Genomic DNA, 461,373 nt, shown 5'->3' on the forward strand with positions numbered 1-461,373 from the left:
AATGACGTCATTTATTGAAGTACAAAGTGTTTTGGGATAATCGTTATATCCAACATTTGCAGGAATGCATTTTAATTCTTCTGTTATATATTTATATGCAACATTATCTATTTCTTCAGTACTAATACCTACTTGCACAAAATCTTCTAAATACTCCAAAACTTTTGCGGCATAATTGCCAGCAATTTTCATTTTTTCAATGTCATTTTTACTTTTTAGAGAAATAGACATACCTGATATTCTAATTGAACTATAAATTATCTAATAACTTTTCTATAGTATCTGATAGCAAGATGAACTTTCCAGCTAAACTCCTTCTAGAAGATGAAACAATTTTCGAAGGAGAAGGCTTTGGATGCGAAACATTAGGTGTTGGAGAAGTAGTATTCAATACCGCAATGACAGGTTACCAAGAAATAATTACCGACCCATCTTACGATGGTCAAATGATCACTTTCACTTACCCTCACATAGGTAATACGGGAATTAACTCTGTAGATTACGAGTCTAAAAAGATTTTTGCTCGTGGATTAATTGTCAGAGACTTTTGCACCTTCCCAAGCAATTGGCGATCTGAACAAAGTTTAGATGATTACCTTAAATTAAATAAAACTATATGTATCTCAAATATTGATACTAGGTTTTTAACAAAAAAAATTAGAGATGAGGGTTGTAAGGTAGGTGTAATATACCCATCAGAAAAAATAACTGATAAAGAAGCTATGATACAAATCAAAGACTTCGGCTCAATTTCTGATAAGAATCTTATAAAAAATGTAGCGACGAATTCAAAATTTATTATTGGGGAGAAAAAAAATAAGTCGCAGAAGAGAATTGCTGCAGTAGATTTTGGAGTAAAAGAAAATATTCTTAGAATTTTTAAAGATATGGGAGCAGTAATAGAAGTTTTTCCTCCTGACTGCACTGCTGAAGAGGTTTTAAATTCAAAACCTGATGGAATATTCTTTTCTAATGGGCCAGGAGATCCAGAGGTTTTATCTCATGCTGTATCTCAAATAAAGCTTTTAATGGAAAAAAATATTCCAATGTTTGGAATATGTCTTGGACATCAATTAATGTCCCTTGCGTATGGCTTAAAAATTATGAAAATGCCATTCGGACATCACGGTGCTAATCATCCGGTACATGACTTAGAGACTAACGAGGTCTTTATCACATCCCAAAACCATAATTTTGCTGTAAAGGAGCCAATTAATAATGACAGTATCAAAATCACACATAAGTCACTATTTGATAATACTATTCAAGGATTAGCTCACAAAGAAAAACCATTTTATTCAATTCAATGTCATCCTGAAGCAAGTCCTGGACCAAAAGAATTTGAAGTGCTATTTAAAAAATTTTTTAAGGAAATGAATGCCTAAAAGAGATGATATTAAGACAATATTGATCGTAGGCTCGGGCCCAATAATAATTGGTCAGGCTTGTGAGTTCGATTATTCAGGAACTCAAGCGTGTAAGGCACTTCGTGAACATGGTTATAGGGTTGTTTTGGTTAATTCTAATCCTGCAACAATTATGACTGATCCTGAGATTGCTGATGCAACGTATATAGAGCCTGTTAACTGGAAAACTTTAGAAAAAATAATTGCCAAAGAAAAGCCTGATGCAATATTGCCTACCATGGGAGGACAAACAGGATTAAATGTTTCTTTAGATCTTGCTACCAAAGGAATATTAAAAAAATATTCAGTTGAAATGATAGGGGCTAATCAAGATGCTATTGATAACGCTGAGGATAGAGAAAAATTTGATACTTGCATGAAAGAACTTGGGTTGGAAACACCAAAATCAGGATTTGCACATTCTATGGAAGATGCATGGAAAATACAAAAAGAGATTGGATTGCCATGTGTTATTAGGCCTTCTTTTACTCTTGGTGGAACAGGAGGAGGAATAGCATATAACTTTAAGGAATTTGAAGAAATTTGTTTGAATGGTTTAAAGCTTTCTCCAACCAATGAACTTTTAATAGACGAATCTCTAGTCGGTTGGAAAGAATTTGAGATGGAAGTTGTAAGGGATAAAAATGATAACTGCATAATCGTTTGCTCTATAGAAAATATTGACCCAATGGGAGTACATACTGGAGATTCAATTACAGTTGCGCCCGCTCAAACTCTTACAGATAAAGAGTACCAAAAAATGAGAGATGCATCGTTTAAGATTTTAAGAAAAATAGGAGTTGAAACTGGTGGTTCAAATGTTCAATTCGCGATAAATCCAGAAGATGGTCGAATGGTTGTTATTGAAATGAACCCAAGGGTTAGTCGTTCATCAGCATTGGCCTCAAAAGCTACAGGTTTTCCTATTGCAAAAATAGCAGCTCTTTTAGCTGTTGGTTACACCTTGGATGAACTAAAAAATGATATTACAAATGGTAAAACCCCAGCATCATTTGAACCCTCAATTGACTACGTTGTAACAAAAATACCAAGATTTAATTTTGAAAAATTTCCAGAAACAGACCCTAGACTTACAACGCAGATGAAGTCCGTTGGAGAGGTAATGGCAATTGGTAGAAATTTCCAAGAGTCATTTCAAAAAGCTATAAGGTCTATGGAAAACGGTCTTATGGGTTTAGAAACTGTTCTTAAGGATACAGAGGGAAATGGATCCTTAAAGCTAGAGTTAACAACACCTGGGGAGAGAAGGCTGTGGTACATTGCTGATGCTTTCAGAAGAGGCTGGAAAATGGAAGAAATATTTGAATCATGTGGTGTTGACCCATGGTTTTTATATCAGATAAAAGATTTAGTTCTTGATGAAGCAAAATTAAAAGCAAGCAAAATTGAAGAACTGAATAAAAAAGAGTTATTGAGACTCAAAAGAAAAGGTTTTTCTGATAAAAGAATAGCGGATTTATTAAATGTTGATGAGGTAGAAATAAGAGACTTAAGGACAGCTCATAAAGTTCATCCGACTTTTAAAAGAGTTGATTCATGTGCTGCAGAATTTGAAAGCTCAACAAACTATCTATATTCAACTTATGATTTCGAGAATGAATCTATTGAATCAAAAAATAAGAAAATAATAGTTTTAGGAAGCGGCCCTAATCGTATTGGACAAGGCATTGAATTTGATTATTGCTGTGTACAAGCTGCGTTAGCTTTCAGAGAAGAGGGTATAGAAACAATAATGATTAATTCAAATCCTGAGACTGTGTCAACAGATTTTGATGTATCAGATAAATTGTACTTCGAACCTATAGTAAGTGAGGACGTTCTAGAAATTATTAGACATGAAAAACCTGAGGGAGTTGTGGTTCAATTTGGGGGCCAAACACCTCTTAAACTCACAGATGAGTTGCAAAAAAATGGTATAAAGATTTTAGGCACTCCTCCAGAATCAATAGATATTGCTGAGAATAGAGAAAAATTTAAAGCTTTTTTGTCAGACTTTAATTTTTTACAACCTGAAAATGCTGCTGCTAAAAATGAATCTGAGGTTTTCAAATCAGTAGAAAATCTTGGCTATCCAGTCATAGTGAGGCCTTCCTATGTTTTAGGGGGAAGAGCAATGGAACTTATAGCTACAGAAAATGATTTGAGAAATTACCTTAAAACCATGGTTGAAATTTCTTCTGAAAATCCTTTGCTAATTGAAAAGTTTCTAGATGATGCTCTTGAATTAGATATCGATGTTGTATGCGATGGTGAAAAGGTTTTAGTTGGTGGAATACTGCAACATATCGAAGAGGCTGGTATTCACTCTGGGGATTCAGCTTGTTCTTTCCCTCCTTATAGTGTGGGTGATGACCAATTACAGATTTTAAAAAAAGAAATTAAAGCTATTGCAAGAAAGTTAAATGTTGTGGGCCTCATGAACGCTCAGGTCGCAATTAAGAATAATAACCTTTACATGATTGAGGTGAATCCAAGAGCTTCAAGAACAATTCCATTTTTATCAAAGTGTATAGGTATTTCTCTAGCAAAAATTGCTTCAAAGGTTATAGCTGGTAAGTCATTAAAAGACCTAGGTATTACTGCTGAAATTCTACCAACAAGTTATGCAGTAAAGGCACCAGTCTTTCCATTTAATAAATTTAGAAAAGTTGATCCTATTCTTGGGCCTGAAATGAAATCAACTGGAGAAGTAATGGGAAGAGGTAAAACTTTTGGAGAAGCATTTGGAAAATCAATGATGGGAGCTGGACAGTTAATTCCCTCCGAGGGTAATGTTTTTATAAGTGTAAAAGACGAAGATAAATCACAACTAAAAACACTTTGTACAAAACTAAAAGGTCTAGGTTTCAAATTTATTGCAACAAAAGGAACAGGATCGAAAATGAAAGAAGATGGTTTTGAAGTTAAAATAATAAATAAGGTTATGGAAGGAAGGCCGCACATTGTCGATGCAATTTTAAATAATGAAGTGTCTATGGTTATTAATACAACTGAGGGTCGACAATCTATAAAAGATTCCTACTCGATACGAAGATCTGCTTTAGAACATAGTGTTTTTCTCACAACAACAATTTCAGGAGGTTTTGCAATAGTTGAGTCGCTAGAACAAGGGGAGAAAGTTTGGTCATATGATGCTCTTCAAAATTCATAGCTATGGATAAGAAACCTATTACTCCCGAGGGTCATAAAAGGCTTAAGGATGAGCTTGATTACATTAAGAATATTAAACGTCAAGACATCATAGACGCAATTTCAGAAGCAAGAGCTCATGGAGATTTAAAAGAAAATGCTGAGTATCATGCTGCTAGGGAGGAACAAGGTTTGAATGAGGCAAGAATTAGAGAAATTGAAGAGGCTTTATCTCTATCAACAGTAATTGAGTACAAAGATTTAGGGAATGAAAACATAGTAAAGTTTGGCAGTCTGGTAACAATACTTGATCTAGATTCATCCGAGAAAAAAACATATCAAATTGTAGGTGAGTTTGAAGCTGATATTGATAACAATACTATTTCAATTACAACACCAATTGGCAAAGCTCTGCTTAAGAAAGAGGCTGGAGATGTAGTCGAAGTTGATACACCTAGTGGATTAAAAGAATTTGAAATACTTGAAATCAAAGTAAGTTGAAAGATTTTTCAGATAATTGGGCAGAAAAAGCCAAAAAACTTGGCTATAGATCAAGAGCAAGCTTCAAGCTTGACCAAATTGAAAACAAGTACAAAATTATTTCCAGATCAGATTTAATTTTTGAACTTGGCTCAGCGCCAGGAGGATGGTCGCAAATAATATCTAAGCATATGAAAAAGGAATCAAAATGTTTTTCTTTTGACCTTCTTTCAATGAGTGAGGTAAAAAATATTTCCTTTTTTCAAAAAGATATAACTTCGAGTGAATTTAACTCACTGGCTAAAAATTATTTTAACGAAGTTGATTTAGTTCTGAGTGATATGTCTGTAAATTTATCTGGAATTAGTATAAAAGATGAAGAAGAGAATAAAGAATTGAACTATTCCACCATTAATCTATCAAAAAAGTTACTAAAAAAACGAGGAAATTTATTAATTAAGACTTTTAATAATAGGAATCTTCCTGAAATAAAAAGTCTTTTTAAGGGTCTATTTAATAAAGTTATAGCAGAAAAACCACCTGCTTCAAAAACTTCTTCGAAAGAGGTTTATTTGTTAGGATTAGACCTTAAATAAATAATTATGAAAAATTTGGGGAAAAACATCTTTTTTTGGCTGATAGTTGGAAGCTTGGCTTTCATGCTATTAGAAAACTATCAAATGGGAGCTTCGAAAGAAGAGCTTTCATTTACTGAATTCAAAAACGAAGTTAAAGCAAAAAAAGTTAAATCAATTGTTTATAAGAAAGACAGAGAGACAATTGAAGGTGAGAGACTAAATGGAACAAAATTCACTACTAATGCTCCAGTTTACTTAATTGATGATGATCTTCGATTAAGTATTAAAGAGGCAGATGTTGCAGAGACTGTTGAAAAAGTAGAACAGCCAAAGTGGTGGACACAGTTACTTGTAGGAGCTTTTCCTTTGCTTCTATTATTGGGCATTTTCTTTTTATTCATGAGACAGATGCAGGGAGGTGTTGGAGGTAAAGGTGGCCCAATGACTTTTGGTAGAAGCAAAGCAAAACTACTGGATGGCGGACATGTAAAAACAAATTTCTCAGATGTTGCAGGATGCGAAGAAGCAAAAGACGATGTAAAAGAGCTTGTAGATTTCCTCAAAGATCCAGCTAAGTTTATAAAAGTCGGAGGCAAAATACCTAGAGGTATTCTTATGGTAGGGCCTCCTGGAACAGGTAAAACTCTTTTGGCTAGAGCAGTTGCTGGTGAAGCAAAAGTTCCATTTTTCACTATCTCAGGTTCTGATTTTGTTGAAATGTTTGTCGGAGTTGGAGCTTCAAGAGTGAGAGATATGTTTGAGCAAGCAAAAAAACATTCTCCATGCATAGTCTTTATTGACGAAATAGATGCAGTAGGAAGGCATAGAGGCGCAGGACTTGGAGGTGGTCACGATGAAAGAGAGCAAACCTTAAATCAACTTTTAGTCGAAATGGATGGGTTTGAAGAAAACCTTGGTGTAATAGTAATTGCAGCCACCAATAGACCAGATGTATTAGATCCAGCACTTTTGAGACCAGGTAGGTTCGATCGTCAGGTTATGGTTGGTTTGCCAGATATTAAAGGAAGAGAGCAAATCTTAAATGTACATCTTAAAAAAGTCCCAATAGATAAAACTGTAAATTCTGAAGTGATTGCTAGAGGCACCCCAGGTTTCTCTGGAGCGGATTTAGCCAATTTAGTAAATGAGGCTGCATTACTGGCTGCAAGGAATAATGTAAAAAAAGTTAGCCAATCTGAACTTGATTATGCTAAGGACAAAATAATGATGGGAGCTGAAAGAAAATCAATGATTCTTAATGACGAAACTAAAAGAATTACAGCATATCATGAGGCTGGACATGCAATAGTAGGTCTCAATTTGCCAGATCATGATCCGGTTTATAAAGTAACTATCATTCCAAGAGGGGGAGCCCTTGGTGTAACGATGTTTCTTCCAGAAGAAGATATTTACATGAAATCTAAGAAAGCAATTCTAAGTCAAATCACCACACTTTTTGGAGGCAGGGTTGCGGAAGAGATAATTAACGGCAAAGAGGCAATTACAACCGGAGCGTCAAATGATATTGAGAGAGCCAGCGAGTTGGCAAGAAACATGGTAACTAAATGGGGATTCTCTGAAGAGCTTGGTACTCTTAAATATGACGATGAGGACGAGAGCCCTTTTTTAGGAAGAACAGCAGCATCTAAAAAAAGAACATTTTCAGACGAGACAGCACAAAAAATAGACTTTGAAGTTAGATCAATTATTCAAACATGCTATGAAAAAGCTGGAACTATCCTTTCAAAAAATCTTGATAAACTTCATAATATGGCGGATGCACTCTTGAAATATGAAACTATAGATCAAGAGCAGATCTCAGATATAATGGCTGGAGCATTTCCGAGGGAGAAAAATGATGACAATCAAAAGGGAAAGGAAAATAATAAAGTTAAAACATCTTCAAGCTCTAAACCTGTCCAAGATTCTTAAGACATGAAATATGGTACTGACGGGTTCAGAGGCCCAGTTGATACACATGTAACTTCTGAGTTTTGTCTAAAACTTGGCTTTCACACTGGCTGTTTGTTAAAAGATAAAGGATATGAATCAGTAATTATTGGAAAAGATACAAGAGTTTCAGGTTATATGCTTGAGTCAGCTTTACAAGCAGGTTTTATTTCGGCGGGCATTGATGTAAAACTTGCTGGACCTATTCCTACTCCAGCAGTATCTTTTTTAACATCAACTTATTCAGGACAATTCGGAGTTGTAATAAGCGCAAGTCACAATCCTTTCCAAGATAATGGAATTAAGTTTTTTAACCGGCATGGAAGAAAAATTTCTGAGGAATTTGAAAACTTAATTACAGAAAAAGTTAATTTACCTATTAAGCCTGTACCTGTATCAAAGTTAGGAAAAGCCTTCAGGATTGATAGTGCAACGGGCAGATACATTGAATATTGTAAAAGTACATTAAGAGGAGCTTCGAATTTAAGAGGTTCAACTATACTTGTTGATGCTGCCCATGGTGCGAATTATAAAATTACACCTATGTTATTAGAAGAGTTAGGTGCAAAAGTTATAAGAATAAATTGTGAGCCTGACGGATTTAATATAAACAAGGCAAGTGCAGTCTTGGAGCAGGATAAATTTAAAAAATATGCAAAGGAATATGAATTTGATTTCTGTGCAGCTGTTGACGGTGATGGAGACAGATTAGTTTTATCAGATGGCTCCGGAAATGTTTTCAATGGTGATGATGTTATTTACACAATAGCAAAAAGAAATAAGTCACAAGCTAAAGATAAATCAGATGCTGTTGTTGGCACTGATATGACAAATGAGGGTGTAGTTGAAGCTTTAGGTAAAATAGGCATTAATTTTTTTAGAACTAAAGTTGGAGATAAGTACATTTCCCGTGAATTAGTAAGCAGAGATTTAAATCTTGGAGGAGAGACTTCAGGACATATAATTCAAAGAGAGTTCTCGGAGAGTGGTGATGCAAATATTGCTTTAATTCAGTCTCTAGCAGCTTTAAAAGAACTTGAAACAACACTTAAAGACATTCAAAGCAAAATAGATTACAAACCAAATATTTTAGAGACTATTAAGGTTGATGATCAAAATATCGTTGAAAATGAAGCATTTAAAGATTCTGTTAGCTCAATAGAGAAAAAATTTCCAAGTTCAAGAATTTCTGTTAGGAAATCAGGAACAGAAATTTCAAAAATAAGGGTTATGGTGGAATCAAATTCTGATGACGAGGTAAAAACTGTTCTTGAAGAAATTAAAAGTTTAGTTGTGTAATGTCAAAAATTATAATTGCTAATTTCAAAGCGAACGGTTGCAAAGAATTTTTTAATAACTGGTTTTCAGATTTTAAAAACGACTCTCAAAACCAAATATTATTAGCCCCTCCATCAGTATATTTAGATTTTTTTTCCACAAAAAAACTTAACTTTGAGTTGTGTTCTCAAAATGTTTGTGAATTTGAAGAAGGTCCGTTCACATCTCAACATACTGCTTCTATGCTTTTGGATTTAGGTGTAAAAAGTTGCATTATAGGCCATTCAGAATCTAGAAAGCTGCTAAAGGAGGAAGATCATCAAATATTCGAAAAATTTCAAAAATTAAATAGTAAAAAAATAAGACCTATTGTTTGTATCGGAGAGCCATTGGAAATTAGAGAAAATAATAAAGTTAAAGACTACATTAGACAGCAAACAGAAAAATTTCATGATTTTGAAGAGGAGATAATTTTTGGTTACGAGCCATTATGGGCTATAGGAACAGGCAAAGTACCAAAATTAGATGAAATTGAAGAAGCAGCAAAAACTATAAAAGAATTTTGCGGAGAAAATAAGACAATTCTTTATGGTGGAAGCATAAATAGCAGTAATTGTAAGGATATCTTGAAACTTAAAGAAATTGATGGTGCTTTGGTGGGAGGAGCTTCACTTAATCCTAAAGAATTTGCTATGATAGCGCAGTCATGCTGATAAAAGTTATTTTAGTTATTCTAGGAGTGCTTATTGTTGCATCTGTTTTAATGCAACAAGGCAAAGGTTCTGATTTAGGTTCTGCCTTTGGTGGCGGTAGTTCAGATTCTTTATTTGGCCCTTTAGGACCATCTAATTTTTTATCTCAACTAACTTGGGGCTTAACTGCTGTATTCTTTATTCTTTGTCTCACTTTGGCTTACCTTTCAAAAGAAGACCTTTCTCTCAACATTCAAGAAGAACAAATTGAGGAGGTTCAAGAAGAACCACCAGTTGAGTAAATTTGGTGCCGAAGGAGGGACTTGAACCCTCACAAGCAAAGCTCACTACCCCCTCAAGATAGCGCGTCTACCAATTCCGCCACTTCGGCTTTACTAAATTATATTCCATAAGTATTGACGATTTTAAGTCTTTTCACTATCCTTTAACGTCACTGCGGGGTAGAGCAGTCTGGTAGCTCGTCGGGCTCATAACCCGGAGGTCGATGGTTCAAATCCATCCCCCGCTACCATTAAAGATGATCAAAGAAGATATCAAGCAGCTTTTAGTACCACTGATAGAAAAATCTGGTTGTGAGCTTTGGGGTCTTGAAATTTCAACACAACAAGGGAGAGGAAAAGTTCTTAGGATTTATATAGACGCTATTCAGGGTGTAAATTTAGATGATTGTGAAAAGGTAAGTAAGGAGATTGATTATTTTTTTCAATTTGAAGATGTTTTTTCTGACTTTGGAAGTTTTGAAGTGTCTTCACCAGGTCTAGACAGAAGGTTATTTAATTTACAACAATGTAAAAATTTTGTCGGAGATGTTGTATCATTAACACTCTTTTCTAAGGTGAATGGCCAGAGAAAGATAAAAGGCGCCCTTCAAGAAGTTTTGGATTCAGAGATTTCTGTCAAAACAGAAAAGGGCGAATTATTGCTTGATTTTAGCAATATTGAAAAATGTAAGTTGGATTTAGATTTCCAACTAGGAAAGAAAAAATGAATAAACAAATTTTAGAAGTTGTATCTGCAGTCTCAATTGAGAAAGATGTGGATAAGGAAATTATATTTGAAGCTTTGGAAGAGGCTATTTCAAGTGCAACTAAAAAACTAATTGGTGAAATGTCTTTAGTTAATGTAAAAATTAATAGAGATACTGGAGATTATGAGACGTTTAGAGAATGGGATATCGTTGATGAAGACGAGCTTGAAGATGAAAGTTTTCAGATTTTAAAAGCAAATGCGAAAGACAAAGATGACAACGGAAAAGTCTCTAAAAAAATTGATAATATTGATTTTGGCAGAATTTCAGCCCAAGCAGCAAAACAGGTAATAATTCAAAAAGTTCGAGAAGCAGAAAGAACAAAAATCACATCTAAGTATGAAAACCTTATTGGACAAGTTGTCTTAGGGCAAATCAAAAGGATTAATAAAGATTTTTTACTTGTGGAAATAGAAGAAGATCTTAATGCTCAAATACCAAGAGATCAGATTATTCCAGGAGAGATTTTTAAATTGAATGACAGAGTGCGAGCTGTAATCAAAGAAATTATTTCATCACCAAGAGGACCTCAGATAGTACTAAGCAGAACTGATGATAGATTAGTAAAAGAGCTTTTCACACAGGAAGTTCCAGAAATTTCTGAGGGCACTATTGAAATTAAATCAATCGCCCGTGATCCAGGGTACAGATCAAAGATTGCTGTGAAAACATATGATGGAAGAATTGATCCTGTTGGCGCCTGTGTTGGGATGAGAGGATCGAGAGTTCAAGCAGTATCTAACGAAATTGGAAACGAAAGAATAGATATATTTATTCATAGTGATAATCCAGCAGAATTTGTGGTCAACTGCTTGTCACCTGTAAAAATATTTTCAATTTTAGTTGATGAGAGGACCTCCACATTAATTTTAGAGGTTGAAGAAGAAAATCAAGCTCAAATTATTGGAAAAAATGGGCAAAATTTAAGACTTATGACACAAATGATAGGATGGTCCTTCCAAGTCTTAAATAAAGAGCAGTTTAAAGAGTATCAAGAATTAAATCTTGCTGAAAAATATAATGAATTAGGAAAAAGGCTTGATTTATCTGAATTTGAAATAGAGGGTTTAAAAAATGCCGAATTTGAAACTCTTGAGAAGATTGTGGATGCAGACGAAGAATTTTTATCAACAATTTTTAAAACAAAATCAAAGATAAGTAATATTAAAGATAAGGCGAATGAGCTACTTCTTCAAGATGCATTCAGCGATGATTTTAATGATCCAACAATGGAGAAAAGTCTTGTTGAATTGTCAGCGATGTCTAATTCAACACTTAGAGCCCTCAGTGAGAATAATGTAAAAAAACTTGAGGAATTAGCAGAAATGTCTGTTGGTGAGCTAATGGATATTGCTTCAAAAATAAGCGAATCTGATGCTTCAGCTCTAATAATGGAGGCTCGAAAGCCATGGTTTGAGTAGAGAGGAATTTGATGGACGTATCAGTAAAAAAACTATCAGAAATTTTAAAGATTGATCCAGAAATTCTTCTTGAAAAAATGATTAGTGCTGGACTAAAACAAAAAAGTATTGATGATCTCGTTTCGAATGAAGATAAACAAAAGTTACTCTCATTTATAAGAAATTCAAAAGACTCTAATTCCACTTTAAAGATTGAGAGCCCCTCACAACCAGTTGCACCAAAAAAAGTCCAAAATAAAACTAGCCAAACTTCAAAACAAAAAACTCCAGTTAAAGAGGGACACAAAAAAGATGAAGCTGTAGTTGATGCAAAGAAATCGGTAAATATCAATGGGTCCATAAAGGTAAATGACTTATCTAGAAAATTAAATAAAAGAGGGAATGAGGTTGTTAAGAAACTCATGGAGCTTGGGGAGATGGCTAGTCTAAATGATGAGATAGATCAGGAAACTGCAGTATTAGTCTCAGAAGAATTTGGATTTCAAGTAAATTATCAGGCAGAGCAAAGTTTGAAGCAGGAAGAAATTGAATATCCAAAACCTAATTTAAATTTTTCAGATGATGATAAACCAACAAAAAGGCATCCTGTTGTTACAGTTATGGGACATGTTGATCATGGGAAAACCTCACTTCTTGATTCAATTAAATCAACAAATGTTGTAGATGGAGAGTCAGGAGGAATTACTCAACATATCGCTGCATATGAAGTAAAAACAAAATCAGGAAAGATAACTTTTATTGATACTCCAGGCCATGAGGCATTTACTTCCATGAGGGCCCGAGGTGCAAATACAACAGATATTGTGATTTTAGTTGTTGCTGCAAATGATAGTGTTATGCCACAAACCGAAGAGGCAATAAATCACGCCAAAGCTGCAGAGGTTCCAATTATTGTTGCGATTAATAAAGTTGATTTAGATGGTGCAGACATTGAGAAAGTAAAAGGTGATCTTGCCAAACATGAATTAGTCTCTGAAGAATGGGGTGGAAAAAATCAAATGTTGCCTGTATCTGCATTAAAATCTCAAGGAATAGATAAGCTGCTCGAAGCAATCGAGCTTGAGGCAGATGTTTTAGAGCTTAAAGCACCTAATAAAGGCAACGCAACCGGAACAATACTAGAGTCAGAAGTAGATAAGTTTAAAGGGCCATTAGGTACTTTTTTAGTTCAAAAAGGAACATTGAAAGTAGGAGATATTATTGTTGCAGGAGAGGTAAAAGGAAAAATTAAATCTCTTGTAGATAGTAATGGAAATAGTATTAAAGAAGCTGGACCCTCAACACCTGTTGAAGTTCTAGGTATGGAAGATTGTGTTTCAGCTGGTGAAATTTTCTATGTAATGAGTTCTGAAAAAGATGCAAAGTCATTATTGAGCGAACGAGAAGATTTTTTAAGAGAGAAAAAAGATAAAAAAGTTATGACTTCTGAATCTGCATTTCAAATGCTGGACCAAGAAAAAATTAACAAAATGCGAATTATTATAAAATCAGATGTTGCTGGAACGTCTGAAGCCATTGTTCATTCTTTAACTAAATTAGGAAATGATGAAGTTGAGGTAGATGTTGTCTTTAGTGGTGTGGGTGGCATTACTGAATCCGACGTAAATTTAGCAGCAACAACAAATTCTAAAGTTGTTGGTTTTAATGTCAGATCAGATAACAATGCAAAAAAAGTTTCTGAAGATCTAGGAATAGAGATTAGTTATTACAGTGTTATTTACGACCTTATAGAAGATGTAAAAAGATTATTATCAGGATTATTGGAACCAATTTTTTCAGAGAAAATATTAGGCTTAGCTCAAGTCAAAGAAGTTTTTAAATCATCAGAATTTGGAATGGTTGCTGGTTGCATAGTTACTGAGGGTTCAGTAAAAAGAGAAAAACACGTAAGAGTTTTAAGAGACAATGTAGTTATACATGAAGGTGAGCTCGATTCTCTCAGAAGAGTAAAAGATGATGTAAAAGAAGTTCAAAATGGTACAGAATGTGGAATTGGCATAAAGAATTATACCGATATCAAACCTGGAGATATTATCGAAAATTTTGAACAGAAAGAAGAAAAAAGAAGTCTTTAATCATGGAGAAAGATAGAATTATTAGGGTTAGCGATAATCTAAAAAAAGAAATTGCTTTTGAAATCCAGAACTCCGACTTAAAAGAAACTTGTGGGTTCTTTAGTATAAATCATGTTGAAACTGCTAGAGATTTATCTAGTGCAAAAGTTTTTTTTTCAACTATTAATTCACCAATGAAAAAAAGTGAATTAGTCCATTACCTTAACGAAAACGCATGGAAGCTTAGAAAATCACTTGCACAAAAACTTCATTTAAAGAAAATGCCTTCGCTTAGGTTTTTTTATGATGAGCATTCAGAAAAAGTAAGAAATATTGACTCCTTGATAGATAATCTAGATTAGTGAGTGTTTTAATTTTAAATAAACCCAAAGGCCTAACCTCTTTTCAGGCTGTACTTCAAGTTAAAAAGTTGCTTAACTTAAAAAAAGCAGGACACTCTGGCACATTAGATCCCTTGGCAACAGGGCTGCTACCTATTTTTTTTGATGAATCAACTTCTTTTATAAAATTTCTCTCGAATGAAAATAAAGAATATATTGCTTCCTTTGTTTTCGATATTAGCTCTAATACAGAAGATATAACTGGTTCAATTCAGTACCACAATAATTCGAAAGAAATTGATAAAAATACATTTGTTAAGACTCTTGAATTATTTAAAGGAAAAAGCACACAAACTCCTCCCAAGTTTTCTGCAAAAAAAGTTAATGGTGTTCCAATGTATAAGCTTGCAAGAGCTGGAAAAGAATTTGAAGTAAAACCTCAAAATATAGAAATATTTAATTTAGAACTCATAGATTACAACTATCCAAAATTTACTTTTAAAACACTTGTAAGCAAAGGAACTTATATAAGAACTTTGGGAGTGGATATAGCAAAGAAATTAGGCAAATTTTGTTGTTTAACTGATTTACAAAGAACTAGAATAGGGGCAATAAAACTTAAAGAATCTATCGACATAAACACTCTCAAAAGTTTGGACAATGTATCTAAAATGAAGTATGTTAAGCGGATTGAAGAAATATTAAGGAAATTCCCTAAGGTAAGTTTAAGTTCTTCTGAGGTAAAAAAATTTCAAAATGGTTCTTTTGTAAGGGTTGAAAACCAAAAAATGCATAATGAATGTTTTGTTTTTTTTAAAGATGAACTCATGGGATACGGACTTATAGATGAAAATAAAAATTTGCATCCAAAAAGGGTAATAAATAGGAGAAATTAATGAGCTTAGCTAAAGACGAAAAAGCAAAGATAGTTAAGAAATTTGGAAAGAGTGCTAAAGATACTGGTTCAACTGCAACGCAAGTAGCTTTGTTAACAAAAAGAATTGAAGAGCTTCAAAGTCATTTCAAAAAACATAACAAAGACAATCATTCAAAGACAGGTTTATTAAGAATCGTAAGCGATAGAAAAAAGTTACTCACTTACTTAAAGAGAAAAGATTTAAGTACCTATGAGAAATTAGTTAAAGATCTCAAAATAAGAAATTAATTATGAATAAATATGTAAAAAAAGAGATCCAATTTGGATCAAAAACTCTCGTTATAGAAACCGGGAAGATTGCTAGACAAGCTACTTCAGTAGTAGCTACCATGGGTGGAACTGTAGTTCTATGTTCAATAGTTACAAAAAAAGCAGCTGAAAAAAGGGATTTTTTTCCTCTGAGTGTTCATTATCTTGAAAAGACTTATGCTGCAGGAAAAATACCTGGAGGCTATTTCAAAAGAGAAGCTAGACCAACTGAATATGAAACTCTAACTTCTAGATTGATTGATAGACCTTTAAGACCTTTATTTCCAGATTTTTATAGTGATGAAGTGCAAGTCAATTGTTTACTTCTGTCATTAGATAAGTCGAATCCTTCCGATATAGTAGCAATGCTTGCAGCTTCTGCGGCAATGTCTATTGCTGATGTTCCATTCAATGGGCCAATTGGTGGAGCAAGAGTTGGGTTAATTAATGATGAATATGTTCTAAACCCTGCAATAGATGAGATGGTTGATTCAGATCTCGATATGGTTGTAGCAGGCTCTGAAAAAGCAGTATTAATGGTTGAATCAGATGCAAATGAGTTATCTGAGGACTTAATGATAGGAGGTATACTTTTTGCTCATCAAGAAATGCAAAGCGTCATTAAAGGAATTAAAGATTTTTCCAATGAAGTACTTCCTGAAAGAACTAAATATGAGAATGAAAATCTTGAGTCAGAAAAAAAAGTTTTCGATGAAATTAAAAATAAATTTGGAGATGATATTAAAGATGCATTTAGCACAACAGACAAAAAAGCTAGAGGTGAGAAAATATCTACAGTCAGAGAGAAATTACTAGATGGTGTTGATGAGGAAAATAGCGCAGAGCACTTAAAACAATTTAAAGAAGTAGAAAAAGATATAGTGAGAAATAATGTCCTTCTAGATAAAGCAAGAATCGATGGAAGGGCTATGAATGAAGTTAGAGATATCAATATTGAATTAAATTTTTTACCTTCTGTGCATGGTTCAGCTTTATTTACAAGGGGTGAAACACAAGCCATAGTTACAACTACTTTAGGAGCTACTAAAGAAGTACAAATAGTGGATGCACTAGTTGGGGAATATAAGGATAATTTTATGCTTCACTATAATTTTCCTTCTTATAGCGTTGGTGAAGTTGGGATGCCAATGGGTCCGAAAAGAAGAGAAATCGGACATGGCGCGTTAGCTAAAAGATCCCTTAAACCTTTTGTGCCAACCCTTAATGAATTTCCATATTCAATTAGAGTGGTAAGTGATATTACAGAATCAAATGGATCGAGTTCAATGGCTTCAGTTTGTGGTGGTAGTTTATCAATGATGGCAGCTGGAGTGCCTATTAAAGAAAATATTGCTGGAGTGGCAATGGGATTAATTAAAGATAATGAAAAATTTGAAATTTTAACTGACATTTTAGGAGACGAGGATCACCTTGGCGATATGGATTTCAAAGTGGCTGGTTCTAAATCGGGAGTTACAGGTTTACAAATGGATATAAAGATCGAGGGCATAAATGAAGAGATTCTTGAAAAAGCTTTATCTCAAGCAAAAGAAGCAAGATTGCATATCTTAAAGATAATGGATGAAGCAATTTCAAAACCAAATGATTTATCTAGTTTAGCGCCATGTTTTGAAAAGTTAGTAATAGATAAAGAAAAAGTTAAGGTCGTAATTGGAAAAGGTGGTTCAACAATCAAAGGATTGCAAGAAGAGTTCGGCACAACAATTGAATTGCAAGATGACGGAAATGTAAGCATTTTTGGTGATTCAAAAGATAAAGTAAATCAGACTAAAGCCAAAATAGAGCTTATATGTGCTGAGCCTGAAGAAGGAAAGGAGTATGATGGAGTAGTTGCAAAAGTTGTAGAATTTGGAGCCTTTGTAACGTTTTTGCCTGGCAAGGATGGCCTCTTACATATTTCACAAATAAAGCAAGACTTCGAACATTTAACTGACGTTATTAACGAGGGTGACAAGATCAGAGTTAAGATAACCGAAGTTGGAAGGCAAGGCAGAATAAAGCTTGAGCTTGTAGATTAAAATAATTCGGAAAGCATGCATCGTGCAGAACCTCCGCCATACTTTTCTATTGTTGCTAAATCAGAGTGAATAATTTTTTTGTAGTGTTTTAAAAGTATATCTTTTTGTTCAGCATCCAATGCAAAATAAGCTCTAGATGACATTGCAAGCATTAAGTTTCCATTTTCCCCTTCAACCTCTAATGAATTACCACAAAAATCAAGAATTTGGTCTGCAGTAATTTCTAAAACTTTATGATTTAAAGAAACTTTTTTCTTTACTCTATCTCTATCCTTTTCATCAATAACATCAAAACTAATTCCTATTATTTCTGTACCTACATACATAAGAACATCTGTATGATAAATATCAGAACCAGTATGACTTACTGTTTTAAATGAACATAAATCATATTTATTTTTTTCGCACCATTCATTTAGAAATTTTTCATTGGTCCTTGGAGAAGGTGTTGCATAGACAATTCTATTTACTCTATCAAAAACCATGCTGCTGGTTGATTCTAAAAAAATATCTTCAAGTTCAAGGTAACCATAATCATTCTGAATTTTGTAAATTTCACATAACTCATTAATCATTTCTGGTGTTTTTTCTTTTCTTCTATTTTCAGCATTCATTGGAAATATTTGCATAGTTTTATCTTCAAAAGTAGTAAACCAATTCGGAAAAATGTGATCCGGACAACCCTCTATCCCTTTAAGGCAAAGAATCTCAACTCCATTTTTTTCAAGATTATTTTTAAAGTTATGAAATTCTATTAAAGCCTTATCAAGAATTAGTTGTTTTTCATCATTCGCACTTTTCATTTGATAGTGATTCGAGCCCTCAGTTTGTGGGTTTGAATAAAATTCTCTTGGCTCAACCATGAAGATTTTATTTGAAGATTGTTTAGCTGACATTTTTACTTTAAGTGTTCAATATTCTTTATTAGAATATGCTCAGTGCTTGATAATATTCAAAAAAGTTACATAAAGAAAGAGTCTATTTACGGCCCTGATAACTATAAACCTCTTCCGGTTGTTCTTTCAAAAGCTAAAGGCGTTTGGGTCTGGGACGTGAACGATGAAAAGTACATAGATATGATGTCAGGTTACTCGGCTGTAAGTCATGGACATGCACACCCTGAGCTATTGCGTGTTTTTCATGAGCAGTCTAGTCGGCTTTCATTAACTTCAAGAGCTTTTTATACAGATACTCTAGGCCCTTACCTTGAAACTATAACTAAAATGACAGGATTTGAAATGTGTTTGCCAATGAATTCTGGAGCAGAAGCCGTTGAAACAGCTATTAAGGCTTCAAGAAGATGGGCTTATCGAACTAAAAAAGTTAAGCCTGGTAAAGCCGAGATAATTGTTGCCGACGGAAATTTTCACGGCAGAACAACGACTATAATAAGTTTTTCTAGTGATGAAAATTCTAAAGATGATTTTGGCCCTCACACACCTGGTTTTGTCAGTGTTAAATATGGCTGCTCTAAATCTTTGGAAGCTGCAATTAATGAAAATACTGCTGCAGTTTTAATTGAACCTATACAGGGTGAGGGTGGAATTATTGTTCCTCCTGAAAACTATTTAAAAGAGGTTCGTGATATTTGCACTAAAAAAAATGTACTAATGCTGTTAGATGAAATTCAATCTGGTTTGGGCAGAACGGGAAAACTTTTTGCTTACCAACACTCTTGTGGAAATTGTTCTTGTGATGTTGGATGCAAACCTAACCAACCTCAAGAGTCAAAACCTGATGGTTTAATACTAGGTAAGGCATTAGGAGGTGGTTTTATGCCTGTATCCTGCTTCCTTTCTTCGAAAGAAGTGATGCAGTGGATGAATCCTGGTTCTCATGGCTCTACGTTCGGAGGAAATCCGTTAGCTGCGGCTATTGCAAAAAGATCAATTGAATTACTAGATGAAGATAAACTAATAGAGAACAGCAAGGTCATGGGAGAGTATTTTAAAAAATCACTAATTGATATGAATTCAAAGATTATCAAAGAAGTAAGAGGAAAGGGGCTTTGGCTTGGAGTTGAAATAGATCCGAAATATATTTCTGGAAAAGATTTATCAAAATTATGTTTAGAAAATGGAATATTGTGTAAAGAAACACATGAAACTACCATCAGATATGCACCCCCTTTAACTATTTCAAAAAAAGAACTTGATTGGGCTATTAAAAAAATAAAATCTGTATTTGAGGAAGTTGAAAAAAAGCTGCCTAAGACAAAATGAAATTATTTAAGCACTTAAAACTTATTTTTTCATTAATTCTTCTCGTTGCATGCGGCGGTGGAGGCGGCGGCGGAGGCGGCGGAAATTCTGGTGGCGGTAGTGAGCCTACTCCAGGACCGACTCCTGCACCTACCCCAGCTCCAGCACCTGAACGTTACAGTATTAGTGGAACAGTCTCTCTCGCTGCAGATGTCATAATTGATTCTGATGTTCCGAATAAAGCCTTTTCTTATCTCTCAAATAATTCTATCGCTGAAGCCCAACCAGCCTTTGATCCAGTTTCAGTTCTTGGTTATGCAGGACGTTTTACAGATAGTGAAGGAGACATTACAGATGACTCAATGGATGTATTTGTTCTTAATATTGAAAATAAACAAATTAATGTAACTCTCAGACAAGTAAATTCTGATTCTGATTTAGATCTATATGCATACTCCTCTGATGATCTTAGTAATCCACTTGTTTTTAGCACGGGATCAGGAAGTACAGAACAAGTCTCAATAAATGGGAATGGTGTTTTTTATATTTCTATTACCGCTGATTTAAATCTAAACGGCAGTAAATACGCATTAATTGTAGAGGAGCAGGCTAGCACTTCAAGTTTTACCACTTCATCAGCAAGACAATCAAATAAAAATATGTCAGGTAAAAAATTTGATACTGGGGAATTCATAATTATGAAAAAAGATAAATCTATTGAACCCTCTGCTGATGAGAAGGAATTATTAAAACAAGTTTTTGGAGTTGACTATAAATTTAATAGAGCAAGGCTAGTAATACCAAGTTATGAAAATATTAAAAGATATAAACCTTTAAAAACAATAGAAGACTCAACTAGAGAGTTTGGTATTAGTCAAGGAGATATGCTAGAGGTACAAAAAATCAAAGCTATCGAATATCTAAGAGAGCAACTACCAAATTACTTTATTGAATTTAATCACATTTATTATCCTGATGCTGATCCAATTCCATTTTCACCAGATCCTTTTTATAACGATTATCAGTGGAATTTGCGACAAATTAAAACAAAAGAAGCTTTAGATTTAATTGGCCAAGACACTAAAGATGTTATTGTGGCTGTTTTAGACTCTGGAGCTCCTAGTAAAGATTCTCTTGCATGGATAAATTCAAGCTTTGTCGAAGACGGTTATGATTTTGTTAGAAGTACTGACTCATCATTTGATGGAGATGGTATTGATAATGACCCAACTGATCCTGATTTTTTGCCTGTAAATAGTAGTGGAAATGTTGAATATGGAAGTCATGGCTCTCATGTAGCAACAACAATTTCTGCTAAGAACGATGGCAATGAAATAAATGGACTTGCAGCTAAAACTTTACCTTTAAGGGTATGTGGCTCAGATCAAAGTGAAAATGGTGGTGGGTGTTCTGGTTATGACCAGCTTCAAGCATTTTATTATGTCCAGGGAAAAGAAAATGATTCAGGTGAAATATATGATGCTTCACAATATGGGGCTGTCTCTGTAATCAATATGAGCCTTGGAGGTGGTGGTAGCAATGAGGTCATTTGTGAAGAAATTAAAAATCTCAAAGATAACGGTATTTATGTAGTAGCTTCTGCGGGAAATGAGGGAAATTCTGCAATAAGGTTCCCTGCCTCTTGTGAATTTGCCTTTTCTGTAGCCTCTACTAAAGCAGACCAAAGAAAGTCTTCTTTTTCCTCATATAACGATTTTGTAGATATAGCAGCGCCTGGTGGCCAAACTTCAGAAGATTATGATGGAAACGATATTGGAGATGGAGTTATGGCATACAGCTTTAAAAATTCATCTCATAACGGCACTGACTATAAAGGACTTCAACTATATCAGGGTACCTCTATGGCAGCCCCTCATGTGTCAGGTTACTTTGCTCTTCTAAGATTTCTGGATTCAGATTTAACATATGAAGAAATAAATCTTTTACTGAAATCTGAAAAATTGACTAATGATGTTGGTCCAGCTGGAAAAGACGAGTACTTTGGCTATGGTCTTATGGATTTAAATAAGGGGATATCCTTCTTAAGAGAGGGCGTTAACTATGACTTGCTAAGTTATGCTGAATTCTCACCAGCAAGAGTAAATTTAGGCTACTCACTTAATGAAAGAATTTTTGAAATTAAAAAAAATGGCAATGGAAGTCTAAGTGTTTCTGATTTTTACATTGTCAGCTCAGGCGTGCCTGCAGAGCAAAAACTTTCAGTAGAGTCAGTCAGTGTGGATGAAAATGGATTTGGCCAATACAAAGCAACAATTGACAGAAATGGACTCTCTAATGGCAATACTATTTTAAGAATAGAATTTTTGTTTGATGATGGAAGAAAAGCTGAAATTCCTGTACTGATGCAAAATGGTGATCAAAAAATCAAGGCAACTGTTGATCAGTTATGGATATGTGCGGTAAATGACCAAAATCAAATCCAACCTTGTGATGTGATGCAAATGACTAACGGAACTGCTAATTATAGAGTCAGAGAATTGCCAAATGATACCTATACTGAAATTTTTGCCTGCACAACTCTTGAAGATAGATTATCTTTTAACGATCAAGGCATATGTGGATTAGCTGAACTTGAAGGCCAATATTTAAACAACATTGTCATTAATGGCTCAAATGTTAATGACATTAATTTTAATATAAATCCTAACCTCTCTTTTTAATGTTCCTAAAAATATTTAAGTATGGGGGTACAAATGGTGTTGCCTTCATAGCAGATACAGCACTTCTTTTAACACTTGACTATTTATTAAATGTTAGACGTGAATATATCGCTTTTGTGTGTTACCTATGTGGTTCATTGGTAAGTTATGTTTTGGCAAAAAGATTCGTATTTGAAAGTGGTTGGCTCAAAGAAAAACCAAGATTTGAATTCGTCGCTTATCTCTTTGGCGGCTTAATCGGAGCAATTATTACCGCATTTATATTTGCCCTTATGGCTTCGTTAGGATTTAATAACATTCTTTTTCAAAAAGTTGTATCAGGAGTAATAAGCTTCTTTACAGTTTTTGTATATAGAAACTATATAGTTTTCAGAAAAAAATGAACAAACAACAACTACTACTTCAAGAACGCTTTAGTGAAAAAATTAAGTTTTCCGAAGAATATTTAAATAAATATGGAAGGGACTGGTATCAGGGATTGACACCATCGCCTATAGCAATTTTTTTCCCAGAAAATGAAGAGGATGTAACAGACATTATTGATTTCGCCTCCAAAAATAAATTAAAAATCGTTATTTCAGGAGGGAGAACAGGTTTAAATGGTGGGGCTACAGCAACTGATGGTGAAATAGTATTAAGTACTGAAAAACTTAACAAAATCCAATGGAATGAAGAAAATAATGAAATTATTTGCGAGCCAGGAGTAATAACAGATAATGCAAAAAAATTTGTAGAAGAAAAAGGTAGATTTCTACCAATCGAATTTTCTTCAACTTCATCTAGCTCGATTGGAGGGAATGTTGCTACAAATGCTGCAGGTGCAAAATTTATAAAATATGGTTCAACCAAAGATCATGTAACAGGTATTAATGTAATTCTGCCTTCAGGTAAAAAAATACAACTTTCAAAAAGATCTCTTAAAGATGCAACAGGGCCAAATTTAATGGAGATATTTTACGGCTCTGAGGGAGTATTAGGTTTAATAACCTTAATTACCCTTAAAACTTATCCAATAATGGAATTTAAAGAAACAGTTTTAATAAAAGCAAATAACCTCAACACTGTGCAATCAAAATTAATTAATGAGAAGAATGAGTTAATTTCCTCTTTAGAATTTTGGGATAAGAATTGCCATGCGTTAACGAAGGAGGAGATTGACTCAGATTATGTAATTTTGTTGGAACTCGTTTCTCAAGAAAAAAAAGAAATTGAAAACTTTTTAGAAAATATTTCTGAAAAATTTGGAGATTCGGTAAGTCTTCTTAACTCTAAACAAGCGTCAAAGATGTGGAGTGCAAGAGAAAATATACCTGTTCTATTATCAGACATGAATGCTTATAAGTTAGATATCTGTGTTCCCATTAAATCACTTCAGAAGTATTTAGAAGATATAAATGCTTTAAATCTAGGAGTGAAAATCTTTGCTTTTGGTCATTTAGGTGATGGCAATGTCCATCTAAATTTAGTTGGCGATAAAAAAATTAATGAGAGTAAAAATAAGATTTATGAGGTTACAAAGATACACTCTGGATCTCCCAGCGCAGAACATGGTATTGGTCAGAGAAAAAAATACATTTGGACAACTTTTTCTGATTATTCTGACAAACATGAATTGCTTAAAACCCTTAAAAAATCAATAGATCCAGAGAATATAATGGGGCCTAAAGTTTTTTTTGATTAATAGAATTCGTACAAACCAACTATAAATAAGGGTTTTAAGACTTTTCTTACTTCATAATAGTTATTTATATCTCTCCATACCCCTATTAATTGAAATAGTTCATCAATTTAAATTAATTTGTCAAAAGTGCCGTATTTTGTACCATATCCTTGAACTATTTCATGGGGGAATTATGGATAGTGTTATGAAAACAGTAAGAGACTTTATTACAGGTCTCACTGGTGTTTTAGCAAGTGTAATCGGTCTTGGGATCGTTGCAGCAATCGTCTTTGGTGGCGAAGTTTATTTCTTCGGAAATGTAATTGATACCATTATGGGTTACGTCGTTATGTTAGGTGATAATGGATTAGCTGGTCTAATCGTATTACTTATCGTAATGGGTGTGCTAAACATTAAATAACGATAGTTTGCATGGGGGGTAACCCCCATGCTCTTTAAGGTATGAAATTTTTCGATTTCAATTTCAAAAAAATAAAAGATTTTCTAAACTCTTTAACTGAAGTTTTGCTGGTTCTGGTTTCAGCTTCTTTATTGTTAGGCATTATTTTTGGTCCGGAAACTGCATTTGTTGGTCAGGTTTACACAAATTTTGTTGCAATTTTAGATATGATTGGACAGCAAGGATTGATAGCTTTAGTTTCTCTAATAATAATCTTTAGTATTCTTAAAAAATAGCCTATAGATTGGTGGCTATGCTTGGACTTGAACCAAGGACCTCAGCATTATGAATGCTGCGCTCTAACCAGCTGAGCTACATAGCCAAGATTCTGATAATAATAAGTTTTTATTTAGAGTCAATCCTTTCCCGAAGATTTAAAGAATTCAAAGAGAATGCATAAATTGCAGGCACTAAAATAGCTAAATAGACTCTTGAATCAACCTTTGGAAAAATAATAAATTTTATAATAATTGCTACTGACAGGCTTAAGGCAATGAGATTAATCCATTGAGATTTTTTTTCTAATACAAAATAAGCACTCATGAAAATAATTATAAAAGTAAGCGAGAACCAAACTATATAATTAATGTCATTAAGAACCCACAAAGTATTTCCGATTAAAATTTCAAAATACTTATTTAAATCAAACGATGGATCAAAAAGATTTAAATTGCTTTGTGTGCTGACAAGACTTGTATAAAAATGACTCCACCAACCATTGTGAGAAATGCTTGCTGAAATCAAAAAGTATATTGATAAAAAAATAATAGAGTTAAATATTGGCATTCGAAAATCTTTATTTATTAGTGGTAATAATCCTGCAAGGCCAGCTGCAACAATCATGTCAGGTCTAAATGAAAGTGTTAATGCCATCAAAAGATAAGAGGTATAAAGTTTATTCTTCACTAAAAACATAACTGAAATTAAAAACAGTAATGCAGTGATTGCATCAGGAGTCATAAGTTTTGCGAGAAATAAAAATTGAGAAAAGAAAACCAATGGAATCCATATGAATTGCAGGAAGTTTTTTTGAAAAAAGAAAGTTATAAAAAATAATAACGTCATAATTAATGTAGAAAAAATAGAAATATATTTCATGGATTGATATTCATTCAATCCAGTAAATAACTTCACTACTTTAATTAGAGCAATATAGCCCGGCTTTAGTGCATACATTGGCATCATAGACTTAAGATTTCCTGGGCTATCAAACTGATCTTGTCTATATTTTCCAGTACAACAAAGTGTTTGAAAAAGACCAGGATCAACTTCGTTTTTTAAGGTTTTATATGTGTATTCGTGAGCTTCATCAGTAGATTTGCCTTCATCAAGCTGAACTGCCATGGTGTAGGCTATTGCATCCCAATTATAAAAGTTTCCTGTATTAGCTTTTTGATAAAAAAAACTCAAAATTATAAGTAAGAATGTAATATTTAGAGCTCTTAATATCATTTTTTAAAGACCAAATTTACACTAAGAAAGTAATTCAATATTAATCCTGCCAATATTCCAAATAAAGCAGATGCAATTACAGAAAATTCACTCAGATAAAATTGCGACGCAACACCAATATTTGCAAGTATAGAAAAGGAATTAGCAAAACAATATTTAATCAATCCCTTCATTCGTTCTTTGAATAATCTATGAATATTATGGAAGGTTAGGTAGTTATTGAGGAAGTAGTTAGAGCACATGGCGAGTAATGTGCTTAATGTATTTGCTACGATAAAACCTATACTTTGTGTCAAAAGAATTTTGAGCATTATTAAATGGACTAATACTCCCAAAGTGCCTACAAAAGCAAATACTACAAAGTTTGCTGGAATAAGCCCTCTAGATATATTCTCAAATATCTGTCCAACTAAATTAAATACTGTTGAAATATTAAGCTTGCTTTCACCAGCTATTCTACTTCTAAAATCTATTCCAACTTCTTTCACCCTCAATTGTTTATTTAGCATCAGAAGATCAAACAGAATTTTAAAACCATCTTTATATAGTTTCTCTTGCAGTTCGCCAAACTTTTGATTCGTTATTATAAAAAAACCAGATAGAGGGTCCGTAACTTTTTTACTTAAAAAGAAATTTGTAATTTTTATCCCTAGATTACTTAATGTATTTCTGGCAGTTGATAATCCATGTGTTTCACTTTTATTCAAGAATCTTGAACCAATTACAATATCTACTTCATTATTCTCAAAGGCTTTAACGAAAAGCTCCAAATTTTTAGGGTCGTGCTGTCCATCACCATCAATCACACAAATATGTTTTTTTGTAGATAATGCGTAACCCTCTACAACTGCTGAAGAAAGCCCTTTTTTCCAAGTTCTTTTGATACAGGAAACTCTGCTATTGGATGTTGTATATTTTTTTACTGTATCAGCAGTTCCATCTGGGCTATTATCATCAACAACAATAATCTCATAATCACAATTTTTCAGATTATTTTCTATTTCATTGATGACCCTAAGAATATTTTGCGATTCATTGAAAGTCGGGATTATTACACTAACTTCAAACATTAAATTTAAACTCGATTACATCTCCATCTTGAACGAGATATTCTTTTCCTTCAATCTTTAGTTTTCCTTTATCTCTTGCTGTTTGTTGACCACCACATTCAATATAGTCAGAGAATCCTATTACCTCTGCTTTAATAAATCCTTTTTCAAAATCACTATGAATTTTACCTGCTGCATGGGGTGCTTTTGAACCTCTTTTAATTGACCAGGCCCTCACTTCTTTTGGTCCTGCTGTGAAATAAGAAAAAAGATTTAATAGCTCAAAACCTTTTTTTATTATTACATCGAGTGTTGGCTCTTTTAAGCCAAGCATATCAAGATATTCAAGCCTTTCTTTTCCATCGAGATCTATTAATTCTGCCTCAGCCTTTGCATACACTTTTATAAGCTCTTTATTAGTTTTTTTAGCATGTTCTTCGAGTTCAGAAATATAGAGATTTTTTTCATCATCCTCATGCAGGTTTGCAATATAAAAAAAAGATTTTGACACAATGAGTTGCAAGTTTTTTAAAAAGTCCTCATCACTGTTAGAGCTTAAATCAGCATTAAAACCTTTATCAGATAATTCTTTTTTAATTTTTTCCAAATATTCATATTCATCTTCGAGAGCCTTATCTCCATTTCTTAATTGTTTTCCCACTTTTTCAATTCTTTTTTCAACTATTTCAAGATCACTGAGAACTAACTCAGTCTCGATAGTTTCTAAATCGTCAATAGGAGAAATTTTACCCTCTACATGAATAACATTGGTATCTTCAAAACAACGCACTACATGTGCAAAACATTGTGTTTCTCGAACATGGGATAGAAATTTATTTCCAAGCCCCTCCCCAGAGTGTGCACCTTTTACGAGACCAGCAATATCTACAAATTCCATGTAAGACGGAACTACTTTTTCAGGATTATTAATTTCAGCAAGCCTATCTAGTCTTGAGTCAGGTATATTTACCCTTGCAATATTTGGTTCAATAGTACAAAAAGGGAAATTTTCCGCTTGAATTTTTTGGGACGTTAAGGCGTTAAAAAGAGTAGATTTACCAACATTAGGCAAACCCACAATTCCACATTTAATGCTCATTAGAGTGAAGGTCGTTCATTATAATCATCCAGTCTTTGAGTAAGATTTTGTCGATATTGTTTATAGCCCTCTCAAATGCATTTGCCATTTCCCTTTTTTCTTGCGGGTTTGGTTTCTTTATGACCCAAGAATCTGTCTGTTCTTTATTTGGTGGATGTCCTATACCAAATCTTAATCTGACAAATTCGTTTCCTATTACTTTTAAAATGTCTCTTAGACCATTGTGTCCAGCATGACCTCCAGATAGCTTTAACTTCACATCACCTGGCTCAAGGTCCATATCATCATGGACTACTAATATATCTTTAGTGTCTTTAACCTTATATTTCCTGACAAGTTGGAGTGTTTTGCCGCTTCTGTTAATAAATTCTCTTGGTTTTATCAAAGCAATCTTATGATCTTCAAAATCAATTTCAACATAATCTGCATCAATTTTTTTTAAGTATTTAAAATCTGTATTGAATTCTTTGGCAATTAAATCAAGGAAGTCATAACCTGCATTATGTCTAGTTTTTGAGTATTTATCGCCTGGGTTGCCTAAACCAACGATACAAAGATGAAGCAATTTATTCTGATTTCTCCTCAGAATTATCTGGCTTATTTTCTTCAGGAGCTTTTTCATTATCACCTTCCTGTGTTGTTGCCTCTTCACCTTCAACAGCATCAGCATCTTCCTCAACTTCATCTTCAAGAAGCATTGCTCCACCTCTTGCAGTTAATACTGAAACAATTACAGGATCTTGATTTTTCAAAGATTTTGGAAAACTATAAGAGGAATTTTTTTCTAGTGCACTTAGCCTTACCTTTTCTTTAGATTTTATTTCTTCCATATCTACTTCGATAAATTCTGGAATATTATCTGGATCAGCTATTACTGAAAGTTCTTTTAATACATGATTTATCACTCCACCCTCGATTTTTACTCCAAAGCATTTATCTTGATTCGTTAAAATAACCGGAACAGTAACATTGATTTTTGTACCTTTTGAAACTTTTTGTAAATCGAAATGGATAAAAATATTCTTTGATGGATGTTTTTGTACATCTTTAAAAACAACATTATGTTTTTTGTCCGCAAGTTCTAATTCAACTAGAGAGTTAAAAACTGATTCATTATTAATGATTTTAAGAAGTTCGTTGTTTTTGACTTGTATTGCAACTGGTGCATCTTTTCCTCCATAAACAACTCCAGGTACTAATTTATTTTCATAAATAGCCTTCTTTGATGAGAGGCCACCTGTTTTTTCTCTTATTTCAGCTTTTAATTTTAAAGTTTCCATTATTTAAAAAGTTCGCTTATTGAGTCGCCTGTTGTAATCCTTTTAATTGATTCAGCAATTATTGGCGATATATCAAAGACGTCTATTTTAGGACATTTTTTTGATTTGTCACCAATATCAATAGAGTTTGACACCACAAGTCTATCAATAGCTGATTTATTCAAATTTTCGATAGCATTCCCTGAGAGTACAGGATGAGTAATATATGCTATTACTTCTCTTGCACCTTCTGCTTTCAATGCATGGCTTGCATTACTTAGAGTACCTGCTGTATCAATTAAGTCATCTGGAACTATACAAACTTTATCTTTTACATCACCAATTAGATTAATAACTTCTGACTCATTAGCTTTTTCTCTTCTCTTATCAATAATAGCTAAATCTTTTACACCAAGCGTTTTTGCAACTGATCTTGCCCTTATAACACCACCAGTATCTGGTGAAACTACTTGTAAATCTTCAACTTTATATTTACCAATAATTTCTTTGCACATAATATTTGATGTATAAATATTATCTACTGGAAAAGAAAAGAAACCTTGAATTTGTTCAGAGTGAATATCAAGAGTAATAACTCTGGAAATGCCAACACTGGTTAAGACTTCAGCAATAACACGAGCACTTATCGGAACTCTTGCTGACCTTACTCGTCTGTCTTGTCTGGCATAACCAAAATAAGGAACGACGGCTGTAATTGAGTTTGCTGAAGCTCTTTTTAAAGCATCTGCAATCAGAACTAACTCCATTAAATTCTTTTCAGCAGGCGAGTCTGTAGATTGAATTATAAATGTATCTGAGCCTCTAACATTGATATCGATTTCAACGTTCACTTCGCCATCACTAAAAGTACTCACTTTGATTGGAGCTAGTTTTTTTCCGAGGTTTTTCGCAACTGACTTTGCTAGTTGTTTATTTGAGTTTCCGCTAAATAGTAATTGTTTTTCCATCATCTGTTGGCTGGGGTGGTAGGATTCGAACCTACGAATGGCGCCACCAAAAGGCGCTGCCTTACCACTTGGCCACACCCCATTGTCATTAAAATCAATTGTATTCTAAACTTTTAGCAACAAAAATTCTAAACTTCTTTTTAGTATTTCTTTTCAATAACTCAATATCATCTTTCAAGGGATTTTCTAAAAAAACACTTGAGCCGGTACCAGTAAGTTTTAATTTATCTCTAAATCTTTCGCTACCAATATCGATTAAATAGTCATAAAAAGCTTTAAATTCATTTGATTCACTTTTAAGAGGTTCAAAAAATGAATTAGTTTTTTTATCGGGATGGCGATTTGTTTGAAGAAATTTTGAATTGTAGAGATCTTTTGTTGAAATGTTGAAATTTGGCGAAATTATTAAATATTCACTTTTAAAAGAGTGTTCTTTTTCAAATACCTCACCAACTCCACTAGCAAAACCACTTTTTTGTTCTAAGAAAATAGGAATATCAGCACCAAGTTTTTTTGAAATTTCAGTTTTATCTAAATTTTTAATTTTTTCTCCATGAAACATACAAAGAAATATTAGGGTTGAAGCTGAATTTGAACTTCCAGAACCAAGTCCAGAGCCATAAGGAATATTTTTTTTAAGGTTTATATTGAAAACTTGTTTTTTATTAAATACTTCATTAAACCAACTACAGGTTTTTTCAATAATATTATTCTTAATAAGATTAGGGTCATCACAAAAAAATGAGTTTTTCACGGATGGAACAAAATTTATCTCATCAAAAATATCAATTAATTCGAAATGTGTATAAATATTATGATAGCCATCATTTCTCTTAGATAGCACATTTAAAAAAGTATTGATCTTTGCTGGTGATTTATGTGTGAATGAGTCCATAGAATGCTAATTTTATTATTTTTACAGCGAGAATTCAGTTACTACATTGAACAACTCAATTCAAACAGATAAACTTGCACATCCGTTTATAATTTATATATAAAAATAAGGTCTAATTATGGAATTACATTGTTGGGGCATAAGTCATAAATCTACTTCTTTAGAAGTAAGGGAAAAGTTCGCCTTTAATAAAAAGGAAATAGATGAAGTTCTCACAAACCTAAAGATTACAAATACATTTGATAATGGGATTTTGCTCTCAACTTGCAATAGAACTGAATTTTACTCAGTCTGCTCAAGGTCTGATATAAAAAATTTTGAAAAGGTTGTTTCTAAAATTTTAAATAAATTTGAAAATCTCAGAAAAAATGACCAATATCTGTACGCTGGTACTGAAGCATTTAAACACTCATTAAAAGTGATGACAGGTATAGATTCAATGATAATTGGTGAGCCAGATATATTCGGCCAAGTAAAAAAATCGCTAAATAATTCACGTTCAATGGGATTTTTAAATACTGAATTGGAAAATACTTTTAATAATGCGATAAGATTTTCAAAACTCATAAGAACTGAAACTGATTTATCAAAGAACCCACTTTCTATATCAACTATAGTAGAAGGATTTATATCAAACGAAGATGAAATAAACTCTGTTCTCGTTATTGGTGGTGGTGATGTTTCTCGAAAGTTAGTGCCAAAACTTAATAAAAAAGGGAAAGAAGTCTTTTTAGTGAACAGATCTGATGTTGAAATAAGTGGAATAAAAAGCGACTCACTTTCGAAAATTAATACCTATCTTAAAAAATCTGATGCAGTCGTCATAGTTGCATCATCTAACAAAAATTTTATTGAAGAAGATTTTTTATCAAAAATTCAAAAAAATATTTTAGTTTTTGATTTAGCAATTCCAAGAAATATATCTTTTAAGATTCCAAAAAATAAAAATGTGACTGTCATTACTCTCGATGAGTTGGGAGAGATGTTGAAAAAAAATGAGGATACTAGAAAAGAGGAAGTTAATGCTGCTAAAGAAATTATTAAGTTAAATGCTGATAAAGAATTTAGAAAGCTTAGAAATAAGCAAATGATGGGGAGAAACCAAAAGGAAGCTAGAGAGAAAATTTTCAATGCAAAAACGGAAGCGCTTAAAAAAGCTAAAAGTAGTTTAAAAAAGGGCATTGATGTAGAAGAAGTTTTAGAAGATCTTGCTAATGAAATTGCGTCAAAGAATGCCCATGAATTATCAAAAATAATTGATGACCCTTCAATTATAAGCTTTATTAAAAAGTCCAAATGAGAGATTCAATAAGAGATACTTTAGAAAACTTAAAGAAAAAAGAAAAAGATCTAAATGCATCTCTTTCAACACCAGAAATTACAAGCAATATACAAAAACTTACATCGTTAAATAAAGAATTATCTGAAATTTCAAACATTGTCGAAGATTATGAAAAGTATTTGATGCTCGAAAAGAACTTAGAAGAAATAAATGAATTGCTTCTTGATAAAGATATGAAGGATCTAGCTCAAGAAGAAAAATCATCAACAGAAAGCCAACTTACTGAACTAGAGACTGAGATAATGTTTAAATTGTTGCCAAAAGATGAGGATGATGCAAAAGATATTTATCTTGAAATAAGAGCTGGTGCTGGTGGTGATGAAGCAGCAATTTTTGTTGGTGATCTCTATCGAATGTATTCAAGATTTTCAGAAAGGAATAACTGGAAAGTTGAAAAAGTAAAAGAGGTTATATCTGGCCCCGGAGGATTTAAAGAAATTATTGCAATGATTTCTGGAGAAAAAGTTTATGAGAGGATGAAATTTGAATCAGGTGTCCATAGGGTACAAAGAGTTCCTGAAACAGAATCACAAGGTAGAATTCATACTTCAACTTCTACAGTAGCAATTTTGCCAAAAGTTGATGACATAAAAGAAAGTGAAATTAATCAAAGCGAAATTAGGATTGATACTTTCAGAGCATCTGGCCCTGGTGGTCAGTCAGTAAACACTACTGATAGTGCGGTGAGAATTACTCATATTCCTACTGGAATAGTTGTTTCTCAACAGGATGAAAAATCACAACATAAAAATAAAGCAAAAGCCCTAAGTATCCTTTCCTCAAAAATTCATGACTTTGAGAAACAAAAATTAGAAAGTGAAAGAGCTTCCAAAAGGAAAAATATGGTGGGAACTGGAGATAGAAGTGAAAAAATTAGGACCTATAATTATCCTCAAGGGAGGGTAACTGAACATCGAATAAAATTGACAGTACACAACTTAGAATCCGTGATAGATGGACAATTGAATGAAATTGTTGATTCATTAATCACTCAAAGTAATGCTGAAAAACTTTTAGAAATTGAAGAACAATCACAATAAATTAACAACTATTTCCGATGCTTGGCGTAATGCTTATGGTAAGGACTACGAAGAGGGCCTTCATTTTTTATTAAAAACCAATGATCTTTTAGAAAGAGATGTAGAAAGAATATGCTTTGAAATTTCTGAAAAAAGGCCTATTCAGTACATTATTGGAAATTGGGATTTTTATAACGGCAATTATGAGGTCAATTCAGATGTCTTAATTCCAAGACCTGAAACAGAGACTTTAATTGAGCACATAGAAAATTCTAAATTACAGCCAAAAAGCATTCTTGATTTAGGCACTGGAACAGGATGTATTGCTATTGAACTATCTAAAATATTTCCAAAAGCCACCGTTGATGCAGTTGATGTGAGTATAAAGGCAATATCTATTGCAAAGACAAATGCTAAAAAAAATAATGCAAACGTTAGATTTTTAAATTCAAACTGGTATCAGAAAGTGTCGTTGAAGTACGATTTAATTGTAAGCAACCCACCATACGTAGATAGGAGCACCAACACAAATGAGAGTTTAAAATTTGAACCAGAAGAGGCTATTTTTTCAGATGAAAATGGTTTGAAAGATCTTAGAATAATAATTTCTCAATCAAAAGATTATTTAAATTACGGAGGAATTATTTTTTTGGAGCATTCTCCTGAACAAAAAAAGATAATAAAAAATCTATTGAAGAAAAATGGCTTTAGAGACGTCAGTTCGATTAAAGACCTTAAAAGGACGGAGAGGTTTACTTTTGGCAAACTTGAATAGAATTCCCCAAAGGTATTACTCACAGCTAGTCTTAGATGATTTTTCTTATGTAGATCAAAAGATACTTTGTGAAAGTGAAGTCACAATTATCGGTTGTGGCGGTTTGGGTTCACCATTAGCAGTCTATCTTGTAGCTGCAGGGGTTGGAAAGATTAACCTTATTGATTTTGATGCGGTCGAAGAGAGGAATCTTCATCGTCAGGTTTTTTATAAAGAATCAGATATTGGTAGAAAAAAAGTTGAAGCCCTTAAAGATTATTTAATTAATTTAGATAAAGAGGTTGAAGTAAACATCTATCCTGTAAAGTCATCAGAAATTAACTTTAAGAGAATTAATTCTAATTTATTCTTTGATTGTACAGATAATCTAAAAGCTTCATTTGAACTGAATGAAGAAATGGTGAATTTAAATAAACCAATCTGCTTTGCTTCAGCTTCTGAGTTTAATGGTCAAATTATAATTTTTAAAAATTCAAAAAAAGAACATTGTTGCTACTCTTGTTTATTCAAAGAGTCAGGTGATTTAGAGACTAACCATTGTGTAAGTCTTGGTGTTTTGGGTCCTGCTGTAGCAGTTATAGCCTCAATGCAGTCACTAATTGGAATGAGGTTTATTTGTGGAAAATTTGAAGAAACTGAAACTCTAATTAGAGTTGATACTTCAAAATTTGAAATCAAGAAAAACAGAGTTTTTCCTGATAAATCTTGTAGACTAAATCGGCTATGAAAAAATTAGGTGTTGTTGAGGGTTTTTATGGAAGCTTAATGAGCTTTTCACAGAGAAATTCTATTGTTGAGTCACTGAGCAATAATAATCTTAACTTTTATTTGTATGCTCCCAAAGAGGATCCCTTTATTAGAAAGCATATTGATTTAGATCATTCAAAAGAGTGGGAAGAGCAATTTCAAAATTTTTGTCACAACGCAAATGAAAAGCATATTCAAATCAGTGCTGGTTTGTGTCCAAAAACAAATGATTATGGTTCACTTGCAAATAAGATAAATAAATTTAAATCTCTTGGCTGCAATCATTTCGCTATACTCTTTGATGATACTGAAGATTATGATTTAAAAAGCCAACTTGATATTTTTAATAGAGTAGAAAGTGAATTTCAGGATAGTGAAATTATTTTTTGTCCAAGCATATATACATCTGAACTTATAGATCAAAACCAAAATACTAAAGAGTATTTTGCTAGCTTTAAGAATAATTTCCCTAAAGATAAAACATTTATTTGGACTGGCCCTAAGGTTATTTCTGAAGAGTTAAATGATGAAGTAGATAACGATCTTGAGGATATGGACAACAGCAATATTGCAGTTTGGGATAACTATTTTACAGTCGACTCATGTCCTGAACTATTGAATTACAGTTATTTTGATCATTTAGACATTCAATATCTCAAGAAAAAAGAAATGTATTTTATTAATTTAACAGGAATGCTGTATACAGATAGTTTAATAATTAACACTTTTGGACATTTCATAAACGGCAAAACAATTTCTTTTGAAGAGCTACTTAAAGAAAATAAGCTTGATAAAAATCTTATTGAACTCATCCATTTGTTTAATCCAAAAAATAAATTAAAAATAACTGATTCAGAAAATATGAAAATCAAAAAAATTCTTCAAGAATGGTTTTCTCCACTGAAAAATGAATGGTATCCTTATCTACACTACTTAAAAAAAAGGGGCGAAAAATGAGTAATATGCAGAACTGGAATCAAAATGTAGCAAGCATTATTGATTACGCACAAAGAAATTTTCCTGAAGTTGAGATTGTCTCAAGAACACTTGATGGAAAAATTCATAAATCGAATTATGGTGAAGTTGCCAAACGATCTAAAAAAGTTGGTGATTCACTAGAAAAATATGGAATTAAGAAAGGTCAAAATGTTGGCTCTTTAGCACTTAATACTTACAGAAATATGGAGCTTTACTACGGCATTTCAGGTATGGGAGCTGTAATGCATACTATTAACTTTAGGCTCCATCCAGAGCAAGTGGTCTACATAATAAATCATGCTGAAAATAGAATAATTTTTACTGAAACAGTTTTTGCACCATTACTTGAAGCTGTACAGGATAAGTGTCCAACAGTAGAGCAATATGTTCTTCTTTGTTCAAAAGAGGAAATGCCTGAATCAAATCTTAAAAATGCGGTTTCCTATGAGGAATTTATTGAAAAGGGTGATGAGAATTATGAGTGGCCACTCTTGGATGAGGATGCACCGTGTGGTTTATGTTATACATCAGGCACAACCGGTAATCCAAAAGGAGTTCTTTATTCTCACAAATCAACTTTATTGCATGCTTGGGCTGGATCCTCTGCGAATGGATTAGGTTTTACAAGAAGCGACTCTATTTTAATGGTAGTGCCAATGTTTCATGTTATGGGCTGGGGACTTCCATATATTGGCGCTATGAATGGTATTAAGCTCGTTCTACCAGGTATGGGTATGGATGGAGCTGCATTGGTTGAATTAATCCAAAAAGAGCAAGTAACTTTAGCCTTCGGAGTGCCAACAATTTGGTTGGGATTGTTAAATTATTGTACTGAGCAAAAAATCACTCTGGATAGCGTAAAACAAACTGTAATTGGAGGCTCTGCGGTGCCATATTCAATGATTAAACAATTTGACGAAGAGCACGACGTAAATGTAGTCCAAGGTTGGGGCATGACTGAAACAAGTCCACTTGCCACAGCCAATCTTAGAACCAAAGAAATGGAAGCAATGCCAAAAGAAGAAATGTACAAACTTCAAACAAAGCAAGGTAAACCAGTTTATGGAGTAGAGCTAAAAATTGTTGATGATGACGGCAAAAGATTGCCAGAAGACGGTGAAGCATTTGGTAGACTTCTGATCAGGGGACCATGGGTAAATAAAAGATATTATAAATTTGAAGAAGATGCTGTTGATGCAGACGGATGGTTTGATACTGGAGATATTTCAAGTATAGATCCTGCCGGATATATGACTATCGTTGATAGAGCAAAAGATGTCATTAAATCAGGAGGAGAGTGGATAAGTTCTGTTGATTTAGAAAATGTTGCTCAAGGACATCCTGATGTTATGCAAGCCTGTGTAATTGGAGTAGCTCATCCAAAGTGGGATGAGAGGCCTCTTTTATTAATTGTTGCTGCAGGAGATAAAAAGGATAAAGAATCTATATACAGCTTTTTAGAAGATAAAATTGCTAAATGGTGGAAGCCAGATGATATAGTATTTGTTGACGAATTACCTTTAGGAGCAACTGGTAAAGTTCTAAAGGTTAATCTTAGAGATCAATTTAAAGATCATCTAATGAAATAGGAGAAAAAAATGGAAGCAATAAAACCCGAAGATTTACATAAAGAAATCGGAAAAGTGCAAAGCACATCTTGGTTTAAAGTTGACCAAGGCATGATAAATACATTTGCAGATGTAACAGATGATCCACAATTCATTCATGTGGATCCTGAGAGAGCTAAACCAATATTTGGAAGCACAATAGCACATGGAGCTCTTATGCTTTCACTATCTGTGGGAAAAGGTTATGAAACAGCCATTCCTATTGAAGGCACTAAAATGGCTATGAACTATGGATACGACAAAATTAGATTTGTAAGTCCAGTTCCGGTTGACTCAAACTGCAGATATAACAGTGAACTAATTGAAGTAACTGAAAAAGAAGGTGGTCGTTGGCTGCTTAAATTTAAAATTGAGCTTGAGGTTGAAGGTGCAGATAAACCTGGTTTTGTTGCCGAAAATCTCGCAATGATATTTGTATAAACACCTAGCAAAGTTAGTTCTTATAATTTTTGTAATCACTGGATGCTCCAGTGATTACGAGAATATCAATGATTGTAAAAGTCTAGGCACTCTAGAATTAATATGTAATCTACAAAACCCTGAAGATTTTGCCAAAATTCCTGAAGAGGATTCTATTGTAGTATCCCAATTTGCCGGCCTACCTGAATTGAATGAAGGAAGGGTTTTAATTGGCAAACTTTCGAAGCTTGATCTAAAAACTAATGAGATAGAAGATTTTGATATAGAGTTTTTAGAGAAAAATAGTTTAGGCATCGGAGATGAAAATTGCGAACCATATAAAGATTTTTACCCACATGGCATAGATATTTATGAGGGTATAAAACTTACTGGTGAGAACTTAAGTCCTTTTTTAGAGGAAGCTTCATTACTTGCTGTAGTAAATCATCAAAAAGTAAGCAGTATAGAATTTTTTCTAATTTTTCCTGATTATGTAACCTTCTCAGACAAAACAAACCCAACATTAATTTGGGTTGGATGTACAAAAGCACCAAAAGAAAATACCTATTTCAATGATGTTGTTGTTTACGATAACGAAGGCTCATTTTTTGCCACTCACCAGTATGATAAAGACCTGGGTTTTTACTACCTCTTCTTTCTAAATATTTTTAGATTTGATACTGGTCATGTGTATGAATGGAATTCAAAAGTTGGTTATTCTATTGTACCGAAATCAGCTGGCACTTGGCCAAATGGCATTGAAATGATTAATGATAATTTATACGTCAATTACAGAATGAATGGCATGATCTCAAAATTTAGCAATGACAGTCGAAATGACTTAGTTTTACGAACATTCTTAAATGGTGGCCCAGATAATGTCATCGCTGTAGGTGATGAACTTTGGATTGGCGGACAAAATACCGATCTTGGCGGACTGGCATGTATTGAAGAAACAGTTTTACAATGTCCAACACCTTTTTTTGTCATTCATGCTGATAAAGATTTGAACATTATAGAAGAATACAATTTTGCCGATGTTGCTTTTGGTGGAGCCTCAGTTGCATATCCATTTGAGGATAAAGTTTTTGTTGGTGCTTACAAATCTGATCGAATAGCTATTTTTGAGAAATGAAATTTTTATTTGCACTCTTTCTAAGTATAAATTTACATGCTTCAACACATTTTTTTGTTCTAGGTTCTGGCACACCGAATCCTAACCCAGAGAGAATGGGATCAGCATATCTAGTTCTAGTTGATGACACGCCATATTTATTTGACTTTGGTCCAGGCGTAGTGCGAAGAGTGGCTGCACTAACAACTAACTGGGGCGGGAGTTTTTCAAACTTTGATGTAACAAAGCTTGAGTACGCTTTTCTAAGCCATATTCACTCTGATCACACTTTAGGTTTAGCGGATTTGATAATTACACCCTGGATAATGGGGCGGGATAAGCCACTAAAGATTTTTGGTCCTGAAGCAGCAAAAGATATGGCAGAACATATTATCAAGGCTTATCAACCTGATATTGATTACAGAATTTATGGTACTCAACCACAAAATGATAAAGGTTATAAAACAATTTTTACGAGCATTGCAGAGGGGGCTATTTATGAGGATGATAATATTTCAGTAACTGCATTTCTTAACGATCATGGTGATCTTTCTGACTCCTATGGTTTCTTAGTAAAAACAAAAGATAAAACAATTTTAATTTCAGGAGATACTGGCCCCTCTAAAAATTTAATGAAATACGGCAAAGATATTGATATTTTAGTGCATGAGGTTTACTCACAAGCAGGATTTGAAAAGAAAGAGCCAGATTGGAAAATTTATCATAAAGCCCATCACACCAGTCCAAGCGAATTAGCAAAAATTGCTAATCAGCTAAAGCCAAAAACATTAGTTTTATCTCACATACTTTTTTGGGGCTCAACAGAAGAAGAGATTCTTGCTGAAATATCACAACATTATGCTGGAGAGGTTGTGTTAGCTAATGATCTCGCTGAAATCAATTAATATTTTTATATTTTTCAATAAAATCATGTTTCATCATAAATTGTTAAAATGAAAAAATGTTTAAATCTGAATTGATATGTTTTAAAAAAACAGAATTCATGGAATCTTTTTCAAAGCAAAGACTTCACATAGTTTATGATGAAATATTCAATAGAACTCACATCTATAACCAATCCAACAAATCCTCTGTTGTTGAAATGCTTAGCCTCTCTGAAATCTCTAAGGAGAATCTAGGGAAATATAAGAGAAATTTTTCAAAAGAAGCATGGAATAGTAAGTTTGAAGATGAGGAACACTTGCCAACAATAGGCGAACAACTTGAAAATAATATTGAAGGAGAAAATCTTTTTATTTTTACAGCAAATTTTGGAATTAATTTTTACTGGACAAGTGATTCAAGGAAAGGAGAGATGGGGAAAGATGAAAGGGATTATTGGAGCAGTGAGATTTTTAAAGATTTCTTCCATTTACCAGATGAAAGTGTGATTAATGATGTCCTTTTTAATGAGGATATGCGCATTAGGCGACCTATAGATAAAAGTTTAGATGAAAGTATTTTAAAAACTTGGGATTAAATTCAACCTAGTATTTTATTTTTAAGTAGTTTGTTCACAAGGCCTGGATTTGCCTTCCCCTCTGTGGCTTTCATAACTTGACCAACAAAGAAACCAAATAGTTTGTCTTTGCCAGATTTATAAGCTTCTACCTGGCTTGTATTTTCTGCAAGAATTTTATCAATGATTTTCTCTAACTCGCCTTCGTCTGAGATTTGTTGCATGCCTTGGCCTTCTATAATTTTGGCTACATCTTCGCCTGATTGCCAAACTTCATCTAAAACATCTTTCGCAATTTTTCCTGAGATAGTGTTATTAGAGATGTTTTGAATAAGTTTAGAGAAATTTACCGCATTAACTTTACTCTCTTTAAGACTGATATCATTTTTATTCAACAACGCATTGAGATCGCCTATTATCCACTTAGCTGCAAGCTCAACATCGGCCTCTTTTGCAACTTCTTCAAAGAAATCAGCAGTTGATTTATCAGCACATAATACGCCAGCATCATATTCATTAAGGTTGTAGGTTTCCATGAGTCTTTTTTGCTTCTCCTCTGGCAGTTCACTTAAATTATCTTTAATTTCTTTCACTAATTCTTCTGATATTTCATGAGGTACTAAGTCTGGACAAGGAAAGTAGCGATAGTCATTAGCAAATTCTTTTGTTCTCATCGATCTTGTTTCGTCTTTTATAGAATCATAAAGTCTTGTTTCTTGCTCAACCTTTTCCCCTGATTCCAAAACTTTGATTTGCCTTTTAATTTCAAAGTTTATGGCTTTCTCCACAAATCTGAATGAATTGATATTTTTTATTTCTGCCCTAATGCCAAACTCTTTATCATCAGGTCGCATGATAGAAACATTAGCATCACAACGCATTGAGCCCTGTGACATATCTCCATCAGAAATATCTAAATAAGTGATAATTTGATGAATTTTCTTTAAGTACTTTACAGCCTCTTCTGCTGAGCGAATATCAGGCTCAGATACAATCTCAAGGAGTGGTACTCCTGATCTATTTAAATCCACAACTGACTCACTATCATACACATCATGCATTGATTTCCCTGCATCTTCTTCTAGATGTGCTTGATGAATCCTAACTTGTTTGCCTTCAACATCAACAACACCATTTTTTACAATTGGATAATGTAGTTGTGTTATTTGATAGCCTTTTGGTAAATCTGGATAGAAATAATTTTTTCTATCAAAGACCATTGTTTTAGCAATTTCTGCATTTGTCGCTAGACCAAAAGCTATTCCCTGTTTCACAGCACCGTCATTAAGCACAGGTAAAACACCAGGCAGACCCATATCAATAAGGTCTACAAGAGTATTTGCCTCTTCACCAAATTGATTTTTAGCGGGAGAAAAAAGCTTTGTATTGGTTTGTAACTGGACATGAATTTCAAGACCAATTACAGGTTGCCAACCATTAACTAGGGTGTCATTTTGTGCCAATCTGTCACCTCCTGCATTTTATGTGCGGTATTTAGTAATAATTCCTCTGAGAAATAATTTCCAACAAATTGTGCGCCTATCGGAAGGTTCTTTGAAAAACCATTAGGTAAGGACATAGCTGGTAGCCCTGCGAGATTTGCTGGAATGGTTAATAAATCTTCTTTATACATTCTGTTTGGATCTGTACTTTCTCTATTCATTTCAAATGCTTGATCTAGAGTTGTAGGTAAAAAAACTAAATCAACATCCTTAAAAAATTCATCAAATTTGGATTTAATCATTCTTCTTACTTTTTGTGCTTTTCTATAATACGCATCATAAAAACCTGCAGATAGAACATAAGACCCAATTAAAATTCTCTTTTGCACTTCATCTCCAAAGCCCTCAGCTCTAGTTTTTAGATACAGTTCGCTTATATTTTTTGCCTCTGACCTATGGCCATATTTAACACCATCAAATCTTGATAAATTTGAAGAGCATTCAGCTGGAGCAATAACATAATATGAGCAAATACCACTTGATAGTTCTGTAAAGTCTAATTCAACAAAACTATGCCCTAATTGTTCAAGTATTTTTTTAGAACTTTCATAAGCATTTAATACTTCTTCTGATATTCCAAGATTTTCAATACCCTTTAAGATGCCAATCTTTAATTTACCAAAATCTTTATTTAATCCTTTTTCATAATCAATAGATTCTCTTTTTGAACAGGTAGAGTCTTTCTCATCATAAGACGCCATGGCATTGAGTAATGCTGAACAGGCAAAAGCATCTCTAGCTAGAGGGCCAGCTTGATCCATGCTAGAGCAAAAAGCAATCATTCCCCATCTAGAAACAAGGCCGTAAGTAGGTTTAAGTCCAGTAATTCCACAAAGAGCAGCAGGTTGTCTTATCGAGCCTCCAGTATCTGTACCAGTAGAAATTGTTGTAATATCAGCAGCGACACAGGCAGCAGAGCCACCTGAACTCCCTCCAGGAACTAATGATTGACCCCAAGGATTCTTAACAGGACCAAAGAAGCTAGTTTCATTCGATGAGCCCATAGCAAATTCATCCATATTTGTCTTGCCAATCATAATGGAACCAGCATCATTACAATTTTTTGTCACAGTGGACTCATATGGCGGGATAAAATTTTCTAACATTTTGGATGCACATGTAGTTTTTTTTCCGTCAGTACAAAAAATATCTTTATGGGCAATAGGAATTCCACCGAGAGGTTTGTCTTTAAACTCATCAAAATTCGCGTCAATATTTGATGCTCGCTCCAATGCATATTCTTCAAAGTGACTTATAAATGCATTGAGTTCACTCTTTTCTTTTGCTTTTTTTAGACTTTCTTCAGTTAGTTCTTTAGCAGAGACTTGTTTTTTTCGAAAGTTATTTCTTGTTTCTTGGAAATTCATTCAACTATTTTTGGTACAACGAAGTAATCTTCGTCAGATTTAGGCGACTTTTTTAAAAACTCTTTCTTTTTATTTCTGTTTTTTTCTTCATCTGAGCGGCTTACATTAGTAAGCTCAAGCGGATTATTCAGTGGCTCAAACTTATCGAGGTCCAGATCATTCATTTGATCGATCATTTCGAAAGTGTTTTGCAATTTTTCTATTGTTTTATCTTGATCTTCCTCTTTTACTTGGAGACGCGCCAAAAATAATAGATTTTTTAACTCGATTTTATTCATTAAAAGCCTTATTCTATAAAGTTCTCAATATTATAGAGATATATTTGAAATGTTAAAATTTTTAAAAGGTTTATTTTCTAATGATATATCAATTGATTTAGGAACCGCTAACACATTAATTTACACAAAAGAAAATGGAATCGTCTTGGACGAACCTTCTGTAGTGGCAATTAAGGAAACTAATGGACAGAAGTCTGTTATTGCCGTAGGACATGATGCAAAAAAAATGCTTGGAAGAACTCCGGGTCAAATGGATGCTATCAGACCATTAAGAGATGGAGTCATAGCGGACTTTAATGTGACAGAAAAAATGCTCCAGCACTTTATCAAAAAAGTTTCAAATAATAGCATCTTGTCTCCAAGTCCACGGGTTCTAGTTTGCGTTCCATCAAAGGCAACTCAAGTTGAGAAAAGAGCTATCAGAGAATCAGCATTATCTGCTGGCGCGAGCGTTGTTAAGTTGATTGAGGAACCTATTGCAGCGGCATTGGGCGCAGGAGTAGACATTGATAAACCTAGAGGCAGTATGGTTATTGATATTGGTGGTGGAACTTCTGAAGTTGCTATCCTGTCTTTGAATGGAATTGTTTATTCAGAGTCTCTAAAAGTTGGTGGCGATAAATTTGACGAGGCAATACAGGCTTATGTTAGAAGAAAATTTGGAGTAGTAATTGGAGAAACAACAGCCGAATTAATCAAATTACAAGTCGGTTGCGCAACATTAAGTTGTAAAAAAGAATTCGAAGCTTATGAGTTCAGAGGAAGAAATTTAGCTGAAGGTATACCTGAATTAGTCATCTTCGAAAAAGAAGATGGCTTTAGAGCGCTCGAAAATCAAACATCAGCAATAGTAAGATCTGTCAGAACTGCACTTGAATTAGCTCCTCCAGAGCTTGCAGCAGATATATCACAAGATGGAATTGTATTAACTGGAGGTGGAGCACTATTGCATTGTTTAGACACCCTGATAGAACAAAGTACAGGAATACCTACAACAGTTGCTGAAGATCCTTTAACCTGTGTTGCTAGAGGTGGCGGAATTGCCCTAGGTTTGATGGATAAAGATTTCGATCTTTTTGCTGATGAGTAATGCCAAGAGAAATATTTACATTTAGAAAAAAAATAATTCTCACCTTTTCTTACATTCTTTTAATAGTCGCCCTAGTTTTAAGTTCGAACTACTTTAATTTAAACGAAACTTCACAAAGGTATTTAGTGAAGGCATTAAAGATACCTGAAAACTTTATCGAAAACATTTCACAGGAATTTAAAGAATACGAAAGTTTAAAAATTGTTGATCTCGAAAATGAGATCATAAAATTAAAAAATGATATTTATGAATCAGAACTAAAGGTTAGATCTTTAGAAAATTCAAAATCCTATAATACAAATATAACTACATCTAAAAGCACAAAAAAATCTTACGTCTCAGCTTTTGATCAGGTTAATTATAGCTGTTGTAAAAAACATGTAATTTACCTTCAAGCTGAAAATACTTCAGGTAATCAGGTTTTTTCTGTATCTCAAGGAGATTTTATTATCGGCAAAACAAACGGATTAGTAGCTAATGAATTTAAAGTAAGACTATTGAGCGATCCTGAAGAATTTATTTCTTTAAAGAATTCAAAAAATTTCTACTGTATAGCCCAAGGAAATGGACTACCACAAGAAACAGTTTGTTTTAATGAATCAAAAGCATCAACTTATGAAATAGGAGATACATTTTTTTCAACAGGGTTCGATGGAATTTACCCAAAAAACTTAATCGCTGGAAAGCTGACTAAAATTGAAATAGTAGAAGGAAATATGTTCAAAGAGAAGTTAACAATTGAGCTTTTCTTTGATCCTTATCAATCCATAGACAAAGGAGTCACTCTATATGACTGATATCTTTAGAATTTTTCGGCTTTTGCTAGTCATAGTTGTAAATTATTTATTGCTTAGCTTTAATTTATGGAAATGGGCACCAGACCTTTTTTTAATTCAATCATTATTGGCAATTGTAATTCTCAAAGAGCCCCCTGGAATTTATTATTTTGTTTTTAAGGGTTTTTTAATTGATCTTTTCTTTAGTGAACTTTCAATTCCGTATACTTTAACTTTTTTTATTATTGGACTGTTTTTAAAATTCTCAAAGATAAATTGGATTCAGAAGTCTTTAGTTGAGCAAGTAACGCTAATTTTATTGGTAAGTTATTTTCTAAACTTACTATTAAGTACAGTAAATACTTATTCAACTGAAAATGAGCTGAGATTTTTGGTGAATCCATTTATTAATGCGTTTGTTTGGATACTAATTTTCCTCAATCAAAGAAAAAAATGGTTAAAAAACATTTAATTGGAATTTTAAGGATTTTCCTTTATTTGCTTGCAGTATTTCTGCTAAGCTTCCATCTTTTTGGCATTTCATTAAATTTTTCAAATATAAACTCATTTTTTATAAATAAAATTTTTGCAGGTAAGCTTTCCTATGAAGGTATTTCTTTTAGACAAAGTTTAAAAGGCATTGATATAAATCTCGAAAATTTTAATTATGATGGAGATATAAAAGTAGAGGGGCAAAATCTATTTTTAAAACTTAACCTTCTAAATTCTTTTCTATCTAAAGAAGTTTACATTGATTTTCTATTTATTGATGAAGCTTCAATCAGAGTTAACCCCTCAAATGAGAGAAGAAATATCATTAATTTTTTTGTAAAAGAGGGAAGTATAAAAAGAGCATTGTTGGGAAAAGCAAATATTGAAAGTCTTAATATTGCTAATTTTAGAACAGAGGGTAGAAGGTTTGGTTTTACATTTAAAGAGTCGAGTATTTCTCTTGATAATGCACTTAAAAATATCTCTGGCTTTAGTGGAATTGCTTCTTATGAAAATCAAAAGTTAAAACTTTTAATTGATTCCAATATAGCACTGTTTAACTTAGATATATATGAAGAAGAGAGGGTTCTTAGTGATTTAAGAGGACTACTTTCACTTGATTTTAATGATAAATTTAAAATACTTCCCTCCTTCCTGAATGCTGAAACTGCAAATTCTCAGCAATTTTTTAATATAAATTTTGATAAAGCATTAAAATTAAAAGTACTTACCCTTGGAGACAGTAGAGACATATATTATTGGGCTCCGTCTAATCTAGCTGCAAATGATTTTTTTAGACAAAGCAACATATTTTCTGAAGATGTAAAATCTATTTTTTCGTTAACTTTATTGAATGACAATAGATCTTTAAGTGGAAAAATTTTGCTTTCAAATCCAAAAATTCAATTTCTTCCAAGAAATTTTGATATTAATTATGTAGAAATGAATGTAGATAATTTTAAAGTTGATGCTGTTGCTAATGGCACTCTTCCTTTTACTGACAGCGAAAATGTTTATATAGACTACTCATTTGCAGAAGAAGTTTTTAAAGCAAGTTTTTTAGATGATTTTAAAGATCCTTTTTCAATATCTTTTGACAATAAAGGCTCAGTAAGAGCAATCAATGGTTCTTTAAAGCCAAATGTAGGTGCAAGTTATCATATTAATTTTTTTGATAATCAGATTTTTGTTAATTCTGATCTTCTGCAACTAAAGTTTTTATTTTCTAAGAGCTTAAATATCTTTGCTGATAATTATCTATTTGAAATAAGTAAAATTGATTCAAATTTATTTGCATTTGAACAGGAATATCCGTCAAGTTTTAATTTCGATTTATCAAATCTATCTGTTAAGAACCTTAATACCAAGTTTTATGTTAACTATTCGAACTATATTAAGGAAAATTTTCCAAATCTAACTTTTGAAAAATTTTCTATTGAAACCAAAAACATCTCCGCAAACATTTCTTCAAACAGCCTTGAATTTTTTGGCAATTTTTTGGTTGATGGAGAAGATATTAAATACTCTGATACTTCTTTTGATTTTGATGCTTTGAGGGTGCTTTCATTGATTGATTTGAGAACAAGCTTTTCAAGTTTTTTAAACCTAAATTTTGATAAATATGAAAGAGATTCATTTTATGTTGATCGGCTAGATGGAGAAATGTTGATTCAGGGAAATAATCTTATAAATATTAGTAATTTAGAGTTAGATTTTGGTCCAGCAAAGGCAGATATTAATGGGACAATAGCAACTAATTCTCTTTTGTATGATACATATGATTTAAATTTAGATTTCACTACTAAAATTTCTCAGGCTCTTCCGTGGTATGTTGCAATATTTGGAGGTATACCTGCTGCTGCAGGAGCAGCACTAGTTACTGGAATTTTAGACGATAACATCAATGAAATAACAAAAACAAGTTACAAAATCAAAGGGAATAACAATAATTTGGAAGTTTTAAACAACTAGAAAACTTACTATTCCGAGAAAAGTAACAAACCCAATTAAATCTGTGATTGTAGTGATAATTACACCTCCAGAAATCGCGGGGTCATATCCAATTTTTCTAAGGATGTAGGGCAAAAGAAAACCACCTACAGCAGCCATAATTAAATTTAAAATCATTGCAATGGATATAGCTATTGCAAGATTGTAATCAGAGAACCAAAAGAAAGTAATTCCAAAAATGAAAATTGAAAAAAAGATTCCATTCACTATTGAAACGATAAATTCTCTTCTGAATAAATACCTAAAATTTTTCCTGTTTAATTTTCTCATTGCTTCTGCTCTTATATATATGCCTAGTGTTTGTGTTGCTGCTATTCCCCCCATACTTGCCACAATTGGCATGAGTACAGCAGCATATACAACTTTCTCGAAAACATCTGCAAATAGACTAATTGAAGCTGCAGCTATAATTGCAGTTAAAAGATTGATAGAAAGCCAAAAAATTCTATTTTTTATTGATTTTTTGGGAGATGAAAAAACATCTTCTTCGATTTGTGCAAGTGCTCTAAAATCTTCTTGAACCTCATCTGCACCAATTTCGATAATATCATCTACGGTAATTCGACCAAGAAGCTGATTTTTATCATTAACTACTGGTGCTGAAAATAAATCCTTTGCCTTAAATAAATCATAAACATCTACTTCATTTAGCTCAGAACTTATTGGTTCAAATTCTGTATCCATTACCTCTCTTACAGTCATATTTTGATCAGATGTTAAGATTTTTGTTATAGGCAGAATACCCAAATATTCATCGTTTTTTGTTACAACATAAATATCATCAGTATTTTGGGGCAAATTTTTTAAAAATCTTAGATACCTAGAGACAAGTTCAATGGTGTTTTCAGCCCTTACTGTAATAACATCGGTATTCATTAATCCCCCTGCTGATTCCTCTGGGAAATCAATAACATTTTCAATTCTTCCTCTATCTCTAGAATTCATTAATGCAAGAACATCATTAGTGATTTTTTCTGGAAGTGCTTGCAAAATATCTACTAAATCATCAACTTCTAGATCACTAATTGCTAATGAAATTTCTTCAGGCTCCATTTCTTTTAGCAATTCGTCTCTAAGCTGTTCATCTAGCTCTCCAAGAACTTCACCTTCATATTCAAGCTCAATTGAATCCCATATTATTTTTCTTTCTTGAGGAGGCGAGTTCTGAATTAAAGATGCAAGATCATTCGCTGACATTTCTTTCAAAATATTACTAAGTTTTGATTTAAATTCAGGGTTTGCTATCGTTTCTTGAATTAATTCATATTTTGAAGACGAAATTTTTTCTGCCATCAAATTATTTTACTTTATAAATTTTTAATTTATTTCGCCAAAATAAAGTTTTTGGGCAAGTCGGTCATTTTGAACTGTCTCTGGAGGCCCATTAAGCAAGATTTCCCCTTGATTCATAAGAATTATCTCATCACAAACTTTCATAACATCACGAAAATTATGATCACTAATAAAAATTGTAAGGTTTTCTTTTAAATCCTTTAATATTTTTATTATTTCTTCAACTGAAATTGGATCTACACCTGCAAAAGGCTCATCAAGAAGAATACATTTAGCATCTAAAAGAATAGCTCTGAGAATTTCTGTTTTTCTCTTCTCTCCTCCCGATAGAAATTTAGCTTTAATATTAGCTTTATTTTGTAACTTCATCTTTTCAAGATAAAAATCAATTTTTTCTGTGTGTTTATTCTGTATTTTTTTAAATTGCAGCTCGATTGCAGCAGTTAAATTTTCTAAGAGACTCAACTCTTCAAATAAAGAATCCTCTTGTGGTACATATTTAAGACCTTGTAAAGCTCGCTTTTCAATGTCATACCTAGATACCTCTTTTTTACCAAGAAAAATTTCCCCTGTGTCAATGGAAGAAAGTCCAGCAACTGATCTGAATAATGTAGTTTTGCCAGCTCCATTTGCTCCAAGCAGGCCCGTAATCTTATTGGGTTTTAACTCAAAGCTTATAAATTTTAAAAGCATTTTCGAGGAAATTTTCTTTGTAATATTTTTTACTTTAATCATTTTCTTTAAGAATAATTTTCACCTCTTGTGTTTTAATTTCATTGCCTTGCCTAAAGATAATTACATTATCTCTCAGGAATAAAGTGTTTTGAATTATTTGTAACTTATTGGCTTGACCATTTATTTTTTCACCATTTTCTCTAAAACTTAGCTCTATTGGAGATCCTGAGGCATCAATTTGCTCATTGTTTTGATTAACAATTAATTCATTTGCTTTGAATGAGATTTCATTCGAATTAAAAGTCACTTTTTCTAAATACTTGATAAAGTTTTTTTCTGTATCAATTTCAACCATCTCAGCTTGAATTTCATATTCAGTTGAAGAAGCTTTTGAAGACAAAAAAATTAAAAGGAATAAAAGAAAACTTCTATAAAACATTTGCTTCTAAGATTTCATGCATGGTTATGAATCCTTGAATCTTATTTTTCTGATTTACAGCTAAATAATAGACCTTATTTTTCTTCATGAATTTCGCTGCATCAACTACTAACTTTTCTGATTCAATGGATTTAAATTTTTTAGTCATTACTTTGGCAACTTGGACATTATTGATATCGATATTTTTTTGTAGTTGCCTTCTTAAATCTCCATCTGAGAATATGCCAACTATTTTCTTTTTAGTATTTTTTATTAAAGCAAAACCCTGTTTTTTTTCAGATATTCTTACAATCACATCTTTTATAAGAGCTTTATCACTTACAACTGCTGCACTCTTAATTGGAATCATTAAATCAGTAACTTTAAGAGTAAGTTTCTTACCAAGTTTGCCTCCAGGATGCGATCTAGCAAAATCTTTTGATGAAAAGCCCTTTGCTTTGAGCAATGAAACTGCAATTGAATCTCCTAGAGCAAGCATTACTGTAGTGCTTGCCGTTGGGGCTAGATCATTGGGGCAAGCTTCTTTTGAAACTTTTACCTTAACATGTACTTTAGATTCTTTTGCTATTGAAGAATTTTCATTTTCTGTAATTGAGAAAAGTGGTATTTTTTTTGCTTTAATTGCGGGTATAAGGTCGATTATTTCTTTACTTTCACCTGATTTTGATAAAACAATTATGCAATCATTTTTTTCTATCATTCCCATATCGCCATGCAAAGCTTCTGCTGGATGTATAAAAAAAGATGAAGTTCCAGTACTTGAGAAAGTTGCTGAAATTTTATTTGCAATATGTCCAGATTTCCCTACTCCAGTTAGAAAAACTTTGCCTTTACAATTTAAAATTTCTTGGCATAAATCACCCACATTGAAATCTTTTGATGCATAAAAGGCTTTAAGTTCCTTTAATTCTATTAAAAAAGCCTTTTTTGCCTCTTTTTGGAAAATATTTTTTTTCATTTCAATTTATAATCTACACATGATACGACTTTTTTTAACAAAAATATTTATCATTTTTTCTATATCTTCACCTATAGCATCAGACGATAACGAAAATGCATTTAATTTTATTAATGAGAATGCAGTTTATTTTTTGACAATTATTAAGACTGAAGGTTCAAAATATGATGAAAAACCTGATGAATTTAAAGAAAAATTAAAAAATATATGGGAGCCTATGGTTGACGTTAGTCTTGTATCAAGGCTTATTTTAAGTAAAGCGTATAGGACTGCAACTGAAGAACAAATTTTACTTTTTCAAACTAGAACAAAAAAACTCTTACTTGATACCTATATTACAGCACTTCTAGAGTTTGAAGATTATGAGTTAGAGACAAGTAGAAAAATAAAAGAAAATAAAAATAAAACGCTTGAAGTAGAAATAAACTTTTTTTCTGCATCCGATTCTTTTAAAGCAAAATTTACTCTTTATAAAAATAAACAAGGTGAGTTGAAAATCATAAATATAATTATTGATGGAATAAATCTTGGACTTACTTTTAGAAATCAATTTCAAGATAATTTAAAAAATGAAAACTACGATTTAGACAAAGCTATTGAAACTTGGAAGCCTCTTTACATTGATTAAATATGGAAAGATTAATAATTAAAGGAGGAAATCAGCTTCATGGAGATGTTTATTGTTCAGGAGCTAAAAATGCAGGTCTGCCCATAATTGCCGCCACAATTCTACTTGAAAAAACAATTGAAATTGAAAATCTACCACATCTTAAAGATATCTCTACCATGCTCGAATTGCTTAACTCCATGGGATCTGAAATTAATTTTCTTGAGAGTGGAGGTATAGAGATTAATTCTTCAAATATTAACTTACCGGAGGCTCGGTATGAGCTTGTTAAAACTATGAGAGCTTCGGTGCTTGTGATGGGACCTCTTTTGGCGAAGTATGGAAAAGCGAAAATTTCTCAGCCAGGAGGATGTAACATTGGAACAAGGCCAATCGATTTCCATTTAAAAGGGCTTGAAATGATGGGGGCTAAAATCGAGTCTGATAAAAAATTTATATATCTTAAAGCTCAAAAACTTAATCCAATTGACTTCACATTTCCAAAAGTTTCTGTAACAGGTACTGAAAATTTAATGATGGCAGCATCATTAACACTAGGTAAAACAGTATTGAGAAATTGTGCTAAAGAGCCTGAGGTTGCTGAATTAGCAAATTTTTTGAATTCTTGTGGAGCGAGAATCTCTGGTGCAGGAGGATCTATAATTGAAATAGAGGGAACTGAACTTCTTAATGGTCAAAAATGGAAAATTCTTTCAGATAGAATCGAGGCAGGAACTTATTTAATTGCAGCCGCGATGACTAATGGACATGTCAAAGTTAATAATATATCTCCTTCAACTATAAAAATTATCTACCAAAAACTTTCTGATACTGGAGTAAAGATTAAATTAGAAAAAAATGCAGTTGAGGCTGATGCAACAACAACTGACCTACAAGCAACAGATATTTGTACAAAACCTTTTCCAGGGTTTCCTACTGATATGCAAGCTCAATTCATGGCATTGAATTCAATATCACATGGCAGTTCAATTATTGAAGAAACAGTTTTTGAAAATAGATTTCAGCATGTAATCGAATTAAGGAAAATGGGAGCAAATATTAGCCTAGAAAACAATCAAGCAAAAATAATTGGAGTGCCGAACCTTGTAGGGTCAGTTGTAAAGGCATCAGATCTAAGAGCATCTGCTAGTTTAGTTTTAGCAGGATTAGTAGGCAAAAATCGCACTCAAATCGATGATATATTCCATATAGATAGGGGTTATGAATGCATTGAAGAAAAATTAAATAAATTAGGAGCTGAAATTATTAGGGAACCAGTAATCTAGCAGGTATTTCAGTTGTTTTAATTAAAACTCTTTGCTTTTTTCCATCTCTTATTATTTCGAGCTCAAGAGAATCACCAGGAGTAATGCTATTTATTGATGCTTTAAGCGTTGACCAAATAGCCTCAGAGTCTTTAATTGAAATAATAATATCTCCATTAATGAGACCATTATCATCATTCTTTTGTTCGTTTGAAATAACAAGTAAGGCTCTCTGTGAGATATTATCTTTATCAGTATAAATGAAAGGTCTAAAAGAGAGACTCCCAATCCATGCTCTTTTTACCTTACCATATTTAATTATTTCCTCAGAAATGCTCAAAATTTTATCAGATGGAATTGCAAAACCTACACCATCTGAACCACCAGATAGTGTTGCAATCGAAGTATTAATTCCTACTAATCTTCCCTTTGAATTTACCAGGGCACCCCCAGAATTTCCTTTATTTATCGAAGCATCTGTTTGAAGAATATCAAGATAAGGATTACCAAAATTTCTACCTGTTGCACTTAAGATACCTGATGATACTGATATTCCTACATTGAATGGGTTACCAATTGCGTATACTCGATCGCCAATTTTCAAGTCTAGTTTAGTTTCAATTTGCATTGGTTTTAATCCAGTTGCATTAACCTTTATAACAGCTATATCAGAGTATTCGTCGAACCCTACGATATTTGCATTGTATTTATCACCTAATATGTTTGCTGATATATCATATGCACCTCTCAATAAGTGATAAGCAGTAACTATATACCCATCTTGTGAAATGATTATTCCAGAACCAAAATTTTTTGAAGATCTTGTCGTGGTTGTTTCTAACTTCACAATTGAACTAGATATATTATTAAAATCAATTTCAGACTTATTAGAATCATAGTTTTGATAAAGTACAATCTGAACACCTACAAAAAGGCCCAGAAATAAAATAGTCAAAAAAAAGTATCTCATGTTTAAAATCGAAAACCTTTATATTAATATATACCGAATCAAATTTTAGTGTTTTATGAAAACTTCTTCTTTAACTACAAAAGATATCGTACAAAAATGGTATCTAATTGACTGCTCAGGTAAAAAACTGGGACGTTTGTCTGTGCAAATTGCAAATATATTGAGAGGAAAAAATAAGCCTGAATATACACCTAACTCTGATGTTGGTGATTTCGTTGTTTTAATAAATGCTGAAAGGGTTGAAATAAGTGGAAATAAATCAAAAGACAAAATTTATTTTAAGCATACTGGTTATCCTGGCAATCTAAAGGAAATTAACTTTCAAGATTTGTTGAATAAAGATCCTGAAAAAGTTTTGAGAAATGCTGTTAAGGGAATGTTGCCTAAAAATAGATTAAATAGAAAAATTATAAACAAACTCAAAGTCTATAGTGGAGAAAATCATCCTCATGAGGCTCAAAATCCAGAGGTAATTAATTAAATGAGCATTTTTATTGGTAGAAGAAAAGAAGCAACAGCAGTTGTAAGGTTAAAAAAAGGAAAGGGAGTTATTACCGTTAATAAAAAATCAATAGATGAATATTTCGGTAGAGATGTTGCAAAAATGATAGTAAAACAACCCTTAGCTCTTGCAGAAGTTGAAAAAAACTTTGATATCGATGTAAAAGTGAATGGAGGTGGTTCTTTCGGGCAGGCGGGAGCAATTAGGCTAGCCATTTCAAAAGCTTTAATAGAGGATAATGCTGAGTTAAGAGGGCCTATGAAGAAAGCAGGTTACCTTACTCGAGATTCAAGAGTAAAGGAAAGGAAGAAAGTAGGCCTCAAAAAAGCAAGAAAAAGTCCACAATTTTCTAAAAGATAATTTTTTGAACACAAAAAACACCGTTTTTTTTGTGTTCAAAATTGTTAATTGATAATTTCCATAATATAATGCTCCTGAATCTTCGTTGAATCGTTGATTAATTAGGGTTTAAAAGAATTTAAAAAAATTTTTTGAACACTAATTTGATGTTCAAAATGCAAGGAAAAAAAGCAAAACATATTCATATTTCAGAGGGAATGTCTCTTTATACAAGAGATAGATCCCCTTTTTACTGGGGATATATAAACATTGACGGGGAAGTTTTCAAAAAAAGTCTTAAAACTGATGATAAAGATGAAGCTATAAAACTCTTAACCCTTTGGAAAGACGAAATTTTAGAGGGAGGAAAAAAATTACTAGCACAAAAAATTAGCATACCGGCAAAAAAAACTTTGATTTCGAACACAAAACCTATTCCAAAAGAAAAGGTAAATAACACGAGGAGAAAAGCATTGCAGATAACTTCTTCAGTAGTTGGGGCAGTAACGGTGGCTGGGTTTGCAGTTCCTTTCCTCAGCGCATGGCAACCGAGCGAAAGAGCAAAAGCACTTGGAGCAAGTGTGAAATATGACTTATCAAAATTAGAACCTGGTGCAATGGCGGTTGTAGAATGGCGAAGAACTCCAATTTTTATCGTACACCAGACTACTGAAGCTATTAAAAATTTACCGTCTCTGAATCAAAAAGTTGCAAATCCTGCATTAGAGGAAGGAGTTTCAAGAACAACAAACGAGAAGTTCTCTGTTGTTAAAGGAGTTTGCACCCATTTGTCCTGTGCACCTAAATATCATCCAGAGATAGAGCCAAAAGCATGGGATGAAGATTGGAAAGGAGGTTTCTTTTGCCCTTGTCACGGTTCAAAATTTGATCTTGCTGGAAGGGTTTATAAAAATGTTCCTGCCCCTACAAACTTAGAAGTGCCCCCTCATTCTTTTCAGGGCGATACATTAATAATAGGAGAAGCATAATGGCGAGTAAAAATTCTTTAATGTCTTGGATAGATAGAAGACTTCCAGTTACAGAAAACCTTGAAAGACATCTAACTAAACATCCAGTTCCGAGTAAGGTGAATTTCTTTTATCTCTTCGGAGCATTGTTAATGGTTGTTTTTATGATTCAAGTAATAACAGGCATTTGGTTGATGATGTTTTATACCAATACAGAAGAAGGTGCATTTGCAAGTGTTGAGTACATCATGAGAGATGTGGAATATGGATGGCTTATGAGGTACATGCATAGCACTGGGGCTAGTGCATTTTTCTTTTTAATGTATTTCCATATGTTTAGAGGTCTACTTTATGGCTCATACCAAAAACCAAAAGAATTAGTATGGTTGTTTGGTTGCTTTTTGTTATTTTTACTAATGGCTGAAGGTTTCTTGGGATATGTTCTTCCATGGGGTCAAATGTCTTACTGGGCAGCAAATGTAATTCTTTCCCTTTTTGGTGCTATTCCCTTTATAGGTGAATCTTTACAAGTTTGGATTCAGGGTGATTATGTTTTATCTGGAGCAACATTGTCTAGGTTTTTTGCATTGCATGTAGTTGTAGTTCCACTACTAATGATAGCGTTAGTTGTTTTCCATATCTTTGCATTGCATGAAGTAGGCGCAGGAAATCCTGAGGGTGTTGATATAGAGAAATACAGAGACAAAACTGGAATGCCTTTGGATGGAAAACCATTCCATCCATATAAAACATTTGGAGCGCTTCCAGCAATTGGTATCTTTTTTATTGTGTTTTTTGCAATAGTTTATTACGCACCTACAGGTGGCGGATATTTCATAGAAAAACCAAACTTTGAAGAGGCTAATTTCCTTAAAACTCCTGAGCATATTGCACCTGTCTGGTACTATGCCCCTTTTTATTCGATTCTTAGAGCTGTAACATTTGGTATTCCCTTTTTAGGTATTACTAGTAAGTTTTTAGGATTTATAATTTTTGCTGCAAGCATTGCAATTTTATTCATTGTTCCTTGGTTAGATCGATCTAAAGTTCAAAGCATCAGATACAAAGGTATCTTTAGCAAAATTGCGATGATTATGTTTGCAACTTCTTTCATTACCTTGGGATATCTTGGGACAAAACCAGTTAATGAGATTAGAACTTTAATCGCGCAAATTTGTACTATTTTTTATTTCTTGCCATTTTTGCTAATGCCAATTTATACCAAGTATGAAAAAACTCTTGAGGTTCCAGATAGACTGTGAAAAAGTTAATTTTTCTAGCTTTTTTTATTTCACTTTTTAGCTATTCAGCTGGAGAAAATAAATGTGGTGAACTTGAAAAGTGCTTTTCTTTCAATTCATCTGTTCATGACAGGGACTCCCTTCAAAGAGGGTTGGGCATATATAAAAACTATTGTTCAAGCTGCCATACTCTCAGATATTTAAGATGGAACAGGCTTCAAAGAGATTTAGATATACCTGAAACAGTATTAATTGATGATTTGATTTCAAATGAAAACGTCAAGACTTCAGATTTTGTTACCTTTGGACTTCCTGAGATTTCTCCAATTGGAGCTCCTGACTTGACTCTTCGAACAAGAGTTCGTGGAGATGATTGGATTTATACTTATTTACAAACATTTTATCAAGACACATCCCAAGCAACAGGTTCAAATAACTTAGTTTATCCAGGAACAGCAATGGCACATGTTCTAATTGGGCTACAAGGGACACAAGAGCTTGACAGCAATGGTAAACTTAAACAGTTAAGTAAAGGAGCACTAGAACCAGAAGAGTTTGATTCTGCAATGGAAGATCTTGTTAATTTCTTAGCTTATGCTTCAGAACCAGCAAGGATTGAAAGAGAGAGAAACGGAATATATGTAATTTTGTTTTTTGTTGTTTTCACTGCGGTAATGTGGCTCTTATACAGAGAATATAAATGATTTTTTATTCAGAAGAGAAAGGACATTTTAGTCATATGGTAAGGATAGTCCTTGCAGAAAAAGATATTTCTTGCGAGATAAAAGAGTTTGATCCTGATGCAAAATTACCTGAAGAATTAGCTACATTATCTCCATATAATAAATTGCCAGTAATTGTTGATAGAGAAGTAACAATTTATGAACCAAGAATTATTTTAGAATATCTCGATGAAAGGTTTCCTCATCCACCATTACTACCAATCTATCCTAACGAAAAAGCTGAATGTAAGCTTTTGATACAAAGAATCGAAAACGATTGGCTGCCCATAATTGATAAAATGATGGCACCAAATGTTTCACAAAAAGAATTCGATGCAAACAAAAAACAACTTGCTACACTCTTATCTGGCATTGTGCTTATATTGAAAGAGAAACCATACTTTATGAGCGATGAATTTACACTTGTTGATTGTTATATGTCTGCAATTTTATATCGACTACCATATTTAGGTGTGACTGTTCCAAAGAGTAAAAATTTTGAAAGTATTAAAAAATATCAGGATAAGCTTTTTTCACGCCCAAGCTTCGATCTTTCTTTAACAGATACAGAAAGAGACTTAAAATACTCCTTTAGTTAAGTTCACTCAACTATTTTGATTCGTTGTACACGCATTTCATAGGGATCAAATTCTTGTGAATAATAATCTCTAAAAGTTGTTATTTCATAATTTAAACCAAAATTAAAACGTACATATGCAGCTATTTGATAAAGCTCATATTCATCACTAGAAATAATGTGGATATAATCGAAATCTTCTCTAGCTCTATGGACTAATATTATTTCTTCTATTCCTGAATTTAATAGTTCTTCGTATTTCCTATTTCCAATAGAAATGTTTAAAAATTCACTAATTATTGAGTCTAATTGATTTTCAACAATAAGAATTTCAGAACTTATTTCATTATCGTTTAGTTTTGTTTTCAATTCGTTGAGTTGAATGGACATGTTTTTGTTAGCAATAATTGCTATTTTGGATTTATTTAATTGTTTGATATGTTTTGCCATTTTTTCATATTTTCTGCTAATTTCTGAATTATTAAATTGGTTATTTTTTATTGACTCAGCCATTGTATAGGTCGAAAAAATTAGAACTGATATAAAATAGATTTTTTGCATATGAACTTTTACATTATACCCACTCCAATTGGCAACCTTAATGATTTAACTGTTAGAGCAAAAAAAACTATTAAAAATTTAGATATTTTAATAGTTGAGAGTAAACAAAAATCAAGAATACTTCTGGAAAAAATCAATGTAAAAGATAAGAAAATCTTAATATATAACGATAGTTCAGACGCAAATAATAGAAAAGGAATTTTAGATATTCTAAAAGCAGGAAAGGTTTGTGGATTAATTTCTGATGCAGGAACTCCATTACTTTCTGATCCTGGCTATAAGTTAATAAAGTATTTAATTAATAATCATGTCAATGTAGTACCTCTCCCTGGAGCTACCTCTATAACAACTGGGTTAATAGCTAGCGGACTTCCTACAGATAAATTTCAATTTTTAGGGTTTTTCCCTAAAACAAAAAAAGATAAGGGAAATTTTTATAGTGAACTAAACAGAAAAAATATAACTTCAATCTTTTTTGAATCCTCACATAGAATTCTGCAAACACTTGAGGATATTTTTTTAATTTATCCAACCTCTGAATTAGTAGTTGCAAAAGAATTAACAAAAATACATGAAAAATTTCTTAGAGGTGCTCCAGAAAAAATACTTAATGAATTTAAATTAGATAAAAATCTGAGTTCAGGTGAATTTGTGATCTTATTTTATAAGGAAAATATTTCTGAAGATTTTTCAAAAGCAGATTTGTTGTTCAGTTTGCTAAAAAATAAACTGCCCTTAAAAGAAATTGCTAAATTATCTGAAAAGTTATTTAAAAATAATAAAAATAAAACCTATAAAAGATATTTGTCTTTTTCTAAAAAGAGTTGATATTATATTGTGCTGAGTTGGTCGGATGATCGCTAGCTGGTGTTTTGCCGTAAGAGCTTACCTCTTAAGAAGGATGCAACAGTTAGAGGAAAGTCCGGACTTCATAGAGCAGAGTGCCAGCTAACTGCTGGAGAGTGTGAGCTCATGGAAAGTACAACAGAAAATATACCGCCGCAAGGTAAGGGTGAAAAGGTAAGGTAAGAGCTTACCGCTTAAGATTAAAGTCTTAAGGCATTGGAAACCCCACTCGAAGCAATGCCAAATAGAGGTCATATCATGTTGCTCGCATGTGATCTGGGTAGGCAGCGAGAGCACTTTGGTGACAGAGTGCCAAGATAGATGATCATCTTGAACAGAATCCGGCTTATAGACCAACTCAAATCTCTCGATTAAAATTTCACTATGTCTACTTGGAAGATTCTAGATGAAGATTTTGATAAAGCTAAGATAATGGCTTTAGGTGTTGGAGGATGTGGAGGAAATATTATTAGCAATATAGCTGATTCAGGCGTTAATGGAATTGAACTCGTATCGTTAAACACTGATAGCCAAGAACAAAACATTATTCATAAATCTAAAAAAATAAAGATTGGCGAAGGTCATGGGGCTGGGAATAACCCTGATACTGCAAATAAAATTGCCCAAGATTCAGAAGATATAATAAGAAAAATATTTGATGAAAAGCCTGAAGTATTGTTCCTCACAGCTGGAATGGGAGGAGGAACAGGTACAGGCGCAACACCAGTAGTTGCAAGAATAGCTAAAGAATTAGAAATTCTGACTATTGCACTGGTTACTACACCCTTTGAAAGTGAGGGAGGGAGAAAAACAGATCAAGCCCTACAAGGCATTGATACATTAATCAATTATGTTGATTGTTTAATTGAAATTCCAAATCAAAAAATTTATGAGATAAGTAAAGAGAAAATAGGGAATACATCGGCAGCATACAAATTACTAAATGATGAAATTAAAAAGATTATTAAAGAAATTAGCAGCATGCTTCTTCAGCCAAATAAAAAAAATATAGATTTCTCTGATCTTAAGTCTGTAATTAAAGGTAATGGTTATGCCATAGTTGGTCTTGGAGAATCTTCTGGACAAAACAGAACAAAAAACGCAATCGATAAAGCATTAACAAACCCTTTTTTTAATCAAAGAGATATTCGTAATGCAAAAGGGGTAATATTTTTTATGAAAGGAAGTAATGATTTTTCCTTCAGTGAATTTGAGGAAGGAAGGAATGCTGCAAAAAATCTTTCTGAAGAAAATGCCCAATTTATCAATGGATTTTCAACAGATGAAATGATGGGAGAAAATGTTTCAGTTATGTTTATTGCAACAGGACTACGAAGAAGAAGAGGAAGTTACATAGATCAAAAAGTTCATATAGCAATTGATAACATTGGAAAGCTTGAAGAGGATGCTGGCGAATTTGTAAATATTGATGGCATGTCAAAAATTGATATTAAAAAATTTTTGAGAGGAGCCAAAGATTAAACATTTTCCTGTACTTCTTAATGAATCAATTAAGGCGTTATCAGTAAAAAAGTCAGGAAATTATGTTGACTGTACATTTGGAAGAGGTGGTCATTCCAAAAAGATTCTTTCATTGCTATCGACTGGAAAACTTACATCTTTTGATTTAGATCACGAATCAGAAAAATCAGCTGCTGAAATTAAAAATTCTAACTTCAATTTTTTCAGAGCGAATTTTTCTGAGGTTTCCAGTTTCTTTCAAAACTCATCTTTAGATGGTGCAATTATTGATTGCGGTGTTTCATCACCTCAAATTGATCAACCTGAAAGAGGTTTTAGCTTTCAAAAAGATGGACCACTAGATATGAGGTTTGGTGATTCAACCTCTAAAACATGTTATGACATTATTAACTTTTATTCAGAAAAAAACTTAGCAAAAATATTTAAACAATTTGGGGAGGAAAAGCAATCAAAAAAAATTGCAAAAGCAATATGCGTACAACGAGAGAAAAAGAAATTTGAGACAACAATGCAACTTGCAATTTTTATTAAGGAGATAAAAACAATAAAAGAAAAGAAAAATCCGGCTACAAAAGTTTTTCAGGCTTTAAGAATGGAGGTTAATTCTGAAATTGATAATCTTCACAAGTGTCTTATTTCACTAAAAAAACTTATGAAAAAAGGTGGAAAGATTATAGTTATTTCATTTCATTCTATTGAGGATAGGTTGGTCAAGAATTTATTTAAACACAAAGAAAAAATTCATGAAAAAAGTATCCCCATAAAAAATGACTCTTTACCTGAATTCAAAGTCAGTAAACTGATAGTTCCCTCAGATCAAGAAGTAGAAATGAATGTAAGGTCAAGAAGTGCTAGGATGAGGATAATTACAAAGCTATGAGTAAAAAAACAAGCATTTTTATTTTTCTATTATTCCTTTTTTCAGCACTAGCATTTTATAAAGTAAAGCTTGTTTATGACTACAAAAAAGACTTTGAACAACTATCAAAAATTGAAAGAAAAATATCGATACTTAAAGACCAAAATGCCAAACTTAAACTTGAAATATCTCTGATTGATTCCTCTCCATATATATATGAAAAGGCATTGAAAATGGGAATGATAGAACCACAAAAAATTAATAAGCTATGATTAAAATAAGATTAATTTTTGTTTTAATTTTTATTTTATTTATTTTGCCTTTTGTAAAATATTTCCAACTCAAAGGTCAAGAGGAAAGAATTCTTAAAGAGGGCATTTCAAGAGTTTATACTGAAAAAGAGTTTACTACCCCAAGAAGGAAAATACTTGACCGAAATTCAATTGAACTAGCCACCGATATTAGAAGAGATACATTTATTTTTTCATCTAATGCAGAAAAAGAAAAAATTATAGAATTCTCAAATAAGAATTCAATTGAAATTTTTTTAAATGCAAATAAAAGGATTTGGTTTCAAAATCCAATAAACAGTAGTTTCTATAATGATTCAAAAGAATATTGTGATTGTAAAATAATTAGAGAAGAGAAATATCGAAGATATTATCCATTTGGAAGTGTCACAAGCACTCTTATAGGCTTTGCTGGAACTGAAGGCGGTCTTGAAGGTATTGAGAGAATATTTAATAGCAGACTTCTAACAAAATCAGAAAAACGAAAACTTATTAAAGATGCAAGACAAAGAATTGTGATGGGCGATATAAATGATTTTATTGATAATGAAGAAAATTCGCTCACTTTAACTCTTGATATAAATCTGCAATACAAATTACAGGAAGAACTTGAGAAAGCAGTGGCTATGTCGGAATCTAATGCTGGAGCTGCAATTTTACTTGATTCCAGTAATGGAGATATTTTAGCTGTTGCTAATTTCCCTACCTATAATCCGAATGATCCTGAAAGAGAAATTGCAAAAAACATTGCTTTTAACCAATTCTATGAACCTGGTTCTTTAATGAAGCCAGTTACAATTGCCGGAGCAATCAAGTATGGGCATGTAAATTTTCAAACTTTAATTGATACTAATCCTGGAAGATTAGTTATACCTGGAAAAGTAATTACGGAGGCAGGGGGTAAGAATCACGGTGAAATTTCTTTAACAGAGGTAATTACTCTATCTTCACAAGTTGGAACAACGAAGGTTGGTCTACAATTTGACGATAGTCAAATTCTTGAAAATCTAGAGAACTTTGGTTTTGGAAAAAACTTTAACAACAATTTTACAGAGGGTTCAGGAAAAATTCTAATAAGAGAAAAATATAAACCAACTGAAAAGGCTGCAATTAGTTATGGTTATAGTGTTGAGGTGAATACACTTCAGCTAGCAAGAGCATATACTGTTTTTGCAAATGGAGGAGAAATGGTTGAGCCAAAAATACTTTTAGAGAAATCAGTTGCTAAGAAGCAAGTAATAACTCCAGAGAATGCAAAATTTATATTAGATGCGCTACGGACAGTTGTTACTCAAGGCACTGCACGAAGAATGAAAAATATTGATGTGGAAATTGTAGGTAAAACTGGTACAACAGAAAAATATATTCCTGGAGAGGGAAAGGGTTATACAGATGGTAAGTATGTATCAAGCTTTGCTGCAATTTTTCCTTATGAAAATCCAAAATATGTATTAGCTATCACATTTGATGAGCCAGATCCTAACAATTATTACGGTGGAACAATTTCAGCCCCACTTGTAAAGTCTTTTGTTAGTTATTTAAAAAGAACTAACTATTTATGAATCCTCTTAAAAATCTTCTCTTAAAAAACAAATCTTTTATTTCAAATACTTCTCAACTTGAAGATGGTGACACTTTTATATCTATTAATTCTGGCCACAAATTCCTAAGTAAAAATGATGAGAAAAAAGTTAAATACATTTTGTGTGACACAAGTGAAGCTGATAGTGAATGCTTTATTAAAATTCCGAGATTAAATGAAAATTTTATTAAGTGGGTAGATGAAATTTACAATATAAAACACAAAAAGTTTGAAAATTTTTTTGTTACTGGAACAAATGGCAAAACAAGCGCAGTTCATTTTTTGAGTGAAATTTTTAAAAAAAATGATGTTGCTTATGCTTCAATGGGTACTTTAGGTTCGTTTTTGGAGGAAAATGAAATCGAAGGCCAAAAATTGACAACTGAAAATCCACTATTCATTAGAAAATTTCTTAAAAAAGTTCAAAATCATACTAAGCATGTTTTTTTTGAAGCTTCTTCAATAGGCATTAATCAGAAAAGACTAGCTGGACTTGAAATCAAGCATGTTGGTTTCACAAGTTTTGCGGAGGATCATCTTGACTATCATAAAACCACTTATAATTATTTAAGTTCCAAACTTGAACTTTTGTCAAATAGAAGTCTAGAAACTTTGGCTTTCAATCTAGACATGAACATCTCAAAAGAAATTAAACAAAATGCAAATGCTAGAAGTATTTTTTCAATATCCTCATCAAATAAAAAAGCAGAAATTTATTACGAAATTTTAGATATCGATGAAAATGGTTGGATCAGATTTGATACTTTTACTCCATGGGGTCAATTCTCTTCCAATGTAAGATTATGGGTTGATTATAATGTTTTAAATTTGCTTATATCTCTACCTTACTATTACTACTGCTTCGGTGAGATAAAGTCTTTTTTTAGTAAAATCGAAAATATCCTCCTTCCTAATGGAAGGTTTGAAGTTTTGAATTTTAAAACAAAACACAAAAAAGTGATTATTGATTTTGCTCATACTCCTGAAGCAATGGAAAAACTTTTATCTCAACTATCAAAAAATTATAAAGAAAAAATTTATTTAGTTTTTGGATGTGGAGGCGATAGGGATAAAGGTAAAAGAACAATAATGGGGGCTATAGCAGAGAAATATGCAACAAAAATATTTTTAACTTCTGATAATTCTAGAAGTGAATCTCCAGATGAAATAATTGATATGATTGCAGCAGGCATTAAAGATAAATTAAAAATACAAGTTAATATAGATCGAGAAAAGGCTATTCAACTAGCTATAAATTCTATGAGTCAAGATAATGTTCTTGTTGTTGCGGGGAGAGGGCATGAAAATTTTCAAATTGAGCAAGGTAATAGGTTAAAATTTTCTGATCGTGAGATTGTAAAGAAATGTTTAGCGTAAAAGGTTTAAATTCACTCAAAGACGTTTCAAAGTTTTTAGATGGACAAATGTTTGTAGGTGATCATGAGATCAATGGAATAAGTTTTGATTCCAGACATATTAAAAAAAATGAATTATTCATTCCATTAAAGGGCGATAATTTTGATGGCAACAACTATATAGATGAAGTTGTAAGTAAAGGTGGTTTTGCTCTGTCTGACAGGAAGGAAAAGAAATGTTCAATCTTAGTTGAGAATGTATATGAGTCTCTCCTAAAGCTTGCTCAAAAAAATCTTGAAGAAATTCGACCAAAAATAGTATTTATAACTGGAAGTCACGGGAAAACTACCATTAAAGATATGCTTAAATTTTCATTAGGAGAAAAATGCCATGCGAGTAAAGAAAATCAAAATAACCAATTTGGCATACCATTTACAATCTTACAAATGCCTCACACTTCAGAGATAATTATCGTTGAATGTGGTGCAAGAAAAGAGGGCGATTTTGATGAAATCGCAAAATACCTTTTTTGTGATGTATTCGTTTTAACAGATATTACTCACAATCATATAGAAACTTTTAAATCTATTGAAAATATTGAATCAACAAAATTGAAATTACTTAAAACATTAGTAAAAAAAGAAAATTTTATCGATGGAAGAGAAATTGAACAACAAAACTATTTACAAAAGAATCTGCTAATAAGTAAAAAAGTTTTAGAAATACTCGAATTAAAAGAATCAGGTGAGCTATATGAATTTATTCCCTCAAAAGGTAGAGGGAACAGAGAGAAATTTAAAAATGCGGAGATAATTGATCACTCCTATAATGCTAATCCAAAAGCTATAATTGAAACTGCAAAATTAGAAAACCCAAATAAAACAGTTTTGATTCTTGGTGATATGGCAGAACTTGGCAAAGATGAATTAAAAATTCATTGTGATCTTTTAAATAAACTTGAGGGTTATGAGATATTTGTTACTGGAAAAATTTTTTATGAATGTTTTAAAACTCAAAAAAGAGATAAGTTATATTTCTTTGAAAATGAAAATGATTTCCCAAGAAAAATTCTCTCTACTAAGCTTGATGAGGGAATAAATCTCTATTTTAAAGGTTCTAGGTCAAGCAAAATGGAAAGATATATTGATATAATAAAAAATGCTTGATTTCTTTATAAGTTATTTGCCTGAGAAGTCCTCTTTTTTAAATCTTTTTTCTTATCTTTCTACAAGAACAATTCTATCTACTTTATCAGCCCTCATGATAGTTCTTTTTTTTGGAGATAAATTTATAGAATTCATAAGGTCTATTCAATTTAAGCAAAAAATTGATGACAGAGGGCCCAAAAGTCATAAAGTTAAAGATGGAACTCCTACGATGGGTGGGCTGCTAATAATTGGTAGTGTTCTTTTGTCAGGGCTTTTATGGGGAGATTTACAAAATAAATATCTTCTAATCTCACTCTTTACAATATTCTCTTTTGGATTGATTGGTTTTTTCGATGATTACAGAAAAGTCAAAAGCTTGGACTCAAAAGGTCTTTCTATGGTGACGAAAATCTTCTTTCAAGTAGTTTTTGCTTTCATTGCATCATCTTTACTTTACTACAGTGCAAATAGCACCGCAGAAACGAACTATATTGTTCCATTCTTTAAGACTGTCTCCCTTGATTTAGGCATTTTTTTTATTTTTATTTCGGTTTTTATACTAGTTGGAAGCTCAAATGCAGTAAACCTTACCGATGGATTAGATGGACTTGCAATTTTACCTGTAATAATAGTTACTGCTGCTTTGGGTTTTATAGCATGGTCTGCAGGAAATTTAATAGCTTCTGAATATTTATACATACCATATATAGAGGGAACAGGAGAGCTACTGGTTCTTTGTGGGGCCATGATTGGAGCGGGAATTGGTTTTTTGTGGTTCAACACATATCCAGCCCAAATTTTTATGGGCGATATAGGTTCACTCTCTATGGGCTCGTTTATCGCTTTAATAGCAATTATCGTTAGGCATGAAATAGTATTTGCAGTAATGGCAATGATTTTCATTATTGAAGCAATGAGCGTCATTCTACAGGTAGCATCATTTCGCTTAAGGAGAAAAAGAATTTTTAAAATGGCTCCATTACATCATCATTTTGAATTAATAGGATGGAAAGAACCAAAAATTATCGTACGTTTCTGGATAATAACTTTTATTTTTGTCTTGATAGGACTATCTCTTTTAAAGATTAGATGAAAAAATCATTGATTCTAGGTTATGGCATCACCGGAAAATCTTTTGCAAATTATCTATCTAAAAAAAAATTAAATTTTGAAATTTATGATAAAAACCTTGAAGGAAAAAACTTCATAGCATTTCCAGAATATAAATATTTAAAAAAATATGAAAATATTTATATATCTCCTGGCTTCAAATTAAAAGAATATCTTTCAGAGACAGAGATAAGCAGTTTAAAGTTTCAAACTGATTTAGATATATTTTTTAAGCATAATAATTCATATAAGATTGGTGTTACGGGAACAAACGGTAAAAGTTCATTTGCTTATTATTTAGAGCAAATTTTAAATCAAGTCTCTAGTGGAATCATTGTTGGAAATTTTGGGAATCCTGTCTTAGACTTCCTTCATCATAAAAAAAAATACTCAATAATTGAGCTTTCAAGCTTCCAGCTCGAAAAACTGAATAAATCATTGCTAGACTTGTCAGTAGTTACAAATATTTCTCCAGATCATCTTGATTTTCACGGTAATTTCGAAAATTACAAAAAAGCAAAGCTTAAAATTTGTAACAACAGAGCAAAAACTTTTTTTGCAAATACTAATATGAGCCTTAAAGATTTTGCCTTTGAAATCGCATCAAGTTTAGAAAAAATAGATTCTGATACTTCCAGACCTCTAAATGATCTTCCACACAGACTTGAAGAGGTTATTCCAGGAATAATTAATGATTCAAAATCAACTAATTCAGCTTCTCTGCTATATGCAATAAAGAAATTAAATTTTGATGGGAATTTAATAATTTGTGGTGATCCTAGAAAAGAGCCAAAATCCTATGAAGTTTATGGACCTCAGCAAGTCTATATTTTTGGTATGCATAGAAATGAGCTCATGGAAAAAGTTAAAAGCAGAAGAAGTAATATCAAAACTTTTTCAAATTTAGATTTAGTTTTACAAGATATAAAGAAAGCAGATTCAAAGCCAAACATTCTTTTTTCACCTGGCAACTCAAGTGGTAAGGATTTCAAAAATTTTGAAGATAGAGGTAATTTCTTCAAAGATAAAGTATTAGAATATTTTAGTGATTGAAAAGCACACTTTTTTTGATAAGTATTTAATTGTTCCAATTATTATTCTTACACTGATAAGTCTTGTCTTCATTTTTTCATCCTCGGCTCCTTATGCAGGCGAAAAATATCTTGATCCATATTATTTCTTTGAGAGACAAATAATCGCTTTATCAATAGGAATTTTGATAAGCTCTTTTGTTCTCTTTATTCCAATATCCTTTTATAGAGAAAATGGTGCTATTTTTATTCTTCTATCATTACTTCTGCTTGTTTTAGTATTAATTCCCTCAGTGGGTACAGAAGTAAATGGAAGTAGAAGATGGTTGAGAATTGTTTCGTTTAATCTGCAACCCTCAGAGGTTGCAAAAGTTCTTGTGCCCTTATATTTATGCGGATATTCCCTCCGAAGAAAAAGGCAACTCGAGACATCCTGGTGGGGATTTTCCAAACCTCTAGTTCTAATTTTGATTTTTTGTATTCTTTTATTTCTTGAACCTGACTACGGAGCAACAATAGTTTTATTTTCTGTAGGGATGGTTGTTTTATTTTGCGGTGGAGCAAAAATTTCACAGCTTGGAATATTATTAGTTTCATTCTTTGTCTTGATGTCAATTTTAATTTATTTCAATGAAGAGAGATTTAGCAGATTGATAAGTTTCACAGATCCTTTTGATGATATTGAGAGAACTGACTATCAGCTGCTAATGGCATTGATTGCAATTATAAACGGAAATTGGTTTGGCTTGGGTATCGGTGAAAGTACTCAAAAGTACTTTTTTTTACCTGAAGCACATACTGATTTTATTTTTTCAATATATGTCGAGGAAACAGGATTTGCTGGAATATTAATATTATTTACCTGTTATTTAACTATGCTTTACAGAATATATAGGCTTGCGTATATCTCATACAAAAAAAATTATACCTTTAACAGTTTCATAATAATTTCATTTGGGTTTTTATTTTTTGTGCAAACACTTGCAAATATATTTGTTAATGTAGGATTAATTCCTACTAAAGGATTACCCCTTCCTTTTATAAGCTACGGAGGATCAAGTATCATTATGAACTTTATATTTCTTTCTATCGCAATGAGAGCGAGCTGGGAATTTAGGAATGGTATAAAATGAAAATTGCAATCTTTGCTGCTGGAACAGGCGGTCATATTTACCCAGCATTAACAATTGCAAAAGAATTTAATAAAAAAGATATTATTTTTTTCGCATCATCCAGAAAACTTGAAAAAAAAATATTTAGAGATTCAAAATTTAAGACTATTCACCTAAAAATCGATGGTTTTAGGGGTAAAAATTTATTCAAAAAATTGTTGTGGCCTTTTAGTTTTTTTTTAAATTTATTCGATTTCCTTAAAAACTTCATTGAATTTAAGCCTGATAAAATTCTTGTTATGGGTGGATACATATCAATTTTTGGTGTTCTTGCCGCTCTGATATTTAGAAAAAAAATATATATACATGAACAAAATTCAGTAATCGGCACATTAAATAAATTTGCTAAAAATTTTAGTCACAAATTCTTTTCCAGTTTTCAGAATATTACGAGTAATGAAATTTACACTGGCAATCCAATTAGAAATAAAATTACAACTAAAGGTTATGAATTAAATAAAGAAAAGAAATCTATCCTTGTGCTTGGTGGCAGTCAAGGCGCAAATTTTTTTAATGAAAAATTAATGAAGGTTTTGGAGAAGGCTAATTTTTCAGAAGAAATTATTATCCAAACAGGTAGAAAAAAAGCTATTAATTCTTTAAGCAATATTAAGCAGGTTGAATATATTGATGAAATAGAAGATGTCTTTGCACAAACAAAATTTGTTATTTGTAGAAGTGGCGCATCTACTGTTGCTGAACTTCAAACATATGCTATGCCAGCTATTTTTATACCTATTCCTAATTCAATTGATGATCATCAGACAGTTAATGCAAAAAATGCATGTAAAAATGGTGGCGGAATATATCTAAGCGAAAAAAGTTTTTCTGAAGATTTATTTCTTAAAGAAATAACTTCCTTTTATAATTCTGACCTGAATAAAAGAAGTAAAAATATGTTCAATGATATACATAAAGATGCAGCTTCAAGGATAGCAAATGAAATTAAGCAAAATTAAATATATTCATTTGATTGGAATTGGAGGAGTAGGCATGGTAGGAATTGCAGAACTTCTTCTGAATCAAGGGTATAAAATTTCTGGAAGTGACCTGTCAGAGAGTAAAAATACTCTTAGGTTAAAAAAATTAGGAGCTACTGTAAAAATTGGTCATACCAAAGATAATATTAAAAAAGCTGATGTAGTAGTGTTTTCTTCGGCAGTTAATAAAACAAACCCTGAAATAATGGAAGCCAAAAAACAAGGCATTACTTTAATACCAAGAGCTGAGATGTTAGCTAGCATTATGCGTGGTTTTCAAAGTATTGCCGTTGCAGGATCTCATGGAAAAACAACAACAACCAGTTTAATTGCTCATATTTTTACCGAGGCTGAACTTGATCCGACATATATTATTGGGGGCAGAATTTTAGGAATGGAAGATAAAAGTATTTTGGGTTCTAGTGACTATATTGTCGTCGAAGCAGATGAAAGTGACGCATCATTTTTACATCTAAATCCAGAGATATCAGTGTTAACAAATATTGATAATGATCATCTAGATTTTTATGAAAATAATCCAAAGAAAATAAGTGATACCTTTTTAAAGTTTCTCGAAAAACTACCATTTTTTGGTGTGGGGATTATTTGCACTGATGATCCAAAGTCAAAAAAACTTTATCAAAAACTTTCTAGAAGAAAAATATCATTTGGATTTGAACGAACTTCAGATTTTTCTATAAAAAATTATAAACAAACTAAATCTCATCAAGAATTTATATTGAAAGATAACATTAAGAAGTTTGAGTTTGATATAAAACTTAAAATTCCTGGTAAACATAATGCTCTAAATGCTACTGCTGCTTTTATTGTCGCTCAACAAGCAGGAATACAAACCAGTGTCATTAAGAATTCTTTAAAAAATTTTTCTGGTGTTTCTAGAAGATTTGAAGAAAAAGGTACTGTACAAATAAATGGGAAAGAGGTGTTAGTAGTTGATGATTATGGACATCATCCCACAGAAATAAAATCTACAATTCAAGCAGCCAAGTCAAAATATAAAGGCAAGCCAATAAATATGATTTTCCAACCTCATCGCTATTCTCGGTCATCAATATTGTTCAAGGAATTTATATCAGTACTTTCAGATACTGATTCTGTACAGTTAATGGATATTTACTCTGCAGGAGAAGCAAATACGTCGGGCATTTCTAGTTACGACTTTGTAGACTCTTTATTAAGAAAGAATATTGATGCTAAATATGCAAAAAATCTAAATCAAATAAGAAAGAACTTAAATGAAAGTATTAAAAAAGACAGTATTCTCATTATTCAGGGAGCTGGTAATGTTTCAGATATAACAGCATCTCTCATGGCTATTGAAAAAAAATGAAAAGAGTTGAAATTATTTATGGCGGAGCATCTAATGAAAAAGAAATTTCGTATCTTACAGCTAAATCAATTTATGAGCACATTGATACCGATTTATATAATCCAGGATTAACTGATTTATCTAAATTTGATCCAGATAATTTTGATAATGAAACTATTTTTTTTATAGCTGTGCATGGAGAAGGTGGTGAAGATGGAAAAATTCAGACACTACTAGAAAATAAAAAAAGAAAATTTACAGGATCTAGTTCAGAATCATGTATTTTAACCTGGGATAAAGTTGCAACAAAAAGAGCACTAATAGCAAATGACATCCTTACTCCTCAATTTAAATCTATAAAAAATAATGAACATTTTGATTTCAATGACAGCTTTTTTGCAGAGAATGAACACTATTTTGTAAAGCCAAATTTTAACGGTTCTAGCTACGGCATTTCAAAAGTTTCAGATAAAAAATTCAATGAGGCTTTAAAGGAAGCCAAAAATTACTCTACTGAAGTGATTATTGAAAAGAGTTTTAATGGACCTGAATACACAGTTGCTTTGTTGAAAGGGAAGCCTTTGACGCCATTGCAAATATTACATGACCCAATTAGAGGATTCTATGATTACGAGGCAAAATATAATTCACAAAATACTCTTAAAATAAAAATCGAAGACAAAAGTATCGTAAAACGATTGAAAGAAATTTCTGAAAAAGTTTTTGACTGTTTAAATTGCAAAACATGGGCAAGAGTAGATTTTGTTTCTGAAGGAGAAAAATTAGCTGTAATAGAAATTAACTCCGTACCAGGATTTACGGCTAAAAGTCTTTTTCCTTTGGCGGCAAAATATTCAGGTATAGAATATAAAGAACTTATAAGCTTGATCATTGAAGATTGTTAAATATTTAATTTTTTACCTACTTTTAATTTTGCTAATTTATTCTGTAAATTTGGCACTTCAAATAAATCAAACAAAGTTCAAAGTACATTTTTTATCACCTTATAACTGTACTTCTTGTGAAAAAGTTCTAAAAAATGCATTTTTCCAAAGTAGTGAATTTGAAATATTTTTAAAAAATATTTCTTGGATTAAAAAAGCTGAAAAAACATACACTTTTACAGGACAAGAATTTTTTGTTGAAGCAAAAAAGCCACTTTTTAAAATCTCCTCACACATTTATTACGATGAAAATTTCGAACCTTTTTTTTCTTTGCATGAACATAATAAGATTATTCTCAACATTCAAAACAAAGATTTACCATTAAGGGCAAAACAACAGGCAATTTTAATTTCAAACTCAGAATTAAAGGACAAAATTAAGAGTGTAATTTTTCACCAAACTGAAGGCTGGATATTAGATTTTAATGATTACAAAGTATTATTAGGGAAAAAAGAACTCCAAGCTAGATTAAAAAAAATAACTAAACTAACAAATAAATTAAATAAAAAAGATTTGAAGAATAAGTTTCTAGATTTAAGATACCCAAAGGGTTTTGTTATTAAAAATTTATGATTTCAATTCTTGATTTAGGTACATCAAAAATAAGTGCAGCTTTAGCATCTAATGAAAATAATAAATTAAAGGTTTTAGAATTTTGCACAGTCAAATCAGAGGGTTTTCAAAGCGGAACTATTGTAGATCTCAATCTTGCATCAAAATCTATTGGAAACTGTATTTCAGAGCTTGAATCAAAGTCTCAACAAAAAATTAAGAATCTTTATGTCTCATTTTCCGATGAAAAGATTATAGGTAACGAAACAACTGGACATTCAACTGGAAATGAACGTGAAATTGTTATCAAGGATATGAAACAAGCTATGAAATCCTCTACAGAATATTTAGTGCCAGAAAATATTGACCTTTTGTATCCTGTTTTTAAAGATTTTGTAATTGATGGTAAAGATGGAATTGCAGATCCCAGAGGAATGAGGGGTGTTAGATTGCAGGCAAAAACACATTTAATTTATTGCTCAAAGAATATGAAAAACAACATAAAACAATGTGTTGAGGAAAGAAATAATTTGAAAATTCAAAAATATTTCTTTAGTCAACTTGGCGCTGCTGATTGCACTTTATCAAATGATCAAAAAAATTTAGGAGTATGTTTAATTGATATTGGTGCGGGAACAACGGATATTTCTGTGTATAAATCTGGGAAGATAATATTTTCAAAAGTTTTTGATAGAGGTGGGGAATATTTAACAGATAGAATAGCCTTTCATCTTGAGATACCTACACATAAAGCAGAAGAGATGAAGCTCAAACATGGTACAGCGTTAGAAAATCAAGCTAATAATGAAATTCTTAAAGTTGGAAATCTTAATGATGGCATCCAAAAAGAAATCTCTCGAAGAGATCTTGCAAAGGTAATTGAGACACACCTATCACTTTTATTTCGTGAATGTTTAAGAATTGTGCAAGATGGTGGATTCGATGAAAAGATTCCTGCAGGCTTTGTTTTTACAGGGGGTACTTCAAACCTTGAAGGAATACAGGATTTAGGTAGAGAAATAATGCAAAAAAATGTAAAAATTGGCATACCTGAATACAATATTCCTGAAATATCTGAAAGTTTGCTTAAACCACAATATTCTTCTTTTGTGGGGATGTTAAATTTTTGTGTAAAAGAAGAGAACAAACACTTTAAATTTAATAGTAGCGAGGGTATGATAGACCAAATTCGTGGCTGGTTAGGTCTAGAAATGTGATGCAAAATTACGAGTTAATGTTACTTCTCAATCCCAATGCAGTGGATGAAGTAGATATTTTTTTAGCATCACTTGAAAAGCTCATTAAAGAAAACAAAGGAAGTCTTGTAAATACTAAGCTTTTAGGGAAAAGACAGTTGGCCTATCCAATAAATAATATGAATTATGCGAATTACGTGCATTTAGATGTTGAATTAAATACCGATACACTTCAACTTCTTGAAGAGAAATTTAAATTCGATCAAAACGTCTTTAGGCATTTAACAGTAAAGGTTGAACAATAGTGAGTGAAGAAAAGAAAAAAGTTATTGATTACAAAGATCCCGATACTTTAAAAACATTTATTTCTGAGAACGGCAAAATAATGTCTTCCAGATATACAAGACTTACAGCAAAAGAACAAAGAAAACTCAATAAAGCAATAAAAAGAGCCAGATTGCTTGGATTATTGCCATTTACAGACAAGCATAAGATTGAGGAAAAGAAATGAAAGTTGTCTTAGTTGCTAAGATTAAAAATCTTGGAGAGATTGGCGATGTTGTAGATGTTAAATCTGGCTTTGCAAGAAATTTTTTACTCCCTTATCATAAAGCTCTTCCTGCTACAGATGAATACATAGAGCAATTTGAAAAAGATAAAGAAAAATATCTTAAACAAGCCAATGATGAATATTCATTAGCAGAAGCAAATGCTTTAAAGTTAGAAAAAGTAAAACTTGAAATTACTGCCAATGCACAAGAAAGTGGTGCTCTTTTTGGCTCCGTGGGTGTATCGGAGATTTTAAGCGCACTACATGAAAAAGGTTTAGATTTTTTGAACAAATCAAATATCATTTTATCCACAGGACCAATAAAAGAAGTCGGTGAATTTGAAGTAAACGTTGAACTTCATCCAGAAATAGTTAAATCTATATCTATTGAAGTAAAATCAACGTAATGCCAAGTAATAATATTGAAATTGAACAAGCAGTATTAGGCTCTTTATTGCTGAATGTAAACGCTTATCCTGAAGTTGACGCAAAATTAACTGCTGAAGACTTTGTCTCAGAGGTTCACTCAGATATTTATAAATGTATAAAACACCTCGCAGAAAGCGGTAAAGGAACAGATTACATAAGTGTTTCAAGAGAATTGGATAGAAATAATTTATTAGAAAGGATTGGTGGAGTAGATTATTTAAAAGAGCTGCAAGACACACCTGTTACTGCAAGAAATGCAGAAAGTTATGCAGAATCTGTAAAGTCACAATCTCTTGATAGGAAATTTAAAATAGTTCTCCAGCAGTTGCTCAAAATTTCTGAAAATCCAGAAGGTAAATCAAGTAATGAAATTTTGGAGGAGGCTGAGACAAAAATTTTTGATTTGGCACAGAACAGGATAAATAACGAAACCATGAGACCAATTGATGAGTTGGTTGGCGTTTCAATGGACAAAATAGAAGACTTAATGTCAAAAGATGGAGATTTGGTAGGTCATTCGTATGGGTACAAAGATATTGATGCACTTACTCTGGGATTGAAGGAGGAAGAATTAATTATTATCGCAGGAAGACCAAGCATGGGGAAAACTTCACTTGGAATGAATATAGCTGAACATGTTGCTATGAATGAAGAGGGGTACGTATTGGTTTTTAGTTTGGAAATGTCAGCAGAATCTCTTACTGCAAGAATGTTGGGTTCTAGAGCTGGAGTTTCAATGAAAAATGTATATTCAGGAACAATATCTGATCAGCAACTTGAAAAGCTCACTAGAATGGGAGATGAACTTTCAAAAAGTAATTTACTTATAGATGATGCAGGAAATATTACCCCTCCAGAAATTAGGGCAAAATGCAGAAAAGTTGCTAGAGCTGCTCGAGAAAAAGGCGGAGTAAAGCTTGTCTTAATAGATTATATACAATTGATGCAAATGCCAGGTCGTAATGATAATAGGGTTAACGAGTTATCAGATATCTCCAGATCTCTAAAACATTTGGCGAAAGAATTAAAGTGCCCAGTTATTGTTCTTTCACAGTTAAACAGAAATGTTGATGCCAGAGAAAACAAACGTCCAAGAATGTCTGACTTGAGAGATTCAGGAGCAATTGAGCAAGATGCAGATTTAATTTACATGTTGTACAGGCAGTGGGTTTATCAGAAAGAAGAAGAATATAAAAATGTTGCAGAAATAAATTTAGTCAAACATAGAAACGGACCCATTGAGAATGTTCTTTTATCTTTTGAGGAAAGCAATACTAGATTTGCAGAACTTCACCCATCGGCAAAAAAAGATTACAGAGACTGGTTAAAAGCTGAATCTGATTAAAATCTAAAATGCGTGATACAGAACTGCAAATTAATTTGAGTAATCTCAGTCATAATTTAAATATTCTTAAGGAAAATACGACTTCTGAAATACAGGGAGTTTTGAAAGCTTTTTCTTATGGTCTAGAAATTAACGAGGTGGTAGAGGTAATCGACGAACATGTTTCTTGCTACTCCGTAATGTCTATAGATGAAGCAATTTTAGTAAGAAATAAAAGCTCCAAGCCAATTCTTTTGCTGCAGGGTATTTACGACTTAGATGAATATAAAGAGGTTTTAAAATATGATTTAGATTTTGTAATTCACTCAGATTGGCAGCTAAAAAATCTTGAAGAAGGACTTAAAAATAACAGACTTTGGCTAAAGCTTAATACTGGTTTAAATAGATTAGGTTTTGATGCAGAAAAATTTGAGAGCACAATAAAAGTTCTAGAGGAAAAAGGTTTTAGGAACCTTGTATTAATGTCACATTTTGCATGTGCTGATGAAAAAGGACACCCACTAAATGACAAACAACTTCAGCTCTTTGAAAAGGTAACAAAAAAATTCAGTTACAAAAAAAGTCTTGCAAATTCTGGTGCTGTCTTTAATTATCCAGAATCTCATTATGATATTGTGAGACCAGGTATTTCAGTTTATGGTGGTGGTTTTTATGAACATGGAATAAAACCTGTTACAAATTTCAGATCAAAGATAATTTCAATTAGAAATGTAAAAAAAGGAGACTCTGTTGGGTATGAGGCAAGTTGGACAGCAGATAAAGACTCGTTAGTGGCAGTTATATCACTTGGGTACGCTGATGGATACCCATTGATCTATAAAGATGTCCCAGTTTTTGTGAATGATAAACAGTTCCATACAATCGGGAGAACAAGCATGGATATGGTTTGTGTTAATTTAGGGGATGATTCTTCAATAAAAGTTGGTGATTGGGTAGAAATGTGGAACTTCAAAACCCCCCTGAACACGCTAGCTAAGAGCATAAATACAATTTCATACCAATTATTAACAAATATCTCAAGAAGAGTTCCAAAAAATTATTTAGAATAGTCTCTTAATTTATTAAATTATTTTGCTTAAAGATACGCGATTTATTTTTGTTACTGGTGGAGTTGTTTCTTCTCTAGGGAAAGGAATCGCTTCAGCATCTATAGGTTCATTGCTCGAATCAAAAGGATATACAGTAACTGTTATAAAGCTTGACCCTTATTTTAATGTTGATCCTGGAACTATGAGCCCCTTTCAGCATGGCGAAGTGTTTGTAACTGAAGATGGGACAGAAACTGATCTTGATCTTGGACATTATGAAAGATTCATCAATCATAAATGTACAAAAGAAAATAATTTTACTGCGGGAAAAATTTACTATTCTGTTTTAAGAAAAGAAAGAAAAGGTGAATATTTAGGTAAAACTGTTCAAGTCATACCACACATCACCGATGAAATAAAAAGAAAAATTATCAAGGGTTCTAAAGGATATGATATTGCTATTGTTGAAATAGGAGGGACAGTTGGCGACATAGAGAGTCAGCCATTTATTGAAGCTATCAGACAGCTTGGTCTTGAATTAAAAAATTATCAGACATCATTTATACACTTAACTCTTGTTCCATTTTTAAAAAATGCTGGAGAATTAAAAACTAAACCTACACAACATTCGGTTAAAGAATATAGATCGCTTGGCGTTCAGCCTGATATTCTTGTTTGTAGATCAGACATAAAATTACCGCAAGAAAGTAAAGAAAAAATAGCTTTATTTTGCTCAATGCCATCAAATGCTGTTATATCTTTACCTGATTTAGAGACAATTTACGAAGTGCCATTAGCTCTTGATGAGGAAGGGATAGATAAAATTATTACTGATAAACTGCAGCTTGAGAAAAATAAACCAAATTTGTCAGCATGGAAAAAAGTAGTTAAAAGAAAAATCAAACCCTCTAAATCGGTTAATGTTTCATTTGTTGGGAAGTATGTAGATCTTAAAGATGCTTATTTTTCTTTAACTGAAGCTCTTGATCATGCTGGAATTAATAATGATACAAAGGTAAATATTAATTTTGTCAATTCTGATGAGCTTAATAATAAAAATTACTCCTCCAAATTAAAAAAATCAGATGCCATTTTGGTACCTGGTGGATTTGGGGGAAGAGGAATCGAGGGAATGATTCTTGCAGCAAAATATGCAAGAGAAAAAAAAGTTCCATACTTTGGAATATGCCTTGGGCTTCAAATAGCAATCATTGAAATTGCCAGAAATCTCTGCAGATTGAAAGATGCAAATAGTACTGAGTTTAAACCTAGGACAAAGCATAAAGTTATTTCATTAATAACTGAGTGGAAAAATGAAGATGGCTCAATTGAAAAAAGAGATAAAAACTCTGATAAAGGAGGCACTATGCGTTTGGGAGCTCAAAAGGCAAAATTGAAAAAAAATTCACTTGCTCATAAGCTTTATAAGAAAACAAATATATTTGAAAGACATCGTCACAGATATGAGGTAAACCCTGAATATGTTTCTGAACTTGAGAAAAAAGGTTTACTTATATCTGCAAGATCAGAAATTCACAACTTAGTTGAAATTATTGGTATCAAAAATCACCCTTGGTATCTTGGTTGTCAATTCCATCCAGAATTTACTTCAAAACCTAAAACAGGACATCCATTATTTAATGATTTCATTAAAACAGCGGTAAAATTGAAGAGATGATTAAACTAAATAACTTTAAAATTGGAAATTCTGAGAGACTAACTATTTTTGGAGGCGTAAATGTAATTGAATCAAAAGAACTAATTTTTGAAGTTGCGGAAGCATTCATAAAAAATTCTTCAAAATTAAAGTTTAATTTTGTGTTCAAAGCCTCTTTTGATAAAGCTAACAGATCTTCACTAGATTCCTATAGAGGTCCTGGTTTAGAAGATGGATTAAAAATCCTCTCTGAACTAAAGCAAAAATATAATCTGCCAATTTTGACTGATATTCATGAACCGCATCAAGCAAAACCTGTTTCTGAAGTGTGTGACATTATTCAGATTCCTGCTTTTTTATGCAGACAAACTGATTTGGTAGTTGAAGCAGCTAAAACTGGAAAAATTATAAATTTAAAAAAACCACAGTTTATGTCAGCAAAAGAAATTTTTCATGTTGTAAAAAAATGTGAATCAGTGGGTAATAAAAATATTATTTTATGTGAAAGAGGAAATATTTTTGGATATAACAATCTAGTAGTAGATATTTTAAATTTTCAAATTATGAAAGAATCAACCAAACCTGTTTTTTTTGATGTTACTCATTCTTTGCAGCAGCCTGGAACACTTGAAAAAAGTACAGGGGGAAGGGGAGAATATGTGTTAGAACTTGCAAAAGCTGGCATCTCTCAAGGAATCGCAGGCTTATTTCTAGAAACACATCCAGATCCTTCTAAAGCATTATGTGATGGTCCATGTGCGCTTAAACTTTCAGAGTTAGAGAGTTTTTTAATGGAAATTTTCGAGCTAGATTCTCTGATTAAAAGAAATAGATAATGCATATCAAATCAATTGACGCAATTGAAATACTTGACTCTAGAGGCGTCCCTTCAATTCATACATCTGTCGTTTTAAATTCAGGACATAAAGGAGAAGCCATGGTTCCTAGTGGGGCTTCAACAGGAAAAAAGGAGGCGTTTGAACTTAGAGATAATGATGAGAGATTTGATGGAAAGGGTACTAAAAAAGCGATCGAAAATATAAAGAGCTTAATACAGCCTGCTTTATTAGGTAAGCCAATTGAGGAACAAAAAGAATTGGACCAAATAATGATTAATCTTGATGGCACAAGACAAAAGAAAAAAATAGGTGCAAACTCGATACTTTCAGTCTCTCTCGCCTGCACAAGGGCCGCTGCAAATGCAATGAACCTCCCTCTTTATGACTATATACGTATTCTTTTTAATTCTAAATCAGGTAAAGGATCAACCCTTTCAATGCCCAAGCCAATGTTAAATATTTTTAATGGCGGAGCCCATTCTAATAATAGGATAGATATACAAGAATTTATGATTATGCCTTCTGATAATGTTAGTTTTTCTGAGGGTTTAAAAAACTGTGTTCAAGTTTATACGTCATTAAAAAGACTTCTTTCATCAAAAGGTTGGAGCACAAATATTGGAGATGAGGGTGGATTTGCTCCTAATCTTGACTCAAATGAAGAAGTTATAGAGTACTTAATAAAAGCAATTCAAAGTGCAAATTTTTCATATGGCAAAGATATTTTTATTTCTTTAGATTGTGCTGCTTCAGAATTTTTTGATGGAAAAAATTATATTTTAAATGCTACAGATGAAACTTTTTCATCGGATGGTTTGGTAGATTACTATGTCAAACTTATCAAAAAATTTGATATTAAATCTATCGAAGATCCTTTGCATGAGGATGATTGGGATGGATGGATAAAATTAACAAGGGAATTAAATGGAGTACAAATAGTCGGAGACGATATATTTGTAACTCAGAGAGAGCTATTAAAAAAGGGAATAGACTCACATGCCGGGAATGCAATCCTTATAAAGCCCAATCAAGTAGGAACACTGACTGAAAGTTTGGAAAGTATTCAGCTTGCAAAAGAAAACAAATTCAACACTATCATTTCACATAGGTCTGGAGAAACAGAAGATCCTTTTATAGCTGACCTAGCTGTTGGGGTGGACGCAAAGCAAATAAAGACGGGTGCACCATCAAGATCAGATAGAAACTCAAAATACAATAGACTACTAATTATTGAAAATGAGCTCTACCCAAAAAAATAAAATTAATAGCCTTATAACAGTCATTGGAATAATTTTTTTATCAATTGTTATTGCTTTAATTACATACGACATATTATTCGGAACTTACAGTATTAATTCAAACAAAAAAATTTCTAATGTTGTTGTTTCAAAAGAAAAGGAGCTAACTAAAATTAATATTGAAAATACTGAACTTATAGAAAAAATTGACTCAATCAAAAATGATGATAGTTATGTGGAAAATATGGCTCGTGAAGAATTTGGATTAATTAAAGAGGGTGAGGAGTATTTTGAAATCGAACCAGAATAATAAAAAAATTTCATTGATCCTTGCAGCTGCTGGTCTAGGAACAAGATTTAGTTCTGAAATTCCAAAACAATACTTCAAGATTGATAATCAAACTATTCTTGAAAAGACACTTAATATTTTTACAAATATTTCTGCAATTAAAAAAATTGTTATTCCACTACATCAAAATGACAAGGAATTTAAAAAATTAGATTTACCAGATGGTCTTAATATAGTTACTGTCACAGGTGGTGAAACAAGAGCAGAATCTGTTTTACAAGCTCTTAAATTAGTCGATAAAGAAGATTATGTAATAGTGCATGATGCTGTTAGGCCTTTTATAGATCAAAAAGATATACACCTTTTAATAGATGAATTTGAAAATCAAAATGAGGATTGTTTAGTTTATGGATTGCCTGTATATGAATCTTTAAAAAATATAAATCGAGAAACTTTATTTGTTGAGAAAAGTGTAGATAGGAATGATTTTTACCTTGCCCAAACTCCACAAATTACAAAAGCAAAATCTTTAGAATCATCACTTGAGATTTGTCTAAAAGAAAATTACATTCCAAGTGACGAATCAGAAGCTATTGAACATTCAGGAGGAACTGTAAGATTTATTCCAGGAAAGCGTAAAAATATAAAGGTTACAGTTTCTGAAGATGTAATGAACTTTTATAAGCCAGAGGAAAAAGTTGGTTTGGGTTTTGATAGCCATAGGTTTAAAGAGGGCGAGTATTTAATTCTGGGTGGAGTAAAAGTTCCTTTCAACAAAAGCTTTGATGCTCACTCTGATGGAGATATCATTTTTCATTCAATAGTTGATGCCATGCTTGGCTCAGTTGGTGACGGAGATATTGGAGAACATTTTCCAAATACTCCAGAATGGAAAGATGCAGAAGGCAGTAAGCTTTTTGAAATAACAAATAATTTACTTACAAAAAAAGGTTTTAAACTAATTCAAGTTGATATAGTTGTGATACTTGAGGAGCCAAAACTCAGTCAATATAAGGCTAAAATTATTAAAAATTTAAGTCAAATTCTTAAACTCAATGAAGAAAATATTGGTTTAAAAGCAAAAACTTCAGAAAAAATGGGTTTTATAGGTAATAATGATGGTGCAGCAGCACAAACAATTATAAAAATTTCAAGGTGAATATTCTTTTAACAAACGATGACGGAGTCGATTCAAAAATTACATTAAGTTTATTGAAGGCTCTTGAGGAAGATGGTCATAATGTAACATTAATTGCACCGTCAAAAGATAAGAGCGGCCAGGGCGCTGCTATAACACTTAGGTCGGATGTAAAAATTGAAAAACTCTCCAACAATATATACTCCGTAGATGGAACGCCAGCCGATTGCGTCTTCATGGGTTTAATGGCTATTTTAGAGCAAATTCCAGATATTGTGATTTCCGGCATTAACAGAGGAGCAAATATGGGAGATGATGTTATTCATTCAGGTACACTTGGCGCAGCTTTCACAGCAAGAAAATTACATTTCCCACCTTTAGCTATTTCTATAGCAGGAAAATCCTTTGAGGAATTTGAATCAGCAATACTTGCTACAAAAATGATGCTTGATCAAATAATTGAGAATTACAAAGATAAAACAAATGATGGCGTCGTTATTAATATGAATGTCCCAAATTTAAAATTTAATCAAATCAAAGGCTTTAAGCTCACTAAACTCGGAAATAGAGGGGTGCCTCTTGCACCTGAATTTAAAGGGGATGAAAATTCAATAAGTTATAAAATTGGAAAATCAGGACCTCCTTCTGGAAATCTTGAAGGCACAGATTTCGAAGCAATTAAAACGAACTTCATTTCAGTAACTCCTTTATTTTGGGATATGACCAGCCTTTCAAAATTTAGAGGAAAACTTCCAGGTGTATAAATTTTTTTACAGATTTGTATCCGGTTTCTTTATGGGGTTAGCCGAAATCACTCCCGGCATTTCTGGGGCAACTGTAGCTGGTTTGTTCAATGTTTATAATGAATTTGTAAGAATAATATCTTTTTTTAGCCCTTCACAATTCGAATTTTCTTTTAAAAAGATAAAAGAAAATATCAATCTAGGATTTTCAGCTCCACTTCTTTTGGGCATGATTATGGCAATTTTTTTAGCTGTAAATTTAATAAATTATTTAATAACAAATTTTTTGTTCGAATTTAAAATCTTTCTTTCTCTAGTAATGGTTTTAGCTGTATTAAAAAACTGCTTATTAGATCAAAGATTCACAATTTCAGCAAAATTCCCATTACATTTTTTCTCTGGAATTTTTATTGCAGCTTGTATTAGCCTAACTTTAATAGAGTTTTCTTATTCAGATTTTGCTCCTCCATTAAAGGTTTTATTTTTAGTTTTTGCCGGATTTTTAAGTTTTACCGCATTTATTTTGCCAGGAATTTCTGGTTCATTAGTTTTAGTCCTTTTAGGTGTTTATCAAGAAGTAATAATTTCATTAAAAAATTTTGATTTTTTACTTCTTTCTCCACTAATACTTGGATTATCAATATCATTTTTTATTGTCCCAAATGAAATAATCAAAAGTTTTAAAAAAAATGAGAATTCAGTAAAGGTGTTTTTTTCTGGTTTAATCTTTGGCTCAATTCCATCTGTGTGGCTGCATTTAAATTAATCTTTTTTTAAGAGATCCATTTTATTTTTTACAGAACTGAATTTGGCAGCCTCGGGCAAAGCCTCCTTTTTTTGCGTTATATTTGGCCAAACAGCAGACAAATCATCATTTATTTCAACAAAATGAATTTGATCTGGTGGTAGTTCATCCTCTGCATAAATAGCTTTTTCAGGACATTCTGGTTCACAAAGACCACAATCTATGCATTCATTTGGATTAATTACTAAGAAATTAGGACCTTCATAAAAACAGTCTACAGGACAAACTTCAACGCAATCAGTGTGTTTACACTGTATACATGATTCAGTAACTATAAATGCCATTTGAGTATTTTACTTGATATATACTCTTTTAAAAAAATAAAGAAAAAAATGTTTTTTTTCTTGATTATTTAAAAAAAAGTAAGTACTGTATATATATACACTACTAAGGGAAAAATATGGCAGATAATAAAAAAACATCGTTAGAAACAGCACTTAAGCAAATCGAAAAAGATTTTGGTGAAGGAACTATCATGAAGCTCGGAACAAGGGATACTGTCGAGGTCCCTTCCATTTCTACAGGTTCTTTTGGTTTAGACAAAGCATTAGGAATTGATGGTTTGCCTAAAGGTAGAGTAGTTGAAATATACGGTCCAGAATCCTCTGGAAAGACAACTCTTACACTTCAGATAATAGCAGAATGCCAAAAAGCCGGTGGAACTGCAGCATTTATTGATGCGGAGCATGCGTTAGATCCAGAATATGCCAAAGCCCTAGGTGTTGATATTGACGAACTACTTATTTCTCAACCTGATACAGGTGAACAAGCCTTGGAAGTTACCGATAAGTTAGTTGAAAGTGGAGGGCTTGATGTAATAGTAGTTGATAGTGTTGCAGCATTAGTACCTAGAGCTGAATTAGAGGGAAATATGGGTGATTCACACGTTGGGCTTCAAGCAAGATTGATGTCACAAGCACTAAGAAAGATTACTGGTAGCATCCAGAGAAAAAATACACTCGTTATATTTATCAATCAAATAAGGATGAAAATCGGAGTAATGTTTGGTAGTCCAGAAACAACTACTGGGGGAAATGCATTGAAATTCTACTCCAGTGTGAGGTTAGATATTAGAAGAATCGGTGCAATAAAAGATGGAGATGAAGTTATCGGAAATGAAACGCGAGTAAAAGTCGTTAAAAATAAAATGGCACCTCCATTTAAAGTAGCAGAATTTCAAATTCTTTATGGGAAGGGCATAAATAGAAAAGCTGAAATTATTGAGTATGCAGTTCAAAAAGGAATAGTTGAAAAGGCTGGATCATGGTACAGCTATAAAGGCGATAAGATTGGTCAGGGAATGTCAAAAGTAACAGAATTTCTTGATGAAAATCCTAATATCCTCACTGATATAGAAAAAGTAATATCTGAATAGACATTAGATTTTACTATCTGCTATGTAATCTTCTATCACTGACTCAAGAACAGTTAGTGGTAGGGATCCATTCATAAGAACTGCTGAGTGAAAGTCCTTAATATCAAAGTCATCTCCTAGCTCTTTTCTTGCTTTATCCCTTAGTTCCATGATTTTAATTCGACCAATCATATAGGCGCAGGCTTGTCCTGGCCAAACTATATACCTTTCAACCTCTGAGATTGCTTCACTCTCTTCAGATCCTACATTTTTAATCATGTAATCAATTGCTTTTTCTCTTGTCCATTTTTTGCTGTGCATTCCTGTATCAATAACTAATCGTACAGCTCTAAATAGTTCAGATTGTAATGATCCAATTAAATCATATGGATCTTCAACTAATCCAATTTCTATAGCTAATCTCTCGGCATATAGGGCCCATCCCTCACCATAAGCTGATGTTCCATATCCAAATTTTTTCCACAAAGTTTGAGTACTGTTTTCTATATTTAAGGCATTTTGAAAATGATGTCCTGGTACAGCTTCATGAAATGATAGTGCTGGCATTCCAAACTTTTTTGTTGCCTTAATATCATATAGATTTGCATAAAATACCCCAGGCCTAGAACCATCCAAAGCAGGACTTTGATAATAGCCACCAGCAGCACTTTGTTCAGAGTAAATTGGAACTCTTTTTACAATTACTTCAGATTTAGGTAATTCATTAAAATAATCAGGCATTTTTTTCATAGCTTCATTTTGAATTTTTGTATAGTCAGCGAGTATTTGCTCTCTCCCTTCATCTGAGTCTTCATAGTAAAATCTCTCTTCACTATTTAATACTTCATATAGCTCTGGGAGAGGTCTAGAAATATCGTAACCCTCAGATTCAAGAATGCTTCTAATTTCATTTTGAATTTCACTTACCATCTTAAGGCCTATGTTGTGTATTTCATCTGCAGAGTAATCAGTAGTTGTATAGATTCTTAGCCTGTGTTTGTAATAATCATTACCATTAGGCAAGCTCCAAACACCTACCATTTCTCTTGCATTTTTGCTTTGGCTTTCTAGTGTGTTGAAAAGTCTTCTATAAGCAGGTACGAAAACTTCTTTAATTAAATTTTTAGCGTCATCAAGATAATTTTCTTTCTTATTTTTTGATAAATTTATTTCATCGATTTTTTTTTCGAGTGTCTTATACAAGGGGTGATCCTCAATTCTTCCAGTAGAAAGAGTATCAATTTGACCCATAGCTTTTTTGTAGACAAATTCTGGAGAAAATATCCCATTCTCTGCTCTTTTATCCAAAAAACCTATAATCTCACCAATAACTCTTGGAACTTCATTTAAGCGATCAAAATAAAATTTAATATCTCTTTCATTATTCACCTTATGTTGATCTGTCAGAAACTCTACTAGACTTAAATGTGCTCCAAAAAATTGAGTTACAGGGCTAGAATGAAATCTGAAAGACTCAAAACCTCTAATATCATTATCAAGACTAAATCTTTTTATTTGTAAATTGTAATTACCATCAGGCATATCATTTTGATTGAATCTGTTTAGATAATTCAATTGTTTTAAACTCTCTTCATAGTCACTCTCGGACTTTTCTAAACTGTAGTCGCCCAGTTTTGATTTGTGTCCTGTTAAGAAATTTAAAGAATCAAGCCCTAAGTATGTTAATGCAAGAGGAGAATCAATAGCTCCATCGATAATAGTTTGATCAAGAAACTTATCAACCTTATTTGTTGATGGAACGCCAAAACTTTTAGCGCCATAGCTTAAAACTTGCTTTGCTAAAAAAGATGGATTTAAAGCAAAAATAAGTAAAAGCGTAATAAGCAGTGAACCTAATAGAAACCCGCCTATGGTAGTAAAAAATCTAATCATATTTTTCTCCTAAATATTTTTTAATGTCGTCTAATTTCATATCTATTTTTTCATTTTGTGCTCTGATACCAAACTCTAGTTTTGTATTTTTAAAGTTATTAGGACCAATAATAATTGAATAAGGTATACCTAAAAGTTCATGTTCCTTAAACTTTATTCCAGCCCTTATATCTCTATCATCCAATAATGGATCAAAGCCAGATTTTTGTAAGATACTATAAATTTCAGAACAAACTTTCATGATTTCATCACTTTCGGGATCTAAACAAATAATATTTACTCCAAAAGGAGTAATCTTATCTGGCCATTGAATTCCTCTATCATCATGATTTTGTTCTATTGCGGCAGCAACAATTCTTGAAACACCGATTCCATAACAGCCCATAAAAGGATGTATAGAGTTTCCATTCATATCTTTAACCCCAACATTCATTGCTTGACTGTATTTTTGACCTAATTGAAAGATATGACCAACTTCAATTCCCCTCTTAATTTTAAGTTTACCTTTGCCATCAGGAGATTTTTTTCCCTCAAGATCACTGGGATCTTTATCGTAATTTAAAACCTCTACATTTGCCGCAAAATCACTACTATCGCTTACAGCAATCAAATCTTCACCTGAATCAGCAAGAATATGAAATTCTTCACTTACATCTCCACCGATATTTCCAGAATCTGCCTTAACAATTCTATAATCTAAGCCAATTTCATCAAATATACTTATGTAAGCATCCTTCATTTTCCCATAACTTTTAACTAGACCTTTCTCATCAATATCGAAGCTATATGCATCTTTCATTAAAAATTCTCTTGATCTCATGACACCAAATCTTGGCCTAATTTCATCTCTAAACTTAGTTTGTATTTGATAAAGGTTTACAGGCAAATCCTTATAACTCTTTGGATGAGATCTAAAAATTTCACATATTATTTCTTCATGAGTTGGGCCCAATACAAATCCTCTATTTGACCTATCGTCAAATTTAAGAAGTTCTTTGCCGTACTCACCATATCTTCCTGATTCTTTCCATAATTCTGCAGGTTGTACCATAGGCATTAGAATTTCCTCAGCATCGAAGTTATTTAAATTCTTTCTGACTATTTCCTCTACTTTTTTAAGAACTTTAAGACCTATGGGTAGCCAGCTATAAATTCCAGCTGCAGTTTTTTTAATCATTCCAGAACGCACCATCAACTTATGACTAATAAGCTCTGCATCTGAGGGGTCTTCCTTTACTGTTGGGACGAATAATTTTGAGAAATACACTATAATCTCCAATGTTAATTATATTGTAATTTCTTTTTTATTATGCCGATTTATGACTATTACTGTGATGTATGTAATTCAAATTTTGAAGCACTTCAGAAAATAAACGAAAAACCACTAAAAAGTTGTTTAAAATGTAAGAAATCTGGAGGGGTTGTAAAGTTAATATCTGCTCCAGGTTTTAGATTAAAGGGTGATGGGTGGTATGAAACTGATTTTAAAAAAAATAATAAAAAAAATATCCACTCACCAGAAATAGAAAAGAAAAAAATAAAGCAAAAAAAAGATGAGAAGTAATTATTGCGGAGAGCTCTCTAAAAAGCACATTAATAAAATTGTTACCGTTTGTGGCTGGGTCCATAGGAGAAGAGACCATGGAGGCGTTATTTTTTTAGATGTCAGAGACAAGACTGGAATAGTACAGGTCGTTGTAAATCCGGAGAATAAAAAACCTTTTTCACTTGCAGAGAAAATTAGAAGTGAATTTGTTTTAAAAATTTCTGGAAAAGTAAATGAGCGTCCCGAAGACGCTGAAAATGAAGATCTTACAACAGGAGTCATTGAAATTATCGCCGATGAAATTATTGTTTTAAATGAAGCAGAGACACCAGCATTTCCGTTAGATCAGTCTGCTGAAGTTAGTGAAGAGGTGCGTTTAAAAAATAGAACTCTTGACCTAAGAAGACCAGAAATGCAAAAAAATCTTGAGACAAAATCTAAAATTTCTCAAATTGTCCGAAAAGAACTTGAAAAAAAAGACTTCATTGATATTGAAACACCAATTCTTACAAAAGCTACCCCTGAAGGAGCAAGAGATTATTTAGTGCCTAGCAGAACAAATAGAGGCAGTTTTTTTGCACTTCCGCAATCTCCACAGCTATTCAAGCAAATGTTAATGATTTCAGGTTTTGAAAAGTACTATCAAATTGCCAGATGCTTTAGAGATGAGGACTTACGAGCAGACAGACAACCAGAATTTTCTCAGCTTGATATCGAGTCGTCATTTGTGGAGGAAAAAGACATTATGAATCTTACAAATGACTTAATGAGAAAAGTTTTCAAAGAAATTGCTAAAGAAGATCTGAAGAATATTGAAGTTATTACATGGGAAAAGTCTATGGAAGAATTTGGCAGTGACAAGCCAGATTTAAGAAATCCTTTGAGACTGATAGAGGTAAAGAAGCTTTTTGAAAAAGAAGAATTTAAAGTCTTCTCAGAACCTGCAAACGATAATGAATCAAGAATTGCAGCATTAGTTATAAATGATGGAGATAAAATCGGAAGAGGACAAATTGACAGATATACAGATTTTGTTAAAGAATTTGGAGCTAGAGGATTAGCTTACATAAGAGTTGAGAATGTGAGCTATGAAGGAGTTAGCTCACCAATACTCAAATATTTATCTGAAGAATGTATAGAAAATTTGATAAAAGAATTAAATCTTAATAAGAATGACCTTGTTTTTTTTGGAGCTGGTAAAGCCAAGATTGTAAACGATTACATGAGTAGACTAATAAATAAAATTGGAAAAGATTTGAATTTATTAAAAGATGGCTATGAGGCATGTTGGGTTACTGAATTTCCAATGTTTGAAAAAGATAATGATGGTAAAGTATCTGCATTGCATCATCCTTTTACTAGTCCTGCTCAGTCTGATTTAGAGGAACTACAAAAAATTGATATAAATTCTATTAAATCAAGAGCATATGACTTTGTTGTAAATGGAATAGAATTAGGGGGAGGTTCAATAAGGATTCATAACAAAGAAATTCAAGAGCAAATATTTAAACTTCTCAACTTAAGTCAAAAAGAAGCTAATGAAAAATTTGGATTTTTTTTAAAAGTACTTGGCACAGGCTGTCCTCCTCATGGAGGTATTGCATTTGGTTTAGATAGAATTGCCATGATTCTTACAGGCGCAGAGACTATAAGAGATGTTATTGCGTTTCCTAAAACTCAATCTGCAATGTGCTTACTTACAGAAGCACCAGGAGAGGTTCCTGATGAAAGTCTAGAAGAGTTGAACATAAAGAAAATTGAAGAATAATGGCAGGACATTCTAAGTGGGCAAATATCAAACACAGAAAGGCAAGACAGGATGCCAAAAGAGGAGCTGTTTTTACAAAAGTAATTAGAGAGTTAACTGTTGCAGCAAAGGAGGGTGGTGGAGTTGTAGAAGACAACCCAAGACTAAGACTAGCTTATGAAAAAGCTTTATCAGCAAACATGGGCAAAGATACAATTAATAGAGCAATTCAAAGAGGCGCAGGAGGACAAGAAGGACAAAATTTAGAAGAGGTTATATATGAGGGATACGGACCAGAGGGAATTGCTGTATTTATCAAAACTTTAACTGATAACAAAAATAGAACTGTTTCTGAAATTAGACATGCTTTCACAAAATCTGGTGGAAATTTGGGCACATCTGGAAGTGTAGCCTACATGTTTAAATCTATGGGTAAAATTTTTGTTAATCACAGTTCAGCAGATGAAAAATTTTATGAACTAGCAATTGAGAGCGGCGCTGAAGATATTTTAGATTTAGGTGATGAAAAAACAGAACTTCACTGTGATCCGAAAAATTTGTCAGAATTAAAAGGTGCCATTGAAAATAAATCATTTGATATTGAATCTACAGAAATTTTGATGGAGTCTGAAAATCAAATTAAGCTAGACTTAGAAAATTCTGAAAAGATTTTAAAACTTACTGACTCCTTAGAGGACCTTGATGATGTTCAGGAAGTTTTCACAAACGCTGAATTGGATAGCGAGGTATTTGAAAAATGACCATAAACCAAAGAAAAAAAGGTCATGATTTTGAAAGGAAAATTTCAAAAAAACTGCAGGAGGATCTTGGTTTAAAAAGGCCTGTGAGAAGAATTCTTACTCAATACCAAGAAAAAAATCATCCAGATTTAAAACTCGGTAGATGGAATATTGAATGTAAAGCTTACAAGAAAGGATTTGAACCTCCTTTCGCATGGTGGAAGCAAGTGCTAGGAGTTACACCTAGAGATGAATTTCCGGTTTTAGTGTATAAGTTTGACAACAAACCAATTAGAGTAAGGCTTCAGACTTGTTTGCTTAATAAAAAGCTTAGCAATTCAAAAATGCTCATTGATTTGAATTGGGAAAGCTTTATATATCTTCTAGAAACAATGTATAGAGAAGATTACGAACCATATTTGTAATTTAATTTATATAAAATAAATTTGGACTTTAAGACATTGTTGTACTGGTATAAAATACCACTCTTCTGGGTCGTTAGCTCAGCTGGTAGAGCACCGGGCTTTTAACCCGTTGGTCATAGGTTCGAATCCTATACGACCCACCAGCTTTTAAAAAATAAACAAAATTATATTAGGATATATTCTAAGTAATTTACTTCTTTAATTTATGAAAATAAGCTTTTGGCAAAGAATTCTCCTTGGTTTTGGAGGAGGAATTAATGCGATAAAGACCGATTTTTTTTCATTTTTTCTTGGCTTTTTTTATTTAACATTTTTAGGTCTAAATCCACTTTTAACCGGTTCAGCAGTACTATTAGCTCTTTTATTTGATGCCTTTTCAGATCCAGCTATTGGAACCTTTTCTGATAGAACAAAAACTAATTTGGGAAGGAGATACCCTTATATGTTTTTATCGCTTCTTCCAATTTGCATTTGTTATATAATGCTTTTTATTCCAGATCCCTCTTGGAGTGAAAATCAGTACTTTCTATTTTTTTGGCTGCTTTTTTTTCTAATTCTAACAAGGTTTTTTGTAAGCATATTTGATGTTCCTCATAGAGCTTTATTTTCTGAATTAGGAGGCAATTATGTGAATAATTCAAGAGTCATGTCAATGCGAGAAGGTTACCAGTGGATAATAGGTGCCGGACACTCTCTTGTGGTTTATAGCTTCTTAGGTTACTTCATAAGTGACCCATATAAATGGCTTTATATAGGTATTTTTGGTAGTTCATCTATGTTAATTTTTGGTGTAATTTCTCTTCTTGGGTCAAAAAAAGTAATTCCAGAATTATATGAGTGGAAACCTAAACAAAGAAAAGCTGACTTTAAAATTTTAAAAAAAGAACTCTCATTTGTGTTGAAAAGCAAAACATTATTACTTTTTATTTTTGGCTCTCTTTTAATTCAAGGAACTTGGGGATTGGCAAACAGTTTAAGTTTTTTAACTTACACAAAATTTTGGCAATTTGACCCATTAGATTTACGTGTGCTTATATATTTTTATATTCTTGCTGCAATTGTGAGTTGGGTTGTAACCCCCATTATTACAAGATATTTAGATAAAGAAAAAATTGTAATAGCTAGTTTGATTTTTTTATCTTTAACACATTCACTACCTTTCATTACGCATTACTTAGGTTTATTTGACGGAATGGAACAAAGTAAAATTCTTAACTTTATGTCAGTTATGATCCTCTTTTCTTCAATATTCTCACTTATTTCGCTTATGACAAGAGAATCGATGGTCCCAGATATTATTGATGAAATTGAATTCCAATCAGAAAAAAGACAAGAAGGTGCCGTTTCCTCTTTAACATCATTCTGTTCAAAATGTATGTCTGGTTTAGGTCAGTTTATATCAATGTTCTTTTTGTGGATCATTAATTACCCTCCAGGTGGAAGTGAACCCTCTGCTGAACAGCTTGTCTCTTTATTTACATTACATGGTCCAGTAGTGTCATTGCTATTTCTATTTCCAATGTTAATTTTTTTAAATTATAAATTGAGCAGAAAAAAACATAATAAAATTAAAAATAATCTAGAACTAACAAATAGATAGTTATAAATTTAAATAGTATCAGTTTATAATTTCACTCCTATGGATATATTAGAAGCAATTAAAAAAAGACATTCAGTTAGAGGCTATTTAAGCAAAGACGTCTCTGAAGACGTTGTAAAAGACATCCTAGAAACTTCAAAATTTTCACCATCCGGAGTCAACTCCCAACCATGGAAAGTTTATGTAGTAATGGGCGAGGCTAGAAATAAATTAGTTAAAGAAGCATGTGAAAAATTTGACAAAGGCGAGATAGAAACCGAGGAATACCAAGTGTATCCTTCCAAAGAAAGCATGCCTGATTGGTACAAAGCAAGGCAAAGAGCATGTGGTTTTGGATTATATGGAGCGTTAGGTATAGAGCGAGATCAAATGGATAAACGAATGGCCTGGGCAAAGAAAAATTATGAATTTTTTGATGCACCAGTTGGTATTTTTGTTACAGTTCACAAATCTGTTGGCCCAAATGGCTGGGGTCATGTTGGGCACTTCATTCAAAGTATATGTCTTGCAGCTGTTGGCAAGGGACTTGGCACTTGTTTGCAAGAGGCATGGGCAGGATTTCCAAAATTATTAAAAAAACATCTTGAATATGGAGATGATGAAATTTTATGGTGTGGAATTTCTCTAGGCTACGAGGATCAAGAGCATCCAGCCAATTCTTTTAGAACAGAAAGAGAGCAATTTGATAGCTTTGCTAAATTATTAAAGTAGTTTCATATGAAAGAGTTTTCCATAAAGGGCGAGCATGGAAATCTAAGAGGAGCTAAATGGTTGCAAGCAACTAATCCCCATTCAACGGTTCAAATTATTCATGGACTCGCGGAGCATCATAAAAGATATGATCTTACTGCTAAAGCGCTAAATGATGAGGGCTTCCAAGTTTATTGCAATGATCATCTTGGACATGGATTACATGTAAAAGATGGCAAATTAAGGGGATATTTAGATAAATCTGATGGCTTTGAAAAAGTTGTTGATCAAATAATTGAATTAAATTCTTATATTAGAAAAGAACATCCTGCCAAAAAACATTTCCTATTAGCCCATAGCCTGGGTACAGTGATATGTTTGTCAGTACTAAGAAAAAATATTCATTTTGATGGAATAATTTTAAGTGCAGCTTTTAGCAGGAATAATATTGAGATGTTTTTAAATAATTTAGTTTTATGGCCTGAATATAAACTTTCAGATCCTAAAAAAATCAATAGTACTATGGAGGAGTTTACAACTAAAAAACACAATTCCTTTTTTAAACCAAACAGGACTACGCACGACTATATTTCAAGTGACAATGAGAATGTTGATGAATATATTGAAGACGTTCTTTGTGGTTTTCCGATGACTAACCAATTTTGGATGGACTTAAAAAATGGTTGCACCAATTTATGGAAAAAAGATACATATAAAAAATTCAACAAAAAAATACCCTTTTTCTTTATTACAGGATCATTTGATACTGTAAATAACATGGGTAAACAAGCATTTGATATGCATCAAAAATTTCTTGAATTGGGTTTTAGTACAAAGTTTAAAGCCTATGAGAAGTCTAGGCATGAGCCACTATCTGATGTTGAAAAAGAGACAGTTTGGAAGGATGTCTCCGATTTTTTTAAAGCTAACCTCTAGGAATTTTTCCTAAATATTTTTGCAAAAAAACTATTCTTTCTGTGATAATTTCTTTAATTTTAAAGTTGTTGACAGCCAATCTTCTTGCTTGATAAAGATCTGCAAGAGCCTCCTCATATCTGCCAGAGTAGAAAAGATATTCACTATTTGTTAAGTGGAAACTGAGCATATTATTACTTTTTTGTTGAACTTCCCCTAGAAGTTTTAAGAGGTTTATATCGACAGGTCTATAAAATTTTATATCTTCTAATATTTGCTCAGCTGCAATGTAATCTCCTTCCAGAATATAAGTTTTGGCAAGATTAAAGCTAATTGGGTAATTTCCTAAAGAAATATCTAATAATTCTTCAGTATAACTTTTGCTTCTATTTATATTTCCGGATTCTGTTAGGGTTTCTGCAATTGTTGTTTTGATGATTAAATTATCAGGATATTTTTTTGAGAGTTCATCAAGGATTGAAATTGATTTGGTAAAGTTTAATTTCTTTTTTTCAATTAATGCAGTGAAGTATTTGCCTTCATCATTATCTTCAATATCCTTTTCAAATGCCTTAATGGATAAGTTATCCATCATAAGAAATTTCACTCTTGCTTTGACTAAGCGGTAATTAAAACTATTAACAGTTCCATCTCCATCTGAATTTCTTGCTCTTTCTCTAGAGTCTGTAATTCTACGAGTAGTTATTGGATGTGTTAATAAAAACTCAGGTATGTTATCTCCAGAAAGCCGTCTAATTTCTTGCATATTTTTAAACATCTCTGACATTTCTGAAGTTTTATATCCTGATTTTTCTAAAGTAATAAAACCTTCTCTGTCTGCTTCAGATTCATAAAGTCTTGAAAACCTTAACCTTTGATTAACAAGTAAGCCTTGACCGCCGATAAGTGCTGCTGGATTCCTTGAAGCTACAGCAACAACAATAGAAGCAAGTATTGTTGCCATGTTTGCATTACTTCTATCACTGTTTTCTAAAATTTGTCTAGCAAAATGTCTCTGACTAAGGTGAGCTAATTCGTGCGCGACAACAGAGGCAAATTGTGCTTCATTATCAGCATGTTTAAATAAACCTGCATTAATGCCAATTACCCCTCCGGGAGCTGCGAATGCATTTAGCCTATTATCCTCAATAACTAATATCTCAAACGTCTTTTTATTAACCTTGCTTGACTCACCAATTTTGTAAACAAATAATTCTGTCCATTCTTGAATTATTGGATCATAGAGTATGTCTGTCTCTCTTTTTAAGTCTCTTAAAAATTGTCGCCCTAGGATTTCCTCTTCAGTTTCCGATACGGCCCCACTAAGTCTATCTCCTATAAGTGGAAGCTCTATACTGTTTTCTTGAGTAACAATGTTAGAGGACAAAAATAAATAAAATAAATAAAATATTTTTTTCATCGGATACTTAACTATAATTATTTGATAGGATTTTTAAATAAAGATTCAATAGAAAATGCGATTAAATACATTATTTAAAAGCCAGCAGCTTATTTTTTTGGTAGCTTCATTATTTTTTGGCTTGCTTACTCTTTGGATTTTTGGAGATTTGGCATCTCCAATACTCATAAGTATTGTTCTGGCAGTTCTGTTTAGGCCTGTAAATACTTACTTCACAAAAATTGGTATTCCAAGAAAAATAAGTGTGTTTATAACTTTTTTAATAGTTATGTTGCTTGCATCGGCTTTTTTACTTCTTTTTGTGCCGCTTTTTATAAATGAAACAGAAGCATTCATAGAAGATATTCCAAGCTTATTATTTATCTTGGAGCCGGTAACTCAAGCATTGGGAAGTTTAAACGCGCCTATTGAATCGATAGAAAGTGCACAATCTCTTCTTTCTGATTTAAGCGGTTTTTTAACTGGCGCTATATCATTTGGAATATCAAGAGCTCAAGAAACAGCAAATCTTTTCTTAGGACTGATTTTAGTTCCAATTTTTTTATTTTTTTGGCTTTGGGATACAGAAACGTTATCAAACGGCTTTTCAAGGTTTGTGCCGAAAAAAAGAAAGTTTCTTTCAAAGGTTTGGAATGAGGCAAATGTAAATTTTCAAAACTATTTTAAAGGTAAATTTATTGAAGTTTTTATAGTTGCAATATTTGGTAGTTTGTTATTCTACTTCTTGGGTTTAAATAGCCCAATTCTTTTAGGCACAACACTTGGCTTAAGTCAGTTAATTCCTTTTTTTGGCCCTGTTTTTATGACAATACCTATTCTAATAATTTCACTTGCTCAGTTTGGTTTAGATCCATATGTAATCGTAATTCTTATAGCATTTGGAATTCTTCAATTTATTGATGGCAATATTTTTCTACCATTTCTTATGTCTGGGGTTGTAAAGTTGCCAGCTGTAGTAGTGCTTTTATCAGTCTTCTTTTTTGGTGCAATTTTTGGAATTTGGGGGGTATTTTTCTCTGTTCCTCTAGCAAGTTTTGTAAAATCTATTTTAGATAATTGGAAATATATTGATTCTTAATTGGCTTCTTTTAATTCAGAAAGGACCTCTTCAACGTGACCTGGAACCTTCACTTTTCTCCATTCTTTTATAATTTCACCATTTGGATTAATAAGAAACGTGCTTCTTTCAATACCCATAAATTTCTTTCCATACATACTTTTCTCTTTCATCACGTCGTATGCTTTGCATAATTTTTCATCTGGATCTGAAATTAACTTAAATGGAAGTGATTCTTTTTCGCAAAATTTATCATGCGATTTAATTGAATCTCTTGAAACACCAAGTATTTCACAGTTGTGTTTTTGAAAACTTTTGTAGTGATCTCTAAAATCTTGGCTTTCTAGTGTACATCCAGAAGTCATATCTCTAGGATAAAAATACAAAACTAAATATTTTCCTGAAAAGTCCTTTAAACTTAAAGATTCACTTTCTGTGATCAGTCCTAAAAAACTTGGAGCTTTTGTTTTATCATTCACAAGTAGGATTATAAGAATAAAAAAAAATGAAAGGAAGTATAGTTGCAATAGTTACACCCATGAAATCAGATTATTCGGTTGATTTCCATTCTTTAAAAAAGCTTTTCCTCTTTCATGAAGAGGCTAAAACTGACGGTATTGTTTTAATAGGAACAACAGGTGAAGCTGGAACTTTATCCATATCAGAGAGAGAAGATATTTATAAATTCGCTTGTGATAACACTGCAATTCCATTAATGGCTGGAGTAGGAAGTTCGTCTACTTCGGATTCATTAAAGTTTATAGATTTGGCTCTTAACTGCGGAATAGAAAAATGTTTAGCTGTTACCCCATACTACAATAAGCCCTCACAGGAAGGTTTGATAGCACATTTTAAAAAGCTCGCAAGTTCTGATGCCTTGATATATTTATACAATGTTCCGGGCAGGACGGGAGTTGATCTGCAACCTGAATCTGTTGATGAATTATTAGGTGAAAATAATATCGTAGGTATTAAGGAGGCTATAAACACACACGATAGAATGGAAAAGCTTTCAAAGCTTCTAGAAAAAAGAAAAGATTTTTATTTGTTATCTGGAGATGACCCAAGTTTTGTTGAGTTTGGAAAATACGGTGCAGTAGGCATAATTTCTGTTGCAGCTAATATAGTTCCAGAAGTAATAAAGCAAATTTCTGATTTAATTCAAGAGAAAAATTTCGAAGAGGCCGCTTTGATAAGTAAAAAATATGAAAAGTTATTCAATATTTTGCTTGAGAATAGTCCAGGACCCTCTAAATATCTACTTGCAAAAATAAAAATGCTAGAGAATAATCTTAGATTACCACTTGTGAAAATATCGGAAAAACTGGGAAAAGAAATTGATGAAATTTACTCAAATACTTAATATTTTTTTAATAATCTTTTTTATTAATGGATGTAGCTTCCTTAGTTCTTTTGCAAGGGAAAATCCAAATGAAAGATATAAGGAGGAGGGAGAAGATTTAGTCACAAATTCTGAAACAGAGAATTTGGAAATTTCAAATGATTACCCCTATCCATCAATTCAGAATAATCCCTTATCTCAAAGTGAACTTCCAAGACCTAAAAAGATATTTTCATCTGGAAATTCAGAAAAGGTTGAAATTAGAAGACTTGGAGAAATTTATTGGATTTATATCGAAGCACTTCCATCAAAAATGTGGGCACTAACCAAAGATCTTCTTGCTGCTCAATATGATATTGAAAATGAAGACCCTACAAGTGGCAAGATTAAAGCAAAGAGTAAAGCAAATGGTGAGGATATAAATATTATTCTTGAACATGGAATTAGAAATAATAGTTCTGAGATTTATCTTGAAGATGATAGTGGTGCAGCTATAGATGTTGGTTTTTACAATTCTTTCTCTAACTATTTTGTAGAAAATCTTCCAGGATACCAAGGAAACTCATTAGCCGCTCAATCTTTGAATCTCAATAAAAAAACTAGAATTGTATATGTTCAAAAGGAGATAGGTATCGAATTTAAGCTTACCTTCGAAAGAACATGGTCAGCAATCTCAAGAGCATTAGAACGTTCAAGTTTAGAAATTAAGGACAGAAATAGAGAATTGAAGTACTTTCAAGTCAGTGTGGATGAGGACGACAACAGTTTCTTTGGTTTTTTTTCCAGATCAAATAATGCCGCAGATGTAGATTATGAACTCACCTTCACTCAAAGTGGTGAAAATACTATCTTAGAGTTTAAAAAACTTTCTAATACAAGTATCAGTGTTAATGATTTAGTTGACCAAATTAACGAGAACCTATCATGACGGAAAAGCAAAATTTAATTTCTGAGGGTAAAGCAAAATCACTTTTTGAGACTTCAAATGCCAATGAATTATTAATGGTTTACAGAGATGATACTTCTGCATTTGATGGTAAGAAAAAAGAGGCTCTAAGTGGCAAGGGCGCAATTAATAATAAGTTTAATGCATTCATAATGTCCTACCTTCAGGAAAATGGTGTTGAAACACATTTTTTAAAACAAACCAGTGACAATGAAAGTCTTGTAAAGAGATTAGATATGTTGCCTGTCGAATGTGTGGTAAGAAATATTGCAACTGGCTCATTGTGTAGAAGGCTTGGAGTAAAAGAGGGAATAAAGTTTGAAGAGCAGCCTCTTTTTGAATTTTTTCTTAAGGATGATGATCTCGGTGATCCCCTAATAAATGATAATCATATTATCGCTTTTAAATGGGGCACAGCAGATGAAATAGAACAGATGAAAAAAATTACATTCGATATAAATAAATACCTTTGTAAGATTTTTGATGATGTTGGCTTAATTCTTGTTGATTATAAGGTTGAATATGGCAGGTATGATGGAAAACTTATACTGGGAGATGAATTTACTCCTGACGGCTGCAGAATTTGGGATAAAGAGACAGGTGAAAGTCTGGATAAAGACAGATTCAGAAAAGATTTAGGCGATGTTGTCGAATCTTATCAAATTGTTGCCCATAAATTGGGTGTCAAGGTTTAAAAATTCCCTTAAAAACACATATTAGATATAATTACAAATGCAAGTTATGAAAGAATCTATATATTTTGATTATGCTTCAACAACTCCTGTAGACCCTCGAGTTGCAAAGAAGATGTTTGAATACATGTCAAAAGACGGTCATTTTGGAAATCCAGCATCTCGTTCGCATGCTTACGGTTGGAAAGCTGATGAGGCAGTTGAAAAGGCAAGAACTCAGGTAGCAAACCTAGTAAATGCTGATCCAAGAGAAATCGTTTGGACTTCGGGTGCAACTGAGTCTGATAACTTAGCTTTGAAAGGCGCAGCAATGTTCTATAAAACAAAAGGGAAACATATAATCACTTCTAAGATTGAACATAAAGCAGTACTAGATCCTTGCAGACAACTTGAGCGTGAGGGATTTGAAGTTACATATCTTGACCCAGATCTTAATGGAGAAATCACTCTCGAAAATATCAGAAAACATGTAAGAAAAGACACAATTTTAATTTCTATAATGCACATTAATAACGAACTTGGAGCGGTTAACGATATTAAAAAAATTGGTGATTTCACAAGAAAAGAAGGAATAATTTTTCATGTTGATGCGGCACAAAGCACTGGAAAGTTAAAGATTGATTTGAATAAATTGAATGTTGATTTGATGTCTTTTTCTGCACATAAGACCTATGGCCCTAAAGGTGTAGGAGCTTTATATGTAAGAAGAAAGCCTAGAATAAGGCTTGAGGCACTAATACATGGAGGAGGTCATGAAAGAGGTTTTAGAGCTGGTACTCTAGCCACTCATCAGGTTGTGGGTATGGGCGAAGCTTTTGCATTAGCTCAAAAGGAGATGGATAAAGATAACAAAAAAATTAAGGATTTATCAGATAAATTCTGGAAAGAAATATCATCTATTGAAGAAATCTTTTTGAATGGTTGTCATAAGAATAAGGTACCAAACATCACTAACGTAAGCTTTGCTTACATTGAGGGAGAGTCACTAATTATGGCATTAAAAGATGTTGCAGTATCGTCTGGTTCAGCATGTACATCTGCAAGTCTTGAGCCCTCATATGTTCTTAGAGCCTTAGGAAGAGCTGACGAGCTTGCTCATAGTTCAATAAGATTTTCATTTGGTAGATTCACTACTGAGAAAGAAGTAATGGAAGTTGCAAAAACAACAAAAACTGTTGTTGAGCAGTTAAGAGCATTATCACCTTTGTGGGACATGTATCTTGACGGAGTTGATCTTGAAAAGGTGGAGTGGGTACCCCATTAATAGTTATGGCTTATTCAAAAAAAGTAATAGAAAAATTTGAAAATACTCTCAAAAACCCTTCTGCTTTTAATGTTGGCAGGCTAGATCCTAAAAAGAAAAACGTTGGAACTGGCATGGTGGGAGCTCCTGCATGCGGCGATGTAATGAGACTTCAAATTGAAGTCAATGAAAAAAATGTAATAACAGATTGTAAATTTAAAACCTATGGCTGTGGTTCAGCAATTGCTTCAAGCCAGCAAATGATAGAAATGATGAAAGGAAAAACTATTGAAGAGGCAAAAAAAATTAAAGACAAAGATATTGCGAAGATACTTGAACTGCCTCCAATAAAAATTCATTGTAGCGTATTGGCAGAGGACAGCATTAAGCAAGCAATAGCTGATTATGAATCCAAAAAAGCATAAACCAAAAATTTTAAATTTCACTTCAAAAGCCTTAGCTCATTTCAAGCATATGGTCTCAAAACAAGGCAAAGAAAATAAAATCAGACTAGGTGTTAAAAAAATGGGATGTAATGGTTTTTCTTATTTTTTTGAGTTCGTAAATCGTCCAAATAAGTCTGATCAGAAGCTTTTCATAGAAAATTTAGAGTTTTTAATTCCAACAGATTCCGTTGAGATTATCAAAGGTAGCCAAGTCGACTTTGCAATAGAAGGCCTAAATCAAGGAGTTAGATTTATGAACCCTAACGCAAATGCAGTATGCGGATGTGGTGAAAGTTTTACTGTAATGGGCGAAGATGAATCTACAGATACAGTAGTAAAAAAAAAATAAAAATTTTGCCGCATGAAACTATCTGTCCAGATGGTTTGACTTTCGAAGCTCTAGAAAACGAAACAATTCTTGATGCATGTTTAAGAAATGGAGTACATATCGAACATGTATGCGAAAAATCCTGTGCGTGCACAACTTGTCATGTAATTATTGAAGAGGGTTTTGAAAATCTAGATGAAGCCTCCGATGAAGAGGAAGATCTTCTGGATAAAGCTTGGGGACTTGAAGCAAATTCAAGATTAAGTTGTCAAGTTAGGCCTAAATCAGAACTTACTGTCATCAAAATTCCAAAATATACAATAAATCAGGTTTCTGAGGTACCATAAAGTGCTTAAATGGGTTGATACTCTGGATATTGCAATAGAACTTGCTGAAAAATATCCTGAAAAAGATGCTCAGTGGATTAATTTCGTAGAGTTGAGAAAACTAGTGTTATCTTTAAAAAACTTCGAAGATGATCCTGAAAGATGTAATGAAAAAATACTTGAATCTATCCAGCAAAATTGGATTGATGAAATGGAGTAAGTGCATGGAAAAAACATTATCGATTATTAAACCAGATGCGATATCCAAAAATGTTATTGGAAAAATAGTGCAAAGATTTGAGGATGCAGATCTTAAAGTAGTGGCAATGAAGATGATTCATCTATCTGATGAAGATGCGAAAGGATTTTACAAAGAGCATGAAGGAAAACCATTTTTTAATCCTTTGGTAGAATTCATGACATCAGGACCGGTAGTAGTTCAAGTGCTGAGAGGAGAAAATGCAATTTTAAAAAACCGTGAACTTATGGGCAATACCAATCCCCAAGAAGCCGAACCTGGTACGATTCGATCAGATTTTGCACAATCAATAGATGCAAATGCAGTGCACGGCTCTGATTCAGTGGAGAGCGCTAAGAGAGAAATAGCATATTTCTTTAATGATTCTGAAATTTTCTAGAGTTTTGCTTTGATCGAATCAGTAATTAAAAGAAAAAAAACAAGAAAAATTTGGGTTGGCGATGTTCCAGTTGGTGGAAATTCACCAATATCTGTTCAATCAATGACAAATACTGATACTGATGATGTTGTATCAACTGTAAAGCAAATTCATCAGTTGCAGGATGCTGGAGCTGATATTGTAAGGGTTTCGGTGCCAACTCTTGAAGCAGCTGAATCTTTCAAAAAAATAAGGACACAAGTAAATATTCCACTAGTTTCTGATATTCATTTTGATTACAAAATTGCACTTGCTGTACTAAATAATGGTGTTGACTGCTTAAGAATAAATCCAGGTAATATTGGTAATGAAAAGAAAATAAAAGAGGTCATAGCTTCAGCAAAAGATAAAAATATACCTATTAGAGTAGGTGTAAATGCAGGTTCCCTAGAAAAAGATTTACAAATGAAATATGGAGAGCCTAATGCTGATGCTCTAGTAGAATCTGGAATGAGACATGTTGAAATACTTAAAAAAAATAACTATGAAAATTTTAAACTTAGCATTAAGTCTTCAGATATTTTTATGGCTGTGGAAAGTTACGAGAAGATTTCCAATTTAATTGATCAGCCTTTACACCTTGGGATTACAGAATCTGGTTCACTTAAAACTGGAACAGTAAAATCATCAATAGGACTCGGATCACTCTTAATGAAGGGGATTGGAGATACTATAAGAGTTTCGTTAGCTTCAGACCCTATAGATGAGGTCAAAGTAGGTTGGGAAATGCTAAAGTCCTTGAAAATCAGATCAAGAGGTGTAAAAATTGTCGCCTGCCCAAGCTGTTCAAGACAGAACTTTCAGGTGATTAGCACAGTAAATAAACTTGAAACAGAACTATCTGAGCTTAAGGAAGAAGTAACATTGGCTGTAATAGGGTGCTATGTCAATGGCCCTGGAGAGTCAAAGATTGCGGATGTTGGTGTCACTGGAGCAGATCCAAAGCACTTAATTTATCTTGGAGGAAAGCCAGCATATAAAGTTGAAACTAAAGACTTAGAAAAGGCTTTAGTAAAAGAAGTGATGAAAATTGCTGAAAATAAAAGAAATACAATTTTAAAACAATGAGTGATTTAAAAACTATTAGAGGAATGCCAGATCTATATGGTAAGGATATAGAGGCTATTTCTGTGATAGAAAAAACTTGTAAAGAAGTATTTCTAGCCTTTAATTATTCCGAAATTAGAACACCTTTAATTGAATATAAATCTTTATTTGAAAGATCAGTTGGAGAATCGTCTGAAATAATTCAACAAAAAGAGGTATTTGAACTAGATGATAGAAAAGGTGAAATGCTTTGCTTAAGACCAGAAGGAACAGCTGGTCTTGTTAGATCGTTAATTACAAATGGTCTTGATGATGAGGAAATCAAAAAATTTTTCTACATTGGTCCAATGTTCAGATATGAAAGGCCTCAAAAAGGTAGAAAAAGACAGTTTTTTCAAGCAGGAGTGGAGCTAATTGGCAACGCAATTTATGGAGATTTAGAAGTCATCCAACTAGCTAATATGATTTTAGATAAATTAGGCATTGAGTCGAATTTAGAAATAAATTTTTTGGGCGATAACGAGAGTCTAAAAGCATATAACAAATACTTAGATGATTATTTATCAAGATCAAATGAAGTGCCAGAATATGTCAAGAAAAATCCTATAAGGGCTTTGGACTCAAAAGATGAAAAAGTAAAAATACTTATGTCAGAGGCCAAAAGCATTGAAAGCTTTCTAAATGAGAAACAAAAAAATAAATTCTCAGACATTAAAAATAAGTTAAATGAGCTAAATATTAATTTTGGGGAAAACAAAAATCTTGTTCGTGGACTTGATTATTATAATGGTCTAGTTTTTGAATTTACCTCTTCTGAACTTGGGGCACAAAACGCAATTATTGGAGGAGGGAGATATGATGGATTAATAGAAAGTTTAGGAGGAAGAAATTTACCAGCAACAGGCTTTGCATTAGGAATTGACAGGTTAAGTGAGATTATAAAATCACCTCTTTTAAGGAAAGATATTTTTATAGGATATGTTGATGAGAGTTCTATTCCATTTGCACAAAAAATTGGATCACAATTAAGAGGCATCAACTCTGAGCTAGTAATTGAAAATTATCTTGGCAGCGCTAATGTTTCAAAGCAACTAAAAAAAGCTAATTCTCAGGGATTTAAATTTGCTATTATAGTCGGCCAAGAGGAGATAAAAGCTGAAAAAGTAAAACTTAAATATCTAAAAGATGATAAGGAAGATGTTGAGTGCACAATAGATGAGTTAGTGGAGTTTTTGAATGATTGACCAAATCTTGAACTTTTTAAAAAATAAATATTTTTTAATAGCTTTAGCTTTATTAGTGGTATTTATTGCCATCTACCAATTTTTAGATTATCAAAATAAATTAAAAAATGATGATGAGTTTAAAAAGCTTATTAGTTTCAATGAAAAAGTAATTATTGAAGAAATAGATTTCAATGAACTTATGGAGGAGTCAGATAAATTCACAATTTTTGGTTACAAGCTCATTGTTAAGTCACTTTTAGCGCAAAAGGCAATCGAAAATGAAAACCTAATTAGTGCAAGAAATATTTACAATCAATTATATGTAGATGGTATGAACTCAAATTTAGGAAGAGAAAGCAGGTCCATCATTAATTCTGAGATAATTGAAAATATAATTAGAATTAATATTCAATTAGATGATTTTGAAGAGGGTAAAAAGTTCATTAATTCATTAGAACAAAATCAAAGAAACTATGAATTGGAGGGAGATTTCTATAAATATTTCAAAAAATTTGACGAAGCAAACAACTCATATGATAAAGCTCTTAAAGAGGAGACTGATGAGGGAAAGGTTAATTTTATTAGATTAAAAAAGGTTTACAGCAATGACTAATTTCCTTAAGTATATTTTAATTGTTTTTTTAATTACTGGTTGCCAATCATTAAATAATATAGGCAACAATATTGGTAGCACTATTGGTTTTATAGAAGAAGATCCTTTTGCACCAACTAAGATCCAAACTGATTACGAAAATTTTCTCAAGAGTAATTGGATAAAAAGAAATACAAACTCCTTTAAATTTTCTGAATTAGGGAAAAAACGCCCAGCAAAAAATCTTTTTTTTGCATCATCAGGCGATAGGCTTTTTAGTATATTTGATAATTTAGAAGTTATTGATATCACTACTGGAGAAACATTAAAGGAAGTTTCAATTAATGAATCTGTGATGTCAGGTGTTGCAGCCGGTTATGGTGTTTTTGTATATGTAGGGGAAAATGGAGAAATTTTCGTAAACAATATTGAGAGTGGAGAAAACAGATGGAGTGCAAAATTAAATGATCAAGTTTTATCTCCTGCACTTATTACTTCAAGATATATTCTTGTACAAACATCGTCAGATGTTTTGTATGTTTTTAATTTAAGTGATGGAGAAACTGTTTGGTCAAAAAAAGCGCAACCATCGCTTTTATCTATAAGAGGCACATCTTCGCCAATGCTTTATGAGGGCTTAGTTTTTACAAGCTTTTCAAATGGTAGACTCTCAGCTAACAGAATCACAGATGGTATTCAGTTATGGGAAAGGCCAATTTCAGTAATCAAAGGTTCAACAGAGTTAGAAAAGCTTAAAGATTCTGATAGTCAAGCAATTGCTTTCGAAGAGAGTGTTTATGCCGCTAATTTTAATGGTTCTCTCACACGGTTTAATATTCGAGATGGAGAGAAGATATTTTCTGTTGATTTATCAACCTCTAAACCGTTATTAATGTGGAGAGATACACTGCTTTCAAGCAATACAGATGATGAGATAATTCAATTTGATGCCATTAATGGTAATGAAAAATGGCGTAATTCTAGCTTTAAATATAGAAAAATATCAAACCTTGTTATTCATGATGGAAATTTACTTTTCGGAGATTACGAAGGCTATATTCATAAATTGAATCTTCAAAATGGAGAAATTTTAGGAATTTCAAAATCTAAATTAAATTCAATAAAAAATATTGCTGTAATTTCAAACGATTTAATTATCCAGGATGATTTGGGATCAATTGAGGTTCTAAGCATCTTTTGAGCTATGAAGACTTTAGCATTAGTTGGAAGAACTAATGTCGGTAAATCTACTATCTTCAATAGATTTGCTGGCTTCAAATCAGCAATAGTTTCAAACCAAGAGGCTCTTACTAGAGATAAAAAAGCTGTTGTAATAAAAAAAGGAAACAAAGCTTTCAATTTAATAGATACTGGAGGGTTTTTTCCATCGGAGAAAGGTAATTTTGATGAGTTGGTTTTTTTTAAAACCCAAGAGGCCATACAAAATGCAGATCTAATTTTATTTGTGGTAGATAAAAAATTTGGCTTATCACCTTTTGATAGTGAGATCTCAAAAGTCTTAAGGAAATCAGAAAAAAAGGTATTTCTTCTTATAAATAAAATTGATTTTAAAGAGGGCAGTGTTGAGGATTTCAAAAAGCTTGGTTTTGAAGATGCTTTTGAGATTAGTGCTGAACATAACTTAGGCTTTGAAAAGCTTATAAAACAAATCTTGAAACATTTACCTGAAAGTGAAACTCAAGAGGATATTAATCACCCAAAAATAACAATAATTGGGAAGCCAAATGTTGGAAAATCTTCACTCTTAAATGCTATATCAAAACAAGACTTAATGATCACCTCGCCTGTTTCTGGTACAACCATTGATGCAGTAGAATTTGAGATAAATTACAAGGGAAAGAAGTATAGATTTGTTGATACTGCAGGCGTTAAGAAAAAATCGAAAACGATACTTAAAGAAGAGAAGTTATCAACAAGTAAAAGTTTTAGCGCAATCGAATATGCTGATCTTTGTTTAATGGTTCTTGACGGGTCCGATCAATTCAACGAGCAAGATTTGAAATTAATAAGCAAGATTAACGATGTGGGAAGGTCAATGATAATAGTGATTAATAAATTAGATTTATTCAAAGGAGAGGAGAAAAAAGTACTTGAAAGATTGGCATTAATGGCACCCTATCTTGATTCATACCCTAAAGTTTTTCTCTCAGCTTTGCAGGCCGAAGGATTAAAAAATTTATTTAATCAAATCTATAGGGTTCAAGAAAATTCCGACAAAGACATTAAAACTAATAAGTTAAATGATTTATTACATGAAGCCTTAGAAAAACAACCGCTACCATATAAATCAAGTTTTAAGCCAAAAATTAGATTTGTACATCAAGGTGGTAAAAATCCACATATCATAACGATGCACGGCAATTCATTGAATAAAATTGATGGCAGCTACAAAAGATACCTCATAAAGTTTTTTTCAAAAAAATTAAATCTTCTGGGTGTGAATGTAAAATTGAAATTTTTAAATACTAAAAATCCTTTCAATACGAAAAAATAAAGCAATTTATATTTAACTTTTCTATAATATTCACAAAGAATGGCAAGGCGTCCCACATTTATAAATCTTTTGATAATTAAGCTTCCGCTTACTGCTATGTCTTCAATAAGTCATAGGTTGTCTGGAATTATAAATTTTTTTATTTTACTTCCCGTTTTCACTTTTATCTTCCTCACAGATTATCTCTCAAAAGGGAGTGGTTCCTGGGATATCGACAAATTTAATTTTGAAATAAAAATTTTAATTTCGTTAGCATTACTATCTGTTACATACCATATATTCTCTGGTATTAGACATATGATTGCTGATTTTACAAGTTATGGTCATGAACTCGATTCAGCACGATTAACTGCAATAATTTCTTTTTTACTCACATTTATCTTTTTTGTTTTAATTCTTTTTGAGGTTTGGTGAGATGGGTACTTTTTTATGGTATTTTCAAAGGGTAAGTGCTTTGATAGTTCTTTCATACGTGCTTACAATATTTTTTTCTTACATTTTTTTCGATTTTAGTTCATATGAGCTTTGGAGAAATTTCATAACTACTCCAGAAATTAAGCTATATACGACGATCTTTTTATTGATATCTTTTTCACATGGTGTTCAGGGTCTAAAGGCAGTTGAGGATGATTACTTATCTGAGAGAACCTTAGGTTTTTTATCTGCAAATATTGCAAAGTATTCTTCTCTAGCAAGATTGTTATATAGATTTGTAATTTTGTTGGTAATTTTTGTAACAAGTTACGTTTTTGTAATTTATTATTTGGTCGATTTATAGATAAATAGTGTTTATAATTTGATATAATTGAAACTGATAAATGAGTAAAATACCTTTTTCTGAAAAAACTTACGATGTAGTTATCATAGGCGGTGGGGGCTCAGGCCTCAGAGCCTCTCTTGAAATAGCAAAATCTGGTTTAGATGTTGCTGTAATCTCAAAGGTTTTTCCTACAAGATCGCATACGGTTGCTGCACAAGGAGGGATAACATGTGCTATAGCAAGCGCAGATCCCAATGACGATTGGAGATGGCATATGTTTGATACTGTTAAAGGTTCAGACTATATAGGCGATCAAGATGCCATTGAATATATGTGTTCAGAGGGCCCAGAGACTGTATTTGAATTAGAGCATATGGGACTTCCTTTCTCAAGATTTGAAAACGGCAGAATATATCAAAGACCTTTTGGTGGTCAATCAAAAGAATTTGGAGAAGGAGGTCAAGCAGCTAGAACATGTGCAGCTGCAGACAGAACAGGCCATGCTTTATTGCATACTCTTTATCAGGCTAATTTAAAGGCAGGAACGAACTTTTTAAATGAATGGTTTGCAGTTGATCTCATTGAAGGAAAGAGTGGTTGTATTGCAGGTGTAAGTTGTTTTGATATGGAAACTGGAGAAGTTTCAATAATTAAAACTCAAGCAGTTGTTCTTGCAACAGGTGGTGCTGGGCAAGTATATGAGCAAAATACAACTTCTTTGATTTGTACTGGAGATGGTTTAGGAATGGTGCTTAGGAAGAACTTTGCATTACAAGATATGGAGATGTGGCAATTTCATCCTACAGGCCTTTATGGTAATGGTTCTCTAATGACAGAAGGATGCAGGGGTGAGGGAGGTTATCTTATCAACTCAGAGGGAGAGCGTTTCATGCCAACTTATGCACCTAAGGCTAAAGATCTAGCTTCGAGAGACGTAGTATCGAGATGCATTGTTCAAGAGATAATGGCAGGACGTGGCTGCGGTGATAAAAAAGATCATGTCCTTCTAAAAATTGATCACCTTGGAGCTGAAGCAATTATGAAAAAGCTTCCTGAAATAAGAGAAATTTCAATGACATTTGCAAATGTAGATCCGATAAATGAACCAATTCCTGTAGTTCCTACATGTCATTACATGATGGGCGGCATTCCAACAAACATCAATGGACAAGTAATTACTCAAGAGAACGGAAATGACAGAGTTGTTGATGGTCTTTACTCAATAGGTGAGGCTGCTAATGTTTCTGTACACGGAGCGAATAGACTTGGTGGAAACTCACTTCTTGATTTAGTAGTTTTTGGAAGATCTGCAGGCAAACACATAAATAAACAATTCAAAAAAGGGGAAGTGTCAGATATTTCAAATGCAGAAATTGAAAAATCATTATCAATATTACAAACACTTGAAGATACAAAGAAAGGTGAGACTGTTTATGCTCTTAGGTCAGAAATGCAAAGCATAATGCAAAACTATTTTGGTGTTTATAGAAATGAAAAACTCATTAAAGAGGGAATTAAAAAGCTTGAGGATGTAAACGTTAGAACAAAGAATCTCCATATGAATGACAAGTCAAAACAGTTTAACTCAGAGAAAGTTGAAATCTTGGAATATCTAAATTTAATAGAAATTGCAAATGCCACAGCTTATTCTGCACTCGAAAGAAAGGAAAGCAGAGGAGCTCATGCAAGAGAAGACTATCCTGAAAGGGATGATACAAATTGGCTATGTCATTCTTTATTTTTTAAAGATGGCAACAAAGTTTCAAAAAGAGACGTAAACTTAAACCCTAAAGAAGTTGAGGCATTTAAACCAAAGGCCAGAGTTTATTAATGGAAAAGCTTAACCTGAGCATTTATAGGTATGATCCAAGCAAGGATCAACGACCTTATATGGCAGACTATAATATTGAATCTGAATCTGTTGGAAATATGATGGTTATAGATGCTATTAGAAAAGCTCAAGAATTAGATTCAACACTTACATTCAGAAGATCATGTGGGCAAGGAGTATGTGGTTCAGATGGGGTAAACATGAATGGACAAAACGGATTGGCTTGTATAACGTCAGTATCTTCCGTATCAGTAATGAATAAACTTGAAATAAGACCATTACCGGGGTTGCCGGTTATCAAGGACCTTATCGTAGACATGAAACCTTTCTATGATCAGTATGAAAAAATCAAACCATTTTTATCAAATGACGAAGAGATTGATACAGGCCATGAGAGATTACAAAGCCCTGAGGAGAGAGAAAAATTAGATGGTTTATATGAATGCATATTGTGTGCATGTTGTTCAACTAGTTGTCCTTCATTTTGGTGGAACCCAGAGAAGTTTGTAGGGCCAGCTGCATTACTTCAAGCTTACAGGTTCATAGCTGATACAAGAGACAAGCAAAAAAAATCAAGACTAAAAAAATTAAATGATGCATTTAGTGTTTACAGATGTCATGGAATAATGAACTGTACTTCAGTGTGCCCCAAAGGCTTAAACCCTTCAAAGGCAATAAATGAAATCAAAAAGGAGTTAAGAAAAATAGGATAGTGTCAAAGTCAATAGAGGAGAGGCTTAGAGAGAGTTTTAAATATGGGGGAAATTCAGAATTTCTGGAGACCCTTTACGAAGAATATCTAACAGATCCAGACAATATTAAACCTGAGTGGAAGAATTATTTTGATTCAATTCAGAATGGAAAAAATGATGTAAGCCACAAATCAATCACAAAACAGTTCAGGAATTATAAAGTTTCGAAGATTCCACAAGTAAATTCCAAGAGCTCTAAATCTTCAGATGTTCAAAATCTAATCAATGCTTATAGAAGGCGAGGTCATGAAGTAGCAAAAATAGACCCATTGAATCTTAGGAAGGCTAAAGAAGTGCCTGACTTAAATTTAAATTTCCATGATCTTAATGAAGCCGATCTAGAGGAAAGTTTTTCAATTTCAAACTTTCTTGGTTCAAAAACCATGAAACTTTCAGAAATAATTAGTTCGATATCTAAAAGCTATACTTCTTCGTTGGGGTATGAATTTATGCATATTATGAGCAGCAAAACAAGAGCTTGGTTTATAGATAAAATTGAAGGAAAAGATACACCTTATGATTTTTCTAACCCAGAAAAAGAACATATCCTCAAGAGAGTTGTAGACTCAGAAAGCTTGGAAAAATTTTTAGCAGCAAAATATCCAGGGGCAAAAAGATTTGGTCTTGAGGGGGGTGAATCACTAGTTCCTCTTTTAGATACAGTTATTGAGGAGCTTGGCTCTAAAGGTGCTAAAGAACTTGTTATGGGAATGTCTCATAGAGGCAGATTAAATGTATTAATCAATGTAATGGGTAAGAAGCCAAGTGAATTATTCACTGAGTTTGATGAAGATTTTGAACAAGATGATGCACACACAGGCGATGTTAAATATCATTTAGGATATTCCTCAAATATTTTGACGAGTGGAGGACAGGTGCATGTTGCTCTCGGCTCTAATCCTTCTCATTTGGAAGTAGTGAATTCTGTTGTTCTAGGCTCAGTCAGAGCAAGACAAGACAGAAGACAAGATAGTTCTATGACAAAAGTTGTTCCAATTCTTATGCATGGAGATGCATCGTTTTCAGCACAGGGTATTGTCATGGAAATATTGCAGCTTTCACAAACTAGAGCATTTGGAGTTGGCGGCACTATTCACGTTGTAATAAATAATCAAATTGGCTTTACAACAAGTGTAAAAGAGGATGCACGATCAACAGACTACTGCACAGACGTTGCAAAAATGATTGATGCTCCAATAATCCATGTTAATGGTGACGATCCAGAAGCATGCGTAATGGCTGCAAAGCTAGCTGTTGAATACAGACATGAATTTAAAAAAGATATTATTTTAGATTTTGTTTGCTATAGACGCAGAGGTCATAATGAAACTGATGAGCCATTTGCTACTCAGCCTTTAATGTATAAGGAAATTACCTCCAAAGATTCTGTTACAGATTTATATTTCAAAAAATTATTAAGCAAAGGAATAGTTGAAGAAGATAAATATAAAGAATTCAAGAAAAATTACAGATCACATATGGAAAAAGGTGAAACTGTAGCAGAATCACTTGCTACAGATCCTGATGAATCAATCCATTTTGATTGGACTCCATATCTTGAACCAGACATGACCAAATCTTACCCAACTGCAGTTTCTAATGAATCTTTAAAAGAAACAATGAAAACCGTTCTTGCATTTGATAAAGATTTTTTAATGCAGAAACAAGTTGGAAAGCTGTATGAGGAAAGAAATCACATGCTTTCTGGAGACCTTCCCTTAAATTGGGGATTTGCTGAAATGGCTGCATACGCAACGTTATTAAAAGATGGTTTCCCTGTGAGAGTTACTGGTCAAGATAGCAGAAGAGGGACCTTTTCCCATAGACATTTAGTAGTTAAAGATCAGAATACTGGAGAGGGTTTTGTGCCATTGTCAAAACTAAATAAAGGAAATAAGAAATTCGAAATTTTTGACTCATTATTGTCTGAGGAAGCTGTTTTGGGTTTTGAATATGGTTATGCATCTACTTGGCCTGAGGGATTAGTTATTTGGGAAGCACAATTTGGAGATTTTGTTAATGTTGCTCAAGTAATAATAGATCAATTTATTGTTAGTGCAGAGACTAAGTGGAATAGGCTGTCTGGCTTAACATTATTTCTACCTCATGGATATGAAGGCCAAGGCCCAGAGCATAGCAGTTGTAGGCTTGAAAGATTTTTACAACTTTGCGCACATGATAATATTCAAATATGTATTCCAACTTTACCTGCACAAATTTTTCATTTACTTAGAAAACAGGCAATTAATCCATCCAGAAAGCCCTTGGTAGTTTTAACTCCTAAAAGCCTATTAAGAAATCCTCAAGCAACTTCAAAGATCGAGGATTTAAGCAACGGTACGTTTAGAAATATAATCATTAACAAGAGTAAGAATTTACCAAAGAGAGTAGTTTTTTGCTCTGGTAAAGTTTTCTTTGATTTACAAGATGAAATCAATAAATTGAAGGTCAAAAATGTTGAGCTGGTTAGGTTGGAGCAGTTATATCCATTTCCAGAAAGCGAACTTAAAAGTTATACAAGAGATTTAAAATGTAAAGATTTCCTCTGGGTTCAAGAGGAGCCAAAAAATATGGGGGCTTGGTTTATGATAAGACACAGACTTGAGGAAATCCTAAATGAAACAAAAAAAGGATTTAAACTCAATGTTGTAGCAAGAAATTCATCAGCAGCCCCAGCAGGAGGATATCAAAAATATCACTTTAAACGTCAAAAAGAGATAGTTACTAAAGCTTTAGAGTTATAGAATATTCAAAATGGCTGAAGACATAAAATCACCACAATTTCCAGAATCAATTTTTGAAGGAACTCTATCTACTTGGCTTAAAAAAGAGGGCGATACATTTGAGCAAGATGATGTTTTGGCAGAAATTGAAACAGATAAAGTTGTAATAGAAGTAACTGCTCAAAGTGATGGACAGCTAGAGAAAATTATTATTCCCGAGGGTTCAGTTATTAAAAGTCAGGAAACAATCGGAAATTATTCTAAAAAAATCACTAAAAAAGATAACAAAAACAAAACGAAACCAAAAGTTGAAGAAGAAAAAACAGTACAACCTGAAAAGAAAGAGGAAGTAATGGAATCTCCAAAGATTACTTCAAAACAAGAAGTTAAAGGAAAAATAGGACCAGCAGCAAAAAAATTACTACAAGAAAAAAATTTAACAACTGAAAATATTACCCCAACAAGAAAGAAAGGAATCATAACTAAAGAAGATATCCTTAAAGCTGCTGAAAATAATCAGTCTGTTGAGCCTGAAAAAGCCACAGAAAAAATGGAAATTAAGGGCGATTCAAAAAGAGTGCCAATGTCACGACTTAGAAGTGTTGTAGCTAAGAGACTCTTGGAGTCACAAGCTCAAACAGCATCATTGACAACTTTTAATGAGGTGGATTTATTTGAAATAAAGAAACTTAGAGAAAAATATAGGGAAAGTTTTGAGAGTAAGTATGGCGTAAAGCTTGGGTTCATGGGTATGTTTATTAAAGCATCAAGCATTGCATTGCAGGATATGCCTATTGTAAACGCGTCTATTGATGGCGAAGATGTTGTATATCATGGATTTCAAGATATAGGTGTTGCAGTCTCGTCTGAAAGGGGATTGGTTGTGCCTGTAATAAAAAATGTTCAAGAATTGTCAATTGCCGAAATAGAAAAGGAAGTAAGAGATTATTCAATAAAAGCAAGAGAAGGAAAACTAGAAATGGATGATATTACAGGAGGCACGTTCACAATCTCAAATGGTGGTGTGTTTGGCTCTCTTCTTTCAACACCAATATTAAATCCACCTCAGTCTGCAATTTTAGGGATGCATAAAATTCAAGATAGACCAATGGTTATAGAAGGAAAAGTTGAAATTAGGCCTATGATGTATCTTGCTTTAACATATGACCACAGACTATTAGATGGTAAGGATGCAGTATCATTCTTAGTAAAAATAAAAGAGTTATTAGAGTCACCAGAATCAATGATATTAGGAGTATAAATGGATTACGATGTAGTTGTAATAGGAGGCGGCCCTGGTGGTTACGTCGCTGCAATAAAATCAGCTCAGCTAGGAATGAAAGTTGCTTGCGTAGAGTATGACGAAGATTCAAATGGTAAACAAAAAATGGGCGGGACCTGCCTGAATGTAGGTTGTATTCCATCAAAATCATTGCTAGATTCCTCTTATAAATTTAAACAAATTTATGCAAGCTTACCTGAGCACGGCATCAACGTATCAAAAGCAAATTATGATCTATCAAAAATGATGGATAGAAAGAACGATATAGTAAAAAAATTAACCTCAGGCGTATCACAACTTTTAAAACATAATAAAGTTGAGAGTATCTTTGGGAAGGGGAAATTAATTAGTAAAAATGAGATAGAGATATCTGATTCAAAAGGAAAGAAAAAAACACTTAAAGCAAAATATATTGTTTTAGCTACAGGATCTAGACCAATTTATCTAGATTCAGTGCCTTGGAATGGAACAAATATTGTTGGAAGTGCTGGAGCTCTTGAGTTTAGCAAAACTCCGAAAAAACTGGCAATCATAGGGGCTGGAGTAATTGGTTTAGAACTAGGTAGTGTTTGGTCAAGACTTGGCTCAGAAGTCGAAATTTTCGAAGCAGAAAAAACCTTTTTACCAATGCTAGATGATGATATATCAAGACTTATTGAACGAGAATTTAAAAACCAGAACATAAATATCAATCTTGGTGCTATGGTTAAATCATCAAAAAACAACAGAAGTAGTGTCACTTTGGAGATTGATTTTGCTGGCCAGGTTGAAAAACGAAAGTTCGATAAAGTTATAGTTGCTGTTGGAAGAAAACCTTTTTCAGAGAATTTATTAGCGAAAGGATGTGGGCTTGATGTCGATGAGAAAGGCTTTATTGAGGTAAACAATTTTTGCCAAACCAAGCTTGAGAATATTTATGCAATTGGAGATTTAGTGAGAGGACCAATGTTGGCTCATAAGGCAATGGAAGAGGGTGTAATGGCAGCCGAACGAATAGCAGGTAAAAAAATGGAAGTTAACTATGATCTAGTTCCAAGTGTAATATACACACACCCTGAAATTGCGTGGGTTGGAAAAACAGAAAAACAACTTAAGCAAGAGAATATAGAATTTAAAAAGGGTAGCTTTCCTTTTGCTGCAAGTGGAAGAGCACTAGCGGCTGGAGACTCAGTTGGTGCAGTAAAAATTCTTGCAGATAAAGAAAGCGATCAAGTTTTAGGAGTTCAAATATTTGGAAATTCCGCGTCAGAAATATTGCAACAAGGACTCATAGGGATGGAATTTTCAGCAAGTTCAGAAGATTTTGGGTTAACAATGTTCAGCCATCCTACTGTTTCTGAAGCATTGCACGAAGCTGCACTTGCAGTTAATAAGCAAGCAATTCACATAGGAAATTAATGAATTTGCATGAATTTCAAGCGAAAGAGTTTTTCGAACTATACGATTTACCTGTCTCAAAAAGATCAATCATAACCAAAAAAGAGGATATTAAATCAGCATTTTCAGCTATTGATTCTTCTAAAGGCTGTGTAGCAAAGGTACAAGCACATACAGGTGGTCGTGGAAAAGTTGGTGGGGTAAAAGTTTGCAAAACAATTCATGAAGTTGAACTGTTTGTAGAAAAGTGGCTAGGGAAAAATATCATAACGATTCAGACTGGAGATTTAGGCTTGCCAGTTAATATTTTATCTCTGGAAGAATTAACAGATATTTCAAGAGAAATTTATTTTAGCTTAGTAGTAGATAGAGGAGAAAAAGCTATTTCCTTGATTGTTTCAGAGGCTGGCGGCATGAATATAGAGGAAGTTGCTGAAGAAACTCCTGAAAAAATTTTAAAAGCTAAGTTAGATGAAAATTTTGAGCTAGAAAATACAGAAATAATGAAAATATCTGATCTTCTTAACTTTAACGAGAAACAAAAAGATCAATTTAAAACAATAGTTGACGGGTCAGCTAAATTATTTAAAGAAAAAGACTTGAGTCTTTTAGAGATTAACCCTTTAGTAGTAAAGGCCAATGGTGATCTTCTTTGCCTGGATGCAAAAATCAATGTAGATGAAAATGCTCTTTTTCGCCAAGAGGAAATTGAATTAAAAAGAGACTCAACTCAAGAAGATTCAAGAGAATATGAGGCGAAAGTAAATGATTTGAGTTATGTATCCCTGGAGGGAAATATTGGTTGTATGGTAAATGGAGCTGGTTTAGCTATGGGAACGATGGATACTATTAAGCTTTATAACGGTGAGCCTGCAAATTTTTTGGATGTGGGCGGAACGGCAACGAAAGAGAGAGTATCAAAAGCACTTGAGCTTATTCTTTCAGATAAAAAAGTAAAAGGAATATTAGTCAATATTTTTGGTGGAATAGTAAGGTGTGATTTGATAGCACAAGGAATAATTGATGCCGTGGAGGAAATAAAAGTATCCATTCCGATGGTCATAAGGCTTCAAGGAAATAAAGCAGATGAGGGCAAGAGGCTTCTTAATGAATCGGGTTTAAATATTATTGGAGAGGACTCTTTACAAGAAGCTTCAAAAAAAATCGTGAACTTAGTCAAATGAGTGTACTTATTGATAATAATACTAAGGCAATCTTTCAGGGCTTTACTGGCTCACAGGCAACTATGCATGCAGAACAATGTGTAGATTACGGAACAAATATAATTGGTGGTGTAACTCCTGGAAAAGGTGGTCAAAAACATCTAAACAAACCAGTTTTTGATTCGGTAAAAGATGCATGTGCTTTTGACGAAATTGATACCTCAGTAATTTTTGTTCCAGCAAAGTTTACAAAATCTGCAATACTTGAAGCAGCTGAAAATGGTATAAATTTAATAATTTGTATCACTGAAGGAGTCCCAGTCTTAGACATGATAGAAGTTACAAATATTTTAAAAAGTTTTCCAGGAACAAGACTTGTTGGACCAAATTGTCCAGGAGTTATTTCTCCAGGAAAGTCAAAACTTGGAATAATGCCTGCTTCCATTCATAAAGAAGGCAGTGTTGGAATAGTTTCAAGATCTGGAACACTTACTTATGAAGCTGTAAAACAAACTTCAGATGTTGGTTTAGGGCAAAGTACATGCATTGGAATTGGTGGAGATCCGGTTAATGGCACTTCATTTATAGACTGTCTAAAAATGTTTGAGAATGATAATCAGACTGAATCCATAGTCATGGTTGGTGAAATCGGCGGCACAGCAGAAGAGGAAGCAGCTGAGTACATAAAATCAAATATTTCAAAACCAGTTATCTCTTACATTGCTGGAGTAACTGCTCCAAAAGGAAAAAGAATGGGCCATGCAGGAGCAATTATTTCTGGTGGAAAAGGAACTGCACAAGATAAATTTAAAGCATTAGAAAGTGCAGGAGTAAGAGTAGTTACAGACTTAAACCTCATTGGATCTAAGCTTAAAGAGCTGCTTTAATCTATTCTTTTTATATCTAAGTCGCATTGAATTTAATACAGCACTTACAATAATTCCAAAAATCATACCAATCCAAATTCCTTGCGCACCATCAGGAAATAAACCATTTGAATTGAAAGCTAAAAACATTCCTAATGGCAGTGCCACAAGCCAATATGAAATAATCATAATAACCATTGTTGCAAAAGTATCTTTGTGGCCTCTCAATGAACCTATCGCACTAAAACCTATAGCATCAGGAATCTGAAATATTGCAGCTAACATTAATAAAGTTACAGCAATTTCAGCAACATCTATGTCTCTTGTATACAAACCTACTAAAAAACTATGAAAAAATATAATTACGAGAAAGTTGATTAAAGCAAGAAAAAAGGAAATTCGCATAGAAAAATTTGCTGCATAATTTGCCTGAAGAAGTTTCTTTTCCCCAATTAAATTACCAACTCTGACAGCAGAACAAAGTCCAAGTGATAAAGGTATCATAAATAACAATCCAACGAGGTTAATTGCAACTGTATGAGCAGCAAGAGTGTTTGCACCAAAGAATGATATTATTAAAGCCGCACCGCTAAACATGCTTAATTCAACAAAGATTCCAAAGCTTATTGGAATTCCAAGTTTTAATACTGATAAAAGACCATTTTGGTTAAAGAGTTTTTTTAACTCTTTGAGCTCATTTTATATTCACTATTTTCTTAAACCAAAATTTAAAAAATTTGGAAAAGGTGTAATGATTTTAAAGCCACAATATTTAAAAACTTTTGGAAAAAACATCACAATTGGTAATTTTGCAACATTGATATGTTCCTCTGATAAAAATATAGACTTAGCGACTTGGCAAACAGATAAACTAAATGGTGAACTTCAAATAGGAAAATATGTTCTTATCTCACCAGGAACTAGTATTAGGGTAGCCAAAAAGGTCATCATTGACGATAGTGTTATGATTGCGTCGGATGTAACTATAACCGACTCTGACTGGCACGGTATTTATGATAGAACTGATTATGTTGCTACCCCGAAACCAGTAATTATCAATAAAAATGCTTGGATTGGAGAGAGATCACTAATACTCAAAGGTAGTGAAATCGGAGAAAACAGTATTATTGGCGCTGGATCTGTAGTTTCTGGTGTTGTTCCGCCTAATGTCGTGTATGCCGGAAATCCAGCTAAGAAAGTGAAAGAACTTGATAAATCAGATTTTAAATCAAGGGAACAGTTATTTTCTGAATCCTCAAGCTATCTCTCGGACATGATCAAAATTGATAAAAAAACTCTTGAGGGCAACACTTTTTTTAAGTGGCTTTTTTCAATCATATGGCCGAGAAAATGAAATTATTTGTTGATGAAAACATCGCCTACGCTAAGTTCTTCTTTGAAGATGTGCTTTTAAATCAATTTCCAAATTTTTTTGAACTAACCTTTTATAAGGATGATGAATTTGATTTAGAGAAAATAAGTGAAGATGCAGCTGTGATTATTAGATCAACTTATAAAACACATAACTTAAACGTGCCAGCATCAGTAAAATTATTAAGCTCGGTTTCTACTGGGGAGGATCATGTCGATAAGAATCATCTTGAAAAAAAGAATATTCCATACCATTTTGCAACTGGAGCAAATGCCAAAGCTGTAAGAGAATATTTTTATTCTTGTTTATCAATTCTATTAAAGGAGAAAAAATTCGATAAATCTGAAGATAAGATTTTGGTTATAGGTCTGGGAAACATTGGACATGGTATAGCTAAAACTCTAAAAAACTTTAATTTTAGTTTCGAAACATATGACCCATTTAAAGCCTCAACAATTGAGAGTCTTTCTAATCTGGAAGAGTTTAAAATCATTACTTTGCATGTACCTCTAACAAAAAATCCACCACATGAAACATACAATTTTGTTGATAAAAATTTTTTAAATGAACTCAAAAATGAATCTATCATAATTAACACTTCAAGAGGTGGAGTGCTCTCGGAATCAGACTTTTTAAAATTTGATAATTTGACAGTAATATCGGATGTGTTTTTAAACGAACCAAGTATTGATAAGAATTTTCATCAAAAAAATTTTATCTCAACACCACATATTGCTGGGCACACAAAATCTTCCAGGTTTGATATGACAAAAATGTCTTTAGAAAAGCTTATAAACTTTTTTTTCAATAAAAAGTTGAATGATTCATTAGTAAAAAAACCATACAAAAAAAAGAGCATTCATTTCTCCTTATCAGAAGTAGAGAATGATTTAAATAGATATGGGTTTCCAGTATCACTTCTTTTACAAATTTATGATCCTAGAAATGATAAGTTTGATTTAATTGATTTTGCTGATGTAAGAAATGCATATCATCACAGGTTAGGCTATGAAGATATTACTTCAAACAATGATTTAAATGTTTCAGAGTATCTTTTTGAATTAGGTATCGAGTAGTTGTTAGTAAATTAATAAAAGATTCTCCATTTAATTCAGGTAAAAATAGTACAATTAGGTAATTAAGAACAATGAAAAAAGTTAATAAAAATCTAACACCTGAAGAAATTTTTATTCTTCGTGACAAAGGAACAGAGAGACCATTCTCTGGAAAATTTGACGCTTTTTTTGAGGAAGGCGTCTACAAATGCAAAAACTGTAATGCAGAACTGTTTAAATCGGATAGTAAATATGATGCTGGTTGTGGTTGGCCAAGTTTTTTTGAGGCAATTGACGAAAAATCAATATTATATAAAGAGGATAATTCTATTTTTGGAAGGCCACGCACAGAGATTCTTTGTGCTAAGTGCGAGGGGCATTTAGGGCACGTATTTGAGGATGGTCCTGTTGAAAAAACTGGTCTAAGGTATTGTGTGAATTCAATTTCTTTAGACTTCGAATCGAAGAAAAATAATTGAAAATATCAAATTTTTGGAAATCGTCAGCTAGTTTCTCACTATTAACACTTGTTTCACGTGTATTTGGATATGTAAGAGACTTAATTTTTACAAACTATTTAGGAGCAGGCAGTATTCATGATATTTTTGTAGTAATTTTCAAAATTCCAAATGTTTTTCGAAGTTTTTTTGGTGAAGGGGCTCTTTCTCAATCACTTACGCCAAGCATAATTGAAGCTAGAGCAAAAACAAATAAATTCCTTAATCAAGTATTTACCATCTTATTTATTTCTCTTGTTTTATTTGTATTTGTTGTTGAAATTTTTCCTCAATTTTTTGTTAATATTTTTGCTCCCGGATTCTCCGCTAATGATCAGAAGTTTGATGAGGCTGTTGGGTTTCTTAGGTTAGTTTTTCCATATATCTTATTAATTTCTATAGTCGCTTTTTTTGGTGCAATACAAAATTCAAAAAAACACTTTAATGTTGTTGCTGCAACTCCAATTCTTTTTAATTTATCTTTGATAGTATTTGCTGTTTTGAATAATCAATTAACTTTGCAGGTAATAGGGATATCAATTTTGTGTGCAGGGATAATCCAATTAATGTTAAATGCATTCGTCACAATGAGATTGAGCTATTTTCCTAAATTTGATTTTAATTTTGATAAAAAATTATTGAGCTCTTTTTTTTCTAGGTTATTGCCAGCTGTATTTGCTGCAGGTATTTATCAATTAAATGTTTTAGTTGATACGATTTTTGCATCTTTTCTTTCAACCGGAAGTCCAACGTGGCTTTATCTTTCAGATAGATTAATTCAGTTTCCAATGGGTTTATTTGGAGTAGCAATTGCATTAGTAGCGTTGCCTGATATGACTGAACTATATATCAAAAAAGATAGTAAGAATTTTAATAAAACTTTTTTGAGAGGTTCGCTATCAACGCTATTACTTGGTTTAGCAACAATGATTTTTTACTTATTTTTTTCAGCAGAAATAATTAGTCTTTTATTCAAAAGAGGAGAGTTTCAGGAATTTGATGTAGCTATGACCTCAGCAAGTTTAGTTGCATATGCTTACGCTCTTCCATTTTTATTAAATTCTAAATTTTTTAACAGCATTTTTTTCGCGACATCAAAAACTAAATTTGTCTTATTGTTGGGGATAGTCTCACTATTTATAAATTTACTTTTAAACTACTTATTTATATTTATATTTGGAATGGGGCATGTAGGCCTAGCTTTAGCAACTACTTGCGCAGCTTTAATAGTGTGGTTGCTTTCAATTATATTTTTAATATATTTAAGGAAATCTTTAGCATGAATGTGAGTTTTAGCGCAGCAATAGGAAATTTTGATGGAGTCCATAAAGGACACAAAAAATTATTAGAAAAGGTAAAAAATGATGCTGATAAAAGTGGCTTGAATACCAAAGTTTTAACCTTCAATCCTTATCCATTTGAGTTTTTTAAATGGCACAAAAAAAGAATTATCAATGAATTTGATAAAAAAGAAATTTTAAAAGAAATAGGCATTGACGAAATTGTATCCATTGAATTTGATGAAAAATTTAGAAACCTTAAAGCAGAGGAGTTTTTCGAACTCTACATAAAGAAAGGAAAAATAAAGTCATTAACTGTTGGTAATGATTTTAAATTTGGTAAAGACAGGTCTGGTGATGCAGATTTATTAAGAAATCTATGTAAGAAAAATGATATTACCTTCTCTTTATTTGAAGATTTTAAAGTAGATGATGTGAGGGTAAGTAGTTCGATAATTAGGAAGTACTTAGAAAAAGGAAATTTTGCTTATGTAGAGAAGTGCTTAGGAAGAAAACTAAAATTCACTGGTGATGTTATTCACGGAAAGAAATTTGGTACGAGAATATCAACACCTACAGCAAATATAGATCTTCAGAATAAAGAGTATTGCTTTAATGGTGTTTTTTTATGTTCTGTAATGGTTAATGATAAAAAGTTTTTTGGGATTGCAAATTTTGGAACAAAGCCTACTTTTGATGATTTTAGACAATCACTAGAAGTCCATATTTTTGATTTTGGAGAAAATATTTACTATCAGTCATTAACTATAGAATTTTTATGTAAAATTAGAGACCAAATAAAATTTGAATCAACAGATGATTTAAAAAATCAAATTCACAAGGATATAGATAAAGCAAAATCTCTAATTAAAGACTATGAGTAACGAAAAAGATCAGAAATTAAATCTGCCTAAAACATCAATTCCTATGAAGGCTAATCTCAATCAACGAGAGCCTGAATTTTTAAAAGAATGGGATAAGCGGAATGTATATAAAAAAATCAGAAAAAATAAAAAAGGAAAAAAAGCTTTTCACCTTCATGATGGCCCACCATATGCAAATGGAGAAATTCATCTTGGACATGCTGTCAATAAGGTTTTAAAAGATATTATTATTCGTTCAAAATCTTTAGAGGGTTTTGATTCCCCCTATATTCCAGGTTGGGATTGTCATGGACTTCCTATTGAGCATCAGGTTGAAAAAAAATTAGGAAAAAAAAGAAAGGAAATAAGTAAGTCTGAATTTAGAGACTTATGTAGGGAATACGCAAAAACACAGATTAAACTTCAAGAGAAAGATTTTGTCAGATTAGGTGTATTTGGAGATTGGAAGAATAGATATGCTTCGCTGGATCAATCCTTTGAAGGAGAGGCTATCAATGCTTTCTCAAGAATCTTTCATAATGGCCATGTTGAAAAGGGTTTCAAACCTGTCCATTGGTGTCTAGATTGCGGATCCTCCTTGGCTGAAGCGGAGGTTGATTACTTAGATAAAACATCAAGAGCTATTGATGTTAAATTTCGCATTGATAAGACTTTAGAGGAAAAATTCATAAAACAGAATAAATTGCCAGAACATAGTAAAGTTTTTGCAGTAATTTGGACAACTACACCATGGACTATTCCAGGCAATCAAGCAGTATGCCTTAATAAAGATATTGAATATTCTTTGGTAGAAGTTGCTAAAAATGAGATTTATATAATTGCATCTGAACTTGTTAAAACTTGTTTTGATAGATGGAGTTCGGAAGATTTTAAAATAATCAAAAAAATGAAAGGTAATGATTTAGACGGACTGCATTTCATTCATCCTCTCTATAATAGAACATCACCATTATTATTCAGCGAACACGTTACAACTGATACTGGAACTGGATGTGTTCACTCTGCTCCTGCACATGGCCCTGAAGATTTTGAGACGTGCTCTGAGAATGGAATTGAATTAAAAAATCCAATCTCATCAAATGGTTGTTTTAAAGATGATGTTAAACATTTTGGTGGACTGCATGTAAGAAAATCAGAAGAGGAAATTATCAAAAAGTTGAAAGAAACCGATTCCCTATTATGTAATGAAGATTTTCAGCATAGCTATCCGCATTGCTGGAGACATAAAACACCATTAATTTTTATGGCAACACCTCAATGGTTTATTTCAATGACTAAATCAGGACTATTGGAGGGGGCTGAACATGGGATTGATAATGTTGAATTTACTCCTGCTTGGGGGAAAGAAAGAATGCAAATAATGCTTAAAGATAGACCAGACTGGTGTATTTCAAGACAGAGAGATTGGGGAATACCAATACCATTAATTTTTGATAAAGAAACAGGAGAACCAACAAATGATATTGAAAAAGTCTTTAACAAAGCATCTGAACAAATTAAAGAAAAAGGAATCGACGCATGGAAAGAATTTGACTTTGGAGAAGACAAAGAAAAGTACGAGAAGTCTAATGATATTTTTGATGTCTGGTTTGATTCCGGAATAACCCATCATTGTGTAATGAATGAGCTTTATGGTAATGATGTAAAGGCTGATTTATATCTTGAGGGGAGCGATCAACATCGTGGGTGGTTTCAGTCATCCTTGCTTACATCTGTAGCTATGAATGGAACTCCACCATACAAAGGCGTATTAACTCATGGATTTGTAGTAGATGAAGATGGTAGAAAGATGTCAAAATCAATTGGAAATGTTGTTGGGCCCCAGGAAATAATAAATAATTCTGGCGCAGATACATTACGCTTCTGGATAGCTGCTACAGACTTTAGAGGTGAAATGGCTTTTTCAAAAGATATCTTTAATAGATCAGTAGATGGGTTCAGGAGAATAAGAAATACAATGCGTTTTATGATATCGAATCTCTATGATTATGATCAAAATGATCAAGTAACAAAAGTATTATTTCTTGATAAAGCGATAATTTCAAAAACAGCAAAATTACAAAACGAAATAAGAGAATTATATAAAGAATTTAATTTCCATCAGGTCGTATCAAAAATTGTAAATTTTTGTGTGAATGATTTAGGTTCCTTATATCTAGATGTTATTAAAGATAGGCTGTATACAATGCAGCCTGAATCGGAAGGAAGAAGATCTGCTCAATATGCGCTTGCAATAGTTTTAGATTTTCTGAATAAAGCTATTAGTCCAATACTTCCCTTCACAGCATATGAATTTTCTGAGAATTTATCTAATGGAAATGGAGATAAAATCTTTTACTCAGAATGGGAAGAGTATGAAAATAGACTTAATAAAGTGGAAGAGGAGGAATTTGAGCTTCTGGTACAGCTTAGGCAAAGAGCATATCAGGAAATTGAAGAGGAAAGGAAAAAGAAAGATATAAAAAATGCATTAGATTGTGATTTAGAAATTACACTGGAAAAGGAATTATTCGACAAAATATCAAAATATTCTGATGAGATGAATAAAATTCTAATATGCTCAAGTTGCTCAATTTTTCTTGGCAAATCAGAGCAAATTTTGGTAAAAAAATCTGTCAATGAAAAATGTACTCGTTGTTGGCATAAAGTAGAAGAATTAGAAAATGGAATCTGTAAGAGATGTATTAATAATATGTCAGGAGAGGGAGAGGTAAGGAGATTTTTCTAATTGAAAGATTTTTCTCTTATTGCAATACTTACTTCAATAGATATTTACCTTAAATACTTCTTTTCAACATTTACATTGAAACCTTACTCTTTTCTTCCTTTCCTTGATCTTTATATAACTGAAAATAGAGGTATTGCCCTGAGCATGCTTGATGATTTAAATGATGAGATGCAATTTGTTTTAACTTTGACAATTTTTTTTGTACTAGTTTTTTTAATTTCACAATACTTCAGAAGTGAAGGCAGATTCCAAAAATTTGCAATCATTATTATATTTGCAGGAGGTTTAGGTAATTTTCTAGAAAGAATATATCACGGATATGTTACTGATTATCTACATTTACATATCAATAATTATTCATTATTCGTTTTTAATTTTGCTGATGCCCTTATAACATTAGGAGCTATAATCATTGTTTTTACTATAGTCAACAATAATGAAAAAAGAACTACATAAAGAGATTGTCTTAGCAAATCCAAGAGGTTTTTGTGCAGGCGTTGATAGGGCAATTGATATTGTAGAAAAATCCTTGGACAAATTTAAAGAGCCAGTATACGTAAGACATCAAGTTGTACATAACAAAAAGGTAGTTGAAGACTTAGAGAAAAAGGGTGTTAAATTTGTAAAAGAAGTTTCAGAAATTCCTGACAATGCAGTTGCAATATTTAGTGCACATGGAGTAAGTCAAAAAGTTGAGGATGAAGCCAAAAATAGAAATTTCATGTATTTTGATGCCACTTGTCCTCTAGTGACTAAAGTTCATTTAGAAGTACAAAAACATGCTCAAAAGGGTAGAGATATCATTTTAATTGGACATAAAGGACACCCTGAAGTAATAGGTACATTAGGCAGACATCCATCTAATTCAAATACAAAAATTTATCTTGTAGAAAATAATAATGATATTAAAAAATTAGAGATAAGTTCTCCTGAAGTTGCTTATGTAACACAAACAACACTTTCTGTAGATGAGACAAGGGAATTAATTAATTCTTTGAAAGAAAAATTTCCAGGCATTATTGGTCCGAGTGCTGATGATATTTGTTACGCAACACAAAATCGACAAGATGCAGTGAAACAATTGTCGCTTGAATGTCAGATTGTGCTTGTTATAGGATCTCAGACAAGTTCTAATTCGAATAGATTAAAAGAGTTGGCTGAAAAATGTGGTACTAAATCATTTCTAATTGACGATAAAACAGATATAGATTTAAATTCTTTAAAAGAAGCTACCTCTGTTGGAATTACTGCTGGAGCCTCAGCGCCAGAGGAAATTGTTCAAGAAGTAATTTCATTTCTTGTTCCCTTAGGATTTAAAACAGTAAGAAATTTGTCAGAAAATAACGAAAATATGACCTTTAAATTGCCAAAGGAATTAACATCATGAAAAAAAATGTTGCAGTTATAGGCGCAGGAGTTTTAGGAGTGAATACTGCCTATTTTTTGGCAAAGAAAAATCAAAATGTAACTGTTTTTGATACACATAAATATGCTGGAATGGAAACAAGTTACTCTAATGGCGCACAAATAAGTGTTTGCAATTCAGAAACATGGACTCAGTGGGATAATGTAAAAAAAGGCATACAGTGGATTTTCAAGGATGATGCACCGTTATTATTTAATCCAATGCCTAACCTGTTTAGACCTTATGACACATATTCAAAATATATGTGGATGATTAATTTCTTCATTACTACAGCACTAGGAAAATACAAAAAAAATTCTGAGAACGCATTTGCAATATCCTTAAAATCTAGAGACCTTTATTTCAAAATTGCCGATGAAGAGGGAATTGAATTTGATCTGATGAAAAAGGGAATTATTCATTTTTATAACTCAAAAAGAGAGTTCGAAATCGCTGCTTCAAAAAAAGACTGGATTGAAGCAATGGGCTGTGAATGGGAAATAGTTGATCGTGACCAAATCTTTGAAATTGAGCCAGCTTTAAAAAACAACCACAAAATAATTGGTGGTGTTTACACAAAATCAGATGCTACTGGAGACATTCATAAATATTGCTTTGAATTGGCCAAAGTATTAGAGAAAAAATATGGAGTAGATTTTAAATTTTCTGAAACCATTAAAGATATTAAAAAATCAAATAAGCCCATATTGCAAACAAATAAGAGCGAATATGAGTTTGATGACATAATTTTATGTACAGGGGTTGAAACTGAGAGATTTAGAAGAAAATTTGGTGATTCTTTTAGAATTTATCCTGTAAAGGGCTACTCAGTTACCGTAGATTTAGAAGATGACAAATCTAGAGAATCTGCACCATTTGTTTCACTTTTAGATGACCCAAGCAAGCTTGTAGCTTCAAGACTTGGTAATAGACTAAGAGTTGCAGGCACCGCAGAGCTTGCAGGCTATAACAAAGATATTAGAAGTAATCGAATTAAACCTCTATTAAATTGGATCAATGAGCTTTTTCCAGAGGTTAATACAAAAAATTATCTTCCGTGGACTGGATTAAGGCCAATGTCTTCTGATATGGTACCGATTATTAGAGAATCTAAGAGAAAAAATGTTTTTTATAATTCTGGTCATGGTCATTTAGGTTGGACTATGGGAACGTACTCCGGAAAACTTGCGGCAGATCTTGTCGATCAGTAATTCGTATCTTTAGTTATATCTGTTTAAAATAAATTCTTTATGAGAATAAGTGATTCTTTTTTTGTTGATGCAAAGAAAATTCTTTCACCAAACTTTTCTGAGCGTGAGAAGAATATTGATTTAATAGTTCTGCACTCAATCAGCCTTCCAGAGGGTGAATATGATAACGACAATGTGGAGGACCTTTTTATGAATAAATTGAATTTTGACTTACATAGCTCTTTCCAAGATTTAAGAAATGTAAAAGTCTCTGCTCATTTATACATAAAAAGAGATGGCACAATAATACAATTTGTTCCCTTTAATAAGTGTGCTTGGCACGCAGGTGAATCGATATTTAAAGGACGAAAAAATTGCAATGAGTTTTCTATAGGAATAGAAATTCAAGGTAAAGTTGACGAAGAATATACTAGAGAGCAATACGAAAACCTTAAAAAAATAGTAGATGCTCTGAAAAAATTTTTTCAACTTGATGATGTTGTAGCACACTCAGAAATTTCGCCTGAAAGAAAAAAAGATCCGGGGCCATTATTCGACTGGAGTAAATTAGATGAAAACTAATTTATCACAGTTCAATTTTATCTTTCTAGGTATATCTGCAGCAATTCCTACCTTTGCTCTTGGAATACCATTTGGTCTATGGCTGCTTTCAGCTGGGGTAAGTAAAGAAACGTTTGGTTTAATTACAGTCTCATCCTTAATTGTTGCATTAAATTTTTTGTGGTCTCCATTCATAAACAATATAAAGATTCCTGTACTTCATAAATTGCTTGGTTTGAGAAGATCTTGGCTTTTACTTTCACAGGTTTCTCTATCAATATTGCTATTTACTCTGTCTATTCTTGACCCTTTGCAAAACATTACCTTAATAGTTTTTATTGCATGCTTGATTTACTTCTTCTCATCAGTTCAAGATATTGCTCTTGATGCTTATAGGGTTGAATATGACAAGTTCTCTAGCCCTGAAAATCTCTCAACAATCTATCAATTGGGCTACAAAATTGGAGCTTTCTTAGTTGGCGCACAAGTATATTCGCTAATTGGTGAAGATAATTGGAGTTTTGTATATTTTTACTTAGCATTTTTAATGTTAATTCTGCCCTTTTTTACCTTGATATCAAAAAAAGTAGATGAATTAAATTTAAATCAATCGACATTAACAGCATTCAAGGAAGCTTTTAAAAATTTATTCCAGAAAAATAATGTTGTGGTTCTATTAATTTTGATAGGAGTTTATAAAATTTCCGACATAGTTCTAGGTCCGATGGCTGCTGCACTTTACAAAGAAACTGCACTGGATGATCCCAGCTTTCTCGAGATGAAGAGTTATTTTAATTTCATTGCCACATTTGTTGGTGCGGGTATAGCATTGTTGAGTATTAAATACCTCAAAATTAATATCTCAATGCTTTTAGGAGCAATATTGGTTTTATCTACAAACATACTTTTTTCTTATTTATATCTAAATCCGAGTTACTTGAATTTTATTTCAATTAATTTTTTAGATACTATCGCTCAATCATTTACAGCAGTTTGTTTTATAACATTTCTTGTTGATCTGATTGATCGTAAATTCACTGCTATACAATATGCATTCTTGGCTTCTCTTGTAATTGTTCCTGGAACAATTATTAAAGGTTCCTCAGGCTTCATTCTTGAGGGTTTTGGTTATTATAATTTTTTCATATTGATGGGTGTTTTAGCGATTCCATCTGTTTGTCTTTGTTATTTGCTCCCTAGAAATTTAGAGCTAAATTTTGAAAATATTATGAAAATTATTTCAATAGCCTTAGCACTCTCTATATTTTTAATTTCTATTTATAATTTTGACCAAAATTTCTCTAACCTTGATGATAAGCTTTTGCATGTATTGATGTATGTACTTTTAGCTGCAATAACTTTTACAGCAAGTAAAAAAACAAATTTATACATTTTATTTGCCGTTCTAATACTCATTGGAGTTGCCACAGAAGCTACACAAATGATTTTCGGTTTGAGGAATTTCGAGTATATGGATATAATAGCCAACTCTTTAGGTGTTTTAATAGGATTTGTTTTTTATTATATTTCTAAGAAGTACTTGAAAAAAACTCAATAAAACCCTAAATATTTGCAAGTTATTGGAGGATAACAATATATGAAAATAAGACCATTACAAGACAGAGTTGTAGTCAAAAGACAAGATGAAGAAACAACTTCAGCAGGAGGTATAGTGCTTCCTGGTTCTGCTACTGAGAAGCCTCAACAAGGTGAGGTAGTGGCCGTTGGTCCTGGAAAGAAATCTGAGGATGGAAAAGTGAGCCCAGTCGATTTAAAAGTTGGCGACCACGTTGTTTTTGGACAGTATGGTGGAAATACTGTGAAAATTGATGGGGAAGAATACCTAATAATGAATGAAAGTGAAATTTATGGAGTTGTTGAGTAGGAGGAGTTATGGCAGCAAAAGACGTAAAATTTAGTGAAAACGCAAGAGTCAAGCTTTTAGCAGGAGTTAATATTCTTGCTGATGCAGTTAAGGTAACACTTGGACCAAAGGGTCGAAATGTAATCTTAGATAAATCATTCGGAGCACCAACAGTTACAAAAGATGGTGTGTCTGTAGCGAAAGAAATAGAACTTGAAGATAAATTTGAAAATATGGGAGCACAAATGGTTAAAGAAGTTGCATCTCAAACAAGTGATCAGGCTGGTGACGGCACTACGACTGCAACTGTTTTAGCTCAAGCAATTGTAAATGAAGGCTTGAAATCTGTTGCCGCAGGAATGAACCCAATGGATTTGAAAAGAGGTATAGATAAAGCAATACATGCTGCGGTTGAAGAAGTAAAAAAATTATCATCACCCTGCAAAGATAGTTCTGCTATAGCGCAGGTGGGTTCAATCTCTGCAAATGGAGATTCTGATGTTGGAGATATAATCGCCGAAGCTATGGATAAAGTTGGAAAAGAGGGTGTAATCACAGTTGAAGAGGGCTCAGGTATAGAAAATGAGCTCGATGTAGTAGAAGGAATGCAGTTTGATAGAGGTTATTTGTCACCGTATTTCATCAATAATCAAGATAAGATGAATGTTGTGTTGGAAGATCCCTTCATTTTATTATTCGATAAGAAAATCTCTAACATAAAAGATTTAATACCATTACTAGAGTCTGTTGCTAAAGCTGGAAAGGCTCTTCTTATTATTGCTGAAGATGTTGAAGGCGAAGCTTTAGCTACACTTGTAGTAAATAATATGAGAGGTATTGTAAAAGTAGCGGCTTGTAAAGCTCCTGGTTTTGGGGATAGAAGAAAAGCTATGTTAGAAGATATTGCAATTTTAACTGGTGGTAAAGTAATTTCAGAAGAAGTTGGTTTATCTTTAGAGACAACTACAGTTGAGGATCTTGGGTCAGCTAAGAAAGTTGTACTTGATAAAGAAAATACAACTATAGTTGATGGAGCAAGTTCACAAGAAATGATTTCTGGAAGAGTTCAACAGATAAGAACTCAAATTGAAGAAACAACCTCTGATTACGATCGTGAAAAACTTCAAGAGAGAGTTGCAAAACTTGCTGGAGGAGTAGCGGTGATAAAAGTAGGAGCAGGATCTGAAGTAGAGATGAAAGAGAAGAAAGCTAGAGTTGAAGATGCTTTACATTCAACAAGAGCTGCTGTTGAAGAGGGAGTAGTTCCAGGCGGTGGTGTGGCATTGGTTAGATCACTACAAAAGATTGGGAATCTGAAGGGCGAGAATGAAGATCAGCAAGCTGGAATTAATATTGCATTAAGAGCATTTGAATATCCTCTCAAAACAATAGCAAGTAATGCTGGAGAAGAATCTTCAGTGGTTGCAGAAAATGTTAAAAATTCGAAAGGTAATAGTGGTTTCAATGCAGCTACAGGTGAATATGGTGATATGCTAAAGATGGGAATTATTGATCCTGCTAAAGTCACAAGAACAGCACTACAAGCTGCTGGCTCTGTAGGCGGAATGATGATTACTACAGAATGTATGGTGTCAGAATTACCAGCTAAAGAAACTCCACCTGCTGGCGGTATGCCTCCTGGAGGAATGCCAGATATGGGTGGAATGATGTAATTTGGATAAATTACAAAAAAAGGGGGCTTTAGGCTCCCTTTTTTTTTGTTGTTAATTTAGAATAAATGTAGGAGTTGTTATGGGAGAATACATTGCATATTACGAATACTGGTCACAAGTAAGTAGATTTTTACATGTTTTATTTGGCATTGCCTGGATAGGTTTGCTTTATTATTTCAATTTTATTGGAGGTGGATATTTAAAACAGGCATCTCCTGAAGCAAAGAAAGATATGCTTCAACTTCATCAGCCAAATGCATTATGGTATTTTAGGTGGGCTGCAATGTTCACATTCATAACTGGGCTGTACCTTTTATATTATGTTTCAGAAATTCCAGGTGCTTATAATGTCGGCATTTCTTTAGGTGCAACAATGGCAACAATAATGTTCTTAAATGTTTGGTTAATCATTTGGCCAAATCAGAAGAAAGTAATTGCAGGAACTGAGGATGCAGCTGATGCAGGTGCAAAGGCATTATTAGCCTCAAGAACTAATACTTTGTTCTCCTTTCCAATGCTTTATTTTATGATTTATTCTGCCCACATCAATAATGGTAACGATCCACTTCTTTTAGGTGATAGTTATGGCCCTGGATGGGGAACTTTATCACTTTGGCTTGGAGCAGCAATAATTTTGGCAATAGAGTTAAATGCTGTATTTGGCAAATTATGGAGATGGCTAGAATCTGTAAAGGCAGTAATACACTCAGGTCTCTTGCTTACAGTATTTTTTGCTTGGCTAGTTTGGTATAACTAATTTAAGTAATTTTAGAGATTTTAATTTCTTTAATAAGATTTCCATCAATCTTTGAGGTTTCTATATTATAAGATTCAAGATTTATGCAAACATTTCCAGTTGGAATGGTATCAATTTGATCAATCACCAAACCACTTATTGTTTTTGCTGGTTCTTCGGGTAAGCTCCAGTCCATTTTTTTGTTCAGCTCTCTTATTGTCACTGAGCCATCTACAGTTACACTGTTGTCCTCATTTATATTTATTCCAATTTCATCCTCATCAGGATCAAATCGCCCAAGAACTTGCTCAATCAAATCTTCTAAGGTAACTAAACCAGTAATATCTCCATATTCATCTACAACTAATGCAACTTCTTTCCCATTCTTTTGAAAGTTTTTTAGTTGAGAAAAAAGATGTGTTTTTTCAGGCACGTAATAGGGTTCTATTAAAAAATCAATATTATCACCTGAAAAATCATTAAATTGCTCTATCTCTTTAGAGTGAATGAAACCAAGTATTTCATCAGAATTCCTCTTAACAACAGGCAAAAATATGTCCTTATCATTCGGAACATCATGAGATTTATTACCAATTTCTATCTTCAGTACTTCATTTATTGGTATAAGAATATCTTCAACGGTAAGCTCTTTGAGTTCTAAAATAGATTTTAATGCGTCCATTTCCTCTTTATCTACTTCTTTGGTTTCTTTCTCAAGAACAGATTTGAGCTCATCTCGATTTAAATTTTCAGAAAAGTAATTTTCATTATTTTTAATCCCTGTAAGAGAATTACTAATGCTTGTTAGCATCTCGGAAAAAGATCCAAGATATTTTGTCAAAACTTTTAGGATTCTACCTGCTGGGTAGGCAATTGATTCAGGTCTTTTAGCTGCAAAACTTTTCGGAGCTATTTCTGCAAAAATAATAATAAAGATTGTTAGTAATAAAGTTCCAATCCAGACATATTCGTCACCAAATTTTTTTATTACAAAGAAAGTTAGTAAGGCAGAAGCAGAAATATTTACAAGATTATTACCTATAAGAATTACACCTAAAACTCTATTAATTTCTTTTCTTAAGCTATTTATTATTTTGGCTGATTTATTACCCTGTTTTTCTGCATTATCGAGTTTTATTTGATTAAGAGCCATTATGGAAGTCTCTGAACCAGAGAAAAAGGCAGACAATATAACAAGAATTAGTAAAACAACTACTAAAATTATAGAAAAACTATCCATTTTGTTTATTTTTAAAATTAATCAAGAAAATCAAAGATTATTTGTGAATCTTTTATAGAAAAGGTGTAAAATTCCATTTTCAAATATTATACAGAAAAAAATGGTTGTTATAAGACTTTCAAGAACAGGGGCAAAAAAAAGGCCTTTCTATCATATTTGTGTAACTGACAGAAGAAAAAAAAGAGATGGTAATCACATTGAGAAGTTAGGTTTCTTTAATCCAATAGCCAAAAAAGGAGAAGAAAAAATAAAACTCGATGTAGAGAGGTTCGACTATTGGACGTCTGTAGGAGCAATACCAAGCGATACAGTAATGACACTTTACAAAAGATCAAAGTTGAGTGAAGAGGATGTTGAAAAAATTGAAGAAAAAAAATTAGCACAGAAACAAAGAAGAAAAGAACGAGATGTTCTGAAAAAACAAGAAGAGGCCGAAAAGGCAGCAGCTGAGGCACCAGCAGAAGAGGCAGCACCAGCAGAGGATGCTCCGGCAGAAGAGAATCCCTCAGAAAAGAAGGGTTAGTAGTCTGAACCTTCTAGTAATAGGAAAATTTGGTAAGACCCATGGCGTTACTGGACAGATCAAGGTCCATTCATTTACTGAGCAAGAAAAAGATATCTTAAATTATTCCCATTTTTTTTATAAAGATGGTAATGAAATGAATTTAAAAATATTTACTGATGGGTCTGGAAAAATTTTTGGTCAGATTTCAGGAATTGACTCCATTGAAGCTGCTAGAGAATTTACAAATAAAGAAATTTTTATTCATAAGGACATGCTTCCAGAATTAGGTGAAAAAGAGTATTACTGGGATGATTTAATAGGAGCAACTGTAAATAATTTAGAAGGGCAAAAGTTAGGTATAGTCAAAAAAATAGAAAATCACGGCGCTTCAGATTTAATTTTTATAGATAATAAAAAAGGTCAAGAAATTATAGTTCCTGTTGAAAACGAATTTTTTCAAAAGTTTGAAAAGGATAATAATCTAATTATTGTTGATTGGGATATAGATGAAAATTAATATTCTTGCTGTTTTTCCTCAAATATTAGACTCCCTTAATTATGGCGTTACTGGGACAGCAATTGAAAAAAATATTTTAGAAATTCATAAGATTGATTTAAAAGATTATCCTTTGAATTCTTATGGATCTATTGATGATAAACCTTTCTCAGGTTCAGAAGGTATGATTATTTCACCTATTCCAATTTCAAAAGCTATGAACTTAGTTAAAAACAAAGGAAAAGTAATTTATCTTTCTCCTCAAGGTGAAACACTAAATCAAAAAAAGGTCAAAGAGCTAGCAATTTTAAATGATTTAACAATAATTTGTGGTAGATATGAGGGGATAGATCAGAGAATTGTTGATGAATATGTCGATGAAGAAATTTCAATAGGAGATTATGTTTTAAGTGGTGGTGAAATTGCAGCTACCGTACTTATTGACTCAATTGTTAGAAATTTACCTGGCGCTCTTGGAAATGAAAAATCACTAACCAATGACAGTTTTTCTGATGGTAGACTAAAAGGTCATTCATACACAAGGCCAAGAGATTTTGAGGGAAGAAAAGTTCCAGATGAATTAGTTTCTGGAAATCATGAATTAGTGAAAGAATGGAAAATAGCAAATAGTTTATGGGTTACGAAGCAAAAACGACCAGATTTATTTTCTAATCTGCAACTTTCTGAAAAAGAAATGATATTATTACAAAAGTACGAGTTAGCACAAAAAAATCTAAGGAAGGGAGATGGCTGAAAATATTCTTGATAAGTTTGAAAAAGAGCAATTAAAAGAACACCCAGAATTCAGAACTGGTGATACTATAGTGGTCCAAGTAAAAGTGACTGAAGGAAAAAGGACAAGACTGCAAGCTTTCGAGGGTTTAGTAATAAGTAAGAAAAATAGAGGTTTAAATTCTTCCTTTATAGTGAGAAAGATTTCAAGTGGCGTAGGTGTTGAAAGAACATTTCAGACTCATAGCCCGTTGATAGATTCGATTAAAGTAAAAAGAAAGGGTCTTGTGCGACAATCTAAAATTTACTACATAAGAGAAAGATCTGGCAAATCTGCAAGGATCAAAGAAAAAATTAATTAGTGCCTTCTGATTCAAAACTTCTTATTGAAAGCTTCTTAGATTCAATTTGGCTCGAAAAAAACGTATCACAGAACACTCTTCACTCTTACAGAAATGACTTAATTAAATTTGAATCCTTTTTATCAAAAGGAGGCAAAACTGTTTTAAATGCTGATCACCTTACAATTCTTTCTTATTTAAGTAATCTCTTGGATAATGGATTTTCCTCAAAGACAATATCAAGGAATATTTCCTCAATGAAATCATTTTTTAAATATTTAATAAGCTCAAAACATATTGATGTAAATCCAACAGCCAATATTGATTCTCCTAAATCAGGCCTTTTTTTGCCAACAACTCTCGATGTTGACGAAGTCGATAAAATTTTAAATTCGCCAAAAGAAACTCATTACATTGAGTTAAGAGATAAGGCTATTTTATATATGCTTTATGCTACAGGTATGAGAATTAGTGAATTAGTAAATCTTGCTAAACATAATCTTGACTTAAATAGAGGATCAGTAAAAGTTTTTGGTAAAGGTGGAAAAGAGAGATTAATTCCCTTATCAGAAAAATCAGTGGAAATGTTAAATAAATACTTATCTTCATCTAGGGATGTCCTTTGTAAGGATAGAGATCACATGAATATATTTCTCTCAACTCATGGACGACAGATTACAAGACAAAGCATTTGGCACAGAATTAAGGTCTATATAAAGAGAGAGGGAATCAAGAAAGAGGTTTACCCACATACTCTAAGACATGCTTTTGCAACTCATATGCTTAATAATGGTGCAGATCTTAGGTCTGTGCAGCTTCTTCTAGGCCATGCTGATTTATCTACCACTCAAATTTATACGCATGTTGCTCAATCTGAAATAAAAAATTTACATAAAAAGCATCACCCAAGGGGATAATGAGGCGCTACATTTTTATATTTACATCACTTTTTTTCTTAAATATTTTTTCTGATGAAGAAGTAGAGAAAAAGATAAAAGCGTTACTTCCAAATGATTTGACGATTAATTTTATAGATCAAGCAGAGCTAGATGGTTTTTTTGTTGTGAATGTAGACAATAATCAAATTCTATTTATTTCAAAAGATTTTGAATATTTTTTTGTTGGAGATCTACTAAAGAAAAGATTAGATCAGGGTTACGACTCCTTAAATATAAAGTACCGCTCATTATTTGCTCAAAACCTTATAAAGAAGATAAATAAAAAAGAATTTATACAATTTAAATCTCCGAAGGAGATTACTGAAATTACAGTTTTTACCGACGTTTCTTGTGCCTATTGCAGATTAATGCATAGCCAAATAGATAATTATCTTGACTTGGGAATTACTGTAAATTATCTTGCATTTCCTCAAGATGGTCTTGTGGGAAAAGTATTTGAGGATATGCAGAAACTTTGGTGCAGTGATAACAGGAATGTAGCTATTACTGAATTAAAGAAAGGAAATGATATTGAAGCAAACGCATGCACTAACCCTGTCGAAGACCATTTTAAAACTGGAAGATTGATTGGAGCTACAGGTACTCCTACAATAGTATTAAGCGATGGAAGAATAGTGCCTGGTTATATACCAGCAGAAGAATTGATAGAAATTATAATAAATGGATAAATCTGAGATTTTATTAGACTTAAATAAAATAGCTAAGAGAATTGGCGAACTCAGGGGGTTCCTTTGACCCTGATTCTCTTGTAGGGCAACTACAAATTCTTAATCAAAAGTTAGAAGATCCTGAGATTTGGAAAGATCACATAAAAATAAGCAAGCTAAATAAAGAAAAAACCGAGAAAGAAACTAAACTTAGTGAATTTAAAGGGATTGAAGAAAAATTTAATGATATAGAAGAGACGCTAAAAATATCATTTGAAATTAACGAAGAAGGTGAAATTCCAAAGCAGTTAAAAGCTCTAACTTTACTTGAATCTCAAATTGATGATCTTGAAACAAAAAGATACTTTTCTAAAAAAAATGATCTAGCAAATGCTTTTGTAGATATTCAATCTGGATCTGGCGGAACTGAGGCACAAGATTGGGCAGAAATGTTATATAGAATGTATACACGTTGGGCAGAGGATATGAATTTTGAAATAAAGGTCGAAGAATTTTCACCTGGAGAAGTTGCTGGCATCAAAAGCGCAAGTATTAATATTTCTGGAAACTATGCCTACGGCTGGATGAGAACTGAGACCGGGATACATCGTTTAGTTAGAAAATCACCTTTTGATTCAGGAAGTAGGCGCCATACATCTTTTGCTGCTGTTTTTGTATCTCCAGAAATTGATGATGAAATAGATATTGAGCTTGATATGTCAAAGGTCCGAATTGATACATACAGAGCATCTGGTGCTGGAGGCCAGCATGTCAATAAAACAGATTCTGCAGTGCGATTAACGCATGAACCAACTGGGCTAGTAGTTCAATGCCAATCACAAAGATCACAGCATCAAAATAAAGACAGGGCTATCAAGCAGCTAAAATCAAAGCTATATGAATTAGAAATTCAAAAAAAAGAACAGGAAATTCAAAAACTAGAGGATTCAAAGACAGACATAGGATGGGGGAATCAGATTAGGTCTTATGTTCTTGATCAGTCAAGAATTAAAGATATAAGAACAAAGCATGAAGAAACAAATACCCAAGCAGTTTTAGATGGTAAAATTAATAACTTCATAAAGGCAAGTTTAAAAAATGGATTCTAAAGATTTAACAAAGGTGCAAAAAGACAGAGAGGAAAAACTTAAAATTCTTAGAGAAAAAGGTTTTAATTATCCAAATAAATTTGAAAAGAAAGATTATCTAGGCGAGATTTCATCAAAATTTAGCAAAAGTTCAAAAAGCTCACTTGAGGATAAAAAAGTTTCCATATGCACAGCAGGCAGAATAGTTTTGAAACGTGTTATGGGTAACGCAGCTTTTATGACGCTAGAGGATAGTTCTGGAAGGTTACAGATTTTTTTATCTAGAAATAAACTAAATGAAAAATTAGATGAAGCCAAAGACTTAGATTTAGGCGATATCATTGGAGTTAAAGGTATTTTGTTTAGAACAAATACTGATGAACTTACAGTAGATCTTGATTCTTTCGAGCTGTTAACAAAATCACTTAAACCAATGCCAGAAAAACATAAAGGATTAACAGATATAGAAACTATTTATCGTAAACGCTATTTGGACTTAATGAGCAATCCTGAATCAAGAGAAGTGTTTATAAAAAGAAATAAAATTATTAAGTCTCTTCGAACAAACCTTGAGTCTAACGGATTTTTAGAAGTTGAAACTCCAATGATGCATCCAATACCAGGAGGAGCAAATGCAAGACCTTTTGAAACTCATCATAATGCATTAGATAAAAAACTTTACCTTAGAGTAGCCCCAGAGCTATATTTAAAACGACTTCTTGTTGGAGGATATGAAAAGGTTTTTGAAATCAATAGAAATTTCAGAAATGAAGGTATTTCGACAATTCATAACCCTGAATTTACTATGCTCGAATTCTATGAAGCATATGGAGATTTACAAACAACTGCAAAATTTATCCAGAAATTGATTCAAGATAGCATCCTTGCCGTCAATGATTCATTGAAAATTACCTATGATCAAAAAAATATTAATTTTGAAAAAGACTTTGAAATAAGGTCACTCAAAGAGTTAGTTAAGGAAGAGCTAAATGTTGAATCTTTAGAGAATGAAGAGGATATATTTGATCTTGCAAAAAAGAAAAAAATAAAAATAGAAAAAAACTGGGGTTGGGGTAAAGTGCTTCTTGAGCTATTTGAAAAGTTTGTTGAGAAAAAATTATGGCAACCAACTTTTGTTAAAGATTATCCTTTTGAGGTGTCTCCTTTATCTAGAAGAAAAGATGAAGAGAAAGAATTTACTGATAGAGTTGAGCTATTTATTGCAGGTAAAGAATTTGCAAACTTTTTTAATGAGTTGAATGATCCTCATGATCAAGAACAGAGATTCTTAGATCAAGTTAAACAAAAAGACTCAGGAGATGACGAGGCAATGTTCTTTGATGATGACTATCTTGATGCTCTACACCATGGAATGCCTCCAGCAGTAGGTGTAGGTATCGGTATAGATAGATTGATTATGCTTGCAACTGATAAGACATCAATTAGGGATGTAGTTTTTTTTCCTACTTTAAAGTAAATCTTTAACAAGCTCTCTTTCTTCAACTAATTCATTTGAAGTCAAGGCTATTCTTGATTTGGCAAATTCACTTAAAGAGAAATCTCTTACAATATTAATATTTCCCATACCATCTGATGTAAGAGGGAATCCAGAAAAAACTCCTTCAGCCACTCCATATGAACCATCACTAAGTATTGCAGCATTAAAAACATCACCAGATCTGGTTGGGTTCTCTACTGAAGAAACTGTTTCACATGCAGCTCGTGCAGCGGATGAGGCAGATGAGGCTCCTCGGGATTTTATAATTTCTGCACCCCTTTGCTGAATTTTTGGAAGGAACTTATGTTCAACCCAATCATGATCATTTATTTTTTTATAAATAATTTCTCCATCTAGCAAAGCATTCTCTAAATCTGGAAACATAGTAGGGCTATGATTACCAAAAATGGCAAGCCTATATATATCATCCACATGCACTTGAAGTTTCAAAGCAACTTGAGCTTTTGCTCTTAATGCATCGAGCATAGTCATTGCCATCCATTTTTGTGATGGATTATTTGCATTAGTGCAGCCGATAAGAGCATTTGTATTTGCTGGATTGCCAACAACAAGAATTTTACATGAATCTTTTGCTTTTGAACCTATAGCTTTTCCTTGTTCCGTAAAAATCCCTCCATTTATTTTTAGAAGATCTGCCCTTTCTTTTATCTCCTTACCATTTAGGACTATCCCTCTCGGAATTGAGCCAACAAGTAAACACCAATCAGCATCTTCAACTGCAGAGTTGATGTTGTCATGCACTGAAATGGAACTAATATTTGAATAAGCGGAGTCTTCAAGCTCTTTAACAAAACCTGATAGTTTCTCCATTGCTGAGGGAATTTCTACAAGTGAGAAGTCAATTTTCTCATTACTCTTAAAAATTCCATTTTCACAAAGAAACGGAATAAGTGAATAAGATATTTGTCCAGCAGCTCCTGTTACAACAACTTTCATAGATTAAAAATTATCTCTATTCTATGTTTACTTGTATCTTAATTCCATTAGAATTTACATTCTGAAGATAATTTTTTAAGGAGACAACTCATGTCATTAGATTTCGAAGGTAAGGTAGCAATAGTAACAGGTTCCGGTGGCGGTATAGGAAAAGGATATGCACTAGAATTAGGAAAAAGAGGTGCAAAAGTAGTCGTTAACGATTTAGGAGGGGCTGTAGACGGTTCAGGGGGCTCTCTTACAGCTGCAGAAACTGTTGTAAAAGAAATTCAAGATAACGGTGGAGATGCAATGGCAAATGGGGCTAATGTCTGCAATCAAGATGAAGTAAAGAATATGGTCGAACAAGCAATGGAAAAATGGGGCAGAGTGGATGTTCTTGTGAATAATGCTGGAATTTTAAGAGATAAATCATTTGCAAAAATGCCTTGGGAAGATTTCGTAACAGTAGTGAACGTTCATTTACTTGGCTCAGCATTGTGCGCACATACAGTTTTTCCAATAATGAAAGAACAAGAGTATGGAAGAATAATCATGACTTCATCGTCTTCAGGATTATTCGGAAACTTTGGACAAACAAATTATGGTGCAGCAAAGATGGGTGTTGTTGGTTTAATGAATACATTAAAACTTGAGGGTGCAAAATATAATATACATACAAATGCTATAGCCCCTACAGCTACAACAAGAATGACAGAAAGCCTTTTCCCTGATGATTTTAAAGATAAGCTTGATCCAAAATACATTATTCCTGCAGTTATTTTTCTCGCAAGTGAAAAAGCTCCTAATGGTGAAATTTTGCAAGCAGGAGCAGGTGTAATTGCTAATACATATATCATGGAAACTATGGGCAAGTATTTCGGTACTGATGAAAGTTTTAATGCTGAGTCAGTTGCAGAGCATTGGCCAGAAGTTTGCGATAATAAAGATGCAAGACGTCCACTTCAAGGAGGGGATGTAGCAATTAAGCATTTTGAAACAATTGGGAAAGCTGAACAAAATAAATAGTTTCCCAGAAAGCACCGCCATAGTTGCAGACCTACAGCAGTGCAAGCTTAGGACTTAATCAAAATTAAGAGCACCACCGACCTGGTAATCGATTACTCTTGTTTCAAAGAAATTCTTTTCCTTTTTAAGGTCCATAATCTCAGACATCCACGGAAACGGATTTTCAACCCCTGCATACTCTTCAGTAAGACCTATTTGTTGCAACCTACGGTTACAAATAAATTTTAGATACTCTTCCATAACTTTTGCATTCATTCCAAGAACACCCCTTGGCATAGTATCTCTAGCATATTCAATCTCGAGATTCGTACCTTCGACAATCATATCTTTTGCACGTTTTTTCATATCATCATCCCATAAGTGTGGATTCTCGTTGATTATGGTATTTATCACATCAATTCCGAAGTTTACGTGCATAGACTCATCTCGCATAATGTATTGAAATTGTTCACTCACTCCTGTCATCTTATTCCTTCTTCCCATTGATAATATTTGTGAAAAGCCACAATAAAAAAACATTCCCTCGAGAACACAGTAATATGCAACCAAATTACTTAAGAACTCTTTATCTTTTTCAGGGGTTCCAGTTTCAAAAGAAGGATCTTCAAGTTGTTTTGTATATTTCAAACCCCAAGATGCTTTCTTTTCTACACATGGAACTTCTCTATACATATTAAAAATTTCTCCTTCATCCATTCCTAAAGACTCAACACAGTATTGATATGCATGTGTATGTATGGCCTCTTCAAAGGCTTGTCTGAGAAGATACTGCCTGCACTCTGGATTTGTGATTAGTCTGTAAACTGCTAAGACAATATTGTTTGCAACTAAGGAATCAGCAGTTGAAAAGAATCCTAAGCTTCTTTTTACAATCATTCTTTCATCATCTGTTAAGCCATCAGGATCCTTCCAAAGTGCAATATCGGCATTCATATTTACTTCTTGCGGCATCCAGTGATTGGCACTTCCATCCAAATACTTTTGCCAAGCCCACTTATATTTAAAGGGAACAAGTTGGTTGAGATCTGCCCTTGAATTAATCATGGCTTTTTGCCCAACTTGCACCCTGCCTTCTAGTACGTCTTGCATTTTTTGTTTTGCAATTTCTAAATCTTCTTCCGTTGGTTCTTTTTTGGTAATGTAATTTTCAAGATCCATCAGATCATTTGTAACTTCCGGTTTAGAGTTTATTTCTACTTTTGGTGCTGGTTCTACATTCTGAACTGCACTTTGAACTTGAACCTCATTATTCTGAGTTTCTGATACTTGAGGTTCAGTTTTTTTCTCCTGACTCTCAAGATTTTCGGTTTTTTCCGTGCTATCCCAATCTAACATAATATTCTCCTTAAAATTTTACTGACATGCCTCACAATCTGGATCCAGAATGCTACAAGCCTTTGGGGCTTGACTCGCTGCCATATTCTCCTCTCTGTTCGTTTCTACTGCATTTAAACTTCCTTTATCGACAGTAGCCTTTTCTGTCGAAGTAGCTCCTATTGCTCTCAAGTAATATGTTGTTTTTAGTCCTTTGTACCATGCCATTTTGTAGGTGTTATCTAGTTTTTTCCCATCTACATTACTAATATATAGATTCAAAGACTGCGCTTGGTCGATCCACTTTTGTCGACGACTTGCTGATTCAACTATAAATTTTGGTTCAACCTCGAAAGCAGTTTGAAACATATTTTTTATATTTTTAGGAACCCTATTAATGCTTGCTAATGATCCCTCTGAGTACTTTAAATCTGCTATCATCACGTCATCCCAAAGCTGTTCTTTTTTCAGCTCTTCAACAAGGTATGGATTAATAACAGTAAATTCTCCAGATAAATTGGATTTAACATATAAGTTTTGGTATGTAGGCTCAATACACGGCGATACTCCAGTAATATTGGCTATTGTCGCAGTTGGAGCTATAGCCATTACATTTGAGTTTCTCATGCCATGTTTTTTTACCTGATCCCTAACTTTCTTCCAATCAAGCTTGGCATCAGTATTTTGGTCAATAAAATCCGCACCTCTCTCTTCAGCAAGAATTTTTATCGAGTCTAATGGGAAAATTCCTTGATCCCACAAAGACCCTGCATAACTTTCATATGTTCCTCTCTCTTCAGCTAGCTCGGCTGACGCCTGAATAGCAAAATAGCTTATAAGTTCCATAGACTCATCAGCGAAATTAACAGCTTCTTCTGAATTGTATGGGATGTTTAGTTTGTACAGTGCATCTTGAAAGCCCATCATTCCCAACCCAATAGGACGATGTTTTTTATTTGAGTTTTCTGCTTGCGGTACTGGATAGTAATTAATATCTATCACGTTATCTAACATTCTTATTGCTGTTTTAACTGACGATTTCAATTGCTCGACGTTAATTTTCCCATCTTGTATGTGTTGGGGTAAGTTAATGCTGCCTAAGTTGCAAACTGCAATTTCATCTTTATTTGTGTTCAGTGTTATTTCTGTACAAAGATTTGAGGAGTGTACTGTGCCAACATGCCCTTGTGGTGATCTTATATTGCATGGGTCTTTGAATGTAATCCATGGATGTCCAGTCTCAAAAAGCATTGTTAAGATTTTTCTCCATAAATCTTCTGCTTTGATTTTTTTGAAAAGCTTAATCTCACCTGAAGCGGCAAGTTTTTCATACTCTTCATATTTCTTCTCAAACTCTTTACCATACAAATCATGTAGTTCAGGTGCATCAGAAGGTGAAAATAGTGTCCATTCCTCATTTTTCATCAGCCTCTTCATGAATAAATCAGGAATCCAGTTTGCTGTATTCATATCATGAGTTCTTCTTCTGTCGTCTCCAGTATTTTTCCTTAATTCAAGAAACTCCTCTACATCTAGGTGCCAACATTCCAAATAAGCACAAAAGGCGCCCTTTCTTTTACCACCTTGATTAACAGCAACAGCTGTATCATTTGATACCTTTAAGAAAGGAACAATGCCTTGGCTTTTCCCGTTAGTACCTTTGATTCTTGAACCGAGTGCTCTTACATTTGTCCAATCATTCCCTAAACCACCTGCCCATTTTGATAACATTGCGTTGTCGTGTATCGCACCATAAATCCCACTTAAATCATCAGGAACAGTTGTTAGATAACATGAAGATAATTGTGGCCTTCTTGTACCGGAGTTAAACAATGTAGGAGTAGAACTCATGTAATCAAAACTTGAGAGTAATTTATAAAATTCCTCAGCTTTGTCGTTCTTATCTTTTTCATCTACAGAAAGACCCATAGCCACTCTCATCAAGAAAACCTGAGGCATTTCATATCTTGTATCCTCGTGGGTAATAAAATATCTATCGTAGAGAGTTTGTAGGCCTAAAAATGTAAAGTTAAGATCATTTTCTGCTTTTATACTTTTCCCCAGCCTGTCTAAATCAAAGTCTTTTAACCTTTCGTCTAGGAACTCAAGCTCAATACCTTTTTCTATCGAGCCCACTAAGGCTTTTTGATACATTTTTGATCTGTCCTTTTTTATTGATGTGTCAATATCTAGAAAACGTAATACCTCATTTTCAATGTCATCTAATAGCAGTCTAGCTGTTACGAAAGAGTAGTTTGGTTCTTTTTCTACAAAGGTTCTAGCTGCAATTAAGATGCAGTTTGAAAGATCTTCTTCTGATATTCCTTCGTATGCTGTAGCTCTAATAGCTTCAATTAGCTCTTCTGGATTTACATCAACCAGCCCTTCGCAAGCTTTATGCACTTTGCTTTCGAACCCTTCGCTTACTTCATTATTTGAGCTTTCTTCAGATTTTTGTGATGTAGTCTCACGTTTTAGCTGTTCCTCGTTTCTTTGATTTTTTCTTTCCTCTCTGTAAAGAACGTATGACCGTGCAACTTGTTGATGCTCATTTCTCATTAACTGCAACTCGACCTGATCTTGAATATCCTCTATATGAAGTGATCCCCCAGAGGGCATTCTTCTTTCAAAAACAGAAACAACATCATCAGTAAGTTGTTCTACTTGGTCATGTATTCTTGTTGAAGCAGCGGCAGAACTTCCTTCAACAGCGAGAAAAGCTTTCATAATTGCAACTTTGATTTTTTCTCTATCAAAGGCAACAACTTTGCCGTTTCTTTTCATTACTCGCATCTTTCCAGGCTTGAGTGCGAAGTTAGGAGAAAGCTCTTCTTTTGTTCCTGTTTCTGTTATCTGTTGTTCCATACCAATATGTATTCTTCTATAGATATGATTCACATTCAAGTATTTCAACACAATATGTTGTGTTATTTTTACATTCGTACACAATATGATGTGGTTTTTCTGTTGATAACTTATGGATAAAATTTTAAACTTTAGCTGGGATGCCTTTGAAATAGTGACTTTAATGTGTATTCTTTAGTTTACAAAATTTCATGAAAATACAAGTTTTAAATAATATTTCGAAAGCTGGATTAGATATTCTTGAAGAAAATAAATTTGTTATTTGTGGGGAGAATGAAGAAGACTTTTCAGGAATTGTTTTAAGAAGTAAAAATATCTTTGAAGCCAAATATGAAAGAAGTTTATTTGCAATTTCAAGAGCTGGAGCCGGAACAAATAATATAAATGTTCAAAACTGTTCAGAAAAAGGAATAGTTGTTTTTAATACTCCTGGAGCAAACGCAAATGCGGTTAAAGAAATGGTTATATGTGCCCTAATACTCGGAAAAAGAGATTTAGTAACGGGCAATAAAACTCTCGACTCTATTGATATTGATGACTTGAATGATGATGAAGTTGCTGTGGAAATAGAGAGTATGAAAAAACAATTTGTTGGGCAAGAGGTAAAAGAGAAAAAATTATGTGTTTTGGGTTTGGGTGCAATTGGTTCTCTTGTTGCAAGTCAGGCAATGAGTCTAGGGATGCAAGTTCAGGGATATGATCCAGGGCTAACAGTCGATGTTGCTTTAGGCTTGCCTTCAACTTTAATTAGATGTAACTCAATAGAAGAGGCTTTGAAAGATGCAGATTACGTATCCTTACATATTCCACTAAATGGTGAAACGAAGGGAATAATAAATAAAAAAATCTTCAATTCTTTTAAAAAAGATTGTGTGCTTGTTAATTTTTCAAGGGGAGGCATAGTACTTGAGGAAGATCTGATTGATGCTCTCGATAAAGAGCAAATTTATAAATACATAACAGATTTTCCTACTAAAAAACTTTTGCAAAGGCTTAAAAGCAAAAAAGATATTATTATTTTTCCTCATCTTGGAGCAAGTACAAAAGAAAGTGAAGAGAATTGTGCCAGAATGGCATGTGTGCAAATATCTAATTTTTTAAAATTTGGGAAAATAGAAAATAGTGTTAACTTTCCAAACATTAATTCTGATACTGTCGCGAAGCATAGAATTTTCATAACTAATAAAAATCATCCAGGCATTATTAGTCAAGTTGCTGAAACTCTAGCAAATGAAAAGATTAATATTTTAGAATTTGTGAATAAAAGTAGAGGAGAATTTGCTTGTAATATTATCGACTCTGATGAAAAGTTCGGCGATCAAACAATTTCTAAACTTCTTAACATAAACGGCGTTACAAATGCCAGAGTATGTTATTAAAAAAACAGGGTTTTTTTTGTTACAAAGTGTTGATTTTCTCACAAGACTATAAACTACCCTATTTTACAAAGGAAAATTGATGCTTCAGTATAATTTTTTAATAAGAAATCTCTGAAAAGCCCATTATTACTGGTTTTTTTTATATTGATTAAAAATTATACAAATTCATCAAAGTCTTTACTTCACGAAGGGTTTATGAAATTTTAAGTTACTTTTCCCCAAAGTTATCCACAGTTTTTGTGGATAAAAAAATGTGTTATTTTTAAGTAAATGAGTGAAATTTTTTCTTGGCAAAATTTTATAAATCAAGAGACTAAAAAACCGTATTTCAAGGAAATTAAAACCTCTTTAATTAAATCAAACAGGGATGGCCATAATATATTTCCGCCACCAAAAGATTTTTTCAAAGCTTTTGAAAAGTGTGATTATGAGAAAACTAAAATTGTAATTATTGGGCAAGATCCATACCCAACATTTGGTGTAGCTAATGGCTTAGCATTTTCTGTAAATAAAAATATAAAAATACCTGCATCACTAAAAAATATATTTAAAGAAATTGAAGATGATTTGAAAATTGTAAATAAGCATGGAGATTTAACCTCATGGGCAGAGCAGGGAGTTCTTCTTCTTAATGTAAATTTGTCAGTAGTGGAGGGAAAGCCTGGCTCTCATTCAAAAATTGGATGGGAAAAATTCACCGATTTGGTAATTTCAAAAATACAAAAGAAAGGCTCAATTATTTTTTTACTTTGGGGAAATTATGCAAAGACAAAAAAAAGTCTTATTGGCAAAAACAATTATATTCTCGAAGCAGCACATCCTTCTCCATTGTCTGCACATAATGGCTTTTTTGGATGTAGGCACTTTTCAAAAGCAAATAAAATTTTATTGAATGAAGGAATTAAACCCATTGACTGGCAACTGGGAGAATAATTTTATCATTATGGTAAAAATTTAAATCTTCAACAAAAAATTGTACAAATTCCTCTTTTCCAAGTGTTTTTGTAAATATTTTTTCTCCGATTTTTCTTCCATTTGAATCATTTAAAATCTCCAATCCCTTTTGCTTAAAAACAACACACTTCCTTTTATTTTTTGCAAGATAATTAAGTCTCGATATTACTTCTTGACCTCTGTAGCATCCTTTTTCAAATGAGACAAAATCTTTGAAGGCGTATCCAAACTGGGTTGATCTATGCTTGCAACTAAGTTGGCCATCAATATCAATACAAAAGTTTAAGATTTGCTCTCTATCCCACTCTTGTTGTGATAACAAATCTTCTTTTTTACCTAAACATTTTTCAAAAACTTTGTTTGAAATTCTCCCAAAAGCATCGGCTTTATTAGTTTTAATTAAACATTTATAAAATTTGCTATATTTCGATAGTTCATTCTCCAAAATTTTGGCTACATCATCTTTAATTAAAATTTTTATATCTTCCTCTAAAAAAAGTGTTGCATTTGTTATCACATAACCTTTCTCATCACAAAACAGGCCGTTAATTTTTTCTTGTTCCAGGTTTATATCACACGAAACTTGGCCCTGAATAAACTCATAAGACCTTTCTCCTTTTACAGTCATAAGGCTATAATCTCTGAGTTGATAGTACTTTTCAGTTATGGAAGACATGTTGTTCAAAAAACTAAATTTTAAATCAAGAAGAGGCATGAAGGAAACTACTGAAATTATAAAGAAGTTTCTCTCGTCATATGAACATTTAAATATTGAACAAAAAAATGAACTCAGTGAATTAATAGAATTAGATGATCAAAAAATTTTTGACCTCTTTTTTGTAAAAAAAAATGAGTTTGAACTAAAATATCCAAATCTTAAAAAAATGATCAATGATTGAACTTTTTAGGTAAATTACAATCAAAGTTTTATATGAAAAAAAATAATGTTGATAATTTAGTCCAGCTTTCTAGAGAAGGGGATTCTGCCGCTTTTGAAATCCTGTTTTCAACTTTTAAAAGTAGGCTACATAATTCTCTTTTTAAAATTCTTAGAAACTTTCATGAAACCGAGGACATTGTTCAGCAGTCTTTTATTCGTGCATGGGAAAAGATCGAGACATTTAAAGGAAATTCAAATTTTTACACTTGGCTCTATAGAATAGGGTTTAATCTTGCTATTACGAAAATTAATTCCTCGAAAGAAGTTCAAATTGATGAGGGTTTTGAAAGTACACTAAATTCTAACGAGAATATAATCAAAGACTTTGAAACAAAAGAGTTATCTCAACAAGTTCAACAGCTTTTAAAGCAAATTCCAGAAGAGCAGAGGACTGCCTATGTCTTATGTGAAATTGATGATAAAAATTATGATGAAATAGCATTAATTACAAATGTTCCAGTAGGGACAGTTAGGTCAAGAATCTTCAGGGCAAGAAAGTTTTTAATGGAGAACATAAAAATATGAGTCAAGTAATAAATGATTACCAATTAATGAAAATTTCCTCATTTATTGATGGTGAGCTTGAAATTAATGAAATTAAGGATCTTCTTCGTGAGATGGATAAAAATCCAAATTTGAAAGATGCTTATTTTAAGTTGTTTGATTTAAGCTTGGCTTCAAAAGAACTTACAAATACCAGTATTAAAAAAAACATCAAAAATTTATCTATTTCATCAATTATTTCTTACCTGAATCAAAGAATTGTTCTGCCCTTGTCTGTTTTTTTCCTAGGTGTATTTTTAAGTTACACAGTTGTTGACAGAGCTATAAATCATGAGGGGTATGATGAAGCATCAGCACTCATTGTCAAAGCAACAAAATCCATAGAAGCAAAACGTACTTTGGAAAATTTGCAGAACAATGAAATTTTGAGGTTTGCATCAAGACACTACAGCCCTACACAGGGAGGTGCTGCAGAAATTACGATGCCTGTAAGCTATTCTCCAAATTGGGTGCCCAGTGGGTTTAAAAGTGATCCTTCATCAAAAAATAGATTCATCAACTCAGCAAAAAGAAAAGAATTTTCAATTTTTATAAACCTCCCTAGAAATTCATCTTTGCCAGACGGTGAATACAAAAGAGAAAACTTTGTTCTATTGAAGAAAACTTACATACACAACAATAGAGCTCATAGCATTGCAGTTTTTGGTGACATAGATATTGATTCTGGAAAGAAAATCCTTAACTCTATTCAGATAAATTAAAATGAAAAAGATATTTTTGCTTCTTGCATCACTTCTATCGATATGTGTTTTTTCAGATCGTCTTGATTTTTCTGAACTTGTTAAAAAACAATCAAACTCAGTAGTGAATATTCAAGCAAGTAGAAAAGTTTACTCAAACCGAAGCTCAATGGGCTCATTTCCTAACGATATTTTTAGAGAGTTTGGGTTCCCGCTTCCTGAATTTGAAGAACCCAGGAGGCAACCTAGAGAAGCTACTAGTTCGGGATCAGGGTTTCTAATAGACAATGATGGGTTTTTAATAACAAATTTTCATGTTGTTCAAGATGCAGATGAGGTTATTGTTAGATTTCTTGATAGAAGGGAATTTACAGCAGAGATTATTGGAACCGATGAATTAAGTGATATAGCACTATTAAAAATATCGATAAATAATAGTTCTCCAGTTTTAATTGGTAATTCGGATAATGTTGAGCAGGGAGATGGTGTAATTGCTATTGGCTCCCCTTATAACTACGATTTTTCAGCTACATTTGGAATAATTAGTTCTACTAATAGAGGCATCTCTTCAAGAGCAGGAATTGGAGACTATGTTCCTTATTTCCAAACTGATGCTGCTGTCAACAGAGGAAATTCAGGAGGCCCGTTATTCAATCTTGATGGCGAAGTAATAGGTATTAATTCGCAAATATATTCAAGGTCTGGAGGCAATGAAGGCCTTGCTTTTGCCATACCAATTAATGTTGCTTTAGAGGTTGTGGAACAACTTAAAGCAAAGGGAAAGGTTTCGAGAGGATATTTAGGGGTGCAAGGACAAGAGGTTTCAAGTGATCTTGCTGAAGCATTAGGAATGGATAAACCAATTGGCGCTCTTGTAAGTTTTGTTTTAGAGGGTGAAGCTGCTGAAAAGGCAGGAATAAGGCCTGGAGATGTAATTGTAGAAATAGATAGAAAAGAAATAGTCTATTTCAAAGATTTACAGCACACAATTGGAAGAACTCAACCAGGATCCTCAGTAAGAGCAAAAATTTTTAGAGATGGAAAGTATAGGAACATCAATGTAAGAGTTGGCGAGCTGCCAGTTGATGAAGTTGAGCAGATTGAAGAAGAATCACCTCAAAAACCTACATATCCACTTGGGATTCGTCTTGGAGAGTTAGATAAAGATCAAGCAGACATTGAAACGCCAGAAAATGGTGTCAGAGTCTTGCAAGTCTATTTTAATTCTCCTGCATATGGACAATTATTTAGGGGAGATGTAATTACTCAAATTAAATATAAAGGTAAAACTTTTAAAATATCAAAAATAAGCGATTTTAGTGCTGCACTTGAATCATTTTCTAAAGGTGACAAAATAGCGGTGTTTGGAGTAAGAAATAGCTCAAACATTATTGTTTCCTTGACAGTTGAGTAATATAAGAAATTTTTCAATCATCGCCCATATTGATCATGGGAAATCTACTCTTTCAGACAGAATAATTGAACTTTGTGGCGGCCTTTCAAAAAGAGAGATGAAATCACAAGTGTTGGATACGCTAGAACTTGAAAGAGAAAGAGGTATTACAATTAAGGCACAATCAGTTTCTTTGAAATATGAGTTTAGAGGTCAGATTTATGAACTAAATCTTATTGATACACCGGGACATGTTGATTTTTCATATGAAGTTTCTAGATCGCTTGCAGCATGCGAAGGAGCACTGCTTGTCGTTGACGGGTCGCAGGGGGTTGAGGCGCAAACTTTATCAACTTGTTATAAAGCAATCGATTTAGGTTTGAAGGTAATACCAGTAATAAATAAAATTGATTTGCCTCAATCTGATCCAGAACAGGTAAAAAAAGAAATTGAAGAGATAATAGGAATTGATGCATCTGAAGCATTATCTGTAAGTGCGAAAGATGGAACTGGTCTTGAAGAATTACTGCAACAGATAGTTGAAGAAATTCCTGAGCCAAATGTTTTAAATGAGGAAAATTTACAGGCCTTGATTATTGACTCATGGTATGACAACTACTTAGGTGTTGTATCTTTAATCCGTATATTTAGTGGAAAGGTAAATAAAGGAGACAAATTTATTGTTAAATCTACCGGGCAAACCTTTACTGCTGAAAGTCTTGGTAAATTTACACCAAAAGAGGAAGCAACCAATTATTTGTCAGAGGGAGAGGTTGGTTTTTTAATAGCAAATGTAAAAGATCTTAAATCAGTACCAGTAGGAGATACGTTAGTACTATCCAAATTTCCAGAGACTCATGCACTAGACGGTTTTGAAGAAGCTAAACCACAAGTATACGCTTCATTTTACCCAGTTGATTCAAATGAATATCAGTCCTTTAGAGAAGCTCTTCAAAAACTGAATCTTAATGACGCAGCTTTGACATTTGAGCCAGAAAGTTCAGATGTTCTAGGAAGTGGCTTTCGATGTGGTTTTCTAGGAAGTCTTCACATGGAAGTAATTAAGGAGCGATTAGAAAGAGAATACTTTTTAGAGCTTATAACAACAGCACCAAGTGTGTCGTATGAAATTCTAAAAACAAATGGTGAAGAAATAGAAGTTAATTCACCTTCTGAACTTCCAACTCCTAATGAAATTTCTGAAATTAGGGAGCCAATAATTAAAACAACAATCTTATGTCCTGATAAATATGTTGGCGATATCATAGAGCTAGCAATTTCTAAAAGAGGAGTTCAAAAAAATTTACAATATTTAGGTGGGCAGGTTTCAATAATTTTTGATCTTCCCTTGTCTGAAATAGTTATGGATTTTTTTGATTTGCTTAAATCCAAAAGCCAAGGTTATGCATCTGTAGATTTTTCATTTGATAGATATGAAAAATCAGAGCTAGTAAAAATTGATGTTGCTGTAAATGGTGTAAAGGTTGATTCTCTTTCTTCAATTCTTCATAAAAATGATTCGCAAAGAAAAGGCAGAGATATAGCGAAAAGATTAAGAGAAGTTATTCCAAGACAAATGTTTGAAATTCCAATACAGATAATGCAAGGTAGTAAGATTATAGCCAGAGAAAGTGTAAAAGCATTTAGAAAAAATGTAACTGCTAAGCTTTATGGTGGTGATGTCACCAGAAAAAAGAAATTGTTGGAAAAACAAAAAGCAGGAAAGAAAAAAATGAAGCATATTGGTAAAGTTGCACTTCCACAAGAAGCATTTCTAAGCTTTCTTTCATCAGACAAAAAATAAAAATGGGCAGTATTTTTAGTATATTTGAACCAATATCCAACATATTCTTTTTTATATTATTTAATGGAGTTGTATGCGGGATTTCAATTCATTGGGTTGTTTCAAAGCTCAATGGCACATTCAGCAAAAATCTTAATCGGATTTTTCAAAATTTAGCGCTAGTAGCATCTATTTTTGTAATTGCAATAATTTTCATAAAGCAATGGAATATTGGAGACTTATTGGCATTTTATGCGTTATTTTCAGCAGTATTATTTTCAGTATCTATTTATTTCGGCAATAAAGAAGTAATTAAAGAAACAAGAGGTTGGTTTATCAATATCTTTCTCATTTTTTTCATAAGGGGATATTTCTATGAGCCTTATCAAATTCCAAGTCAGTCAATGCGTCCCAATCTTAATGTTGGAGATTTTGTTCTTGTAAACCGTTTTGCTTATGGTTACGAAGTTCCCTTTACAAAAAGATCTAAGGTATTTCATAAAGATCCTGAAATAGGAGAAATTGTTGTTTTTTTTCCACCACATAAACCTAATACACCCTTTGTAAAAAGAGTAATAGCAAAAGGGGGCGATACTGTAAAATATGTAAATAAAAAAATTTATATCAACGGTCTTCTGTATCAACAAGAAAATATTTCAAAGGACTTTGATGGCGCAAACATTATTAATGAAAGTAACGGCTCTACCAATTACCTTATAAGAAAGTCAAATTCAAATTTTTCAAGAAACTCTGAATGGGTTGTTCCCGAAGGAAGTTTTTTTGTTGTTGGAGATAATCGAGATAATTCAAGTGACAGCAGAGCATGGGGATTTGTTTCTGGAAAAAGTATTTGGGGCAGAGCAGATTATATCTGGTTAACTTGGGAAAGTTGGTCAGACATACCTAAATTAAAGTTTGAAGAGTTAAATTAATTTTTGATATAAATTTTTTTTGGGTATTATTTCCAAATGAAAAGAAGTGGTTACATAGCTATTATTGGCAAAACTAACGTTGGGAAATCAACGATACTCAACTCATTATCAGGAAAAAAAGTAACGATCACTTCAAAAAAACCACAAACTACCAGGTCAAATATTTTTTCTATGATCACGATAAATGACACTCAAATGGTTTTTATTGATACTCCAGGCTTACATAAACAAAATAAAAAAAGATTGAATAAAGAATTAAGTAAAAGACCAAAGGAAGCCGTAGAAAATATAGATTTGGTGATTGCTGTTGTTGCAGGAACAAAATTTGATAAAACAGATAAAAAAGCTTTTGAAATAATAGAAAACGTAAATTCAAAAAAGATATTAGTAATTAACAAGATAGATTTGGTGAAGAATAAAAAAGATTTATTTCCTTTTACGGAAAAATTGAACGAAGAAATGCAATTTGACGCAATAGTCCCTGTTTCAGCAACAAAAAATAATGGAGTAGAAATTCTTCTTAAAGAAATAAAGAATTATTTACCTGAGGGAGATTTTTTGTTTCCAGATGAGGGTTTTAATTTTCAATCAAAAGCATTTGAAATTTCAGAAATAATTAGAGAAAAGGTTATTAGACTTCTTGGTGATGAGCTTCCCTACGAGTCAGCTGTAATAGTTGATGAGATAGATGATCAAAAAGATTTGGTGAAACTAATTGGTTCAATAATTGTGGCTAAGAATTCTCAAAAAACAATTGTCATTGGAAAAAAAGGTGAAAAAATTAAAAGTATCAGCACTGCTGCAAGAAAAGAACTAGAGAATTATTTCGGGAAGAAAGTCTATCTAGAACTTTGGTGCAAAGTCCAAAAAAATTGGACAGATAATTCAAAAATTTTGGATGGTTTAGGAATTAAAAATAGGATATGAGGTTTGAAACTGATGCATTTATTATTCATACACGTCCGTATAAAGAGACTAGTCTGATAGTTTCTTTTTTTACAAAAGAATATGGAAATGTCTCGGCAATAGCTAAAGGAGCAAAAGGAAAAAAATCAAAATTTTCTGGAAACCTTGAGCCATTTCGTTTGATGAATATTGGTTTTGGAGGAAAAAGTAATTTAAAGAGTTTATTCTTTTCCGATTCTCTTGAAACGTATGATGACTTTAAAGTAAAGAAAAATTTGTACTCTGCATTTTACATCAATGAATTAATTTATAGCCTTTTACCTCCAAATGAGAGGGAGTTAATAATATTTAATCAATATCACAGCTCTATTAAAAAACTTAAAAAAAATGATAATACAGAAGAAATTTTACGAGAGTTCGAATATTTATTTTTAAAAGAAATCGGATATCAAATTGATTTTGAAAATGAATATAGTTCTGGAGATGCAATAGAATCAAATTCTTTCTACGAATTTGCACCTCAGAGCGGTTTTAAACGTGCTGAAAAAGGTTTTTTAGGCAAAGATTTACAAGAAATAGCCAGAAAAGAATATAATCCTATTAATCTCAAAACATTCAAAGCAATAAACAGAAAGTCGTTTGAGTATTATTTTGAGGAACTTAATATTAAAAGCAGAGGTTTTTTTAAATGATTTTAGGTGTCGGTACTGATTTTATCGAAAAAAAAAGGGTAGAAAAGATCCTTAAAAAATATGGGGATAGATTTATTAATAAGATTCTTTCAGACAGCGAGAAAAAAAATTTCTCTTCCATTGATAAAACTAAAAAAGTTAATTTTTTAACTTCAGCATTTTCATCTAAAGAATCTTTTGTAAAAGCTTTGGGAACTGGATTTAGAGAAATTTATCCAAGGGATATTTCAATTATAAAAAACAAATCAGGAAAACCATCAATCCAGTGCGATTTAATTCGTGACTATAAAGCTCATCTTTCAGTTACAAATGATGAGAAATATACACTTTCTATGGTAGTTATAGAAAAATGAAGATTATCCTTTTGGGAATGCCGGGAGCAGGCAAGGGAACACAAGCTGAACTTATTAAAGTTAATTACAGCATTCCTAGCATATCTACAGGAGCAATTTTAAGAGACATAAGCAATACTAATTCAGATCTAGGAGCAAAAGTACAAAACTACTTACAGTCTGGAAGGCTAGTTCCAGATGAAATCATAATTGAAATATTGGTCAATAGAATTAGTGAAGACGATTGTTCCAATGGATTCCTTTTAGATGGATTCCCAAGAAATATTGACCAAGCCAAAGCTCTTGAAAAAGCCAATATTGATATTGATTTTGTGGTTTTCTTAAATATTGAAGAGCAAGAAATAATTAAACGCATGTCTGGTAGAAGAATGCACTTAAAATCCGGCAGGTCTTATCACATAGACTTTAATCCACCAAAAAATTTTAATAAAGATGACCTCACAGGAGAGGATTTAATTCAAAGAGAAGATGATAAGCCAGAAGTCATAAAAAAAAGGTTAGAAGTTTACTATAAGGAAACATTTCCACTGTTAGATTTTTATAGAAAAGAATCAAACAATTTTTTTGAAATAGATGGCTCGCTTCCGGTAGAGGAGGTTGCAAAAGCTATAGATCATATATTTTCCTCGTGAACATTCTTTCAGTAGATTTAACTAAAAATGAACACTTTATTGCATTAAATTATGAAAATAATGAGTATTGCTTTGAATTTCAAACAAACGATTGGTCAGAAAAAATTGATACTCTTCATAAAATAGAAAATTTTGATTTTAAAAAATTAGACTGCTCTGCTTATGCTGCTGGCCCTGGTTCATTCACTGGAGCGAGATTGGCATTTACTTTTCTCAACACACTAAAGTTTGTTTACGATGTAGAAATGTTTGCATTTTCAAATTTGGCGGCTATGAATTGGTTAAACGACGACAAAATCCCTTTAATCATCGGCAATAATAATGATTTTTACTACAGAGAAAACAAAACAGATTTTTATACTCAAGATTTAAAAAAAGTAGAATCTATTAAAAATAAATTAGTAATGATAGAGGGATCTAATGCTAATATTTCCCCAAAACATTTAATTCAAAGGAATCAAGTTGCAATAAATATCATAAACATGATCGCCAGTAAGTCTAATTCCAACTTGGATAGTAATGAACCAAATTATGTAAAGAGTCTAACTTACAGAAAAATAAATGAGTGAATTAAATTTCTTGCAAGCCATTATATTGTCTGTTATTCAAGCCATCACAGAATTTATTCCTGTTTCAAGTTCAGCACATTTATTGCTACCAAGTAAATTATTAGGCTGGCCAGATCAAGGTCAATTTTTTGATATAAGTGTTCATTTTGGGAGTCTAGTAGCAGTAATTTTACACTTCAGAGACTCATTACTCTCAAGAAACTTCTATACTTCGAATTTTTTTTTATTACTGATTGTAGCAACCATACCAATTATCGCATTAACTCTAATTTTCAAAGGAATTACAGACCTAAGGTGGTCTCTTACAAGCATTGCAATATCAAATATTTTGTTTGCATTTCTGTTATTAATTAGCACAAAAATAAATGTTAAAAATACCAACAAAAAAGATATCAACCAATTAACTATAAACGGAGCTTTAACAATTGGTCTCTGGCAAACTCTTAGTATAATTTCAGGCGCTTCTAGGTCTGGAACAGTTATTACTGGATCATTATTTTTAGGCTATAGGCCTGAAGATGCGGCAAAATTTTCTATTTATTTATCTATTCCAACACTTCTTGGAGCAATGTTTTTTGGAATTATTAAAAATGATATTTTAAAAGAAGATGTTGACATTTTAATGACATTTAGCAGCATTTTAATATCATTTATAGTATCTTTCTTTACAATAAAATGGTTTTTATCGTTTGTAAAAAAAGTAGGATTTCTTCCATTTATCATTTACAGGCTATTTTTGGGAGTTTCGATTCTGTGGTTGATATAAAGGAGATTGTTTGTAGAGAAAAATCTTTTATTAGCGAAGCAGAATACTATTCAAATAAGTATCAAATTCCTGTTAATTCGATTTCATCGGAAAATTGCTATATTGACTTAAGTTTAGAAAATTTTTTAGTTTTTAAGCAAAAGAGAATTTCAAACCTATTTCATAAAGATCCTTTTCTCAGAAGGGTTAAGAATTATCAAAGGGAAAATATGCTCAAAAAAGCGATTTCTTATCAGGCTGGCAAACCAAAAAGTATTCTAGATGCTACAGCAGGTCTTGGGCGAGATGGTTTTATTTGTGCTTTACTTGGCCAAGAAGTCACTATGGTTGAGGAAAATAAAGGAATGTGTATTCTCATTGAAAGTGCTTTGAAAAGATTGCCTAATAGATCATATTTTAATGATGCGAAAAATAGGATAAATGTCATTAATGCTGATTCATCAAAGATAAAACTGAACACTGAAGATTATGACACTATTTACTTAGACCCTATGTTTTCAACTCATAGCAAAAGCATGAGCAATAAGGAATTAACTTTTTTGAAAACATATATTGATCAAGAGCAAGATTTGGTGAATGCCTTTTTAAAAAAAAGATATAAAAGACTAGTCGTAAAAAGAGAAAAGAGCTTTAAATCTGAATCAACTAAAAAAGAAAATATAATTTATAAGGGGAAAAGTATAAATTTTCATGTATTTATTTAATGCAGGGTAGTAATGATGTTCTTTCATATGTATGCTTAAAATATGAATTTCGGTGAAGCATTAGATTCAAGTTTGGTTAAAAAGTACAAAACTTTTGGTGGAAGAGCATGTAGGGCAGAGTGGTACTATTTTCAAATATTTTCCATGCTTCTTGCTGTTATCGTAGCCTCTGTTACTGGAATTATCGCTGGAACAAGTATTGATCCTAATGCTATACGTGATCTTTCACAGGAAGAACTGACAGATTATCTAGTGGATTCAGGATCTTTTAATGTAGTTATATACAGTACAGTAGCAATTTCAGCACTACTTTTTTTACCCTCAATTTCAGTAACTGTTAGACGTCTACAAGATTTAAACATTACTTATTTTTGGGCACTGCCTTATTTCATAACTTACATACTGGGTTTTTATGTAATTCTCAATCAAGGTGAAGAGAATGCTGAAAGGTTAAACTCAATTTCCTCATTGGTATTCATAGTTTATTTATTAGTTTTTGCAAAAAAAGGTGATTACAAAAAGAATAGATTCGGTGAGAATCCGCTTGAAAAAGAATCTTAATAATCTTTATTTTCGCGATTAAAACCTTTAAAATTTCCAATTCATGGCAGTACAAAAAAGTAAAAAAACACGCAGTAGAATTGGAATGAGGCGGTCACATGATTCTCTCAAAGAAACATCTTTATCAACAGATCCTGTGTCTGGTGAAAGACACATAAGACATAACTTAAGTGCAGATGGCTTTTATAAAGGAAGATTGGTAAAAGATCTTAAAAAGAAAGTTAAAGAAACAGAAGAAGAAACTTCACAATAAAATCATGAGCTTTTCATTAATGTTCCCTGGTCAGGGTTCTCAATATAATGGGATGTTTAAAGAGCATTTTTCTGAATTTATTGAATTTAAAGAAGCTATAGATATTGGAGAAAATTTTTATAAAGAAAACCTTTCGGAAATAATTTTTAATAATGATGAGAGAATATCTGATACCTTTTATACCCAACCTATATTGCTAATAACGAGCTATGCTTGTTTTAAAGTGTGGAAAAATAAAGGCTGCCCTGATCCCAAAGTTGCACTAGGACATAGTTTAGGAGAAGTTTCAGCATATCTATGTTCTGGAGTTTTAAGTTTTGACGATGCACTAAAATTAATTCGATATAGAGCATCATTCATGATTGAGAGTAAAGGCAATACAAAGACTAAAATGTCTGCTGTTTTAGGTTTAGTTCCAGATGAAATTGATAAAATTTTGTTAGATAAGAAAAAACATTTCTTAGAGGCAGTAAATTTTAATTCGCCTTCACAAACTGTAATCGTGGGAAATGCTGATGAAATCGAATCCATTAAAGCTGCATTAATTGAAAATGGAGCAAAAAAAATTATAGATCTTTCAGTTTCTGTGCCATCACACTCATCTATGATGAATATGGCAAGCACAAAATTAAAATTAGCAATGGATGATATTAATTTTAAGAGTCAAAATTTTTCTGTAATAAATAATTTTGATGCAAAAGTATCTCTCACTGAGAGTGAAGTAAAAGATAAACTTGCAAAACAGATATCTAATCCGGTTCAATGGGTAGACTCTATGAAAAGATTGAAAAAATATAGCATCAAAACACATATTGAATTTGGACCAGGAAAAGTATTGTCAAGCTTAGCAAAACAGAACAGAGTTGAAGGAGAATTTAATTCTGTAGATAATCTAGAAGTGTTTTTGAAATTATTAGAAGAGTATGGAAGTTAAGAAAGTTTTAGTCTCTGGAGGAACAAAAGGAATAGGAGGAGCAATAGTCACCAAATTGCTTGATGAAGGATACTCTGTTATTGCTACGACAAGAGATAAAACAAAAGCAAATATTCTTGAACATAAAAACTTAACAGTAGAAAACTTAGACTTATCATCTAAAGACTCTGTTTCAGAATTCCAAGAAAAGGTAGAAAGTTTCAAACCCTCTATCCTTATAAATAATGCGGGAGTTACTAAGGATAATTTATTTCTTCGAATGTCAGAAAATGATTGGACTGAAGTTATAGAAACAAATTTAAATGGTACTTACAGGCTGACGAAAATATTTCTCAAAGACATGATTAAAAATAAATGGGGAAGAATAATAAATATTGGTTCTGTTTCAGGTTTAATGGGAAATCCAGGTCAAACAAATTACGCATCTTCAAAAGCGGCACTTGAGGGCTTTACTAGATCTCTTGCGAAAGAAATTGGATCTAGGAATATTACTGTTAACTTAGTTTCTCCAGGATTTATAAATACTGATATGACAAGCGGTTTAACTATCGAAAAGCTTGAAAGCCAAATTCCTTTAGGAAGAATGGGGAATCCTTCAGATGTTGCATCACTAGTGGCTTTTCTCGCGAGTGAGGGTGCGGGTTATATTACTGGACAAACATTAGTAGTTGATGGTGGTTTATTTATGCAGTAATGTATGCATTACTTGAATTGTTAAGGAGTATATATGAGTGATGTTCTTAATAAAGTTGTCGACATTGTTTGTGAACAACTAGGTGCAGATAAGGGTGATGTAAAATCTGATTCATCTTTTGTTGAAGATCTAGGTGCTGATTCTTTAGATACTGTTGAATTAGTAATGGCATTTGAAGAGGAGTTTGGCCTTGATATTCCTGATGAAGAAGCAGAAAAAATTACCACAATCCAGAGTGCAGTCGATTGGATCGAAAGTAATAGTTAGAAGACTTCTTTTTTTCCTAACGCTTAGTGCAGTCGATTGGATCGAAAGTAATAGTTAGAAGACTTCTTTTTTTCCTAACGCTTATTTTTCTTTTGGGGTTACCAGCCTCAATCAGACTTATAGAAATACAAAAAATACCAACTGGTGATAATTTAATTGTTGAAAAAGGGCAAGGAATTAATTCGATCATTGATAGTCTAAAAAATCAAAATAACAACAACTTTTTAACAATCTTAAAATTAAAATATTTATTTGAGTCTACAAATATTATTCCAGGTAGGTACGAAATTAAGCCAAGCATGACTTATGTTGAGTTAATGGAAGATATTTTTGAAGGTAATTTGCAGCAATTTAGGTTTACTATCATTGAAGGAACAGTTGCTAAAGATGCTTTAAGAAAACTTAGACAAATAATTAAAAACAACAATTTAAATTTTCAAATCTCGTCAAAAACTTTAGAAATCTTTTCAAAAGAATCCTTGATCTTGCCAGATACATATTTTTTTACTGATCGACAGCAACTTGAGAGGCTGATGATAAATCAAAAAATAAGATTAGATAATATTCTTACAAGGTTATGGGAAAATAAACCTAAAGACAATCCATTGAAGAGTATAAATGAAGCCTTAGTTCTTGCTTCAATAGTCGAGAGAGAGGCTGCTGTTGAATGGGAGAGAGCACAAATATCATCTGTTTTTTTATCAAGGATCAGAGATGGATGGAGACTAGATGCTGACCCAACGTTAATTTATGGTTATTACGGTGATTTTTCAAAAAAAATTACAAAGGAAAATCTTAAGGCTGTCAAAGGGGATAATAACCCTTTCAACACATATAAAATTAAAGGATTACCTCCCAGACCTATTTGTTACCCCTCATTGAGCTCAATAGAGTCTGTGATAATGTCATCCCCGGGTGAATATTTTTTCTTTGTCGCAAAGGGCGATGGAACTCATATATTCTCAAAAACTTTGGATGAGCATAATAAAGCTGTAAATAACAGGTAATTCGGTAAATAATATAAAAGATGTTTATTACATTTGAAGGTATAGAGGGCTCTGGAAAATCTACCCAAATAAAAATGCTAAAAGATGCTCTTCTTGTTGAGGGTCATGAAGTAATTGTTTTAAGAGAGCCTGGAGGAACAATTCTTGGTGAAAAGGTACGTGAAGCTTTCTTAGAAAAGACAATTGAAAAAATTTCTGTTGAAACTGAAACCTTCCTTCTTTATGCCTCAAGAAAACATTTAGATCAAAATCTTCTTAAACCTAGCCTAGCAGCAAAAAAGTTCGTCATTTGTGATAGATATTATGATGCAACTGAGGCTTATCAATGTTATGGAAAAGGCCTCCCCCATGATTTTTTTAAATCACTCAATAAAGTTTGTAATTTATCAATACCTGAAATTACCTTCTATATTGATATTACGTCTGAAATCTCGAAGGAGAGAATATCAAATAGAGAGAGGGATAGAATGGAAGCAGAAGAGATAGATTTTTTTAATAAAGTAAGGGAAGGGTATCTTAAAATCGCTGAAGAAAATAGAGAAAGAATATATAAGATTAATGGAATAGATACTATCGAAAATATTCACAAAAGAATACTAGAACATGTGGGAGAAAAAATTGGTTCTTCCTTGGGATAAAGATTTTTTGTCTTCGAAAACAGAATTAAGTTCAAAAACAATTCTTTATGCATCTGAGGGACAAAATGTAAATAATGTGTCTCGTTCTATTGTAAAAAAAATTCTTGGTAATATTGATTCAAAAGACTATTTGAACTTGCCTCTTGAGGAGATAGCATCACAAAATTTTATTTTTTTATATCCTAAAGATAAGTCTGTAATTGATATAGATCAGATTAGAGATTCTTTTAAATACCTTTTTTTGAAATCTAATTCGAAAAGGCTTCTGTACTTAGAAAATATAGAAAGAATTGAAACTAGAACTTTCAATACTTTACTTAAATTTTCAGAAGAGGCTGACAAAAATATGATGATTTGTATGTCTACGAATAACATCAATATAGTTCCAAAAACAATTCTAAGTAGGTTTCAAAAATTAAAAATACCAAAACCAAGCAATGAAATTGTTAAACAGCATTTAATTAATCTTGGCTTAAATTTTGATGAGCAGAAAAATGATTTTGTACTACAAAATCTTACCCTTCTTACTGAAGATGAGGATAAAAATATCAATGAATTATTTTTAAAATTTGATGAATATGAGGCAAAAAAGGAAATCACCACTAAAGATAAAGAAGAAATAAGATTATTTTTAGACTATCAAATACATAAAATTAAATTCAATATGCTAAAACTTAAGTCAAATAACAAACGAAAGCTTGATGAATTAAGGGATTTAAGGAAGCAAATCTTAATGCCACATAACCTTAGTTTAGATATTTTAAAGTCAAAACTTTGTCTTTACATTTAGAAGGGGAGAGAAAACTAAAAACAAAGGGCTAGTTTTGTCTTTAGTTTTCTCAAAAAATTCTAGAATTCTGGGTATGCTTCGATACCAATCTCTTCGGCATCCAAACCTTTCTTCTGAATTTCATCTGAAGCTCGAACTGGTGCAACCATATTAAGTAAGAATAAGAATGCATAAGTCAGAACGAAACCCCATAACATTATTGCTAAAACGCCAACTGCCTGTCCGCCAAAAGTAGCATCAGAGTTGGTAAATGGAACAACCATAACACCAAATATTCCTGCAGTTCCGTGTGCTGAGATTGCACCAACAGGGTCATCAATCTTCAAGAATTGCTCTATGAAGACAAGTGATCCGTAGCAAAGTAAACCTCCTATAGCACCAATTAAGACAGCTTCATAACCAGAAGGTGTATGGGGTGATGCTGTAATAGCAACTAAGCCAGAAATAGCTCCATTCAGAGCATATATGATATTAGTTTTACCAAAGAATATTCTGGCTACTAGTAAACATGCGACTACACCTCCACAAGCTGCCAAGTTAGTATTCATAAAAACATGGGCAACGGCATTAGCATTTTCTGCAGTATCTATAGCTAATTGAGATCCGCCGTTGAACCCAAACCATCCAAGCCAAAGGATAAAAGTACCTAATGCTGCAATGGGGATATTTGCACCATATAGCTTATTTGTTTTACCATCGCTTGAATATTTACCTACCCTTGGTCCAATAAATATAGCTGCTGCTAGAGCACAGGCTGCACCCAATAGGTGAACCGTACCTGAACCAGCATAATCTGAGTATCCATATCCATCATCAGCAGTAAGAAATCCTCCACCCCAATTCCAGAAGCCTTGTACTGGGTAAATGAAAAACGCGATTACTGCTGCTAATCCAAAGAATGGCCATTGGTTCATTCTTTCTGCGACAGCACCAGAAACTATTGAAACAGCTGTTGCTACAAAAACGACTTGAAAGAAGAAGTCTGCAGCTGACGCGTAATATGGTGTGCCATCGTCCTCTAGGTTTTGAACTGAAGCATCACCTCCAAATTCACTAAAACCAAAACTAAAATCAAAATCAGGTATGATGCCTCTCCAGCTGTCACCGGCATACATTGCGTTATAACCTGCTAGCAAAAACATACAACATGCTATTGAGTACAGTCCAATATTTTTAGTTACAATTTCAGCTGTATTTCTTCTACGAACAAAACCAGCCTCGAGCATTGTAAATCCTGCTGCCATCCACATGACTAAAGCTCCAGCCATAAGTGTGTAAAACGTATTAAAAGCGTAACTTATTTCAAATAATTGATCTTCCATAATCTAGCCTCTTAATTAAAAAGATGCTCCGACTGTAAAGAACAGTCCATCTTCATCCTCTAATCCTGATGCAGCCTCTGCACTAAAAGAACTATAGCCTACTGAGGCATCATAATCGCCAAGTGAGAAACCATAACCTAGTAAGAAATTACTTCCAGTATCCTCATAGTCACCAAAAGAAACTGAAAAATCACCAAATCCATAAGATACGTCATAGTAATCTCCAAATTCATCTCCGATGTAATAAGAAAAGCCTAAATTTCCATACGAAAAGGCTAAATAAACTTCTGAAAAGTCAGCATCATCTACCTCCGGATAGCCATAATTTATATAGCCGATATCGTAACCAAAGCCACCTTCAATCTCGCCAGAATAGCCAAAGTATGTATCGAGCTCTAAACCTGCTCCACCGAACGAAACATTTGATCCCCAAGTGCCAGCATAAAAGCCGCTCTCGGAGCTATAATCAAAACCACCACTGTAGCCGGGAGAATCCATTGTTTGTGTCATCCCTCGCCAGATGTAGTTTGATGAAAGAGTAAAGTTTGAAGATATATCTCCAAACACATACGTAGTCAGAAATAAGACTAAAGTCATCATTCCTTTTTTCATAAACATCTCCTTACAAAAAATATAAGTGTGTTAAGAATCTAAAGGGTCAAACCTTCATAGTGTATTGGTGCGCGTTCCTTCAGCTTTCGCTTACTTCCGTCCCCTAGGGGATGAACGATTAAGACGCTGCTCCTTTATTACCATGGAGTATGGTTTAACTTTTAACCCATGTTATATGGGCTCCTTTTAACCCATGGAGTATGGGGATGTAAACATCTTCTTTATAAACACAATTTATAAATTAACATTATCAAATTTAATATCTTATAAAATATTTGTCAATGCAAAATAATGAAATATCTAGTAATATTAATGTAAAGGAATGTTTTCAGAAGATTCACATAAAGATAGTTGTGGAACAGGTATATTATTCAGTAAAAATAATACTTCCAGCCATTCTATATTAAAAAGATCTATATCCTCGCTTCAATGCATGAGACATAGAGGTGCATTGAGTTATGACGGAAAAACCCCTGATGGCGTGGGCATAATGATCGATTTAGACCATAATTTTTTTCAAAAAAAATTACTTGATGAACAAAACTTAATACTTCCATCCAGGTTTGGTTTAGGGATGTTTTTTGTTAATAAAAAATTTCCATTTTTAGAATATTTAAAAGTTATTCTTGATGAGCACGAACTAAATCTTATAGCTTTAAGAGAATTAAAATTTGATGAAAGCATTTTAGGTGAGATGGCCAAAAAGTCATGTCCACAGATACTTCAAATCTTTGTAGAAAATAAAAAAAGAACTGACTCTAGTGATCAATTAGATGTAAATCTTTATAAAGCAAAAAAACTTTTTGACAAAAAATTTGATTTTGAACGCGAATTATATTGCTGCTCTTTCTCTGCTGATACTGTTGTCTATAAGGGCCTTGTAATGCCTTCAGAGTTTGACAGTTTTTATACTGATCTATCTGATACTTCACATCGAACAGCAAGTGTTATGTTCCATATAAGATTTTCTACAAACACGTCTCCAAAATGGCATTTAGCGCAACCATACAGAGTTATTGCGCACAACGGTGAAATAAACACCATTTCAGGAAATAGAAACTGGTCGCTAGCAAGAATGAATAATTTATCCTCAAAAAGATTTGGCAACATGAGGAAATATCAACCATTAGTTAACCAATCTGGCTCAGATTCCTCAAGCCTAGATAATATGATAGAAGTTCTAAAAGAGGGTGGAGTAAATATTGGAAGAGCTGCAAGAATGCTAATACCACCATCTTGGCAGAATACGGACTTAATGGACTCAGACGAAAAGGCTTTTCATGAGTATAACTCTATGCACATGGAAGCATGGGATGGACCTGCCTTAATATGCTTTCAAGATAAAAACTTTTTATCTTGCTTCCTCGATAGAAATGGATTGAGACCAGCAAAAATTGAATTTTTTAATGATGAGACTGTTTGTATCTCTTCTGAATTTGGATCAAATAACGACAATTTGAAAACAATAAAAACTGACAGATTGGGACCAGGTGGTCTTTTTGTATATGACAGGAATTCTCAAAAAATTTTAAAAGACAGAGATGTTGATGAAGTTTTGGCAAAAACAAATCCGTACAGGGAATGGTTGAAAAAAAATTCAAAACACTTAGAAGCTAATTTACATGAATATGCTGGACCTCAAATGCGTGAAATATCTGAAAAATACTTTAATGACTCAGCAAGAACATTCTGCCTTTCCAAGGAGGAGATTAATCTACTAGAAAAATATTCTGTGGAAGGAGGAGAGCCTACAGGTTCAATGGGAGATGACACTCCTCTTGCGCCAATTAGTGAATTTGTAAGATCCCCTTACGATCATTGCAGGCAAAAATTTGCTCAAGTCACAAATCCACCAATCGATTCTCTCAGAGAAAAGTATGTAATGTCTCTTGAAACTTGTATTGGTCCAGAACTAGATATTTTTGAAGAGACCTCTGAACATGCCAATAGGATTGTTGTGAACTCTCCTATTCTTTCACACAAAAAATTTAACCTACTTATAAAAAATAAAAAGTTCAAAGTGAAACGGTTCTTAATAGAGTACGAGAGAGAAGATTCTCTTGAAGAAAGTTTAATTAAATTATGTGAAGATGTGTTGGCATCGGTAAAGGAAAGTTACTCAATTATAGTACTTGATGAGAAGCAAACCTCATTCAATAAGCCTGTTATTCCAGCTCTTTTAGCAACATCAGCAATTCATAATTATTTGATCAAAAATAATCAGCGAGTTTCCTGCAATATTATTGTAAATACTGCCTCTGCAAGAGACACTCACCAAATAGCATGTTTAATAGGTTTTGGAGCAACATGTGTCCACCCTTGGCTTGGTCTTCAAACAGTTTTAAAAATTGGAAAACAAAGAGAATTAGATTCCCCAGGCAATGAACTTTGCGCATCTTATAGAAAGTCATTAAATAATGGTTTATTGAAAATAATGTCAAAGATGGGAATATCCAATATTTCCAGTTACAGAGGAGCAGGACTTTTTGAAGTTGTTGGATTTTCCGAAAAGATTAATAAAGTTTGCTTTCCCAAAAATGAAACACTTATTTTTGGCGATTGCTTTAAAGACATAGAAAGGAAATCTCTTGAAGTCATAGATAGTGATAAAGATAGTAAAATTTTGCCAAAAGGTCTTCATAAATTTGTTCATGGAGGAGAGGAGCATGCTTATCAGCCTGGTGTGGTAATTGAGTTACAGAACTCCCTCAAAGAAGGATCTTATGAAAAATTTAAGAATTTCTCAGAAATTATTAATGAAAGAAAGCCACTGGCTGTAAGAGATTTTTTTGAATTAAAGAAAAACGAAAAAACTATTGATCTTGAAGAAGTAGAACCAGTAGAAAGTATTTTAAAACGTTTCGATTCTGCAGGAATGAGTCTAGGTTCACTATCTCCTTTAGCCCATGAAACCCTTGCTGCTGCAATGAATGGTTTGGGCTGTCGTTCTAATTCAGGAGAAGGAGGTGAGGACAGGAAAAGGTTTGGAACTAATTTAATGTCGAAGATTAAACAAGTTGCCTCGGGAAGGTTTGGAGTAACTCCACATTATTTAGTTAACGCTGAGGTGTTACAAATAAAGATCGCCCAGGGAGCAAAACCTGGAGAAGGAGGCCAGCTACCTGGAGCTAAAGTGGATTCGTACATCGCTAAACTCAGGCATTCGAAACCAGGGATAACCTTGATTTCCCCTCCACCTCATCATGATATTTACTCAATTGAAGACCTTGCTCAACTTATTTATGATCTTAAACAAGTAAATCACAAAGCACTTGTTTCAGTTAAGCTTGTTTCAGAGCCAGGTGTTGGAATTGTCGCTGCAGGAGTAGTAAAAGCAAATGCCGATTTTATTACTATTTCGGGACATGATGGTGGTACTGGTGCAAGTCCAATATCATCAATAAGATATGCAGGCTCTCCATGGGAGACTGGATTATTTGAAACACAAAATATCCTACTTCAAAGCAACCTTAGGTCTAGAGTTAAACTTCAAACAGATGGTGGACTAAAGACTGGATTAGATGTAATAAAAGCTGCAATTTTTGGTGCAGATTCCTTCGGCTTTGGTACGGCGCCAATGATTGCAATGGGGTGCAAGTATTTGAGAATTTGTCATCTGAATAATTGTGCTACTGGTGTTGCTACTCAACAATTGAGAATTATCAATGATCATTTTCTTGGTGAGGTGGAAAAAGTTCAAAATTATTTTATTTTTGTCGCAAAAGAAATAAGAGAGATTCTTGCTGCACTGGGTTATAAGTCGATTGAAGAAATTATTGGCAAATCTGATTTGCTTGAATTAAAAAAAGAGTACTACGAAAGATCGACAAAAATGGGTCTAGATAAACTTTTATTTAGATTTAGACCTAATAAATCTCAACTGAATACTAAGGCTCAAAACAATATAAATAAATCCTTGAATGATGAATCTTTATCAAATCTTATCTCAGAGAAAATATCCAAAAATATAGAGAAAGGCAAAGGAGGTGCATTTAGTTTTAAGATCTCTAATACCCATAGATCAATAGGTGCTGAAGTATCTGGAATGATATCAAGGACTCATAGTGAAAAGGGTATGCCAGAGAGGCTTATTTTGAACTTCAAAGGAACTGCAGGACAAAGCTTTGGTTGCTGGAATGCCAAAGGGCTTGAATTGAATTTAAAAGGTCTAGCAAATGATTATGTAGGGAAAGGAATGAATGGAGGAAAAATTGTAATTACAAAAGAAAAACATCTAAAAGACGACAGATCAGTTTTACTTGGAAATACTTGTCTTTTTGGAGCTACAGGAGGAGAGTTTTACGCAAATGGTGTAGCAGGGGAAAGATTTGCAGTTAGGAATTCTGGTGCTAAGGCAATTATTGAAGGCGCAGGAGACCATTGTTGTGAGTACATGACTGGTGGTGAAGTAATTGTGCTAGGTTCAGTTGGGAATAATTTTGGTGCAGGAATGACAGGAGGCTTTGCATATGTATTTGATGAAGATAGAAGCTTTGTTGATCGATGCAATAAGGATCTTATTTCTTTTAATAGAATTACTAGCCAAGAAATGGAGGCTCATAGAAGCTATCTAAAAGACAGAATTTTCCAATTTATAAAAGAAACTGACAGCAATGTTGGAAAAACAATTCTTGAAGACTTCGATAGATATAAAAGTCTATTTTGGATTATTACACCTTACGCAGAAAATCTCGAAAAGATAATAAAGAACACAAGAGAGGAAGCTGCATAATGTCTGAAAAAAACTATGAATTTATTGAAATTAAGAGGATAGAGCCAGAAACAAAAAGTTTGAATGTAAGAAAAGTAGATTTTTCCGAAATTTATGAGCAAACAAATATAAAAAAAGTTTCAGAACAGGCAAGCAGGTGTCTTGGATGTGGCAATCCATATTGTGAGTGGAAATGTCCTTTACATAATTACATTCCTGACTGGCTTAAACTTATAGAGGAAAATAGATTAGAAGAAGCAGCTGATTTATGTCATGAAACAAACGCTTTTCCAGAAATATGTGGAAGGATTTGTCCCCAAGAAAAACTTTGTGAGGGAGCTTGTACCTTAAACACTGGATATGAGGCTGTTACTATTGGCCAAGTTGAAAAATATATTTCTGATACAGCTTTGGAACAGGGATGGAAGCCGAAAAAATATTCAGAAAAACAAACCAAATTTCACGTATCAATAATTGGTGCTGGGCCAGCTGGATTAGCATGCGCTGAAACATTAATAAGAAGAGGAATAAACTGCACTGTTTATGATAAGTATTCTGAAATTGGCGGATTACTTACATACGGAATTCCAGAATTTAAGCTTGAAAAAAAAGTTGTTCTAAAAAGGAGAGAAATCTTAGAAGAGCTTGGAGTAAAGTTTGTTCTAAATTGTTGGGTAGATGATAAGAAAATAAAAGAAATTGAAACAGCAAGTGATGCTATTTTTTTAGGGCTGGGAACTTACGAATCTATTAAGGGAAAATATAAAGGGTTTGATAAGGATGGAGTAACTGAGGCTCTGCCATACCTCATTAAAAATACTGATTATTTAATGACTGATAGTGATTTTGAGGAATTAAATTTCAAAGGACAGAAAGTTGTTGTTTTAGGAGGCGGTGATACAGCAATGGATTGTGTAAGAACAGCGATAAGACAAGGAGCAAAAAGTGTAAAGTGTATTTATAGAAGAAGTAAAGAACATATGCCAGGATCTTCTAAAGAAGTTAAACATGCTGAAGAGGAGGGCGTTGAGTTTATTTTTAATACACAACCAGTTGAAGTAGAGGGAAATGGTTCGGTCAAAAAATTGAAAATCGTAACGACAAAATACGACGAAAATAAAAAATCGTTAGTTGAACAAAGCGGCTCAGAAAAGTTGCTTGATGTTGATCGTCTAATCGTAGCATTTGGATATAGCGCATCACCACAAGATTTTTTTATAAATAAAGGAGTGGAAATTGATAAAGATGGACTAGTAAAATTAGATAGAAATGAGTACAAGTATCAGACTTCTAATGAAAAATTTTTCGCTGGTGGAGATATGATTATGGGTTCTAGTTTAGCAGTTTATGCAATAGCACATGGAAGAGATGCGGCAAAAGAGATAATTAACTACTTAAAAAGCAATTAGAGCGAGTAACAGCCTTTTTAAGGCATAAATTTTAAAATCTAAGCCAACTCTTTAGAAAAAAACAAAAAAAGGGCTCAGAAGAGCCCTTTTTAGATAAATAAAAAATTATTTATGCTTTCTTTGGCCCCCAAACTAAACCTAACTGGAAAAGAACAATGACGGCACTTAAAGCCATTGCTACAGGACCACCTAAAGCAAGTGGTGAAGCAAGACTTGCTTCTAATCTTCCGCATGAAGCGCCTTCAATAGCGCATATTGACGCAGTATATGACTCAAATACATAACCAGCAATAAGTCCAGAGTTTGTGAAACTCGCTGCAACCAATACACAGTAAGCAGTTGTAAAGATCTTTCCAACCACATTATCACCGGCATCCCCTTGATAAATTGCATTTGCAAACCTAAACCCTAACCAAGTAAAGATTGCAAAACCTACAAAATACATTGCGTTACTAATAAGAAAAATATAAAACAAATTTAAATATTCATATTCACTCATAATAATTATCCTCCTAATACAAGATTAGAGCATTCAAAGACAGTTTTGTGTGACAATTTGATGAACTTAGGACCAGAAAAAAGGCTGAAAAAGGGTAGGTTAGCTTTATTTTGGGGGCGGAAACCAGATCATTGCCATTTGGAACAAAATTATAAATATATGAAAAATATAGGCAAAGGCTGGAGAAATAATCGGATTGACTAAATGAATAGTTAAAAACATCACTGCGACAAAAATACAAAAAAGTGAGCAAAAGATCTTTGCAACATTTCTAACAATATCTCCACGATTAATTGCTGCTCTTAAAGAATTTGCAAGATTAAATGAAATATAAGTTAAAACACTGAGACTTAAAAAATATATTCCTGGTTCCATATTAATATTTTACCTTTTTTTTAAAAATTTTCGAATTGAAGAAGAGGGTAAATAATTTTTTTTCATTTCCTAAATATTATTTTAACTATATATATAACTTCGCATAATATATATTATGTTAAATTAATAGTATAAATAAAAGTAGTCACTATATTAGCTCTACATGTGTATAAATGCGCCTAATAGCAGAATATAACTTATCGGTATTTTTGTGAAAAAGAATTATTTAACATAATCCAAGTAGTGAACTAAGAGAACCAAGAATGTTTACCAAACTGATTGGGTTCTACCCGTTTTTTATTATCTAAGTAGTACTTGAATCCCATCATTACACTTTCAATGTATGATTGAAGCTTATGTTTAACATATAAATTCCAGGCTAACCACTTTATTAGAGGATTTTTATAAGGTAAAGAGGGATTTACTCTTACCTTTAATGTAGAAATACTTCCTTTTTCTGAAACAATCCAATTTACAACTGTATCTCTTCTTTTCGCTCCTATTCTTAGATCGTAGCCATTCTCATGCCAATTAAATATTTCTCTGGTGTACTCTAATCCGCTAAAATAAAGCACTTTATCCATAGAATTGCTGCCTGGCCATGTAATAACTTCATTTTTCTTACAGAAAGGATGATATAGCTCCAATGCACCGGGTTTTCTTATAAGATCTAGTAATTCTTTTTTGGGAAGCTTAAATGAAGCCTCAGATTGTACATACATGTTAAATACCTTAAAAATTCTTTTCTAAATATGCAACTCCATATTTATTACTAAAAAAATGATCTTCAACTCTTCTAAACCCCATTTTTTCATGAAATTTTAAAGATTGTTTATTTATTGGTTCAATATTTGCCTCAGCACAAATAGTAAGCTGCTCATTAATATAATTTTTAAAAATATTTCCATACATAAATGAACCAAAACCCCTATTTTCAAAGCCTTTTTTGACTCCTACGCGGTCAATATATAGAAATTTTTTGTATTTTTTTTGAAAATATTGATAGTTTAGCGATTCATATGGAAGATCCTCTCTCATGCAAACTATAAATGCGCATATTTCTCTCTGAAATACCAAAAAACTTCCAAACGTAGATAATGCAATTAAATCCTCTAATTTGCTTAAATCCCCTAGGGAGCTAAGCATAGGCTTATGACTCTCATTTATCTCTAAAACTTCGCTTAAAGACGCCTTTTTAGCCTCTTTAAGATTAAATTGCTCTAAATTATTCATTTTTACAAAATTATTATTACAAAAAAGTGACATTTTTACTTTACTGATTACAATAATCTTTCATGGCAGGCAAAGATACTATTGAAATGCAAGGAAAGGTAATAGAGGTATTACCTAATACTGTTTTCAGAGTTCAGCTTGAGAATGATCATGTCATTACAGCACACATCTCTGGGAAAATGAGAAAAAACTATATCAGAATAATGAATGGTGATAATGTAACTGTAGAGCTCTCCCCTTATGATCTCAGCAAAGGAAGAATTACCTTTAGAACTAAGTAATTTTTTCTTTTTTCTTTACTTTAAAGTTTAATTGTTTCGCCTTAATTCCAACTAAGATTGTGTCACCTTTTTTTGCCTTATCATCTATGAGCATTGCGGAGACAGGTTTTTTAATATGCTTATCAACTGATCTTGACAAGGGTCTAGCACCAAGTTTCGCATCAAATCCTTCATCAAGTATCTTTTGCACCACAGCATCAGTCCACTCCAAATCAATTCCTTTAAGATTTAGCTTTGCCTGAACCTCAACAAGCAACTTTTCTACAACCGAATTTAAATTATTATTATCGAGCTTATTGAAGTTGATTATTCCATCAAGCCTATTTCTAAATTCAGGTGTAAAAGCTTTTGAAACAGCTTTTTCAAACTTATCTACCGATTCCTGTTCTATGAAGCCGACTGCCTCGTTATCTGCCTCAACTGCTCCAGTATTTGAAGTCATAACGATTATGGTATTTTTAAAATTAATATTTCTTCCATTGCTGTCTGTTAGAGTTCCATAATCAAGAACTTGTAGAAGAATATTAAAAATATCAGGATGTGCTTTTTCAATTTCATCTAAAAGAAGTACAGAGTGTGGCTTTTTATTAATCTCCTCAGTCAAATATCCGCCTTGATCGTAACCAACATATCCAGGAGGAGATCCTATTAGTTTTGAGATGCTGTGTTTCTCCATAAATTCTGACATATCTATTCTGACAAAATCTATACCAAGGAATTGTGCTAACTGTTTAGTGAGCTCAGTTTTTCCTACTCCTGTTGGGCCGGTGAATAGAAAAGATGATATTGGTTTTTCATCGTTACCAATACCTGCCTTAGCCGTTTTAATTGCTGCAACTACTGCCTCAACAGCATGATTTTGGCCAAAGATTACAGACTTAAGGTTCCCCTCAAGACTATTCAGGTTTTCCTTATTACTTGCGCTTAATTGCATTGCTGGAATTTTTGTAATTTTTGAAATTAAATTTTCAATATCTGATTTTCTTATTGTTTTACCCATATTTTTTGCAAGTTTCTTTTCTGAACCAGCTTCATCAATTAGGTCTATAGCTTTATCTGGAAGTTTAGAATCCTGTAAATATTTGTTGGACAACTCAACGGCAGACTTTAAGGCTTCTTTGGAATATGAAATACCATGAAATTCTTCAAATTTTCTTTTTAAACCATCAAGAATAGCTATAGTTTCATCTATTGACGGTTCATCAATTGGTATTTGTTGGAATCTTCTAGATAGCGAACTATTTTTTTCAAATACCTGCCTATACTCTTTATAAGTTGTTGCACCAACACACCTTACATCTCCTCTTGCTAATGCTGGTTTAAGTAGATTTGAAGCATCTAAAGCACCCCCTGATGCTGAGCCTGCTCCAATAATAGTATGAATTTCATCTACAAATAAAATTACATTTTCTTTTTTTTCTAAAAAGGAGGTTAGAGTCTTCATTTTTTTCTCAAAATCTCCTCTGTATTTTGTTCCTGCAACAAGACTACCTACGTCTAATGACATAACCTGATAATCTTTAAAAATTTTTGGCGCCCTACCCTCTGCAATAGCTTTTGCTAGTCCCTCAGCTATGGCGGTTTTACCAACACCAGACTCGCCAACAAGTACAGGGTTATTCTTTCTTCTTCTACCAAGTATTTGAAATAATCTCTCCAAGGTATCATCTCTACCAATCAAAGGATCAATATTGCCCTTTTCTGCCTCTTTATTTAAGTTTGTTAAAAAGTCTGGCAAAGTTTCAGGTTGCGATGTTGTCTTTTCTGCAGGGTCAGCTGTTTCAACAGATGTATTTTTTCCATGTGAAATATATTCAACGATATCTAATCTTGAAATATTTCTTCTGCTAAGCATGTACACTGCATAACTTTCTTTTTCAGAAAACAAGGCTGCTAAAAGATTTTCACCGTGAACTTCAGTTTTACCACTTGATTGAACGTGAAAAATAGCTCTTTGAAGAACTCTTTGAAATGCGAGTGTTGGCTGAATCTCTTTCTTCTCTTTAGTTTTCGGCACATTTTTTTTGATGTAATCCTTTACCTCTTTTTCTAAACTATTCACATCAACTGAAAGGTGTTCGAAAATTTTTCTAGAAGATTCCTCTTTGGTTAAAACCAAAAGTAGATGTTCAATTGTTACAAATTCTTCTGAATTTTCAGAGCATTCTTTGAAAAGTTCATTGAGTGCATTTTCTAAATCTTTTGAAAGCATATATCTAATATATCTAATCTTTTGCCAATTCTTCAATATCTGTTTTCAAAGGATGTTCATTTTCTTTTGAAAATCGATTTATCTGTTGTGATTTTGTTTCAGCAATTTCTTGTGAAAATGCGCCACAATAGCCTTTCCCGTCATTATGTATTTGAAGCATTATTTCAGTTGATTTTGCATGATCAAAACCAAAAAATTTCTGAATTACATACACAACAAACTCCATTGGAGTATAGTCATCATTAAAAAAAACTACGGCAAATAACGGCGGATGACCAACTTGTGTCTCCTCTTCCTCTAACTGGACATTTCCAGTAGTAAATGTTTCTTCAGGCATTTTAGAATTTTTTGATTAGATGTTCGCCAAAATCTGAACAACTTACTTCAATCGGATCATCAATCAATCTAGCAAAATCATAAGTTACTGTTTTTTTCTTGATGGTTTTTTCCATTGCAACCAAAATCATATCAGCTGCTTCGGTCCATCCTAAATGCCTTAACATCATTTCAGCAGATAAAATTAACGAACCAGGATTTACTCTATCTTGTCCAGCGTATTTTGGCGCAGTTCCATGCGTCGCTTCAAAAATTGCTATTTCATCCCCTAAGTTTGCTCCGGGTGCTATTCCAATGCCTCCAACTTGTGCAGCCAAAGCATCAGATATATAGTCACCATTTAAATTTGGTGAAGCTAGCACATCATACTCTGCAGGTCGGTGAAGAATTTGTTGCAAGAATGCATCACAGATTACATCTTTAATAATAATTTCATTTCCGTTGTTTGGATTTATCATTGAATGCCATGGACCACCATCAATTGGCTTTGCGTCAAACTCTTCTTCTGCAAGTTCGTAACCCCAATCTCTAAACGCCCCCTCGGTAAATTTTTGAATATTCCCTTTATGAATTAGGGAAACCGACTTCCTATCATTTTTTATTGCATATTCAAATGATTTCCTTATGAGTCTTTTGCTGCCCTCTTCTGAAACAGGTTTAATTCCTATTCCGCAATTTTCAGGAAATCGTATTTTTTGCACATCAAATTGCTCTTTTAGAACTTTAATAAGTTTTTTTGCTCCGTCAGTATTAGATTCAAATTCAACACCAGCGTAAATATCTTCAGAGTTTTCTCTAAAAATTACCATATCCACAAGCTCAGGATGTTTCACGGGGCTTGGAGTTCCTTTAAAATACTTAACTGGTCTTAAGCAAACATATAGATCTAGTTCTTGTCTCAAAGCTACATTTAATGATCTTATACCCCCTCCAACTGGTGTTGTAAGTGGTCCTTTTATAGAAACGATGTATTCTTTACACAACTCTAAAGTTTCTTTTGGAAGCCATTCGTCAGCACCGTAAACTTTTACTGATTTTTCACCACAAAAAACTTCCATCCAGCTGATTTTTCTTTTACTTCCATAAGCAGCCTCTACAGATGCATCAACTACCTTCTTCATTACTGGGGTAATATCAATTCCAATACCATCGCCCTCTATAAATGGAATAATAGGATTATCTGGAACAACAAGTTTGCCTTGTTTTAGAGTAATTTTTTCGCCTTTGGCTGGTACTTTTACTTTTGATGAGTTCATGTTGATTAAATCGTGCTTGATTATACTTACATTTGCATTAAATATTAAGACTTAATTTAAATTGATATGAATAAAAGTAAGAAAGTAATAGTAGGAATATCAGGAGGCGTTGATTCCTCCGTTGCAGCATTATTATTAAAATCATCGGGTTTTAATGTTCAAGGGCTGTTCATGCAAAATTGGACCAATGAAACTCCAAATATTAAGTGCACATCTGAGGAAGATTACAAAGATGCTGAAAAAGTTTGTGATCAAATTGGCATACCCTTAATGAAAGCAAACTTTTCATCTCAGTATTGGGAGAAAGTTTTTGAAAATTTCCTAGATGATCATCACCGAGGATTAACGCCTAATCCAGATATTCTTTGCAATAAAGAAATAAAATTCAGAGCATTTCTTGATTATTGTCTTGATATTGGAGCTGATTATATTGCAACTGGACATTATGTCAGGACAAAAGTTTCTGGGAGCAACTCAAAATTACTAAGAGGGTTTGATGAAAAAAAAGATCAGTCATATTTTTTGCATCAAGTAAAAGGGAAAGATTTAAATAGAGCAATATTTCCACTTGGAGAACTAAAGAAAACTGAAGTAAGAAAGATAGCTTCAGACAACAAACTATTGACTATGAATAAGAAAGACTCTGTAGGAATCTGTTTCATTGGTAAAAATAATTACAATGTTTTTATTTCTAATTTTTTAGGAAAAAAACCCGGCTCGATTTTAGATGAGCATGGAGAAAAATTGGGCAATCATCAAGGGCTTATGTACTTTACTCTTGGCCAAAGACAAGGAATTGGTATTGGAGGAGTAAAAGGTAAATTGCAAGACTCTTGGTATGTTGCTCATAAAAATATTGAAAATAATGAGCTGACTGTTGTTCAGGGTGGTTCACATCCACTGTTATATAGTGATGGTTGTTTTGTAGAAAAGTTGCACTGGATTGACGATCAAATTTTTGATGAAAAAAATCTTAAAGTTCAGATTAGATACCAATCAAAAGCAGTTAGTTGCAAGCTTAAAAAAGTTAAAGGGTGCTATAAAATTATTTTTGACAAGCCTGAGTTGGCAGTTACTCCTGGACAGTCAGCTGTATTGTATTCAGGAGAGGAATGTTTAGGCGGTGGAATTATAAAGGAAAGAATTTCAAAAGATTTTTACAACTGGGCAGAAAATCGAGGTTATAATTACCAAGTCTATGGATGAGACAAATCTGAGGAACCTCTCTCCTCTTGATGGAAGATACCGCGATAAAACAAAAGAAAGTCGTGAGATATTCTCTGAAGAATCTTTGATTAATAAAAGATTAACTGTTGAGTTAAAGTGGCTCAAATTTTTTATAAAAAACTTCAGAAAAGATCTTATTAAAAAATCAGACTTTAAAAAGCTCGATTCACTTCTAAAAAAATTACCAAAAAATTTACCCTTGAAAGTAAAAGAGATAGAGAAAACTACAAATCATGATGTTAAAGCAGTTGAACTTGCTTTAGGCGAAAAATTTAAACAAAAAGAATTTAAGAATTTAATTCATATTTTTCTGACTTCAGAAGATGTAAATAGTTTTAGCTATGCAATTATGATGAAGGAGATTCAGAATGCATCACAAAACTGGGTTCAAGAAGTGATTTCAATATTAAACAAAATGAGATCGAAATATGCAGATTTGGCAATGCTTTCTAAAACTCATGGACAGCCTGCAAGCCCTACTACTTTAGGTAAAGAGATCAATGTTTTTAAAACTAGGCTTGAAAGAGAAATTAAGACTATGAAGCAACTTCAAGCAAGAGCAAAATGGGGAGGAGCTACAGGAAATTACAATGTGCATCAGCTAGTTTTCAAGAAAAATTGGGTAACAATATCAAGAAAATTTTTGAAAGAGTCAGAAGTTGAACTGTGTGAAGTAAGCACTCAAATTGAACCACACGATTTTATGGCAGAGCAATTCAATTCTATGCAAAGAATTTCAAATATTTTACTGGACCTTTCCAGAGATATTTGGACATACATATCAATGGATTATTTCAAATTGAAAGTTCTTAAAAGTGAAGTTGGCTCGTCAACAATGCCACATAAAGTTAATCCTATAGATTTTGAAAATGCAGAAGGAAATCTAGGTTTATCAAACGCTTTATTTTCTCATCTCTCAGAAAAATTACCTATTTCCCGACTTCAAAGAGATCTGTCTGATTCAACAGTGCTTAGGAGCATTGGTTCTGCTTATGGATATTTCGAGCTTTCTGTAAATTCTCTACTCAAAGGCCTTAATAAACTCGAGGCAAATAGAGCTATTATTGGTAAAGAATTAGATGGAAAATACGAAATTTTAACTGAAGCAATTCAAACCTTTCTAAGGCTTGAGGGTGTTGTTGAGCCTTACGAAAAGGTGAAGAAAATATCACGTGGAAATGCGATGGATAAAGAGACTTATTTAAAAATCATAGATGAATTAGTAGTTGATAAAAGTCATAAAAAAACTCTAAAAAATTTAACTCCTCAAACATACGTGGGAATTGCTGAAGAGTTAGCTAAATTATAAGGAAAAATATGAAATTTAATTTTGATATACCCGAAGAATCTCAGGAAATTTTTTCTGAGGATGCCAATTATTTTGTTGAAAATTTACATAAGAAATTTGATACAAAAATTAATACTTTGTTAGAAGAAAGAAAAAAAAGACAGAAGTCTTTCGATGAGGGAAGTCTGCCAGATTTTCTAGACGATACTAAAGAAATAAGAGAATCAGAATGGCAAGTGAGGCCAATACCAAAGGATCTTCTTGACAGGAGAGTAGAGATTACAGGCCCAGTAGATCGAAAGATGATTATCAACGCTTTAAATTCAGATGTGAAAGTATTTATGGCAGATTTTGAAGACTCACTAAGTCCCACATGGGAAAACGTAGCTAATGGACAAAAAAATCTCTTCGATGCTGTAAGACGAACAATTTCTTTTGAAAATCCTGAGAATGGAAAAAAATATAAATTGAATGATGAGATTGCAACATTAATGTGTAGGGTCAGAGGCATTCATTTAAAAGAGAAAGGTTTGACAATCGATGGCTCTCAGCCATATGGGTGCTTGGTCGATTTTGGATATTATCTTTTTCATAATGCTAAAGAATTGATGAATAAAAATACTGGACCTTACTTTTATATCCCAAAACTTCAATCGCATTTAGAAGCTAGACTTTGGAACGATATCATTTCTTTTGCTGAGGAAAATCTAAATATTCCAAAAGGAACTGTGAGAGTGACATGTCTCATTGAAACGCTTCCAGCAGTTTTTGAAATGGAAGAAATTTTGTATGAACTAAAAGATCACATTGTTGGACTTAACTGTGGTAGATGGGATTATATTTTTAGTTACATTAAAACCTTTCAAAAGCATTCGGATAAATTATTACCAGACAGATATCAGGTAGGAATGAATCAACCTTTTTTAAACGCGTACTCTAGATTGCTTATCAAAACCTGCCATAAAAGAGGTGCCTTTGCTATGGGGGGGATGGCAGCCTTCATACCATCAAAAGATCCTGACGAAAACAAAATTGTTACCGAAAAAGTAATGGGAGATAAGCTTCTTGAAACGTCTAATGGACATGACGGAACTTGGATTGCCCACCCTGGTTTATCTGATATTGCAAATAATGTTTTCTCAAATGCATTCGAACCAGGAAGAACAAATCAGATGCATATTCTTAGAGAGGACGATCATATTAACGCTAAAGATCTTATTACTCCTTGTGAAGGAAATTTTACGGAAGAGTGCTTCCGTTCAAATATTAGAGTCTGTTTGAGATATATTGAAGCCTGGCTTAGAGGTATTGGGTGTGTACCAATTTATGGACTTATGGAAGACGCAGCAACAGCTGAAATATCAAGAAGTTCTCTATGGCAATGGGTTAAGCATTCAGTAGAACTAGATACAGGTTTAGTATGTTCGGAGCAAACATTTGAAAAAATTTTAGATGAAGAATACAATGTCGTTCAAGAAGAGATTGGGCAAGACTCTTTGGCTTCAGGTAAGTTTTCCGAGGCTAAATCACTTTTAAAAGATTTAGTTCAAAGCGGAGAATTAACTGATTTTCTTACATTGCCAGCATATAGGAGTATTTAAATGAAGTTAGCTGAACAAGTAGCTTCTCTCGAGAAGGATTGGGCTGAAAACCCAAGATGGAAACACGTAAAAAGACCTTATTCTGCAGAAGAAGTTGTCAAACTAAGAGGCTCTCTGCAACCTGAAAGCACACTTGCAAGGAAAGGTGCTGAAAAGCTTTGGAAATATTTAGAGACTGAAGAATACATTAATTGCTTGGGTGCACTAACTGGCGGACAAGCTGTCCAACAAGTTAAAGCCGGTGTAAAGGCAATATATCTTTCAGGATGGCAGGTTGCTGCGGACAATAATTCTGCTGAAACAATGTATCCAGATCAATCACTTTATCCTGTCGATTCAGTGCCAAATGTAATTACTAGAATTAATAATGCTTTTAGACGTGCTGATCAAATTGAATGGATGAATACAAATGGTGAACCAAAGTTTGATTTTTTTGCACCTATTATTGCTGACGCAGAGGCAGGTTTTGGAGGCGTATTAAATGCCTTTGAATTAATGAAGCGAATGATTCGTGCCGGAGCTGCAGGAGTTCATTTTGAAGATCAGCTTGCCAGTGTAAAGAAATGTGGTCATTTGGGAGGGAAAGTTTTAGTGCCAACAAAAGATGCTGTAGAAAAGCTTATAGCTGCGAGGTTAGCAGCAGATGTATCTAATACCCCAACAATATTAGTTGCAAGAACTGATGCTGACGCAGCAGACCTTGTGACATCAGACGTTGACGAAACAGACAGACCATTTTTAACTGGAGAGCGAACTTCGGAAGGTTTTTATAGGTCTAAAGCTGGTCTAGATCAGGCAATAGCAAGAGGTTTGGCTTATGCGCCCTACTCTGATTTAGTTTGGTGCGAAACATCAAAACCGGATTTAGAGCAAGCAAAGGTTTTTGCTGAAGCAATTAAAAAAGATCACCCTGAAATTTTACTGGCATACAATTGCTCACCTTCATTTAATTGGAAAAAGAATCTTGATGAACAAACTATAGCTAAGTTTCAAAAAGAACTAGGAGCTATGGGCTACAAATTTCAATTTATCACGCTGGCTGGAATACATTCTATGTGGCATAGCATGTTCAAACTTTCAAAAGAATATGTTAATGATGGAATGTCAGCTTATGTACGATTACAGGAAGAAGAGTTCGAAGATGCTAATAAGGGCTATACTTTTGTATCTCATCAACAGGAAGTTGGAACTGGATATTTCGATGCAGTAAATGAATGTATTCAGGGTGGTGAAAGCTCTACTTCAGCTCTTAAAGGTTCAACTGAAGAAGAACAGTTTAAATAAAACTTGATTTTCAAGCCTGCATCGAGCAGGCTTTTTTAATGCTTAATTTCTTTCTTAAAAAATCTTTTTTATTGCTATTTTCAATAATATTTATCTTCTCTTGCAGTAGTGAAAAAAGTTCTCAAAACTTAATTAACGAACAACAAACATTTGTTTTTTCTGTAAGTAATTTTAAAGAGAGTGTAAAAAGTTATGAGCAGCTCAATATTTCAATAAGTGCGAACTATGAGTGCAATTTTAATATCACTGGCACAGATATCCATTGGGTTACATCCTCTGATAAAAAAAATTTTTCTTACAGAGCTCCTATAACAGTGCTAGATGAAGAGGAATTTTTTATTGATATCAGTACAGTTGAAACTATAGATTGCCCTAATAGAACACAAAGAAAAATCCATAAAGTTTCTCGAGATGTAAATGCTCTCCAATTTCTTCCATCTCCTACTCCATTTAATTACAGGGAGTTAAAAAGTGATTTCTTCGCATCACATAATATAGGTTTTGGAGGTATTGAAATAACTGATAGGTTTACAAGCGTAATTTGTTACCCAACTCCAGCAGACTGCACTTCATATGAAAATGAACTTTTTGGCCAAGATGCACACAATATGGCAACTGGGGATTTTAATAATGATGGTTTTGAGGACATTGTTGTAGCATGGGCGATATTTCCACATACATTGGAATCAGAGCAAAAAATCAATGCTCCTATCAATATTTATCTAAATGATGGCACAGGCAATCTGTATCATGACCCAAATATATATGTTTCAGGGGAAGCACCAAAACACCCTTTTGCTTATCGACTTGCTGTAGCAGATTTCAATAATGATGGAAAAGATGATATTTTTGCTGGTTCAATGGGTCTTCAGTATAGAAATGAGGATTATTCAAAAAACTATATCTCACCTTACCCAGACTTGCTCTTATTAAGTAATAGCTCAGGTAAATTCGAAGAGTCTAGTAGAAACATCAATGATCAAAATAATGGAAATGGAAAGCAATGTAATTTTAGCCATGATGCCAGTATCGGAGATTTTGATAATGATAATGATATTGATATCTTTGCATGCAATATTTTATTGGTGAACGACGGCACTGGAAACTTCTCATTTGAGGAATATTTAGGCACATCTCTTCAAATAAACTATGGAAATCCAATGAGTAGCCTTTTAGTAGATTTGAATAATGATTCCTATGATGATTTAGTTTTCTGGAACTTTGATAACAGACCTGAAAATTTCATAGAAGAAGGTTTTGCATACCTTAGTAATGGAACTTCAGATATTAGCAATTGGATTCAAGTTGAGCTGCCCGTTGGTCCTTTTGGGAGAAATCATAATAAATATAATCATGCAGCTTATGGAGATTTAAATAATGATGGCAATAAAGATATTGTCGTATCTGTTACCAGGGACAACCCATATTATGAGGGTGCATATATTCAGGTTCTGTTAGGAGATGGACATGGAAATTTAACAGATGTTACATCCACCAACTTTGTGGAACAACCTCGAGATAAGAATCATCACGGCGAAGGAAATATCTATCTAAGAGATTTTGAAGGAGATGGTGATCTAGACATCTTTCATTCGACGAGAGATTTTTCATCAAATCTTCATGGAGCACATATTGCGCTAAATGACGGCAGTGCATTTTTCGTCTCTGTGCCTGAAAATATTTTTCCTCAAAAACCTAAAGCAAATATGTACGACAATAATGATTACCTATTCAAGGGTATGCCTATTAATCTTGATAATTCTGGGTGTTTAGACCTTATTTCTACTTCTGATAGCTGGATGGATGAAACAGCTACCAAAAATTATCTGTATAGCTTAGTAAATATAAAATGTGATTAATCCTTCACTTTGCCACAAACTTCGCATTTATCTCCTTTTGATAGATAAACACCGCCACAGCTTGGCTGTAAAGGCTTTTTCTTTAGTATTAGGCCTATAGACATACCAAGAATAGCTAAAGAGGCTACAATCAGCCCTAGAATTACGTTAATCATGGATATATTCTACTCCATTGTGAAGAATTTAGAGTTTCTCCATCTTTTTTAATAAAAAAAACAGCTATTTGCTCGTTTTCAGCAATTTTTAAACCTTCTTTGGTGCCTAAAACATACATTGTAGTAGCCCAAGCATCTGCGTATGCAGCACTTTCATGTAATACTGTAACGTTAGCTACATCTCTAGGTCCTCCCCCCCAAATATGCCCTGGATTTTTATATTCTCCAGAAGTAGCAATAGAAAGTCCCTTAAAGGGCATAGAAAACGATTTAAATATTTTTTGGTTCATACTGAAGGGGTCTTCTATTGCCCACTTCCAATTACCTCGGTGAGGGGCTAATCCCTTTGCTTTAATTTCACCACCTATCTCAATAAAGTAATCACTAATTCCGTTTTCCTGCATAATTTCTGCTACTTTATCAACTGCGTAACCTTTGGCTACAGCTGAGAAATCTAGAATCCCACCTTGAAGAGGGTCGAAAGAATTTTTACTTATTTCACTTAAATTTAAAGAAAGATCATACAGATATTTCAAATCCTTTGACCAAGAGTTCATTTCTTCAATGGAAGTATTTAATACCTCAGAATTCTCTTTATAAGTAGAAAATATTAAATCGATACGATTAAGTTCTTTTTCAATCTTTTCTGGAATTAAAGGATCTAGCTCCTGTGTTTCTGGATGAACATAGCGATATTTATAACTCGTACCATATATCTCACCGTTTGAAGTTGTATAGGTAAATTGTTGGCATCCAACAAGTAATAAAATTAAGAGTAGATGTCTAACCACCAAAGTCATCCAGCATGATATTCTCTTCTTCAACACCTAAGTCAGAGAGCATCTTAATGCAAGAAGAGTTCATGATTGGTGGACCACATAGATAGTATTCACAATCCTCTGGAGCAGGATGTTTGGCAAGATACTCGTCTTGAGTAACTTGATGTATGAAGCCTGTAAGGCCTTTCCAATTGTCCTCTGGAAGCGCATCTGATAGGGCTATATGAAATGAAAAGTTTTCATGTTCTTTTGCAAGTTTTTCAAATTCATCTTGATAGAAAATTTCTTTCATACTTCTTGCTCCATACCAGTAGCTGATTTTTCTATTTGAATTAAGTCTTAGTAACTGATCAAAAATATGAGATCTTAAAGGAGCCATGCCAGCCCCTCCCCCAATAAAGACCATTTCATTTTCAGTTTCTTTTGCAAAGAACTCTCCAAATGGACCAAAAACTTTTACCTTGTCTCCTGGTTTTAAGCTAAAAACGTAAGAGGACATCACTCCAGGTGGGAAGTCTGACCCAGGAGGTGGAGATGCTACCCTAATATTAAATTTTAAAACACCCTCTTCAAGAGGATAATTCGCCATTGAATAAGCTCGTATTATTGGTTCTGGGTTTGAGGCTACATTATCCCAAACTTTAAATCTGTCCCAGTCAGAATGGTATTCTTTCTCAATTTCAAAATCTTTATATTTTATTGCTTCATATGCTGGAGCTTCTAGTTGAACATAACCACCAGCTTTAAATCTTACGTTTTCTCCCTCTGGCAACTTTAGAACCAGTTCTTTAATGAATGTGGCTACATTTTCATTTGAAATTACTTCACACTCCCACTCCTTTACTCCAAAAACCTCATCGGGTATCTGAATTTTCATATCTCTCTTTACTGGAACTTGGCAAGACAGACGCCAATTGTCATTCTGTTGTTTGTAGTTAAAGTGAGACTGTTCAGTAGAGAGTATGTCTCCACCACCATCTATAACTTGGCATTTACATTCCGCACAGGTACCACCACCTCCACATGCAGATGCGAGGTAAATATTTTTTGCAGCTAGTGTGCTAAGTAACTTTCCACCCGCAGGCACCGTGATACTTTTTTCTGGATCGTCGTTAATCTCAATTGTTACATCACCAGTTGAAACTAGCTGGGAACGAGCCAACATTACAAATGCAACTAAAACTGATACAACAAGGGTGAAAGCTAAAATCCCAAGATATAAATCCATTAAAGTATTATTCCTCCAAATGACATAAATCCAAAACTCATTAAACCAACAATAATATAAGTAATACCCAGTCCTCTGAGACCTTCAGGAATATCGCTATACTTAAGCTTTTCCCTAATACCAGCAAGCAATACTATTGCTAACGCCCAGCCAAATCCTGCGCCGAAGCCATAGGTAACACTCTCAATTAAGTTATAGTTCTTTTCTACCATAATTAAAGAGGCTCCAAGAATTGCGCAATTAACAGTTATAAGTGGTAGAAAGATTCCAAGCTGGTTATAAAGAGCTGGCACATATTTATCAAGAAACATTTCTAAAATTTGTACTGCAGCTGCGATCACTCCGATGTAAGTAATAAGTTCAACAAATTCTAAATTTGTATTTTCTAAACCAGCCCATGATAAAGCACCTTCCTTGAGCACATAAGTGTAAATAATATTATTCAGGGGAACAGTTAATGTTAAAACAACTATAACAGCTAACCCTAAACCAAAGGCTGCTTTTACTTGCTTTGAAATTGCAAAAAAAGTACACATCCCTAAAAATAGTGACAACGCTATATTCTCTATAAATACTGTTCTTACAAATAAACTTGTTAGCTCAGCCATTAGACGCCTCCTTTTTTGCTACAAGTGGTTTGAAGGTATGGGCCTTGAGTGGATTTTCATCTTCTTCAACTTGACTCGTACTGATAGATCTTATGACCCAAATCATCAACCCAATAATGATAAATGAACTTGGTGGTAATAAGAGGAAGTTATTTGTCGGGTACGAATCAGGCATTACCTGTAAACCTAGAAATGTACCACTTCCAAAAATCTCTCTTATTGTTGCTACTACTATTAATATAAAACTATAGCCCAATCCATTTCCCAATCCATCAAGAAAGCTTCTTATTGGTGGATTTTTCATTGCATAGGCTTCCGCTCTACCCATCACAATACAGTTAGTGATAATTAAACCTACAAAAACAGAGAGCTGTTTACTTGCTTCGTAAGCATAGGCTTTAAGAATCTCGTCAACAATTATCACTAAAGAAGCAATCACAGTCATTTGAACAATGATTCTTATGTTTTCTGGAATGTAAAATCTTAAGAGTGATATGAAGAAATTAGATAATGCCACTACCGAAGTTAAAGCTGCACACATCACTAGGGTTACATCCATTTTTACTGTTACTGCGAGAGCAGAACATATTCCCAATATCTGTAAAGCAATAGGATTATTTTCAATAATTGGAGCAAATAGTAGTTGTTTTGACTCTTTAAAAGTTAATGGTTTCATTAGCTGTTAAATGTCTCCTTTACTATTTTTAAGGCGGGCCCGTAGGCTTCTGGTCCAAGCCAATATTCAATCATATTTGAAACGCCATTACTTGTCAGAGTTGCTCCAGAGAGACCGTCTACCTCATATTTATTCGAAGAGGCTCCTTTCACAACCTTTAATTCAACTCCCCCATCTTTGTTATATAAAATTTTGCCTTTCCAAATATTTTTCCATTCCTCATTCTCAACTTCCGCACCTAGTCCTGGAGTTTCTTTATGTTCATAAAATTCAATTCCGTTTATTGTATTTAAATCGGATGCAAGAGATATGTATCCATAAAGCGTTCCCCATAAACCATAACCTCTTATAGGCAAAACAACCTTTTCGATATTATCTTCTTTATCAAACCACAAATACATTGGTCCTACATTTTCCATTCTTTTCAAAATGGCAATATCCTTTTCTTTTGGAACTGCTGTTGATAAGTCAGATTTCAAAGTCGCTTTTAAATGATCATATTTCTCATCCATCTCAACAAGCTCATTTGATTTGAAATTTACATAAATTATTTCTATTTTTTCAAATTCTTCATTGATGTTTTCTGAATTTATTCCAGCAGCTAAAAGAATTTTACTTTTTTTATCATTCTCTAAATTTAATTCTTGTGTTGATCTTACAGAAACAGCTGTAAAGGAAACTACAACAGCGCATGCTATACAAGCTAATAAAGGAATAAATAAATTTTTCATGAATTATATCTCTCCATCCTTCGAGAAGTATTTAACGATGTAATAGTGAAATCTATAGCCGGAGCTAAGAGATTCGCAAAAAGAATTGCAAGCATCATTCCCTCAGGAAATGCAGGGTTTATAACCCTTATCAATACAACGATAACTCCTATCGAAATTCCATAAATCCATCTACCCATATTTGTATTTGCGGCACTTACTGGCTCTGTTGCCATATACACCAATCCAAAAGCAAAGCTACCAATTGTTAAATGCCAATACCAGGGAATTGCAAACATAGGGTTAGTGTCTGAACCAATTAAGTTAAGAGCACTACTCATAACAATCATTCCTGCTAAAGTTCCAAAAATAATTCTCCAAGATGCGATTTTGGTGTAAACCATATATGCCCCAGCAAGAAGAATTAAAAATGTTGACGTTTCACCTATCGATCCAGGTATTTGTCCAAAAAACGTTTGCCCCCATGAAAAATTACTGTTAATTCCGTTCATTCCTTCTAACGCAGCTATGCCAAGAGCTGTTGCTCCAGAATAGCCATCAATTGAACCATTATCAGCAAGACCTGCAACCCAAACCATATCTCCAGAGAGTTCAGTTGGATATGCGAAATAGATAAACGCTCTACCAGTTAGCGCCGGATTTAAAAAGTTTTTTCCTGTGCCACCAAAAAGTTCTTTTCCTACTACTATTCCAAAAGCAATTCCACTTGCTGCTTGCCACAAGGGAATGTCTGGAGGGCAACTAAGTGAAAATAGAACAGTTGATACAAATGCACCTTCATTAATTTCATGTCTTCTTATTGTGGAAAAAATTGCTTCACATGCTATACCAGTAATAAATACGGTAAGGTAAATTGGAACAAAATAAACCATACCAAACCAAAACCTATGCAGATGGTTTGAAGGGTCTGTGCCAACAAGTTGAATAAGGCTGTTATGCCAATCACCTGTTGTTGAAAAACCACCCTTATCTAAATAGTCTAGACCAAAATAGCCCATGTTATACATTCCCCAGAACATTGCTGGGAATGTTGCAAGCCACACAACAACCATGACCCTTTGAACATCAACTCTATCTCTAATGTGAGTTTTTCCAGTTGTTGCAACTTTAGATGAAAAAAAGAAGTTTTGAACTACCTCATAAAGATAGAAAAAAGTATTACTTTTCTGCGGTCTATTTTTGTCAAAAAAGTTCTCTAAAAATTTCAAGAATTTTCCTCCTTCCAAATATCATCTATACAATCTTTAAATAGTGCCACATAGTCATATTTACTAGGGCAAACATATGAAAAAACACTCATATCTTCAGGAATCAAATCAAAAATACCTAATTCTCGCAGTGCTACAAGATCTCCAATTGCTAAAGATTTCAAAAACAATGTTGGGTCAATATCAAAAATGTTAACCTCATCAAAGACACCTATAGGCACAATAGCTCTGTAACCTCCATTTACATTTGTATCAAAATCAAACTTTTCAGGCTTTGTAATGCTTGAGAGAAATACATTTGTGGCACTATGATCTTTTTCGCCCAATTTCAGCCAATTGAAAAGGTTCGCCCTCCTTTCATCCGAAATTATAGTTACTTGATCAGAGTATCTTGTAAGATAACTGGTATAGCTGTCACCAGATGTACCATATAATGCACTCCCAGAAATAAGTCTGCTTTCTTTGTTTGTATTACCGGCTGTTAATTCGGTTAAGCTTGCTCCAGAGACAGTTTTGAGTAGTTTTGGTTCAACACAGGCAGAACCTGTAACACTTACATATTTGTCAAAACAATAACTTTTGGTGGAAATATATTTTCCAATTCTTATTACATCCTGCCAACTAATAGTCCAAGTTTTTTTACTTTTTCTTATTGGACAAATTTTATAGATGTGAGCAGAACTGTTACCACTTGGGTACTTACCACTTATCAAAAATTTTTCTACATTTTCATTAGCAGTTTCTATTTCCTCATTACCACATAAAAATACAGCATCCTCTGCAAGTTCTTCCAGTGCATCAAGTCCCAAATCAAAAAAATTATTTTCCTTTGAAATTATGAGATTGGGGTTTAATTCAAGTGGGTCTTTTCTACAACAATTTACAAAAATATAGTTTGGCTTTGAATTAATATTTGGCACCCTATCAAAAGGCCTTTCCCTAAAGCTATCCCAAAGTCCAGCACTATTTAAATCCTCACCTATATCACCACTTATATTTAATTCAAAAAGAGTATTTTTTTTGTCATTTTCTATCTCAACTGATATTAAAGCTCTTTTTTCCCCTCTATTCACTGAGCTTATTACCCCACTCACCGGAGAGACAATTTTAAAGCCATGATTGGTCTTATCTTCAATAATTGGTTGACCAACTCTTACTTGATCACCTTCAGACAGTAGAAATTTAGGCTTAAGACCAAAATAATCTTCACTTAAAATTCCTATAAATTTTGACTCTAGATCTTCAACTATGAATTTTTCTACAGAGCCAAAAAGAGGTACATTCAATCCCCCTTTTAACTTTATTTCTTTCATTTATTGCTTTGGATATCTTACTAGGTTGACATCTAATACTTTTTTCAAAAGCCTTACAACCTGTCTGCTGTAACCATACTCATTATCGTACCAACAGTAAATAGTCACATTGTTAAAATTACTAATTGTTGCTTGAGAGTCATAAACTAAAGCAAATTCATTGCTGTAATAATCCGATGACACAGCATCAATAGAGTTTGAGTAGTCAATGGTTTCTCTTAAATTTGAACTAAATGCTGCTTTTCTAAAACATTCATTCACTTCATCTACACCAACACCTCTTTTAACTGTCAGGCTTATTATCGCAAGACTAACATTAGGAGTTGGAACTCTTATGGCATTTGCTGTAATTTTTCCTTTTAATTCAGGGAGAATTTTAGCTACAGCTTTAGCAGCACCTGTATCCGTAATTACAAGATTTAAGGCAGCACTTCTGCCTCTTCGGTCAGATGGGTGGAAATTATCAATTAAATTTTGATCATTTGTAAATGAGTGAACTGTTTCAATGTGACCGTTTACAATCTTAAAATTATCATCGATAAGTTTTAGAGCGGGGACTATTGCATTAGTAGTACATGATGCTGCTGCAAGCATTTTATCCTCAGAAGATGCTTTATCATCATTAACTCCAAAAACAATATTTTTAATTTTTCCTTTCCCAGGAGCAGTTAATAAAACTCTTTCAACACTTGGGTTTTTTACGTGTTGTGAGAGCCCCTCTTCATCCCTCCATACTCCAGTGCTATCTATTACAGTCGCTCTCTTAATATCAAAGTCTTTATATTTAACCTTCTTTGGATTGTCTGAGTATATAAATGAAACTTCATTTCCATTTATTATCAATGAATTATTTTGTTTGTTTACTCTTATAGTCCCGGGAAACGCTCCATGAACGCTGTCATTTCTCAATAAACCTGCCCTTTTTATTAGATCATCATCATGTCCAGAATCTCTTAAAATAATCGCTCTAAGCCTCCATTTTGCTCCTGCACCAGTATCGCTTATAAGTATTCTTGTTAAGATTCTTCCAATTCTTCCAAAACCATAAATAACAATATCTTTTGGCCTAAGAGGATAAGATCTTTTTGTTCTTTTTTGTTCCGCTAAACATTTGTCAACATACTTTTCCGAATCTAGTTGTTTATTCTCTAAAAGATGTACAACCATCTCGCCAATATCTATTTCGCATGGCATTAATTTCATCTTCGAAATTTGCTCTAGGACTGGATAGGTTTCAATCTCACTAAGCTCATTTCCTTCAACTTCCCTAACGAATCTATGTAATTTCATTATTTCTAAAGCAGAGCAATTCAGCAGGGGACGTCCATACATTAAAATACGTATACCGCTTCGATAGAGTTTACCGACTATAGGAACCATTGATTCTGCAAGTGCTTCTCTCCACTTCCAGTCACCAAAGTAATCATCTACCTTTGGCCTTCTTCGTTTATCTGGATTAAATCTTTTGACCAAAACTAGCTATTTATATACTTCTGTAGATAAAAGTCAGCGCTACCGAAAATATTTGCTATGACCATTAATCTCTTAAGGTAATGACCAACAGACATTTCTTCAGTAACACCCATACCACCATGAAGTTGAACGGCCTCCTCTCCAACAAGTTTACCTGATTTTGAAATTTGATTTTTCAACCCATAGATAAGCTTAGTTTTTTCATCTTTATCCTCTGTTGCGAGAACCTTCAGAAGGAAGGATTTTGTATATTCAGTTTCCATAAACATATCAACCATTCGGTGTTGTAAGGCCTGAAATTTAGAGAGTGGTGAACCAAATTGTTCTCTTTGTTGTGTGTATTCAATTGTAAGCCTATAACATTTCTCCATCGCACCAACAGCTTCAGCTGAAATACATACAATTGCATCTTTCATTACCTCTTCTAGGTTATTTAGTGCGTCTTTTTCTTGGATTATTGCTTCTGGCTTGCAATTTTCAAAAGTTAGTTCACCAGACACAAATCCATCATAAGTTTTATAACTCTTAAGATTTAAACCTTCAGCATCTTTTGAAACTAGTGAGAAACAAAAGTCATCACCCTTTTTTGAAAAAACTATAAAGTAATCTGCATTTGGAGCATTTAGAACAGTTGATTTGGAGCCACTGAGTAGACCTTTATCATCTAAAACTGTTTCAATGTTTTCTAAGTTATATCCTTTTTCTGGTTCGTAATTTGCTAAGGAAAATTGCTTTTCCCCACTTACGATAGAGGACAGATATTCATCTTTCTTATCAAAACCAGATCTTTTCAAGACTCCACCCGCTAAGACTACATTAGCCAAATATGGTTCAACTACTATTGATTTGCCAAACTCTTCAAACAGGATACTTAAATCTAAGACATCCCCACCAAGACCTCCAAGCTCCTCGTCAAAAGGAACAGCAAGCCAACCTAAATCTGCAAATAATTTCCAGTGTTCCTTGCTAAAACCACTGTCAGAATTTACAGACTTCATTCTTGTTTCAAAGTCATAATCTGAAGTACAAAACCTTGATACACTGTCACGAAGTAGGTTTTGTTCGTCAGAGAAATTGAGATTCATAATTTACAAGCCCAATACAGCCTTAGCTATAATATTTTTTTGAATCTCATTTGTTCCACCGTAAATGGTGACTTTTCTAAAGTTTAAATATTTTGCAGCCGTAAGTTGAGCTGCTTTAGAAGATGATACTTCCTGATCCTTAAAGCCATATGGACCTCCGAAAGGAATAGCCTCATGACCTGCAGCTTCAAGAGCAAGAGATGTTAGTCTTTGTTGAAGTTCAGTTCCCTTAATTTTTAGGAGAGAAGATTCTGCACCAGGACCTTTACCCTCTCTTTCTGCTGCTAGACCTCTAAGTTCTGTCATTTCCAAAGCACTAAGATCTAATTCTATTTGTGCAACTTTCGATTTAAAGAATGGATCTTCGGATAAAGGACTATCATTGTGAAAGATTTTTTCCGCTCTTTTTACCAGACCATTGAGACCTCTTCTTAATTGGGGTGCTCCAGCAATTGATGTTCTTTCATGAAAAAGTAAGAATTTTGCATAAGTCCATCCCTGACCAGGTTCTCCAACAACATTTTCAGCTGGCACTCTAACATTATCAAACCAAACTTCATTAACTTCGTGATCTCCATCTATAGTGATTATTGGTTTTACGCTAACCCCAGGAGTTTTCATATCAACAAGTATGAATGTGATACCCTCTTGTTTTTTACCTGAGTCATCTGTTCGAACAAGAACAAAAATCCAGTCAGCATGTTGTCCTAATGTTGTCCAAGTTTTTTGTCCATTAATTACGTATTCTTCACCATCTTTTTCTGCCTTACACTTTAAAGAAGCTAAATCCGAGCCCGAACCTGGCTCTGAGTATCCCTGACACCACCAATCATCAAAATTTAATATTCTTGGTAAAAAATAATCCTTTTGTTTTTGAGAACCAAATGTCCAAATCACAGGAGCAACCATTTGAAGACCAAATGGTATAAACATTGGACAGCCTTCCATCGCTAACTCTCTGAGGTAGATGTATTTTTTTGTAGCATCCCAGCCAGTACCACCGTGCTCTACAGGCCATGAATGCCCCATCCATCCTTTTTTAGCAACAACTTTGTGCCACTCTACTATCTCATCCCTTGTTAAATCGTCCCCATTATCCATCTTTTCTTTGATGTGTTTTGGGTACTCTTTATCGAGGAATTCTCTGACTTCACTCTGGAAGTCTAGGTCTTCTTTAGAAAAATTTAGATCCATATTTCACCCTACTTCTTTTACGTCTAATTATATAATATATAGCTAACTTTATTTATTGGGATTTTTGAGAAAAATCCTATTGGTATTAAAAACTTTATGGCCCTTTTTTTCAAGTTAATAGCTATTTTTTTGTTGTTATCTTTACATACCAACGCAGAGGATAATAAGCAGAAAATACTAGTTGAAGTAAATTTTTTTAACTGGAAAAACTCAAATTCTACTGAAACTTTTGAAAATTTAGAGGAATTGAAAGTTTTCGATCCTTTTATTGATTTGAGAAAAGTTGAAATTAAAAATTTTCAAAGCTCCTTAAAAGAAAATATAGATAAAATTGAAAATGCATCATTCCTACATTCATTAGCCTGGAAGCAACAAATTGAAGAACTTGAAACATCAAAGTTTGTCAAAATAACACCATTTTTTGAGAACTGTTTTATAAAGGCCTACAAATCTAGATTTTTAAGATTGGTCGTAAAATGTGCTTCTAGAGATGGCTTTATAATCAATAGTTCTTCAAAAGCAGAACTGGGAAGAACATATTATTTTGATCATCCAATGTTTGGTATATTAGTCTCTTTAAAACAGCAATAGGATTATTTGTAGTAGGCGTTTTCATTTTTGGAGTGATCGGTAATATCCCTTACTCCCTTTAGCTCAGGAACTTTTTCAGTAAGAGTTTTTTCTATACCTTCTTTTAGTGTTACATCTACCATTCCACATCCCTGACAACCACCACCAAATTGAAGAATTGCATACTTGTCGTCTGTAATTTCTTGAAGGTGTACATTTCCTCCATGTGAGGCTAGTTGAGGATTTATTTCGTCATATAGAATGAAATTCACTTTATCCTCTAAACTGGCATCTTCACCAATTTTAGGAACTCTTGAACTTGGAGCCTTTATTGTAAGTTGGCCACCGAAGTTATCTTTATCGTAGTTAACTTCCGCATCATCAAGGTAAGGTAAGCTTTTTTCCTCAATAAAAAGAATAAATTTTTTAAATTTAATTTTTGCATCGGTGGGCTCGGACTCATCTTTTTTACAAAAAGCTAAACATGTTTCAGCTCTAGGTGTTCCAGGCTCAGATACAAATATTCTTATATCACAATCAAAGTCTTTCTTTTCAATTAGCTCAGATAAGTACTCTTCCGCATTTTGCGTTACATTGATCATATATTTAATATAGTTCTTAAATGGGAATAATAAACGATTTTCTATCTATTTTATCAGGAGTTGGTAAAAGAGACTCTTTAGAGCAATTTATTAAGAAAGGTTTTCTTAGAGCTTTAGCTATCGGAGCAATAATACTATTTTCATTTGTCAGTATTATTTTGCTGATAGTATATTTAATTAATCGGCGCTTCCTCATCTTTGTTTATAGCAACGATAGTTTTTGAGTCTTTCATACCAGCAAGATGTTGAATTGCACCCGATATTCCGACAGCTACGTATAAATTTGGAGCTACCGATTTACCTGTTTGCCCAACTTGGTAATCATTTGGTGCAAAACCTGAATCAACTGCTGCCCTTGAAGCTCCAATTGCAGCATTAAGTTTTGTTGCTATTCCTTCCAGAAGTTTAAAGTTATCTGAATTCTGCATACCTCTTCCTCCAGACACAACAATATCTGCAGATGTTAATTCTGGTCGATCAGATACAGTAAGTTCGTTTTTAACAAACGTAGGTTTATTAGTATTATTTGCTGGCAAGTCATGTTTAACAAACTCAGCACTTCCTCCATCTGTAGAAGTCTTATCAAAGGAGGTTGTTCTAATTGTAAGAACATTTCTGCTTTGTTCTGTTTTTACAGTTGCTATGCATGCTCCTGCATAGATTGGTTTTTTAAAAGTGCTACCATCAACAACTTCTATTACTTCTGATATTTGCTGTATATCCATAAGGCCTGCAAATCTTGGCATTATATTTTTTCCTGATGTGCTTGAGCTAGCGAGGAAGTAATCATAATCATCGCTAACAGCAATTAAACAATCTACAGTATTTTCTGCAATTTCATTTTCAAATATTTTATCTTCAAAGACATGAACCTTTTTAACAGAGCTTAGAGCTGATATCTCAGTTTCCAGATTGCTAATATTTGAAGTTATACAAATTAAATCTATTTCATCTCCAAGCATTTCAGCAGCCTTTACCACTGAAAGCGTTGCTCCAGATAAGGAATTATTATCATGTTCTGCAAGTACTAATATTTTTGTCATATTACCTTCGCCTCATTTTTTAATTTTTCGACAAGATCATCAACGTTTTCAACTTTAACGCCCTCCTCTCTTTCTGGTGGAGATTCAACTTTTAATGTTGTAACTGTGGGCTTAACTTCAACACCTAATTCTTCGACTGTTAATTCCTCAAGAGGCTTTCTTTTAGCTTTCATAATATTTGGCAAAGAAGCATATCTTGGTTCATTAAGCCTTAAATCTGTAGTAATAACAGCTGGTAAGCTTGAACTTAGTGTTTCAAGACCTCCATCAATTTCCCTTGTTACCTCTACACCATTACCGTTTAATTCAACTTTTGAAGCAAATGTTATTTGAGGTAAATTTGTAAGAGCTGAAAACATTTGTCCTGTTTGATTGTGGTCTCCGTCGATACCGACTTTGCCCATAATTACTAAATTTGGTGATTCTTTTTCATAAACCTTTACAAGAATCTTTGAAACATCAAGAGGTTGAAGAGTCTTATCAGTTTTCACAAGTATGGCTCTGTCAGCTCCTAGGGCAAGTGCTGTTCTGAGTTGCTCTTGGTTTTTTTCGTCTCCAACACTTACTGCAATAATCTCAGTTGCATTTCCACCCTCTTTTAATCTTATTGCTTCTTCAAGAGCAATTTCACAAAAAGGATTTACAGCCATTTTGACATTTGACAAATCAACATCGGTATTTGCTTGATTTGGTCGGACCTTGACGTTGTAATCGTTTACCCGTTTAATTGGAATGAGTATTTTCATTGTTTTTTTGAATCAAATAACAATATATAGGATAAAGTTAAATTTTAAACAGTAAAGCATAATTTATGGCAAGGGAATCAATGGATTATGATGTGGTTATCGTAGGCGGTGGCCCATCAGGACTATCTGCTGCAATAAAGCTAGCACAGCTATTCAAAGAAAAAAAACAAGAAAAAAGCATTTGTGTGCTGGAAAAAAGTGCAGAAATTGGAGGCCACATACTTTCTGGGAATGTCTTTGAAACAACAGCACTTGATGAGCTCATACCTGACTGGAAAGAAAAAAATGCCCCATTAAACGTCCCTGTTAAAAAGGATGTAATTAAGTTTCTTCTCAATGATAAATTAAGCATTCCTGTTCCATCATTTCTTATGCCAACAATGAAGAATCATGGCAATTACATTATCAGTCTTGCAAATCTTTGTAGATGGCTAGCTGAACAAGCTGAATCTTTAGGAGTAGATATTTTCCCTGGATTTCCTGCTGCAGAAATCATTTACAAAGAGGGAAAAGTTGCAGGAGTTATTACTGGCGATATGGGGAAAGATTCAAAAGGAAATGAAAAAGATTCTTTTCAACCTGGTATAGAAATTTTTGCAAATGAGTCTACTGTTTTTGCAGAGGGATGTAGAGGAAATCTTGGAAAACAATTGATTAAAAAGTTCGAGCTAGATAAGGGAAAAGATCCACAACATTACGGGATAGGTTTTAAGGAGATATGGGAAGTTGATAATGAACATCATTCAGAAGGTTTAGTGATGCACACAAATGGATGGCCATTACCGGACGATACACCTGGAGGTTCATACATGTATCACGCAGAAAATAAGCAAGTATTATTAGGTTTAGTTGTTCCTTTAGATTATAAAAATCCACATTTAAGTCCTTATGATGAATTTCAAAGATGGAAAACACACCCCAGTATCAAGAAATATCTTAAAAAAGGAAAAAGACTTTCATATGGAGCAAGAGCATTGATAAAAGGTGGACTGCAAAGTCTTCCAAGTATGGACTTCCCAGGAGGACATTTAATTGGTTGTAATGCTGGGACTCTTAACTTTTCAAAGATAAAAGGATCACACACAGCTATGAAATCTGGTATTGAAGCTGCAAAAGTTATTTCTGAAAAGATTGATGGCAAAGATGCGACTCTTGATAAACAGCTCAAAGAGACATGGCTCTACAAAGAGCTGTATAAATCAAGAAACTTTAATCCCTTCTTTCATAAATTTGGTGGCTTAATTGGAGCAGCTATGAACGTTTTAGATCAGTTAATATTTAGGGGGAAGCTTCCATTTACATTAAATCATCCTGTTCCAGATCATGATTGCCTTAAAGAAGCTAAAGACTGTAAGAAAATTAAATATCCTAAATATGATAACGAAATAACATTCGATAAATTAAGTTCAGTTTATTTATCGAATACATATCATGAAGAGGATCAGCCTTGTCACCTAGTTCTAAAAGATCCTGATTTACCAATTATGCATAATCTTGAGAAATATGATGAGCCTGCACAAAGATATTGTCCTGCAGGAGTTTATGAAGTTGTTGAGGAGAATGGAGAAAAAAGATTTCAAATTAATTCTCAAAACTGTATACACTGTAAAACTTGTGACATAAAAGAACCTTCACAAAACATAAATTGGATTACACCTGAAGGAGGTGGAGGTCCAAACTACCCAAATATGTAATAAAATAGTTGAATGAAATTCTGGCAACTCATTCTAGTTCTGCTTATATCATTTATAGTTGGCTTCTCAACAAACGTCTTTTACGAAAATTTTAAACAAAAAGGACCTAACGAGGATCAGGCAAAATTTACTGCGTTTCTAGATGAATATTGGGAATATGTTATCGATCAAAATCCAACATTTGCTTCACTGTTGGGCTATGAGGGCTATGATGATAAGGTTTCCAGTAATTCAATTTCTGAATTTTACAAGAATAGAGACTTTGAAAAATACGTTATAGATGTTTTAGAAAAAATTAATCCTGAGAGCCTAACAGAAGATGATCAACTTAATTACCGATTACTTCTTCTATCGAATGAAACTGATCTTGAGTCTCGTAGTTTCCCTGGTTTTTACATGCGTCTTAATCAAAGAGGCGGCGTTCAAGATTATTATGATTTAGCTAGCAGACTTAAGCTTGAAAGTATCCAAGACCATAGAAATTGGTTTGAAAGAGTAAAGTCTTATTCACAGAACGTAAAAAACTCGCTAGATATAAATAGAGAGGGACTTGAAAAAGGATACACTCAACCGAAACATATCGTTCGAAAAGTTGCAGAACAGATCGATTCAATGACTTCAAAAAAAACTGAAGAAAACCCTTATTTCAAATCTTTTTCAAAATTAGAGGCGATGAATAGTGATGAGGCAAAGGAATTGTTGGCTGAAGTTAAGGAATTTATAGAAGATGAGCTAATGCCATCATATAAAGAATTATCAACATTCTTAAAAAATGAGTACATTCCCAATTCACGTGACTCAATAGGGTTAAGTGGAGTGCCTGACGGAAAGGCTTGGTATGAATTTAAAGCGCGATCTTTTACTACTACAAACTTAACACCTGATGAGATTCATGAACTTGGATTGAAAGAAATTAACAGAATAAGAAAAGAAATGGAAGATGTCATAAAAGAAGTCGAGTGGGATGGAGATTTTAGATCTTTTTTAGATTTTTTAAGAACAGATCCACAATTTTACTACGAAACTGGTGAAGAGCTTTTAGCTGCTTATAGGGCAATGGCTAAAAAGATAGATGCATACATGCCAACTCTTTTTAATAAATTTCCAAGAGCGCCATATGGAGTAATTGAGATTCCAATGGAAACAGCTCCCTACACTACAACTGCATATTACAATAGTCCCTCCGCAGGTAGACCAGGTTATTTTTATGCAAATTTATATAAACCAGAAACTAGACCTAAATATGAAATTCCAGTTTTAACTGTTCATGAAGCAGTGCCAGGACATCATCACCAGCTTTCTCTTACTCAGGAACTTGAGAATGTTCCTAATTTCAGAAAGTATTCAGGATTTACAGCTTTCATTGAGGGTTGGGGGCTTTACAGTGAGCAATTAGGCGAGAGTATGGGAATTTATGATGATCCCTATGATAAGTTTGGACAACTTACCTATGATATGTGGAGAGCAATTAGGCTTGTTGTAGATACTGGCATGCATTACAAAGATTGGTCTAGGGATGACGCCATAAATTTATTTTTAGAAAATACTGCTAAAACGCAGTTAGATATTGAAAATGAAGTTGATAGATATATTGCATGGCCTGGCCAAGCTCTTGCATATAAAATTGGTCAACTCAAAATCATGGAACTAAGAGACAAAGCTAAAGAAAGTTTAGGAGAAGATTTTGATATTAAAACTTTTCATGATCATATTTTAAGTTTTGGCTCTATTCCTTTAAATGTACTTGAAGAAAAGGTAGATGAGTTTATTGTCGAGAATACAAAATGAAGTTTCTCAATTTTAAAAAAATAGTTCTTACTTTAATAATTTTTACATCATTTTCAGCACATGCTTATTGGGATAAAGGACATTCAGCAATATGCCAACTTGCTATTGATAATTTAAGTGAAGAAAGTAAAAAAGAGGTAAATAAAATTATTGGCAATGATAAAAAATGGTGTGTGTGGGCCGACACAATTAAAAGAGATAGACCTCAAACACGATCCTGGCATTACGTAAATCTACCGGAGGGTGTTTCTGAGTATTCACATGATCACTGTCCAGCAAAGGGGTGTATAGTCAGCGCATTACTTCAACAAATAGAAATTTTTAAAAATAAAGACGCTTCAAAAAGAAAACGTAAGGAAGCATTAAAATTTATAGGCCACTTTATTGGCGACGTACATAATCCCCTTCATATTGGATATTTGAGTGATCTTGGTGGGAACAGGCTTGAAGTAGAGATATGGAATGGTGATAAAACGAATATGCACCGACTTTGGGATGGTTTGATTCCAAACTATGCTTTAACAAAACCATTAATGTTTTTAGATGTTGAAAAAGCATCCCCAATTGAAATTGGAATGTCGCACGAGGAAAGAGTTATATATTGGATAAATGAAAATAGAGAAATTTTATTGTCTGATGCAGTTGGTTATGTGGCTAGGCAGTCATTTTTAGATCAGGCTTATTTTGAGAAGAATGTGCCAATTGCTTACTATAGAATGTCTTTTGCAGGATCTAGGCTTGCCCATCTCATTGAAGAGCTTTTAGGAAATTAATTTAAGTAAAAATAATTATTGTCAGACTCTAAATAAAGTCTATTTCCATCCTGATTCGCATCTGATATTAGCTTATAGAAAACATTTCGGCTAAGCAGCCCCCATACATTATCTTTCAGTTTAATTTTAGGATAAGGCTGATTATCAATCATAGGAACAGATAAAGGATTATTTTTTGTTAACTTAATCCATTCATCTGTATTGGTTTTAAACATAATAAAATTTTCTTCAAACTTATAATCAGTAATAAGAAAAATCTCTTTTTTTACTTTAACTAAAATTTTTTCTGAGGGCGTTACTACAAAATATTCGCCCTTTTCATATTTGATCAGTTTTGAAAACAATTGAACCATCTTAATTCTTTCAATTTTTGAGCCGTTATAAAACCACTCAGCATCTGAATTAATTTCAAACTCAACACCTTCACAAAGTTTGGGATTCCATTTTTCAACTGGATAGTCCTCTAGCGAGAGAATATTTTCTTCTAATTTACTTAAGTCCATACATATATAATTAGTCCAATTCCAACAAATATAAGTCCAATTGAAGAAATTATTACAATCTTTTTTTGAACACTTTTTGTAAGTATGCTTCTACTTCCGAGATTGAGAAAATAGCTCAAAAACATAAACCAAAGGGATGTAGCAATAAAAAAATATAAAGAAATAAAAATTTGAAATTCTAGAGAAGTTTTTTCAGCAATGCCACCAAATAGTGATATAAAAAAAATAAAGGCTTTTACATTTAGAGCGTTAACTAAAAGGCCCTCTCTAAATCCTTTAAATAAATTCTCTTCTTCTTTTCTTTGAGTAGAATTTGCCAACTCTTCGATTTCGTTATTTCTTAATCCTGAAATTCCTAAATAAAGCAAATACATTCCTCCTAGACTTCCAACAAATACGTAAAGATTAGGGATAATTTGATAAAGAATTCTAAAAGCGTAAACACTAAACATTGAATGAAGAAATACTCCAAAACCAATAGCAAAAGAGGCTATAAGTGCATATGACAATCTTTTTTGTAAAGAGGTTTTAACAACATAAAAAAAGTCAGGCCCAGGAGATATAACTGCAAGAAAATGAGCAAAAGCTAATGAAAAAAATATAGAAGCACTCATAGGTATATTGGCTCTCTTTCAAGTTTAATACCATAAGTCGCCATAATGACATCAATAACCCTACTCTCAAGTTCTTTTACCTCTCTTGAGGTTGTAATTCCAAAATTTACAAACACCAATGAGTGTTTTGATGAAATTCCTAAATTATTTAGCCTCATACCTTTTAGATCTGACTTATCAATCATTTCAGCAGCGGAGAGTTTTATTTGATCTCCCTCTCTTTTGAATGTCTTCAATTTCTCTAATTTCTTATTATTTTGAAAAAATTTTTCTGACACTAATGGATTTTTAAAAAAACTTCCAACATTTGGGTAATCTGAAGTATTAGGAATTTTAGATTCTCTTAACTCAACAATTTTATTAGCCCAATTCATTGCATATTTAATATCATTAGAATCTTCTTTAACAGAAAATATTCCTGGAGAGAAGTAACTAGAATTTGGAGAAAATTTCCGATTAAGAATCAGAGTAACTTCATTTATGATTAGATCTTTATTTAATTGAAATACGCTTTTTCTATAACCAAATTTACAATCTTTATTTAGAAAATTTACAACTTTATTTTTTTTAATATCAAAACACTCTAATTTTTTTACAAATTCTGAAATTTCTGAACCGTATGCACCAATATTTTGAATGGGTGCAGCACCAACTGATCCGGGAATGCCCGCAAGATTTTCTAGACCAAAACATCCATTTTTAATTGTTTTAAAAACTGCCTCGTTCCAATTAACGCCTGCTCCAATTTTTACAGTATTTTTATCTACTTTAAATTTTTTATTTTTCGATTTTGCAACAACATCCTTGAAGTTTCTTGGAAAAATTGTGTTGGTCCCCTCTCCTAAAGCACATATTCTTAAGTTGTTTTTTTTGCAATAACTATTTAATTTTTTTAATTCATCTAGATTTTCATATTCAAAAAAAAGTTCTGCCTCTGAACTTAATCTAAGTGAATTTTGATGTTTGAGATTTTTTTTAATTAGATTCAATTTCAGTGATATGGTTTCTAAATTTTTCTAGATCCTCAGGTGTATCTATTCCCCAAGCTTCAAAAGTCTTTACTTCAAGAACATGGATATCGTACCCATTTTCTAATGCTCTTAATTGTTCTAGTTTTTCTATCTTTTCAAGTTTTGAATTAGGCAATGAAGAAAATTTTTTTAAAAATGATACTTTATAGCCATACACTCCAATGTGATGAAACATTTCAGCCCCCTCCTCTGCTGAAAAAGGAATTTTTGCCCTAGAGAAATATAATGCTTTTCCATTATTATCAAAAACTACTTTTACTCTATTTTCATCGTCAATGTTATCGTCTTGGTTAAATTTTTTACAAATAGTTGCGTAGGGGTGAAGATTTACTGACATAAATTCTGCTAGATTATTTACTGCATCAACATCGATCAAAGGCTCATCTGCTTGAAGATTGATAACTAGTTCATCGTCACCCATAGATGCACTTTCCACATACTCACAAATTCGATCTGTACCAGAAGAATGATCTTTATCAGAAAGAAATGGCACACCACCAATTTCTTTAATATGCTCGTATATTTCTTTTGAATCTGTAGCAACCACTACAGAGTTAGCTTTGGTACTTTTGCTTCTCTCCCATGTTCTCTGAATAATTGTTTTTCCATTAATTTCTTTCAGTAGTTTTCTCTCCAACCTGGTTGAAGCAAGCCTTGCAGGAATTACTATATTAAAGTTTACGCTCATTCAGTTTATCAGTAATTAATTTTGTGATGTTAACATTTAGTTTTACTTTCATTTTTAAAAACCACATATTTTTTTGTATAAGTTTCTTATCCATTCTTACTGCATCTTTTTCAGTCATTAGAATAGCTCTTTTGAAATCAAATTTAATGTCATTTTCAGAGAAATAATGATGATCAGGGAAAAATTTATGTTCACAAGCAATACCTAGATTTGAAACACTATTTAAAAATCTTTCAGGTTTTGCAATTCCTGATATTAAATTTGCACTTGTCCCAAATGGATAATCTTCTATTTCAAATTCATCTCCTGTCTTGATGTTTACCCAACTTGCAGGCTCTAATTCAAAAAAATCAACATTATCCTTATTTCTTCCGCTGTATAAAAACAAATCAGTCTTGTTAATTCTCTCTTTTTTATCCCTTAAAGGGCCAGCAGGAATGAATAAGCCATTTCCAAAATCCCTTTTTGAGTCTTCAACAATTATTTCAAAGTCCCTTCTTAAGCCATGATGTTGAAGGCCATCATCAGAGATAACTATGTCTGTATTTATATTTCTTTGAGCATATGAGACAGCTCTTGCTCTATCTCTGTCCACTACTACAGGAAAGCCCCTGTTATAGTGAAATATAGCTTCGTCCCCTACATGTTTTGCATCCGAATCATCATTCAGCTCAACTGTTCCATTAAAGTTTCCTTTATAGCCCCTTAGAACAATAGTGGGCCTATATCCAACTGTTCTTAAGTCTTTAGCAATTTGACTAACTAAAGGTGTTTTTCCATTTCCTCCTGCAGATACATTTCCCACAACAATAACAGGAACCTCATCTACCGAAGAAATTTGTCTTCGATTAAATAAGTCTTTTATAGATATTGAAAGCCAATATAAGAGGCTAATTGGCATTAACAATATGTTTAATATGCCGACCCTATCCCAAAATCCTAATTTTTCAACATAGATTTCTGGTAACACTTTTTCTATTTTAGGAGTTTCTTTTTCTATTTTTTCTTGCCCCTTCCCTTGAAGCTTGTTGTAAAGCCCTTGTTGTTCCATGAGATCATCATGTTTGCCCATTTGAGTTATTCTTCCATCTTCAATTACACATATCTTGTCAGCTTTCTCAACGCTGCTAAGCCGATGCGCAATAATGAAAGTGGTTTTATCTTTAGATGCCTTTTCAATAGCCGTCTGAATAGCCTTTTCAGATTCATTATCTAGTGCAGAAGTTGCTTCATCAAAAATTAAAATAGAAGATTTTTTAAGAAGTGCTCTAGCAATTGCAACCCTTTGTTTTTCTCCACCAGAAAGTAAAACACCATCATCGCCAATAATTGTGTCAAAACCATCTGGAAGATTTGTTATAAATTCATAAGCGTTAGCATCCTTCGCAGCTTCATAAATTGCCTTTTCTGTCACTTCCTTTAAACCATAGGTGATGTTATTTCTTATGGTGTCATTAAAAAGAACAGGATCCTGAGAAACATACGAAATTGCTTCTCTTAAGTCTTTAAGATTAATCTTCCTTATGTCATAACCATCAATCGTAATTTTTCCTTCAAAGGAGTCATAAAATCTATTTAGAAGATTCACGATAGTAGATTTTCCACTTCCAGATCTCCCTACAAGAGCAATTGTTTCACCTTTTTTTGCAGATATCGATATCTCTTTTAGAACTGGATCAGAGTGCTCGAGATAAGAAAATGAAACGTTTTCAATTTCTACATTTCCTTCAAGTGTTTGTTGAAGCTTGATGCCAGACTCATGATCCTCTGGATAGCTATCAATAGTATTGAAAATATCTTCTGCAGCAGCTAGCCCTCTCTGTATTACAGCGTTTAAATTCGACAATTGCCTTATAGGCCTAGCCATTAAACCTGCTGCAGTAAAAAAAGCTACAAATGATTCAGATGGTAAATTTAATTCATCTAAGTTTGATAAAGCAAGATAACTCATAAGAGCTAATGAGAATGCAACGAAAACTTGAATAAGCGGGGTAGATAAATTCAATGTACTCTCCATCTTCAGGTTTTGTTTTAAATTCTCATCGTTTGCCCTTTTAAATCTTTCTTTTTCACCATCTTCATTATTGAATGATTTAATTTCCCTTGCGCCTGTTGCAATTTCATTACTTACTTGAGTTACTAAGCCCATAATTTCTTGAATTTTTCTAGCTACTCTTCTCATTCTTTTTCCTGCAAAACTTACAACAACTGCTATTAAGGGTGTTATTACAAGCACAACAACTGTAAGTTTCCAGCTTAAATATAAAAGATAAACAAATAGTCCAATAAGCAATAATCCCTCTTTAGCTAAAATTTTTAGGGCATTTGTTGCTGCCCCAGTAATTTGGTTTGTTGTAAATATGATTCTGTTTACAATCTCACCTTTGGAGGCCAGATCAAAAAAACTCATAGGCTGATAAATTAGAGAGCTGATCAATTCTTCTCTCAGATTATGAACTACTTTTAAACCAACATTAGCCATGAAGAAATTACCCATATAAAAACCTATTCCTCTAAGTACAGAAACCACTAAAAGAAATAGTGCTAACGAGATTGGACTAAGAAGTTCTGATTGATTTGAATTATTTATGTAGCTTATAACTCTTTTAAGCCATTCAACAGCTGATATATCTGCTGCTGCAAATATAAAAAAACCAATAATACTTAGTGAAAATAAACCTTTGTATCTAAAGGTGTACTTAAGTAGTCTTGAGTAAATATTTTTATCCAACTCACTCTCCTAAATGGAAATTAATAATCTTTAAGATTGTATCAGCACGCTCTGCAAATGAAATATCATGAGTAGCATACAATACAAGACAGTCATTATTTTTTGCATACTCAAGTATAAAATCTTGAACATTTTTACTATTTTCCCTGTCTAAATTTCCTGTTGGCTCATCTAATAAAAGTATTTTTGGACTAGATGATATAGCTCTTGCTACAGCAGCTCTTTGTTGCTCGCCTCCTGATATTTCAGAAGGATATTTATGCTTAAGATTCAATATGTTTAAACTTTCTAAACTTTTGCTTATTTCTGGTGAATCCTCTCCAAAATTGGCTGCCAAACAGTTTTCATAAATAGTTAAATTTTCTAAAAGGTAATGAAATTGATATACAAATCCAAAATTATCTCTCCTAATCTTGCTTTTATAATTTTGATTTTGATCATGAAGTTCACGATCCAGTACTTTTATGGAGCCACTATTAAAATCATCGAGACCAGAAATAATATTTAAAAAAGTTGTTTTACCAGATCCAGAAGGACCAACGAGGCTGTATGACTTATTTGATTCAAACGTGAAATTCATTTCTTCAAAAACCTTATGGATTAGCTTACCTTCCCCATAATTCTTTGAAACATTCTCTAATTTAATCATTTTATAATTGAAACAGGATTTGTATTTGCAGCTTTATTTGCAGGAATAATTCCAAAAGAAATTATTAAAAAAATAGCAACAAGGTTAATTATTACAACATCTTCAAAGTGAACTATTGAAGGGAAGTATTCTAAATAATAGACATCTAAGACTGTGATGCCAAAAATTTGCGATAAAAAATTAAAAAATTCAGTAATGTTTAAAGATAAAAAAATGCCCATTAGATTTCCTAAAAAAATGCCAATAGCTCCTATGATGCCAATTAGTTGAATGAAGATGAGCTGTATTTCTGTTTTGGAATATCCAAAAGTTCTTAATATTGCAATCTCCTTTTCATTTGCTCTTATAAGATTGTTAATTGATATTAAGAGGCTGAAGATTGCAACGAGCAATATTAATGAAATGAGCAGTGAGATCATCACCCTTTCTAATTGAACAGCTCTGAAAAGGCCTCCATACGAACTATTCCAGCTTATAGCCGAAATTTGATCAGATTTAAGCTTCATCAAAATATCCCTTCTAGTTTGACTCGCTTGCAAGACGTCATTAAGTTTGATTTCAATTTTTTCACCATTTTTTGGATTGAATATCGATTTAAATGATGTCTTGCTAATAAGTGCATATTTTTGATCTATCTCAGAGCCAACTGAAAAAATTCCAACAATTTTAAATGGAATAATTTTTGGCATTTCTTCCAATGGATTTTCTTCATCTATTACAACAATGTTTACAAATTCATTTGGAAATTTTCCTAATTCAAGAGCTAGTCCCTCTCCCAAAATAATATTATTCCCATTCTCTAGGTTCAAAAGACTGCCAATACTCAAGAAATCTGGAATTATAGAAAGCTCTGATATTACATCAGTGCCTTTGATTAGTGCTCCTGTAGTGATATTTTCAGAATTTAATATCGTCTCTTTTGAAAAAAATGTTGATGTTGAGCTAATGCGAGAGTCAGATGCAATTTTTTCAATTGTATCTTTTGAGCTTATGAAGCCCCCCTTCTTTTCCAGAACTATATGGGGAATTACGCCAAGAATTCTTTTCCTTAGTTCATTCTCAAAACCATTCATAACTGAAACAACTGTTATTAACACAGCTATTCCGATGCTTACACCAAGTGTTGTAAGTATTGAAAGAGAGGATAATTTATTTGACCCCTTTTTTAGAAGATACCTAAATGAAATTTTATTGAGGAATGTGATCAAGAAATTCTTTTCATTAAATCTAAGAAAGCTTTGAAAGATTTTCCTCTGGGAGGCCGCATTGCTTCGAAGATTTTATCAAATTTACTTTGGTAATACACAGCGCGAAGATTACTAAAATTCAAGAATCCTTCATAACCATGATAATGTCCATATCCTGAAGGTCCAACACCTCCAAATGGTAAATGTGATTGTGCAAGATGAAACATTACATCATTAATAGTTACCCCACCTGATTTTGTGTTATTAATTACAAAATCTTGCTCAGTTTTTTTATTTCCAAAAAAATAGAGACCTAATGGATGATCATGCGAATTTATATAATTTGTTACTTCATCCAATTTTTCAAAAGTCATCAATGGAAGAAGTGGACCAAAGACCTCATTCTTCATTACTTCCATGTCATCGTTTACATTCAGAATGACTTTAGTGCCCATTAAGTTAATCTCTTGATTATCGAAATTCCCCAATTCAATTACTGATGCACCTTTTGCTTGAGCATCATTTAAATAAAGTTCCATTCTTTCAAAATGATCTTTATTAACCATTGAGGTGTATGTGTCTTCTCCATCAGCAGTTGGAAAGAATTCTGCAAAAACACTTTTCAAAGCATCAACAAAATCATCTTCTAACCCTTTTTTAATGAAAATATAATCAGGCGATAAACAGATTTGTCCATTATTCAAGGTTTTAACGAATAATATTCTTTTTGCAGCAAGTTTTAAGTCTGCATCATCAGAAATTATTGTTGGACTTTTTCCACCTAGCTCCATGGTAGTAGGGACTATATTTTCCGCAGTTTGACTAAGCACCTTCTTGGCAATTCTCCCACTGCCGGTATACAGAAGATGATCGAAGGGAAGTTTTGAAAACTCCTCACCCACTTCAGGACCACCAAGAAAAATCGCAAATTCTGATTTATCAAAATATTTTTCAACTGCTTCTTTTATTAGCTGCGAAGTATTTGGAGTAAATTCTGATGGTTTTGCCATTACTGTATTACCTGCTGCAAAAATGGATGCTGTGGGATAAAACACCATTCCAACAGGAAAATTCCAAGGTGCAATAACTCCTACACTTCCTAGCGGAGAAGGAATCATATATGACTTTGCTCCAAGAAATCCAGCTCCGTATTCCGATGGCCTTTTTATCGACTTCATCCATTTTTTTGTATTCTTAATAGAAAAATTTAGCGTTCTAAGCGTTTGAGATATTTCTGATGTAATTATTTCGTACTTTGATCTCATCTTATAATCAGCATTTAAGCTTTCAATTATTTGATCATCATGTGTTTCTATAAGAGCAACGCATCTTTTTAATCTATCTAATCTTTGTTCTAGAGATGGATGTCCATTCTCAATAAAGTTTCTTTTTTGTAAATCTAAAATATCTTTCATAGCTTTATTTAACTAAGTCAATTATACACTCTACCCAGCTGTCATTGGAGTTTAATGAAGGTACATAATCAAGTTTTTGACCACCATGTTCCTCAAAAAGTTCCTTATATTCACTACCAATTTCAACAACTGTTTCAAGACAATCTATGGTAAATGATGGCGATACAACTAATAGACTTTTTGCTCCAGACTCTGCTAGATCTTTTATTACTTTATCTGAAAAAGGCTTTACCCATCCAGAATCAAGTCTAGATTGAAAAGAAGTAACAATCTTTTTATTTGGAAGTTTGAGTTTTTTGTTTATTAACTTTGTGGTTTCAAAACAGGTGGCTTTATAACAATAGTGGTTATCACCATGAACTCCTTTCTCACAATCTCTATCCGAGCACAACCCCTCTTCATATACATCATTTAGTTGACTCACAGGCAAGCCGTGATAGCTAAAGATTACTTTGTCATACTTTTTTAAATCAAATTTTTTAATATTTTCGACAAATGCATTGATAAATTTTGGATTATCATAAAATTGGTCGATGGTTGTGATCTTTGGAATGACAGTCCATGAAGAAATCTCTTTAAATGTTTTTTCTAAAAATGAACCAGTTGTTGCAGATGAGTACTGAGGAAATATTGGAAAAAGAATAATTTCATTAAATCCTTTTTTTTCGATTTTCTTTAAAACTGAATTTATTGAGGGATTTTTGTAACGCATGGCGTAAAAAACTGCATGCGATTTATTTAATTTTTTTGAGACTTTTTTGACTAAGTCCTCCATATGGAATTTTAATGGAGAGCCCCTTTTAGTCCATAACTCCTTATATCCCTTTGAGGATGAAAATGATCTTGTGGGTACAATTATCAAATTGACTAAAAGGTATCTAAGCAAGGACGGAATATTTATCATCCTTGAATCAGTTAAAAATTCGCTCAAGTATTTACCAACATCGATTACTCCTGGGCTATCTGGAGTGCCAAGATTAAGCATTAAAAGCGCTTTTTTACTTGTATTCATTAGTTTTAAGTATATACGGATGGAACATTGTAAATGCAACTGTTATAACGCAAACAATTGCTGATAAAGAATATAGATAAAAATAACCATAGACATAAAGAGAAACAAATAATGGTGCAATCATGTGTCCTATAGGGTATGTGCTACCCAGAAGGCCTGCTGCCGAGCTTTGAAAAGACTCATCATGGCTCTGAGATAAAGCTGAAGCATAACTTGGCCTAACTATTGCAAAACCTATACCATTTAAAATTAAGGCACCTATAAGAGAAAAAATATCATTTACATATATCAAAGCTATGAATGACAAAAATGCCAAGACAGGGCCTAACAACATCATTGTTTTTAACGACTTAAATAATGGAGTTATAAATGTTTGTGTTATCACTATAGATGTTGAATATATGCCAAAGGAAATGCTTACATAAACAGCTGCATCTTGTGCAGAATAGCCTAATTTATCAAATATATAGAACCCTAAGGTTTGAAATATAATAGCCTGTGTAATGCTCATAAACGATGAAAGAACAACAAACGGCCATACTTTTTGGTCGCCAATTTTTAGCCTTTTTGGTTTGCTTAAAACTGCTTTTGTAGATTCAAGATTTCGAAGCCTAATATTCAGCTGTAATGCTGCTAATAATCCTAACATTGAAAATAGTATGAATGGAATCTCATTATTAGCGAATCTGAAGAAGAATGCTCCAACGATCGGTCCCAATATAGTTCCTAAGACAAAGCCAGATTCAAGGTTTGCAAAAATTGTTGTTCTGTTTTTGCTAGAAGAGATTCTTCCTGCATATCCGAATAAAGCAGGTCTTGTTGCTGAACCAAATATGCCATAAACCATTCTGCAAGCTATTAGAGAAGGCAGAAGTGCAGCTGATGTAATGAATCCACGATCAAATAGAAAAATCGGAAGTATTATCAAAAACATATTAGCTGAATAACCAAGAGAACCAATTAACGCTACAGTTCTTGTTCCAAATTTATCGCTATACCTTCCCCACAAGGGAGACATAAAAAACCACGCAAAAGCTGAAACTCCAAAGACAAGAGAAACTTCTACTTCATTCAATCCCTGTTCTCTTGCGAAAATTGGTATTGAAGTAAAAACCAATGACTGGCCAAGACCAATAGTAAACATTGTAAAAAAAATCCATAGATAATTTTTTTCACTACGTGTTTTATACATTCAATTTAGAATTTAGAAATACCAATTGAACTTTTAACTTCTTCTAATAATGGCTTTGTAAATGCCCTTACTTTTTTTGCATTAGATTGAAGAATTTCCTCAAGATAATTTTCTTTAGATTTTAGTTCAGCATGTTTTTCACGTATAGGAGTTAAAAGCTTGTTTAATTCTTCGAAAACAATTTTTTTTGCATCTCCCCACCCTATTCCATCGCTAAATTTGTTTTGCAGTTCTTTTATGGAGTTTTCGTCTGCAAATGAGGAGTATATCGAAGATAAAATATTATCCTCCCATTCTTTTTTCTCTCCTGGTTCTTGGGAGTTTGTTATTATCTTCATAACTGATTTTTTTAATTCATCTTCGCCTGAAAGTAATGGAATTATGTTGTTGTAGCTTTTGGACATTTTTCTTCCATCAGTACCTAAAACTGTTTTCTCTTCATTTATTACAGCTTCAGGAATGTTAAAGGTATTTCCAAATTTTTTATTAAACTTTTCTGCAATGTCTCTTGTTATTTCTAAGTGCTGCTGCTGATCTTTTCCAACTGGAACATGAGTAGCATTTGGACATAAAATATCACTAGCCATTAGTATTGGATAAGAAAATAGTCCAGCTGATATTCCCTCTTCAACATCTTTTTTACCATTTTCTTTATTTAAATCAGTTGCCGCTTTGTAGGCATGAGATCTGTTTAAAAGACCTTTTTCAGCGATACAAGATAATATCCATGCGAGTTCACTCACTTCAGGAATATCAGATTGTCTGTAAAAATAAGTTTTTTCTGGATCTAATCCTGAAGCTAACCATGCTAATGCAATTCCTTTGGTAAGCTCTTTAAGTTGTTTAGCATCACTAATTTTTATAATGGCATGCAAATCTGCGATGAATAAAAATGACTCATTATCTTTTTTTGCTAAGTCTAAAGAGGGCTTAATTGCACCAACATAATTTCCTAAATGAGGATAGCCACTTGGTGTAATACCTGTTAAAATGCGTTTCATATTTGTATTGAGGATTATAAATAATAATAAACTAGATTTGTGGGAGAGAGAGCAATAAATTTAAATCAACAGCTTAATTATATTGAGCAACTTTTTTCTTCAGGCCAAATAAAAAAGGCACAAAAAGACCTAAGAAAGCTAAATACGCAATTTGGCAGAGATAAACCAATTCCCTCAAAATTTAAGCACAGATTTCAAAGATTAAATTTTACTGCAAAAGAATTTGATGATTGGGCAGAATTTGCAACATCAGATAAGCGAACTGAATTAATTAGCAAGGTAAATTCACTTACAAATCAAAAACTTGAACCACGCAAATTAGCAAACCAAATAAATTCTCTTCAAAAGCAATGGCAAAACCTTGATCAGCATGGGAAGACTGCGAGTAAGGAAAAATGGGCATCATTTAAAACTGCCTGTGAAGAGGCTTGGGCACCTTGTAAAGATTATTTTCAAGAACTTGAAGGTAAAAAGGAAGAGAATAGAGATAAAAAACTTTCACTAATAGAACAGGTAATTTCCTTTCCCTCTGGCAAGACTGAAGAAACGATTACTGTAAAAGAAATTGTTAGTTTCCTTAAAACTCTCCATGAGAAGTGGAAATCTTTTTCGCCAGTTCCAGACGCTGATTTTCAAGATTTAAATAAAAAATTTAAAGAGTCTAAAAAAGGAATAAATAAACTTCTATCTGATGTAGAAAATTTCAATAAAGTTAAAAAAGAAGAGGTAATTAATTTAGTTAAAGAACTAGATAAAGAAAATATTGATGAATCAATAGCAAAAATTCACGAATACAAGGAACAATGGAGAAGGCTCGGTCCATGTGGAAGAAAGTTAGATCCAGAAGTGAATAAACAATTTGAAGATCATTGCAACGAATTTTTGCTAATTAAAGATAAAGAGTTAGATGAGTCAAGAGGAATTTTTGAAGCAATCCTGAAAGATTTAAGAGACAAAAACATTACTCCTGGTGAAGCAGAGCAGAAATTTACAGAGTTAGAGAATTTACAGGATCAGCCTGAGGCTAAGAAATTTAAAAAAGCAATTAAAGATTACGCTGAAAAGCAGAAAAATGAAAAAGTTCAAGAGAAACTTAAAATTTATCAAACCTTTATTGAGAGCTTAGTAGATAAAGGTGCCGAAAAGATTTCAAAAGAACTTGTACCATCATTTGTTAACGGTAAGCCAAAAAATGAAATGGATCTAAATGAGGCATCAATTCGTTTTCAAATGTTTGCCGGACTTGATCCCATTGGCCCAAAAGAGATAGTCTCCAAAATTAAATTCGAAGAATTAAAAAACAGATTTGCTGAGAAAGATATAAACCAAGAGGAAAAGGTTGTTGAGCATTTCACAAATCTTACTTATTCAAAGAATTTAATTGATAAAGAAAACCTTTCTGATGTTAAAAAAGCAATGTTAAAAGCCTTAAAGAAAGTTGAGACATTGCTTCCGTAATTAAAAAAATTTTGAAATTTATTTTATTTTTGCTATTTTTTTACTTTAATTTAATCTTACATTAATAACTATGCATACTTCTGACTTAATAGCATACGCAGCACCAATCTTCACATTTATGATATTTTGTGAATTTGTGTATGGGTATTTTAAAAACCGAAATAATTACAGATTAAATGACACATTTACAAGCATATCTCTTGGGATGATGAGTAGATTTCCTGTTTATTTGCAATTAGGAGTTCAGGGTATAGTTTATGCATTCATATGGAATCAATTTAATCTTGGGTTATTAAATTCTTATACACCTCTTACTTGGATTTTAGCCTTCGTTTTATATGATTTAAGTTATTATTGGCTTCACAGATGCCATCACGAGATTAAATTCTTATGGGCATCACATGTGGTTCATCATCATGGGGAAGAATTTAATCTTTCAACAGCCTTAAGACAAACTGGTACTGATTTTATTTTTAAATGGGTTTTTTACACTCCTATGCTGTTCCTTGGGGTGCCTCCAGAAATTTTTGTTACTGTTGCAGCATTAAACCTTATTTATCAATTCTGGGTACATACAGAACATATTGATAGATTAGGATTCCTAGATTATATTTTTGTCACTCCATCAAATCACAGAATTCATCATGCTCAAAACAAGGAGTATATAGATGCCAATTATGGTGGAGTCTTTATTATCTGGGACATAATATTCGGTACGTTTAAAGATGAGAGAAAAGAACTGAAGCCTATTTATGGGACTTCTAAACCTCTAAAATCGTGGAACCCATTTTGGGCAAATTTTGAAGTTTGGACAGAAATTTTCAAGGATACTTGGAGAACGAAAAGTTGGAAAGATAAGTTTAAAGTTTGGATTTCTAGACCAAAATGGAGGCCTAAAGATGTTTCTGAGAAATTTCCTATTCAAAAAAATGATCTAAGAGAGTTTAAAAAATATGATCCTAAAGTTACACTATTTGCGAAAATCTTTGGTTTTGGCCAATTAGTCTTTGGTAGCTTTTATTCGCAGTCATTCTTTTTCAACGTAAGCTCAATGGGAACAACAGAAATATTTTTAATTGGAGTTAACATTACCATGATTTTGGTTTTTGCATCACTGTTATTCGAGGGCAAGGGCTTTGGGTATCATTTGGAATTTGCTCGAGCAATTTTGGTACTTCTAGCCATCTACTTTGGACAATTTGAATTTATGCAACTGACAGTATTAATTCATGCAATTATTTGCGCTCTTCTAGCGGGATATATGGCAGTTAGTAATAAGACTGTAGAATTTAACGAAGCTCGCTCGGAATCTTAAATTCAGTCAACGTACCTGAATCTTCACATACATTTGCCCATTTACCGTCAAATTCAAAACTCGCTAATCCACATGTTGAAAATTTTTCAATAAATTTACCTGAAAAACTTTCACTAAATTCGTGCATCGAGGGATTGTGTCCAACAATCATTAGAGACTTTATATCTTCCTCAATGTGTTTTAAAACTGAATATATATTTTGTTCAGATGAATGATATATAGTTTCATCAAAAATAATATTTTGAGTAGTTTTATTAAAGAAATGATCAAGAGTTTCTTTAGTTCTTTTTGATGGGCTGGAAACCACTAGATCCAGTCCCTTTCTTTTTGATTTAAAAAAATTCCCCATTAGATCAGCATCTTGTATTCCTCTAGTAGATAATGGCCTATCAAAGTCTTTAAGAGCAAAATCATCCCAACTTGATTTGGCATGTCTTAATAGATATAAATTTTTCATGTTTTTAAGTAGCCTTTGATAACTCTTTTTTCAATCTTCCTCTAAAAGAAAAATCATCGACAGTAATTGTATGTCTAGGCGATTGAATTTGTTCAACATCTGGTTCATTTATTTCTTTATCTATTAGTTTTTTAATTTCTCCATTAGGTGTCCATTTTCCTGCTAGATGTTTTGCAGCTAATTTTGATTGAAGTTCAGCACCAGGCCAAATACATCCTAATGGCTGAAAAAGCCCTATGAAGTATAAATTTTTAATATCTCCTGGGATCATTTTGTGAAGGAGTTTGACAGGGCCATTTTCAAAATTAATTAAGTCTTTTTTAAAAAATTTATGTTTTATTTTGAAGCCTGTACAAGCAATAATTACGTCATACTTATCATGAGTGCCATCTTTAAAATAAACAGTTTTTCCATCCATTTTTTCTATATCTGGTTTGGGGATCACCTTGCCATGCCGAACAGAATTATAAAGATCGGAGTTTACTGTGGGATGTGTTGCAAGGACATGATTTTCAACTTTAGGTAAACCAATATCCTCATTTTTACCCTGAAGCAACTCAAGCATAAATTTCATAAATGGCAATCTTACAAATTTAGGTAGAAGTCTGGAACGCAATGCAAAAATATCCGTAGTCAAACCAAACATAAATTTTGGAATTAAAAAGTATCCCCTCCTCCAGCTTATAGTTGTTTTTTTTGAAACTCTCGACGTTTCAACAGCAACGTCACAAGCAGAATTCCCACCGCCGATTACTAACACTCTTTTATCTTTAAAAGGTGCAGCCCTTTTATATTCGTGAGAGTGTAAAAAGTCGCCCGTGAATTTTCCTGGGTATTTTGGAAATCTTGGTTCATGATGATGACCATTACAAACAACAAGAGCGTCAAAAATAAGGCTTGTTTGTTTTTGAGTTTCTAAATCTTTGTAAGTAATTTCCCATTTATTATTTTTTAAATTCTCACAATTCATAACTTCAGTATTAAATTTAATTTTTTCATTTAATTTAAAATTTTTTGCGTAATTAGAAAAATACTGAAGTAATTCTTGATGAGAGGGATAATCTGAAGCAGTTTTAGGTAAAGGGAAATCTTCATAGAAGGATGTATATTTTGAACTTATTATGTGAGTTGTCTCAAAAACACTTGAATGACCGGAGGGATCATCAAACCGCCAATTACCACCTACACCTGAACATCGCTCAAAACCTGTTACATCGAAGCCTTGGTCTTTAAAATTTTTTAGGGCAGCTATTCCTGACGGACCAGCCCCTATAATTGCTACTTTTTTCATATTTTGTTTTGAATTATTTATGCTTAAATTTATATTATACAAATTAGTTTATGTCTCAAGTAATTGAAGCCAATTGCCCTATATTGTCCAACCCACCATGGAAAGGTGGCAAAGCAAAATATCGTCTTGGGCTTAAACCGATAAATTTAGATGAATGGTTTGATGCAAAAATAAGCTCTGAAGTATACAAACATAAAAAATCTTTAATTGATTTTAAATATGATGAAGTCATTGCTACCACAACTGATTCCAGTGAATCTCAAATTTATTTGAGTGAAAAAATAACTGGAAATAACGAAAATTATCCAGATCTGATAGCAAATATATCTCTTCGAGTACCAGATGATTTGTGCATTATTCAGTCAACTGGTAAACAAAAACTTTTAGCTGCATCAGTGTGTTCGCCTAGCTATTGGAATTTAAAGGAAAAGATAGGCAAATCCTTGAGAGAAGTTCATAAACCTGTAAAGTCGCTTAATGAAAAAATTGGCAATCCAATTGAGAAATTCATTGCGAATGCTCCAATTAATAAGCCTTTTAAGAGAGAAAATTGGTTTATTCATGGCGATAGCAATAGATACCACACAAAAGCCGAGGGAATCCCTAAAACACCTATTGAACATTGGGTAATAAGGTCTGAAAGAGAGACCTTATGCAGGTATCATGAAAAATATACTTTATTTGCGATAAATGTTCGATTTTCTAAATTTTTGAACCTACTTGACTACCCTGAAGCCGCTAATGAAATGTTACGTTCATTGAGCACTTTCGATGATGAAGAAATAAAATATTTTGGCGGCGAAAATAAAATTTCTAAAATTAAATCCTTTTTGCAGTCTCACTTAAGGAATTAAAATACTCTTTAGCAGAACTCATTACTTTTGGCGCTAACCATAGTGTTGAAACTAAAGTTGGAATTGCCATCATAGCGAAAGCACCATCAATGATATTTAAGGCGGTATCAAGTGATATAACCGCAAATATTACTATCATAAGAATAAAAATATAGGTATATATTTGGCTGCCTTTTTCACCAAATAGAAATTTTGCACATGATGAGCCGTAATATGAATAAGTAAAAATAGTACTTATTCCGAAACAAAGAACGCACAAAAATACAACAAATGAACCTACTGGACCTAAGATATTGTTAAAAGCCTCTGCTGTTAATGTAACACCTTGAGCATCAGAATTCTGCCATACACCTGAAATAAGGATGAGCACAGCAGTAGCTGTACACATTATCAAGGTATCAAATATTGGGCCAGTCATTGCTACAAGACCCTGTTTAACAGGATGCGATGCTTTTGCTGATCCATGCACTAATGACTCAGTACCAATACCAGCTTCATTAGAAAATGCTCCTCTTCTTACACCAACAATAATTACTCCCATGATGCTACCACTCGCTACTGCTGATCCGGTAAAGGCATCAGAAATTATTAAAGATAATGATGGTAAAAAGTCTTCAATATTTAAAGCTATACAAATTAACACTGCTCCAAAGTAAATACAGCCCATAAAAGGCACTAAATATGACGCTACATTTGCAATTCTTTTTAATCCTCCTACAACAACAATTGCAGTAATAATTGCTAGAAATATCCCCGCGATAAGTTCAAAATTTTCTACACCTGGGAAATAAAGATCTTTTGATATTTGAACAAGCTGATTACTCTGAAATCCTGGGAGACATCCAATTATTCCAAAAATAGCAAAGAAATATGCAAGAGGAAGCATATAGTTAGGCAAAGCATTTTTAATTACGTACATCGGTCCAGCATTTGTCGTTCCATCAGGATTAACATCTCGATACATAACTGATAACGTACAAGTAAAAAATTTAGTAGCTATACCTACAATAGCTGTAAGCCACATCCAAAATATAGCTCCAGGGCCACCAAGTTGAATAGCTACTGCAACTCCAGCAATATTCCCAAGTCCTATTGTTCCCGAGAGTGCAGCAGTTAAAGCTTTAAAATGGCTAACATCTCCAACATCACTCGCCTTTGAGTATTTTCCTGTTAGAAGTGCAAATGCATGTGGAAGATATCTAAAAGGCCGTAAACCTGAAAAAATTAAAAAGAAAATGCCTGAACCTACAAGAAATATCACCAACCATGGTCCCCAGGCCAATGTAGCAAATTGTTCAGCTAGGTAATCAAAGGACATTGTTATTCAGTTATTAGCTCAATATCCTTAAGAAATAAGTCAACTTTAAAATCTCGACCATATCCAGCAAAAGCAATCTCTCTGAAATTTTGCGGTTTAAATGATTTTAAAGAATATCCATATTTTTCGAAGTCATTGAATTCTATAAAGAACTCCTGCCACTCTTCATTGACCTTAAATTCTTTTCTGAAAAAAGACCATGGAGGCAATTTCATTCCACTTAAAGTGATATGAATTTCATAAGCTTCATTATTTCCTTTTGCCATAAACTTCAGTCCTTTAGCAGATTTTGAAAGTTCCTTTTGTGATTGGCATCCCATTCTTACAAAACCACCATTATTCTCAGTTGTTACTTCTCCAATTAAGTGGATGTATTCATCAGAAGATGGAGTTGAATTTTCTTCAAGAGTTGATTTTCCTCCCATTACATCATCTGTGTAAATTTTGAGAGTCGATTTACCTCCCATAACATTATCTGTATATAAATTACATTGAGCAGAATTTTCTTCGTCTGAATTAATAAACATTGATAATAAAAAGACTATATATATTTTTTTCATTGGTATAGTTTATTTTATTTGCAGACATAAAGGTTAAATAAAAATACAATATATTTCTATGAAAAATGTTCTTACTCTCTTAATTTTATTATCGTTCATTACAACAACTGCAGAAGTAAAAAACCAGTTTGCAACACTACCTGATATTTACTCCGTTAAAATTTCACCAGATGGAAAAAGTGTAGGCATATTAAGAAAAATTGATGGTGAGAGAATGCTCAGCATTCTAGATTTAGATACTAAAGAAGTAATTTATAACCATGAGTTTGTTAGAGGAGACCAAATCAATACCTTTTACTGGGCCAGCAAAGATCGGCTGGTTTTTGAGCTATTGAGATCAGGGAGAGATAGCACTAGGTATTTTGCTACAGGACAAGTTTATTCAACAAATATTGATGGCACTAAGCAAATAATGCTTGCTGGTTATAACGCAAAACGCGAAGCCATTAGAACTGGACAAGGAAGTGCAAAAAGACCTGCCCAAGTGGCAAATATGATGCCCGATGATAAAGAGCACATAATTGTTCAGTTTTATGACAGCTCTGAGTTTTTTGAGCTTTGGAAAATGAATATATATAACGGCAGAATGTCAAAAATAACAACTGCACCTGTAAAACAAGCAGATTTTACCTTCAACAGTCAAGGTGATGTAACGGGTGCACTGGGTGTAAATTTACAATTCGAAGTTGTCTATTATATCTATAAAGAAAATTTACCTGTTGAGTATGATCCGCTTGATTGCAGAGAGGCAAATGATGACGAGACTTGTGTAAAAGTAAGAACTGGGAGACCAAAAGTATCAGATTGGCAATTTCTAACTAAAGTTGATCCTTTTAAACAAATACAGCCAATTTCATCATTTGGAAGAAAAATATATATGCTAGGTTATGGTGAAGGTAATAAATCAGACAGGAGAGGACTTTACACTTACGACATAATTACAAAAAAATACAATGAAATTTTTACTCACCCAAGAGTAGATATAGAAGTTGGAGCGATAGCTGTAGATGATGCAAACAAAGTTATTGGAGTAAGAACCGATGATGCATATCCATCATTTGTTGTTCTCAAAAGCGTAAAAAGTGATTATAAAGATGCACTAATTGAAATTCAAAAAGCTTATCCTTATGAAAGTTTTAGTGTGACCTCATCGTCATCCGATAATAAGAGATTAATTGTCTATATGTCTTCAGATATAAATCCTGGAACATTTTTTCTTTATGATAGGGATAAAAGTGAATTTACTCCATTAGCTCGTCAGTGGTCTAAAGTAAATTATCAAGACCTTAACCAAATGATTGCTTATGATTTTAATAATCGAGATGGAGTTCCAATTCAGGCTTTTTTTACTCAAGCAAAAAATAAATCTAACAAAAAAACAATTATTTACCCTCATGGAGGGCCTTGGGCAAGGGATTATTGGGGCTATGATCCAACAGTACAGTTTTTAGCAGAAAATGATTTTAACGTTATTCAGATGAATATCAGAGGCTCAACAGGTTATGGATATAAATTTGTATCTGAGGTTTTTGGAAACTTTGAAGAGGTATTAGAGGATATTTATGATGGAATAGAATTCTTTCATTCAGAGGGTTTAATAGATAAGGAAAATTTATGTATATATGGAGGCAGTTATGGAGGCTATGCTGCTACAATGGCTCCTATAAATCGCCCTGATTTATTCAAATGTGCAGCAAGTGATGCTGGTCTATATGACATAGAGGCCCAATATATACGAGGAGATATTCGAAGATCTAGAGGAGGAAAAGTATTTTTAGATAGAGCCTTTAAAGGAGATAAAAATGAAATTGATGCATCCCAATCACCAATTAATAGGGTCTCAGAAATGAAGGTGCCCTTCTTTCTTTTACATGGCAAGCAAGACATAAGAACACCCTTCAAAGATGCCGAGCTATTCATGGAAGAGATGGATAGAAATAATATTTCATATGAAAAGATGGTCATCACAAAAGAAGAGCATGGTTTTTCCAATGAAGAAAATAGAGAAGCATCTATGGAAAGACTGCTGAAATTTTTCAATAAATATCTTTAGAGGTAAATGAATAATCCTGAGTTCAATACAGAATTAAAAGAATGGATAGAAGCCCTTGAAAATACAATTCTTTCTGATGGGAAAGAATATTCAAAAGAACTTCTAAAAGCCCTTTTTACAGAAGCATCCCTCAAAGGAATTGTTCTTGATGAGCTCAATGATCCATCTTTTAAAAATACTGTTCAAAGCGATGAGGAGTTACCTTATCCGGGAAACTGGGATTTTGAAGAAAAAATTAGACATTTCATTCGATGGAACAGTCTCTTAATGGTACTTAAAGCTAACAAAGATGATGATTTAGGAGGTCATATATCTACCTACTCCTCAGCTGCAACACTTTATGAAGTTGGCTTTAATCACTTTTTTCGAGGATCAGATAAAAAGCTAGGCGATCTTATATATTTTCAAGGCCATAGTTCTCCAGGAATCTATGCTAGGTCTTTTTTAGAGGGAAGACTTAGAAAGGGTCAAATAGAAAATTTTAGAAAAGAAATTAAGGGAATGGGTCTTTCTTCCTATCCTCATCCTTGGCTAATGCCAGATTATTGGCAATTTCCAACTGTTTCTATGGGGCTTGGACCTATCTTTGGTATCTATCAAGCACATATCATGAGATATCTTGAAAAGAGAGGACTCATTGAAGAAATTGAAGATAGAAAAGTTTGGGTTTATTGCGGAGATGGAGAAATGGATGAACCCGAATCAATGGGGGCTATTAGCCTAGCTGGAAGAGAAAATCTTAACAATTTAGTTTTTGTAATTAATTGCAATTTGCAAAGATTAGACGGCCCTGTAAGAGGAAATTCAAAAATTGTTACTGAGCTAGCAAAACAGTTTAAAGGCGCTGGATGGAATGTAGTAAATTTGATTTGGGGAAGGCATTGGGATGATCTAATTAACAATGATCAAAACGGTTTGTTACAAAAAATTATGGATGAGACTGTTGATGGGGAATATCAGAATTTTAAAGCTAAAGGTGGTAAATATACCAGAGAAAATTTTTTCGGGAAAAATCCTGAAGTTCTGAAAATGATTGAAAAATTCTCTGATGATGAAGTTGAGAATTTAAATCGTGGAGGACATGATCCAATTAAGGTTTATAACGCTTATAGACTCGCATATGAAAATAAAACTAAACCGACTGTTATTTTGGCATTTACTATTAAAGGTTATGGAATTGGGTCAAGGCAGGCGGACAACACAACTCATCAAGTTAAGAAATTAACAAAAGAAAATTTAGAAAACTTTATTGATAAATTTAATCTCCCCGTCAAAAAAAATAACTTAGAGAATCCTGATTTTTTAGACCTTTCGAAGCATAAAGAATTAAATAATTACTTACACGAAAGAAGAAAAGCATTAGGTGGATTTATTCCGCAAAGAAAAGTTTCAAAGGAAAAATTGAAAGCTAATAAAGATACATTCGTCTCCTTTGATGATGCTGTAGAGAGGGAGCAATCAACAACAATGATTTTTGTGAGATTACTAACAAAGCTACTTAGAGATAAGTCTATAGGTGAAAGAGTTGTACCTATAGTGCCAGATGAAGCACGTACTTTTGGAATGGATGCCCTTTTTAGACAATTTGGTATTTATTCTTCAGAGGGACAGAAATATGAACCCGAAGATGCAGATAAAGTAATGTTTTATCGAGAGAGCGAATCAGGAATTATGCTTGAGGAGGGAATAAACGAAGCAGGTGCATTTTCTGCATGGTTGGCATTAGCAACTTCTTATTCAAATAACCAACTTCCAATGATTCCTTTTTATATTTTTTATTCAATGTTTGGATTTCAAAGAATACATGATTTGGCTTGGGCAGCAGGTGACTCAAGAGCTAAGGGATTTCTTTTAGGAGCAACATCTGGGAGAACAACTCTAAATGGCGAGGGACTTCAGCATCAAGATGGCCATAGCCACATCTTAGCCTCAACAATACCAAATTGTAGATCTTATGATCCCTGCTTTTCATATGAGGTTTCAAGTATTATTGATGAGGGAATAGATGATATGTATGTAAAAGGCAATGACCGTTTTTATTATCTAACCTTAATGAATGAAAATTATTCACACCCAAAAAGACCAAAAAGTGCAACAACTGAAAATATTATTAAAGGGGCTTATAAGTATCTCGAAAATAAAGATCCATCCCTCAGAATTTTGGCATCTGGAGTTACATTGAACTTTGCTATAGATGCAGAAAAAGAACTCAAAAAATTAGGCATTTCTACAGAAATATGGTCAATAACAAGTTTTAATGAATTGTATAAAGATGGAATTGAAGTTGAAAGATTAAATAGGTACGAAAATAAAAAAAGTGTCTCACATGTAGAGTCATGCTTTTCAGAATGTTTGCCAACAGTAGCTGTATCAGAATACGTGAGAGCATATACAAATCAAATTCGACAATGGGTAAATGGTGACTATGTTACTTTAGGGACTGATGGTTTTGGAAGAAGTGACACAAGAGAAGAGCTAAGAAATTATTTTGAGATTAGCAAAGACCACATAGTTATTAATGCTTTAATTGTCTCTGGCAATAAGGATAAAGCTGAAAAATATATTAAAGAAAAAAAAATAGACTTAAACACAAAGGCGCCATGGCTAAGATAAATACAATTGCATTAAAAATTCCAAATTTAGGTGAAGCAGAATCAACAGAAATAATAGAGGTAAATATTAAAGTTGGTGACAAAGTAAACGTGAATGACCCCTTAATTGTACTTGAGTCAGAGAAGGCAGCTATGGAAGTCCCATCAGACTTTCAAGGAGAAATTAGCGAAATACTTATTAAAGAGGGCGATAGTGTTCACGAGGGGATGGAATTTGCAAAGATTAAAGCAGAAACGGAAGTAAAAGAAACTAAAGTTAAAGAGGAAAAAGAAAAAGAGATAGTTAAAGAAGAAAAGATCATTAATAGACCTGCAATAGATTTTACAGGCATTAATGCAGGCCCAGCTGTAAGAAAATATGCACGTGAATTAGAAATAGATCTCAGCATTATCGAGGGTACAGGCAAAAACAAAAGAATTACAAAAGAAGACCTTAAAACTCATATTCACTCGAATAAATCTGGTTTAAGTTTTAAAACCTATAAAGAAAATGATTTTGTTAATGAAGGTTCCTTTAAAATTCAAAAACTTTCTAAAATTCAATCTCTAGGAGCAAAAAATTTACATGAATCATGGGTAACAATCCCACATGTAACACACTTTGAAGAAGCAGATCTAGCTGCAATAAATAAATTGAGAGAGAATAAGAAGTCGTCAGTTTTAGCATATTTTGTTCATGCTTTATGCCAAATTTTAAAAGAGTTTCCTTCATTCAACTCTTCTTTAATCGATGGAGACAACCTTTTATTGAAAGAATATATAAATATTGGCATCGCGGTGGATACTGAAATGGGTTTAGTAGTTCCTGTTATAAAAGATGCTGATAAATTATCTGTAGAGAATATTTCAAAAAAAATTGAAGAGCTGGCAGGAAAAGCTCGTGACAGGAAGTTATTTGAAAAAGATTTAACTGGTGCTACATTTACCGTTTCCAGTCTTGGAAAAATTGGAGGCATAGGATTTACACCAATAATAAACCCTCCTGAGGTTGGAATTATCTCAATTTCTAGATCGCGAAATGATGTTGAATTACAAAATGGAGAGATAAAGGAAAAAGTTATTCTTCCTTTTGGATTATCTTATGACCATAGGGTTATAAATGGTGCTGATGCAGGTAGATTTTCTTTGGCACTTAAGGAAAAGTTAGAATCATTATCTTAATTATTTCCACTTAATATTACATCCCATTGAGGGATGTTGAGCTTGATTTACCTCTTCGCCATTAAGTAAATTTTCTATGGCTTCTCTAACATCAATACCAGAGGGTTCAATGCCATTTCCTGGACTAGAATCATCTAATCTACCTCTATATTCAAGCGTTTTTTCATTATTGAACAAATAAAACTCAGGCGTACATGCTGCTTTAAAACTTTTTGCAACTTCTTGAGTCTCATCGTAAAGGTAAGGAAAGAAGAAACCTAATTCTATGGCTAATTCTTTCATTTTCTCAGGCGAGTCCTCTGGATAGTTCACTATGTCGTTTGAGCTAATTGCAACAAAATCAAGATGATCTTTGTAATCATGTGATAGCTTAACTAATTCTTTGTGATAATGAATTACGTAAGGACAATGATTGCATATAAACATTACCAACTTCGGACAAGCACTATTGAAATATAAGGAAGAAAAAATTTCATTATTAACTGTATTTTCAAGTTCAAAATTAGGCATTTGTGTCCCTAACTCCAACATGGAAGAATAAGTAAGTGCCATTTAGATTTTTTTTCCTGCAAGCTTAAACCAAGTATCAATTACTGTATCAGGGTTTAAAGACATCGATTCAATATTTTTCTTAAGTAGCCAGTCTGCTAAATCTGAATGATCTGAAGGACCTTGTCCACAAATTCCAATATATTTTCCTTTCTTTAAACACGCATCAATTGAAAGTGAAAGCATCATTTTTACAGCATCATCTCTTTCATCAAAAACATCTGCAACTAGAGACGAATCTCTATCTAAGCCTAATGTAAGTTGTGTCATATCGTTTGAACCTATAGACATTCCATCAAAATATTTTAAAAATGAATCCGCTAAAAGGGCATTTGATGGAAGTTCAGACATCATAATTATTTTTAATCCGTCTTTGCCTCTTTTTAAACCATTTACCTCAAGCAAATTAATAACATCTTTAGCCTCTTTTAAAGTTCTTATAAATGGAATCATAAGCTGAATATTTTTTAAACCCATCTCATTTCTGACTTTTTTAAATGCCTCACATTCCAACTGAAAACAGTCTTTAAAGGCTTCAGATACATATCTGCCTGCACCACGAAATCCAAGCATTGGATTTTCTTCTTTAGGTTCAAACTGTTTCCCCCCTATTAAATTTGCATATTCATTAGATTTAAAATCAGACATTCTCACAATAACAGGTTTGTTATTAAAGGCTGCTCCAATTGTGGCAATCCCCTCAGATAGTTTTGATATAAAAAAATTTATAGGATCTTTATATCCATACATTTTTTTATCAATCAATCTTTTTGTTGACTTATCAATCTTAGAGTATTGAATTAATGCTTTAGGATGGATACCAATCATTTTATTAATGATAAATTCAAGCCTAGCCAATCCTACTCCTTCATTTGGAATTCTTGAGAAACTAAAAGCTTTATCAGGATTTCCAACATTCATCATAATTTTGACGGGAATTTTTGGAAGCTTAGATATTTCATACTCTTCTGTTTCATAATTTAATTTTCCTTTATAAACCTTTCCCACCTCTCCTTCAGCACAAGAAACAGTAACAGGGACTCCTGAATTTATTGTATTTGTAGCAGTATTCGTACCAACTATCGCCGGAATGCCAAGCTCACGAGCAATTATGGCCGCATGACAGGTTCTCCCTCCTCTATTGGTTATAATGCCTGATGCTCTTTTCATAACGGGCTCCCAATCTGGATCGGTCATATCTGCTACTAAAACATCGCCCTCCTTTACTTTATCCATATTCTTCGGACTATCGATTATTCTTGCGATACCTACTCCAATTTTTTGTCCTATGCTTCTTCCTGTAATTAATATTTCAGAATTTTCTTTTAACGAAAATTTTGTGATTTTATTTCCAGAATTACTGTGAACTGTTTCTGGTCGTGCTTGAAGGATATATATTTTATTATCATCTCCATCTTTCCCCCATTCTATGTCCATGCACTTACCGTAGTGCTTTTCAATAATGGATCCATATTTTGCAAGTTGAATAACATCTTTATCTGAAATACAAAACTGATTTGAAAGATGTTTTGCTACTTTTACAGTTTTTACAGATTTTCCAGCTTCGCTTTTATTTGTAAAAAGCATTTTTTCAGATTTCTCACCTAGATTTTTTCTAATTATTGGAAAATGATTGTTTTTAAGACCATCTTTAAATACATAAAATTCATCAGGATTTACTGAACCCTGTACAATGGTTTCACCTAAACCATAGGAAGCATTTATAAAAATAATATCCTCGCTTCCAGATTCAGTATCCAAAGTAAACATCACACCAGATGTTGATTTATCACTTCTGACCATTCGCTGAAATCCTACTGAGATAGACACATCAGAATGATCAAATTTTTGATGTACTCTATAAGCAATTGCTCTATCCGTATAAAGAGATGCGTATACCTTTTGCATTGCATCAACTAGAGCTTTGAGGCCGACAATATTTAAATAGGTTTCTTGTTGACCAGCGAAAGAGGCATTAGGTAGATCTTCAGCAGTTGCGGACGATCGAACTGCAAATGAGTAATTTTTATTTTTACAAATATTAGTCCATGCTTCTTCAATACTTTTAAGCAGTTCAGAAGGAATTTTTGCTTTTAAAATTAAGTTCCTAATTTTAGAACCAGTTTTCTTCAGTTCTTTAATGGAATTCACATCCAATTTTTTGAGTAATTCAGGAATTTTTTTATCAAGTCTGTTTGCTTTAAGAAATTCTTGAAATGCATATGAAGTTGTTGCAAAGCCATCTGGAACATTAACCCCCAGAGATGAAAGGTTATTTATCATCTCACCTAGAGAAGCATTTTTTCCACCAACACATTCAATATCATTAATGGATATATCGGAAAACTTTTTAATGAACTTATTCATTTATAAATGTAAGTATTTCTATTTCAAAATTGAATATATCTCTTCAATAAGTTTATTTGCTGTTCTGTAGAGCATTGAATAATCTTGCTGTCTATTTCCAACAAATGCAAATCCAATTTTTTTCTCTTTATCTCCAAAAGCTACAGCTCCACCTGCACCTGCATGCCCAAACGCTGTCTTTTTAAAAGTTGGAACAAAATCACCTAAAAAATTGCTTTTTTGTTCCAACATAAAACAATATCCGAATTTTAAATTGCTTCCGAAAAGTACTGTATCAGGACCTCTGGAATGGACTTCAATAGCTTTATTTAGAATGCTCTCATCAAAAAGACGCACACCATCCCTTTCACAACCTGTACTCATAATTCCAAATAATTTTGCTAAACTTGCTGCTGTTCCGTGACCATTTGCAGATGGCACTTCTCCTTTACGCCAATCATCTTTGTTAGGATAATTATCATCATCACTTCGTCCTGTATCGAAAGCGATAGCATAATCTCTGCTTTTTATAGCATCTTTAAAATTTTTCATATTTTGATTCAGAATTGCATCTGGTACATTTGCTAGTGAGTTAATAAATGGGTTCTCTTCTGTCCAATTTTTAAAAGTGATTTCTGCACATCTAGCAATATCTTGATCCTTAACTCCAATGTGAAAGTCAAGCTTTAGAGGTTCTGCAAATTCCTCTCTAAAATAGTTTCCAACCGTTCTTCCATCTACTCTTCTAAAGAGTTCGCCAATTAACCACCCAAAGGTTAAGGCATGATAGCTTTGAGAGCTACCAGGCTTCCTAAATGGACTTTGTGCCTCTAGTTCCTTGGTATACGCTGACCAATTAGTCCAAGGTTCTTTTGGATAACCATTTTGAAAACCATACATACCAGCTCTGTGGCATAAGAAATCTAAAACTGTTGTCTCTTGTTTTCCATTGCACCCATACTCAGGCCAATATGTTTGTACTTTTTCATTTACATCTAATTTTCCTTCGTCTATTAATTTTATGACACAAGCTCCAACAACACCTTTTGTCACTGACCATACATTAGTAATGGTATCTTGTTCCCAACTGCTAGATTTGTCAGGTTTCGAGTAACCTCCATAAAGATTTACAACCTCTTTTCCCTCAAGCTCTAAAGCAACTGATGCTCCAATTTCAAAGCCATTTTCTATTTGTTTCTCAAGGATTTGATGAATTTTTTGGAATCTTTCGTCACAATGACCTTCAATCATTTATTAAGTACCCCGTTATGATAAATATATTTTCTGTTCCTATTTTATGGTATTTTTAAATTACAAACTAATGGAGAAATTGGTTTAATGAAATTAATCAAATTGCTTTTTATTTTTCTACCTACCTACGCTTTTGCTGATATGGATAAGGTTTGTACTATTGATATACAACAAACTGCTGCTACAAAAAAAGACTGGCAGGAAGTCTATAAGAATGACTGCTTCAGAAATAATATCTTATTGATAAAAGGAGTTCCTCATGATGAGCAAAGTCTATTTATTGCAAGGTTATGTAGATTTGATAGAAATGTAGAAAGGAGCAAGAATTCATTTACTTGCGTAGTTTACGGAAAAATAAGAGATCTATAATCTTTTTTGTAAGTATTGCTTACTAATTTTACATTTACCAAAAGTAGCTTTCCTTGGCCCTAATTCACGTTTGAAAGCATTCTCTTCTTTGTTGTGAATTATTTGTTGCTTTCTTTGTTTTAAAGAATTTTCATCTCGAAAAGAGATTTCATACACATCTTCATTGGCTGATGTATTGAGCATTCTAAATTTTTTATTTTTATCATTTGTTATATGTATTAGATACTGCTCTTTGGTATTTATATAAAAAAAATTTTTTTCAGAAATTCTCTCGCATTCGTAGTAATGATGACTTCTAAAATATCCCATTGCCTCGCCATAAATATAAGTAGCAATAGCAATAATAATTAAAAATATATAAAAGACTCTTAGTGGATCCATTATTTTTTAAAATTGGCGGAGAGACAGGGATTCGAACCCTGGAGACGCTATTAACGTCTGCTGGTTTTCAAGACCAGTGCATTCAACCGCTCTGCCATCTCTCCTGAATTTTGTAATTGTATATCATTTACACTTATTTTATAGAATGTAAAATTCACTATATGAAAAAAGTATTTATTTCAGGAATATCTGGCTATATTGCAATGCATTGTGCTCAACAGCTGCTTGAAAAAGGATATTCAATAAATGCTACTGTTAGAGATACAAAAAAAATAGATCCCATTAAAAAAGCACTTAAAGATCTTTCTTTAGATGTTAGTAAAATAGATTTTTTTGAAGCTGATTTACTTTCAGATAAGAACTGGGAAGATGCAATGACTGGGTGTGAGGATGTATTGCACGTTGCATCACCCTATCCATTAGCTCAACCAAAAGATGAAAATGATTTAATCAAGCCTGCAGTTGAAGGTACTGAAAGGGTTGTTTCGTTAGCTCTTAAACAAAACGTAAGAAAAATAGTGCTGACATCGTCAGTTGCAGCAATATCATCAGGACACACAAAAAAACAATTTAGCGAAGAAGATTGGAGTAAAGTTGATGAGCCTATTCCTGCTTATCCAAAAAGTAAGGCTCTTGCAGAAAAAAAGGCTTGGGACCTAATTAATAAATCGAATAAAAAAACAAAACTTACTGTCATTAATCCTGCGGGAGTAATTGGCCCTTCTCTTACTTCTGAGGTAAGTTCTACTCAATTAATCATTTCAGGTTTAGTGAATGGAAAAATTCCAATAAACCTCCCCATTCACATAGGATACGTCGATGTTAGGGATGTTGCTCTAGCACATGTTAAAGCACTTGAAAGCACTAAGTCTGATGGAGAGAGGATTATTCTTTCAAACACTGAATTATGGACAAAAGACGTATCCAAGATACTTCGAGAGAATGGTTACAATGCTCCAAGATTTTCAGCTTCTGTTGCAGTGGCAAAATTTTTATCAAACTTTATCCCAATATTGAAACCGTCTAGGAGATTTTTTGGTAAAGCAATGACAAAGAACAGCACTAAGGCTGAAGATATTCTTGGCATTAAATACATAGATATTTCAAAGTCTATTATTGATGAAGTAGAGAGTTTAAAGAGATTTGGTAAGTTTTCAGGTTAGTATCTAAAGTGCTTTATTTTTTCGCCGCTCTTCTCAATTTCAGTCATAGATTTTATTCCAATTTCTAAATGTTTTTTTGACCAATCGGAGGTTACCTTTTTATCTGACTCCTCAGTTTTTACTCCTTCAGGGGTAGTAGGAACGTCTGATACAAGCAATAATGCACCTCTAGCAATTTCATTGTAATGTCCTGTAACAAATATAGTTGCCACTTCCATATCTATACCTATAGCAGTACTTTTCTTTAGCTTTTTAAGAAATACTTTGTCATGTTCCCAAAGCCTTCTATTTGTTGTGTAAATTACTCCTGTTCGATAATCGCAATTTGCTTCAACAATTTTTTCAGAGACAAATTTATGTAATTTAAAAGAAGGCAGAGCAGGCACATCTGGAGGAAAGTAATCATTACTTGTGCCCTCACCTCTTATAGCTGCAATTGGAAGAATAAAGTTACCAATTTCAGATGTGTCTTTTAATCCCCCACATTTCCCCAGAAATAATACTCCTTTAGGATTCCTTGCAGTTAATAAATCCATAATAAGCGCTGCATTGGGTGAACCTATGCCAAAATTTATTATGCTAAGCCCATCTTTATTTGTAGCACTTTGCATTGGTTTATCTTGACCCTTGATTTCAACATCAAATGTTTCTGAGAAAGAATCAATATAATTTGTGAAATTTGTTAATAGAATGTAATCACCAAAATCATCTGGCTGCATTCCTGTATATCTTGGAAGCCAATTTTTTGCTATTTCGTACTTATGAACCATAAATTGGGATGGAATAATATCAGAATTTTAGAGAAAGTAAAATTTACTTAAAATCTTTTATGCTTGGGCAAGAACAAACTAAATTTCTATCCCCATAGACATTATCAACCCTTCCTACCGGTGGCCAGTATTTTTGGAGTTTAGTTTGATTATTTGGATAATAAGCTTCTTTTTTAGTGTAAGAATAATTCCAATCTTCTATTGCGTCATCTATACAGTGAGGAGCATTCTTTAATAGATTGTCTTCTTTATCTGAAATTCCATCTTCAATAGCTTTAATTTCGTTTCTTATTCCGATCATTGCATCACAAAATCTATTTAATTCATCGAGAGATTCACTTTCTGTAGGCTCAATCATTAAAGTTCCTGCTACAGGCCATGACATAGTAGGAGCATGAAATCCATAATCAATTAATCTTTTTGCAATATCTTCAGCTTCAATGCCACATGATTCTTTAAATGGCCTTACATCTAAAATACATTCATGGGCTACTAAACCCTCATTACCTGTGTATAAGATCTTATAATGATCTTTAAGTCTTTTAGCTAAATAATTGGTATTTAATATCGCAACTTGTGTTGCCTTTCTAAGATGATCTTCACCCATCATAGCAATGTACATCCAGCTAATGGGTAAAATGCTTGCGCTGCCATAATGTGTTCCAGAAATTGAGTATTCGGAGTCAACAAAATTTAGTGGATCTTTCGGTAAATATGGCTTTAGTTTTTCAACAACTCCAATCGGACCAACACCAGGGCCACCTCCCCCATGAGGGATACAGAATGTTTTATGGAGGTTTAAATGCGATACATCTCCACCAAACTCACCTGGATAACATGTTCCTACCATGGCATTAAAATTTGCTCCATCTATGTAAATAAAACCACCAAAATTATGAATTAAATCACAAACATCTTTTACTCTCTCCTCAAAAACACCATGAGTTGATGGGTACGTAATCATCATTGCTGCTATTTTATTTTTGTGTGTATTAACCTTATTTTTAAGATCATTGAAATCAATATCTCCATTCTCGTCACAATCAATTACCACAACCTCATATCCCACCATTTGAGCTGAAGCTGGATTGGTGCCATGTGCTGATTCTGGAATTAAACATATATTTCTATCATGGTCGTTATTAGCCTTATGAAAGCTGTCTATAGCAAGCAGTCCAGCATATTCACCTTGAGATCCTGCATTAGGTTGTAAAGAGATTGCTTTATAACCTGTAATTTGGGATAGCCAATCCTCTAAATCGCAAATTATTTTTTGATAACCCTCAGTTTGATCAGTTGGCGCATGTGGATGAACATTTGCAAATCCATTCCAGCCAACTGGAATCATTTCAGAAGTAGCGTTTAATTTCATCGTACAAGAGCCTAATGGAATCATACATCTATCCAGCGCTATGTCTTTGTCAGATAGACTTCTGATATACCTGAGGATCTGTGTTTCTGAGTGATGGCTGTTAAATACTTCATGATTTAAATATTCTGTTTTTCTATCGAAAGATTTATCCCAATTTATTTCATATTTTTTCAATGGCTTTTTTAGATCCTCAAAAAGTTCAGATATGTTATTAATATCCTGATCTGTTGTCATTTCATCAAAACTCAGGCCTAATTCTTTTTCAGAGATAACTCTTAGATTAATTTTTTTATCCTTTGCCCTTAGATGAACTTGTTCTGGATTTTCAAGTTCCACAACTAGTGTGTCGAAAAAATTGTTATTTTTAATAACATATCCTTTTCTTGATAACTCATTAGCAATTTTTAGTGTTTTTTCTTTAACATCGCTCGCAATAGATTTTAGACCATTTGGACCGTGGTAAATTGCATAAAAGCTGGACATTATTGCTAATAATGCTTGAGCTGTACATATATTACTTGTCGCCTTCTCCCTTCTAATATGTTGTTCTCTAGTTTGTAGTGCAAGTCTGTAGCAAGCACGTCCTTTACTATCTTGAGTTAATCCGATTAATCTGCCAGGTAGAGATCTTTTATAGACATCTTTTACTGCCATAAAACCTGCATGTGGACCCCCAAATCCCATTGGCACACCAAATCTTTGTGCTGAGCCCACCGCTATGTCTGCACCAAAATCCCCTGGAGTTTTTAAAAGTGTTAAAGCAAGTAAATCAGTTCCAATAATCATGAGACCACCTTTTGCTTGAATATCTTTAGTAACACTTTCTAAATCTTCAATTGAGCCCTCTGCATTTGGATATTGAAAATACGCAGCAAAATATTCCTTCCCCTTATCAGGACGATCACCAATTTCAATTTCAACACCAAGTGGTTTTGCTCTAGATTTAATAATTGCGATTGTTTGTTTAAATGTTTTGCTGTTTACAAAAAAAGTATTGGATTTACTCTTAGCTACTCTTTTGGCTAACATCATCGCCTCAGCAGCTGAAGTTGGCTCATCAAGCAATGATGCATTAGAAATATCCATTCCAGTTAAATCAGAAACCATAGTTTGATAATTCATCAATGCTTCTAGCCTTCCTTGAGCTATCTCTGGTTGATATGGTGTGTAAGATGTGTACCAACCAGGATTTTCAAAAACATTTCTTTTAATCACTGCTGGAACGTTGCAATTATAGAAACCCTGACCAATGAAAGTTTTAAAAACCTTATTTTTTTTCGATATTTCTTTTAATGCTCTTAAAGCGCTTGGTTCATCTAGTGGTTCTGGCAGATTTAACTTTTTCTTACTATAAATTGAATTTGGAATAAGTTTTTCTAAAAAATCTTCCATATTTTCATAACCAAGATCATGAAGAATATGATTGATTTCACTATCTTTAAGACCAATATGTCTCTGAGAAAATTCTTTAGAGTTTTGACTCATTTTTAAGTTTGCTTTTTATTCTTCGCTTAATTTTTTATAAGCATCTGAATCCAACATTTCATCTAGTTCATTTATATTCTGTGGCTTAACTTTGAAAAACCAACCATCCTCATATGGAGATGAATTTATTATTTCTGGGTTATCAGACAATTTTTCATTAATTTCTACGATTTCACCTGTTAGGGGTGAGTAAACGTCAGATGCAGCTTTAACTGATTCAACTATTGCAACACCATCTTTTTGAGACACACTAGATCCAATTTGAGGCAACTCGACGTAAACAATATCACCTAATAATTCTTGAGCGTGATTAGAAATGCCCACAGTAACGACTCCATCGTCATCTCTGGCCCACTCATGTGAGTCAAGAAATTTTAGATTTTTTTCATTATCAGACATCTTTTTTTAGCGACTCTAAAAAGTTCGTATTAGAAAATTTTAAAGTAATTTTCTTATCTCTCAATACAGCGCTACCAATTTCACCACAATTTTTATCAACTCTACAAAATCCTATGTTTTTTTTGAATGTTGGACTCCATGTTCCGCTTGTTACAACTCCAGAGCCACCTTCAAATATTACCTCTGCACCGCCTCTTAAAACCCCTCTTTCTTCTGTGTAAAAACCTTTAAGAATTTTTTTTGAGTCTTTTTTTTCTTCAAGAGCGTTTTTTCCAATGAAGTCTCTATCTTTATGATTAAAATCTATTGTCCATCCAATATTTGAATCGTAGGGTGTATTAGTCTCATCCATGTCTGTTCCGTAGAGATTTAGACCTGCTTCAAGGCGTAAAGTATCCCTTGCTGCCAATCCGATTGGTTGAACATCATTTGAAATAAACTCATTCCAAAACTTAATACCTTTTTCTTGGTCACAAATAATTTCATAACCTAATTCTCCTGTATAGCCGGTTGAGGCAATCATCACATCATCTGTATTGTGAACAGAAAATTTTGATATATCTTTTTCAATATGACTTTTTATGAATTTATAAGAATTAGGACCCTGAAGAGCTAAAATTGAATAATCAGACTTAAAGTCAACTCCTACGTCGAAAGGTTCTGCAATCTTACTTAACCAACTAAGGTTCTTCTCTCTTGTAGCGCAATTTGAAACAATCCTAAAACTTTCATTTCCTAGATAATAAACTATCAGATCATCAAGAATCCCACCTTCATGATTAAGCATTGGAGAATACATTGCCTTGTTCTGACCGTTAATCTTTTTTATGTCATTTGGAAGAAGAAATCTTAAAAAATCTTCTTGTTTTTTACCATCTAAATCAAAAACAGCCATATGGGAAACATCAAAAATACCTACATTTGTTCTGACCTCATTATGTTCGTTAAGTTGAGAACCGTAATGTAAAGGCATTTCCCAGCCAGAGAAATCAACCATAAAACCACCTAAATCTTTATGTTTGCTATTTAGGTAGGTAGCCTTCATTTTTTAGCGAGAAATTCTATTTCAATACATGCACCAAAAGCTAAATCAGCAACTCCAAATGCACTTCTTACTGGATAAGGTTTATCAAAATTCTTTAGATAGGTTTTATTAAATTCAGGAAAGTCATCCATATTTTTAACCATGACAAGGCTTTTCACTATATTTGAAAAGTCTAGATTATAGTAATCGAGGTTTGCTTTTAGATTTTTAAAAATTTGCTCTGTTTCAGGCACTATTCCACCCTCAACTAAACCATTTTCGTCAAGCCCTAACATTCCAGAGAATTGAATAAATTCGTTTAATTCAACTGCATCTGAGTAAGGAGTATTATTTTTTTCGGAATTCTCAGTTTTAAATTTCATCTAACTAATCTATATTTATTGCACTCAAATATCTAGTCATTAAATAGCCTTGTGTATTTATAAAAGTAATGTAAAATTTCCAATTTATGGCAGCTAACAAACAGCAAAAAGTATACTTAATACCTGAGGGTGAAACTAGAGATAGTCATACCTATCACTACACTGTAGTTAAAACAAAAAAATTTATTCAAGAAAACGAGAAGCTCAAGATCAAAAAATTTAATCCTGTTAAAAGAAAACATGAGTGGTTTGTTGAGGCAAAGCTTCCACCACATAGTAAAAACTAGAAACTTCTTTCTATGACCTTATATAAAACCAATGAACAAATTATTTGAATATTTAGAAGACGTTATACTTGCTTCCATTGCAATTATGACACTTGGTGCCGTAGGTTTTGAATTGGCTGCAATTTATGAACGTGGCGTCATTGAGTTAGCTGATTTACTTCTAATGTTCATTTATGCTGAGGTGTTTGGCATGGTTGCAATTTATTTTAGAAGCCACGTCTTACCAGTTATTTATCCATTATTCATCGGCATAACTGCTCTTGCTCGATTAATCGTTCTCCAAGGTAAAGAATCAGAGCCTGAGCAATTAATCTTTGAAGCTGGTGCGATTCTGCTTTTAAGTGTTGCAGCACTAATGCTAAGAAACGTAAAAGTAAGTCTCTCAAACGGAAAAAAATAACTTAAAATATCCATAGGGAGTTTTCTTTATGTTGCGTATTCTAGTTTTATTTTTATCTTTAAACCTTCTATCAGATGTAAACAAATTTATTGATGCATCAAGTAAAAAATATGACCAGTTAGCATTAGACCTTTGGGATTATGCAGAAATGGGCTACCAAGAGGTGAAAAGCTCAAATGCACTTAAAAAAGTTTTAAAAGAGGAAGGATTTTCAATAAGGTCAAATATCGCTGGAATTCCAACTGCATTCATAGCTGAGTACAATAACGGTGGCCCGGTAATAGCAATTCTTGCAGAATATGATGCGTTGCCCGGACTTTCTCAGAATAATGTTCCTTATCGTGAATCAGTTGGAGGAGCAGCTGGACATGCATGTGGTCATAATCTATTTGGTGCTGGTTCAGTTCATGCAGCTGTCGCAGTAAAAAGATGGCTGAGAGATACAAATACTCTAGGCACAATAAGATTATATGGCACACCAGCTGAGGAAGGTGGAAGTGGAAAAGTCTATATTGCCAGAGAAGGAGAATTTAAAGACGTAGATACTGTTTTGCATTGGCATCCTGATACTCAAAATAGAGCCCATTTTAGTGCTAGCAATGGAAATAAATCAGCAAAATTTAAGTTTAAAGGTATTTCATCACATGCAGCTGGAGCGCCACAAAATGGAAGATCAGCGTTAGATGGGGTTGAAGCGATGAATATGATGGTGAATATGCTTAGAGAACATATGGATGAGGAAGCAAGGATTCATTATGTAATCACTAAAGGGGGCTTAGCACCAAATGTAGTGCCTGAAGAAGCAGAAGTCTATTATTATGTGCGACATCCAAATGTTGATGGAGTACGAGATCTTTTCAATAGAGTTGTAAAAGCTGCTGAAGGAGCCTCACAAGGTACTGAAACACAAATGACTTTCGAGGTAATGCATGGAAATTATCCTTTAATGCCAAACAGAACACTTTCTGAAGTAGTAAATAATGAAATGCTTAAGCTGGGAGGCATTTCATATACAAAAGAGGAAGAAGAATTTGCTAAGAAAATCTACAAAACCTTAATTAATCCACGAGCAAAAATTGGTGATCAAGAAGAAATTAAACCTCTTGTTTTTCAACAGAGCAAGGGTTCAACAGATGTAGGTGATATATCGTGGTTAGTGCCTACTTCAGGAGCAAGAGTAGCCACATGGGTGCCTGGAACATCAGCTCACTCTTGGCAAGCAGTTTCTGCGGGAGGCATGTCCATTGGCACTAAAGGTACTAATTTAGCCGCAAAGGTTTTAGGGAATACCGCAGTAGCGCTGTTTAAGAATCCTAAAATTATAGATGAGGCCAAAAAAGAATTAATGATGAAAGTCGGAGACCATCAATATCAAGCTTTATTGGGAGATCGCAGCCCTCCATTAGATTATAGAAATTGATTCAAAAAGGCCATTGCTCTTGTAAGCAAATAAACTACAGTTTCGATAATAAAAAGATAATTAATTCATTTCATTGTCATTGTGAAGATTGCCAAAGGTCTACAGGTGCAGGAAAAGCATCAATTCTAGTTATTAAAAAAAGTAATTTTAATTTAAATGGTGAACCAAAATTTTATGGCACAAAAGGTTCGATGGGCTCAACAGTTAATAGAGGTTTTTGTTCAAATTGTGGTTCAGGGATATTTAGCTATTTGAAAGAGCTGCCTAACTTTCTTTTCTTAAAAGTTGGATCACTTGAAGACTCTAGTTGGGTTAAAATCGAATCCAACTATTTCACAAAGTCCTGCAATGAATGGAATATGCCAGATGAGCAGCTTAAGAGTTTCAAAGGAAATCCAAATTTATTAGAAAATATTAAAACTTTAATTAAATCTTTAAACTAATTTAAAAAAACAATATTTGCATTTAAGTAAGACGCAAAACTAATCCAAAGAACATAAGGAAGGTATAAGAAAAAGCTTACATATGAATTATTTGTCCATAACTTATGCAGAATAATTACATTCAAAATTATCAAAATAATAATATCGAAAAGAGCAAGAGTTAAGGCTTGGTGTGCAAAGAAAATCCAGCTCCATGCACCATTTAAAATCAGTTGAACAACGTAAACCTTATAGATTAATTTAGCTTGAAGAAAGCTCACTACAGCCATAAGAGTGTATAGAATTGGCCAAACAATACCAAAAATATAATTTGGAGGTCTTAAACTTGATTGCTCTAAACTTTCGTACCATGACCAATCAGTAAAGCTATTTGATAAACCACCAAGAAACGCTATTAAAAAAGTTAAAATGGGAAGTGATATTTTAAGAGCCATATTTTAATAATATAATTTATTTTAAGTATAGGAGGAAACATGGCTACATATATAGTTCTTGCAAGTGCTCTTGCGGTAATTCAATTTTGGGTGATCCCCTTTTTAATAAATGTAAAAAATCTCAACTGGCAAATGTCTAACAGAGATGAAAGTTTAGATGATTCAGTTTTATTAAAAAGAGCAAGAAGAGCAGGTGCAAATATTTTGGAAACATTACCTATCTATTTAGTATTCTGTTTATTATCAATTATTGAGGCTAAAGATATTTCAGAGCCAGCTTTTTATTGGCTAATTCTAAGAGTCATACACGGTCTGTGCTATTTGTTAGGTATTGCTTATGTGAGAACACTTGCTTGGCTTGGTTCATTAGTGTGCCTCATTGTAATGGGCCTCTCATTGATTTGATATCAGGATCCTGCTGGGGGTACAAAAAAAAAGAGCCAGTAAACTGGCTCTTTAAAAAATGTATTTTTTTAGTTAGGGCTTCTTAGAACAGGTCCAACATAAATTGATCCATTTCCACAATCAGCCATTCCAACTAAGGCTCTTCTTTCGTCTGTGTCACGTAATTCAGATCTCCAAAACTCGATGCCCTCACCTCTTTCAGAAACTGCAGAAGTATAAACAAGTCTTATAAAATCTGCATCACCATCATAGCCAGGACCAGGAATGATAAGTTTTCTTCCTTGAACATCACCATTTTCTTGTGCCATTTTTGCAAAGTCTACATACGCATCATAGTAAGTTCTTAGACTTGTTCCTTCATTCAGTTTGCAAGAATTATACTGTGCAAGAATGAAATTACCTGCATCAGTTGAACGTGGTTGCGATATTGCCCACTGAACAGTTGAAACAACTTGAGAATTTTTTGCAGGTAGTTTTGCAAATAAGGCGTTTGCTTTGGGATCTTTTGTCCAAACTTCAAGACCTTTAAATTGAGCAGCACTGTCTGGCCAATTATTTACCCACATAAAGTCGTGACTAGCTAGATCTCTATGGAAGTAAGGTTGCAAAAGTGCAACAGTCATAGAGTCATATACACCACCTTGGGTTTCTGCCCATTTAGCAAATTCGCCATACCATTTTGCTACATCCGAAATGTCCTTTCCTTTATTAAAAGAACCAAAATAATACTCTGCTGTATTTCTTTCAGGAACATATTTATATTCAGATTCCTGAGAAAAAACGTGAGCTGAGTAAATAAAACAAAGTGTTAAAAATAATCTAATCATTATTCCTCCTCAAAATCACTTCTTACTGTTTGGTGAACGCCACCAAAACTTGCTGAAGAGTAATGTTGTGTTCTCATTACCCATTTTCCATTTTCTTTAATCCAAGTAGTAGTTACTCTTGTTCTGTATGGCTGGTCGTCCTCGCCAACAACACCTTCGTAATAAAATCTTACAACATAGGCATCTTTGGTAAGTTTTATTGCTTCTGGATAAAAAATGCTATTAAATCCTACAGCATAATTCTTTTCATAATCAGCTGCACTTGATTTCAAGCATGCTTTATGAAAACTACCATCTGAATTAGTACTACATACGCCCATTTTGCTCTCGTGGGCAACCATGGTTTTAAAATCTCTTACCTCTCTTGCTTCATAATACTTTTCAACCGCAGCCAATACATCATCATGATCGTCTGCAAAAATATTAAAACTAAACAAAGTTAAAATAAAAAATATAATTTTCATCATTTCTCCTAATCAACAAAGACTGTATGATCCTTGCCCTCTTCAACCACTCTTATTACAAGTAAGTCAGTACACTGATTTCCAAGATTAGGTGTGTCATCATCACCACCGTGAACCCAATCAGACGGCTCAAACCAATATTCACCCTTTGAATATTCTTTCCATTTTCCTGATGATTTAGATTGTGATAAACCATCAAGCACATACACTAAAGTTCCAGCAGCAGGATGAAAATGTTTAGGTGTATTACCAGCATCACAAGTAGAACGCTTTTCAACAACTAATTCCATGCCACCATCGATTTTAAATTTCTCAGACGAAACTAAGCCTGAAAAAGAAGGCTCATCATGATCATCTGCAGAAATGAAAAAACTCATTAAAGATATTAATAAAAGTCTCATTTTATCTCCTTGATATTTTTGGATGAGAATTACTCTCATTTATTAATTTAACCTAAGAATTGTGACAATTGGAAGAAATATAAGAAATTAAATAAAAAAAGGGCACCGAAGTGCCCTTTTAACTTTCATGGAGTTATTAAAAGTTATATCTGTATCTAAGATATACAAATTGTCCAGAAATACCCATCGGAGCAAGTTCACTATAAACTTGTCCTAGAATACCACCATATATATCATCAGTTAGGCCGAATACGTTTGCACATGAACCTCCTGATGGACACGCATTTACTTTGGTAACACTGTCACCAACGTTATCGAATACATTGTTTATACCCATCATTACAGAGCTGTTACCCATGTCATAGGCAACTTCCATGTCAAAAACCCAAGTTGCACCAAATTGACCTGGTGAACCTAAGTAAGCATTTTGCCATGTATCAAACCACTCACCCCAATAACTTGCTCTACCAAGAACTCTCCAGTTACCGTTGAAGTGATTTGCTGTGAAGTTACCTCTATCATCAGGGGTAACTCCTTTAAATGACTGTTCAGCTAAAGCATCAATATTTGCTCCAGCATCAGTAATTTCTACTTTATTTTGGCTCCAACTTGCATTCCAATAAGTTGTTCCTCCATAGTTTTCAGTTTCAAATGAAGCATTTAAATCAAAACCATTGGTTTTAGTATCAAAGTCATTTGTGAAATATCTAAATGTAGGAAAATCCCCTGCTCCAGGAACACCTTGAGCAATAAGATCTGCAATGTCTGCATCAGATAATGCAAAGTTTGCAGAAACAACTAATCTATCCTCTACAACAATTCTGAAAAAGTCTGCTGTAAAATCAACTTCTCCCCAACTTCCAAAGAAGCCAAGTGATATGTTTTCTGCCTCTTCTGGTTGAAGCACTTTTCCTCCATACAGAACTGCAAGTGGAAGTGTTGAAGGAATCACACCCTCGTTAACTAAGTCTCCTGAAGAATCAAAGACTGTAGATACTTTTCTCGCATTAGCCTGACCAGGGGTTGGCGCTTTAAATCCTGTGCTGAATGTACCTCTTGCACCTAGCCCATCTGAAAATTTGTAATTGAATCCAAACTTATAATTGCTTGTATTTCCAAAAGTATCATAATCCTCAAATCTTAAAGCTGCTCCTAATCTTAAATTATCTGAAAAGTCATTTTCATAATCCAAATAGACAGCATCATTTTCTCTTTGCCATGAACCTGCTGCAGCTGCTGGGAATCCAGGGTAACCATTTGAAGATAAGCTAAACCCTTGTGTTGCAAGCCCACCGTCTAAATATGATTCAGGCTGCCCTGCTACAAGTGAATATTCCTCTGTTCGGTGCTCGTAACCAAAAGCTACGAAAATTGTATCTGAGTATTGGTAAGTAAAGTCAGCATTTAAATTATTTTCTTCTTGCTGTTCAGCACCAACATCAAAATCTCTTGGAGTATTTGGACCATAACTAGCATTAACTGAATTGTTTAAAAACTCATCTGCCTCGTTATATCCATAGTAATAACTGAAGTCAAAAGTCATACCATTCTCAAATTCTCCATCAAAACCTAGAAGAACCGATCTATCTTCTACGTCTGCACCAAATCTTGGAGTAAATCCTCCAGGAATTAGTTCTTGGAAGTTAAAACAATTAGGATCTGCCTGGACTGCTGCCCATGCTACTGGATCTGGTGTTGAGCCTGTGAAAGTAACAGTTGGACAAGTTTGTCCATCATTTGGAGTTAGATCTCCAATAAGCATAGTTGCCCCACCATCGTTACTGTAAACAGCACCTCTATTAGTTGGGTTTCTGTAGTAAAAAGTTCCATCTACATGTTTACTGTTGTAGTTTCCGTGACCATAAAATTCACCACCACCCATAGGTGCTCTAAAGTTAAAGAATGCTTTTAAATCATCGTCAACAATTGGTCGTCCCCATGGCATTGCTGGATCTGGAACACCTTGGTAACCATCAGCAATTAATCCTGCAGCATCGTCCCTTTGCACTGCCCTTACTGTTGCATCTTGGCTTCCATATTCAAAACTTGTATTAAAGAATCCACCATCACCCATAGGTAATCCGTAATTACCCATAAGATAACTTTGTTCTCCATCACCCTCTCCGTATTGACCGTAACGATATTCGAGGAATCCACCTTCAGAGTTATCATTTAAGTTAAAGTTTATAACTCCAGCAATAGCGTCTGATCCATATTGAGCAGATGCCCCATCTCTTAGAACCTCTACAGATTTAATTGCAGAAGCTGGTATTGCTGATACATCAGGTCCTTGTGCACCATCTGAAATGTATGCTCCTAACCATGTTAAAACACTCCCTCTGTGTCTTCTTTTTCCATTAACTAGCAGCAATGTATGATCTGGAGACATGCCTCTTAAGTTAGCTGGTCTCATAATGCTTGCCGCATCACTTATTGGTTGATCATTCACGCTAAATGATGGAACAAGATTTCTCATTAAATTAGCAAAATCTGTATCACCATTATTTTGGAATTCACTACCAGAAATAACGTCTACAGGTGAGAAGGTATCTTGAGGTGATCTAGCCTCACTTCTACTTCCAACAACTGTAACTTCTTCAACATTCTGTGCATCTGCTGAATCTTGTGCTTCAACAAATACAGAAGAAAGTATAAAAGTTGATAAAATCAAAAATTTTTTCACTTCGCCCTCCATGCTTTTTGACCCCTAATACTCAATAGTGCAAAGGAAATAAAGCAAATGCAAGAAAATAAGGAAAAGATTGTGACAAATTAGCGAACAAACTAACAATATCCGTTATATATTCGATATATTGCAATTTTTATCACTAAATTAATGTAATCTTAATGTCATGAACAAATTAAACTACTTTTTATCTTTTCTTGTACTTTCGTTAAATCTTTTTTCAGATCCACTTACCAAGCCTACAAGTTTCTCTAAAGATCTTTATAAAGATCAAATACTTGAAGGAAATTATTCAGAACGAATTCAACATCCAGATGATTTCTTAGGTTTTGGGTTAGGAGAAAGAGTTGCAAACCCTCTTCAAATTTCTCAAGCAGTTAGGGCTTACCAAAAACAAAGTGATCGTATTAAAGTTATTGAATATGGACGAACTCATGAGGACAGACCTCTCTTTGCTGTTTTCATCTCATCTCCATCTAATATAGATAGATTATCTGAAATTGAGCAGGATATATCCAAGTTAGCTGATGCTAGAAATACAACGGATTCAGAAGCTAAGGAATTAATAGCTTCTTTACCTGCAATAGCATGGATGGCTTATTCAATTCATGGTAATGAAACATCAGGAGCAGATGCCGCTCTTGGAATAATTTATCACTTAATTGCTAGCGAAGATGCTGAGGTAGTTGATTTGCTTGAAAATATGATAGTTATAGTTGATCCAATGATGAATCCTGATGGCCGAGATAGATTTGCTAAATCATTGGAGCTATATCGTGGAACAGCGCCAAATTATGATGATCAGTCATTACTTCATACTGGAGATTGGCCTTACTCAAGAACAAATCATTATTTCTTCGATTTAAATCGTGACTGGTTTTATTTAACACAACCTGAGACTCAAGGACGAGTTCCTTTGATTAATAAGTGGCGACCACAAATTTTAGTTGATGGCCATGAAATGGGTGCACAAGATACTTTCATGACAGGCCCACCAAGAGAACCTATTAATTCAAATATTGATAGAGATCTAATTAAGTGGGGAAATGTTTTTGCACAGGATCAAGCGGAAGCTTTCGATGAAAGAAATTGGAGATTTTACACTGGGGAATGGCATGAGGATCTATATCCTGGATATTCTTTTTACGTGCAATTCAGAGGCAGCTTGGGAATTTTATATGAGCAATCAAGAATGGCAGAGGATGGAGTTCGTAGACCTGAAGGCACTATTCAATCATATAAAGAATCCGTTCATCATCAATATGTAAGCACATTAGCAAATCTAGAAACCCTAGCAAAATATACTAAAGCTATGTACGAAGATTTTTGGGATGGCAGAAAATATAATATTTCAGAAGACAGCGAATATGCCAATCAGAGTTTTGTAATTTTACCAACAAAAAATCATAGCAGACTAAAAACTCTAGCAGAGAAACTTAAAGCTCAAGATATTGAAATATATACAAATGAAAGAGCAATAAGAGCAAGAAATGTTCTACAACAAACTGGAGATGTTGAAGCAAATTACGTAATACCTGCAGGTAGTATGATAATTCCAAATTTACAACCTGAAGCACCGTTAATTGCAGCTATCTTAGAGTTTGATGCTGACATTATAGAATCAGTCTTAGCTGAAGAGAGACTTAGAAGTCTTAAAGATGGATCATCTATAATGTATGACACTACTGCATTCAACTTAACAATGATGTACGGGCTTGAAGCTGTCACAGTTCCATCTAATCTTGAAGTTGGTTTAAAAGAATGGAGCCCACAAAATGTTTCTATTAAAACAAATCCAGAAGCTATTATTTGGGCTGTTGACGGAGTTGACGATAATTCAGTAGCTTTTGCCGCAAGATTAATGGAAAAAGGTGTAGAAGTCAGGATTATTGATAAAGAAGCACTACTTTCAAAACAATTTTTATCAAGAGGGAGTATCGCTGTTCTTGCTATGGATAATCCAGAATATCAGGATTTATCTGAAACAGTAAACAGTATTGCCACAGAACTCGATATTTCTGTATTATCGATTGAATCTGGTTTTGGTGCAGAAGAGTTACCGGATTGGGGCGGAAGACATTTTCGTTTACTTGAAAGACCACAAATTGCAATTCTTAGTCAATCAGGTTTTAGTTCTTATGATGTCGGTGTTAGTTGGTGGTCACTAGATCATCATCTTGGTATTAGACATAGTCAAATAGATGCTTCACTTGTTAACTACGCAGACTTGAGAAGATATAACACTATTATCTTGCCTAGCGGTTACAGAGATATGGGTGAGTATGAGAAAAAGGTTTTAAGCGATTGGATGGAGCAAGGAGGAACCTTAATTGCTCATGCAGCTAGTTCTTATGCTCTAGCTTCTGAACAGGGTATTGGCTCAGTAAAACTTCTTCAAAATACATTTGAAGAGAGTGAAAAATATAATATTTCGTTGCAAAGAGAATTGAGTGCACTTTATGAAGAATTAGATATAGAAAGCGTAAATAGTAATAAAGTTGACTTAGACACAGCTTATCCTTGGGAGCAAAGTGAAGGTAAATATCCTCCATCCCAACTTGCATATAGAGATAACTGGCAATCAATCTTTATGCCATCAGGTGCCTTTGTGTCAGGAAGAACAGATCAAGAACACTGGCTTACATTTGGAACAAATAGCACACTACCACTCCTCTACGGGAGCAATCCTGTTTTAATGTCAGATGATAGCTCTGAGGCGCCTATACGAGTTGGTGTTTTTTCAGACTCTGCAAAAGCAAATACCTATTCAACTATTAACTGGTCTGATATTCCGCCTGGTAAAGAGTTAAATGTGAGAATGAGTGGATTATTATGGCCTGAGGCAGCACAAAGAATCGCAAACTCAGCTTACCTAACAAGAGAGAGAATTGGTAAGGGTCAATTGATTTTATTTTCAGGGCAGCCAAACTTTAGGGGCGCAACTTTAGGTACAAATCGTGTATGGCTTAATGCTGTTGTCTATGGCGCAGGCCTTGGAACCGAACCAAGAATTAACCCTTAATAAATAATGGCGGAGAGACAGGGATTCGAACCCTGGAGACGCTTTCACGCCAACTGATTTTCGAGACCAGCGCTTTAAACCACTCAGCCATCTCTCCAGATTAGTTATAGTATTTAAAGTTTTGTTCTAGTAGAAGAAATAATTAAATATTAGAATAGCAAACTATGGATGCAATCTATGTCTTGGTTGGGAGTTTAGTTTTTTTTGCTCTTTATATTTTTCTTGAAGCAAGGCCAAAAGGATTTAGTTTAAAAAACCTTTTTAAACGCGACGAAGAGTAAATTTTGGCTAAGGTTCATTACTTCTACTCCACTATGAATGCGGGTAAGTCCACTTCCCTACTTCAGTCTAGCCATAACTATGAAGAGAGAGATCTTAATGTTTTGCTATTTACACCTGAAGTTGATGCAAAAATACATGATTCATTCATTCACTCTAGGATAGGTCTAAAAAAACCTGCTTATGTATTTAGTGAGAAATTTGATTTTATAGACTATGTTTATAAAGAAAATAAAAAGCGAGTGTCCTGCATTTTAGTTGATGAAGCACAGTTCTTAACATCTGAACAAGTTAAACAGCTTTGCAGAATATGTGATGAAAAAAATATTCCTATTATGTGTTACGGAATTAGAACAGACTTTAGAGGAGAGCTTTTTCCTGGAAGTTTGGCTCTACTTTCACTGGCTGATAACATTATCGAACTTAAGACAATATGCGAGTACCCCTCTTGTTCCAGAAAAGCCACAATGATTGCAAGATATGACAAGGATGGAGAAATTGTCTTGGAAGGTAATCAAATTGATATAGGTGCTGATAAATATAAGGTTTACTGCCGTAAACATTACAGAGAATTAACTAAGATTATCTAAACAAAAATTCCTGCAACTAGCCCACTCATACACGAAGCAAGAGTTGCACCAATTAATGCTTTACCTGAAACTTTTATAAGGTCAATTCTTCTTTCTGGTGCCATTGCTCCGATACCAGAGATTAAAATACCTACACTTGAGAAATTAGCAAAACCACAAAGAGCATATAAAAGAATAACCTTTGTTCGCTCAGTGAAATATTCAGGGTCAAGACTGCCAAATTGTATGTAGGCTACAAATTCATTAGTAGCTAATTTAATTCCAAGCAGTTCTGCTGCATTTGCAGATTCATTCCATGGCACTCCCATAAGCCAACATATTGGTGCAAAAATATAGCCAAGGATCTTTTGTAGAGATATATCTCCGAAAATTGACAAGAATCCATCAACGATAGAAACAAGAGCTAGAACCGCAAGGACTATAGCTGCAACATTTACTGCAATACCTAGCCCATCTCTAGTACCTCGAGTAATAGCATCCATAGAGCCTTGATAGATATTTTTTTCTTCTGAGCTTTTCAAATTATGAGTTACATCAGTTGAAGGACTCATGATTTCTGCATACATTATTGCAGCAGGCACAGATAGAATTGATGCTGTGAGGAAATGTTGAACTACATTTAAACCCTCAAATTGATTTTCCAATTGACCTGCTAAAGCAATCATTACTGAACCAGAAACGGTTGCCATGCCTGCAGTCATGAGTATGAGCAGTTCTTTATTACTCATAGTTTTAAGGTAAGGCCTGACAAAAAGTGGGGCTTCAACTTGGCCAACAAATACATTTGCTGCTGCACCAAAAGAAACTGGCCCACCTAAATTGAATAATCTTTCACAAACATAAGACAACCCTTTAATAATTAAGGGTAAAACTCTCCAGTGCCATAAAAGAGCACTTATACATGACATCACAATAATCAACGGCAGAACATTCAGCGCAAATATATATGGATGTGCTTCAAATAATGAACCAAAAAGAAAACTCGTACCCTCTGCAGTTGCTGAAGATAATTTTGCTACCCCATTGCTTAAGGCTTCAAAAAAATTATTTACAAAGTCATTTAATAAAATGAAAGCAAAAACAAACATCATTAAGATAGCAAAAAAGATATTTTTTACTTTAATTTGTTTGTAATTATCTGAGAGAGGAACAGTTACAGCAATTAGTACTAAACCTCCAATTAAAACCTGTAAATAATATTCCATGTCTACCCTAGTTTAATATCACTTAACCTTTTATTTAAGAAATCATTAGCTGTTAAATTAGTTTCTGGATCAAGAATTACTTCAGGTCGGGGATGGAGAAAAAAAGGAATGCTATATCTTGATTTATCTTCATTATTCTTCGTTTTAACACGGTGAGCTGTGCTTCTAAGTTTTTTATTTGAAATTATCTCCAGCATATCTCCAACATTACATATAATTTCATTTTTCTCACAATTACATTCAACCCAATTTCCTTTTTTATCAAGTGCCTCAAGCCCTCCTTCATTACCTCCAACAAGCAATGTAATTAAATTTACATCATTATGCGCATGTGCTCTATCATCATTTTTCTGTGCATCAACAGGTGGATAATGAAGTAACCTAAGAACAGAATTTCCGTCAACTGCAATTTCTTTTAAATCAGCATTAAAATCAATATTGAAGTTTGAAATAGATTCAAGAATTTTTATTCCAAGTTTTTCAAATTCCTTATACAGAGAATTTATATCATCGAAATTTTCAAGTTCATTGATGGTCAAATTACTTGCCAAATCTGGGTTAGAGCATGAACCTTGATGCCAAAATTCTTTTTGATCTGGTACGTTTTTATTTAAGGCTGTTTCAATTCCGTAAGGGGTATAGCCTCTGGCTCCATTTGTTCCTTTTAAATGATATTTCATTTTCACATCTAGAGGTAAATCAAATAATTCCTGCGTAAAATTGAATAATTTATCGATAGATTCTGAACTGATTGGATGATCTTTTATAACAAAAAAACCCACATCGTTAAGTGAATCTTCCAAGAATTTAGAGAGCTCTTCATTATTAGATTTTAAGTCGTGGTAATTGATGGTTGGAATTTGTTCCATGCCAAATTATACATTTTAATTTACACAAAAAAAAAGGGTGGCCTAAGCCACCCTTCAATTTTAGCAATTAATTAAAAACGGTATGAGAAACCGATTTTAACTAAGTAACTAGAACCTCTTCCTGATCTACCTTTATCTCTTAAACCTCTAAAGTTTCTATAGATATAGTATTGATCAACTCCATCATTTAGAGCTTGACCATCAACAATGTCATGGTCAGATTGGAAATTATAAATTCCCCACTCATCATTTAAGAAGTTACCAAGGTTTCTAATTGTAAAGAACACAGATGATTGGTCGTTAGTTCTTAGACCTGGGAGCATTTGCTCAAATTTAAAGTTGAGCCTTGCATACCAAGGTGAGTAATGTTGACCTCTATCAACAAATGCACCTCTTTCAAAACCATAAGAATCCATTGTTGCAAAGAAAGCATCTGTATCGAAGCCATCAGCAAAAACCACGTTTGGATCATTAGGTCCTGTAGGGACATATAGAAGCATATTATCACCATCACCGTCTAACGCATCACCTCTCATATCTGGATAACCATTAAAGACAAAACTATATGGTCTACCTTTGTTATGACTCCAAGTTAAACTAAACCTTGATTCAAGATCAGCAAAAAGAGTTGGAGACCATCTCATATAAGCAGACATTCTTTCAGGTATTTCAAATTGTGAAACACCCAATGAAGGATTATCTCTGTCTACATCATTAAAGTATGTCCAGCTACTGTATCCCACTGAAGAATTCATTGGGTTACCCACTAGTGCCTCAACTTCTGCATATCCAACGCTTAGGAAGAGATCTTGCTCTGCCCACTCTTTTGAAAATCCAACAGCCAAAGATGTGTATTCACCCTCTGTAGATTGGTTACTATACTCAAGGTTGTTATAACCAGCACCAGGTTTTTTGTCATAAATAGGTACTCCTGCAAAGTCGCTACCAAGATTTATTAATTCACCAGTATGCACATAAGGAGCATTTACACTTCTTCCAGAAATATAATCTACATAAAATCCAATATCATCTATGAGCAATCCATCTGCAAGATCAAGATCGAATGAACCTCTTAAGCCAAATGATGTTTTAATATTCTTTGGAATTTTAAAGTTTGGATCTAGGTAGTCACTGTAAAAACCAACACCACCACTTGTAACTCTATCAAGCAGAGCACATGGAATACCGTATCCTGGTCCAGTTTTACCTGTTACAGGGTTAGTACAAAGCGCATCAGTTAGAAGGTTTGTGTTTCTAGCATTAAACTGTAATCCTTTAACACCGTCATTACTTACTGTGTTAGATAACCACACATTTGGATATCCACCTGTAAACACCCCGTGACCAACATAGGCAGAAACTCTATCTGTTAAATCAAAATTAACTGAGAGTCTTGGCATAGTTAGTTCTAGACCGTCGATAGTATTACAGTTTCCATATCCATATGCAGCAATAAAGTATGCAGCATTTTCACAGTTTGAAGTTTGTTGGTATGACTCATGTCTTACACCGATAGATGCTGACACTCTGTCATTAATTTCTACATCATCTTGTAAAAATAATGTTGTAATACCATAGCCCCAAACAGCGGCTGAATCTTTTGGATCTAAACTCTGTGAGTTACCGTAATAAGCTCTAACATCACCTGCTTCAAAAGCATCAATACCACCGTAAACTCTGTATTCACCACCTCTTGAATGTGGAACAAATATATTAAATATATCTTGATCTTCTTGCTCCATTCCAAATTTGAATAAATGATTGTTTACTAAGTATTCTCCTTTGAACGATAAGGTTGTATTTTCCCATGACATTTGGTTTGCTTGTCTTGAGTCGTCAGTACCACTCAGATAAACACTTCCAACACCACCAACATTGTAGATTCTAAATTCTCCAAAATCAGGGTCTTCACTTACAGCTAGCTGTCTATTTGCTAAGTCTCTATACCCTATTCTTATTTCGGTGCTGAAGTCATCAGTCCATTGTGAGAAAACTTTGGTTTGAAAATTTTGTAATTCGTGACCTCTTTCATAGAAATGTGACTCAAATACTGGAGTCCATGAATCAGCTGGAGTAATTTCAAATCCATCGTTGTAATTTAAAACAACTTCAGCTCTGTGTTGATCACTAATGAAATAGTCAAATTTAGCAAGTAGCTTTACATCTTCACTTGGAGATCCTTTTGAAAGACCACCAGGATCAAATCCATAAACATCCTTTGCAATTTGTCTAATTCTATTAAAGTCAGCCTCTGACAGCCAAGAAGACTCATTTGCTTGTCCAGAGCCTACGTAACCTCTTTCATATGGATCAAAGTCATCGTACTGTTCGAAAGCAACAAAGTAATAAAGATTTTCAACTTCCGGAACTTTACCACCAAGAGTGAAACCATATTTAGTTTCTTCGTATGGGTTAATAGTTAAGGAATCTCCTTCAAGTGAATCAGCTTGCAGACTATCATCAACAAACTCATAGAAGAATTTACCACTAGTTGTATCAGAACCAGACCTTGTTACAGCATTAACAACACAAGCTGCAAAACCACCATACATAACATCATATGGCGCGAACTCAACAGAAACTTGCTCAATTGCATCATATGAGAATGGCATTCTAGAAGTTGGATAACCATTACTGTTCAATCCAAATCCGTCGTTTAATCCAATCCCATCAACTGAGAGAGCGTTGTATCTAGGGTTTGATCCATTACAGTTAAAACCTCTGTATGACTGACTTTCGTCTACAAAAATACGTGGGTCTTGGGTAATAACATCTTTAATATCTCTATCCCAAGCTGGAGCTGCTTCAATATCAGCTAGATTAAAAACCGTACTTGGTCCAGGAGCTACATTTCGAGTAATCAAACTTGCAGTTGCCACTACCTCATCTGTTGCTTCTAGAACAACATTAAGACTTAGAGCTGCACCAACACTTAAAAAGACATCGTTATATCTTTTAGTACCTTGCGCAGAAGCAACCACAATACTATATGGTCCTCCAGACTTTAAGTTTGATACTACAAAGTATCCATCACTGTTTGAGGAAGCTTTTGCTTCTGCATTCGTAGGTACATATACCACTGATACAGACGCCCCCCCTACAGAGTTTCCACTTGAATCAGAAACAAATCCTTTAACATCAGATGTAGTTTCTTGAGAATACACAGAAAGCGATATGAATATCGCCATAAACGATAAGAGTATTTTTTTCATTTAGAATCCTCGCATAAAAGCGTTTATATAAACCTTATCTTATTACATAAATGTGACAATTTACAAAGAAAATTGAAAACGTTTTACTTAAGTGGAATAAATTCGAAATTTACGTATTTTTTTAGAGCTTCTGGAACTATTAAACCCTTATTATCATCAAAATAATTTTCCATAATAGCCACTAAACATCTGCCTACAGCTAAACCAGAGCCATTAATTGTGTGAGCTAAAATTTTTTCTTTTTCGTCTTTAATCTTTATATTCATTCTTCTAGCTTGAAAGTCTGTAAAATTAGAACAAGAGGATATCTCCCTAAATGTTTCTTGGCTAGGCAGCCAAACCTCAATGTCGATGGTTTTAGAAGCTGAAAAACCTAAATCACCTGTACACAATTCAACATGCCTATATGAAATTTCAAGCATATCGAGAATAGAGGATGCATGAGAGATTAAACTATTTAATGCGTTGTTAGATTTACTTGGATGAACAATTTGAACTAATTCAACTTTTTCAAATTGATGTTGTCTGATCATGCCTCTAGTATCCTTTCCATAACTTCCTGCTTCTGATCTGTAGCATGGAGTGTGTGCAGTAACCATTACCGGCAATTCATCTACTGCTAATTGTTTATCTCTAAAAAGATTTGTTAAAGGTACTTCTGCAGTGGGGATCAAATATTTTTCTTCATTTTCTACTTTAAAAGAATCATCCGCAAACTTAGGCAGTTGACCAGTTCCAAATAAAGAATTCGAATTTACAATATGAGGAACATAACATTCTTGATAATTATTTTTCATAGCTTCATCTAACATTAATTGAATTAATGCTCTATGCATTTGCGCCAGCTTGTCCTTGAGAACTACAAATCTTGGCCCTGCGACTTTTGTTGCATCATCAAAATTTATACAATCAATTTTTTCACCTATTTCAACGTGATCTAAATTAGTTTTTGGGTTCTTGAACTCTTTTCTATGGACTTCAACATTATCTTCTTCACTACTTCCATTCGGACATTTCTCGTGGGGTATATTTGGGATCAATGAAAGATTTTTATTTACTTTTTCATCTATTTCTTCAAATGATTTTTCTAATTTAGTTAGATTAGTAGATAATTCATCTGACCTTTTTTCTTGTTCTGATGAATTAGATTTATTTTTTTTTAACTCACCAATTTCTTTTGAAACTTGTTTCTTTTGATTTCTAAGTTCTTCAATCTCAATTTGTAATGAATTCTTTTTTTCATAATCTAAAACAATAGTGCTTAGATCGAAGTTCTCACCTCTAGAGTTAATTTTCTTTTCAATATCTTTAAGATTGTTTTTAAGTAGCTTTAAATCAATCATAAAACTTCCCTGGAGCCGTTTGAATTCATTGGAGATACGATTCCATTTTCTTCCATAGTTTCTATCAGACGAGCAGCTCTATTGTAGCCAATTCTAAATTTTCTTTGAACTGATGATATTGATGCTCTTCTTGTTTCAACAACAAATTCAACAGCCTGATTGTAAAGTTCATCATCTCCATCAGAATCCTCAAGGTTCTCTATTAATTCAGGTGATTTTATAACCTCCTCAATATAGGTTGGCTGTCCAAGTTCTCTCATTTTTTTTGCAACTCTTTGCACTTCTCCATCGGAAACAAATGCTCCATGGATTCTCTTTGGAATTGAAGTGCCTGGTTCGATGAAAAGCATATCTCCTTTTCCTAGTAATTGTTCTGCTCCACCTTGATCCAGAATAGTTCTGGAATCAACTTTTGAAGAAACTAGAAATGACATTCTAGATGGAATATTTGCTTTGATTAATCCTGTAATTACATCCACTGAGGGTCTTTGGGTAGCTATAGCCAAGTGAATGCCTGATGCTCTTGCTTTCTGTGCAAGCCTTGCAATTAATTGTTCAACTTTCTTACCTGTTACCATCATCAAATCAGCGAGCTCATCTATGACTACCACTATGTATGGAAGTTCTTTAATTTCAGCTTGATTTTCTTCTTCAAGTTGTTGTCTTACATCATCTGAAATAGAGCTAAGGTTAGAAACTTTTTCATTGTATCCCTCTAAACTTCTGACACCTAAAATAGACATAAGTTTATATCTCTTATCCATTTCTTTAACACACCAATTTAATCCGTTAGAAGCTTTCTGCATGTCAGTTATAACCGGAGTTATTAAATGCGGAATATCGTCATAAACTGATAGCTCTAACATCTTTGGATCAATTAATAAAAGTTTCAATTTTTCTGGATCATTGTTTCTTAATAAATTTAACAAGATTGTATTTACTCCAACTGATTTTCCGGAGCCTGTTGTTCCAGCAATAAGCAAATGAGGAAGTTGCTGTAAATTAATTTTTGATGCTTGCCCAGAAATATCTCTACCAACACAAAATTCTAGAGAAGTTAGTTCATTCTGTTTGAACTCTTTCATAATTGAATATAAGGATACAATCTGTCTTTTTGGATTTGGTATCTCAATTCCGATAGTAGATTTGCCTTCTATAACCTCTACAACTCTTACACTTTTGACTGCAAGAGATCTTGCTAGATCATTTGCAATATTTGAAACTTGGCTAGCTTTCGTTCCTGGTGCAAGACTAATTTCAAATCTAGTAATTACTGGCCCAGGCAAATTATTTTCAACATTACCCTCTATTCCAAACTCTCGCAGTTTGATTGTAAGATTTTCTGATAAATCATTTAGATATTCCTCAGTAACTTCTGTCGACATATCTTCTTTTTGATCAAGCAAATCGATAAAATCTTCTCTTTGAACAGGTTTTTCAACAACTTTTTTCTTTACTTCTTTAGGCTTAGCACTAATTGATTTTGATGGTGTTGGTTCAGGAGAGGTTTCAATAGGCTCTTCTCTAACCTCTGGAACTGCAGTCTCTTCTTTATCTTTACTGCTAGGCGATAAAAATGATCTAAGCGCATTAACAATATCTGAGAAAACAAAATATTGAACTAATAAAAAGAATATAAATGAAATTGTGCCTAGCCACATTTTTGGAAGAAAAAGTGACATAGATTCAATAAGATTTAAACCAGCTCTCCCTCCATTGTTTATATCTAAATAATTAAAGTTGTAATAATCAGCAGTAATAAAAGCAGACGCCGAAATACATGCAAGTAGAACTGAAAATAAACCTAAAAGAAATTTATTTATATTGTCTAAAACATGCAAATACGCATCCTTTTCAGAATAATTAAAGAAAAAAAGCAAACCAAAATAAAATAAAATAAACACTAAATAAAATGAAACTAAACCAAAATTGAAAAATAAATTCGTAGAAAATAGTGCACCAAGAAAACCAAAGTTATTTTTAAATTCTTTATCTACAATCAATAAGTCTTCAGTTGTATCAAGGTAAGAAAAGGTTATTAGACTACCAAAAAGAAATAAAGAGAAAATGATTAAAGAAAATCCAAAAAACTCCCTATAAATTCTATCTATTGACATGCTAAGATATTGTAACTAAAAAAACCTAATGTACTCTTTTTTTAAACAAAAATGGCAGAACAATTAATAATTCTCGGTTCAGGACCTGCTGGTTACACTGCTTCTGTATATGCTGCAAGGGCTAATCTAAATCCTGTTTTAATTACTGGCTTAGAGGTTGGTGGACAGCTTACCACTACTACGGAAGTGGAAAATTGGCCAGGTGATCACAACAATCTTCAAGGGCCAGAGCTAATGGATAGAATGAAAGAGCATGCAGAAAAATATAATGTAAGAATAATCAATGATTACATTAAAGCAGTAGATTTCAAAAAAAATCCTTTGTCTCTTACTGGGGAAAAAGAGGAATATGTTTCTGATTCATTAATTATTGCAACAGGAGCTTCGGCAAAATATCTAGGATTAGCATCAGAGAAAGCTTTTTTAGGAAGAGGTGTCAGTGCTTGTGCAACATGCGATGGTTTTTTCTATAAAGACCAAGAGGTTGCTGTTATAGGTGGAGGTAATACAGCTGTTGAAGAGGCTCTTTATTTATCTAATATTTGTTCAAAAGTTAATGTTATTCACCGTAGAGATGAGTTTAGAGCTGAAAAAATCCTACAAGATCGCCTTTTTAAAAAGGTTGAGGAAGGCAAAATAGAACTGGTACTAAACTCAAATCTTGATGAAGTTATTGGAGATGAAGTAGTCAATGCCATTAAAGTTAAAGACAACAATGGAAATTTAAACGAACTAAACGTTCAGGGTGTATTTGTTGCAATTGGTCATAAACCAAACACAGATATATTCGAAGGCCATTTAGATATGGAAGGTGGTTATATCAAAACAAATACTGGATTTAATATTGGATCAACATCAACTTCAGTTCCAGGAGTATTTGCAGCTGGTGATGTTGCAGATTATACCTATAGACAAGCGATAACTAGTGCTGGATTCGGTTGTATGGCGGCTCTTGATGCAGAAAATTATCTTTCAAGTAGTTAAGTAGTATTAACCATGCCACCATCACAAGTAATGGTTTCACCTACTGTGTAAGCTCCCGCTCTTGAACAAAGATAAATGCATAATCCAGCAATATCTTCAGGCGAACCAATTCTTTTGCGGGGATTCATATCCGCAATAAATGAGTAATCGAAATTTACTGCTTTCCCCAACATATGACTATCAAATGGACCTGGAGCAATAGCATTAACAACAATATTTCTTTCCACAAGAATTTTAGCCAGATGCTTCGTTAGATGAATAATTCCGGATTTTGCTGCTGAGTAAGCATAAGTTTCACCTATATTTCCTACTCTTATTCCATCTATTGAGGCAATGTTAACAATTCTTGTAGGATCCTCTCTAGAGGCTTTCTTTTCTAAATTTTTAACTAATTTTTGGGTTAGAAAAAAAGGAGTTTTTACGTTGATGTTATTTACCTTATCCCAGCCATCTTCAGGATATTCTTCCAGCTTTGCTCCCCATGCTGCACCAGCATTATTTATAAGAAAATTTATTCCATCGGGTTCTTTTTCAGTAATGAAGTTAGCAAATTCATTAACACCATCAACTGTCGAAAGATCAACACAGTAGGGAATACAATCAATATTGTATTTTTTAGTTAATTCTTTAGCCTTATCTTCAAGAGCCTCTTTTTTTCTTGCTGTTATGTAAACCTTGCAACCATTTGCAAGAAAACCCTCAGTAATCATGGCTCCTATTCCTCTTGAGCCACCCGTTACTACAGCGGTTTTATTTTTAACATTAAATAAGGTTTCAAGATTTAAATTCATAATGAACTTACATAAATTGTAGCAGCTGCGACACCCACTAAAATAATAATTAATGCAACAACAGAGTCTGTCGAAGAGTTTTCTTTCTCTTCATCGTTATCGTAAAACTGATCATCACTCATAGATTTAATCCTTCTTTTGCTAAAACTGGATTAGCGTACTGAGTCATTATATCGTTAAGTTCATCTTTAGTCACAGTAGCTAAAAGTTCATCATAATAGTTTTTTGCTCTTTTGAGGCTACTATCATGCGTATTGTCTTTAAGGAATCTAAATGCATACTCATTTGTTTCCCAAAGCTTATAGTTCTTAATTATTTCAGAATCAATTTTTTTAGTAAGCTCTTCAACATTAAACCTACCTTTAATTTGCTCACCAATCGAAAGATGCACTTGTCCCTTGTTATTCATAATTCCCTTAAAGATATGACTTACATCTTCACCATATTTTTTCTCTTCTTCAGAATGGGAGGTTATTTTTTCTTTAGCTAATGGATCGATTTCATATGAAATTGAACACGTAACTATATTGTATTTATCTGTAATTTCTTCAAATGAAATTTCTTTGCGCAATGACATATGTAACATTTTTAGGACTGCAGAATCGGTAAAATCTTTTCCATCTTTACTGCGACCTTGTTTTTGCGCAATCCAAACATGGTTGCCACTTTCTAAGGTCTCCTTTATAAAGGATGAAGACCTCATTAAATTTGAATATATTTCTTTTTTCGATTCACCACTTCTTGGAATGATGAAACATTTATTTAATCTCAATAGATCGCCCATCCAACTAACATCAGCTAGATTATCTCCTATTGCATTAAAAGTAGTCTCATGACCGTTTTCAGTTATTGCGTTGTTACATAAAGCAGAGTCAAGGGTAATATCTCTGTGGTTTCCAATAAATAGATATGGTTTTGTTTTATCAAGCCTCTCAACACCACTGTAAGTGAATTTTTCGATTGTTTTATCTATTACAGAGGATAGAACTTTTTTCATTTGATTTTGAAAATCATCAACCGTATGTATGTTTTTTATTTTGCCCTTGAAAAGTTGCATTGCTAAAAATTTTGAACCAGGAAGAGATAGAAATTTAGACTCTTTATTATTCAAATTTTTTTCAACGAAGGATAAAAATTCTGTATTAGCTAGAAGTTTTTTTAAAATATCGTTAACTTCTTCGTCTTTGTAAGGTTCGATTCTAATCATAATGAATTTATAATTTACCCATGGATGATAAAACTGTATTAAGAAATATTGTAATTTTTTTTGGAATAATTGGGATTGTGATAATCATTCTGATGATTGGTGCCTATTTCTATTAGCCTGGAGGCCACGTGAGACCTCGTCCACCTAACAGGTGAACATGTATGTGGAAAACACTTTGCCCAGCATCTGCACCATTATTTATTACTAGCCTGTAATTATCATTGAGATTGTATTTATCTGCTATTTTTTTTGATACTAGCAGGAGATGACCAAGAAGCTCTTTATCACTCTCTTCTGAATCGGACACTTTCGCTATTTCCTTATTTGGAATAATGAGCACATGAACGGGCGCTTGTGGATTAATATCTTCAATAGCAAAACACTGATCGTCTTCGAAAACAATTTTTCCAGGAATTTCTCCTGATTTAATCTTTAAAAAAATTGAATTTTGACTCATAAAAAAGTCCTTATAAGCCTAATTAATATAATGACACTAATGATTGTTAAAACAATTGCCATAAATCGCACTAATAAGCTTTTAAACATGTTTTTGGAGCCTTCTTTAAAAAAATAGTTAAGCAATAAGATTGATAATAAAACAATGGAGATTAAGCCAACAAAATACAACATTAGAATAAATTAGCTATATATTCCCATAGTACTACCAAAAGAACTAAACCCAAACCCCATATAGCACAAGCCAATAAGTCAAAAAATAGAAATTTCTTATAATCAAGCTTAAATGAACCTACAAAAAACGGTGCAAAAGGTCTGATGCTAGGTGTCATTCTTCCGAGAAGTATCGCCCCAAATTCATATTTTTCAAACCAATTTTTTGTTTTTTCAACTCTTTCCTTTCTCTTCCTAAAAAAATTCCATTCGAAGATCTTTGTGCCAAACACTCTTCCCATCAAATAGCTAGATTGGTCTCCTATAAATGATCCAGCATATGCAAAAATTGTGATTAAGAAGATATTTGATATTCCCTCAAGATAAAGGAAAACAGCTAATAAATACAAAAAGAGACTTGGAAAAACTACACCAGTAATTACAAAAGATTCGAAAAAACCTAAGAAAGTTAATAAAAGAGGAGCTAAGTATGGGTTTTCCCTGCTAAAACTTTTTAATACATCCAGCCAGGAGCTACTTTTTTTTTTAAAATTCTTTCCATATCAACAATTTTAAAATTTTGATTATCTGGAAGATTTTCTCCATCATGAACAATTAAGAAACCTTTAGGAAACCTTTCAAAAGATACTGCTGTTACATCTAAACCATCGGTATGCTCCACATCTTTAATTTGAAAAGAACCTTGATAATCAAAGGGATATTGTCTGTCGTACATATTAAATTTATTATCCCCTTGTGATGATAGGATTATAAATCCATCCTTAGCACCTGTTTTATAGACAGCAATTCCTTCAGGATCGCCACCAATATTGCCATCTCTAGAATCTATTTGTTTAATTAGCTCAAGGTTTTCTGTATCAAAAACTTTTAAAATACCTCTTGCTCCTTCTCTTGAGATAAATATATGTCCATTTTCTTCATCAAATACACACCCTTCTGCTTCATTGCCAGCAGCAGGAACATTTTCTTCATCTGCTGTAATGTCTATGGTTTTAATTAATTCTTGTTTCTCTAAATTCCAATACTGAATATTTACACCCTCTTCTTCAGTCACTATTGCCCTTAACTCGGAATCGACTATACCTATGCAAATGCCATAAATATTTATTTCTGGATATACAGCTAAAGAAATATTTTCAAATAATTTTGCATACTGGACAGAATTATCTGACCTGTCTGTGTAAGCAAACCATGAATCTCTTACATCTACATTATTTGGCTTTCCGTTATCATAATAAGCAAGTTCTTCACCGGTAAAACTATATATATACATTCCAGCAGTTTTATCAGTACCTAGGATAAGTGGATCTCCTTCAGTTAGAAATATTGCAGGATCGTCTGCAGCATCTCCCTCTGAAGCTATTGGAGGTGTTTCATAGTCATACTCAACTACAAAAGTTTCTTTCTCACCACCGCAAGCAGAAAGCAGAATAAAAGCGATAAACAAAATTATCGCTTTAAGGGTTTTATTAAATAAATTAGAAATTGTATCTAAAGCCGAATGACATCCAGTAACCATATTCATCATACTGAGATAGTCTATCAGGAGAATTCCAATAATAGAACTCTGGTCTATTATCTAAATTTTTTCCTTCAAATCTTAATGATAAATTTTCTGTGTATTTATATTTTGCAACAAGATCATAAGAATAATAATCGTCAGTAAATCTCATATAACCATATCCAAAGTCATCATTGAATAATTCTTCACCTTCGTCACCAAGGTAATCAAGATAACTTGATCTGTAATTTACAGAAAATCTAATATCAAATTTTCCTTTATCATAACCAAGAGAAAAATTAGCTGCCTCCTCTGAAAGTTTTCTAAAAGGAATAGTAAATGTTTCAGTATTATCTCCTCCTGGAGCAAAATCACTTTCTCCGTCATTATATGTAACATTAGCTGACACAAAGAACCCTTCTAGAGGTAAATATGCATCGAGTTCTGTAAAGTAATTTAGCTCATATCCAAGGATTGATGAATCTCCTGCATTGGCAAAGGTCTCTAAATCTGAAAAGAAAATTCCACCAACTATCTGGTTGCCAAGCACTCTTGGGTAAATAGTGTTAGATATATCTTTGTAATAAAGACCTGCAGAAAAGAATGATTCATCTCCATAGTATTCAAATCCTAAATCATAATTATTGGCTTCATATGGTTTAAGATCTGGATTACCCATCGAACCAGACCACTCACCATCGCCATTTCCATCACCAATATCAGGAACTGGTGCAGTTTGTTCAAATCCTGGCCTAGAAAGCGAACGATAAGCTGCAGCTCTTAATTGCACTTTATCATTCAAGAAATATTTTACGTTAATACTTGGTGCTAAAAAGCTATAGTCATTTTCAAATTCTAGTCTATCTTGCTGATCTCCATCGTTGAAACCATAAGTTTCAAATGACGTATCTTCGTTTCTAAAACCAGCCACAACAACAGCATTATCTGTTTCTATAGTAGCCATGAAATACAGTGCAAATATTTCTTCTTTAGTGCTCCAGAAATCTGCAAGATCTAAATCCAGAGGCCTAAATTGATTTTGCAAAGGAAAGACTAATGAAGGATCAGCAAAAAAAGATAGTGCCTCTGGAAAATACCACAAGTTATTTGGTGCTGAGGGTGAGTAAGTTAACATACCTTGTGCTACATCACCTGAACCATCTAAATTTCCCTCTTTATTTGATTTAATTCTTTCACTTGATTTAGCGCCAAATTCAATTGACATGACATTCCCATTAAAATCGAACGGATCACTTTCAAAATCAATTTTAAAAGCATCTTCACGATCTTGAATTAAACCATAATCTATTTCCAGCTCGTCCCAGTCATACTCTGATGGATCAGTAAGCATCTGTCCTCGAGGTGCTAAAGATAAGCTTATAAATTTTGGATTTGCCCAGCTGTAGGTGCCACAAATATCATCACCGCTTCTAATACGACACTGAGCTCGAAATTTAGCATCAACATTATTGGTATCATCCTCTTCTGCAAAAGATTCACTAAATTGAAATTTGGTGTTATACATGCCTAGTCTGCTCTCACCCCCAAAAATTTTGGTTTCAATTGTTCTTACTTCTATTCTTTTTCTTGTTTCTTTATCTGCGGTAATTCTTTGATATGATGCAGAAGTAGGTGTAACAGAGGACTCTACTAAATTTCTTGCGCGATATTCATCTTTAAATCTAATCTCATCATCCTCATATTTATTAAATAAGAAATTATAAAAAAGTGAAGTGTCATCGTTTAAAGCCAAGTCAAAATCTGCAGTAAAACCTTGCCTTTCTCTAGTTAAATCATAAAACCTCATTTCCCAGTCCCTAGCTAGGTATTTGTTTCCATTATCAGCAATGCCCCATGGCTCATAACCTGTTTCATTGTTATTGGAGATTATGTGTTTACTTTGATATGTGTACCCCAAAATAGCACCAAAAGCATCACTTAACTTCTCACCATATGTCAATGAGTACTTTGGGCTATCTGCTTCACCAGAAAAATCGTTATATGATTGATCGTATTTTATCTTTACTAATCTCTTATCTAATTCAGTAGCTTTTTTTGTTTTAAATTCAATTCTTCCACCTATACCTTCTAGGTCTTGTGAAGGGATTAAAGTTTTATAAACTTCAATAGAGTCTAGAAGTTCAGTTGGGAGACCATCGAGTAGAACTTTTCTACCGCCCTCTGGAGCTGGTACCGTAGCGCCATTAAGTGTTACTCCATTAAGATCTCCTGACATACCTCTTAAAGTGATGTATCTACCTTCACCTTGGTCGTTCTCAACAGAGACACCAGAAAGTCTTCTTACTGCTTCAGCAGCTGTTTCATCAGGAAATTCTCCTATTGCATCGGAGTCAACAATTGAAACCACTTGATTGGAATCTTTCTGCTTATCAAGCGCAGATTTAAGGCTTGCTTTTGTTCCAACGGCAACAATTTCTTCTATATCTTCATTGGTATCTTCTTGGGATACCAAATATAACGAACTTATAATTAATAACGGTAAGATTTTTTTCATAGTAATACGCATAAGCTAATAATTTAGATTCAGACAATTACAGTTTTGTGACAGATACGTGCAAAATATGTAACAGAAATGTATTTAATACGTAAATAAATTCATAAATAATTCTAGAAAAATTATTGAAAGAGCTGCACCTATAGGAAGTGTGACAACCCATGAGACAAATATTGTTCTTACTGAAGCCAGATTTACAGACTTAATTCCTTCTACTAAACCTATCCCAATAACAGCTCCCACAAGAGTATGAGTTGTTGAAACAGGCATATTTAACTGACTGGCTAAAACGACTGTTAAAGCTGCTGACAATTGTGCTGAAAATCCTTTGCTAGGTGTTAAGCTTACTATCCTTTCTCCTATAGTTTTCATTACTCTATACCCTAAAGTTGCTAGACCTATAACTATCCCCACTGCACCTAATAACAAAATCCATAGCGGTGTCTCGGAATTATATGGCTGACCTAATAACTCATATGAAGCTTGGTAAACTGCTGCTAATGGACCTATTGCATTTGCTACATCATTTGATCCATGAGCAAACGCCACTGCACAAGATGTAAAGATCATTAAATAAGCAAATTGAGATTCACTTGATTGATTTTTAGACAGTCTTGATCTTGAAAAGGAATAGAATAAAAAAGTAAAAACAATAGCTGAAATTACTGAATATGAGACACTATCAGAAAATGTTAAAACTACTTCGCTATCTTTAAGAATATTTTTTAAACCTTTTGTTATCGTGATAAGTGAGATGGCAAAACCCGCCAGGAAAATATAAAAATTAATTATTAAAAACTGAAATTTACTTTGTTTTGTAATAATAAATTCTTTGCATATCCAGTAAATCAAAGCAGCCAGAAGACCAGATGATATCGGCGAAGTTAACCAAGATAAGGAAATGTTGCCTACTACGGACCAGTTAATCTTATCTGAACCTAACGCATATATACCAAAACCTACAATTGCACCAACAATAGTGTGTGTTGTAGATACAGGCCAGCCTCTTATGCTTGCTACAAAAAGCCAAACACCAGCTGCAAATAATGATGAAATCATGCCGTAAATAAGAATTTCCTGCTGACCTATGAATAGTTCAGGGTCAATTACACCTTTTCTAATTGTTTGGGTAACCCCTCCACCAGCAAAAAAAGCACCTAAAAATTCAAAAATTGCAGCTATGAGTACAGCCTGAGAAATAGTTAATACCTTGCTACCAACTGAGGTACCCATTGCATTAGCTACATCATTAGCTCCAACACCATATGCTGTAAAAAAGCCAAGCATTGCAGCAGAAAAAAGAATAAGAGGTATTCCAAAAATTGTTAATTCAACTAGTGCCATTCAATAGAGAGATAATTTCGTTATACTATACCCTCTTTTTAATACTTTTACATGAGCGTTTTTGAATACAATTTCGAGCAATATAAATCACTTTCACCTGATTTATATAGAAAAGAAAAGTATAACCTTCAAGTTGAATTATTGAAATTACAGGAAGATGTAATAAAGAAAAAAAGGAAGATTGCTATTTGTTTTGAAGGTAGAGATACTGCTGGAAAATCGTCAACAATTAACTTTTTTTCTGAACATTTAATCCCATCAAATTTTAAATACGTGCATCTTGGAATTCCAACAAAAAAAGAGAGAAAAAATTGGTTTGAAAGATATGAAACATATTTACCAAATAAAGGTCAAATTGTTTTATTTGATAGATCCTGGTATACACGTGCATTAACCGAACCAACGCTTGGGTATTGTTCAAAGAAACAATATGAGGAATTTATGACTAAGGTAAATAAATGGGAAAAATCTCTTGTTAAAAAAGGGACTGAACTGGTTAAATTTTATTTTTCAATTGATAAAGATCAACAGAAAAGACGTATTAACGCTAGAAAAAATAGCAAGTTGAAGTATTGGAAATTATCTGAGTCAGATAAATTGATGGTAAATAAATGGGATGTTTTTACACTCTATAAAAATCAAATGTTTGACTTAACGTCTACGGATTATGCTCCATGGGTTGTAATTAATGCTAATAATAAAATGATTGCTAGACTGAGTGCGCTTAGGTACATTCTTAATAACCTTGCTTACGACGAAAAACTATCTCTTAAACCACCAAAATGGGGAGAAGATTTAGGAAACTATTCCTTGCATATCGAAGGAGTATTTTTTGAAAACCTCACTTATGAGCAATTTAAAATATTAGCTCCATTTTCTGATTAAGATGTTATTAGGAATTGTCGATATTGGATCAAACGCTATTAAATATAAAATATTTAATACTAAAGACAATAGTTTAGTTGAATACTACAGAGAACCTTTAAGACTCGGAAAAGATGCGTTTACTCAAGGGTTTCTTTCAGAATTAACCTTGAAGCAACTAGCTATTGTTCTCGAAAGATTTAAAAGAGTTTTCTCAGAAAAAAATATTGAAAAACAATTCTATATGGCAACATCTGCAATTAGAGATTGTACTAATAAAGATGAGATACTTTCTTTGCTAAAAAAACAAAACATAGATCTAAAGATTATATCTGGAGATACTGAGGCTGGCCTTCTTAAAGAATTTAAAGCAAATGTAGACTCCTACGCGATATTGGATATAGGTGGAGGTAGTGTAGAGGTTTTTGTAAGTGTTAATTCTCAAACATATGCAAAATCATTTCAGCTAGGAGCCGTTAGATTGCTTAATAAAGGTAAAAACTACAAAGAAAATGAAATGAAAAACTTTGGAAATTGGTTAAAAAAGTATGGACCAGTTAAAAAGTTATACGGCCTAGGTGGAAATTTAAGAGCAATATTTGAGGCTAATAATCATTCAGGTCCTTTAAGCTCAAAAGAGTTTACTGAATTTGTAAAAGAATATAACAGTGTCTCAAAGAAAGATTTAATTGAAAAATTTAGCATCCCTAAAGATAGGATAGATATCATTCCATTAGCAGCAGAAATTTATGAACTTTCTTTAGCAAGTTTAAATTGTAATGTAATTGAGAATTCATTTTGGAGTATATCCGATGGATTATTCAAACAAATCCTTAACAGGAATCTTTAGATTTATTCCACCATTAATATTTAAGATCGATAAGTTTTCATTAAGAGCGCTGTCTTTAATGTTGAGATAAATATAATTAAAGTCTGTTGTTATTAAACCTAACTGATTATATTTTCTGTCGAATAATATTATTTTGTATGAGTCATCTGTGCAACTAAGTTCACCAATTAAACGCTCCTTAAAAATTCTGCTTTTTATATAAGCATCACCATTTATTCCTTTGCATTTAAAGTCTTCAAGAATCAACTCTTCTAGTTCGGTTTCTATATTAATAACTGGAATAAATGAAAGCTTAAAATCGCGACTATACTTTGTGTTACTAACCGTAATTTTTCTTAAATCAAAACTAGTTAAAATAGTTGACGTAAAGTAAAAGCCATCCGTGATATTAGTTTTTACACCTGCATGGGAATAAGAGTTCCCATAATTAATATCCCTAATTGAAAGATTTACTAATTTAACGTTCCTTAAATCTCCAGAAAATATATTTCCTTTTGCATTTTCGTAAGAGATTCCATAAGACTGCAAAGGTGCTTTAACAATCAAATTTATTGGTGTAAAAAATATGACTACTAGGAAAATTACTAATAGTGCAAATATTGAAAAAAGAATTTTAAGTATTAACTTCAATTGTTAAATTCAAAGTTGATTCATTCCCAGAAATTTTTATTTCATTGGGTTCGATATTATTTAATTGTATATAATTAAGAATTTCAATTAATTTACCTGGTGCTAGATTATCAAATAAAAATAAATCGCCATCTAAGGAGTAAGAAATCTTTTTGTCTTTGAGGAAAAGCTCAAGATTTTCAACTAAATTCTTAGTATTTTTATTGTTTTCATACATTTTTAATTGAGAAATTTTTTGTTTTTGTTCGTTGAAAAGTTTATTTTTCTGGTCGTATTCAGCCCTTATCTCAAATAGGTTATCTATCAGGATATTTTCTAGAAATATAAAAATTAAAAAAAGAACTGAAAACCCAATTACTGAAAATAATTTTTTATTATTCTTTAAAAATTTAAATTTCATATATAAATTTTGTAACTACCAACCCTCTATCAGTTCTTGAGCTAACTTTTTTAAAACTGTTTCCTTCAAAGGCTTGTTCATTTAGGAAGATAATCTCCTCTGACGAATTATTAAATAGAATTTCAAATTCAAACTTATTCAACTCTCTTGAATAATAGAGGTCTACTAATCGTCCATTTTCAAGCTTTGAAGATGAGATTTTGTAGATTAATTTTAAAACTTTTGATTCTTGTAAATTAAGTTTCTCAATTTTTTCATTAATTGCTTGTTCTACATTTAATGGCTTTTCTAGGGGATATATATCTTTGTAGAACTCAAGAATAATGTCATTAAATGAGTTTAATTTATAAGTTTGATTAATAAGATTGCCTATTCCTATTAAGTTAATTAAAACAATAGCTGAAATTAATCCAAAGACATATTTTTTATTTTTTTCAAAGTTAATTAAATTTCCAATATTAAAGGTATTTAGTTTATAACTATCAAACTGAGAATTAACTTTTTTAATTAGATCCTCATCAACAATTTTCTTAAATTCAGAACCTTTGTATTTCAGGACTTTTAAAGCATTTTTTGAAAATTTTAAATATTGTGAGTTAGTATTTAGGTAATAGTCATCTAGGTAATTGATATTTTCCTTAAAAATTTCACTAAAAAACAAAACATCTGAAGTAATTAGTACATCGTTTTCAAAGTTCTGAAAAAGGTTTTTTATTATTTTAAGATTTTTATCATTTACCAGAAAATAATTACCCTTTTCAAGAGAACATTTAAGGACATTTAAATTAGTATCAATATTAAGTGAAGACGTTAATGAATCATTGATCAGCTTAGCTTCTAAATTTGCCCTTTTTTTGTATCTCTCAGTTTCTTTAACGTGTGTCAGCATTTGATCTGGAAATACAAATAAGACATCTTTTTCGTTTTCTAAGGTTGAGTATTTACACGTAGAAACATTTTTATCATCAAAATAACTACCTGTTTCCAGATCATTAAAAATAAATATTTTCATCACTTATGGTTCTGTAGATTATGTTATTTTCTCTATTAGATAAATCTATAAAACTAATTAATTTAAACATGTATTCTTCGATTTGAAGAGTATATTTAATTTTTATAAATATAGGCTTAAAGACAATATACTTATTTTTAAGTTTAATTTGGTTTATTGAAGTGCGGTCAACTAAATCTTTATAATTCAAATATCCCGTTTCTGGCTTATTTAAAATAATTTTTTCTATATCTTTTACTGTTAAATCCGAAAATATAGAGTGAAAAACCTTTTGATTATTAAAATTAATATTATTGATATTTAATTTAATTTCATTAGAAGGTAAGGCACATATATTTCCATAAATTTTTTGAAAGTCAGCATCAGTTAGAAAATTTAAATTAAGGTCTTTTATCTGACTTTTGTGATAAAAATTTTGATCTGATGCTAAATTTAATCTCTCATTAGAAATATAATACAAATCCTCTGCCCCGTAAGTTTCTGGGAAATTATTTGTATCAATCGAATCAACTATTCTGTGTAAAAGCTCAATATGAGAATTTTTGTTTACGAATGATTTGCTTAAAAAAACGAGAAAATTTATTACATTTTCATCATTTTTTTCTGTTATACCATTTTTGCTCTTAACTAAGGCATTTAAATTAAAGCATGAATTCATGTCTTCTAGCTCAATAGTTAAATTAGAAAAAGATCTTTTAGCTATAAAATTAAATTCCTTTTCAGCAATATTTAAATTTCTTAATAAATTTGAATTATTAAGTAAATTTTCAGTTATAAATTTTTCATAATTAATTAGTTCTATTCTTTTTTTAATAGATTCTTGGTAAATATTTGTTGAAACAGAGTCATTAAAAATTTGTTTACTAATCAAAATAGTCAAAAAACTAAGTATGGTTACTAGCGATAATGTGCTTATTAAGATAAATCCTTTTTTCATTAAAATTAGAACCCTTTCCTCTTGTTCGATCGAATAAGAAAATACAATTAATTTGGGATAACTTTTATTTTGTTTAATATTTGAATTAGATGTTTGATTATTTGGCCATTTTTCATCAAGCAAATTTAAATCTTCGCCAAATAAAATTTGATAATTATCAATATCTTTAAGAAGTATTCTCTTTGATAAAACAACGGCATGATTATTTGGAAGTGTAGTTTGTCTAACTAAATTATCATTTTCAACATAGTAATTTACTCTCCTGAGTTTAGATTTATCTTTTGTATTATCTGATGTAGATAAAGAAACAAATGACATCAAAGTATTATTTTGATTTCCAAAAAATGGAGTTGAAACCTTTCTTCCTGCTTCATCTTTAAATAAGAAAGGTATAGATTGTAATAAGTCTAACCTTATTATATTTCCAGTATTTAATTCATCTCTATCCTTTGAAATCTTAATTTTTACTTTCGTTTCTAAATTTACAACATTAGATAAGTATTCGAACGACATTAATGCAATTATGGACGCAGCTAAAAGAGCAACTAGAACTTCTATGATTGTGAAACCGCCTCTCATTTTATCTGATAATTTTTATTTTTATTTCTTTATCACCATCAATAAAAATAATCTCAATTTCTCTTCTTATTCCAAATGAAGAAAGTATTTTCTCCCTTTCTTTTTTTACCCCTAAAAATTTTTTTAGGGAAACATCATCGGTTGAAGTTTTATTGGAGTATAGAGTAAGTAGATTTATTTCTTTTGTAGTTTTATAGACATATTTTTCCTTTTGAAGCTGCGCTTTGAGGTTTTGATCTAATAGCAATGAAAAGGCTGTAAATGTAATTGATAAAATTAAAAGCGATACAACTACCTCGATGAGTGAAAAACCTCTTGTTAGATTTTTAAAGTTCAATAATTTCATCATTTGAAAGAATAATTTTCTTTATATTTGATTCCCAACCTGGATAAATCGATATAAAAGGCTCATCATCCTGGATTTTTATATATTTATTATTTATGTCTATTACTGCCTTTATTGTTGGATAATTAACCTCTTTTACTACTTCATAATTACTCTGATAAACGATAACGTACCTATCTTCATATATGTTTATTTGATTACCAGTATAGTTAGCAAAGTCTTGAAAGTTTTTTATTTCTGCATTTAAAGAAATTGGAATATTAGAGTTTTGAAAAAATATATAAAAGCTACTTCCGACTAAAGAAATAATCAACAAAGTAACAATGATTTCAATAAATGAGAAACCTTTATTTAGTGATGCTACTAATATCTGCATTTTCACCATCACCACCCTCTTTAGCATCTGCTCCTAGAGAGTAAACTTCATAGTTAGATGCATTTTCTGGAGGTTTATAAAAATACTCATTACCCCATGGATCTATTGGAATTTTATTAAGATATCCACCTTCCACTAATTTTGAAATACCCTCATCTTCAGATGGATAATTACCCTCATTTATCTTATACATTACTAGTGCTTGTTCTATCCTTGATATATCTACCTTGGCAGTTTCAGAATAAGCCTTGCTTAAGGTTGGCAAAACATTAATTGATACTAACGAAACTAGAAGACCTAATATTACAATGACTATCAATAGTTCCAATAAAGTAAAACCAGATTTGAGAATTTTTTTCATAAATTAAAAATTAAATTATTCATTTGTAGTAATGGTAACATTATGGACAGAACAATTAATAAAACAAATACACCCATTACTAAAATAATTGAAGGCTGTAAAAAAGTTAACATTATGTTTCTTACGCTCTCAACTTCTTGGTCTAAATAGTTCTTAATTTTTTCAAACATTTCACTAACTTTCCCGCCCATATCACCTGAAATTAGTAACTGAACAAAAACTCTAGGAAAGACTTTAGACTCCGAAAAAGATTGACTTAATGAGCTACCGGAAATAACTCTATTTTCAATTACATCAAGCTCTAAACGTAAATAAAGGTTATTAAATGATTCTTTAGCTATATTTAAACTTTCAATAGTATTTAAACCAGCCTTTGTCATGAGGTGCATTGATGAACAAAACCTAGCAGTTTGATCGAATAAAATTATTTTGCCAAAAAAAGGAATATTCAAAAAAATCTGTGATATATCAAGTTTTCTCTTAAGACTTAGCCAATTTGAATTTACAAGATAAACAGGTCCTAAAAAAATTAATAAAACTAAAATTAGTATTGCCGGAAATATATCAGATAAATATAGTAAAGCAGTTGTTAATGCAGGTAATGATACATTAGATGAAATAAACTGATCTACCACTTGAGGAAGCACAAAGCTTAGTAATGCGTAAATAACAACTATAGAAACTGAGAAAATAATTGCAGGATATGTAAGTGCTCCAATTACTTGAGATCTAATCTTTATTTCTTTATCTAAATAATCTGATAAGTCTTTAAAAACTGTGGGGAGTGATGCGGATGTTTCACCAGCAAATACCGTTGAGCAATATACTGAATCAAATACTCTTGGATAGTCTCTCATACAATCACTCAAAGATTTTCCTTGCTTTAATTCCTCATTGATAGCATGAAGTATTTGTGAAAATTTATCTTTGATAGTTTGATTACTAACTATTTCCAAAGTTTTTTCAATTGGTGTTCCAGAGCTTAATAAAGCTGAAACTTGTTTAGTGAAAATAGATAAATCTTTTTTAGATATTTTTAAATTTGATTTTTCTTTTGCAGCTTCATCAATTGATGAAGGGTTTAATTCTTTAAGTTGAAGCTGGTTAATTGCATCTGATTTGCTATCAGCTGTTATAAATCCTTTAACTTTATTCTCATTTTTATCAAATGCTTGGTATCTATAGGTTGCCATTATTCTTGTGAAACCCTAAGTATTTCTGTTATTGATGTCTCACCTGCTATTACAGCTTCAAGACCATTTAAAAAGATTTTTTTGTTATTTTTAAAAACATAGTCAGTGATTTCTGCCTCTGATGCTTGTTTGTAGATAAGTTCATTTATTTTTTCATCTACAACGATGCACTCACCAATACTTAGACGTCCACTATATCCTGTATCATCACAATGCTTACAACCAACCGGCTTAAAGATCTCACCTTTAATGTTATTGCTTTTCATTAATTTTATTGATTTTTGGTCATTATCAGGTTTTTTACACTTTACACATAATCTTCTCACCAATCTCTGTGATAAGACAAACAATAGACTTGAAGATAGTAAGTATGGTTCAATTCCCATATCTCTCAATCTAGTAATTGCATTTACGGCACTATTTGTGTGTACTGTTGAAAGTACTAGATGCCCTGTTAAACTTGCTTGAATAGCGATATCAGCAGTTTCTTTATCTCTTATTTCTCCAACCATTACTACGTCAGGATCTTGTCTTAAAATAGCCTTAAGACCCTTAGCGAAAGTCAAACCAGTTTTGCTATTTACTTGTGTTTGACCAATTCCATTGAGAGCATATTCAACTGGATCTTCAATAGTTAAAATATTTTGCGATCTATCTGAAATATTTTTAAGACCCGAATAAAGAGTCGTGGTTTTTCCAGAACCTGTTGGTCCAGTCACTAAAATAATCCCTTCATTTTTTTGTAATGCATTTTTAAATTTTGTTTGAATATCATTTGAAAATCCCAAACTTCCAAGTTCTACATGAGATTTATCCTTTTCTAGTATTCTTAAAACTACCCTCTCACCAAATGAAGAAGGTAATGTTGAAACTCTTAAATCAACTTCTTTTTTTCCAATATTTATTGAAATTCTTCCATCCTGAGGTAAACGACGTTCTGAAATATCTAGATTAGACATAATCTTTATCCTTGAAATTATCATTTGGGTTATGTTCTTTTGATACTTAAGAACCTCTTTTAAAACACCATCAACACGAAATCTTATAGTTAAGTTATTTTCAAATGGTTCTAAATGTATATCAGAGGCTCTAGCCTTGATAGCTCTTGTTATCGTTGCATTAATAAGTTTAATTATTGGACCTTTATTTTTATCATCCAAAAGGTCATCAGACGGTTGAATTGAGTTAGCAAGATTTTCTAAATTTAATTGATCTAAATTATCTAAGTCATAATCAGATGATTTATCTGAGTAAATTTCAGTTAAAAAAGATTCAAAATCATTAATTTGATGATTTTTGGTTTCTATCTTTTCGTTGAATAAGTGCTGAATATTTGAAATTATTTTTGGGTTAAGATCACCAGAATAATGAAGAGTAGATACTTTATTATCATTAACTAAAGCAATTCCATGTAATTTGCAGAATGCATAAGGAAGAACTAGTTCCATTTTAATTTTCTAATAAGGATTCTTGAAATATTTGCTTGGCCCTTATCAAGTTGAATTTCTCTTGCGAAAGATCTTTAGTTGTAACTGAATCTCTAAGGATTGTTGGTCTTAAGAACACCATAAGATTTCTTTTTTGTACAGATTTTGCTGATGATCTAAATAGTCCTCCAACAATAGGAATATCGCCTAGTAAAGGGACTTTATTAACTGATTCTTGAACATCTTCATTAATTAGACCACCTAAGACTATAATTTCCCTGTCATCTGCAAGAATTGTACTTTCTATTTCTCTTTTATTGGTTATCAAATCAGTTGAGTTAGGTAGTTGTGATCCAGCTATACTTGAGACTTCTTGCCTGATAAATAATGCTACTGAGTCAGATTCATTTATCTGAGGTTTTATTTCAAGCTTAACTCCAATTTCTTCTCTAGACGTAGTTCTAAATGGTGTAAGGTTATTTGAACCTAATGATTCACCTGTAGTAATAGGTATTTCTTGTCCTACTAATAGTGACGCTTCCTCATTATCAAGAGCTACAACTGAGGGAGTAGAAAGAATATTTGAATCTTGATCTTCTCTTAAGAGTGAGAGTAAAACAGCAAAATTATCCTCACCATTTAGTGTATTCCCTAGTCCTACAACTAAACCTGAGGTATTTAATAATGAAGAAGTAGCATTAAAGTTTGTAACAGAATCTGAATCTGAATCAGCAGCACTCAATAAAGACAACAAATCAGGACTTTTACTATTTGGAAATCTTGTTAAAGCTATTGGTTTATCGCCCTCACTATCACCAGAGTAGATTGTATCAACACCAAGAGACTTTGCTATAGATTCAGATATCTCAACTATAATTGCCTCTACAAGGACTTGTGGTCTTCTTATATCGAGCTGAGAAACAATGGAAGTTAGTGTTCTGATGGATTGTGGACTTGATCTAATAATTATTGAGTTTGTTTCATCATGTGAAGTTATTACCGTTTTGTAATCAAAATTTTGTTCCTGATTGAATGAACCTGATACATCATTCAAAATCTTAAGAATATCTTCTGCTTTAGAGTAGTTTAGATAAATAACTTTTGTATTCTCTTCAAGCCTGTTGTCAATATCTATCTTCTGTAACATCTCTATTACTTTATTGATTATGTTGCTTGGACCACTAAAGATTAATTTATTTGAACCCTGAAATGTAGCAACACCTAATTTATCAAGTTTATTATTTGGGTCGGATTTAAGAGAATTAATTATTCTTAGTGCTTCAATAGAGGATAAATTTTCAAGTTTAAGATCAGAAATCATTGTGTCTAATTCACTGTCTAAGTTTTTAATTATCTCTACAACTCTAATCACATTCTCAAGATCATCGGACACTAAAATTTCTCTATCATTATTTAAAGCTACGATATAAGAACGAACACCTACTAGTGGTTTAACTGCATTGACTATATCTTTTGCACTTGAATAATTTACAGTCACTATTTGAGTATCAATTGAACCAGGAAGTTCATTGTTTTCATTGAAATTTTTGATACCTTCTTGAGCTGGAATTATTTTAAAAATGTCACCATCTTTTAACACACTATAGCCTTGAACTTCCATAGTCGAAACAAATACCTCCCATATAGATTCTTTATTGAGAGAGGATTCAGAATAAACTGAGATAGTGCCTTTAACTCTAGGATCCAAAATAACTGTTTTATCAGTTAGCAATGCAATATCTTGGGCAAAGGTTTTTACATCAGCGTCTTTATAAAAAATATTTTGCTCTTGGCTAATTACAAGGAAAGAAATAGACAATATGTAAAATATTTTTTTCATGATTTAATTAATCCTACTTTTATTAAAAGAGGTCTCTGTGCCAATTATGTCTAAAAATGTATAAGTTTGTCCATCAAAAAAATAGGCTCTTGAACCATCAATATGAGAAAAAATAACGCTTGAGTTTATATTTTGACCCTGTTCAACTAATCGATAATCATCCCTTTCAAGAATAATTATTGTACTTTCTGGATTATTTCCCCTAATTCCCACAAGTTCAAAACCTAAATTTGATTTATTTGCAGTACTAACGTCAACATCTCTTGATTTGAGCTCCTCAAAAGAATTATCTGAAATTATTGGTTTAGGTAATTCTTCGTTAATTTCTGCATAATTAAAGCTGAAAAATCCCTGAACATAGTAAAAAGATAATAACAGTAGTAGAAGTAAGGACATTAAAAATACCCTTAGCAGATCCCATTTATTCATTTGGTAAATTTTACAATTAATGTGGAATTCTTACAAAGAAAGATGTTCCTTTAGATATTTTCGATTCAACTCTTACTTCACCATTCATCCTTGAAATTAATTGTTTCACAAGAGATAAACCCAGACCTGTTCCTTTGGTATGTGCTCTGGCTTTTGAAGTCCTATAAAATCTATTAAAAATCTTATCTAAGTGTTGTTTCTCAATACCATGCCCATTATCTTCAATTCTAATTGATAACTCTTCACTGTTATTAATGGCCGTTAAATTAATAAAACCTTCCGGTTTTGAGTATTTAATACTGTTATTAATAAGATTTGAGAAAACTGTTCTGAAGGACTCCTTGTCAGTATTTAGAAAAATATCTTTTCCAATATAGTTATTGAAAGATAACTTCTTATCTACTAATAATGCTTGCTGAGCATCAAAAATTAGTTGAATTTCATTATTGACATTAAATTTTTCTTTTTTTAGAACTAGACCACCAAATTCAATCTTTTCTAGCTCCATTAGGTCATCAACCATTTCACTCAATCGTTCAGAGTTATCTAAAATTGATTTTAAAAACCTATTAGAAACCTTCTCATCATTAATTGCTCCTGAATAAAGTGTTTCAGAGCCAGCTCTAATTACAGATATAGGAGTTTTAATTTCATGGGAAACGTCTGTAACAAACTGTTTTCTAAGGTCTTCTAACTTCCTCATTGATGAAATATCATTTATTACAAGAATTAATTCATTTGTTGTTTCCATTTTGGTAGCAGTTAATAAATAGTTCCTATCTTCTCCTTTTACCTTAATATCAAGATTATCTTCAGATGAAATATTCTTTTTTGCATCTTTCAAAATTTTATTTATTACAGATAATTTCTTTGATTTTATTTTTTCACCTAAAAAAAATTGATGCTTTCCAAACATTTCTAAAGCTATATCGTTAGTGAATCTAACCCTAAAGTTTTTACTAAATATAATTACTCCCTGATTAATGCTATCTAAAACTGAACCAAATTGAGTTCTTTGATCCATAGCCTGATCAATTTCTGAACTTAAGCGAATAGAAATATCACCTACTGCTTTAGAAAGTCCTTCAATTTGTGTATCAGATGTTAAAGAAGATTTAATTGGTTTACCTTTAATTGCCCTTTCTGTATTTTTAAGGAGTTTGGTTAAGTCACGTCTAATATTGCTCTCCACACTGTACGTCATGATGCTTGAGGATACGATTGCTAATACAAACAATAAAATAAATGGGTAAATAAAAAAATTAAAAAAAGATGTGTAAATGTTGAAAGGCATCGCGACCCTTATAACGCCCTCAGTCAGATCATCGCTATTTCTTAATATAGCAAGGTAAATTAGATCTTGTCCTGTAGTTTCACTTGTTCTTGTTGCAGTACCAAATTTATTAGTTAGAGCATTTTTAATTTCAATTCTATTTTCTGGTGAATGTTTTTCTACATTAATTAGTTCATTAGTTGGAACTTCGGAGTCACCAAGTACATCCCAATTTCCATCAATAATTGTCACTCTAAGTTTATTTTGCTTCGTATCTGAAACAGATAAATTATCTGCAATAAGGTCATAACTGTATTCAAAATCCTGCTTGAAACTTGGTAAAAGCTGATCAATTGATTTAGCTTGCATGTAAAGTGATTCAACCAATTGAGCTCTAGAGTTGTTATATATAAATGAAGAAAAAATTGTTGAGACAATAAAAATGATAAATATCAAAAAAGATAAGGAGAGAAGAAAAATTCTTGAAAATCTTATTTTGGGAAAAATGTTAAGCATTAATCAACATTACTGAATCTATAGCCCACACCTCTAATTGTTTGGATATAGTCTGATGTATTGCCTAATTTCTCTCTTAATCTTTTGATATGCGTATCTACAGTTCTTGTTGTAACTTCTGCACTATATCCCCATACGTCGCCTAATAATTGTTCTCTTGTCTGAACTCTGCCCTTTCTTTTAACAAGATGCTGTAATAATTTAAATTCTAGTGCCGTTAAAACAATCTCTTTATCATTTATCTTAAGTTCATGAGCATCTAAATCTATTCGAATTGGACCAAATGTTACTAATTTATTTTGAACTAAAGACTCACGTTGTTTTTTTAGTAAAACTTTAACTCTAAGAATAAGTTCTCTGACACTAAATGGTTTTGTAACATAGTCGTCTGCGCCAAGCTCAAAACCAATAACTCTATCAATTTCTTCACCTTTTGCAGTAAGCATAATAATTGACATATCTCTAATATCATCATCTGCTCTAATGGACTTACAAACATCAAGTCCTGATACACCTGGCAACATTAAATCTAGTATCAAAACGTCAGGTAAAACTTTCTTTATATTAGATAAAGCTTCCTCACCATCTGGAGATGTAAAAACCTTGAAGCCCTCATTAGAGAAATTATATTTTAATGTATCTCTTATATCGGGTTCGTCTTCAACAATGTAAATCTTTTGGCTCACGTTGCTAATTTAACTTAAAAATAATTAGGATGAAAGAAGGATCTTTACACCAACCCTATCTAATTTTTGAGAAGCAATTCTAGGTAAAGCAGAATCAGTAAATTTGATTTTTTCAGGAATTTTATAATCTGCAATTTTTCCCTTGAGAAATGCTTTTACTTCATCTTCAGTAACTTTGGAAGAGCAAAAAATATAGGCACCTACAATTTCACCAAACTTTTGATCTTCTATCCCGCATACACAAGATTCAATAATTTCTGGATGTTTATCAAGAGCATTTTCGACTTCTAGGCATGATATATTCTCTCCACCTCTTATTATTAATGCTTTTTTCCTATCAACTATATATAGATACCCATCTTCATCTAAGTAGCCTAGATCACCGGTTTTTAGCCAACCATTTTGAATTGTTTTATCAGTCTCCTCTTTGTTCTTGAGATACCCTTTTGTGTTTGATGGTGATTTAAAAACTATCTCTCCAATTTCTCCAGTTACTAGGAACTTCCAGTCATCATCTATTACTGCTATTTCTGTTAAATCTGGAATAGATAAACCAGAACTATTAGGTCTATCAAGATAATCTTGCCCTCTATTTATAGTGCCGAGTGCTGTAGTCTCAGTCATGCCCCAAGCAAATGTAAGAGGAATTTTAAATTTATCATCTAATTCTTTTACCTGATCTTCAGGCCTTGCAGCCCCACCGGCACCAATATCTACAAGTGAACTTAAGTCATCTTTACTTACTCCTGGATGATTCAATAGGTCCCAAGATTGTGTTGGCACACCTGAAATATTTGTTACCTTATGATCTTTAATTAATTTTATAGCTTCATCTGTATCCCATTTGTACATGAGAATTAGTTTTCTTTTACCCAATAATGAGAGAAGAAACATACTTATTAAACCTGTTACATGGAAAAGTGGAACATTAATGATGATGGAACCATCATCTACATTAAGTAGCTGTTCGTTATGTATTTGAGCTCTCAAGGCACCAAAAGTATAAAAACCTAATAGACCATTAATGAGAGCCAAGTGAGTTAACATCACTCCTTTTGGCAATCCAGTACTTCCTGAGGTATAGAGTAGTACTGCCAAATCTTCATCTTTGGATTCAGTGTCAGGCCATTTTTCTGAAGATTCAGTTAAATAATCATTGAAATTATGTGTCCCTTCAATATTCTCTGAACCATTTACAACAATTTGTACTTCAAGATCTTTAACGTATTCATATCTTTTTTTATCTACAAAAATTACTTTACATTCACTGTGCTTGATTCCATAACTAAGCTCGTTTTCTTTCCACCATGAGTTAAAAGGCACACAAGTTGCTCCTAAACCAGTTATGCCTAAATAAGCGATAATCCATTCAGTACAATTCTGCATACTTATGCCAACAAAATCATTGGCTTTAATGCCATTTTTATGGAGTGTATTTGCAAGGGATTTAGCTTTTAAAAGCACTTCACTTAAATTTAATTCTTTCCCGTTTTCATGAACGAATGGGAAGTCACCATGAAGCATTTGAACTAAATCATACATTTCTCTTGAACTTTTAGGTGCATTTACAAAATGATTCATTTTGCATCCATTTATTTCTCTTTCACCTAACTCAAGCAAGGGAAGATTTTTTCTTAATTCTTCAAATGCAGCTTTTAAATTTTCTTTTGTTGTTGGAAATGTTTGGCTCATAATTTGTTAAAATCAATCAAACTTTAAACCAAGATTTATGTCGAATCAAAATTTCTTTGTAAATAAATTTTTATATTTTCTTGATAAAAATACAGAAGACTTCTTTCATGACTCCTTAATATACATATTTGAGCATGATCAAAATGGTGCATTGGGGATAATAATCAATAAAACTATAGATATTGGTGAAGACAAAATTTTTAATTCTTTAAATATTGAATCTTTAAAGAATAAATCGCAAAAAAATCTTTTAAATGGTGGTCCTGTTGATATCGACAAACTTTTTATAATTCATGATAGTGATGACAAAGAGTCATTGTGCGTAAAAAATGGATTAAACCTCACTTCGAGCATGAATGTAGTAAAAAATATCGCATCAGGAAAATTTAAAGGTAAATACAAGCTTGCTATAGGATATTGTGGATGGGATTCTGGTCAATTAGATGAAGAGATTGCTAATAATTCTTGGTTTGTTATTGAGCATGCACCAAATTTCTTCTTTGAATTAAATGTTGAGGAAATAATTCCTTATTTATCAAAAGAATTAGGATATGATTTAAGGCAAATACTTAATAGTAAAGATACAACCAAACATTGATATGACAATATTTTTATCGATATCATCTTACAAAGACCCTCTTTTGATTAATACCCTTCAATCAGCATATAAAAATGCAAAAAATAAGGATTCCATAATTTTTGCAGTTGTTGATCAAAATGATCAAAAATTAGAAGTAGACAATTTTGATTTTCTCCCACAATTACGATACCACTTTCTTCCAGCAGAATTTGCAAGAGGGTGTGCATGGGCTAGATCTTTAGCTCAAAGCCTTTACATGGGAGAGGACTATTTCTTACAAGTAGACTCTCATACTATTTTTGAGCAGGATTGGGATGAATATTTTATTTCTTTCTACAAGAAATTATCTAAAAAGTTTTACAGACCAGTGATTAGTTCTTATCCAAGAAATTTTGAAATTGAAGATCTTGAAACTATGAAAATTAAACGACATCAGGAAGATGATAGTAATACACATGTAATGGTAATTGATGAAGAAAATGTTTTTAAAGAAGGCTATTTTTCTATGAAAAAGGGTTTGTCTATAGGAGATAATGAAATTAAAAAAGGTTTTTTAATTGCTGGAGGATGTTTGTTTTCAAGCGGTTCAATAATAGAGGATATTCCCTATGATCCTTATCTATATTTTGATGGCGAGGAAGATTCTATGGCTTGGAGACTTTTTACTAATGGATACAATATTTTTCATACTCCAAATACTCCTATTTTTCATTATTATGTAGATCCATCAAATATAGTAACTAGGCCCTTTCATTGGGATCAGACTGAGGAAACTAAAAGGGATACTAATTGGCATGATCTTAAGCAGAGAGGAAGGAAAAGATTAAACGCAATAGTAGAAAATAACTTAGAAGGTGTTTATGCATTAGGTCAAGCAAAGAACCTTGATGATTATTCACTTTTTTCAGGTCTAGATATTAAAAACAAGCAAGTACTGGATCCAGGAAATGTATTTAATTTTAATAAACTTAAGGATTTAAAATGGAATCAAGACTCAGAAAAAACAGGAATATTTGGTTAAAAAAATTTTTAGCTCTTCTTTTCTCTCTAAATCTTCAAACTGAAAATCTAACAGGTAAAACCGTAGTTGCAGATCAAACTATGGTTGTTACAAGGCACTATTTAGCTTCAGAAGTAGGAAATCAAGTATTAACTAAAGGTGGGAATGCAATTGATGCAGCTGTGGCAGTTTCTTTTGCATTAGCTGTAGTTTTGCCTCAAGCAGGAAATATAGGTGGTGGAGGTTTTATGATTTTCTATGACAAGGAGGATGACAATATATATTCACTTGATTACAGGGAAATGGCACCTCTTAATGCTACTGAAGATATGTTCATGATTGAAGGAAAAAGAAGCAGAGAATTAGCACTTGAATCGTATTTAAGCTCTGGTACACCGGGTACAGTTCATGGCATGTATGAAATTCATAAAAAATTTGGAAAACTTTCTTGGGAACAACTTATTCAGCCATCTATAACATTAGCATCAGAGGGTTTTAGGGTTACTAATGAATTAGCAGAAGCACTAAAAAGTGAACAAATTAAATTAGGAAAATCTACTAATACAAAGAAGATTTTTTTTAAAAATGGAGAACCTCTTAAAAAAGATGACTTACTTATACAAACTGATTTAGCTAACACTCTTAGATTAATTGCAATTTATGGGAGTGATGGTTTTTATAAAGGTGAAACAGCACAAAAAATTGCATTAGATATGAGTAATAATGGAGGCTTGATAACTACAGAAGACTTAAGTGGATATTATTCAAAGTTAAGAGATCCAATAATTTTTAATTATAAAAACTTAAAAATTGCTTCCATGCCACCTCCCTCCTCTGGAGGATTATTGTTAGGTCTAATGTTGAATATGCTCGAGAATTTTGATCTCTCTGATGACCCTAATGATGTAAAAAATATCCTAATTATTTCTGAAATAATGCAAATAGCATTTTCTCTACGTGCAAAACATATTGGTGATGAGGATTTTTATCCAGTTCCAATTGAAAATTTTCTCTCAGAAGATATTGCTACAGAACTTAGTAAAAATGTAAATTCCAAGAGAACTAGCAAGAATAGTGAAATAAATAATACGAATATAATTTTTAAGGAAAATACAACGCACTTTTCGATTATTGATAAATACGGAAATGCTGTAAGTAATACAACAACCTTAAATACAGGATTTGGTTCTGGGATAGTTATTAAAGATACAGGTATTCTTATGAATAATGAAATGGACGATTTTTCATCTGCTCCAGGTGTAGAAAACTACTTTAGTTTGCTTGGTAGTGAGGCTAATAAAATTGAGCCTAAAAAAAGACCTTTAAGCTCTATGACGCCAACAATAGTTTTTGAAGATGACGAAGTAAGATTAATTACTGGAGCTCAAGGCGGTGGAAGAATAATTACAGCTGTACTGCAAATCATCATAAATTATTTTGAATATAAACTAAGCCCTGAACTTTCTGTTTCAACGAATAGATACCACCATCAATGGTTTCCTGAGAAGCTTTACTATGAAAATTTTGATGATAAAACATTACGTGAATTGAAGAAACTTGGTTTTGAATTAGAAAAAAGAGAGCTTGAAGATTATTACAGTAATGGCATTACATCTACTATAATCATTGAAGGAGATAAGATCATAGGTATAAGTGATCCAAGGTTAGATGATTACAGTTCAGCTGGTTCATCTGCAGATTAAAAATGGAAATAAATACAACCTTTTTATTACCTTTGGGAGCAATGTTCTTGTTGCTTATTATATTCAGGGTTATCATTTTTAATGCTTTTGTAAAATTAACTTCCAAAACAAAATCCAAGCATGATGATCGAATAGCTGAAAAACTTAAACGCCCTCTTACATTAATTCCAATTGGAATTGGTTTATATTTGCTGAATGATTCTTTGAACTTACCAGATTCAATAACAGCTTACTCAACCATATCAATCCAAACATTTTTTTATGTTGCTATTTTCCTATCTATTGCGCCAATTGTTGATCCAATAAAAGATTACGTTGGAGAAAAATATAATTTTCTTTCTCCAACATTAAGAAATTGGGTCTTTAGAGCTCTAAAATTTGTCATATATTTATTAGGTGCAGTAAGTGTGCTTGAACTTTGGGGTATAGATGCAGCCTCTGTAATTGCAGGTTTAGGTTTGTTCTCAGTGGCATTAGCACTTGGAGCACAAAACTTCTTCAAAAACTTAATTGGTGGACTTCTTATAATTGGTGAAAAACGATTTAAGCAAGGTGACTGGATTAATGTTGAAGGAGTTGCTGAGGGATCTGTCGAGAGAATCGATTTTCGAACAACTCTAATCAGAAGATTTGATAAAGCTCCAATATATGTAGCAAATTCAGTTTTAAGTGATTCAGAAATAATAAATTTTTCAGAAATGCCATTTAGACGAATAAGATTTCATGTCGGCTTAATTTATCAAACAACGCCAGAAAAAATCCTAGCTATCAGAAAGGATATTGAAGAATATATTGAAAAAAATAAAAATTTAGTTGATGCAAAAGACCAACCCTCAACTATTAGAGTTACAAATTTTAATGATTCAAGCATTGATATGTTGGTGAATTGCTTTACTAAATCTACACAATGGCATGACTTCTGTGTAGCAAGAGAAGAATTGTTATTAGAAATAATAGAGATAGTTAAAAGAAATGGTTCAGACTTTGCATATCCAACGCAAACAATACATTTAGAAAAAGATTAATGCTGTGATTTTAGGTACCTATTTATTGGTATCTCATCTAGTGAAAGTAGTTCTATATTGTATTCTTCCCTTAAATGTTTGAGTGGAGTATTTAATACTTCATTTGGAATATCATGATAATTCCACTTTTTTGTCATCTTGCGGCATTTTTTAATTACTTTGAATTTTACCGGTGCTAGCGATAAGTAGATCTTCATTATCGACCACCATCCACCATATTTACCAATAATGTCATCTACAACACTTTTATACTCCGGATCTTTATAAAAACCCCATATGCGTGACCAGCTCCAATGAGTTCCCCAAAGTGTATAGCTATCTAGAAGACTTTCTTCTTCAATTGATGTCCCTAAGCCAAATAGCACATGAGTGTAGTCATGTTCTTTGAAAACCTTGGAGTGTGGATTGTCTTTTTTTTCAGCTAGTGCTTCAAATTCTTTATTTATTGAATAAAACTCCTTAAGCCCTTCCTCTAGTGTTTGCATTGAGTCTTGTTTCTGAAAGTTATACATAGGCTTATTATACCAAATTGGAGCGACTGACGGGATTCGAACCCGTACCAAAAGCTTGGAAGGCTTTTGTGCTAGCCATTAACACCACAGTCGCATAAAGCTTTATTATAGTTATATAAGTCCCATTATAAAGAACTTTTAAAATAACAATTGATCCTTATAGTTCACATATTTCTATTAAAAGTATTAAAATTTAAATATTGGGAATATGTATGAAATTTTTTACAACGTTACTTCTATTAATCTCTAGCCTGCTTTGCTCTGACACATTAATTCATGCTGGCAAATATATAGATGTTATTAACGGTAAAGTCATTAGTAAGTCATCAATTATTATTGATGAAAATGGATTAATAAAAGAGATAACTTCTGGATATAAAAATTCTAGAGGTTATGAATATTATGATCTTAAAGATAAAACAGTAATGCCTGGTCTGATGGATATGCATGTTCATTTTGGTCAGGAGTATCTCTCAAAAGCAGATGTACCCGTAAAGGTTGAAAAAGAATACAGCGCTATAGCTGCTGTAAAACATGCAAAACTAACATTAGATGGTGGTTTTACAACTGTTCGTCAGGTTGGTGATAGTGGTTTTATTGCAATATCTTTAAGAGATGCTATTGCTAAAGGTGATGCAATTGGTCCAAGAATATATACATCTGGAAAAAGTTTAGCCACAACAGGAGGTCATGCTGATCATACTAATGGCAGAGCTTTTGGTGATTACGTCTACCCTGACCCTGAAAGTGGTGTCGTAAATGGACCATATGAAGTTTTTGCTGGCGTTAGACAAAGATATAAGGATGGAGCCGATGGAATAAAAATTACAGTTACTGGTGGAGTTTTGAGCTTAGCAAAATCTGGCGATAATCCACAATTTACTCAAGAAGAGGCTAACGCAGTGGTCCAGGCAGCAAAGGATTATGGATTTTGGGTTGCAGTACACGCTCATGGAGCCGAGGGGATGAAAAGAGCCATTAGAGCTGGAGTTGATTCAATTGAACATGGAACTTACATGGATGATGAAGCAATGGATCTTATGATTGAAAATGGTACATATCTTGTACCTACAATTTCTGCTGGTGAATTTGTAGCAGATAAATCAAAAGTTGATGGATTCTTCCCTGACATAATTAGACCAAAGGCAGCAGCAGTAGGACCGCAAATAGGTGGAACTTTTGGTAAAGCTTATAGAAGAGGTGTAAAAATTGCTTTTGGAACAGATGTAGGTGTGCAAGCACATGGAACAAATTGGAAGGAATTTGTATATATGAAGCAATATGGAATGCCTGAGATGAAGACAATTATATCTGCGACTATTGAAGCTGCAAAACTACTTAGAATAGAAGATAGATTAGGTTCTATTGAAGTAGGTAAAATTGCGGATATTATCGCCGTCTCAGGTGATCCAATAAAAGACATTACATCTATGGAAAATGTTGTCTTTGTAATGAAAGAAGGCAAAGTATACAAAAATAATTGAAAATTCTTAGAGTAATATTAGGGAATCAACTTTTTCCTATTTCCCAAATTAATTTATCAAAAGATGTGCCTATTTTTATGGCTGAAGACTGTGGCTTGTGTAGTTATATTAAGCATCACAAATCAAAAATAGCTCTGTTTTTTTCTGCAATGCGGTCTTATAGAGATCAGCTTAAAAATAATAGTTACAAAGTAATTTATTACGATGCAAATAATAATTTCTCCACATCTTACTTCGAGAAACTATTTGATGAAGTGAAGAGTAATAAAATTAAAAAAATTGAAATTTACGAAATCGAAGACAAACCATTTGAAAAAGATTTTTTAGAATTTTGCAGAACAAATAATATAGAAATAAGTTTTCTTCCAAGTCCTATGTTTATAGATTCTAGGGATTCATTTAAGGATTTTTTAGGCGATAAAAAATTTCATTTACAAGCTAATTATTACAAACAAATGAGAAAAAAAATGAATCTTCTTTTAGAGGATAATAAACCGATTGGAGGTAAGTGGAGCTTTGATGAAGATAATAGAAAAAAGCTCCCTTCTGCATATGAAATACCGAAGCTTCCAACTATTAAACCATATAAAGAATTTAGTGAAATAAGTAATGTTATAAATATTAATTTTTCAAATCATCCAGGCGAATTACATTCTTGGATGCCTCATTCTTATGAACAAATTGTTGAATGGCTAGAAATATTTTTTAAAGAGAGATTTAAAGAGTTCGGCGATTACGAAGATGCCATTGATAAAAATGAACACTTCATTAATCATTCTGTATTAAGTAGTTCGTTAAATTTAGGCCTAATTACACCTGAAGAAGTAATAGATAAATCTATTGCTTATGCTAAAAAAAATGATATTCCACTTAATAGTCTCGAAGGTTTTATTAGGCAAATTATTGGATGGAGAGAATTTATAAGAGGTATTTATCAAAATTATGGTGATCAAATGGTTAAATCAAACTATTGGAATCATAAAAATAAACTTACAGCTGCTTGGTATGTAGGTTCAACAGGTATAGAGCCTTTGGATGAAGCTATCAAAGGAGCACAAAAATATGGTTACACACATCATATAAATAGATTAATGATACTTTCTAATATTATGAATTTATGCAATATCGATCCAAATGAAATTTATAAATGGTTTATGGAAATGTTTATAGATTCATCTGATTGGGTTATGGTGCCCAACGTTTATGGCATGGGTACATTTGCAGATGGGGGTATTTTTGCAACAAAACCATATATCTGTGGCTCAAGCTACATCCTAAGAATGTCTAATTTTAAGAAAGGAGATTGGTGCGATATTGTTGATGGATTATATTGGAAATTTATAGAGGAAAAGAAAGATTTTTTCATTACTAATCCAAGATTATCATTAATGGTAAGAGCTTTAGAAAAGCTTAATCCTGATAGAAAAAAACACATCTTTGAGTGTGCTAATAACTTTATAAACAAAGTAACACAATGATAGTTTTAAAAGATGAAGGACTGTACTGTCCTGAAGGTGATTTTTTTATTGATCCCCTTTTGCCTTGTAAGAATGCTGTTATAACACACGCGCATGCTGATCATGCACGACCAGGCATGAAAAACTATATTTGTACACCAGAGACATCTGAAATTATGAAGTTGAGAATTAGCAATGACCTGCTCATTAAAGAAGTTGAATACAATAAAGAAATAAAGATTAATTCAGTAAATATTACATTTATACCTGCAGGCCATGTATTGGGTTCTTCACAAATTAAAATTGACAATGGAAGCGAGGTAACAATCATCACCGGTGACTATAAAAGAGCTAGTGATCCAACATGTAAGGCTTTTGAAGTCCATGAATGTGATACTTTCGTTACCGAGGCTACTTTTGCTTCACCAAATTTTAAATGGCCATGTGTAGATATAGAGATAGATAAAATAATTAATTGGCACAAAGACAATCAACAAAAAAATATCAACTCAGTTTTATTTTCATATTCATTAGGAAAAGCTCAAAGAATAATTAAATTAATTAAAGATAAGTACAAAATTAATTTTTATGCTCACCAATCAATAAGATCAATCAATAAAATCTACATGAAATATGGTATTCAAGACCTTGAAACAAAAACATTGAATACAAAAAAAAGCGTTATTGACGGAATAATAATTACTCCTCCTGGAGCGAGACGATCAAAGCAACTTAAAAATTTTATGCCCTACTCTACTGGCTTCTGTAGCGGATGGACTCTTAATAGTAAGAGAGATTTCGATAAAGGATTTACAATTTCTGACCATGCTGACTGGAACGATTTAATAAAAACAATAGAGCAAACCAAAGCAAAAAAAGTAATTATCATTCATGGCAATGGGCCAATGCTACGAAAATATTTAAATGAAAAAGGTATTGCCGTATCTAACTTTACAAAAAATAAACATGAGGATAGTACATTTCAGCTATCATTATTTAATGGATAAAAGACCTGAAGATAAAGCTATGCAACTTACCTATTCGCTTGGGATGGTTATAGCTATTGTCTTATGCATATTAATATTTTTTAGACTTTTATATTTATTTTTAAGCTGATATTAACTTATTAAAATAATTCTGATCCACATTGCCTCCAGAAATTGTTATTAGCGTATTTTTTCTAGATACATCAATTTTTTTTGATAATACAGCGGCTAGACTAACGCATCCACTGGGTTCTGCTATTATGCCAAGATCTTGATGAAGAAATTTCATTGCTTCTATAACTTCAGTATCTGTAACAGATAATCCTTTTTTACAATTCTTTTTATTAATAGGAAATGTAATTTCCCCGGGTATTTCAACTTCTAGGGCATCGCATATTGTATTATCTCTTTTTTTTAGTCTTGTTCTTGTCTTATTTTTAAGAGAAATTTCAGTATCATTACAATTAAACGGCTCAACAGGATAAATTAATGCATCAGGAAAAAAATGTTTGATAGCTATACCAGTTCCAGCTACTAACCCTCCTCCAGATGTACAAGATAATAAGATATCTAATTTTATATCTGAGGATAAAAAAAATTCTGCTACCTCTAAGCCAAAACTTCCCTGACCAGCAATAATATCCTCATTATCGAAGGGTTTGACTAAAGGGAAATTCAGTTCCTTTGCTAATTTTATTGCTATCTCTTCTCTGCTCTCTATATGTCTTTTGTAAAGAACAATTGTTGCACCATTTTTTTTGGTTTTTTCGATTTTATTCTTTGGCGCATCTTCAGGCATTACTATGGTAGCTTCCATATCAAATATTTGAGCAGCTTTAGAAACACCCTGTGCATGATTGCCTGAAGAAAAAGCAACTACACCATTAATATTATTTTGTTTTAGTTTGCTTAAAGCAGATAAAGCTCCTCTAATTTTAAATGATCCTGTAAGTTGTTTAGTTTCATCTTTAAGAAAAATATTTGAATCAAATTTTTTGTTTAGAGCTTCAGATGTATGTATCGGTGTCTTTACAATATAAGGATTAATTCTTTTGTAAGCATCATTCAAATCATCAATCGATACCATATAAACAGTTTAATATATTTAATTAATTCTTATAATTAAATTATGAATTCAAAACAAGCGTTATCTACATTTGGTCGATCTGGAAATCCTATGTTTTCAGATAAAACCTTTAACGAAAAAGTAATAGATGTATCTATTCCTAAAATGACATTACAGGGAACTGTAAATAAAGTTGGAATAAGTTTACTGCTAGTTCTTCTAACTGCATCATATACATGGTCACAATATTTCTCATATGGACCGCAATCAATAACTGGTTTGATGATCGGTGGAAGTATAGTAGGTCTTATATTTGCAATAATTACTATCTTTAAACGAACCTGGGCGCCGATAACTGCCCCCTTATATGCTCTAGCAAAAGGTTTTGCCCTTGGTGGTATATCAGCTATGTATGAATCTCAATTTGGTGGCATCACAATACAAGCTGTTACTCTAACTTTTGCAACAATGTTTGGTCTTTTATTCGCTTATAAAACAGGAATTATTAAGCCGGATAGAAATTTTTTATTAATGGTTTTTGCAGGTACATTCGCTATTTTTGCCTTGTACCTAGTTAATTTCATAATGATGTTTTTTGGTACTTCTATAGGCTTTATTCACTCAAATGGATTATTCGGAATTGGTTTTTCATTATTAGTGGTGTGTATAGCTGCTTTGAACTTAGTTCTTGATTTTGATTACATAGAACAAGGAGCAGAAAATGGTGCTCCAAAATATCTTGAATGGTATGGAGCATTTTCATTAATGGTTACACTTATCTGGCTATATTTAGAGATACTTAGATTGCTTGCAAAACTAAGAAGCAGATAATGGAAATATTTCTTTTAATACTTTTAGTAATAATAATAATAGCCTCTTACCTGCTCTTTAATGTTAGAGCAGGGAAAAAACAAACGAATAGAGATGATAGAATTAAGTGGCGGCACTAATCTTTTCTGCTTCTGAGTTTGTAGCACTTTTCTACTTCGCAAGACAATCTTTCCCATCTTTCAAATAAAACATCCCCATTAGGATATTCAATAGTCTGGATAAAAGACATCTTATCTCCCATGAAATTTGGCATAAAGCTAACTTTGTTATTTAACGAATTTGAATCGGTAGAATTATTTATATATTCAACCAATGTGCCGTTATCAAGTTTATAAAAGCCTTGATTAAAACCTGCCTCACCTTTTTGATTGTAAAAGCTTACAAAATATGTGCCATGATAATTTCCATCTACATACCCTTCTGTATAGACCTTGATAGGCGAAGGATTTCTGATATCAAAAAATTGGCCATTCCAAGAAGATTCAACTAACTTCCAAGCACCAGGAAGATCTTTTTTCTCTGCTCCGTGGGAAAACACAAAAATTGAAATAGTGAAAAATAAATAAATAATTTTTTTCATATATGTACCTCTTTAAATAATTTAACTTAAAAGAGATTAAAAATCAGAAAAAAATGGAGCGAGTGACGGGGTTCGAACCCGTGACCTCAACCTTGGCAAGGTTGCGCACTACCAACTGTGCTACACTCGCTTATTTGAAGTAAAATGTTAACTCTGAAGACTTATGCATTCAAGAGGAAATTTTTCTAAATTTATATATTCATTTTTATTAATAGTGAGTTTCTCACTATCTTCTGAGGATTTCTACAGATTAGGTCTAGGATCTTGCCATGATCAAGATATGGAAATATCAGCTTGGGAATCATTAAAAAAAGAAAATTTAGACAGCTTTTTTTTCCTTGGAGATAATGTTTATGGCGACATTCCTAGTGGAGAACTAAGAAGATTAATTAATGCGTATGAGACATTTAAACAAAATAAACCTCAATGGTTCAATGAAGTTGAGATTTTCACTATTTGGGATGATCACGATTATGGTATGAACGATGGTGGTGGTGATTACAAATATAAAGTTGAATCACAAAAATTATTTAATGATTTTTGGAATATTCCACAAAATGATCCGAGAAGATATAGAGAAGGCATATATTTTAGTGAATTACGAGATATAAATAATTTAAAGGTCCTCATCATTGGTCTTGATACGCGTTATTTTAGAAGTAATTTAGATAAAAAAAATGGAGCATACCTACAAAACAAGTCAGAGGAAGCAACTATTCTAGGTGAACAACAATGGAGTTGGCTTCAGAAACAAGTAGAAGTTGAACATGATCTTCTAATTATAGCTACATCAATACAAGTTCTTGCTACAGAGCATCGTTTTGAAAAATGGTCGAATTTTCCAAATGAAAGAGAGAAATTACTAAATTTATTGAATGGGTTAGTTTCGAATGTATTGATTATTAGTGGCGATAGACATAGAAGTGGAGTTTATCAAAAGGATGAAATATATGAATTTACATCATCTTCCTTAAATGTTGGCATTTTCCCTCAAAGTGAAACTGATACATTGCTCAAAGGTAAAACATATCCTGAAAATAATTATGGAATTATTGATATTTATCCAACAAAGCTAGAAATTAGTATAAAAAATGAGAACATGTCAGTACTTGAAAATTACATAATACCTATTAAATAATTAGCGATTCGGCTATTTGTATAGTTATAATAAGCAACTTATGAAAAAACCATCACGTGAAGAAGCAATGAAAGCAGTGACTACTCTTATAGAGTGGGCTGGTGACGATCCAAAAAGAGAAGGATTGGTTGAAACTCCAAAAAGAGTTGTTAAAGCTTATGAGGAGTTTTTTGCTGGTTATGAGCAAGATCCAGAAGAAATCCTCCAAAAAACTTTTAAAGAAGTTGAAGGATATGACGAAATGGTTCTTGTTAAAGATATAGCAGTTGAATCTCATTGTGAGCATCATATTGTACCCATATTAGGAAAAGCACACGTAGCTTATATTCCTAATAATAGAGTTGTAGGAATAAGCAAACTTGCAAGAATAGTTGATGTTTTTGGTAAAAGACTTCAAACACAAGAAACAATGACTCAACAAATTGCAAATACAATAGAAAACGTTCTGAAACCAAAAGGTGTTGCAGTTGTTATAGATGCATCTCATCAATGTATGAGTACAAGGGGAATACACAAAACTGAATCATCAACTGTAACAAGCTCTATGAGAGGGATTTTTAAAGAAAATCCAACTACTAGAAATGAATTTCTAAACTTTATAAGACTTCCAAAGTAAAGTTGTCCAAATTAGAAATTGTATTAGCCTCATCATCTAAAATTAGAAGAGACATAATTTCAAATTATGATGTAGATGTAATTTTTTATAATCCCAAAATTAATGAAGAGCAACTTAAACAAGATAATCTAAATTTAAACCCAAGGTCATTAGCAGCATTATTAGCTAAATCAAAAGCACTAAGTCTTGCAGATAAATTCTCTGAAAAATTTATTTTAGGATGCGATCAGATATGTATATTTAATGACAAGATAATGAGCAAACCCCTAAATGAGGATAAAGCTATTTCTAATTTAAAAGAACTTTCAGGCAATACTCATAATCTTTTTGGTGCATATTGTGTTACTAAAGGAAATAAAATAATAATTGAGCATCAAATTGAATGTGAAATGGAAATGAGAAATTTAACTGACAGTGAAATTGAGGAATATGTTGCATTAGATAAGCCTCTTGAATCATGCGGTGCATATAAATTTGAAGCAAACGGATTTAAACTATTTAAAAGTGTCATAGGGAGTTTAGAAGCAATAAATGGCCTACCCTTTGCTGATTTAAAAGAATTAATTGATGCCAAAATATAAAATTACAAAGACATTTGGACATGATAGTGGGTATTCATGTGCTTTTAGACAATGGAATGCGAAATCAAATTGCTCAAAGATTCATGGGTACAGTTTAGGCTTTGAAATCAATTTAATTTCACACCAATTAGACGAAAATAACTGGGTTTTTAATTTTGGTGATTTTAATTTTCTAAAAAAATGGCTTAGAGATAATTTTGATCACACACTATTAATTGCAAAAGACGATCCATTTAAAGAAAAGTTTTTAGAATTAGATAATTTAAAAATTGCGAATGTTGTAGAACTGGATGAAATAAGCTGTGAAAAATTCGCTGAAATGACTTTTAAATTCATTTTTAAACATTTTCAAGAACATAAAATAGATGTTGTTATAGAATCTGTTTATGTATCAGAGCACTCTGGAAATAAAGCAGGTTTTTTTGGGGATTAAATGTTAAAAATTTACAACACTCTAACCAAAAAGAAAGAATCATTTATACCAATTGATGAAAACAACATTAGGTATTATTCATGTGGGCCAACGGTCTATAACAATATTCACATTGGAAATGCTCGTGCTTTTGTCTGTGCTGATTTGCTAGCTAAGGTTTTAAAAGGAATATATAAAAAAGTGACATTTGTATCTAATATTACTGATATAGATGACAAGATTATTGAAGCCTCGGTAAAAGAAAAAATTTCTATTAAAGAATTATCTAAAAGATATTTTGAACAGTATAAAAAAGACACAAAATTTTTAGGGATAGATGATCCCGATAATCAACCCTTTGCTACTGACTTCATAAAAGAAATGATCGATTTTATAAATGTCTTAATAGACAAAGATGCCGCATATGTTGCAAATGGAAATGTATTATTTCGAGTAAAGAGCTTCAAAAATTATGGAATTTTGTCGGAAAGAATCATTCAAGAACAAGATTCAGGTTCTCGAGTCGATGTAGAAACTTATAAAGAAGATCCGAATGACTTTACACTTTGGAAGCCTTCAACTGATGATGAGCCAGGATGGGATTCCCCTTGGGGTTTAGGACGGCCTGGATGGCATCTTGAGTGTTCGGTTATGTCAGAAATAGTATTAGGCGTACCATTTGATATACACGGTGGAGGCAACGATTTGAAATTCCCTCATCATGATAATGAAATAGCTCAAACATGTGCATATCACAGTAACGAATCAGCAGAATCATTTGCAAAATATTGGTTTCATAACGGTTTTTTAAATTTAGATAATGAAAAAATGTCAAAATCACTAGGCAATGTTGTTTATATAGATGATTTAAAAAAGAATTTTAAAGGGAATGAGATAAGATTAGCATTATTATCTACACACTATAGGCAGCCCATTCCATGGAGCCTGGAGTTATTGGAGCAATCAAAAAATATTTATCAAAAACTCAATCGTGAATTTAAAAAATATAATTTAAAAGAATTAAAGTTTTATAAGGATTCAAAAGTCGGCAAAGCTTTGCTTGATGATTTAAATACCCCTTTAGCTATAAGAGAAATGCAAAGATTAGTTAGTTCTAATGATAATGATTTAGAAGAAAATATTTCTACCTTTAAATATATATTTGAAGGTTCTGATCAAGATTTATCTATCGATAAAAAAATATCTAATGAAATTGAAAAATTGATTGAGGAGAGAAATAATGCAAGGAATAACAACGATTATGAAAAAGCAGACAAAATAAGAGATAAACTTAGCGAAATGAATGTAAAAATAAACGATGTTAATGGAAAGACAGAATGGGAAATATTGTAGTTAATTTACCAGATGGAAGTGGAAAAGATCTTCCAATGGATAGTAATGGAAATGATTTAGCTGCTTTAATTGGCCCAGGATTAGCCAAAGATGCTGTAGCAATGTCAGTTAATGGTGAACAAAGAGATTTATCTGATACTTTAGCTGATGGCGATAATGTATCAATTATTACTATAAAAAGTGATGAAGGCCTAGAGATCATGAGGCACACACTTACTGCACAGGTTCTAGCACAAGCTGTAAAAAATATTTATCCAACATCAAAATTGGCAATTGGACCAACTATTGAAGATGGTTTTTATTATGATTTTCTTTTTGAAAAACCAATATCATCTGAAGAACTACCAAAAATAGAAGAGGAAATGAGAAAAATTATCTCAAAAAAGAGCGAAATTAATAAAACTTTACATGATAAAAAAGATGCTATAACTAAATTCAAGGATTTAGACGAGGGTTTTAAAGCATCAATTATTGAGGAAGCTGAACAGAAGAAAGACTTTCAAATTTACGAACAGAAAGAGACTGGTTTTATTGATTTATGTCGTGGCCCGCACCTTCCATCATTGGAATATATTGGAGAATTCAAGCTTACCAAAATTTCGGGAGCTTATTGGAAAGGTAATTCTGAAAATGAGATGCTCACACGAATATATGGAACTGCCTGGAGAACAAAAAAGGAACTTGATTCCTACATTGAAAAAATGCAAAAAGCTGAAGAGGTTGACCATAGAAAGCTTGGCAAAGAAATGGATTTATTTCACTTTCAAGAAGAAGCTCCTGGAATGGTTTTTTGGCATCCCAAAGGATGGAGTATCTATACACAATTGCAATATTACGTTAGAAAAATGCAAAAAAACGCTGGATATAGTGAAGTGAATACTCCTGAGGTAGTTGACAGAAAATTATGGGAGAAATCTGGTCATTGGGATCAATATAGGGAAAATATGTTCATAACTGAAATTGATGAAGAGCATGCTAATGAGAAACGCACTAATGCGTTAAAACCTATGAACTGCCCTAATCATGTTCAGATATATAATCAAGATATTCGCTCTTATCGTGATCTTCCTTTTAGACTTTGTGAATTCGGTAAATGTCATAGATATGAGCCATCAGGTACTATGCATGGTTTGATGCGTGTGAGAGGTTTTGCTCAAGATGATGCACATATATTCTGTACAGAAGATCAAATTGAAAGTGAAACAGCAAACTTCATTGCTTTACTATCAAAAATGTACAGTGACTTAGGTTTTAATGAATTCAAAATAAAGTTATCTACTAGACCTGAGAAAAGAGTTGGCAGTGATGCTAGTTGGGATAAAGCAGAAAAAGCCCTTCAAGATGCAATAGAAAAACTTAATATCGAGTATGAAATTGATGAAGGTGATGGAGCTTTCTATGGGCCAAAACTTGATTTTGTCTTAACAGATGCAATTGGCAGAAAATGGCAATGTGGAACTTGGCAAGCTGATTTTAATCTTCCAGGTAGATTTGACTCAACTTATGTTGGTGAAGATGGTGCAAAACATACACCTGTCTTATTACATAGAGCTGCTCTAGGGTCTTTTGAACGTTTTATTGGCATATTGCTTGAAAACTATGGTGGTAATCTTCCTTTATGGCTATCACCTACTCAAGTTGTTCTAGCAACAATAACTGATGAAGCTAACACCTATGCAGATGATATAGAAAAAAAATTATTAGATCTTGGTGTCAGAGTAATATCTGATAAGAGAAACGAACAAATAAGTTACAAAGTACGTGAGCATAGCAAATCTAAATCTTCAATAATTCTTGCTCTTGGCAAAAAAGAGGTAGATGAAAAAACAGTTTCTGTACGTAGATTAGGTAGTGAAAAAACAGAAGTTAAAAATTTAGATGCTTTTGTTAAGTCTCTAGTAGAAGAAATTCAAATACCATAGTTGGAATGCTAAAAATTTTTAATTATTTGTTGATTGTTCCTATTAAGCTTTATCAAATACTTTTATCACCATTAATTGGACCAAGTTGTAGATTTACTCCAACATGCTCTAACTACGCAATTGAAGCAATTAATAAGCATGGCCCATTCAAAGGTCTTTGGCTTGCAATAAAGAGAATTACAAAGTGCCATCCATGGGGGGATTCAGGGCACGATCCCGTACCTTAATAAAGATGACCTAAAGTGTCCCTTAAGAGATTTAATATGACTCATTAAATGAGCATTTTAAATAAAATTGATTTCAAAAATTTAAGTGCAACGCACTTAAGAGAAATAGTTTATAAAAGTAAATTTAAAAAGGAAAAAAGGACATTACTCACCAATGTCATATATAAACCAGTCAACTGGCAATATGGTCAAAGATATAAATATGAAAATTATATTGATAAGGATTTATATGAACTTCAAATAGTTTTATGTCTATTTCTTGGTTGGCCTAAAATCTACAACAACATTCATCCTTCGTTAGCAAAAAATTTATCATTACTATGTAGGACCATAAAAAAAATAGAGCTTAAAGTTAACAATCCCAACAAGTTTAATGCATGTGGAGAAATGTTTAATTCAGAACCTAATTTCTCTCCAACATTAAACAAAATGCTTACATTGCTTTGGGATTTAGGTTCAAAAAAAGTAAGACAACAATTAATTAAATACTTTAATTTAAAACCAACAAGCATTCATATGACTTACTTTGAAGAATTACCTATAAGATTCATTAAAGAAAATCAAAACTACTATAAAAGAGCATTGATTGAACATATGAAAAAATTTACTCTTCATCAATTTTATAGAGCGCCGGATTTTATAAAATATGACGAACTTGTGATAGATGCTTGGCTATCAAGGATCCAAGAGTTGGAAGAATACCGCTCCTGTCGGGAATTTTTACCAAAAAATATATTTCTTTCATATGTATTGATAGGTGAATTATATTGGGGTATGCATAATGGCAATAAAAGACAAAGAAACTCCTTTAAGAAACAATTCTTGACTCATAAAAAAGTAATAGAAAAAGTTCTGGAATTAATATCTTTGCAATCCAATAAAAGATGGTTGGGAACATTTTTTAAAAAAATGAGGGCTACTAGAGGCAGTGCTAAAAGTATATCTGGTGTTTACCATAATTTTGAAAAATATTTAAAGGAGATACTTGCAGAGTATTTCAATCAAGACATTATTTTTTATGAAATTATAAATTGTATATTTATACATAAAATTCAAAATCCCGAACTAAACTTATTAACCGCACAATCTTTAAAATCTTTTTTTCAAATTGAAGACATAATATTGGGATTAAAAGAATTTGATGCTTTGAATATAAATGCTTTGAAATATCTCTCCCTATTCCATGCGTCTGGTTATGAAAGTAGCAATCCTTTTGTGGCAGTTCATATACAAAAACTAATAGATGATAAAGAAAAGAGGAAAAGTATAGAAATGAATAAATACAACATATCAGCTTCGAATATTTTATTTGCGAAAAATAATCATATGAAATTTAACAAAAAATATGTTTCTGAAGATAAAAATTTAGATTTTATAATTAAAAAAAATACTTCAATAGCAACTTCAATGGCATCCTTGAAGTGATTTATAAAGCCATCCACTACCTAAATAAAGATGACCTAAAGTGTCCCTATGAACTATTAATATTACTTAATAGAGAAATTTTATGAGTATTATTAAAAAATTAGATGCATTCTATAGAGATAGAAATTTTAGTAAACCAGGGATAAGAGCATTTAAAAAAAATTTAAAAGAAATAATTGAAAACACTAAATTCAATAAAGTTAAAAAAAAGATTCTTTTAGATGTGCTTAGAGCACCCACTAGTTGTAAATGGGATAAAAAATCTCGATTAGAAAAATACGCACTAGATAAAGATCTATATGAATTAAGGATAATTTTATGCTTAAAATATGGACGTTCATCAATTTACCAAAATATAAATCCCTCATTAGCTTTAGATTTTGAATTGTTAGAACGTACGTTGGCAAAAATTAAATATATGACACACAAACAAAAATTTCTTATAAAAAATATGAAATTTCCTCGAATATTAAATTTAATGCTTTCATTAATTTGGGAAACAGCATCAATGAGAGTTAGAGAAAAAATAATTGATCACTATATGCTTAAACCAGAACACATTTGTCTGAAATTATCTAGATATCCACATGAGAAGAATATGGCATTTTACGGTAAATATTGTTGTATGTATGACTCAACAAATTATGATCGGATACCAACTAGTTTTTTAAAAAAACATTTTAATTATTTTAAAAATAAATATTTAAAAATTAAAAATTATAGAGAGTATTATTTTGCACCAACTATGTTTAAAAAAGATGATGAAGTACTAGAAGTTTTTTTTAAGAATGTTAAAAAAGCTGTAAATGAATCGTCTTCAACATTGGATTATCCACTTGCAACAGACACTATGGAGTTTCAAGAATATCTAAAGGCATATCATGCATATTGGTTATTAAAAATTCTACATGATTTTGGTGATTGCTCAGGAAGATTAGACTTCAATAACTACGAATTAATTTTTAAATGTAATAGTTTTTTTAAACAATTTATGACTAAACAAAAAATAATAGAAAAAATTGAAAAATCCATGCCTGTTTTACAAAATTTGATAACGTATCAATGCATCTATCTAAATGACAAAGTGCTTGGTTATGACCCACCAGATTGGTATAAAAAATTTCCCGATGACTTGGAAGGAATTATAACCGATCTATTTTGTAGTTATTATGATCAAGGAATTTTAATTAATGAGATTCCCAATGCGATATTTTTTAAATATCCTAATCACCAAAATGAAGCTTTTGGTACGGGTAAACAAAGATTGGCTGAAATAAAGGATTTAGCTATTTGTAATAAACTCAGTATCAATACATTAAGTTATATAGCAGCCGTAAGTTCTAATCCTTTTTTTCGTGCTTCTTTACTGTCATTTATAAAAGATAAGCAAAGCACTAAATTGATTTCTTAATTTAAATCGAATTCAATTTCCTTACCAAGATGATGCAATAGAAGTTCACCATCCTGCATTACCTTATTTCCTCTAATAATAGTCATCATTGGGAAGCCCTTAACCTTTTTGTTATCGTATGGAGTCCAACCTGATTTTGAAGCTTGTTCCTCGTTTTTAATGATATGAGTCATATTTGGATCAACGATAGTAAAATCGGCATCGTTACCTTCTTTTATCTCACATTTATTTTTAATTTTATGCACTCTAATTGGTCCATAAGCCAACAAATCGATAAGTTTTTCATATGATAATTTGCCTTCAGAGACATGATTGAGCATAACGGGCAACATAGTCTGAACACCTGGTGTACCACTTGGCGTATCTGGGTAAGTACCACTTTTTTCATCAAGTGTATGTGGTGCATGATCTGATCCCAATATATCAACAGTTCCATCATTTACAGCTTTCCACAGAGCTTCTTGATGATGTTTTTCTCTAATTGGTGGATTTTGTTGAGCTAATGTTCCTTTTTCTTCATAACAATCAGGGGCATGCATGGATAAGTGATTTGGTAATACTTCAACACTAGCAACATCTTTATTCTGTTTGAGATAATCCATTTCTTGAGCGGTTGTAATATGAAGAACATGGACAGGTCTATTATATTTTTTTGCTATTGATACAACTCTTTTTGTGGCATTAAAGCAGCTTTCTTCGCTACGCCAGATGTTATGCATTTTTACATCATTGCTATCTTTTAAAATAGTCATTTTATTTTCATTCATCATAGCTTCATCTTCTGCATGAACAGCAATAACCCTTTTTCCGTTAGCAAAAATTTTGTCAATTTCTTCATCGGTGGCTGATAGCAAACTTCCTGTACTTGATCCCATGAAGATTTTTATACCGCAAACTCCTTTTAAATTTTCCCAATCAGATAAATTCGATGAGTTCTCAGCAGTACCTCCAAAATAAAAGGCATAATCAACATACGCTGTCTCAGAAGCTCTTTTGAGTTTAAAGTCCATTGCCTCAGGTGTAACAGTGAGAGGATTAGTATTTGGCATTTCAAAAATACCTACTATTCCACCTAGTGCTGCGGATTTAGTCCCTGTTTCAAGTGTTTCTTTATGCTCACCACCAGGCTCTCTAAAATGACACTGAGTATCAATAAGACCGGGAAAGACAAAAAGATTTTTACAGTCAATAACTTCTTCAGCATTATCTAAACTGCCAAATGAAACAATTTTTCCATTTTTTACACCTACATCAGTTTCAATTCTTTCGTTTCTTAAAAATACTGTTCCTGATTTGAGTATTAGGTCTAAGTCAGACATTAATCAATTATATAGCTTCTTTGGTTTTTCTTTTATTTAAAAAGAATTTTTTTAATAGTTCTGACGATTGCTCTGCTAAACAATGTGAAATTATTTCGGGACTTCTATAATTGGGTAAACTAAATATCTTTGGACCATTTATAACACCTCCGCCCTTCTCATCTTCTGCCCCAAAATAAATTTTACTTAAGTGGACTTTTGAAATTGCGACTGCACACATTGGACATGGTTCTAAGTTAACATACATCTCACACCCATCCAGCCTATTTGTATTTAATTTTTTTAGTGCTTTTTTTATTGCTTTTAACTCTGCATGACCAATAGGACTATTATCATTGGTTGCTTTAGCTATAATTTCGTTTGTTTGTCCGTCTACAATGATTGCTGCAACTGGAATTTTATTTTTAGCTAGATTCTTTTTTGCTAAATCAATTGTTAATTGCATTAAATTTACTGATTCAATATTAAGCATTTGTAAGAAAGGGATTAGTTAAACGCTCATGACCTATTGTTGTATTAGGTCCATGTCCACAATAAACATCATAGTCATCATCTAAAGTTAAAAAATGTTCTTTTATTGATTTGATTAAATCTTGATGATTGCCCATAGGCAGGTCTGATCTTCCAATTGAACCATTAAATAGAATATCACCACCAATAATTTGTTTAGATTCATGATTAATAGCAACTATATGCCCTGGAGAATGACCAGGACAATGCAATATTTGTAATTTAAAGTCTGCAAATTCTATGGAGTCATTATGTGTTAACCAACGGTCAGGAATAAAATTTTTAGCTTTTACACCATACATCTGGCCCTGAACCTCTAAAGTATCAAGTAAGAATTTATCATCCTTATGTGGGCCAATAATTTTAAGATTATATTTATGAGCTAATTCAACAGCTGCACCTGCATGATCAATGTGGCCATGTGTTATTAAAATAAATTCTGGTTTGAGATTATGTTCTTCACTAACACTAATTAATTTTTCAGCTTCATCTCCAGGATCTACAAAAATTGATTTTTTTGTTTTATCACAGTAGACAATTGGAGCATTTTGTAGATAAGGCGAGACTGGTGTGTTAATTACTATCATTAAGATCTAAATATAACCTTTTCATCATCAAACATAATGTAGGTTATATAAACAGCTATCAAACAATAAATAACAGTTGAACCCAAGGAACATGCATATAAAAACCAATCAACGCTCCCTGAAATCAAGGCATTTGTATGTAGTGCTAAATTAAAACATGGTATGAGTGATCCTACTAAATCTAAATCCATACCAGGATTGATTAGAGGTACATAAGCAGGTGCAAAGAAAACAAGAACAATATTTCCCATTAATAACGATGCTTCTTTAGTATTTTTTGCATAAATTGAAATTGCTAGCAGCAAAGAACCCATAAAAATACTTAAAGGGATAATTAGAACGAAAATTCCCAATATAGCAACAGGATTCACAATAGCCGCTATCACATCAAAAGCGTATTGAGGAATTGAGTCGGCATAAAATAAATAAATTAGTATGAGCGGAATGATAAATCCAAGCGTTGAAAATATTGCAGTAATTACAGCTGAAAGAGTAATTGAAAACATTTTTCCAATAATAATTTCTACAGTAGATATGTTTGTCGAAACAAGTGTTTCCATAGTACCGCGCTCTTTCTCACCAGCACCAAGATCAATTGCTGGGTACATTGAACCTGTCAAAATATATGCAATGAACATAAATGCAACAAAGGCGCCAACAAAAGTACCGGCAAACTCTTCTTCAGTAGTAAGGTCCTCTTCAATTACTTTTATAGGGTCAATAAAATCTTCATCTAAATTAAGCTCTGTAAGTCTATCTTCTCTTATTTGATTTTCATAAGTCCTAATAGAAGATTCGATTACGTTTTTTGCTTGGGAAAAAGTATCTAAGTTTTTAGAATATATTGTGATTTCGCCACTTAATTTATTATTCAAATTGCCATCAAAATTACTACTTATAGAAAGTCCTACATCAGTTATTTCAGTTTCAACATCATTAATGACGTCTATAACACTACTTTTTTTAAAAATATTTAAACGTTCAGATTCATCTAAGGTATTAATTAGTTCAGAATCACCAAAAACTGAGACTTTATAGGTTTTTATACTCTCTTCTTGGGCAATTGATGAGATATACCAAAATATCGCTCCGATAAGCAAAGGGGTGATAAAGGTTGGAATAATAACAGTTTGTAATATTGTTTTTGTATCACGAAATAAATGCAGAATCTCTTTATTTAGTAATACTCGCCATTTACTCATCGACTAACTCCGAAAATATCTCATTAAAGTTTTTATTAGGATTAATTTTTTGAAAGGAATCGTTATCACCATCAAATACTTTTTTTCCTGATTTGATCACAACAATTTTGTCTGCAATATCTTTAACCTCACCCAATTGATGTGTTGAGAATATAAGTGTTTTTCCTTTGGCTTTTATATTTTTTATAAGGTCTAAAATTATTGATTGACCTGTAACATCTACTCCAGTGGTTGGTTCATCTAAAACAATTAAATCTGGATCATGAATTAGTGTCCTTACAATTGAGGTTTTTTGCTTCATACCTGTACTTAAATCAGAAACTCGCTTTAAAAGATATTTTTTCATATCTAGTTGATCGAATAAGTCTTCAGCTCTAGGTTTGTATATATTCTCTGGAATTTGATTTAACTCAGCAAAAAATTTTATCGTTTCAACAACGTTTAAACGATCATATAGTGATGTATTATTTGTCATAAACCCAATTTTTGATTTGATTTTTTGCTTATCTTCTCTGACATCAATATCATCTATAAAAGCTGTTCCTTTTGATGGCTCTAACATACCAGCTAGCATTCTTAAAGTAGTTGTTTTACCACATCCGTTCGGGCCTAATAAACTTAATACCTCTCCCTTTTTCAATGAAAAACTAAGGTCATCTACTGCTGCACTATCAATTTTTTTTGCTCCAAATATAGACTTTTCTTCAGTAGGTACTTTAAAGATTTTTGTTAGATTTTTTGCTTCGATCATTAAGTTGTAATTTTAATCAAAATTAAATAAATACTGAAATTTCATATATATCTGAGAGCTTTCAATCTCCCATGTTCCTTCAATATCTTCTTGATTAAATGTTCCACCAAAATAGAAAATTGTTGCGGAATTTGGCTGCCATTGAAATAAAAGTTGTGTGTAACCATTATCATTAAAATCGTTATATTCTTGAACAACTCTGATAAATGAGTTTTTATCAAACTGGTAAAGGCCTCTTATTGTTGTTAAATAACCAGCAAAATAATTTTCATTTGTTAATGTATTTTCAAGCTTGTTATATCTGTAATTGTATCTAATACGTATTCTGTCATTAACTTGATAGAATCCACCGATTGTATAGTTTGTTCTTTTACCTAATTCTGGTGTCGATATATTTCTTGCAATAGCATCCCCATAGTCATAATTAAATCTAATAAAGAATTTACCACTTGGATTGTACCTTACCCCTGTTCTAAAACTGTCTATATTATGGAAAGCAAAACCTTCAAATGTTGCCTTATTCGATCTCTCTATACCTAGATCAAGATTAATTTGATTTGAAAAATCTGCATTAAAAAAAAGCTCTGCTTCTTGGTCTAAGATGTTGTTATCATAGTTTGTTAAAAGGCTTATTGAGCCACCCATGTTAGCCTTACGAATAAAATTATTTGATCGATATTGATAACTTTGGCTTAATTCATGCGCTAACCAATTATTTTCTGTTGTAAAACCTAAATCTGTTCTAAATTCAGGTGACTTAGTTTCAAACCTATATTTAGTTTCCCATTTTTCAGTATTTCTATTTAAATTAAACTGAGCAGCTGTTCCATCAAAACTTTCTCCATCTAATAGATAGTTATATTTATCTGATTCATTTGTTGTAGTAATTAAATCACTTATCGGCTCTTCCGTTGAGCTTTGAGCTATTTCAAAATAGGTAGAATATTTATCTGATAATAAAAACTTTCCCTTAGCTGAATATAGACGCCCAAAACCACCCTCCTCATAAGTTCTGCTTGTTGCAAGAAAGCCTAAATTTTGACCTTTTCCGAGGTTGTAGTTATAACTAAAAATATTTGAATTACTCTCTCCTAGCAACGCACTATAAGATCTTTGTTCACCTGGTACTATTAGCGGAGTATTTCTATCTTTTGCATCAAGAAAAAAATAGCTGTGCTTCTCTCCTCTATTAAAAAATTTAATTGCATATTCTGGATCATTAATAGCTCTTGTATAAACTGCGTCAAGTCTTGAACTTAAATAATCTTTACCCTCATTAAAGAAAATTCTTCTTTCTTCAAACTGTAAAGCTGTAGTTTGATTAATATCTATTTTTGTCTCATCTGCTTCAATTTGTGAAAAGTCTGGATTCAATGTAAATTCAAAATTACTTCCAAAAATCTCAAAGTCACCGCCAAGAGAAACTTCAGAATTTATAGGTTCAGACTTTAAATTGCCATCACTATCTCGATTTGATAAGGAATTTGCTGTGAAAGATGGTATTAAACGTCTTTTTTGCTTTTTCTTTATATCAAATAAATTATAAGTAATATTAGACTGGCAAATTGAACAACCAGCGCCTGCAATTACAGGATGTGACAAATATCTAGATTCTTGAGCACGATTATATAGTTTTCTAAAAAACATTAATTTCCATTCCTGCTTCTCTACTTCTGGAAATATGAGTGATGAAAAAGGTATTTTCATTTCAACTTCGTAACCAAACTCTGTCAGTCTACCCTCACCTTCAAATTCAACATTATATGAACTATCAGGTTCACCATTTCCTATTCTCTTAAAATCATGGATGCTTCCAAGAGGATTTACTCCAAATCCAATGTAATATCTACCGTCTCCATAAGTATCAATACCTACAATTGTTATATCATTTGACCATCTAACACTATCTCTTGATCTTACCTGAGCCCTTATATAATCCTTATTTCCATAAGCCTTAAATGCAACGTATAAGTAGGAATCATCATGCTTTACAAATGCTTCTGTCTTATGTTCGGCGGGACCGTTATAACTAGGCTCAATTTCGTAATCTAAGGTGTATTTTTCAGAATTTTGCCACTCTGCAGCATCAACCTTTCCATCAAGTTTTATTTGTGAATACAAATTTAATGAAAATAGTATAAGAACAATAAATCTGGCCATTTTCAAACTGTGAAATTTAATGAAAGTAAGTATATAAGAAAAAAGTTAATTAATACGATTTTTGTTTATTTGATCAATTGATGCATTAACAAGCTTTTTTTCTTCATCGTTCGAAATATCTTCCAATAATTTATTAGCATCACTCAAATATTTATCTGCATCTGGCCAAGGACCTTTTTCGTTAAATCGCTCTATAACTAAATTCCTACAATGAATTAAGTAATCTTGGGGTGCAGTATCTGGAAATTCTTGTGCACATATACGTTTAGCAAATTGTATATGTCTATCGTCATCAAGTGAGTTAATAATCTTAATTTTTTCATCTAAATTAGATTCGTCATGAAATTTATTAAAAATATCAATTTCTTTTTTAGTTAAAAAGCCGCCACTGTAAAGACTTTGTTCAGGGATATTCGTAGGCTTACTTTCAAATGTTCTATTAATGAAAATATCTAGAACCTTATCTAAGAAATTTTTATTTTCTTTAATTATGTCTCTATTTTTTCTATAAAAATCAAGATTTTCTATTTTCACATTGTCTTTATTCAAAGTTTCTAATGATATTAAAGAGTTAGACCTTGAAACATTTATTTTTTTAAATGGCGATGTTTTTGGTGAATTAATTAAGTGCTCAAGCTCTGAATAAGATAAGTCAAAATAATCATGAGGATCAAAATTTAAATTGAAGCTTACTAGCAACTGATTAGAAATATTTGCAGAACTGAAAACATAAACAGGATTATTATTACCATATCTAGTGCAGTCAAAATGAATTTCATTTCTTGCTAGATGTTCAATTTTCTTTATTTTGTTTGTTGTTGAGATTATTTCTTCAAAATAATTTGGCACATTTTTTTTTATTTGTTTAATCAATTCATATAAAAATATGCAATCTGCATAAGCATCATGCGCATCTGTAGTGTCGATACCATAGCTTTTTGCAATATTCTCAAGTTTAAAACTGACCTTTTTATCTACATAAGGTAAGTCGAAATCATTCTTATAAAATATTGCTAGGGGAAAAAGTTTTGGCAGCACATCAAGTCGTGATCTTGGCTCTCTGCTTGTAAAATACGGATCAATTAAGTTCCAAAAAAATTGTCGACGCATTACTTCCTCGTCAAACATATCGCCGTTGTATGAGATGAATATACTATCTGAAAAATCTGTCCATGATTTCCATTTTTCCCATGTAGATTTTATTAACTGATAATGTGTAATTTCATTATCGAATGCATCGATTTTTTTATTTGTAAGTAAGGCACCAGGAGAAAATAATGACCATGGTAATGGAGAGCACGAAAAGTTAAATGAATCCTTTTTATTTAAATCTTGATCGTAAAGTATTGAGGCAATTTGAATGACCTGATTAAAGTCTTTTTCAGGGCCACTCATGTTAGTAGTTGTTTCAGTGTCGTAAACGACTAAATTAGGCATCTACTTTTTCTTTAAGCTCGTAAAAACCTCCCACAAGCAAGCCATTCAGGGTAATTACAGGAACAGTCTTCATGTTTGGCGCAACATTTTTCATTTCATTAAAATTCTCAGCTGATTCATCAACATATACTTCTTCGAAAGGAAGGTTATTTGCTGCAAGCAATGATTTTGCTCTTTCACAGTATCCACAAGATTTTGTGGAATAAATTTTATACATTAAAAATCTCCAGGTTTCTCAATAATTTCCTTTTCATTGATAATTTCGACATTTGGATCAGGAACTGGATTTTTCTTTGGCATTCTCGAAGCAGATCTATGGCAGATGAATAGCTCTTCACCTTGATAAATATCGATAGTTACATAATCGCATATCTGTTCAAGTTCATTTAATTTTTTATCTCTCTGCACTTCTCTCTCTGATTTCTCGTTATTTAATTCTGTACTAGCGCAACTTGAAGTAATGATTAGTGTAATGATTAAAGTTAGAATGTTATTTTTACTCATATATGAATTATAAAATACTTACAATCGACCAGGGAACAACTAGTTCAAGATCAATTACATATGATATTTATGGGGGCACAATTGAATCTAGTCAACATGAATATCCATTAATTTACCCTGAAGATGGTTGGGTAGAGATAGATCCACAAATATTAATGGATTCGGTTATAAAGTCCTTAAATGATATTAATAAAGATGATATTGAATTGATATCAATTACAAATCAAAGAGAGACTACTATTGTATGGGAAAAACAATCTGGTAATCCGATTTATAACGCGATTGTATGGCAGGACAGGAGAACATCGCAATATTGCGAAAGCATAAGAACAGGTAATCTTGAAAAGAACATACAAGACAAAACTGGACTTATCTTAGATCCATATTTTTCAGCAACAAAAATTAAATGGATTCTTGAGAACGTTAGTGGAGCAAAAGAAAAAGCTGCTAATGGTGAACTATGTTTTGGCACTGTCGATACATATTTGATGTACAAACTATCTGAGGGGAAAATTTTTAAAACAGATATTACTAATGCGTCAAGAACAATGCTATTTAATATAAATACTCTTTCTTGGGATGCAGAGTTATTAGATATTTTTGGAATAGATAAATCACTTCTTCCAGAAGTTGTCATGTCAGATTCTTCTTTTGGCCGTATTGAGAAAATTAATAATGCTGAAATTCATAGTGTACTTGGAGATCAGCAAGCTGCATTATTTGGTCAAGGATGTTTTGAAGAGGGAGACTCAAAAAGTACTTATGGAACAGGGTGTTTCTTAATGTCTAATATCGGCAAAAAACCCGTTCTATCACAAGAGAAATTGCTTACTACAGTAGGTTTTAGTTTTGGTGGAGATGTATTTTATGCAATGGAAGGAAGTATTTACTCTGCAGGCACAGTAGTACAATACTTGAGAGATAACCTTGATTTTTTTGACAAAAGTCCTGAATCAGAGAAATTTCTAAGAACAAATGGTAATAGTAATGGAGTCATATTTATACCAGCTTTTACCGGACTTGGTGCACCATACTGGAATTCAGAAATAAGAGCCTCTTTTTATGGAATAACTAGAGACAGCAGCAAGGAAGATTTAATTAATGCAGCGTTCAAATCAATTTCATTTCAATCAAAAGAAATACTTAATTGTTTTGAAAAATCTGGAATTAAGATAAATATCTTAAATGTTGATGGAGGAATGGTGGAAAATAAGAAATTTGTTCAGCAATTAGCTACTCTTCTAAATAAAAATGTAAATGTTCCTGATAATAAAGAGTCTACTGCATTTGGCGTCGCTGCATTAGCTGGTATTTCTAAAGATGTTATGGATAAAAAAGTAATTCTTGACCAAAAAAGAGATGTAGTAAAACCCATAAACAGTGAAAATGATTATTTAGAGAATAGTTTCGTAGAATGGAAAAAATATCTCGATAAAATTTTATCCTAACCAGCGGCTAGTTGATGCAGCATAATTTTCCCAGTCTTTACCAAATTTCTCTTTTAATTTGACTTCTTCATGAGGAATCCAAGTTTTATGTATGATTAATACAAATATTACTGGTATTACTAATGCTGATAATGACTGCATAAAACAAGCTGATGAAATTAATATTCCAGCCATTCCAAGATAAATAGGATTTCTTGAGAATGAAAAAGGACCAGTAGTAACTAATTTTTCAGGCTGACCATCAGGAATTATTGTTGTTTCGTTTTTGAAAAGCTCTCTTGCTGCTAAAGCGATACAACCAATTGATCCAACTAGTAACAGAAAACCAAATAGAAGGCTGAGATCAACAGATAATGGTAACAAATTGAATAATAAAACTTGAATGATCAAACATCCAAGAGTTATCACAGGCGGAAAAGTTAATTTCATAAATGAAGTCTACAATTTTTTTAAAGAAAAAAAACCCCTCAGGTTAGCGAGGGGCGAAGCATTGAAAGCTCTTTCAGGAATGTAATATAAGGGATCAGAAAGCGACTTTCACTTCATGAAAGACTAATTCTGAGAGTGTAGGCAAGCATGACTGGTACATTGTATTGATCATATTATGCAAGGGTGGAATATGATTCATTGTGTCCACTGACCTCAGCTTGCCATCCACTATCAAACTCTAAAAAGTATACCTAAGTGATAGTCTCGCATTCTGTGGCTCTCCAACAGACGCTTGATGAGAACTGTGTGAGTGTGGGAAATAAAGTTCATCTTTCACATTTTCAACATTCACTTGTAAAGTTAAATCTGATGAAACATCATAATAAGCACCAAAATCAACTCTTGTATACTCTGGTAAGTATCTGCTGGTATTATTGTTACTTATGTATGATTTACCTTGATCAGTGAATCCAAGCGCCCAACCAAACTTATCATTAACCCTGTATTGAGCAAATACTGATAACGTATTTTTTGGAATTTCTCTTGGTTCACCACCAGTACTTGTCTCACCATCCATTTGTGCGTAAGCCACTGCAATATTTAGGTTGTCATTTACCTGTCCTTTAAGCTCAAGTTCAACTCCATCAACTTGTAGACCAACTATCTCAGCAGATTCACCGTCAGATGTTCTTGTTGCAATTGTTTGTTCACTATCAAACATACTTACTGTAAAACTTAAATCTTGTGAAATTGCCCATTTCATACCAAATTCAGTATTTTCAAAAACGTCTGGATCTAAAGCAGCTGCACTTGCTGTAAGTTTTTTATATTGCTCACCTGATCTCGGTAAGAAGCTTTGACTCATGCTATAGTAAATAGATACTTTGTTTCTAGGCTTAAATACTATACCAGCTCTTGGAGAGAATTCTTTGTCCTCTCTTGATTGAGATGAGCCTGCCTTTAGATCATCAACAGTAATATCAAATGTATCCATACGTCCACCCAGCATTAAAAGCACTTTGTCACTTACTTCTATTTGATCTTGTACATAGAAAGATGAAACAGCAATATCTGACTCAGTTCTACTCTTTAACTTTGTTGCAAAATCAAATGCTGTAGCAACGCCTAAATTAGTAACTGAAAAATCAAGAGGTCTAGTCACTATAAAGCTCTCTTTATCTGACCCGCTAGTTATCCAGTAACTGTCATATCTAGTATTTTTATTTTGTGTATCAATTACTTCTGTGCCTACTAAAAGTGTATGCTTCATTCCACCAAAATCTAATTCGCTTACTAGATTTGCAGACATCATGAAGTTTTCTCTTTCAGTTGGGTCGTAGTAACCATCCATAGTTACAACATTTGTTTCAGCATCATATGCAGCAGCATAAAGGTTTTGATACATCTTTTCATAATCACTAGACAATACAGAAATATTTATTTTACTAGTGTCAGAAAGCATGTGACTTACATTTGCTCTCATAATATTTGCTGTTAATGTTTGTAAATTTTGATCTTCATCACCAAAAACAATTTTTTCGAATCTTTCAACAGGCTCACCATCAGCAGTAGGTATCCCTCTATCAATAAATCTTTCATGATCTGCATACTCATAAGATAGATCTAGTGTTGTTGCATCACTTACTAGAACTTTAAGGGTTGGGTTAAAACCAACTCTTTCGCCATAATAAAAATCTCTGTGATTAGCTAAATCATCGGTGTGAAAATTAATTCTCAGTGCAGAATTATTGCCTGTTGCCATGTTGTAGTCGCCAGCAACATCAAATGCCCCAAATGAATCAAAGCCTGCATCTACTGAACCGAAAACTTCTCCAACAGTTGCTTTTTTTGTTACTCTGTTGATAATTCCACCTGTTCCACCTCTTCCGAATAAAAGTGCATTAGGGCCTCTAAGTATTTCTACTTGTTCAAGGTTATACAAAGAACGATAATATTGAACATCATCTCTCATACCGTCTAGATAAAAGTCAGCAGTTGATCTTACCCCACGAAAAACAACAGCATCTCTGTGCCCTTCTCCCTGTGAAGTATTTACTCCAGGAGTATATCTAACGATATCTCCAATTTGTCTAAAACCCTGTTTACGAATGTCTTCATCTGTAACAATTGTTACTGTTTGAGGAACATTAATAACAGGTACAGGTGTTTTTAATGCGTTTACCTGATCAGAATAAAGAACATTACCTTTAACAACAATTTCCTCTACTTCATCAACAGAATCGGATTGCGCCACTATTGATGTAGCAAGCAATAAAAATAGAATTTTAATTAAATCTTTCATAATATTCCTTATTGTGAATGATTCTCAAAATGTAAATGAGAATGATTCTTGTTTAGTATATGTTCAATAAAATAGTTTGCAAGGATTTTTATTAAAAATATCTGATATAGTTATTTGATGAAATCTAATATAGATTTTGATCTCTCAGATGTAAGTAGTTTTATATCAGATGTTGAACCACTTAAGAAAATAGTTACTAATTGTGAAAAAATAAAATTAGTTCATAACATTTCATCAAATCTACCTAAGTTAATGCTGACTAATCAGATTCGTCCTGCCATTGATAAATTGTCCGAAGAGTCACTTTTGATAAAATTTAATGAATTGAATGAGAGAGAATTAAGGCTTCTTAATGTTCAATTTTCTTTTATTGGTCATGCTTATATATACGGAGGCTCATCTCCCCTTTCTAAACTTCCAGCATCATTGGCTAAACCTTGGGTCGAGATTTCTCATAAGCTTGGTCGTCCAGCTGTACTTAGCTATGCAAGTTATTGTCTAGATAACTGGTTTAAAATTAATAAGGATGAACCAATTTCTTTGGAAAATGTTGCTCTTATACATAATTTTCTAGGTGGAATTGATGAAGATTGGTTTGTAACTATTCATGTTTGCATTGAGCATGCTGCAAAAGGTGCAATTAAATCAGCAACTCAAATTTCAAAATTATTTCAAGAAGATAACGTTTCTAAAAAAGAAATTTATGAAAACCTTAATCAGCTAAAAAATTCCTTCATTGAGATAAATCACATCTTTAGAAAAATGCCTGAAAAATGTGATCCCTATATCTATTATCACAGAGTAAGGCCTTATATTTTTGGCTGGAAAAATAATCCTGATTTAAAGAATGGAGTGATATACGAGGGTTGTTTTGAAAACAAACCACAATTTTATAGAGGTGAGACTGGTGCACAAAGCTCGATAGTTCCAACTATGGACGCATTATTTAATGTCTCTCATGAAAAGGATGAATTGCGTGATTATCTTGATGAGATGCGTGGATACATGCCACCAGCACACAGACAACTAATTGAGTACGTTGAGAAAAACAGTGAACTAAAAAGCTTTATAAAAGACGATAAAAAGCTCGAAGATCTTTATAATGATTCACTAGTTGAAATAAGCGCATTTAGAGCACAACATTTGCAGTATGCAGCTGACTATATACACAAGCAAAATACTAAAGAAACACTATTTGGTTCAGGTGGTTCAGTTGTAAGAGGAACGGGCGGAACTCCATTTATGAGATATCTGAAAAAGCACAAAGATGAAACTGATAAAACAAAGTTAGATTCCAAAAAGTAACAATAATGAAACAAATAAATATTAATTTATTGATTAATGTAAATTTATGTTTATATCTAGAAGATGTCTAAACTAATAAAAAATACATTTACTGCGTTATCTATTGTACTTCTTGCTGCTTGCGGAGGCGGCGGAGGCGGCGGAGGCGGCGGAATGAGTGATGGCGGAGGCTATGGTCCCTCTCCAACACCTGCACCTACACCTGCACCAACACCTGCACCAACACCTGCACCAACACCTGCACCAACACCGGCACCAACACCGGCACCGGCTCCGGCACCAGATGTTGCGGTAACAAGCATAAATGCAAACTTAACAACCGGTGGCAATACAGAGATTATTCAAATGTCCGGTAATACTACAGAATCTGCTTCTGCTGATACTCGTACCGTTTATGTATATTTCTTTGACTCACCAGGCATTAAAAACAGCACCACTTGGACTGATGGTTATGAATTTTCTACAACAAAAGATACAAGTTCTTTTAGTGTTGCTTCTGGAATTACAGCTACTTTCAGCAAAAATAACAATCATGTAACTTCTAATGATCATCAGCTATATCAATACAACATGGATGTGACATCATCAGACTATTTAGGACATGATGCATCAAACCTAGTATCTGCTGTTGGTTTAGATGGAAAGCCTGTGAAGGAAACAACTTTTAAAGTCACTTCTACAAGCTCTCCAGATAAGTATTATATAGATGGAATGTTGGCACCAAGCTTAACATTAGAGAGAGGAAAAACTTATAGATTTGACCTTGGTGATTCTACAAATAGTACCCACCCGTTTAGAATATCTACAACAAAAGATGGCACACATGGCGGTGGAACTACTTACACCAGAGATAACTATGTTACAAGAGAAGCTGGTAGAACATATGATACTAATATGGGACCAAATACCATTTTGGAATTAATAATCGATTCTGAAACACCAGACACACTATATTATTACTGCACAGTTCATCCAAATATGGCTAATGATGCAGTAATTAATATTGTTGATGCCGGTCAGGGTGGAAGTACTTATAACTAATTCTTGACGATAATAGTTATTTCTTTGGATATTAAAGGTTTTTCATGGGGAATGTGCAGATAGTTCCCCATCAAGAGCCTTAACTTATGTTCTCCTGGACTCAATGTAAGCAAAGCTTCAGTTTGCCCTCCTCCAAAATGAAGATGATTTGCATCAGCTGGAATAGGTTTATTAAGATCAGGCAGCTCTACATCAATAAGAAGATGATGATGGCCCGTATTGTTAATATCGTATCCTGCAGGAGCAACGCCAAAATCCTTTAAACCAAACTTAACTACAAAGGTTTTTTCAACAACTTGTCCATCTTTAGGCTCAATGAAATAAAGTTCAGAGCTCGAAACTACATTAACCAGTAAATAAACGAAAAATATAAATCTTTTCAAAATGACTCCTTCAGTAAATGCTCACCTATTAAAAATCTCTCAATACCGTAATCAAGGTATTTATTTATATCATCATTTGATGAAAAACCTGATTCAGCAATAATATTATAGTCCTTTAATATACTTTTGTTTTTTTCGTATACATCTAAACAATGTAAAACATTTGTTTCCAAAGATATTAAGTTCCTATTATTAATTCCTATATTTTTTATATTCAAATTAATTATTTTTTCCAACTCCTCTAATCTATGAAACTCAACTAACACACTTATTTCAAGACTTTCTGCAGTTTTAACAAGAGATTGAAGTTGCTCAAAATTTAAATATTCAGAAATTAAAAGAATGCAATCTGCTCCGCATGATTTTGCTTCAAATATTTGCCATTCATCATAAATAAAATCTTTTTGAAGTATTGGCATATTAAGTTCTCTCTTAACTTTAGTTAGATCTTCATTTGATCCCTGAAAATATTTCTCCTCTGTTAGAATTGATAAATTCTTGTAACCTTTAGTCTTGTACTTACTACATATAGCTATAGGATCATAACTATCAACTATTAAACCAGCTGATGGAGAACTTTTCTTACATTCAGCAATAATCTTTATTTGATCATTATTGTGATTTAAAACATCAAAAAAGTTATGAGAAGGTATCAGATTATTTGCAATTTCATTTTCTAATTGATCAATTGATTTAAGTTTTTTTCTCTTTTCAATAGATGTAATTTTTTTTTCAAAAATTTGTTTTAATACTGACATTTTATTGATTAGTGAACTTTGCGTATTTATTTAGAAGTAATAATGCTTTTCCTGAATGTAAAACATTAATCGCATTATTTATTCCATCTGAAAGATTATTATTGATTCCTAGCGTATATAAAGCTGCACCTGCATTTAATGCAACCATATTAAACCCACTTCCTCTTTTACCATTTAAGATATCAAGCCCATATACATAGGCTTCCTCAATTGTATTTACTTGAATGTCATTAAGAATAGCTAATTGCATATTAAATTCTTCAGGATCTAAGACAAATTGATTAATTTCATCGTTTTTTAACTCATGGACGTAAGTTTTACTGCATATAGATATTTCATCTACACCATCTTCAGCTGTAACTACCATAGCTCTTTCAAGCTTCCTTTTTTTTAAAATATTGATAATGTCTTCATTTAATTTTTTGTCTGATGTGCCGATTATCTGAAATTTTGGGTTACCTGGGTGTGCCAGAGGACCTGCTACATTAAAGGCAGTTCTTTTGTTTATTTGCTTTCTAGCGTTAGCCACATGTTTTAATGAACTATGGAAGCTAGGAGCAAACAAAAAGGCAAAATTGAAAATTTCAAATGCTTCTTTAGCAAGTTCTATGGAGTGATCTAAATTAATGCCTGCTCTTTGAAGAAAATCTGCACTACCTGATTTACTCGTTACAGATTTATTTCCATGCTTTAAAACCTTCCCACCAGCGGTTGCTACAACTAAAGCACTTAATGTGGAGCAATTAAAAATATTTAACCCAGAACCACCTGTTCCACAAGTATCAATATAATCGTTTGTTCCAATTTCTAATGGACTTGATTTATCTTTAAGTGTAGATGTTAAGGGTTCTAGGATTTTCTGATTGATTCCGTATTCACTCATTTCATTTAATGATTCAATTATTTCATCATCATCACAATCTCCACTTAATAAGTGATGAAAGTAGAATTTTAACTCATCGAAGTTATCTGCCTGTGCGTCTAAAAGAGTCTTAAATTTACTGCTCATTCACTATCTCTAAAAAGTTAGCGATTATCTTATTTCCCTGCTCAGAAAAAATTGATTCTGGATGGAACTGAACGCCAAACAAATTATATTTATTGTGTTTTATTGCCATTATTATCTCTTCACTATTTTCCTGAACTGAAGCAATAATTTCAAAATCTTTGTGCAAAGTGGAGCTATCTATAATAAGGCTATGATAACGCATCACATGATATGGCACTTTTAATCCCTTAAATATGGTTTGCTTATTATGAGAGATCATTGATGTTTTTCCATGCATGATATTTTTTGCTCTAATAATTTTTGAATTGAATGAGTAGCCTATACATTGATGTCCTAAACAAATACCTAAAATTGGTTTTACTTTATAAAAATATTTAATTAAATCGTTGCATATTCCTGCATTAGATGGATTTGATGGACCTGGACCTAAAACAAATGCATCATAATTACTTAGAACCAACTCATCAACTGAAATTTGATCATTTCTGATGACCTCAACATGTACATCATGTGTTTTTAGTAAATGTTCAACGTTATAAGTAAAAGAATCGTAATTATCAATTAAACAGACTTTCATTCGTATTTTAATGCCTCCAAGAAAACATTTAATTTAGCAACTGTTTCATTCCATTCATTTTGTGGTTCTGAGTCAAAAACAATTCCAGCCCCTACCCCTACTTTAACTTCATCTTTCTTATGTAGTGCTGTTCTTATGATTATTGCAGTATCCAGAGATTTGTTATATCCGATGTAACCTACACAACCGCCATAAATTCCTCTAGCTCTATTTTCTAGTTCAGATATTATTTCCATGGCCCTTATTTTTGGTGCACCACTCAGTGTCCCTGCAGGAAGAGCTGCTTTAAGACAATCGATTGGAGTGGCACTTTCTTTAATTTGCCCTATTACGTTTGATGTCATATGCATAACGTGCGAATACTTTTCAACAATCATCATCTCATCAACAGATACAGTAGAAGGATTTGAAACTTTTGAAACGTCATTTCTTGCTAGATCAACTAACATCATATGCTCAGCTTTTTCTTTATCATCACCAATTAAATCAATTTTATTTTGCAAATCTTCTGATTCATCAATTCCTCTTTTACGCGTACCAGCTATAGGTCTTATAGTTACCTTATCTTGAAAGTTTTGAACAAGTATTTCAGGTGAGGATCCAATTAAATTTAAATCGCCAAAGTTCATATAAAACATATAAGGTGAGGGATTAATTAATCTCAAAGCTCTATATAAAGTAAATGGGTTAAAATTTCCTTTAAACGATACTTCTCTTGATAAAACAGCTTGCATAATTTCACCATCATTAATAAGTGATTTAATGTTTTTTACGTAAGATTTAAAAGTTTTTTCATCGGGATTAGTTGTGCTTACTAATTCTTTATCAACTCTATTAATATTTTGTGATATTGATGGTTGAAGGCTATAAATCGCACTTTTGATTTCTTTAATCCTGCGCTTAGCACTTTGATAACCATCATCAGTTTTTTGTTCTGTTGTTACTATTATGTAAAAGGTGCCTTTGAAGTTATCAAAAACAATTATTTCATTGCATTGGCAAATTGATATAAAGGGTATATCAGGAGAATGAAGATTTAATTTAGGCTCAATAAAATTAAATGATTCATAAGAAAAGTAACCAATTAAACCACCTAAAAAATTGGGCAGCCCCTTAATAGTTGGTGCATTGAATTCATTGATTAAATTGTCTAGATATTTGAATGGATCAGGGACCCTCCTTTTTTCTGTTTTTTCTTTTGAAATGATTTCAACTTCATTATTAAAAAAGTTATATCTCTTTAAACTTTGCAGAGACATTATAGAATAGCGTCCTTTAACTTCATGAGATTTAGCAGATTCAAATAAAAATGTATTTTTTAAATTAAAATAATTTGAAAATACATATAAAGGACTTATCAAATCAGCAACAAATTCTTCATATACTGGAATTTGTGTATATCCATCAGAGACATATTTATCAAACTCTTCTTTATTCATTTTTTAATTCATCAATTAGGGGCTTTATTGAACTGCTAATTTCTCTAAGAGGATCTGAAGATAAAAATTTTTCTATTAAAAAGCTACCGACAACAATACCGTCAGTATATTCTTTAAATCTTCTAACTTGTTCTGGCTTTCTTATACCAAATCCGGTGATCATTGGGGTATCAGTAATTGTTCTTATATTTTTTAACTTTAGTATTACCTCACTGAAATCTATATTATTAAGTCCTGTAACACCTCTTTGAGTAATGTAATAAATTAATGAGGGATCATTTTTAATAGACTCACTTATTGTTTTATTTTTAGATGTTGGAGCAATAAGCTGAATAAACTCTAAATTATTTTTTTTATAGCATTCGAGGATCTCTTTTTCCTGATAAGGCAGATCAACAACCAATATTCCATCAAAATTTGCTAATGCAAGATTTTTAGAGAAATCTTCTGGAGAGGGATTTATAAATGAGTTTGTATAACCCATTGCAATGATGGGAGTATTAGATTTATCTTTAAATTTTCTGGTAATCTTAAAAAGATCATCATAATTAAAGCCATTCTCTAGCGATTTATGGTGGGCATATTCTATAGTTTTTCCTTCAGCAATAGGATCGGAGAATGGAATTCCAATTTCAATCATATCTGAACCTAAATCATCAAGCAGATAAAGCGCTTCTTCAAATACTTTATTGTTAGGATATCCAGCAACTAGATATGGTATAAACCCAGTCTTATTATTTTTTTGAAAGTTTTTAAATACATCAACTATCATTGTTCATCACCGAATATAAATCTTTATCTCCACGACCTGACATGTTTACTACAACGTTTAACGTTTTTCCTAAATCTTTTATTTTTTCCAAATAAGCAAGAGAGTGAGCTGTTTCAAGTGCAGGTATAATACCCTCTAATCTTGATACCTTATAAAAAGCTTCTAAGGCTTCTTTGTCGTAAATTTTTACATATTCAGCCCTCTTTATATCTGCTAAATAAGCATGTTCTGGTCCAACTCCCGGATAATCTAAACCAGCAGAGATAGAAGTTGTTTCTTTAATTTCACCTGTTGATGATTGAAGTATTTTTGTTTTTGCTCCATGCAATACTCCAATAGAACCATCCGTTATTGATGCACTGCCTATTTCTTTATTATTTTTTCCACCAGCTTCAACTCCAACTAAACGTACCTCTTTATTTTCTATAAACGGATAAAAAACACCCATTGCATTTGACCCACCTCCAACACATGCAATAATCATATCCGGAAGCTTATTTATTTTTTTTATGAATTGATTTTTAAGCTCAACACCTGCTATTGAATTAAAGTCTCGAACTATAGTTGGATATGGATGAGGTCCAGTTACACTTCCGATAATATAATGAGTTGAATCAACATTAGTAACCCAATCTCTTATAGATTCATTTAGAGCATCTTTTAATGTGGCTGTACCAGATGACACAGGGATAACTTCTGCACCTAAGGTTTTTATTTTAAAAACATTTAATTCTTGTCTCTCTATATCTGTTTCGCCCATATAGATGACACAATCTAAATTTAACTTTGCACAAATAGTTGCTGTTGCAACCCCGTGCTGTCCGGCGCCAGTCTCAGCAATAATTCTTTGTTTACCTAATTTTTTTGCCAATAATGCTTGTCCAACTGTGTTATTTATTTTGTGTGCTCCAGTATGGTTAAGGTCTTCTCTTTTAAACCAAACTTTTGGACCACCCAAATTATTTGTTAAAGTTTCAGCAAAATATAATGGAGACGGCCTTCCTACATAATCTGCATATATATTTTTTAGATCCTCTTTAAAGGATCTATCATCTTTAATTTCCCTATACAAATTCTCTAATTCTTCTAATGCAAAGGAGAGGGTTTCAGGTATGAATGTTCCTCCGTATTTTCCAAAGTAACTGTTATCCATTTTTAATAAAATCTCCTAATTCTTTTAATAATTCATGATTTTTTATGCCCGGTGAATCTTCGAGTTTTGAATTTAAATCAACGCCCCAACAACCCATTTTTTTTAGAGCATTAAGATCTTTAATTTCTATACCGCCTGCTATCATACAATTATCAAGTTTTATGTTGGCTAAATCGTTCCAATTAAATTTGATGCCGGAACCACCAAGACCATGATCAAAATTATCGAGTAAGTATTTATCTTTATTACCAATAAATAAATTGTTATCTATGTTTTGTTTCAGTTTTGTTGCAGAAGTAGGCAGAAAGTAATTTAGATTAAATTTTTCAATTTGATTAGATGAATCATGTACCTTATAGATTTGATAAAAAGGTAAATCAAGATTCTTTAATTTATGATGAATAGTTTTTAAATCGCTAATTTCACAGAGAGGGACTGCTTTTTTTTGAATATTATATTTATTAATAATGTTTACTGCCCAATTAATATCTGTGTATCTAGGAGAGCTTTTAATGAAATTGAACCCAATAAAATCTACACCAGCCAATAATAATTCTGCAATATCTTCTTCTCGGGTAATCCCGCAAACTTTAATTTTCATAGTGATATTATTTGGATTGCGGGTCTTTATCTATATCAGGCGAACGGCCACGCCAACCAGCTTTATCAAAAATTCTTAGGTAAACAAGCTGATCGTGATCACTTTCATTTATTACTTTAACGTAATCACCTTCTTCAGCTAAAATCACATCACCAGCAGCTAAAGCATATTCATCTTTATGCATTATGCCATGTGAAGGATCATGACCATGACCCTCTTCAGTATTTGTATATTCAACAATTTCCATTGTTCCGCGGCCAGAAATAACGACATAAACAACTTCACTTTCTAAAAGTCTATGGCCATATGTACTTCTGCAAGGGTCAACAACAGTTTTACTTGCAATAAGTTTAGACAGCAGGTCGTTAGTCCAGACTGTATAGTCTTCATCTTTCCTTTCAGGAACTCCGCCCACTCGAAAATTTACATATTTCTTAGCCATAATCGTGTTTAATTCTATATTTTTTAATTGACTTTTTAAAGGTATCTATCGCCAGAGTTCAACTCTGCCTAAATTTTTTTCCATTTCTTTTTGCAACACATCTAATGCACCAGTTGTTCTTACTAAAACTTTCATCTCAGTGAATTTATTGTCTGAGTTCCATTCAAACATATCTACTCCATTCACTTCTCTTCCTTCCATAGTGCATTTAAATTCAAGACATGCACTATTTTCATTAATTATTTCTTTTTCATAATGAAAATCATCTGCATGTAGAAATGTTTCAGAGGCGGCAATTAAATAAATAAAGCCCATATGTTTGTCTTTAGGTTTAAAAACTACAGGAGAATAGAATTGAAAATCATCTGCAAGCAAATCATAAAGAATATTCAAATCTTTCTTTTCTAATGATTGGTGCCATCTATTAATCGGATGTGTTTTTTCTTGCGTAATTTTCAACTTCTCTCCAGACTCTTAGCGTGTTTCCACCTAAAATCTTTTGTATATCTGATTGAGAGTACCCTCTCTTTAAAAATTCTTCAATCAGATTTGGATAACTAGAGGCATCTTTTAAACCAATTGGCAATGTATCACCCACTCCATCAAAATCTGAACCTATTCCTACATGATCAATGCCGACAAGGCTTATTGCTCTATCGAAGTGGTCTACAGTCTGACTTACTGTTGCGAAGTTATATTCACCTTCGTTTTGTTCAGCATAATTTATAAATTTTGAACCAAAATTTATTTGCAGTACACCACCATTATCTGCTAGCGCTATTAACATTTCATCAGAGACATTTCTTTCCCAACCAGGTGTGAAATATCTTAATGATGAATGGCTTGCAATAACAGGTGCTTTTGAAATATCTAAAACTTGCATAAATGCCTCATCTGAAACGTGGGATATATCTACGATCATTCCAATATTATTCATCTCACTGACTAATTTTTTTCCAAAGGCACTTAAACCACCCCATTGTCTATTTTCATCATAAGAAGAATCAGATATGTGATTGCTTTTAGAATGAGTTAATGTGATATACCTTATACCTTTATCAAAAAAATATTTAACTCTTTCTAAATTACCTTCAATTGGTGCTCCGTTTTCCATTCCAAGAGCTATCCCTATGAGATTTTGCCCTGGTAAGTTGGCGAGATAAACGGAGTTATTAAGCAAAAAAAAATGTTCAGAATTGTTATCAACAATTGTTGTTACCATATCAATCAATTCATTAGCAAGATGAAAGCTTGAACCGTCAACTTGTGTTTGAGCTGGTAGATAAATTGAAAAAAAAGATACATTTAGACCACCTTCCAATGCTTTTATATAATCAAAATCAAAAGAAGTAATTTGCGATATATCTTCATAAGAACCCTTTTCTTGTAGTTGATTATATAGTCTATAGGGGGTATCAATATGTGTATCAATTATTAGTTGATTATTAGCTATAAACTTAGGATCTTGATTACTTGTACATGAGGATAGAAATAAAAAAATAAGAAAATACTTCCAAAGTCTCATGTTTTAAATCTTCCACCTGCAAGTTTATTTCCAAGAAACCGTACAAGCCAAAGAGGTGTAAATTTAAATAGAATTACTATCAATTTGTAAATGACTCCTGGTATAACTACAGATTTTTTATTTAGGATTCCGTTAACACCGGCTTCAGCAACATCCTTTGCGGACATTTTCATAAATGCTGGCACTTTATCCATTCTGTCTTGCGTACCACTCTGTTGATGAAACTCAGTAATTGTAAAACCAGGACATAAAGCAGATGCGAAAATATTATGTTTAGCCTGAGATGAATTTATTGAATCAACAAATCTATTCATAAAGGTTTTTACCGGGCCATATAGTACTGCAAATTCGCCCGAAGGAGGTGCAAATGCCGCAACTGATGAAACAACCATTATGTTACCTCCACCTCTTTTCCGAAAATGAGATAAAAATAATTTTGTTTGCATAATGACTGAGATCCCTAAAACACGAAGGCAATCTTCTTCATCCTCAATTGAAACTTCTTCAAGATTTTTATTGTGCTGATATCCAGCATTCAATACTAATGTATCAATATCTAATGAATTCTTATCAGCAAAATCATAAATTTCCTTTGGGCTATTTTTATCCTTAAGGTCGGAAACTAAATGCCTTACATTGATATTGAATTCATCTGATATTTGTTTAGATATGTCTATTAGTCTTTTTTCTCTCCTAGCAATAAGAAATAAGTTATACCCTCGCGAAGCATAACTATAGGCAATTTCTTTTCCAATACCTGCAGTTGCTCCAGTAATTAGTACATATTTCATTTAGATATAATAAACAATCTGATGTGTAAAAAAAATATTGAACAATAAACAATCAACATGATTATTTTTTATACAACTTTTATTTATTGCAAAAAAAAAATAAAAAAAAATGAATTTTTTTTGGTCTCTGAAATTCACTAAAATTGAGCATTCCAGGAACTAAGAAAAAAAACATATATTTTTTTTCATAATACTCTTGCATTACTATCACTGTAGTTATAAATTGGAACTTACCTAGAGATAACTAGATAGGAAAAGGAACTGCAGAACCTAGAACTAGAAAGTTACTCAGGAAGAGACCAGAAGGGTGAAAGTTTAAGGTAGCTCAGTCGACAATAGAGTAAACTTAACCACCGAGAGTAAAAGAGATCTTACTCAAGGATGCAGAAGGTAATCTCACTTTTGACACCCACTGTTCTCGATAAGAAAAACTGAGCTTGCTCAGTTTTTTTTACGTCTAAAAAACCTTACAATCCTGAAATGAAGATTTTCTACTTGGGTCCAGAAGGAACAAATTCTGATTTGGCATCAAAAAATATTTTTGACAAGTCTAATGAATTTATTCCCCTTCCATCTATTGAGGATATTTTTGAAAAAGTTGCATTAAGTCATAGCTATTACGGAGTAATTCCATTTGAAAATTCATATCAAGGTGTTATCAATTCATCATTAAACTGTTTGATTGACTATGATTTAAAAATCTCAAAAGAGTTTATCTTCAAGGTTGCACATAATTTTTGTTCAAAGAATAAAAACCTTGTAACAAACAAAGTAAAAAAAATAGCATCTCATCCACAAGTATTTGGACAATGTTCAACTTGGATAAGAGAACATTATCCTGAAGCAGAAAAAATTATTACTACAAGTACAGCAGAAGCAGCTAAATTAGCACAAAATGATAGAAATATTTATTGCATTGCAAATTTATATGCTGCAGGTCTATTTGGTTTAGTTAATCATACTAGTGATATTCAGGACACTAAAAATAACAGGACAAGGTTTCTGGTAATAAGTAAATCGCTTGAAAAAAAGGGTCAAAATAACAAAACATCAGTAATGATAAATTTAAAGGATCAGCCTGGTTCTTTAATGAAAATACTGAAACCTTTTTCAGATTTAAAAATAAATATGACCAGAATTGAAACAAGACCATCAAGAAATAATATTTATTTACATACTTTTTTTATAGATTTCGAAGGTTTTTATGAAGATGAAAAAATTACTAAACTTATTGAAATCCTTGAAGACCTTTCAGAAGAACTAAGAATTATTGGCTCTTATGAGTCGTTGAATTAGTAGTTATTATTTTTTAGATGTTCAACTAATGATTGACTTATTTCTTTTATAACTGGTTCATCTATTAAATGATACATTTCTTCAACAGGCAAAAATATGCTATTTGGAATCAGATCTGCAGTCTTTTTACCCTCTTCAAAAGGTATAAGTGGATCTAATTTGCCATGAATAACTAAAGTTGGAATATTGATATTTTTGACCTCATTATATCTATCCTTATCAGCCAAGATAGCAATAAGCTGTCTTGAGAAACCTGTATCATTAGGGCTTCTATTTATATTACTAACTGCCTCTTTTCTAAATTCACCTTCATTAAATGAAGGATCATTTTTAGATGCCAGAATCTTATAAATTTTCAAAGACCTGTTTACCCTTTCATCCATTGATAAATTTTTAAAAGATCTTGTTTCAATTAGTGATCTTAATTCGCCTTTAGGAGCAGTTTTTGCATCTGGAGCTTTAGCCATTGAAGAAATGAGCACATAGGAAATAAATTTATCTTCGTTTGTCGAAACCATTCTTTGTGAAATCATACCTCCCATTGATTGAGCTATGAGATGAGATTTATCTATATCGAGGTGATCTAATACAGCCATGCCATCATCTGCCATATCTGATAATGAATAGACCGATTTAATAGGAAGTCTTAGATAGAACTTTACATAATTCCAAATAAAATTTGGTTTCCCAAACTTTTCAAAACTTGTCGATAAGCCTATGTCTCTATTGTCGTAAACAATAGGTCTAAAGCCATTATCTATTAGTAGATTTATTAAACTTTTGGGCCAAAAGGTTAATTGTCCTCCTAAGCCTTGAACTAAAAGTACTGCTGGGGCATCTTTAGGTCCATAGTCTACATAAAAAATATTTACATCTTTATTTTTTGCATAACCTTCTTCAGGAGCAGAAAATATCTCTAAAATGATAAAAAATAAAAGAAATATCTTAAATGTTTTCATTAGCTTAATCTTCTGATTTATTATTCAATCCTTTATTTCTGAAGTATCCATACTTAAATGTTTTCATTAGCTTAATCTTCTGATTTATTATTCAATCCTTTATTTCTGAAGTATCCATAGAAAAAAAGCATCAATAGAAAGGTAAAAATCTGATTAAAAAATTCATTTATAAATAATATAGGCGTTGAAAAAAGCATTCCAAATGTTTCAATCATTGCTATTAAAGAATCATAATTTAATGAAATATAAAAAATCACTATTAAGAAAAAAACAATATCTATAAAAGTAAATTTAATATTTGGATTATTTTTTGAAAGCACAATCACGTATTTACTAAATATTTTAGGATTTCTTAATTTGTAATCATTCTCTTTTTCTTTCAAAAATGTCTTTTTTATTTTGTTCATTTTAATTTATCTAAAGCCCTCTTAGTTATAGATTTAATGGTATTAATATTTAATTTCAAGGTTGATGCAATTTCTTCATTTTTTTGATCATATACATATTTTAAAGTCAGTATAACTCTCTCATTTACGTTAAGATTTTTTATTATTTTATAAAAATCATTTGATGTATTACTTTCCTCAACTGCAATATCATTTACCTCATCAAGTATATACTTACTCTCTTTTTTTATTTCTGATTTAAAACAATTAACTGCAATGGAAATTAGCCAGTTTTTAAAATTTTTTTTCTGATCATAAGAATTTAGGTATTTTAAAGCTCGTAAAAAACTTAATTGTGTTAAATCTTCTGAAAAATCTACATTACCAGATGTTAATCTCATCATTATCGAGAAAATGTAATTGTTATAGCGTGTAATTAACGGTTCAAAATATTCATTGCCATCTGAAAGAGTTTTCTTAACAATATCTAGATCTGAATGCATCTAAGCATTATCAACTTGATTGAATTTTTTGTAATAAGTAACAGAGGCAAAAGTTCCTAAACCAATAAAAAATAATAGGATTCCAACTCCAGATAATGCATTTAGTATTTGAGAAAATATAAACCAACCTAAGAAAAATAATCCAATACCTACTCCCATAGAGACAAATCCAAGTCCTGGAGAATCATCTTTTTTTCTATATCCAGGAAGGTTCTTAAGAATATTTTCGTCAATTTCTTTTCCACTTTTTAAAGAAATTTGGAGAGTCTCATGCAATAATTTTGCCTTTTTAGTTTCAAAATAGTGAACAATTAAAACTATCCAAATTGGCAAGCCAAATAAAATTACAACAAACAACAACCCTGTAAGATTATCTAAGAACCAGTTACCACCTGAGCTTGCAGGTACAGAAATTAGAGATGCAGTAGATTCACTATCTAGACTATCGTTGACACTAATAAAGAATCTTAAAAAGCTGTCAATGTATTCTGTTATTAACTGTATTAATTCCATATTTTTTTCCTACTCTCTTATACTTTATAAATAACAATAAAGTTGCATGAATAAGTTTTTTAATTATACAGATGTAAAAGAATTAATACCAAAAAAACCACTTACAGCAAATAAGTATGATTTTGGAAATATTTTGCTTATTGGTGGTGAGCCAGGATTTGAAGGAGCAATTATGTTATCAGCAGAATCAGCTTTAAAATCAGGCGCTGGAATTATAAACATCTTTAGCCTAAGCGGTAACGTTCAAAATATTCTTGAAAAAAGACCTGAATATATGGTTTTATCGAAAGTTGATGATTTAAAAAAGTTTTTAGAAAAGAAAATAACTATTATTGCTGGCCCAGGTACAACCAATTACTCCAGACTCAATGAAATTTTGGAAATTATTTATAATGATGAAACTAATCTTATTCTAGATGCAGCTTGTATTGAGATTGTTAAATCAAAAAAGTTTAGTAGTTTGCCAATAATTACCCCACATGAGGGAGAGGCAGCAAAACTGCTAGGAATTAATGTAGATGAAATTTCAAATAAACGTGAATATTATGCACAGAAAATCAGCGATAAATTTAGTGTTATTACTGTTTTAAAAGGCTACGAAACTATTATTACGGATGGTAATAAAATTTATATCTGTAAAGATGGCGATTCTTCATTAGCCTTTGCTGGATCAGGGGATATTTTGGCAGGATTAATTGGAAGCTTTTTAGCACAAGGTGCTAAAAGAATTGATAGTTGTTTATTAGGTGTATCTCTCCATGCCTACACAGCGACAAATTCAAAACTGAAAAGAGGATTAACAGCTAATGAGCTTATAGATTTAATAAGAAAAAATTTAAATCAGTAATAAAACCTTCGCCAAAGGTTTAGACCATATACCAATGACATAATCCACATAACTAACTCTATGTAGTTTGGATTTGAGTTATAACCAAAAAAACCTTTAAGAAAAACGCCTATGCTTCCACTGTCATGGAGCACATGAGTGTATAGTTTTTTCTTTTCATCATATGAGTAGAAAGAGGATGAGTCGCCCTCCTCTAGTTGAGTTTTTGGTTTTAAAATATCCCATGGTCTGGATATATTGTCTTTATTTAATTGATTTGATTTAACAAGATAAGATTCAACTTCGTGTGTGCCATATGCAACCATGCCTGAAGCAAGAAAAACTAATAACAAAGTTGTGCCTTGAAAAAATCTTTTTAAGTTAATTCTTTTACCTTGTACAACAACTAAATATCCAAGCAAAATTGCTAGAGCTGCACCAACAATAAATCCTACATAAGAGAATGATTCTGTAATAGAAAAGCTCGAAATCAAAAATACAACTGTTTCGAAACCCTCTCTTAAAATAGCAAAGAAAGTAACAAAAAAGACACCCCATGACGAAATTTTTACTGCAGTCATAGTTTGACCTTCTAGAACTTTACGATCGCTTACATGTTTAGAAAGCCAAAAGACAACATACCAGATTAAGCCCGCTGTGATATACATAAAAATAGCTTCAAATAATGCCATTGAGGAATTGTTGCCTAATGCATCTTTTAAAGATATAACTACATATGCGACGCCCAGACTAGCTACAATCGAAGCTGCAACACCTAACCATAATTTTTGTATAGCGTCTCTTAAATTAGATTTTGCAAGGATTGTATATATGATTCCAACAATTAAGGAAGCCTCTAAACACTCTCTAAAAACTATTATGAATTCGTTCATCTACAAATATTCTAATGAGAATGATTCTCATTAACAACTCTAAATCCTAAATTAAATACAAAAAAGTGTCCAAAAGAAAAATGCCTTTAAAATGGCATCCCCAAGGGGATTCGAACCCCTGTTGCCGGGATGAAAACCCGGTGTCCTAGGCCTCTAGACGATGGGGACACATTCGTAATTATATTAGCAAAAATAAGTTTTTAAAGTCTTATTTTTTCTTATGAATTTTCTTTTCAATTCCACCCAAAAATCCTCTTAAAAAATTTACTTCCATTTCATCTAACCCTAACCTTCGAAATAATCTCTTTATTCTTGATTCAATCTGTCTAGGATTGCCCTTGTTAAAAACTTCCAGGTCTTCAGAAATAGATAAAAAATGATCTATTAGATTGGTAACATGTTCATGCTTTGCAATAGGAACATCCCAATAATCATTCTTACTAACTTTTTTAGGTTTATGATAATCAAGAAATAGCTTATAACAGACAATTTGTACTGACATAGCTAGATTTAATACTGGATATTTTTTATCAGTTTCTATAGTCATGTGAATATTACTTTTTTGTAATTCATCATTTGTTAGTCCCCTATCCTCTCTTCCAAATAAAATAGAAATTTTTTTATTTTTCTTTATTTCACTGATTAATGTTGGAGATAAATCGCTTAAAGGGTCTGTTGGCCATGGGACTTTTCTTTGTCTTGATGATGTTGCAACAACTACCTCAGACCCTTTTAACGCTTCATCAAGTGAGTTAAAAATTTTTATTTTATCAATCAAATCAGCAGCATTTGCCGATAAAGCTTTAACTTCTTCAAAATTAATTTTTTTTGGGTTTATTAAACATAAGTTACTGAAACCCATATTTTTCATAGCTCTTAAGGTAGACCCAATATTTCCTGAACTTGTTGTTTCTATGAGAATTATTTTGACTTGATTACTTAAACTCATAATATAGTTGTTATGTCATTACCTCCAATTTTAAATCGAGCACTAAAGGCTGCATATGATGGTGCAAATGAAATAATACACTTTAGTAAAAGGATTGATAATGTAAAAGTCATAAACAAAGGAATAAATGACATAACAACGAATATTGAACCATTTATTGAAGAAAAAGTTTTTGAATCATTAAGAAAATATTATCCTGAATTTAATTTCTTTGGTGAAGAATCAGGTACAGATGGAATAGAAAAATCTGATTCATACTGGCTTTTAGATCCTTTAGACGGGACTAGAAATTTTATTCATCAATATCCACATTATTCTCTTTCCCTTGCATGCGTTTGTGAAGGAAAAGTGGTCTGTGCCGTAATTATTGATCCAGTAAGAAATGAAGTTTTTTGTGCAGGTAAAGATACTGGAGCCTTACTTAATAATAGAAGAATTAGAGCAAGTAAAAAGGAAGGCTTAAGCAATGCATTACTTTCTAATTCAAGCCATTTCAACAAAAAGCATAGTTACAAGTACGAATTGCTTAAAACTTTTGGAGAGCTTAATAAATATAATATATCTATTAGAAAATCAGGTTGTGTATCTTTAGACTTAGTATACGTTGCAGCAGGACGATTAGACGGCTTCTGGGGAAATGGTCTTGAAAAATGGGACCGTTTTGGTGGTTTATTTATTGGTCAAGCAGCTGGATGTTTGACTACAAGCTTTGATGGTGTTCCTGATAACTTTGATTCAGACCATATAATAATATCTACACCAAAATGTTTTAAAGATCTCTCCAAATGTGTTGTAACTGGATTTCAATCCATTGAATAGGACTCTTCAGGTTCATTTGAAGTCTTTTCCATGTCTTTTTTAGTTAAATTTGTAAGAAGAAGGATTTTTACTACTATAAAAATAGACGAATAAGAACCGACTACAACCCCCATAGCAAGCGCAAGACTAAAGTTTTTTAAAGCCTCTCCTCCAGCAATTAAAAGTGCAACTAAAACAAGAAGTGTTGTAAAAGAGGTAACTATTGTTCTCAAAAATACTTGATTCAAAGATAGGTTTATAAGTGTGTCACTACTACCATGTTTATTTTTATCAACAAAGTTTTCTCTTATTCTGTCGGATACAACTATCGAGTCATTCAAAGAGTACCCTACTACAGCTAATAATGCTGCAAGCACTGATAAATCAAAGACTAAGTTGAATATTGAGAATATTCCCAAAATGATCAACACATCATGCACCAGAGCAGCTATTGCACCATATCCAAATTTTATTTGAAATCTAAATATTACATAAACAAGAATAACTAATATTGCAACAAGAATTGCTATGCCACCTTTATCTCTAAGCTCCTCTCCTATCTGGGGAAATATTGTTTCACTTTTTGTTACTTCGCCAAGATAATTATCATTTTTAAGCTGTTCTACAACAGTTTGAGCATTAATATTTAGATCTTCATCACTTTGAAATTTAATCAAAACATTGTCATCACTGCCAAAATTAAGAACAACAAAATTTGAGTTCTCAATTTTAGAAATGCTTGAACGTATTCTTTCAAGATCAGCTTTTTGTTCATACTTAATTTCGAGGGACACTCCACCAGTAAAATCTAATCCAAGCGTAAGACCCTTAAATAGCATTGAAAGTACTGAGATTAAAATAAGAACCGAGGATATAATCATTCCTAAGTTATTAAATTTTGTAAAAGGAATATTCATTAGATATTTAATCTCTCCACTTTACGATAACCGTACATAATATTAACTATCCCTCTAGTAACTAAGATTGCAGTAAAGATTGATGTCACTATTCCAATGCTTAAAGTTATAGCGAATCCTTTTATTGGTCCTGTCCCTATAGCATAAAGAATAAGGGCTACTAATAAGGTAGTAATATTTGCATCCATAATTGTTCCAAATGCTTTTGAAAATCCATTTTTTATTGCCAACTGAACTTCACTATTTGAGCGTATTTCTTCCGATATTCTTGCAAAGATTAAAACATTTGCATCAACTGCCATGCCTACAGTAAGTACAATTCCAGCTATTCCAGGCAGCGTCAAAGTTGCTCCAATTAGCGACATTACCGCAGTAATTAATACTAAATTAAAAATTAATGCAAAATTGGCAGCTATTCCAAATAACCTATATCTAATCAGCATAAAGATAAAAACAAGAATAAATCCAATAATTACTGAATTAAGTCCTTTTGTTATATTTTCTTGACCTAGTGTGGGTCCAATTGTTTGTTCTTCTACAAATTTCATTGGAGCAGCTAGTGCCCCTGCTCGTAAAAGTAAGGCTAAATCACTCGCCTCATATGAATTAGATAATCCAGTAATTCTAAAACTAGTGCCTAAAACATCTTGTATAGTCGCATTACTAATTATTGATTTTTCTACATATGATTCTTGCAATACCTCATTGTTTTCATCAAAAAAGGTTTTTGTTTTTTCTTCTATTAATAAAACTCCTAACCTTCTTCCTATGTTATCTTTTGTTGCTTCTTGCATGGCCCTGCCACCAGAGATGTCTAAAGATATGTTTACTTGGGGCCTGCCGTTTTCATCAAAACTGCTTTGAGCATTGGTAACACTATCACCAGATAAAATTATTTTCTTTTCAAGAAAAGCTGAACTCGAGGGCTGATTTTTATAAAAGAATTTATCTTTTCTCAGAAAAGATGCATTAGATTTTGCTTCTAATCTAAATTCTAAATTAGCAGTCTTTCCAATTATTTTCTTAGCAGAAGCAGAATCTTGCACTCCTGGAAGTTCTACTACTATTCTGCTTTTTCCCTCTCTCTGAACTATAGGTTCTGAGACACCAAGCTCATTAACCCTATTTCTCAATGCTACTAAGTTCTGATCTACTGCATAATCGACTATCTCAGCTAAATAGTTTGATGTGTACCTTAGATTGATAGAATTTCCGTTTTGAATTAAATCATATTTTGAGCCGCTAACTGAAAAATTATTTTGATCTAAATAATTTTTAGCTTCAGTTACGTCATTTGCACTGGTGAAATTAAGCCTTATTTCGTCGCTGGAGCTTTTATAGTTTGAATTTATTCCTCTTTTTGAGAATTCTTCAAGAAGACTTGCTCCTTCTGACGAAAGCCTCTCTGTTGAGTATCTCTCTGTATCAACCTCCAGAAGAAAATGAACACCTCCTGCTAAATCTAACCCTAAGTTTAGGGGCTTACCACCCAGATCTTTTAACCAATTTGGAGTGGTTGCAACAGAATTTAAGGCAATTATAAATTCTCCTTTGGAGTAGTCTGCAATCAGCCTTCTTGCAGTAAGCTGATCATTAACAGATTGGAGAGTTATTTGTAATGCATTGTCTATATTTTCAATCTTATCTACAAAGACATTATTTTTTTTTAGTAATTTTTCAATTTCTTCTTTAATAGATGTGTCGAAAAATATTGAAGAGTTGCTAGATGCTACTTGTAAGGCAGGATTAGTAGGGAAAAAATTTGGTAGGGAAAAAATTATCCCAACAACTAACACAGTTGAGATTAAAAAATTTTGCCAAATTTTAAAACGATTCACTGTGTCTCAATATTATTAATAGTACCTTTGGGGAGCAAAGAAGAAATAAACTCTTTTTGCATATTAATTGTTACATTATCTCCCAGTTTTATTAACACATATCTATCTTTTACATTTTCAATTTTTCCTACAATTCCAGAAGAAGTCATTACTTCATCGCCTTTCTTTAGTGCTGCGACTAATGCATCATGCTCTTTTTTTCTCTTTTGTTGCGGTCTAATTGTCATGAAATAAACAAATAAAAAAAAGAACAATAACATTAAAAATGGAAAGAATGTTGGTGCTGTTGCTTCGTTCATTAGTTATCCTATAGTTTTGGCTTCTTTAAGCTCCTCATATCGTAAAAGGAATCAAGAAATTCTTCAAATTTATTTTCTTCTAAAGACTTTCTTATATCAGACATTAATTTATGAAAGTAAGATAAATTATGTATGCTCATCAAAGTACTAGCTAATATTTCATTGCACTTATCTAAATGATGGAGGTAAGCACGAGAAAAATTTCTATTTGTATAACTGTCACAATTTTCATCTATAGGTTTAGTAGAGTTTTTATGTTCAGAATTTCTTATTTTTAAAATTCCTTTACTTGTATATAAAAATCCATTTCTTGCATTTCTAGTTGGCATTACACAATCAAACATATCTATTCCATATCTAACACCCTCTACAATCTCCTCTGGTGTACCAACACCCATTACATAATGAGGTTTATCAATTTGAAGATGTGGAGCAAGAAATTTAAGAACTTTTGTCTTTTCTTCTTTAGTCTCTCCCACGCTTAAACCTCCAAGTGCAATTCCATCAAGTTTCATACTATTCATAAATTCAAGTGACTTTAACCTTAATTCATTATGCATTCCGCCCTGCACTATGCCGAAAAGCAAATGTCCATTTTTATTTTTATTGAAATAGTCAACAGATCTTTTTGTCCATCTATGAGTTAGATTCATAGATTCTTCCGCTTCATCAAGTGAACTTGGGTAATTGGTACATTCATCAAAAGCCATAACAATATCAGAATTTAAAATAAGCTGAGTATTTATTGAGTCTTCAGGAGACATAAATATTTTTGAACCATCAAGGGGTGATTTAAATTCAACTCCCTCTTCTGAAATTTTTCTTAGCTCCTTCAAACTCCATATCTGAAATCCACCAGAATCAGTCAAGATTGATTTATTCCAGCCCATAAATTTATGCAATCCGTTGAATTTCTTGATTGTTTCTAATCCTGGTCGTTGAAATAGATGAAATGCATTACCTAGAATTATTTCAAATCCAATTTCATGTAACTGATCTGGAGTTAAACCTTTTACAGTCCCATAAGTTCCTACAGGCATAAATACAGGTGTTTGTATTTTCGATGTTTTGGTTATTAGGGTGCCTCTACGTGCATACCCTGATGAAGTTAATAATTCAAAGGACATCTTTCTATTATCATCGCATCTCCATAACTGAAAAAGCGTAAATTATTTTTAATAGCAAATTCATATGCTGAAAATATAAGCTCCTTTCCAGCAAATGCACAAACCAACATCAATAGACTTGATTGTGGTAAATGAAAATTAGTTAGCAATGCATTAGCTACATTAAATTTAAACCCCTCTTTAATAAAAATAGTAGTTGTCTGTTTTCCAGGTGAAACTGAATTTGTTTCATTATTCCAGGATGATTCTAATGCTCTAAGAGTTGTGGTTCCTATAGCTATGATTCTTTTTTTTTCTTTGAGTTGAGAATTAATTTTTTTTGCTGATTCGTTGGATATAAAAAAGTTTTCCTCATGTAATGTGGATGAATCATTAATTGCATCATTAGACAGAGGTTTAAATGTGCCTAGTCCTACAGCTAAATTAATCTTACAAGTAGAAAACTCGTTTGTGATCTTTTCATATAAATCATTATCAAAATGTAAAGATGCTGTTGGCGCAGCTGCAGATTCTTTAAATACATCATTTGCAAATACACTTTGATATCGAAGGTTATCAAATTCATCATCATCTCTCTTCAAATATGGTGGGATAGGAACCTTTCCATATATTGAACATAGATGTTCAACGTTTTGACTAAACTTTATTAATACCAATCCTTCTTTTTCTTTAACAATACTTATTTTCAAAGGGAAGGTGTCTGTTTTAAGAACTTGTGATTTTTTTTTAAGGTTTAATCCTTTGGTTAAACATTCTGCTTCAAACTTAGAAAGAATTCTATTAATAAAAATTTCTGTTTGCCCTCCACTTTCTTTTTGCAACCTTAATCTTGCTTTAAATACTTTTGTTTCATTGAAAACTATTAGATCATCTTTCTTTAAAAAATTTGAAATTGAAGAAAAATTTTCAATTGAGAAGTTTTGATCTTTGCATAAGAGCAGTTTTGAATCTGTTCTATTTTTAGGAGGATATCTAGCAATTAACTTTTCTGGAATTTCATAATCATAATCACTTTTATAGATGTCTTGATTCACAGGATGTATGATAGCAATTTATGGGGATGTGGTGGAATTGGTAGACACGTGCGACTCAAACTCGCATGCTGAAAAGCGTAACGGTTCAAGTCCGTTCATCCCTACCATAACTTAAAGGTTTTATGGATGAAGGTTTAATAATTATATTGATAACACTTTTTGGCGGTGGCTATATATTGATAACTAAAAAGAAAAAGAATAAATAACATTTACATAAACTGATGTAAGATAAAATTTTTAAGATGTAATGGCTTATGAAAAAGAAAGTATCTGAAAAAGCAAAAGCGAATTTTATAATTTTAAATACTGCCATTGCTTCTGGCGCGTCGTTAAAGAAAACATTCAAAAAATTAAATCTTGAAATGCCTATTAAATCAAACGTATCTTTTATGGTTAGAAATGGCAAATTTATTCCAAATAATAATTTTTTGGAGCCGGATTATGATTGCCCATCTTTGGATGAATTTAAAAAGAAAAGAAAATAATTTTCATTCTTTTATGCTATTATTCAAATTTATGCGGATACCATTATTAGTAATTTCGAGCTGCGTCTTTTTTTTAATGGTTGTTTCAATCGATGTAGTAAGAGGGAACGCTGCTTACTCAGATAAATTAGCTATTAGTAAGCTTGTTTAAACCAAATTCATAATTTTCTTTTGCAATCACCTTAACTTTTCTACCGTCATCAACAAAGTTAATCTCCTTTGCATGCAACATCATTCTTGATTTAGTTTCCTGGTATTTACTAAGTTTATATTTATTATCTCCAACTATTGGGTGTCCAGCACTACTACAATGAAGTCGAATTTGATGTGTTCTTCCAGTAATTGGAAGTGCAATAATATGTGAAAATAAATCATTGCATTTAATAAACTTAAATTTTGTATGTGATGTTTTTCCAGCTTCACTTTCAACCGAGAATCTTTGATTATTTAATTTTCTTACCTCTATATTCGATTCAATTTTTGTTTTACTTTTTGGCCATTGTCCATGAACGATACATTCATAGACTTTTTTTACTTGTTTATTTCTGAATTGTGCATGCACATCTCTTAATGATGACATTTTCTTTGCAATAATTAGGCATCCACTTGTAAATTTGTCAATACGATGGGCTAGCTTGTAATCATCTGAATATTTATAAATTTTTTTTATCAATTCTATAACTCCAAAATTTAAGCCAGAACCACCATGCACTGCAAAATTAGGGGGTTTATTGATAACAATAAAATTTTTAGAATCATAAATAATAGAATTTTCTATGAGTTCTAAATGTCGAGATATATTTGGAGATTCATTGACGCTTTTCTTCTCAACAAAAGCAGGACATGAAATTTTATCTTTTTCACACAATTTATAATCTGGTTTTGATTTTTTACCATTTACCTTGATCTTTGCCTTTCTAATTGAGCTATATATTTTTGATTTAGGTACTTTTTTGTATTTAGAAAAAATAAAATTATCTAATCTTCTTCCAGAGTTATCTTGATCAATAATTAAAAATTCAATTTTTATCATTATGCTGTAGAATATGTTCTAGCTTACTACCAGAAATAAGAAATATACAAAGTAAGCAGAAAGAAATTAATTATATATATGATAAGAACAATAAAAATTAGATTAAAAAGTTTATATAAAATGAATAATTCTACAAAACTTCAGATTTAAAAAAGTTCTTATCTCTTATTAAGATACAAATTCCATCAATGGTAAAAGAAGTGCTTTAGTTGATGGTGAAAAGTTAATAGATTTTGACTTAGAATTCGGTGGCACTTCCTTTCAAAAAGGGAGCATTCACAAAGGAAAAATAACTAAAATTGAGGCAAGCCTTGAAGCAATTTTCGTTGAAATGGGCTCTTCAAGACATGGATTTTTACCTTTCAAAGAGCTTAATGCTGATTATTTTGACCAATCTAAAACTGGTGCAGATAGATTTAAAATCAAAGAAGGCGATGATATTGTTGTTCAGATTGAAAAGGAAGAGAGAGCAAATAAAGGCGCTGCTTTATCAACCTACATATCATTAGCTAGCAGATATGTTGTACTGATGGTGAATCATCCTTCAGGTGGAGGTATCTCTAGACGAATCCATGGCGATGAAAGAGAAAAGGTAAAAGAGCTAATGGATTCGCTAAAAGTTCCTGAAAATATGAGTGTCATAATCAGAACTGCTGGAATTGATAAAGAAAAAGAACAATTGAACTGGGATTTGGAGTATCTAAAAAAACTTTGGGTCGAAGTAAGTGCTGCAATAAATGATGCTAAAACTAATCAACTTATTTATGCCGATCAAAGCTTAATACAAAAAACTATAAGGGATTACTTCAAAGCAGATATAGGTGAACTTGTTGTTGATAATGAAGACGACTTTGAATCAGCAAAGGTATATGCTCAAAAAATTGTTCCAGATTTTGTAGATAAAATTAAGTTGTATCAAGATAACATTCCTCTGTTTGCAAGCTATGGAATAGAGTCAAAAATTGAATCTGCTTTTTCTAGAGAAGTTAAACTTCCATCTGGGGGATCGTTAGTAATCGATTCCGGTGAGGCTTTAACATCCATTGATATAAACTCTGCTAAATCTACAAAAGGTGGAGATATTGAGGAAACAGCCCTTAAGACAAATCTTGAATCTGCACATGAAATTGGAAAACAAGTTAAATTACGTGATCTCGGTGGTTTAATTGTTATTGATTTTATAGATATGGATGATGAGAAAAATAATGAAAAGGTAGAAAGAGCGATGTATGAGTCCACAAAGCAAGACCATGCAAGGGTACAGTTAGATAAAATATCAAGATTTGGTCTAATGGAAATGTCCCGACAAAGAATTAAACCCGCATTGAATGACTTGATGGGAAAAACTATATGGGTAAGGTCTGTTGTTTCGATATGTGAATCAATTTTTAGACTTTTAACAGAGAAAGCAATAAATAATAAATCCAGTGCACTTCTCCTAAAAGTATCTCCTAATATCGCAAATGAACTTTTAAACAGATACAGAAATAACTTAAATCAGATCGAGGCTAAATTTGAAATTAAAATTCTTGTATTTATCGATCCGTATAAACAAAATGATAACTACACAATTGAAGTTAAGAAAAATGCTTATTTTGATTACGAATCTGAACTTAACGAATCATCAAAAGCTTTCCAAAATAGAAGTAGCTACAATATTAAGGTTCCAAAAAGACAGGCTAAAGCTTTAGTAGAGGATGTTGAATTCAGCAATATGCCTAGTTCTGAAAGTGACAAAAAAGGCTTCATAGACTCTTTATTTAGTTTTTTCAAATCTGATGAAGAGGCGAATCAAAAAAAGCCTGTGAAAAAATTTTCTCCCGATAGAAATAGAAATAAAGGAAGAAAACCTAATAAATTTAGAAAACCTAGGCCAACAAAATTTAAAAATGATAGAAAGGTTGAAAGAAAACCTAAACCAATTAGTAAAAAACCTATTGATGGAAATAAGAAACCAGTAAAGGTTGAAAAAAAGCCAATTCCTGACGATAACATTGGTAATGTAAAAGAGGTTAAGCAAACTAAAAAAAGGCCTGTTGTTAGAGCTAAAAATGACCCTAGATCAGGGAATCGATAACATGCTGTATCAATTTATTTGATAAAGAAGGGGGCGGTGGGATTTTTGGCAAATCCTTTTTATGAAACCATCTACCCTCTTCTATCTCTTCATCATCAAGAGTGAGTTCTTCTTCATTAGTCTCCGCGGTAAAAGCCATCATTAATTGATTTGGAAATGGCCATGGTTGACTCTCAAAATATTTAACATTTGTCACTTTGATACCTACTTCTTCAAAAACTTCACGTCTTACACATTCTTCTAGAGTTTCTCCATACTCAACAAATCCTGCAATTACTGTGAAGAAAAATGAGTGTCTATAGTGCTTTACTAATAACATTTTATCTTTATTGGTTACTGCTACTAAAATGCAAGGTGACATTTTGGGGTAATAACTAAATTTATTTTTTTTACTACTTTTAGCTAAATCTTCTTTTATTTGCTCAAGTTCATCTCCATGCTCTGGGCAATAAAGAAATTTATAAATCCAATCATTAATTTGTACTGCTCTAGAAAAATATGAGAATTCTTCATAATTCAAATGCATGAGCACTTCTCTTCTTTTAAGTAAATTTTCACTTAATGTATCTATGCCTTTTTCTAGATAAATAGAATCTTTACCATTGTTATAGATCTCAAAAAAGGAATTATTTTTTGTATCTTGAGGATCATTTAGTATTGAACCTGTTTCTTTATTAATTAATATTTTATTTTCTTCTGTGATAAAAATAACTTTATCAGTTACTTTTGGTCTTGATAAAGATGAAAAACAAGGTATATAAATAGACATATTCTGTATAATGTAACTTTTTATGACCAATGTTTTAAGCACATTTTTTGAAAGCTTCCTTGGAAATGCTCCAAGTTGGTACAAAAGAACTATTTTTGGATTTTTAATTATTAATCCTGCACTTTATTTTTTACTAAATATTTTAGGTTTAGAGACCGGCTTCATATTGGGTTGGATTTTCTTACTACAATTCATCTTTACATTAATATTTTCAATTCAATGTTATCCATTGCAACCAGGTGGATTAATTGCATTTCAAGCCCTATTAATGGGATTAACTGATACGTATCAAGTTTTTCATGAAATTGAGGGAAATTTAGAAGTTCTTTTACTTCTAATGTTTATGGTTTCTGCAATATTCTTTATGAAAGATTTATTGCTTGTTATTTTTACGAAAATCATTGAATTTTTTGAAAATAAAACAATACTCTCACTTCTTTTTTTATTTTCTTCAGCTTTTTTATCTGCATTTCTTGATGCACTTACAGTTACTGCTGTACTTATTTCTGTCTCTATTGGCTTTTATAATATTTTTGCTGATAACCTAAAAAATAAAACCATAACTCAAAAAGAATTTGATCAAGGGAAGGCTTTTTTAAGAGATATCGTGATGCATGGAGCAGTAGGTACTGCTTTGGGTGGTGTTTGCACAATTGTTGGAGAACCACAGAATTTATTAATTGCAACCAAAGCTGATTGGAGCTTTATAGAGTTCTTCCTTAGAATGGCCCCTGTAACAATTCCTGTTTTATTTTTTGGAATACTTACATGTATTATTATCGAAAAGTTAAAACTTTCTGAATACGGTGCTCAACTTCCATCAACATTAAGAGATAAATTAATTGATGCAGCTTTAGAAAAAGAAAAAAATAGAACAAACATTGAAAACACTCACTTAGTCATTGAAGCATTACTAGGAATATTACTTATTTTTGCTCTTGCATTTCATTTAGCACAAGTAGGTGTAATAGGATTGTTCTTACTTGTATTTCTTACCGCTCTTAAAGGGATTACATCTGAACATGATTTAGGCGAGGCTTTTAAAGAACCTCTTCCCTTCACAGCTCTTCTTGTAATATTTTTCGTTATTGTTGCTGTTATTCATGATCAAAACTTGTTTTCTCCTGTAACAAGCTATGTTTTATCTACATCACCAGATATACAAACTCCACTATTTTTTATAGCGAATGGTGTTCTTTCTGCAATCAGTGATAATGTATTTGTCGCTACTGTATATATGAATGAAATTATGGCAGCGCTGAATGATGGATTAATTAATAGGGAACAATTTGATAACTTGGCTGTTGCTATAAACACAGGAACAAATCTTCCAAGTGTTGCTACTCCAAATGGACAAGCAGCATTTCTTTTTCTTTTAACTTCTTCTCTTGCTCCATTGATAGGGCTCTCTTACTTAAAGATGGTGTATAAGGCGTTACCATACACAATAGTGCTAACTATAGTTGGTCTCATTTGTGTAATCTTATTTATTTAATGAAAAGAAAATTCTGCATTGCTCCAATGATGAAGAAGACGGATAAACACTTCCGTTTTTTATCAAGATTATTGAGTGAGAATGCTTATTTATACACAGAAATGATTCACTCAAATGCAATTATTAAAGGAGATGCTAATAAATTATTATCATTTAATGATTGTGAACAACCAGTTGCTTTGCAACTTGGTGGTAGTAATCCAAAAGATTTAGGGATTGCTGCTAGTATTGGTGAAGATTTTGGATATAGTGAGATAAATCTTAACGTTGGATGCCCGTCTAAAAAAGTGAAATCTGGGAATTTTGGAGTTTTTTTAATGAAAGATAAAAACTTATTATCAGAATGCTTATATGAAATGAAAAAAAATGTATCTTTGCCAGTTACTGTTAAATGTAGAATCGGGGTTGACGAATTTGAAGGAAAAGATTTTCTCTTTAATTTTGTTAACGAAATTTCTAATGTTGGTATAAAAACATTTATTATTCATGCAAGAAAGGCAATAAGTGGTCTTGATACAAAGAGAAACAGAACTATACCTAAACTCAATTATAAAATTGTTAGAGATCTTAAAGAAGAATTTTCTGAATTAGAAATTATTTTAAATGGTGGAATTGATAATCTTAAGGACTGCAAAAACTTACTAAATAATTTTGATGGAATTATGTTAGGAAGAAAAATTTATGATGATCCGCTATTTCTTCTAGATGTAGAAAAAGAAATTTTTAATAACGTAAGTCAAGAATCTTTAAAAAGCATCATGAATAAGTACTTGGTATATGTTTTGAACCTTCCAAATCAAAAGGATATAAATAGAGCTCTAAATCATTTTATGCAACTTATTAAAGTTATTTCTAAAAATAAAAAAGTAAGAAATGAAATACTAGATTCACTCAAAAACAAAAATATCTCAATAGAAGATATATTTATTGATTTAAAAGAGGATCTGCTGCGAAAAGATCTAGCTCTAAATCTGTAAGAAATTCATCTTCAACCTCTCCATCGAAAACTAAATCATTACGAGTTTGCAAATAAACACTTTTAACAAATTCATATTTGTCGCCGACAATGAGTTTTTCTGCGACTAATAAACGTTCACGTGTTTCCACCGCATCGAGTAAATTTATAAAAATTTTTGCCTCCTCATCTGAAACTGATAAATTTCCAGAAAGAAACCAACTAGTCGGCTTGCTAAATGAATCTCTAATGGTTGAAGGACCAATTAATGGCAAAAACACATAAGGGCCAGCTGGCACCCCCCAATAACCAAGAGTTTGACCAAAATCTTCATCATGTCTTTCAAAGCCAACTCTAGTAGCTACATCAACAAATCCAACAATTCCGATTGTAGAGTTAATTAAAAATCTAAGAGAATCCTGGCCAGCAAGAACAATTTTTCCTTGTAATAGTTGATTTATAATTGTGTCTACTTCTGAAAGGTTATAAAAAAAATTGGTAACAGAATTTTTAATGAACCTAGGTGTTACATCCCTGTAAATTTCTGCAACTGGTCTTATAATCATTGTGTCAAGATCATCAGATATCTCAAAAACAATACGATTTGTTGATTCAAAGGGGTCTACATTAACATCTTCATTTTCCGCGATTGAAAATGTTGAGATAAAAAAAAGAAATAAAAATCTTTTCATTAAGTGAATAGCTTATCAGGAAAATAGTCTTTAAGTTTCGAAATTTTTCTTATTTCCTTGTAAAACAGATTTTTAGGGACTCTAGGAAGAGAAAATAAAATCTTATGATTAGGAAATTCAGCTTGTATTCTCTTCGATAAGATTGGTTTATCACCTAATTGAAAGTTCTCAGAAAAATTCTCTATAATTCCTATTTGATTGACATTTAACTTATTGAATAAATTATCTGTTTTCTTTAAATCATCAATGCTTAATTCATCATCCACTGCAATTAGTAAACTTTTTTTTATTTTAATGTCATCAAATATAGTTAAATAGGCATCCCCTGTGCCCGGAGGCATGTCGATTAACAGAAAATCTAAGTTTCCCCACTCAACTTTAGTTGTAATTTGTTTTATTGCACTACTTAGCATTGGTCCTCTCCATGCCGCTGCTTGACCTTGATTTATAACAAATGACATTGAACTTAAGGCAATGTCATCGATTACAACAGGTTCAAATAAATTATTTTTTTTTAAAATAAGTTCGTGTTGCTTATGCTCAAAATCTAATAGCCTTAAGATATTTGGGCCATAAATATCTGCATCTACTATTCCTACTTTTAATCCTTTAGATTGTAAATATTTTGCAAGAAGTACTGTAATTGAGGATTTTCCAACTCCTCCTTTTGTAGATGAAATAGCGATTTTTTCCATAACAAACAAATTAACATATAATTTTCACATCTACATGAGATATTTAATAACTAGCGCCTTACCTTATGCCAACGCTCCGTTGCATATTGGACATGTGCTTGAAATAGTTCAAACAGATGTGTGGGTACGTTCGTTAAAATTGGCTGGAAATGAGGTTTTCTATTATTGTGCAAGTGACACTCATGGAACTCCAATTATGCTTAAAGCACAAGAACTTAATACTACTCCTGAGGAATTATCTAAAAAATATAAAAAACTTCATTCAGATACCTATAAGAGTTATAACGTTGATTTGAATAATTTTCATACAACTCACAGCAAAGAGAATAAAGAGCTTACAGAACATTTTTTTAATTCTGCTTATGAAAAAGGTGATATTTATACAAAAGAAATTGAGCAGCTATTCGATGAACAAAAAAATATCTTCTTATCTGATAGATTTGTTAAAGGTGAATGTCCATCTTGTGGAGCAAAAGATCAATATGGTGATGCCTGCGAAGTTTGTGGAAAAACCTATGATGCTCTTGATCTTAAAAATCCTTACTCTACTCTTTCTAATTCAAAACCTGTAATAAAAAAATCAAAACATTACTTTTTTAAACTTAATAATTTTAAAGAATTTCTTAATGAAACAGTCTCTGAAATCTCAAATCAGGATCCTATCAAAGAAAAGCTTAAAGAATGGTTTGATTCAGGTTTAAAAGATTGGGACATCTCAAGAGATGAACCATATTTTGGTTTTAAAATTCCAAATGAAGACTCAAAATATTTATATGTTTGGTTAGATGCACCTATTGGTTATCTATCATCTATAAAAAACTGGTGTGATAGTAACGATATAGATTTTAATGATTTTATTAATGATTCGAAGATAGTTCATTTTATTGGTAAAGACATTGTCTATTTTCATTTACTATTCTGGCCTGCAACATTAAAAGCAGCTAACTTTCCAATACCTAATGAAGTATACGTGCATGGTTTCCTTACTGTTGAAGGAGAAAAGATGTCAAAATCTAAAGGCAACTTTATCTTGGCTGATGATGCTTTAAATTATGCTGAAGCAGATTTCTTTAGATATTATTTTTCTTCAAAACTTAACAGAGATATATCTGATATTAATTTTTCAATAGATGACTTTATACAAAAAATAAACAGTGATTTAATTGGAAAATATATCAATATTCCAAGCAGAACATTAAATTTCATAAATAAATTTAACAATTCACATGTAAAAAAAGGTTGTAATACCCTTACTGCATCATTTAGAAATAAATATGATCAAGTAATTGTTTACTTATCAGAAAAAGAATACTCAAAAGCATTAAAAGAAATTATGGATATTGCTGATAGTACTAATACTTACATATCAAACGAAGAGCCCTGGAATAAAGCAAAAAACGAACAAATTGATGAATGCATTTCTGTATGCAGTGAAGCATTAAATGTTTTTAAAGACTTAAATATTTTAATATCAGCAATAATACCTACAACGGCTGATAAGATATTCTCATTACTAAACATTAATAAACAGAACTATTCAAATCTTTGTGAGGACTCTCTTAATAATGTAAATGAATTTAAACCGCTATTAAAAAGGCTTGAAAAAGACAATTTTGAGGGAATATTAGACAATAATGAGTGAAATAAATATAGAAGAATTTATCAATGTAGACCTCAGAGTTGCCAAAATAAAAGAGGCACACGAGGTGCCTGATGCTGACAAGCTAGTTGAGTTAATTCTTGATGTTGGTGAATTGGGAGAAAAAAGGGTTTTTGCTGGTATAAAAGACGCCTATGCGTTGGAGGACCTTACCAATAAGCTTGTAGTTGTTGTTAATAATCTTAAACCAAGAAAAATGCGTTTTGGAATATCAGAAGGGATGATCTTAGCATCTGGTGAAGGTGGAAAAGATGTTTTTCTTGTTTGTCCTGAGGAAGGATCGAAGCCAGGAGATAGAGTTAAGTGAAGACAGATATAATTGTTATAGGAGCTGGACCTGTTGGTCTATTCACAGTATTTGAGGCTGGAATACTTGGATTAAATTGTGTGCTCATAGACAACCTTGATAAACCTGGAGGTCAATGTGCGGAGTTATACCCAGATAAGCCTATTTATGATATCCCTGGAGTTCCCTTTCAAACAGGTCAGGAACATGTTGATGCTCTGCTCAAACAAATTGAACCTTTTGACTACAAACTATTACTTAATCAAAGAGTTGATGAAATAAGAAATGTTGGTGATTCATGGGAAGTTAAAACTTCAGAAAATAATAAAATTGAATCAAAGAATATATTTATTGCTGCAGGGGCAGGATCGTTTGAACCAATTAAACCAAATCTTCAAAGTGATTTTTCTAATTTTGAAGGACAAGATATTTTTTATTCAGTTAAGGATAAAAATGAGCTCAAAGATAAGTGTATAACAATTTTTGGAGGTGGAGATAGTGCTCTAGATTGGACAATCGAATTAAGCAAAATTTGTAAAGAACTGATATTAATTCATAGAAGAGATGCATTCAGGGGTGCGCCTGATAGTGAAAAAAAAGTAAGAAAATTACATCAAGACGGAAAAATTAAATTATTAACTCCTTATATACTTCAATCAATTCAAGGAGATAAAACAGTGGAGTCTTTATCTTTACTTAATACTGAAACTAAGGAAGTTCATTCTATAGAAACTGAAAAAATATTATTTTTTTATGGTTTAAATAAAAAATTGGGCCCTATTCTTGATTGGAACTTAGATGTGGAAAAAAACAAGATCCTTGTTAATACAGAAAATTTTGAGACTAACCAGGAAGGAATCTTTGCAGTTGGAGATATAAATACCTACCCAGGAAAATTGAACTTAATTCTATCTGGCTTCCATGAAACAACACTTGCTGTTCAAAAAGCTTTTACGCGAATAAATCCTGGTGAAAGAGTTCCATTCGGTTACACAACATCAAGCACATCTATCCACGAAAAACTTGGTTTAAAAAATACCTAATATTTTTCTTTAGCATATTGCTAATGAGACTCGTTCTCATTATCATTTACACATGTACGTTTGCATATGTAAAAAAATTACAGAAAGCCAGTTAAAAGACTGCTACACAAAAAACTCTTGCGATTACGATGTTTCACAAAAAAAGTTAGGCTTTTCTTTAAAATGTGGAAAGTGCAAACCGTCGGTCGAAAATCTACTAAAAAAATCTCACTTTAAAAAATCATTCTAGTATTGATAATGCTTCTCATTAGCAAAATACCTCTACTCTCTTGATTTTTATTCTTACAAAGCATATAAATTCACTATGCAAGGAAATGATAAAGTTATACAACATCTAAATAAAATTCTTTACAACGAATTACGAGCAATAAACCAATACTTTTTACATTCTAGAATGCTATCCGATTGGGGTTTCAATAAGTTTGCTGAATATGAGTATGGTGAGTCAATGGATGAAATGAAACATGCTGACCAATTAATACAGAGAATATTATTTTTAGAAGGTTTACCAAACTTACAGGACTTAGGTGCCTTGTATATTGCTGAAGATCCAATCGAAGTTTTGAATAACGATTTAAAACTTGAGAACGAGGCTATCCCTGATCTAAAAGAGGCAATAATTCTTTGTGAAAGTGTTAAAGATTTTGTGTCTAGAGACTTGTTAAAATCAATCCTTGAAAGCGAAGAAGAACATGTCGACCATTTAGAAACTCAACTTGAACTTGTTCAACGTGTAGGAAATGAAAACTTCTTGCAGAGTTTAATTTCAGCTTAATTAAGAATCTCGCTAAGCTGTTTATTTTCGTGAAGCTCGGTAATTATATCGCAACCGCCAACTAACTCGCCTTTTACGAAAAGCTGTGGAAATGTAGGCCAATCTGATATCGACGGTAAGTTTGCCCTTACATCAGGAAACTCAAGCACGTCTATAAAACTGAACTCTACATCATATTCAAATAAAATTTGAGATACTTTTGCAGAGAACCCACATTGTGGTTGATAAGGAGTTCCTTTCATAAAAAGTAAAATTTGATTTGATGAAATTTGTTCTTTAATTTCTTTGATTACTTTATCCATTACATATATCTATATATTCATTAACAGTTTTTTCAAATCCTTTTGATAAGGACTCGCAAATAATAGCATGTCCAATTGACACCTCATCTATTAAATCTAATTTTCGTAATGCAGGTAAATTCTTTGTATTTAAATCGTGTCCAGCATTAATTTTTAATCCTTTTTCTTTTGCACTCTCTGCTAGAATTCGAATTTTTGAAATTTCGTTTGCTATTTCTGATTTACTTTCTGATAAACAGGCTTCAGCATAAGGTCCTGTATAAAGCTCTATAGCATTAATATTTGTATTTAAGATTAATTCAAGTTCCTTCTCAGTAATGTCTGTATCAATAAAAATACTACATATATTTGATGATTCTCTGATTTCTGTAGCGAAATCTATAAGTTGTTTTGAGTGTGAAATATCCCATCCATGATCTGATGTAAGCTGCGAACTACTATCTGGTACTAAAGTTGCTTGATGAGGCTTATATTGCTTAATAAGTGTTAAATATCCCTTGTAGTTATTAATTGCACTTTCAACAGGATTTCCCTCAATATTAAGCTCTTTTTTGTACTGCTTAATAAGTTCAAATGCTGTTTTGATATCGTCTTCGATAATATGTCTTTGATCAGGTCTAGGATGTAAAGTTATGCCAACAATGTTTTGATCTAAAGCTAGTTTTGCAAAATCATAAAACGAAGGTAAAACCCCTCCCCTAGATTCTCTAAGGAGTGATATTTTATTTAAATTTACACTAAGCTTCATAATAACTATTGAAAAGCCAATTATAGCTTGGAGTATTAAATCTAATAACAAAATCTCTGATACTACTGATAAATTGATTCTCTATTTGAAATACATCAGCATTAATTCGTGATTGAAAATTAATTTTGTTTAGCAATTTCAATCTTCTTCTAGAAAAATCAGAGAATTTTTGGTTGTCTATATATTCATCAAAATTATTTTTAATAAGATATTTAGAAATAAATAATCCATCTATTAAACTTTGTGTCGCTCCTTGTGCAAGGTGTGGTAAAAATTGATGTGCTGCATCACCAATCTCTAGTACTTTTTTATTGCCATTGAGATAGTCACATTTATTTTTAAAATGAAGTCTGATTGTTTTGCTTATTAAAGCTTCAAAATTTCTGTCATCAATAGGATGCAAAATATCTTTGACAATATTATTATTTTTTTTGTTATTTGATTTTCTTATATAAGTCCATGATAACTGGTTATCTGGCAGTGGATAGGTGACTAAATGCATTCCTGGGAACATAAAAAGATTTAATTCCTTAAACATTTTGTCATGATTGGCTGATATGTTAGTGACTCCCCATGAGGCTATTCTTCCACTATCCACACCATCTCGACCACCTGTAGCATCGATATTTAAATCTGTTTTGAAAGTTTTTTTATCGTTAAATTTTTGATTAAAAACTATTTTTTTTGAATCAATTTTAGAAAGTAGAATTTCTATCAGATCATTTCTTTTAATAAATAGAGAGCCCTTTATATTAGTTTTTTTTAAAAAATTATTCTTACTGTAGATATTCAATGAATTCGTCAGAATTGATCTATTTTTTACTAGCTCTAAAACACCTAAATCTTTTAAGGCTTGAAAACAGTTAAAACCTAATTGTATTGCAGTTTCAGATTTTCTAATATCAGATGCTTTTTCAAATATTTTATAATTCTCAAAATGATTTTCTGATAAAGAAGCTGCTAGTGATAATCCAGCTATACCTGCTCCATAAATGTTAATGCTCATAATTACAGATAAAAAAACAAAACATTATTATAATTTAAATGTGCGCCTGTAGCTCAGCTGGATAGAGCGCTTGGCTACGGACCAAGATGTCGGGAGTTCGAATCTTTCCAGGCGCACCAAATTTTAAAGGTTATGAAAAAATTAATATTTATATCACTACTGCTTTTCAATGAATTGTTTGCTTATGACAGAATTACAGGCCTTCCTTTTGCAACTAGATCCGAAGTTATAGGTCAAAATGGTATGGCTGCGACCAGTCATCCACTTGCTACTCAAACTGCTATTGATGTCTTAAAGTCAGGAGGAAATGCTATTGATGCTGCTATCGCAGCAAATGCTGTTCTTGGTTTAGTTGAGCCAACAGGTTGTGGAATTGGCGGAGATCTTTTTGCAATTGTGTGGGATGAAAAAACAAATCAACTTTATGGGCTTAATTCATCAGGTCCAGCCTCAAAGAAAATGAGTATTGATTATGTTAAACAACAAGGTTTTGAAAAAATACCTGCTTATGGGGCACTTCCAGTTACTGTTCCTGGTGCTGTGGCAGGATGGTCAGCATTACATGACAAATTTGGGAAACTACCATTTGAAAATCTATTCAACAATGCAATAGATTATGCAAATAATGGTTTTCCTGTGACAGAATTAATTGCATATTACCTTGAAAGATCAAGTTCTGTATTTAAAGATTATGAGAATTTTAGCTCTGTATGGATGCCTAGTGGTGCCACTCCAAAGAAAGGTGAAATTTTTAAAAATCCACTTCTAGCTAAAACATATCAAGCTATAGCCAAGACGAATGGACAATCATTTTATGAGGGTTCTACAGCAGCTGAAATTATTAAAATCCTCAATGAGAACGGCAACCCTATGAGTCTGAGTGATTTAAGAAATTTTTCTCCAGAATGGGTAGAGCCTGTTTCGACAAATTATAGAGGTTATGATGTCTGGGAATTGCCTCCTAATGGTCAAGGAATTGCAGCCTTGCAAATACTCAATATTTTAGAAAATTATGATGTAAGAAAAATGGGATTTGATTCAGCTGAATATGTCCACTTATTTGTTGAGGCTAAAAAACTAGCCTTCGAAGACAGGGCAAAATATTATGCTGATTCAAATTTTTCTTCTATTCCAACCACAAAACTTATTTCAAAAGAATATGCTTTGGAAAGAAATAAATTAATAAATATGAATAATGCAGCAAAAAGGTTTGATGCTGGATTAGAGGATGGCGATACAATTTATCTAACTGTTGCTGACAAGTATGGAAATATGGTTTCATTAATACAAAGTAATTACAGGGGGATGGGTTCTGGTATAGTTCCTGATAACTCTGGGTTCATGCTTCAAGATAGAGGTGAAATGTTTAGCATGGATCCAAACCATAAAAATTCATTAATAGGTGGTAAACGGCCTTTTCATACAATAATTCCAGCTTTCATTACTAAAGATAATGAACCATACATAAGTTTTGGTTTAATGGGAGGCGCTATGCAACCTCAAGGCCATGCTCAAATTGTAATTAATTTAATAGATTTCGATATGAATTTACAAGAAGCTGGTGATGCTCCACGTATACGTCACATGGGTTCCTCAGAGCCAACAGGAGAAGTAATGGAAGATGGTGGTTATCTGACACTTGAATCCGGGTTTTCAACAGATATAAGGAATCAGCTATCTAAACTGGGTCATACACTAAAAGATGAAAAAGGAGGTTATGGCGGTTATCAAGCAATTATGTTGATTGATGATGTTTATTACGGAGCCTCTGAAAGTAGAAAAGATGGCCAAGCCTCTGGTTATTAATAGATGCCTTTTCAGTACTAATTTTTTTAATTAACATAAGCAAATGCGCTTGTAGCTCAGCTGGATAGAGCATCTGGCTTCGAACCAGAGGGTCGGGAGTTCGAATCTTCCCAAGCGCACCATTTAAAAGCAAAAGGCCCCTAGGGGCCTTTTAACTAAACTACAATCAATAGGGGTAATAATTATTTTGTGATTGTATAAACCAGATGAACTTAAAGATTAATTAAGTTAAAGAATCCTACATAAAGTTATAGAAGACTATAAATCTTAGTTATGTCCCCATATTGACACATTTTTAGAGGCTTAACAACGTTTATATATAAATTTTTATGTATATTTAATGTATTTGTAAAAAAATTAGTTATTTTCTATATTTTTCGTACCACTCTGATAAATATTTATAAGTTCTAAACCAATTTGTCGGCTTTCTTCTTCCAGTACCATGCCACTCACCATTCATTCTTACTAAAACTGTATCTACTCCTGCCTCTTTTAATGCTACATACATTTCTTCTGTTTGTGGCATAGGGGTTCGGATATCCAATACCCCTGTCATAAACAAAGTAGGAGTTTTTATATAACCTGTTCGCATGATTGGTGATCTATCAAGCCAATTCTTTGGATCCTCCCAAAAAGGAACATCAAACCATTCAAATGTCCAAGCCGGTATGTCTGTTGTGCCAACCATAGAAATCCAGTTTGTAACTGGACAAAGTGATGCTGCGGCTGCAAATCTATCATCATGTCCTACAACCCAAGCTGTAAGAACACCTCCCCCACTACAACCTTGAACATACATGTTATCTTCATCAATAAAACCAAGATCAGTGACATGGTCAACTCCAGCTAATAAATCAGATAGATCTCCTTGTCCTGGATAGTCATTATCAATGACATTCGCAAAATCACTGCCATAACCAGTACTTCCTCGTGGATTTGTGTATAGAACAACATAACCATCACTAGCAAATTGGTGCCATAGATAATTAAATTGAGGCCTATACATTGCATGCGGGCCTCCATGAATAATTAAAACTAGAGGATATTTCTTATTTTTATCAAAGTCTGGAGGAACAATATACCAACCTTGAACATCAGTACCATCAGGTGCCTGATAGTTTATTTCATTAGTTTTACCTAACGAATATTGAGATAGAACTATTTCATTAAATTCTGATAAAACTTTAATCTTTCCTTCCTCTATTGTTGCTAATTCACCAGGCCTTGATGATGTGGCATAAACTCCAAAAAGTTTATTTTCATTTGTCGATGTTAAATAAAATTGATCTTTAAATTTATTTAAAACATTAGAAACGGATGATCTTTGAATATCTAAAATTTTAATATTAGCCGAACCTCTTTCATCGACTTCAAATGCTAATTTTGTTTTAGATAACCAAAAAAGATTTTCAGGCGAAGCACTTAAATTTTTTGTATGAATTTTAGTTCTGTTGTTTTTAACTGTGTAGATGTTAAAAGCTACAGAAGAAAAATCTCTGTTTGGATTTCCAATAAATGCAACCAAATCTCCATCCGGGGATATTTTTGGGCTTGTAAAGACACCTCCATCTGGTGATAATTTTGTTAATTTCTTTTTCTCAATATTGAGTTCGAAAATTTCAGATTGTTTCCATGGAGTAAGAAAATCGTCAAGTAATGCGTTTCCGGCAAATATTAAGGTATTTTCATTTTTGAACTGAAGATCTGATATGTAGTCCAATCCCCAATCTGATATTTTTGCAGCAGACCCACCATCGACACTTATTTTATAAAGATGATTTTCTCCGCTCTCTAATTCTCCTTCACCATCATATCTCCAATGCAGAGTTTTAACGACCTTAGGATCTTCCGTCCAATTATAATCCTCATTATCATTCTTACCTGGAATCTCTACAACCCAATCATCGTCATATTCGTTAAATGAAGAAAAGGCAAAAAATTTGTCATTTTTAGACCATGCAAAATCTTCTATATCCCTATCAAAATTTGATATTTTTGATTCTGTACGACTATCCATTGATTTGATGAAAATTTGATTGATTTCATTTTCATCTTCTTTCAAATAAGCCAAAGTATTACCTTTATTTGACCATTTAAAATTTGAACCTTTGGCAAAAAAGCTTTTATTTGTTCCATCAGAATTCATGACCCAAATTTCACTTTCAAATTCGTCATTTTTCTTATCTATATAAGTTTTTAAAAATGCTACTACATTGCCGCTACTATTGACTTGTGGATTGGCAACTTTCTGTATATTCCAATAATCTTCAGGAACTAAATTTTTTGCAGTTACTGTAAACGATAATAGAAATAAAATTATTATTTTTTGCTTCATAATCTCCCCTTTCATAAAAAAAGGACCCACAAAGGGTCCTTTTTTTAAATGCTAATTCATCTACTAATAAGAATAGTTAAAGCCAAAAGATAATCTTTGTCCTATGACTCCACCTTCAGCATTTGCAAATCCATAGTCTCCAGCAACACCGCCCTCTCTGAGCTGGTTTCTGTGCCATACATTTGTTGCTTCCCAATCAAGCAAGTTATTTACTCTTGCTCTTAGTGTTAAGCCGTCAAAGCCGAATTCACTCATATCAACGTTTAATCCAGCATTTACCATGTACCACCCAGGTATATGATTTGGCTGAAAAGCTCCTGTTGCTGCATATACAAATCTATCAGGTTGCTCGTCATAATCCCAGTCATTATCGAATTTCCCTTCTCCATGATAAAAGATATCTATATAAGAAAGAAATGAGCCATAAGAGTGAGCGATTTGTGTATAAAAACTATTTCGAGCGTTTGCACCAAATTCACCGGTATTATCATTAATATCTGTACCAGTTGCTGAGAAAAGATCTTTTTCGTTGTAAATATGTTTCATGTTTACATTAAAATCTCCGTATCCGTCAGCCAAGTCAGCTCCTGCCCAGCCAAAAGCAAAATTAACAAAATCTGATACTGAATTCGAATAGCTAAGCTCTGAAATTGTTGCTTCATATTCAAATATCGCAGCATTAACTTGTCCTGCTATATAAGCAATTTCACCAGCTCCTCTGAGAAGTTGGAAATCAGGACCTCTAAAGAACTGATTACAGAATTGATTGTTAGGATAATCTGTTGAGTCATAACAAGCATTCATAATTTGTGTTGGGCTATAAGCCACAATTGCATCAGAAATATCAATAATAATTTTATCAATTGCAAGTGAAAGCTCCCCAGGTATCCAGCTTGGTTGATAAATTACTCCAAATCCCTCTGCATCTGCAAGTTCATTCTTAAGATTTACATTTCCACCACTTAAACCTTGCACTGATGCATTTTTTGCTAGTGATTCAAAAGCTGAAATATCAACTCCGTATGTCGCAGCATCCGCCTCACAGTTTGCTCTTCTCACTGATGGATTTGGACCTGAATCAATAAAACTTTGGTCACATGGGTCACTCACAAATGTTCCTGTTGTGACTTGCGGTTGGAATAATTCTCCCATTGACGGAGCTCTAACAGCTTTTTGTTGATTAAGTCTTAATCTAAGATCGTCATTAACCCTTATGTTAAGTCCAATATTATCGGCTGAGTCAACACCAGCAAGACTATTATCAAGCTCTCTGTATGAATACTCTAATTCAGCTCCCTGTAACAGACTAAAACCTCCAACTGATAATTCTCCGAAACCGTTGCCAAGCAATGGAACCACCAATTCAACAAATGTATCAGTTGTTGAAAAAGCACCGGCTATATCTGCTGAATATCCTCCTCTATAAATGTTAGCTTTTGATCCTCCATCAACTTTATAATCAACACTTTCTTTTCTAGATTCGAAACCGACTAATCCAAGAACTTCACCCGCTGGGATATCAAATAGCTTCCCTTGAATGTTTGCGAATCTTACGATTTGGTTAATCTTATTATTTGAAAATATATTTGCAGTTACATAGTCAAGTTGTGCTTGAGTTGGCTCATACTCACCAAAAGGTTGGACGGGCACACAATCACCAGGAGAACCTAAGAGCAATGCATTATCAATTGCTACATTACCGAGAATAGGGCCCATAAATGTATTAGTATAATTTTCTACATAATTGAACTTACAATCAATTTGACCTGTCTCTGGATTGATTCCAACGTCAACAGCAGCAAAAAATCGTCCATCAATGTAATCAACTTCTGTTGCAAGCATTTCTGATTTTCCAAAAGAATAGCCTGCTACCCAATCATAAGAATTTCCAAATGCATCAAATACTCCCTCGAAAGAGAAATTATAGCTATCAGTAGAAGCATCGTTTGTAGGCCTTGGAACCCAACTAATTGGAGCCCATTGCAAATACATACCCTCTACAGGATTACCATCAACTGTTAAAGTAGAGATTAGATCTCTTGCTTGTTGTGAGAAATAGGGATAGTCGAGAGGTAAAAATAGTGGTTGTGATGTGCCTCCAAATAAACCTGTTTGATATTGAGGTTGAGTAACTGTTGGAAATGTCTCATAAGAAGAAGAGTAAATTTCAGCCTTAAAGACAGCGAAATCTAAATCATAATTAAAAAATGATGAAACATTATATCTATCATAAGAATTTGAAAATGAGCCGTATCTATCAAGATATAATCCGTCACCACCAACAGACCAAACGGCGTTACCTGTAATACCACCCAGTACACCAGGAGTTAAATTTCCACTGTTATCAAATTGATAAGCTAGCCCATCATCGCACAAGCCAACTCCTCTGTTGCCTAGAACTGTACTTCCGCAAGATGCAAAACCCATGGCACTTAGACCATAAAGTCTGTATGACTCATAAAAACCACTTTGTCCCGCATAAGCAGCATCGGCAAGTGTTGTTCTATATAAATAGTTTTGTCTAAATGGCAACATTGTTTCATCAATTCTTGGAGTCTTTGTCATCTCCATAGAGAGAACAAAGTTACCTTTTCCATCAAAAGAATTAAATCCCATTAACCCTCTAAAGGCCTCTTCTGCACCTTCAAAATCTGCAAGAATAGAATTGTAATCATATGAGAACTCAAACCCCTCATAATCATCCTTGAGTATGTAGTTTATTACTCCAGCGACCGCATCTGCTCCATAAACAGCTGCACCACCAATAGACTTCACCTCGATTCTATCGATAAGTGCATTGGGGATGTTGTTAGTATCAACAGCAGCACCTAATGAACCAGCTGCAGAGTTACCTGCAACAAATCTCTTTCCATTAACTAAAGTTAATGTTCTTTGTGCACCTAAGCCAAAACTATCACCGATGTTTTGTCCTATATCTTCTGAACCATCATAGGCACTATCTCCATAGTTACTGGCACCAACTGCCACAAAAGGCAAAGCAAATAAAGCTTCTGCAGCTTTTGTATAGCCTCTTGCCTGGATTTCTTCTGAACTTATAACAGTAACAGGAGCATTGGTCTCAAAATTAGATCTTTTAATACGAGAACCTGTTACGACAACTTCTTCTGCTTCTTCAGCCAACTCTTCGTTGGATTCTTCTTGCGCTGTTAGCGAAAAAGAAAGAAGCAACGTTAACAATAAAATTAGCCCAAAGGCTTCCCTCTTTATCATGTCATTCCTCATTTTAGTAGTTAATACATCGATATTGTCACAATTTTTAAATTTGTACAACAGATTTTGAAAACTTAGATAAGCTTTTATTTAAGTACTATGTAGCCGCTTTTTTGTCTTTTTGGGTTCTATTAGCAAAAAATACCCCAACAAAAATTAATAATGAACCGATGAATGTGTTAATTAAAAACTCCTCATCTAAGAATATTATTCCCAGTGAAATGCTAGATATTGGTACAAGATAAGTTACAAATGAAGCATTTATAGGTCCTATTCTTTTGATTAATTTAATAAATAATACGTACGCTAACGCAGTATTTACGACACCAAGAGCAATTAGATAAAGCCATGATTCTACCGAAAGTTTTGCATAATTTGGAAAATAATAAAAAAGGAATGGAGAAAGAATAATAGCTCCGATAATGATTGAGCCCATGCCTATGTATGTGTTGTTAAGCTTATTTGGCGTTCTTGCTAGATAAACTCCCGCAACTGCGTACGACAAAGAGGCTACAACACATAATATAGATGAAAACAAATCAAAATTACTACCAGGACCAACTAAAACGTAAAGTCCAACAAAACCAATTAGAACACCTATAAGTTTTGAAATTGAAAATTCATTTTTGAATAAAGAAAAAAGAATTAATGCAGTAAGAATTGGAACAGTTGCTTGAAGTACCGATAGAGATCCTGCTCCAAGCTGCAATGATGCATAAGCAAATAAAGTAAATGGTAGCGCAGTATTTAAAATTCCTATCAAAAGAAAAGAAAGACTGTGATCTTTAAATGAGTGTTTTTTTGATCTATTTAATAAAAAAGGCAGTATAAATATTGAAGCAAGCAACATTCTCATCGATACAATCTCCAATGGTTCCATTCCTTCAAGAACAAGAAGCCTTATGAATAAAAAGGAGCCACCCCACAAGAAGGAGACTATAAGTAATATTAAAAAATCTTTTGGGTTCATTTATTAAATTCGTAGTGTATATTTAAAGGATAGTCCTTTATATGAGAACTTAATTTTAGGGATGTTTTAGAAGAATGAAAGTATATCTTATTTATTTACTGTCTTTTTTTATGATTGCAGAGGCAAACTTTCGTCATAATGATATTAATAGCTTTTTAGACGAGCTCGGAGAGGCTCAAGATAAAGAAAAATTTTTTAAGGAATATGTAAAGTCAGTCCGACTGAACGATCGGAAAGTTAATTCTGTTATTTCTTTATATTCAAACCAAGAAATTCTAAAAGAATATTTTGCTGGTGTAGAAAAAGAATTTCATGGAGTGCCAATTCTTTTAAAAGACAACATAGATTCAATAGGCATAGCTAATACAGCAGGCTCTTTAGCATTTAAAAATAACCTGCCTAAAAATGACGCTCCATTAGTAAGTAAACTAAGGGAGTCAGGCTTCATTATTCTTGGTAAAGCAAATCTTTCTGAGTGGGCAAACTTTCGAGGCAATCCTTCAACCAGTGGCTGGACCAGTATTAATGGCCAAACCAATAATCCATTTAACTTAAAATACAATCCCTGTGGTTCGAGTTCAGGTAGTGCGGCAGCTATTGCCCAAGGTTTAGTTCCTGTTTCAATAGGAACAGAGACTAATGGGTCAATCACCTGCCCAGCTTCAGTAAACGGAGTTGTCGGCATCAAACCAACGGTTGGATTAGTAAGTAGAACTGGTGTAATACCAATTTCAGAAACTCAAGATACTGCTGGACCTATGGCTAAAAACGTCATGGATGCAGCTAAAGTTTTAAAAGCTATAGCTGGTAAAGATCCGCTAGATTCTTATACCACAAAGATTCCGCAAGATTACGATTATGAGAAATTAACTGACTTAGATGCCAACTACTTAAAAGGCAAGAGAGTTGGTGTTTTAAATTCTTCAGAGTCATCAGAGATTGAAAAAGGATTAATTAAAAAAGTTAAAAAAGTACTTGCGGCAAAAGGTGCTGTAATTGTTGATGTTGAATTTAATATCTCGAGTGACTACAAAGCTGCGAAAGAATTTTATGTCTTGCTCTATGAATTTAATGTGGGTATGAAGAATTATCTGAAAGGTAGAGACCTGCCTTATGAAACTCTTGAAGATATAGTTGCATTCAATGAAGCCAACTCAGATACAGTGCTCAAACATTTTGGACAAGAGATATTTTTAGAGAGTCTTAAAGCCACAGACACAGAAAGGTATTTAAAAGAACGTGAAGATATTGGCAGACTGGCTAAAGCGCAAATTGATAGTGTTTTAAAGGTTAATAATCTTGATGTAATAATTGGCCTCACAAGAAATCCTGGCTGGCTTACAGATTTAGAAAATGGTGATTCAAGAGGAGATGGCGGCATCTCTTGGTCTAATGGTGGTCTCTCAGCTGTTGCTGGCTACCCGCACATTACTATCCCACTAGATTTAGTAAATGATTTACCTGTGGGTGTTTCATTTTTAGGCACTGCTTGGGATGAGGCAAATTTAATTAATGCTGCTTATTCTTTTGAGCAAGAGAATAAATTTTTCCCAATACCAAAATAATCCTTTATATTAATATTTTAGGAGAATTATGAGCTGTTCAGAAAGTGTAAATAAAGTAGTCGAAAAATACGTTGAATCAATGAAAGAATCTAGTGCAGATAAAGTCAGAGAGGCATTTCATCCAAATGCGAAAGTTGTAGGCCATCTTCATGGCGATTTTTTAGAAATGAGTACTGAGGATTTTGCAGAATTTGTCGCGGCCCAAGAACCTGCTGAAGTTGAATATGAAATACTCTCAACTGTTGTTGAAGGAACCACTGCTGCAGTCAAAATTAGAGATAAATATTTAGGAATTACTTTTCTCGATACCTTATCACTAATAAAGGTTGATGATCAGTGGAGCATTTACAACAAACTATTTAACGTCGAAGAAGATCAGTAAAACCAAATAAAAAGTCAATATAATTAGCAACTAATCCTGCAAGAAAAAGAGCCAAAACAGCAAGTCTGTTTCTTACATAATCCTTTTCTTTTGTTTTTAAATAATTGAAATATCTTTCTAAACCTATACCTATGAAATACCAAAGAAAAAATAAAAAGGTAACTATTAAGGTAGTTATTAAAATCTCATAAACAAAATACATAATTTTAATATAAAGGTTTATGTCGATATTTCACAATTACATCTAAATGAAAAACTGGCGGAGAGAGAGGGATTCGAACCCTCGGAACGCTATAAACGCTCACTACCTTTCCAAGATAGCGCAATCGACCACTCTGCCATCTCTCCGGAGTTTGTGAATTATATCAAACAGAATAACGTCTAGGGATAATTGCAATACCTCCCCTTCTTTCAAAGTATCCTTCAATGCTTTTGATAAGATATTTTTTTCTTTTTAATTCAAAGAACATCTCTTCAACGCATCTTTCATGGAAACCATTTTTTTCAAAAAAACTGCCAAGATACTCTGATATATCTTTTTTATTCTTTGCATTTAAATCAGCAACTAAGTAGATATCAGCAATATCAGGCTGATTGGTAACAGGACATAATGATCTAAATGCCTTGAACACATAAGTCTTAAAGTTTTTCCTTTTACTAGCTTTATATGAAGACTCTTTAAGAGGTTTTACTTTGGATGAAATTTTTATTTCACATTCATTTGCATTTTGTTTTGTATAAATTTTGCCAAGCTTAATTTTTGATTTGGTCACAGCTTCAATATGACGTTTAATTACGTTTTTAACTTCAGAAATATTCTCAAATTTCTTATGCACTAAAGAACCAAGAAACAATTTCATTGATTTTGATTCAATAGTATTTTTTGAGGTGCAATTAAGGCTTATTGATAATTCGTTATGGTGAGAATTGTTTTTCTTATCTATCCAAAGAAGCTCATGAATATTCCAAACATCATCACCCTTAATCTTACTGAAATCTGTCTTTTCAAAAACTCCTTTACGTTGTTCTGTTCTTGAAATCGGAAATAATACTTTTGGATCGAATTTTTTGGGAGCTGCTACCTTTTTACCAAGGGGTCCTTTCATTATTCTTTTGTTCCTACACCTCTAACAAGCAAAGTGTAAGCAATTACCGAGAAAAGAAAGGTAAAGAACAGTATCAATACAAACCCTTGCATAGGGTCTATTTCTGAGCTTCCTAACATTGCAAATCTAAAGAAATTTACAATGTAGAGAATTGGATTAAGTTTTGAGATAAATTGCCATTCAGATGTGAGAATCTCAATTGAGTAGAATATGCCTCCCAAATAGATGAGTGGTGTCAGTATGAAAGTAGGCACAATACTTATATCATCGAAATTCTTCGCAAAAATGCCGTTTATTAAACCAAGAACAGAAAACAAAAGTGAAGTTAGAAAAACTGAAAAGATTGTGAGCAAAAGATTATCGATAGTAATCTGAACAAAGAATATGCTTACAAAAATAACTACCAACCCAACAATAAATCCTCGAACAATCCCTCCTGAAATAAAGCCAAGTAATACTGCCCAATTAGGCATAGGAGAAATTATTATCTCTTCTAAAGCTTTTTGAAATTTAGCACCATAAAAACCTGAAGCAACATTGCCATAGGCGTTGGTTATAACCGAAAGCATTATTAGACCTGGTACCATAAATTCAATGTAAGATAAGCCTTCATAGCCAGGCATCTCACCTATTCTTCTACCTATAAGTTGACCAAAAATTAAGAAATACAAAGCTGTAGTAATTGCCGGTGGGACAATAGTTTGAATCCAAATCCTAAAGATTCTCCTAACTTGGTAATTAGAAAGTGTAATTAACGCTCTAAGATTAATCATTTTTAGTAGTCAGCCTTATAAATAGTTCTTCTAGTCTATTGGTTTGGTTTTTAATATTTGTAATCTTTAATTTTTTAATTTCTTGCTCAGCAAAGAGATCATTTAAAGTTTTATCTTTAGGAATTTTTACAGCAAGTTTATTTTCATCCTCTCTTTCAGAATAAAAATTAGTTAACTTAAATTTGTCCTCAATATGATTGGAAGTTTCTATTACATAAAATTGATCATCTAATTTAGATAAAAGTTTGTTCATAGTTGTGTTCTCTATGATTTCACCATTATCTATGATGGCTATTTTTTTACACAGACTTTCCGCTTCCTCAAGATAATGAGTTGTTAAAATTATTGTAGTGCCTTTTTTATTTATCTCTTTTAAAAAGTCCCAAAGAATTCTTCTAAGCTCAATATCAACACCAGCTGTTGGTTCGTCTAGAATAAGAAGTTCTGGCTCATGAATAAGTGCTTTAATAATCATGACCCTTCTTTTTTGTCCACCAGAAAGCATTCTGGCTTGTTCGTCTTTTTTATCCCAAAGGCCAAGTTTTTTTAGATATTTTTCTGTACGTTCTTTAGCAACTTTATAAGGAACTCCATAAAAACCTGCTTGAGTAACAATAATATCGAAGACTTTTTCAAACTGTGAGAAGTTAAACTCTTGATTAACGACTCCCAACTTTAGTTTTGCTGAATTAAAGTCTTCATCAACATCAATACCGCATATTTTTAAACTACCCTCATTTTTGACCACTAGAGAAGAAATGATACCAATGGTAGTTGATTTACCAGCTCCATTAGGACCAAGAAGTGCAAAAAAATCACCCTTCTCAACAGATAAATCTATTCCTTTTAAGGCTGTTACATCATTATTGTAGGTTTTTTTAAGGTTTTTAATTTCTAGAGCTTTCATTAATGCTTCTTGGATAAATAACTTACTGCGTTTGATATTCCGCTTATTGTTAATGGGAACATTTTTTGATCCATCAAGTTATTTATCATTTTTATAGTGGAAGTGTAATCCCAATGATCTTCATGAACAGGATTTAACCATGCTGTTTTATAAAAATGGCCTGTGACTTTATTTATCCAACTTTCTCCAGATTCTTTATTCCAGTGTTCAATACTTCCTCCAGGATTTGTCAGTTCATAAGGTGCCATGCTAGCGTCACCTACAAAAATAACTTTATGGTTTTTTCCAAATTTATTAAGAATATTTTGTGTATTGATTCTATTTTCATTTCTTCTGTAATTGTCTTTCCAAACAGATTCATAAACGCAATTATGGAAATAATAATATTCAAGATTTTTAAACTCAGACTTGGCTGCAGAAAAGAGCTCTTCACAAACTTTTACAAAAGGATCCATAGAGCCGCCAACATCAAAGAATACAATAAGGTTAATGTCGTTCATTTTTTCACGAATATACTCAAGCTCTAAATAACCCGCATTTTTTGCTGTACTTTTAATAGTAGTATCTAAATCAAATTCAAAGTTTTCACTTTTTCTTGTCATTTTGCGTAACTTTCTTAAGGCAATTTTTATATTTCTTGTACCAAGCTGAAGGGAATCATCTAAATTTTTAAAGTCTCTTGCTTCCCATACTTTGGCTGCCATTCCTTTATTTGATTTACCACCTACCCTAATACCATTAGGATGATGACCATCGTTCCCGAAAGGAGAAGTCCCGGCTGTCCCAATCCATTTTGAACCACCATGATGATGCTTCTCTTGCTCTTCTAGTCGTTTTTTGAATTCTTTCATTAGATTCTCCAGTCCGCCTAAATCTTTTATTTTTTTAAGCTCCTCCTCAGTAAGTTCTTTTTCAAACTGCTTTCTAAGCCAATCATCAGGAATCATCATTTTAAAAATATCATCGAGGTTCTCTACACCTTTGAAAAAGATGTCAAAAGCTCTATCAAACTTGTCAAAATATTTTTCGTCTTTAACTAAAATTGTTCGAGAGAGATAGTAAAAATCATCCCAATCAGCGAAGGCTAAGTTTTTATCCAATGCTTTCAGAAGGTCTAAAAATTCTTTTAAAGTAGCAGGAACGCCATAATTTCTTACTGTGCTAAAAAGATTTATTAACATTATGATTCTCTTCTTGTCATAAATGCCAATCTCTGTAAGAGTTCGACATCCTGCTCATTTTTAAGAAGAGCTCCATAAAGTGGAGGTAAAAGTTCTTTATCTTTTTTCGCAATTAATTCTTGGGCTAGATCATCAGAAACAATGAGTTTTAACCAGTCTATTAATTCAGATGTTGTAGGCTTTTTCTTTAAGCCTGGTACTTTCCTAACATCAAAAAACATATCGAGAGATTTCTTAAGAAGGTTCTTCTTGATCTTAGGAATATGTACATTAATGATACTTTCAAGAACTGCTCTATCAGGAAAAGCAATAAAATGGAAAAAACATCTTCTTAAAAAAGCATCAGGTAAATCTTTCTCATTGTTAGAAGTGATAATTACAAGCGGACGTTTCTTAGCTTTTATTGTTTTATCTAATTCGTAGCAATAAAATTCCATTCTATCTAACTCTTGTAGAAGATCATTTGGAAACTCGATGTCGGCTTTATCAACCTCATCAACTAATAAAACCACCTGCTCATCGGAATCGAATGCATCCCAAAGTTTGCCTTTTTTTATGTAATTTTTAATATCTTTAACTTTTTCATTTCCAAGCTGTGAATCTCTCAATCTTGATACTGCATCGTACTCGTATAGACCTTGTGAAGCTTTGGTTGTAGATTTAATATGCCATTCAATAAGCCTTAACCCAAGTGACTTAGCGACTTCAACTGCAAGCATTGTTTTACCTGTACCCGGCTCCCCTTTCACTAGGAGTGGCTTTTCTAGATTTAAAGCTGCATCAACCGCTAATTTGAGGTCTTCAGTAGCAATATAGTTTTTTGTTCCTTGGAATCTCATTTCGACTAGGTTAGAGTTTACCAAAATATATTAGAAATGGTATTAGCAGACGCTTGTTTTAACATTACACACTCCTCTTTTAAAGAAAACTTTGAGGATATTCTTAATGAATCTAAAAAATTAGGAGTCGGTCATTTCTTTTGCCCTGCAGCAGAGAAAAAAGATATTGATAAAGTTATTAAATTTTCTTCTATTTACAAAGAAATTAGCTGTGGTATTGGAATACATCCACATCATGCTAATGAATTAGATGCCGAGTTATTAATGAAACTAGAAACTTTAATCAATCAGGAGGATATAACAGCAATTGGTGAAATAGGCCTAGATTACTACAGGGATTTTCAGCAAAAAATTACCCAACAAGAATCATTCGAGGAGCAGTTAAAATTAGCCTCTGATCATAAAATGCCTGTTTTCCTTCATAACAGGGAGGCATTTAAAGACTTCTACAGCATATTAAAGAAATATTTTTCTAATTTACCTGGTGGCATTGTTCATTGTTTTACAGGCAGTAAAAGCGAATTAGTATCTTTCTTAGATTTAGGACTGTACATTGGAATCACTGGATGGGTTTGCGATGAACGCAGAGGAGCAGACTTAAATTCATTATTAAAATTTATTCCTAAAGATAGATTAATTATTGAAACCGATGCTCCTTATCTGATACCAAGAAATTTAAAATCTAAAACAAAACATAACATCAATACGCCTATGAATCTGCCTCATATTGCGGAACATATTGCTAATGTTCGTGGTGAAAATGTTATTGAAATGGCTGAATATACTACTGAAAATTTTAAGAATTTATTTACTTTGTAAGTCTAAGATTCTTGGTAATAGATATATTGAAAGGAACATTGCAAAGAAGATAGCTATTCCAGAGAAAACCCCAAATAATATCGTTGGATTAAAGTTTGAAAAAAGGAAAACAAGAAAGCCCATAATTATTGTAGACCCAGTTATAAGAATTGCCCTGCCTGCGGAGAGAAGTGTTTTCTTTTCATCATTCTCTTTTAAATACCTCCAAGCAAAATGTATTGCATAATCTACTGACATTCCAACACATATTGATGCAATAGTTATTGTCATAATATCTAAAGGGATGTTTAAAATACTCATTGACGACATAACCACACCAACTGAAATAGAAGGTATAAACATGACTGAAAAACCTACCAACAGAGATCTAAAAAGAAAAGAAACCATCAAGAAGATTGAAACCAAGACAAAACTTAGTGTTTTTATTTGTGAAGAAAAAAGACTTTGAAGCAAATTGTTATACAAAACACCTAAACCGGTAATCTGATAATCAATTTCAGTACCTTCAAAATTCTTTTGAAGAATTTCATCTATTGAATTGATTAGTTCGTTTCTATTCAGATTTGGACTTGAATCTATAGTTCTTGCAAAAATTTTAGTGCTTTTCTCTGTTTCATCAATAAATGTCTCTAAAACTTTTTGAGCTCTCTCGCTATCTAATAATGAATTTCTTACAAAGGCTAATTCTAAATCTCCAAGAGGCTGATTATTATTTAAATTTTGTGCAAGCTCAATGCCATTTGCAATGCTCAAAACCTTACCCAGTTCATCAATTTTAGAAACTTCATTTTGAACCTTTTGAAGTTTGTCCATATTGTCTTTTTTCCACCAGTATTTTGCGGTTTCTGAGTTCTCACTAAAAAAGAGATCCTCTTCATCAACTTCTTCTATTGCCTCAGGCAAAGAAAGAATAATATCAAAAGGAGTTGTACCACCAAGATTTTTATCAATCGTCTCCATTCCCTTATATATTTCAGTTTCTTTGTTGAAATAATCGATAAATTTATTTTCTACTTTTAAATTAGTTGGTAGATAAATTATCAATGGTATAAAAATCAGCAAAAATGGGATCCAGGCTTTTTTAATAAATCCTTTGCTTTGCACATAACCATTGTTGTATACGAAATCTGCAATATTTTTTTGTGTAATACTTTTTATATTTTTAAGCTCTAGTGCCAATGGTATAAATAAAAATGAGCTCAAAAGATTTAAAAGCACTCCTACACTCATCATTTTTCCAAAATCAATTACCGGCTTGATATCACTCAAGATTAAGGAGGCAAAACCTACTATTGTAGTTAATGCTGTAAAAAGACATGGCATGAAAATATCTGATAAAGATTTGCTAGTGGAAATGTTTTTATCTACATCTGTTTGTACTTTAGCAAGTATATGAATTGAAATTGCAATAGATGTTATGAGCAACAAAGCTAAAAAATTTGATGAAACTATACTTATTGGCCAATCCATTAACCCCATTACCCCAATACTTATAAACATAACTATCAATGCATTTAAAAGTATTATGGTTACAGGCCAAAAATCTCTAAATATTAAATAAAGAAAAATAAAGAAAACTAAAATAGTAATAGTTCCAAAAGTAATGACATCATTTTTAATAAAGTTAATCGTGTCAAAAACTATCATTGATGGTCCTGCAAGATTTATATTGAAATTTTTAAATGTCTCAATCTCTGATCTTATATCGATAACTGTTTGGTCATAATTATCTTTTCCATCGAGATTAATTTGAAACGCAAGTGTTTTGCCGTCTTTACTTATTACTAGTTCACTAAAAATAGGACTATCTATTAATTCTTGTTTAGCTAGAGAAAGGTTTAACTCGTCTTCGAGCAAATACTTATCATTAGATGCTGATTTGATTAGTGATAATTTAGGTTGTTCAAGTATTGGAGCATCAAAAACTGAAACAACACTATCAACTCCCTCAATTACTTGAATTTTGTCTCTGAGATTTTGCAGATTTTGCAAATTATCAAGAGTAAAAATTTCATTTGAAGACTGTATTGCAAGTATTAAAAAATCAGATGAGCCAAAATCATCGTTGGTTTGTTCGTATATTTGATAATCAACATCGTTATCAAGAATCAAAGTCTCTGAAGAAGCATCGAATCTGAAATTATTAATACCTAGAGAACTGCAAAATATAGCAAGCAAAATTATTGCCGAATAAAAAAATTTTCTGTCCTTTATAGAATTAAAGTAATTTGAAACTAATTTTTTGAACATGGTGGAGAAGCTGCAAATTCATTTGATTCATCCCATTCTGACTTTGTCTTCGCAATAATAGATATTGCATGAATTGTTTTTACTACTTCAGGAATTTTTGAATATACATGCTTATGTCTTTGAACTAAGCTTTCATCAACAAAATCATCTGAAACAATTATTATTTTTATATGTGATAAATCTCCAGAATAATTTGAATGATTTGGGCTTTCGTTGATTACTTCACAATGATTAAGCTTGAAGCCCTCTTCAAGCATATTTTTAATATCGTCAATCGTCATCTTTTTTTCTTAACCCAGAAGTTCTATTTTTTCTAAAAAATGGAATGTCTCTCTCCTCCACCTCTTCAAAATCAGCATATATTCTAGCTTTAGTTCCTCTAAAAAAATACTTAATTGCAATATACCCAAATACAAAACCGCCAATATGAGCAAAATAAGCGACCCCATCTGAACTTGATCCTGTTGCATTTATAAGTTGAGTTATTATCCAGAAGCCTATCACTATGCTTGCTGGAACCTTGATCGTTTGAATGAAGATTATGAACCACATAAATACATTGATTCTTGCCTTTGGATATAGAACAAAATAAGCACCCATAATTCCTGCGATACATCCACTTGCTCCAATCATTGGTACGTCTAGACCTCTAGAAAATATTGCTTGAAAAAATGCTGCAGCTATTCCTCCCAAGAAGTAAAAAATAATATATTTAGTTCTTCCTAAATAATTTTCGATATTGTCTCCGTATATATGAAGAACAAGCATATTGAACGCAAAATGCATGAAACCTCCATGTAAAAATGCAGATGTAAAAATGGTATGTAAATTTACTAATTCAAAAAAAGCTGAAGGCCTTACTCCAAATGAATCTATAAGCAATTGATTTGACTGTGGCGATAAAAGCATTTGAAAAATAAATACTATTAAATTGATACCGATTAAGGCCCAAGTTACCACAGGCTTTCTTACTGTTGGGTTTTCGTCAGAAAATGGTAAAAAAACAAACATCTACTTAATAGAAACTAGTGACTCAATAAATTGATCGGTTGATACATCCCATGTATATTTTTTTGCTGATTTAACTACCTTTGTTCTATCAACTTTTAAAGCTCTCTCCACAGCCATACTTAAATCCTTTTTATCTAATGAACCATTCTCACCTTCAATAACAATATCTTTTGGTCCTGTAACATCGAATCCAGCAATTGGAGTTCCACAAGCAAGAGCTTCAATTAAAACAATGCCAAATGTATCTGTCTTCGAAGGAAAAACAAAACATGCTGCATCCCTGTAAATATTTGCGAGTTCTTTGCCTTTTTTGTAACCAAGAAAATCAACCTCTTTGTATTTCCTTTTAAATTTATTCAACATCGGGCCTCCACCTACTACTACTTTTTTAAGACTTGTTTCCATCTTTAAAAATTCTTCGATATTTTTTTCTATTGCAACTCTCCCGACATATAAAAGGTAGTTTCCTTTTCCCCCTTTTTTATCTGGATAAAATACCTCTTCATCAAACCCTCTAGACCAAAGCACTAAATCATTAAAACCATCTTTTTTTAATTCTTTCATATGACTTTTAGTATTAACCAAAGTATTAATAGCTGAATTATGGAACCATTTTAAAAGGCCCTTTGTAACATCAAGTCCAATATTAAATCTCTCATACACATACTCAGGAAATTTGGTATGAATTGCAGAACTGTAGGGAATTTTATGCTCTAGACAATAATGCCTTCCAGTTAAACCCAAAGGCCCTTCAACAGAAATATGAATATAATCAGGATCGGATTTCTGTATTTTTTTCTTTAGGTCCCAAAAGTTCCATGCAACAGATATTTCTGGATAATTAGGCAAAGGAAAGGTATGAAATAATCCTGGATGTATAACATCTACCTTGTATCCTCTCTCTTTGAGTTTTTTAACAATGGTAGTCATAGTGACAACAACTCCATTCACTTGTGGTTCCCAAGCGTCAGTGATTATCAAAATTTTACTCATGTGTGTAAACAACTTCTCCGTTTATTATTGTCATAACAACTTTAGTATCAAGAATATCCATATTATCAATGGTCAAAATATTTTTATCAAAAACACTAAAGTCCGCATATTTTCCTACTTCAATTGTGCCTAAATCTTCTTCCTGAAATATTGCATAAGCAGGCCATTTTGTAAAAATATCTAATGCTTCTTCTCTGCTTAGCGCTTGTTGTAGATTCCAACCCTCGTCATGGAATCCTGTTAAATCTTTTCTTGTAACTGCCGCATAATATTCTTGCAAAGGGTCTCCAAATTCAACTGGAGCATCAGAGCCGCCTACAATTACAACTCCTTTTTCAATAAAACTTTTCCATGCATATGCATAATCTAACCTTTCTAAACCAAGCCTATCTTTTGCAAAATGAAGATCTCCAATAGCATGTGATGGCTGCATAGATGCAATGACATTATATTTTTTAAATCGTTGCTGATCCTTTTCAGTGACATTTTGAGCGTGCTCAATTCTCCATCTCAAATCTTTATTTGTGTCCTCAAGAAATTCCTCATAAAGATCTAATGTCATACTATTCCCTCTATCTCCAATTGCATGTATTTGAATTTGACAGTCACGTTCGTAAAGGTTTTTTAGTAACTGCCTAACTTCATTTTGGTCATAGATAATCAAACCTTTAGAATCTTTATCTTCATAATTTTCAAATAAAGCAGCTCCTCTTGAACCGATTGCACCATCTGCATATATCTTTATGCTCCTTCTGCCCTTAATGCAATGTTCATAATCTTCTTGATTAAGAGAAAAATGAATTTTTAAATCTAAATCTAAATTTTCAAAGATTCTGATTTTCTCAACGAATAGGGAGTCAGCGTCATGCATTCCTGTCCAGCCTCTTTGTTGATAAATTTTGGCTCCTAATGCGAAAGCATTTTTTTCATCCTCTATTGTTTGAGCCGGTATTAGCTGTTGTACAAGATTCTTAGCAGTATCGATTAATATTCCATTTGCCCTTCCATCGCTAAGTCTCTCTATTTCTCCTCCTGATGGATTTTTTGTAACTAAATCAATATTTGAAAGAGTTAATGCTTTTGAATTCACTAAAAATGCGTGACCATCTGCTCTCTCAAGAATTATAGGTATGTCTGAATTGATTTCATCTAGATCAAAACGCGTAGGAAAAGTTTTATCGCTCCAATTTTTTTCTATCCATCCCTCTCCAAAAATTATCTGCATGTTTTGATTTGTGTCGTTATAAACTTTAACTCTTTGAAGCATCTCCTCTTTACTTGAGGTGTTAGAGAGGTCTAATTTGAGCTGTCTATAACCTACACCTTTCAAATGAGCATGAGCATCTACAAACCCTGGAAAAACATACCCTTTTTTGAGGTCAACCTTTTCCTCTTTACATATTTTAAATTCATCTAGCTCACCAATATAATTGATTCTTTGGTCTTTAATAGAGATAGCTTTATTTTCAATACTTCTTGTTGCTTCTACAAAGATGTTTCCATTAAAAAGTATTTTTTCTCCACAAATATTTTTTGAAAATAATGGCATGCATAGATTAATCATTATTATGATTAAAAGATTTTTATTCATAGTTTGTTAATTAATACAGATTTTGCTTTACTGAAACTTTTTAGTTCAAAGCTCCCATCTCGATCTTCTGTGATGGCTGTACACGCTTCAATCCAATCACCAGTATTAAAATAGATGTAATCAGAATTTTGTTTTATTTGTGGTAAATGAGTATGTCCACACAACAAACCTTTATACTTTTCTTTCTTGCACAATCTTTGTACGTTCAATTGAAAATTACTGGCTTTATTGACAGTTTTTTTTGTTAAACTTTTCAGTTTTTTTGAAAGGGGGCGGTTTAATTTTAATAAGATTTCATAAAGAACACCTCCAAATTTAGAGAGCCACTTTATGTTTGAGGTAACTACATCAAACTGATCGCCATGGATTATGAGAATTCTTCCCTGTGTTTGGGATTCATGTATATGAGAATCAACAACTTTAAACGTATTTGCTTTATCAAGTATTTTTTTAAATCTTTTATCAGTCTCTATAAATTTATTTGCATCTTTTTTGCTTCTTAAGGGATCGTCATGATTCCCAGTAATGTAAAATACATCAGTTCCACTATCTTTTATCTCTTTTAATTTATCTAAAACCTTTTGATGTTCTTTCGGCCAATAAAAGTTATCTTTCATAGCCCAAAAATCAATGATATCTCCCACAAGAAAGAGCTTTTTACAATTTAATTTATTTAAAAATTCATATAATTTTTCAGCTTTACAGCCTAAAAAGCCAAGATGTACGTCAGATATAAAAACTGAATTGTATTGATTATTTTTATCCATGTATCATTATTTTAATCTATGTCATTAAAACAAAAAGAACTTATTAATATTTGGGTATTCAAAGATGGAAAGAAAGGACATGAAAAGCAAATTGATGCCCTAGTAGATGAGCTGAGAAAATCAAATAAAATATCACTTCTGACAGTTGATTGTCATGAAAGTAACCTTGTTTCAAGCTTCTTCTCCTACATAAAAGGTGTCCCCTCCAAAGAAATTGATGAGGCAACTGATAACTGGGTCATGGAAGGATTTGATATTACTTCAGGGATGACACCATTTGGCAACTATCCTGACTTATTAATTGGTGCTGGATCTAAAACTCATTATCAATTACTGCTGGCAAAAAAACTTTTTCCAAATTCCAAAAGTATTGTTTTAATGAAGCCTTCTCTGAAACCTACTCAACTCTTTGATATTGCAGTTGTTCCACATTTAGATAGGTTTTATTTGAGAACCCCAGAAAATGTCATTACAACAAAGGGGGTATTATCGAAATATTCGGCAGAGAAGACAAAAAAGAAGACAGGTCTTATTATAATCGGCGGCAAAAGTAGGCATTATCATTTTAGACCCAAGGTTTTAATGAAGCAGATTGAATGGATTTTAAACGACCTATATAACGATTATCAATGGAAAATAACCACTTCTCCAAGATCACCAGATCTTAAAATGCCTAAACATCCGGGTAATGCTGAATTTTTTAACTGGAAAGATACCTCTGATGAATGGTTAACTACAGAGATTAAAAAAAGTGAAATAACTTTTCTTACACCAGAAAGTGTTTCAATTTTGTATGAAGCACTTTCAACTAATTCAAATGTATACGTATTTCATCATGAGCTGCATAGGGACCATGGAACAGAGGGGGCCCCTTTGAGAAAAACTAAGGTAACAAAAAATATAGAGTTGCTCAAAAAAAGTAAGGATATTGGATTTATAGATACCAAAAGGTATCTTTTTTCTAGAGATATAAAATCAGCTAACATTTGCCACCCAAAAAAAAATAAACCTTTATCTGAAGTAAAAGATGTAGTTAATAAGCTATTTAAAATCTTATGAAAGTGTTACATATTTTTTCAAGTAAAGCTTTTGCAGGACTGGAAAGGCATGTTGAAGAGCTATCTTTTGAACAAGCCAAAAATAATAATGTGTTGGTCGTAGGGCCAAAGAGATTTAAGAAAAAATTTAGGGCAAATTATCATTCCCTAGATAATCTAGGATATAGATTTAGTCCGTTTAAATCCTCAAAACTAGAAGAAATTTTTCTAAATTACATACCCGATGTTGTTAATACACATGGAACAAAACCTGCAATGCTTTTAAAAAAATTTAAAAATAGGGATTTTAAATGGGTAGCTACAGTGCATAACAATAAAAAGAATGTATATGCCTATGAAAAGGCAGATAGTGTAATAGCTGTGAGCAAATTGGCAGTCACTAATTTTAATAAGCAGCACAAAAATATTTACCATGAATTAAATTGGGTAGACGAAACAAGATTTCCGAAATACACCAAAAAAAATGGCGAGTACTTTTGTTTTATTGGAAGACTCGAGCCACAAAAAAATCTTGAGACTTTAATAAAAATTTGGAAATTTGTTGAAGAAAAATTAGTAATTGTTGGTGAAGGCTCTCAAGAGGAAGGATTAAAAAATCTTGTTGCAGATTTGGATATTGCTAAAAAAATAAAATTTATTCCTTATACAGATAATATAGGGAATATTTTATGCCACTCTAAAGGACAAATTTTTTGCTCTTTAAAAGAGGGTTCACCAAAATCTTTTTTTGAGTCCCTTTATTGCGAGGTTCCAGTAATTGCTACTCCAGTAGGTGCATTTCCTGAGCTCTTGGATAATGAATTTATTTCTACAGATTTATCTTATGATTCAATCAAGAAGGTTATTGTTCATTGGACGGCAAGGCCAAAAGAACTTCTAAAAAAACAAAAAGATTTGATTAGCAGCATAAAGAAAAATCACATCATTAAAAAAGCATCTGAAAGAATTTTAAAAATTTATGAATCTTAGCTTTTTCCAAGAGCTTCAAGATAGAAATCAACAGTCTTTTGATGCATCAACTCTGAGGTTAAAAATACCTCTTTAGGTTTATTATTCCCTGTAATAATTGATTTAGTCTTTTCCGTTAACTGTTCAAAATCGTTAAATTCTACCTGCCCCTCTTCATAAAAAAGCTTTAAGACCTCACCTACACCACCCCTATTCCAACCACATATTTTTTTACCCATCATTGCTGCTTCTAGAAGCGTTCTTCCAAAAGGTTCGGGAGTTGATGATAGGTTCATTACAAGTGCTGAAAGTGAATAGATTTCTCGAATATCGTCCTTTGCATTGTAGAAACAAACTCTATTTTCTAAATTATAATCTCTTATAAGGTTTAGAAGTTTTTTGTAATATTTCTTTTTTGCATCTTCATATGGCCCAACTATAAGACCAGAAAAATTATCAGGTAGGTTAGATATTAGCTTGATGAATGATTCCTGGCCTTTCCATGATGATAATCTACCTGGAAATGCAATAATTTCTTTATCTGCGAGTTTAGGGAATTGTGAAAAAAACTTTTCCTGATATTGTTCAGTTAACTGAAATTGTTTAGTGAAATAATCTTGATCAGATCCACGATAAATTAATCTTGGTTCAGTATTCAGGTGGTTTTTATAGTTTTCTAAGATATATTCGTTAACTGTTTTAGAAATTGCAATAACGTAATCAAAACTAGCCATTATCCTGCTGTAAAAGGGTGTGCTATAGAGACCGTGAAATGTTGAAAAGAAAATTGGTCTTGGATTTTTAATAAATAGCTTCGAGAGTTGAGTGACCCATGCAGGAATTCTAGATCTAACGTGCACAATATCAGGAGAAATTTCATTAATAACATCTGCTAATTTTTTTGCTTGAAGCAAAGTTAGAAAACTCTTTTTAGAAACCTGCATATGAATATGACTGCCTCCGTCATTAATAAGGTTTTTTACTTGCCTGCCTCCATTAGAAATTACATATGATTCATGACCTCTACCAATAAGATATTTATTAAAATCTAGAACGCCCCTTTCTACTCCACCTGTATTTAAAGTTGGAAGAATTTGAATAATCTTTAACTTACGCATCAAGTGAATTTACCCTGATACGACCGTATCTTGTTTCTTCAAAATTAACATCAATTTTTTTTAAAGTCTTATTCACAATAGAAATCATTTTTTCAGAATTTCCACATATGATGATAAGGGGTAATTCGTTCTGATTACTAAGCACAAAATCCTCTACATAAATTTCAACATCTGCATGCTTTACTCCGTGAAGGTCTAGATGCAAGATTTGTTGCTCGTACCTAATTGACATTAATTCTTATATATTTTGATTACTTCAGAAGATGCATCTTTGTATGCTCTTGCCATCGCTGGAGTATTAAATGCAAAAGCGTAATTTCCTTTGTTGTCCATAACAATAACCCCTCCATCTGCACCAATTTCTTTTAACTGATTCATTACCTCAGTTGAAGCCTGTTGAATAGATTTATTTTGATAACGTGCTTTTACACAAATTTCTTTGGCAACACTAAATCTTATAAAGTATTCTCCGTGTCCAGTTGCCGAGACGCCACAAGAATTATTTTCTACCCAAGTTCCAGCACCAATTATTGGCGAGTCCCCAACTCTCCCAGGCGCTTTGTTAGTCATTCCTCCTGTAGATGTACCGGCTGTTATTACTCTATTTTTATCTATTGCTACAACCCCAACTGTTCCTTTTTTATTTTCTTGTGCTTTTTTTAAGGACTTTAATCTATCTGGGTTTGCAAAATAACTTTGTTCAACTTGTTCGATGTTATTATCTCTTGCTAATTTTTCTGCTCCACTACTAGTAAACATTACATGAGGTGTTTCTTCCATAACATGCCTTGCTAAAGAAATTGGATTTTTTACATTAGTGACTGAAGAAACCGCACCTGCTTCATTATCTTTTCCAGTCATTATGGAAGCGTCCATTTCCTGCCTTTCTTCAGATGTATAAACTGAGCCTCTTCCAGCATTAAAAAGAGGATTATCTTCTAAAATTATTATTGCGGCTTCAACTGCATCTACACTGCTGCCACCATTCTCTAAAATATCAAAACCCTTATCTGCTGCCATTTTAAGGCCTTTTTTTAGATCTTTAATTTCATCAGGAGACATATTTGAAAACCAGCCTGCTCCTCCATGTATGACAATTGCAGGAGATTCAGCAAAGAGTGAAAGCGAGATTATTAGTGGAAGAAATACTTCAATTAATTTTTTCATAATAAGCAATGTAGTCTACTATTAATTTTTTCATATCGGGGCATGATTTGCGAGAATTACAATACATTGTTGAATTCGGTGTTCCAGGCCAATTGCCACCCACTGCAACGTTAATTAATAGATAAAACTCCTCAAGAAATGGATTGGGCTCAAGATTTTCAACTTCATTAAAATTAACTTTAAATACCAATTGATCATTAAGTAACCATTCAAAATATTCATCTTCCCAAATCAAAGATATCTTATTGTGATCAATCGGATTTGATAGCTTTGTTAATTGGTTTAAAAAAGTAGTTTTGGATATTTGCCTATGATAGTCATGCCCATAATGAATTGTGGTAACGAGCTCATCTGATTTTTCATTAATTGTTTCAACAATGTCAATTTCTCCACTTCTAGGCCAATTTCCATAAACTGATTTCTCAGGCATCATCCAAAGAGCTGGCCATACACCTGTTATTTCAGGTACAGAAAAACTTATATCAACTCTTCCGTATTTAAATTTTCTTTTATTTTGTGAATTTATTCTTGCACTTTCATAGCCTGTTCCATCGGAGCTAGTGTTATATGTTGGGATTATGAATAAACAGCCAGCGTTAAGATAAATATTTTCAGCACTATCTGTATACCTTTGTAATTCATTATTACCCCAGCCTGGAACTCCATAATTTTGCCCATCTCCATACATAAAATTCCAATTAGATTGATTCAAACCTACATCATCAAAATTTTCTTGCCAGATTAAATTGTAATTTTCATATAAATGCGGTTGTTTTGATGGGCAATAATCAATGTTTTCAGCAACAGGTGCAGGTTGAATTACTCCTGGAATAATTGAGTTGGAAAATTTGCTACTACCGACATTACAGCCAAATAAAAAAGTAGTTATTAAAATCAAAGAAATTTTATTGCTAATATTCAAGATAAAGTCCTTTTTTACTGAGTTTTAATTAATTGTAAACAATTTGACATAAACATAATTTTAGTTATATTTACCTTATCAATTCAAATCATATTGAGGGGATTATGAAATTTACAAAAAATTTACTTATGTTGCTTATGCTTTCAGCATTTGCTTTACCTGTTATAGCCCAAGATTCAGAAGATGAAGATGAGGGCCTTGAAATTGTTATTACTACCGCTCAGAAAGTTGAGAAAGATGTCATGGACACACCTGTTCCAGTGACGGTTTTTACTCAAGATAAACTTACCGAGTATGGGATAAATAATTATATCGACCTTTCTCAGATGGTTCCGATGTTAGAGATTACTGATTCCAATAACCATGGTGCACCAGTTATTACCATGAGAGGAGTTAGATCTAATAATGTTACAGAACTTGGAGATCCAGCTGTTGGTGTACATGTGGATGGTGTCTACGTATCTAGAATGCAAGGTGCTATGGCTCTACTATTCGATCTCGAAAGAGCGGAGGTTTTAAGAGGACCACAGGGTACTCTCTATGGAAGAAACTCAACAGTAGGTACGTTCAATGTTGTGACTGCAAAGCCTAACTTTGAAGTTCAAGGTGGATCAGTAACCATCGATGCAGGAAGAATGGATGCTCAAGCATTAAGAATGCATTACAACCTTCCAATCACAGATAATTTTGCGATAAGGCTTGCTTACATGGAAGAGAAAAAAGATTCTTTCATTACAACATATCTAGATGCTTCACAGATGGATCACAGATTTATGAAATTTGCTGGAGTTGATTTAAGTGAATTTAGTCAAATAGGCGGAGATTACAACAACAGACATATGTCTGACCATCACTGGTATAACGGATTTGACGGATGGCAACAAAGACCACTTTCAAAAGTACAAATGGATCCAGCTGATTCATACAATAACGTAGATCAAAATGCATTTAGATTGAGTGCACTTTACGACATGGGTGGAGAAAGAAGTTTGAACGTCCAATTTGAGCAATATGAAAACCAAAATGCTCACTGGACAGAAACACCAGCTTGCGAATTGATGAGAGGAAGACCTACGGTTAATTACGAGTCATGGAACTGGGGCGGTTTTGATATAACCGACTGTGATACTGGTTTTGGTGGAGGAAATGCATACAAAGCATATGTAAACACTCCCGGAATGCTAGATGTTGTCCTTACCTCAACAAGAGCTATCTACAAAGCTCCGATTGGGGACTTTGATTTAGTTGCGAAATACGGTTATCAGCATCTTGAAGAAGAAGCTCATTTTGATACAGATATGGGTCATGGTAACTGGGATGGTAACTGGAATATTGATGATTTTGTGGCAAAAGCCAAGGTTTTTGACGTTGAATTAAGATCATCTAAAGACGAGAAGCTGCAGTGGGTACTTGGTTACTTCATGAACTTAGAAAATAACAATATGGAAGCACACTTCAACGGACTTGAAGGTTCTGATGTATTTATTCAGCCAGATAGACAGCTTGATGCAACTGCAATGTATGGCCAAGCAACATACCAGCTTGATGAAAGAATGTTTCTAACAGTTGGTGCTAGATATTCAGAAGAAGAAAAAACTGATGTTGGTGGTAGAAACTTTAGATGTATGTTCTGGGCTAATGGATGTGCAGCAAACCCGTATGATGGCGCAAGATCTAGAGATGCTGCTTGGACAAGACTTGGATATACACCATGGAAGAATGGTGGAGAATTCTTAGTTGAAGGAGTTAACTGTACAGGTGGTTATGGATGTCTTCAAGAAGTTCTCATTAATGATACATCAGCAGAGTTTGATAATCTTGACTATAGAGTAGGACTTGATTTTGATTTAGATGATAACACCCTTCTCTATGCATATTATGCAACTGGTTTTAAATCTGGTTCAATACAAGACGTATATAGAAGAGGAAATAATACTCTTCATCCAGAGGGACCAGGTTCATATGCTGATACTTCGTATGATAACGAGTACATAGACACATTTGAGTTTGGTTTTAAAAGAAGAGTTGGAAAAGATCTTAACTTATCTTTTAACGCATATTTCTCACAATATGATGGAAAACAAGAATCAGGGAACGTTCCTGTTGATGTTATTTCAGCAATGGGTGTAGATACAACAATTGGGTCGCCTACTTTTGGACAAATGGTACAACAAGATCAAGTTGTTACTAGGTGGTCAAGCCAAAACTTTGGTGAACAAGAATTCTATGGTTCAGAGTTTGAATTCAACTGGAATCCATACGAAGGTGGGAATATCAATGGTTATATTGCAACAATGAATACCAAAGTTACTGAAAGTTTTGTGACTCAGGTTAGATATGCAATAGGATTTGCACATGGCAGACCTGATTATGGTAGTGCTGTTGCTCCAGAACCAGAGAATAATATTGATCTTCTTGGCAATGAGGCTCCTTATGCTCCTCAGTTCCAAACAACTATTCGATATGAGCACACATTTAATACTCCAGTAGGTAAAATCAAACCACAGGTCCAATATCACTATGAAACTTCAGCTTACTTATCTATCTACAACATAGATAAGCATGTTGATGATGAAGGTGGTTATGGTACATACGGCTGTACAAACTTTGCTGCAGCAGATGGCTGCGCGTACGACTTTATAGATTTACCTGGGTATTGGGCACAGCCAGCAGAATACTTATCAGATCTAAGACCTGCATTTGAAACATTCAACTTGTTGCTTACTTTTGAACCTGCAGAGGGAAGCTGGTATGCACAAGCTTATAGCTACAATGCTATGGACGAGAGAATTCCATATCACAGAGCTTGGGAAGGTGCAGTTCCTAGAGGAGGATATAGCGGTCCAGCTCAATATGGTATTAGATTTGGATACTTTTGGTAAAAACTAGATTTTGCTAAACTAAAAAGGAGGGGCAACCCTCCTTTTTTTTATGAATACACCTGATATAAGCGATTTATATTATTCACTTCCCGTAATTTTGGACTTCAATGCTTATGGGAAAAAAGATTTGGTTTACGGAAAGATTGAAACAGTTAGTTGCTTAAATGATAACAGCAAAGTTAGAGAGGTTTTGTCTACTGATGGTTCTAATAGGGTCTTAATAGTAGATGGGCATGCATCAAAGGAAGTTGCCTTAATGGGTGATAAAGTTGCAGGCATAGCAAAAGAAAACAAGTGGGAGGCTATAGTAATTAACGGATATATACGAGATGTTGAGCATCTGCATAATATTGATTTAGGTATTTATGCCTTAGGAACCTCACCCAAAAAAAGTAACAAAGAAAATAAGGGAGAAATAGCAGTTGATATCCAAGTGCAAGGTGTGGACATTAAACCTGGTTATTGGGCTTATATAGATCAGAATGGAATAATAATATCTCCACAAGAACTAAAAATTAACAGCTAAATTTTTTCTTTAGTGAATTTTTTGATAGAGAAATATTTTTAAAATCTATTGTTAAATCGGCAGGTCCAAATAAAATCATTGGTGAAATTGTCTTTGATAGATCCAACCCCTTATCAGTTAGACATTTCAATGGCACTGAATATCCATCAAAAGACTTAGATTTAACTAGCAATGAAGTAACATCAATTGACCCCATACATCCAAATCCACAAGTTGCAGCTAAAAATATAGCTCCTGAAGATTCGACTACCCTAGCATTAAAGTTTAAAAAACCTGATTGAAAATCCTTAAGTCCAACCACCTCAGTAGTTAAGATATGGAAACTATTTAAATTTCCATCTGCATTAAAAGTAACTCTTAAGGTATCATCCTGTTTATCTACATCTATAAAATCTATCTGCACTATGTCATTTTGAGTTGTATTATTTGTTGGGCTCAACTTAATTTGAGGAGAGTTATTTTCTTGGATAAAGCCCTCAAATGGATTATTAAATTTTCCTGAAAAAATCTCGACTAAATCACCATAATCATCTGATTTTTCAAAACTCTCATCTAAGGAAGCTAATGCTTTTGGTGATTTATATGTTAATCCATATCCATAATCAAATTCCGCATCACTTGCAGGATCATAAAAGGCAATGGTAGATTGATTAGGATCACTAGGCCAGCTAAATGGCAACTTGCCTTGAAAGTCATAATTAACCGAACCATCTTCATTAGCAACAAGAACATCTGTCATTCCTCGAGACTCAGTTCCTGGAAGCCAAGCGACAACAAATGCATCGGAGAGGTTTATAAATTCATTGGTCCACAAGGGTCTCCCGGTAAAGAAAATAGAAACAACTTTATTTCCATTCCTTTTCAGTCTTTTTAAAGTATTTAATGTTTTTGAATCTCGATAAAATAAATTCTTTCGATCACCAATACCTTCCGCATAAGGCTCCTCTCCATAAGCAACAATTACTAGGTCATAATTCTTATTTAAATCTAAATTAGATAATGAATTTTTGTGAGTTATTTCGAGATTTTCATACTCTTTCAATGCCTGCAGAAATGTAACAGAGCCCGGGAAGTCACTATTAGTATTGTTTGCTCCTTGCCAATCTAATGTCCAGCCTCCTGTTTGAATTTTTAATGAATCAGCAGAGTCACCAATAACAAGAATTTTTTGTTGGTCTTTCATTGGCAAGACTGCATTATTATTCTTTATTAATACAAGGGATTCTCTAACAGCTCTTCTGGCTATCTCTCTATTTTTTTGAAGCCCTACCTCAGAATATTTTGTCTGATTAGGTACCCTTCCCTCAAACATGCCTAACTGTTGCTTTACTGTTAATATTCTTTTAACAGCATCATCTAATCTTTCTATTGATATTTCGCCGTCTTTGACCTGTTTAACTGTATTTTTATATAATGCTTTCCAATTTTCTGGAACCATAAACATATCAACTCCAGCATTAAATGATTCAGGACAGCTTCCAGCATTACAACCAGGTACTTGCTGATGGCCATTCCAATCTCCAACAACGAATCCAGTGAAATTCATTTTTTCTTTTAGAACTTCTGTTAAAAGATATTTGTTTCCGTGAACCTTAGAGCCATTCCATGAGTTAAAACTAGCCATCACAACTCTTACACAAGAATTTAGAGAAGCGAAATAAGGCTCCCCATGAATTACTCGCATATTCTCTTCATTGGCTCTTGTGTCGCCCTGATCTATTCCTAAGTAGGTGCCACCATCGCCTAGGAAGTGTTTAGCTGTTCCCAATATTTTTGCATCATTCAGAAATTCCTTTTCTGTTCCTTGCAATCCTTCTATAAATGCACTTCCTAGTTTTGATACCAGAACAGGATCCTCAGAATAACCCTCATAAGTTCTGCCCCATCTAAAGTTTTGTGGAATTGTTACCGTAGGAGCAAATGTCCAAAATAATCCTGTTGCAAGAACTTCTTCAGCAACTGCTGCGCCAATGTCTTTAACAAGTTGAGGGTTTGCGGCGGCTCCAATACCAATATTATGTGGAAAAATTGTTGCCCCAAAAACATTACTATGACCATGTACTGCATCTGTTCCCCACAACACCGGAATAGATGCGCCTGTTCTTTTCGATTCTTCGTAGAATTCTTGAGCTAAAGATTTCCACTCTGCAGGAGATGCTCTAAGTTTACCTCTCGGTGAGGTGTTTCCACCATTAAGAACTGAACCTATAGGATAATCTCTTAAATCTGATGGTTTAATAAAATCTAAATCTGCCTGAATAACCTGACCTACTTTTTCCTCTATACTCATTTTTTTAATAAGGCTGTTAACGAAAGTTGGATCTGGCACAGGACAAACCTGCTCTCTTTCCCAATTTACTTCAGAATAAATCAGAGTGGAAAATATTAATGTAAGGCTAAATACTTTTTTCATTTTTACCAATAATAACCATAAATTCCTGACAATATTAATAAAATTGTTATAGAGCCATAATTGAATAGCTTGGAAGTTTTAAAATCTTTATAAGTGAGCTTAAATACCTTGGCATTATCTGATTTATCAGATAGTGCAAAACTGACAAGAAAGGCAATACCAAAAGAGATTGCCATTTGATGCATAAATGGTTCAATTAATGATTGGTCTGTTTGGGCGACGTATAACTTCATAATTACACCTACTACTAACGCTACTAATGAACCTGCCAAAACTGATTTTGAACTGGATTTCTTAAAAAAGATTGCTGACAGAAATACAAATAAAATTACAGGACTAAATAAACCCATATATTCTTGAACGTATTGAAATGCAGAATCTAAGCTTCCAAGAAAGATAGGCGCAACTATAATCGAGAGAATTAAACCAGATGTCCCTGCAAATCTTCCTACATTTACCAACTCAGTGTCTTTTACTTTAGTGTAGTTTTTATAAATATCCATTGTAAAAATAGTACTTAAACTATTGGTTAATGAAGCTAGAGAAGAAACAATTGCAGCTACAAGTGCAGCAAATGTGAGTCCTAAAATTCCATTTGGAAGTAATGAAAGCATTGATGGATAAGCTTTAGACCTATCTCCACCTAAAGATTCAATTACATTCCCCTCTAATGCAACTGCTATTAAACCTGGTAAAACTACAACTATTGGCATAAAAATCTTTAAGAATCCTGCAAACATCAAGCCTTTCTGTGCTTCATCTAAACTTTTTCCTCCTAAGGCTCTTTGAGTAATGTACTGATTTGTTCCCCAATAATAAAAATGAGCGATCCACATTCCTCCAATCAGGACCCAAACGCCCGGCAATTTAACATAATTACCATAAGCTACAGGATCAGTCTCTTTATCAACATAAGGAAGAATTGCATCAAACTTTTCTGGAAAATTACTTTGCAAAATGGTGAAACCTTCAATTACTCCATTGCCGTCAGATAATGCATTAAGACCTACGTACGATACAAAAAGACCTGCAAAAATGAGTAAACTTACCTGAATAACATCAGTGAATGCAACTGCTTTTAAACCTCCATATAGCGAATATGCTAAAGATAGGCCGCCTAGAAGGATCATTGAAAGAATAAGATCAAGTCCAGTTAAATTATTAACTGCTTTTGCACCAAGCCACAAAATAGTAGGAAGAATGACCATTACATACATTATTAACATCAATGTAGCTAATAAAGTACTTACATTCTTATCGTATCTTTGTGATAAAAGCTGAGGCATTGTGAACACTTTCTGTTTTAAATAAACAGGCAATAAGAATTTTCCTACAACAATCAATGCAACTGCAGCTGTCCATTCATAGGTTGCAATGGCAATTCCCATAGCATAGGCATCTCCATTCATTCCAATAATTTGATCTGCAGCTATGTTTGCAGCTATGAGCGAAGTTCCAATCGCCCACCAAGGTAGAGTTCTTCCTGCAAGAAAGTACTCTTCTGCAGTCTTTTTTTCACCCTTTTTTGAGAGAGATACATACGTTGCAATTGCAATTAAAACAACCGCATAAATGCCAACTATTAAATAATCTAAACTATTCATGAAACCTCCTAACAATTGAATAATTCAAGTTTCCATACAATGGAGTGTGTTCTTTTGTAATTAGGTTAATGGATGTATTTTCGAGAATATTTTTATGCTCATTAGAGGGATGAGAAACAAAGGAATTATTCATGAAATCATTTATGTCTAGTTCATTTATACTCCTCATTAAGCTACCTGCAATATATATTCCTCCATATGCAAGGAAAGTAAGTGCAAGATCAGAAAGTATCTTCCCAATAGCTTCATTAAATTTTATAAGAACAAAATTCGAATTTTTATCGCTATCAAATGATTTAACTATTTCCTCAGAAGTTAGTTTTTCTTTAGTTTTAGAAAAATAAATTTTTTCTAAACCTTTACCCGAAATAAAACTTTCTAAAACTTGAAATTCATCGATATCATCGAGCTCAAAATGATTTATTAAAAAATTATTGTAGAGCCGTGTGTTACCCAATTCTGTTGCAGATACATATGGATGGCCATTAATATATCTAAGTACTGAAAATCCCAGACCTGTGCCAGGGCCAATAGCTAGACAAGTTTGTTCGTTATCTATTTTGCCCCCTTTTATAACTTTTATATCTGAATCATCTAAAAGAGGCAAACAGTACCCTATTGATTCCCAATCATTTAAAAGAGAAAACATTTTTGTATTTGTATCTTTTTTTAATTCATCACTATCAAAAACTAGGTTGCGATTTGTCATTGTTATAGAGTTATTGGTTTTTGGTCCAGCTACAGACATCACGATCTCTGAGGACTTTGAATCTCTTACAATATTTCCTATTATTTCGTGTAGATGTTCATTCGAATCTATTTTTTGTTTTGAAATTTTATCTATGGATTTTAGCTCTTTATTGCCTAAACCAATTCTTAAATTAGTTCCACCAAGATCAAGTAAAAGAATATTTTCTGACAAAATTTGCTCCAAAATAAATTGTTGATTATATAAAAATTTTAGACTGCATAATAGAATGTAGTAAGGTAAATAAATGTCTTGGAAAAATAAAGTTATATATCAAATCTATCCAAGAAGCTTCATGGATTCCAATGGAAATGGCAAAGGTGATTTAAATGGAATTCAAAAAAAAATTGACTACATAAAACATCTAGGAGTTGATTATGTTTGGATATCACCTTTTTTCAAATCACCACAAAAAGATTTTGGATATGATGTTTCTGATTATCGCTTGGTAGATAATTTATTCGGATCAAATGATGATTTAAAACGATTAGTAGAAAAATTTCATGATGCTAATTTAAAAATGGTGATTGATCTGGTTATAAGTCATACATCTGATATGCATCCTTGGTTTATTGAAAGTCAGAAAACTAAAAAGAATAAATATACTGATTGGTATGTCTGGTCTGGAAAAGATAAAAACCATTTGCCTAATAATTGGCTATCTGTTTTTGGTGGGTCTTCTTGGAAATGGAATGAAAATAGAAAAATGTTCTTCCTTCATAACTTTTTAGATTCTCAACCAGACTTAAATTTTCATAATCCTGAAGTTCAAGAACAAATGTTAAAAGAAATAAAATTTTGGCTTGATTTTGGCATTGATGGTTTTAGGTTTGATGTAATTAATTTCATTTTCCATGATAAAGATCTCAGGGACAATCCCTTAAAAGATAAATCTGAAGTTAGGCCCTTAGGATTTAATAAAGATAATCCATATGGGCTTCAACATCATATATATGACAATACTCAAAAAGAAGTTCCAGCATATCTACAAAAAATAAGAATGCTTCTAGACAGATACGGAGCTATTTCTATTGGTGAAGTTGTATCAGATAAACCCTTTGAAACTATAGCTGCTTATACAAATGACGATCGACTACATATGGCATATTGCTTTGAATTTCTATCTGAAGAATTTGATTTAAATACAGTAGATGTAATTGCAGAAAAATTTTTCAAGGAAAATCCTAATTCTTGGCCATGCTGGGCCTTTAGCAATCATGACTCAAAAAGAATCACTACAAGATCTGGAAAAAATCCAAAAATTTTAATGGAAAAGCTTCTTAGCTTGAAGGGTAATATTTGCATCTATCAGGGAGAGGAACTTGGTCTTCCTGAAACAGAGGTAGGTTTTGAAGATTTGCAAGATCCATTTGGAAAGGCATTTTGGCCTGATTTTAAGGGAAGAGACGGATGTAGAACTCCAATGCCTTGGAATTCAAAGAAGAAAAATTATGGATTTAGTAAAGGTGAACCATGGCTTCCAATTGACAATAAATATAAAAATTTATGTGTCGATAAACAAGAAATTGATTCTGAATCAATGTTAAGTTTTACAAAAAAAATGATAAAGGAGCGAAATAAATAAAAGAATCGCTACCTAGCAAACTAGAATGTAAGTTGGGCCAGTCATTCTAGGTTGTATTTCTAGGCAGCGATAATTTGTTTATGGAATGTGTTTTGTATGTAGGTTGCAAGATCTTTCATTCTGTTCGAAAAACCCCATTCGTTATCGTACCAAGCTAATATTTTTGTTGAACTTCCTATTTTCTGAGTATGCTGTTTGTCATAAACGCATGAATGAGGGTTTCCTTTGAAATCTACACTTATAAGAGGAACGGAATTTACATCAACAATTCCTTTCATCTTTTGTTTTGAAGACTGTTCTATGATCTGATTCAATTCGTCAATTGTAAATTCTTTAGAAGTATTAAAAGTAAAATCTAGTAAAGAAACATTTGGAGTAGGCACTCTTATTGCAAGTCCATCCATTTTTCCTTGAAGCTCTGGAATAACCTCCCCAACAGCTGATGCCGCTCCAGTTTTTGTAGGAATTAATGATTCTGTAGCCGATCTAGCCCTAAATAAATCAACATGTGCAGTATCTAATAGCTTTTGGTCATTAGTATAAGAATGGATGGTATTAACTAAACCATTTTTAATTTTGAAGTTGTCGTTAACAATTTTAGCGATAGGTGCAAGACAATTTGTTGTGCATGAAGCGTTAGATATAATTTTATGATTTGAATTCAGACTTGAATGATTTACTCCAAATACAACTGTTTTGTCTACATTGGAACCTGGAGCAGATATTATTACCCTTTCAGCACCCGCCCTAAGATGTGCTTGTGCTGATTCTTTTGAAGTGAACAAGCCTGTACACTCAAAGACTAAGTCCACACCTAATTCTTTCCATGGTAGATTTTCAGGATTTTTTTCAGAAAAACATTTTATTTCAAATTTATTAACAAAAATAGATGAGTCATTGTGAGAAACTTCATCATTTAAAGTCCCATGTATGCTGTCATATTTTAATAAATGAGAATTTGTTGCTGTTTTAGCTAAATCATTAATTGCAATAATTTGTAATGGGCCATTATTATTTTCGATGTATGTTCTAAGAATATTTCTTCCAATTCTCCCAAATCCATTTAAAGCAATTTTCATTTATTTTTATATCTGATTTTTACCAAAAAACTACTTTTTTTTGTTAAATCAACAAAAGTGTAAACTTTTTAATGGTTTAATCAATTTTTTTTGCAAATTTAATAAGTAATTTATATAAAACTGAAATATTTTTTTATATTTACAATTGCATCTATAATTTCTGAATGTCTATTTGGTTTAAAGAATACAAAATTGAAGATATACAGATCCCTCCAGTAGGTATTGATGAACTTTTAGAAATTGAAATTATTGAACTTGGTAATGATTTTATTAAAACAAAGATGCCAGTAAATTCAAAGACTAAACAACCTCTAGGTCTTTTGCATGGTGGGGCCTCCTGTGTGCTTGCCGAGAGCACTGCTAGTATTGCTGCATTTCTTGTTGTGGACCCTAAGAAAAAAACTGTTGTTGGACTAAATTTGCTTGCCAATCATTTAAAGAGTGTAAAAGAAGGGTATGTTTATGCTACTGCTAAACCAAAGCATATAGGCAGGAGTACATCTGTATGGGATGTTCAGATTACAAACGAAGAAAAACATCTTATTTCACAAATAAGTTTTACTGCAATGCATAAGGATAATTAGAATGAAAAAAATCAAAATTTTTCTTTTACTATTTTTTTCAACACTAGGTTTCTGCGACTATCCAAAATCAATACTTTTTATAGGTAATAGCTATCTATATTATAACGATAGCATGCATAACCATGTCGAAGAATTGATGGAAGATTATTTTAAGGGTCAGGAAATAGTCACTAAAAGCGCAACTATTGGCGGATCTCGACTAGAAAATCATAATATTGATCACTTGCTAAAACCCAAAAATTTACAACGTAAAGAACAAGTAGATATGGTAATTATGCAAGGTGGAAGTGGTGAAGTGATTGATGAAACCTCAAGAAAAAAGTTTATAAAAACTGCAGTTAAATATAGTAAAAAAGCAAGAAAAAAAGGTGTTATTCCAGCTTTATATATGACTCATGCTTATACAGAAAATGATGATAGATATGAACCAAATCTAATTGAAAAAATAAAGATGACATATTATGAAGCAGGCAGAAAAAGTAATGCATTAGTTATTCCAGTTGGTATTGCATATGAAATCGCATATTCACAAAAACCAGATATAAAATTACATCATCCAGATGGCAGTCACCCTGGAATGTTAGGCACATACTTAGGTGCATGTGTAATTTTTGCATTTATAACAAGCCAATCCCCTGTTGGTCTTGATTATGACTACTTAAATCGTATTACAGATAAAGATAAATTATTTTTACAAGAAATTGCTTGGCAGACATACCTTGAATTTAATTAGTGTTTCAATAGAATAAAGGCATGACAGAACTTATAGTTAATATAAGCAAAAGGATAAGCAAAGTTGACAGTCTTGGCCTAACAGTTGTTTACACAATCGGACATATATTTATTGCCACCATTTGTGTTTATTTTATTACAGGTGCCCCTTTAAACCTTGCAGCGGCTGATGCATTTATTGAACCCATAATAAATGGAGTTTGGTTTTACTTCCTGCACTCTACCTGGAAGAGATTCAACAAGAAAAATTAATTGAATTAATTATCAATTTAACGCTATTTTAGTATGAGGCACTATATATTGACACTGGGCCGATAAGACCAGAAGGCTGCAATGGAGTATCAGCATCATAAGGATTCACAACTGTCCATATTTTTCGCTGAGATTCTGGAAGCTGCATATCTCCAATAATACGATTAACCCAAGTATTTACGATCTCGATTTCCAATTCATTTTCACCCGGTATTACTAAGTCCGAAATATCAAGTTGATAAGGTGGTGTCCATAAGCCACCAGCATATTTTCCATTAACTTTAACTTTTGCCATAGCGGTAAAATTACCTAAATCAATTAAAATCTTTTTATCCTTAGATAAAGATTGCAATGTAAATTTATTCGAATAATAGGCAGTTCCTGAGTAATACTTAATAAGCTCATTGTCTGAATTAGTCCAATCAAATAACTCTGAAAATTCTACTTGTTCTTTTGGTCCTCTTTGAGATGCATTAAAATTGACTTTCCAAGGTGAGTTAACATTTGTTAAAAGCGATAATTTTGGGTAATTTGTTGAAATGCTTGTTGATATTGGTGTATCTGAGGGTGTTCTAAAAACTACGAACACGCTTTCATAAGGTTCAAGCATCATAGGTACTGCAGTTACCTGCCCTCTAATATCAAAATCTGGCAGAACACGCCTTTCACCCGTAGTTGGAAGCCATAACTCTGGCAACATATTAGTTATTCTAAATTCTGGGGCAATGACTTGAGTTTGATTTGTCTGGTTTGTTAGATAATAAATTTCTTTCCCGTCAAGTGTACGATGTCCAAAATGAATTGAATTATCTTGTGGTAATTTTACATCTGGAACTGTGTCAATTAAGTCAAATGCTTCTGTCATGTTCATACCATTAATAATAAGCCCCTTGCCTACTTGACGAGCCTTTACATTCACTCCGTCTATTTCGCCCCAAAGCAACCTCGCCATTTTCTTTACTTCTAAATCTGCCTGAGGTTGGTTTTGTAGACTTGGTGAACGGTTAGGTGGCGGTCCTAATATAACAGCACCGTCATTAACAAGTTGATTAATTTTAGTTAGTAATTCAGGGCGCATTGTCTCTAACTTTGGTAAAACCATAATCTTGTACTGTGTCCCATGTGGGAGAGTAATTAAACCGTCTTCAACAGTCATGTATTTCAAGATCACTTCAGCATTCATATAATCAAACTGGTAGCCTATAGGAACATCAGGGTCTGTAATGCCAGTCATTTTTGGTGTGTCCTCACCGATAAAATAAGCAATATCAGCAACATTTTTTCCTTGCTGAAGTAGAAAGTTACTACGTTTTAGATATTTTAAATAAACATCAATTTGCGAGAACCATGTATTTTTACGATTAAATTCCGTTCCAAACCAAGCATTCATACCAGGTGATTTGTCCTCATATGGTTGTGTGATATAAACATGCAATAAAGTATTGTTAATGCCCACTGCAAAAAAACGATCACCACGTTTTTTTATGATGCGAGGGTGACGGTAGAAGGCCATACTGCTAGATGTAAACGACTCTGCTGAAATCTTTGATTTTCCGTAAATATGTCCAGCTGAAGTAGCTGCACGGTTTTCTACATCACCCAAAGTTCCCTCACTCCAGAACTCGCCTCCTAGTTCATCAGTTTGTCCTCCATACATAAGAAATTCTCCTGGAAAGCCCCAATGTCCATAATTTTCTAGCCATGTAGTTAAATTGTGTTTGTTACTTACTTCCCTTAATCCTCCAACATAGTCATAGGCAATTTTATCTGCAACCAGACGACGCATGTCCCATAAAAATGCATCTGATGAATTTTGACTTCCTACCACTGTACCTTGATAGACTGGTAAATAAGGTAAAGGATCATAGCCATATGTTTCCTCAAACTCCTCTAAAAAACCATCAGTAAAATTCTGAGCACCTTTTTCATAGCTATCAAGAACCACCACTTTAAGTGATTTTCTATCCTTCTCGGGGACGCGTTCCAGAAGTTCACCAATATGTCCATAAAAATGAGTCTCAACATGCTTCTTACTCATCTTATCAACTTCATAACCAGTTGCTTCAGGAGATGCTGGACCATTTTTAATTCCGGTAGGTGTCATACCTGAACGTTGAATAATCCATTTTCCCTCAGGGACATCCCAATTTAATACACCATCTGAAGATAAAAAATCACTTAGATTAATTACTTTAGAGGGATCAACAACTAATGTTTGGCTATCAACATCTGCTTGCTGTTTCCATTGATACTCCTCCCAATAAGGTAATGGAGAGGAAAACATTTTTGCTAATGTCTTCTCTGCAAAACGTTCAACACGTGGGGTTTCAGATATTACAATCTCAGCAATTCCTGATATTTCCTCATTCTGAGGATAAACCCATTCATTTTGAGTGTTTTTATAATCAAAAATTAGACGAAAATCACTCGCGGTTACCTTAGGGAAAGAAATCACAACAGGCGCCCATGGAACAAATCCAACACTTATATTTGAGTTTGAGCGGTCTATTTCAAAATCTTTAATCGTTATAAATTCACCGTTATCTTTCTTTGCTTGAAATTGTACATTTGCCACCATCGGAACTTCGATAGTTGAAATAGTAAGACTTCGAGCTGTGAAGAATTCTTTTGCTTTTATATCAATAACAAATTCACCTTCAGAGGGGAATGTAAAACCTGTTTTAAGATTATCATCAAGAGCTTGGGATAATTTTGATATATTGGGTTTGGAATAAATTTCACTATTAGAAATATCTAAAACACTATTTTCACCAACTACACTTGGATACGCGACAACTCTTACGTCTTGAAATATTTCGTGTGGTTTTTCTAGTCTTTGAGAAAACTTTTTTGGTCCAGTCACTTCTGTTTCTGAACTAATGAGATAACGCATTGAATTCTCAGCTTTTACCCATGGGCCTCCCGATTGAGACCATCCTGGTGAATTGAAAATCCCAATATCAATATCAAGTTCAGTTGCTGTTTTTAGGGCTACATGTATTATTTCCCACCACTCATCACTAAGCATTTTTACATTTCCATAGGGAACATCATCAAGTCCAATATTTCCAATGAAGGCACGATTAATGCCTGCTGCTTTCATTGAACGCAGATCACGCACAACTCCATCCTTTGAAATATTGTCAGATATCCAATACCAATAGACACTTGTTTGAATGCTTTCAGGAGGGTTTATAAAATCGTAATCAAGTTGTTGTATTTTAAGTTCGTTTTCCTTAACTTTTGAAGTGCCTTCACTGCAAGCAAATAGAAATATAAAAGAAACAGCTGGAATCATTATTAATTTCGATATTTGCTTAAATATTTTTTTCATAATCATATTTAATTTGAAATGTTAGATTTAATGCTCTCGACCCACATATTTGCAAATTTTTCATTCCCTTTTTCCGAAAAATGACATTGGTCAAATCTGAATTCTGTATCTATTAGCAAATCAGTATTTGGCCCTTGTAATATAATATCATTATCAATTACTAGCTTACGTTGGCTATTGGTTAAAACTTTATTAACCGGAAAAGCTGAGGTGCAGTAACTTGCTTGTGATAGATATATTGGCACTTCTATTCCTTTATCTTCTATAGACCTAACGAACTTAATAAAATTATCGTAGTAAAGATCGACCCTATCTGGATAATTATCGGATTCGCCTTGGTGAAAAAGAATTGCATCAACCCTGCCAAATCGATTAAAGAGATCTTTATATGTATTAATAAAAAAATCGAAATAATGTCCCTCTTTAAGTTGAGAAATTGACATACCTCCCCAACCTGTATTGGCAAATATGACCTTTGTATATATATTTTGTGTAATTAATTTATTACCAACAAGGCCCCAAACTGAGTCATCAACTCCCGTTGCACCTAGAGAGGGATTTTTATACTCATAAACTTCTCCAAGAAAGAATTGATAAACGTTAGGATAGTAATCAACATTCACTCTTCCGTGATTTGCTGAATTAGATTGCCCATATGTTAAAAAAATACCTGTATTTTCATCAGCATTCAAAGATATCTTTTTAAAGCTACTAACGTTAGAAAATCTTTCGCTATCCCATTCATTAATCGTAGCATAGACAATATCTTCATTATTTGAAGGCCATAATATTGGTAAATTTTGTTTGTTAAAGTTGCCTAAAAAAATGCCTGCAAAAAAAACTACAACTATCGCTAATACAAAACCTAACCTAGACTTACTAATCATTAAGCTATTTAATTAAAGAATTGTCTATTACTTTCCTATTAATATCCTTTAATGAACGACATCCAGTCAATGTCATCGCAACAATCATTTCTTTGTGAATTAAATCAATTACGTGCTCTACCCCTTTTTGCCCCTTAGCAGCAAGTGCATATACCCAACTTCTTCCAAGCAAAACAGACTTTGCTCCCAGTGCAAGCATACGAACAACATCAAGTCCTGAGGTTATACCTCCATCAACCAAGACATCGAGTTTATCTCCAACTGCATCTGCAATCCTAGGTAAAGATTTAGCAGATGAAATGACTCCATCAAGCTGCCTGCCTCCGTGATTAGAAACTATGATTCCATCAACATTCAATTTAGCGGCTTGCAATGCGTCCTCTGGATCAAGAATGCCCTTTAGAACAATTGGGCCATCCCAATTATCTCTTACAAATTCTATATCTTTCCAAGAAACTGCTGGATCAAAATTTGAACTCATCCAGCCCATAAAGTCTTCAAGGCCACTATTCTTTTTTAATACAGGTGCTACATTTCCTAATTTATGCGGCATTCCAAGTAACCCAACATCCAATGCCCAAGATGGTTTCATGATTGCTTGTGAAACTCTTCGTAAATTTCCTGAAAGCCAACTCTCTCCTGCTAAGCCTGAGTGGTAGTCACGATATCGTGAACCAGGGACTGGCATATCAACTGTAAAAATTAGTGCAGAACATTTTGCCTCTCGCGCTTGAGTTAACAAATCAATCATAAATGATCTATCTTTTATCATGTACAACTGAAACCAAAATGGCTTATTTGAAACCTTTGCAACCTCGTCTATGGGACATACGCCTACTGTTGACAATGCAAATGGCACTCCAGAACTTTCTGCTGCTTTTATAGCTTGGCATTCTCCTCTACGTGCATACATGCCCGCCAATCCAACCGGACCAAGTGCCACAGGTAAATTATAGTTAGAGCCAAATAATTCTACTTTTGTATCTATATCTGGAGAACCACTTAAAACTCTCTGCCTTAACGATAGAGCTTGCAAATCAGCTATATTCTGCTTCATTGTCACCTCAGAATATGAGCCGCCAGCTAAATATTCAAATAAAAATTTAGGTAATCGCTTTTTGGCAAGCAATTTGTAATCTCTAACACAGGCTGCTTTCATTTAATTTCCCCGATTGCTTTAAACCACGAAGATACATATAAGTCTAACCCTTCAATGTTGTATGGTTCACATTTTTCAAGCTCTAATATTGGCAATTGAGACCATTGAGTTAGTTGTGCAGCGCCCTTAACTGTTCCAGCCTCATCATTTGAAATATAAAGATTTTTTTTGCCACAAAGTTGTGCCACTAATCGACAAAGTATTGGGTTTTTTAAAAAGCTACCATCCATAATAACGTCGCCCTGCGTATTTAATTTGTTTAAACAGCAGCTTATCATGAGAGCACAATATATTGTAGCTAGAGCGGCGCCATTTTTAGGAATGCCAAGAATTTCTGATCTATTTTTTCCATAAGGGCCATTGCCATTACTAAAACTTGGTAATGCCATTACTCCATCTACAATAATTTGTTTTATATCATCATCGTTCACAATTTGGTCACTTGAACAGTTTGTTAAAGAACAAATCATTTCGTATTCCCTCCCGCCCATAAAACGAATACATGGAACTGGTTGCCCCTCAACATTAATATTCGCCAGCATATCCTTAGATGAATCCAGACAACCGAGTGATTCTTGGCTCGACATGCATACTACCCATGTCCCTGTTGATATCACACAAAATTCATCATTCCTTTTTGATAGTAAATACCTCAAATAACTTGCATTACTATCATGAACGCCCACATGAACAACACATGAGCTATTTAGCCCAGTAGCATCAGCAACATCTTTAGAGACTGTTCCAATAACATCCCATGCATTTGCAAATGGGGGGAATAACTTACTCCAAGACTGCTCTACTACAAGACTTGAAAATTTTTTTGAACTTGGCGCCCATAAGTCAGTATGACAGCCAATTGATGAAACTTCTGAAGAAAGATTCCCCGTTAAGCGCCATGACCAATATTGCGGATACATTAATATCGCATTCGCATTTTTAAATTCTTCTGGAAAATTTTTTTGTTGCCAAAAAAGCTGCTTACCAAAATTTAATCCAGCAGGAAGGCTTGGAGAAAAAGTCTCTTCAAAAGAGGGCCTAATGCCTTCATACTCAACATTAACAGACTCTAACCCATTCCACTCATAATCCATTATTGGTAAAACAAGACCATCTTCACCTTTAGATATGTCTATAAGTGCTCCAGTAGCACCATGTCCAGAGACTACTAAAGAATTTATTTGAAAATTTTGAGAGCAGATTTTAATGGTCTTAATTATCCATGTCCAAATCCCGTCAACATCTACAGCATCGTAAAAAGAATTATGAAAAACACTATTTTTTTTATTGAAAGTAGCTAAATTATTATGAGATCTATCAAGAACATGAATCTTTATATTTGTTTTACCAATATCAATAACTAAAGAAGTTGCATCAGCAGCTGTCATGATTTTACTAACTCAATTTTTATACGATACCTGATGAATTTGAATTTGTTGAAGGTCTTGCTGATTCCAAATTTTTTCTATAATTAGCAGATCTATAAGTTGCTATGGGATCAATTGCACCACCAGCACGCATTCTGTACATTGCTAAAATTGGTGAAACATCTGTATTATAGGCTAGTTTTAACTCATTCGATGCCATTAGTGCATCATTTTCATCTTGATAGCCCTGTAATTTTTCACGATTAACTAACAGTGCCTTTAAGTATGATCTTTGCACCTCAACTGAAGAATTAATTAAGCTTTCAATTGGGTCAGTAACATTGTGTGATTGATCTAACATGTAAGCGGGATTAAATCCTTTGACCTTACGGTATTCCGCATCAACAAGTTCGTTTAGTATCAAAAACTGTTGGTATGTATTAATACTTCCGCTATCCAGATCATCATCACCATATTTACTGTCGTTAAAATGGAAGCCTGCTAACTTTTGGAATTGAATTAATCTTGCAACAATCATTTCTATATTCACATTTGGAGCATGATGTCCTAAATCAACTAATGATTTTGCTTTTGGCCCTAATTCCATCGCACAAAGAACACTTGTTCCCCAATCTTGAATTACAGTAGAGTAAAAGGCTGGCTCAAACATCTTATGCTCCAGAAACATCTGCCAATTATCTGGTAAAGATTCATAAATCTGACTACAACTATCTAAGTATCTTTCTAGAGCATGAGTAAAATGTTGTTGTCCGGGTAGATTGCTCCCATCTCCAATCCAAACAGTTAAAGAATCTGAACCAAGCACTTTTCCCCACTCTATACACTCAACATTATGCTTGATAGCTTGATTCCTTACCTCTTTTGAAACATTAGTTAAACTTCCAAATTTATAAGAATGTGTTTGTCCTTGTTGGTCTTGGAATGTGTTGCTATTTATAGAACCAAAAGAAAGTTCAAGATTATCTGCAAATTCCTTTAGCTCTTTTAAATCATCAACTTTATCCCATGGAAAATGAGGTGAAACCATTGGGCAACATCTAACTAATTTATTTATTGTGCTGCAATCTTCCAGCTTTTCAAATGTATTCCTAGGTTCTGCTATGCCTGGAAAACGAGCAAATCTTGTTCCTCCTGTACCAGTTCCCCAACTCGGAATAGCTATCATAAATGAGTCCAGTTTTTGAATTATTTCTTCAATCCTTATCCCTCTTTGTTGAAGTTGCTCTCCCAAAAATTCAAAATCTTTTTCCAAAGATTTAGAGTTTTTTAAGTTATGATCTTGTATCAGATTTTGATTAATTATTTCTTTCATGTTTTATCTTTAAAAATCATTATCATCTTGTAAATGATGGAGGGTGTCCTGCATCAACATTAATTATGTTTCCAGTCGATTTAGAAGATTCATCAGATGCGAAAAAATACAAAGCTTCAGCTACATCCTCGGGATATACATTTTTCTTTAAAAGACTGCGTTTTCTATAATGTTCTTCCAGTTCTTTACTATCTATTTTATATGCAGCTGCTCTTTCCTTTCGCCATTTTCCATCCCATATGCTAGAACCTCTCAAAACTGCATCTGGATTAACTACATTACAACGAATATCAAATGGTGCTCCCTCCAATGCTACTGCTCGAGATAACTGTAGCTCAGCTGCCTTAGCAGTGCAGTAAGCGGATGCATTTGGGGAAGCAACTAGACCATTTTTACTAGCTACAATAATAATTGAACCTCCAGTTTCTTGTGCTTTTAAAACTTTAAAACCTTCTCTGCATACGAGAAAATAGCCTTCGGCTAAAATAGAAAAGTTTTGATTCCACATTTCAACACTTGTTTCTTCAAGTGGAGCAGAACTTGCCATTCCTGCATTAGATACAAGAACATCTAAACCACCATACTCTAAGGAACAATATCTAATTGCATTTTTTATAGAAGCCTCTTTAGTTACATTACAGACAATGCCTCTTACTTGATCTTCACCAAACTTACTCGCTAACTCATTTACTGTTTTTTCGAGTTGTTTTTTATTTATATCAGCCAAAACTACGCAAGCATCCTCTTGCATCAACCTTATTGCAGATGCTTTTCCAATAGCGCCTGCACCGCCAGTTATAAAGGCTACTTTTCCTGCTAGACTTTTAGGAGATGGCATTCTTTTTAATTTTGCTTCTTCTAATAACCAATACTCAATATCAAATGCCTCTTGTTCTGGAAGTCCAACGTATTGGTCAGCTCGATCTGCATCTCGCATGACATTAATTGCATTTACATAAAACTCACCAGCAATGCGAGCTGTACTTTTGTTCTTTGCAAAAGTAATCATTCCTACTCCAGGTATTAAATACACAACTGCATTCGGATCACGCATGGGCGGACTGTTTTTGCGCTTACATTTTTTATAGTACTTTGTGTAAAGTTTGCGATATGAGTTTACTTGGCCATCTAGCTGATCAATGGTAGATGTAATAGCTTTATCCAAACTTTTTAAATTTGGGTCAAAATTTATAACAAGAGGACACATTTTAGTCCGAAGAAAATGGTCAGGACATGAAGTTCCAAGATCTGCAAGTTTGTGTAGTTTTTTGGAATTCACAAATTCCAAGACACTCTTGTCATCTATAAAGTGCCCAACTTTATATTCATCTGTTTTAATTTTCCCTCTTAGGTGAGGCATTAATTTAGATGCAACCTCAATTCTCTCAGATTGACTTAGAGTTTTTTTATATTTGGCTCCACCAAATGCTTCTTTAGTCTTATTCTTTTCAAACCAATCAGCAGCACGCTGAATAGTAGATAATGTCAGCTCATAACATTCTTTTGATGTTTCACCCCATGTAAATAATCCATGCTGGCCTAATATAACTCCTTTTAATTTTGGATTGGACTTAGCAATTTTCTCCAGCTTCAATCCTAAATCAAAGCCAGGTCTTTGCCACTCAATCCAAGCTATATCTTCCCCAAAAATAATCTTTGTCATTTTTTTGCTGTTTTTCATACAAGCAACAGCTATTGCTGCGTCTGGATGTGTATGGTCAACATGCTTGTTAGGAATAAAAGCATGTAATGATGTATCAATACTTGCTGCCCTTGGATTTAAGTTAAATGTGCAATGAGGTAAATAATCAACCATTTCATCTTCATATTTCAAACCTCTATACAGTTCTTTTAATTTATTAAGCTTATCCATATACAAAGTTGAGAAGCCATCTAAATTCATACTCCCAAGATCTCCGCCAGAACCTTTTACCCACAAAACATTCTGATTTTTTCCAGTCAGAGTATCAGGCATTTCTATTTTTGCTGAGGTATTTCCTCCCCCAAAATTTGTGATTCGAAGATCTGATCCCAAAAGATTTGAACGGTAAAGCAGCAGCTCGGGTTCGCTCATTTTTGAAGCTAGTTTGTCATTCCATTTGTTTTGAAGCTTTTTTGTCATTTACCCCTCGTTGTAATTTATTTACTACTCAATTAGCTTTAAAATTTAAACCTAAATTTACGATTATCATTATTTCACATTTTGTCTGCTGCATAAAGTTACTGCTTTGGTAATAAACGTAAGAGCATATACTGGTAAAAAGGGTTATGCGGAGAATTTTATGTCAGTCTGAAGACTTCGTGGAGCTCATCTGATTTCGGACTGTAATCTGGGTTAGCTGGCATTATGTCACTCATATATTTCCACCATTTTTTGCAAATATCAGTATTAGCTAAATCATTCCACTTAACTTCACTTTCTATTTCAAGATAAGCAAAAAGTTTACTTGAGCTAGAATCTAAAAATATCGAATACTTTTTAACCCCATGTTCTTTTAACGCTTTTTCAAGTTCAGGCCAAATATTATCATGCCTCAATTTATATTCATTTTGTTTATCTGGAGCTACAGACATTACAAAAGACTTACGTATCACTTCTTTAGCTAATTCTGTTTTATTTTCCATCTGAGGATATTTAAATTATTTTAGCCAGTGGGATTCAATTCCTAATATTTTAGAAAGCTTTTCTAGTTTATCGCCTATGTGGCCAACTCCAATAGCACAGTGATGTGAAGGACCACCTATAGACCATTCATTCATAAAATCTCTTGCTCCCATTGGAAATTTGTATCTGCTATTGGTGTTACCTATTGCAAGAACAGGACCCTCTACTGATTCTCCTTCAACAAATTGAAGGGAAATTTTTCCATTTCGATGCTGAACAACTGAAAGAATAGTTATCGGTCCATGCTTTACCGTCATTTGAATAGATAAACCATTTCCAGGTTTGCCATGATATACAGGTAGTGGGACAAGGGAAACTTTTCCCTCTGCAATTGCAAAATGCGCAGGACCATCATGTCCAAGATATACAACATCATCAACATAATCTGATAAATAAAATTCAGAAAAAGATCCTCCAGCGCCGAATAGATCCATTATTTTCATTGCTTGAACATTTTTAATTTCACACTCACCGGCACTAGGTACATTTCTTCCTGTAAGAAGAGTATTTCCAGCAATAAGTGAAGTTACAATATCTTCATATTCGCCAGAGCCCTCATAGTAGTAAGCTAGAGAACCAAGTTTATGCTCATTTATTAACTTATCTAAAGCTACTGAAGTCTTTGCAGCTCTCTCTATTTCTGAATGATCACACTCCTCTGATACATTAAATTTGTTTCCAAATTCATTTATCTTATCTTCCAATTCTTGCTTTGTTACAGATTTACGAAATTCAAACAGTTCACACATCTCAAGCATTTCAAAATGATTCCCAAATACAGCAGATTGTTGGGTAAGGTCGCTGTAAACATCAAGCATTCCGCCGTAATAGTTACCTAAAACTCCTACACGATTGGTTCTCATAGCCAAAGCAACCCTTGCAGCATCAACCCAATCATTTATCTCTTGCCAAACATAATCTTCTTGCAGGTACCCAGAAACTATTTGATACTCTACTCCAGCTCTATTAAATACTGATGCCAGTTCTGGTAATGAACATGATTGACAATGCTCTAACCACTTACCTGTCATTACACCTCTGTCACCAAGAGCATTGAAAGATTTGTAATCTAATTGTGCGACGGGCTGTAAATTAAGTATCACGATTGGAACTTTTGCCTTTTGAACAACAGGCAAAACGGTAGATGATAAAGCATAGGTTGAAACGAAAAGAAAAATAATTTCTACGTCAGCTTGTTTAAACTCTTTAGCTGCAAATTGTGCCTTTTCAGTATTATCTACCATGCCTAAATCAACGATATCTGCACCCATACCATTTAACTTTTTGCTTATTTCGCCATGATATCCCTCTAGATTATTCAATAATCCATCGAATTGATCCCAATATGTATCAAGGCCTATAGAGAAAAGTCCAATTTTCATATATCAATAAAATACAGTCTTCTTTTCAAATTTCAGTTTACCAAAGCATTTGTCGAAAGTGTATTTCCCCAACCAATTACAATCATGCTCAAAATTAATACAGACAAACCTGCTATATTCCAGGTTTGAGTTTCTCTACTTACACCTTTCCATTCACGAAGGGCTAAGCCCCAAAAAGTGCTGAAGATAATTATACTTGCCATATGTAGACTCCAACTAGAAAACTCATATTCTCCCATTAATGTTGTTCCTGCACCGTAAAAGAAGAATTGTAAATACCATGTAGTTCCAGCTATCGCACAAAAAATGACATTTACAAAAATCGTAGACGAAGTAAGTGTTAATACACTTCCATCCTCAGATTTTGATACGCCAAAAAATTCTTTCCAAGTATTGTTTCTATAAGATAATATTGCGCACCAAATTAAATTTGTTACAAACCCACCTGCAAGCACCACAATCAAAACAGGTAAATTTTGCCATAATGAAGGTCCACCAAATTCAACTGTTAAATCTGCAATTGGTTTTCCTGCTACAAATGCATAAGCCATAAATGAACTCATTATCCCTGAAAATAAAGCAATCAATGTACCTTTAATGAAACCAAATTCACTACTATCGACAATTTCTTTATTCTCTGAGAGCTCTTTTTCTTTTCTAATGCCCGATTTTCCACTCAATGCAATGCCACTTAAGCAAATAAACACACCAAGTAACAGAACTTGGCCAGATGTTGTTTTAACTATATTAAATAATTCTCCACTAAATAATGGTGGAACAAGCGTTCCAAGGACAGCACTTATACCTAATACTAAACAGTAACCTAATCCAATACCTAAATAACGTAAAGTTAAACCAAAGGTAAGTCCGCCAACACCCCATAACATTCCAAAAAGAAATGTCCAAAATATAGAACTTAAATCAGCTTGTGCTAATACTTCTAAGGTTTGCGGAACAATAATTAATGCAAGTGCCCAAGGCGCAGCAATCCAACTAAAAAAACCACCTATGATCCAAAAAGTTTCCCAAGACCAACCTACAACCTTTTTAAATGGTATATAAAAACTTGCTGCAGCCAAACCCCCAACAGCATGGAGGAGGACCCCCAAAAATGGAGATGACTCTGCTGGTGTTAAAGCATCCATTGTTTCTTTTTAGAGTTAATTAATAATACGTCATCATTTTAATCTGCATGACAATCTATGAAAAGGTTTTACTTAAACAAATTATTTGTCTAAGCAATTAATTCTTTACTGAAATATACTCCCTGAGATCACTGAGTTCACTTTGACTAACAATCCAACGTTTTAATCTTATGCTGTCTTGATGATAATGACCTTTGATCATGGTCCCATAAGTAAGACTCACTACATAATTACCTTTTTCTTGATTCACAATAACTTCTGGCACCATGATGCCTTGCCATCCATCATCTGTTTCCATGTAACCAACTGGCTTCCAGTCTTGTCCATTTAAAGAAACAGCCCAAGTAATTTTTCTACTTCCCCAACCTTTTTCGGGAGCTTCAGGATGCACTGGATCTCCAAATCCTAAGTAAAGTTCTTCAATCTTAACAACATCTGGATTTGGAAAATTTTTTAATGCTGGTTTAGCCATACCTCTCTTTATGTTCCAATCATTTTTTACCATAAAATTTTCACTATTTTCTGCATAGAGTGTATGGAAATTGTCTTTTACATATGCATCAAACCATAGTTTGAATTTACCATCTTCAAATATTAAAGAAGGACGATGGTATGAACCAAACTCGTGCATATAATCTCCTTTTTTCATTGGAGATTGCCCCCATTGTGGATCGTAAATTAAAATTGGCTCCTCAGATTTAATCCAGTTTATGCCATCTTGCGATGTTGCCCCCATCACAACACTTATATCACTATCAGTATCACCAGATTGACCGAATGGTATGCCATCTCTGTTATGGCCAGTTGCGCTGTAAGCCATATAGTAAAGGTCATTATGACGTATTACTGATGGATCTCCATTATGCCAATTATCATAGTTGTTTGGCCCTCCAGCTAAAACAGGGACCCATTGATCTATAAACTTATCGGTTGTCCATTTTGCAGATCCATCTAAGTTATCACCACTGTATACTAACCATGGACCAGTTAAAGTTTTTGATTTTGCAGCATAAATAGCATCACAGCCTGCATAACCCTCATTACACTGGTCTTTTACCCAGCCAAAAAACCAACCTTTAAATGGATACTCTACATCATCAGGTTCATGATTAATGTGCAAATTGTACATATTGATGAAGTTTGTGATTAATTTATCGCCAACCTGTTCCCACTCATCCGTCTTATCAACTGCGAAACCATACACAGTATTGTTGATTTTTTCTGTTGATAAATCCCCATATAATTCTGCAAATGTAAGATTTGACTTCTTACTTCCAGGGCTTTCACATGAAGATAGAAGTAATAAAAAAATGAAAAATGAGAAGTATCTCATCATTGATTACTTTGATCTACTTTAACGATCTTTACAGGCCCAATAAGTCCAGATGGCTGGAGTTTTGGCGGCTCTAGTTTAATATCACCAAAGTCAGATGCCGCCTTTAGGTATGTAGTAAAAGTGTAACGACCTGCCTTATATTCTTTACCTTCTAGAAGACCTGAAGACCATTTCAATGTGCGGACATCTTTATCCTCAGCTAAAGTATCTCCAATTAAACGATTTTCCCAAGAATTGGCGACTTCGACTTTAAGAATATTAGCTTTAGATTTAAGAGCAGTTTTAGTAGGCAACCTCCATGGCGATGTCCAAACAGTACCTAAGTCTTCACCGTTAAGGGTAACTCTTGCCATTTCATATGTTGGGCCAAGCTCTATAAAGTAGTTATCTTTTGGTTTTATTTCTGCTTGTACATCGAATGTTTTGGTATATGTTGCTTTGCCTGAGTAGTGTTTTACCCCAGGCTCTGTATGATCCTTCCAATCAACCAAGCTCTCAAAAATAATATTTTCTGGGCCACCACGTTTAGGATCAAATGAAACAGACCACTCTCCATCAACAAGTTTTACATCATTAAAAGTTTGGAAATTTTTACCGTTAGATGGAAACCCTTTATCATCTTTTCCAAAAACAACAAAATAGCTTTCATGCGCTTCAAATTGCAATGGTATAGTTGTTTTATCCCCTCTATCAATAAAGTTTGGTAGACTTCTTCTTTCGCCTGTTTCAGAATGCCATAATTCTGGTGTCATGCCAGATACACGAAAATCTGCATCAACACTTATTATGCTGTCGGAAGTATTTGCGACAAAATAAATATCTCGGTCATTTGTTTTTCGATGAGTAAATCTAATGGGTGCTCCTCCAACTGAAAAATCTTCATCAAGTCCGATCTCTTTTAAAAGATTAGCTGTTTTAACATATGAAGGATAAAACTCCTCTTCATCATCTTTCTTGAGGTAAATATCTTGTCCCCAATAAACTGTACCTTTTCCTACTTTTCGCGCCGTTAAAGATACAGGTAGATCTAGACTGCCCCATAACTCTGTTGCAAGCTCTACCACCTTTGCATCACTATCGGGATAATTAACAAGACTAGGTGATTTAATTGGTGGATTTCCAATTATGGTTGCACCTTCTTCAACAAAACCAATGATTGCCTCAAGAGTTTCAGGTGTCATAGTATCCAATTTAGGTAAAATCATTACTTTGTAGCTCGATGCATTCTTGAAAGCAATTTGACCATCTTTAATAGAGGCTCGGTTGATTAAAATACGTGGTGATACAGCGTCAAATCCATAGCCACGTTTATCCTTCAATAGTCCGGTTCCCAATAATGCATCTGCGGGTGGCCAGAAGATATGTGGTACGCCCTCTGGTGTTAAATATAAGATATCTGAAACAGTAACTCCTTGCTGCAAAAGGTATGATGAACGACTAATGTAATCGTGATATGCAGGAAGCATGTCCCACCAATTTTGGTGACGATGCCAATTTGATCCATGAGGTCCCATAGACATTCCAGGCAATGCCTCATTCCCTAAAGGCTGATGTTGGAATGTATGAAAAATAAAATTAGTTACTCCAAATGCGAGTGCCCAGTCAGTTTGATTTTTCATTTGTCCGGGATATGCGTGAAAACGATTTGGTATTACAGAAGTGAAGGCTTCAACTGGCACCTCTGACTTGCCCATTGTATGAGCGATACTTGTTGCTTCAATACAGCTATAAAGACTATCAACCAAATCACTATTTCGGTAATCCCAAAATTCACAACTTGGAATATCAGCAACTGAACCAAGATCAAGATTTCCTGCTGGATTCATATCGTAAGGTTGGTTTGAGTACGCCATATCATGCTCATGTGCCTTTGCTTTGATTACCTCAACATAATTTTCAATGACTAGCTCCTGTGCAGTTTTACGTAAATCCCATAAGAACCTCTCTGTTTTCTCTAAACTATCTACTACCATACCTGCATAAGCTGGGTAAAAAGGTTTTGGATCATAACCTCGGCGATTAATGAATTCTTCTTGAAATGATTTCGACCAATTTTGAGAACTCATTTCCCAACTATCTAAATGAATACGAGTCCAACTACTACTTAACTCTCTTGGCCCTATACGATCTAATAGCTTTTGTTGAAAGTTGTTCCAATGTTTCTCATAGGATTCAGGATTAAATTTATCAGTTTCAAAACCATGTCCTGGTGTAGGAGCAGGTCTTGTAGTTTGGCCTGTGGTGCGTGAAACAAAACGCATAATTGTCCAATTTCCTTCTGGCACTTCCCATTCTAATGTTCCATCCGCTAACATCAGATTAGATAAATCAATAATCATATCTTGATTAATAACACTTTCTTCTTTGAGTTCCTTGTATGTTGCATCTGAACGTACATATCGAGGAATATGTTTCCAAATTGAATAAGGCTGTGTCTCTTTTAATGTTTTCAGATCAAGTTTATCAATGACTACATCATCTGATGGTGTGGGAAAAGCAAGAACAGAAACATCTTCATACCAATCTTCACGAACCTTTATCCATTGTTCACTCATACCTGCAAAATAATTTGGTTTAGGAGGCTTCGGTACAGCAAGTTTACTTTTAAAACTTTTTGGACCAGAAATTTCTGTTACACCAGCAACTAAATGTTGCATTGAATCTTCAGGTTTCACCCATGGACCTCCACTTCCAGCCCAACCAGGACCTGTACCTAAAATAAGTTCTATTCCTAGACGTTTTGTTGTTTTCACAGCATGAACAAAATTATCTTGCCATTCTTCACTCATGAAATTTACAGGACCTCTTGGCACACCAATATTTACCTCAAGAAATACAACTTTTCCTATGCCCGCGCGAGCCATAGCCTCAAGATCAGCAGTCATTTCATCACGATTTTGGTTTCCGTCCATAAAATACCAATACACGCCAGGTCTTGTGCTGTTAGGAGGAATAAGAAAATTTTTAGAAAGAGCGTCACTTTCAACAATGGATTCATTTGATTCTAATTTTTGAACATTAGGTTGGCATGCTGTAATTGAAAGGGTCAAAATTAAAATTTGCCAATTGACCATTCGGGCTTTCCTATAGCAGTTTATTAAGTATCTTTTCATTTTCTTACCTCTCATTATGATGTAGTTCTATTTATTCTTGCCCAAATTACTGCAGAAATAAAATAAATAATCGTAACCATAAATAACATTGATTTAAATTGACCAATATCTCCGCCGTTGTATGCAAAAAAAGCTAGTAAAGCACAAATACCTAAAGCCAAATATGAAACAATTTCACAAACTCGTGACGATAAATTTGCTGGCTTAAATTGATCCTGTGTAAAATTAGAAACATCATTTTCTTTTAAATATTTTGACTCTTCATGTTTGCGATTGAGCTCGATTTTTTCGAACTTTAATGCCTCCTCATATTTTTCTTTAGCTCCAAGTTTACTCGCCAAAAATATGTACAAAAATGTTGCGAAAATCCATATTGGTATTAATAAAAAGAATAAATGAATGATACCTGCTCCCTCTAAATATAAAGCAAGAATCATAGACGCAATCCATGTAAATAATGCCGCATAATTTGTAGAGTTGCCTTTATATTTTGACCAATAACGAGTTAGACCCAAATTAGAGAAAAGCCAATGTTCGGCCACAATTACAGCTCCGACTGGTGCTAATAAAATTCCCATAAATCCTACAAAATCTATCAATTTTGTAAATACAAATGGAAAGCAAGCAATGATAGTTGTGATCACACCCACTATAGTTGTGGCTTTTTCTCTACTTAACTTTGGAAATAGTGACTGAAATGCAAGACCAGCTCTATATATAGTTGGATTAGAAGTAGTCCACCCAGCTATAACTACTGCAATAATTCCTGCAAAACCTAGAGATTGAAATGCCACCCCACCAGCATCAAGTTGTGAGATGCTTGTTCCAAGAAGTATGGCAGCACCAGCACCCATTATGCCTGCACAAACCCATGCAATGTAATGTCCAATAAACATCCCAAGAGCTGAGAAGTATCCATAGCTAGATTTACGTGCATACCTCAACAAAGTCATGTCTCCCATTGCACCATGCATGCTCAGATTACAAATCCAAGCAAAAGCAGCAACGTGCCAAAAACCGTATTCAGATTCTCTGGATACATATATATGTTCATTAGCCACAATCAAAAAATCTGAAAATGAAACAATATTTTCCACTCCCTGAGTTGCAGATATAAGAACTGGTAAAGTAGCTATTGCCCCAACTACAAACATCAAAATCATCCAAGGGGCACAGATCTCAGCGAATCTTGCCACTCCTCTAAATCCTTTAACAGCAACATAGACAACTATAGCTCCAACTGCTAGTGCAACAAGAACAAAGGCACTACTTGTAGGGTACCATTCAACTTGTGCGGGTATACCAAATGGAATCCGAATCGCAGATGCAGAAACTGTTATCATCGCGCCAGCTAAAATTGAAAATAAAATGCAATTTACAATGCTATATAATTTTATAGTTCCACGACCAGCAATTTTCTCAAGGTATGCATAGAGAGTTAGGCGTGTATCAGTCGCTATTGGCGCTGTAACAAGAGCCCATGTCAATACTGCTAAAAAATTTCCTAGCAATAAGCCAATCAAAATATCAAAAGTAGACACTCCCCAAGAAACAAACAGAGCACCAATAACAAACTCTGTTCCAGCTACGTGTTCGCCAGCATAGTTAGCTGCAAATTTTTTACCTGGTTGTAATTTATCTGGTGTAATTGGTGAGAAATCAGAAGAATTTGAATCTTGCATGTCTTTTGATCTTTTTTATTTCGAAGTCTTTAGTCTTGCTTACTTATGAAGAAGCCCGCTTTAAAAAGCGGGCACCTTCAAAAAACAAACTTATGGGTTTATAAGTTTTTTTAAAATGAAACCCTCACTCCAAATTCGTACATAGGTCCCCATGCAATGGATGCAACGTTTCTATTAAATCCGCCTTGACCAATATGACGAGAATACGAATCTGTAAGGTTTATACCTGAAACAAACACTGATACAGGGATATCCTGTACATTAAATGAGTAGCTAGTGCTAGCATCTAAAGATGCATACTCATCAATGAAAACTGGACTTACTGCTGGAAACACTCCAGAACCAGTACTTGTCAACAAGTGTTCGTCGCGATAGTTGTATGCTACCCTTGAGCTGATACCATCTTTTTCATAAAAAACAGCTAAGTTATAACTAACTTCAGATAAACCAGGGAAAGGTAAATTTTCTCCAGTAATCTGACTAGTAGACATTGAAGTACTGTCTACATAAGTATAGTTAGCAAGCACACCAAGCCCATCGAATGCTGCAAAGTTATGACTTGCAGATACTTCAAGGCCTTTTATTTCAGCTCCTTTTCCATTTACAGGAGTTGAGAATCTGTAAATTTGACCGTCACCAAATAGATCTCTTGCAACAATTTGATTTTCTACAAAAGACTCAACTTCTTTAAAGAAAAGTCCAGCAGCAAAAGCTGTGTCATCTGATGGGTAGTATTCAAGAATAACATCAACTTGATCTGCTCTAAATGGATCTAACTCTGGGTTACCACCAGAAGCCTCTAATTGAACTGAATTATAGGTTAGTCTAGGAACAAGATCAGTAATTGTCGGTCTTGAAATTACACTTGACCAAGCAAGTCTAGCTGTCAAAGTATCACTTATATCCAACCTTAAATTTAAAGCTGGCAAGACATCTGAATATTTACCATCAAATGACACTGGGTCATTTTTATCAGCATTACCATAACCATTGGTATCTGTTTCAGTAGTTACCCATCTGATTCCAAAATTACCTGATAGAGGCATGCCCTCCCAAACTGATTCAAAGTTTGTTTGAATATAAGCAGCTGTAATGGATTCTTCGATATTCCATACCTTTCCATAAGTAAGTATTGATTCATCATAGTTTCTAAGAGCCTCTAATTCAGCGGCTGTATAAAATACGCTATTAACCAAATCAGTATCTGGAACATAAAATGTACTTGGAATTCCTGGAGGGTTTGAACTATATATGTCGCCAAAAGAACCAGGAATAAGAACCATTACATTTGCTAGAAAAGCATCATAAACAGCATCATTCCCAACATGAGCTCTTGCAGCATCAAGGCCAAAGAAGTTCCTTGGCAATTCTACTCCAACACTATCAAAGGATGTACCTCGAGATTGTACTCCAAACTCAAATGAGTTTATTGCTCCCATATCAACCAAGTACTCAATATCGATTTGAGCTAAGCTCTCATCCTGTTCAATAAGTTGTTGAGAGTGGGTCATTAAAAACCAAGGTAAGTTGGCAGCATTTGAACCAAAACTGTAGTCAAAGTCAGACTGCCAAATGTTATCACTTCCATGTTGACTGAAGCTTACAGGTCCTGTTGTAGGAGTCATAGGCACAGCATTAAATAGTGGATTATCGTATGTTCCTGCAGATGAACCAAACAGTCCGCTGACATTTACATCATCAGAATAATTCCATTTTGTAGTAAGTGAAACTGTATCAGTTTCTCTGAGCTCATCAAACTCAGAGGAAAGTGTTTGAAACCAAGCATTAGACACATCATATCCAACAATTGTGTCATCTCTTTCAACAATGTTTGTTGCTGGTGCAACCCAGTTAATAAAATTATTTACAAAATTATGTACTTGGTTATCTCTTTCACTGTGTGTTAGATCCAAAATTAACTCTAAGTCATCGTTTGGTCTAAATTGAGCAGCTCCAATGTAAGCGCTACGTTCTTCAGTAACTATACTTTGGAAATATCTTGGTAAGTGTGGGAAATATTCACTGTTTCCGTCGCCATCTACATCATAGTAAGACCAAAATAAGTCCTCTAGAATATCTGCTCTGGAGTCATGCTGTACTCCATGATAAGTGAATGATGCACCAAACTGTTCATTAAAAGTATTGCTAACAAAGAAGCTAGTTTCAGGAGAGTATTCATCAGAAACAGTTGTATCTATTCCTGGGCCACCTCTCATTTTTAATGAACCTAAAAATTGCATTCCCTCTTCGTCAAAAGGACGTCGAGTAATAATGTTAATCCAGCCACCCACAGCACCGTCAGTCATGCTTGCTGTAGGCGATTTAATTACATCAATACGTGAAATGAAGTCTGAAGGGATATTTCTAAAGTCAGCTTCCCTACTTGTTCCAGTACCAGCAAATGCCATTCCATTAATTTCAGCACGATTTAAATCAGCACTGAGACCTCTAATTGCTACACGAGAACCCTCACCTCGATCTCTATCGATCTGAATACCGGTAACACGTTGAAGTGCTTCTGCGACATTTGAGTCTGGAAGTTTACCTACATCCAATGCAACTATCGAATCGACAATACGATCAGAGTTCTTTTTAACATCTGTCGCTGTCTTTAAACTGGCTTTATAACCAGTAACTACAACTTCTTCAATATTTTCATCTTCATCATCAGCTTGTCCAAAAGCTAAGCTGGAAAACAAAAATACTGGAGCTAGTAAAAGAAAAATATTCAGAACCTTTAGGTCCTTTATACATTTGAAAATCATATATATCCCCCTATATTTGTATATATATATTTATATTTATACCATCATAAAATAAGAGATTCAAATATATTTTGCTCCTATAGATTGATATAAATTTTAGTTCGATTTACCTAAACTAAAAAACGCGAATAATTGTTTTAATTTTTATTACAGAATTCTCTTAAAGGTAGTGATAATGTGGAGCTAAGCAGAATCGAACTGCTAACTCCTGACTGCCAGTCAGGTGCGTTCCCTATATTTATACCATCATAAAATAAGAGATACAAATATATTTTGCTCCTATAGATTGATATAAATTTTAGTTCGATTTACCTAAACTAAAAAACGCGAATAATTGTTTTAATTTTTATTACAGAATTCTCTTAAAGCTAGTGATAATGTGGAGCTAAGCAGAATCGAACTGCTAACTCCTGACTGCCAGTCAGGTGCGTTCCCAATTACGCCATAGCCCCTTTAAGATTTAAAGGTTTATTTTAATCACTAAATCTCTCTAATTTAATGACTATAACCCCTTAATAAACTTGTAAATTTTACTTTATTTCTTGTAGAATGTTATTAAATTTGAGGATAAATAGTTTTCTAGGGGGTCCAATGAAACTAAGATTAATTTTAACACTACTTATACCGTTTTTAACGCTGTATATTAGTGCTCAAGATTCTGATACTGAAGAAGTAGAAGAAGTCGTTGTAGTTGGTTCACAAATTAAAGGTGCAACCATAACTGATGCTTTACCAGTGACTGTTATATCAACTGAAGAAATTGAAGGCTTCGGTGTTGATTCTGGTGACGATTTGATATCAAACCTTGCTGAAATGGGTACAAACCAATTTAACCAAGGTGACTTTAATGGTGGTTATAACGCCAACAGAGGGGATGTCGGTTCATTTAACTTAAGAAACGTTGGTACAGGTAATACTCTTACTCTTTTAAATGGAAGAAGAATCGTTCCTGCTGCTGGTTATCATACTGAAACAATTGGTGGTAGTTTAGTACCAGTTCAGTCTGTTAACAGTAACGTTTTACCAGTTTATGGATTAGAAAGAATTGAAATCCTAAGAGATGGCGCATCTGCTGTTTACGGATCAGATGCTGTTGCTGGTGTTATAAATACAGTTCTAAAGAAAGATTTTGATGGCTTTTCAATGAGAATAAGAGGAATAGCCTATGATCACTTCGCTGCAGAGGATGCAAAAGTAAGCATACAATGGGGTAGAAATTTTGATGATGGCTCAAATCTTTCTATTTACCTAGACACTTATGATAGAGGCCACATTGATGGTGTTGAAGATCCTAAATGGATGATGGGTGATGCAAGAAACTTATACGCAGAGCAACTTGGTGCATTTGCAGATACATCTTGGAGAAACTTATCAGCGCAAAGTAAATACGCGCAGTTTTATGTAGGTAATGGTTCTAATGTGTTCTCACTTTACAGACCAGATGACCCATACTGTCAAAGTGGTAGTGCAACAAACCTATTTACATCTCCATTACAAGACAATGTTTGTCTCTATGATGCTTCAAGTATAAGAACAGAAAATAGAGCTAACTATCCTATGGAAGGGATGATGAGAAGAGGTGATCTTGAAAGACACAACATGCTAGCGTACTACAATACTACTCTTGATAACGGTGTTGAAGCTTCTACAGAGATAGGCTGGTATCAGTCAAGTGGTTTCAGACAGCATTATCCTGGCGCTTTCTTGAACCCAGGTAGTGCAAATAGACGAGGTCAAGGTACACAATCAATAAGAATTCCTTCAACAAACTATTACTTCAATCAGTGGGTTAGAGCTGATGGTACAAAATTTGTTGATGCTGAAGATGATTTTCTTTGGATAAGATTCCTAAGATTTACACAACCTAGATACTATAACCATGAAAGAGAAACATGGAGATTTACTCAAGCATTTGCTGGTTCTTCTGGAAATTGGGACTGGGATACTGGTATAGTCTTCTCAGAAGCAACTTCTCTAATGGCAAATGGTAACAGAGTTGGTTTGCTTGAATTGGAAGCTGCACTTGCTAAAGATGACCCAAGTGCGTATAACCCATTCTGTGCTGGTGTGAATTGTAATGAGGAACAAATTCTTAAAACAATTTACAGAGAAAATACCAGCTCAATGTCTTTAATAGACTTTAAAATGTCTAATGCTGAGTTCTTTGAAATGCCTCAGTTAAGTGGTGGCACAGCGCCTGCAGGTGCACTATTTGGTATTGAAGTTAGAACAGAAGAAATGTCTGACAAAAGAGACCCTAATATTGATGGAACAATCGATTGGACTAACAACTTAGGAGCTTCTTGGCCTTATGTCTCAAATATTTCTAACTCAAGTCCATCACCAAATACAAGTGGTGAGCGTACAGTAACATCTTACTTTGGTGAGCTTCAGGTGCCTCTTGATGACAGACTTGTTGTTCAAGCAGCACTTCGAGGAGATCAATTTACCGATGTTGGTAACTCATTAGTTGGAAAATTTGCTATGGGTTGGGACATTAGTGATGCTGTTAAATTAAGAGGTTCAGTTTCAACTGCTTTTGCTGCGCCAAACTTAATTTTCATTAACGAAGGTTTAGTTGCTAGGTCAAATACTAGAACTGATGCAGTGTATGAGTATTTTGCAAACGCATCTGGCAACCCAATAGCTGATCCAGAATATCAACTACAAAGGGTAGCTCAAGGTAATCCAGACCTTAAACCGGAAGAGTCAGAAAACCTTTCATGGGGTTTTGTGCTTGAGCCAGTTAGTGATCTGCTTCTTACTGTTGATAGATGGAGAATTACTAAAGAAAATACACTTGGTCTATTTGGTGAAAACAACCATATGTTGTTAGACCTTCTAATAAGACTTGAGGGCGGTCCGTCAGAGTGTGTGGGTAACCCACTTGTGGTTAGAACACAGTTTGTTGCTGATGAATACACAGCAGGATGGCCAACCAATCTATGTCCAGCTGGGCAAGTTCAAAGAATTGATGATATTTATGTAAACCTTGATACACGTGTAATCGAGGGTACAGACACCACACTTCAATATAGATTTGATACAGATGTTGGTAGATTCAACTTTAAGCTTGTGAATGTTCACTACAACAAATATGAACAACAAGCAGGTGGTGACATCGATAGATTAATAGAAGCTGGTAGACCAGGTGGATTATTAGATGGAGTTTCAGTTCCAGATGGATTTGCAAATCTAATCGAAAGAAATGGTAACTTCTCTGATAAATGGACTATGAATGCTTCTTGGAGACTAAACGATTGGGAAGTTTTACTTTCAGGTAATAAAGTTAGTGGTTTCTATGAAACAGGAAACACTGATCCAGATGGCAACTTCTGGTACTTACCATCAATGACAAGACTAAACTTTACACTTGGTTATAAGTTCGACTTTGAAGGTTATGATGCAAGAGTAAGGTTTGGTGTTCTTAACGTTGAAGATGAAAGAGCTCCTCTAGCTGATGAGTTTTGGTTCTTTTCATGGAATGATGTCCATAATGACTACGGAAGGAATTACTACTTAGAATTTAGACTACAAGGAAATTAATCTTTTAGGGGGCGCAAGCCCCCTTTTTTTTATGAATTACAACGCTGGTTTCTTTATTGGCATTTTAGTATTTTTTGGAATACTGATTTCACCCGCACCTGATGCATTAAGTATAGAAGCTTGGCGTACTTTAGCTGTTGTCTTTCTTATGGCTATTTGGTGGGCAACAGAAGCCATTCCCTTGCCCGCTACTGCTTTGCTTCCATTAGCACTCTTTCCTCTTTTGGGTGTTTTTGGAGAGGGAGTGCTTGCGAAAGATGCCTTTCAAGAAGCTGCCCTGCCCTATGCTCATAGTAATATTTTCTTATTTCTTGGTGGATTTGTTCTTGCTCTAGCTATAGAAAAGGTAAATCTACATAAAAGAATGGCACTAACAATGCTGCTGATGGTTGGTAATAATGGAAAACTATTAATTGGTGGCTTTATGCTGGTCAGTGCATTAATAAGCATGTGGATAATGAATACATCAACAACTCTAATGCTTTTACCTATTGCGCTGGCTGTGACAGCTGTTATTCAAAAGACAGATAAATCATTAGAAGAAACAGAATTTACAAAATTTCAAACATGCCTTTTATTAGGGATAGCATATGCTGCAACTATTGGTGGTATGTCTACAATCGTTGGTACTGGCCCTAATGTTTTAGTAGTAGGACTTCTTTTAGATGAGGGAATACAAATAGATTTTATTGATTGGATGCTTTTTGCAACTCCAATGTCAGCAATTATGCTTTTAGTTGGTTGGTTGATTCTTACAAATGTTATTTTTCCGGTAGATTTTACAAGCAATAAAGAAACAGGCAATGCACTGAAAAAAATGCATAGCGACCTTGGAAAAATATCAAAAGATGAAAGATTAGTTTTTTATATCTTTTTAGCAACTGCATTTGCATGGATGTTTAAAAAGGTTTTAGTGCTAATACCAGGCTTTGGAGGTCTTACAGATTATGGTATTGCAATACTTTCTGCCTTATCGCTCTTTATTGCTAGATCTTCAAATGGGGGTGGTTTAATTGAGTGGAACGTAACAAAAAATCTGCCCTGGGGTGTACTTATTCTATTTGGTGGAGGTCTTTCAATGGCAGGTCAAATCAAAAAGACAGGTTTAGGTGATTGGATAGGAAGTTTCTTTACAACCTTTAGTGATATAAGCCCTATTTTTTTAATACTTCTTGTTGTTGTAATTGTTGTATTTCTTACAGAACTCACAAGCAACCAAGCAACTACTGCTACTTTTGTTCCGATTATGTTTGGGGTTGCTATGGGAATTGGTTTTGACAAAGCACAAGTTGCAATTCCAGTCGCTCTAGCAGCGAGCTGTGCATTTATGCTTCCCGTTGCCACACCACCCAACGCCATTGTTTATGGTTCTGAAAAATTTACTATTTCTGAAATGATGAAAGCTGGTTTTTATATAAACATAATTGGAATTGTGGTAGTAACAATATTTGCTGCATTTGTTTTACCAATTGTCCTTTAATATGAAATTATTTTTAATATTAATTCTCACTTTATCTGGATACCTTAGCTCTCAAGATTATTTAGACTATCCGCACCCATACCACTCAACAGAAACAACTAAAGGAATGGTTGTATCTCAGAATTATCTCTCATCAGATATTGGTGCTGAAATACTCTCAAAAGGCGGAAATGCTGTAGATGCTGCAATAGCTGTTGGTTTTTCATTAACAGCTACCTTGCCAAGAGCTGGAAACATTGGTGGTGGTGGTTTTATGTTAGTTTATGATAAAAAAACAGAGAGCATCATAAGCTTTGATTTTAGATCGATGTCTCCAAAATTAGCTACTCCTGATGTTTATAAAGTAAATGGAGTTCATCAATATGAACTTTCTGAAGAAGGCTATAAAGCAATAGCTGTGCCAGGCACAGTTGCAGGATTGATAGAAGCACACGAAATGTTTGGCACTATGGATCTGGCAGACTTAGTTAATCCAACCATTGAATTGCTTAAGGAAGGAGTTCCCGTTACCGACGACTTGTATTGGGCAATTAACGATACTGAATCATTAAAAAATGACCCAGAGTCAAAAAAAATATATCTAGCTGATGAAGTTATAAGAGGTGGAAAATTATTCATTGAAGACCTTATTAAAACAATGGAATTAATCAGAGATTTTGGGAAAGCTGGATTTTATGATGGAGAGAATGCCGAAAGAATAGAAAAAGCAATGATAGAAAATGGTGGACTCATTAGAAAGAGCGATCTTAAAAAATATAAAGTAAATGTTGGTAAACCTATTTCTACTACATATAGAGGTCACACTGTATTTACTCAAGGACCTCCAAGTGGTGGAGGTGTTGCAGTAATAACCGCATTAAATGTACTAGAAAATTTTAATTTATCTGAGTTATCGCCAAATAGTGGCAAATATTTACACCTACTGGCAGAAGCAATGAAATTAGGTCATCAAAGTAGATCAAGATATATAGGAGATCCGAACTTTAGCAATATTCCTCTCGAAAAGATTATTTCAAAAGATTTAGGAGTAAAAAAATCAAAAAAAATTAACCTTAAACGTGCCTCAAGCATGGAGAGCATCAATAAATGGGTGACAAGACTTGAAAGAAATTTTAAAGAATCAAAAGACACTACACACTACTCAATTATAGACAAAAGCGGTAATGCAGTTTCAGTTACCTATACTCTTGGTTTTTCTTTTGGATCTGGTGTAACAATACCGGGGACAGGAATACTTACGAATAGCCAAATGAATAATTTTGCACATGATTTTGGTGAAATAGGGTCTTTAAGAAGAGGTGCATCTCCAGCGAATAAACTTGAGCAGTATAAAAGACCAATGAGTACCATGTGTCCAATATTTGTTTTTGATAACGAAAATAACCTTAAATTAATTACTGGCAGTCCTGGTGGTTCAAAGATTCCTGATATAAACCTTCAAGTTGTTCTGAACGTTGTTGATTTTGGATTAGATATTGGTGCAGCAACAATGATGCCAAGAATACATCAAGATTATCAATCTGTTGAGATGGATATTGAAAAATTCCTAAACTTTGATACGAGGAGAATTTTGAAAATTTATGGCCATAAGCTAGAGGAGTCAGATACGATTGGGAGCACTCAAAGTATTTTAATTGAAGGTGATAGCAAATATGGTTATGCCGATTTAAGAAGACCGAATGCTAAAGTTAGTGTTCAGAAATAACTTTCTTAGCTTTTTCCAATCTTGAAAGGGCACTCTCCTTTGCTATTAAATAAATTGTTGAGCTGAGATGTGGTGAATTTTTTCTTCCTAATAAAGCTACTCTTATTGGAAGACCAATCTTAGGCATAGGCAATTTCAACTCTTCTAGTGCCTTATTTATAACTGATTCAAAAGATTCTTCACTCCAATCGTCAATTCCTACAAGTTCAGATAAAAAGAAGTCTATGACATCTCCTGATTCCAATAAATGTTTATTTAAATCATCTTCATTGTAATTCTCAAAATCATTAACAAAAGGCTGAATAAACTTAGAAATTTCACTTAAATTGTTGCCACTGGTTACACAAAGTCGAATTAATTTTTTTGGATCATGATGATTTGATAGGTCAAAATTATTCATTTCATTAAAAGGCTTTATTAGTGAGATTAATTCCTCATCTGTGAGAGATGAAAGATGATGTTGATTTACAAAATTCATTTTGCCTATATCGAATACTGCTCCTGAACGAGAAACATCTTTAATATCAAATGTGTTAATAATTTCTGAAATTGTAAAAATTTCTTTATCACCTTTTGACCACCCTAATCTAGTCAAAGTATTCTTTACCGCTTCAGGAAGATATCCTAAATTTTTATATGCCATAAGATCTGTAGCTGCATGTCTTTTTGATAGTCTCTTTTTATCCTCTCCAAGAACAAGGGGCAAATGTGCATATTGGAACTCTTTATAGCCAAGCGCATTTACTATTTGTATTTGTTTTGGAGTATTTGGCAAGTGATCCTCTCCTCGAATAATGTGAGATACACCCTGAGAGTTATCATCAATTACATTACAAAAATGATATGTTGGTGATCCATCACTTCTTAAAATTACTATGTCATCTAATTCACTATTAAGAAATTCGATATCTCCATAGACTAAGTCCTTAACAAGAGTTGAGCCTTCTCTTTTAACCTTTAATCTTACAGCTCCTTCATCCTCATATGCCTCTCCTAAATCCATTAATCTTGTGGCCTCTTCCTTGTACATATCAAACCTTTCGCTTTGTTTAATAGGCTCAAAATCAGGATTTAAACCTACCCAATTTAAACCCTCCATAATAGCTTCAATAAACTGCTCTTCCGATCGCTCTTTATCAGTATCTTCTATACGTACTAGGAATTTACCTTGATTTTTTTTTGCAAAAATATAATTAAATAAAGCTGTCCTAACACCTCCTATATGCAAATATCCTGTAGGGCTTGGTGCGAACCTTGTTACAATTTCCTTTACCAATTTATTTCCTGCTTGCTTTTCTTAGATAAAAGTTTTAAAAATTTTTCATGTTCAGTTTGATCATTCTCATCAATTGTTATGTGTGAGACATCAAATTCAACTTTTATATTTTGATTTTGTGTTTCTTTAACTTCCTGCGTTGTATTATTTAAATCCAAAGAAACCTGTCCACCAGTCATATTTAAATATGTATCTGCGAGAATTTGAGCATCTAATAAGGCTCCATGGAAAGTTCTATCGTACCCTTTAATATTCAATCTTTTTGACAGTGCGTCTAGGTTATTTCTCTGTCCAGGGAACATTTCTTTTGCCACAACTAAAGTATCATAAACACTGCATATATCTCTTATGTCTTTTATTTTTGATTTAGCTAACCTTAATTCATTATTGATAAAACCGATGTCAAATTGAGCATTATGAATGATTAGCTCAGCCCCTTTAACAAAGTTTATAAATTCATCCTCAATATCTTTGAATAGCGGTGCTTCCTTTAAATCTGACTCATTGATATTGGTAATTTGTTTTGCCCCCTCGCTTATAGCTTTACCTTCAGGATTTAAATATGTTTGAAAAGTTGCTTTGGTTTTTTCTCTATCTAAGATTTCTACTGCGCCAATTTCAATTACTCTGTCTCCTGATTCAACATGTAAGCCAGTTGTCTCAGTATCAAAAGAAATTAGTCTATGAGACACTATCGGCTCCTTTATTCGCTAGAAAATCTGCTTTTTCATTTCCTGGAACACCATCATGTCCTTTGACCCATATCCATGTAACATTCAATGATTTACTTGCTTCATCTAATTGCAGCCAAATTTCTTTATTTTTAACAGTCTTTTTATTTGAGTTTTTCCAGTTATTCCTTTTCCAGTTTTCCATCCATTCAGTCATGCCTTTTTTTACGATATTTGAATCTGTAAATAGTTCAATATGCTCATTTCTATCCTTTAAATAAATAAGAGCTTCAAGAGCCGCTTGCATTTCCATTTGATTGTTTGTGGTTGAGGGACTGCCACCATAAAATTCTTTCTGCTCATTTCCATCGAGTATATATACGCCCCACCCTCCAGGTCCTGGATTGCCCCTGCAAGCTCCATCTGTGTATACTTTTATAGACATAATTAGATTATAAAGTAATGAAAATTTTTCACATACCTGCTTTTACAGATAATTACATTTGGTGTATTCAAAAAAACAATAAACTCGCTGTAGTAGATCCAGGAGATTCAAAAGAGTTATTAAATTTAATAAAAGATAATGATTTAATTTTAGAGGATATCTTGATAACACATCATCATTTTGATCATACAGGCGGTTTAGAGGATCTTCATAAGCTAGTGAAAGGAAATATTTATGGTCCTAAGCAAAGTAATAAATTTATAAATAAGTTTGTTTCAGAAAATGATGAAATAGAAGTTCTTGGAAATAAATATAAAATTTTTGAAACACCAGGACACACTTTGGACCACATCAGTTATTACTCGGAAGATATTAATTCACTTTTTTGTGGGGATACTCTTTTTTCGGGTGGATGTGGTAGAGCTTTTGAAGGCACATTTGAACAATTACATAATTCAATACAAAAACTCAATGGCTTGCCGGAAACGACACTTATTTATGCTGCACACGAATATACTGTATCGAATTTACAGTTTGCATATTCTGTTCACGATGATGAGATAATTTTAGAGAATCTTAACCATTCAAAGAAATTACTATCAGAGGGCAACATTACCCTTCCAACTTTGCTCTCACTGGAAAAAAGAATTAATTTATTCTTGCTGGAAAACAGACCAGAATTTGCTAAAGCAAAGCCTGCTTTAGAGTGGTTTACAGAATTAAGAGAAAGAAAAGACTCTGCCTAAAAAAAAGGCCTCCGAAGAGGCCTTTTAAGAATGTATCAATATTAGAAACTATATGACACAGATGCTGTGACGTATTGCCCAACAATATCATAAGTATTCTGTGGAGTGTTAATCTGTGGATCAACGAAACCAAAGAATGACTTGTAATATGGAGCCTCTTCGTCAAACACGTTAGTAATAGCTACGTTTACTCTTGTGTTGTCATCATACTGATATGAGACACTTGCATTGTGATAATAGAAATCTTCTATTGAATATGTATCCATAACGTCTTCTAATACGCCAGCTGGGAATGCTGCACCAGTATATGGGTTAGCTCCGCCATTAGCTACATCAAAGTAATTTAATGCATCTTCTGGAGCAGAAATACCACTCATAAATCTGGTTACCCAGTTAACTGTCCAATCACCTGAAGACCAAGTGAATAGGCCAGTAGATCTGTCTCTGTTGAAACATGACTCACCAAAGTCATAACATTGTCCAACATAGTCATCACTGACACCGGTAGCATCAACTGTTGTATTTTCAACAAGGTGTGTCCACTGAAGTTGTACTCTTAAGTCACCACCAATGAATGGTAGGTCTGAGAAATCAGCAGTTGCAGACACATCGTATCCTTCATAGTGATCTAAAGAATTACTGTTTAAGTAAGCTGTTTCAACAGAAACAACGTCACCACCAGCAGGTCTTGAAATTCGACCACAGAAAGTAGGATCAGCGTTTACATAACACTGTAATAATGTGTTTTGCACACCAGAAGTTACCACTGCGTTTCCAACTTCAAGTTCGAAGTAGTCAGCAGCAATAGCAACGTTATATTCTTCAATAAATTTAAATGAAGGTTGATAAACAAAACCATAAGTCATACTTGTTCCAGCTTCCGGAACGAGATCTGGGTTACCAACAACTAATTGTAAAATTTGGTTATTAGAAGTAGACCATGTTGATGTATCAAGTCCTGCAAAAGCCGCACAGTTAGCTGTTAAAGCTGCTTGTGTAGCCGCATCTTGCAATGCAACATAGTTCTGCTCACAAACGTCAACATAGGTAGGGAATCCACCACCTCCACCGAAGAAGAGGTTTGAAATTGTAGGAGCCCTATATGATGTTGAGTCTGTTCCCCTAATGGTTAAGTCTTCAATAGGCTTCCAGTAAAGAGAAACCCTTTCAACATTGTCACCTTCGAAAGAATCAAATTCTGATTGTCTTGCAGCAAATTCAACTCTTAACTCTTCAGCTAAGAAAGTATCTGCTACTAAAGGAACCTGTACTTCGAAATAAGCATCCTCAGAAACATATCCACCTGAAGTAGATAGTCTTGGGTTACCAGATGACAAACCTGCTTCTGTTAATCCATCGACATTGTCTTCACCATAAAGGTCAAACTTGTCAAAACCAAATGCCATAGCAACTGGTCCAGCTGGAAGATCAAAAAGCGTAACGTTACTCACGTTAAATGCGTATTCGTTTGCTTCTGTAAGAAGCTTGTCTTTTTTGTTATATCTTATGTAGTCTCCTGCAGCCTGAGTAATACTGTCTGGTCCAAACATATTAAGTGGAACACAGCCAAGCTTTCTTGCAAGAGCATCTGCACATCTATATTGTTGTCCATCCGCACCAACAACACCTGCACCAAGTTCTGTATTAAGAGCTTGTTCAACTCTATACATATCGATGTAGTTTTTGGTTTGGTTTGGAGAATTAAATCTGTGGTAAACAGTATATGCTTCCCATGACGCACCATCTAAACCTAAGAAATCAAGATCACCTGAAACTCCAAGAACAATTCTTAAAGTATCAGCTTCTTGTGAGAATAATCTAGGACCAACGTCCAACATTCTCTTTCTGTAAGTGAAAGCTTCACCCAATGGGTTAAATGCGTTGTCAGCAGGAATTGTTAGACCATAAGTTACCTGCGCACCAGCACCCATAGGAACTGGAGCCATTTGTAATGTTGATAGTCTCTTTGAGTACATAATGTTGTAATCAAAAGTAGCACCACCAAATAGGTCTGACTCATACTTACCATCAGTCATGAACTGATAGTTTTCTCTACCACCAAGTAACTGCATGTATTCACTATAGTTATACATACCTCTACCTGTTGCTGTCTCAGCATTATAACCAGCGTAGTCATACCAGTAGAAAGGAGATAGATCTCCACCTTTGGTATAAATAGTTTGTGAACCTGATGATGTGTAGAATCTACCATTTGGAATAAATGTAGAAGCACCACATGAGGTCTGGTTATTACCTACGTTATCACCTTCATTACCATATCCTGAAATACCAAAATATTGGAAATAAAGAATGTAGTCAGGCTCAAGCCTTGGACAGTAACTATATTCTCTTTCTGACATATTTAAGTCATCATTCTGATACCAACTAATAGCGGTTACATTGCTTGATCTTTCTCCTCTTGATCCATAAGCAAATGAAAATTCACTTGCATTTGCATCACCTTGAGCAGAAGAACCAAAAGAACCGTAAAATTCAGCACCTTCGAATTCTCTTAACTTAACGTTTACAACGCCAGAAACAGCATCTGATCCATAAACAGCAGCCGCACCATCTTTCAGAACCTCAACAGATTCGATCATAGCTAGTGGGAAAATTTGGAAGTCAACAGCGTTACCTGTACCGGTACCTGTTGGCGCCACTCTTCTGCCGTTTATCAAGGTTAATAATCTACCTGAGCCAGCACCCCTTAAGTTAACTTCTGTTGTACCAGAGTTTCCGTTATTCACAGATCTTTGGTTAGAAGCAAGGTTTGCTGAAGGTAATTCGATCAAGTAGTCACCGATATTATTTTTACCAGCGTCTCTGACTTGGTCGATGGTTATAACCTCAACTGGACCTACAGATTCGTAGTTGCTTGTTCTAGCAATCCTTGAACCTGTAACAACAACTTCCTCTACATCATCAGCTTCTTCGTCTTCTTCTTGCGCAAAAGTTACGAATGAGACTGACATCAATGTGAGCAAGCTCATTAAAAATTTAACATATGAATTCATTACATCCTCCGAAAGAGTTCATTCATGTGTACTATTCTACAGTTTTTTCAACTCTGTCACATAGCTGAAAAGCTAAAAAAACAGTAAAAATAACACCTTTTGTGGTTTTTCCCCTTAAAAAACGTTGATTTAGGGTTTTTAGTGAAGATTTCAGGGTAAAAAAAAGAATTTAGCTTATAATCACCAAAATGGTAAAAAACAAAAAAATTCTTATAGTTGGGCTGGCTAACAAATATTCTATAGCCTCATCTATAGCAAAATCTTTGCATGAAAATGGAGCAAAATTAGGGTTTAGCTACCAAAATGAGAGATTTGAAAAATTTATTTCCACTTTTGCTAAGGAAAATGGTAACGGCTTTACTGAAATATGTGATCTTTCAAGTGATGTCGATATTAAAAAATTAATTGAAAGATGCGTGAATGAATGGGGGAAAATTGATGGAATTGTACATTCTGTAGGTTTTGCTCCTGCCGATCAAATTTCAGGAAGCATTGAAGAGTCTATTACAAGGGAAGGATTTGGAATTACACATGATATTAGCTCCTATAGCTTTGCTGGCTTGATTAAAGAAGCACACCCATTCATGTCTGAAAATTCGTCTATAGTCACACTGACTTACATAGGTTCACAAGAGGCAACGCCTAACTACAACGTAATGGGAATGGCAAAAGCAAGTCTAGAAGCAGGAGTTAGATATTTCGCTTCAAGTCTTGGAAAGAAGGGAGTGAGAGTAAACTCTATTTCTGCTGGACCAATTAAGACACTTGCTGCTTCCGGGATAAAGGGATTCAAATCTATGCTAAATAAATACGGTGAAGAAACACCTCTAGGAAGAAATATCTCAGCTGAAGAGGTAGGGAATACAGCAACCTTTTTGTTAAGTGATATGTCGAGCGGTATAACCGGACAAACTATCTATGTTGATGGTGGATACAATATCCAAGCTACTAAATTTGAGTAGTATTGTTATTGATTTTTAAACTATCTTTTAAAGTGTAACTTTTCTGAAGCTCTTCAAGAAGGCTTTGAAATTTCAGGCCGTTACTTTCTAGAATAAAGCTTGCCCTCTCCTCTTCACTTATCCTATCAAGACTTCCAGGGTTTCTTTTAGTAATTTGAAAAATGAATAAATCAGTGCCAATTAATCTTTTTTGCACAACACCTATCTTGTCTGTAGTAAATAATTCAGCAACTTGATTCTCAGAAAACAAAGAAGTAGATCTATCAATATCTAAAAATTGTTCAACTTCAACATTTTTTAAAGAAAATTTTGAAGCAAAAAATGTGTTAGATAAATCGACCTCTTCATCGCTTGCAAAAATTTCTTCAATGTAAGCATCTTTCAACTTTGCCTCTAAAAGCTCTTGAGCTTTCTCTTTAACAGACGTAAATTCGTCCTGAAATGACTCTTGGATATCAGTAATAAAGGCTAAAATAAATTCATCGTCATCAACTTTTAAAATTTCTGACCAATTATTTAAATTTGCACCAAATACAATATCCGCTATTTGTAAATTTGATAAATCTGTGTAAGTTTTGTCAGTATTAAGTTTGTTTGGTAAATTGTATAACTCTATGAAGGTTTCAAATGCAGCTGAACTCCCTTCAAAATTTTCTGAAATTTCGGTAATTTTTTCCTCAAATTTTATCTGTTTGATTTCATTCTCTAGGTCAGATTTTTTATCTTCATATGAGGCAATTTCAGTTGCATTAATTTCTGTAACATAAAGAAAATGTGCATTTGATTCATAAAAAATGGGTTCTGAATTTATCTCATTAACATTTAGAGAGCTTATTCTGCTTTCAAAGGGTTCTGGAAAAATCTGACCATCAGTAAAGCCTAAGTCTCCGTCAGCTTCTTTTGTTCCATCATCTTCAGTAAATTTATTTACAAGTTCTGCAAACGTACTTGATTCGAAATTATTTGTAACTTCTTCCACTCTTGAATTAAATGCATCATCAGATTCATAGTTCTCTCTAATAATCATTATATGAGAGACTCTTTTTTCAGGTTTTGGTAATGAAGAAAGATATGCATCATAGCCAGCTGCAAACTCCTCTTCACTTATATCAAAATCAAAATTTTTAGATGAAAGGTTTATCTCATAAAAAGATCGTTTTTCAGGAACCAGAAATAAATTTGGGTTTTCTGAGTAATAAGAAATTAAGTCATCTTCAGATATTTCAAAATCATTTGCTACATTTTCTGAAGTTAAATTAACAAAAATCAAATCCCTTTTTTCAGTGACAAGTTTTAAGTATTCATCAATATCTTTGTCAAAACTATTGATCATTGAGCTAAGTAAATTTACAGAGAAATTAATTTTGAAGTCATTTGAAAAACTTCTCATTAATTCATTTTTAGATAAATTAAAATTGATTAGGTAATTTTTAAACGCTTCCTGATCAAATTTTCCATCGACTTGAAATGATTCCACTTTAGAAAGTTCGTTTTCTATATAATTTTCTGGGACATCGATGCCTAGTTCATCGAAAAGTTTAATGATTGTATATCTCTCAATGAGTGAGTTTTTTGTGAGTTCCTCTACAGCATCAAAAAGAATAGGATTTGATAAATCTACACTTTGACCAAATTGATCTCTGAGAGTTGACTCTACCTGATTTCTTGTTGATATATATTCAGATTGGGAGATTTCATATTCTCCTATAGTTGCATAATTATTTTTAGTAAAAGTTTGCGTAAAGGTAGGGAGCCCCAAAAAAGCGAATGTTAGGGCAATAATACCTAAAAAAGAAAAGGCTACAATTCCTTGTAGCCTTTCCCGTAAAAAACTGATCACTCAGTTAAAAACTTTTATTTAGTTAACAGCAGCTTTTAGTGCTTTACCTGCTTTAAACACAGGAACATTTGCTGCAGGAATGTGAATCTTTTGTGAAGGATTCTGCGGGTTAATCCCGTCCCTTGCAGCTCTGTGTCTAACAGAAAAGGTACCAAAGCCTACTAATGAGACAGAGCCACCTTTTGCAAGTTCTCCACTCACAGCATCTACTATTACATCAAGTGCTTTTGCAGCGTCGACTTTTGTGCTGCCAGTCTGACCGGCAATCACTTCAATTAAATCAGCCTTATTCATAAGTTCTCCTCAAAATGCCCTGTTACAGGCTTTTTATAACATTAGACCTTAAAAATTAATAAATCAAGCATTAGTTAAAAAATATTTAAGTTTTATTATCGGCGTATTATTTGACTTTTTCGGGATTTAATTGTGGCCTTACAAAAATCTATAGAGGAAAAAAATTTATTTTACTAGAGCTTTCTCCAGCACCTCTTCAATTTTTTTCACTGGAATAATTTTCAAGTTTTTCAAAATATTTTTTTCAACTTTTTCTAAGTCGCCAACATTTTCTTTTGGAATTATTACATTTGTTATGCCTGATCTTTTTGCTGCAATAAGTTTTTCTTTTAAACCACCAATTTTTAGAACTTTGCCTCCTAGAGTTATTTCGCCAGTCATTGCTAAATTTCCTTTTACTTTTTTATTAAGGACCACTGATGATATTGCCGTGCACATTGTTATACCTGCGCTGGGCCCATCTTTGGGAGTTGCTCCCTCAGGAACGTGAATGTGTAAATCATGCTTTTCAAAGAAATCATTTTTAATTTGCGCATCATTAGAAATATTTTTTACAACAGTAAGTGCAGCCTGTATCGACTCTTGCATAACATCTCCGAGTGAACCTGTTTTTGTAACCCTACCTTTCCCCTTTGTTAAGGCTGCCTCAATTTTTAACAGCTCCCCTCCGACAGATGTCCAGGCCAAACCATTTACCTGTCCAAGAGAGTTTTGATTTTCCAACTGGCCAAAGTCAAATAATTCTGGTCCTAAAATATTTCTTACAACTCTGTTATCAATATTCTTTGAAGTTTTTGATCCTAATGAAATTTCTTTTACTTTTTTTCGACATATTTTATTAAGCTCTCTATCTAAACTTCTTACTCCAGCTTCTCTGGTGTAGTTCCTTATAATTTTTAAAATTGAATTATCACTAAATATTAGCTCATCATTTTTAAGCCCGTTCTTGGACAAATTTCTTGGAACTAAATAATTTTTTGCGATATTTAATTTTTCATCCTCTATGTAACCAGGAAGTCTGATTATTTCCATTCTATCTAAAAGAGCAGGTGGTATGTTTAATGAGTTTGCAGTACATATAAACATTACTTCTGATAGATCGTAATCAACCTCTAAATAATGATCATTGAAAGTATTATTTTGTTCAGGATCAAGAACCTCTAACAATGCAGATGACGGATCTCCCCTATGATCCATTCCAACTTTATCAATTTCATCGAATAAGAATAATGGATTTTTTACTTTTGTTTTTGAAAGTTTTTGGATAAGTTTTCCAGGCATTGATCCAATATATGTTTTTCTATGTCCTCTTATTTCAGCCTCATCTCTTACTCCTCCTAATGAAAGCCTTATGAATTCTCTGTTAACTGATCTGGCAATAGATTCACCTAATGATGTTTTACCAACTCCTGGCGGCCCCACAAAACAAAGTACTGGAGCTTTCATTTTTTTCACTCTTTTTTGCACTGCTAAATACTCAAGTATTCTCTCTTTAACTTCCTTAAGACCATAGTGATCCTGATCAAGAACTTCTTTTGCTTTTGTTAAATCAAGATTAATTTTGGTTCTCTTGCTCCACGGAACTTCTAACAAAGTATCAATATATGTTCTTACAACTGTTGCCTCTGCTGACATTGGAGACATTTGTTTTAACTTAGAAAATTCTGAATTAATTTTTTCTAGTGCTTCTTTTGATAATTTTGTTTCTTCGATTTTCTTCTGCAGTTCTTCTAATTCGTTTTTTTCATCACTTATGTCACCTAATTCTTTTTGTGCAGCTTTGATTTGTTCATTTAAAAAATATTCCTTTTGAGATTTTTCCATTTGTTTCTTAACTCTTCCTCTGATTCTATGTTCAACTTCAATAAGCTCTATTTGAGCTTCAAGCAATCCTGAAAGAGCCTCACCTCTTTCTGAAGGATTTTCTTTTTCTAAAATCATTTGCTTATCTTTAACTGATAGATGAATGTTGGAGGCAATGACATCAACTGCTTTTGATAAATTTGCCATTGATTGAACTTGGTTAATTATTTCATGGGAAACTTTTCTTGAAACCGAAACAAACTCAGTAAATTGATTTTTAATTGTTGCAAGAAGGTCTTGCTCATACTTAGAGTCTTCTACAAGCTCTTCAATTTTTTCAATTTCAGCAAAGTATCCTTTGTCAGTTGTTATTTTATTAAGCTTTGCTCTTTGAAGTCCCTCAACAAGAATTTTCACGGTGCCATCAGGTAATTTTATCATTTGAAGAAGAGTGGATATTGTTCCTATTTCTGGTAAATCTTTTAATTGTGGAGATTCATTTCCAGGTGATTTTTGGGCTACAAGAAAGATTTTTTTGTTTGTTCTCAATGCATCCTCTAAAGAAAAAATCGATTTTTCTCTTCCAACAAACAAGGTAGAAACTGTATTTGGAAAAATAACAACATCCCTTAATGGAATCATTGGCATTTTTAATTTTAATTTTAAATCTTCAGCTGCCATTTAGTTAGCAATTTTTTTTCTGAGAAGTTTTAGAGGTTGCTCTTTGTTTTTCACAACATTTTCATCCACAACAACTTTCTCTATATTTTTTTCTGAAGGGAAATTAAACATTGAATCTTGCAAAATCTCCTCAAAGATTGCTCTTAAAGCTCTGGCTCCTGATGCGCTAGCTTTTGCTTCTCTTGCAATTTGTTTGAATGCACCATCGGTAAATTCCAAAGTTATGTTGTCTAACTTGAAAAGATATTTAAATTGATCAGTGATTGAATTTTTTGTTTCAGACATAACTTTTACTAGCTCACTCTCAGATAATTCTTCAAGAGCGGCTACAACTGGGAACCTACCAATAAATTCTGGAATAAGACCATATTTATTTAGATCTTGTGATTTAGCCTCTTTGAAAAGTGATCCCTTTACTTCATCAGAAAGTTTTTGAATATTTGAGTTGAAACCTATTGTATTGTCAGAGACTCTTTTTTGGATTTGTTCCTCTAATCCATTAAATGCTCCTCCACAAATAAATAAGATATCCTTTGTATCTACTTGCAAGAACTCCTGTTGTGGATGCTTTCTTCCTCCTTGAGGTGGAATAGATGCAATCGAACCTTCAATAATTTTTAATAGCGCTTGCTGAACTCCCTCCCCTGAAACATCTCTTGTAATAGAGACGTTCTCACCTTTCTTTGAAATTTTATCTATTTCATCTATGTAAACAATGCCCCTCTGTGCTTTTTCGACATCATATTCAGCGTTTTGAAGAAGCTTCTGTATTATATTTTCAACATCTTCCCCGACATAACCTGCTTCTGTTAAGGATGTCGCGTCAGCTATTGCAAATGGCACATCTAAATATTTAGCAAGAGTTTGTGCTAGAAGTGTTTTTCCACTTCCTGTTGGACCTAACAAAAGAACATTACTTTTTTGGACTTCAACTCCGTCCCCATTATCTTTTGAGGATATTCTTTTATAGTGATTGTATACAGCAACAGATAATTTTTTCTTTGCATCATCTTGTCCGACTATAATCTCATCAAGGTAGTCAAAAATTTCTCTGGGTTTATTGATAGAAAAGTCATCGACCTTTTTCTCTTTCTCCTCAACGTCAAGTATGTCATTGCAAAGATCTACGCATTCATTACAAATGTATGTATTAGGGCCGGCAATTAGTTTTTTTACTTTTGATTGAGATTTACCACAAAATGAGCAATTTAATTTTGATTTGTCTTTTTCCATTTTTACTTTCTCTCAGTTAAGACTTCATCAACAAGACCATATTTAACTGCTTCTTCAGCGTTCATAAAATAATCTCTCTCTGTATCAGAAGCAATTTTTTTAAGCGATTGATTAGTTTTTTCTGCAAGAATTTTATTTAATTTCTCTTTGAGGGTAAGTATTTCTTTTGCCTGTATTTCTATATCTGTTGCTTGACCCCTTGCTCCACCAAGTGGCTGATGGATCATTACTCTGCTATTCGGTAATGCGAATCTTTTTCCCTTAGCCCCACATGAAAGAAGAACTGCCCCCATACTCGCCGCCTGTCCAAAGCAAACTGTTGAAACATCACACTTTAAATAATTCATAGTATCTAATATTGACAGCCCTGAAGTAATGACCCCTCCAGGTGAATTTATGTACATAAAGATATCTTTTTTTGGGTCTTCGGACTCTAAAAAAAGAAGTTGGGCAACAACTAAATTGGCAACATAGTCATCTATACCGCCTACAATAAATATTATTCTATCTTTAAGTAGTCTTGAAAAAATATCAAAGGCTCTTTCTCCTCTGGAAGTTTGTTCAACGACCATTGGTACTAAATTATTTTTAAACATACTTAAAATATAGGGAACTTTAGTAAAAAATCAATAATTTAGCTAAAAAAGTGAAAAACTCATAACAAATATTAAAGAACTTGACGTAAATAACCAAAAACTTGATTTAAATCTTCTTGGTTAATGGGGTGGACGAAGGGGGTTGAACCCTCGACCTCCGGTGCCACAAACCGGCGCTCTAACCAACTGAGCTACGCCCACCATATTTTTATGATATTTCGGAAAAAAAATTATATCATTATGCGTTGAAGGGGGTAAGTATATGTCATCAGATAATTTATTTCTAAAAAGTATTTCGAAAATGTTTAACAATGCAATCGAAATTCTTGATATAGATAAAGGACTTGCAAATCAAATTAAATCTTGCAACAGCACACATACTATAAGATTCGGAGTTAAGTTAGATAAGGGAATTAAAGTATTTACTGGTTGGCGAGCAGTGCATTCTGAACATCTTGAGCCTGTCAAAGGAGGAATCAGATATAGTCCTGCTGTGAGCGCTTCAGAAGTTGAAGCTATGGCTGCTTTAATGACTTTTAAAAATGCAGTAATTGATGTCCCTTTTGGAGGTTCAAAAGGAGGTTTAAAAATTGATCCGTCAAAATATTCTGATGAAGATTTAGAAAAAATTACAAGAAGATTTACAGAAGAACTAGTTAAAAGAGGGCTTATTTCTCCAAGTTTAAATGTTCCTGCTCCTGACATGGGAACTGGAAAAAAAGAAATGGCGTGGATAGCTGATGAATATAAAAGACTCAACCCTCATGACATTAATGCTTTTGCATGTGTTACTGGCAAACCAGAGAATATGGGCGGTGTCGATGGAAGAACTGAAGCAACTGGAAGAGGAATATTTTTTGCACTAAGGGCATTTTTTAATTCTGCAGATGTGAAAAAAACAAAAATCAAAGGTCCCTTAAAAAGTCAAAAAATCATAATCGAAGGTCTTGGAAAAGTAGGTTTTTTCGCAGCTAGAGCTTTAAATGAACACGGTTCAAAAATTGTTGGAATAATAGAAAAAGATGTTTCCTTCCATAATACCAAAGGTCTAAATGTGCAAGGCATTAAAGACTGGCTAGACAATTCAGGTGATGTAAAAGACTGTCCATTTGGAGAAGATATAAAAACAAAGGAAGAAGTATTTGCTTCTGATTGTGATATTTTTATCCCTGCAGCAACAGAGGGTACTGTCACAGAGCAAAATCAAGAACAAATTAAAGCTAAAGTAATTTGTGAAGCAGCTAATGGGCCATTAACTTCACGAGCAGATCACTATCTTAATGAAAGAGGGGTTTTGATTATTCCTGATTTATATGCAAATGCTGGAGGAGTAGCAGTAAGTTATTTTGAGTGGGTACGGAATCTTTCACATATGAGATTTGGAAGAATGGAAAAAAGAAGAAAAGAATATGAGAATGCCTCTCTTATAAATTTAATTGAAAGCTCTACAGGATCCAGAATACCTTCAAACAAAAAATTACTATTAAGCAAGGGCAGAACAGAACTAGATTTAGTTCGCTCAGGACTTGAGGATATGATGTTTGAGGCATATGAAAACATGAGTGAAATTTGGAATGAGAATGACTACCCTTCTCTTAGAACAACAGCTTATATTTATTCAATCAAAAAGCTTATTGAGTCATATAAATCTATAGGGATTTAGTGGCGCGCCAGGGAGGATTCGAACCCCCGACCAATAGCTTAGAAGGCTACTGCTCTATCCAGCTGAGCTACTGGCGCTAAGGTAAGTATTCTAATTAACTAAAGTTCTTTAATCTACTAAAATACTCATCGAGACCAAAATCTATCTCTTTTGTATTTGTGGGTTTAATGTATTTAGCTCAATTTCCTTAATATTTTTTTGCGCTTGTAAATTAAGGATTGTTTTTTCTATCTGAGAAAAGTCTTGTACCTTAAAAACACCTGTATTAATAGCTGAAAAATCAGAAGTTAATTCTAAAGAATTATTATTTGCAAATTCCTCTAAATTCTGACTTTCTGAAAACTTTATTATGAGCTTTCCATCAGTAAATTTAATTGAACGGTCAAAGTCCTCAACTACATAAAGTTTCTCTGCTTTAATAGACGTATCAATAAATTCTTCTAGGACAGATTTATCTAGTTCATACGTATAAGAACCAATACTTTTTACTCCCAGCAGTGAAGGGTTTGGCAAAAGAGCATTATTCAGTGCTATGGAGTTATAAAAAAACTTATATCTGCTTTCAATTGATGGTCGATTTTTACTCTTCTCAAGGTTTTCTGATATTTCTTTAATATCAATTTGTTCAGCAGATAAGTCCATCATTAAAATTAAAGTAATAAACTTAAACAATACTTTCATGCTAATTTGAATAAACTTCTATTCCCCATTTTGCAGTGCCAGAAGAAGAATCACCCACATAATCCCGAAACTCTACTGTCCAGACCCCTTCCATATTTTCTCCATAAAAACCTGCAGCCCCAATATCAACAGTATAGTTTGAAGGGCTGCTAGCTAAATTTGTATACGGCTGAAGAATTGGAATATATGTTCCAGATGGTGATTGAACTCTTATTCCAACCGAGTTTGCAATTGTATGAGTAAAAGAAAAACTAACTCTCACAAACTCAACTATTCCTGAACCATTTTCAGGTTTAGTTAAAGAAATAGTTTGTGTAACTGTACCTTCATCAGGAATTGAGAATGTCTCGTCTGGAGTAGTGTAATCAGTTGTGAAAAAACTTCCTAAATCTTCAGAGTTAAATGTTTGAGCTAGAGAAACGGCAGCAGCACCATCTATTTTTCCAAAGCCATACCAATGATGATGAGAATACCCAGCAGCATTAGTTGTCCACTGATATTGAACAGTATCTTGTTGAGTATAAGTTTGATTAAGATCAACTTTTTGCGAAGTTGTTGCGAGGATATGTTTAACAGCTCTCCAAGTTAGGTTTGGGTTTGCTTCCAACATCAATGCAATTACGCCCGCAACAGTTGGGGCTGCTGCTGATGTCCCATTAAATGTTGAAGTGTAATTACAATTTGGATTTTCAGGATGTCCATCTGTGCTTTCAAAAGCATTTGCAGGACTACCAGTTGAGCCTCCTACATATCCTTTTTCACAACCTGTATCATCTGTTGTCATTACAGCAGGTGTCATTGTGCCGTATTCTCCACCAAACCCCGCAACCCAAACCGATGGACCTGTAGTTGAATAAGTGGATCTCAGACCGTTTGCATTTAATGAAGAAACTTGAATTATGTGTGGAACACTTTGATTGTCATCAATTGCAATGGAAGTGCATGTCAATTTTGTGCCACAGTTTACTCCAGAATTTTCAGCTGGATAATCATTAAAACCATTTCCTGCTGATTGAACATATATTGCACCCTTTCCTCCTCGTAAGTTCTCTACACCGTAAATAAGTGCATCCTCTAATGAAGCTTCTAGGTAATCTGCAAAAGTATATTTTTCTGCCTCTCCCCCGTAACCCCTGCCATAACTCATGTTATAAATGTCTACATTTACTGGTATTGGTGGTTCTGTTCCCCAAGATTTAATTTGATTTTCATAAGTTGAATTCTCAAGATAATTATATCCAATAAGGGAAGCATTATATGCCACTCCTCTTACTCCAATACCATTAAAGCCTTTTGCTGCAATAATTCCAGCCACAGCATTTCCATGAGAACCATCATTTTTTTCATATAGTGGATCTTCATCAGAATTTAAAAAATCATATGAACCCGTAACGATGTTATCTACTAAATCCTCATGAGCTATTTCTAATCCATCATCAATGACCGCAACCAATACTCCTTGACCAGTTGTTCCACCATCAGTGACGGTCTCTACATTTAAGTCTTCTCCAGCTGTACCTGCTAAAACTGCAATTGATTAGTTAATGGTCGGGGCAGCAGGATTTGAACCTGCGACCACCTGGTCCCAAACCAGGTGCGCTACCAGACTGCGCTATGCCCCGAAAAGGAAATCATATAAACTATGTTTGCTAACTTCAAGCAAATATTTAACAGATAAATGATTATATTAGATGGAAAAAAAGTTGCAGAAAAAAGCAATTTAGAGATTAAAAATAAGGTTGAAAACTTAAAAGCTCAAGCGGGTAGAAGTCCATTTCTTGCAGCAATACTTGTTGGAGATGATAAAGCCTCGGAAACATATGTTTCTATGAAAGAAAAAACTTGCCATCGACTGGGTCTAGAATCAAAATCTTTTAAACTTCCTGAATCTTCGTCTACCGAAGATGTTTTAGGTCTCATAAGAGAGCTAAACAAAAATGCAAATGTTGATGGAATTTTATTGCAGCATCCTGTTCCCAAACAAGTTGATGAAATGAAGTGCTTCAATGAAATTCGGCTTGATAAAGACGTTGATGGTGTCAATACACAAGGCTATGGCAATATGGCTATGGGTATTGAGGCGTTTCATTCATGCACGCCTTTTGGAATTATGAGGCTCCTTGATGCTTATAAAGTAGATTGCACTGGAAAGTTGGCAATTGTGGTGGGAAGAAGTCAAATTTTAGGGAAGCCGATGTCGGCAATGTTGTTAAACTCAAATGCAACTGTATTGACTGCACATTCCAAAACTAAGAACTTAAACGAATTGATATCAATGGGCGATATCGTTGTTGCAGCTGTTGGCAAACCAAAATTTATTAAGGCTAATAATTTAAAGAAAGACTCAATTTTAATTGATGCTGGATATCATCCTGAACTAAACTGTGGAGATGTTGATATGGAAGGGATTGAAAAAATTGTCTCTGCTTATACTCCTGTTCCAGGTGGAGTTGGACCTATGACAATTAATTCACTTATTCTAAATACAGTAAAGTCAATGGAGAAAAGAATAAATGGCTAAACCTATCCCGTGTCTAGTTGGTTTTGGAGGCCTTACACCTGCAGGTAGAGGTTCTCATAACCTTAGTTATTCAAGGATGATCTATGATCTTGAATCCGAACAAAATAAATTTAATTATTTAAAATCAGTTTTAACCTTATGCGGTTTAATTGATGAGACAACAGAGGCTCCAGAAATTGAACAGCTAATCCTTAGTAAAGAAAATGAAGTTTTAGAAAACACTTTAATGAGAAAATTAGACTATGAGTTTTTTCGGAATACTTTTTGGAGTTACGACTATGAGATGCCTGCAAATGCTTGTGGACAATTACCATACAGATTAGACCCTGTTACTCATTATGCTTCAAGACAACATCCAAAAGCTCTAGGTATGTCTATTGTTGGTTTCACTGATGCAATGTCAGATGCAGGTTTCGATTTACGAAAGGAAATTGATACTTATGGGAGAGATAAGGTTGGGTGCTTTGCTGGATGCGCTGTGATGAATATGGACAGATATTCAGGTGATGGTCTTTTTGCATCTTATCCAATGGGCAAAAGAGCTTCATCTAAACACATTTCTTTTACTCTTCCTGAAATGACTGCAGATTTTATAAATGCTTACGTGACTGGAAGTTTAGGAATTACCGGACATTTTATAGGTGCATGTGCAACTTCTCTTTATAACCTTAATGCAGGTGTTGAACTTATTAAGAGTGGCAAGAGTGAATTGGTTATTGTAGGAGCAGCCGAAGCAATTTTAGGCCCTCCTGCTTATATTGGTTTTAGTGCAATGGGAGCTATGGCGACTGATGAGAGAATGACTAATCTACAGCAACTACTTGGTGAAGGAGATGATCTGGATTACACAAAATTTTGCAGGCCATTTGGCGACAACATGGGCATGGTTTGTGGTGAATCTGCGGGCTTTGCTATTCTTATGAGTGATAGACTTGCTTTAGAAGTAGGTGCGAATATCAGAGGTTGCTTTTTAAATGTAAATATTAATGCTGACGGAAATAAAAAATCTATTTCCGGTCCTGGGGCAGGAAATTATTTTTCAGTAGGCAAAACATTCAAAGATATCGAAACTGTATTTGGGTCAAAGACTCTTCAAGAAAAAAGTTGTTTTCTTGCTCATGGAACAGGAACTCCTTTAAATAGAATTACTGAATCTCATATTATTTCAACATTTGCAAAAGAATTTGGAATCCAAAATTTACCAGTTACATCTGTAAAATCTAAATTAGGACATACCATGGGGACTGCTGGCATGGATCAAATTTGGTGCGGTTTAGGAGCCCTAGAAAGTCAAAAACTAACAGGAATTTGTACGATACCAAAGCTTGCTGATGATGTTTTTAAAGATAATCTAGACTTTTTTTTAGATAATAAAGAATTTAGCTCTCAAAAAGATATTGCCTTCTTAAATTCAAAAGGCTTTGGAGGAAATAATGCTACCTCTGCATTAATATCTTCAAGCCTAACAGAGGAACTTCTTCAAAGAAGGTTTACAGAGAAAGAACTGAAAGCATGGAAAAAGAAGCGAGAAGCTACTTTAAAATTAAGAGAGAAAAATTTTGAGTTAGCTGTTAATAGCGACATTGAACCAATTTATGAATTCGATAAAGATGTTCTCGATCTTACTGATTTAGAAATTTCCAAGAAAAATATTAAGACTAAAACTGGTTTTAACTATGCCTTAAATTCAGATTTAACAAAATCTGATTTTTAAGGTTAATCCTTTGAATCCCATTTGACTAGATAAGATCTTTCTTTGCTTGAAGCATAATAAGTTCTACTTAAAATCTCACCTATCACTCCCAAGCTTATGAACTGAACACCAACAACTGTAAAAATTGTTCCAGCAATTAGAAGCGGTCTATCGCCTATGTCCATAGAGTAAACAAATTTAATAAAGATTAAATAACTAAGAATAGCGACTCCTACAAAAGTCATTAACAAACCAAGAAATCCAAAAAAATGACCTGGTCTACTAAAAAATCTCATAAAGAAATAAACAGAAATAAGATCTAAAAAAACTCTAAAGGTTCTAGAAATCCCGTATTTTGATTCTCCCGCAATTCTTGGATGGTGGTCGACAACTAATTCATCAATTTTTTTGGCAGAAACTTTTGTTGCCATCCATGCTGGAATAAATCTATGCATTTCACCATAAAGCTTCACCTCTCGTAAAATTTTTGCATTGTAGGCTTTAAGACTACACCCATAATCATTGAGCTTTACACCAGTTATGGCTCCGATTAGCTTGTTTGCAATGTAAGATGGTAGATTTCTAAATAAAAAATTATCTTTTCTGTCTTTTCTCCACCCAACAACTAGATCTAAATTTTCATTAATTAATTTATGAAGCAAATTTGGAATATCTTTTGGATCATTTTGAAGATCGCTATCAAGCGTCACTAAATATTTTCCTGAAGCATTGTCGAAACCAGCCTGTATTGCTGATGTTTGTCCAAAGTTTTTCGATAAAGATATAATTCTTAAATTTTTTTGCGATTTAGAGAGTTTTTGTAACAAATTCAATGAGCCATCTTCACTACCATCATCTACCAATATTAATTCCCAAGTCCATGCTTCATTACTTAATGCATCACTGACTTGTTTTATGAATGGCTCAAGATTGTCTTTTTCATTAAATACAGGTGATATTATTGAAACGTCCACTTCTTTATTGTCCTTTTATAAATTTCATAAAATAAAATGCCAAAAATTAATCCAAGGGCTGTACCTATTATAACTTGGCTAAGAAAATGTTTTATCAGAAATACTCTTGAAAGACCTACCAAAATTGATATTAAAATTAAAATAGAAGTTATTAACAGATTTCTCTCTATTAAAAAGAACAAGCTTGTAAATAAGAAAAAATTCAAAGCATGATTTGAAGGCATGCCAGTTTTCTGATCCCCACAAAGGCTTTCTAAAATACCCTCACCAATAAGAAATTCTCCATTAGCTCCGAAACAAGGCCTTTCCTCTGATAATATTTCTTTTAACAAAGCTCCCAGAAAATCGCCTATTAGAATAGCTAAAATGATGAAAACAAAAACCCAAAACTTTTTTTTAAAAAAAAAATAAATTGAGAATAAAAATAGCAGGGAAAATGAAAATAATCTTGTAGAAATAATTTGAAAAAACGATTCAAACGATTTGAAATCACTCAGCCATAATGTAAAAAGAATATCTGCATTCATTATAAATAATCAGAAATATCAAAAAATAATATACCGGCCCATGATAGACCAATGAGCACAAATGAAAAGTATTTCAAAAAAATTGATTTCTCAACAAACGCTTTAATAAAATTTATTTTGAAAATTGCAATGACCATTAGTACCAAAGCTAAACTTCCAAGAACATCGGAGAGCCAATGAGCGCCGATGATAACTCTACTTAATGCCACAGAGAGTGCTACTAAAATAAAAAAAGAGAAGATAATTTTACTTTCTTTTGATTTTAAATCTTTTAGAGCAAATGATAACCAAATTAAAATTACGGACAAAACAGTCGCTGCATGTCCGCTTGGAAAACTTCCAGCTATGAAAATTGGTTCAAGAAAAATTATCTCATCAGTAAATATGCTTGCAGGTCTTTCAAAAGATAAAATATATTTCAAAAATTGAACATCTAAACCAATACATAGAGCAGGCACTATCATAAGCTGCACAGGCACATAGTTGATTTTTAATTTTGAAGATAAAAGTGAAAGACTGGGCACCAATAATGCTGTTGCAAAAAAACCGTTTCCTATCTCAGTTAAAAAGGAAAAGAAATTTAAATCAAAAAGAAATTGATTGAAAAAAATTACAATTTTTGACTCTAAATCTTGAAAAATTTTAAGTATAAGGCTTAAACAAAAAATTATTATTCCTGCAATAAATATATGTAATTTACTCATCCGTAATTTTAATTAAAAGATAATTTCCTTGGGTATCAAGGATTTCATATTCATTTTCCAAAAATTTCAATTTATCTACTCTTGTAAGAATAATTACATTTGGCTCTAATCCTCTGTAATAGTTAACATTTGCATAAAAGGAAAAGCTTGGTTTGTTAATTTTATAAGCTAGGATTTTTTCATTTGTATTTACATATTTTTTTCCAAGTTCTCTTAAGTCTTTTTGTTGCAAATCAATAATCAGAGGGAGAATTTGAACTGAAAGAATTAGAAGAAAAAAAGAAGCAGAAATCTTTTTCAAAAAATTAACTTCAACACGTAAAATTATTAACAAAACTAGAAATAAAATTATTAAGCTAACTATTAATAAATATAAGTTTTTATTAAATATATCTTCAAAGACACTTAGTGAAATATCAAAATTATTTTGTGGTAGAAATGAACTAAGGGCGTATGGAATACCCAGGGTCATGAGCCATATTAATAATTGATATATGTTTTCTAAGATAGTTGGTGCTCTTTCCTGATCAATTAAAAAAATTTTTTGTAGAAAAAATACAATAGGGACCAAACCATAGATTAAATAATGTGGCAACTTTGTAGTAGAAAAGGAAAAAAAGATAAAAACAAAAGCTAACCAAGTGAAAAGAAACTTTTCTAAATTATCTTTGAAATTTATTTTAAATAAAGACCTTACGAAATCAGGGAAAAAAGTAAGTGTCACGAATGGCAAAACTATAAAGTAATAATAAAACATTCCATCATGACTTTCGAAAGCTGTTGTATACCTCCCAAAAGATTGACCAAGGAACATATAACTTAATGGCTCAAGACCGATTTTTAGATACACATAAGAAAGCCATGGCAATGTAATTGTTAAAAAAATAAGCCAAGGCTTGATGCTTAAAATTGCACCTAAAAATGTATTAAATTTTTTTGTAATTATTGAAAAAATTACAAATACAGCTCCACAAATGGCAATAATTGTTAAACCTTTGGTAAGAAAACCTAATCCAATCCAAACAGAACATCTTATTAATTCCTCGTTATTCTCATTTTCACAAAAACGGTAAATATTAATCATTGCTAAAGTTATAAAAAGGTTCAAAAAAGCATCAGCTGTTGCTACTGAACTCATAAGAAATATTCCAGGGAGTAATAAAAAAATGTTTAAAACTGATGTTGTTTTAAAATCATTATTAAAGCTAAAAATAAATTTAGAAAAAACAAAGCCCCAGATAAAAGTTGCAACCATAGAAGGCAGCCTCAATGAAAACTCAGATATACCAAATACGAAAATAGAAATGCATTGAAAAATATAAGTCAAAATTGGTTTTTCTAATCTAAGTTCATCTCCAAGGTAAGGAATAAGAAATTGCTTTTCTCGCAGCATCTGTAAAGAGGTAGAGCTAAACGCCCCTTCATCGAGATCAGTTATGCCAAGAAATAGTAGTGGAATATATGCAGCAAATAATACCAGGTAAAAAAAGTTATTTTTTAAGCTCATTTTTTGACCTTCTACAACGCTCACTACAGTAAATCACATTTTGCCAGTCTCTGCTCCATTTTTTTCTCCAAGAAAAATCCTTTTTACAAATTGGACAAATTTTTGTGGGAAGATTTTCTTTCTTCAAATTAGTAAAAATTTTTGAACAAGCAAATAAGTAGCAGCGAAAGAATTACCAATTAAAATCACTACACTTAATAAATGAAAGATATTGAATAGAACTCTATTTTTAAGTTGATCTATGCTGGAAAGTAATAGGGAAATAAATAAATTAAGAAAAATAGTCACTATCATGATACATGCAATCAATGTTTCATAATTCGAAAAAAACAGCTCGTAAGTTCCTAATTTAAAAAAATAAAATATACCTAAATACTGGACTAAAAATACTATTAAAAAAAGATTTAGTCGGAAAAAAAAGGATCTCAAAAAAAACTTTAATGCCTCTTTATCAAGAGTCCTTCTCGCTGCTGGAGTTATCACAAAGGGTGCTGCCCATATTGAACCAATAATTGTTGCGAGGATAAATTGTAAAGCTATATCAACAAACATAATTGCAATGGCGATCCGGAAGGGACTCGAACCCTCGACCTCCTGCGTGACAGGCAGGCATTCTAACCAGCTGAACTACCGGACCGCAAGTGTTAGATTTTGTTACAAATATACTTTTAATACAACTTTTTGAGGGTAAATAAAGTTGTATTTTAGTTTTAGAGCCACTAAAATGTACGCGTTAACGTAAATTTACTTAACGGGGGAAATTATGGATTATTTTCTAGCACAAGACGATTTTGTCGGGATATCCTTTTGGATTGCTACAGCTGTTATGGCTGCGGGAGCACTTTTCTTCTTCGTAGAAAGAAGTACAGTTAAAGCTTCATGGCAAACTTCCTTGACAGTCGCAGCGCTCGTGTGTTTTGTTGCCTTCTGGCACTACATGTACATGAGAGATGTTTGGGTAGCAACAGGTGAATCTCCAACAGTATATAGATATATCGATTGGTTGATTACTGTTCCTATGCAGATTGTAGAGTTTTATCTAATTCTTGCAGCAGTTGTTGCAGTAAGTCTTGGAGTATTTTGGAAATTATTTATTGCATCACTAGTTATGCTTTTAGGAGGATATCTTGGTGAAGCTGGAATAATTGACGCAACAGTAGGTTTTGTTGTGGGGATGTTAGGTTGGATATTTATTATCTACTACGTCTTTGCAGGTGAAGCAGCTCAAATTAAAGATGCTGCAGGAAACGAAAACCTCACATTTGCATTTAATGGAATCAAATGGATTGTAACAGTTGGGTGGGCTATCTATCCTTTAGGTTATTTCCTTGGTTATTTAGGTGGTGGCGTAGATGCTAACGCTCTAAACATTATCTATAACTTAGCTGACCTTGTTAACAAATTCCTATTTGGATTAGTTATCTGGTATGCAGCTATGAGAGATTCCGGAGTACAAAAAGGTTAAATTAACTTTAGACCTTTAAAGCCCGCGAAAGCGGGCTTTTTTTTAGAACCTATTTTCCCTGTCTATAAGAAATACGGTATGAACAAGTGTTGTGACCAACTTACCATCTTTATTAAGAAGCTCCCCTCTTACAGTCGCTATATTCTTGCCTTTTTTCATAAGTATTGCTCTAGCAGTTACCTCTCCTTTAAAAAGAGGTCTGTGATGGAGTGTATGTAAATCGGTCGAGCTAGGATATAAAGTCCCTCCTGACTCATAAATTAACAGCAATGCTGTCACGTCATCAAGCATTGATGTCATCATTCCACCCTGGACTGATCCATCAGGATTTAAGCATAATTCATTAAACTCCCCAGATAATTCTAGAAAACCCTCCTTGTGCTCTTTAAACTCAAAGTTAAACAGCTTACCAGTGCCTCCATTTTCCTTATGGAAATCCAAGAACTTATTTATATCAATACTCATAAAAAATGATTGGTGCGAGTTGTAGGATTCGAACCTACGACCCCCTGCTTGTAAGGCAGGTGCTCTAACCAACTGAGCTAAACTCGCAGAAAGCAATAGAATATAATAAATTCTTATGGAAGACTACACAGAAAATCTTAATTCAAACTCTAGAGATATTCTCAGCGTATCAGAAGTAAACCAAACGGCTGATGATTTTTTAAGAGACATTCCACCTCTTTGGGTCTCTGGCGAAATCTCAGGTTTTAAAGCCTATCCATCGGGACACTGGTACTTTTCTATAAAAGACTCTGAGGCTGTTTTAAGATGTGTGATGTTTAAAGGTGATAACAATAAAGTTCTAAATGAACCGAAAGAAGGTGATCAGTTAATCCTCTTTGGAAAACTTTCTGTTTATAAACGAACAGGAAGTTACCAAATGACAGTTAGGCAAATGGAGCTTGCTGGATTTGGTGAATTAATGAGAAAATTCGAGCTTCTCAAAAATAAGCTAAATTCTGAAGGATTATTTGAAATAAAAAATAGTGAACAGCTTCCTGAAATAAATAACAAAATTGCAATTATTACATCATCGAAAGGAGCAGCAATAAGAGATGTGATATCAACTCTACAAAGACGGTCTCCTCACACAGAAATCTTGATTGCTCCAACTATAGTCCAAGGAGAACAATCTCCAAATTCTATACTTCAATCATTGAAATTAATTGAAACTCAGTATTCAAAAAATAATATTGATGCAGCAATCATATGTAGAGGAGGAGGATCGATAGAAGATCTTTGGTCTTTCAATAATGAAGAGGTATGCAGATACATAGCACAAATGAAGACACCTATAATAAGTGGAGTTGGTCATGAGACAGATTTTACTCTTACTGATTTTGTTTCAAACTACAGGGCAGCAACTCCCACAGCAGCTGCAGAAATAATATCAGAGGGTTCTAGTCGCATTCTGGAATATTTTGAAAATGCTAAATTAGTTCTTCACAGAAATATAATTACTAAAATTAAAGAAAAGACTCAGTCTCTTAATTTTCTTAAAAAACAACTAAGAACTCCAAAGCAAAAACTTAACGAACAGCAACTTAGACTTGATGAGCAACACGAAAGAATAGAACTAGCCATCAAAAATTTTTTAACCAAAAGAATTAATTTAATAGATATTAAATTTGCCGAGCTAAATAATGTGTCTCCTAAATCAAGGTTAGTAAAAATTTCTAATGCTTTAAATGTTCTAAAGACAAATCTAAACCATCAACTCCTCACAATAGTGAGTGGCTCAAATTCAAAACTTAAGTTAATTCAAGAAAAAATTCATGCTCTTGATCCTAAGGGAGTTTTAAAAAGAGGCTATTCAATTACTACTGATGAAAAAAACAGAGTAATTAAAGATGCAAAAAGATTAAAAAAAGGTGAAGAAATTCAAACTCTATTTTCAAAAGGTAAAGTGAAATCAAAAGTTAGCTAAGATCTTGAACAAGGCTCTCTAATGTCTCAAGCGTTTGGGGGGTCGTAATGGTCTTTAATATTGAATTGTTTTTGATTATTAGAATTGTTGGTACGCTGTTAGGTATATCAACACCCCAAATATCTCTTGGGTCAGTTTTTAAATTTAAAAATTGAATATTAAATTTTTTTATAAACCCCTCTACAACTTCGTCTTCAAGAACATCAAACTGATCAAAATGAAATCCGATTACTGTTACATTTGGGTTTTTGTCTAATTCGTTAAAATAAGGAAACTCTTTTATGCATGGGGCGCACCAATCTGCCCAGAAATTCAGAAAAATTAACTGATCATTAAGCATATATGAATGTTTTGGTTTGGAGTTTGTAAATTCTAAATCCGGCCTCTCACAAGAAGCTAGAAAAAATAAACTTAAGATTGCTAAAATCCTCATCTGAAAAAATTTTATAAATGATACATTTATTTAATAAAAATGAAACTTTATTTCATTGATAAAAGTAATATATAAATAGATATGGCAAAAACTAAGAAAAAAAATGATATCGGAGCGTTTTCTAGGCTAGGAAATTTCCTAGGTAATATTTGGTATTTTATAAGAGTTGGAAGAGATTTCTTTTGGAAAGCAATACGCTTTACCTTAGCAACTTCAATCTTTTTATTTGTCGTTGCTGCAATTCTTATAAGCATTTTAGATCCACTTTTTGATAATGAGACTAAGCCAAAAGCAGATGGAAAGGTTGTAGTTTTTAGTCCAGACGGAATAGTTGTTGATCAACAAATCCCCAAATCACAAGATCAATTCACTTCATTTTTGGGCGATGAAGAAGTCATTACATATGAATTTAAACATCTAGTAGATTTTTTTGAGAAGTTTAAAGAAGACGAAAAGGTTTCGGGTATGATTTTTGATCCATCTGGACTACAAATTAGCTCTGCTTATGCAATACCTTTGGCTAAAAAGATAAAAGAAGCTGCTCAGGCAGGCAAAGAAATAATAATTAGAGCTGAGTCACTATCGATTTATGGAGATACGTCTTATTTGCTTTCATCCGGTGCAACTGAAATAAGCGCTAGCAAATACTCTGCATTTGCACTCGATGGCTTTACGTCTACAAGATTGTATCAAAAGGATTTTTTCGAAAAATTTCTTTTAACTCCGAGAGTTTTTACAGCAGGAGATTGGAAGACAGGGCCTGAAGACTGGACAAGATCAAATATGAGCCAAGAGCAAAAGGATAATTCATACTACATAGACAGATTTTGGAATGCGTATAAAAATTTTGTTAAAGAAACAAGAGATGTAGATCTCCAATGGTATGCAGATGAGTCATATAAAGATTTAATAGCAGGAAATGTTTCTTTTGAAAATGCCAACCTTGAGTGGAATATCATTGATTATCAAGAGGAAGAGGATGACTTTAATGACAGAATGCTGGAAAAGTTTGGGGCTGCAGAAGATGACGAAGACGAGCTAAATGCAATTTACTATAGGGATTATTTGAAGACATTTGAAAAGGCAAAAAAATCTAAATCAAAAAATGTAATAAAGGTAATTACTGTAGAAGGTGCTATTACTACAGGACCGGTACAGCTAGGTATTGCTGGCTCTGATGGGCTAGTAAAAATGTTAAAAGCTGCTCATGAAAATGAAAATACAAAAGCAATTGTGTTGAGAGTAAATTCACCAGGCGGCTCAGTTGTTGCATCTGAATATATAAGGTGGGAAATTGAAAAAGCACAGAATAAAGGTATTCCAATTGTAGTTTCAATGGGAAGTTTAGCTGCTTCTGGTGGCTACTGGGTTTCATCGATGGCAGATAAAATCTACGCAGAAGAAAATACTATTACAGGATCTATAGGTGTTTATGGGCGTCTTTTATCCTTTGAAAAGATTCTTGAGTGGGCAGGATTAAATTATGATTCAAATAAAACTACTGAATTTGGAGACTTCAATCCTGTGGCAGAAGACTGGCCTGAAGAAATAATAGAAACTTTTCAAGCAAATATTGATGAAACATACATGAACTTCACAACACAAACTTCAAAAGATAGAGATATACCCCTGGAAAAGGTTTTAGAGATTGCTAGAGGAAGAGTGTGGTATGGAGAAGATGCAGTTGAAATAGGTCTCGTTGATGAAATAGGCACCCTTGAAGATGCTATTAATTTTACAGCAGAGTCCATATTAGAGATTGATGACTTTAAAGTGGACTATGTAAAGCCTGCAAAAAATAGCAACAGCTTAAATTTTGCAATCTCACTAACAGAAGCTATATCTGAATTTGTGAATGGAAAAGAGTTAAGTAAAGGTAAAATGAGAAAAGAAATTAATGTCCTTTGCAGAGAGTGTTCTCTTATTGATTAATCCTTTTCTTTAAAAAGCCCATTATTGCTCTTTTCGATGGTCTTTTCTTCTCAGAGTAAAGAAATTGCTCAATCTCAACAAACAAATCTTTAATAGAGGAGATATCTCTTCTTACGATCTTTGATATATCTTCAATAAGCTCTTTTGAAAAAAAAAGTTTCAATTTTGTATTCATAAAATCAATTACATCATCAACTTCATCATCAGAAATCTGTTCAATTGAAAAACAGCTCATCTGTTTAATCCTAGAAAGCAAATCAGGAAAAAGATTTAATTTAGTAATGTGTAGTTGAGAAGAGATTAATAGCTTTGTCTTGCTGGTAAAAGCCTTATTCACAAGATTGAAAAGCTCTACTTCTATATCCTTATTAGAGCAATGAATATTGTCTATACAAATAACTGAAAAAGAATCTATTTCATTAAAGACTTTTACATTATTGCTAAGGTTTTCAATATCGATATACAAACATTTTTGCTCGCTAAATTTCTTGTGATTAAGTGCGCAGTTAAGTAAAAAAGTCTTTCCTAACCCTTTGTCTCCAGAAATAAATAAATTATGTGCATTAGAATCATTAATAAATAAACCTAATTCATTTTTTAATATTTCATTTTTTTTTGAAAAATAAAAATTATCTAAGCTTGCATTAAGATCTCTCTTAAAATTAAAAAAATATTGATTGCTAGAGGTAATTTTATTCATTTAATTTTCTATATTTAGATATTCTTCTATCTTTTTTTTGTTAAATTTTAATTCAAGAAAATTTTTTTCATCGATTCGAATTACTTTAAATCCTATGAAATATTTTTCTGCATTAAATTCTATTTTCTCATTAGTCGTGGAAACTTGATAATCATCTAATATCTTTTGACTTAACTCATATATTTTTTCCTCTAATCTATATATTTCCTCATAATTAACAATATAGCTAATAACTATATTGTCTTCTTCAGCCAAATTAACTGAACTTGATAGTCCAAAAAAAAGTATAATTCTAGTGACTTTGAGAATTTTTGAATAAAACATTACACAAACATTAACCATAAATGAATAAAGGCAAAATTAATTATAAATCATCAGGAGTAAACATTGATGAAGGGCAAAAATTTATTGAAGATATTAAATCTCTTACCAAAAAAAGGGATTTAAAAAATGTTTTAAGCAATATAGGGAGTTTTTCAGGCTATGTTAAACCACCGAAAAAATACAAAGACCCAGTGTTTGCACTAGCTTGTGATGGAGTAGGAACTAAAATTACCCTTGCACTTAAGCAAAAAAACCTTTCATCTATTGGAATAGATTTAGTAGCAATGTGTGTTAATGACTTGGTAGTTAGTGGTGCAACTCCATTAACTTTTCTTGATTACTATGGAGTATCAAAACTTAATAGAAATAAAGGAAAAGAAATTATAAAAGGAATTCTGAAGGGCTGCGATCAGGCTGGTTGCGAATTAATTGGTGGCGAAACTGCAGAAATGCCTAATCATTATACTAAAGATAATTTTGATTTAGTTGGGTTTGCGATGGGCATTAATGAGAGAAAAAATATTATAGATGGGTCAAAAATTAGAAAGAATAATGCAATACTTGCACTGCCCTCTTCAGGCTTTCACTCTAATGGATATTCTCTAATTAACAAAATAATAAATAGCAAAAAAACTGATAAAAAATTACAAAAAAAACTACTAACGCCAACAAAAATTTATGTAAAAGAAGTGCTTGAACTCACAAAAAAACTAAAAATCAATGGAATGGCTCATATTACTGGAGGCGGGCTTGAAGAAAATCTTTCACGAATTAATTCCAGCTACACAATGATTATTGACAGAGACAAGTGCAAATTAAAAGGGATTTTTTTAGAAATTATGAAACTCGGAAATATCACAAGAAATGAGATGTACAAAGTCTTTAATTGCGGAATTGGCTTTTGTTTAATTCTTGATAGAGACGATGTTGAAAAGGCTAAAAAAATTAACTCAAAGTTGTTCGAAATTGGATATGTTTCAAAGACAGAAAAAAAATTCATCTTCAAAAATTAATAAATGAACATTGTTGTCTTCTTTTCTGGTACAGGCACTAATCTTCAATCAATTCTTCAAAATGAGGAAAAATTAAACTACAAGGTAATATCAACTTTCACAAATAACCCTGATGCAAGTGGTATTGATATATCAAAGAACTTTAATGTTGATTGTAAAATTTTGGATCATAAAAAATTTGATTCTAGAGAAAAATTTGATGAGGAAATCAATGTTTATTTGCAAAAACTAAACCCTGATTATGTCATCTTAGCTGGATATATGAGAATTTTAAGTAATTTTCTGGTAGAAAAGTGGAAACAAAAAATCATAAATATACACCCTTCCCTATTGCCAAAATATCCTGGATTAAATACACATGAAAGAGCCTTGCTTGCAGGTGATAAACTTCATGGAACTACAATTCACTATGTCACTTCTGATCTTGATGCTGGGCCAATTATCAGACAACAGAGTATTGAAATTGAACCAGATGATACTATTGAATCTTTAACAGAGAAAATTAAAAAATTAGAAAATAAAATTTATCCAGAAACTATATCTAACCTTTAAAATGCGTTTTTTCATCTTATTCTTATCTTTTTCACTTATATCTGATGAATTTAAGAGCTGGGATGCCAAGTTTAAATTCACACATTATTCTGCAGGAAATATAACTCTTAAAAGAAGTTTTAAATTCGATGACAATGAAATTACTTCTAGATTTGTTTTGAGGCCTCTTTTTATTTATGAGTATTCACAAAAATCCTCGCTAGTTCTAGAAAACAATAAAGTTAAAACACTTTTTACAAAAGTGAAAAATAATGTCCCTGGTAGTAAAGAAAAAAGTTTTGAAGTCTCTTTCTTAGAT

Annotated in this window: 442 protein-coding genes, 20 tRNA genes, 1 other RNA gene, 1 pseudogene and 1 riboswitch (2 of these 465 only partly in view); of the genes and pseudogenes, 241 read left to right on the plus strand and 223 right to left on the minus strand. The window is 33.0% G+C overall.

Annotated elements, in window-relative coordinates; all coding sequences use genetic code 11:
- Positions 1–231, minus strand: partial view of a type I methionyl aminopeptidase gene (gene map / locus M9B42_01295; protein URQ64484.1) — the 5' end (the start) only. Its footprint begins 537 nt before the window's first position; the window shows 231 of its 768 coding nt (coding positions 1–231); the start codon lies at positions 229–231; its stop codon lies off the left edge, out of view.
- Positions 232–293: 62 nt separating this feature from the next.
- On the opposite strand from map, the gene carA reads away from it, so the two are divergent.
- Genes carA through secG form a run of 8 tightly spaced genes read left to right on the plus strand, consistent with a single transcriptional unit; the run spans position 294 to position 9,836 of the window.
- On the plus strand, positions 294–1,385 hold the full coding sequence (carA, locus tag M9B42_01300; GenBank protein URQ64485.1) for a glutamine-hydrolyzing carbamoyl-phosphate synthase small subunit: 1,092 nt from the start codon (positions 294–296) through the stop codon (positions 1,383–1,385).
- Positions 1,378–4,578, plus strand: a complete 3,201-nt coding sequence (gene carB / locus M9B42_01305; GenBank protein URQ64486.1) for a carbamoyl-phosphate synthase large subunit — start codon at positions 1,378–1,380, stop codon at positions 4,576–4,578. The genes carA and carB overlap by 8 nt, the downstream gene beginning before the upstream one ends.
- Complete coding sequence (gene greA / locus M9B42_01310; protein ID URQ64784.1) at positions 4,575–5,057, plus strand: transcription elongation factor GreA; 483 nt, start codon at positions 4,575–4,577, stop codon at positions 5,055–5,057. The genes carB and greA overlap by 4 nt, the downstream gene beginning before the upstream one ends.
- A complete protein-coding gene (locus M9B42_01315) occupies positions 5,054–5,632 on the plus strand; it encodes an RlmE family RNA methyltransferase (GenBank protein ID URQ64487.1) in 579 nt (192 codons plus the stop codon). The genes greA and M9B42_01315 overlap by 4 nt, the downstream gene beginning before the upstream one ends.
- A gap of 6 nt (positions 5,633–5,638) precedes the next feature.
- The gene (gene ftsH, locus M9B42_01320; protein ID URQ64488.1) at positions 5,639–7,546 is read left to right on the plus strand and encodes an ATP-dependent zinc metalloprotease FtsH; all 1,908 of its coding nucleotides are present in this window, start codon (positions 5,639–5,641) and stop codon (positions 7,544–7,546) included.
- Between the two features lie 3 nt (positions 7,547–7,549).
- On the plus strand, positions 7,550–8,863 hold the full coding sequence (gene glmM / locus M9B42_01325; GenBank protein URQ64489.1) for a phosphoglucosamine mutase: 1,314 nt from the start codon (positions 7,550–7,552) through the stop codon (positions 8,861–8,863).
- On the plus strand, positions 8,863–9,555 hold the full coding sequence (locus M9B42_01330) for a triose-phosphate isomerase (protein URQ64490.1): 693 nt from the start codon (positions 8,863–8,865) through the stop codon (positions 9,553–9,555). The genes glmM and M9B42_01330 overlap by 1 nt, the downstream gene beginning before the upstream one ends.
- Entirely contained in the window at positions 9,549–9,836 is a 288-nt protein-coding gene (gene secG / locus M9B42_01335) for a preprotein translocase subunit SecG (protein ID URQ64491.1), read from the plus strand. The genes M9B42_01330 and secG overlap by 7 nt, the downstream gene beginning before the upstream one ends.
- Positions 9,837–9,839: 3 nt before the next feature.
- On the opposite strand, the gene M9B42_01340 is transcribed toward secG, so the two are convergent.
- Positions 9,840–9,925 (minus strand) — tRNA-Leu (locus M9B42_01340).
- Positions 9,926–9,989: 64 nt separating this feature from the next.
- Here M9B42_01340 and M9B42_01345 point away from each other — a divergent pair.
- The 8 genes from M9B42_01345 (at position 9,990) to M9B42_01380 (ending at position 17,623) form a co-directional block, all read left to right on the plus strand.
- Positions 9,990–10,066, plus strand: a tRNA-Met gene (locus M9B42_01345).
- A 6-nt stretch (positions 10,067–10,072) separates the two neighbouring features.
- A complete protein-coding gene (locus tag M9B42_01350; GenBank protein ID URQ64492.1) occupies positions 10,073–10,543 on the plus strand; it encodes a ribosome maturation factor RimP in 471 nt (156 codons plus the stop codon).
- Entirely contained in the window at positions 10,540–12,003 is a 1,464-nt protein-coding gene (nusA, locus tag M9B42_01355) for a transcription termination factor NusA (protein URQ64493.1), read from the plus strand. The genes M9B42_01350 and nusA overlap by 4 nt, the downstream gene beginning before the upstream one ends.
- An 11-nt stretch (positions 12,004–12,014) precedes the next feature.
- Positions 12,015–14,078, plus strand: coding sequence for a translation initiation factor IF-2 (gene infB / locus M9B42_01360; protein URQ64494.1), 2,064 nt, complete (start codon positions 12,015–12,017; stop codon positions 14,076–14,078).
- A gap of 2 nt (positions 14,079–14,080) precedes the next feature.
- A complete protein-coding gene (gene rbfA / locus M9B42_01365) occupies positions 14,081–14,419 on the plus strand; it encodes a 30S ribosome-binding factor RbfA (GenBank protein URQ64495.1) in 339 nt (112 codons plus the stop codon).
- Positions 14,419–15,294: a tRNA pseudouridine(55) synthase TruB gene (gene truB, locus M9B42_01370; GenBank protein URQ64496.1), complete on the plus strand. Its 876-nt coding sequence runs from the start codon at positions 14,419–14,421 to the stop codon at positions 15,292–15,294. Before rbfA ends, truB begins: the two co-directional genes overlap by 1 nt.
- The gene (gene rpsO / locus M9B42_01375) at positions 15,294–15,563 is read left to right on the plus strand and encodes a 30S ribosomal protein S15 (GenBank protein ID URQ64497.1); all 270 of its coding nucleotides are present in this window, start codon (positions 15,294–15,296) and stop codon (positions 15,561–15,563) included. The genes truB and rpsO overlap by 1 nt, the downstream gene beginning before the upstream one ends.
- A gap of 2 nt (positions 15,564–15,565) precedes the next feature.
- A complete protein-coding gene (locus M9B42_01380; protein URQ64498.1) occupies positions 15,566–17,623 on the plus strand; it encodes a polyribonucleotide nucleotidyltransferase in 2,058 nt (685 codons plus the stop codon).
- On the opposite strand, the gene M9B42_01385 is transcribed toward M9B42_01380, so the two are convergent.
- Positions 17,620–18,519, minus strand: coding sequence for an arginine deiminase-related protein (locus tag M9B42_01385; GenBank protein ID URQ64499.1), 900 nt, complete (start codon positions 18,517–18,519; stop codon positions 17,620–17,622). The two genes, M9B42_01380 and M9B42_01385, sit on opposite strands and share 4 nt — an antisense overlap.
- Before the next feature lie 42 nt (positions 18,520–18,561).
- Here M9B42_01385 and rocD point away from each other — a divergent pair, with 42 nt between their 5' ends.
- The 6 genes from rocD to M9B42_01415 all read left to right on the plus strand — a co-directional run bounded on the left by rocD (position 18,562) and on the right by M9B42_01415 (position 24,861).
- The gene (rocD, locus tag M9B42_01390; GenBank protein ID URQ64500.1) at positions 18,562–19,845 is read left to right on the plus strand and encodes an ornithine--oxo-acid transaminase; all 1,284 of its coding nucleotides are present in this window, start codon (positions 18,562–18,564) and stop codon (positions 19,843–19,845) included.
- Entirely contained in the window at positions 19,842–22,505 is a 2,664-nt protein-coding gene (locus M9B42_01395) for a S8 family serine peptidase (GenBank protein ID URQ64501.1), read from the plus strand. Before rocD ends, M9B42_01395 begins: the two co-directional genes overlap by 4 nt.
- Complete coding sequence (locus M9B42_01400; GenBank protein URQ64502.1) at positions 22,505–22,888, plus strand: GtrA family protein; 384 nt, start codon at positions 22,505–22,507, stop codon at positions 22,886–22,888. Before M9B42_01395 ends, M9B42_01400 begins: the two co-directional genes overlap by 1 nt.
- Complete coding sequence (locus M9B42_01405) at positions 22,885–24,186, plus strand: FAD-binding oxidoreductase (protein ID URQ64503.1); 1,302 nt, start codon at positions 22,885–22,887, stop codon at positions 24,184–24,186. The genes M9B42_01400 and M9B42_01405 overlap by 4 nt, the downstream gene beginning before the upstream one ends.
- Before the next feature lie 184 nt (positions 24,187–24,370).
- Entirely contained in the window at positions 24,371–24,586 is a 216-nt protein-coding gene (locus M9B42_01410) for a hypothetical protein (GenBank protein ID URQ64504.1), read from the plus strand.
- 41 nt (positions 24,587–24,627) lie between these two features.
- Positions 24,628–24,861 carry a hypothetical protein gene (locus M9B42_01415; protein URQ64505.1) on the plus strand — a complete coding sequence of 78 codons (234 nt, stop codon included), beginning with the start codon at positions 24,628–24,630 and terminating at the stop codon, positions 24,859–24,861.
- A 9-nt stretch (positions 24,862–24,870) separates the two neighbouring features.
- Here M9B42_01415 and M9B42_01420 read toward each other — a convergent pair.
- From M9B42_01420 to M9B42_01460, 9 genes are all read right to left on the minus strand, one after another.
- A tRNA-Met gene (locus M9B42_01420) sits at positions 24,871–24,947 on the minus strand.
- A 23-nt stretch (positions 24,948–24,970) separates the two neighbouring features.
- On the minus strand, positions 24,971–26,077 hold the full coding sequence (locus M9B42_01425) for a hypothetical protein (GenBank protein ID URQ64506.1): 1,107 nt from the start codon (positions 26,075–26,077) through the stop codon (positions 24,971–24,973).
- Positions 26,074–27,147, minus strand: coding sequence for a glycosyltransferase family 2 protein (locus tag M9B42_01430; GenBank protein URQ64507.1), 1,074 nt, complete (start codon positions 27,145–27,147; stop codon positions 26,074–26,076). The genes M9B42_01425 and M9B42_01430 overlap by 4 nt, the downstream gene beginning before the upstream one ends.
- Positions 27,140–28,225 carry a redox-regulated ATPase YchF gene (gene ychF, locus M9B42_01435; GenBank protein URQ64508.1) on the minus strand — a complete coding sequence of 362 codons (1,086 nt, stop codon included), beginning with the start codon at positions 28,223–28,225 and terminating at the stop codon, positions 27,140–27,142. Before ychF ends, M9B42_01430 begins: the two co-directional genes overlap by 8 nt.
- A complete protein-coding gene (pth, locus tag M9B42_01440; protein URQ64509.1) occupies positions 28,215–28,790 on the minus strand; it encodes an aminoacyl-tRNA hydrolase in 576 nt (191 codons plus the stop codon). Before pth ends, ychF begins: the two co-directional genes overlap by 11 nt.
- Before the next feature lies 1 nt (position 28,791).
- Positions 28,792–29,505 carry a 50S ribosomal protein L25 gene (locus M9B42_01445; protein ID URQ64510.1) on the minus strand — a complete coding sequence of 238 codons (714 nt, stop codon included), beginning with the start codon at positions 29,503–29,505 and terminating at the stop codon, positions 28,792–28,794.
- Complete coding sequence (locus M9B42_01450) at positions 29,505–30,452, minus strand: ribose-phosphate pyrophosphokinase (protein ID URQ64511.1); 948 nt, start codon at positions 30,450–30,452, stop codon at positions 29,505–29,507. Before M9B42_01450 ends, M9B42_01445 begins: the two co-directional genes overlap by 1 nt.
- Before the next feature lie 7 nt (positions 30,453–30,459).
- Positions 30,460–30,534, minus strand: a tRNA-Gln gene (locus M9B42_01455).
- 12 nt (positions 30,535–30,546) lie between these two features.
- Positions 30,547–31,347, minus strand: coding sequence for a hypothetical protein (locus M9B42_01460; protein ID URQ64512.1), 801 nt, complete (start codon positions 31,345–31,347; stop codon positions 30,547–30,549).
- 118 nt (positions 31,348–31,465) lie between these two features.
- Here M9B42_01460 and hemA point away from each other — a divergent pair, with 118 nt between their 5' ends.
- Genes hemA through M9B42_01510 form a run of 10 tightly spaced genes read left to right on the plus strand, consistent with a single transcriptional unit; the run spans position 31,466 to position 40,829 of the window.
- Positions 31,466–32,647: a glutamyl-tRNA reductase gene (hemA, locus tag M9B42_01465; protein ID URQ64513.1), complete on the plus strand. Its 1,182-nt coding sequence runs from the start codon at positions 31,466–31,468 to the stop codon at positions 32,645–32,647.
- Positions 32,644–33,729 carry a peptide chain release factor 1 gene (prfA, locus tag M9B42_01470; protein ID URQ64514.1) on the plus strand — a complete coding sequence of 362 codons (1,086 nt, stop codon included), beginning with the start codon at positions 32,644–32,646 and terminating at the stop codon, positions 33,727–33,729. The genes hemA and prfA overlap by 4 nt, the downstream gene beginning before the upstream one ends.
- Positions 33,710–34,483, plus strand: coding sequence for a peptide chain release factor N(5)-glutamine methyltransferase (gene prmC, locus M9B42_01475; GenBank protein URQ64515.1), 774 nt, complete (start codon positions 33,710–33,712; stop codon positions 34,481–34,483). The genes prfA and prmC overlap by 20 nt, the downstream gene beginning before the upstream one ends.
- Entirely contained in the window at positions 34,476–35,210 is a 735-nt protein-coding gene (locus tag M9B42_01480) for a HesA/MoeB/ThiF family protein (protein ID URQ64516.1), read from the plus strand. The genes prmC and M9B42_01480 overlap by 8 nt, the downstream gene beginning before the upstream one ends.
- A complete protein-coding gene (locus tag M9B42_01485; GenBank protein ID URQ64517.1) occupies positions 35,207–36,187 on the plus strand; it encodes a protein O-GlcNAcase in 981 nt (326 codons plus the stop codon). The genes M9B42_01480 and M9B42_01485 overlap by 4 nt, the downstream gene beginning before the upstream one ends.
- Positions 36,184–37,797: a long-chain fatty acid--CoA ligase gene (locus M9B42_01490; protein URQ64518.1), complete on the plus strand. Its 1,614-nt coding sequence runs from the start codon at positions 36,184–36,186 to the stop codon at positions 37,795–37,797. The genes M9B42_01485 and M9B42_01490 overlap by 4 nt, the downstream gene beginning before the upstream one ends.
- Positions 37,798–37,806: 9 nt before the next feature.
- Complete coding sequence (locus tag M9B42_01495; GenBank protein URQ64519.1) at positions 37,807–38,256, plus strand: MaoC family dehydratase; 450 nt, start codon at positions 37,807–37,809, stop codon at positions 38,254–38,256.
- Positions 38,249–39,370 carry a hypothetical protein gene (locus M9B42_01500; GenBank protein URQ64520.1) on the plus strand — a complete coding sequence of 374 codons (1,122 nt, stop codon included), beginning with the start codon at positions 38,249–38,251 and terminating at the stop codon, positions 39,368–39,370. The genes M9B42_01495 and M9B42_01500 overlap by 8 nt, the downstream gene beginning before the upstream one ends.
- Entirely contained in the window at positions 39,367–40,254 is an 888-nt protein-coding gene (locus M9B42_01505; protein ID URQ64521.1) for an MBL fold metallo-hydrolase, read from the plus strand. Before M9B42_01500 ends, M9B42_01505 begins: the two co-directional genes overlap by 4 nt.
- Positions 40,255–40,310: 56 nt before the next feature.
- Positions 40,311–40,829: a hypothetical protein gene (locus M9B42_01510; protein URQ64522.1), complete on the plus strand. Its 519-nt coding sequence runs from the start codon at positions 40,311–40,313 to the stop codon at positions 40,827–40,829.
- A gap of 2 nt (positions 40,830–40,831) precedes the next feature.
- On the opposite strand, the gene gatB is transcribed toward M9B42_01510, so the two are convergent.
- The 3 genes from gatB to gatC are packed head-to-tail and all read right to left on the minus strand — an operon-like array spanning position 40,832 to position 43,955.
- Positions 40,832–42,271: an Asp-tRNA(Asn)/Glu-tRNA(Gln) amidotransferase subunit GatB gene (gene gatB / locus M9B42_01515; GenBank protein URQ64523.1), complete on the minus strand. Its 1,440-nt coding sequence runs from the start codon at positions 42,269–42,271 to the stop codon at positions 40,832–40,834.
- Complete coding sequence (gene gatA, locus M9B42_01520; protein URQ64524.1) at positions 42,250–43,677, minus strand: Asp-tRNA(Asn)/Glu-tRNA(Gln) amidotransferase subunit GatA; 1,428 nt, start codon at positions 43,675–43,677, stop codon at positions 42,250–42,252. Before gatA ends, gatB begins: the two co-directional genes overlap by 22 nt.
- Entirely contained in the window at positions 43,674–43,955 is a 282-nt protein-coding gene (gatC, locus tag M9B42_01525) for an Asp-tRNA(Asn)/Glu-tRNA(Gln) amidotransferase subunit GatC (GenBank protein ID URQ64525.1), read from the minus strand. Before gatC ends, gatA begins: the two co-directional genes overlap by 4 nt.
- 49 nt (positions 43,956–44,004) lie before the next feature.
- Here gatC and M9B42_01530 point away from each other — a divergent pair, with 49 nt between their 5' ends.
- From M9B42_01530 to M9B42_01545, 4 genes are read left to right on the plus strand one after another with little or no spacing between them, the layout of a single operon-like run.
- On the plus strand, positions 44,005–45,045 hold the full coding sequence (locus tag M9B42_01530) for a rod shape-determining protein (GenBank protein ID URQ64526.1): 1,041 nt from the start codon (positions 44,005–44,007) through the stop codon (positions 45,043–45,045).
- Entirely contained in the window at positions 45,045–45,842 is a 798-nt protein-coding gene (locus tag M9B42_01535) for a hypothetical protein (protein URQ64527.1), read from the plus strand. Before M9B42_01530 ends, M9B42_01535 begins: the two co-directional genes overlap by 1 nt.
- Entirely contained in the window at positions 45,835–46,293 is a 459-nt protein-coding gene (locus M9B42_01540) for a hypothetical protein (GenBank protein ID URQ64528.1), read from the plus strand. Before M9B42_01535 ends, M9B42_01540 begins: the two co-directional genes overlap by 8 nt.
- The gene (locus tag M9B42_01545) at positions 46,275–48,284 is read left to right on the plus strand and encodes an AsmA-like C-terminal region-containing protein (GenBank protein URQ64529.1); all 2,010 of its coding nucleotides are present in this window, start codon (positions 46,275–46,277) and stop codon (positions 48,282–48,284) included. The genes M9B42_01540 and M9B42_01545 overlap by 19 nt, the downstream gene beginning before the upstream one ends.
- Here M9B42_01545 and mgtE read toward each other — a convergent pair.
- From mgtE to M9B42_01565, 4 genes are read right to left on the minus strand one after another with little or no spacing between them, the layout of a single operon-like run.
- A complete protein-coding gene (gene mgtE, locus M9B42_01550) occupies positions 48,273–49,616 on the minus strand; it encodes a magnesium transporter (protein URQ64530.1) in 1,344 nt (447 codons plus the stop codon). The genes M9B42_01545 and mgtE overlap by 12 nt on opposite strands.
- 24 nt (positions 49,617–49,640) lie before the next feature.
- Positions 49,641–50,351 carry an ATP-binding cassette domain-containing protein gene (locus M9B42_01555; protein ID URQ64531.1) on the minus strand — a complete coding sequence of 237 codons (711 nt, stop codon included), beginning with the start codon at positions 50,349–50,351 and terminating at the stop codon, positions 49,641–49,643.
- The gene (locus M9B42_01560) at positions 50,344–50,691 is read right to left on the minus strand and encodes a hypothetical protein (GenBank protein URQ64532.1); all 348 of its coding nucleotides are present in this window, start codon (positions 50,689–50,691) and stop codon (positions 50,344–50,346) included. Before M9B42_01560 ends, M9B42_01555 begins: the two co-directional genes overlap by 8 nt.
- Positions 50,692–50,719: 28 nt before the next feature.
- On the minus strand, positions 50,720–51,688 hold the full coding sequence (locus M9B42_01565; protein URQ64533.1) for a KpsF/GutQ family sugar-phosphate isomerase: 969 nt from the start codon (positions 51,686–51,688) through the stop codon (positions 50,720–50,722).
- 19 nt (positions 51,689–51,707) lie between these two features.
- On the opposite strand from M9B42_01565, the gene M9B42_01570 reads away from it, so the two are divergent.
- Both M9B42_01570 and murA read left to right on the plus strand, forming a co-directional pair.
- Positions 51,708–52,316, plus strand: coding sequence for an ABC transporter substrate-binding protein (locus M9B42_01570; GenBank protein URQ64534.1), 609 nt, complete (start codon positions 51,708–51,710; stop codon positions 52,314–52,316).
- 2 nt (positions 52,317–52,318) lie between these two features.
- The gene (murA, locus tag M9B42_01575; protein URQ64535.1) at positions 52,319–53,581 is read left to right on the plus strand and encodes a UDP-N-acetylglucosamine 1-carboxyvinyltransferase; all 1,263 of its coding nucleotides are present in this window, start codon (positions 52,319–52,321) and stop codon (positions 53,579–53,581) included.
- Here murA and M9B42_01580 read toward each other — a convergent pair.
- Positions 53,562–54,530: a trypsin-like peptidase domain-containing protein gene (locus M9B42_01580; protein ID URQ64536.1), complete on the minus strand. Its 969-nt coding sequence runs from the start codon at positions 54,528–54,530 to the stop codon at positions 53,562–53,564. The two genes, murA and M9B42_01580, sit on opposite strands and share 20 nt — an antisense overlap.
- A gap of 55 nt (positions 54,531–54,585) precedes the next feature.
- On the opposite strand from M9B42_01580, the gene rplM reads away from it, so the two are divergent.
- From rplM to M9B42_01610, 6 genes are all read left to right on the plus strand, one after another.
- On the plus strand, positions 54,586–55,011 hold the full coding sequence (rplM, locus tag M9B42_01585) for a 50S ribosomal protein L13 (protein URQ64537.1): 426 nt from the start codon (positions 54,586–54,588) through the stop codon (positions 55,009–55,011).
- A complete protein-coding gene (gene rpsI, locus M9B42_01590; protein URQ64538.1) occupies positions 55,012–55,392 on the plus strand; it encodes a 30S ribosomal protein S9 in 381 nt (126 codons plus the stop codon).
- Between the two features lie 413 nt (positions 55,393–55,805).
- Positions 55,806–56,360, plus strand: a complete 555-nt coding sequence (gene petA, locus M9B42_01595; GenBank protein ID URQ64785.1) for a ubiquinol-cytochrome c reductase iron-sulfur subunit — start codon at positions 55,806–55,808, stop codon at positions 56,358–56,360.
- A complete protein-coding gene (locus M9B42_01600) occupies positions 56,360–57,601 on the plus strand; it encodes a cytochrome bc complex cytochrome b subunit (GenBank protein URQ64539.1) in 1,242 nt (413 codons plus the stop codon). The genes petA and M9B42_01600 overlap by 1 nt, the downstream gene beginning before the upstream one ends.
- Entirely contained in the window at positions 57,598–58,284 is a 687-nt protein-coding gene (locus M9B42_01605) for a cytochrome c1 (GenBank protein ID URQ64540.1), read from the plus strand. Before M9B42_01600 ends, M9B42_01605 begins: the two co-directional genes overlap by 4 nt.
- Positions 58,281–58,901 (plus strand): glutathione S-transferase N-terminal domain-containing protein, encoded by a 621-nt coding sequence (locus M9B42_01610; GenBank protein URQ64541.1) that lies wholly within the window; start codon positions 58,281–58,283, stop codon positions 58,899–58,901. The genes M9B42_01605 and M9B42_01610 overlap by 4 nt, the downstream gene beginning before the upstream one ends.
- Positions 58,902–58,903: 2 nt before the next feature.
- Here the strand turns inward: M9B42_01610 and M9B42_01615 are convergent, their stop codons facing one another.
- Positions 58,904–59,392 (minus strand): hypothetical protein, encoded by a 489-nt coding sequence (locus M9B42_01615; GenBank protein URQ64542.1) that lies wholly within the window; start codon positions 59,390–59,392, stop codon positions 58,904–58,906.
- Between the two features lie 48 nt (positions 59,393–59,440).
- Between M9B42_01615 and rsmI the strand changes: the two genes are divergently transcribed.
- The 28 genes from rsmI (at position 59,441) to M9B42_01755 (ending at position 85,341) form a co-directional block, all read left to right on the plus strand.
- The gene (gene rsmI, locus M9B42_01620; GenBank protein URQ64543.1) at positions 59,441–60,268 is read left to right on the plus strand and encodes a 16S rRNA (cytidine(1402)-2'-O)-methyltransferase; all 828 of its coding nucleotides are present in this window, start codon (positions 59,441–59,443) and stop codon (positions 60,266–60,268) included.
- 13 nt (positions 60,269–60,281) lie between these two features.
- Positions 60,282–60,651, plus strand: an RNA gene (rnpB, locus tag M9B42_01625) — RNase P RNA component class A.
- 19 nt (positions 60,652–60,670) lie between these two features.
- On the plus strand, positions 60,671–61,768 hold the full coding sequence (locus M9B42_01630; protein ID URQ64544.1) for a cell division FtsZ family protein: 1,098 nt from the start codon (positions 60,671–60,673) through the stop codon (positions 61,766–61,768).
- 28 nt (positions 61,769–61,796) lie between these two features.
- Positions 61,797–62,648 (plus strand): 16S rRNA (cytosine(1402)-N(4))-methyltransferase RsmH, encoded by an 852-nt coding sequence (gene rsmH, locus M9B42_01635; GenBank protein URQ64786.1) that lies wholly within the window; start codon positions 61,797–61,799, stop codon positions 62,646–62,648.
- Positions 62,645–62,899 (plus strand): hypothetical protein, encoded by a 255-nt coding sequence (locus M9B42_01640; protein URQ64545.1) that lies wholly within the window; start codon positions 62,645–62,647, stop codon positions 62,897–62,899. Before rsmH ends, M9B42_01640 begins: the two co-directional genes overlap by 4 nt.
- Positions 62,896–64,479 (plus strand): penicillin-binding protein 2, encoded by a 1,584-nt coding sequence (locus M9B42_01645; GenBank protein ID URQ64546.1) that lies wholly within the window; start codon positions 62,896–62,898, stop codon positions 64,477–64,479. Before M9B42_01640 ends, M9B42_01645 begins: the two co-directional genes overlap by 4 nt.
- Positions 64,476–65,876 carry a UDP-N-acetylmuramyl-tripeptide synthetase gene (gene murE, locus M9B42_01650; GenBank protein URQ64547.1) on the plus strand — a complete coding sequence of 467 codons (1,401 nt, stop codon included), beginning with the start codon at positions 64,476–64,478 and terminating at the stop codon, positions 65,874–65,876. The genes M9B42_01645 and murE overlap by 4 nt, the downstream gene beginning before the upstream one ends.
- A complete protein-coding gene (locus M9B42_01655; GenBank protein ID URQ64548.1) occupies positions 65,864–67,021 on the plus strand; it encodes a UDP-N-acetylmuramoyl-tripeptide--D-alanyl-D-alanine ligase in 1,158 nt (385 codons plus the stop codon). The genes murE and M9B42_01655 overlap by 13 nt, the downstream gene beginning before the upstream one ends.
- Complete coding sequence (gene mraY, locus M9B42_01660; protein ID URQ64549.1) at positions 67,014–68,096, plus strand: phospho-N-acetylmuramoyl-pentapeptide-transferase; 1,083 nt, start codon at positions 67,014–67,016, stop codon at positions 68,094–68,096. Before M9B42_01655 ends, mraY begins: the two co-directional genes overlap by 8 nt.
- The gene (locus tag M9B42_01665; GenBank protein URQ64550.1) at positions 68,093–69,166 is read left to right on the plus strand and encodes a Mur ligase family protein; all 1,074 of its coding nucleotides are present in this window, start codon (positions 68,093–68,095) and stop codon (positions 69,164–69,166) included. The genes mraY and M9B42_01665 overlap by 4 nt, the downstream gene beginning before the upstream one ends.
- Positions 69,159–70,277 (plus strand): putative lipid II flippase FtsW, encoded by a 1,119-nt coding sequence (gene ftsW / locus M9B42_01670; GenBank protein URQ64551.1) that lies wholly within the window; start codon positions 69,159–69,161, stop codon positions 70,275–70,277. The genes M9B42_01665 and ftsW overlap by 8 nt, the downstream gene beginning before the upstream one ends.
- Positions 70,274–71,275, plus strand: coding sequence for a UDP-N-acetylglucosamine--N-acetylmuramyl-(pentapeptide) pyrophosphoryl-undecaprenol N-acetylglucosamine transferase (locus M9B42_01675; GenBank protein ID URQ64552.1), 1,002 nt, complete (start codon positions 70,274–70,276; stop codon positions 71,273–71,275). Before ftsW ends, M9B42_01675 begins: the two co-directional genes overlap by 4 nt.
- Entirely contained in the window at positions 71,256–72,647 is a 1,392-nt protein-coding gene (gene murC / locus M9B42_01680; protein ID URQ64553.1) for a UDP-N-acetylmuramate--L-alanine ligase, read from the plus strand. Before M9B42_01675 ends, murC begins: the two co-directional genes overlap by 20 nt.
- Positions 72,644–73,531 (plus strand): ATP-grasp domain-containing protein, encoded by an 888-nt coding sequence (locus M9B42_01685; protein URQ64554.1) that lies wholly within the window; start codon positions 72,644–72,646, stop codon positions 73,529–73,531. Before murC ends, M9B42_01685 begins: the two co-directional genes overlap by 4 nt.
- A gap of 49 nt (positions 73,532–73,580) precedes the next feature.
- Positions 73,581–74,144 carry a hypothetical protein gene (locus tag M9B42_01690; protein ID URQ64555.1) on the plus strand — a complete coding sequence of 188 codons (564 nt, stop codon included), beginning with the start codon at positions 73,581–73,583 and terminating at the stop codon, positions 74,142–74,144.
- Complete coding sequence (ftsA, locus tag M9B42_01695; protein URQ64556.1) at positions 74,141–75,340, plus strand: cell division protein FtsA; 1,200 nt, start codon at positions 74,141–74,143, stop codon at positions 75,338–75,340. The genes M9B42_01690 and ftsA overlap by 4 nt, the downstream gene beginning before the upstream one ends.
- Positions 75,340–75,624, plus strand: a complete 285-nt coding sequence (rpsF, locus tag M9B42_01700) for a 30S ribosomal protein S6 (GenBank protein ID URQ64557.1) — start codon at positions 75,340–75,342, stop codon at positions 75,622–75,624. The genes ftsA and rpsF overlap by 1 nt, the downstream gene beginning before the upstream one ends.
- Positions 75,621–75,830 carry a 30S ribosomal protein S18 gene (gene rpsR, locus M9B42_01705; GenBank protein ID URQ64787.1) on the plus strand — a complete coding sequence of 70 codons (210 nt, stop codon included), beginning with the start codon at positions 75,621–75,623 and terminating at the stop codon, positions 75,828–75,830. Before rpsF ends, rpsR begins: the two co-directional genes overlap by 4 nt.
- On the plus strand, positions 75,827–76,276 hold the full coding sequence (rplI, locus tag M9B42_01710; GenBank protein URQ64558.1) for a 50S ribosomal protein L9: 450 nt from the start codon (positions 75,827–75,829) through the stop codon (positions 76,274–76,276). The genes rpsR and rplI overlap by 4 nt, the downstream gene beginning before the upstream one ends.
- On the plus strand, positions 76,276–77,643 hold the full coding sequence (dnaB, locus tag M9B42_01715) for a replicative DNA helicase (GenBank protein URQ64559.1): 1,368 nt from the start codon (positions 76,276–76,278) through the stop codon (positions 77,641–77,643). The genes rplI and dnaB overlap by 1 nt, the downstream gene beginning before the upstream one ends.
- Before the next feature lie 8 nt (positions 77,644–77,651).
- Entirely contained in the window at positions 77,652–78,692 is a 1,041-nt protein-coding gene (alr, locus tag M9B42_01720) for an alanine racemase (protein URQ64560.1), read from the plus strand.
- 22 nt (positions 78,693–78,714) lie between these two features.
- The gene (locus M9B42_01725) at positions 78,715–80,349 is read left to right on the plus strand and encodes a CTP synthase (GenBank protein ID URQ64561.1); all 1,635 of its coding nucleotides are present in this window, start codon (positions 78,715–78,717) and stop codon (positions 80,347–80,349) included.
- Positions 80,346–81,164, plus strand: coding sequence for a 3-deoxy-8-phosphooctulonate synthase (kdsA, locus tag M9B42_01730; protein ID URQ64562.1), 819 nt, complete (start codon positions 80,346–80,348; stop codon positions 81,162–81,164). The genes M9B42_01725 and kdsA overlap by 4 nt, the downstream gene beginning before the upstream one ends.
- Complete coding sequence (gene eno, locus M9B42_01735; GenBank protein ID URQ64563.1) at positions 81,164–82,426, plus strand: phosphopyruvate hydratase; 1,263 nt, start codon at positions 81,164–81,166, stop codon at positions 82,424–82,426. Before kdsA ends, eno begins: the two co-directional genes overlap by 1 nt.
- Positions 82,404–82,715 (plus strand): septum formation initiator family protein, encoded by a 312-nt coding sequence (locus tag M9B42_01740; GenBank protein ID URQ64564.1) that lies wholly within the window; start codon positions 82,404–82,406, stop codon positions 82,713–82,715. Before eno ends, M9B42_01740 begins: the two co-directional genes overlap by 23 nt.
- On the plus strand, positions 82,696–83,853 hold the full coding sequence (ispD, locus tag M9B42_01745; GenBank protein URQ64565.1) for a 2-C-methyl-D-erythritol 4-phosphate cytidylyltransferase: 1,158 nt from the start codon (positions 82,696–82,698) through the stop codon (positions 83,851–83,853). Before M9B42_01740 ends, ispD begins: the two co-directional genes overlap by 20 nt.
- Complete coding sequence (surE, locus tag M9B42_01750) at positions 83,850–84,596, plus strand: 5'/3'-nucleotidase SurE (GenBank protein URQ64566.1); 747 nt, start codon at positions 83,850–83,852, stop codon at positions 84,594–84,596. The genes ispD and surE overlap by 4 nt, the downstream gene beginning before the upstream one ends.
- A 31-nt stretch (positions 84,597–84,627) precedes the next feature.
- The gene (locus M9B42_01755) at positions 84,628–85,341 is read left to right on the plus strand and encodes a DUF368 domain-containing protein (protein URQ64567.1); all 714 of its coding nucleotides are present in this window, start codon (positions 84,628–84,630) and stop codon (positions 85,339–85,341) included.
- Here the strand turns inward: M9B42_01755 and M9B42_01760 are convergent.
- Positions 85,338–85,664: a ferredoxin family protein gene (locus tag M9B42_01760; protein ID URQ64568.1), complete on the minus strand. Its 327-nt coding sequence runs from the start codon at positions 85,662–85,664 to the stop codon at positions 85,338–85,340. The genes M9B42_01755 and M9B42_01760 overlap by 4 nt on opposite strands.
- Positions 85,665–85,780: 116 nt before the next feature.
- On the opposite strand from M9B42_01760, the gene recA reads away from it, so the two are divergent.
- On the plus strand, positions 85,781–86,755 hold the full coding sequence (recA, locus tag M9B42_01765; GenBank protein URQ64569.1) for a recombinase RecA: 975 nt from the start codon (positions 85,781–85,783) through the stop codon (positions 86,753–86,755).
- Between the two features lie 3 nt (positions 86,756–86,758).
- Here recA and M9B42_01770 read toward each other — a convergent pair whose 3' ends face one another.
- Together M9B42_01770 and proS are read right to left on the minus strand one after the other, a co-directional pair.
- The gene (locus M9B42_01770) at positions 86,759–88,627 is read right to left on the minus strand and encodes a DUF885 domain-containing protein (protein ID URQ64570.1); all 1,869 of its coding nucleotides are present in this window, start codon (positions 88,625–88,627) and stop codon (positions 86,759–86,761) included.
- Positions 88,620–89,894 carry a proline--tRNA ligase gene (gene proS / locus M9B42_01775; GenBank protein ID URQ64571.1) on the minus strand — a complete coding sequence of 425 codons (1,275 nt, stop codon included), beginning with the start codon at positions 89,892–89,894 and terminating at the stop codon, positions 88,620–88,622. The genes M9B42_01770 and proS overlap by 8 nt, the downstream gene beginning before the upstream one ends.
- A gap of 42 nt (positions 89,895–89,936) precedes the next feature.
- On the opposite strand from proS, the gene M9B42_01780 reads away from it, so the two are divergent.
- The 8 genes from M9B42_01780 to M9B42_01815 all read left to right on the plus strand — a co-directional run bounded on the left by M9B42_01780 (position 89,937) and on the right by M9B42_01815 (position 96,311).
- A complete protein-coding gene (locus M9B42_01780; GenBank protein URQ64572.1) occupies positions 89,937–90,191 on the plus strand; it encodes a zinc ribbon domain-containing protein in 255 nt (84 codons plus the stop codon).
- On the plus strand, positions 90,181–91,941 hold the full coding sequence (gene aspS, locus M9B42_01785; GenBank protein URQ64573.1) for an aspartate--tRNA ligase: 1,761 nt from the start codon (positions 90,181–90,183) through the stop codon (positions 91,939–91,941). Before M9B42_01780 ends, aspS begins: the two co-directional genes overlap by 11 nt.
- Positions 91,941–92,681, plus strand: a complete 741-nt coding sequence (locus M9B42_01790; GenBank protein URQ64574.1) for a YebC/PmpR family DNA-binding transcriptional regulator — start codon at positions 91,941–91,943, stop codon at positions 92,679–92,681. The genes aspS and M9B42_01790 overlap by 1 nt, the downstream gene beginning before the upstream one ends.
- Positions 92,678–93,085, plus strand: a complete 408-nt coding sequence (locus M9B42_01795; GenBank protein ID URQ64575.1) for a hypothetical protein — start codon at positions 92,678–92,680, stop codon at positions 93,083–93,085. The genes M9B42_01790 and M9B42_01795 overlap by 4 nt, the downstream gene beginning before the upstream one ends.
- 67 nt (positions 93,086–93,152) lie before the next feature.
- Positions 93,153–93,228 (plus strand) — tRNA-Lys (locus M9B42_01800).
- A gap of 62 nt (positions 93,229–93,290) precedes the next feature.
- Positions 93,291–94,685 (plus strand): MFS transporter, encoded by a 1,395-nt coding sequence (locus tag M9B42_01805; GenBank protein ID URQ64576.1) that lies wholly within the window; start codon positions 93,291–93,293, stop codon positions 94,683–94,685.
- Between the two features lie 39 nt (positions 94,686–94,724).
- Positions 94,725–95,396, plus strand: coding sequence for a nitroreductase (locus M9B42_01810; protein URQ64577.1), 672 nt, complete (start codon positions 94,725–94,727; stop codon positions 95,394–95,396).
- Between the two features lie 6 nt (positions 95,397–95,402).
- On the plus strand, positions 95,403–96,311 hold the full coding sequence (locus tag M9B42_01815) for a lysophospholipase (protein URQ64578.1): 909 nt from the start codon (positions 95,403–95,405) through the stop codon (positions 96,309–96,311).
- On the opposite strand, the gene M9B42_01820 is transcribed toward M9B42_01815, so the two are convergent.
- Positions 96,301–97,710, minus strand: coding sequence for a M48 family metalloprotease (locus M9B42_01820; GenBank protein ID URQ64579.1), 1,410 nt, complete (start codon positions 97,708–97,710; stop codon positions 96,301–96,303). The two genes, M9B42_01815 and M9B42_01820, sit on opposite strands and share 11 nt — an antisense overlap.
- A 55-nt stretch (positions 97,711–97,765) precedes the next feature.
- Between M9B42_01820 and M9B42_01825 the strand changes: the two genes are divergently transcribed.
- Positions 97,766–98,788 carry an AI-2E family transporter gene (locus tag M9B42_01825; GenBank protein URQ64580.1) on the plus strand — a complete coding sequence of 341 codons (1,023 nt, stop codon included), beginning with the start codon at positions 97,766–97,768 and terminating at the stop codon, positions 98,786–98,788.
- Here M9B42_01825 and M9B42_01830 read toward each other — a convergent pair.
- Positions 98,785–99,246, minus strand: a complete 462-nt coding sequence (locus tag M9B42_01830; GenBank protein URQ64581.1) for a peroxiredoxin — start codon at positions 99,244–99,246, stop codon at positions 98,785–98,787. The genes M9B42_01825 and M9B42_01830 overlap by 4 nt on opposite strands.
- 26 nt (positions 99,247–99,272) lie before the next feature.
- Here M9B42_01830 and dapA point away from each other — a divergent pair, with 26 nt between their 5' ends.
- Genes dapA through sucD form a run of 23 tightly spaced genes read left to right on the plus strand, consistent with a single transcriptional unit; the run spans position 99,273 to position 120,922 of the window.
- Positions 99,273–100,130, plus strand: coding sequence for a 4-hydroxy-tetrahydrodipicolinate synthase (gene dapA / locus M9B42_01835; protein ID URQ64582.1), 858 nt, complete (start codon positions 99,273–99,275; stop codon positions 100,128–100,130).
- Positions 100,108–101,037: an outer membrane protein assembly factor BamC gene (bamC, locus tag M9B42_01840; GenBank protein URQ64583.1), complete on the plus strand. Its 930-nt coding sequence runs from the start codon at positions 100,108–100,110 to the stop codon at positions 101,035–101,037. The genes dapA and bamC overlap by 23 nt, the downstream gene beginning before the upstream one ends.
- The gene (locus tag M9B42_01845; protein URQ64584.1) at positions 101,034–101,750 is read left to right on the plus strand and encodes a phosphoribosylaminoimidazolesuccinocarboxamide synthase; all 717 of its coding nucleotides are present in this window, start codon (positions 101,034–101,036) and stop codon (positions 101,748–101,750) included. The genes bamC and M9B42_01845 overlap by 4 nt, the downstream gene beginning before the upstream one ends.
- Positions 101,751–101,796: 46 nt before the next feature.
- Positions 101,797–103,011 carry an IscS subfamily cysteine desulfurase gene (locus M9B42_01850; protein ID URQ64585.1) on the plus strand — a complete coding sequence of 405 codons (1,215 nt, stop codon included), beginning with the start codon at positions 101,797–101,799 and terminating at the stop codon, positions 103,009–103,011.
- Between the two features lie 5 nt (positions 103,012–103,016).
- Positions 103,017–103,415, plus strand: coding sequence for an iron-sulfur cluster assembly scaffold protein (locus M9B42_01855; GenBank protein URQ64586.1), 399 nt, complete (start codon positions 103,017–103,019; stop codon positions 103,413–103,415).
- Positions 103,396–103,785 (plus strand): iron-sulfur cluster assembly accessory protein, encoded by a 390-nt coding sequence (locus tag M9B42_01860; GenBank protein ID URQ64587.1) that lies wholly within the window; start codon positions 103,396–103,398, stop codon positions 103,783–103,785. The genes M9B42_01855 and M9B42_01860 overlap by 20 nt, the downstream gene beginning before the upstream one ends.
- 5 nt (positions 103,786–103,790) lie before the next feature.
- Positions 103,791–104,111, plus strand: coding sequence for an ISC system 2Fe-2S type ferredoxin (gene fdx / locus M9B42_01865; protein ID URQ64588.1), 321 nt, complete (start codon positions 103,791–103,793; stop codon positions 104,109–104,111).
- Position 104,112: 1 nt separating this feature from the next.
- The gene (iscX, locus tag M9B42_01870) at positions 104,113–104,310 is read left to right on the plus strand and encodes a Fe-S cluster assembly protein IscX (protein ID URQ64589.1); all 198 of its coding nucleotides are present in this window, start codon (positions 104,113–104,115) and stop codon (positions 104,308–104,310) included.
- A 4-nt stretch (positions 104,311–104,314) separates the two neighbouring features.
- Positions 104,315–104,728 (plus strand): nucleoside-diphosphate kinase, encoded by a 414-nt coding sequence (ndk, locus tag M9B42_01875; GenBank protein ID URQ64590.1) that lies wholly within the window; start codon positions 104,315–104,317, stop codon positions 104,726–104,728.
- 9 nt (positions 104,729–104,737) lie between these two features.
- Positions 104,738–105,835, plus strand: coding sequence for a flavodoxin-dependent (E)-4-hydroxy-3-methylbut-2-enyl-diphosphate synthase (gene ispG, locus M9B42_01880; protein ID URQ64591.1), 1,098 nt, complete (start codon positions 104,738–104,740; stop codon positions 105,833–105,835).
- Positions 105,832–107,058, plus strand: a complete 1,227-nt coding sequence (hisS, locus tag M9B42_01885) for a histidine--tRNA ligase (GenBank protein URQ64592.1) — start codon at positions 105,832–105,834, stop codon at positions 107,056–107,058. The genes ispG and hisS overlap by 4 nt, the downstream gene beginning before the upstream one ends.
- A complete protein-coding gene (locus tag M9B42_01890) occupies positions 107,051–107,653 on the plus strand; it encodes a hypothetical protein (GenBank protein URQ64593.1) in 603 nt (200 codons plus the stop codon). Before hisS ends, M9B42_01890 begins: the two co-directional genes overlap by 8 nt.
- Positions 107,646–108,833 carry a PQQ-binding-like beta-propeller repeat protein gene (locus tag M9B42_01895; protein ID URQ64594.1) on the plus strand — a complete coding sequence of 396 codons (1,188 nt, stop codon included), beginning with the start codon at positions 107,646–107,648 and terminating at the stop codon, positions 108,831–108,833. Before M9B42_01890 ends, M9B42_01895 begins: the two co-directional genes overlap by 8 nt.
- A 3-nt stretch (positions 108,834–108,836) precedes the next feature.
- Positions 108,837–110,147 carry a ribosome biogenesis GTPase Der gene (gene der, locus M9B42_01900; GenBank protein ID URQ64595.1) on the plus strand — a complete coding sequence of 437 codons (1,311 nt, stop codon included), beginning with the start codon at positions 108,837–108,839 and terminating at the stop codon, positions 110,145–110,147.
- A 39-nt stretch (positions 110,148–110,186) separates the two neighbouring features.
- Positions 110,187–110,561 carry a succinate dehydrogenase, cytochrome b556 subunit gene (sdhC, locus tag M9B42_01905; GenBank protein ID URQ64596.1) on the plus strand — a complete coding sequence of 125 codons (375 nt, stop codon included), beginning with the start codon at positions 110,187–110,189 and terminating at the stop codon, positions 110,559–110,561.
- Position 110,562: 1 nt separating this feature from the next.
- A complete protein-coding gene (gene sdhD / locus M9B42_01910) occupies positions 110,563–110,925 on the plus strand; it encodes a succinate dehydrogenase, hydrophobic membrane anchor protein (GenBank protein ID URQ64597.1) in 363 nt (120 codons plus the stop codon).
- A 40-nt stretch (positions 110,926–110,965) separates the two neighbouring features.
- Entirely contained in the window at positions 110,966–112,738 is a 1,773-nt protein-coding gene (gene sdhA / locus M9B42_01915; protein ID URQ64598.1) for a succinate dehydrogenase flavoprotein subunit, read from the plus strand.
- A complete protein-coding gene (locus M9B42_01920; protein ID URQ64599.1) occupies positions 112,738–113,451 on the plus strand; it encodes a succinate dehydrogenase iron-sulfur subunit in 714 nt (237 codons plus the stop codon). The genes sdhA and M9B42_01920 overlap by 1 nt, the downstream gene beginning before the upstream one ends.
- Positions 113,451–116,234 carry a 2-oxoglutarate dehydrogenase E1 component gene (locus M9B42_01925; GenBank protein ID URQ64600.1) on the plus strand — a complete coding sequence of 928 codons (2,784 nt, stop codon included), beginning with the start codon at positions 113,451–113,453 and terminating at the stop codon, positions 116,232–116,234. The genes M9B42_01920 and M9B42_01925 overlap by 1 nt, the downstream gene beginning before the upstream one ends.
- Before the next feature lie 10 nt (positions 116,235–116,244).
- Positions 116,245–117,474 carry a 2-oxoglutarate dehydrogenase complex dihydrolipoyllysine-residue succinyltransferase gene (gene odhB, locus M9B42_01930; GenBank protein URQ64601.1) on the plus strand — a complete coding sequence of 410 codons (1,230 nt, stop codon included), beginning with the start codon at positions 116,245–116,247 and terminating at the stop codon, positions 117,472–117,474.
- Positions 117,475–118,893 (plus strand): dihydrolipoyl dehydrogenase, encoded by a 1,419-nt coding sequence (lpdA, locus tag M9B42_01935; protein ID URQ64602.1) that lies wholly within the window; start codon positions 117,475–117,477, stop codon positions 118,891–118,893.
- Positions 118,893–120,056 (plus strand): ADP-forming succinate--CoA ligase subunit beta, encoded by a 1,164-nt coding sequence (gene sucC / locus M9B42_01940; GenBank protein URQ64603.1) that lies wholly within the window; start codon positions 118,893–118,895, stop codon positions 120,054–120,056. Before lpdA ends, sucC begins: the two co-directional genes overlap by 1 nt.
- The gene (sucD, locus tag M9B42_01945) at positions 120,053–120,922 is read left to right on the plus strand and encodes a succinate--CoA ligase subunit alpha (protein URQ64604.1); all 870 of its coding nucleotides are present in this window, start codon (positions 120,053–120,055) and stop codon (positions 120,920–120,922) included. The genes sucC and sucD overlap by 4 nt, the downstream gene beginning before the upstream one ends.
- Here sucD and M9B42_01950 read toward each other — a convergent pair.
- Positions 120,884–121,498, minus strand: a complete 615-nt coding sequence (locus tag M9B42_01950; protein URQ64605.1) for an MATE family efflux transporter — start codon at positions 121,496–121,498, stop codon at positions 120,884–120,886. The genes sucD and M9B42_01950 overlap by 39 nt on opposite strands.
- Between M9B42_01950 and M9B42_01955 the strand changes: the two genes are divergently transcribed.
- The 14 genes from M9B42_01955 (at position 121,497) to M9B42_02020 (ending at position 136,167) form a co-directional block, all read left to right on the plus strand.
- Complete coding sequence (locus M9B42_01955; protein ID URQ64606.1) at positions 121,497–122,255, plus strand: acyltransferase; 759 nt, start codon at positions 121,497–121,499, stop codon at positions 122,253–122,255. The genes M9B42_01950 and M9B42_01955 overlap by 2 nt on opposite strands.
- Positions 122,252–123,349, plus strand: a complete 1,098-nt coding sequence (locus M9B42_01960) for a hypothetical protein (protein URQ64607.1) — start codon at positions 122,252–122,254, stop codon at positions 123,347–123,349. The genes M9B42_01955 and M9B42_01960 overlap by 4 nt, the downstream gene beginning before the upstream one ends.
- Before the next feature lie 71 nt (positions 123,350–123,420).
- The gene (gene msrB / locus M9B42_01965; GenBank protein URQ64608.1) at positions 123,421–123,807 is read left to right on the plus strand and encodes a peptide-methionine (R)-S-oxide reductase MsrB; all 387 of its coding nucleotides are present in this window, start codon (positions 123,421–123,423) and stop codon (positions 123,805–123,807) included.
- Positions 123,804–125,108, plus strand: coding sequence for a murein biosynthesis integral membrane protein MurJ (gene murJ, locus M9B42_01970; GenBank protein URQ64609.1), 1,305 nt, complete (start codon positions 123,804–123,806; stop codon positions 125,106–125,108). Before msrB ends, murJ begins: the two co-directional genes overlap by 4 nt.
- On the plus strand, positions 125,105–125,989 hold the full coding sequence (gene ribF, locus M9B42_01975) for a riboflavin biosynthesis protein RibF (protein URQ64610.1): 885 nt from the start codon (positions 125,105–125,107) through the stop codon (positions 125,987–125,989). Before murJ ends, ribF begins: the two co-directional genes overlap by 4 nt.
- Positions 125,982–128,717 (plus strand): isoleucine--tRNA ligase, encoded by a 2,736-nt coding sequence (ileS, locus tag M9B42_01980; protein URQ64611.1) that lies wholly within the window; start codon positions 125,982–125,984, stop codon positions 128,715–128,717. Before ribF ends, ileS begins: the two co-directional genes overlap by 8 nt.
- Positions 128,718–129,173 (plus strand): signal peptidase II, encoded by a 456-nt coding sequence (lspA, locus tag M9B42_01985; GenBank protein URQ64612.1) that lies wholly within the window; start codon positions 128,718–128,720, stop codon positions 129,171–129,173.
- Entirely contained in the window at positions 129,154–130,104 is a 951-nt protein-coding gene (gene ispH, locus M9B42_01990) for a 4-hydroxy-3-methylbut-2-enyl diphosphate reductase (protein URQ64613.1), read from the plus strand. Before lspA ends, ispH begins: the two co-directional genes overlap by 20 nt.
- Positions 130,101–131,333: an FAD-dependent oxidoreductase gene (locus M9B42_01995; protein URQ64614.1), complete on the plus strand. Its 1,233-nt coding sequence runs from the start codon at positions 130,101–130,103 to the stop codon at positions 131,331–131,333. The genes ispH and M9B42_01995 overlap by 4 nt, the downstream gene beginning before the upstream one ends.
- Before the next feature lie 39 nt (positions 131,334–131,372).
- Complete coding sequence (ampD, locus tag M9B42_02000; GenBank protein ID URQ64615.1) at positions 131,373–131,894, plus strand: 1,6-anhydro-N-acetylmuramyl-L-alanine amidase AmpD; 522 nt, start codon at positions 131,373–131,375, stop codon at positions 131,892–131,894.
- Positions 131,884–133,431 carry a VanZ family protein gene (locus tag M9B42_02005; protein URQ64616.1) on the plus strand — a complete coding sequence of 516 codons (1,548 nt, stop codon included), beginning with the start codon at positions 131,884–131,886 and terminating at the stop codon, positions 133,429–133,431. Before ampD ends, M9B42_02005 begins: the two co-directional genes overlap by 11 nt.
- Before the next feature lie 39 nt (positions 133,432–133,470).
- Positions 133,471–133,758, plus strand: coding sequence for a co-chaperone GroES (locus tag M9B42_02010; GenBank protein ID URQ64617.1), 288 nt, complete (start codon positions 133,471–133,473; stop codon positions 133,756–133,758).
- Between the two features lie 8 nt (positions 133,759–133,766).
- Positions 133,767–135,410, plus strand: a complete 1,644-nt coding sequence (gene groL / locus M9B42_02015; GenBank protein URQ64618.1) for a chaperonin GroEL — start codon at positions 133,767–133,769, stop codon at positions 135,408–135,410.
- 79 nt (positions 135,411–135,489) lie between these two features.
- Positions 135,490–136,167, plus strand: a complete 678-nt coding sequence (locus M9B42_02020; GenBank protein ID URQ64619.1) for a urate hydroxylase PuuD — start codon at positions 135,490–135,492, stop codon at positions 136,165–136,167.
- Position 136,168: 1 nt separating this feature from the next.
- Here the strand turns inward: M9B42_02020 and M9B42_02025 are convergent, their stop codons facing one another.
- Positions 136,169–137,386, minus strand: coding sequence for a CNNM domain-containing protein (locus M9B42_02025; GenBank protein ID URQ64620.1), 1,218 nt, complete (start codon positions 137,384–137,386; stop codon positions 136,169–136,171).
- A 100-nt stretch (positions 137,387–137,486) separates the two neighbouring features.
- On the opposite strand from M9B42_02025, the gene rpsP reads away from it, so the two are divergent.
- The 8 genes from rpsP to lysS all read left to right on the plus strand — a co-directional run bounded on the left by rpsP (position 137,487) and on the right by lysS (position 143,631).
- Positions 137,487–137,909, plus strand: a complete 423-nt coding sequence (gene rpsP, locus M9B42_02030) for a 30S ribosomal protein S16 (protein URQ64621.1) — start codon at positions 137,487–137,489, stop codon at positions 137,907–137,909.
- Positions 137,869–138,408 (plus strand): ribosome maturation factor RimM, encoded by a 540-nt coding sequence (gene rimM, locus M9B42_02035; GenBank protein ID URQ64622.1) that lies wholly within the window; start codon positions 137,869–137,871, stop codon positions 138,406–138,408. Before rpsP ends, rimM begins: the two co-directional genes overlap by 41 nt.
- Positions 138,398–139,141, plus strand: a complete 744-nt coding sequence (gene trmD, locus M9B42_02040) for a tRNA (guanosine(37)-N1)-methyltransferase TrmD (GenBank protein URQ64623.1) — start codon at positions 138,398–138,400, stop codon at positions 139,139–139,141. Before rimM ends, trmD begins: the two co-directional genes overlap by 11 nt.
- Positions 139,134–139,481: a 50S ribosomal protein L19 gene (gene rplS, locus M9B42_02045; protein URQ64624.1), complete on the plus strand. Its 348-nt coding sequence runs from the start codon at positions 139,134–139,136 to the stop codon at positions 139,479–139,481. The genes trmD and rplS overlap by 8 nt, the downstream gene beginning before the upstream one ends.
- Entirely contained in the window at positions 139,481–140,377 is an 897-nt protein-coding gene (gene xerD / locus M9B42_02050) for a site-specific tyrosine recombinase XerD (protein URQ64625.1), read from the plus strand. Before rplS ends, xerD begins: the two co-directional genes overlap by 1 nt.
- The gene (locus M9B42_02055; protein ID URQ64626.1) at positions 140,377–141,087 is read left to right on the plus strand and encodes a thioredoxin fold domain-containing protein; all 711 of its coding nucleotides are present in this window, start codon (positions 140,377–140,379) and stop codon (positions 141,085–141,087) included. The genes xerD and M9B42_02055 overlap by 1 nt, the downstream gene beginning before the upstream one ends.
- A protein-coding gene (gene prfB, locus M9B42_02060) for a peptide chain release factor 2 (GenBank protein URQ64627.1) occupies positions 141,080–142,175 on the plus strand; the annotation gives its coding sequence in 2 pieces (ribosomal slippage) (positions 141,080–141,144 and positions 141,143–142,175; 1,098 coding nt in all). The genes M9B42_02055 and prfB overlap by 8 nt, the downstream gene beginning before the upstream one ends.
- The gene (gene lysS / locus M9B42_02065) at positions 142,165–143,631 is read left to right on the plus strand and encodes a lysine--tRNA ligase (GenBank protein URQ64628.1); all 1,467 of its coding nucleotides are present in this window, start codon (positions 142,165–142,167) and stop codon (positions 143,629–143,631) included. The genes prfB and lysS overlap by 11 nt, the downstream gene beginning before the upstream one ends.
- Here the strand turns inward: lysS and M9B42_02070 are convergent.
- Positions 143,623–144,609, minus strand: coding sequence for a malate dehydrogenase (locus M9B42_02070; protein URQ64629.1), 987 nt, complete (start codon positions 144,607–144,609; stop codon positions 143,623–143,625). The genes lysS and M9B42_02070 overlap by 9 nt on opposite strands.
- Before the next feature lie 90 nt (positions 144,610–144,699).
- Between M9B42_02070 and M9B42_02075 the strand changes: the two genes are divergently transcribed.
- On the plus strand, positions 144,700–145,617 hold the full coding sequence (locus tag M9B42_02075) for an SDR family NAD(P)-dependent oxidoreductase (protein URQ64630.1): 918 nt from the start codon (positions 144,700–144,702) through the stop codon (positions 145,615–145,617).
- Positions 145,618–145,671: 54 nt separating this feature from the next.
- Here M9B42_02075 and M9B42_02080 read toward each other — a convergent pair whose 3' ends face one another.
- Positions 145,672–146,952 carry a ribonucleotide-diphosphate reductase subunit beta gene (locus tag M9B42_02080; GenBank protein URQ64631.1) on the minus strand — a complete coding sequence of 427 codons (1,281 nt, stop codon included), beginning with the start codon at positions 146,950–146,952 and terminating at the stop codon, positions 145,672–145,674.
- Positions 146,953–146,970: 18 nt separating this feature from the next.
- Complete coding sequence (locus tag M9B42_02085; protein URQ64632.1) at positions 146,971–149,796, minus strand: ribonucleoside-diphosphate reductase subunit alpha; 2,826 nt, start codon at positions 149,794–149,796, stop codon at positions 146,971–146,973.
- A 191-nt stretch (positions 149,797–149,987) separates the two neighbouring features.
- On the opposite strand from M9B42_02085, the gene M9B42_02090 reads away from it, so the two are divergent.
- Entirely contained in the window at positions 149,988–151,175 is a 1,188-nt protein-coding gene (locus M9B42_02090) for a 3-phosphoglycerate dehydrogenase family protein (protein ID URQ64633.1), read from the plus strand.
- A 270-nt stretch (positions 151,176–151,445) separates the two neighbouring features.
- Positions 151,446–152,108 carry a uracil-DNA glycosylase gene (ung, locus tag M9B42_02095; protein URQ64634.1) on the plus strand — a complete coding sequence of 221 codons (663 nt, stop codon included), beginning with the start codon at positions 151,446–151,448 and terminating at the stop codon, positions 152,106–152,108.
- Here the strand turns inward: ung and M9B42_02100 are convergent.
- Positions 152,077–152,757, minus strand: coding sequence for a hypothetical protein (locus M9B42_02100; protein ID URQ64635.1), 681 nt, complete (start codon positions 152,755–152,757; stop codon positions 152,077–152,079). The genes ung and M9B42_02100 overlap by 32 nt on opposite strands.
- A 37-nt stretch (positions 152,758–152,794) precedes the next feature.
- Between M9B42_02100 and M9B42_02105 the strand changes: the two genes are divergently transcribed.
- The 21 genes from M9B42_02105 (at position 152,795) to M9B42_02205 (ending at position 168,187) form a co-directional block, all read left to right on the plus strand.
- On the plus strand, positions 152,795–153,028 hold the full coding sequence (locus tag M9B42_02105) for a succinate dehydrogenase assembly factor 2 (protein ID URQ64636.1): 234 nt from the start codon (positions 152,795–152,797) through the stop codon (positions 153,026–153,028).
- A gap of 32 nt (positions 153,029–153,060) precedes the next feature.
- Positions 153,061–153,594, plus strand: coding sequence for a sigma-70 family RNA polymerase sigma factor (locus M9B42_02110; GenBank protein URQ64637.1), 534 nt, complete (start codon positions 153,061–153,063; stop codon positions 153,592–153,594).
- Entirely contained in the window at positions 153,591–154,334 is a 744-nt protein-coding gene (locus M9B42_02115) for a hypothetical protein (GenBank protein ID URQ64638.1), read from the plus strand. Before M9B42_02110 ends, M9B42_02115 begins: the two co-directional genes overlap by 4 nt.
- A gap of 1 nt (position 154,335) precedes the next feature.
- Positions 154,336–155,727, plus strand: coding sequence for a Do family serine endopeptidase (locus M9B42_02120; protein ID URQ64639.1), 1,392 nt, complete (start codon positions 154,336–154,338; stop codon positions 155,725–155,727).
- Positions 155,720–157,510 carry a translation elongation factor 4 gene (lepA, locus tag M9B42_02125; GenBank protein ID URQ64640.1) on the plus strand — a complete coding sequence of 597 codons (1,791 nt, stop codon included), beginning with the start codon at positions 155,720–155,722 and terminating at the stop codon, positions 157,508–157,510. Before M9B42_02120 ends, lepA begins: the two co-directional genes overlap by 8 nt.
- A gap of 2 nt (positions 157,511–157,512) precedes the next feature.
- A complete protein-coding gene (gene lepB / locus M9B42_02130; protein ID URQ64641.1) occupies positions 157,513–158,421 on the plus strand; it encodes a signal peptidase I in 909 nt (302 codons plus the stop codon).
- A gap of 36 nt (positions 158,422–158,457) precedes the next feature.
- Positions 158,458–159,348, plus strand: a complete 891-nt coding sequence (gene era, locus M9B42_02135; protein URQ64642.1) for a GTPase Era — start codon at positions 158,458–158,460, stop codon at positions 159,346–159,348.
- Complete coding sequence (recO, locus tag M9B42_02140; protein ID URQ64643.1) at positions 159,345–160,019, plus strand: DNA repair protein RecO; 675 nt, start codon at positions 159,345–159,347, stop codon at positions 160,017–160,019. The genes era and recO overlap by 4 nt, the downstream gene beginning before the upstream one ends.
- Positions 160,016–160,372: a holo-ACP synthase gene (gene acpS / locus M9B42_02145; GenBank protein ID URQ64644.1), complete on the plus strand. Its 357-nt coding sequence runs from the start codon at positions 160,016–160,018 to the stop codon at positions 160,370–160,372. Before recO ends, acpS begins: the two co-directional genes overlap by 4 nt.
- Entirely contained in the window at positions 160,369–161,004 is a 636-nt protein-coding gene (adk, locus tag M9B42_02150; protein ID URQ64645.1) for an adenylate kinase, read from the plus strand. The genes acpS and adk overlap by 4 nt, the downstream gene beginning before the upstream one ends.
- Positions 161,001–161,573 (plus strand): hypothetical protein, encoded by a 573-nt coding sequence (locus M9B42_02155; GenBank protein URQ64646.1) that lies wholly within the window; start codon positions 161,001–161,003, stop codon positions 161,571–161,573. The genes adk and M9B42_02155 overlap by 4 nt, the downstream gene beginning before the upstream one ends.
- A complete protein-coding gene (locus M9B42_02160) occupies positions 161,566–162,339 on the plus strand; it encodes an undecaprenyl-diphosphate phosphatase (GenBank protein URQ64647.1) in 774 nt (257 codons plus the stop codon). The genes M9B42_02155 and M9B42_02160 overlap by 8 nt, the downstream gene beginning before the upstream one ends.
- Positions 162,327–163,043, plus strand: a complete 717-nt coding sequence (locus M9B42_02165) for a class I SAM-dependent methyltransferase (protein URQ64648.1) — start codon at positions 162,327–162,329, stop codon at positions 163,041–163,043. Before M9B42_02160 ends, M9B42_02165 begins: the two co-directional genes overlap by 13 nt.
- 42 nt (positions 163,044–163,085) lie before the next feature.
- Complete coding sequence (locus M9B42_02170) at positions 163,086–163,604, plus strand: DUF805 domain-containing protein (GenBank protein URQ64649.1); 519 nt, start codon at positions 163,086–163,088, stop codon at positions 163,602–163,604.
- Positions 163,605–163,647: 43 nt separating this feature from the next.
- Positions 163,648–163,857, plus strand: coding sequence for a 50S ribosomal protein L32 (gene rpmF, locus M9B42_02175; protein ID URQ64650.1), 210 nt, complete (start codon positions 163,648–163,650; stop codon positions 163,855–163,857).
- Positions 163,858–163,861: 4 nt separating this feature from the next.
- Complete coding sequence (fabD, locus tag M9B42_02180; protein ID URQ64651.1) at positions 163,862–164,791, plus strand: ACP S-malonyltransferase; 930 nt, start codon at positions 163,862–163,864, stop codon at positions 164,789–164,791.
- Positions 164,781–165,485: a 3-oxoacyl-ACP reductase FabG gene (gene fabG, locus M9B42_02185; GenBank protein URQ64652.1), complete on the plus strand. Its 705-nt coding sequence runs from the start codon at positions 164,781–164,783 to the stop codon at positions 165,483–165,485. Before fabD ends, fabG begins: the two co-directional genes overlap by 11 nt.
- Positions 165,486–165,518: 33 nt before the next feature.
- Positions 165,519–165,752, plus strand: a complete 234-nt coding sequence (gene acpP, locus M9B42_02190; protein ID URQ64653.1) for an acyl carrier protein — start codon at positions 165,519–165,521, stop codon at positions 165,750–165,752.
- Between the two features lie 92 nt (positions 165,753–165,844).
- On the plus strand, positions 165,845–166,759 hold the full coding sequence (mltG, locus tag M9B42_02195) for an endolytic transglycosylase MltG (protein ID URQ64654.1): 915 nt from the start codon (positions 165,845–165,847) through the stop codon (positions 166,757–166,759).
- 20 nt (positions 166,760–166,779) lie between these two features.
- Complete coding sequence (gene tmk, locus M9B42_02200; protein ID URQ64655.1) at positions 166,780–167,397, plus strand: dTMP kinase; 618 nt, start codon at positions 166,780–166,782, stop codon at positions 167,395–167,397.
- Between the two features lie 7 nt (positions 167,398–167,404).
- Complete coding sequence (locus M9B42_02205; protein ID URQ64656.1) at positions 167,405–168,187, plus strand: hypothetical protein; 783 nt, start codon at positions 167,405–167,407, stop codon at positions 168,185–168,187.
- Positions 168,188–168,246: 59 nt separating this feature from the next.
- On the opposite strand, the gene M9B42_02210 is transcribed toward M9B42_02205, so the two are convergent.
- Together M9B42_02210 and M9B42_02215 are read right to left on the minus strand one after the other, a co-directional pair.
- On the minus strand, positions 168,247–169,509 hold the full coding sequence (locus M9B42_02210) for an ammonium transporter (protein ID URQ64657.1): 1,263 nt from the start codon (positions 169,507–169,509) through the stop codon (positions 168,247–168,249).
- Between the two features lie 15 nt (positions 169,510–169,524).
- Positions 169,525–170,121, minus strand: a complete 597-nt coding sequence (locus tag M9B42_02215; protein URQ64658.1) for a TorF family putative porin — start codon at positions 170,119–170,121, stop codon at positions 169,525–169,527.
- Positions 170,122–170,189: 68 nt separating this feature from the next.
- Positions 170,190–170,240, minus strand: a riboswitch (Glutamine riboswitch).
- Between the two features lie 203 nt (positions 170,241–170,443).
- Between M9B42_02215 and gltB the strand changes: the two genes are divergently transcribed.
- Positions 170,444–174,853, plus strand: coding sequence for a glutamate synthase large subunit (gltB, locus tag M9B42_02220; protein URQ64659.1), 4,410 nt, complete (start codon positions 170,444–170,446; stop codon positions 174,851–174,853).
- On the plus strand, positions 174,853–176,241 hold the full coding sequence (locus tag M9B42_02225; protein URQ64660.1) for a glutamate synthase subunit beta: 1,389 nt from the start codon (positions 174,853–174,855) through the stop codon (positions 176,239–176,241). Before gltB ends, M9B42_02225 begins: the two co-directional genes overlap by 1 nt.
- Positions 176,242–176,350: 109 nt before the next feature.
- On the opposite strand, the gene M9B42_02230 is transcribed toward M9B42_02225, so the two are convergent.
- The 4 genes from M9B42_02230 to M9B42_02245 form a co-directional block, all read right to left on the minus strand.
- Complete coding sequence (locus M9B42_02230; GenBank protein URQ64661.1) at positions 176,351–176,740, minus strand: hypothetical protein; 390 nt, start codon at positions 176,738–176,740, stop codon at positions 176,351–176,353.
- A gap of 105 nt (positions 176,741–176,845) precedes the next feature.
- On the minus strand, positions 176,846–177,115 hold the full coding sequence (locus M9B42_02235; protein ID URQ64662.1) for a hypothetical protein: 270 nt from the start codon (positions 177,113–177,115) through the stop codon (positions 176,846–176,848).
- Positions 177,116–177,363: 248 nt separating this feature from the next.
- Entirely contained in the window at positions 177,364–177,837 is a 474-nt protein-coding gene (locus M9B42_02240; GenBank protein ID URQ64663.1) for a hypothetical protein, read from the minus strand.
- Between the two features lie 10 nt (positions 177,838–177,847).
- Entirely contained in the window at positions 177,848–178,381 is a 534-nt protein-coding gene (locus tag M9B42_02245) for a GNAT family N-acetyltransferase (protein URQ64664.1), read from the minus strand.
- 29 nt (positions 178,382–178,410) lie between these two features.
- On the opposite strand from M9B42_02245, the gene infA reads away from it, so the two are divergent.
- Positions 178,411–178,629: a translation initiation factor IF-1 gene (infA, locus tag M9B42_02250; protein ID URQ64665.1), complete on the plus strand. Its 219-nt coding sequence runs from the start codon at positions 178,411–178,413 to the stop codon at positions 178,627–178,629.
- On the opposite strand, the gene M9B42_02255 is transcribed toward infA, so the two are convergent.
- From M9B42_02255 to icd, 3 genes are read right to left on the minus strand one after another with little or no spacing between them, the layout of a single operon-like run.
- Positions 178,622–180,841, minus strand: coding sequence for an ATP-dependent Clp protease ATP-binding subunit (locus tag M9B42_02255; GenBank protein URQ64666.1), 2,220 nt, complete (start codon positions 180,839–180,841; stop codon positions 178,622–178,624). The two genes, infA and M9B42_02255, sit on opposite strands and share 8 nt — an antisense overlap.
- Before the next feature lie 13 nt (positions 180,842–180,854).
- The gene (clpS, locus tag M9B42_02260; GenBank protein URQ64667.1) at positions 180,855–181,178 is read right to left on the minus strand and encodes an ATP-dependent Clp protease adapter ClpS; all 324 of its coding nucleotides are present in this window, start codon (positions 181,176–181,178) and stop codon (positions 180,855–180,857) included.
- A 1-nt stretch (position 181,179) separates the two neighbouring features.
- The gene (gene icd, locus M9B42_02265; GenBank protein ID URQ64668.1) at positions 181,180–182,433 is read right to left on the minus strand and encodes an NADP-dependent isocitrate dehydrogenase; all 1,254 of its coding nucleotides are present in this window, start codon (positions 182,431–182,433) and stop codon (positions 181,180–181,182) included.
- Positions 182,434–182,499: 66 nt separating this feature from the next.
- On the opposite strand from icd, the gene mnmA reads away from it, so the two are divergent.
- Genes mnmA through M9B42_02290 form a run of 5 tightly spaced genes read left to right on the plus strand, consistent with a single transcriptional unit; the run spans position 182,500 to position 189,692 of the window.
- Positions 182,500–183,639 (plus strand): tRNA 2-thiouridine(34) synthase MnmA, encoded by a 1,140-nt coding sequence (gene mnmA / locus M9B42_02270; GenBank protein ID URQ64669.1) that lies wholly within the window; start codon positions 182,500–182,502, stop codon positions 183,637–183,639.
- Complete coding sequence (gene purB / locus M9B42_02275; GenBank protein URQ64670.1) at positions 183,632–184,969, plus strand: adenylosuccinate lyase; 1,338 nt, start codon at positions 183,632–183,634, stop codon at positions 184,967–184,969. Before mnmA ends, purB begins: the two co-directional genes overlap by 8 nt.
- Before the next feature lie 8 nt (positions 184,970–184,977).
- Positions 184,978–186,549, plus strand: a complete 1,572-nt coding sequence (gene aceB / locus M9B42_02280) for a malate synthase A (GenBank protein ID URQ64671.1) — start codon at positions 184,978–184,980, stop codon at positions 186,547–186,549.
- Positions 186,550–187,833 (plus strand): isocitrate lyase, encoded by a 1,284-nt coding sequence (gene aceA / locus M9B42_02285; protein ID URQ64672.1) that lies wholly within the window; start codon positions 186,550–186,552, stop codon positions 187,831–187,833.
- A gap of 38 nt (positions 187,834–187,871) precedes the next feature.
- A complete protein-coding gene (locus M9B42_02290; protein ID URQ64673.1) occupies positions 187,872–189,692 on the plus strand; it encodes a VCBS repeat-containing protein in 1,821 nt (606 codons plus the stop codon).
- On the opposite strand, the gene M9B42_02295 is transcribed toward M9B42_02290, so the two are convergent.
- Genes M9B42_02295 through M9B42_02345 form a run of 11 tightly spaced genes read right to left on the minus strand, consistent with a single transcriptional unit; the run spans position 189,689 to position 200,142 of the window.
- On the minus strand, positions 189,689–189,847 hold the full coding sequence (locus tag M9B42_02295) for a hypothetical protein (protein ID URQ64674.1): 159 nt from the start codon (positions 189,845–189,847) through the stop codon (positions 189,689–189,691). The genes M9B42_02290 and M9B42_02295 overlap by 4 nt on opposite strands.
- Positions 189,844–190,638: an FAD:protein FMN transferase gene (locus M9B42_02300; protein URQ64675.1), complete on the minus strand. Its 795-nt coding sequence runs from the start codon at positions 190,636–190,638 to the stop codon at positions 189,844–189,846. Before M9B42_02300 ends, M9B42_02295 begins: the two co-directional genes overlap by 4 nt.
- A complete protein-coding gene (gene nqrF / locus M9B42_02305) occupies positions 190,631–191,854 on the minus strand; it encodes an NADH:ubiquinone reductase (Na(+)-transporting) subunit F (GenBank protein URQ64676.1) in 1,224 nt (407 codons plus the stop codon). Before nqrF ends, M9B42_02300 begins: the two co-directional genes overlap by 8 nt.
- Positions 191,854–192,462 (minus strand): NADH:ubiquinone reductase (Na(+)-transporting) subunit E, encoded by a 609-nt coding sequence (nqrE, locus tag M9B42_02310; GenBank protein URQ64677.1) that lies wholly within the window; start codon positions 192,460–192,462, stop codon positions 191,854–191,856. The genes nqrF and nqrE overlap by 1 nt, the downstream gene beginning before the upstream one ends.
- Positions 192,455–193,138: an NADH:ubiquinone reductase (Na(+)-transporting) subunit D gene (locus M9B42_02315; protein ID URQ64678.1), complete on the minus strand. Its 684-nt coding sequence runs from the start codon at positions 193,136–193,138 to the stop codon at positions 192,455–192,457. The genes nqrE and M9B42_02315 overlap by 8 nt, the downstream gene beginning before the upstream one ends.
- Entirely contained in the window at positions 193,138–193,869 is a 732-nt protein-coding gene (locus tag M9B42_02320) for a Na(+)-translocating NADH-quinone reductase subunit C (GenBank protein URQ64679.1), read from the minus strand. The genes M9B42_02315 and M9B42_02320 overlap by 1 nt, the downstream gene beginning before the upstream one ends.
- Positions 193,866–195,077 carry an NADH:ubiquinone reductase (Na(+)-transporting) subunit B gene (locus tag M9B42_02325; GenBank protein ID URQ64680.1) on the minus strand — a complete coding sequence of 404 codons (1,212 nt, stop codon included), beginning with the start codon at positions 195,075–195,077 and terminating at the stop codon, positions 193,866–193,868. The genes M9B42_02320 and M9B42_02325 overlap by 4 nt, the downstream gene beginning before the upstream one ends.
- Positions 195,074–196,390: an NADH:ubiquinone reductase (Na(+)-transporting) subunit A gene (gene nqrA / locus M9B42_02330; protein URQ64681.1), complete on the minus strand. Its 1,317-nt coding sequence runs from the start codon at positions 196,388–196,390 to the stop codon at positions 195,074–195,076. The genes M9B42_02325 and nqrA overlap by 4 nt, the downstream gene beginning before the upstream one ends.
- A complete protein-coding gene (locus M9B42_02335) occupies positions 196,391–197,863 on the minus strand; it encodes a glyceraldehyde-3-phosphate dehydrogenase (GenBank protein URQ64682.1) in 1,473 nt (490 codons plus the stop codon).
- A gap of 2 nt (positions 197,864–197,865) precedes the next feature.
- A complete protein-coding gene (locus M9B42_02340) occupies positions 197,866–198,948 on the minus strand; it encodes an acyl-CoA dehydrogenase family protein (GenBank protein URQ64683.1) in 1,083 nt (360 codons plus the stop codon).
- A 3-nt stretch (positions 198,949–198,951) separates the two neighbouring features.
- Complete coding sequence (locus tag M9B42_02345) at positions 198,952–200,142, minus strand: acyl-CoA dehydrogenase family protein (GenBank protein URQ64684.1); 1,191 nt, start codon at positions 200,140–200,142, stop codon at positions 198,952–198,954.
- A 96-nt stretch (positions 200,143–200,238) separates the two neighbouring features.
- On the opposite strand from M9B42_02345, the gene M9B42_02350 reads away from it, so the two are divergent.
- Complete coding sequence (locus M9B42_02350) at positions 200,239–200,733, plus strand: Mlp family lipoprotein (GenBank protein URQ64685.1); 495 nt, start codon at positions 200,239–200,241, stop codon at positions 200,731–200,733.
- A gap of 2 nt (positions 200,734–200,735) precedes the next feature.
- Here the strand turns inward: M9B42_02350 and nfuA are convergent, their stop codons facing one another.
- From nfuA to M9B42_02365, 3 genes are all read right to left on the minus strand, one after another.
- Positions 200,736–201,314, minus strand: coding sequence for a Fe-S biogenesis protein NfuA (gene nfuA / locus M9B42_02355; GenBank protein URQ64686.1), 579 nt, complete (start codon positions 201,312–201,314; stop codon positions 200,736–200,738).
- Between the two features lie 173 nt (positions 201,315–201,487).
- The gene (locus tag M9B42_02360; protein ID URQ64687.1) at positions 201,488–202,357 is read right to left on the minus strand and encodes an FAD-binding protein; all 870 of its coding nucleotides are present in this window, start codon (positions 202,355–202,357) and stop codon (positions 201,488–201,490) included.
- Positions 202,354–203,103, minus strand: coding sequence for an electron transfer flavoprotein subunit beta/FixA family protein (locus M9B42_02365; protein ID URQ64688.1), 750 nt, complete (start codon positions 203,101–203,103; stop codon positions 202,354–202,356). Before M9B42_02365 ends, M9B42_02360 begins: the two co-directional genes overlap by 4 nt.
- 65 nt (positions 203,104–203,168) lie before the next feature.
- Here M9B42_02365 and M9B42_02370 point away from each other — a divergent pair, with 65 nt between their 5' ends.
- Genes M9B42_02370 through M9B42_02380 form a run of 3 tightly spaced genes read left to right on the plus strand, consistent with a single transcriptional unit; the run spans position 203,169 to position 207,358 of the window.
- Entirely contained in the window at positions 203,169–204,797 is a 1,629-nt protein-coding gene (locus M9B42_02370) for an electron transfer flavoprotein-ubiquinone oxidoreductase (GenBank protein URQ64689.1), read from the plus strand.
- A 12-nt stretch (positions 204,798–204,809) separates the two neighbouring features.
- Entirely contained in the window at positions 204,810–206,585 is a 1,776-nt protein-coding gene (locus M9B42_02375) for a DUF885 domain-containing protein (protein URQ64690.1), read from the plus strand.
- The gene (locus M9B42_02380; GenBank protein ID URQ64691.1) at positions 206,582–207,358 is read left to right on the plus strand and encodes a S1/P1 nuclease; all 777 of its coding nucleotides are present in this window, start codon (positions 206,582–206,584) and stop codon (positions 207,356–207,358) included. Before M9B42_02375 ends, M9B42_02380 begins: the two co-directional genes overlap by 4 nt.
- On the opposite strand, the gene M9B42_02385 is transcribed toward M9B42_02380, so the two are convergent.
- The 11 genes from M9B42_02385 to trpS are packed head-to-tail and all read right to left on the minus strand — an operon-like array spanning position 207,355 to position 219,381.
- Positions 207,355–207,861, minus strand: coding sequence for a DUF1285 domain-containing protein (locus tag M9B42_02385; protein ID URQ64692.1), 507 nt, complete (start codon positions 207,859–207,861; stop codon positions 207,355–207,357). The two genes, M9B42_02380 and M9B42_02385, sit on opposite strands and share 4 nt — an antisense overlap.
- On the minus strand, positions 207,852–208,475 hold the full coding sequence (locus tag M9B42_02390) for a LysE family translocator (protein ID URQ64693.1): 624 nt from the start codon (positions 208,473–208,475) through the stop codon (positions 207,852–207,854). The genes M9B42_02385 and M9B42_02390 overlap by 10 nt, the downstream gene beginning before the upstream one ends.
- Positions 208,472–209,464: a UDP-N-acetylmuramate dehydrogenase gene (gene murB / locus M9B42_02395; protein ID URQ64694.1), complete on the minus strand. Its 993-nt coding sequence runs from the start codon at positions 209,462–209,464 to the stop codon at positions 208,472–208,474. The genes M9B42_02390 and murB overlap by 4 nt, the downstream gene beginning before the upstream one ends.
- Positions 209,451–210,194: a 3-deoxy-manno-octulosonate cytidylyltransferase gene (gene kdsB, locus M9B42_02400; protein ID URQ64695.1), complete on the minus strand. Its 744-nt coding sequence runs from the start codon at positions 210,192–210,194 to the stop codon at positions 209,451–209,453. The genes murB and kdsB overlap by 14 nt, the downstream gene beginning before the upstream one ends.
- Complete coding sequence (gene msbA / locus M9B42_02405; GenBank protein ID URQ64696.1) at positions 210,178–212,925, minus strand: lipid A export permease/ATP-binding protein MsbA; 2,748 nt, start codon at positions 212,923–212,925, stop codon at positions 210,178–210,180. Before msbA ends, kdsB begins: the two co-directional genes overlap by 17 nt.
- 1 nt (position 212,926) lies before the next feature.
- Positions 212,927–213,574, minus strand: a complete 648-nt coding sequence (locus M9B42_02410) for an ABC transporter ATP-binding protein (protein ID URQ64697.1) — start codon at positions 213,572–213,574, stop codon at positions 212,927–212,929.
- Positions 213,571–214,782, minus strand: coding sequence for an ABC transporter permease (locus tag M9B42_02415; GenBank protein ID URQ64698.1), 1,212 nt, complete (start codon positions 214,780–214,782; stop codon positions 213,571–213,573). Before M9B42_02415 ends, M9B42_02410 begins: the two co-directional genes overlap by 4 nt.
- Positions 214,779–216,176, minus strand: coding sequence for an aldehyde dehydrogenase family protein (locus M9B42_02420; protein ID URQ64699.1), 1,398 nt, complete (start codon positions 216,174–216,176; stop codon positions 214,779–214,781). Before M9B42_02420 ends, M9B42_02415 begins: the two co-directional genes overlap by 4 nt.
- Before the next feature lie 4 nt (positions 216,177–216,180).
- Entirely contained in the window at positions 216,181–217,188 is a 1,008-nt protein-coding gene (gene hemH, locus M9B42_02425) for a ferrochelatase (GenBank protein ID URQ64700.1), read from the minus strand.
- Positions 217,175–218,380, minus strand: a complete 1,206-nt coding sequence (locus tag M9B42_02430; GenBank protein URQ64701.1) for an MFS transporter — start codon at positions 218,378–218,380, stop codon at positions 217,175–217,177. The genes hemH and M9B42_02430 overlap by 14 nt, the downstream gene beginning before the upstream one ends.
- Positions 218,381–218,385: 5 nt before the next feature.
- Positions 218,386–219,381 carry a tryptophan--tRNA ligase gene (gene trpS, locus M9B42_02435; GenBank protein URQ64702.1) on the minus strand — a complete coding sequence of 332 codons (996 nt, stop codon included), beginning with the start codon at positions 219,379–219,381 and terminating at the stop codon, positions 218,386–218,388.
- A 39-nt stretch (positions 219,382–219,420) separates the two neighbouring features.
- Here trpS and M9B42_02440 point away from each other — a divergent pair, with 39 nt between their 5' ends.
- Positions 219,421–220,839, plus strand: coding sequence for a DUF349 domain-containing protein (locus tag M9B42_02440; protein ID URQ64703.1), 1,419 nt, complete (start codon positions 219,421–219,423; stop codon positions 220,837–220,839).
- A 70-nt stretch (positions 220,840–220,909) separates the two neighbouring features.
- A complete protein-coding gene (locus M9B42_02445; protein ID URQ64704.1) occupies positions 220,910–222,154 on the plus strand; it encodes a sterol desaturase family protein in 1,245 nt (414 codons plus the stop codon).
- Here the strand turns inward: M9B42_02445 and M9B42_02450 are convergent.
- Positions 222,129–222,611 carry a histidine phosphatase family protein gene (locus tag M9B42_02450; GenBank protein ID URQ64705.1) on the minus strand — a complete coding sequence of 161 codons (483 nt, stop codon included), beginning with the start codon at positions 222,609–222,611 and terminating at the stop codon, positions 222,129–222,131. The genes M9B42_02445 and M9B42_02450 overlap by 26 nt on opposite strands.
- Positions 222,612–222,615: 4 nt before the next feature.
- A complete protein-coding gene (locus M9B42_02455; GenBank protein ID URQ64706.1) occupies positions 222,616–223,902 on the minus strand; it encodes an NAD(P)-binding domain-containing protein in 1,287 nt (428 codons plus the stop codon).
- Positions 223,903–223,952: 50 nt separating this feature from the next.
- Between M9B42_02455 and M9B42_02460 the strand changes: the two genes are divergently transcribed.
- Entirely contained in the window at positions 223,953–224,756 is an 804-nt protein-coding gene (locus tag M9B42_02460; GenBank protein URQ64707.1) for a DUF3445 domain-containing protein, read from the plus strand.
- Here M9B42_02460 and M9B42_02465 read toward each other — a convergent pair.
- Together M9B42_02465 and M9B42_02470 are read right to left on the minus strand one after the other, a co-directional pair.
- Positions 224,722–226,074, minus strand: coding sequence for an amino acid carrier protein (locus M9B42_02465; protein ID URQ64708.1), 1,353 nt, complete (start codon positions 226,072–226,074; stop codon positions 224,722–224,724). The two genes, M9B42_02460 and M9B42_02465, sit on opposite strands and share 35 nt — an antisense overlap.
- A 2-nt stretch (positions 226,075–226,076) precedes the next feature.
- A complete protein-coding gene (locus tag M9B42_02470) occupies positions 226,077–226,634 on the minus strand; it encodes a CIA30 family protein (protein ID URQ64709.1) in 558 nt (185 codons plus the stop codon).
- A gap of 58 nt (positions 226,635–226,692) precedes the next feature.
- On the opposite strand from M9B42_02470, the gene M9B42_02475 reads away from it, so the two are divergent.
- The 3 genes from M9B42_02475 to M9B42_02485 are packed head-to-tail and all read left to right on the plus strand — an operon-like array spanning position 226,693 to position 232,460.
- Positions 226,693–228,687 (plus strand): prolyl oligopeptidase family serine peptidase, encoded by a 1,995-nt coding sequence (locus M9B42_02475; GenBank protein URQ64710.1) that lies wholly within the window; start codon positions 226,693–226,695, stop codon positions 228,685–228,687.
- Positions 228,688–228,693: 6 nt separating this feature from the next.
- Positions 228,694–231,300: a pyruvate dehydrogenase (acetyl-transferring), homodimeric type gene (aceE, locus tag M9B42_02480; protein URQ64711.1), complete on the plus strand. Its 2,607-nt coding sequence runs from the start codon at positions 228,694–228,696 to the stop codon at positions 231,298–231,300.
- A complete protein-coding gene (locus M9B42_02485; protein ID URQ64712.1) occupies positions 231,288–232,460 on the plus strand; it encodes a 2-oxo acid dehydrogenase subunit E2 in 1,173 nt (390 codons plus the stop codon). Before aceE ends, M9B42_02485 begins: the two co-directional genes overlap by 13 nt.
- Here the strand turns inward: M9B42_02485 and M9B42_02490 are convergent, their stop codons facing one another.
- From M9B42_02490 to M9B42_02500, 3 genes are read right to left on the minus strand one after another with little or no spacing between them, the layout of a single operon-like run.
- Positions 232,461–233,012 (minus strand): thioredoxin family protein, encoded by a 552-nt coding sequence (locus M9B42_02490; protein URQ64713.1) that lies wholly within the window; start codon positions 233,010–233,012, stop codon positions 232,461–232,463.
- Positions 233,013–235,376 carry a phosphoenolpyruvate synthase gene (gene ppsA, locus M9B42_02495; protein ID URQ64714.1) on the minus strand — a complete coding sequence of 788 codons (2,364 nt, stop codon included), beginning with the start codon at positions 235,374–235,376 and terminating at the stop codon, positions 233,013–233,015.
- A gap of 18 nt (positions 235,377–235,394) precedes the next feature.
- Positions 235,395–236,606: a beta-lactamase family protein gene (locus tag M9B42_02500; protein ID URQ64715.1), complete on the minus strand. Its 1,212-nt coding sequence runs from the start codon at positions 236,604–236,606 to the stop codon at positions 235,395–235,397.
- Positions 236,607–236,693: 87 nt separating this feature from the next.
- Between M9B42_02500 and M9B42_02505 the strand changes: the two genes are divergently transcribed.
- Positions 236,694–236,975, plus strand: a complete 282-nt coding sequence (locus M9B42_02505; GenBank protein ID URQ64716.1) for a hypothetical protein — start codon at positions 236,694–236,696, stop codon at positions 236,973–236,975.
- Here the strand turns inward: M9B42_02505 and M9B42_02510 are convergent.
- Entirely contained in the window at positions 236,970–237,356 is a 387-nt protein-coding gene (locus tag M9B42_02510; GenBank protein URQ64717.1) for a hypothetical protein, read from the minus strand. The two genes, M9B42_02505 and M9B42_02510, sit on opposite strands and share 6 nt — an antisense overlap.
- A gap of 13 nt (positions 237,357–237,369) precedes the next feature.
- Positions 237,370–237,460 (minus strand) — tRNA-Ser (locus M9B42_02515).
- A gap of 57 nt (positions 237,461–237,517) precedes the next feature.
- Between M9B42_02515 and M9B42_02520 the strand changes: the two genes are divergently transcribed.
- Positions 237,518–238,519 (plus strand): aldehyde reductase, encoded by a 1,002-nt coding sequence (locus M9B42_02520; GenBank protein ID URQ64718.1) that lies wholly within the window; start codon positions 237,518–237,520, stop codon positions 238,517–238,519.
- Here M9B42_02520 and M9B42_02525 read toward each other — a convergent pair.
- Genes M9B42_02525 through M9B42_02545 form a run of 5 tightly spaced genes read right to left on the minus strand, consistent with a single transcriptional unit; the run spans position 238,516 to position 243,952 of the window.
- Positions 238,516–239,289 (minus strand): AMP nucleosidase, encoded by a 774-nt coding sequence (locus M9B42_02525; protein ID URQ64719.1) that lies wholly within the window; start codon positions 239,287–239,289, stop codon positions 238,516–238,518. The genes M9B42_02520 and M9B42_02525 overlap by 4 nt on opposite strands.
- Positions 239,290–239,332: 43 nt before the next feature.
- Positions 239,333–242,146, minus strand: coding sequence for an aminomethyl-transferring glycine dehydrogenase (gene gcvP, locus M9B42_02530; GenBank protein ID URQ64720.1), 2,814 nt, complete (start codon positions 242,144–242,146; stop codon positions 239,333–239,335).
- A 15-nt stretch (positions 242,147–242,161) separates the two neighbouring features.
- The gene (gene gcvH / locus M9B42_02535) at positions 242,162–242,545 is read right to left on the minus strand and encodes a glycine cleavage system protein GcvH (GenBank protein ID URQ64721.1); all 384 of its coding nucleotides are present in this window, start codon (positions 242,543–242,545) and stop codon (positions 242,162–242,164) included.
- A complete protein-coding gene (gcvT, locus tag M9B42_02540) occupies positions 242,538–243,590 on the minus strand; it encodes a glycine cleavage system aminomethyltransferase GcvT (protein URQ64722.1) in 1,053 nt (350 codons plus the stop codon). The genes gcvH and gcvT overlap by 8 nt, the downstream gene beginning before the upstream one ends.
- Complete coding sequence (locus M9B42_02545; protein ID URQ64723.1) at positions 243,587–243,952, minus strand: Rid family hydrolase; 366 nt, start codon at positions 243,950–243,952, stop codon at positions 243,587–243,589. Before M9B42_02545 ends, gcvT begins: the two co-directional genes overlap by 4 nt.
- 86 nt (positions 243,953–244,038) lie before the next feature.
- Between M9B42_02545 and rpmG the strand changes: the two genes are divergently transcribed.
- Genes rpmG through M9B42_02565 form a run of 4 tightly spaced genes read left to right on the plus strand, consistent with a single transcriptional unit; the run spans position 244,039 to position 246,502 of the window.
- Entirely contained in the window at positions 244,039–244,239 is a 201-nt protein-coding gene (gene rpmG, locus M9B42_02550) for a 50S ribosomal protein L33 (protein ID URQ64724.1), read from the plus strand.
- Between the two features lie 31 nt (positions 244,240–244,270).
- Complete coding sequence (locus M9B42_02555) at positions 244,271–244,639, plus strand: phosphate-starvation-inducible PsiE family protein (GenBank protein ID URQ64725.1); 369 nt, start codon at positions 244,271–244,273, stop codon at positions 244,637–244,639.
- Between the two features lie 28 nt (positions 244,640–244,667).
- A complete protein-coding gene (locus M9B42_02560) occupies positions 244,668–246,059 on the plus strand; it encodes an amidohydrolase (GenBank protein ID URQ64726.1) in 1,392 nt (463 codons plus the stop codon).
- Complete coding sequence (locus M9B42_02565; GenBank protein ID URQ64727.1) at positions 246,056–246,502, plus strand: GFA family protein; 447 nt, start codon at positions 246,056–246,058, stop codon at positions 246,500–246,502. Before M9B42_02560 ends, M9B42_02565 begins: the two co-directional genes overlap by 4 nt.
- On the opposite strand, the gene M9B42_02570 is transcribed toward M9B42_02565, so the two are convergent.
- Complete coding sequence (locus M9B42_02570) at positions 246,499–246,936, minus strand: tryptophan-rich sensory protein (protein ID URQ64728.1); 438 nt, start codon at positions 246,934–246,936, stop codon at positions 246,499–246,501. The genes M9B42_02565 and M9B42_02570 overlap by 4 nt on opposite strands.
- Before the next feature lie 39 nt (positions 246,937–246,975).
- On the opposite strand from M9B42_02570, the gene M9B42_02575 reads away from it, so the two are divergent.
- On the plus strand, positions 246,976–247,341 hold the full coding sequence (locus M9B42_02575; protein ID URQ64729.1) for an MAPEG family protein: 366 nt from the start codon (positions 246,976–246,978) through the stop codon (positions 247,339–247,341).
- A gap of 68 nt (positions 247,342–247,409) precedes the next feature.
- On the opposite strand, the gene M9B42_02580 is transcribed toward M9B42_02575, so the two are convergent.
- The 4 genes from M9B42_02580 to M9B42_02595 form a co-directional block, all read right to left on the minus strand.
- Positions 247,410–248,168, minus strand: coding sequence for a hypothetical protein (locus M9B42_02580; protein ID URQ64730.1), 759 nt, complete (start codon positions 248,166–248,168; stop codon positions 247,410–247,412).
- A complete protein-coding gene (locus tag M9B42_02585) occupies positions 248,168–248,632 on the minus strand; it encodes a nuclear transport factor 2 family protein (GenBank protein URQ64731.1) in 465 nt (154 codons plus the stop codon). Before M9B42_02585 ends, M9B42_02580 begins: the two co-directional genes overlap by 1 nt.
- An 8-nt stretch (positions 248,633–248,640) precedes the next feature.
- On the minus strand, positions 248,641–249,033 hold the full coding sequence (locus M9B42_02590; GenBank protein URQ64732.1) for a hypothetical protein: 393 nt from the start codon (positions 249,031–249,033) through the stop codon (positions 248,641–248,643).
- 136 nt (positions 249,034–249,169) lie between these two features.
- Entirely contained in the window at positions 249,170–251,716 is a 2,547-nt protein-coding gene (locus M9B42_02595; GenBank protein URQ64733.1) for a TonB-dependent receptor, read from the minus strand.
- A gap of 169 nt (positions 251,717–251,885) precedes the next feature.
- On the opposite strand from M9B42_02595, the gene M9B42_02600 reads away from it, so the two are divergent.
- Positions 251,886–254,741 carry a M14 family metallopeptidase gene (locus M9B42_02600; protein ID URQ64734.1) on the plus strand — a complete coding sequence of 952 codons (2,856 nt, stop codon included), beginning with the start codon at positions 251,886–251,888 and terminating at the stop codon, positions 254,739–254,741.
- A gap of 7 nt (positions 254,742–254,748) precedes the next feature.
- Here the strand turns inward: M9B42_02600 and M9B42_02605 are convergent.
- Positions 254,749–254,838 (minus strand) — tRNA-Ser (locus tag M9B42_02605).
- A 187-nt stretch (positions 254,839–255,025) separates the two neighbouring features.
- On the opposite strand from M9B42_02605, the gene M9B42_02610 reads away from it, so the two are divergent.
- Positions 255,026–255,610 (plus strand): thymidine kinase, encoded by a 585-nt coding sequence (locus M9B42_02610; GenBank protein URQ64735.1) that lies wholly within the window; start codon positions 255,026–255,028, stop codon positions 255,608–255,610.
- On the opposite strand, the gene M9B42_02615 is transcribed toward M9B42_02610, so the two are convergent.
- From M9B42_02615 to M9B42_02635, 5 genes are all read right to left on the minus strand, one after another.
- On the minus strand, positions 255,607–256,815 hold the full coding sequence (locus M9B42_02615) for a Na+-dependent nucleoside transporter (protein URQ64736.1): 1,209 nt from the start codon (positions 256,813–256,815) through the stop codon (positions 255,607–255,609). The two genes, M9B42_02610 and M9B42_02615, sit on opposite strands and share 4 nt — an antisense overlap.
- A gap of 2 nt (positions 256,816–256,817) precedes the next feature.
- Complete coding sequence (locus M9B42_02620; protein URQ64737.1) at positions 256,818–257,684, minus strand: isopenicillin N synthase family oxygenase; 867 nt, start codon at positions 257,682–257,684, stop codon at positions 256,818–256,820.
- Between the two features lie 71 nt (positions 257,685–257,755).
- Entirely contained in the window at positions 257,756–260,896 is a 3,141-nt protein-coding gene (locus tag M9B42_02625; GenBank protein URQ64738.1) for a carboxypeptidase regulatory-like domain-containing protein, read from the minus strand.
- Between the two features lie 83 nt (positions 260,897–260,979).
- Positions 260,980–262,239, minus strand: coding sequence for a serine--tRNA ligase (gene serS, locus M9B42_02630; protein URQ64739.1), 1,260 nt, complete (start codon positions 262,237–262,239; stop codon positions 260,980–260,982).
- Positions 262,236–264,356 (minus strand): DNA translocase FtsK 4TM domain-containing protein, encoded by a 2,121-nt coding sequence (locus M9B42_02635; protein URQ64740.1) that lies wholly within the window; start codon positions 264,354–264,356, stop codon positions 262,236–262,238. The genes serS and M9B42_02635 overlap by 4 nt, the downstream gene beginning before the upstream one ends.
- A gap of 51 nt (positions 264,357–264,407) precedes the next feature.
- Here M9B42_02635 and trxB point away from each other — a divergent pair, with 51 nt between their 5' ends.
- Positions 264,408–265,340 carry a thioredoxin-disulfide reductase gene (gene trxB / locus M9B42_02640; protein URQ64741.1) on the plus strand — a complete coding sequence of 311 codons (933 nt, stop codon included), beginning with the start codon at positions 264,408–264,410 and terminating at the stop codon, positions 265,338–265,340.
- On the opposite strand, the gene M9B42_02645 is transcribed toward trxB, so the two are convergent.
- From M9B42_02645 to M9B42_02675, 7 genes are all read right to left on the minus strand, one after another.
- Entirely contained in the window at positions 265,337–266,131 is a 795-nt protein-coding gene (locus tag M9B42_02645; GenBank protein ID URQ64742.1) for an SDR family oxidoreductase, read from the minus strand. The genes trxB and M9B42_02645 overlap by 4 nt on opposite strands.
- Before the next feature lie 118 nt (positions 266,132–266,249).
- Entirely contained in the window at positions 266,250–267,338 is a 1,089-nt protein-coding gene (locus M9B42_02650) for a 1-acyl-sn-glycerol-3-phosphate acyltransferase (GenBank protein URQ64743.1), read from the minus strand.
- A 112-nt stretch (positions 267,339–267,450) separates the two neighbouring features.
- Entirely contained in the window at positions 267,451–267,795 is a 345-nt protein-coding gene (locus M9B42_02655; protein URQ64744.1) for a histidine triad nucleotide-binding protein, read from the minus strand.
- A gap of 172 nt (positions 267,796–267,967) precedes the next feature.
- A complete protein-coding gene (locus M9B42_02660) occupies positions 267,968–268,357 on the minus strand; it encodes a DedA family protein (GenBank protein URQ64745.1) in 390 nt (129 codons plus the stop codon).
- Positions 268,358–268,461: 104 nt separating this feature from the next.
- On the minus strand, positions 268,462–269,496 hold the full coding sequence (locus M9B42_02665) for a phytase (protein ID URQ64746.1): 1,035 nt from the start codon (positions 269,494–269,496) through the stop codon (positions 268,462–268,464).
- The gene (locus M9B42_02670) at positions 269,447–271,984 is read right to left on the minus strand and encodes a TonB-dependent receptor (protein URQ64747.1); all 2,538 of its coding nucleotides are present in this window, start codon (positions 271,982–271,984) and stop codon (positions 269,447–269,449) included. Before M9B42_02670 ends, M9B42_02665 begins: the two co-directional genes overlap by 50 nt.
- An 84-nt stretch (positions 271,985–272,068) precedes the next feature.
- Complete coding sequence (locus M9B42_02675; GenBank protein URQ64748.1) at positions 272,069–273,328, minus strand: inorganic phosphate transporter; 1,260 nt, start codon at positions 273,326–273,328, stop codon at positions 272,069–272,071.
- A 51-nt stretch (positions 273,329–273,379) separates the two neighbouring features.
- On the opposite strand from M9B42_02675, the gene M9B42_02680 reads away from it, so the two are divergent.
- Together M9B42_02680 and M9B42_02685 are read left to right on the plus strand one after the other, a co-directional pair.
- Positions 273,380–274,213 (plus strand): polyphosphate kinase, encoded by an 834-nt coding sequence (locus tag M9B42_02680; GenBank protein URQ64749.1) that lies wholly within the window; start codon positions 273,380–273,382, stop codon positions 274,211–274,213.
- A 1-nt stretch (position 274,214) separates the two neighbouring features.
- A complete protein-coding gene (locus M9B42_02685) occupies positions 274,215–275,042 on the plus strand; it encodes a hypothetical protein (GenBank protein URQ64750.1) in 828 nt (275 codons plus the stop codon).
- On the opposite strand, the gene M9B42_02690 is transcribed toward M9B42_02685, so the two are convergent.
- Genes M9B42_02690 through M9B42_02755 form a run of 14 tightly spaced genes read right to left on the minus strand, consistent with a single transcriptional unit; the run spans position 275,010 to position 288,739 of the window.
- The gene (locus M9B42_02690) at positions 275,010–275,672 is read right to left on the minus strand and encodes a hypothetical protein (protein ID URQ64751.1); all 663 of its coding nucleotides are present in this window, start codon (positions 275,670–275,672) and stop codon (positions 275,010–275,012) included. The two genes, M9B42_02685 and M9B42_02690, sit on opposite strands and share 33 nt — an antisense overlap.
- On the minus strand, positions 275,656–276,072 hold the full coding sequence (locus tag M9B42_02695; GenBank protein URQ64752.1) for a hypothetical protein: 417 nt from the start codon (positions 276,070–276,072) through the stop codon (positions 275,656–275,658). The genes M9B42_02690 and M9B42_02695 overlap by 17 nt, the downstream gene beginning before the upstream one ends.
- Complete coding sequence (locus M9B42_02700) at positions 276,062–277,084, minus strand: hypothetical protein (GenBank protein URQ64753.1); 1,023 nt, start codon at positions 277,082–277,084, stop codon at positions 276,062–276,064. Before M9B42_02700 ends, M9B42_02695 begins: the two co-directional genes overlap by 11 nt.
- Positions 277,065–278,600, minus strand: coding sequence for a type II secretion system protein GspK (locus M9B42_02705; GenBank protein ID URQ64754.1), 1,536 nt, complete (start codon positions 278,598–278,600; stop codon positions 277,065–277,067). The genes M9B42_02700 and M9B42_02705 overlap by 20 nt, the downstream gene beginning before the upstream one ends.
- 1 nt (position 278,601) lies before the next feature.
- The gene (locus M9B42_02710; GenBank protein ID URQ64755.1) at positions 278,602–278,949 is read right to left on the minus strand and encodes a prepilin-type N-terminal cleavage/methylation domain-containing protein; all 348 of its coding nucleotides are present in this window, start codon (positions 278,947–278,949) and stop codon (positions 278,602–278,604) included.
- Positions 278,927–279,322 (minus strand): prepilin-type N-terminal cleavage/methylation domain-containing protein, encoded by a 396-nt coding sequence (locus M9B42_02715; protein URQ64756.1) that lies wholly within the window; start codon positions 279,320–279,322, stop codon positions 278,927–278,929. The genes M9B42_02710 and M9B42_02715 overlap by 23 nt, the downstream gene beginning before the upstream one ends.
- Positions 279,294–279,683, minus strand: coding sequence for a type II secretion system major pseudopilin GspG (gene gspG / locus M9B42_02720; GenBank protein URQ64757.1), 390 nt, complete (start codon positions 279,681–279,683; stop codon positions 279,294–279,296). Before gspG ends, M9B42_02715 begins: the two co-directional genes overlap by 29 nt.
- Complete coding sequence (locus M9B42_02725) at positions 279,680–280,876, minus strand: type II secretion system F family protein (protein URQ64758.1); 1,197 nt, start codon at positions 280,874–280,876, stop codon at positions 279,680–279,682. Before M9B42_02725 ends, gspG begins: the two co-directional genes overlap by 4 nt.
- Positions 280,876–282,324, minus strand: coding sequence for a GspE/PulE family protein (locus M9B42_02730; GenBank protein ID URQ64759.1), 1,449 nt, complete (start codon positions 282,322–282,324; stop codon positions 280,876–280,878). The genes M9B42_02725 and M9B42_02730 overlap by 1 nt, the downstream gene beginning before the upstream one ends.
- A gap of 1 nt (position 282,325) precedes the next feature.
- Positions 282,326–284,143: a type II secretion system secretin GspD gene (gene gspD / locus M9B42_02735; GenBank protein ID URQ64760.1), complete on the minus strand. Its 1,818-nt coding sequence runs from the start codon at positions 284,141–284,143 to the stop codon at positions 282,326–282,328.
- Between the two features lie 3 nt (positions 284,144–284,146).
- Complete coding sequence (locus M9B42_02740; protein ID URQ64761.1) at positions 284,147–284,572, minus strand: hypothetical protein; 426 nt, start codon at positions 284,570–284,572, stop codon at positions 284,147–284,149.
- A 16-nt stretch (positions 284,573–284,588) separates the two neighbouring features.
- Positions 284,589–286,361 carry a cell wall metabolism sensor histidine kinase WalK gene (locus tag M9B42_02745; GenBank protein ID URQ64762.1) on the minus strand — a complete coding sequence of 591 codons (1,773 nt, stop codon included), beginning with the start codon at positions 286,359–286,361 and terminating at the stop codon, positions 284,589–284,591.
- Positions 286,361–287,047, minus strand: coding sequence for a response regulator (locus tag M9B42_02750; GenBank protein URQ64763.1), 687 nt, complete (start codon positions 287,045–287,047; stop codon positions 286,361–286,363). The genes M9B42_02745 and M9B42_02750 overlap by 1 nt, the downstream gene beginning before the upstream one ends.
- A gap of 24 nt (positions 287,048–287,071) precedes the next feature.
- Complete coding sequence (locus M9B42_02755) at positions 287,072–288,739, minus strand: acyl--CoA ligase (GenBank protein URQ64764.1); 1,668 nt, start codon at positions 288,737–288,739, stop codon at positions 287,072–287,074.
- Positions 288,740–288,776: 37 nt separating this feature from the next.
- On the opposite strand from M9B42_02755, the gene M9B42_02760 reads away from it, so the two are divergent.
- From M9B42_02760 to M9B42_02775, 4 genes are read left to right on the plus strand one after another with little or no spacing between them, the layout of a single operon-like run.
- A complete protein-coding gene (locus M9B42_02760; protein ID URQ64765.1) occupies positions 288,777–289,337 on the plus strand; it encodes a YqgE/AlgH family protein in 561 nt (186 codons plus the stop codon).
- A gap of 1 nt (position 289,338) precedes the next feature.
- Positions 289,339–290,340: a UDP-N-acetylglucosamine-transferase gene (locus tag M9B42_02765; GenBank protein URQ64766.1), complete on the plus strand. Its 1,002-nt coding sequence runs from the start codon at positions 289,339–289,341 to the stop codon at positions 290,338–290,340.
- On the plus strand, positions 290,301–292,022 hold the full coding sequence (gene ggt / locus M9B42_02770) for a gamma-glutamyltransferase (protein ID URQ64767.1): 1,722 nt from the start codon (positions 290,301–290,303) through the stop codon (positions 292,020–292,022). Before M9B42_02765 ends, ggt (M9B42_02770) begins: the two co-directional genes overlap by 40 nt.
- A 2-nt stretch (positions 292,023–292,024) precedes the next feature.
- The gene (locus tag M9B42_02775; protein URQ64768.1) at positions 292,025–293,047 is read left to right on the plus strand and encodes a mechanosensitive ion channel family protein; all 1,023 of its coding nucleotides are present in this window, start codon (positions 292,025–292,027) and stop codon (positions 293,045–293,047) included.
- Here M9B42_02775 and M9B42_02780 read toward each other — a convergent pair.
- Positions 293,044–293,559: a hypothetical protein gene (locus tag M9B42_02780; protein URQ64769.1), complete on the minus strand. Its 516-nt coding sequence runs from the start codon at positions 293,557–293,559 to the stop codon at positions 293,044–293,046. The two genes, M9B42_02775 and M9B42_02780, sit on opposite strands and share 4 nt — an antisense overlap.
- 18 nt (positions 293,560–293,577) lie before the next feature.
- Positions 293,578–293,653: transfer RNA gene (locus M9B42_02785), tRNA-Gly, on the minus strand.
- Between the two features lie 118 nt (positions 293,654–293,771).
- On the opposite strand from M9B42_02785, the gene M9B42_02790 reads away from it, so the two are divergent.
- Genes M9B42_02790 through M9B42_02800 form a run of 3 tightly spaced genes read left to right on the plus strand, consistent with a single transcriptional unit; the run spans position 293,772 to position 297,507 of the window.
- A complete protein-coding gene (locus M9B42_02790; GenBank protein URQ64770.1) occupies positions 293,772–295,043 on the plus strand; it encodes an amidohydrolase family protein in 1,272 nt (423 codons plus the stop codon).
- Positions 295,040–296,521, plus strand: coding sequence for a cryptochrome/photolyase family protein (locus tag M9B42_02795; GenBank protein ID URQ64771.1), 1,482 nt, complete (start codon positions 295,040–295,042; stop codon positions 296,519–296,521). Before M9B42_02790 ends, M9B42_02795 begins: the two co-directional genes overlap by 4 nt.
- On the plus strand, positions 296,518–297,507 hold the full coding sequence (locus M9B42_02800; protein ID URQ64772.1) for a ligase-associated DNA damage response exonuclease: 990 nt from the start codon (positions 296,518–296,520) through the stop codon (positions 297,505–297,507). The genes M9B42_02795 and M9B42_02800 overlap by 4 nt, the downstream gene beginning before the upstream one ends.
- A gap of 100 nt (positions 297,508–297,607) precedes the next feature.
- Here M9B42_02800 and M9B42_02805 read toward each other — a convergent pair whose 3' ends face one another.
- Positions 297,608–298,573 (minus strand): threonine/serine dehydratase, encoded by a 966-nt coding sequence (locus M9B42_02805; protein URQ64773.1) that lies wholly within the window; start codon positions 298,571–298,573, stop codon positions 297,608–297,610.
- A gap of 144 nt (positions 298,574–298,717) precedes the next feature.
- Here M9B42_02805 and M9B42_02810 point away from each other — a divergent pair.
- A pseudogene (locus tag M9B42_02810) lies at positions 298,718–299,383 on the plus strand (Bax inhibitor-1/YccA family protein).
- Positions 299,384–299,498: 115 nt separating this feature from the next.
- Here the strand turns inward: M9B42_02810 and M9B42_02815 are convergent.
- Both M9B42_02815 and M9B42_02820 read right to left on the minus strand, forming a co-directional pair.
- The gene (locus tag M9B42_02815) at positions 299,499–299,963 is read right to left on the minus strand and encodes a hypothetical protein (protein URQ64774.1); all 465 of its coding nucleotides are present in this window, start codon (positions 299,961–299,963) and stop codon (positions 299,499–299,501) included.
- 54 nt (positions 299,964–300,017) lie between these two features.
- Positions 300,018–300,093, minus strand: a tRNA-Gly gene (locus M9B42_02820).
- Between the two features lie 33 nt (positions 300,094–300,126).
- On the opposite strand from M9B42_02820, the gene M9B42_02825 reads away from it, so the two are divergent.
- From M9B42_02825 to M9B42_02865, 9 genes are all read left to right on the plus strand, one after another.
- Complete coding sequence (locus tag M9B42_02825; protein URQ64775.1) at positions 300,127–301,101, plus strand: alkaline phosphatase family protein; 975 nt, start codon at positions 300,127–300,129, stop codon at positions 301,099–301,101.
- Positions 301,102–301,141: 40 nt separating this feature from the next.
- Positions 301,142–301,717, plus strand: coding sequence for a GTP cyclohydrolase I FolE (folE, locus tag M9B42_02830; protein URQ64776.1), 576 nt, complete (start codon positions 301,142–301,144; stop codon positions 301,715–301,717).
- A 2-nt stretch (positions 301,718–301,719) separates the two neighbouring features.
- Positions 301,720–302,298: a Maf family nucleotide pyrophosphatase gene (locus tag M9B42_02835; GenBank protein URQ64777.1), complete on the plus strand. Its 579-nt coding sequence runs from the start codon at positions 301,720–301,722 to the stop codon at positions 302,296–302,298.
- A complete protein-coding gene (locus M9B42_02840) occupies positions 302,285–302,731 on the plus strand; it encodes a 6-carboxytetrahydropterin synthase (protein ID URQ64778.1) in 447 nt (148 codons plus the stop codon). Before M9B42_02835 ends, M9B42_02840 begins: the two co-directional genes overlap by 14 nt.
- Entirely contained in the window at positions 302,732–304,063 is a 1,332-nt protein-coding gene (gene cysS / locus M9B42_02845; GenBank protein ID URQ64779.1) for a cysteine--tRNA ligase, read from the plus strand.
- Complete coding sequence (thrS, locus tag M9B42_02850) at positions 304,048–305,985, plus strand: threonine--tRNA ligase (GenBank protein ID URQ64780.1); 1,938 nt, start codon at positions 304,048–304,050, stop codon at positions 305,983–305,985. Before cysS ends, thrS begins: the two co-directional genes overlap by 16 nt.
- Positions 305,986–305,990: 5 nt before the next feature.
- Positions 305,991–306,212, plus strand: coding sequence for a membrane protein insertion efficiency factor YidD (yidD, locus tag M9B42_02855; GenBank protein URQ63731.1), 222 nt, complete (start codon positions 305,991–305,993; stop codon positions 306,210–306,212).
- 48 nt (positions 306,213–306,260) lie between these two features.
- Positions 306,261–307,637: a hypothetical protein gene (locus tag M9B42_02860; protein ID URQ63732.1), complete on the plus strand. Its 1,377-nt coding sequence runs from the start codon at positions 306,261–306,263 to the stop codon at positions 307,635–307,637.
- An 82-nt stretch (positions 307,638–307,719) separates the two neighbouring features.
- Positions 307,720–309,048, plus strand: a complete 1,329-nt coding sequence (locus M9B42_02865) for a hypothetical protein (GenBank protein URQ63733.1) — start codon at positions 307,720–307,722, stop codon at positions 309,046–309,048.
- Here the strand turns inward: M9B42_02865 and M9B42_02870 are convergent.
- Genes M9B42_02870 through M9B42_02910 form a run of 9 tightly spaced genes read right to left on the minus strand, consistent with a single transcriptional unit; the run spans position 309,045 to position 317,518 of the window.
- Entirely contained in the window at positions 309,045–310,367 is a 1,323-nt protein-coding gene (locus tag M9B42_02870) for a dihydroorotase (GenBank protein ID URQ63734.1), read from the minus strand. The genes M9B42_02865 and M9B42_02870 overlap by 4 nt on opposite strands.
- A gap of 7 nt (positions 310,368–310,374) precedes the next feature.
- A complete protein-coding gene (locus M9B42_02875; GenBank protein URQ63735.1) occupies positions 310,375–310,839 on the minus strand; it encodes a nucleoside deaminase in 465 nt (154 codons plus the stop codon).
- Positions 310,832–311,464 carry an MBL fold metallo-hydrolase gene (locus tag M9B42_02880; GenBank protein ID URQ63736.1) on the minus strand — a complete coding sequence of 211 codons (633 nt, stop codon included), beginning with the start codon at positions 311,462–311,464 and terminating at the stop codon, positions 310,832–310,834. Before M9B42_02880 ends, M9B42_02875 begins: the two co-directional genes overlap by 8 nt.
- Complete coding sequence (locus M9B42_02885; GenBank protein URQ63737.1) at positions 311,464–312,666, minus strand: ABC transporter permease; 1,203 nt, start codon at positions 312,664–312,666, stop codon at positions 311,464–311,466. The genes M9B42_02880 and M9B42_02885 overlap by 1 nt, the downstream gene beginning before the upstream one ends.
- On the minus strand, positions 312,659–313,417 hold the full coding sequence (locus M9B42_02890) for an ATP-binding cassette domain-containing protein (GenBank protein ID URQ63738.1): 759 nt from the start codon (positions 313,415–313,417) through the stop codon (positions 312,659–312,661). Before M9B42_02890 ends, M9B42_02885 begins: the two co-directional genes overlap by 8 nt.
- Before the next feature lie 12 nt (positions 313,418–313,429).
- Positions 313,430–315,577, minus strand: a complete 2,148-nt coding sequence (locus tag M9B42_02895; GenBank protein ID URQ63739.1) for a carbohydrate binding family 9 domain-containing protein — start codon at positions 315,575–315,577, stop codon at positions 313,430–313,432.
- Positions 315,578–315,622: 45 nt separating this feature from the next.
- Positions 315,623–317,014, minus strand: a complete 1,392-nt coding sequence (locus M9B42_02900) for a hypothetical protein (GenBank protein ID URQ63740.1) — start codon at positions 317,012–317,014, stop codon at positions 315,623–315,625.
- On the minus strand, positions 317,007–317,231 hold the full coding sequence (locus M9B42_02905) for a glutathione S-transferase N-terminal domain-containing protein (protein ID URQ63741.1): 225 nt from the start codon (positions 317,229–317,231) through the stop codon (positions 317,007–317,009). The genes M9B42_02900 and M9B42_02905 overlap by 8 nt, the downstream gene beginning before the upstream one ends.
- The gene (locus M9B42_02910; GenBank protein ID URQ63742.1) at positions 317,231–317,518 is read right to left on the minus strand and encodes a hypothetical protein; all 288 of its coding nucleotides are present in this window, start codon (positions 317,516–317,518) and stop codon (positions 317,231–317,233) included. The genes M9B42_02905 and M9B42_02910 overlap by 1 nt, the downstream gene beginning before the upstream one ends.
- 2 nt (positions 317,519–317,520) lie before the next feature.
- Between M9B42_02910 and glpK the strand changes: the two genes are divergently transcribed.
- Positions 317,521–318,966 (plus strand): glycerol kinase GlpK, encoded by a 1,446-nt coding sequence (gene glpK / locus M9B42_02915; protein URQ63743.1) that lies wholly within the window; start codon positions 317,521–317,523, stop codon positions 318,964–318,966.
- Here glpK and M9B42_02920 read toward each other — a convergent pair.
- Positions 318,958–319,395: an isoprenylcysteine carboxylmethyltransferase family protein gene (locus M9B42_02920; protein ID URQ63744.1), complete on the minus strand. Its 438-nt coding sequence runs from the start codon at positions 319,393–319,395 to the stop codon at positions 318,958–318,960. The two genes, glpK and M9B42_02920, sit on opposite strands and share 9 nt — an antisense overlap.
- Positions 319,396–319,633: 238 nt before the next feature.
- Positions 319,634–321,697, minus strand: coding sequence for a TonB-dependent siderophore receptor (locus M9B42_02925; GenBank protein URQ63745.1), 2,064 nt, complete (start codon positions 321,695–321,697; stop codon positions 319,634–319,636).
- 117 nt (positions 321,698–321,814) lie between these two features.
- Here M9B42_02925 and M9B42_02930 point away from each other — a divergent pair, with 117 nt between their 5' ends.
- Positions 321,815–323,002, plus strand: coding sequence for an indoleamine 2,3-dioxygenase (locus tag M9B42_02930; GenBank protein URQ63746.1), 1,188 nt, complete (start codon positions 321,815–321,817; stop codon positions 323,000–323,002).
- Positions 323,003–323,065: 63 nt separating this feature from the next.
- Complete coding sequence (locus tag M9B42_02935; GenBank protein ID URQ64803.1) at positions 323,066–324,043, plus strand: hypothetical protein; 978 nt, start codon at positions 323,066–323,068, stop codon at positions 324,041–324,043.
- Here the strand turns inward: M9B42_02935 and M9B42_02940 are convergent.
- The 12 genes from M9B42_02940 to M9B42_02995 are packed head-to-tail and all read right to left on the minus strand — an operon-like array spanning position 324,040 to position 333,493.
- On the minus strand, positions 324,040–324,426 hold the full coding sequence (locus tag M9B42_02940; protein URQ63747.1) for a DUF4399 domain-containing protein: 387 nt from the start codon (positions 324,424–324,426) through the stop codon (positions 324,040–324,042). The two genes, M9B42_02935 and M9B42_02940, sit on opposite strands and share 4 nt — an antisense overlap.
- On the minus strand, positions 324,423–325,184 hold the full coding sequence (locus M9B42_02945; GenBank protein ID URQ63748.1) for an indole-3-glycerol phosphate synthase TrpC: 762 nt from the start codon (positions 325,182–325,184) through the stop codon (positions 324,423–324,425). Before M9B42_02945 ends, M9B42_02940 begins: the two co-directional genes overlap by 4 nt.
- 1 nt (position 325,185) lies before the next feature.
- Entirely contained in the window at positions 325,186–326,193 is a 1,008-nt protein-coding gene (trpD, locus tag M9B42_02950) for an anthranilate phosphoribosyltransferase (GenBank protein ID URQ63749.1), read from the minus strand.
- The gene (locus M9B42_02955; protein ID URQ63750.1) at positions 326,183–326,770 is read right to left on the minus strand and encodes an aminodeoxychorismate/anthranilate synthase component II; all 588 of its coding nucleotides are present in this window, start codon (positions 326,768–326,770) and stop codon (positions 326,183–326,185) included. The genes trpD and M9B42_02955 overlap by 11 nt, the downstream gene beginning before the upstream one ends.
- Entirely contained in the window at positions 326,767–328,209 is a 1,443-nt protein-coding gene (locus M9B42_02960; GenBank protein URQ63751.1) for a chorismate-binding protein, read from the minus strand. Before M9B42_02960 ends, M9B42_02955 begins: the two co-directional genes overlap by 4 nt.
- On the minus strand, positions 328,202–328,981 hold the full coding sequence (trpA, locus tag M9B42_02965) for a tryptophan synthase subunit alpha (protein ID URQ63752.1): 780 nt from the start codon (positions 328,979–328,981) through the stop codon (positions 328,202–328,204). The genes M9B42_02960 and trpA overlap by 8 nt, the downstream gene beginning before the upstream one ends.
- A complete protein-coding gene (gene trpB / locus M9B42_02970) occupies positions 328,971–330,134 on the minus strand; it encodes a tryptophan synthase subunit beta (protein ID URQ63753.1) in 1,164 nt (387 codons plus the stop codon). The genes trpA and trpB overlap by 11 nt, the downstream gene beginning before the upstream one ends.
- Positions 330,127–330,735 (minus strand): phosphoribosylanthranilate isomerase, encoded by a 609-nt coding sequence (locus M9B42_02975; protein URQ63754.1) that lies wholly within the window; start codon positions 330,733–330,735, stop codon positions 330,127–330,129. Before M9B42_02975 ends, trpB begins: the two co-directional genes overlap by 8 nt.
- A gap of 7 nt (positions 330,736–330,742) precedes the next feature.
- Complete coding sequence (locus M9B42_02980) at positions 330,743–331,177, minus strand: cupin (protein ID URQ63755.1); 435 nt, start codon at positions 331,175–331,177, stop codon at positions 330,743–330,745.
- Between the two features lie 45 nt (positions 331,178–331,222).
- Complete coding sequence (locus tag M9B42_02985; GenBank protein URQ63756.1) at positions 331,223–331,636, minus strand: nuclear transport factor 2 family protein; 414 nt, start codon at positions 331,634–331,636, stop codon at positions 331,223–331,225.
- Positions 331,602–332,702 carry a dipeptidase gene (locus M9B42_02990; GenBank protein ID URQ63757.1) on the minus strand — a complete coding sequence of 367 codons (1,101 nt, stop codon included), beginning with the start codon at positions 332,700–332,702 and terminating at the stop codon, positions 331,602–331,604. Before M9B42_02990 ends, M9B42_02985 begins: the two co-directional genes overlap by 35 nt.
- Positions 332,699–333,493, minus strand: a complete 795-nt coding sequence (locus tag M9B42_02995) for an SDR family NAD(P)-dependent oxidoreductase (GenBank protein ID URQ63758.1) — start codon at positions 333,491–333,493, stop codon at positions 332,699–332,701. The genes M9B42_02990 and M9B42_02995 overlap by 4 nt, the downstream gene beginning before the upstream one ends.
- A 480-nt stretch (positions 333,494–333,973) precedes the next feature.
- Here M9B42_02995 and pheA point away from each other — a divergent pair, with 480 nt between their 5' ends.
- Positions 333,974–334,789: a prephenate dehydratase gene (gene pheA / locus M9B42_03000; GenBank protein URQ63759.1), complete on the plus strand. Its 816-nt coding sequence runs from the start codon at positions 333,974–333,976 to the stop codon at positions 334,787–334,789.
- On the opposite strand, the gene M9B42_03005 is transcribed toward pheA, so the two are convergent.
- The 4 genes from M9B42_03005 to M9B42_03020 form a co-directional block, all read right to left on the minus strand.
- Positions 334,786–335,748, minus strand: a complete 963-nt coding sequence (locus tag M9B42_03005; GenBank protein ID URQ63760.1) for an alpha/beta hydrolase — start codon at positions 335,746–335,748, stop codon at positions 334,786–334,788. The genes pheA and M9B42_03005 overlap by 4 nt on opposite strands.
- 71 nt (positions 335,749–335,819) lie before the next feature.
- The gene (locus tag M9B42_03010; GenBank protein ID URQ63761.1) at positions 335,820–336,155 is read right to left on the minus strand and encodes a hypothetical protein; all 336 of its coding nucleotides are present in this window, start codon (positions 336,153–336,155) and stop codon (positions 335,820–335,822) included.
- A complete protein-coding gene (locus tag M9B42_03015) occupies positions 336,152–336,637 on the minus strand; it encodes a sigma-70 family RNA polymerase sigma factor (GenBank protein URQ63762.1) in 486 nt (161 codons plus the stop codon). Before M9B42_03015 ends, M9B42_03010 begins: the two co-directional genes overlap by 4 nt.
- A complete protein-coding gene (locus tag M9B42_03020) occupies positions 336,638–337,150 on the minus strand; it encodes a DUF6249 domain-containing protein (protein URQ63763.1) in 513 nt (170 codons plus the stop codon).
- 46 nt (positions 337,151–337,196) lie between these two features.
- Between M9B42_03020 and M9B42_03025 the strand changes: the two genes are divergently transcribed.
- A complete protein-coding gene (locus M9B42_03025) occupies positions 337,197–337,997 on the plus strand; it encodes an NAD(P)H-hydrate dehydratase (GenBank protein URQ63764.1) in 801 nt (266 codons plus the stop codon).
- On the opposite strand, the gene M9B42_03030 is transcribed toward M9B42_03025, so the two are convergent.
- The 3 genes from M9B42_03030 to M9B42_03040 form a co-directional block, all read right to left on the minus strand.
- Positions 337,991–338,869: an FTR1 family protein gene (locus M9B42_03030; protein ID URQ63765.1), complete on the minus strand. Its 879-nt coding sequence runs from the start codon at positions 338,867–338,869 to the stop codon at positions 337,991–337,993. The two genes, M9B42_03025 and M9B42_03030, sit on opposite strands and share 7 nt — an antisense overlap.
- Positions 338,870–338,961: 92 nt before the next feature.
- Positions 338,962–339,037, minus strand: a tRNA-Glu gene (locus tag M9B42_03035).
- A gap of 40 nt (positions 339,038–339,077) precedes the next feature.
- Positions 339,078–339,818, minus strand: coding sequence for an RNA methyltransferase (locus M9B42_03040; protein URQ63766.1), 741 nt, complete (start codon positions 339,816–339,818; stop codon positions 339,078–339,080).
- A gap of 12 nt (positions 339,819–339,830) precedes the next feature.
- On the opposite strand from M9B42_03040, the gene M9B42_03045 reads away from it, so the two are divergent.
- Entirely contained in the window at positions 339,831–340,637 is an 807-nt protein-coding gene (locus M9B42_03045; GenBank protein ID URQ63767.1) for an inositol monophosphatase, read from the plus strand.
- Here the strand turns inward: M9B42_03045 and secF are convergent.
- From secF to queA, 5 genes are read right to left on the minus strand one after another with little or no spacing between them, the layout of a single operon-like run.
- Positions 340,622–341,533 (minus strand): protein translocase subunit SecF, encoded by a 912-nt coding sequence (secF, locus tag M9B42_03050; GenBank protein URQ63768.1) that lies wholly within the window; start codon positions 341,531–341,533, stop codon positions 340,622–340,624. The two genes, M9B42_03045 and secF, sit on opposite strands and share 16 nt — an antisense overlap.
- Complete coding sequence (gene secD, locus M9B42_03055; protein ID URQ63769.1) at positions 341,533–343,371, minus strand: protein translocase subunit SecD; 1,839 nt, start codon at positions 343,369–343,371, stop codon at positions 341,533–341,535. The genes secF and secD overlap by 1 nt, the downstream gene beginning before the upstream one ends.
- Positions 343,368–343,670: a preprotein translocase subunit YajC gene (gene yajC, locus M9B42_03060; protein ID URQ63770.1), complete on the minus strand. Its 303-nt coding sequence runs from the start codon at positions 343,668–343,670 to the stop codon at positions 343,368–343,370. Before yajC ends, secD begins: the two co-directional genes overlap by 4 nt.
- Positions 343,671–343,678: 8 nt before the next feature.
- Entirely contained in the window at positions 343,679–344,797 is a 1,119-nt protein-coding gene (tgt, locus tag M9B42_03065) for a tRNA guanosine(34) transglycosylase Tgt (GenBank protein ID URQ63771.1), read from the minus strand.
- Positions 344,779–345,831, minus strand: a complete 1,053-nt coding sequence (gene queA, locus M9B42_03070; protein ID URQ63772.1) for a tRNA preQ1(34) S-adenosylmethionine ribosyltransferase-isomerase QueA — start codon at positions 345,829–345,831, stop codon at positions 344,779–344,781. Before queA ends, tgt begins: the two co-directional genes overlap by 19 nt.
- Positions 345,832–345,853: 22 nt before the next feature.
- Here queA and M9B42_03075 point away from each other — a divergent pair.
- Both M9B42_03075 and M9B42_03080 read left to right on the plus strand, forming a co-directional pair.
- Positions 345,854–345,938, plus strand: a tRNA-Leu gene (locus M9B42_03075).
- A gap of 147 nt (positions 345,939–346,085) precedes the next feature.
- A complete protein-coding gene (locus M9B42_03080; protein ID URQ63773.1) occupies positions 346,086–346,316 on the plus strand; it encodes a hypothetical protein in 231 nt (76 codons plus the stop codon).
- A gap of 127 nt (positions 346,317–346,443) precedes the next feature.
- Here the strand turns inward: M9B42_03080 and M9B42_03085 are convergent, their stop codons facing one another.
- Positions 346,444–347,349, minus strand: coding sequence for an RluA family pseudouridine synthase (locus tag M9B42_03085; protein ID URQ63774.1), 906 nt, complete (start codon positions 347,347–347,349; stop codon positions 346,444–346,446).
- Between the two features lie 226 nt (positions 347,350–347,575).
- Between M9B42_03085 and M9B42_03090 the strand changes: the two genes are divergently transcribed.
- On the plus strand, positions 347,576–349,426 hold the full coding sequence (locus M9B42_03090; GenBank protein ID URQ64788.1) for an Rne/Rng family ribonuclease: 1,851 nt from the start codon (positions 347,576–347,578) through the stop codon (positions 349,424–349,426).
- Here M9B42_03090 and nudC read toward each other — a convergent pair.
- Positions 349,407–350,195, minus strand: a complete 789-nt coding sequence (nudC, locus tag M9B42_03095) for an NAD(+) diphosphatase (protein ID URQ63775.1) — start codon at positions 350,193–350,195, stop codon at positions 349,407–349,409. The two genes, M9B42_03090 and nudC, sit on opposite strands and share 20 nt — an antisense overlap.
- A gap of 22 nt (positions 350,196–350,217) precedes the next feature.
- Here nudC and nhaB point away from each other — a divergent pair, with 22 nt between their 5' ends.
- Complete coding sequence (gene nhaB / locus M9B42_03100) at positions 350,218–351,690, plus strand: sodium/proton antiporter NhaB (protein URQ63776.1); 1,473 nt, start codon at positions 350,218–350,220, stop codon at positions 351,688–351,690.
- Positions 351,690–352,667 carry a tRNA dihydrouridine(20/20a) synthase DusA gene (gene dusA, locus M9B42_03105; protein ID URQ63777.1) on the plus strand — a complete coding sequence of 326 codons (978 nt, stop codon included), beginning with the start codon at positions 351,690–351,692 and terminating at the stop codon, positions 352,665–352,667. The genes nhaB and dusA overlap by 1 nt, the downstream gene beginning before the upstream one ends.
- Here the strand turns inward: dusA and M9B42_03110 are convergent.
- Positions 352,615–353,337: a VacJ family lipoprotein gene (locus M9B42_03110; GenBank protein URQ63778.1), complete on the minus strand. Its 723-nt coding sequence runs from the start codon at positions 353,335–353,337 to the stop codon at positions 352,615–352,617. The genes dusA and M9B42_03110 overlap by 53 nt on opposite strands.
- A complete protein-coding gene (locus tag M9B42_03115; GenBank protein ID URQ63779.1) occupies positions 353,337–354,032 on the minus strand; it encodes an ATP-binding protein in 696 nt (231 codons plus the stop codon). The genes M9B42_03110 and M9B42_03115 overlap by 1 nt, the downstream gene beginning before the upstream one ends.
- Positions 354,033–354,066: 34 nt before the next feature.
- Between M9B42_03115 and metG (M9B42_03120) the strand changes: the two genes are divergently transcribed.
- The 4 genes from metG (M9B42_03120) to bfr all read left to right on the plus strand — a co-directional run bounded on the left by metG (M9B42_03120) (position 354,067) and on the right by bfr (position 357,796).
- A complete protein-coding gene (gene metG / locus M9B42_03120) occupies positions 354,067–355,674 on the plus strand; it encodes a methionine--tRNA ligase (GenBank protein URQ63780.1) in 1,608 nt (535 codons plus the stop codon).
- The gene (gene metG, locus M9B42_03125) at positions 355,667–355,999 is read left to right on the plus strand and encodes a methionine--tRNA ligase subunit beta (protein ID URQ63781.1); all 333 of its coding nucleotides are present in this window, start codon (positions 355,667–355,669) and stop codon (positions 355,997–355,999) included. Before metG (M9B42_03120) ends, metG (M9B42_03125) begins: the two co-directional genes overlap by 8 nt.
- Positions 355,996–357,021, plus strand: coding sequence for an NAD(P)/FAD-dependent oxidoreductase (locus tag M9B42_03130; protein URQ63782.1), 1,026 nt, complete (start codon positions 355,996–355,998; stop codon positions 357,019–357,021). Before metG (M9B42_03125) ends, M9B42_03130 begins: the two co-directional genes overlap by 4 nt.
- A gap of 304 nt (positions 357,022–357,325) precedes the next feature.
- Positions 357,326–357,796, plus strand: coding sequence for a bacterioferritin (bfr, locus tag M9B42_03135; protein URQ63783.1), 471 nt, complete (start codon positions 357,326–357,328; stop codon positions 357,794–357,796).
- Here bfr and grxD read toward each other — a convergent pair.
- Genes grxD through M9B42_03150 form a run of 3 tightly spaced genes read right to left on the minus strand, consistent with a single transcriptional unit; the run spans position 357,793 to position 359,852 of the window.
- Positions 357,793–358,098, minus strand: coding sequence for a Grx4 family monothiol glutaredoxin (gene grxD, locus M9B42_03140; protein ID URQ63784.1), 306 nt, complete (start codon positions 358,096–358,098; stop codon positions 357,793–357,795). The two genes, bfr and grxD, sit on opposite strands and share 4 nt — an antisense overlap.
- A complete protein-coding gene (locus tag M9B42_03145; protein ID URQ63785.1) occupies positions 358,091–358,846 on the minus strand; it encodes a pyridoxine 5'-phosphate synthase in 756 nt (251 codons plus the stop codon). The genes grxD and M9B42_03145 overlap by 8 nt, the downstream gene beginning before the upstream one ends.
- Complete coding sequence (locus M9B42_03150) at positions 358,836–359,852, minus strand: hypothetical protein (protein ID URQ63786.1); 1,017 nt, start codon at positions 359,850–359,852, stop codon at positions 358,836–358,838. The genes M9B42_03145 and M9B42_03150 overlap by 11 nt, the downstream gene beginning before the upstream one ends.
- 42 nt (positions 359,853–359,894) lie before the next feature.
- Between M9B42_03150 and M9B42_03155 the strand changes: the two genes are divergently transcribed.
- The 3 genes from M9B42_03155 (at position 359,895) to M9B42_03165 (ending at position 361,780) form a co-directional block, all read left to right on the plus strand.
- Positions 359,895–359,971 (plus strand) — tRNA-Arg (locus tag M9B42_03155).
- 13 nt (positions 359,972–359,984) lie between these two features.
- Positions 359,985–361,658, plus strand: coding sequence for a gamma-glutamyltransferase (gene ggt, locus M9B42_03160; protein URQ63787.1), 1,674 nt, complete (start codon positions 359,985–359,987; stop codon positions 361,656–361,658).
- A 45-nt stretch (positions 361,659–361,703) separates the two neighbouring features.
- Positions 361,704–361,780: transfer RNA gene (locus M9B42_03165), tRNA-Arg, on the plus strand.
- 239 nt (positions 361,781–362,019) lie between these two features.
- Here M9B42_03165 and M9B42_03170 read toward each other — a convergent pair.
- The 3 genes from M9B42_03170 to M9B42_03180 all read right to left on the minus strand — a co-directional run bounded on the left by M9B42_03170 (position 362,020) and on the right by M9B42_03180 (position 368,194).
- Positions 362,020–363,993, minus strand: a complete 1,974-nt coding sequence (locus tag M9B42_03170; protein ID URQ63788.1) for a S9 family peptidase — start codon at positions 363,991–363,993, stop codon at positions 362,020–362,022.
- 63 nt (positions 363,994–364,056) lie between these two features.
- Complete coding sequence (locus M9B42_03175; protein URQ63789.1) at positions 364,057–367,182, minus strand: TonB-dependent receptor plug domain-containing protein; 3,126 nt, start codon at positions 367,180–367,182, stop codon at positions 364,057–364,059.
- A gap of 139 nt (positions 367,183–367,321) precedes the next feature.
- Positions 367,322–368,194, minus strand: coding sequence for a DMT family transporter (locus M9B42_03180; protein ID URQ63790.1), 873 nt, complete (start codon positions 368,192–368,194; stop codon positions 367,322–367,324).
- 74 nt (positions 368,195–368,268) lie between these two features.
- Here M9B42_03180 and M9B42_03185 point away from each other — a divergent pair, with 74 nt between their 5' ends.
- Together M9B42_03185 and M9B42_03190 are read left to right on the plus strand one after the other, a co-directional pair.
- Positions 368,269–369,759, plus strand: a complete 1,491-nt coding sequence (locus tag M9B42_03185; protein URQ63791.1) for an amidase family protein — start codon at positions 368,269–368,271, stop codon at positions 369,757–369,759.
- Between the two features lie 28 nt (positions 369,760–369,787).
- The gene (locus M9B42_03190) at positions 369,788–370,141 is read left to right on the plus strand and encodes a nuclear transport factor 2 family protein (protein ID URQ63792.1); all 354 of its coding nucleotides are present in this window, start codon (positions 369,788–369,790) and stop codon (positions 370,139–370,141) included.
- On the opposite strand, the gene M9B42_03195 is transcribed toward M9B42_03190, so the two are convergent.
- From M9B42_03195 to M9B42_03225, 7 genes are all read right to left on the minus strand, one after another.
- Positions 370,119–370,343, minus strand: a complete 225-nt coding sequence (locus tag M9B42_03195; protein ID URQ63793.1) for a hypothetical protein — start codon at positions 370,341–370,343, stop codon at positions 370,119–370,121. The two genes, M9B42_03190 and M9B42_03195, sit on opposite strands and share 23 nt — an antisense overlap.
- 55 nt (positions 370,344–370,398) lie before the next feature.
- Positions 370,399–370,489 (minus strand) — tRNA-Ser (locus tag M9B42_03200).
- Positions 370,490–370,506: 17 nt separating this feature from the next.
- Positions 370,507–371,247, minus strand: coding sequence for a hypothetical protein (locus M9B42_03205; protein URQ63794.1), 741 nt, complete (start codon positions 371,245–371,247; stop codon positions 370,507–370,509).
- The gene (locus M9B42_03210) at positions 371,247–372,020 is read right to left on the minus strand and encodes an ABC transporter permease (protein ID URQ63795.1); all 774 of its coding nucleotides are present in this window, start codon (positions 372,018–372,020) and stop codon (positions 371,247–371,249) included. Before M9B42_03210 ends, M9B42_03205 begins: the two co-directional genes overlap by 1 nt.
- Positions 372,013–372,927: an ABC transporter ATP-binding protein gene (locus tag M9B42_03215; GenBank protein ID URQ63796.1), complete on the minus strand. Its 915-nt coding sequence runs from the start codon at positions 372,925–372,927 to the stop codon at positions 372,013–372,015. The genes M9B42_03210 and M9B42_03215 overlap by 8 nt, the downstream gene beginning before the upstream one ends.
- Positions 372,927–374,108: a VWA domain-containing protein gene (locus M9B42_03220; protein ID URQ63797.1), complete on the minus strand. Its 1,182-nt coding sequence runs from the start codon at positions 374,106–374,108 to the stop codon at positions 372,927–372,929. The genes M9B42_03215 and M9B42_03220 overlap by 1 nt, the downstream gene beginning before the upstream one ends.
- Positions 374,108–374,947, minus strand: a complete 840-nt coding sequence (locus M9B42_03225) for a MoxR family ATPase (protein URQ63798.1) — start codon at positions 374,945–374,947, stop codon at positions 374,108–374,110. The genes M9B42_03220 and M9B42_03225 overlap by 1 nt, the downstream gene beginning before the upstream one ends.
- A gap of 36 nt (positions 374,948–374,983) precedes the next feature.
- Between M9B42_03225 and M9B42_03230 the strand changes: the two genes are divergently transcribed.
- Positions 374,984–375,766: a YchF/TatD family DNA exonuclease gene (locus tag M9B42_03230; GenBank protein URQ63799.1), complete on the plus strand. Its 783-nt coding sequence runs from the start codon at positions 374,984–374,986 to the stop codon at positions 375,764–375,766.
- Here M9B42_03230 and M9B42_03235 read toward each other — a convergent pair.
- From M9B42_03235 to M9B42_03260, 6 genes are read right to left on the minus strand one after another with little or no spacing between them, the layout of a single operon-like run.
- Positions 375,752–378,016, minus strand: a complete 2,265-nt coding sequence (locus tag M9B42_03235; GenBank protein URQ63800.1) for an MMPL family transporter — start codon at positions 378,014–378,016, stop codon at positions 375,752–375,754. The genes M9B42_03230 and M9B42_03235 overlap by 15 nt on opposite strands.
- A complete protein-coding gene (locus tag M9B42_03240; GenBank protein ID URQ63801.1) occupies positions 378,001–378,297 on the minus strand; it encodes a BolA/IbaG family iron-sulfur metabolism protein in 297 nt (98 codons plus the stop codon). The genes M9B42_03235 and M9B42_03240 overlap by 16 nt, the downstream gene beginning before the upstream one ends.
- Positions 378,287–379,027: a rhomboid family intramembrane serine protease gene (locus tag M9B42_03245; GenBank protein URQ63802.1), complete on the minus strand. Its 741-nt coding sequence runs from the start codon at positions 379,025–379,027 to the stop codon at positions 378,287–378,289. Before M9B42_03245 ends, M9B42_03240 begins: the two co-directional genes overlap by 11 nt.
- The gene (locus M9B42_03250) at positions 379,028–380,020 is read right to left on the minus strand and encodes a glycosyltransferase family 1 protein (protein URQ63803.1); all 993 of its coding nucleotides are present in this window, start codon (positions 380,018–380,020) and stop codon (positions 379,028–379,030) included.
- On the minus strand, positions 380,013–381,611 hold the full coding sequence (locus M9B42_03255; GenBank protein URQ63804.1) for an amidohydrolase: 1,599 nt from the start codon (positions 381,609–381,611) through the stop codon (positions 380,013–380,015). Before M9B42_03255 ends, M9B42_03250 begins: the two co-directional genes overlap by 8 nt.
- Positions 381,608–382,378 carry a UDP-2,3-diacylglucosamine diphosphatase gene (locus tag M9B42_03260; protein URQ63805.1) on the minus strand — a complete coding sequence of 257 codons (771 nt, stop codon included), beginning with the start codon at positions 382,376–382,378 and terminating at the stop codon, positions 381,608–381,610. The genes M9B42_03255 and M9B42_03260 overlap by 4 nt, the downstream gene beginning before the upstream one ends.
- Positions 382,379–382,396: 18 nt before the next feature.
- On the opposite strand from M9B42_03260, the gene M9B42_03265 reads away from it, so the two are divergent.
- A complete protein-coding gene (locus M9B42_03265) occupies positions 382,397–383,437 on the plus strand; it encodes a mitochondrial fission ELM1 family protein (protein URQ63806.1) in 1,041 nt (346 codons plus the stop codon).
- On the plus strand, positions 383,434–384,405 hold the full coding sequence (locus M9B42_03270) for a glycosyltransferase (protein URQ63807.1): 972 nt from the start codon (positions 383,434–383,436) through the stop codon (positions 384,403–384,405). The genes M9B42_03265 and M9B42_03270 overlap by 4 nt, the downstream gene beginning before the upstream one ends.
- On the opposite strand, the gene M9B42_03275 is transcribed toward M9B42_03270, so the two are convergent.
- From M9B42_03275 to M9B42_03290, 4 genes are read right to left on the minus strand one after another with little or no spacing between them, the layout of a single operon-like run.
- Positions 384,402–385,502 (minus strand): glycosyltransferase, encoded by a 1,101-nt coding sequence (locus M9B42_03275; protein URQ63808.1) that lies wholly within the window; start codon positions 385,500–385,502, stop codon positions 384,402–384,404. The two genes, M9B42_03270 and M9B42_03275, sit on opposite strands and share 4 nt — an antisense overlap.
- Positions 385,495–385,734, minus strand: a complete 240-nt coding sequence (locus M9B42_03280) for a hypothetical protein (GenBank protein URQ63809.1) — start codon at positions 385,732–385,734, stop codon at positions 385,495–385,497. Before M9B42_03280 ends, M9B42_03275 begins: the two co-directional genes overlap by 8 nt.
- The gene (locus M9B42_03285) at positions 385,734–386,669 is read right to left on the minus strand and encodes an isoaspartyl peptidase/L-asparaginase (GenBank protein URQ63810.1); all 936 of its coding nucleotides are present in this window, start codon (positions 386,667–386,669) and stop codon (positions 385,734–385,736) included. The genes M9B42_03280 and M9B42_03285 overlap by 1 nt, the downstream gene beginning before the upstream one ends.
- The gene (locus M9B42_03290) at positions 386,653–387,567 is read right to left on the minus strand and encodes a glycoside hydrolase family 16 protein (GenBank protein URQ63811.1); all 915 of its coding nucleotides are present in this window, start codon (positions 387,565–387,567) and stop codon (positions 386,653–386,655) included. The genes M9B42_03285 and M9B42_03290 overlap by 17 nt, the downstream gene beginning before the upstream one ends.
- Positions 387,568–387,695: 128 nt before the next feature.
- On the opposite strand from M9B42_03290, the gene M9B42_03295 reads away from it, so the two are divergent.
- On the plus strand, positions 387,696–390,473 hold the full coding sequence (locus M9B42_03295) for a TonB-dependent receptor (protein ID URQ63812.1): 2,778 nt from the start codon (positions 387,696–387,698) through the stop codon (positions 390,471–390,473).
- A 49-nt stretch (positions 390,474–390,522) separates the two neighbouring features.
- Complete coding sequence (rraA, locus tag M9B42_03300; GenBank protein URQ63813.1) at positions 390,523–390,999, plus strand: ribonuclease E activity regulator RraA; 477 nt, start codon at positions 390,523–390,525, stop codon at positions 390,997–390,999.
- Here the strand turns inward: rraA and M9B42_03305 are convergent.
- Genes M9B42_03305 through M9B42_03315 form a run of 3 tightly spaced genes read right to left on the minus strand, consistent with a single transcriptional unit; the run spans position 390,989 to position 395,938 of the window.
- A complete protein-coding gene (locus M9B42_03305) occupies positions 390,989–393,412 on the minus strand; it encodes an exo 1,3/1,4-beta-D-glucan glucohydrolase (protein ID URQ63814.1) in 2,424 nt (807 codons plus the stop codon). The two genes, rraA and M9B42_03305, sit on opposite strands and share 11 nt — an antisense overlap.
- 2 nt (positions 393,413–393,414) lie before the next feature.
- Positions 393,415–395,016, minus strand: coding sequence for a sodium/solute symporter (locus M9B42_03310; GenBank protein ID URQ63815.1), 1,602 nt, complete (start codon positions 395,014–395,016; stop codon positions 393,415–393,417).
- Positions 395,009–395,938 carry an ROK family protein gene (locus tag M9B42_03315; GenBank protein URQ63816.1) on the minus strand — a complete coding sequence of 310 codons (930 nt, stop codon included), beginning with the start codon at positions 395,936–395,938 and terminating at the stop codon, positions 395,009–395,011. The genes M9B42_03310 and M9B42_03315 overlap by 8 nt, the downstream gene beginning before the upstream one ends.
- A gap of 73 nt (positions 395,939–396,011) precedes the next feature.
- On the opposite strand from M9B42_03315, the gene M9B42_03320 reads away from it, so the two are divergent.
- On the plus strand, positions 396,012–397,349 hold the full coding sequence (locus M9B42_03320; GenBank protein ID URQ63817.1) for an alpha-amylase family glycosyl hydrolase: 1,338 nt from the start codon (positions 396,012–396,014) through the stop codon (positions 397,347–397,349).
- A gap of 59 nt (positions 397,350–397,408) precedes the next feature.
- Here the strand turns inward: M9B42_03320 and gap are convergent, their stop codons facing one another.
- Positions 397,409–398,428 (minus strand): type I glyceraldehyde-3-phosphate dehydrogenase, encoded by a 1,020-nt coding sequence (gene gap, locus M9B42_03325; protein ID URQ63818.1) that lies wholly within the window; start codon positions 398,426–398,428, stop codon positions 397,409–397,411.
- Between the two features lie 164 nt (positions 398,429–398,592).
- Between gap and M9B42_03330 the strand changes: the two genes are divergently transcribed.
- The 3 genes from M9B42_03330 to M9B42_03340 are packed head-to-tail and all read left to right on the plus strand — an operon-like array spanning position 398,593 to position 399,996.
- A complete protein-coding gene (locus M9B42_03330) occupies positions 398,593–399,012 on the plus strand; it encodes a hotdog fold thioesterase (GenBank protein URQ63819.1) in 420 nt (139 codons plus the stop codon).
- Between the two features lies 1 nt (position 399,013).
- Positions 399,014–399,745, plus strand: coding sequence for a hypothetical protein (locus tag M9B42_03335; protein ID URQ63820.1), 732 nt, complete (start codon positions 399,014–399,016; stop codon positions 399,743–399,745).
- A 20-nt stretch (positions 399,746–399,765) separates the two neighbouring features.
- On the plus strand, positions 399,766–399,996 hold the full coding sequence (locus M9B42_03340; GenBank protein URQ63821.1) for a DUF2061 domain-containing protein: 231 nt from the start codon (positions 399,766–399,768) through the stop codon (positions 399,994–399,996).
- 28 nt (positions 399,997–400,024) lie between these two features.
- Here M9B42_03340 and M9B42_03345 read toward each other — a convergent pair whose 3' ends face one another.
- From M9B42_03345 to M9B42_03410, 14 genes are all read right to left on the minus strand, one after another.
- Positions 400,025–403,330 carry a glycoside hydrolase family 2 gene (locus tag M9B42_03345; GenBank protein ID URQ63822.1) on the minus strand — a complete coding sequence of 1,102 codons (3,306 nt, stop codon included), beginning with the start codon at positions 403,328–403,330 and terminating at the stop codon, positions 400,025–400,027.
- A gap of 8 nt (positions 403,331–403,338) precedes the next feature.
- Positions 403,339–404,217, minus strand: a complete 879-nt coding sequence (locus M9B42_03350; protein ID URQ63823.1) for a sialate O-acetylesterase — start codon at positions 404,215–404,217, stop codon at positions 403,339–403,341.
- Between the two features lie 4 nt (positions 404,218–404,221).
- The gene (locus tag M9B42_03355; protein URQ63824.1) at positions 404,222–405,376 is read right to left on the minus strand and encodes an alpha-hydroxy-acid oxidizing protein; all 1,155 of its coding nucleotides are present in this window, start codon (positions 405,374–405,376) and stop codon (positions 404,222–404,224) included.
- Positions 405,373–406,764, minus strand: coding sequence for an FGGY family carbohydrate kinase (locus tag M9B42_03360; GenBank protein URQ63825.1), 1,392 nt, complete (start codon positions 406,762–406,764; stop codon positions 405,373–405,375). Before M9B42_03360 ends, M9B42_03355 begins: the two co-directional genes overlap by 4 nt.
- A 19-nt stretch (positions 406,765–406,783) precedes the next feature.
- Entirely contained in the window at positions 406,784–408,076 is a 1,293-nt protein-coding gene (rhaI, locus tag M9B42_03365) for an L-rhamnose catabolism isomerase (protein ID URQ63826.1), read from the minus strand.
- A 22-nt stretch (positions 408,077–408,098) separates the two neighbouring features.
- Entirely contained in the window at positions 408,099–410,198 is a 2,100-nt protein-coding gene (locus M9B42_03370; protein URQ63827.1) for a bifunctional rhamnulose-1-phosphate aldolase/short-chain dehydrogenase, read from the minus strand.
- A 158-nt stretch (positions 410,199–410,356) separates the two neighbouring features.
- Entirely contained in the window at positions 410,357–410,671 is a 315-nt protein-coding gene (gene rhaM, locus M9B42_03375) for an L-rhamnose mutarotase (protein ID URQ64789.1), read from the minus strand.
- A gap of 45 nt (positions 410,672–410,716) precedes the next feature.
- Positions 410,717–412,123 carry an L-fucose/L-arabinose isomerase family protein gene (locus M9B42_03380; protein URQ63828.1) on the minus strand — a complete coding sequence of 469 codons (1,407 nt, stop codon included), beginning with the start codon at positions 412,121–412,123 and terminating at the stop codon, positions 410,717–410,719.
- A 32-nt stretch (positions 412,124–412,155) separates the two neighbouring features.
- On the minus strand, positions 412,156–413,268 hold the full coding sequence (locus M9B42_03385) for an L-rhamnose/proton symporter RhaT (protein URQ63829.1): 1,113 nt from the start codon (positions 413,266–413,268) through the stop codon (positions 412,156–412,158).
- 97 nt (positions 413,269–413,365) lie between these two features.
- Positions 413,366–414,604 (minus strand): hypothetical protein, encoded by a 1,239-nt coding sequence (locus M9B42_03390; protein URQ63830.1) that lies wholly within the window; start codon positions 414,602–414,604, stop codon positions 413,366–413,368.
- Positions 414,601–417,678, minus strand: a complete 3,078-nt coding sequence (locus tag M9B42_03395) for a glycosyl hydrolase (protein ID URQ63831.1) — start codon at positions 417,676–417,678, stop codon at positions 414,601–414,603. Before M9B42_03395 ends, M9B42_03390 begins: the two co-directional genes overlap by 4 nt.
- A 53-nt stretch (positions 417,679–417,731) precedes the next feature.
- Complete coding sequence (locus tag M9B42_03400) at positions 417,732–419,399, minus strand: nucleoside transporter (protein URQ63832.1); 1,668 nt, start codon at positions 419,397–419,399, stop codon at positions 417,732–417,734.
- 110 nt (positions 419,400–419,509) lie between these two features.
- Positions 419,510–422,164: a TonB-dependent receptor gene (locus M9B42_03405; protein URQ63833.1), complete on the minus strand. Its 2,655-nt coding sequence runs from the start codon at positions 422,162–422,164 to the stop codon at positions 419,510–419,512.
- Between the two features lie 380 nt (positions 422,165–422,544).
- Positions 422,545–422,616, minus strand: a tRNA-Ala gene (locus tag M9B42_03410).
- Positions 422,617–422,755: 139 nt separating this feature from the next.
- Between M9B42_03410 and M9B42_03415 the strand changes: the two genes are divergently transcribed.
- Genes M9B42_03415 through ggt (M9B42_03425) form a run of 3 tightly spaced genes read left to right on the plus strand, consistent with a single transcriptional unit; the run spans position 422,756 to position 428,895 of the window.
- Entirely contained in the window at positions 422,756–425,710 is a 2,955-nt protein-coding gene (locus M9B42_03415) for a TonB-dependent receptor (protein ID URQ63834.1), read from the plus strand.
- A 31-nt stretch (positions 425,711–425,741) separates the two neighbouring features.
- Positions 425,742–427,190, plus strand: a complete 1,449-nt coding sequence (locus tag M9B42_03420; protein ID URQ63835.1) for a DASS family sodium-coupled anion symporter — start codon at positions 425,742–425,744, stop codon at positions 427,188–427,190.
- Between the two features lies 1 nt (position 427,191).
- Positions 427,192–428,895 carry a gamma-glutamyltransferase gene (gene ggt, locus M9B42_03425; GenBank protein ID URQ63836.1) on the plus strand — a complete coding sequence of 568 codons (1,704 nt, stop codon included), beginning with the start codon at positions 427,192–427,194 and terminating at the stop codon, positions 428,893–428,895.
- Here ggt (M9B42_03425) and gltX read toward each other — a convergent pair.
- The 3 genes from gltX to rnhA are packed head-to-tail and all read right to left on the minus strand — an operon-like array spanning position 428,879 to position 431,287.
- The gene (gene gltX, locus M9B42_03430; protein URQ63837.1) at positions 428,879–430,171 is read right to left on the minus strand and encodes a glutamate--tRNA ligase; all 1,293 of its coding nucleotides are present in this window, start codon (positions 430,169–430,171) and stop codon (positions 428,879–428,881) included. The two genes, ggt (M9B42_03425) and gltX, sit on opposite strands and share 17 nt — an antisense overlap.
- Positions 430,165–430,863: a DNA polymerase III subunit epsilon gene (dnaQ, locus tag M9B42_03435; GenBank protein ID URQ63838.1), complete on the minus strand. Its 699-nt coding sequence runs from the start codon at positions 430,861–430,863 to the stop codon at positions 430,165–430,167. Before dnaQ ends, gltX begins: the two co-directional genes overlap by 7 nt.
- On the minus strand, positions 430,853–431,287 hold the full coding sequence (gene rnhA, locus M9B42_03440) for a ribonuclease HI (GenBank protein URQ63839.1): 435 nt from the start codon (positions 431,285–431,287) through the stop codon (positions 430,853–430,855). The genes dnaQ and rnhA overlap by 11 nt, the downstream gene beginning before the upstream one ends.
- Before the next feature lie 17 nt (positions 431,288–431,304).
- Between rnhA and gloB the strand changes: the two genes are divergently transcribed.
- Positions 431,305–432,033: a hydroxyacylglutathione hydrolase gene (gene gloB, locus M9B42_03445; protein ID URQ63840.1), complete on the plus strand. Its 729-nt coding sequence runs from the start codon at positions 431,305–431,307 to the stop codon at positions 432,031–432,033.
- Positions 432,034–432,074: 41 nt separating this feature from the next.
- On the opposite strand, the gene M9B42_03450 is transcribed toward gloB, so the two are convergent.
- On the minus strand, positions 432,075–435,047 hold the full coding sequence (locus tag M9B42_03450; GenBank protein ID URQ63841.1) for a TonB-dependent receptor: 2,973 nt from the start codon (positions 435,045–435,047) through the stop codon (positions 432,075–432,077).
- A 188-nt stretch (positions 435,048–435,235) separates the two neighbouring features.
- Between M9B42_03450 and M9B42_03455 the strand changes: the two genes are divergently transcribed.
- Positions 435,236–436,009 carry an enoyl-ACP reductase gene (locus tag M9B42_03455; protein ID URQ63842.1) on the plus strand — a complete coding sequence of 258 codons (774 nt, stop codon included), beginning with the start codon at positions 435,236–435,238 and terminating at the stop codon, positions 436,007–436,009.
- Here the strand turns inward: M9B42_03455 and M9B42_03460 are convergent.
- The 6 genes from M9B42_03460 to M9B42_03485 all read right to left on the minus strand — a co-directional run bounded on the left by M9B42_03460 (position 435,996) and on the right by M9B42_03485 (position 442,657).
- The gene (locus M9B42_03460) at positions 435,996–437,849 is read right to left on the minus strand and encodes a SurA N-terminal domain-containing protein (protein URQ63843.1); all 1,854 of its coding nucleotides are present in this window, start codon (positions 437,847–437,849) and stop codon (positions 435,996–435,998) included. The two genes, M9B42_03455 and M9B42_03460, sit on opposite strands and share 14 nt — an antisense overlap.
- Before the next feature lie 18 nt (positions 437,850–437,867).
- Positions 437,868–438,143, minus strand: a complete 276-nt coding sequence (locus M9B42_03465) for an HU family DNA-binding protein (protein ID URQ63844.1) — start codon at positions 438,141–438,143, stop codon at positions 437,868–437,870.
- 165 nt (positions 438,144–438,308) lie between these two features.
- Complete coding sequence (lon, locus tag M9B42_03470; protein ID URQ63845.1) at positions 438,309–440,627, minus strand: endopeptidase La; 2,319 nt, start codon at positions 440,625–440,627, stop codon at positions 438,309–438,311.
- A complete protein-coding gene (clpX, locus tag M9B42_03475) occupies positions 440,628–441,860 on the minus strand; it encodes an ATP-dependent Clp protease ATP-binding subunit ClpX (GenBank protein ID URQ63846.1) in 1,233 nt (410 codons plus the stop codon).
- 2 nt (positions 441,861–441,862) lie between these two features.
- Complete coding sequence (gene clpP / locus M9B42_03480) at positions 441,863–442,456, minus strand: ATP-dependent Clp endopeptidase proteolytic subunit ClpP (protein URQ63847.1); 594 nt, start codon at positions 442,454–442,456, stop codon at positions 441,863–441,865.
- A 124-nt stretch (positions 442,457–442,580) separates the two neighbouring features.
- A tRNA-His gene (locus M9B42_03485) sits at positions 442,581–442,657 on the minus strand.
- Positions 442,658–442,718: 61 nt separating this feature from the next.
- Here M9B42_03485 and M9B42_03490 point away from each other — a divergent pair.
- Positions 442,719–444,119: a Glu/Leu/Phe/Val dehydrogenase gene (locus tag M9B42_03490; protein URQ63848.1), complete on the plus strand. Its 1,401-nt coding sequence runs from the start codon at positions 442,719–442,721 to the stop codon at positions 444,117–444,119.
- On the opposite strand, the gene M9B42_03495 is transcribed toward M9B42_03490, so the two are convergent.
- From M9B42_03495 to M9B42_03510, 4 genes are all read right to left on the minus strand, one after another.
- A tRNA-Arg gene (locus M9B42_03495) sits at positions 444,120–444,196 on the minus strand. It abuts the gene before it with no gap.
- 64 nt (positions 444,197–444,260) lie between these two features.
- Entirely contained in the window at positions 444,261–444,800 is a 540-nt protein-coding gene (locus tag M9B42_03500; protein ID URQ63849.1) for a hypothetical protein, read from the minus strand.
- Between the two features lies 1 nt (position 444,801).
- On the minus strand, positions 444,802–446,253 hold the full coding sequence (locus M9B42_03505) for a S8 family serine peptidase (protein URQ63850.1): 1,452 nt from the start codon (positions 446,251–446,253) through the stop codon (positions 444,802–444,804).
- A 92-nt stretch (positions 446,254–446,345) separates the two neighbouring features.
- Positions 446,346–446,422 (minus strand) — tRNA-Pro (locus M9B42_03510).
- Positions 446,423–446,478: 56 nt separating this feature from the next.
- Here M9B42_03510 and M9B42_03515 point away from each other — a divergent pair.
- Positions 446,479–447,321 carry a bifunctional 5,10-methylene-tetrahydrofolate dehydrogenase/5,10-methylene-tetrahydrofolate cyclohydrolase gene (locus tag M9B42_03515; protein ID URQ63851.1) on the plus strand — a complete coding sequence of 281 codons (843 nt, stop codon included), beginning with the start codon at positions 446,479–446,481 and terminating at the stop codon, positions 447,319–447,321.
- Positions 447,314–449,035 carry a beta-ketoacyl synthase gene (locus M9B42_03520; protein URQ63852.1) on the plus strand — a complete coding sequence of 574 codons (1,722 nt, stop codon included), beginning with the start codon at positions 447,314–447,316 and terminating at the stop codon, positions 449,033–449,035. Before M9B42_03515 ends, M9B42_03520 begins: the two co-directional genes overlap by 8 nt.
- A 2-nt stretch (positions 449,036–449,037) precedes the next feature.
- On the opposite strand, the gene M9B42_03525 is transcribed toward M9B42_03520, so the two are convergent.
- From M9B42_03525 to M9B42_03555, 7 genes are all read right to left on the minus strand, one after another.
- Positions 449,038–449,988 (minus strand): glycosyltransferase family 2 protein, encoded by a 951-nt coding sequence (locus tag M9B42_03525; GenBank protein URQ63853.1) that lies wholly within the window; start codon positions 449,986–449,988, stop codon positions 449,038–449,040.
- Positions 449,973–450,515, minus strand: a complete 543-nt coding sequence (locus M9B42_03530; GenBank protein ID URQ63854.1) for a phosphatase PAP2 family protein — start codon at positions 450,513–450,515, stop codon at positions 449,973–449,975. The genes M9B42_03525 and M9B42_03530 overlap by 16 nt, the downstream gene beginning before the upstream one ends.
- Entirely contained in the window at positions 450,515–451,219 is a 705-nt protein-coding gene (locus M9B42_03535) for a phosphatase PAP2 family protein (protein ID URQ63855.1), read from the minus strand. Before M9B42_03535 ends, M9B42_03530 begins: the two co-directional genes overlap by 1 nt.
- Positions 451,212–452,726, minus strand: a complete 1,515-nt coding sequence (locus M9B42_03540; protein ID URQ63856.1) for a glycosyltransferase family 39 protein — start codon at positions 452,724–452,726, stop codon at positions 451,212–451,214. The genes M9B42_03535 and M9B42_03540 overlap by 8 nt, the downstream gene beginning before the upstream one ends.
- Positions 452,710–452,853 carry a DUF2256 domain-containing protein gene (locus tag M9B42_03545; protein ID URQ63857.1) on the minus strand — a complete coding sequence of 48 codons (144 nt, stop codon included), beginning with the start codon at positions 452,851–452,853 and terminating at the stop codon, positions 452,710–452,712. The genes M9B42_03540 and M9B42_03545 overlap by 17 nt, the downstream gene beginning before the upstream one ends.
- Entirely contained in the window at positions 452,850–453,278 is a 429-nt protein-coding gene (locus tag M9B42_03550; protein ID URQ63858.1) for a hypothetical protein, read from the minus strand. Before M9B42_03550 ends, M9B42_03545 begins: the two co-directional genes overlap by 4 nt.
- Positions 453,279–453,286: 8 nt before the next feature.
- Positions 453,287–453,363: transfer RNA gene (locus M9B42_03555), tRNA-Asp, on the minus strand.
- Positions 453,364–453,489: 126 nt separating this feature from the next.
- Here M9B42_03555 and M9B42_03560 point away from each other — a divergent pair.
- Entirely contained in the window at positions 453,490–454,191 is a 702-nt protein-coding gene (locus M9B42_03560) for a bacteriorhodopsin-like (GenBank protein URQ63859.1), read from the plus strand.
- 42 nt (positions 454,192–454,233) lie between these two features.
- Here M9B42_03560 and M9B42_03565 read toward each other — a convergent pair whose 3' ends face one another.
- Together M9B42_03565 and M9B42_03570 are read right to left on the minus strand one after the other, a co-directional pair.
- Positions 454,234–454,656: a PaaI family thioesterase gene (locus M9B42_03565; protein URQ63860.1), complete on the minus strand. Its 423-nt coding sequence runs from the start codon at positions 454,654–454,656 to the stop codon at positions 454,234–454,236.
- A 10-nt stretch (positions 454,657–454,666) separates the two neighbouring features.
- A tRNA-Val gene (locus tag M9B42_03570) sits at positions 454,667–454,743 on the minus strand.
- Positions 454,744–454,771: 28 nt separating this feature from the next.
- Here M9B42_03570 and xseA point away from each other — a divergent pair.
- Positions 454,772–456,121 carry an exodeoxyribonuclease VII large subunit gene (xseA, locus tag M9B42_03575; GenBank protein URQ63861.1) on the plus strand — a complete coding sequence of 450 codons (1,350 nt, stop codon included), beginning with the start codon at positions 454,772–454,774 and terminating at the stop codon, positions 456,119–456,121.
- Here xseA and M9B42_03580 read toward each other — a convergent pair.
- Entirely contained in the window at positions 456,114–456,554 is a 441-nt protein-coding gene (locus tag M9B42_03580; protein URQ63862.1) for a TlpA family protein disulfide reductase, read from the minus strand. The two genes, xseA and M9B42_03580, sit on opposite strands and share 8 nt — an antisense overlap.
- An 81-nt stretch (positions 456,555–456,635) precedes the next feature.
- Here M9B42_03580 and sppA point away from each other — a divergent pair, with 81 nt between their 5' ends.
- The gene (gene sppA, locus M9B42_03585) at positions 456,636–458,486 is read left to right on the plus strand and encodes a signal peptide peptidase SppA (GenBank protein URQ63863.1); all 1,851 of its coding nucleotides are present in this window, start codon (positions 456,636–456,638) and stop codon (positions 458,484–458,486) included.
- Here sppA and M9B42_03590 read toward each other — a convergent pair.
- Both M9B42_03590 and M9B42_03595 read right to left on the minus strand, forming a co-directional pair.
- Positions 458,476–459,186 carry a DnaA/Hda family protein gene (locus M9B42_03590; protein ID URQ63864.1) on the minus strand — a complete coding sequence of 237 codons (711 nt, stop codon included), beginning with the start codon at positions 459,184–459,186 and terminating at the stop codon, positions 458,476–458,478. The two genes, sppA and M9B42_03590, sit on opposite strands and share 11 nt — an antisense overlap.
- Entirely contained in the window at positions 459,187–459,528 is a 342-nt protein-coding gene (locus tag M9B42_03595) for a hypothetical protein (protein ID URQ63865.1), read from the minus strand.
- 2 nt (positions 459,529–459,530) lie between these two features.
- On the opposite strand from M9B42_03595, the gene purM reads away from it, so the two are divergent.
- The 3 genes in view from purM to M9B42_03610 are tightly spaced (at most 3 nt apart) and all read left to right on the plus strand, a layout consistent with a single transcriptional unit that may run on beyond the window.
- Positions 459,531–460,523: a phosphoribosylformylglycinamidine cyclo-ligase gene (purM, locus tag M9B42_03600; GenBank protein ID URQ63866.1), complete on the plus strand. Its 993-nt coding sequence runs from the start codon at positions 459,531–459,533 to the stop codon at positions 460,521–460,523.
- A 3-nt stretch (positions 460,524–460,526) separates the two neighbouring features.
- Positions 460,527–461,075: a phosphoribosylglycinamide formyltransferase gene (gene purN / locus M9B42_03605; GenBank protein ID URQ63867.1), complete on the plus strand. Its 549-nt coding sequence runs from the start codon at positions 460,527–460,529 to the stop codon at positions 461,073–461,075.
- Between the two features lies 1 nt (position 461,076).
- Positions 461,077–461,373, plus strand: partial view of a DUF3108 domain-containing protein gene (locus tag M9B42_03610; protein ID URQ63868.1) — the 5' portion only. It continues 375 nt past the right edge of the window; only the first 297 of its 672 coding nucleotides appear in the window; it begins with the start codon at positions 461,077–461,079; its stop codon lies beyond the right edge, outside the window.

This window comes from SAR86 cluster bacterium (assembly GCA_023703535.1).
In the GTDB taxonomy this organism is placed as follows: domain Bacteria; phylum Pseudomonadota; class Gammaproteobacteria; order Magnimaribacterales; family TMED112; genus TMED112.

What these genes read in the sequence shown, in the direction of transcription:
- carA (URQ64485.1), top strand. Translation starts at nt 294, where the DNA reads ATGAACTTTCCAGCTAAACTCCTTCTAGAAGATGAAACAATTTTCGAA.
- carB (URQ64486.1), top strand. Translation starts at nt 1,378, where the DNA reads ATGCCTAAAAGAGATGATATTAAGACAATATTGATCGTAGGCTCGGGC.
- ftsH (URQ64488.1), top strand. Translation starts at nt 5,639, where the DNA reads ATGAAAAATTTGGGGAAAAACATCTTTTTTTGGCTGATAGTTGGAAGC.
- glmM (URQ64489.1), top strand. Translation starts at nt 7,550, where the DNA reads ATGAAATATGGTACTGACGGGTTCAGAGGCCCAGTTGATACACATGTA.
- M9B42_01330 (URQ64490.1), top strand. Translation starts at nt 8,863, where the DNA reads ATGTCAAAAATTATAATTGCTAATTTCAAAGCGAACGGTTGCAAAGAA.
- secG (URQ64491.1), top strand. Translation starts at nt 9,549, where the DNA reads ATGCTGATAAAAGTTATTTTAGTTATTCTAGGAGTGCTTATTGTTGCA.
- M9B42_01350 (URQ64492.1), top strand. Translation starts at nt 10,073, where the DNA reads ATGATCAAAGAAGATATCAAGCAGCTTTTAGTACCACTGATAGAAAAA.
- nusA (URQ64493.1), top strand. Translation starts at nt 10,540, where the DNA reads ATGAATAAACAAATTTTAGAAGTTGTATCTGCAGTCTCAATTGAGAAA.
- infB (URQ64494.1), top strand. Translation starts at nt 12,015, where the DNA reads ATGGACGTATCAGTAAAAAAACTATCAGAAATTTTAAAGATTGATCCA.
- rbfA (URQ64495.1), top strand. Translation starts at nt 14,081, where the DNA reads ATGGAGAAAGATAGAATTATTAGGGTTAGCGATAATCTAAAAAAAGAA.
- rpsO (URQ64497.1), top strand. Translation starts at nt 15,294, where the DNA reads ATGAGCTTAGCTAAAGACGAAAAAGCAAAGATAGTTAAGAAATTTGGA.
- M9B42_01380 (URQ64498.1), top strand. Translation starts at nt 15,566, where the DNA reads ATGAATAAATATGTAAAAAAAGAGATCCAATTTGGATCAAAAACTCTC.
- M9B42_01385 (URQ64499.1), bottom strand. Translation starts at nt 18,519, where the DNA reads ATGTCAGCTAAACAATCTTCAAATAAAATCTTCATGGTTGAGCCAAGA.
- M9B42_01395 (URQ64501.1), top strand. Translation starts at nt 19,842, where the DNA reads ATGAAATTATTTAAGCACTTAAAACTTATTTTTTCATTAATTCTTCTC.
- M9B42_01400 (URQ64502.1), top strand. Translation starts at nt 22,505, where the DNA reads ATGTTCCTAAAAATATTTAAGTATGGGGGTACAAATGGTGTTGCCTTC.
- M9B42_01405 (URQ64503.1), top strand. Translation starts at nt 22,885, where the DNA reads ATGAACAAACAACAACTACTACTTCAAGAACGCTTTAGTGAAAAAATT.
- M9B42_01410 (URQ64504.1), top strand. Translation starts at nt 24,371, where the DNA reads ATGAAAACAGTAAGAGACTTTATTACAGGTCTCACTGGTGTTTTAGCA.
- M9B42_01415 (URQ64505.1), top strand. Translation starts at nt 24,628, where the DNA reads ATGAAATTTTTCGATTTCAATTTCAAAAAAATAAAAGATTTTCTAAAC.
- M9B42_01425 (URQ64506.1), bottom strand. Translation starts at nt 26,077, where the DNA reads ATGATATTAAGAGCTCTAAATATTACATTCTTACTTATAATTTTGAGT.
- M9B42_01430 (URQ64507.1), bottom strand. Translation starts at nt 27,147, where the DNA reads ATGTTTGAAGTTAGTGTAATAATCCCGACTTTCAATGAATCGCAAAAT.
- ychF (URQ64508.1), bottom strand. Translation starts at nt 28,225, where the DNA reads ATGAGCATTAAATGTGGAATTGTGGGTTTGCCTAATGTTGGTAAATCT.
- M9B42_01445 (URQ64510.1), bottom strand. Translation starts at nt 29,505, where the DNA reads ATGGAAACTTTAAAATTAAAAGCTGAAATAAGAGAAAAAACAGGTGGC.
- M9B42_01450 (URQ64511.1), bottom strand. Translation starts at nt 30,452, where the DNA reads ATGGAAAAACAATTACTATTTAGCGGAAACTCAAATAAACAACTAGCA.
- M9B42_01460 (URQ64512.1), bottom strand. Translation starts at nt 31,347, where the DNA reads ATGGACTCATTCACACATAAATCACCAGCAAAGATCAATACTTTTTTA.
- hemA (URQ64513.1), top strand. Translation starts at nt 31,466, where the DNA reads ATGGAATTACATTGTTGGGGCATAAGTCATAAATCTACTTCTTTAGAA.
- prfA (URQ64514.1), top strand. Translation starts at nt 32,644, where the DNA reads ATGAGAGATTCAATAAGAGATACTTTAGAAAACTTAAAGAAAAAAGAA.
- M9B42_01485 (URQ64517.1), top strand. Translation starts at nt 35,207, where the DNA reads ATGAAAAAATTAGGTGTTGTTGAGGGTTTTTATGGAAGCTTAATGAGC.
- M9B42_01490 (URQ64518.1), top strand. Translation starts at nt 36,184, where the DNA reads ATGAGTAATATGCAGAACTGGAATCAAAATGTAGCAAGCATTATTGAT.
- M9B42_01495 (URQ64519.1), top strand. Translation starts at nt 37,807, where the DNA reads ATGGAAGCAATAAAACCCGAAGATTTACATAAAGAAATCGGAAAAGTG.
- M9B42_01505 (URQ64521.1), top strand. Translation starts at nt 39,367, where the DNA reads ATGAAATTTTTATTTGCACTCTTTCTAAGTATAAATTTACATGCTTCA.
- M9B42_01510 (URQ64522.1), top strand. Translation starts at nt 40,311, where the DNA reads ATGTTTAAATCTGAATTGATATGTTTTAAAAAAACAGAATTCATGGAA.
- gatA (URQ64524.1), bottom strand. Translation starts at nt 43,677, where the DNA reads ATGAATTTCCAAGAAACAAGAAATAACTTTCGAAAAAAACAAGTCTCT.
- gatC (URQ64525.1), bottom strand. Translation starts at nt 43,955, where the DNA reads ATGAATAAAATCGAGTTAAAAAATCTATTATTTTTGGCGCGTCTCCAA.
- M9B42_01530 (URQ64526.1), top strand. Translation starts at nt 44,005, where the DNA reads ATGTTAAAATTTTTAAAAGGTTTATTTTCTAATGATATATCAATTGAT.
- M9B42_01535 (URQ64527.1), top strand. Translation starts at nt 45,045, where the DNA reads ATGCCAAGAGAAATATTTACATTTAGAAAAAAAATAATTCTCACCTTT.
- M9B42_01540 (URQ64528.1), top strand. Translation starts at nt 45,835, where the DNA reads ATGACTGATATCTTTAGAATTTTTCGGCTTTTGCTAGTCATAGTTGTA.
- M9B42_01545 (URQ64529.1), top strand. Translation starts at nt 46,275, where the DNA reads ATGGTTAAAAAACATTTAATTGGAATTTTAAGGATTTTCCTTTATTTG.
- mgtE (URQ64530.1), bottom strand. Translation starts at nt 49,616, where the DNA reads ATGGCAGAAAAAATTTCGTCTTCAAAATATGAATTAATTCAAGAAACG.
- M9B42_01555 (URQ64531.1), bottom strand. Translation starts at nt 50,351, where the DNA reads ATGATTAAAGTAAAAAATATTACAAAGAAAATTTCCTCGAAAATGCTT.
- M9B42_01565 (URQ64533.1), bottom strand. Translation starts at nt 51,688, where the DNA reads ATGAAAAAAAATATTTTCCAAAAAGAGGCAAAAAAGGCTTTTTTAATA.
- M9B42_01570 (URQ64534.1), top strand. Translation starts at nt 51,708, where the DNA reads ATGATACGACTTTTTTTAACAAAAATATTTATCATTTTTTCTATATCT.
- murA (URQ64535.1), top strand. Translation starts at nt 52,319, where the DNA reads ATGGAAAGATTAATAATTAAAGGAGGAAATCAGCTTCATGGAGATGTT.
- M9B42_01580 (URQ64536.1), bottom strand. Translation starts at nt 54,530, where the DNA reads ATGAGATACTTTTTTTTGACTATTTTATTTCTGGGCCTTTTTGTAGGT.
- rplM (URQ64537.1), top strand. Translation starts at nt 54,586, where the DNA reads ATGAAAACTTCTTCTTTAACTACAAAAGATATCGTACAAAAATGGTAT.
- rpsI (URQ64538.1), top strand. Translation starts at nt 55,012, where the DNA reads ATGAGCATTTTTATTGGTAGAAGAAAAGAAGCAACAGCAGTTGTAAGG.
- M9B42_01600 (URQ64539.1), top strand. Translation starts at nt 56,360, where the DNA reads ATGGCGAGTAAAAATTCTTTAATGTCTTGGATAGATAGAAGACTTCCA.
- M9B42_01610 (URQ64541.1), top strand. Translation starts at nt 58,281, where the DNA reads ATGATTTTTTATTCAGAAGAGAAAGGACATTTTAGTCATATGGTAAGG.
- M9B42_01615 (URQ64542.1), bottom strand. Translation starts at nt 59,392, where the DNA reads ATGGCTGAGTCAATAAAAAATAACCAATTTAATAATTCAGAAATTAGC.
- rsmI (URQ64543.1), top strand. Translation starts at nt 59,441, where the DNA reads ATGAACTTTTACATTATACCCACTCCAATTGGCAACCTTAATGATTTA.
- M9B42_01630 (URQ64544.1), top strand. Translation starts at nt 60,671, where the DNA reads ATGTCTACTTGGAAGATTCTAGATGAAGATTTTGATAAAGCTAAGATA.
- M9B42_01640 (URQ64545.1), top strand. Translation starts at nt 62,645, where the DNA reads ATGAGTAAAAAAACAAGCATTTTTATTTTTCTATTATTCCTTTTTTCA.
- M9B42_01645 (URQ64546.1), top strand. Translation starts at nt 62,896, where the DNA reads ATGATTAAAATAAGATTAATTTTTGTTTTAATTTTTATTTTATTTATT.
- murE (URQ64547.1), top strand. Translation starts at nt 64,476, where the DNA reads ATGAATCCTCTTAAAAATCTTCTCTTAAAAAACAAATCTTTTATTTCA.
- M9B42_01655 (URQ64548.1), top strand. Translation starts at nt 65,864, where the DNA reads ATGTTTAGCGTAAAAGGTTTAAATTCACTCAAAGACGTTTCAAAGTTT.
- mraY (URQ64549.1), top strand. Translation starts at nt 67,014, where the DNA reads ATGCTTGATTTCTTTATAAGTTATTTGCCTGAGAAGTCCTCTTTTTTA.
- M9B42_01665 (URQ64550.1), top strand. Translation starts at nt 68,093, where the DNA reads ATGAAAAAATCATTGATTCTAGGTTATGGCATCACCGGAAAATCTTTT.
- M9B42_01675 (URQ64552.1), top strand. Translation starts at nt 70,274, where the DNA reads ATGAAAATTGCAATCTTTGCTGCTGGAACAGGCGGTCATATTTACCCA.
- murC (URQ64553.1), top strand. Translation starts at nt 71,256, where the DNA reads ATGAAATTAAGCAAAATTAAATATATTCATTTGATTGGAATTGGAGGA.
- M9B42_01685 (URQ64554.1), top strand. Translation starts at nt 72,644, where the DNA reads ATGAAAAGAGTTGAAATTATTTATGGCGGAGCATCTAATGAAAAAGAA.
- ftsA (URQ64556.1), top strand. Translation starts at nt 74,141, where the DNA reads ATGATTTCAATTCTTGATTTAGGTACATCAAAAATAAGTGCAGCTTTA.
- rpsF (URQ64557.1), top strand. Translation starts at nt 75,340, where the DNA reads ATGCAAAATTACGAGTTAATGTTACTTCTCAATCCCAATGCAGTGGAT.
- rplI (URQ64558.1), top strand. Translation starts at nt 75,827, where the DNA reads ATGAAAGTTGTCTTAGTTGCTAAGATTAAAAATCTTGGAGAGATTGGC.
- dnaB (URQ64559.1), top strand. Translation starts at nt 76,276, where the DNA reads ATGCCAAGTAATAATATTGAAATTGAACAAGCAGTATTAGGCTCTTTA.
- alr (URQ64560.1), top strand. Translation starts at nt 77,652, where the DNA reads ATGCGTGATACAGAACTGCAAATTAATTTGAGTAATCTCAGTCATAAT.
- kdsA (URQ64562.1), top strand. Translation starts at nt 80,346, where the DNA reads ATGATTAAACTAAATAACTTTAAAATTGGAAATTCTGAGAGACTAACT.
- eno (URQ64563.1), top strand. Translation starts at nt 81,164, where the DNA reads ATGCATATCAAATCAATTGACGCAATTGAAATACTTGACTCTAGAGGC.
- M9B42_01740 (URQ64564.1), top strand. Translation starts at nt 82,404, where the DNA reads ATGAGCTCTACCCAAAAAAATAAAATTAATAGCCTTATAACAGTCATT.
- M9B42_01755 (URQ64567.1), top strand. Translation starts at nt 84,628, where the DNA reads ATGGGGTTAGCCGAAATCACTCCCGGCATTTCTGGGGCAACTGTAGCT.
- M9B42_01760 (URQ64568.1), bottom strand. Translation starts at nt 85,664, where the DNA reads ATGGCATTTATAGTTACTGAATCATGTATACAGTGTAAACACACTGAT.
- recA (URQ64569.1), top strand. Translation starts at nt 85,781, where the DNA reads ATGGCAGATAATAAAAAAACATCGTTAGAAACAGCACTTAAGCAAATC.
- M9B42_01770 (URQ64570.1), bottom strand. Translation starts at nt 88,627, where the DNA reads ATGATTAGATTTTTTACTACCATAGGCGGGTTTCTATTAGGTTCACTG.
- M9B42_01780 (URQ64572.1), top strand. Translation starts at nt 89,937, where the DNA reads ATGCCGATTTATGACTATTACTGTGATGTATGTAATTCAAATTTTGAA.
- aspS (URQ64573.1), top strand. Translation starts at nt 90,181, where the DNA reads ATGAGAAGTAATTATTGCGGAGAGCTCTCTAAAAAGCACATTAATAAA.
- M9B42_01790 (URQ64574.1), top strand. Translation starts at nt 91,941, where the DNA reads ATGGCAGGACATTCTAAGTGGGCAAATATCAAACACAGAAAGGCAAGA.
- M9B42_01795 (URQ64575.1), top strand. Translation starts at nt 92,678, where the DNA reads ATGACCATAAACCAAAGAAAAAAAGGTCATGATTTTGAAAGGAAAATT.
- M9B42_01805 (URQ64576.1), top strand. Translation starts at nt 93,291, where the DNA reads ATGAAAATAAGCTTTTGGCAAAGAATTCTCCTTGGTTTTGGAGGAGGA.
- M9B42_01810 (URQ64577.1), top strand. Translation starts at nt 94,725, where the DNA reads ATGGATATATTAGAAGCAATTAAAAAAAGACATTCAGTTAGAGGCTAT.
- M9B42_01815 (URQ64578.1), top strand. Translation starts at nt 95,403, where the DNA reads ATGAAAGAGTTTTCCATAAAGGGCGAGCATGGAAATCTAAGAGGAGCT.
- M9B42_01820 (URQ64579.1), bottom strand. Translation starts at nt 97,710, where the DNA reads ATGAAAAAAATATTTTATTTATTTTATTTATTTTTGTCCTCTAACATT.
- M9B42_01825 (URQ64580.1), top strand. Translation starts at nt 97,766, where the DNA reads ATGCGATTAAATACATTATTTAAAAGCCAGCAGCTTATTTTTTTGGTA.
- dapA (URQ64582.1), top strand. Translation starts at nt 99,273, where the DNA reads ATGAAAGGAAGTATAGTTGCAATAGTTACACCCATGAAATCAGATTAT.
- bamC (URQ64583.1), top strand. Translation starts at nt 100,108, where the DNA reads ATGAAATTTACTCAAATACTTAATATTTTTTTAATAATCTTTTTTATT.
- M9B42_01845 (URQ64584.1), top strand. Translation starts at nt 101,034, where the DNA reads ATGACGGAAAAGCAAAATTTAATTTCTGAGGGTAAAGCAAAATCACTT.
- M9B42_01850 (URQ64585.1), top strand. Translation starts at nt 101,797, where the DNA reads ATGAAAGAATCTATATATTTTGATTATGCTTCAACAACTCCTGTAGAC.
- M9B42_01855 (URQ64586.1), top strand. Translation starts at nt 103,017, where the DNA reads ATGGCTTATTCAAAAAAAGTAATAGAAAAATTTGAAAATACTCTCAAA.
- M9B42_01860 (URQ64587.1), top strand. Translation starts at nt 103,396, where the DNA reads ATGAATCCAAAAAAGCATAAACCAAAAATTTTAAATTTCACTTCAAAA.
- ndk (URQ64590.1), top strand. Translation starts at nt 104,315, where the DNA reads ATGGAAAAAACATTATCGATTATTAAACCAGATGCGATATCCAAAAAT.
- hisS (URQ64592.1), top strand. Translation starts at nt 105,832, where the DNA reads ATGAGTGATTTAAAAACTATTAGAGGAATGCCAGATCTATATGGTAAG.
- M9B42_01890 (URQ64593.1), top strand. Translation starts at nt 107,051, where the DNA reads ATGATTGACCAAATCTTGAACTTTTTAAAAAATAAATATTTTTTAATA.
- M9B42_01895 (URQ64594.1), top strand. Translation starts at nt 107,646, where the DNA reads ATGACTAATTTCCTTAAGTATATTTTAATTGTTTTTTTAATTACTGGT.
- der (URQ64595.1), top strand. Translation starts at nt 108,837, where the DNA reads ATGAAGACTTTAGCATTAGTTGGAAGAACTAATGTCGGTAAATCTACT.
- sdhC (URQ64596.1), top strand. Translation starts at nt 110,187, where the DNA reads ATGGCAAGGCGTCCCACATTTATAAATCTTTTGATAATTAAGCTTCCG.
- sdhD (URQ64597.1), top strand. Translation starts at nt 110,563, where the DNA reads ATGGGTACTTTTTTATGGTATTTTCAAAGGGTAAGTGCTTTGATAGTT.
- sdhA (URQ64598.1), top strand. Translation starts at nt 110,966, where the DNA reads ATGAGTAAAATACCTTTTTCTGAAAAAACTTACGATGTAGTTATCATA.
- M9B42_01920 (URQ64599.1), top strand. Translation starts at nt 112,738, where the DNA reads ATGGAAAAGCTTAACCTGAGCATTTATAGGTATGATCCAAGCAAGGAT.
- odhB (URQ64601.1), top strand. Translation starts at nt 116,245, where the DNA reads ATGGCTGAAGACATAAAATCACCACAATTTCCAGAATCAATTTTTGAA.
- lpdA (URQ64602.1), top strand. Translation starts at nt 117,475, where the DNA reads ATGGATTACGATGTAGTTGTAATAGGAGGCGGCCCTGGTGGTTACGTC.
- sucC (URQ64603.1), top strand. Translation starts at nt 118,893, where the DNA reads ATGAATTTGCATGAATTTCAAGCGAAAGAGTTTTTCGAACTATACGAT.
- sucD (URQ64604.1), top strand. Translation starts at nt 120,053, where the DNA reads ATGAGTGTACTTATTGATAATAATACTAAGGCAATCTTTCAGGGCTTT.
- M9B42_01955 (URQ64606.1), top strand. Translation starts at nt 121,497, where the DNA reads ATGCTTAATTCAACAAAGATTCCAAAGCTTATTGGAATTCCAAGTTTT.
- M9B42_01950 (URQ64605.1), bottom strand. Translation starts at nt 121,498, where the DNA reads ATGTTTAGCGGTGCGGCTTTAATAATATCATTCTTTGGTGCAAACACT.
- M9B42_01960 (URQ64607.1), top strand. Translation starts at nt 122,252, where the DNA reads ATGAAATTATTTGTTGATGAAAACATCGCCTACGCTAAGTTCTTCTTT.
- msrB (URQ64608.1), top strand. Translation starts at nt 123,421, where the DNA reads ATGAAAAAAGTTAATAAAAATCTAACACCTGAAGAAATTTTTATTCTT.
- ribF (URQ64610.1), top strand. Translation starts at nt 125,105, where the DNA reads ATGAATGTGAGTTTTAGCGCAGCAATAGGAAATTTTGATGGAGTCCAT.
- ileS (URQ64611.1), top strand. Translation starts at nt 125,982, where the DNA reads ATGAGTAACGAAAAAGATCAGAAATTAAATCTGCCTAAAACATCAATT.
- ispH (URQ64613.1), top strand. Translation starts at nt 129,154, where the DNA reads ATGAAAAAAGAACTACATAAAGAGATTGTCTTAGCAAATCCAAGAGGT.
- M9B42_01995 (URQ64614.1), top strand. Translation starts at nt 130,101, where the DNA reads ATGAAAAAAAATGTTGCAGTTATAGGCGCAGGAGTTTTAGGAGTGAAT.
- ampD (URQ64615.1), top strand. Translation starts at nt 131,373, where the DNA reads ATGAGAATAAGTGATTCTTTTTTTGTTGATGCAAAGAAAATTCTTTCA.
- M9B42_02005 (URQ64616.1), top strand. Translation starts at nt 131,884, where the DNA reads ATGAAAACTAATTTATCACAGTTCAATTTTATCTTTCTAGGTATATCT.
- M9B42_02010 (URQ64617.1), top strand. Translation starts at nt 133,471, where the DNA reads ATGAAAATAAGACCATTACAAGACAGAGTTGTAGTCAAAAGACAAGAT.
- groL (URQ64618.1), top strand. Translation starts at nt 133,767, where the DNA reads ATGGCAGCAAAAGACGTAAAATTTAGTGAAAACGCAAGAGTCAAGCTT.
- M9B42_02020 (URQ64619.1), top strand. Translation starts at nt 135,490, where the DNA reads ATGGGAGAATACATTGCATATTACGAATACTGGTCACAAGTAAGTAGA.
- M9B42_02025 (URQ64620.1), bottom strand. Translation starts at nt 137,386, where the DNA reads ATGGATAGTTTTTCTATAATTTTAGTAGTTGTTTTACTAATTCTTGTT.
- rpsP (URQ64621.1), top strand. Translation starts at nt 137,487, where the DNA reads ATGGTTGTTATAAGACTTTCAAGAACAGGGGCAAAAAAAAGGCCTTTC.
- rimM (URQ64622.1), top strand. Translation starts at nt 137,869, where the DNA reads ATGCTCCGGCAGAAGAGAATCCCTCAGAAAAGAAGGGTTAGTAGTCTG.
- trmD (URQ64623.1), top strand. Translation starts at nt 138,398, where the DNA reads ATGAAAATTAATATTCTTGCTGTTTTTCCTCAAATATTAGACTCCCTT.
- rplS (URQ64624.1), top strand. Translation starts at nt 139,134, where the DNA reads ATGGCTGAAAATATTCTTGATAAGTTTGAAAAAGAGCAATTAAAAGAA.
- M9B42_02055 (URQ64626.1), top strand. Translation starts at nt 140,377, where the DNA reads ATGAGGCGCTACATTTTTATATTTACATCACTTTTTTTCTTAAATATT.
- lysS (URQ64628.1), top strand. Translation starts at nt 142,165, where the DNA reads ATGGATTCTAAAGATTTAACAAAGGTGCAAAAAGACAGAGAGGAAAAA.
- M9B42_02070 (URQ64629.1), bottom strand. Translation starts at nt 144,609, where the DNA reads ATGAAAGTTGTTGTAACAGGAGCTGCTGGACAAATATCTTATTCACTT.
- M9B42_02075 (URQ64630.1), top strand. Translation starts at nt 144,700, where the DNA reads ATGTCATTAGATTTCGAAGGTAAGGTAGCAATAGTAACAGGTTCCGGT.
- M9B42_02080 (URQ64631.1), bottom strand. Translation starts at nt 146,952, where the DNA reads ATGTTAGATTGGGATAGCACGGAAAAAACCGAAAATCTTGAGAGTCAG.
- M9B42_02085 (URQ64632.1), bottom strand. Translation starts at nt 149,796, where the DNA reads ATGGAACAACAGATAACAGAAACAGGAACAAAAGAAGAGCTTTCTCCT.
- M9B42_02090 (URQ64633.1), top strand. Translation starts at nt 149,988, where the DNA reads ATGAAAATACAAGTTTTAAATAATATTTCGAAAGCTGGATTAGATATT.
- ung (URQ64634.1), top strand. Translation starts at nt 151,446, where the DNA reads ATGAGTGAAATTTTTTCTTGGCAAAATTTTATAAATCAAGAGACTAAA.
- M9B42_02100 (URQ64635.1), bottom strand. Translation starts at nt 152,757, where the DNA reads ATGACTGTAAAAGGAGAAAGGTCTTATGAGTTTATTCAGGGCCAAGTT.
- M9B42_02105 (URQ64636.1), top strand. Translation starts at nt 152,795, where the DNA reads ATGGAAGACATGTTGTTCAAAAAACTAAATTTTAAATCAAGAAGAGGC.
- M9B42_02110 (URQ64637.1), top strand. Translation starts at nt 153,061, where the DNA reads ATGAAAAAAAATAATGTTGATAATTTAGTCCAGCTTTCTAGAGAAGGG.
- M9B42_02115 (URQ64638.1), top strand. Translation starts at nt 153,591, where the DNA reads ATGAGTCAAGTAATAAATGATTACCAATTAATGAAAATTTCCTCATTT.
- M9B42_02120 (URQ64639.1), top strand. Translation starts at nt 154,336, where the DNA reads ATGAAAAAGATATTTTTGCTTCTTGCATCACTTCTATCGATATGTGTT.
- lepB (URQ64641.1), top strand. Translation starts at nt 157,513, where the DNA reads ATGGGCAGTATTTTTAGTATATTTGAACCAATATCCAACATATTCTTT.
- era (URQ64642.1), top strand. Translation starts at nt 158,458, where the DNA reads ATGAAAAGAAGTGGTTACATAGCTATTATTGGCAAAACTAACGTTGGG.
- recO (URQ64643.1), top strand. Translation starts at nt 159,345, where the DNA reads ATGAGGTTTGAAACTGATGCATTTATTATTCATACACGTCCGTATAAA.
- acpS (URQ64644.1), top strand. Translation starts at nt 160,016, where the DNA reads ATGATTTTAGGTGTCGGTACTGATTTTATCGAAAAAAAAAGGGTAGAA.
- adk (URQ64645.1), top strand. Translation starts at nt 160,369, where the DNA reads ATGAAGATTATCCTTTTGGGAATGCCGGGAGCAGGCAAGGGAACACAA.
- M9B42_02160 (URQ64647.1), top strand. Translation starts at nt 161,566, where the DNA reads ATGAGTGAATTAAATTTCTTGCAAGCCATTATATTGTCTGTTATTCAA.
- M9B42_02170 (URQ64649.1), top strand. Translation starts at nt 163,086, where the DNA reads ATGAATTTCGGTGAAGCATTAGATTCAAGTTTGGTTAAAAAGTACAAA.
- rpmF (URQ64650.1), top strand. Translation starts at nt 163,648, where the DNA reads ATGGCAGTACAAAAAAGTAAAAAAACACGCAGTAGAATTGGAATGAGG.
- fabD (URQ64651.1), top strand. Translation starts at nt 163,862, where the DNA reads ATGAGCTTTTCATTAATGTTCCCTGGTCAGGGTTCTCAATATAATGGG.
- fabG (URQ64652.1), top strand. Translation starts at nt 164,781, where the DNA reads ATGGAAGTTAAGAAAGTTTTAGTCTCTGGAGGAACAAAAGGAATAGGA.
- acpP (URQ64653.1), top strand. Translation starts at nt 165,519, where the DNA reads ATGAGTGATGTTCTTAATAAAGTTGTCGACATTGTTTGTGAACAACTA.
- tmk (URQ64655.1), top strand. Translation starts at nt 166,780, where the DNA reads ATGTTTATTACATTTGAAGGTATAGAGGGCTCTGGAAAATCTACCCAA.
- M9B42_02210 (URQ64657.1), bottom strand. Translation starts at nt 169,509, where the DNA reads ATGGAAGATCAATTATTTGAAATAAGTTACGCTTTTAATACGTTTTAC.
- M9B42_02215 (URQ64658.1), bottom strand. Translation starts at nt 170,121, where the DNA reads ATGAAAAAAGGAATGATGACTTTAGTCTTATTTCTGACTACGTATGTG.
- gltB (URQ64659.1), top strand. Translation starts at nt 170,444, where the DNA reads ATGTTTTCAGAAGATTCACATAAAGATAGTTGTGGAACAGGTATATTA.
- M9B42_02225 (URQ64660.1), top strand. Translation starts at nt 174,853, where the DNA reads ATGTCTGAAAAAAACTATGAATTTATTGAAATTAAGAGGATAGAGCCA.
- M9B42_02230 (URQ64661.1), bottom strand. Translation starts at nt 176,740, where the DNA reads ATGAGTGAATATGAATATTTAAATTTGTTTTATATTTTTCTTATTAGT.
- M9B42_02235 (URQ64662.1), bottom strand. Translation starts at nt 177,115, where the DNA reads ATGGAACCAGGAATATATTTTTTAAGTCTCAGTGTTTTAACTTATATT.
- M9B42_02240 (URQ64663.1), bottom strand. Translation starts at nt 177,837, where the DNA reads ATGTATGTACAATCTGAGGCTTCATTTAAGCTTCCCAAAAAAGAATTA.
- M9B42_02245 (URQ64664.1), bottom strand. Translation starts at nt 178,381, where the DNA reads ATGTCACTTTTTTGTAATAATAATTTTGTAAAAATGAATAATTTAGAG.
- infA (URQ64665.1), top strand. Translation starts at nt 178,411, where the DNA reads ATGGCAGGCAAAGATACTATTGAAATGCAAGGAAAGGTAATAGAGGTA.
- M9B42_02255 (URQ64666.1), bottom strand. Translation starts at nt 180,841, where the DNA reads ATGCTTTCAAAAGATTTAGAAAATGCACTCAATGAACTTTTCAAAGAA.
- clpS (URQ64667.1), bottom strand. Translation starts at nt 181,178, where the DNA reads ATGCCTGAAGAAACATTTACTACTGGAAATGTCCAGTTAGAGGAAGAG.
- icd (URQ64668.1), bottom strand. Translation starts at nt 182,433, where the DNA reads ATGAACTCATCAAAAGTAAAAGTACCAGCCAAAGGCGAAAAAATTACT.
- mnmA (URQ64669.1), top strand. Translation starts at nt 182,500, where the DNA reads ATGAATAAAAGTAAGAAAGTAATAGTAGGAATATCAGGAGGCGTTGAT.
- purB (URQ64670.1), top strand. Translation starts at nt 183,632, where the DNA reads ATGGATGAGACAAATCTGAGGAACCTCTCTCCTCTTGATGGAAGATAC.
- aceB (URQ64671.1), top strand. Translation starts at nt 184,978, where the DNA reads ATGAAATTTAATTTTGATATACCCGAAGAATCTCAGGAAATTTTTTCT.
- aceA (URQ64672.1), top strand. Translation starts at nt 186,550, where the DNA reads ATGAAGTTAGCTGAACAAGTAGCTTCTCTCGAGAAGGATTGGGCTGAA.
- M9B42_02290 (URQ64673.1), top strand. Translation starts at nt 187,872, where the DNA reads ATGCTTAATTTCTTTCTTAAAAAATCTTTTTTATTGCTATTTTCAATA.
- M9B42_02295 (URQ64674.1), bottom strand. Translation starts at nt 189,847, where the DNA reads ATGATTAACGTAATTCTAGGGCTGATTGTAGCCTCTTTAGCTATTCTT.
- nqrF (URQ64676.1), bottom strand. Translation starts at nt 191,854, where the DNA reads ATGGATTTATATCTTGGGATTTTAGCTTTCACCCTTGTTGTATCAGTT.
- nqrE (URQ64677.1), bottom strand. Translation starts at nt 192,462, where the DNA reads ATGGCTGAGCTAACAAGTTTATTTGTAAGAACAGTATTTATAGAGAAT.
- M9B42_02315 (URQ64678.1), bottom strand. Translation starts at nt 193,138, where the DNA reads ATGAAACCATTAACTTTTAAAGAGTCAAAACAACTACTATTTGCTCCA.
- M9B42_02320 (URQ64679.1), bottom strand. Translation starts at nt 193,869, where the DNA reads ATGAAAAATTTATTTATTCCTTTATTAGCTTGTATAGCATGCGCTGTT.
- nqrA (URQ64681.1), bottom strand. Translation starts at nt 196,390, where the DNA reads ATGAAAGAAATAAAGTTAAAAGGGGGATTGAATGTACCTCTTTTTGGC.
- M9B42_02340 (URQ64683.1), bottom strand. Translation starts at nt 198,948, where the DNA reads ATGAATCTCAATTTCTCTGACGAACAAAACCTACTTCGTGACAGTGTA.
- M9B42_02345 (URQ64684.1), bottom strand. Translation starts at nt 200,142, where the DNA reads ATGGATCTAAATTTTTCTAAAGAAGACCTAGACTTCCAGAGTGAAGTC.
- M9B42_02350 (URQ64685.1), top strand. Translation starts at nt 200,239, where the DNA reads ATGGCCCTTTTTTTCAAGTTAATAGCTATTTTTTTGTTGTTATCTTTA.
- nfuA (URQ64686.1), bottom strand. Translation starts at nt 201,314, where the DNA reads ATGATCAATGTAACGCAAAATGCGGAAGAGTACTTATCTGAGCTAATT.
- M9B42_02360 (URQ64687.1), bottom strand. Translation starts at nt 202,357, where the DNA reads ATGACAAAAATATTAGTACTTGCAGAACATGATAATAATTCCTTATCT.
- M9B42_02365 (URQ64688.1), bottom strand. Translation starts at nt 203,103, where the DNA reads ATGAAAATACTCATTCCAATTAAACGGGTAAACGATTACAACGTCAAG.
- M9B42_02370 (URQ64689.1), top strand. Translation starts at nt 203,169, where the DNA reads ATGGCAAGGGAATCAATGGATTATGATGTGGTTATCGTAGGCGGTGGC.
- M9B42_02375 (URQ64690.1), top strand. Translation starts at nt 204,810, where the DNA reads ATGAAATTCTGGCAACTCATTCTAGTTCTGCTTATATCATTTATAGTT.
- M9B42_02380 (URQ64691.1), top strand. Translation starts at nt 206,582, where the DNA reads ATGAAGTTTCTCAATTTTAAAAAAATAGTTCTTACTTTAATAATTTTT.
- M9B42_02385 (URQ64692.1), bottom strand. Translation starts at nt 207,861, where the DNA reads ATGGACTTAAGTAAATTAGAAGAAAATATTCTCTCGCTAGAGGACTAT.
- M9B42_02390 (URQ64693.1), bottom strand. Translation starts at nt 208,475, where the DNA reads ATGAGTGCTTCTATATTTTTTTCATTAGCTTTTGCTCATTTTCTTGCA.
- kdsB (URQ64695.1), bottom strand. Translation starts at nt 210,194, where the DNA reads ATGAGCGTAAACTTTAATATAGTAATTCCTGCAAGGCTTGCTTCAACC.
- M9B42_02410 (URQ64697.1), bottom strand. Translation starts at nt 213,574, where the DNA reads ATGATTAAATTAGAGAATGTTTCAAAGAATTATGGGGAAGGTAAGCTA.
- M9B42_02420 (URQ64699.1), bottom strand. Translation starts at nt 216,176, where the DNA reads ATGAAAGATATTTTAGATTTACAAAAAAGAAACTTTATTGAGAATGGA.
- hemH (URQ64700.1), bottom strand. Translation starts at nt 217,188, where the DNA reads ATGAATACAAGTAAAAAAGCGCTTTTAATGCTTAATCTTGGCACTCCA.
- M9B42_02430 (URQ64701.1), bottom strand. Translation starts at nt 218,380, where the DNA reads ATGTATAAAACACGTAGTGAAAAAAATTATCTATGGATTTTTTTTACA.
- trpS (URQ64702.1), bottom strand. Translation starts at nt 219,381, where the DNA reads ATGAAACGCATTTTAACAGGTATTACACCAAGTGGCTATCCTCATTTA.
- M9B42_02445 (URQ64704.1), top strand. Translation starts at nt 220,910, where the DNA reads ATGCATACTTCTGACTTAATAGCATACGCAGCACCAATCTTCACATTT.
- M9B42_02450 (URQ64705.1), bottom strand. Translation starts at nt 222,611, where the DNA reads ATGAAAAATTTATATCTATTAAGACATGCCAAATCAAGTTGGGATGAT.
- M9B42_02455 (URQ64706.1), bottom strand. Translation starts at nt 223,902, where the DNA reads ATGAAAAAAGTAGCAATTATAGGGGCTGGTCCGTCAGGAATAGCTGCC.
- M9B42_02460 (URQ64707.1), top strand. Translation starts at nt 223,953, where the DNA reads ATGTCTCAAGTAATTGAAGCCAATTGCCCTATATTGTCCAACCCACCA.
- M9B42_02465 (URQ64708.1), bottom strand. Translation starts at nt 226,074, where the DNA reads ATGTCCTTTGATTACCTAGCTGAACAATTTGCTACATTGGCCTGGGGA.
- M9B42_02470 (URQ64709.1), bottom strand. Translation starts at nt 226,634, where the DNA reads ATGAAAAAAATATATATAGTCTTTTTATTATCAATGTTTATTAATTCA.
- M9B42_02475 (URQ64710.1), top strand. Translation starts at nt 226,693, where the DNA reads ATGAAAAATGTTCTTACTCTCTTAATTTTATTATCGTTCATTACAACA.
- aceE (URQ64711.1), top strand. Translation starts at nt 228,694, where the DNA reads ATGAATAATCCTGAGTTCAATACAGAATTAAAAGAATGGATAGAAGCC.
- M9B42_02485 (URQ64712.1), top strand. Translation starts at nt 231,288, where the DNA reads ATGGCTAAGATAAATACAATTGCATTAAAAATTCCAAATTTAGGTGAA.
- M9B42_02490 (URQ64713.1), bottom strand. Translation starts at nt 233,012, where the DNA reads ATGGCACTTACTTATTCTTCCATGTTGGAGTTAGGGACACAAATGCCT.
- ppsA (URQ64714.1), bottom strand. Translation starts at nt 235,376, where the DNA reads ATGAATAAGTTCATTAAAAAGTTTTCCGATATATCCATTAATGATATT.
- M9B42_02500 (URQ64715.1), bottom strand. Translation starts at nt 236,606, where the DNA reads ATGATTGAAGGTCATTGTGACGAAAGATTCCAAAAAATTCATCAAATC.
- M9B42_02505 (URQ64716.1), top strand. Translation starts at nt 236,694, where the DNA reads ATGAAATTAATCAAATTGCTTTTTATTTTTCTACCTACCTACGCTTTT.
- M9B42_02510 (URQ64717.1), bottom strand. Translation starts at nt 237,356, where the DNA reads ATGGATCCACTAAGAGTCTTTTATATATTTTTAATTATTATTGCTATT.
- M9B42_02520 (URQ64718.1), top strand. Translation starts at nt 237,518, where the DNA reads ATGAAAAAAGTATTTATTTCAGGAATATCTGGCTATATTGCAATGCAT.
- M9B42_02525 (URQ64719.1), bottom strand. Translation starts at nt 239,289, where the DNA reads ATGGTTCATAAGTACGAAATAGCAAAAAATTGGCTTCCAAGATATACA.
- gcvP (URQ64720.1), bottom strand. Translation starts at nt 242,146, where the DNA reads ATGAGTCAAAACTCTAAAGAATTTTCTCAGAGACATATTGGTCTTAAA.
- gcvH (URQ64721.1), bottom strand. Translation starts at nt 242,545, where the DNA reads ATGTCTGATAATGAAAAAAATCTAAAATTTCTTGACTCACATGAGTGG.
- gcvT (URQ64722.1), bottom strand. Translation starts at nt 243,590, where the DNA reads ATGAAGGCTACCTACCTAAATAGCAAACATAAAGATTTAGGTGGTTTT.
- M9B42_02545 (URQ64723.1), bottom strand. Translation starts at nt 243,952, where the DNA reads ATGAAATTTAAAACTGAGAATTCCGAAAAAAATAATACTCCTTACTCA.
- rpmG (URQ64724.1), top strand. Translation starts at nt 244,039, where the DNA reads ATGGCAGCTAACAAACAGCAAAAAGTATACTTAATACCTGAGGGTGAA.
- M9B42_02555 (URQ64725.1), top strand. Translation starts at nt 244,271, where the DNA reads ATGAACAAATTATTTGAATATTTAGAAGACGTTATACTTGCTTCCATT.
- M9B42_02560 (URQ64726.1), top strand. Translation starts at nt 244,668, where the DNA reads ATGTTGCGTATTCTAGTTTTATTTTTATCTTTAAACCTTCTATCAGAT.
- M9B42_02570 (URQ64728.1), bottom strand. Translation starts at nt 246,936, where the DNA reads ATGGCTCTTAAAATATCACTTCCCATTTTAACTTTTTTAATAGCGTTT.
- M9B42_02575 (URQ64729.1), top strand. Translation starts at nt 246,976, where the DNA reads ATGGCTACATATATAGTTCTTGCAAGTGCTCTTGCGGTAATTCAATTT.
- M9B42_02580 (URQ64730.1), bottom strand. Translation starts at nt 248,168, where the DNA reads ATGATTAGATTATTTTTAACACTTTGTTTTATTTACTCAGCTCACGTT.
- M9B42_02585 (URQ64731.1), bottom strand. Translation starts at nt 248,632, where the DNA reads ATGAAAATTATATTTTTTATTTTAACTTTGTTTAGTTTTAATATTTTT.
- M9B42_02590 (URQ64732.1), bottom strand. Translation starts at nt 249,033, where the DNA reads ATGAGACTTTTATTAATATCTTTAATGAGTTTTTTCATTTCTGCAGAT.
- M9B42_02600 (URQ64734.1), top strand. Translation starts at nt 251,886, where the DNA reads ATGAACAAATTAAACTACTTTTTATCTTTTCTTGTACTTTCGTTAAAT.
- M9B42_02615 (URQ64736.1), bottom strand. Translation starts at nt 256,815, where the DNA reads ATGGAATATTATTTACAGGTTTTAATTGGAGGTTTAGTACTAATTGCT.
- M9B42_02620 (URQ64737.1), bottom strand. Translation starts at nt 257,684, where the DNA reads ATGGAACAAATTCCAACCATCAATTACCACGACTTAAAATCTAATAAT.
- M9B42_02625 (URQ64738.1), bottom strand. Translation starts at nt 260,896, where the DNA reads ATGAAAAAAATACTCTTATCGTTTATGGCGATATTCATATCGCTTTCT.
- serS (URQ64739.1), bottom strand. Translation starts at nt 262,239, where the DNA reads ATGATTGATTTAAAGCTACTTAAAAACAATCTTAAAGATATTGAAAAG.
- M9B42_02635 (URQ64740.1), bottom strand. Translation starts at nt 264,356, where the DNA reads ATGTCAATAGATAGAATTTATAGGGAGTTTTTTGGATTTTCTTTAATC.
- trxB (URQ64741.1), top strand. Translation starts at nt 264,408, where the DNA reads ATGGCAGAACAATTAATAATTCTCGGTTCAGGACCTGCTGGTTACACT.
- M9B42_02645 (URQ64742.1), bottom strand. Translation starts at nt 266,131, where the DNA reads ATGAATTTAAATCTTGAAACCTTATTTAATGTTAAAAATAAAACCGCT.
- M9B42_02650 (URQ64743.1), bottom strand. Translation starts at nt 267,338, where the DNA reads ATGATTAGAATCGAACCTTACAAAGACGAAGAAGTTAACGATATTTTA.
- M9B42_02655 (URQ64744.1), bottom strand. Translation starts at nt 267,795, where the DNA reads ATGAGTCAAAATTCAATTTTTTTAAAGATTAAATCAGGAGAAATTCCT.
- M9B42_02665 (URQ64746.1), bottom strand. Translation starts at nt 269,496, where the DNA reads ATGATGAATATGGTTACTGGATGTCATTCGGCTTTAGATACAATTTCT.
- M9B42_02670 (URQ64747.1), bottom strand. Translation starts at nt 271,984, where the DNA reads ATGAAAAAAATCTTACCGTTATTAATTATAAGTTCGTTATATTTGGTA.
- M9B42_02675 (URQ64748.1), bottom strand. Translation starts at nt 273,328, where the DNA reads ATGGCACTAGTTGAATTAACAATTTTTGGAATACCTCTTATTCTTTTT.
- M9B42_02680 (URQ64749.1), top strand. Translation starts at nt 273,380, where the DNA reads ATGAGCGTTTTTGAATACAATTTCGAGCAATATAAATCACTTTCACCT.
- M9B42_02685 (URQ64750.1), top strand. Translation starts at nt 274,215, where the DNA reads ATGTTATTAGGAATTGTCGATATTGGATCAAACGCTATTAAATATAAA.
- M9B42_02695 (URQ64752.1), bottom strand. Translation starts at nt 276,072, where the DNA reads ATGAAATTTAAATTTTTAAAGAATAATAAAAAATTATTTTCAGTAATT.
- M9B42_02700 (URQ64753.1), bottom strand. Translation starts at nt 277,084, where the DNA reads ATGAAAATATTTATTTTTAATGATCTGGAAACAGGTAGTTATTTTGAT.
- M9B42_02705 (URQ64754.1), bottom strand. Translation starts at nt 278,600, where the DNA reads ATGAGAGGCGGTTTCACAATCATAGAAGTTCTAGTTGCTCTTTTAGCT.
- M9B42_02710 (URQ64755.1), bottom strand. Translation starts at nt 278,949, where the DNA reads ATGATGAAATTATTGAACTTTAAAAATCTAACAAGAGGTTTTTCACTC.
- M9B42_02715 (URQ64756.1), bottom strand. Translation starts at nt 279,322, where the DNA reads ATGCAGATATTAGTAGCATCACTAAATAAAGGTTTCTCATTTATTGAA.
- gspG (URQ64757.1), bottom strand. Translation starts at nt 279,683, where the DNA reads ATGAAAAAAATTCTCAAATCTGGTTTTACTTTATTGGAACTATTGATA.
- M9B42_02725 (URQ64758.1), bottom strand. Translation starts at nt 280,876, where the DNA reads ATGGCAACCTATAGATACCAAGCATTTGATAAAAATGAGAATAAAGTT.
- M9B42_02730 (URQ64759.1), bottom strand. Translation starts at nt 282,324, where the DNA reads ATGGAACTAGTTCTTCCTTATGCATTCTGCAAATTACATGGAATTGCT.
- gspD (URQ64760.1), bottom strand. Translation starts at nt 284,143, where the DNA reads ATGAAAAAAATATTTTACATATTGTCTATTTCTTTCCTTGTAATTAGC.
- M9B42_02740 (URQ64761.1), bottom strand. Translation starts at nt 284,572, where the DNA reads ATGAATAAATGGGATCTGCTAAGGGTATTTTTAATGTCCTTACTTCTA.
- M9B42_02745 (URQ64762.1), bottom strand. Translation starts at nt 286,361, where the DNA reads ATGCTTAACATTTTTCCCAAAATAAGATTTTCAAGAATTTTTCTTCTC.
- M9B42_02755 (URQ64764.1), bottom strand. Translation starts at nt 288,739, where the DNA reads ATGAGCCAAACATTTCCAACAACAAAAGAAAATTTAAAAGCTGCATTT.
- M9B42_02760 (URQ64765.1), top strand. Translation starts at nt 288,777, where the DNA reads ATGTCGAATCAAAATTTCTTTGTAAATAAATTTTTATATTTTCTTGAT.
- M9B42_02765 (URQ64766.1), top strand. Translation starts at nt 289,339, where the DNA reads ATGACAATATTTTTATCGATATCATCTTACAAAGACCCTCTTTTGATT.
- ggt (URQ64767.1), top strand. Translation starts at nt 290,301, where the DNA reads ATGGAATCAAGACTCAGAAAAAACAGGAATATTTGGTTAAAAAAATTT.
- M9B42_02775 (URQ64768.1), top strand. Translation starts at nt 292,025, where the DNA reads ATGGAAATAAATACAACCTTTTTATTACCTTTGGGAGCAATGTTCTTG.
- M9B42_02780 (URQ64769.1), bottom strand. Translation starts at nt 293,559, where the DNA reads ATGTATAACTTTCAGAAACAAGACTCAATGCAAACACTAGAGGAAGGG.
- M9B42_02790 (URQ64770.1), top strand. Translation starts at nt 293,772, where the DNA reads ATGAAATTTTTTACAACGTTACTTCTATTAATCTCTAGCCTGCTTTGC.
- M9B42_02800 (URQ64772.1), top strand. Translation starts at nt 296,518, where the DNA reads ATGATAGTTTTAAAAGATGAAGGACTGTACTGTCCTGAAGGTGATTTT.
- M9B42_02805 (URQ64773.1), bottom strand. Translation starts at nt 298,573, where the DNA reads ATGGTATCGATTGATGATTTGAATGATGCTTACAAAAGAATTAATCCT.
- M9B42_02815 (URQ64774.1), bottom strand. Translation starts at nt 299,963, where the DNA reads ATGAAAAAAATTATTTATTTATTTTTCACTATTTCAATTTTTGTGTTT.
- M9B42_02825 (URQ64775.1), top strand. Translation starts at nt 300,127, where the DNA reads ATGCATTCAAGAGGAAATTTTTCTAAATTTATATATTCATTTTTATTA.
- folE (URQ64776.1), top strand. Translation starts at nt 301,142, where the DNA reads ATGAAAAAACCATCACGTGAAGAAGCAATGAAAGCAGTGACTACTCTT.
- M9B42_02840 (URQ64778.1), top strand. Translation starts at nt 302,285, where the DNA reads ATGCCAAAATATAAAATTACAAAGACATTTGGACATGATAGTGGGTAT.
- cysS (URQ64779.1), top strand. Translation starts at nt 302,732, where the DNA reads ATGTTAAAAATTTACAACACTCTAACCAAAAAGAAAGAATCATTTATA.
- thrS (URQ64780.1), top strand. Translation starts at nt 304,048, where the DNA reads ATGGGAAATATTGTAGTTAATTTACCAGATGGAAGTGGAAAAGATCTT.
- yidD (URQ63731.1), top strand. Translation starts at nt 305,991, where the DNA reads ATGCTAAAAATTTTTAATTATTTGTTGATTGTTCCTATTAAGCTTTAT.
- M9B42_02860 (URQ63732.1), top strand. Translation starts at nt 306,261, where the DNA reads ATGAGCATTTTAAATAAAATTGATTTCAAAAATTTAAGTGCAACGCAC.
- M9B42_02865 (URQ63733.1), top strand. Translation starts at nt 307,720, where the DNA reads ATGAGTATTATTAAAAAATTAGATGCATTCTATAGAGATAGAAATTTT.
- M9B42_02870 (URQ63734.1), bottom strand. Translation starts at nt 310,367, where the DNA reads ATGTCTGACTTAGACCTAATACTCAAATCAGGAACAGTATTTTTAAGA.
- M9B42_02875 (URQ63735.1), bottom strand. Translation starts at nt 310,839, where the DNA reads ATGCTTAATATTGAATCAGTAAATTTAATGCAATTAACAATTGATTTA.
- M9B42_02880 (URQ63736.1), bottom strand. Translation starts at nt 311,464, where the DNA reads ATGATAGTAATTAACACACCAGTCTCGCCTTATCTACAAAATGCTCCA.
- M9B42_02885 (URQ63737.1), bottom strand. Translation starts at nt 312,666, where the DNA reads ATGAGTAAATGGCGAGTATTACTAAATAAAGAGATTCTGCATTTATTT.
- M9B42_02890 (URQ63738.1), bottom strand. Translation starts at nt 313,417, where the DNA reads ATGATCGAAGCAAAAAATCTAACAAAAATCTTTAAAGTACCTACTGAA.
- M9B42_02895 (URQ63739.1), bottom strand. Translation starts at nt 315,577, where the DNA reads ATGGCCAGATTTATTGTTCTTATACTATTTTCATTAAATTTGTATTCA.
- M9B42_02900 (URQ63740.1), bottom strand. Translation starts at nt 317,014, where the DNA reads ATGCCTAATTTAGTCGTTTACGACACTGAAACAACTACTAACATGAGT.
- M9B42_02905 (URQ63741.1), bottom strand. Translation starts at nt 317,231, where the DNA reads ATGTATAAAATTTATTCCACAAAATCTTGTGGATACTGTGAAAGAGCA.
- M9B42_02910 (URQ63742.1), bottom strand. Translation starts at nt 317,518, where the DNA reads ATGAGTAAAAATAACATTCTAACTTTAATCATTACACTAATCATTACT.
- glpK (URQ63743.1), top strand. Translation starts at nt 317,521, where the DNA reads ATGAATTATAAAATACTTACAATCGACCAGGGAACAACTAGTTCAAGA.
- M9B42_02920 (URQ63744.1), bottom strand. Translation starts at nt 319,395, where the DNA reads ATGAAATTAACTTTTCCGCCTGTGATAACTCTTGGATGTTTGATCATT.
- M9B42_02925 (URQ63745.1), bottom strand. Translation starts at nt 321,697, where the DNA reads ATGAAAGATTTAATTAAAATTCTATTTTTATTGCTTGCTACATCAATA.
- M9B42_02930 (URQ63746.1), top strand. Translation starts at nt 321,815, where the DNA reads ATGAAATCTAATATAGATTTTGATCTCTCAGATGTAAGTAGTTTTATA.
- M9B42_02935 (URQ64803.1), top strand. Translation starts at nt 323,066, where the DNA reads ATGTCTAAACTAATAAAAAATACATTTACTGCGTTATCTATTGTACTT.
- M9B42_02945 (URQ63748.1), bottom strand. Translation starts at nt 325,184, where the DNA reads ATGTCAGTATTAAAACAAATTTTTGAAAAAAAAATTACATCTATTGAA.
- trpD (URQ63749.1), bottom strand. Translation starts at nt 326,193, where the DNA reads ATGAGCAGTAAATTTAAGACTCTTTTAGACGCACAGGCAGATAACTTC.
- M9B42_02955 (URQ63750.1), bottom strand. Translation starts at nt 326,770, where the DNA reads ATGAAAGTCTGTTTAATTGATAATTACGATTCTTTTACTTATAACGTT.
- M9B42_02960 (URQ63751.1), bottom strand. Translation starts at nt 328,209, where the DNA reads ATGAATAAAGAAGAGTTTGATAAATATGTCTCTGATGGATATACACAA.
- trpA (URQ63752.1), bottom strand. Translation starts at nt 328,981, where the DNA reads ATGATAGTTGATGTATTTAAAAACTTTCAAAAAAATAATAAGACTGGG.
- trpB (URQ63753.1), bottom strand. Translation starts at nt 330,134, where the DNA reads ATGGATAACAGTTACTTTGGAAAATACGGAGGAACATTCATACCTGAA.
- M9B42_02975 (URQ63754.1), bottom strand. Translation starts at nt 330,735, where the DNA reads ATGAAAATTAAAGTTTGCGGGATTACCCGAGAAGAAGATATTGCAGAA.
- M9B42_02980 (URQ63755.1), bottom strand. Translation starts at nt 331,177, where the DNA reads ATGGCTAAGAAATATGTAAATTTTCGAGTGGGCGGAGTTCCTGAAAGG.
- M9B42_02990 (URQ63757.1), bottom strand. Translation starts at nt 332,702, where the DNA reads ATGAGACTTTGGAAGTATTTTCTTATTTTTTTATTTCTATCCTCATGT.
- M9B42_02995 (URQ63758.1), bottom strand. Translation starts at nt 333,493, where the DNA reads ATGAAATATGTACTAATTACTGGAGCAACTGCAGGTATTGGAAAAGAA.
- pheA (URQ63759.1), top strand. Translation starts at nt 333,974, where the DNA reads ATGAAGATTTTCTACTTGGGTCCAGAAGGAACAAATTCTGATTTGGCA.
- M9B42_03005 (URQ63760.1), bottom strand. Translation starts at nt 335,748, where the DNA reads ATGAAAACATTTAAGATATTTCTTTTATTTTTTATCATTTTAGAGATA.
- M9B42_03010 (URQ63761.1), bottom strand. Translation starts at nt 336,155, where the DNA reads ATGAACAAAATAAAAAAGACATTTTTGAAAGAAAAAGAGAATGATTAC.
- M9B42_03015 (URQ63762.1), bottom strand. Translation starts at nt 336,637, where the DNA reads ATGCATTCAGATCTAGATATTGTTAAGAAAACTCTTTCAGATGGCAAT.
- M9B42_03020 (URQ63763.1), bottom strand. Translation starts at nt 337,150, where the DNA reads ATGGAATTAATACAGTTAATAACAGAATACATTGACAGCTTTTTAAGA.
- M9B42_03025 (URQ63764.1), top strand. Translation starts at nt 337,197, where the DNA reads ATGAATAAGTTTTTTAATTATACAGATGTAAAAGAATTAATACCAAAA.
- M9B42_03030 (URQ63765.1), bottom strand. Translation starts at nt 338,869, where the DNA reads ATGAACGAATTCATAATAGTTTTTAGAGAGTGTTTAGAGGCTTCCTTA.
- M9B42_03040 (URQ63766.1), bottom strand. Translation starts at nt 339,818, where the DNA reads ATGAGTTTAAGTAATCAAGTCAAAATAATTCTCATAGAAACAACAAGT.
- M9B42_03045 (URQ63767.1), top strand. Translation starts at nt 339,831, where the DNA reads ATGTCATTACCTCCAATTTTAAATCGAGCACTAAAGGCTGCATATGAT.
- secF (URQ63768.1), bottom strand. Translation starts at nt 341,533, where the DNA reads ATGAATATTCCTTTTACAAAATTTAATAACTTAGGAATGATTATATCC.
- yajC (URQ63770.1), bottom strand. Translation starts at nt 343,670, where the DNA reads ATGAACGAAGCAACAGCACCAACATTCTTTCCATTTTTAATGTTATTG.
- tgt (URQ63771.1), bottom strand. Translation starts at nt 344,797, where the DNA reads ATGTCCTTTGAATTATTAACTTCATCAGGGTATGCACGTAGAGGCACC.
- M9B42_03080 (URQ63773.1), top strand. Translation starts at nt 346,086, where the DNA reads ATGAAAAAGAAAGTATCTGAAAAAGCAAAAGCGAATTTTATAATTTTA.
- M9B42_03085 (URQ63774.1), bottom strand. Translation starts at nt 347,349, where the DNA reads ATGATAAAAATTGAATTTTTAATTATTGATCAAGATAACTCTGGAAGA.
- nudC (URQ63775.1), bottom strand. Translation starts at nt 350,195, where the DNA reads ATGTCTATTTATATACCTTGTTTTTCATCTTTATCAAGACCAAAAGTA.
- nhaB (URQ63776.1), top strand. Translation starts at nt 350,218, where the DNA reads ATGACCAATGTTTTAAGCACATTTTTTGAAAGCTTCCTTGGAAATGCT.
- dusA (URQ63777.1), top strand. Translation starts at nt 351,690, where the DNA reads ATGAAAAGAAAATTCTGCATTGCTCCAATGATGAAGAAGACGGATAAA.
- M9B42_03110 (URQ63778.1), bottom strand. Translation starts at nt 353,337, where the DNA reads ATGAAAAGATTTTTATTTCTTTTTTTTATCTCAACATTTTCAATCGCG.
- M9B42_03115 (URQ63779.1), bottom strand. Translation starts at nt 354,032, where the DNA reads ATGGAAAAAATCGCTATTTCATCTACAAAAGGAGGAGTTGGAAAATCC.
- metG (URQ63780.1), top strand. Translation starts at nt 354,067, where the DNA reads ATGAGATATTTAATAACTAGCGCCTTACCTTATGCCAACGCTCCGTTG.
- metG (URQ63781.1), top strand. Translation starts at nt 355,667, where the DNA reads ATGAGTGAAATAAATATAGAAGAATTTATCAATGTAGACCTCAGAGTT.
- bfr (URQ63783.1), top strand. Translation starts at nt 357,326, where the DNA reads ATGCAAGGAAATGATAAAGTTATACAACATCTAAATAAAATTCTTTAC.
- grxD (URQ63784.1), bottom strand. Translation starts at nt 358,098, where the DNA reads ATGGATAAAGTAATCAAAGAAATTAAAGAACAAATTTCATCAAATCAA.
- M9B42_03145 (URQ63785.1), bottom strand. Translation starts at nt 358,846, where the DNA reads ATGAAGCTTAGTGTAAATTTAAATAAAATATCACTCCTTAGAGAATCT.
- M9B42_03150 (URQ63786.1), bottom strand. Translation starts at nt 359,852, where the DNA reads ATGAGCATTAACATTTATGGAGCAGGTATAGCTGGATTATCACTAGCA.
- ggt (URQ63787.1), top strand. Translation starts at nt 359,985, where the DNA reads ATGAAAAAATTAATATTTATATCACTACTGCTTTTCAATGAATTGTTT.
- M9B42_03170 (URQ63788.1), bottom strand. Translation starts at nt 363,993, where the DNA reads ATGAAGCAAAAAATAATAATTTTATTTCTATTATCGTTTACAGTAACT.
- M9B42_03180 (URQ63790.1), bottom strand. Translation starts at nt 368,194, where the DNA reads ATGAACCCAAAAGATTTTTTAATATTACTTATAGTCTCCTTCTTGTGG.
- M9B42_03185 (URQ63791.1), top strand. Translation starts at nt 368,269, where the DNA reads ATGAAAGTATATCTTATTTATTTACTGTCTTTTTTTATGATTGCAGAG.
- M9B42_03190 (URQ63792.1), top strand. Translation starts at nt 369,788, where the DNA reads ATGAGCTGTTCAGAAAGTGTAAATAAAGTAGTCGAAAAATACGTTGAA.
- M9B42_03195 (URQ63793.1), bottom strand. Translation starts at nt 370,343, where the DNA reads ATGTATTTTGTTTATGAGATTTTAATAACTACCTTAATAGTTACCTTT.
- M9B42_03205 (URQ63794.1), bottom strand. Translation starts at nt 371,247, where the DNA reads ATGAAAGGACCCCTTGGTAAAAAGGTAGCAGCTCCCAAAAAATTCGAT.
- M9B42_03210 (URQ63795.1), bottom strand. Translation starts at nt 372,020, where the DNA reads ATGATTAATCTTAGAGCGTTAATTACACTTTCTAATTACCAAGTTAGG.
- M9B42_03215 (URQ63796.1), bottom strand. Translation starts at nt 372,927, where the DNA reads ATGAAAGCTCTAGAAATTAAAAACCTTAAAAAAACCTACAATAATGAT.
- M9B42_03220 (URQ63797.1), bottom strand. Translation starts at nt 374,108, where the DNA reads ATGTTAATAAATCTTTTTAGCACAGTAAGAAATTATGGCGTTCCTGCT.
- M9B42_03225 (URQ63798.1), bottom strand. Translation starts at nt 374,947, where the DNA reads ATGAGATTCCAAGGAACAAAAAACTATATTGCTACTGAAGACCTCAAA.
- M9B42_03230 (URQ63799.1), top strand. Translation starts at nt 374,984, where the DNA reads ATGGTATTAGCAGACGCTTGTTTTAACATTACACACTCCTCTTTTAAA.
- M9B42_03235 (URQ63800.1), bottom strand. Translation starts at nt 378,016, where the DNA reads ATGTTCAAAAAATTAGTTTCAAATTACTTTAATTCTATAAAGGACAGA.
- M9B42_03240 (URQ63801.1), bottom strand. Translation starts at nt 378,297, where the DNA reads ATGACGATTGACGATATTAAAAATATGCTTGAAGAGGGCTTCAAGCTT.
- M9B42_03245 (URQ63802.1), bottom strand. Translation starts at nt 379,027, where the DNA reads ATGTTTGTTTTTTTACCATTTTCTGACGAAAACCCAACAGTAAGAAAG.
- M9B42_03250 (URQ63803.1), bottom strand. Translation starts at nt 380,020, where the DNA reads ATGAGTAAAATTTTGATAATCACTGACGCTTGGGAACCACAAGTGAAT.
- M9B42_03255 (URQ63804.1), bottom strand. Translation starts at nt 381,611, where the DNA reads ATGAATAAAAATCTTTTAATCATAATAATGATTAATCTATGCATGCCA.
- M9B42_03260 (URQ63805.1), bottom strand. Translation starts at nt 382,378, where the DNA reads ATGGATAAAAATAATCAATACAATTCAGTTTTTATATCTGACGTACAT.
- M9B42_03265 (URQ63806.1), top strand. Translation starts at nt 382,397, where the DNA reads ATGTCATTAAAACAAAAAGAACTTATTAATATTTGGGTATTCAAAGAT.
- M9B42_03270 (URQ63807.1), top strand. Translation starts at nt 383,434, where the DNA reads ATGAAAGTGTTACATATTTTTTCAAGTAAAGCTTTTGCAGGACTGGAA.
- M9B42_03275 (URQ63808.1), bottom strand. Translation starts at nt 385,502, where the DNA reads ATGCGTAAGTTAAAGATTATTCAAATTCTTCCAACTTTAAATACAGGT.
- M9B42_03280 (URQ63809.1), bottom strand. Translation starts at nt 385,734, where the DNA reads ATGTCAATTAGGTACGAGCAACAAATCTTGCATCTAGACCTTCACGGA.
- M9B42_03285 (URQ63810.1), bottom strand. Translation starts at nt 386,669, where the DNA reads ATGAAAAAATTAATTGAAGTATTTCTTCCACTAATAATCTCGCTTTCA.
- M9B42_03295 (URQ63812.1), top strand. Translation starts at nt 387,696, where the DNA reads ATGAAATTTACAAAAAATTTACTTATGTTGCTTATGCTTTCAGCATTT.
- rraA (URQ63813.1), top strand. Translation starts at nt 390,523, where the DNA reads ATGAATACACCTGATATAAGCGATTTATATTATTCACTTCCCGTAATT.
- M9B42_03305 (URQ63814.1), bottom strand. Translation starts at nt 393,412, where the DNA reads ATGAAAAAAGTATTTAGCCTTACATTAATATTTTCCACTCTGATTTAT.
- M9B42_03310 (URQ63815.1), bottom strand. Translation starts at nt 395,016, where the DNA reads ATGAATAGTTTAGATTATTTAATAGTTGGCATTTATGCGGTTGTTTTA.
- M9B42_03320 (URQ63817.1), top strand. Translation starts at nt 396,012, where the DNA reads ATGTCTTGGAAAAATAAAGTTATATATCAAATCTATCCAAGAAGCTTC.
- gap (URQ63818.1), bottom strand. Translation starts at nt 398,428, where the DNA reads ATGAAAATTGCTTTAAATGGATTTGGGAGAATTGGAAGAAATATTCTT.
- M9B42_03330 (URQ63819.1), top strand. Translation starts at nt 398,593, where the DNA reads ATGTCTATTTGGTTTAAAGAATACAAAATTGAAGATATACAGATCCCT.
- M9B42_03335 (URQ63820.1), top strand. Translation starts at nt 399,014, where the DNA reads ATGAAAAAAATCAAAATTTTTCTTTTACTATTTTTTTCAACACTAGGT.
- M9B42_03340 (URQ63821.1), top strand. Translation starts at nt 399,766, where the DNA reads ATGACAGAACTTATAGTTAATATAAGCAAAAGGATAAGCAAAGTTGAC.
- M9B42_03345 (URQ63822.1), bottom strand. Translation starts at nt 403,330, where the DNA reads ATGAAAAAAATATTTAAGCAAATATCGAAATTAATAATGATTCCAGCT.
- M9B42_03350 (URQ63823.1), bottom strand. Translation starts at nt 404,217, where the DNA reads ATGATTAGTAAGTCTAGGTTAGGTTTTGTATTAGCGATAGTTGTAGTT.
- M9B42_03355 (URQ63824.1), bottom strand. Translation starts at nt 405,376, where the DNA reads ATGAAAGCAGCCTGTGTTAGAGATTACAAATTGCTTGCCAAAAAGCGA.
- M9B42_03360 (URQ63825.1), bottom strand. Translation starts at nt 406,764, where the DNA reads ATGACAGCTGCTGATGCAACTTCTTTAGTTATTGATATTGGTAAAACA.
- rhaI (URQ63826.1), bottom strand. Translation starts at nt 408,076, where the DNA reads ATGAAAGAAATAATTAATCAAAATCTGATACAAGATCATAACTTAAAA.
- M9B42_03370 (URQ63827.1), bottom strand. Translation starts at nt 410,198, where the DNA reads ATGACAAAAAAGCTTCAAAACAAATGGAATGACAAACTAGCTTCAAAA.
- M9B42_03380 (URQ63828.1), bottom strand. Translation starts at nt 412,123, where the DNA reads ATGAAAATTGGACTTTTCTCTATAGGCCTTGATACATATTGGGATCAA.
- M9B42_03385 (URQ63829.1), bottom strand. Translation starts at nt 413,268, where the DNA reads ATGGATGCTTTAACACCAGCAGAGTCATCTCCATTTTTGGGGGTCCTC.
- M9B42_03390 (URQ63830.1), bottom strand. Translation starts at nt 414,604, where the DNA reads ATGATGAGATACTTCTCATTTTTCATTTTTTTATTACTTCTATCTTCA.
- M9B42_03395 (URQ63831.1), bottom strand. Translation starts at nt 417,678, where the DNA reads ATGGTCAATTGGCAAATTTTAATTTTGACCCTTTCAATTACAGCATGC.
- M9B42_03400 (URQ63832.1), bottom strand. Translation starts at nt 419,399, where the DNA reads ATGCAAGATTCAAATTCTTCTGATTTCTCACCAATTACACCAGATAAA.
- M9B42_03405 (URQ63833.1), bottom strand. Translation starts at nt 422,164, where the DNA reads ATGATTTTCAAATGTATAAAGGACCTAAAGGTTCTGAATATTTTTCTT.
- M9B42_03415 (URQ63834.1), top strand. Translation starts at nt 422,756, where the DNA reads ATGAAACTAAGATTAATTTTAACACTACTTATACCGTTTTTAACGCTG.
- M9B42_03420 (URQ63835.1), top strand. Translation starts at nt 425,742, where the DNA reads ATGAATTACAACGCTGGTTTCTTTATTGGCATTTTAGTATTTTTTGGA.
- ggt (URQ63836.1), top strand. Translation starts at nt 427,192, where the DNA reads ATGAAATTATTTTTAATATTAATTCTCACTTTATCTGGATACCTTAGC.
- rnhA (URQ63839.1), bottom strand. Translation starts at nt 431,287, where the DNA reads ATGTCTATAAAAGTATACACAGATGGAGCTTGCAGGGGCAATCCAGGA.
- gloB (URQ63840.1), top strand. Translation starts at nt 431,305, where the DNA reads ATGAAAATTTTTCACATACCTGCTTTTACAGATAATTACATTTGGTGT.
- M9B42_03450 (URQ63841.1), bottom strand. Translation starts at nt 435,047, where the DNA reads ATGAATTCATATGTTAAATTTTTAATGAGCTTGCTCACATTGATGTCA.
- M9B42_03455 (URQ63842.1), top strand. Translation starts at nt 435,236, where the DNA reads ATGGTAAAAAACAAAAAAATTCTTATAGTTGGGCTGGCTAACAAATAT.
- M9B42_03465 (URQ63844.1), bottom strand. Translation starts at nt 438,143, where the DNA reads ATGAATAAGGCTGATTTAATTGAAGTGATTGCCGGTCAGACTGGCAGC.
- lon (URQ63845.1), bottom strand. Translation starts at nt 440,627, where the DNA reads ATGGCAGCTGAAGATTTAAAATTAAAATTAAAAATGCCAATGATTCCA.
- clpX (URQ63846.1), bottom strand. Translation starts at nt 441,860, where the DNA reads ATGGAAAAAGACAAATCAAAATTAAATTGCTCATTTTGTGGTAAATCT.
- clpP (URQ63847.1), bottom strand. Translation starts at nt 442,456, where the DNA reads ATGTTTAAAAATAATTTAGTACCAATGGTCGTTGAACAAACTTCCAGA.
- M9B42_03490 (URQ63848.1), top strand. Translation starts at nt 442,719, where the DNA reads ATGTCATCAGATAATTTATTTCTAAAAAGTATTTCGAAAATGTTTAAC.
- M9B42_03500 (URQ63849.1), bottom strand. Translation starts at nt 444,800, where the DNA reads ATGAAAGTATTGTTTAAGTTTATTACTTTAATTTTAATGATGGACTTA.
- M9B42_03515 (URQ63851.1), top strand. Translation starts at nt 446,479, where the DNA reads ATGATTATATTAGATGGAAAAAAAGTTGCAGAAAAAAGCAATTTAGAG.
- M9B42_03520 (URQ63852.1), top strand. Translation starts at nt 447,314, where the DNA reads ATGGCTAAACCTATCCCGTGTCTAGTTGGTTTTGGAGGCCTTACACCT.
- M9B42_03530 (URQ63854.1), bottom strand. Translation starts at nt 450,515, where the DNA reads ATGAATGCAGATATTCTTTTTACATTATGGCTGAGTGATTTCAAATCG.
- M9B42_03535 (URQ63855.1), bottom strand. Translation starts at nt 451,219, where the DNA reads ATGAGTAAATTACATATATTTATTGCAGGAATAATAATTTTTTGTTTA.
- M9B42_03540 (URQ63856.1), bottom strand. Translation starts at nt 452,726, where the DNA reads ATGAGCTTAAAAAATAACTTTTTTTACCTGGTATTATTTGCTGCATAT.
- M9B42_03550 (URQ63858.1), bottom strand. Translation starts at nt 453,278, where the DNA reads ATGTTTGTTGATATAGCTTTACAATTTATCCTCGCAACAATTATTGGT.
- M9B42_03560 (URQ63859.1), top strand. Translation starts at nt 453,490, where the DNA reads ATGGATTATTTTCTAGCACAAGACGATTTTGTCGGGATATCCTTTTGG.
- M9B42_03565 (URQ63860.1), bottom strand. Translation starts at nt 454,656, where the DNA reads ATGAGTATTGATATAAATAAGTTCTTGGATTTCCATAAGGAAAATGGA.
- xseA (URQ63861.1), top strand. Translation starts at nt 454,772, where the DNA reads ATGGAAGACTACACAGAAAATCTTAATTCAAACTCTAGAGATATTCTC.
- M9B42_03580 (URQ63862.1), bottom strand. Translation starts at nt 456,554, where the DNA reads ATGAGGATTTTAGCAATCTTAAGTTTATTTTTTCTAGCTTCTTGTGAG.
- sppA (URQ63863.1), top strand. Translation starts at nt 456,636, where the DNA reads ATGGCAAAAACTAAGAAAAAAAATGATATCGGAGCGTTTTCTAGGCTA.
- M9B42_03590 (URQ63864.1), bottom strand. Translation starts at nt 459,186, where the DNA reads ATGAATAAAATTACCTCTAGCAATCAATATTTTTTTAATTTTAAGAGA.
- M9B42_03595 (URQ63865.1), bottom strand. Translation starts at nt 459,528, where the DNA reads ATGGTTAATGTTTGTGTAATGTTTTATTCAAAAATTCTCAAAGTCACT.
- purM (URQ63866.1), top strand. Translation starts at nt 459,531, where the DNA reads ATGAATAAAGGCAAAATTAATTATAAATCATCAGGAGTAAACATTGAT.
- purN (URQ63867.1), top strand. Translation starts at nt 460,527, where the DNA reads ATGAACATTGTTGTCTTCTTTTCTGGTACAGGCACTAATCTTCAATCA.